390 protein-coding genes, 7 tRNA genes, 10 pseudogenes and 2 riboswitches (1 of these 409 only partly in view) are annotated in these 459,540 nt (G+C 66.3%); of the genes and pseudogenes, 168 read left to right on the top strand and 239 right to left on the bottom strand.

Annotation, left to right across the window (positions count from 1 at the left end; genetic code table 11):
* The 6 genes from acpS to MWN34_RS01990 all read right to left on the bottom strand — a co-directional run.
* A protein-coding gene (acpS, locus tag MWN34_RS02015; protein ID WP_247026041.1) for a holo-ACP synthase crosses the window boundary here: on the bottom strand, positions 1-64 show its 5' end (the start). It extends 347 nt beyond the left edge of the window; 64 of the gene's 411 nt are visible here — the first part of the coding sequence; it begins with the start codon at positions 62-64; its stop codon lies beyond the left edge, outside the window.
* 18 nt (positions 65-82) lie between these two features.
* On the bottom strand, positions 83-859 hold the full coding sequence (locus MWN34_RS02010; protein ID WP_247026153.1) for a pyridoxine 5'-phosphate synthase: 777 nt from the start codon (positions 857-859) through the stop codon (positions 83-85).
* Between the two features lie 2 nt (positions 860-861).
* Positions 862-1,455 carry an orotate phosphoribosyltransferase gene (gene pyrE, locus MWN34_RS02005; RefSeq protein ID WP_247026038.1) on the bottom strand — a complete coding sequence of 198 codons (594 nt, stop codon included), beginning with the start codon at positions 1,453-1,455 and terminating at the stop codon, positions 862-864.
* A gap of 435 nt (positions 1,456-1,890) precedes the next feature.
* The gene (locus MWN34_RS02000) at positions 1,891-2,742 is read right to left on the bottom strand and encodes a transglutaminase-like domain-containing protein (protein ID WP_247026036.1); all 852 of its coding nucleotides are present in this window, start codon (positions 2,740-2,742) and stop codon (positions 1,891-1,893) included.
* A gap of 85 nt (positions 2,743-2,827) precedes the next feature.
* On the bottom strand, positions 2,828-3,013 hold the full coding sequence (locus MWN34_RS01995; protein WP_247026034.1) for a hypothetical protein: 186 nt from the start codon (positions 3,011-3,013) through the stop codon (positions 2,828-2,830).
* Between the two features lie 109 nt (positions 3,014-3,122).
* Positions 3,123-5,333 (bottom strand): RelA/SpoT family protein, encoded by a 2,211-nt coding sequence (locus MWN34_RS01990; RefSeq protein ID WP_247026033.1) that lies wholly within the window; start codon positions 5,331-5,333, stop codon positions 3,123-3,125.
* Between the two features lie 285 nt (positions 5,334-5,618).
* Here MWN34_RS01990 and MWN34_RS01985 point away from each other — a divergent pair, with 285 nt between their 5' ends.
* Entirely contained in the window at positions 5,619-5,894 is a 276-nt protein-coding gene (locus MWN34_RS01985; protein WP_247026025.1) for a hypothetical protein, read from the top strand.
* A gap of 166 nt (positions 5,895-6,060) precedes the next feature.
* Here the strand turns inward: MWN34_RS01985 and rpoZ are convergent, their stop codons facing one another.
* The gene (rpoZ, locus tag MWN34_RS01980; RefSeq protein WP_247026023.1) at positions 6,061-6,450 is read right to left on the bottom strand and encodes a DNA-directed RNA polymerase subunit omega; all 390 of its coding nucleotides are present in this window, start codon (positions 6,448-6,450) and stop codon (positions 6,061-6,063) included.
* 235 nt (positions 6,451-6,685) lie between these two features.
* On the opposite strand from rpoZ, the gene MWN34_RS01975 reads away from it, so the two are divergent.
* Both MWN34_RS01975 and MWN34_RS01970 read left to right on the top strand, forming a co-directional pair.
* Positions 6,686-7,306 (top strand): LabA-like NYN domain-containing protein, encoded by a 621-nt coding sequence (locus MWN34_RS01975; RefSeq protein ID WP_425532039.1) that lies wholly within the window; start codon positions 6,686-6,688, stop codon positions 7,304-7,306.
* A 42-nt stretch (positions 7,307-7,348) separates the two neighbouring features.
* A complete protein-coding gene (locus tag MWN34_RS01970) occupies positions 7,349-8,050 on the top strand; it encodes a uracil-DNA glycosylase (protein WP_281502809.1) in 702 nt (233 codons plus the stop codon).
* 86 nt (positions 8,051-8,136) lie between these two features.
* Here the strand turns inward: MWN34_RS01970 and epmA are convergent, their stop codons facing one another.
* A complete protein-coding gene (gene epmA / locus MWN34_RS01965) occupies positions 8,137-9,210 on the bottom strand; it encodes an EF-P lysine aminoacylase EpmA (protein ID WP_247026020.1) in 1,074 nt (357 codons plus the stop codon).
* Positions 9,211-9,319: 109 nt separating this feature from the next.
* Here epmA and efp point away from each other — a divergent pair, with 109 nt between their 5' ends.
* Both efp and MWN34_RS01955 read left to right on the top strand, forming a co-directional pair.
* Positions 9,320-9,889, top strand: a complete 570-nt coding sequence (gene efp, locus MWN34_RS01960) for an elongation factor P (protein WP_247026018.1) — start codon at positions 9,320-9,322, stop codon at positions 9,887-9,889.
* A 33-nt stretch (positions 9,890-9,922) separates the two neighbouring features.
* On the top strand, positions 9,923-10,396 hold the full coding sequence (locus MWN34_RS01955; RefSeq protein ID WP_247026017.1) for a GNAT family N-acetyltransferase: 474 nt from the start codon (positions 9,923-9,925) through the stop codon (positions 10,394-10,396).
* 20 nt (positions 10,397-10,416) lie between these two features.
* Here MWN34_RS01955 and smpB read toward each other — a convergent pair whose 3' ends face one another.
* Positions 10,417-10,893 (bottom strand): SsrA-binding protein SmpB, encoded by a 477-nt coding sequence (smpB, locus tag MWN34_RS01950; RefSeq protein ID WP_247026015.1) that lies wholly within the window; start codon positions 10,891-10,893, stop codon positions 10,417-10,419.
* An 87-nt stretch (positions 10,894-10,980) separates the two neighbouring features.
* On the bottom strand, positions 10,981-11,871 hold the full coding sequence (dapA, locus tag MWN34_RS01945) for a 4-hydroxy-tetrahydrodipicolinate synthase (protein ID WP_247026008.1): 891 nt from the start codon (positions 11,869-11,871) through the stop codon (positions 10,981-10,983).
* Between the two features lie 437 nt (positions 11,872-12,308).
* Between dapA and MWN34_RS01940 the strand changes: the two genes are divergently transcribed.
* Entirely contained in the window at positions 12,309-14,537 is a 2,229-nt protein-coding gene (locus MWN34_RS01940) for a lytic transglycosylase domain-containing protein (RefSeq protein WP_247026006.1), read from the top strand.
* Between the two features lie 137 nt (positions 14,538-14,674).
* Here MWN34_RS01940 and MWN34_RS19550 read toward each other — a convergent pair whose 3' ends face one another.
* The 4 genes from MWN34_RS19550 to MWN34_RS01925 form a co-directional block, all read right to left on the bottom strand.
* Positions 14,675-14,803 carry a hypothetical protein gene (locus MWN34_RS19550; RefSeq protein ID WP_281502808.1) on the bottom strand — a complete coding sequence of 43 codons (129 nt, stop codon included), beginning with the start codon at positions 14,801-14,803 and terminating at the stop codon, positions 14,675-14,677.
* 4 nt (positions 14,804-14,807) lie between these two features.
* The gene (locus tag MWN34_RS01935) at positions 14,808-16,913 is read right to left on the bottom strand and encodes an OmpA family protein (RefSeq protein ID WP_247026150.1); all 2,106 of its coding nucleotides are present in this window, start codon (positions 16,911-16,913) and stop codon (positions 14,808-14,810) included.
* Between the two features lie 80 nt (positions 16,914-16,993).
* A complete protein-coding gene (locus MWN34_RS01930) occupies positions 16,994-18,253 on the bottom strand; it encodes an aminopeptidase (RefSeq protein ID WP_247026004.1) in 1,260 nt (419 codons plus the stop codon).
* Between the two features lie 208 nt (positions 18,254-18,461).
* On the bottom strand, positions 18,462-18,743 hold the full coding sequence (locus MWN34_RS01925; protein ID WP_247026002.1) for a hypothetical protein: 282 nt from the start codon (positions 18,741-18,743) through the stop codon (positions 18,462-18,464).
* 307 nt (positions 18,744-19,050) lie between these two features.
* Here MWN34_RS01925 and MWN34_RS01920 point away from each other — a divergent pair.
* From MWN34_RS01920 to MWN34_RS01900, 5 genes are all read left to right on the top strand, one after another.
* Positions 19,051-19,127 (top strand) — tRNA-Pro (locus MWN34_RS01920).
* A gap of 52 nt (positions 19,128-19,179) precedes the next feature.
* Positions 19,180-19,485 (top strand): ETC complex I subunit, encoded by a 306-nt coding sequence (locus MWN34_RS01915; protein WP_247026000.1) that lies wholly within the window; start codon positions 19,180-19,182, stop codon positions 19,483-19,485.
* Positions 19,486-19,555: 70 nt separating this feature from the next.
* Positions 19,556-19,632: transfer RNA gene (locus tag MWN34_RS01910), tRNA-Arg, on the top strand.
* Positions 19,633-20,496: 864 nt separating this feature from the next.
* On the top strand, positions 20,497-22,875 hold the full coding sequence (locus MWN34_RS01905; protein WP_247025998.1) for a putative bifunctional diguanylate cyclase/phosphodiesterase: 2,379 nt from the start codon (positions 20,497-20,499) through the stop codon (positions 22,873-22,875).
* 151 nt (positions 22,876-23,026) lie between these two features.
* Positions 23,027-23,524 (top strand): hypothetical protein, encoded by a 498-nt coding sequence (locus MWN34_RS01900; protein WP_247025996.1) that lies wholly within the window; start codon positions 23,027-23,029, stop codon positions 23,522-23,524.
* Positions 23,525-23,526: 2 nt separating this feature from the next.
* On the opposite strand, the gene lpxB is transcribed toward MWN34_RS01900, so the two are convergent.
* From lpxB to dnaE, 14 genes are all read right to left on the bottom strand, one after another.
* On the bottom strand, positions 23,527-24,702 hold the full coding sequence (gene lpxB, locus MWN34_RS01895) for a lipid-A-disaccharide synthase (RefSeq protein ID WP_247025994.1): 1,176 nt from the start codon (positions 24,700-24,702) through the stop codon (positions 23,527-23,529).
* Positions 24,702-25,625, bottom strand: a complete 924-nt coding sequence (locus MWN34_RS01890) for an LpxI family protein (protein ID WP_247025992.1) — start codon at positions 25,623-25,625, stop codon at positions 24,702-24,704. The genes lpxB and MWN34_RS01890 overlap by 1 nt, the downstream gene beginning before the upstream one ends.
* Positions 25,600-26,430, bottom strand: a complete 831-nt coding sequence (gene lpxA / locus MWN34_RS01885; RefSeq protein WP_425532038.1) for an acyl-ACP--UDP-N-acetylglucosamine O-acyltransferase — start codon at positions 26,428-26,430, stop codon at positions 25,600-25,602. Before lpxA ends, MWN34_RS01890 begins: the two co-directional genes overlap by 26 nt.
* Before the next feature lie 4 nt (positions 26,431-26,434).
* A complete protein-coding gene (gene fabZ / locus MWN34_RS01880; protein ID WP_247025990.1) occupies positions 26,435-26,917 on the bottom strand; it encodes a 3-hydroxyacyl-ACP dehydratase FabZ in 483 nt (160 codons plus the stop codon).
* Positions 26,914-27,984 carry a UDP-3-O-(3-hydroxymyristoyl)glucosamine N-acyltransferase gene (gene lpxD, locus MWN34_RS01875; protein WP_247025988.1) on the bottom strand — a complete coding sequence of 357 codons (1,071 nt, stop codon included), beginning with the start codon at positions 27,982-27,984 and terminating at the stop codon, positions 26,914-26,916. The genes fabZ and lpxD overlap by 4 nt, the downstream gene beginning before the upstream one ends.
* An 84-nt stretch (positions 27,985-28,068) precedes the next feature.
* Positions 28,069-30,495: an outer membrane protein assembly factor BamA gene (bamA, locus tag MWN34_RS01870; RefSeq protein WP_247025986.1), complete on the bottom strand. Its 2,427-nt coding sequence runs from the start codon at positions 30,493-30,495 to the stop codon at positions 28,069-28,071.
* A 187-nt stretch (positions 30,496-30,682) separates the two neighbouring features.
* A complete protein-coding gene (gene rseP / locus MWN34_RS01865; RefSeq protein WP_247025984.1) occupies positions 30,683-31,828 on the bottom strand; it encodes an RIP metalloprotease RseP in 1,146 nt (381 codons plus the stop codon).
* 107 nt (positions 31,829-31,935) lie between these two features.
* Complete coding sequence (locus MWN34_RS01860) at positions 31,936-32,796, bottom strand: phosphatidate cytidylyltransferase (RefSeq protein WP_247025963.1); 861 nt, start codon at positions 32,794-32,796, stop codon at positions 31,936-31,938.
* Positions 32,747-33,430, bottom strand: a complete 684-nt coding sequence (locus tag MWN34_RS01855; RefSeq protein WP_247026142.1) for an isoprenyl transferase — start codon at positions 33,428-33,430, stop codon at positions 32,747-32,749. The genes MWN34_RS01860 and MWN34_RS01855 overlap by 50 nt, the downstream gene beginning before the upstream one ends.
* A 141-nt stretch (positions 33,431-33,571) precedes the next feature.
* On the bottom strand, positions 33,572-34,135 hold the full coding sequence (gene frr / locus MWN34_RS01850) for a ribosome recycling factor (RefSeq protein ID WP_247025961.1): 564 nt from the start codon (positions 34,133-34,135) through the stop codon (positions 33,572-33,574).
* Between the two features lie 51 nt (positions 34,136-34,186).
* On the bottom strand, positions 34,187-34,915 hold the full coding sequence (pyrH, locus tag MWN34_RS01845) for a UMP kinase (protein WP_247025959.1): 729 nt from the start codon (positions 34,913-34,915) through the stop codon (positions 34,187-34,189).
* A gap of 124 nt (positions 34,916-35,039) precedes the next feature.
* Positions 35,040-35,963, bottom strand: coding sequence for a translation elongation factor Ts (tsf, locus tag MWN34_RS01840; protein ID WP_247025950.1), 924 nt, complete (start codon positions 35,961-35,963; stop codon positions 35,040-35,042).
* 123 nt (positions 35,964-36,086) lie between these two features.
* Positions 36,087-37,085 carry a 30S ribosomal protein S2 gene (locus tag MWN34_RS01835; protein ID WP_247025946.1) on the bottom strand — a complete coding sequence of 333 codons (999 nt, stop codon included), beginning with the start codon at positions 37,083-37,085 and terminating at the stop codon, positions 36,087-36,089.
* A gap of 220 nt (positions 37,086-37,305) precedes the next feature.
* Entirely contained in the window at positions 37,306-40,743 is a 3,438-nt protein-coding gene (dnaE, locus tag MWN34_RS01830) for a DNA polymerase III subunit alpha (RefSeq protein ID WP_247025944.1), read from the bottom strand.
* Between the two features lie 387 nt (positions 40,744-41,130).
* Here dnaE and MWN34_RS01825 point away from each other — a divergent pair, with 387 nt between their 5' ends.
* Positions 41,131-42,144: a GGDEF domain-containing protein gene (locus MWN34_RS01825; RefSeq protein ID WP_247025942.1), complete on the top strand. Its 1,014-nt coding sequence runs from the start codon at positions 41,131-41,133 to the stop codon at positions 42,142-42,144.
* A gap of 197 nt (positions 42,145-42,341) precedes the next feature.
* Here MWN34_RS01825 and MWN34_RS01820 read toward each other — a convergent pair whose 3' ends face one another.
* The 3 genes from MWN34_RS01820 to proS are packed head-to-tail and all read right to left on the bottom strand — an operon-like array spanning position 42,342 to position 45,683.
* Entirely contained in the window at positions 42,342-43,040 is a 699-nt protein-coding gene (locus tag MWN34_RS01820; RefSeq protein ID WP_247025940.1) for an ABC transporter ATP-binding protein, read from the bottom strand.
* 4 nt (positions 43,041-43,044) lie between these two features.
* Entirely contained in the window at positions 43,045-44,364 is a 1,320-nt protein-coding gene (locus MWN34_RS01815; RefSeq protein ID WP_425532037.1) for a lipoprotein-releasing ABC transporter permease subunit, read from the bottom strand.
* Positions 44,361-45,683: a proline--tRNA ligase gene (gene proS, locus MWN34_RS01810; RefSeq protein ID WP_247025938.1), complete on the bottom strand. Its 1,323-nt coding sequence runs from the start codon at positions 45,681-45,683 to the stop codon at positions 44,361-44,363. Before proS ends, MWN34_RS01815 begins: the two co-directional genes overlap by 4 nt.
* Before the next feature lie 180 nt (positions 45,684-45,863).
* Between proS and MWN34_RS01805 the strand changes: the two genes are divergently transcribed.
* Complete coding sequence (locus tag MWN34_RS01805; protein WP_247025936.1) at positions 45,864-46,187, top strand: hypothetical protein; 324 nt, start codon at positions 45,864-45,866, stop codon at positions 46,185-46,187.
* 29 nt (positions 46,188-46,216) lie between these two features.
* Here the strand turns inward: MWN34_RS01805 and MWN34_RS01800 are convergent, their stop codons facing one another.
* The 23 genes from MWN34_RS01800 to MWN34_RS01690 all read right to left on the bottom strand — a co-directional run bounded on the left by MWN34_RS01800 (position 46,217) and on the right by MWN34_RS01690 (position 67,190).
* Entirely contained in the window at positions 46,217-46,501 is a 285-nt protein-coding gene (locus MWN34_RS01800; protein ID WP_247025934.1) for a DUF1467 family protein, read from the bottom strand.
* Positions 46,502-46,516: 15 nt separating this feature from the next.
* Positions 46,517-46,921, bottom strand: coding sequence for a methylmalonyl-CoA epimerase (gene mce, locus MWN34_RS01795; protein ID WP_247025932.1), 405 nt, complete (start codon positions 46,919-46,921; stop codon positions 46,517-46,519).
* 130 nt (positions 46,922-47,051) lie between these two features.
* Positions 47,052-48,674 (bottom strand): ribonuclease J, encoded by a 1,623-nt coding sequence (locus MWN34_RS01790; RefSeq protein WP_281502807.1) that lies wholly within the window; start codon positions 48,672-48,674, stop codon positions 47,052-47,054.
* 71 nt (positions 48,675-48,745) lie between these two features.
* A complete protein-coding gene (locus tag MWN34_RS01785; RefSeq protein WP_281502806.1) occupies positions 48,746-49,510 on the bottom strand; it encodes a biotin--[acetyl-CoA-carboxylase] ligase in 765 nt (254 codons plus the stop codon).
* 2 nt (positions 49,511-49,512) lie between these two features.
* Positions 49,513-50,940, bottom strand: coding sequence for an NADH-quinone oxidoreductase subunit NuoN (gene nuoN / locus MWN34_RS01780; protein ID WP_247025927.1), 1,428 nt, complete (start codon positions 50,938-50,940; stop codon positions 49,513-49,515).
* Between the two features lie 49 nt (positions 50,941-50,989).
* The gene (locus MWN34_RS01775) at positions 50,990-52,504 is read right to left on the bottom strand and encodes an NADH-quinone oxidoreductase subunit M (RefSeq protein ID WP_247025925.1); all 1,515 of its coding nucleotides are present in this window, start codon (positions 52,502-52,504) and stop codon (positions 50,990-50,992) included.
* Positions 52,504-54,432 (bottom strand): NADH-quinone oxidoreductase subunit L, encoded by a 1,929-nt coding sequence (nuoL, locus tag MWN34_RS01770; protein ID WP_247025923.1) that lies wholly within the window; start codon positions 54,430-54,432, stop codon positions 52,504-52,506. The genes MWN34_RS01775 and nuoL overlap by 1 nt, the downstream gene beginning before the upstream one ends.
* A gap of 8 nt (positions 54,433-54,440) precedes the next feature.
* Positions 54,441-54,749, bottom strand: a complete 309-nt coding sequence (nuoK, locus tag MWN34_RS01765; RefSeq protein WP_247025922.1) for an NADH-quinone oxidoreductase subunit NuoK — start codon at positions 54,747-54,749, stop codon at positions 54,441-54,443.
* 4 nt (positions 54,750-54,753) lie between these two features.
* Positions 54,754-55,359 carry an NADH-quinone oxidoreductase subunit J gene (locus MWN34_RS01760; protein ID WP_247025921.1) on the bottom strand — a complete coding sequence of 202 codons (606 nt, stop codon included), beginning with the start codon at positions 55,357-55,359 and terminating at the stop codon, positions 54,754-54,756.
* 203 nt (positions 55,360-55,562) lie between these two features.
* The gene (gene nuoI, locus MWN34_RS01755; RefSeq protein WP_170010056.1) at positions 55,563-56,051 is read right to left on the bottom strand and encodes an NADH-quinone oxidoreductase subunit NuoI; all 489 of its coding nucleotides are present in this window, start codon (positions 56,049-56,051) and stop codon (positions 55,563-55,565) included.
* Between the two features lie 12 nt (positions 56,052-56,063).
* Positions 56,064-56,309, bottom strand: a complete 246-nt coding sequence (locus MWN34_RS01750) for a hypothetical protein (protein ID WP_247025920.1) — start codon at positions 56,307-56,309, stop codon at positions 56,064-56,066.
* A complete protein-coding gene (gene nuoH / locus MWN34_RS01745; protein WP_247025919.1) occupies positions 56,309-57,346 on the bottom strand; it encodes an NADH-quinone oxidoreductase subunit NuoH in 1,038 nt (345 codons plus the stop codon). The genes MWN34_RS01750 and nuoH overlap by 1 nt, the downstream gene beginning before the upstream one ends.
* A 13-nt stretch (positions 57,347-57,359) precedes the next feature.
* A complete protein-coding gene (nuoG, locus tag MWN34_RS01740; RefSeq protein WP_247025915.1) occupies positions 57,360-59,438 on the bottom strand; it encodes an NADH-quinone oxidoreductase subunit NuoG in 2,079 nt (692 codons plus the stop codon).
* Positions 59,439-59,444: 6 nt separating this feature from the next.
* Entirely contained in the window at positions 59,445-60,746 is a 1,302-nt protein-coding gene (gene nuoF / locus MWN34_RS01735) for an NADH-quinone oxidoreductase subunit NuoF (protein WP_247025913.1), read from the bottom strand.
* Positions 60,747-60,756: 10 nt separating this feature from the next.
* Positions 60,757-61,620: an NADH-quinone oxidoreductase subunit NuoE gene (nuoE, locus tag MWN34_RS01730; protein ID WP_247025911.1), complete on the bottom strand. Its 864-nt coding sequence runs from the start codon at positions 61,618-61,620 to the stop codon at positions 60,757-60,759.
* Positions 61,621-61,656: 36 nt separating this feature from the next.
* Positions 61,657-62,853 (bottom strand): NADH-quinone oxidoreductase subunit D, encoded by a 1,197-nt coding sequence (locus MWN34_RS01725; RefSeq protein ID WP_247025909.1) that lies wholly within the window; start codon positions 62,851-62,853, stop codon positions 61,657-61,659.
* Positions 62,854-62,862: 9 nt separating this feature from the next.
* On the bottom strand, positions 62,863-63,477 hold the full coding sequence (locus MWN34_RS01720; protein WP_247025908.1) for an NADH-quinone oxidoreductase subunit C: 615 nt from the start codon (positions 63,475-63,477) through the stop codon (positions 62,863-62,865).
* A 33-nt stretch (positions 63,478-63,510) separates the two neighbouring features.
* The gene (locus MWN34_RS01715) at positions 63,511-64,092 is read right to left on the bottom strand and encodes a NuoB/complex I 20 kDa subunit family protein (protein ID WP_247025906.1); all 582 of its coding nucleotides are present in this window, start codon (positions 64,090-64,092) and stop codon (positions 63,511-63,513) included.
* On the bottom strand, positions 64,083-64,448 hold the full coding sequence (locus MWN34_RS01710; protein ID WP_247025904.1) for an NADH-quinone oxidoreductase subunit A: 366 nt from the start codon (positions 64,446-64,448) through the stop codon (positions 64,083-64,085). The genes MWN34_RS01715 and MWN34_RS01710 overlap by 10 nt, the downstream gene beginning before the upstream one ends.
* Positions 64,449-64,727: 279 nt before the next feature.
* The gene (gene galE, locus MWN34_RS01705) at positions 64,728-65,726 is read right to left on the bottom strand and encodes a UDP-glucose 4-epimerase GalE (RefSeq protein WP_247025902.1); all 999 of its coding nucleotides are present in this window, start codon (positions 65,724-65,726) and stop codon (positions 64,728-64,730) included.
* A gap of 173 nt (positions 65,727-65,899) precedes the next feature.
* The gene (locus MWN34_RS01700; protein WP_247025900.1) at positions 65,900-66,838 is read right to left on the bottom strand and encodes a metallophosphoesterase; all 939 of its coding nucleotides are present in this window, start codon (positions 66,836-66,838) and stop codon (positions 65,900-65,902) included.
* A gap of 141 nt (positions 66,839-66,979) precedes the next feature.
* Positions 66,980-67,056, bottom strand: a tRNA-Asp gene (locus tag MWN34_RS01695).
* Between the two features lie 57 nt (positions 67,057-67,113).
* Positions 67,114-67,190: transfer RNA gene (locus tag MWN34_RS01690), tRNA-Asp, on the bottom strand.
* 595 nt (positions 67,191-67,785) lie between these two features.
* Here MWN34_RS01690 and MWN34_RS01685 point away from each other — a divergent pair.
* The 3 genes from MWN34_RS01685 (at position 67,786) to kdsA (ending at position 71,285) form a co-directional block, all read left to right on the top strand.
* The gene (locus tag MWN34_RS01685) at positions 67,786-69,210 is read left to right on the top strand and encodes a mannose-1-phosphate guanylyltransferase/mannose-6-phosphate isomerase (protein ID WP_247025898.1); all 1,425 of its coding nucleotides are present in this window, start codon (positions 67,786-67,788) and stop codon (positions 69,208-69,210) included.
* A 238-nt stretch (positions 69,211-69,448) separates the two neighbouring features.
* Positions 69,449-70,405 (top strand): KpsF/GutQ family sugar-phosphate isomerase, encoded by a 957-nt coding sequence (locus MWN34_RS01680; protein ID WP_247025896.1) that lies wholly within the window; start codon positions 69,449-69,451, stop codon positions 70,403-70,405.
* A gap of 22 nt (positions 70,406-70,427) precedes the next feature.
* Positions 70,428-71,285 carry a 3-deoxy-8-phosphooctulonate synthase gene (gene kdsA / locus MWN34_RS01675; RefSeq protein ID WP_247025894.1) on the top strand — a complete coding sequence of 286 codons (858 nt, stop codon included), beginning with the start codon at positions 70,428-70,430 and terminating at the stop codon, positions 71,283-71,285.
* Positions 71,286-71,322: 37 nt separating this feature from the next.
* On the opposite strand, the gene MWN34_RS01670 is transcribed toward kdsA, so the two are convergent.
* Positions 71,323-71,700 carry a VanZ family protein gene (locus MWN34_RS01670; protein WP_247025892.1) on the bottom strand — a complete coding sequence of 126 codons (378 nt, stop codon included), beginning with the start codon at positions 71,698-71,700 and terminating at the stop codon, positions 71,323-71,325.
* 49 nt (positions 71,701-71,749) lie between these two features.
* Positions 71,750-73,249, bottom strand: a complete 1,500-nt coding sequence (locus MWN34_RS01665) for a phosphomannomutase/phosphoglucomutase (RefSeq protein ID WP_247025890.1) — start codon at positions 73,247-73,249, stop codon at positions 71,750-71,752.
* A gap of 216 nt (positions 73,250-73,465) precedes the next feature.
* Between MWN34_RS01665 and MWN34_RS01660 the strand changes: the two genes are divergently transcribed.
* The 4 genes from MWN34_RS01660 to MWN34_RS01645 all read left to right on the top strand — a co-directional run bounded on the left by MWN34_RS01660 (position 73,466) and on the right by MWN34_RS01645 (position 80,009).
* Entirely contained in the window at positions 73,466-74,551 is a 1,086-nt protein-coding gene (locus MWN34_RS01660; RefSeq protein WP_247025886.1) for an NAD-dependent epimerase, read from the top strand.
* A gap of 83 nt (positions 74,552-74,634) precedes the next feature.
* Positions 74,635-76,002, top strand: coding sequence for a UDP-glucose dehydrogenase family protein (locus MWN34_RS01655; protein ID WP_247026133.1), 1,368 nt, complete (start codon positions 74,635-74,637; stop codon positions 76,000-76,002).
* A 198-nt stretch (positions 76,003-76,200) separates the two neighbouring features.
* Positions 76,201-78,402 carry a hypothetical protein gene (locus MWN34_RS01650; protein ID WP_247025885.1) on the top strand — a complete coding sequence of 734 codons (2,202 nt, stop codon included), beginning with the start codon at positions 76,201-76,203 and terminating at the stop codon, positions 78,400-78,402.
* Positions 78,403-78,944: 542 nt separating this feature from the next.
* Positions 78,945-80,009 (top strand): polysaccharide pyruvyl transferase family protein, encoded by a 1,065-nt coding sequence (locus tag MWN34_RS01645; RefSeq protein WP_247025884.1) that lies wholly within the window; start codon positions 78,945-78,947, stop codon positions 80,007-80,009.
* 124 nt (positions 80,010-80,133) lie between these two features.
* Here the strand turns inward: MWN34_RS01645 and MWN34_RS01640 are convergent, their stop codons facing one another.
* From MWN34_RS01640 to MWN34_RS01535, 22 genes and pseudogenes are all read right to left on the bottom strand, one after another.
* Complete coding sequence (locus MWN34_RS01640) at positions 80,134-81,087, bottom strand: beta-1,6-N-acetylglucosaminyltransferase (protein WP_247025883.1); 954 nt, start codon at positions 81,085-81,087, stop codon at positions 80,134-80,136.
* Between the two features lie 99 nt (positions 81,088-81,186).
* Entirely contained in the window at positions 81,187-82,098 is a 912-nt protein-coding gene (locus MWN34_RS01635) for a glycosyltransferase family 2 protein (RefSeq protein ID WP_247025882.1), read from the bottom strand.
* Between the two features lie 69 nt (positions 82,099-82,167).
* Positions 82,168-82,302 (bottom strand): annotated as a pseudogene (locus MWN34_RS19745) (LbetaH domain-containing protein); the annotation flags it as partial.
* A 434-nt stretch (positions 82,303-82,736) separates the two neighbouring features.
* Positions 82,737-83,822 carry an FAD-binding protein gene (locus MWN34_RS01625; RefSeq protein WP_247025880.1) on the bottom strand — a complete coding sequence of 362 codons (1,086 nt, stop codon included), beginning with the start codon at positions 83,820-83,822 and terminating at the stop codon, positions 82,737-82,739.
* Positions 83,819-85,024: a polysaccharide pyruvyl transferase family protein gene (locus tag MWN34_RS01620; protein WP_247025879.1), complete on the bottom strand. Its 1,206-nt coding sequence runs from the start codon at positions 85,022-85,024 to the stop codon at positions 83,819-83,821. Before MWN34_RS01620 ends, MWN34_RS01625 begins: the two co-directional genes overlap by 4 nt.
* The gene (locus MWN34_RS01615) at positions 85,025-86,194 is read right to left on the bottom strand and encodes a glycosyltransferase (protein ID WP_247025878.1); all 1,170 of its coding nucleotides are present in this window, start codon (positions 86,192-86,194) and stop codon (positions 85,025-85,027) included.
* 124 nt (positions 86,195-86,318) lie between these two features.
* Positions 86,319-87,683: a hypothetical protein gene (locus tag MWN34_RS01610; RefSeq protein WP_247025877.1), complete on the bottom strand. Its 1,365-nt coding sequence runs from the start codon at positions 87,681-87,683 to the stop codon at positions 86,319-86,321.
* 26 nt (positions 87,684-87,709) lie between these two features.
* Entirely contained in the window at positions 87,710-88,816 is a 1,107-nt protein-coding gene (locus MWN34_RS01605; protein ID WP_247025876.1) for a glycosyltransferase, read from the bottom strand.
* A 211-nt stretch (positions 88,817-89,027) separates the two neighbouring features.
* Positions 89,028-90,452: an oligosaccharide flippase family protein gene (locus MWN34_RS01600; RefSeq protein WP_281502826.1), complete on the bottom strand. Its 1,425-nt coding sequence runs from the start codon at positions 90,450-90,452 to the stop codon at positions 89,028-89,030.
* A gap of 136 nt (positions 90,453-90,588) precedes the next feature.
* The gene (locus MWN34_RS01595) at positions 90,589-91,869 is read right to left on the bottom strand and encodes a WcaI family glycosyltransferase (RefSeq protein ID WP_247025874.1); all 1,281 of its coding nucleotides are present in this window, start codon (positions 91,867-91,869) and stop codon (positions 90,589-90,591) included.
* Positions 91,866-92,846, bottom strand: coding sequence for a GDP-L-fucose synthase (gene fcl, locus MWN34_RS01590; protein WP_247025873.1), 981 nt, complete (start codon positions 92,844-92,846; stop codon positions 91,866-91,868). Before fcl ends, MWN34_RS01595 begins: the two co-directional genes overlap by 4 nt.
* A gap of 290 nt (positions 92,847-93,136) precedes the next feature.
* Positions 93,137-94,216, bottom strand: a complete 1,080-nt coding sequence (gene gmd, locus MWN34_RS01585) for a GDP-mannose 4,6-dehydratase (RefSeq protein ID WP_247025872.1) — start codon at positions 94,214-94,216, stop codon at positions 93,137-93,139.
* Between the two features lie 166 nt (positions 94,217-94,382).
* On the bottom strand, positions 94,383-95,855 hold the full coding sequence (locus MWN34_RS01580) for an O-antigen ligase family protein (RefSeq protein ID WP_247025871.1): 1,473 nt from the start codon (positions 95,853-95,855) through the stop codon (positions 94,383-94,385).
* A gap of 181 nt (positions 95,856-96,036) precedes the next feature.
* Complete coding sequence (locus tag MWN34_RS01575) at positions 96,037-96,465, bottom strand: hypothetical protein (protein WP_247025870.1); 429 nt, start codon at positions 96,463-96,465, stop codon at positions 96,037-96,039.
* Positions 96,466-96,746: 281 nt separating this feature from the next.
* Entirely contained in the window at positions 96,747-98,510 is a 1,764-nt protein-coding gene (locus MWN34_RS01570; RefSeq protein ID WP_247025869.1) for a tetratricopeptide repeat protein, read from the bottom strand.
* Between the two features lie 251 nt (positions 98,511-98,761).
* A complete protein-coding gene (locus MWN34_RS01565) occupies positions 98,762-101,206 on the bottom strand; it encodes a GumC family protein (RefSeq protein WP_247025868.1) in 2,445 nt (814 codons plus the stop codon).
* 40 nt (positions 101,207-101,246) lie between these two features.
* A complete protein-coding gene (locus MWN34_RS01560; protein ID WP_247025867.1) occupies positions 101,247-101,984 on the bottom strand; it encodes a polysaccharide biosynthesis/export family protein in 738 nt (245 codons plus the stop codon).
* A gap of 418 nt (positions 101,985-102,402) precedes the next feature.
* Positions 102,403-103,011, bottom strand: coding sequence for a transglutaminase-like cysteine peptidase (locus MWN34_RS01555; RefSeq protein ID WP_247025866.1), 609 nt, complete (start codon positions 103,009-103,011; stop codon positions 102,403-102,405).
* Positions 103,012-103,141: 130 nt separating this feature from the next.
* Entirely contained in the window at positions 103,142-103,918 is a 777-nt protein-coding gene (locus MWN34_RS01550; RefSeq protein WP_247025865.1) for a metallophosphoesterase family protein, read from the bottom strand.
* A 101-nt stretch (positions 103,919-104,019) separates the two neighbouring features.
* The gene (locus MWN34_RS01545; protein ID WP_343311776.1) at positions 104,020-104,817 is read right to left on the bottom strand and encodes an ATP12 family chaperone protein; all 798 of its coding nucleotides are present in this window, start codon (positions 104,815-104,817) and stop codon (positions 104,020-104,022) included.
* Positions 104,817-105,491: an HAD-IA family hydrolase gene (locus MWN34_RS01540; RefSeq protein WP_247025864.1), complete on the bottom strand. Its 675-nt coding sequence runs from the start codon at positions 105,489-105,491 to the stop codon at positions 104,817-104,819. The genes MWN34_RS01545 and MWN34_RS01540 overlap by 1 nt, the downstream gene beginning before the upstream one ends.
* Positions 105,492-105,648: 157 nt before the next feature.
* On the bottom strand, positions 105,649-106,923 hold the full coding sequence (locus MWN34_RS01535) for an NAD(P)/FAD-dependent oxidoreductase (protein WP_247025863.1): 1,275 nt from the start codon (positions 106,921-106,923) through the stop codon (positions 105,649-105,651).
* A 427-nt stretch (positions 106,924-107,350) separates the two neighbouring features.
* Between MWN34_RS01535 and MWN34_RS01530 the strand changes: the two genes are divergently transcribed.
* Positions 107,351-107,746, top strand: coding sequence for a hypothetical protein (locus tag MWN34_RS01530; RefSeq protein ID WP_247025862.1), 396 nt, complete (start codon positions 107,351-107,353; stop codon positions 107,744-107,746).
* Positions 107,747-108,985: 1,239 nt separating this feature from the next.
* On the opposite strand, the gene MWN34_RS01525 is transcribed toward MWN34_RS01530, so the two are convergent.
* The 5 genes from MWN34_RS01525 to MWN34_RS01505 form a co-directional block, all read right to left on the bottom strand.
* A tRNA-Val gene (locus MWN34_RS01525) sits at positions 108,986-109,061 on the bottom strand.
* Positions 109,062-109,338: 277 nt separating this feature from the next.
* A complete protein-coding gene (locus MWN34_RS01520) occupies positions 109,339-109,617 on the bottom strand; it encodes an HU family DNA-binding protein (protein WP_247025861.1) in 279 nt (92 codons plus the stop codon).
* A 205-nt stretch (positions 109,618-109,822) separates the two neighbouring features.
* Complete coding sequence (gene lon / locus MWN34_RS01515; protein WP_247025860.1) at positions 109,823-112,267, bottom strand: endopeptidase La; 2,445 nt, start codon at positions 112,265-112,267, stop codon at positions 109,823-109,825.
* Positions 112,268-112,759: 492 nt separating this feature from the next.
* Positions 112,760-114,028, bottom strand: coding sequence for an ATP-dependent Clp protease ATP-binding subunit ClpX (clpX, locus tag MWN34_RS01510; protein WP_247025859.1), 1,269 nt, complete (start codon positions 114,026-114,028; stop codon positions 112,760-112,762).
* 577 nt (positions 114,029-114,605) lie between these two features.
* Positions 114,606-115,241: an ATP-dependent Clp protease proteolytic subunit gene (locus tag MWN34_RS01505; RefSeq protein ID WP_247025858.1), complete on the bottom strand. Its 636-nt coding sequence runs from the start codon at positions 115,239-115,241 to the stop codon at positions 114,606-114,608.
* A 506-nt stretch (positions 115,242-115,747) separates the two neighbouring features.
* Here MWN34_RS01505 and MWN34_RS01500 point away from each other — a divergent pair.
* On the top strand, positions 115,748-117,013 hold the full coding sequence (locus MWN34_RS01500; protein ID WP_247025857.1) for a sugar phosphate nucleotidyltransferase: 1,266 nt from the start codon (positions 115,748-115,750) through the stop codon (positions 117,011-117,013).
* A 328-nt stretch (positions 117,014-117,341) separates the two neighbouring features.
* Here MWN34_RS01500 and MWN34_RS01495 read toward each other — a convergent pair whose 3' ends face one another.
* The 4 genes from MWN34_RS01495 to MWN34_RS01480 form a co-directional block, all read right to left on the bottom strand.
* Positions 117,342-117,782, bottom strand: a complete 441-nt coding sequence (locus MWN34_RS01495; protein ID WP_247025856.1) for a GNAT family acetyltransferase — start codon at positions 117,780-117,782, stop codon at positions 117,342-117,344.
* Positions 117,783-118,553: 771 nt separating this feature from the next.
* A complete protein-coding gene (gene tig / locus MWN34_RS01490) occupies positions 118,554-119,912 on the bottom strand; it encodes a trigger factor (protein WP_247025855.1) in 1,359 nt (452 codons plus the stop codon).
* A 121-nt stretch (positions 119,913-120,033) separates the two neighbouring features.
* Positions 120,034-120,118, bottom strand: a tRNA-Leu gene (locus MWN34_RS01485).
* A gap of 223 nt (positions 120,119-120,341) precedes the next feature.
* Positions 120,342-121,829 (bottom strand): NAD(P)H-hydrate dehydratase, encoded by a 1,488-nt coding sequence (locus MWN34_RS01480; protein WP_247025854.1) that lies wholly within the window; start codon positions 121,827-121,829, stop codon positions 120,342-120,344.
* A 337-nt stretch (positions 121,830-122,166) separates the two neighbouring features.
* On the opposite strand from MWN34_RS01480, the gene MWN34_RS01475 reads away from it, so the two are divergent.
* Both MWN34_RS01475 and glnA read left to right on the top strand, forming a co-directional pair.
* Positions 122,167-122,505 (top strand): P-II family nitrogen regulator, encoded by a 339-nt coding sequence (locus MWN34_RS01475; protein ID WP_213336271.1) that lies wholly within the window; start codon positions 122,167-122,169, stop codon positions 122,503-122,505.
* A gap of 81 nt (positions 122,506-122,586) precedes the next feature.
* A complete protein-coding gene (gene glnA, locus MWN34_RS01470) occupies positions 122,587-123,996 on the top strand; it encodes a type I glutamate--ammonia ligase (RefSeq protein WP_247025853.1) in 1,410 nt (469 codons plus the stop codon).
* Between the two features lie 86 nt (positions 123,997-124,082).
* On the opposite strand, the gene MWN34_RS01465 is transcribed toward glnA, so the two are convergent.
* From MWN34_RS01465 to rplM, 3 genes are all read right to left on the bottom strand, one after another.
* A complete protein-coding gene (locus tag MWN34_RS01465; protein ID WP_247025852.1) occupies positions 124,083-125,309 on the bottom strand; it encodes a GGDEF domain-containing protein in 1,227 nt (408 codons plus the stop codon).
* A 119-nt stretch (positions 125,310-125,428) separates the two neighbouring features.
* A complete protein-coding gene (rpsI, locus tag MWN34_RS01460; RefSeq protein ID WP_247025851.1) occupies positions 125,429-125,905 on the bottom strand; it encodes a 30S ribosomal protein S9 in 477 nt (158 codons plus the stop codon).
* Position 125,906: 1 nt separating this feature from the next.
* Positions 125,907-126,368, bottom strand: coding sequence for a 50S ribosomal protein L13 (gene rplM, locus MWN34_RS01455; protein ID WP_247025850.1), 462 nt, complete (start codon positions 126,366-126,368; stop codon positions 125,907-125,909).
* A 226-nt stretch (positions 126,369-126,594) separates the two neighbouring features.
* On the opposite strand from rplM, the gene MWN34_RS01450 reads away from it, so the two are divergent.
* The 4 genes from MWN34_RS01450 to MWN34_RS01435 all read left to right on the top strand — a co-directional run bounded on the left by MWN34_RS01450 (position 126,595) and on the right by MWN34_RS01435 (position 130,027).
* The gene (locus tag MWN34_RS01450; RefSeq protein ID WP_247025849.1) at positions 126,595-127,038 is read left to right on the top strand and encodes a CoA-binding protein; all 444 of its coding nucleotides are present in this window, start codon (positions 126,595-126,597) and stop codon (positions 127,036-127,038) included.
* 98 nt (positions 127,039-127,136) lie between these two features.
* Positions 127,137-128,438, top strand: a complete 1,302-nt coding sequence (locus MWN34_RS01445; RefSeq protein WP_247025848.1) for an O-acetylhomoserine aminocarboxypropyltransferase — start codon at positions 127,137-127,139, stop codon at positions 128,436-128,438.
* A gap of 387 nt (positions 128,439-128,825) precedes the next feature.
* Positions 128,826-128,987 (top strand): DUF1127 domain-containing protein, encoded by a 162-nt coding sequence (locus MWN34_RS01440; protein ID WP_247025847.1) that lies wholly within the window; start codon positions 128,826-128,828, stop codon positions 128,985-128,987.
* Between the two features lie 215 nt (positions 128,988-129,202).
* Positions 129,203-130,027: a 3-deoxy-manno-octulosonate cytidylyltransferase family protein gene (locus MWN34_RS01435; protein ID WP_247025846.1), complete on the top strand. Its 825-nt coding sequence runs from the start codon at positions 129,203-129,205 to the stop codon at positions 130,025-130,027.
* A 6-nt stretch (positions 130,028-130,033) separates the two neighbouring features.
* On the opposite strand, the gene MWN34_RS01430 is transcribed toward MWN34_RS01435, so the two are convergent.
* Positions 130,034-130,660, bottom strand: a complete 627-nt coding sequence (locus tag MWN34_RS01430) for a histidine phosphatase family protein (RefSeq protein ID WP_247025845.1) — start codon at positions 130,658-130,660, stop codon at positions 130,034-130,036.
* A 152-nt stretch (positions 130,661-130,812) separates the two neighbouring features.
* Here MWN34_RS01430 and trmFO point away from each other — a divergent pair, with 152 nt between their 5' ends.
* Entirely contained in the window at positions 130,813-132,267 is a 1,455-nt protein-coding gene (gene trmFO, locus MWN34_RS01425; protein ID WP_247025844.1) for a methylenetetrahydrofolate--tRNA-(uracil(54)-C(5))-methyltransferase (FADH(2)-oxidizing) TrmFO, read from the top strand.
* A gap of 2 nt (positions 132,268-132,269) precedes the next feature.
* A complete protein-coding gene (locus MWN34_RS01420) occupies positions 132,270-133,388 on the top strand; it encodes a serine/threonine protein kinase (protein ID WP_247025843.1) in 1,119 nt (372 codons plus the stop codon).
* A gap of 16 nt (positions 133,389-133,404) precedes the next feature.
* Here MWN34_RS01420 and MWN34_RS01415 read toward each other — a convergent pair whose 3' ends face one another.
* The 5 genes from MWN34_RS01415 to yajC form a co-directional block, all read right to left on the bottom strand.
* Positions 133,405-134,277 carry a phytoene/squalene synthase family protein gene (locus tag MWN34_RS01415; RefSeq protein WP_247025842.1) on the bottom strand — a complete coding sequence of 291 codons (873 nt, stop codon included), beginning with the start codon at positions 134,275-134,277 and terminating at the stop codon, positions 133,405-133,407.
* A 69-nt stretch (positions 134,278-134,346) separates the two neighbouring features.
* Positions 134,347-134,796, bottom strand: a complete 450-nt coding sequence (locus tag MWN34_RS01410) for an Mth938-like domain-containing protein (protein WP_247025841.1) — start codon at positions 134,794-134,796, stop codon at positions 134,347-134,349.
* A 5-nt stretch (positions 134,797-134,801) separates the two neighbouring features.
* Positions 134,802-135,773, bottom strand: a complete 972-nt coding sequence (gene secF, locus MWN34_RS01405) for a protein translocase subunit SecF (protein WP_247025840.1) — start codon at positions 135,771-135,773, stop codon at positions 134,802-134,804.
* Positions 135,774-135,787: 14 nt separating this feature from the next.
* Positions 135,788-137,386, bottom strand: a complete 1,599-nt coding sequence (secD, locus tag MWN34_RS01400) for a protein translocase subunit SecD (protein WP_247025839.1) — start codon at positions 137,384-137,386, stop codon at positions 135,788-135,790.
* Between the two features lie 61 nt (positions 137,387-137,447).
* On the bottom strand, positions 137,448-137,789 hold the full coding sequence (yajC, locus tag MWN34_RS01395; RefSeq protein WP_247025838.1) for a preprotein translocase subunit YajC: 342 nt from the start codon (positions 137,787-137,789) through the stop codon (positions 137,448-137,450).
* Between the two features lie 423 nt (positions 137,790-138,212).
* Here yajC and MWN34_RS01390 point away from each other — a divergent pair, with 423 nt between their 5' ends.
* Positions 138,213-139,109, top strand: coding sequence for an ATP-binding protein (locus MWN34_RS01390; RefSeq protein ID WP_247025837.1), 897 nt, complete (start codon positions 138,213-138,215; stop codon positions 139,107-139,109).
* A 106-nt stretch (positions 139,110-139,215) separates the two neighbouring features.
* Here MWN34_RS01390 and MWN34_RS01385 read toward each other — a convergent pair whose 3' ends face one another.
* The 5 genes from MWN34_RS01385 to MWN34_RS01365 all read right to left on the bottom strand — a co-directional run bounded on the left by MWN34_RS01385 (position 139,216) and on the right by MWN34_RS01365 (position 146,473).
* On the bottom strand, positions 139,216-140,520 hold the full coding sequence (locus MWN34_RS01385; RefSeq protein WP_247025836.1) for a M23 family metallopeptidase: 1,305 nt from the start codon (positions 140,518-140,520) through the stop codon (positions 139,216-139,218).
* Between the two features lie 108 nt (positions 140,521-140,628).
* Positions 140,629-141,285, bottom strand: coding sequence for a protein-L-isoaspartate(D-aspartate) O-methyltransferase (locus tag MWN34_RS01380; RefSeq protein ID WP_247025835.1), 657 nt, complete (start codon positions 141,283-141,285; stop codon positions 140,629-140,631).
* Positions 141,286-142,079: 794 nt separating this feature from the next.
* On the bottom strand, positions 142,080-144,737 hold the full coding sequence (gene alaS / locus MWN34_RS01375) for an alanine--tRNA ligase (RefSeq protein WP_247025834.1): 2,658 nt from the start codon (positions 144,735-144,737) through the stop codon (positions 142,080-142,082).
* A 149-nt stretch (positions 144,738-144,886) separates the two neighbouring features.
* Positions 144,887-145,963: a recombinase RecA gene (gene recA, locus MWN34_RS01370; RefSeq protein ID WP_247025833.1), complete on the bottom strand. Its 1,077-nt coding sequence runs from the start codon at positions 145,961-145,963 to the stop codon at positions 144,887-144,889.
* Positions 145,964-145,978: 15 nt separating this feature from the next.
* The gene (locus MWN34_RS01365) at positions 145,979-146,473 is read right to left on the bottom strand and encodes a transposase (RefSeq protein ID WP_247025832.1); all 495 of its coding nucleotides are present in this window, start codon (positions 146,471-146,473) and stop codon (positions 145,979-145,981) included.
* Between the two features lie 12 nt (positions 146,474-146,485).
* Here MWN34_RS01365 and MWN34_RS01360 point away from each other — a divergent pair, with 12 nt between their 5' ends.
* The 6 genes from MWN34_RS01360 (at position 146,486) to MWN34_RS01335 (ending at position 150,296) form a co-directional block, all read left to right on the top strand.
* Positions 146,486-146,722 (top strand): hypothetical protein, encoded by a 237-nt coding sequence (locus tag MWN34_RS01360; RefSeq protein WP_247025831.1) that lies wholly within the window; start codon positions 146,486-146,488, stop codon positions 146,720-146,722.
* 4 nt (positions 146,723-146,726) lie between these two features.
* Positions 146,727-146,909, top strand: a complete 183-nt coding sequence (locus tag MWN34_RS01355; RefSeq protein WP_247025830.1) for a hypothetical protein — start codon at positions 146,727-146,729, stop codon at positions 146,907-146,909.
* Positions 146,910-147,039: 130 nt separating this feature from the next.
* Complete coding sequence (locus MWN34_RS01350; RefSeq protein ID WP_247025829.1) at positions 147,040-147,258, top strand: TniB family NTP-binding protein; 219 nt, start codon at positions 147,040-147,042, stop codon at positions 147,256-147,258.
* A gap of 131 nt (positions 147,259-147,389) precedes the next feature.
* The gene (locus MWN34_RS01345) at positions 147,390-148,988 is read left to right on the top strand and encodes an FAD-dependent oxidoreductase (protein ID WP_281502805.1); all 1,599 of its coding nucleotides are present in this window, start codon (positions 147,390-147,392) and stop codon (positions 148,986-148,988) included.
* Positions 148,972-149,937 carry an aldo/keto reductase gene (locus MWN34_RS01340; protein WP_247025827.1) on the top strand — a complete coding sequence of 322 codons (966 nt, stop codon included), beginning with the start codon at positions 148,972-148,974 and terminating at the stop codon, positions 149,935-149,937. Before MWN34_RS01345 ends, MWN34_RS01340 begins: the two co-directional genes overlap by 17 nt.
* Positions 149,938-150,047: 110 nt before the next feature.
* A complete protein-coding gene (locus MWN34_RS01335) occupies positions 150,048-150,296 on the top strand; it encodes a hypothetical protein (RefSeq protein ID WP_247025826.1) in 249 nt (82 codons plus the stop codon).
* Between the two features lie 246 nt (positions 150,297-150,542).
* On the opposite strand, the gene MWN34_RS01330 is transcribed toward MWN34_RS01335, so the two are convergent.
* The 5 genes and pseudogenes from MWN34_RS01330 to MWN34_RS01310 all read right to left on the bottom strand — a co-directional run bounded on the left by MWN34_RS01330 (position 150,543) and on the right by MWN34_RS01310 (position 154,285).
* On the bottom strand, positions 150,543-151,127 hold the full coding sequence (locus tag MWN34_RS01330) for a MarR family transcriptional regulator (RefSeq protein ID WP_247025825.1): 585 nt from the start codon (positions 151,125-151,127) through the stop codon (positions 150,543-150,545).
* A gap of 304 nt (positions 151,128-151,431) precedes the next feature.
* On the bottom strand, positions 151,432-151,920 hold the full coding sequence (dps, locus tag MWN34_RS01325) for a DNA starvation/stationary phase protection protein Dps (RefSeq protein WP_247025824.1): 489 nt from the start codon (positions 151,918-151,920) through the stop codon (positions 151,432-151,434).
* Between the two features lie 177 nt (positions 151,921-152,097).
* Positions 152,098-153,348: an RNA polymerase sigma factor gene (locus tag MWN34_RS01320; protein ID WP_247025823.1), complete on the bottom strand. Its 1,251-nt coding sequence runs from the start codon at positions 153,346-153,348 to the stop codon at positions 152,098-152,100.
* Between the two features lie 98 nt (positions 153,349-153,446).
* A pseudogene (locus tag MWN34_RS01315) lies at positions 153,447-153,788 on the bottom strand (YciI family protein); the annotation flags it as partial.
* Between the two features lie 62 nt (positions 153,789-153,850).
* Positions 153,851-154,285, bottom strand: coding sequence for a VOC family protein (locus MWN34_RS01310; protein WP_247025822.1), 435 nt, complete (start codon positions 154,283-154,285; stop codon positions 153,851-153,853).
* A 159-nt stretch (positions 154,286-154,444) separates the two neighbouring features.
* Here MWN34_RS01310 and gltS point away from each other — a divergent pair, with 159 nt between their 5' ends.
* A complete protein-coding gene (gltS, locus tag MWN34_RS01305) occupies positions 154,445-155,677 on the top strand; it encodes a sodium/glutamate symporter (protein WP_247025821.1) in 1,233 nt (410 codons plus the stop codon).
* A 12-nt stretch (positions 155,678-155,689) separates the two neighbouring features.
* Here gltS and MWN34_RS01300 read toward each other — a convergent pair whose 3' ends face one another.
* Both MWN34_RS01300 and MWN34_RS01295 read right to left on the bottom strand, forming a co-directional pair.
* A complete protein-coding gene (locus tag MWN34_RS01300; protein WP_247025820.1) occupies positions 155,690-157,150 on the bottom strand; it encodes an alpha/beta hydrolase in 1,461 nt (486 codons plus the stop codon).
* An 18-nt stretch (positions 157,151-157,168) separates the two neighbouring features.
* A complete protein-coding gene (locus MWN34_RS01295; RefSeq protein WP_247025819.1) occupies positions 157,169-158,194 on the bottom strand; it encodes an AI-2E family transporter in 1,026 nt (341 codons plus the stop codon).
* 211 nt (positions 158,195-158,405) lie between these two features.
* On the opposite strand from MWN34_RS01295, the gene MWN34_RS01290 reads away from it, so the two are divergent.
* Complete coding sequence (locus MWN34_RS01290) at positions 158,406-159,551, top strand: alpha-hydroxy acid oxidase (protein WP_247025818.1); 1,146 nt, start codon at positions 158,406-158,408, stop codon at positions 159,549-159,551.
* Between the two features lie 15 nt (positions 159,552-159,566).
* On the opposite strand, the gene MWN34_RS01285 is transcribed toward MWN34_RS01290, so the two are convergent.
* The 3 genes from MWN34_RS01285 to cckA form a co-directional block, all read right to left on the bottom strand.
* A complete protein-coding gene (locus tag MWN34_RS01285) occupies positions 159,567-161,195 on the bottom strand; it encodes an alpha-D-glucose phosphate-specific phosphoglucomutase (RefSeq protein WP_247025817.1) in 1,629 nt (542 codons plus the stop codon).
* A 90-nt stretch (positions 161,196-161,285) separates the two neighbouring features.
* Positions 161,286-162,935: a glucose-6-phosphate isomerase gene (gene pgi / locus MWN34_RS01280; RefSeq protein WP_247025816.1), complete on the bottom strand. Its 1,650-nt coding sequence runs from the start codon at positions 162,933-162,935 to the stop codon at positions 161,286-161,288.
* 56 nt (positions 162,936-162,991) lie between these two features.
* Positions 162,992-165,574: a cell cycle histidine kinase CckA gene (gene cckA / locus MWN34_RS01275; protein ID WP_247025815.1), complete on the bottom strand. Its 2,583-nt coding sequence runs from the start codon at positions 165,572-165,574 to the stop codon at positions 162,992-162,994.
* Positions 165,575-165,888: 314 nt separating this feature from the next.
* Between cckA and MWN34_RS01270 the strand changes: the two genes are divergently transcribed.
* Positions 165,889-166,851 (top strand): flagellar biosynthetic protein FliO, encoded by a 963-nt coding sequence (locus MWN34_RS01270; RefSeq protein WP_247025814.1) that lies wholly within the window; start codon positions 165,889-165,891, stop codon positions 166,849-166,851.
* 50 nt (positions 166,852-166,901) lie between these two features.
* On the opposite strand, the gene hemP is transcribed toward MWN34_RS01270, so the two are convergent.
* The 21 genes from hemP to MWN34_RS01165 form a co-directional block, all read right to left on the bottom strand.
* Positions 166,902-167,108: a hemin uptake protein HemP gene (gene hemP, locus MWN34_RS01265; protein WP_247025813.1), complete on the bottom strand. Its 207-nt coding sequence runs from the start codon at positions 167,106-167,108 to the stop codon at positions 166,902-166,904.
* 167 nt (positions 167,109-167,275) lie between these two features.
* On the bottom strand, positions 167,276-167,908 hold the full coding sequence (gene ureG, locus MWN34_RS01260; protein WP_247025812.1) for an urease accessory protein UreG: 633 nt from the start codon (positions 167,906-167,908) through the stop codon (positions 167,276-167,278).
* A 13-nt stretch (positions 167,909-167,921) separates the two neighbouring features.
* Complete coding sequence (locus tag MWN34_RS01255; protein WP_247025811.1) at positions 167,922-168,635, bottom strand: urease accessory protein UreF; 714 nt, start codon at positions 168,633-168,635, stop codon at positions 167,922-167,924.
* Positions 168,628-169,437, bottom strand: a complete 810-nt coding sequence (locus MWN34_RS01250; RefSeq protein WP_247025810.1) for an urease accessory protein UreE — start codon at positions 169,435-169,437, stop codon at positions 168,628-168,630. Before MWN34_RS01250 ends, MWN34_RS01255 begins: the two co-directional genes overlap by 8 nt.
* 114 nt (positions 169,438-169,551) lie before the next feature.
* The gene (gene ureC / locus MWN34_RS01245; protein WP_247025809.1) at positions 169,552-171,264 is read right to left on the bottom strand and encodes an urease subunit alpha; all 1,713 of its coding nucleotides are present in this window, start codon (positions 171,262-171,264) and stop codon (positions 169,552-169,554) included.
* Between the two features lie 66 nt (positions 171,265-171,330).
* Complete coding sequence (locus MWN34_RS01240) at positions 171,331-171,951, bottom strand: urease subunit gamma (RefSeq protein ID WP_247025808.1); 621 nt, start codon at positions 171,949-171,951, stop codon at positions 171,331-171,333.
* Between the two features lie 98 nt (positions 171,952-172,049).
* Complete coding sequence (locus MWN34_RS01235; RefSeq protein ID WP_247025807.1) at positions 172,050-172,961, bottom strand: urease accessory protein UreD; 912 nt, start codon at positions 172,959-172,961, stop codon at positions 172,050-172,052.
* Entirely contained in the window at positions 172,936-173,631 is a 696-nt protein-coding gene (urtE, locus tag MWN34_RS01230) for an urea ABC transporter ATP-binding subunit UrtE (RefSeq protein ID WP_247025806.1), read from the bottom strand. The genes MWN34_RS01235 and urtE overlap by 26 nt, the downstream gene beginning before the upstream one ends.
* Before the next feature lie 21 nt (positions 173,632-173,652).
* A complete protein-coding gene (gene urtD, locus MWN34_RS01225) occupies positions 173,653-174,447 on the bottom strand; it encodes an urea ABC transporter ATP-binding protein UrtD (protein WP_247026130.1) in 795 nt (264 codons plus the stop codon).
* Positions 174,448-174,473: 26 nt separating this feature from the next.
* Positions 174,474-175,634, bottom strand: coding sequence for an urea ABC transporter permease subunit UrtC (gene urtC / locus MWN34_RS01220; RefSeq protein WP_247025805.1), 1,161 nt, complete (start codon positions 175,632-175,634; stop codon positions 174,474-174,476).
* Positions 175,631-177,238, bottom strand: a complete 1,608-nt coding sequence (urtB, locus tag MWN34_RS01215; RefSeq protein WP_247025804.1) for an urea ABC transporter permease subunit UrtB — start codon at positions 177,236-177,238, stop codon at positions 175,631-175,633. Before urtB ends, urtC begins: the two co-directional genes overlap by 4 nt.
* A gap of 117 nt (positions 177,239-177,355) precedes the next feature.
* Positions 177,356-178,675: an urea ABC transporter substrate-binding protein gene (gene urtA / locus MWN34_RS01210; RefSeq protein WP_247025803.1), complete on the bottom strand. Its 1,320-nt coding sequence runs from the start codon at positions 178,673-178,675 to the stop codon at positions 177,356-177,358.
* A 204-nt stretch (positions 178,676-178,879) separates the two neighbouring features.
* Positions 178,880-180,046: an aminotransferase gene (locus MWN34_RS01205; RefSeq protein WP_247025802.1), complete on the bottom strand. Its 1,167-nt coding sequence runs from the start codon at positions 180,044-180,046 to the stop codon at positions 178,880-178,882.
* Between the two features lie 81 nt (positions 180,047-180,127).
* Entirely contained in the window at positions 180,128-181,261 is a 1,134-nt protein-coding gene (locus tag MWN34_RS01200) for a DUF1513 domain-containing protein (RefSeq protein ID WP_247025801.1), read from the bottom strand.
* 73 nt (positions 181,262-181,334) lie between these two features.
* Positions 181,335-182,450: an imelysin family protein gene (locus MWN34_RS01195; protein WP_247025800.1), complete on the bottom strand. Its 1,116-nt coding sequence runs from the start codon at positions 182,448-182,450 to the stop codon at positions 181,335-181,337.
* Between the two features lie 15 nt (positions 182,451-182,465).
* On the bottom strand, positions 182,466-183,725 hold the full coding sequence (locus MWN34_RS01190; RefSeq protein ID WP_247025799.1) for a di-heme oxidoredictase family protein: 1,260 nt from the start codon (positions 183,723-183,725) through the stop codon (positions 182,466-182,468).
* Positions 183,725-185,254, bottom strand: a complete 1,530-nt coding sequence (locus tag MWN34_RS01185) for a multicopper oxidase family protein (protein ID WP_247025798.1) — start codon at positions 185,252-185,254, stop codon at positions 183,725-183,727. The genes MWN34_RS01190 and MWN34_RS01185 overlap by 1 nt, the downstream gene beginning before the upstream one ends.
* A 193-nt stretch (positions 185,255-185,447) precedes the next feature.
* Positions 185,448-186,740 carry an imelysin family protein gene (locus MWN34_RS01180; protein WP_247025797.1) on the bottom strand — a complete coding sequence of 431 codons (1,293 nt, stop codon included), beginning with the start codon at positions 186,738-186,740 and terminating at the stop codon, positions 185,448-185,450.
* A 194-nt stretch (positions 186,741-186,934) separates the two neighbouring features.
* Complete coding sequence (locus tag MWN34_RS01175; protein WP_343311775.1) at positions 186,935-187,162, bottom strand: protease-associated domain-containing protein; 228 nt, start codon at positions 187,160-187,162, stop codon at positions 186,935-186,937.
* A gap of 420 nt (positions 187,163-187,582) precedes the next feature.
* Entirely contained in the window at positions 187,583-189,394 is a 1,812-nt protein-coding gene (locus MWN34_RS01170) for a potassium/proton antiporter (RefSeq protein WP_247025795.1), read from the bottom strand.
* A 318-nt stretch (positions 189,395-189,712) separates the two neighbouring features.
* Complete coding sequence (locus MWN34_RS01165; RefSeq protein ID WP_247025794.1) at positions 189,713-190,963, bottom strand: BaiN/RdsA family NAD(P)/FAD-dependent oxidoreductase; 1,251 nt, start codon at positions 190,961-190,963, stop codon at positions 189,713-189,715.
* A gap of 369 nt (positions 190,964-191,332) precedes the next feature.
* On the opposite strand from MWN34_RS01165, the gene MWN34_RS19545 reads away from it, so the two are divergent.
* Complete coding sequence (locus MWN34_RS19545) at positions 191,333-191,464, top strand: hypothetical protein (RefSeq protein ID WP_281502804.1); 132 nt, start codon at positions 191,333-191,335, stop codon at positions 191,462-191,464.
* Between the two features lie 122 nt (positions 191,465-191,586).
* Here MWN34_RS19545 and recJ read toward each other — a convergent pair whose 3' ends face one another.
* The gene (gene recJ / locus MWN34_RS01160) at positions 191,587-193,410 is read right to left on the bottom strand and encodes a single-stranded-DNA-specific exonuclease RecJ (RefSeq protein WP_247025793.1); all 1,824 of its coding nucleotides are present in this window, start codon (positions 193,408-193,410) and stop codon (positions 191,587-191,589) included.
* 341 nt (positions 193,411-193,751) lie between these two features.
* On the opposite strand from recJ, the gene MWN34_RS01155 reads away from it, so the two are divergent.
* Complete coding sequence (locus MWN34_RS01155; protein ID WP_247025792.1) at positions 193,752-195,134, top strand: esterase-like activity of phytase family protein; 1,383 nt, start codon at positions 193,752-193,754, stop codon at positions 195,132-195,134.
* Positions 195,135-195,275: 141 nt separating this feature from the next.
* Here MWN34_RS01155 and MWN34_RS01150 read toward each other — a convergent pair whose 3' ends face one another.
* Positions 195,276-196,142, bottom strand: a complete 867-nt coding sequence (locus tag MWN34_RS01150) for a DMT family transporter (RefSeq protein WP_247025791.1) — start codon at positions 196,140-196,142, stop codon at positions 195,276-195,278.
* Positions 196,143-196,365: 223 nt separating this feature from the next.
* Here MWN34_RS01150 and MWN34_RS01145 point away from each other — a divergent pair, with 223 nt between their 5' ends.
* A complete protein-coding gene (locus MWN34_RS01145; protein ID WP_247025790.1) occupies positions 196,366-197,088 on the top strand; it encodes an alpha/beta hydrolase in 723 nt (240 codons plus the stop codon).
* A 121-nt stretch (positions 197,089-197,209) separates the two neighbouring features.
* On the opposite strand, the gene MWN34_RS01140 is transcribed toward MWN34_RS01145, so the two are convergent.
* The 4 genes from MWN34_RS01140 to MWN34_RS01125 all read right to left on the bottom strand — a co-directional run bounded on the left by MWN34_RS01140 (position 197,210) and on the right by MWN34_RS01125 (position 201,476).
* Complete coding sequence (locus tag MWN34_RS01140; RefSeq protein WP_247025789.1) at positions 197,210-197,569, bottom strand: hypothetical protein; 360 nt, start codon at positions 197,567-197,569, stop codon at positions 197,210-197,212.
* Between the two features lie 306 nt (positions 197,570-197,875).
* A complete protein-coding gene (glpX, locus tag MWN34_RS01135) occupies positions 197,876-198,871 on the bottom strand; it encodes a class II fructose-bisphosphatase (RefSeq protein ID WP_247025788.1) in 996 nt (331 codons plus the stop codon).
* A gap of 11 nt (positions 198,872-198,882) precedes the next feature.
* A complete protein-coding gene (locus MWN34_RS01130) occupies positions 198,883-200,202 on the bottom strand; it encodes a homoserine dehydrogenase (RefSeq protein WP_247025787.1) in 1,320 nt (439 codons plus the stop codon).
* Positions 200,203-200,258: 56 nt separating this feature from the next.
* The gene (locus MWN34_RS01125) at positions 200,259-201,476 is read right to left on the bottom strand and encodes an LL-diaminopimelate aminotransferase (RefSeq protein WP_247025786.1); all 1,218 of its coding nucleotides are present in this window, start codon (positions 201,474-201,476) and stop codon (positions 200,259-200,261) included.
* A 323-nt stretch (positions 201,477-201,799) separates the two neighbouring features.
* A riboswitch (Fluoride riboswitch) is annotated at positions 201,800-201,880 on the top strand.
* A 116-nt stretch (positions 201,881-201,996) separates the two neighbouring features.
* Here MWN34_RS01125 and crcB point away from each other — a divergent pair.
* The gene (crcB, locus tag MWN34_RS01120) at positions 201,997-202,428 is read left to right on the top strand and encodes a fluoride efflux transporter CrcB (RefSeq protein ID WP_247025785.1); all 432 of its coding nucleotides are present in this window, start codon (positions 201,997-201,999) and stop codon (positions 202,426-202,428) included.
* A 178-nt stretch (positions 202,429-202,606) separates the two neighbouring features.
* On the opposite strand, the gene MWN34_RS01115 is transcribed toward crcB, so the two are convergent.
* From MWN34_RS01115 to MWN34_RS01105, 3 genes are all read right to left on the bottom strand, one after another.
* Positions 202,607-202,813, bottom strand: a complete 207-nt coding sequence (locus MWN34_RS01115; protein ID WP_247025784.1) for a hypothetical protein — start codon at positions 202,811-202,813, stop codon at positions 202,607-202,609.
* Positions 202,814-202,828: 15 nt separating this feature from the next.
* Positions 202,829-203,254, bottom strand: a complete 426-nt coding sequence (locus MWN34_RS01110; protein WP_247025783.1) for a hypothetical protein — start codon at positions 203,252-203,254, stop codon at positions 202,829-202,831.
* A gap of 103 nt (positions 203,255-203,357) precedes the next feature.
* Positions 203,358-203,858 carry a hypothetical protein gene (locus tag MWN34_RS01105; protein WP_247025782.1) on the bottom strand — a complete coding sequence of 167 codons (501 nt, stop codon included), beginning with the start codon at positions 203,856-203,858 and terminating at the stop codon, positions 203,358-203,360.
* Positions 203,859-204,096: 238 nt separating this feature from the next.
* On the opposite strand from MWN34_RS01105, the gene phaC reads away from it, so the two are divergent.
* Positions 204,097-206,073, top strand: a complete 1,977-nt coding sequence (gene phaC / locus MWN34_RS01100; protein ID WP_247025781.1) for a class I poly(R)-hydroxyalkanoic acid synthase — start codon at positions 204,097-204,099, stop codon at positions 206,071-206,073.
* Positions 206,070-206,912 (top strand): lysozyme inhibitor LprI family protein, encoded by an 843-nt coding sequence (locus MWN34_RS01095; RefSeq protein ID WP_247025780.1) that lies wholly within the window; start codon positions 206,070-206,072, stop codon positions 206,910-206,912. The genes phaC and MWN34_RS01095 overlap by 4 nt, the downstream gene beginning before the upstream one ends.
* 52 nt (positions 206,913-206,964) lie before the next feature.
* Here the strand turns inward: MWN34_RS01095 and argC are convergent, their stop codons facing one another.
* The gene (gene argC, locus MWN34_RS01090) at positions 206,965-208,020 is read right to left on the bottom strand and encodes an N-acetyl-gamma-glutamyl-phosphate reductase (RefSeq protein WP_247025779.1); all 1,056 of its coding nucleotides are present in this window, start codon (positions 208,018-208,020) and stop codon (positions 206,965-206,967) included.
* Positions 208,021-208,221: 201 nt separating this feature from the next.
* Here argC and MWN34_RS01085 point away from each other — a divergent pair, with 201 nt between their 5' ends.
* Together MWN34_RS01085 and parE are read left to right on the top strand one after the other, a co-directional pair.
* A complete protein-coding gene (locus MWN34_RS01085) occupies positions 208,222-208,506 on the top strand; it encodes a hypothetical protein (protein WP_247025778.1) in 285 nt (94 codons plus the stop codon).
* Between the two features lie 89 nt (positions 208,507-208,595).
* Entirely contained in the window at positions 208,596-210,686 is a 2,091-nt protein-coding gene (gene parE / locus MWN34_RS01080) for a DNA topoisomerase IV subunit B (RefSeq protein WP_247025777.1), read from the top strand.
* Positions 210,687-210,696: 10 nt separating this feature from the next.
* Here the strand turns inward: parE and MWN34_RS01075 are convergent, their stop codons facing one another.
* Positions 210,697-211,179, bottom strand: a complete 483-nt coding sequence (locus tag MWN34_RS01075; RefSeq protein WP_247025776.1) for a GreA/GreB family elongation factor — start codon at positions 211,177-211,179, stop codon at positions 210,697-210,699.
* A 207-nt stretch (positions 211,180-211,386) separates the two neighbouring features.
* Between MWN34_RS01075 and MWN34_RS01070 the strand changes: the two genes are divergently transcribed.
* Complete coding sequence (locus MWN34_RS01070) at positions 211,387-212,883, top strand: DEAD/DEAH box helicase (RefSeq protein WP_247025775.1); 1,497 nt, start codon at positions 211,387-211,389, stop codon at positions 212,881-212,883.
* Positions 212,884-212,923: 40 nt separating this feature from the next.
* Here the strand turns inward: MWN34_RS01070 and MWN34_RS01065 are convergent, their stop codons facing one another.
* From MWN34_RS01065 to MWN34_RS01020, 10 genes are all read right to left on the bottom strand, one after another.
* On the bottom strand, positions 212,924-213,751 hold the full coding sequence (locus tag MWN34_RS01065; protein ID WP_247025774.1) for a mechanosensitive ion channel family protein: 828 nt from the start codon (positions 213,749-213,751) through the stop codon (positions 212,924-212,926).
* Between the two features lie 91 nt (positions 213,752-213,842).
* Positions 213,843-214,199: a TfoX/Sxy family protein gene (locus MWN34_RS01060; RefSeq protein ID WP_247025773.1), complete on the bottom strand. Its 357-nt coding sequence runs from the start codon at positions 214,197-214,199 to the stop codon at positions 213,843-213,845.
* Positions 214,200-214,206: 7 nt separating this feature from the next.
* Positions 214,207-214,599 carry a Fe-S cluster assembly scaffold SufA gene (gene sufA / locus MWN34_RS01055; RefSeq protein WP_247025772.1) on the bottom strand — a complete coding sequence of 131 codons (393 nt, stop codon included), beginning with the start codon at positions 214,597-214,599 and terminating at the stop codon, positions 214,207-214,209.
* A gap of 126 nt (positions 214,600-214,725) precedes the next feature.
* Positions 214,726-215,163 (bottom strand): VOC family protein, encoded by a 438-nt coding sequence (locus MWN34_RS01050; protein ID WP_247025771.1) that lies wholly within the window; start codon positions 215,161-215,163, stop codon positions 214,726-214,728.
* Positions 215,160-215,531 carry an SUF system Fe-S cluster assembly protein gene (locus tag MWN34_RS01045; protein WP_247025770.1) on the bottom strand — a complete coding sequence of 124 codons (372 nt, stop codon included), beginning with the start codon at positions 215,529-215,531 and terminating at the stop codon, positions 215,160-215,162. The genes MWN34_RS01050 and MWN34_RS01045 overlap by 4 nt, the downstream gene beginning before the upstream one ends.
* A complete protein-coding gene (locus tag MWN34_RS01040) occupies positions 215,528-216,775 on the bottom strand; it encodes a cysteine desulfurase (RefSeq protein WP_247025769.1) in 1,248 nt (415 codons plus the stop codon). Before MWN34_RS01040 ends, MWN34_RS01045 begins: the two co-directional genes overlap by 4 nt.
* Before the next feature lie 183 nt (positions 216,776-216,958).
* Positions 216,959-218,272: a Fe-S cluster assembly protein SufD gene (gene sufD / locus MWN34_RS01035; protein ID WP_247025768.1), complete on the bottom strand. Its 1,314-nt coding sequence runs from the start codon at positions 218,270-218,272 to the stop codon at positions 216,959-216,961.
* 10 nt (positions 218,273-218,282) lie between these two features.
* Complete coding sequence (sufC, locus tag MWN34_RS01030; RefSeq protein ID WP_247026124.1) at positions 218,283-219,041, bottom strand: Fe-S cluster assembly ATPase SufC; 759 nt, start codon at positions 219,039-219,041, stop codon at positions 218,283-218,285.
* 127 nt (positions 219,042-219,168) lie between these two features.
* Positions 219,169-220,647, bottom strand: a complete 1,479-nt coding sequence (sufB, locus tag MWN34_RS01025) for a Fe-S cluster assembly protein SufB (RefSeq protein ID WP_247025767.1) — start codon at positions 220,645-220,647, stop codon at positions 219,169-219,171.
* 129 nt (positions 220,648-220,776) lie between these two features.
* The gene (locus MWN34_RS01020) at positions 220,777-221,946 is read right to left on the bottom strand and encodes a cysteine desulfurase family protein (RefSeq protein WP_247025766.1); all 1,170 of its coding nucleotides are present in this window, start codon (positions 221,944-221,946) and stop codon (positions 220,777-220,779) included.
* A gap of 374 nt (positions 221,947-222,320) precedes the next feature.
* On the opposite strand from MWN34_RS01020, the gene MWN34_RS01015 reads away from it, so the two are divergent.
* Positions 222,321-222,995, top strand: coding sequence for an alpha/beta hydrolase (locus MWN34_RS01015; RefSeq protein ID WP_247025765.1), 675 nt, complete (start codon positions 222,321-222,323; stop codon positions 222,993-222,995).
* A 79-nt stretch (positions 222,996-223,074) separates the two neighbouring features.
* Here the strand turns inward: MWN34_RS01015 and MWN34_RS01010 are convergent, their stop codons facing one another.
* Complete coding sequence (locus MWN34_RS01010; protein ID WP_247025764.1) at positions 223,075-223,440, bottom strand: hypothetical protein; 366 nt, start codon at positions 223,438-223,440, stop codon at positions 223,075-223,077.
* 198 nt (positions 223,441-223,638) lie between these two features.
* Complete coding sequence (locus MWN34_RS01005) at positions 223,639-224,763, bottom strand: anhydro-N-acetylmuramic acid kinase (RefSeq protein WP_247026122.1); 1,125 nt, start codon at positions 224,761-224,763, stop codon at positions 223,639-223,641.
* Positions 224,764-224,873: 110 nt separating this feature from the next.
* Here MWN34_RS01005 and tyrS point away from each other — a divergent pair, with 110 nt between their 5' ends.
* Complete coding sequence (gene tyrS / locus MWN34_RS01000; RefSeq protein ID WP_247025763.1) at positions 224,874-226,130, top strand: tyrosine--tRNA ligase; 1,257 nt, start codon at positions 224,874-224,876, stop codon at positions 226,128-226,130.
* Positions 226,131-226,238: 108 nt separating this feature from the next.
* Here the strand turns inward: tyrS and MWN34_RS00995 are convergent, their stop codons facing one another.
* Positions 226,239-229,856 carry a DUF3971 domain-containing protein gene (locus tag MWN34_RS00995; RefSeq protein WP_247025762.1) on the bottom strand — a complete coding sequence of 1,206 codons (3,618 nt, stop codon included), beginning with the start codon at positions 229,854-229,856 and terminating at the stop codon, positions 226,239-226,241.
* A 260-nt stretch (positions 229,857-230,116) separates the two neighbouring features.
* On the opposite strand from MWN34_RS00995, the gene MWN34_RS00990 reads away from it, so the two are divergent.
* A complete protein-coding gene (locus MWN34_RS00990) occupies positions 230,117-230,581 on the top strand; it encodes a peroxiredoxin (RefSeq protein ID WP_247025761.1) in 465 nt (154 codons plus the stop codon).
* 413 nt (positions 230,582-230,994) lie between these two features.
* On the opposite strand, the gene prfB is transcribed toward MWN34_RS00990, so the two are convergent.
* Both prfB and MWN34_RS00980 read right to left on the bottom strand, forming a co-directional pair.
* The gene (gene prfB / locus MWN34_RS00985; protein WP_247026120.1) at positions 230,995-232,125 is read right to left on the bottom strand and encodes a peptide chain release factor 2; all 1,131 of its coding nucleotides are present in this window, start codon (positions 232,123-232,125) and stop codon (positions 230,995-230,997) included.
* 91 nt (positions 232,126-232,216) lie between these two features.
* Positions 232,217-232,753 carry an Lrp/AsnC family transcriptional regulator gene (locus MWN34_RS00980; RefSeq protein ID WP_247025760.1) on the bottom strand — a complete coding sequence of 179 codons (537 nt, stop codon included), beginning with the start codon at positions 232,751-232,753 and terminating at the stop codon, positions 232,217-232,219.
* Positions 232,754-232,875: 122 nt separating this feature from the next.
* On the opposite strand from MWN34_RS00980, the gene MWN34_RS00975 reads away from it, so the two are divergent.
* Entirely contained in the window at positions 232,876-233,499 is a 624-nt protein-coding gene (locus MWN34_RS00975; RefSeq protein ID WP_247025759.1) for a glutathione S-transferase family protein, read from the top strand.
* A 55-nt stretch (positions 233,500-233,554) separates the two neighbouring features.
* Here the strand turns inward: MWN34_RS00975 and MWN34_RS00970 are convergent, their stop codons facing one another.
* Positions 233,555-235,987: a penicillin-binding protein 1A gene (locus tag MWN34_RS00970; RefSeq protein ID WP_247025758.1), complete on the bottom strand. Its 2,433-nt coding sequence runs from the start codon at positions 235,985-235,987 to the stop codon at positions 233,555-233,557.
* Between the two features lie 207 nt (positions 235,988-236,194).
* Positions 236,195-237,511 (bottom strand): N-acetylmuramoyl-L-alanine amidase, encoded by a 1,317-nt coding sequence (locus MWN34_RS00965; protein ID WP_247025757.1) that lies wholly within the window; start codon positions 237,509-237,511, stop codon positions 236,195-236,197.
* A 750-nt stretch (positions 237,512-238,261) separates the two neighbouring features.
* Between MWN34_RS00965 and MWN34_RS00960 the strand changes: the two genes are divergently transcribed.
* Positions 238,262-241,108: an Rne/Rng family ribonuclease gene (locus MWN34_RS00960; protein ID WP_247025756.1), complete on the top strand. Its 2,847-nt coding sequence runs from the start codon at positions 238,262-238,264 to the stop codon at positions 241,106-241,108.
* Between the two features lie 53 nt (positions 241,109-241,161).
* Here the strand turns inward: MWN34_RS00960 and MWN34_RS00955 are convergent, their stop codons facing one another.
* Entirely contained in the window at positions 241,162-241,737 is a 576-nt protein-coding gene (locus tag MWN34_RS00955; RefSeq protein ID WP_247025755.1) for a MarR family winged helix-turn-helix transcriptional regulator, read from the bottom strand.
* 45 nt (positions 241,738-241,782) lie between these two features.
* Here MWN34_RS00955 and MWN34_RS00950 point away from each other — a divergent pair, with 45 nt between their 5' ends.
* Positions 241,783-242,736: a quinone oxidoreductase family protein gene (locus MWN34_RS00950; protein WP_247025754.1), complete on the top strand. Its 954-nt coding sequence runs from the start codon at positions 241,783-241,785 to the stop codon at positions 242,734-242,736.
* 5 nt (positions 242,737-242,741) lie between these two features.
* Here MWN34_RS00950 and MWN34_RS00945 read toward each other — a convergent pair whose 3' ends face one another.
* Positions 242,742-243,854 carry a pyridoxal phosphate-dependent aminotransferase gene (locus MWN34_RS00945; protein WP_247026118.1) on the bottom strand — a complete coding sequence of 371 codons (1,113 nt, stop codon included), beginning with the start codon at positions 243,852-243,854 and terminating at the stop codon, positions 242,742-242,744.
* A 328-nt stretch (positions 243,855-244,182) separates the two neighbouring features.
* Between MWN34_RS00945 and MWN34_RS00940 the strand changes: the two genes are divergently transcribed.
* The 6 genes from MWN34_RS00940 (at position 244,183) to aat (ending at position 249,883) form a co-directional block, all read left to right on the top strand.
* The gene (locus tag MWN34_RS00940) at positions 244,183-245,637 is read left to right on the top strand and encodes a M48 family metalloprotease (RefSeq protein ID WP_247025753.1); all 1,455 of its coding nucleotides are present in this window, start codon (positions 244,183-244,185) and stop codon (positions 245,635-245,637) included.
* 76 nt (positions 245,638-245,713) lie between these two features.
* A complete protein-coding gene (locus tag MWN34_RS00935; protein ID WP_247025752.1) occupies positions 245,714-246,484 on the top strand; it encodes a DsbA family protein in 771 nt (256 codons plus the stop codon).
* A 278-nt stretch (positions 246,485-246,762) separates the two neighbouring features.
* Positions 246,763-247,212 carry a type II 3-dehydroquinate dehydratase gene (gene aroQ, locus MWN34_RS00930; RefSeq protein WP_247025751.1) on the top strand — a complete coding sequence of 150 codons (450 nt, stop codon included), beginning with the start codon at positions 246,763-246,765 and terminating at the stop codon, positions 247,210-247,212.
* A 29-nt stretch (positions 247,213-247,241) separates the two neighbouring features.
* A complete protein-coding gene (gene accB / locus MWN34_RS00925; RefSeq protein WP_425532036.1) occupies positions 247,242-247,721 on the top strand; it encodes an acetyl-CoA carboxylase biotin carboxyl carrier protein in 480 nt (159 codons plus the stop codon).
* 10 nt (positions 247,722-247,731) lie between these two features.
* Positions 247,732-249,087, top strand: a complete 1,356-nt coding sequence (accC, locus tag MWN34_RS00920; RefSeq protein WP_247025749.1) for an acetyl-CoA carboxylase biotin carboxylase subunit — start codon at positions 247,732-247,734, stop codon at positions 249,085-249,087.
* Positions 249,088-249,205: 118 nt separating this feature from the next.
* Positions 249,206-249,883 (top strand): leucyl/phenylalanyl-tRNA--protein transferase, encoded by a 678-nt coding sequence (aat, locus tag MWN34_RS00915; protein WP_247025748.1) that lies wholly within the window; start codon positions 249,206-249,208, stop codon positions 249,881-249,883.
* Here the strand turns inward: aat and MWN34_RS19680 are convergent.
* The 3 genes from MWN34_RS19680 to MWN34_RS00900 form a co-directional block, all read right to left on the bottom strand.
* Positions 249,814-250,494, bottom strand: coding sequence for a DUF2155 domain-containing protein (locus MWN34_RS19680; protein ID WP_343311772.1), 681 nt, complete (start codon positions 250,492-250,494; stop codon positions 249,814-249,816). The two genes, aat and MWN34_RS19680, sit on opposite strands and share 70 nt — an antisense overlap.
* Positions 250,495-250,672: 178 nt before the next feature.
* On the bottom strand, positions 250,673-251,086 hold the full coding sequence (locus tag MWN34_RS00905) for an NADH:ubiquinone oxidoreductase subunit NDUFA12 (RefSeq protein WP_343311771.1): 414 nt from the start codon (positions 251,084-251,086) through the stop codon (positions 250,673-250,675).
* Positions 251,087-251,177: 91 nt separating this feature from the next.
* Complete coding sequence (locus MWN34_RS00900; protein WP_247025747.1) at positions 251,178-252,377, bottom strand: MFS transporter; 1,200 nt, start codon at positions 252,375-252,377, stop codon at positions 251,178-251,180.
* A gap of 591 nt (positions 252,378-252,968) precedes the next feature.
* Between MWN34_RS00900 and MWN34_RS00895 the strand changes: the two genes are divergently transcribed.
* The 6 genes and pseudogenes from MWN34_RS00895 (at position 252,969) to MWN34_RS00875 (ending at position 260,542) form a co-directional block, all read left to right on the top strand.
* Positions 252,969-256,715 (top strand): vitamin B12-dependent ribonucleotide reductase, encoded by a 3,747-nt coding sequence (locus MWN34_RS00895; RefSeq protein ID WP_247025746.1) that lies wholly within the window; start codon positions 252,969-252,971, stop codon positions 256,713-256,715.
* A gap of 248 nt (positions 256,716-256,963) precedes the next feature.
* Positions 256,964-258,502: an adenylate/guanylate cyclase domain-containing protein gene (locus MWN34_RS00890; protein WP_247025745.1), complete on the top strand. Its 1,539-nt coding sequence runs from the start codon at positions 256,964-256,966 to the stop codon at positions 258,500-258,502.
* Between the two features lie 80 nt (positions 258,503-258,582).
* Positions 258,583-258,810 (top strand): annotated as a pseudogene (locus MWN34_RS19740) (E2 domain-containing protein); the annotation flags it as partial.
* 31 nt (positions 258,811-258,841) lie between these two features.
* A complete protein-coding gene (locus MWN34_RS00885) occupies positions 258,842-259,354 on the top strand; it encodes a hypothetical protein (protein WP_247025744.1) in 513 nt (170 codons plus the stop codon).
* 132 nt (positions 259,355-259,486) lie between these two features.
* A complete protein-coding gene (locus tag MWN34_RS00880) occupies positions 259,487-259,762 on the top strand; it encodes a hypothetical protein (protein ID WP_247025743.1) in 276 nt (91 codons plus the stop codon).
* Positions 259,763-260,149: 387 nt separating this feature from the next.
* The gene (locus tag MWN34_RS00875) at positions 260,150-260,542 is read left to right on the top strand and encodes a GFA family protein (RefSeq protein ID WP_247025742.1); all 393 of its coding nucleotides are present in this window, start codon (positions 260,150-260,152) and stop codon (positions 260,540-260,542) included.
* A 119-nt stretch (positions 260,543-260,661) separates the two neighbouring features.
* On the opposite strand, the gene MWN34_RS00870 is transcribed toward MWN34_RS00875, so the two are convergent.
* The 4 genes from MWN34_RS00870 to MWN34_RS00855 all read right to left on the bottom strand — a co-directional run bounded on the left by MWN34_RS00870 (position 260,662) and on the right by MWN34_RS00855 (position 264,169).
* Positions 260,662-260,877 carry a cold-shock protein gene (locus tag MWN34_RS00870; RefSeq protein ID WP_029355496.1) on the bottom strand — a complete coding sequence of 72 codons (216 nt, stop codon included), beginning with the start codon at positions 260,875-260,877 and terminating at the stop codon, positions 260,662-260,664.
* A 290-nt stretch (positions 260,878-261,167) separates the two neighbouring features.
* Complete coding sequence (locus MWN34_RS00865) at positions 261,168-261,380, bottom strand: cold-shock protein (protein WP_247025741.1); 213 nt, start codon at positions 261,378-261,380, stop codon at positions 261,168-261,170.
* Between the two features lie 109 nt (positions 261,381-261,489).
* Entirely contained in the window at positions 261,490-261,831 is a 342-nt protein-coding gene (locus MWN34_RS00860) for a hypothetical protein (protein WP_247025740.1), read from the bottom strand.
* 58 nt (positions 261,832-261,889) lie between these two features.
* Positions 261,890-264,169, bottom strand: a complete 2,280-nt coding sequence (locus tag MWN34_RS00855; protein ID WP_247025739.1) for an NADP-dependent malic enzyme — start codon at positions 264,167-264,169, stop codon at positions 261,890-261,892.
* 166 nt (positions 264,170-264,335) lie between these two features.
* On the opposite strand from MWN34_RS00855, the gene MWN34_RS00850 reads away from it, so the two are divergent.
* A complete protein-coding gene (locus tag MWN34_RS00850; RefSeq protein ID WP_247025738.1) occupies positions 264,336-266,324 on the top strand; it encodes a hypothetical protein in 1,989 nt (662 codons plus the stop codon).
* Positions 266,325-266,414: 90 nt separating this feature from the next.
* Here the strand turns inward: MWN34_RS00850 and aspS are convergent, their stop codons facing one another.
* From aspS to MWN34_RS00835, 3 genes are all read right to left on the bottom strand, one after another.
* The gene (aspS, locus tag MWN34_RS00845) at positions 266,415-268,187 is read right to left on the bottom strand and encodes an aspartate--tRNA ligase (RefSeq protein ID WP_247025737.1); all 1,773 of its coding nucleotides are present in this window, start codon (positions 268,185-268,187) and stop codon (positions 266,415-266,417) included.
* 113 nt (positions 268,188-268,300) lie between these two features.
* Positions 268,301-268,996, bottom strand: coding sequence for an MgtC/SapB family protein (locus MWN34_RS00840; protein ID WP_247025736.1), 696 nt, complete (start codon positions 268,994-268,996; stop codon positions 268,301-268,303).
* Positions 268,997-269,010: 14 nt separating this feature from the next.
* Positions 269,011-269,484: a DUF992 domain-containing protein gene (locus tag MWN34_RS00835; protein WP_247025735.1), complete on the bottom strand. Its 474-nt coding sequence runs from the start codon at positions 269,482-269,484 to the stop codon at positions 269,011-269,013.
* 159 nt (positions 269,485-269,643) lie between these two features.
* On the opposite strand from MWN34_RS00835, the gene rnd reads away from it, so the two are divergent.
* Entirely contained in the window at positions 269,644-270,807 is a 1,164-nt protein-coding gene (gene rnd, locus MWN34_RS00830) for a ribonuclease D (RefSeq protein ID WP_247025734.1), read from the top strand.
* A 112-nt stretch (positions 270,808-270,919) separates the two neighbouring features.
* Here rnd and ppx read toward each other — a convergent pair whose 3' ends face one another.
* From ppx to MWN34_RS00805, 5 genes are all read right to left on the bottom strand, one after another.
* Positions 270,920-272,425 (bottom strand): exopolyphosphatase, encoded by a 1,506-nt coding sequence (gene ppx / locus MWN34_RS00825; protein WP_425532042.1) that lies wholly within the window; start codon positions 272,423-272,425, stop codon positions 270,920-270,922.
* A gap of 13 nt (positions 272,426-272,438) precedes the next feature.
* On the bottom strand, positions 272,439-274,595 hold the full coding sequence (locus MWN34_RS00820; protein WP_247026113.1) for an RNA degradosome polyphosphate kinase: 2,157 nt from the start codon (positions 274,593-274,595) through the stop codon (positions 272,439-272,441).
* Between the two features lie 158 nt (positions 274,596-274,753).
* Positions 274,754-275,464: an HdaA/DnaA family protein gene (locus tag MWN34_RS00815; protein ID WP_247026112.1), complete on the bottom strand. Its 711-nt coding sequence runs from the start codon at positions 275,462-275,464 to the stop codon at positions 274,754-274,756.
* A gap of 11 nt (positions 275,465-275,475) precedes the next feature.
* Complete coding sequence (locus tag MWN34_RS00810) at positions 275,476-276,648, bottom strand: AI-2E family transporter (RefSeq protein WP_247025732.1); 1,173 nt, start codon at positions 276,646-276,648, stop codon at positions 275,476-275,478.
* A gap of 171 nt (positions 276,649-276,819) precedes the next feature.
* Positions 276,820-277,350, bottom strand: coding sequence for a CDP-alcohol phosphatidyltransferase family protein (locus MWN34_RS00805; RefSeq protein WP_247025731.1), 531 nt, complete (start codon positions 277,348-277,350; stop codon positions 276,820-276,822).
* A gap of 179 nt (positions 277,351-277,529) precedes the next feature.
* Here MWN34_RS00805 and MWN34_RS00800 point away from each other — a divergent pair, with 179 nt between their 5' ends.
* The 3 genes from MWN34_RS00800 (at position 277,530) to purN (ending at position 280,536) form a co-directional block, all read left to right on the top strand.
* A complete protein-coding gene (locus tag MWN34_RS00800; RefSeq protein WP_281502820.1) occupies positions 277,530-278,693 on the top strand; it encodes a benzoate/H(+) symporter BenE family transporter in 1,164 nt (387 codons plus the stop codon).
* A gap of 96 nt (positions 278,694-278,789) precedes the next feature.
* The gene (gene purM / locus MWN34_RS00795; RefSeq protein WP_247025729.1) at positions 278,790-279,869 is read left to right on the top strand and encodes a phosphoribosylformylglycinamidine cyclo-ligase; all 1,080 of its coding nucleotides are present in this window, start codon (positions 278,790-278,792) and stop codon (positions 279,867-279,869) included.
* Positions 279,870-279,885: 16 nt separating this feature from the next.
* Positions 279,886-280,536, top strand: coding sequence for a phosphoribosylglycinamide formyltransferase (purN, locus tag MWN34_RS00790; protein ID WP_247025728.1), 651 nt, complete (start codon positions 279,886-279,888; stop codon positions 280,534-280,536).
* 5 nt (positions 280,537-280,541) lie between these two features.
* Here purN and MWN34_RS00785 read toward each other — a convergent pair whose 3' ends face one another.
* From MWN34_RS00785 to MWN34_RS00775, 3 genes are all read right to left on the bottom strand, one after another.
* Positions 280,542-281,369, bottom strand: a complete 828-nt coding sequence (locus MWN34_RS00785) for a transglutaminase-like domain-containing protein (RefSeq protein WP_247025727.1) — start codon at positions 281,367-281,369, stop codon at positions 280,542-280,544.
* Between the two features lie 100 nt (positions 281,370-281,469).
* The gene (locus MWN34_RS00780) at positions 281,470-283,575 is read right to left on the bottom strand and encodes a molybdopterin-containing oxidoreductase family protein (RefSeq protein ID WP_247025726.1); all 2,106 of its coding nucleotides are present in this window, start codon (positions 283,573-283,575) and stop codon (positions 281,470-281,472) included.
* Between the two features lie 466 nt (positions 283,576-284,041).
* Positions 284,042-285,916 carry an ABC-F family ATP-binding cassette domain-containing protein gene (locus MWN34_RS00775; RefSeq protein WP_247025725.1) on the bottom strand — a complete coding sequence of 625 codons (1,875 nt, stop codon included), beginning with the start codon at positions 285,914-285,916 and terminating at the stop codon, positions 284,042-284,044.
* 191 nt (positions 285,917-286,107) lie between these two features.
* On the opposite strand from MWN34_RS00775, the gene MWN34_RS00770 reads away from it, so the two are divergent.
* Positions 286,108-286,800, top strand: coding sequence for an aquaporin (locus tag MWN34_RS00770; protein ID WP_247025724.1), 693 nt, complete (start codon positions 286,108-286,110; stop codon positions 286,798-286,800).
* A gap of 132 nt (positions 286,801-286,932) precedes the next feature.
* Here the strand turns inward: MWN34_RS00770 and MWN34_RS00765 are convergent, their stop codons facing one another.
* Positions 286,933-288,396 (bottom strand): catalase, encoded by a 1,464-nt coding sequence (locus MWN34_RS00765; protein ID WP_247025723.1) that lies wholly within the window; start codon positions 288,394-288,396, stop codon positions 286,933-286,935.
* A 123-nt stretch (positions 288,397-288,519) separates the two neighbouring features.
* Between MWN34_RS00765 and MWN34_RS00760 the strand changes: the two genes are divergently transcribed.
* Positions 288,520-289,413, top strand: coding sequence for a hydrogen peroxide-inducible genes activator (locus MWN34_RS00760; RefSeq protein ID WP_247025722.1), 894 nt, complete (start codon positions 288,520-288,522; stop codon positions 289,411-289,413).
* A 296-nt stretch (positions 289,414-289,709) separates the two neighbouring features.
* Here the strand turns inward: MWN34_RS00760 and MWN34_RS00755 are convergent, their stop codons facing one another.
* A complete protein-coding gene (locus tag MWN34_RS00755) occupies positions 289,710-289,931 on the bottom strand; it encodes a hypothetical protein (protein WP_247025721.1) in 222 nt (73 codons plus the stop codon).
* 781 nt (positions 289,932-290,712) lie between these two features.
* Between MWN34_RS00755 and ndk the strand changes: the two genes are divergently transcribed.
* Together ndk and MWN34_RS00745 are read left to right on the top strand one after the other, a co-directional pair.
* Positions 290,713-291,135: a nucleoside-diphosphate kinase gene (gene ndk, locus MWN34_RS00750; RefSeq protein WP_247025720.1), complete on the top strand. Its 423-nt coding sequence runs from the start codon at positions 290,713-290,715 to the stop codon at positions 291,133-291,135.
* Positions 291,136-291,596: 461 nt separating this feature from the next.
* On the top strand, positions 291,597-292,295 hold the full coding sequence (locus tag MWN34_RS00745) for a TerC family protein (protein ID WP_247025719.1): 699 nt from the start codon (positions 291,597-291,599) through the stop codon (positions 292,293-292,295).
* 780 nt (positions 292,296-293,075) lie between these two features.
* Here the strand turns inward: MWN34_RS00745 and MWN34_RS00740 are convergent.
* From MWN34_RS00740 to MWN34_RS00730, 3 genes are all read right to left on the bottom strand, one after another.
* On the bottom strand, positions 293,076-294,281 hold the full coding sequence (locus tag MWN34_RS00740; protein WP_247025718.1) for a porin: 1,206 nt from the start codon (positions 294,279-294,281) through the stop codon (positions 293,076-293,078).
* A gap of 337 nt (positions 294,282-294,618) precedes the next feature.
* Positions 294,619-295,062, bottom strand: coding sequence for a DNA polymerase III subunit chi (locus MWN34_RS00735; protein WP_247025717.1), 444 nt, complete (start codon positions 295,060-295,062; stop codon positions 294,619-294,621).
* 138 nt (positions 295,063-295,200) lie between these two features.
* Positions 295,201-296,694 (bottom strand): leucyl aminopeptidase, encoded by a 1,494-nt coding sequence (locus tag MWN34_RS00730; RefSeq protein WP_247025716.1) that lies wholly within the window; start codon positions 296,692-296,694, stop codon positions 295,201-295,203.
* A 171-nt stretch (positions 296,695-296,865) separates the two neighbouring features.
* Here MWN34_RS00730 and lptF point away from each other — a divergent pair, with 171 nt between their 5' ends.
* From lptF to rsmA, 6 genes are all read left to right on the top strand, one after another.
* Entirely contained in the window at positions 296,866-298,020 is a 1,155-nt protein-coding gene (gene lptF, locus MWN34_RS00725; protein ID WP_247025715.1) for an LPS export ABC transporter permease LptF, read from the top strand.
* A gap of 36 nt (positions 298,021-298,056) precedes the next feature.
* Entirely contained in the window at positions 298,057-299,142 is a 1,086-nt protein-coding gene (gene lptG, locus MWN34_RS00720) for an LPS export ABC transporter permease LptG (protein WP_247025714.1), read from the top strand.
* Entirely contained in the window at positions 299,139-301,580 is a 2,442-nt protein-coding gene (locus tag MWN34_RS00715) for an LPS-assembly protein LptD (protein ID WP_247025713.1), read from the top strand. Before lptG ends, MWN34_RS00715 begins: the two co-directional genes overlap by 4 nt.
* A 187-nt stretch (positions 301,581-301,767) precedes the next feature.
* Positions 301,768-302,814, top strand: a complete 1,047-nt coding sequence (locus MWN34_RS00710) for a SurA N-terminal domain-containing protein (protein ID WP_247025712.1) — start codon at positions 301,768-301,770, stop codon at positions 302,812-302,814.
* 57 nt (positions 302,815-302,871) lie between these two features.
* Positions 302,872-303,894, top strand: coding sequence for a 4-hydroxythreonine-4-phosphate dehydrogenase PdxA (pdxA, locus tag MWN34_RS00705; RefSeq protein ID WP_425532041.1), 1,023 nt, complete (start codon positions 302,872-302,874; stop codon positions 303,892-303,894).
* Positions 303,891-304,772: a 16S rRNA (adenine(1518)-N(6)/adenine(1519)-N(6))-dimethyltransferase RsmA gene (gene rsmA, locus MWN34_RS00700; RefSeq protein ID WP_247025710.1), complete on the top strand. Its 882-nt coding sequence runs from the start codon at positions 303,891-303,893 to the stop codon at positions 304,770-304,772. Before pdxA ends, rsmA begins: the two co-directional genes overlap by 4 nt.
* On the opposite strand, the gene gmk is transcribed toward rsmA, so the two are convergent.
* The 7 genes from gmk to fabD form a co-directional block, all read right to left on the bottom strand.
* Complete coding sequence (gene gmk, locus MWN34_RS00695; RefSeq protein WP_247025709.1) at positions 304,745-305,407, bottom strand: guanylate kinase; 663 nt, start codon at positions 305,405-305,407, stop codon at positions 304,745-304,747. The two genes, rsmA and gmk, sit on opposite strands and share 28 nt — an antisense overlap.
* A 5-nt stretch (positions 305,408-305,412) precedes the next feature.
* Positions 305,413-306,300: a YicC/YloC family endoribonuclease gene (locus tag MWN34_RS00690; protein WP_247025708.1), complete on the bottom strand. Its 888-nt coding sequence runs from the start codon at positions 306,298-306,300 to the stop codon at positions 305,413-305,415.
* A gap of 100 nt (positions 306,301-306,400) precedes the next feature.
* The gene (gene mltG, locus MWN34_RS00685) at positions 306,401-307,513 is read right to left on the bottom strand and encodes an endolytic transglycosylase MltG (RefSeq protein WP_247025707.1); all 1,113 of its coding nucleotides are present in this window, start codon (positions 307,511-307,513) and stop codon (positions 306,401-306,403) included.
* A 154-nt stretch (positions 307,514-307,667) separates the two neighbouring features.
* On the bottom strand, positions 307,668-308,930 hold the full coding sequence (gene fabF / locus MWN34_RS00680) for a beta-ketoacyl-ACP synthase II (protein WP_247025706.1): 1,263 nt from the start codon (positions 308,928-308,930) through the stop codon (positions 307,668-307,670).
* Between the two features lie 86 nt (positions 308,931-309,016).
* Positions 309,017-309,253, bottom strand: coding sequence for an acyl carrier protein (locus MWN34_RS00675; RefSeq protein WP_013165911.1), 237 nt, complete (start codon positions 309,251-309,253; stop codon positions 309,017-309,019).
* A 237-nt stretch (positions 309,254-309,490) separates the two neighbouring features.
* Entirely contained in the window at positions 309,491-310,228 is a 738-nt protein-coding gene (gene fabG / locus MWN34_RS00670; protein ID WP_247025705.1) for a 3-oxoacyl-[acyl-carrier-protein] reductase, read from the bottom strand.
* Between the two features lie 15 nt (positions 310,229-310,243).
* Complete coding sequence (fabD, locus tag MWN34_RS00665) at positions 310,244-311,206, bottom strand: ACP S-malonyltransferase (protein ID WP_247025704.1); 963 nt, start codon at positions 311,204-311,206, stop codon at positions 310,244-310,246.
* Between the two features lie 340 nt (positions 311,207-311,546).
* Here fabD and rpsF point away from each other — a divergent pair, with 340 nt between their 5' ends.
* From rpsF to MWN34_RS00605, 12 genes are all read left to right on the top strand, one after another.
* Positions 311,547-312,047: a 30S ribosomal protein S6 gene (gene rpsF / locus MWN34_RS00660; RefSeq protein WP_247025703.1), complete on the top strand. Its 501-nt coding sequence runs from the start codon at positions 311,547-311,549 to the stop codon at positions 312,045-312,047.
* Complete coding sequence (gene rpsR / locus MWN34_RS00655; protein WP_247025702.1) at positions 312,047-312,301, top strand: 30S ribosomal protein S18; 255 nt, start codon at positions 312,047-312,049, stop codon at positions 312,299-312,301. Before rpsF ends, rpsR begins: the two co-directional genes overlap by 1 nt.
* 233 nt (positions 312,302-312,534) lie before the next feature.
* Positions 312,535-313,470: a DUF2232 domain-containing protein gene (locus tag MWN34_RS00650; RefSeq protein WP_247025701.1), complete on the top strand. Its 936-nt coding sequence runs from the start codon at positions 312,535-312,537 to the stop codon at positions 313,468-313,470.
* A 39-nt stretch (positions 313,471-313,509) separates the two neighbouring features.
* Positions 313,510-314,076 (top strand): 50S ribosomal protein L9, encoded by a 567-nt coding sequence (gene rplI / locus MWN34_RS00645; protein ID WP_247025700.1) that lies wholly within the window; start codon positions 313,510-313,512, stop codon positions 314,074-314,076.
* Between the two features lie 197 nt (positions 314,077-314,273).
* The gene (locus MWN34_RS00640) at positions 314,274-315,533 is read left to right on the top strand and encodes a cyclopropane fatty acid synthase (RefSeq protein ID WP_247025699.1); all 1,260 of its coding nucleotides are present in this window, start codon (positions 314,274-314,276) and stop codon (positions 315,531-315,533) included.
* Positions 315,534-315,860: 327 nt separating this feature from the next.
* Positions 315,861-317,348 (top strand): replicative DNA helicase, encoded by a 1,488-nt coding sequence (locus tag MWN34_RS00635; protein WP_247025698.1) that lies wholly within the window; start codon positions 315,861-315,863, stop codon positions 317,346-317,348.
* Between the two features lie 40 nt (positions 317,349-317,388).
* Positions 317,389-318,516: an alanine racemase gene (gene alr, locus MWN34_RS00630; RefSeq protein ID WP_247025697.1), complete on the top strand. Its 1,128-nt coding sequence runs from the start codon at positions 317,389-317,391 to the stop codon at positions 318,514-318,516.
* 72 nt (positions 318,517-318,588) lie between these two features.
* Positions 318,589-320,004, top strand: coding sequence for a DNA repair protein RadA (gene radA / locus MWN34_RS00625; protein ID WP_247025696.1), 1,416 nt, complete (start codon positions 318,589-318,591; stop codon positions 320,002-320,004).
* Positions 320,005-320,109: 105 nt separating this feature from the next.
* On the top strand, positions 320,110-320,682 hold the full coding sequence (locus MWN34_RS00620; protein WP_247025695.1) for a CvpA family protein: 573 nt from the start codon (positions 320,110-320,112) through the stop codon (positions 320,680-320,682).
* 210 nt (positions 320,683-320,892) lie between these two features.
* Positions 320,893-322,383 carry an amidophosphoribosyltransferase gene (purF, locus tag MWN34_RS00615; protein WP_247026110.1) on the top strand — a complete coding sequence of 497 codons (1,491 nt, stop codon included), beginning with the start codon at positions 320,893-320,895 and terminating at the stop codon, positions 322,381-322,383.
* Between the two features lie 25 nt (positions 322,384-322,408).
* Positions 322,409-322,825 (top strand): VOC family protein, encoded by a 417-nt coding sequence (locus MWN34_RS00610; RefSeq protein WP_247025694.1) that lies wholly within the window; start codon positions 322,409-322,411, stop codon positions 322,823-322,825.
* 31 nt (positions 322,826-322,856) lie between these two features.
* Complete coding sequence (locus MWN34_RS00605) at positions 322,857-323,636, top strand: SDR family NAD(P)-dependent oxidoreductase (protein WP_247025693.1); 780 nt, start codon at positions 322,857-322,859, stop codon at positions 323,634-323,636.
* Between the two features lie 30 nt (positions 323,637-323,666).
* On the opposite strand, the gene der is transcribed toward MWN34_RS00605, so the two are convergent.
* The 5 genes from der to MWN34_RS00580 form a co-directional block, all read right to left on the bottom strand.
* Positions 323,667-325,022 carry a ribosome biogenesis GTPase Der gene (gene der / locus MWN34_RS00600; protein WP_247025692.1) on the bottom strand — a complete coding sequence of 452 codons (1,356 nt, stop codon included), beginning with the start codon at positions 325,020-325,022 and terminating at the stop codon, positions 323,667-323,669.
* Between the two features lie 64 nt (positions 325,023-325,086).
* Positions 325,087-325,377, bottom strand: coding sequence for a hypothetical protein (locus MWN34_RS00595; protein WP_247025691.1), 291 nt, complete (start codon positions 325,375-325,377; stop codon positions 325,087-325,089).
* An 11-nt stretch (positions 325,378-325,388) separates the two neighbouring features.
* Positions 325,389-326,357, bottom strand: a complete 969-nt coding sequence (locus MWN34_RS00590; RefSeq protein ID WP_247025690.1) for a tetratricopeptide repeat protein — start codon at positions 326,355-326,357, stop codon at positions 325,389-325,391.
* Positions 326,358-326,504: 147 nt separating this feature from the next.
* A complete protein-coding gene (gene panB, locus MWN34_RS00585) occupies positions 326,505-327,329 on the bottom strand; it encodes a 3-methyl-2-oxobutanoate hydroxymethyltransferase (RefSeq protein ID WP_247025689.1) in 825 nt (274 codons plus the stop codon).
* Between the two features lie 49 nt (positions 327,330-327,378).
* Entirely contained in the window at positions 327,379-327,951 is a 573-nt protein-coding gene (locus MWN34_RS00580) for an NnrU family protein (protein WP_247025688.1), read from the bottom strand.
* A 300-nt stretch (positions 327,952-328,251) separates the two neighbouring features.
* Between MWN34_RS00580 and MWN34_RS00575 the strand changes: the two genes are divergently transcribed.
* Complete coding sequence (locus MWN34_RS00575) at positions 328,252-329,433, top strand: GGDEF domain-containing protein (protein WP_247025687.1); 1,182 nt, start codon at positions 328,252-328,254, stop codon at positions 329,431-329,433.
* Here the strand turns inward: MWN34_RS00575 and MWN34_RS00570 are convergent.
* The 3 genes from MWN34_RS00570 to MWN34_RS00560 all read right to left on the bottom strand — a co-directional run bounded on the left by MWN34_RS00570 (position 329,405) and on the right by MWN34_RS00560 (position 332,333).
* On the bottom strand, positions 329,405-331,036 hold the full coding sequence (locus MWN34_RS00570; RefSeq protein ID WP_247025686.1) for a peptide chain release factor 3: 1,632 nt from the start codon (positions 331,034-331,036) through the stop codon (positions 329,405-329,407). The two genes, MWN34_RS00575 and MWN34_RS00570, sit on opposite strands and share 29 nt — an antisense overlap.
* 119 nt (positions 331,037-331,155) lie before the next feature.
* Entirely contained in the window at positions 331,156-331,509 is a 354-nt protein-coding gene (locus tag MWN34_RS00565) for an ArsC family reductase (RefSeq protein WP_247025685.1), read from the bottom strand.
* Positions 331,506-332,333 (bottom strand): DUF72 domain-containing protein, encoded by an 828-nt coding sequence (locus tag MWN34_RS00560; RefSeq protein WP_247025684.1) that lies wholly within the window; start codon positions 332,331-332,333, stop codon positions 331,506-331,508. The genes MWN34_RS00565 and MWN34_RS00560 overlap by 4 nt, the downstream gene beginning before the upstream one ends.
* A gap of 438 nt (positions 332,334-332,771) precedes the next feature.
* Here MWN34_RS00560 and MWN34_RS00555 point away from each other — a divergent pair, with 438 nt between their 5' ends.
* Both MWN34_RS00555 and MWN34_RS00550 read left to right on the top strand, forming a co-directional pair.
* Positions 332,772-335,003 (top strand): TonB-dependent hemoglobin/transferrin/lactoferrin family receptor, encoded by a 2,232-nt coding sequence (locus MWN34_RS00555; protein ID WP_247025683.1) that lies wholly within the window; start codon positions 332,772-332,774, stop codon positions 335,001-335,003.
* Positions 335,004-335,109: 106 nt separating this feature from the next.
* Positions 335,110-335,697 (top strand): biliverdin-producing heme oxygenase, encoded by a 588-nt coding sequence (locus tag MWN34_RS00550; protein WP_247025682.1) that lies wholly within the window; start codon positions 335,110-335,112, stop codon positions 335,695-335,697.
* A 394-nt stretch (positions 335,698-336,091) separates the two neighbouring features.
* Here MWN34_RS00550 and MWN34_RS00545 read toward each other — a convergent pair whose 3' ends face one another.
* The 3 genes from MWN34_RS00545 to MWN34_RS00535 are packed head-to-tail and all read right to left on the bottom strand — an operon-like array spanning position 336,092 to position 338,997.
* Positions 336,092-336,901: a heme ABC transporter ATP-binding protein gene (locus MWN34_RS00545; protein WP_247025681.1), complete on the bottom strand. Its 810-nt coding sequence runs from the start codon at positions 336,899-336,901 to the stop codon at positions 336,092-336,094.
* Between the two features lie 6 nt (positions 336,902-336,907).
* Positions 336,908-338,011 carry a FecCD family ABC transporter permease gene (locus tag MWN34_RS00540; RefSeq protein ID WP_425532035.1) on the bottom strand — a complete coding sequence of 368 codons (1,104 nt, stop codon included), beginning with the start codon at positions 338,009-338,011 and terminating at the stop codon, positions 336,908-336,910.
* Entirely contained in the window at positions 338,008-338,997 is a 990-nt protein-coding gene (locus MWN34_RS00535; RefSeq protein ID WP_247025680.1) for a heme/hemin ABC transporter substrate-binding protein, read from the bottom strand. Before MWN34_RS00535 ends, MWN34_RS00540 begins: the two co-directional genes overlap by 4 nt.
* A gap of 258 nt (positions 338,998-339,255) precedes the next feature.
* Here MWN34_RS00535 and MWN34_RS00530 point away from each other — a divergent pair, with 258 nt between their 5' ends.
* Positions 339,256-340,347, top strand: a complete 1,092-nt coding sequence (locus MWN34_RS00530) for an aldose epimerase family protein (protein WP_247025679.1) — start codon at positions 339,256-339,258, stop codon at positions 340,345-340,347.
* Here the strand turns inward: MWN34_RS00530 and MWN34_RS00525 are convergent.
* Both MWN34_RS00525 and MWN34_RS00520 read right to left on the bottom strand, forming a co-directional pair.
* Positions 340,326-341,282, bottom strand: a complete 957-nt coding sequence (locus MWN34_RS00525; RefSeq protein WP_247025678.1) for an alpha/beta hydrolase family protein — start codon at positions 341,280-341,282, stop codon at positions 340,326-340,328. The genes MWN34_RS00530 and MWN34_RS00525 overlap by 22 nt on opposite strands.
* A gap of 35 nt (positions 341,283-341,317) precedes the next feature.
* Entirely contained in the window at positions 341,318-341,593 is a 276-nt protein-coding gene (locus MWN34_RS00520; RefSeq protein ID WP_247025677.1) for a helix-turn-helix transcriptional regulator, read from the bottom strand.
* A 118-nt stretch (positions 341,594-341,711) separates the two neighbouring features.
* Here MWN34_RS00520 and MWN34_RS00515 point away from each other — a divergent pair, with 118 nt between their 5' ends.
* The 6 genes from MWN34_RS00515 to mnhG are packed head-to-tail and all read left to right on the top strand — an operon-like array spanning position 341,712 to position 347,781.
* On the top strand, positions 341,712-344,663 hold the full coding sequence (locus MWN34_RS00515; protein ID WP_425532040.1) for a monovalent cation/H+ antiporter subunit A: 2,952 nt from the start codon (positions 341,712-341,714) through the stop codon (positions 344,661-344,663).
* Positions 344,663-345,001, top strand: coding sequence for a Na+/H+ antiporter subunit C (locus MWN34_RS00510; protein ID WP_247025675.1), 339 nt, complete (start codon positions 344,663-344,665; stop codon positions 344,999-345,001). The genes MWN34_RS00515 and MWN34_RS00510 overlap by 1 nt, the downstream gene beginning before the upstream one ends.
* 2 nt (positions 345,002-345,003) lie before the next feature.
* Positions 345,004-346,635, top strand: a complete 1,632-nt coding sequence (locus MWN34_RS00505) for a monovalent cation/H+ antiporter subunit D (protein ID WP_247025674.1) — start codon at positions 345,004-345,006, stop codon at positions 346,633-346,635.
* Positions 346,632-347,120, top strand: a complete 489-nt coding sequence (locus tag MWN34_RS00500; RefSeq protein ID WP_247025673.1) for a Na+/H+ antiporter subunit E — start codon at positions 346,632-346,634, stop codon at positions 347,118-347,120. Before MWN34_RS00505 ends, MWN34_RS00500 begins: the two co-directional genes overlap by 4 nt.
* Positions 347,117-347,401, top strand: coding sequence for a K+/H+ antiporter subunit F (locus MWN34_RS00495; RefSeq protein WP_247025672.1), 285 nt, complete (start codon positions 347,117-347,119; stop codon positions 347,399-347,401). Before MWN34_RS00500 ends, MWN34_RS00495 begins: the two co-directional genes overlap by 4 nt.
* Entirely contained in the window at positions 347,398-347,781 is a 384-nt protein-coding gene (gene mnhG / locus MWN34_RS00490; protein ID WP_247025671.1) for a monovalent cation/H(+) antiporter subunit G, read from the top strand. Before MWN34_RS00495 ends, mnhG begins: the two co-directional genes overlap by 4 nt.
* Before the next feature lie 10 nt (positions 347,782-347,791).
* Here mnhG and MWN34_RS00485 read toward each other — a convergent pair whose 3' ends face one another.
* The gene (locus tag MWN34_RS00485; protein ID WP_247025670.1) at positions 347,792-348,268 is read right to left on the bottom strand and encodes an Lrp/AsnC family transcriptional regulator; all 477 of its coding nucleotides are present in this window, start codon (positions 348,266-348,268) and stop codon (positions 347,792-347,794) included.
* Positions 348,269-348,397: 129 nt separating this feature from the next.
* On the opposite strand from MWN34_RS00485, the gene alr (MWN34_RS00480) reads away from it, so the two are divergent.
* The 3 genes from alr (MWN34_RS00480) (at position 348,398) to MWN34_RS00470 (ending at position 352,274) form a co-directional block, all read left to right on the top strand.
* Positions 348,398-349,516, top strand: coding sequence for an alanine racemase (gene alr, locus MWN34_RS00480; RefSeq protein WP_247025669.1), 1,119 nt, complete (start codon positions 348,398-348,400; stop codon positions 349,514-349,516).
* A 44-nt stretch (positions 349,517-349,560) separates the two neighbouring features.
* The gene (locus tag MWN34_RS00475) at positions 349,561-350,814 is read left to right on the top strand and encodes a D-amino acid dehydrogenase (RefSeq protein ID WP_247025668.1); all 1,254 of its coding nucleotides are present in this window, start codon (positions 349,561-349,563) and stop codon (positions 350,812-350,814) included.
* 155 nt (positions 350,815-350,969) lie between these two features.
* Positions 350,970-352,274, top strand: a complete 1,305-nt coding sequence (locus tag MWN34_RS00470; RefSeq protein WP_247025667.1) for an NCS2 family permease — start codon at positions 350,970-350,972, stop codon at positions 352,272-352,274.
* A 63-nt stretch (positions 352,275-352,337) separates the two neighbouring features.
* Here MWN34_RS00470 and MWN34_RS00465 read toward each other — a convergent pair whose 3' ends face one another.
* Positions 352,338-353,231: a LysR family transcriptional regulator gene (locus MWN34_RS00465; RefSeq protein ID WP_247025666.1), complete on the bottom strand. Its 894-nt coding sequence runs from the start codon at positions 353,229-353,231 to the stop codon at positions 352,338-352,340.
* Positions 353,232-353,336: 105 nt separating this feature from the next.
* Between MWN34_RS00465 and xdhA the strand changes: the two genes are divergently transcribed.
* Genes xdhA through guaD form a run of 4 tightly spaced genes read left to right on the top strand, consistent with a single transcriptional unit; the run spans position 353,337 to position 359,230 of the window.
* On the top strand, positions 353,337-354,788 hold the full coding sequence (xdhA, locus tag MWN34_RS00460) for a xanthine dehydrogenase small subunit (RefSeq protein WP_247025665.1): 1,452 nt from the start codon (positions 353,337-353,339) through the stop codon (positions 354,786-354,788).
* A gap of 17 nt (positions 354,789-354,805) precedes the next feature.
* A complete protein-coding gene (gene xdhB, locus MWN34_RS00455; protein WP_247025664.1) occupies positions 354,806-357,136 on the top strand; it encodes a xanthine dehydrogenase molybdopterin binding subunit in 2,331 nt (776 codons plus the stop codon).
* Positions 357,133-357,909 (top strand): xanthine dehydrogenase accessory protein XdhC, encoded by a 777-nt coding sequence (gene xdhC, locus MWN34_RS00450; protein ID WP_247025663.1) that lies wholly within the window; start codon positions 357,133-357,135, stop codon positions 357,907-357,909. The genes xdhB and xdhC overlap by 4 nt, the downstream gene beginning before the upstream one ends.
* Before the next feature lie 13 nt (positions 357,910-357,922).
* The gene (guaD, locus tag MWN34_RS00445) at positions 357,923-359,230 is read left to right on the top strand and encodes a guanine deaminase (protein WP_247025662.1); all 1,308 of its coding nucleotides are present in this window, start codon (positions 357,923-357,925) and stop codon (positions 359,228-359,230) included.
* A gap of 72 nt (positions 359,231-359,302) precedes the next feature.
* On the opposite strand, the gene puuE is transcribed toward guaD, so the two are convergent.
* Complete coding sequence (puuE, locus tag MWN34_RS00440) at positions 359,303-360,739, bottom strand: allantoinase PuuE (protein WP_247025661.1); 1,437 nt, start codon at positions 360,737-360,739, stop codon at positions 359,303-359,305.
* Positions 360,740-360,743: 4 nt separating this feature from the next.
* Positions 360,744-361,094, bottom strand: coding sequence for a hydroxyisourate hydrolase (gene uraH / locus MWN34_RS00435; RefSeq protein ID WP_247025660.1), 351 nt, complete (start codon positions 361,092-361,094; stop codon positions 360,744-360,746).
* A 281-nt stretch (positions 361,095-361,375) separates the two neighbouring features.
* On the opposite strand from uraH, the gene MWN34_RS00430 reads away from it, so the two are divergent.
* The 4 genes from MWN34_RS00430 to MWN34_RS00415 all read left to right on the top strand — a co-directional run bounded on the left by MWN34_RS00430 (position 361,376) and on the right by MWN34_RS00415 (position 365,082).
* On the top strand, positions 361,376-362,593 hold the full coding sequence (locus MWN34_RS00430) for a urate hydroxylase PuuD (RefSeq protein WP_247025659.1): 1,218 nt from the start codon (positions 361,376-361,378) through the stop codon (positions 362,591-362,593).
* The gene (locus tag MWN34_RS00425) at positions 362,590-363,837 is read left to right on the top strand and encodes an allantoate amidohydrolase (protein WP_247025658.1); all 1,248 of its coding nucleotides are present in this window, start codon (positions 362,590-362,592) and stop codon (positions 363,835-363,837) included. The genes MWN34_RS00430 and MWN34_RS00425 overlap by 4 nt, the downstream gene beginning before the upstream one ends.
* A gap of 22 nt (positions 363,838-363,859) precedes the next feature.
* Positions 363,860-364,273, top strand: coding sequence for a DUF3830 family protein (locus tag MWN34_RS00420; protein WP_247025657.1), 414 nt, complete (start codon positions 363,860-363,862; stop codon positions 364,271-364,273).
* An 86-nt stretch (positions 364,274-364,359) separates the two neighbouring features.
* Positions 364,360-365,082, top strand: a complete 723-nt coding sequence (locus tag MWN34_RS00415; protein WP_247025656.1) for a 4'-phosphopantetheinyl transferase family protein — start codon at positions 364,360-364,362, stop codon at positions 365,080-365,082.
* Between the two features lie 6 nt (positions 365,083-365,088).
* On the opposite strand, the gene MWN34_RS00410 is transcribed toward MWN34_RS00415, so the two are convergent.
* The gene (locus MWN34_RS00410) at positions 365,089-365,982 is read right to left on the bottom strand and encodes a LysR family transcriptional regulator (protein ID WP_247025655.1); all 894 of its coding nucleotides are present in this window, start codon (positions 365,980-365,982) and stop codon (positions 365,089-365,091) included.
* Between the two features lie 123 nt (positions 365,983-366,105).
* Here MWN34_RS00410 and MWN34_RS00405 point away from each other — a divergent pair, with 123 nt between their 5' ends.
* The 27 genes from MWN34_RS00405 to MWN34_RS00275 all read left to right on the top strand — a co-directional run bounded on the left by MWN34_RS00405 (position 366,106) and on the right by MWN34_RS00275 (position 399,026).
* Entirely contained in the window at positions 366,106-367,359 is a 1,254-nt protein-coding gene (locus tag MWN34_RS00405; RefSeq protein WP_247025654.1) for a flavin monoamine oxidase family protein, read from the top strand.
* A 417-nt stretch (positions 367,360-367,776) separates the two neighbouring features.
* Complete coding sequence (locus MWN34_RS00400; RefSeq protein ID WP_247025653.1) at positions 367,777-369,828, top strand: phage tail sheath family protein; 2,052 nt, start codon at positions 367,777-367,779, stop codon at positions 369,826-369,828.
* Between the two features lie 15 nt (positions 369,829-369,843).
* A complete protein-coding gene (locus MWN34_RS00395; protein WP_247025652.1) occupies positions 369,844-370,374 on the top strand; it encodes a phage tail protein in 531 nt (176 codons plus the stop codon).
* 80 nt (positions 370,375-370,454) lie between these two features.
* Positions 370,455-371,147 carry a hypothetical protein gene (locus tag MWN34_RS00390; RefSeq protein ID WP_247025651.1) on the top strand — a complete coding sequence of 231 codons (693 nt, stop codon included), beginning with the start codon at positions 370,455-370,457 and terminating at the stop codon, positions 371,145-371,147.
* Positions 371,144-371,929, top strand: coding sequence for a hypothetical protein (locus MWN34_RS00385; RefSeq protein ID WP_247025650.1), 786 nt, complete (start codon positions 371,144-371,146; stop codon positions 371,927-371,929). Before MWN34_RS00390 ends, MWN34_RS00385 begins: the two co-directional genes overlap by 4 nt.
* A complete protein-coding gene (locus MWN34_RS00380; RefSeq protein WP_247025649.1) occupies positions 371,926-373,209 on the top strand; it encodes a Pvc16 family protein in 1,284 nt (427 codons plus the stop codon). Before MWN34_RS00385 ends, MWN34_RS00380 begins: the two co-directional genes overlap by 4 nt.
* Positions 373,209-375,047 (top strand): ATP-binding protein, encoded by a 1,839-nt coding sequence (locus tag MWN34_RS00375; protein WP_247025648.1) that lies wholly within the window; start codon positions 373,209-373,211, stop codon positions 375,045-375,047. The genes MWN34_RS00380 and MWN34_RS00375 overlap by 1 nt, the downstream gene beginning before the upstream one ends.
* Positions 375,044-375,340 (top strand): hypothetical protein, encoded by a 297-nt coding sequence (locus MWN34_RS00370; RefSeq protein ID WP_247025647.1) that lies wholly within the window; start codon positions 375,044-375,046, stop codon positions 375,338-375,340. The genes MWN34_RS00375 and MWN34_RS00370 overlap by 4 nt, the downstream gene beginning before the upstream one ends.
* A complete protein-coding gene (locus MWN34_RS00365) occupies positions 375,337-378,723 on the top strand; it encodes an eCIS core domain-containing protein (protein WP_247025646.1) in 3,387 nt (1,128 codons plus the stop codon). The genes MWN34_RS00370 and MWN34_RS00365 overlap by 4 nt, the downstream gene beginning before the upstream one ends.
* The gene (locus MWN34_RS00360) at positions 378,695-379,369 is read left to right on the top strand and encodes a hypothetical protein (RefSeq protein ID WP_247025645.1); all 675 of its coding nucleotides are present in this window, start codon (positions 378,695-378,697) and stop codon (positions 379,367-379,369) included. The genes MWN34_RS00365 and MWN34_RS00360 overlap by 29 nt, the downstream gene beginning before the upstream one ends.
* On the top strand, positions 379,369-379,689 hold the full coding sequence (locus tag MWN34_RS00355) for a hypothetical protein (protein ID WP_247025644.1): 321 nt from the start codon (positions 379,369-379,371) through the stop codon (positions 379,687-379,689). Before MWN34_RS00360 ends, MWN34_RS00355 begins: the two co-directional genes overlap by 1 nt.
* Positions 379,676-380,800 (top strand): hypothetical protein, encoded by a 1,125-nt coding sequence (locus MWN34_RS00350; protein ID WP_247025643.1) that lies wholly within the window; start codon positions 379,676-379,678, stop codon positions 380,798-380,800. Before MWN34_RS00355 ends, MWN34_RS00350 begins: the two co-directional genes overlap by 14 nt.
* Positions 380,797-381,306, top strand: a complete 510-nt coding sequence (locus tag MWN34_RS00345; RefSeq protein WP_247025642.1) for a phage baseplate assembly protein V — start codon at positions 380,797-380,799, stop codon at positions 381,304-381,306. Before MWN34_RS00350 ends, MWN34_RS00345 begins: the two co-directional genes overlap by 4 nt.
* Positions 381,307-381,313: 7 nt before the next feature.
* Positions 381,314-381,649 carry a PAAR-like protein gene (locus tag MWN34_RS00340; RefSeq protein WP_247025641.1) on the top strand — a complete coding sequence of 112 codons (336 nt, stop codon included), beginning with the start codon at positions 381,314-381,316 and terminating at the stop codon, positions 381,647-381,649.
* Complete coding sequence (locus tag MWN34_RS00335; protein WP_247025640.1) at positions 381,646-382,008, top strand: GPW/gp25 family protein; 363 nt, start codon at positions 381,646-381,648, stop codon at positions 382,006-382,008. The genes MWN34_RS00340 and MWN34_RS00335 overlap by 4 nt, the downstream gene beginning before the upstream one ends.
* A 60-nt stretch (positions 382,009-382,068) precedes the next feature.
* On the top strand, positions 382,069-384,507 hold the full coding sequence (locus MWN34_RS00330; RefSeq protein WP_247025639.1) for a baseplate J/gp47 family protein: 2,439 nt from the start codon (positions 382,069-382,071) through the stop codon (positions 384,505-384,507).
* Positions 384,504-387,041, top strand: a complete 2,538-nt coding sequence (locus tag MWN34_RS00325) for a baseplate J/gp47 family protein (RefSeq protein ID WP_247025638.1) — start codon at positions 384,504-384,506, stop codon at positions 387,039-387,041. Before MWN34_RS00330 ends, MWN34_RS00325 begins: the two co-directional genes overlap by 4 nt.
* A gap of 13 nt (positions 387,042-387,054) precedes the next feature.
* Complete coding sequence (locus MWN34_RS00320) at positions 387,055-389,352, top strand: hypothetical protein (protein WP_247025637.1); 2,298 nt, start codon at positions 387,055-387,057, stop codon at positions 389,350-389,352.
* Complete coding sequence (locus MWN34_RS00315) at positions 389,349-391,799, top strand: DUF6519 domain-containing protein (protein WP_247025636.1); 2,451 nt, start codon at positions 389,349-389,351, stop codon at positions 391,797-391,799. Before MWN34_RS00320 ends, MWN34_RS00315 begins: the two co-directional genes overlap by 4 nt.
* A 472-nt stretch (positions 391,800-392,271) precedes the next feature.
* On the top strand, positions 392,272-393,174 hold the full coding sequence (locus MWN34_RS00310; RefSeq protein ID WP_247025635.1) for a 3-hydroxyacyl-CoA dehydrogenase: 903 nt from the start codon (positions 392,272-392,274) through the stop codon (positions 393,172-393,174).
* Positions 393,171-393,905: an FCD domain-containing protein gene (locus MWN34_RS00305; protein WP_247025634.1), complete on the top strand. Its 735-nt coding sequence runs from the start codon at positions 393,171-393,173 to the stop codon at positions 393,903-393,905. Before MWN34_RS00310 ends, MWN34_RS00305 begins: the two co-directional genes overlap by 4 nt.
* A gap of 45 nt (positions 393,906-393,950) precedes the next feature.
* Positions 393,951-395,222 (top strand): 3-oxo-tetronate kinase, encoded by a 1,272-nt coding sequence (otnK, locus tag MWN34_RS00300; RefSeq protein WP_247025633.1) that lies wholly within the window; start codon positions 393,951-393,953, stop codon positions 395,220-395,222.
* Between the two features lie 60 nt (positions 395,223-395,282).
* The gene (locus MWN34_RS00295) at positions 395,283-396,287 is read left to right on the top strand and encodes a TRAP transporter substrate-binding protein (RefSeq protein WP_247025632.1); all 1,005 of its coding nucleotides are present in this window, start codon (positions 395,283-395,285) and stop codon (positions 396,285-396,287) included.
* Between the two features lie 126 nt (positions 396,288-396,413).
* Complete coding sequence (locus MWN34_RS00290) at positions 396,414-396,911, top strand: TRAP transporter small permease (RefSeq protein ID WP_247025631.1); 498 nt, start codon at positions 396,414-396,416, stop codon at positions 396,909-396,911.
* The gene (locus tag MWN34_RS00285) at positions 396,908-398,176 is read left to right on the top strand and encodes a TRAP transporter large permease (RefSeq protein WP_247025630.1); all 1,269 of its coding nucleotides are present in this window, start codon (positions 396,908-396,910) and stop codon (positions 398,174-398,176) included. Before MWN34_RS00290 ends, MWN34_RS00285 begins: the two co-directional genes overlap by 4 nt.
* Before the next feature lie 109 nt (positions 398,177-398,285).
* Positions 398,286-398,927 carry a 3-oxo-tetronate 4-phosphate decarboxylase gene (otnC, locus tag MWN34_RS00280; RefSeq protein ID WP_247025629.1) on the top strand — a complete coding sequence of 214 codons (642 nt, stop codon included), beginning with the start codon at positions 398,286-398,288 and terminating at the stop codon, positions 398,925-398,927.
* Between the two features lie 3 nt (positions 398,928-398,930).
* Positions 398,931-399,026 (top strand): DUF2274 domain-containing protein, encoded by a 96-nt coding sequence (locus MWN34_RS00275; protein ID WP_247025628.1) that lies wholly within the window; start codon positions 398,931-398,933, stop codon positions 399,024-399,026.
* Between the two features lie 334 nt (positions 399,027-399,360).
* Here MWN34_RS00275 and MWN34_RS00270 read toward each other — a convergent pair.
* Positions 399,361-400,193, bottom strand: a pseudogene (locus tag MWN34_RS00270) (IS3 family transposase); the annotation flags it as partial.
* Here MWN34_RS00270 and MWN34_RS00265 point away from each other — a divergent pair.
* Both MWN34_RS00265 and MWN34_RS00260 read left to right on the top strand, forming a co-directional pair.
* Positions 400,177-400,738, top strand: a pseudogene (locus MWN34_RS00265) (methylase); the annotation flags it as partial. The pseudogenes MWN34_RS00270 and MWN34_RS00265 overlap by 17 nt on opposite strands.
* Positions 400,724-401,333, top strand: a pseudogene (locus MWN34_RS00260) (DUF7146 domain-containing protein); the annotation flags it as partial. The pseudogenes MWN34_RS00265 and MWN34_RS00260, both read left to right, overlap by 15 nt.
* Before the next feature lie 60 nt (positions 401,334-401,393).
* Here MWN34_RS00260 and MWN34_RS00255 read toward each other — a convergent pair.
* Both MWN34_RS00255 and MWN34_RS00250 read right to left on the bottom strand, forming a co-directional pair.
* Entirely contained in the window at positions 401,394-402,647 is a 1,254-nt protein-coding gene (locus MWN34_RS00255; RefSeq protein ID WP_247025627.1) for a type II toxin-antitoxin system HipA family toxin, read from the bottom strand.
* Positions 402,640-402,951, bottom strand: a complete 312-nt coding sequence (locus MWN34_RS00250) for a helix-turn-helix domain-containing protein (RefSeq protein ID WP_247025626.1) — start codon at positions 402,949-402,951, stop codon at positions 402,640-402,642. Before MWN34_RS00250 ends, MWN34_RS00255 begins: the two co-directional genes overlap by 8 nt.
* A 582-nt stretch (positions 402,952-403,533) precedes the next feature.
* Between MWN34_RS00250 and MWN34_RS00245 the strand changes: the two genes are divergently transcribed.
* The 6 genes from MWN34_RS00245 to MWN34_RS00220 all read left to right on the top strand — a co-directional run bounded on the left by MWN34_RS00245 (position 403,534) and on the right by MWN34_RS00220 (position 407,145).
* Positions 403,534-404,460: a DUF2493 domain-containing protein gene (locus MWN34_RS00245; RefSeq protein ID WP_247025625.1), complete on the top strand. Its 927-nt coding sequence runs from the start codon at positions 403,534-403,536 to the stop codon at positions 404,458-404,460.
* An 85-nt stretch (positions 404,461-404,545) separates the two neighbouring features.
* Complete coding sequence (locus tag MWN34_RS00240) at positions 404,546-404,800, top strand: FitA-like ribbon-helix-helix domain-containing protein (RefSeq protein ID WP_247025624.1); 255 nt, start codon at positions 404,546-404,548, stop codon at positions 404,798-404,800.
* Positions 404,797-405,219, top strand: coding sequence for a type II toxin-antitoxin system VapC family toxin (locus tag MWN34_RS00235; RefSeq protein ID WP_247025623.1), 423 nt, complete (start codon positions 404,797-404,799; stop codon positions 405,217-405,219). Before MWN34_RS00240 ends, MWN34_RS00235 begins: the two co-directional genes overlap by 4 nt.
* A 286-nt stretch (positions 405,220-405,505) precedes the next feature.
* Positions 405,506-405,673, top strand: a complete 168-nt coding sequence (locus MWN34_RS00230; protein ID WP_247025622.1) for a hypothetical protein — start codon at positions 405,506-405,508, stop codon at positions 405,671-405,673.
* Between the two features lie 186 nt (positions 405,674-405,859).
* The gene (locus MWN34_RS00225; RefSeq protein ID WP_247026103.1) at positions 405,860-406,246 is read left to right on the top strand and encodes a hypothetical protein; all 387 of its coding nucleotides are present in this window, start codon (positions 405,860-405,862) and stop codon (positions 406,244-406,246) included.
* Between the two features lie 572 nt (positions 406,247-406,818).
* Complete coding sequence (locus MWN34_RS00220) at positions 406,819-407,145, top strand: DUF736 domain-containing protein (protein WP_247025621.1); 327 nt, start codon at positions 406,819-406,821, stop codon at positions 407,143-407,145.
* An 83-nt stretch (positions 407,146-407,228) separates the two neighbouring features.
* On the opposite strand, the pseudogene hsdR reads toward MWN34_RS00220, so the two are convergent.
* A pseudogene (hsdR, locus tag MWN34_RS00215) lies at positions 407,229-409,589 on the bottom strand (EcoAI/FtnUII family type I restriction enzme subunit R); the annotation flags it as partial.
* A complete protein-coding gene (locus MWN34_RS00210; protein WP_108917397.1) occupies positions 409,586-409,783 on the bottom strand; it encodes a helix-turn-helix domain-containing protein in 198 nt (65 codons plus the stop codon). The gene MWN34_RS00210 and the pseudogene hsdR, both read right to left, overlap by 4 nt.
* Positions 409,784-410,074: 291 nt before the next feature.
* Between MWN34_RS00210 and MWN34_RS00205 the strand changes: the two genes are divergently transcribed.
* From MWN34_RS00205 to MWN34_RS00190, 4 genes and pseudogenes are all read left to right on the top strand, one after another.
* Positions 410,075-410,863: a type IV toxin-antitoxin system AbiEi family antitoxin gene (locus MWN34_RS00205; RefSeq protein ID WP_247026101.1), complete on the top strand. Its 789-nt coding sequence runs from the start codon at positions 410,075-410,077 to the stop codon at positions 410,861-410,863.
* 5 nt (positions 410,864-410,868) lie between these two features.
* Positions 410,869-411,366, top strand: a pseudogene (locus tag MWN34_RS00200) (nucleotidyl transferase AbiEii/AbiGii toxin family protein); the annotation flags it as partial.
* A pseudogene (locus MWN34_RS00195) lies at positions 411,356-413,437 on the top strand (Ti-type conjugative transfer relaxase TraA); the annotation flags it as partial. The pseudogenes MWN34_RS00200 and MWN34_RS00195, both read left to right, overlap by 11 nt.
* A gap of 129 nt (positions 413,438-413,566) precedes the next feature.
* On the top strand, positions 413,567-413,815 hold the full coding sequence (locus MWN34_RS00190) for a helix-turn-helix transcriptional regulator (protein WP_247025619.1): 249 nt from the start codon (positions 413,567-413,569) through the stop codon (positions 413,813-413,815).
* A 1-nt stretch (position 413,816) separates the two neighbouring features.
* Here MWN34_RS00190 and MWN34_RS00185 read toward each other — a convergent pair whose 3' ends face one another.
* The 5 genes from MWN34_RS00185 to MWN34_RS00165 all read right to left on the bottom strand — a co-directional run bounded on the left by MWN34_RS00185 (position 413,817) and on the right by MWN34_RS00165 (position 419,238).
* Positions 413,817-415,166, bottom strand: coding sequence for a tyrosine-type recombinase/integrase (locus tag MWN34_RS00185; RefSeq protein ID WP_247025618.1), 1,350 nt, complete (start codon positions 415,164-415,166; stop codon positions 413,817-413,819).
* A gap of 220 nt (positions 415,167-415,386) precedes the next feature.
* The gene (gene guaA / locus MWN34_RS00180; protein ID WP_247025617.1) at positions 415,387-416,970 is read right to left on the bottom strand and encodes a glutamine-hydrolyzing GMP synthase; all 1,584 of its coding nucleotides are present in this window, start codon (positions 416,968-416,970) and stop codon (positions 415,387-415,389) included.
* 68 nt (positions 416,971-417,038) lie between these two features.
* Positions 417,039-417,263, bottom strand: a complete 225-nt coding sequence (locus MWN34_RS00175) for a hypothetical protein (RefSeq protein WP_247025616.1) — start codon at positions 417,261-417,263, stop codon at positions 417,039-417,041.
* Positions 417,264-417,460: 197 nt separating this feature from the next.
* On the bottom strand, positions 417,461-418,759 hold the full coding sequence (locus MWN34_RS00170; protein WP_247025615.1) for an RsmB/NOP family class I SAM-dependent RNA methyltransferase: 1,299 nt from the start codon (positions 418,757-418,759) through the stop codon (positions 417,461-417,463).
* Positions 418,760-418,809: 50 nt separating this feature from the next.
* Positions 418,810-419,238, bottom strand: a complete 429-nt coding sequence (locus MWN34_RS00165) for an MAPEG family protein (protein ID WP_247025614.1) — start codon at positions 419,236-419,238, stop codon at positions 418,810-418,812.
* Between the two features lie 511 nt (positions 419,239-419,749).
* On the opposite strand from MWN34_RS00165, the gene MWN34_RS00160 reads away from it, so the two are divergent.
* Positions 419,750-420,193 carry a low affinity iron permease family protein gene (locus tag MWN34_RS00160; RefSeq protein WP_247025613.1) on the top strand — a complete coding sequence of 148 codons (444 nt, stop codon included), beginning with the start codon at positions 419,750-419,752 and terminating at the stop codon, positions 420,191-420,193.
* A 275-nt stretch (positions 420,194-420,468) separates the two neighbouring features.
* Here MWN34_RS00160 and guaB read toward each other — a convergent pair whose 3' ends face one another.
* Positions 420,469-421,959 (bottom strand): IMP dehydrogenase, encoded by a 1,491-nt coding sequence (guaB, locus tag MWN34_RS00155; RefSeq protein ID WP_247025612.1) that lies wholly within the window; start codon positions 421,957-421,959, stop codon positions 420,469-420,471.
* A 400-nt stretch (positions 421,960-422,359) separates the two neighbouring features.
* Between guaB and MWN34_RS00150 the strand changes: the two genes are divergently transcribed.
* On the top strand, positions 422,360-423,802 hold the full coding sequence (locus tag MWN34_RS00150) for an MFS transporter (RefSeq protein WP_247025611.1): 1,443 nt from the start codon (positions 422,360-422,362) through the stop codon (positions 423,800-423,802).
* Between the two features lie 133 nt (positions 423,803-423,935).
* Here the strand turns inward: MWN34_RS00150 and MWN34_RS00145 are convergent, their stop codons facing one another.
* Both MWN34_RS00145 and MWN34_RS00140 read right to left on the bottom strand, forming a co-directional pair.
* The gene (locus MWN34_RS00145; protein WP_247025610.1) at positions 423,936-424,706 is read right to left on the bottom strand and encodes an RlmE family RNA methyltransferase; all 771 of its coding nucleotides are present in this window, start codon (positions 424,704-424,706) and stop codon (positions 423,936-423,938) included.
* On the bottom strand, positions 424,703-425,854 hold the full coding sequence (locus MWN34_RS00140) for a Ppx/GppA phosphatase family protein (protein WP_247025609.1): 1,152 nt from the start codon (positions 425,852-425,854) through the stop codon (positions 424,703-424,705). The genes MWN34_RS00145 and MWN34_RS00140 overlap by 4 nt, the downstream gene beginning before the upstream one ends.
* 340 nt (positions 425,855-426,194) lie before the next feature.
* Here MWN34_RS00140 and MWN34_RS00135 point away from each other — a divergent pair, with 340 nt between their 5' ends.
* Complete coding sequence (locus MWN34_RS00135) at positions 426,195-426,680, top strand: hypothetical protein (RefSeq protein ID WP_247025608.1); 486 nt, start codon at positions 426,195-426,197, stop codon at positions 426,678-426,680.
* Here the strand turns inward: MWN34_RS00135 and MWN34_RS00130 are convergent.
* A complete protein-coding gene (locus MWN34_RS00130) occupies positions 426,658-427,392 on the bottom strand; it encodes a response regulator (RefSeq protein WP_247025607.1) in 735 nt (244 codons plus the stop codon). The two genes, MWN34_RS00135 and MWN34_RS00130, sit on opposite strands and share 23 nt — an antisense overlap.
* Before the next feature lie 140 nt (positions 427,393-427,532).
* On the opposite strand from MWN34_RS00130, the gene MWN34_RS00125 reads away from it, so the two are divergent.
* The 5 genes from MWN34_RS00125 (at position 427,533) to MWN34_RS00105 (ending at position 433,307) form a co-directional block, all read left to right on the top strand.
* Positions 427,533-428,309: a Crp/Fnr family transcriptional regulator gene (locus tag MWN34_RS00125; RefSeq protein WP_247025606.1), complete on the top strand. Its 777-nt coding sequence runs from the start codon at positions 427,533-427,535 to the stop codon at positions 428,307-428,309.
* Between the two features lie 27 nt (positions 428,310-428,336).
* Complete coding sequence (locus MWN34_RS00120) at positions 428,337-430,256, top strand: hybrid sensor histidine kinase/response regulator (RefSeq protein WP_247025605.1); 1,920 nt, start codon at positions 428,337-428,339, stop codon at positions 430,254-430,256.
* Between the two features lie 265 nt (positions 430,257-430,521).
* Complete coding sequence (gene tauA / locus MWN34_RS00115) at positions 430,522-431,526, top strand: taurine ABC transporter substrate-binding protein (RefSeq protein WP_247025604.1); 1,005 nt, start codon at positions 430,522-430,524, stop codon at positions 431,524-431,526.
* A 114-nt stretch (positions 431,527-431,640) separates the two neighbouring features.
* Positions 431,641-432,420, top strand: coding sequence for a taurine ABC transporter ATP-binding protein (locus MWN34_RS00110; RefSeq protein WP_247025603.1), 780 nt, complete (start codon positions 431,641-431,643; stop codon positions 432,418-432,420).
* Positions 432,417-433,307 (top strand): ABC transporter permease subunit, encoded by an 891-nt coding sequence (locus MWN34_RS00105; RefSeq protein ID WP_247025602.1) that lies wholly within the window; start codon positions 432,417-432,419, stop codon positions 433,305-433,307. The genes MWN34_RS00110 and MWN34_RS00105 overlap by 4 nt, the downstream gene beginning before the upstream one ends.
* A gap of 9 nt (positions 433,308-433,316) precedes the next feature.
* Here MWN34_RS00105 and MWN34_RS00100 read toward each other — a convergent pair whose 3' ends face one another.
* From MWN34_RS00100 to MWN34_RS00085, 4 genes are all read right to left on the bottom strand, one after another.
* Positions 433,317-436,499 (bottom strand): hybrid sensor histidine kinase/response regulator, encoded by a 3,183-nt coding sequence (locus tag MWN34_RS00100; RefSeq protein ID WP_247025601.1) that lies wholly within the window; start codon positions 436,497-436,499, stop codon positions 433,317-433,319.
* 354 nt (positions 436,500-436,853) lie between these two features.
* On the bottom strand, positions 436,854-437,057 hold the full coding sequence (locus MWN34_RS00095) for a hypothetical protein (protein WP_247025600.1): 204 nt from the start codon (positions 437,055-437,057) through the stop codon (positions 436,854-436,856).
* Between the two features lie 44 nt (positions 437,058-437,101).
* Positions 437,102-438,478, bottom strand: a complete 1,377-nt coding sequence (locus MWN34_RS00090; RefSeq protein ID WP_247025599.1) for a diguanylate cyclase domain-containing protein — start codon at positions 438,476-438,478, stop codon at positions 437,102-437,104.
* A gap of 102 nt (positions 438,479-438,580) precedes the next feature.
* Complete coding sequence (locus MWN34_RS00085; protein WP_247025598.1) at positions 438,581-439,813, bottom strand: amidohydrolase family protein; 1,233 nt, start codon at positions 439,811-439,813, stop codon at positions 438,581-438,583.
* A gap of 221 nt (positions 439,814-440,034) precedes the next feature.
* On the opposite strand from MWN34_RS00085, the gene MWN34_RS00080 reads away from it, so the two are divergent.
* Genes MWN34_RS00080 through MWN34_RS00070 form a run of 3 tightly spaced genes read left to right on the top strand, consistent with a single transcriptional unit; the run spans position 440,035 to position 446,469 of the window.
* Positions 440,035-441,201, top strand: a complete 1,167-nt coding sequence (locus MWN34_RS00080) for an efflux RND transporter periplasmic adaptor subunit (RefSeq protein ID WP_247025597.1) — start codon at positions 440,035-440,037, stop codon at positions 441,199-441,201.
* Positions 441,198-444,374 carry an efflux RND transporter permease subunit gene (locus MWN34_RS00075; protein ID WP_247025596.1) on the top strand — a complete coding sequence of 1,059 codons (3,177 nt, stop codon included), beginning with the start codon at positions 441,198-441,200 and terminating at the stop codon, positions 444,372-444,374. Before MWN34_RS00080 ends, MWN34_RS00075 begins: the two co-directional genes overlap by 4 nt.
* Positions 444,375-444,408: 34 nt before the next feature.
* Positions 444,409-446,469, top strand: coding sequence for a glycosyltransferase (locus tag MWN34_RS00070; RefSeq protein ID WP_247025595.1), 2,061 nt, complete (start codon positions 444,409-444,411; stop codon positions 446,467-446,469).
* Positions 446,470-446,516: 47 nt separating this feature from the next.
* On the opposite strand, the gene rnk is transcribed toward MWN34_RS00070, so the two are convergent.
* The 3 genes from rnk to metE form a co-directional block, all read right to left on the bottom strand.
* Positions 446,517-446,972: a nucleoside diphosphate kinase regulator gene (rnk, locus tag MWN34_RS00065; RefSeq protein WP_247025594.1), complete on the bottom strand. Its 456-nt coding sequence runs from the start codon at positions 446,970-446,972 to the stop codon at positions 446,517-446,519.
* Positions 446,973-447,247: 275 nt separating this feature from the next.
* Positions 447,248-447,997, bottom strand: coding sequence for an acyl-CoA thioesterase (locus MWN34_RS00060; protein WP_247025593.1), 750 nt, complete (start codon positions 447,995-447,997; stop codon positions 447,248-447,250).
* Positions 447,994-450,357: a 5-methyltetrahydropteroyltriglutamate--homocysteine S-methyltransferase gene (gene metE, locus MWN34_RS00055; protein ID WP_247025592.1), complete on the bottom strand. Its 2,364-nt coding sequence runs from the start codon at positions 450,355-450,357 to the stop codon at positions 447,994-447,996. Before metE ends, MWN34_RS00060 begins: the two co-directional genes overlap by 4 nt.
* A 110-nt stretch (positions 450,358-450,467) precedes the next feature.
* Positions 450,468-450,661, bottom strand: a riboswitch (cobalamin riboswitch).
* 195 nt (positions 450,662-450,856) lie between these two features.
* Here metE and MWN34_RS00050 point away from each other — a divergent pair.
* Positions 450,857-451,453, top strand: a complete 597-nt coding sequence (locus MWN34_RS00050; RefSeq protein WP_247025591.1) for an IMPACT family protein — start codon at positions 450,857-450,859, stop codon at positions 451,451-451,453.
* A 70-nt stretch (positions 451,454-451,523) separates the two neighbouring features.
* On the opposite strand, the gene MWN34_RS00045 is transcribed toward MWN34_RS00050, so the two are convergent.
* The 6 genes from MWN34_RS00045 to MWN34_RS00020 are packed head-to-tail and all read right to left on the bottom strand — an operon-like array spanning position 451,524 to position 456,184.
* On the bottom strand, positions 451,524-453,020 hold the full coding sequence (locus MWN34_RS00045; protein ID WP_247025590.1) for a 5-methyltetrahydropteroyltriglutamate--homocysteine methyltransferase: 1,497 nt from the start codon (positions 453,018-453,020) through the stop codon (positions 451,524-451,526).
* Entirely contained in the window at positions 453,017-453,820 is an 804-nt protein-coding gene (gene phnC / locus MWN34_RS00040; protein WP_247025589.1) for a phosphonate ABC transporter ATP-binding protein, read from the bottom strand. The genes MWN34_RS00045 and phnC overlap by 4 nt, the downstream gene beginning before the upstream one ends.
* Complete coding sequence (gene phnE, locus MWN34_RS00035) at positions 453,820-454,656, bottom strand: phosphonate ABC transporter, permease protein PhnE (protein WP_247025588.1); 837 nt, start codon at positions 454,654-454,656, stop codon at positions 453,820-453,822. Before phnE ends, phnC begins: the two co-directional genes overlap by 1 nt.
* A 7-nt stretch (positions 454,657-454,663) precedes the next feature.
* Positions 454,664-455,557 (bottom strand): phosphate/phosphite/phosphonate ABC transporter substrate-binding protein, encoded by an 894-nt coding sequence (locus MWN34_RS00030; RefSeq protein WP_247025587.1) that lies wholly within the window; start codon positions 455,555-455,557, stop codon positions 454,664-454,666.
* Between the two features lie 22 nt (positions 455,558-455,579).
* Entirely contained in the window at positions 455,580-455,942 is a 363-nt protein-coding gene (locus MWN34_RS00025; protein ID WP_247025586.1) for a DsrE family protein, read from the bottom strand.
* A 44-nt stretch (positions 455,943-455,986) separates the two neighbouring features.
* Entirely contained in the window at positions 455,987-456,184 is a 198-nt protein-coding gene (locus tag MWN34_RS00020) for a sulfurtransferase TusA family protein (RefSeq protein ID WP_343311793.1), read from the bottom strand.
* Positions 456,185-456,800: 616 nt separating this feature from the next.
* On the opposite strand from MWN34_RS00020, the gene MWN34_RS00015 reads away from it, so the two are divergent.
* Positions 456,801-457,649: a cupin-like domain-containing protein gene (locus tag MWN34_RS00015; RefSeq protein ID WP_247025584.1), complete on the top strand. Its 849-nt coding sequence runs from the start codon at positions 456,801-456,803 to the stop codon at positions 457,647-457,649.
* An 84-nt stretch (positions 457,650-457,733) separates the two neighbouring features.
* Here the strand turns inward: MWN34_RS00015 and MWN34_RS19830 are convergent.
* Positions 457,734-457,916 (bottom strand): annotated as a pseudogene (locus MWN34_RS19830) (SOS response-associated peptidase); the annotation flags it as partial.
* 415 nt (positions 457,917-458,331) lie between these two features.
* Here MWN34_RS19830 and MWN34_RS00010 point away from each other — a divergent pair.
* Positions 458,332-458,405, top strand: a tRNA-Gln gene (locus tag MWN34_RS00010).
* 274 nt (positions 458,406-458,679) lie between these two features.
* Here the strand turns inward: MWN34_RS00010 and MWN34_RS00005 are convergent.
* Complete coding sequence (locus MWN34_RS00005; RefSeq protein ID WP_247025583.1) at positions 458,680-459,294, bottom strand: hypothetical protein; 615 nt, start codon at positions 459,292-459,294, stop codon at positions 458,680-458,682.
* Between the last annotated feature and the right edge of the window lie 246 nt (positions 459,295-459,540).

Below are 459,540 nucleotides of genomic sequence, written 5' to 3'. Positions count from 1 at the left end.
GCCGCTCCAGCGTCTCGGCGATGCGCCGTGCGTCGATGATGTCCGAACCGATGCCGAGGATCATGCCGCGCCCCTCCCCGCCTCACGCCGCCATGCCGGCCCGGAGCGCCGCGCGCCCGCGCGCCATGGCCGTGCGCATCCGCCGCACGGCGGATTCCAGCCCCTCGAACAGCGCCTCGCCGACGAGGAAATGGCCAATGTTCAGCTCGCGGACCTCGCCCAGCGTCGCCATCGTCTCGGCCGTGGCGTAGTCGAGCCCGTGGCCGGCATGGACCTCGAGGCCGAGCGCATCGGCCTGCCGGGCCGCGGCCACAAGCCGGGCGAACTCGGCCGCCGCCGGTTCATGATCGCCGGCCGCGACGAGGTCGCACCAATGGCCGGTGTGCAGTTCCACCACCGCCGCACCCGTGTCGAAGGCGGCGCCGATCTGCGCCGGGTCGGGTGCCACGAAGAGGGAGACGCGGATGCCGGCCTCGCCAAGCCGGGCAATGTGCCCGCGCAAGACCGCGCCGCCGCCCACCACGTCGAGCCCGCCCTCGGTGGTGCGCTCCTCGCGCCGCTCCGGCACGAGGCAGCAGGCGTGGGGGGCGATGGCGAGGGCGATGTCCACCATCTGGTCGGTCGCCGCCATCTCGAAATTCAGCGGCACGGAGATCTCGTCCTTCAGCGCCCGCATGTCCGCGTCGCGGATGTGGCGGCGGTCCTCGCGCAGATGCGCGGTGATGCCGTCCGCTCCCGCGGCGATGGCGAGGCTCGCCGCACGCAGCGGATCGGGCAGGCGCCCGCCGCGCGCATTGCGCAGGGTGGCGACGTGATCGATGTTCACGCCGAGGCGGATCGGCTTCACGACGGGCGTCACGCTCACGGTTTCACGCCCTGAATGCCGCGACTGCCAGGCTTGATGGCGGGAATCGCGGCCAGTTCCGGCGGCAGCGCGTCGGCCGGATAGGCGGGAATGTCGAGCTGGGCGAGCGAGACCAGCTTCACCCCGAGATCGGCCTTGCCGCCGGAGCGGTCGATCAGGCAGGCGGCGCCCACGATGGTGCCGGGATATTCGGCCAGCGAGGCGAGGCATTCGCGCGAGGACAGGCCCGTGGTCACGATATCCTCGACCATCAGCACGCGCGCGCCGGCGGGAATGGCGAAGCCGCGGCGCAGCGCGAACACGCCGTTCTCGCGCTCCACGAACATCGCCTTGGCCCCGAGCTGGCGTGCCGTCTCATAGCCCGGAACGATGCCGCCGACCGCGGGCGACACCACGATGTCGATGGGCCCGAACGCCGCCGTCACCTTTTCCGCCAGCGCGCGGCACAGCTTCTCGGTGCGTGCGGGATCCTGGAAGATGAACATCTTCTGCAGGAAGACCGGGCTGCGAAGACCCGATGAGAGAATGAAGTGTCCTTCGAGGAGGGCCCCGGCGTCCCGGAACTCCTCCATGACCTCGTCCTGCGTCATGTCGCGTGCGGCCTCACTGGGTATCGGAAATCGAACCCGTGATACCCGATCGCCCGTCCCGCGTCACGAGAGGAGGCGAGGCACTCCCTTACGACGTAGGGATGCTACGTGCCGGTGCGGGCATCTCATTTCTTCCACGTGGGGTGGAAGAGAGGCACGTGCAGATAAGAGCGCGCCGGGCTCACGGAGGACGCGAATTCGCAGATTGGGACAAGGCTCCCTCTCCCCGCAGAGGAGCGTTGAGGGAAGCCGCCGCTCACCACCTCGAAACGGTCCTCACCCCTCACCCGCTCCACGCCGACCTCTCCCCGCGGGGAGAGGTGAAAGAACGCGCGATTGCCGGGGAGGAGCACTCCGGGGCGGGTACCGATCCCGCTCGGCCGCAAGCCGCCGGAGCGCCACTCCACCAGCACGCCGTTTCATCAGCCCGCCATCTCACTCCGCCGCCAGCGCGGCGGGGGCATCGCCCGCGGCGTCGTTCTCGCCCAGTTCGTCCGTCCACACCTGGAAATGGCTGAGGAAATGCGGGCCGAAGGTCGAGACGATGGCGACGTCCGCGGCGTCCCGCCCGCGGGCGATCACCACGCGGCCGATGCGCGGAATGCGGTGCCGGGCGTCGAAGCTGTACCAGCGGCCGTCGAGATAGACCTCGAACCACGCACTGAAATCCATCGGCGCGGGGTCCTTCGGCACGCCGATATCGCCGAGATAGCCCGTGCAATAGCGCGCCGGTATGTTCATGGAGCGGCACATGGCGACCGCCAGATGCGCGAAATCGCGGCACACGCCGCGTCCTTCCGACAGGCTGCGAAAGGCGGTGCGGGTATTGTCGGCGAACGGATAGCCGAAGGTTATGCGCTGGTGCACATGATCGACGATCGCCTGCACCCGCGCCCAGCCTTCCGGCAGGTGGCCGAACAGCGACCACGCCTCCGGTCCGACAAGATCGGACTCGCAATAGCGACTGGGCAGCAGGAAAGGCAGCGCGTCCGGCGGCAAATCGGCGACCGGGGTCTGGCGGGCGTCCGGCACCACCTCGTCGGGCAGGCCGCTGTCATGCACCACGCCGTCATTTTCGATGACGGTGCGACCGGCCGGCAGGAGCGCGCGGCGCACGATGTTGCCGAAACTGTCGGTGTGGCTGCGCAGACGGAGGTCGGGGCCTGCGCTGGCGCCCTCCTCCCGCTCGATATCGCGACGACGGGACGGGTGGATATCGACAAGGAACATCGCGGGGGTCGGCTGCGCACAGTCGAGCGCGAGTCTATATCCGAAGCGGATGCGCATCGGGGATCCTCGATCTTGAAGAAGGGATGGCTTGCAACCGGCCGCAACGGCGATCCGGCCTTACGCGACATCCGGCATCTGGCTGTCATGCAGGGCGGCGCATGATCGATCCCGGTACGCGATGGCGACGACACACGAATTCGGCCTGGGCGGCCAGGCGCGCAACCTTGCCCTCCGCTTCCATGGCGCCATCGCGCCAGAAGCGGCCACGCGCCTCGCGCATGCGGCCAGCAAGCATCCGGAAGAGATTCCTGGCCATATCCGCGCGCATCGTTCGTCTCCCCATCATATGACAGGCAAATGCAGGAAACGCACGGAAGTTCCACTTTCCCGGGCAGATTGCGCGGAAAGGTAGCAATACGCCGTCGGATCACGCGGGATCAGGCGTTGAGGCGCTCGACGCTGGAAATCACCGGCCGGGTCCGCAGATCGGCGAGGATGCCGTTGAGGTGGCGAAGGTCGTACACCTCGACGTCGATCACCATGCGGGTGAAGTCCGCAGAGCGCGAGGACATCTTGAGATTGGCGATGTTGCCGCCCCGTTCGCCGATCACCTGCGCGATCTGGGCAAGCGAGCCGGGCTCGTTGGTCGCCGTCACCACGATCTGCGCGGGAAAGCGCTGCGGGCTGTCCTCGTCGATGTCCCAGCGCACGTCGAGCCAGCGCTCCGGCTCTTCCTCGAAATCCTGCAGCGCCGGCGACTGGATCGGATAGACCGTGATGCCCTCGCCGGCGGTGAGGATGCCGACGATGCGGTCGCCCGGCACCGCGCCGCCATTGGGGGCGAAGCGCACCGGCAATTCGCCGTTCAGGCCGCGGATCGGGATGGAGGTGGCGGGATCCGCCTCGGCCTCGATGCCGGGAATCTTGAATTTGAGGCTCTGGTTCTGCTTCAGCTCGAACCAGCCCTCCCCGCGCGGGGCCCCGGCGCGCTCGTCGGGCCGCGCGCTCGACCATTCGGGATGCAGCGCCTTGATGACGTCCTCGGTGCGGATCTCGCCGCGCCCGACGGCGGCATAGAGTTCCTCCAGCGTGGGACGCGCCAGCCGGCCCAGCGCGGCGCCGAGCTTTTCCTCGGAGAACGCCTTGCCGGCGCGGGCGAAGGCGCGCTCGGCGATCTTGCGGCCGAGCGCGGCATATTGCGCACGCACGGCGGCACGGGTGGCGCGGCGGATGGCGGCGCGGGCCTTGCCGGTGACGACGATGCTCTCCCACGCCGCCGGCGGGGTCTGCGCCTGCGAGGTGATGATCTCGACCTCGTCGCCATTGTGCAGCTCGGAAACGAGCGGGGAAACCTTGCCGTTGATCTTGGCGCCGATCGCGGTGTCGCCGACCCCGGTGTGCACCGCATAGGCGAAGTCGATCGGCGTCGCGCGGCGCGGCAGCGCGATCAGCCGGCCCTTTGGGGTGAAGCAGAACACCTGGTCGTGGAACAGTTCGAGCTTGGTGTGCTCGAGGAACTCCTCGGGGCTGGAACCTTCCGCCAGCAGCTCGATGGTGCGGCGCAGCCAGGCATAGGCGTTGGAATCGCGGGTCAGCAGGTCGTCCGCCGGACCGCTGCCATCCTTGTAGAGCGCATGGGCGGCGATGCCGTATTCGGCGATCTCATGCATCTTGCGGCTACGGATCTGCAGCTCGACGCGCTGCCGGCCCGGCCCGACCACGGTGGTGTGGATCGAGCGATAATCGTTCTGCTTGGGCGTCGAGATGTAGTCCTTGAAGCGGCCCGGCACGACCGGCCATTTGGTGTGCACGACGCCCAGCGCGGCATAGCACTGCTCGGTGCTGTCGACGATGACGCGGAAGCCGTAGATGTCGGAAAGCTGCTCGAAGCCGACCGCCTTCTGCTCCATCTTGCGCCAGATCGAATAGGGCCGCTTCTCGCGCCCCTTCACCTGCGCGGTGACGCCCTTCTGCGACAGCGCATCGGTGAGTTCGCGCTCGATGGCGGACAGCACTGCGCCGCTGCTCTCCTTCAGCGTGTCGAGCCGCTGCAGGATGGAGTTGTAGGCCTCCGGCGAGAGCTGGCGGAAGGAGAGGTCCTCCAGCTCCTCGCGCATGTCCTGCATGCCCATGCGGCCGGCGAGCGGGGCGTAGATGTCCAGCGTCTCCTGCGCGACGCGGCTGCGCTTTTCCTCCGGCACCCATTTCAGGGTACGCATGTTGTGCAGCCGGTCGGCGAGCTTCACCAGCAGCACGCGCACATCGTCGGCGATGGCGAGCAGCAGCTTGCGCAGGTTCTCGGCCTGCTTGGCCTGGCGCGAGACGAGATCCAGCTTCTTGATCTTGGTGAGGCCCTCGACCAGCGCCGCGATCTGCTTGCCGAAGAACTTCTCGATCTCCTCGCGGGTGGCGTCGGTGTCCTCGATCGTGTCGTGCAGCAGGGCCGCGACGATGGTGGCGTCGTCCAGCTTCAGATCGGTCAGGATCGCCGCGACTTCGAGCGGGTGCGAGAAATAGGGATCGCCCGAGGCACGCACCTGCGCGCCATGCGCGCGCATGGCATAGACATAAGCCCGGTCGAGGAGCGCTTCGTCGGTGCTGGGATTATACCGGCGTACACGCTCGACGAGCTCGTACTGCCGCATCATGACAGATCAACCCGCGAAGCCCCGACTCCACAGGCGGGTCGGCTCACTCGAATATCATCATCGCGCATGCACTGCGCAAGATCGTGATTGCACTGCGCAAGATCGCGAGGCGATACGGGGCGTGCCTTGCACAGCCGCATTCCACCGCAACGAAACGACCGTTTCGCGGTATCCGGATGACGGTTGCGGAGCGGTGTGCGCGCAATTTTACAGCTTGCCATTGCTTAGAAAATCGTCACAAATTAACGAACAATTCAAACGCTCTTTGGCCATAGGGACGTACCCATGGATGCATTTTTTCCATGGCTGGGCTATCTCATCGCCTATGTGATCGGCGGCATACTCGGCCTGCTGGGCGGCATCCTGTTCTGCGGGATGGCTTCGCGACGGGATGCTATGGAACTTGTTGAGATGCGCGCCCGCGCTGCGGATCTGGAACAGTATCTCGCCGCGCTGGCGGCGGGGGACGATGCCGTGACGACGGCGCCCAGTCCGCTTCTCCGCGATGCCGCCACCCCCATCGACGAGATGCCGCGGCATGCCCCCCGTCGCGTCGCCTGAGACCGGAGGGGCGCCGGCCGATGCGCCGCGGCGTCCTCTCTCCTCCCCGGCCTTGCCCCGTAAACAGCACCGCCCGGCGCACCATCCGCGGAGCGGAGGCAGGCCGGGCGGCAATGGCACGATCCGCGGCGCCGGATGGCCGGCGCGGCGGGATATCGGGACGGCGTCAGCCCTCTTCGTCGTCGCTCGGCTCCGGCGGCACGAGGCCCTGCAGGCCGGCCAGCAGCTCTTCCTCGGTCATGCGGTCGAGCATGATGTCGGAATCGTCCGCACCGCCCTCGACGCTGGAGGCGATGAGCGGAACGGTCTCGGGCTCGGGCTCGTCCACCTCGGTGAACTTCTGCAGCGAGTGGATCAGATCTTCCTTGAGGTCTTCCGGCGAGATCGTCTCGTCGGCGATCTCGCGCAGCGCGACGACCGGATTCTTGTCGTTGTCGCGGTCGATCGTGATCGGCTGACCGGAGGAGATCTGCCGGGCGCGGTGGCCCGCGAGCAGAACGAGCTCGAAGCGGTTGTCGACCTTGTCGATGCAATCCTCGACGGTAACGCGAGCCATGCCTCGGCACTCCTGAGGTGGAATTTAGGGGGATCAACCCTCCCCTTATCGCAACAGCGCCGGAAGGGCAAGCCGGAGCCGCTTCACGCGGAAGCGACCGGACCACCCGTGGCCGGCTCACGAATTACGTACCTCCGCCCACTACGCGCCACAATGGCGGTGTGATACATTCGCCAGCGTTATCGCGCACGCGGTGCGCATCATCATTTTACCTTGCCTTCGGAAATTGCGTATCATGACGCCTGGAATGGAAAAGATTGCCCTTTTTATTGACGGTGCCAACCTATATTCGGCAACGAAATCACTTGGGTTTGATATTGATTATAAGCGGCTCCTGAAGGAATTTCAGGGGCGCGGCTATGTTTTGCGTGCATTCTACTACACGACCCTGGTCGAAGATTCGGAATACTCGTCCATCCGCCCGCTGCTCGACTGGCTGGATTACAACGGCTATTCGGTCGTTACGAAGCCGGCACGAGAATTTACCGATAGTCAGGGCCGCCGCCGGATTCGCGGCAACATGGACATCGAGCTCGCGGTCAACGCGATGGAACTGGCCGCCCATGTCGACCACATCGTGATCTTCTCCGGCGACGGCGATTTCCGCTCGCTGGTCGAGGCGGTGCAGCGCAAGGGCGTGCGGGTGAGCGTGGTGTCCACCGTCAATACCCAGCCGCCCATGATCTCCGACGAATTGCGCCGGCAGGCCGATGCCTTCATCGACCTCGTGGAACTGCAGTCCCGCATCGGCCGCGACCCCGGCGAGCGTTCGGGCCGGATGCAGGAGACGCCGCGCTTCCTTGAACGGCGCACCCCGGCCGCCACCGGAACGCCGGACGATCTGCCGGAAGGCTGAGCCGTTCCCTGCCTTACCCTGCCCGCCGAGCACCGCCCCGCCATGGTCGCCCGCCCCCGTTCCGACAGCCTGCCCGCGGCAATGCCGACCGCGTCGGAGCCCTCGCGCGATTGCCCGCTTTGCCCGCGCCTTGTCGCCTTTCGCGAGACATGGCGCGCGGCCGAGCCGGCATGGAGCAACGCGCCGGTGCCCTCCTTCGGGCCGCGCGAGGCACGCCTGCTCATTGTCGGCCTCGCGCCCGGACTGCGCGGAGCCAACCGCACCGGACGGCCCTTCACGGGGGACTATGCCGGCGAACTTCTCTATGCGACGCTGATCGAATACGGCTTCGCGATCGGCCGGTTCGAGGCGCGCCCCGACGACACGTTGCGCCTCGTCGACGCCCGCATCACCAACGCGGTGCGCTGCGTGCCGCCGGAAAACAAGCCGACCACACAGGAAATGCGTACCTGCCGCCCCTTCCTGTCCGCGACGCTGGCGGAACTGCCGGGCGTCGCCGCCATCGTCGCTCTAGGCAAGATCGCCCATGACCAGGTGCTGGCCGCCCATGGCGAACGGCTTTCGCACTTCAAATTCGTCCACGGTGCCCGCCACCGCATCGGCGGGCGGAACGAGCGCGGCGAGGTCGCGCTTTTCGACAGCTACCACTGCTCCCGCTACAACACGAACACCGGCGTGCTGACGCCGGACATGTTCCGCGCGGTGTTCGCACAGGTGCGGGGGTTTCTCGACGCAGAGGGCTGAGGCGCCCGCGCCCTCCGCCGTCATCGCGACCTCAAGGAGCGGACAGCGCGCCGCTCCCGGCGTCCCCGTCCGGCCGAACCCGCGCCCTACCCTTCAACCGGTGCCCACAGCACCTGTTCGATGCGGCTCGCCCCGCTGGCCAGCATCACCAGCCGGTCCAGCCCCAGTGCGATGCCCGAGGCTTCCGGCATCATCGCCAGCGCGGCGAGGAAATCCTCGTCGATCGGGTAGCGATCGCCATAGATGCGTTCCTTCTCGTCCATCCAGCGATTGAAGCGGGTACGCTGCTCGGCGGCATCGGTGAGCTCGCCGAAGGCGTTGGCGAGTTCCACGCCGCAGGCATAAAGCTCGAAGCGCTCCGCGACACGCGGGTCGCCCGGCTTGGGGCGAGCGAGCGCCGCTTCGGCGACGGGGTATTCGCACAGCACGGTCGGCCGCCCCATGCCGAGATGCGGCTCGACCTTCTCCACCAATATGCGGGTGAACACATCCGCCCAGATGTCATCCTCCGCAACCCGGATGCCGGCCTCCCGGGCCGCGTGCCACAGCGTGTCGCGGTCGGTCGCGCCATCCGGCGCGATGCTGACGAACAGGTCGATGCCGGCGAAGTGCCGGATCGCATCGGCCACCGTCAGCCGCTCCGGCGCGACGAAAGGATCGGCCTCCCGGCCGCGGAAGGTCAGCCGGCGCGTGCCCGCCGCATCCGCCGTCGCCGCCAGCAGGCCGGCGCAATCCTCCATCAGCACGTCATAGGCGGCCCCGGCGCGATACCATTCCAGCATGGTGAATTCGGGATGGTGAAGCGTGGTGCGCTCGCCATTGCGGAACACCCGCGCCAGAACGAACAGCCGCTCCTCCCCCGCCGCCAGCAGCTTCTTGGCGGTGAATTCCGGTGAGGTGTGCAGATAGCGCGGCGCGCGCGTACCGTCCGGGCGCACCAGTTCGGTCGCGAAGGCGGCCAGATGCGTCTCGTTGCCGGGCGAAACCTGGAGGATCGGCGTCTCCGCCTCCACGAAATCGCGCGCGGCAAAGAAGCCGCGGACGCCCGCCGTGATTCGCTGGCGCGCCATCAGGAAGGCCCGGCGGTCGGCATGGACATCGCGCGCCCACCAGGGCGAGGCGGGAGCGGGCACGGGAATGATGGGCGTCGCGGCGGACATCGCCGTCTCTCCGGGGTTGGCGGCGGGCGGGCGCGCTTGTATAGGAGGCGCCCAACGGACATCCCGGTGCGCGCATGGAGTGCGCCCACCCAACAGCCAGAGGACCGCAATGGTCAAGGTCATCGCCAGCACGCTGCGCAAGGGCAACGTGGTCGACATCGACGGCAGGCTCTACGTCGTGCTCACCGCCGAGAACATCCACCCCGGCAAGGGCACCCCGGTCACCCAGCTCGACATGCGCCGCATCTCGGACGGCACCAAGATCTCGGAGCGCTACCGCACCACCGAGCAGGTCGAGCGCGCCCATGTCGAGGACCGGCCGCACACCTTCCTCTATTCCGACGGCGAAGGGTTCCACTTCATGAACCCCGAGACCTACGACCAGATCGCCATGCAGGCCGACGACATCGGCGACCAGTCGGCCTATCTGCAGGAAGGCATGCAGGTGATGCTCTCCGTTCACGAGGGCAACGCCATCGCCATCGAACTGCCGCAGCGCGTGGTGCTCGAGGTGGTCGAGACCGAGCCGGCGATGAAGGGGCAGACCGCCTCCTCCTCCTACAAGCCGGCCGTCCTGTCGAACGGCGTTCGTTCCGCCGTCCCCCCGCACATCTCGACCGGTACCCGTATCGTGGTGATGACCGCGGACGGCTCCTATGTCGAGCGCGCCAAGGACTGATCGACGGGTGTAAGGAAAGGGAGGCCGGGCGAGATGTCCGAGACGGTCATTCGGTCTCTTCATCCAACTGACTGCACTGACTGGACTATCCTCTGGGCGGCTTATCAACGCTTCTATGAGGTCGACATCCCCGCCGCGACCAGCGCCCTCACCTGGGAGCGGCTGATGGACTCTGCCGAACCCGTCCATGGCGCGATCGCGGTGGATGCGGCAACGGGCGAAGCGTTGGGGCTGGTGCATTTCATCGAGCACCGCTCCACCTGGGTCGCCACCCGGTCCGTCTATCTGGAGGACCTGTATGTGGCGCCGGCCGCGCGCGGCCGCGGCACCGGGCGCGCGCTGATCGGCTATGTAGCTGATCAGGCACGGCAAATCGGAGCGCCGGGGATTTACTGGCTCACCCACCAGACCAACGCGACGGCGCGCACGCTCTATGACAGCGTGACCGGCGGGCCGTCCGGCTTCCTTCACTACCAGCTCAATCTCGATGTGAAGAACGACCAATAATCTTTTGTTATCGCTGAATATCAACCGCGATCGCGCATCAGCCGCTGCTTGTCGCGCGCCCAATCCTTTTCCTTCGCCGCCTCGCGCTTGTCATGCGCCTTGCGGCCACGGGCGACGGCGAGTTCGACCTTGGCACGGCCCTGCTCGTTGAAATAGATGCGCAGCGGCACCACGGTCATGCCCTCGCGCTCCACCGCCTGCCACAGCTTCGCAATTTCCCGCTTGTGCAACAACAGCTTGCGCGGACGGCGCGGCTCATGGTTGAAGCGGTTGGCCTGGAGATATTCCGGGATGAAGGCGTTGTAGAGGATCGCCTCGCCCGATTTCGCCGAGACATAGCTCTCCGCCACGGTCGCCTTGCCCCCGCGAAGGCTCTTCACCTCGGTGCCGTGAAGGGCGATACCCGCCTCGAACGTCTCGCCGAGCTCATAGTCGAAGCGCGCGCGGCGGTTGTCGGCGACGACCTTGCGCGGCAATTGTTTCTTGTTTTCGGCCATCGGCATTCATCCGGTTCGTGCGCTGCGGGCGATAACGTCCCGCAGAATCACGAGAAATAGGCGCTGACGGCGGCTTTTCCAGACCCGTCAGTTGATGAGGCCGGCATGCACCATGGCGGCACGCACGACCTCCTTGCAGGTGTCGGTGACCGGCACCATCGGCAACCGCACCTCGTCGCTCATCTTGCCGAGCACCGAGAGGGCATATTTGGTCGGCGAGGGGTTGGTCTCGAAGAACAGGGCCTGGAACAGCGGGAACAGCCGGTCCTGCAGGCTCAACGCTGCCGCGTAGTCACCGGCGAGGCAGGCGTTCTGCAGCTGCGAGCACAGCTTTGGGGCGACATTGGAGGCCACCGAGATGCAGCCATGGCCGCCATGCGCCATGAAGGCAAGCGCGGTGGCGTCCTCGCCCGAGAGCTGGTTGAAGCTCGGTCCCATCGCCTGACGCTGCTGCGAGACGCGCGCCAGATTCGCGGTCGCATCCTTTACCCCGGTGATGTTCTTGAGTTCGAAAAGCCGCGCCATGGTGTCGACCGACACATCCACCACGGAGCGGCCGGGAATGTTGTAGATGATGATCGGGATGCCGATCGCATCGTTCACGGCCTTGTAATGCTGATAGAGGCCTTCTTGGCCGGGCTTGTTGTAATAAGGCGAGACGACAAGCACCGCATCCGCTCCCGCCTTCTCGGCATGGCGGGCAAGGTCGATGGCTTCGGCGGTCGAGTTCGAACCCGCTCCGGCGATCACCGGCACACGGCCGGCCGCCTGCTCGACGCACCACTCGACGACGGCCTTGTGCTCCTCATGCGAAACGGTCGGGCTCTCGCCGGTGGTCCCGACCGGCACGAGGCCGTGGGTACCCTCCTCGATCTGCCAGTCGACCAGCCCGCGGATGGCTTTCTCATCAAGCGCCCCATCGCGAAACGGCGTGACGAGTGCCGTGTACGAGCCACGGAACGGCGGCTGGTGGGACATGGGGGGCTCCTGAGGAATTGGGCGGCGAATGAGGATCACGATGCGCTTCGCGAAGCCTCCGAACGACCGCGTTCGACCTCATCCGGTGCTTCACGTTGCAAGGGGGCATCAGATAATACGTCGACGGCCCGGGGGGAAGCGCGTTCTTGTCGCTGCCGGCCCGATCTTGCAGGCATTCGCGGGCATTGGGGTGGCGGTCGGTGCTCCGCCCTTGGCAGATCGCCCGTGATAGGTCAGGCTGCCCATGTTTCGCCGTGTCTGCATGAAAAGCAGGCTGGCAAGACGAGATGACGTGCACTTTCCCACAAACGGCGTTTTCCCGGTCGTGGTTAGCGTTTCGTCAATAAGATCGCGCGACAAATGCTGCCAGCGCTGGTGGCGGATTACGGTCCGCGCCGAAGCGACCCGGAGCCGAACGATCGAGAGGAGCCCGTAGCATGCACCAGAACCGCGTCCGTCGCCTTGGCGTCGCTGGCTCGATCGGTGCGTTGCTGCTCGCTTCCACCATGGGCCTCAGTGCCGTCCACGCCGAAACGCCCAAGGATCCCAAGCACAAGAAGCCGGCCCAAAAGACCCTCGCCGTTACCCCGCCTGCCAAGGGCAAGGGGAAGGAGGCGGCCAAGGGGACGGCGAAGACCGCGAGCAGCAAGCCGTCTGGCAAGACGGCGACCAGTGCGCCCCCGAGCAAGCCCCTGGGATTTGCGCCTGATCCGCGCCCGACCGGCTCCGTCGCCGCCCAGGCCATGCCGGCCTTCAGCGGTGCGCTCGGCAATCTGCAGCAGGCGATGGCGCTGGTCGAGAAGGGCGACGCGTCGGGCGCTCTGGACGCGGCCGACCAGCTCCGCGATCCCGGTGCGCAGGCACTCGTGCGCTGGCTGGCACTGCGCGTCACCGCTAGGGGCGTCGGCTTCGACCGCGCACAGGATATCCTGCGCACCCATCCGACATTGCCCACCCCAACCGTGCTGCGGCGCCGGCTTGAATATCTTCTCTATGCCGAAAATCGCGATCCCGGCACGATCCGCGCCTTCTTTGCCGAGCGGCCGCCGATCTCCGGCGAAGGCAAGATCGCCTTTGCCCGCGCCCTTTTCGCCACTGGAGAGAGACAGGCGGGCACAGCGTGGCTGCGCGATGCCTGGCGCGAGGATCCGCTCTCGGAGGATGTCGAATCGACCGTGATGGTCGAGTTCAGCGGCCTGCTGACCCGCGCCGACCACAAATACCGCGCCGACAAGATGCTCTATGCCGAGGATGCCGCGCGTGGGCTCAGGGCGGCGGAGCGCGCGGGATCGGACGTCATGGCGCTCGCCAAAGCCCGCGTGGCACTTTTCGCCAAGGGAGGCGATCCCGCCACGCTGCTGAACGCGGTTCCGATGTCGATGCGCTCGGACCCCGCCTATATCTACACCCGCGCCAAGATTCTGCGTCGGGCCGGCAACGATGCCGCCGCGGCGAGCGCACTCGCCAGTGCGCCTAAGGACGCGGGTGCCCTCGTCGATCCGGACGAGTGGTGGACCGAGCGACGGCTCGTTTCGCGCGAATTGCTCGATGCGGGCGACTATCGCACCGCCTATGCCGTCGTACGCGATGCCGTGCCGCCGGAGGGCGAGCACGTGCGTTCGGAAGCGTTCTTCACCGCCGGCTGGATCGCCTTGCGATTCCTCAATGATCCGCGCACGGCGCTCCAGCATTTCTCGCGCATACCGGAGGGACAGACCCATCCGGCGACCATCGCACGCGGCTTCTATTGGCAGGGCCGCGCACTGGAGGCGATGGGCAGCACAGGGCAGGCGCGCGCCCAGTATGATGTCGCGGCGGCTTATGGCACCACCTATTACGGCCAGCTCGCCCGCGCCCGCATCGGTAAGCCGCTGGTCGGCGCGCGCGCGGCCCCGGCCGCGGGACCGAGCCAGCGTGTCGCCTTCTCGCGTGACGAGGGCGTGCAGATCTTCAAGCTGCTGGAGCAGACCGGCCGTCGGGACCTCGCCATTGCACTGGCGTCCGACCTTTCCGAGCGTCTCCCTGACGAAGCGACGCTCGGCCTTCTGGGCGAGCTTGCTGGCAGCTTCCGCGACGCCCGCGCCATGGTGGTGATCGGCAAGAATGCGCTCAATCGTGGCATTCCACTTGAAGCGACGGCCTATCCGACCATCGGCATCCCGAGCTACCAGCCGATCGGGCCTGAGATCGACCGCGCGCTGATCTACGCCATTGCCCGGCAGGAAAGCATGTTCAACGCTGCGATCGTCTCGCGCGCCGGCGCGACGGGGTTGATGCAGGTGATGCCGGCGACGGGACGCACTATTGCCCGGCGCGAGGGCGTGTCCTTCGATCCCTCGAAGCTTCACACCGATCCGGCGACCAATGTGCGCTTCGGCGCCGCCGAGCTGCGCGACCTGCTGGAGGGCTATCAGGACAACTATGTCCTGACCTTCGCGGCCTATAATGCCGGCCGCGGCAATGTTTCCAAATGGATCGCGCAATATGGCGATCCGCGCGACCCGCGGGTCGATCCGATCGACTGGGTGGAGCGCATCCCCTATTCGGAGACGCGTAACTACGTGCAGCGGGTCATGGAAAATGCGCAGGTCTACAAGGCGCGTTTCGGCGGCCATTCGCAGTTGCAGATCGAAGCCGACCTGCGCGGGGCGCGGGGCGTCAACTAAGGCCTTCGGCCGCGCCGCAGAGCCCGCCCGGCATCAGACCGGGCGGCCCTTCACGGCACGCCTCAGCCAGCATCCGCCGACACAGCCGACGACATAGGCCGCAAGAAGCAGCGCGCAGGTCTCGATGGCGAACCAGATCATGACCGCTGCTCCTGCCCCATCGCCGCCTGCCGCGCAGGCGAACAGCCGCTGCGCCAACCGGTGACCAGGCCGATCGCGAGTGCGGCGAGGAGATAGGGCCAGAGTTCGTAAGCCAGAAAGAACATCGCCCTACCTCACAATGAACTGCACGCGCTCGCCGGGTGCCGCCGCATCCGCTGCGCTCCCGCCGGCAAGCAGGCGCTGGGCCGAAATGCCGGCCTGCGCGAAATAATCCGCAACGGCGCGCGCCCGGGCAGCGGACTGGGCATTGTCCGTATCCCCTCCACTCTCCTGGGCGTCGGCGTGAGCTGCGATCTCGATGGTCGCCTCAGGGCAGCCGGTCACGATGGCCGCGAGGTGATCCAGCACGCCGTGGCTGCCCGGAGCAAGCGCAGCGCTGGCCGGCGCGAACAGCGGGCCTGCCTTGGCCAGCGTATCCGCCAGCGCCTTCTGGCAGCTGCGTCCGTCCATGGGCGCCGGGGGCGGGGCGACATCGAGCGCCAGCTCGACGCTGAATCCCTTCGGCAGGTTCGCCGCCAGCACGGTGCGGATCGAATCGACCGCGGAGGGAAAGAGCGCGGTTCCGGTCATGTGCAGCTTGAGATCGTCGAAACGCACCTCGCCATTGTCCAGCCGCGCCAGTTCGCGCAGTGCGACCTCGGCGGCACGGCCGAAACCTTCCGGCGCGCCGAAAGCGATGGAGGAGACATCGTTTACGGGTGTGCCGAGGAACTGGCTACGCGCTTCCTGCAGCAGATGATCGTGGACGGCGGCGTCGGGATAGAAGCCCGACACGGTAAGCCCATCCGCATCGCGCCTGAGGCCGAACACGTAAGGTGACACCAGAGGCGGTCGCACATCGGACGACGACACCTTGAAGCCGCCCGGTATCTCGCCCTTGAGTGCGGCGCTGACGGCGCCGAAGGCGACGGAATCGAGCGCCTCGCCGGTCAGGCTGAAAGCGGTCCCGTAGCCCCTGAATTCGCCTGTCCGCAGTTTTCCGAGCTGACTGACGCCGAAAGACACCGCTGCAACGAAGGCCTCCGCCGGTGGGCCTCCTGAGGCGATGCGCATCTCGTCGGAGACGGCAGTACCGGGAAATGCGGCACGTACCGCATCCTGAAGCAGCCGCTTGGCATCCTCGGACGGCGCATAACCGACAAGGCGGATGCGGTTCATCCCCTTCAGGACACCGAAGGTAAAGGGCGCAACGGTCGGCGGTTCAACCGCGAAACGCGCCAGTGTATAACCCTCCGGCACAGCGCGACGGGCCGCGGCAAGCGCGTCATAGGCTGCGAAATCGGGTGCCCGCCCCTCGATGCTAATCGAGGTGTCCGAGAGCCCGACCTTGCCCCCCGGCAGGCGGCCAAGCTGTTGCAGCGCATAGGCCGCCGCCTTCAGCCAGCCATCGGCATTCGGCGCTCCGTCCGCAAGGCGAAGCTGATCCGAGATCGCCGCACCGGGCACCGCTCCGCGCACGGCATCGAGCAGCGCCCGCCTCGCGTCGCCGAGCGGAATGTAGCCGGCGAGCAGAACGCCGTCGTCCTCGCGCTCGGCAGACCAGATGAAAGGCGACACGGTCGGTGGCAGCACGGCGAAACGCGCAAGTTTGAAGTCGACCGGCAGGTCGGTCCGGACCGTGACCTCCAACGCGTCATAGGTGGTGAAGTCGGGGGCGCGACCTTCGATCGAGAACGAATCGTCCGAGATCGTCACCCGACCCGCCGGCATCCTGGCGAGCTGGTCGATGCCGAACGCCACCACGCCGGCGAAGTCGCCGGCCGGCACGCCGCGAGCGCGGACGAGGCCGTCATCGCCCGAAACCTTCACGTCCGGCGCCATGTTGCGGGCAGCCTCCACGATGCGGGTGCGTGCGTAGCGAGACGGCACATAGCCTTCCAGCCGCACATTCAACCCGTCGCGAATGACCGAGAAGGTAAAGGGCCGGCGCTCGGGCAGCAGCGTGGTACGATCGTCCACTATGCGCACGCCCGACATGCGGGAGAGCTCGCTGCGTACCTTTACCCGCGCTTCTTCCGACAGGGCCTCTCCGACAAGCTGCGCATCGCGGCCATCAAAGCTCGCCCGCGCCCAGGATTCCCCGATCTCGTTCAGCAGATCGTCGGCACGATCGGCCAGCGCGCCCTCCAGAGGCGCGCGGGCAAAGAACACCGCCACCAGCGCGAGCAACGCCAATGGCACCAGGCCCTTCCACCAAGCCTGCCAGCGACACATCACGTCCACTTCTCCCCTCGTCGCGGCACGGATCATCCCCGCCGGGCCGCAACGCCTCACACTCTACATGGCCGACAGCTTCAGACCCACTCGCCACCACGCATCACAGGCCGAGCCTCTCCGGCGGCGTCGAGCCCGTCTACATCGATCTCGCCCGAGCCTATCATCCAGTCGATGTGGATGAGGCTCGCATTGGCGCCGCGGGCGGCCAGCTCGTCAGCGCTCAGGCTGCCGCCGTTCACGAAGCATTTGCTGTAGGACTGGCCAAGAGCGATATGGCTCGCGGCATTTTCGTCATAGAGCGTGTTGAAGAACAGCAAGCCACTCTTGGATATCGGGGAGGAATGCGGCACGAGGGCGACCTCGCCGAGCCGGCGGGATCCCTCGTCGGTATCGAGCACCTTGCTCAGCACGTCGAGCCCGGTGCGGGCCTGCGCCTCGACGATGCGGCCAGCCTCGAAGCGCACGGCGATGTCCTGGATCAGCGTGCCCTGGTAGGAGAGCGGCTTGGTGCTGCGGACGACGCCATCCACCCGCATGCGGTGCGGCGTGGTGAACACCTCTTCCGTCGGGATGTTGGCGTTGCAGACAATGCCGTTCTTCGCGGTCGAGGCCCCGCCCGCCCATTCGTGATCATCGGCAAGCCCGATGACGAGGTCTGTACCCGGCCCGTGGAATCGCAGGGAATGGAAGCGATTCCCGTTCAGCATCCGGGTACGGCGTGACAACTCGTCATTGTGCTCGCGCCAGGCCGCGACCGGGTCGGGCGTATCCACGCGCGACGCCGCGAAGATGGCGTGCCAAAGCTTCGCCATCGCGATCTCTTCCGGATCTTCTGGGAAGACCGCCTTTGCCCAGGCCGGCGAAGCGGCGGATACGATGGTCCAGTTGATGTCGAAACCCGCGATCAGCGACAGGGCCGGCATGTAAGCCTTGGAACGGGCGCGGTTTGCACGCGAAACTTTTTCAGGATCCTCTCCGGCAAGCAAGGTCGGGTTTTCGCCGGAGATGGCGAGACGGGCCGCGCCGGACCGGAAGGCCCCCGCCATCCCCTCATAGAGCCAGCCCGCCGCGTGGTCGAAGCTGGAATCGGATCCCTCGCGAAAGCGCATCAGGCTCGCTTCCTCGTCGGTGAAGAGTGTGGTGACGAGACACGCGCCGGCGGCATAGGCGTGGCGGGTGATGCGTCGCGCCAACGGCAGTGCATCGAGCGACGCCGTCATCACCAGTTCCTGCCCTTCCGCAAGCCCAAGGCCGACATGCACGGCCACTTCGGCGAGACGGTCGAGCCGCACATCGTGGGACAGCGTGTCGACGTGAAGGCCGGAATGCGTGTTCATGGAATGCTCCAGGACCGGGGGCAGACGATCGCACCGAATGCGGAAGCGGCGATCAAGCGGCGTTGGCGTGCGCACGTCAAGTCGAGCCGCTCAGGAAGCTGCTGCAGCCGATCTTGCACCATTGGCCCAGAGACGTCGAAACCGAAAAAAGGCGGGCTTGCGCCCGCCTTTCACTCCATCGATCGTGATCGGCTCTGGATGCTTCGCGTTAGCGACGCGAACGCTCGTTGGCACGTTCCTGATTCAGGATGGCCGCATCGCCCGGCTGGGTCCACTGGGTATTGTAGGCCTGATCCCTGTTGGTGATGCCGTCATAGTAATAAGTGGGACGCTCCGGGCCGACATAGGTATTGCGACCTTCGTAGACGACGGGGCCGGACTGATAGCCATAGGGCTGGGCGGTCTCCATGTAAGTCTGTGCATTGGCGTTCACTACGCCGCCCATGGCCAGAACACCGAGGGTGGACGCAGCAAGAATGATCTTCCGCATAACAAATCTCCGTCTCGGATCAAGTTTATCTTAATGTGCAGGGATGCTTCATCATCAGCACATTCGCAGCGATAACCGTTAGCACGTCGACAGGTTCCTTCACGCCGCCGTGTATTTGCTCCGGTAATTTGGTGCCGGTCCGGCAGATCAAATGAAAAGGACTGCTGCTGGGCAGATCTGGGAGGCTTGCGGCATTGCCTGGAATACCTTGACGGTCCCCTACCCTTCGTGCGATCCGACAGTGGCATGGAAACGCTGGCGCCAGCCGGCGCGACGTGTACTGGCCCTGCCGGGCCGGCCTGCCGGACGGGGCATAGCGCAGCCCGGTAGCGCGGAAGTTTTGGGTACTTCAGGTCGCAGGTTCGAATCCTGCTGCCCCGACCAGCCGACAGGCCGCCGATCCGGCAGGACGCCGCGAAAAAGGGAGCGAGGGAAGATGGTGGCCCGCATCTACAAGCCGGCACGCAACGCGATGCAGTCCGGTACGGCGAAGACCAAGCTCTGGGTGCTTGATTACGAGCCCGAGCGCGCCCGCGAGGTCGAGCCGCTGATGGGTTACACCAGCTCCAGCGACATGAAGAGCCAGCTCCGCCTGCGCTTCGACACCAAGGAAGAAGCGATCGCCTATGCCGAGAAGCACGGCATCGCCTACCAGGTGCAGGAGCCGAAGGAGGCAACCCGCCGCCGCATCGCCTATTCGGACAATTTCAGTTTCCGTCGCGTCGGCCAGTGGACGCACTGAAACAGATGCCCTTGCACGCCGTCCCGGATGCCGCGCCCTCCCCGGGGCTCGGTTTTCCGTTTTCAGGCGAGGCCGCGTAGCTCAGCTGGATAGAGCAGCCGCCTTCTAAGCGGCAGGTCCCTGGTTCGAGCCCAGGCGCGGTCGCCATCTATGTTCTTGATTTAACACTTATTTTTCTGCTAGACGCGGCGCCGCGAGAGGTCTGGATACGGAACGAAACAGGCCCGAATAAACTGTTTCGTAACAGAAAGTCCCGACTCGCGTTTGGCATTTGTTTCTTCCCTCCCTCGCCTGGCCAGCCCCCTTGGTTTCGCGATAGCTGGCCGTGCCCTGCTGCGGCACCCATGCGGGCCTGCGGCCCATGTGCAATCTCTACAGCCACCGTTCCACTCTCGACGCAATTTGCTCCTACTGCCCGCCATCAGCGCTAAAGGGGACGTCGTCAAGCAAGGCCGACCTTGTCGGAGCTTGCGTGGCCATCCGGCCGGCAAACCTTTGCACGTGGCGACGATCTGCCGCAAAGGCAGCGTGAGCTGCTCCGAGAGACCCCGCGCCGGACGTCAATCCTTACCGAGATACCCGAAAAAAATCCTCACGGGGCATCAGTCCCTGTTTTTGCAGGCTTCGTCCCTGAGGGCAGTGTTGCCTGCCTTTCCGTTCCTGCATCTCTCATCGCCACCCTATAAAGAGGCCATTTGCCTCTCCCAATACTGCATGGTCGTGCCGATGCGCCTGCATTATGCTGGGATGACAATGTGAGGGAAGCGGGCAGGACAGCGATCAGGCTGGCGGGGCGATGTTGAGATCGGGGGTCGGCCGCGGGCACAACGCCACGGCCACGCGGAAACAGCAGGGACAAGCGTGGGACGGCGCCATTCAGCACCGTGACCTGCCTTGCTCTGCAGCGGGCCGTTTTCCGTTTCGCCGCGATTTACATGGGTTAGGCAAAGGGCGGGATGGCCGGCATCACATTTCCGCATGCCTGCATGTCGAACGGGCTGGTGCGCGAACGTGACGCTTGATCGACGCGTCCTGTTATTGATTCTTCCGGTACTTCTGGCCGGCTATGCTCTCGCGGCCAGCCTTGTGTATCTCGCTCAACGCGAAACGCTGATCCGGCTGGAGACAGCGCGCCTCGAACGCCAGATCGACGCGCTGGAAATGGCATATCGAAGCGACGAGACGGTCGCGCGCAGCGTTCTTTCGGTGCTTGATGCTGCACCCGAGCTTCCTGCTCTTCTTCGGGACCATCGGGAGAACGCGCGCATCGACGCACTCGCGAGGCGGCTGGAGGATACGGTCACTGCGCTGATGGGGGACCGCGATGCCTTCGCCTCGCTCGCGATCTTCGCGCCCAACCGGAGCATGACCTATTACCACGACAATAGCGGAGACCCGTTTGCCGGCATTTCGCAGGAGCAGGTAAACCTTGCTGGCAAACAGTGGACCGGGGAAACCTCACCCAGCCGGGATATCTACCTCACCGACGGCCACACATCTCTTTTGGTGGTTGGAAATATCGTCGAAGACGAGCCGCGGAGCGAGGCAAGCGCCCAGCCCGGCAGCAACGCGGCGCTCGTACAGGTCGCGATCCGCCCGCTGCGGCTGCTCGACATCTGGAGCAAGATCGAGGCCGCTTATCAGACCCCGATCGAGATGGGTGATCAGCCGCTGCCTGCCTTGGCCACGCTTTCGGGGGCCGGCCGGATCGGCAGCGCGACCTATGTCCGCATCACACCCCATGCCGACTACCTGCCCCGACTGCTTGCCCGACTGAAGATCTTCCTCGTCGTCGGGACGTTGGCGATCAGCCTCGTCTCTATCGGAGTATTGCTCCTCCTCATCCGCACATTCGTGACGCGCCCGATCGCTGAGCTGGATCGGCAGGCATCGGAAATCGTGGATGGCCATCGCAATGACTTCGATGCAGCGGGCCGCTCCGGCATCGAGGTCGGGCGGCTGAGAAACAACCTCAAGATATTGCAGCAAAAGACACGGGATTCTCTGGCCCGTGCCCGCGCCGCCACTTACACCGACACGCTGACCGCGATCCCCAATCGGCCGCATTTCAATATCATGGCGGAAGAAGCGCTCGCGCAAGCCCAGTTGACGGGCGCCCCGCTAACCCTGCTCTTCCTCGACATTCATCATTTCAAGCTCATCAATGACCGTTACGGCCACGCCGTCGGAGATTTGGTGTTGGCCAACGTGGCGCAATCCGTGGAACGTGTGGTGCTGCACCACGCCCATGGCGCCGCTGCAACGGTGGCGCGGCTGTCCGGTGACGAATTCGCCGTCCTCCTGTCGGTTGTCGAACGGGATGCAAGTCCGATAGCCGACGCGATTCTTGACCTGTTCAGCGATGGTTTTGCCCTCGGCCACGACTTTTATCCCGTGGGCATCAGCATCGGGATCGCCAGCTATCCCGACCACGCAAAGAGCGTGCAAGAGCTTGTCGCCAATGCCGACGCCGCGATGCAGGAGGCAAAGGCGCGCGGTCGGAATCGCGTCGTGCATTTTTCCGATGAAATCGAGACGGAACGCGGACGAGCCCGCCTGATACAGGGCGAAATGACACGCATCGTCCCTGATGCCGAATTCCATCTCGTCTATATGCCTATCAGTGACCGCGACGGCACCATCGGAGCCTGCGAGGCGCTGTTGCGTTGGACGTCGCCGATCTTCGGCCCGATTTCACCGGCCGATTTCATGCCTCTTGCCGAGCGAAACGGCATGTTTGCGGAAATTGACCGCTGGGTCGTGGATCACGCCTTGTCCGATTATGAACATCTGGCGGAAACCCTCGGAACCGATCCGTTCCTGTCGATAAATGTTTCCTCTGCCGAGCTCACCGAGACAACCCTGGTCCCGTTCCTGCGCGAACGCATCAAAGCTTATGGCGTGCCGTCGCCACGGATCGTCATCGAACTGACCGAAACCGTGCCCCTCGAGAATGAAAACGTCTTCAATTCAATCGTCGCCCTGCGCAGGGAAGGTGTCCATATTGCGATGGACGATTTCGGCGCAGGGTTCACGTCGGTTTTGAACCTTCTGCAATATGAAATCGATACGATCAAGCTTGACCGCTATTTTCTTGATCATCTCATCGAGCGGAAATCAATCGACACCTTGCAGGCCCTTATTTCACTCTGCCATGCTGAGAACATGCATGTTGTTGCGGAGGGCATCGATTCCGCCGAAAAATGGCAGACGCTGATTGCCGCCGGCTGCGATTACTTCCAAGGCTACGGTATCGGCCCGCCCATGACGATCGCGGAACTGAGAGACTGGGCTGCAGCGGGAAATGTGCATCGTCCCGAGCGGTTTGCCGCAGCGACGAATTGCGGGCGCGCTATCACGCCGCCCGGAGATTTCAGGGGGATGACCTGACAGCAATGGTGTATTCTTCACAACCTCGTGATGTCGGTCACAAATTGACCATCTAAATGAACCAGTGGATGTTTCCCGGAATTGAACCTTGCCGGTAAAAGGATTCCCATTCCACCGGTTACGTCCGCCCGATAGTCGATGAGGCGCACCAATGAACCATATGTCCCTCGCGCTGATAGCCGTGGGCTGCCTGCTTCTGGTGTTCGCTGCAGTCTGGTGGCGACGCCGCAGCAGTGAAGCTCCGGTGGTGAAAGTCGACGTACGTGGGACCGGTGTATCGGGATGGTGGACTTTGGTCGCTGATATGGATGGCAGCAGCGACAGGGGATGGGACGCGACGGAAATTCATGTGACCAAGCCGGATGAAGCCAAGATCATCGGGGTGAACGAGGCTCTTGGCACCGGCCATGGCGGCGGTACCACCGTATTCGACGAAATCGACCCGGATCGGATTTCCAATCGTTCTGCATGGTCCGTGGCAGATGACAATGCCGATATCCGTCGCCCACCGGCAAGCGCGACGTTCCTGCTTTATGCTCCGCCGTCCCGGCAATCCCGGCAACTTGTCGTAAGGGTTCATATGCGCTCGGTCGGATATGGCAACCCCCGCGCGGTTGCCGCCGGCTCTCTTCTCGCCCCCGACGCCTGACGTCAGCGAGTGCCCGTCCTTTCGGCTGCGGCAACATCGAGCACAATGCGTGCGGCCCGGCGGCTGGGCGTTTCACCTGAAAGTCCCATCACCTCCACAAGGCGCCGGAAGCCGGCAAGTTGCATATCTCGCTCAGGCCCGCCCTCCAGCAAACGCGCGAGTTGCCTGGCCATCGCCGGGGGATCGATGTGCCATTGCAGATATTCGGGCACCACATTCTCATTGAGAATGAGATTGGGCAGGATCGCCGTCGTGATCTTGAGGATGTAGGGCGCGATCCACCCTTCGATCCGCGGCACACGATAGGCGGCCACGGTTGGTACGCCCGCCAGTGCCAGCTCCAGCGTCACCGTACCGGATGCGGCGAGCGCCGCCCGTGCCACGCGGAAGGCCGCGCGCTTCTCCTTGGGATCGACCACAATCCGGGGCTTGACCGGCCAGCGTTTGGTTATCTCCTCCACCTGTGCGCGGCGGCGGGGTAAAGTGGGAACGACCAGCTCGAAAGCAGGCACATCCTGACTCAGCAGACCCAGTACCTCACCGAATGTATCGCCTAGGCGACTCAGTTCGGAGCGCCGGCTGCCCGGCAGGACCAGCAGAACAGGCGGCTGTGCCTCGCGTCGGCGGACTTCTTCAACCGCCGGGCGCAGGCTATCAAGCTCGGCGAGCAAGGGATGGCCGACATAGCTGGTTGGAGGGCCGCCCAGCCGCGCCATCACCTCCGGCTCGAATGGCAGAACGGCGAGCACATGGTCCACGTGAGGACGCATCGCCCGCGCCCTACCCTCTCGCCAGACCCAGACCGTCGGCGCGACATATTTCACGATAGGCAGATGCGGCAGGCGCCGGCGCACGCGGGCTGCGACGTGGTGGTTGAAGTCCGGCAGATCAACCAGGACCAGCACGTCGGGCGGGTCGGCGCAGATCGCCCTCACCACCTCGGCCATCCGCTTCAGGATGCGCGGCAGGCCGGCAACGACCTGGGCGAAACCCATTGCGGTCAAGTCATCCATGGGGAAGAGGCTTGCCAGCCCCTCCGCCTGCATGTGTGCCCCGCCGACACCGCGGAAAGCGATGCCGGGCTGGAGCTCAGCCAGCGCCCGCATGAGGCCGGCACCCAGCACATCGCCAGATTCCTCGCCCGCGACGAGGAATACGTCCCGCGGCGGCGACGCCATCACGCGGTCTCGTCTACGTCGGCTGGGACGCCAAGCAGGAAAATCCCGGCCTCGTCCGCCTGGCGCACAAGTTCCTCAAACTCACTGACGATCACACCGCCGGCTTCGATCGCGATGCCGGCGATGCCGGCCTTCGCAACACCCTGAACCGTCTGCGGCCCGAGGGACGGCAAGTCGAGCCGACGATCCTGTCCTTCCTTCGGCCGTTTAACAAGGACGCCACACGGATTCGGCGCCTTGATGCGGCCACGCTGGCGCAGGTCTGCACACCGCTCCAGCATCAGATCCGTGCCTTCCGCGGCTTCCACAGCCACGACGTGGCCGCTCATGACGACGAGCCCCTGCCCGATATCCAACGGCCCAAGAACGTGAAGGGCTCGCATGCCGATGCGGGCATCGTCCCGTTCCTCGTGCCGCGGCTGCACCCGGCCCAGCACGCCCTCCGGCGCCAGAATGGACGGCGCAACCTCATGGGCGCCGAGCAGACGAAAACCAGCCTCCTCGAAGAGACGCGCAACACCCGTCAGCAGATGATCATCGCCGCCCCGAAACATGCGGAGCACCCGCGGCATGCGCTTGAGCGTCGCCCAATCAAGACGGATATCGCGAATGCGCGGGCGCATGACGTTGCCGATCATGACCACCTCACGGCAGCCGTGGCGCTTCAGTTCGGCCTGAAGGAAGCCGAAACGCCCCATCGGGATCCAGACATGGGGAAAGGCCTCTACCTCTTGCCCGGCCGAACCCCTCAAGGCGAACAACACCACGGGCCGACCCGCGGCTTGCGCTGCGCGCGCTACGGCAATCGGAAAAGCCCCCCCGCCGCAAATGATGCCCAGCGGGCCGGGATTGGCGCTTTCGCCGATTGCCGGCGCAGCCTCCGACCTGCTCACGGGCTCAACCTGCGTCGGCTTCGCCGCCATTATCGACATCATGCGGCACCATGAGACGACGCTTGCCCGCGCTGCGCACGAAGTCGATGAGCCTCATGACGTGGGAGTCATCAGCAAAATCGGTGGCGACGCGTTCGGTCCGGTCGGCGAGGGTGCCCCCCCCATAGAACAGTTCGCGATAGGCAGCGCGCAGCGCATGGATCGACGGGCGCGGCACGCCGCGGCGCTTGAGGCCGATGATGTTGAGGCCGCCAATGCCGGGGCGCCCTTCCACCATCGCGCCATATGGAATGAGGTCGTGCCTCACGCCACACATGCCACCGACAATGGCCCCCTCGCCCACCCGCGCAAACTGATGCACGGCGCTCAGGCCGCCGAGGAACACATTGTCGCCGATGGCGACGTGACCAGCGAGCGTTGCATTGTTGGCGAACACCACATTGTTGCCCACCACGCAATCATGCGCGACATGGCTGGCAGCCATGAAGAAGCCGTTGTCGCCGACCCGCGTCTCCATATGTCCGCCGGCGGTGCCGATGTTCATGGTGACATGCTCGCGCACAACGCAGTTCGCACCGAGGATGAGGCGGCTCGGCTCTCCCTTGTAGTGCACGGACTGCGGCGGCATGCCGAGGACCGCGAAGGGGAACACCGCCGTGCCCGCGCCGAGGGTCGTGTGGCCCGCAACAACCACATGCGAATGCAGACGCACATCATCGCCGAGCGTGACGTCCGGGCCCACCGTGCAGAACGGGCCGATCTCTACGCCGGTTCCAAGCCGGGCGCCGGAGGCCACCTGCGCAGTGGGGTCGATGCGGCTCGCAGCCAAGCTCATTCATTCACTCCTGTGCGATCATCGCGCCGACTTCCGCCTCGGCGACGATCTGACCATCGACCTTTGCCTCCCCGCGGAACCACCACATGTTGCGGCGCTTGACCATGCGGGTCATGTGGTATTCCAGAACGTCCCCAGGAACGACAGGTCGGCGGAACTTCGCCTTGTCGATCGTCATGAAATAAACCAGCTTGGGCGGTCCGTCGTCCGGCCGCGCAAGCAGGCAGATCGTGCCCGCCGTCTGCGCCATGCCTTCGAGGATGAGGACACCGGGCATCACTGGCCGGCCCGGGAAATGCCCCTGGAAATGCGGCTCGTTCGCCGAGACGTTCTTGATGCCCACGGCGCTCACGTCACCGTCGATATCAACGATGCGGTCGACCATCAGAAATGGGTAGCGGTGCGGCAACGCCGCAAGGATCTCCTGAATGTCGACCGAGCGAAGAACCTTCTTCTCCTCGTTCACGACTTCCTCGCTACTCGTCATGACGCCCCATTCTCCGTCTTGCGCGCAATCGTTGTCTCACCACGAGCGAGGCGCTGTACCGCCATAACCTCGCGGAACCACTCCCGCATCGGCTTGGCGGGCGATCCACCCCATTGGACGCCCGGCGGCACGTCATCCTTCACATTGCTGGTAGCAGCGATCTGCGCACCATCGCCGATGTGCACATGACCGATCACCCCGACCTGGCCTCCCAGCATCACGAAATCTCCCAGCGTCGCACTGCCGGCAATACCGCTTTGCGAGACAATGATGCAGTGCCGACCAATCACCACGTTATGCGCGATCTGTACGAGATTATCGATCTTGGTGCCTTCCCCGATCACCGTGTCGCGCAAGCCGCCGCGATCAATGGCGGTGTTGGCACCGATCTCAACGTCGTCCTGAATGACTACCCGGCCGATCTGGGGAATCTTCACGTGACCGGCGCTGGCACCGACATAGCCGAAGCCATCCTGTCCGATGCGCGCGCCGGGATGGATGATGACGCGATCACCCAGCAGGGCATGCGTCAGGGTGGCGCCGATCCCGATATGGCAGTTTCGCCCGATCCGCACGCCGGGTCCGACAACCGCGTTGGCGGCAATGATGCTTCCCGCACCGACCTCTGCACCCGGCCCGACCACGGCCCCCGGATCCACCGTGACGTCCGTCTCTATGCGTGACTGCGGATGCACAAAGGCACCGGCGGCAATACCGTGATGGCCGAAGACCGGCGGTGGTCGCAGCAGATCGGCATAGATGTGACGCGCGACAGCGACAAAGGACTGGTGAGGCTTTGCGACGACAAGCGCGACGGTCTGTGGCGGAACCTGCGCCGCCAGGCGCTCTGGCACGAAGCAGGCCGTCGCCCGTGTCGCCCGCAGCTGGCCCACATAGCGCGTCGCTTCGATGAAGGATACATCGCCCGGGCCGGCATGATCCAACGGCGCAAGCGCCCGTATCATGACACCCGGATCCGGCTCGACGACGAAGCGCGCCCCGGTGAGCACCCGCACATCATCGAGGAGCAGCGGCGTTCGCGCCGTGACGAATACGGGTTCACTCATTGCTACAGCGCCGGGCATGCTCTCAAACGAACAAGCGGCCCGGAACACCCGGGCCGCCATGACCTTATACCGATTTTCGTGCGATCAGAACTTCGTGCCGCCCGAGAAGCGGAACGCCTGCTCCTCGTCGTAGCTCTCCTTCGAGAGAACCCATGCATAGTCGAAGCGCAGCGGGCCGAAGGGCGACTTCCAGATAAGACTCACACCGACCGAGGAGCGGACCGAATCGCTGTCGGCGACGCAGACATTGTTCCACCCCTTGGTGGTGGAACCCGCGATCGTGTCGCAGTTCACGAGGTGGTCCTGCCAGCCCGAGACATTCTCGAACGTTGTACTGCCCTGGTAATCCCATACCGAGCCAGCATCCGCGAAAACAGCGAACTTCAGGCCTGCATCTTTCGGCAGGAACGACAGCGGGAACTGCAGCTCCGCGGTCGTGCCCCAGTAGAGCGTACCACCAAGCGCGGTCGGATCGAGGCCATTACCGCCCGACGCCAAGTCGCGCGGACCAATACCGTTCGACGCAAAGCCGCGGACCAGATCAGGCCCCTTGAAGAAATTATCGACGATACGCAGATCCTCGCCGCCCCACGACGCAACGTTACCAGCCTGGCCGCGCAACATCAGCACGAAATCGCCGAAGAGCGGATAGTACCACCGGGCGTCGATGGTCGAGCGGATGTAGTTGACGTCACCTCCGAGGCCGGCGAAGTCCTGCTTCAACTCGACGAGATAACCCGCTGTGGGGTCGATGTTATTGTCGAGCATATTGTAGCTGAGGGTGTAGCCCAGCGCCGAGGTGATGGCCTGCTCGCCATCAATTTCCTTAATCGCCCACGACACATCGTCGTAGTACTCGTCGGAAACCCGGATCTCCTTGGTCGACAGCGTGTAGCGCAGACCGAGAGTCAGTTCGTCGGTCAGCGGCAGACCGAGGCGCAGCGTACCGCCACCTGTGGTCGACTCATAAGGGCTGTACTCGGTCGTGGACGTACTCTTGTAGAACAGGTCAAAACCGGCCGCGACACGGTAGTCGAGGAAGTAAGGTTCAGTAAAGTTGAGTTCGACGCCCTCGACATACTGGCCGATCTGGCCGCTTACACGGACAAACTGACCGCGACCGAGGAAGTTCTTCTCCGACACGGCAACTTCGCCAATGAAGCCGTCGGTCGTGGAGTAACCGCCCGAAACCGAGAATTCGCCGGTGGGCTGATCCTCGACATCCACCACGAGAATGACGCGATCCGGCGCCGAGCCGGGCTCGTTGCTGATCTTGACCGTCTTGAAGAAACCGAGATTGCGCAAGCGGCGCTCGGCACGATCCACCAGGACGCGATTATAAGCATCGCCTTCGCCGAGATCGAATTCACGACGGATGACCCAGTCGCGCGTGCGGGTATTGCCGCGCACCTCGATGCGCTCGATGTAGACCCGCGGACCTTCCTCCACGGTGAAGACCAGAGAAATGGTACGCGTTTCGAAATTCCGATCGCCGCGCGGACGCACCTGAGCGAAGGCGTAGCCGGACTTCGACACCTCAATAGTGGCGTTCTCGACTGACTTCTCAACGAGTTCGGCGTTGTAGACCTGACCCGGCTGAACCCGGAGGGCAGCCTTGATCGTGTTCACATTGACATCGCGAATGTTCGAGACGACGTCGACGCTGCCAAACTTGTACTGCTGCCCCTCATCCAGAACGTAGGTCAGGACGAACCCGCCATCCTTGCGATCCAGATCAGCCGAAACCGACACGATGCGGAAATCGGCGTAGCCGTTCTTGAGGTAGAAGCGCCGCAGCAGTTCTTGGTCGGCATTGATGCGATCGACGTCGTAGACATCGGAATTCTTCAGCCAGGAGAGCCAGTTGCTCTCCGTCGTGGTCAGCTCGTCCTTCAGCTTGTAATCCGAAAACGCCTTGTTGCCGACGAAGACGATCTTGGAAATGCCGAGCTTCTCGCCTTCCTTGATCTCGAATACGAGATCGACGCGGCCCTCGCCGCGATCGATCGTCTTCGGCTCCACACGAACGTCGTAACGGCCGGCACGACGATAAACGTCGATGATGCGTTGCGTGTCGGCCTGAACGGTCGCCTTGTTCAGCGGGCTGCGAGCTTTGGACTGCGTCTCGGCCTCGAGCTGCTCGGTCTTGATCTTCTTGTTGCCCTCGAAGGCAACGCGGTTGATCACCTCGTTCTCGGTCACGGACACGACCATGCGGCCGCCGCGATTGCTGACATGCACATCCGAGAACAGGCCGGTGGCATAAAGATTCTTCAGAGCCTCGTCGATCCGGGCGGCATCAAGCTTCTGTCCGGGAGACGTGGAGAAATACGAGCGGATCGTCTCCGCATCGACGCGCTTGTTGCCCTCGACGATGATCGAACCGGCCGTCTGGGCCAGTGCGGCGACAGGCGAAAGAACAATGGAGCCGGTGACCATTGCGGTCGTCGACAGGAGGCAGACCCCTGCAACGGACGCCATCTTACTCACAAACCGGACACGAGCAGCCATGTGGTGCGCAACCTTACCGTTGTTCTGACGCCCAGACACATTCACACGGGAACGCGAATGCACGCGGAGTCTCACCCTGCGGGGTTGTTGTACAGACTTTCGCTGCACCTGCAAACCGAGCCCGCATCCCGATTCACCCTTTTCCAAAGCGGCGTTGCCATCGCGCAACGCCTTCCGTTTTCGCCGCTCAAGACCTTGAAATATTAAGGATATCGTTGAACGTCGCAAACAGCATGAGCATCAGCACGAAAGCTAGACCGATGCGGAACCCGACCTCTTGGGCCCGCTCGCTGAGCGGACGGCCGCGCAGCGCCTCAACCGCATAGAAAACCAAGTGCCCGCCGTCGAGCAACGGTATCGGAAAGAGGTTAAGGAGTCCGATCGAGACCGACAGCACTGCGGCCAGTTGCAGCAATGCCGCGAAGCCGAACGTGGCGACCTGTCCCGAAACCTGGGCAATCCGGATCGGCCCGCCAAGCTGATCCGGCGACTCGCGCCCGCTCACCACGCCACCCAGATAGCTGAAAGTGCGGTCAATGACGAACCAGACTTCCTTCACCGCCATGCCGACCGCCTCGACCGGCCCGTAGCGACGGGTCACGACGCTTGCGGCATCGGCCGAACGGGAAATGCCGAGAACGCCGATCGCATGGGTGCTTCCGAACGTATCCTTCATCTCCCGGCGTTCCGGGACGGCATTCAGGGCGACGTCTGCATCCGCACGCCGCACGACGATGGCCAGCGACTGCCCCGCCGCCCCGCTGACGATTCGCTGCATGTCACCGAAGGATTCGATCGGCGTGCCATCGATGGAGATAATAACATCGTGGGGCTGGAAGCCGGCGCGCTCCGCGGCGCTGCCCGCCTGCACGGAATCGACCACGGGCGTCATGACCTGACGACCAACCGTCATGAAGAGCGTCGCGAAGATGACGATGGCAAGAATGAAATTGGCGATCGGCCCGGCCGCCACGATGGCAGCGCGGGCGCCGACCGACTTGTGGAAAAAGCTGCCCTCACGGTCCTCGGCGCTCATCCGCGCAATGGCCTCACGATCGGGCGCGGACGCGGCGTTCTCATCGCCGTGGAACTTCACATAGCCGCCAAGCGGAATGGCCGACAGTCGCCACCGCGTCCCATGCCGATCGTAGAATCCCGCGATCTCCGGCCCGAAGCCCAGGGAAAAGGCGACGACCCTCACGCCGGCACGCCGCGCGACCCAGAAATGGCCGAACTCGTGAAAAAACACCACGATGGTCAGGACGAACAGGAAGGGGACGACATAGCCGAGCACCCAGCGCAGGTGATCACCGGCGGAAATGAGAAGATCCATTGCGTCCTTCCTTTCACCCGAGGGTGCGCTGCGTAACGGCAGGTGGCTTAAGGCGACTTTGCGGCGAAGATGCGCTCATTTCCCCGCCTGCCTGCTTCCCATCGCCCTCAGAAACCCAGCAAACCATGGGCCACGGCTCCGGGGTCGCGCACAAGCCCGACGAGCAGCCCCACGAGCGCCGCGGCGACGAAGCCGTCGAGGCGATCCATGAGACCACCATGGCCGGGAATCAGCGCGCTCGAATCCTTGCATCCGAAACGCCGCTTCATGGCCGATTCGAACAGGTCGCCGCATTGGCTGGCAATGCTTGCCGCCAGGGTGGTAGCGCCAAGTCCGATGCCCGGCGCCCAACCCGCGGCAACAAGCGACAGCAGGCCAGCTGCCGTGCCGATCAATGCGCCGCCGATGGCGCCCGACCATGTCTTGTTTGGGCTGATCCGCGGCCAGAGCTTGGGGCCACCCATCAGGCGACCGCAGAAATAGGCTCCGATGTCGGTGCCCCAGACCAGCGCGAAGAGCCACAGCAGCGCAGCGCCGCCCCCTTCCCCCTCCCGCAGCGCTACCGCAGGCACGACTGCGGCGGCGGCGTAGATTACCCCTGCCCCGACCCAGCACCTCGGCCGGCCGAGAAGCGTGAAAAGAAGAGCGGCGGCAATCACCGGAAGCGTGCCGGGCAAGGCACCATGGTATAGCGTCAATATCGTCGCGGCGACCAGGGCGACTCCGCCGATACTGAGCAGCACGATTTTCGGCTGCGTCGATGTCATCACCGTCCATTCCCAGAGAATGAGCAGCGCCGCAAGACCGAGGAAGCATGCGAACAACCAGCCACCCAGCGAGGCCGCAAGCAGCGCAAGCGGTGCCAGCACGAGGGCGGATGCAAGCCGGGGCAGGAAGTCCTTTCCGAGGGGCAAGACTCTAGTGCCCCGGAGCAAGAAGGCCGCCGAAGCGACGTTCGCGACGACCATATTCGACCAGTGCCTGTTCAAGCCAGCCCCGGTCGAAATCCGGCCAGAGCACCGGCAGGAAGACGAGCTCTGAATAAGCCGCCTGCCACAGCAGGAAGTTCGAGAGCCGCTGCTCTCCACTGGTGCGGATGACGAGATCGAGCGGAGGCAGCCCCGCAGTATCCAGAGCTCCGCCGATCAGCTCCGGCGTGATGGCCTCTGGCGCCAGCCGGCCGTCTCTCACCTCTGCCGCAAGGCGCTGAACGGCTCGGGCAATCTCGTTCTGCGCGCCGTAATTGAACGCAACCACCAGCTTGATACCCGTATTGTTGCGGGTGAGCTGCACGGCCTCGTCCAGTAACAGCGCGATGTCAGGCACGCGCGCGGGGCGCTCGCCGATAACGCGCACCTGGACATTCTGCTTATGAAGGGTCGCAAGATCGTTGCGGATAAACCGCTTCAGCAGGCCCATGAGATCCGCGATCTCGGCCATCGGCCGCGACCAGTTCTCGCTGGAGAAGCTGTAGATGGTCAGCGCCTCGATGCCGAGCTCCTCCGCTGCACGCACGGCGCGGCGAACGGCTTCGACGCCGCGACGGTGGCCCTCGAAACGCGGCAGGCCGCGGGACTTCGCCCAACGGCCATTGCCATCCATGATGATGGCGACATGGCGGGGGCGCGGCAGTGCCACGCCCGTGGCCTCGGGCGCTGCCTCTTCCAGATGCACGCCGTGTGGCGCTTCGCCCTTCGCCATCTCGCCGGAGACCCCCGTCCCCATCCTCGTTCGATGCCCGCCTCAGACCGCCAGGATTTCCTTTTCCTTGCCGGCAAGCACCTGGTCGATTTCGCCAATCGAGGAATCCGTCGCCTTCTGCACCTGATCAGCCAGTCGGTCGAGGTCGTCCGAACTCATTTCGCCGTCTTTTTCGGCCTTCTTCAATGAATCGAGACCGTCGCGACGCACGTGGCGGACCGAGACGCGCGCGGCCTCGGCATATTTGTGGGCGACCTTGACCAGTTCCTGGCGGCGCTCCTGCGTGAGCTCGGGAATGCGGACCCGGATCACCTGACCTTCGGTCTGCGGATTGAGGCCGAGATTCGAATCGCGAATCGCCTTCTCGACGGCGCTCACCATTCCGCGGTCCCAGACCTGCACGGAAAGAAGCCGCGGCTCGGGCACGTTCACCGAGGCGACCTGATTGAGCGGCATGTGCGAGCCATAGGCATCTACCTGGATCGGCTCCAGCAGACTCGCCGAGGCGCGGCCCGTGCGCAGCCCGCCCAGTTCGTGTTTGAGCACGCCGATCGCACCCTGCATGCGGCGCTTGATATCGGCAACGTCGATCGGACCGTCGGTCATATCGCCCTCGTTCTTATCGGTTGGCCCTGTCGGAAAATCCGGTGGCGAGTCTCAAGGTGCGACAACGGTCGCCCGACCCTCGCCGCGGATGGCTGAAGCAATTGCGCCGGGCTCGCGGATCGAGAAAACGATTATCGGCAAGCGGGCCTCGCGGGCAAGCGCGAAGGCGGCCGCGTCCATAACCTTGAGGTCTTTGGCAAGAGCCTCGTCATGGGTCAGCCGATCATAGCGCTTCGCATTCGGATCCTTCTTGGGATCTGCGGTGTATACGCCGTCGACATTCGTCGCCTTCATCACCGCGTCGCAGCCGAGCTCCGCGGCGCGCAGCACGGCGCCCGTATCGGTGGTGAAATACGGATTGCCCGTGCCACCGGCGAGTACGACGATGCGCTCGCGCGACAGGTGCTTCAGCGCTGGCTGGCGAGCATAGGATTCGCAGATGGTCGGCATGGGAACGGCGCAGAGCGTGCGGGCCGGACTGCCGGCAGCTTCGATTGCCTTTTCCAAGGCCAACGCATTCATCGCAGTGGCGAGCATGCCCATATGATCGGCCGTTGCGCGATCCAGCCCGTCACCGGCCACCCGAGCGCCGCGCAGGATGTTGCCCCCTCCGACGACGACAGCAACCTGTGCACCGGTAGCGCGCGCCTCGACGAGATCTCGGGCGATGGCAGCGACGGTGGGCCAGTGCAGGCCGAAGGGCTCGTCGCCCATCAGCGCTTCGCCGGACACCTTCACCAGCACGCGCCTGTAAGCCAGATCGTCCCCGGATTGCGTCATACTGCCCCTCGTTCAGCCGACATCGCGAAAGGAGCCCGACCCGCGAGCTCCGCGCTGCACCGCAGCAGAATAGAGCACGCCGGCGACCCTCGTTGAGTCATCCGGCGCGCTTATCCACGCAATATCAATGGCCTGCCGCGGCGGCGACTTCGGCGGCGAAGTCGCTCTCCTGCTTCTCAACGCCCTCGCCGAGCGCGAAACGCACGAAACCGGCGATGCGGATGGGACCACCCACCTTGCCTTCGCTCTCCTTGACGGCCTGAGCCACCGTCTTGGAAGGCTCATGAACGAACGCCTGATCGAGCAGCGTGACTTCCTTGAAGAAGGTCTTCAGGCCGCTCTCGACAATCTTCTCGACCACGTTCGCCGGCTTGCCGGAGGCGCGGGCCTTGTCGGCCAGAACCTCGCGCTCGCGCGCGACGACGTCGGCGTCAACGCCTGCGGCGTCCAGCGCCTGCGGGTTGGCCGCAGCGATGTGCATGGCGACCTGGCGGCCGAGAGCGGCGAGTTCATCCGCATTGCCGGTCGATTCGAGCGCGACCAGCACGCCGATCTTGCCGAGGCCTTCGCCCACCGAGCTGTGGAGATAGGAACCGACGATGCCCTGCTGAACCTGCAGCAGCTTGGCGCGACGCAGGTTCATGTTCTCGCCGATGGTGGCGATGGTCGAGGAGATGGCTTCGGCAACCGTGCCGCCACCGGGGAACGCCGCGGCCTTGATGGCCTCGACATCATCGCCGGCCTCGAGCGCCACAGCGGCGATGCCGCGCACCAGGCCCTGGAACTGGTCGTTGCGGGCGACGAAGTCGGTCTCCGAATTCACCTCGACGACCACACCCTTCGTGCCGGCCGCATTGAGGCCGATCAGGCCTTCGGCGGCGACCCGGCCGGCCTTCTTGGCGGCCTTGGCAAGGCCCTTCTTGCGGAGCCAGTCGATGGCGGCCTCGATGTCGCCATCGACTTCGCCGAGCGCAGCCTTGCAGTCCATCATGCCCGCGCCGGTCTTGTCGCGGAGCTCTTTCACCATGCCCGCGGTGATGTTGGCCATGTCACGTTCCTCGCACGAATTGCATATGTCATTTGACGGCACGGCCGGCCGGAGGGTTTTCCGGGCCGGCCGTGCGTGTTCAATGTCGGCCCGTTACGGGCCGGCGGCACCGAAGTGCGGAGATCACTCGACCTCGGCGGTGAGTTCCTTCGCCTGGGCGATCCAGCCATCCACGCGACCCGGCAGGCCGACTTCCTCGCCGAGACGCTGGGCGTCCTGCGGGTCGAGGGAAGCGATCTGCGAGAAGTGGAAGATGCCGAGATCGGTCAGCTTCTTCTCGATGGCCGGGGACACGCCGGTCAGCTTCTTCAGGTCGTCGGCAATGCCGCGCGGGCCCGAGAGGGGCTCGAAGCTCTGCCACAGCGACTCGGAGGGCAGATCCTCGACCAGCGGAGCGTCCGCTTCGCCGAGATCGATGCCGAGATCGCCCTGGGCGCGGCCGATGCCGTCGATCGCGGCGCGCGCGACGAGGTCGCAATACAGGTTGATCGCACGGCCGGCGTCGTCATTGCCCGGCACCGGGAAGGCGATCCCGTCCGGATCGCAATTGGTGTCGAGAATGGCGGCGACCGGGATACCCAGGCGACGCGCCTCGGCGACCGCGAGGTCTTCCTTATTGGTGTCGATCACGAAGAGCAGGTCCGGCAGGCCGCCCATGTCGCGGATACCGCCCAGAGCGCGGTCGAGCTTCTCGCGCTCGCGCTGGAGCGTCAGGCGCTCCTTCTTGGTGTAGCCGACGCCTTCGCCGGCGCCGAGCAGCTCTTCGAGCTTCTTCAGGCGGGCGATGGAGTGGGAAATGGTCTTCCAGTTGGTCAGCATGCCGCCGAGCCAGCGGGAGTTGACGTAGTACTGGGCCGAACGCTTCGCCGCGTCCGCAACGGCATCGGCCGCCTGACGCTTGGTGCCGACGAACAGCACGCGGCCGCCACGGGCCACGGTGTCGGAGACCGCCTGGAGCGCGCGGTGCAGCGACGGCACGGTCTGGGCGAGGTCCAGGATGTGGATGTTGTTGCGAACGCCGAAGATATAGGGCGCCATCTTCGGGTTCCAGCGGTGCGACTGGTGACCGAAGTGCACGCCGGCTTCAAGAAGCTGGCGCATGGTGAAATCGGGGAGTGCCATTGTCGTGTCTCGTCCGGTTGAGCCTCCGCGGACGTGGCCGGCCGGCGGAAATGCCGGTCCGGCACCGGGTGAGCCGGCCCGCTGATCCCGGCTGGTTCAGCCATGGGAAAAGGATGCCGGCACGCGGTCCGCGTGCGGAATGGCGCGGCTTATAAGGGACATGCCCGCCCGGCGCAAGTCGAAGCCTGCCCCGCCCGAGACGGCGGACCAGCGCGCGCGCTCAGTGTGCCTCGACCTGCACCACGCCCGGCACCGCCTTCAGCGCCCCGGCGATCTGCGGAGACAGTGCAAAACGGCCCGGCAGCTTGATCTCGACCTCGGTTCCCCCCTTGTCGCCGACGAGCACGACGAAAGCCACCTCGCCGTCGCCGCGACCGCCGGCGAGCGGCGTGAGCCGGGTCGCGAGGCTCTCCAGCGGATCGGGCGAGCGCAGGAAGATGCGCAGACCCTTCTGCATCTTGGAAGCCGCCGCATCGAGCGGCTCGGCGGTCTGGATTCGCGCCCGCACATCCTCGCCCTGCAACTCGGCGGCGACGTGCAGGAGAAGAGCGGTTCCCGGCTCCAGCACCTCGCGGAAATGGGCAAGCCCTTCGGAAAAGATCACCGCCTCGAACTGCCCGGACGGATCGGAGAGGCCGACAATGCCCATCTTGTTGCCGGTCTTGGTTCGCCGCTCCTGCCGACTCACCACCGTGGCGGCGAGGCGCCCGGCCGAGGCGCCCGCCCTCACCGCACGGGTGAAGTCGCTCCAGCGCTGCACCCGAAGTCGTTCCAGCGCCTTGGCGTAGTCATCCAGCGGATGACCGGTGAGGAAAAAGCCGATCGCGTCATATTCCTTCTGCAGCCGGTCGGCCGGCAGCCAAGGCATGACATCGGGCAGCGGCAGATGGGCGGCGGCCGGGCCGCTGCCGAACATGTCGTTCTGCCCCACCGCAGCATCGGCCCCGCGCTTGGCGGCATGACCGAGAATCGAATCGATTGCGACGAAAGCACGGGCCCGGTTGGGCTCGATGCAATCCAGCGCACCGGCATTGACCAGGCTTTCCAACGTCCGCTTGTTCAGCGCCTTCGCATTGATGCGATTGGCGAAATCCGCCAGATCGCGGAACAGGCGGGAACCCCGCGCCTCGACGATGGCATCGACCGCCAGCCCGCCCACGCCCTTCACCGCCGCCAGCGCATAGAAGATGGCGCCGCCCTCCACCTGGAATTCGCGCCCGCAGCGATTAACCGAAGGCGGCACCACCTCGATGCCGAGGCGCTGGGCTTCCTGCCGGAATTCGCCGAGCTTGTCGGTGTTCGACATGTCGTAGGTCATCGACGCGGCGATGAACTCATTGGGATAGTTCGCCTTCATGTAGGCGGTCTGGTAGGCAACCAGCGCGTAGGCGGCGGCGTGGCTCTTGTTGAATCCGTAATCCGCGAACTTGGCGAGCAGGTCGAAGATCTCGGACGCCTTCGCCTGCGGCACCCCGCGTTCCACCGCGCCATCGACGAAGCGGGCGCGCTGCTTGTCCATCTCGGCACGGATCTTCTTGCCCATGGCGCGGCGCAGCAAGTCGGCCTCGCCGAGCGAATAACCCGACAGGGTCTGAGCGATCTGCATCACCTGTTCCTGGTAGATGATGACGCCGTAGGTTTCCTTCAGGCTCTCCTCAAGGGCCGGGTGAGCGTAAACGGCCTGTTCCTGCCCGTTCTTCACGGCGCAATAGACCGGGATGTTGGCCATCGGGCCCGGCCGATAGAGCGCGACCAGCGCGATGATGTCCTCCAGCCGGTCGGGTTTCATGTCGACCAGCGCACGCCGCATGCCGGCGCTTTCTACCTGGAACACGCCGACCGTCTCACCCCGGGTCAGCATGTCGTAGGTCTTCTTGTCGTCGAGCGGGATTGTGGAGAGGTTGATCTCGATTCCCCGCTGACCGACGAGCCGCACCGCGGTCTGCAAGACGGTGAGCGTCTTGAGGCCGAGGAAGTCGAACTTCACCAGACCCGCCTGCTCCACCCATTTCATGTTGTACTGGGTGACGAGCATCGGCGAGCGGGGATCGCGATAGAGCGGCACGAGCTGGTAGAGCGGGCGATCGCCGATCACGACGCCTGCTGCATGGGTTGAAGCATGCCGGTTAAGCCCTTCCAGACGCACGGCAATGTCGAACGCTCGCTTTACCACGGGCGTCGCATCGCGCTCGGCCTGAAGGCGAGGTTCGTCCTCGATCGCCTTGGCGAGCGTTACTGGATTGGCGGGGTTCTGCGGCACCAGCTTGCAGAGTTTGTCGACCTGCCCATAGGGCATTTCCAGCACGCGCCCGACATCGCGCAGCACGCCGCGGGCCTGCAGAGTGCCGAAGGTGATGATCTGCGCGACCTGATTGCTGCCATAGCGATCCTGCACGTAGCGGATCACCTCGTCGCGCCGGTCCTGGCAAAAGTCGATGTCGAAATCCGGCATCGACACGCGTTCCGGGTTCAGGAAGCGCTCGAACAGCAGGCCGAATCGCAACGGGTCGAGGTCGGTGATGGTCAGCGAGTAGGCTACCAGCGAGCCGGCGCCCGAGCCGCGGCCCGGACCGACCGGAATCCCTTGCGCCTTCGCCCATTTGATGAAGTCCGACACGATAAGGAAGTAGCCGGGGAACTTCATCCGCTCGATGATGCTGAGCTCGAAGGCCAGGCGATCCTCATAGTCCTTCGCGCTCAGGCCGGGCGCCGGACCGTGAACGGCGAGGCGGCGGGCGAGGCCCTCTTCGGCCTGGGCGCGCAACTCGTCGGCCTCGTCCCGATCCGGGGTGAAACGGGGCAGGATCGGCTTCACCGTGCGCGGTCGATAGGCACAACGGCGCGCGATTTCGACTGTATTGGCAAGGGCTTCCGGGAGGTCCGCGAAGAGAGCCGCCATCTCGGCCCGGGTGCGGAAGCGGTGTTGCGGCGTGAGCTGGCGCCGGTTCGGATCGGAAACGAGGCGTCCCTCCGCGATGGAAATGAGCGCATCGTGGGCCTCGTAATCCTCCTCGGCGGCAAAGAAGGGTTCGTTGGTGGCGACCAGTGGCAGGCTGCGGCGGTAGGCCAGCGCGATGAGGTCCTCCTCCACCGCCCGCTCCTCGGCGGCGCCGTGGCGCTGGATCTCGACATATAGGCGGCCTCCGAAGATCGCCTCCAGCGTCGCAAGACGCTCCTCCGCGACGTCGGCCGAACCCGCCGCGAGGGCGCGGTCGATCGGTCCAGTGGGACCACCAGTCAGTGCAATGAGTCCAGCCGACGCCTCCGCCAGCCACTCCGCCTTGAGGTGCGGTTCGACACCGTCCGTCGTCTCGAGATAGGATCGGGATACCAGCGCCATCAGGTTCCGCCAACCGATCTCGCTGGCGGAGAGCAACACGAATTTCGGCAGGCCGGCCAGAGCGAGAGCACGCGAGCGCTGCTGGTCGCCGAAATCGATCCCCAGCGAGCAGCCGAGGATGGGCTGGATGCCGGCCCCCGACATCTTCTCGGAAAATTCCAGCGCGCCGAACAGATTGCCGGTATCGGTGAGCGCGATGGCGGGCTGGCGGTCCTTTTCCGCCAGCTTGGCGAGCTTGGTGACGGTCAGCGCGCCTTCAAGCAGGGAATAGGAGGAATGCAGGTGCAGATGCACGAAACCGACATCGGCGACTGACATTCTGGCCTCTCCTCTCATTCCACGGCGGTGCCGCGATTCGGGAGCGCCGTCCGGCGGGCAGTGTGCGGGCGCGGGCGCCTCCCCGTCCACCCGCGGATCGGGTCGTCCCCGCTGTCCTCAGGCCGGCAACATTCAGACCCCGCTGATGATGCCGGCCCACATGCCGATCATGGCGAGGAACAGGCCGAGAGACGCGAGCGCGGCGGCTTCATGCAGCAGGATGCGGATCATGTGGACCTCCCGTGAACATGGCGAGAACATTGTTCCCCTTATGTCCGGACGTCAATCAATGTTCCGCTTCTGTTCCATGCCTCGGTTACCGAATTTCTAACGGCCATATTTTCGGGTAATCCTTTGGCGGAAAGCAGTCACCAGCGAGCCTGGAGCATGACGGAAGAATCCCTGTCGCCCCCTTTGGATGCCGTCCGCTTCCAGTTGAACGTGCTCGAGCGCGCCATGGCCATCGCGGCGATGGCCGCGGGCGCAGTGGCTGTCGGCGGCGCCCTCGTTCCGACGCCGATTCCGGTGCTGCAACTGGTCGCGAATGCCGTGTTCGCGGGGCTGAGCCTGCTCCTGCTTGCGCTGGTCAGGCGCCATCCGCAACAGAGCCGCCCGCTTGCGATGCTGTTCTTCGCGGCGGCTCTCGCCCTCGTCACCCTAGCGGCGATTCTCGTTCCGGCCGACCCTTTGCGGTTCTGCTGGTATTTTGGCGCGGTCGGTGCGGCCTTCCTCATTTTCGGTACGCGCGGGGGCGTGGTGACGACGCTTGTCGCGATGGCGGCGGCGGTGCTGGTTTTCGTCGTATTCGACGGACTCTCGGCCCTCTCGCTGGCGACGCTCCTCTGCGCTCTGGCCGCTGCAAGCCTGACCTTCGCGACCTTCTCGATGCAGGCGCACCGCTTCGTCCGGCTGGCGATGGAGGCGGCGAACCGCGATGCGCTCACCGGTCTCGCCAATCGCCGCTTCTTCGAGGCCGCGCTGTCCTCTCTCGAAGGGGCCGCCGCGCCTTTCGGGATGCTGATGATCGACATTGATCACTTCAAGACCATCAACGATGCGCTCGGCCATGATGCCGGCGACCAGGTTCTGTCGCGGATTGCCGGTCTTCTGGCCGCCGATGCGCGCCGGGGCGACGTCGTGGCCCGGGTGGGCGGAGAAGAGTTCGCCGTGCTCCTTCCCGGTGCCGACCCGCCAGCGGTGCTGGCGGTCGCAAACCGCATCCGCGAGGAGATCGCCGCCGCTGCGCTGTCCTACAATGGCACGGCGTTGAAGGTGACGGTTTCCGTCGGCGCGGCGATCGCGGCCTTCCCCGTGCGACTCGGCGTGCAGAGGCGGGCGGACGATGCGCTCTATGCAGCCAAACGGGGTGGGCGAAACCGCGTGGTCCTCGCCACGGATTGAGCATCGCCGCCGGTCCGCCGCGCCGCAATGGAAGGCGGGCTCAGGACCATGAGGTCAGCGCCGTCATCCGAACCGTCAGATGGGATGATGATCCCGACGGTGACGCGCCACGGCTTGCGCGAAACGGATGCGGCAGCCTTGTCGGCCCTCCACGGCGGTCGGGCTCTGCACGGAGATCGGGCGCTGGCGCCGTCTGCTCACGCCATCTCCACCACCTGCCCCTCGCGCAGCGTCACGCGGCGGTGCATCTGGGCGGCAAGGTCGAGATTGTGGGTGGCGATGATCGCGGCGAGGCCCGTCGCCTCCACCAGCTGCGACAGCGCGTTGAACACATGAGCCGAGGTGCGCGGGTCGAGATTGCCGGTCGGCTCGTCCGCCAGCAGCACGCGCGGCGCATTGGCGACGGCGCGTGCGATGGCGACGCGCTGCTGCTCGCCTCCAGACAGCTCGCCGGGGCGATGCTCCAGACGCTGGCCGAGGCCGAGATAGGACAGCAGTTCCTTCGCCCGCTTGGACGCCTCGCGCTTCGACAGGCCGCGGATCATCTGCGGCAGCATGACGTTCTCAAGCGCGGAGAACTCCGGCAGCAGATGGTGGAACTGGTAGACGAAGCCGACATCGAGACGGCGGATGCGGGTGCGCTCCGCATCCGAAAGTCCGGCGGTCGGCTTCTCGCCCACCAGAACCTCGCCGGCGTCCTGGTGCTCCAGCAGGCCGGCAATGTGCAGAAGGGTCGACTTGCCGGTGCCAGACGGGGCGACCAGCGCCACGGTCTGCCCCTCATAGACCGTCAGATCGGCCCCTTTCAGGATATCCAGAGTGCCGGAACCCTGCGCGTAGCGGCGCTCGACCCCCGAGAGCCGCAAGGCGGGTTGCGCGTGTTCCGAGTCGTACATCGCCTCACTCGTAACGCAGCGCTTCCACCGGATCGAGGCGCGCGGCGCGCCAGGACGGGTAGAGCGGGGCCAGGAAGGACAGAACCAGCGCCATGATGACGACGGCGCCGGTCTCGCGCGCATCCATCTCCGCCGGCAGGCGGCTGAGATAATAGAGCTCCGGCGAGAACAGCTCCGTGGCGGTGAGCCAGGAGATGAACTGGCGGATCTCCTCGATGTTGAGGCACACCACGAGGCCGAGCAGGAAGCCGGCCAGCGTGCCGAACACGCCGATGGAGGCGCCGGTGACGAGGAAGACGCGCATGATGGAGCCGCGCGTCGCGCCCATGGTGCGAAGGATGCCGATGTCGCGGCCCTTGTCCTTCACCAGCATGTTCAGGCCCGACACGATGTTGAACGCCGCCACCACCACGATGAGGGTGAGGATGAGGAACATCACGTTCCGCTCCACCTGCAGCGCGTTGAAGAAGGTAGCGTTGCGCTGGCGCCAGTCGACCGCATAGATCGGTCTCTGCGCCGCCTTGTCGATGGCGGCACGGTACTGATCCACCTTGTCGGGGTTCTGCGTGTAGACCTCGATGGCGGTGACGTCGCCATCCTTGTTGAAATAGGCCTGCGCCTCGGGCAGCGGCATGAAGACGAAGGCGCTGTCATATTCCGACATGCCGATCTCGAAGATCGCGGCGACCTTGTAGACCTTGATGCGCGGCGTCGTGCCCATCGGCGTCACGGCGCCGCGCGGCGACACCAGCGTGATGTTGTCGCCGGCGCGGATCGAGAGCTGGTCGGCGAGCCGCTTGCCGATGACGAGGCCGGAGCCGCCGTCAAAGCCTTCCAGCGTGCCCTGCTTGATGTTGGCGCTGATCGAGGGCAGCGCGCGCAGATTGGCCTCGGACATGCCGCGCACCAGCACCCCGGTCGCGCCATAGGCGGAGGATGCCAGCGCCTGCCCCTCGATCAGCGGCACGGCGATCTTGACGCCATCCACGCCGGCGATGCGCTTGGCGACAGCGTCGTAGTCGGTCAGCGGGCTGTCGATCGGCTGAATCAGCAGATGGCCATTCAGGCCGAGGATCTTCGAGAGCAGTTCGGCGCGGAAGCCGTTCATCACCGCCATGACGATGATGAGCGTGGCGACCCCGAGCATGATGCCGAGGAAGGAGAACCCGGCGATGACCGAGATGAACCCTTCCTTGCGCCGCGCCCGCAGATAGCGCAGCGACAACATCCACTCGAAGGCGCTGAAGGGGCGGGTTCCGGTCGGGCCTTCGTCGGCCCCTGCCCGCTCGTCGCTTCCGTCCTGTCGAACCGCCTGTGCGCTCATTCGAGAATCCGGTTGATCACCGCGTCGAGCGGCAGGGTTTCGCGCGAGCCGTCGGCACGGCGCTTCAGTTCCACCGTCCCGGCGGCGAGGCCCTTCGGCCCGACAATGACCTGCCAGGGCAGTCCGATGAGGTCGGCGGTGGCGAACTTCGAGCCGGGCCGCTCGTCGGTGTCGTCATAGAGCACGTCGACGCCGCGCGCGGTCAATTCGGCATAGAGCGTCTCGCACGCCGCGTCGGTCGCCGCATCGCCCGCCTTGAGGTTCAGCACGCCGACCTTGAAGGGCGCGATCGCCTCCGGCCAGATGATGCCGTTCTCGTCGTGCGAGGCCTCGATGATCGCCGCCACCAACCGCGAAGGGCCGATGCCGTAGGAGCCCATGTGCACGGGCCGCTCGACGCCGTCCGGCCCGGTGACCTTCGCGCCCATCGGCTCGGAATATTTGGTGCCGAAATAGAAGATGTGACCGACCTCGATGCCGCGCGCCGAGACGCGGCTCCCTTCGGGAATCGCGTCGAACGCGGCTTCGTCATGCTTCTCTTCCGTGGCCGCATAAAGGCTGGTCCACTGGTTCACGGTGTCCTGAAGCGCGGCGGGGTCGCGGAAGTCGATGTCGGCAGGCGGGGGCGCCATGTCGAGATAATCGGCGTGGCAGAACACCTCGCTCTCGCCGGTGGAGGCGAGGATGATGAATTCGTGGCTGTGATTGCCGCCGATGGGGCCGGTGTCCGCCACCATGGGAATCGCCTTCAGCCCGAGGCGGGCGAAGGTGCGCAGATAGGCGACGAACATGCGGTTATAGGCGATCACCGCGTTCTCGAAGTCGAGATCGACGGAATAGGCGTCCTTCATCAGGAACTCGCGCGAGCGCATGACGCCGAAGCGCGGGCGCACCTCGTCGCGGAACTTCCACTGGATATGGTAGAGGTTCAGCGGCAGGTCCTTGTAGGACTTCACATAGGCCCGCACGATCTCGGTGAGCATCTCCTCATTGGTCGGGCCGAACAGCATCTCGCGCTCGTGCCGGTCCTTGATGCGGAGCATTTCCTTGCCGTAATCGTCGTAGCGCCCGCTCTCGCGCCAGAGGTCGGCCGACTGGATGGTCGGCATCATGATCTCGATGGCGCCGGAGCGGTTCTGCTCCTCGCGGATGACGTTGCAGATCTTGTCCAGCACGCGCTTGCCGAGCGGCAACCAGGCATAGATGCCCGCCGATTCCTGGCGGATCATGCCGGCGCGCAGCATCAGGCGGTGCGAGACGATCTCCGCCTCCTTCGGGACTTCGCGCAGGATGGGCAGGAAGTAGCGGGACAGGCGCATCAGGAAAACTCGCGATTCGGCGGGCGGGATCGCCCATCAGGCTTGGTGGCGAGTGAAACCGGATCGCCCGCGAAAAGACAAGCCCTTCCACGCCGGGCCGCCGTCCGGCCGGACCTTCGGCTGCCGCCTTTCCCGAATGCAACGGCCTGCCTATTCCTGCGGCGGGCGTGCAAAACTCTGATGCAGCGCACAATCGATCTTTTGCAACGCAAGGATGACAAGGCCGTTTTCTTTGCCTATGGTCCCTGCCATCAAGAAAGGGGTCCGCCGTCGCACGATCTTGAGCGACGATCGGCCTGGGTCTCGGGAGGAATAAGTCAACAACAAAGCCCCCGGCAGATTGCCAAAGGCAGCAGAACCGGGTTGGTGGCGCGGAATAAAGAGAAGGCGAGACCTGAGGTCTCGCCTCTTTTTTTGGATTTAACGCTGGTATTACAAATACACAAAGCAAAAGAGCCGCGTTTCAACCGATTTCTTGCGTCGCCTCCCCACAAGCCGGGATGACTGGCAAGCGGACCGCGCCTCTGCCCTGCCTATTCCTTGGTATCGAACGGCATCGGGAACATGTCGAGCCGCAGCCACCCGCCCTCGATGGCATAGGCCAGCGCGCAGACGATGACCGCCGAGACGATGGTGATGGCGATCGCCTTGCGCAGCAGCATCGGGCGCACCGGGGCGCCCGGCTCGCTTCCCTCCAGCACATCGCCCTCCTCGCGCTGCGAGCGCACGCCGAAGGGCAGAACGGCGAAGATCACCGTCCACCAGATGATGAAGTAGATCGCGACATAGGTCGTCGGACTCAGCACGGTGAAGGTCATCGTCGCGCTCCTGCTTCACACCTGTTCGAGTTCGACGAGCGTGCCGAGCATGTCTTTGGGGTGCAGGAACAGCACCGGTTTGCCGTGGGCACCGGTGCGCGGCTCGCCGTCGCCCAGTACCCGCGCACCGGCCGCCCGCAGGCTGTCACGCGCGGCGATGATGTCGTCCACCTCGTAGCAGAGATGATGGATGCCGCCCTCCGGGCTGCGCTCCAGGAAGCGCGCGATAGGCGAGGCCTCGCCGAGCGGGGCCAGCAGCTCGATCTTGGTGTTGGGCAGTTCGACGAACACCGTGGTCACGCCATGCTCGGGCAGCGGCACCTCGGCCGAGACCCGCGCGCCCAGCGTATCGCGATAGAGCGCCGTCGCGGCGGCGAGGTCGCGCACCGCGAGGGCGACATGGTTCAGGCGGCCGATCATGCTCCGGCGCTCCCCTTCAGGGCTGGCGCATTTTCGAGCGAAGCATCCCGGTTCGCGTGAAGAAAATGCGGGTCGGCAGGGACCTGAAGCGTTCGCGCGACGCGGACGGGGCGCGCGCTTCAGCGCCTTCTCATACCGTAATCACCAGCACATGGCAGAGCGGCTTCTTGCCCCATACCGCATTCACCGCGCCGCGCACGGCACGCGTGAGCGATTCCGATACCGCGTCCGGATCGCGCCGGCGTGCCTTGGGCAGGGCATCGAGACAGTCCAGCACCGCCTCCTCGATCACCTCGCCGATGTCCTTGCCGCGCGCGTCATAGGCCGGCAGGCCGGACAGGTCGATCATCGGATCGCCGACGAGCTCGCCCTTGCCGCTCATCGCGACCGCCACCGACACGATGCCGGCGAAGGACAGACGCCGCCGCTCCTGGATCGCGCGGTCGGCGGAATCGACCAGCACCTGGCCATCCTTGTACAGACGGCCGACCGGCAGTTCCTCCACCACATCCGCGCCGAGCGAGGCATCCGAGCTCGCGAGGCGCACGAGGTCGCCATCGACCAGCCGCACCACCTGCTGAACCCCCATGCGCCGCGCCAGCGCTGCATGTTCCGACAGATGCAGCGGCTCGCCATGGACCGGCACCGCCACCTGCGGGCGCAGCCAGCCATACATGCGCTCCATCTCGCCGCGCCGCGGATGGCCGGAGACATGGATGAGCGCCGTGCGGTCGGTGACGACCTCGACGCCGTCCAGCACCAGTGCGTTGATGATGCGGTTCACAGCCCGCTCATTGCCGGGAATGGTGCGCGAGGAAAAGATCACCGTGTCGCCCGGCGAGAGCGCGATCTCGGGATGGTCGTCGTCGGCGATGCGGGCCATGGCGGCGCGCGGCTCGCCCTGGCTGCCGGTGAGGATCGCCACCACCTTGTCGCGCGGCAGGTAGCCATAGGCGTCCACCGGGCGGAAGGGCGGCACGCCGTTCAGCAGGCCCTGCTCGCGCGCGACCATGACCACGCGCTCCATGGCGCGGCCGACCAGCACCACCTCGCGGCCCGCGGCGTGGGCCGCCTCGGCCACCGAGCGGATGCGCGCGACATTCGAGGCGAAGGTGGTGACCGCCACGCGGTTCTTCGCGCCGGCGATGATCTTCGTCAGCTCGACGGCGACATCGGCCTCGGAGGGCGAATCCCCGTCGCGAATGGCGTTGGTGGAATCGCAGATGACCGCCCTCACCCCCTCATCGCCGAGCGCGGTGAAGCGGGCGGGATCGGTGACGTTCCCCACCACGGGGGTGGCGTCGATCTTCCAGTCGCCGGTGTGCACCACGAGGCCGAGCGACGTGCGCAGCGCCAAAGCGTGGCTGTCGGGGATCGAATGCGCCACCGGCACGAACTCGACCTCGAACGGCCCGAGCTGGATCCGCCCGCCCGAAGGCACGACATGCAGCGGGATCTTGGGCGCGCCCGGCTCGCCGAGACGGCGAGCTTCCGCCAGCGCGGCGGTGAACGGTGTCGTGTAGACCGGGCAGCCGAGCTTCGGCCAGAGATCGACCAGCGCACCCACATGGTCCTCATGGCCATGGGTGAGCACGAGGCCGACGATGCGCTCGCGTTCCTTCTCCAGGAAGCGCACATCCGGCATGATGAGGTCGATGCCCGGTATCTCCGGCCCGGCAAAGGACACGCCGAGATCCACGGCCAGCCACTGCCGCCTGTGAGACGGGCCGAACCCGTAGATTCCAAGGTTCATCCCGATCTCGCCAACCCCACCAAGGGCAGCGAAAACCAGCTCATTCGGCGGAGCGACCACGCAACAGCCTTTCAACCCACATGCGCCGACGGGAAGACGTCGCCGGCATTGATGATTTCACGCGATCCGTCGGCATGGCGCAGCACCATGGCTCCCGCCGGATCCAGCGCCTCGAAGACGCCCTCGGTTTCGCGATGGCCGAGCCGCACCGTCACCGGACGGCCCAGCCCTGTCGCCCGCCGCACCCAGTCTTCGCCGAGCGCGGCGAAACCGGCGCCGCGGCTCCACTGCGCGAGGCGGTCTAGCATGGCTGCGTCCAGTGCCGCCAGCAAGGCACGCGGCTCCGTGGGATAACCCGCCTTGAGAAGGCTCGTGGTGGGATAGGGCGTATCTGCGGGATGATGCGCGCAGTTGATGCCCATGCCGATCACCGTGACCGGGCGCCCATCCGGCAGGGTGGAGCCTTCGAGCAGGATGCCGGCCAGCTTGGCGCCGTCGATCATCACGTCATTCGGCCATTTCAGGCCGATGCGCAGAGGGTCGATTCCGGTGATGGCGCGCACCGCATCATACAGCGCGAGGCTCGCCGCGAAGCAGAGCTGCGGCAGGCGTGCCGGCAACCCGGCATCGACAAGCAGCAGGCTCGCATAGAGATTGCCCGCCGGAGACGACCAGGGGCGGCCACGCCGCCCCCTGCCTTCCGTCTGTCGATCCGCCACCACCCAGAGCGGGTGCGTGCCCCCGGCCCGCGCCATCGCCTCGGCATTTGTCGAGCCGATGGCCGGAAAGTGGAGAACCGGAGTGGGCGTTCGGGAAAACCCTGGCCTTCCTGCCATCCTCAGAAGAGCGCCCGTGCCGCCGCCCCCGCCGCATTGAGCAGCGGGGCCGGATAGAAGAACAGCAGGATGATGAAGGCGCCGGAAATGCCGAGCACGGCGCGCAGCTCGGTCGGCATCTTCTCGAAGCGGCCGGCCGGCTCGTCGAAATACATCACCTTGACGACGCGCAGATAATAGAAAGCGCCGACCACGCTCGACAGCACGCCGATGACGGCGAGCGTGTAGAGCCCCGCCTTGATGGCGGCGAGGAAGACGTAATACTTCGCCAGGAAGCCGGCGAGCGGCGGGATACCGGCGAGCGAGAACATCAGCGCCGCCAGAAGGAAGGCCATCACGGGGCTGGTGCGGGCGAGGCCGGCGAGATCGTCCGTCGTCTCGACCATGCCATCCTTGCGGCGCATGGCGAGCAGGCAGGCGAAGGTGCCGAGCGTCATGGCGAGATAGACGGTCATGTAGACCAGCACGCCGCGCACGCCTTCCTCGGTTCCGGCGGCAAGGCCGACCAGCGCATAGCCCATGTGGCCGATGGAGGAATAGGCCAGCAGTCGCTTCAGGTTCTTCTGCCCGATCGCCGCGAAGGCGCCGAGCGCCATGGAGGCGATGGCGACGAAGACGAGGATCTGCTGCCACTGCGGGGTGACGTGCGGCAGCGCCTCGATGGCCACGCGCATGAACACCGCGATCGCCGCGACCTTCGGCGCCGACGCGAAGAAGGCGGTCACCGGGGTCGGCGAGCCCTCATAGACGTCCGGCGTCCACATGTGGAACGGCACGGCCGACACCTTGAAGCACAGCCCCGCGAACAGGAACACGATGCCGAAGATCAGCCCGCGGGACGGCTCCTGTGCGGCCTTGGCGATCTCGATGAAGTTGATCGAGCCGGTGAAGCCGTAGATCAGCGAGGCGCCATAGAGCAGCATGCCGGAGGACAGCGCACCGAGGACGAAATATTTCAGGCCCGCCTCGGTGGAGCGCACCGAATCCCGGTTGTTCGCCGCCATGACGTAGAGCGCGAGGCTCATGAGCTCGAGGCCCATATAGAGCGCGAGCAGGTCGCCGGCCGAGATCATCATCATCATGCCGAGCGTGGAGAGCAGCACGAGGATGGCGTATTCGAAGCGGCTCTGCTTCTCGATTCTCAGCCAGTCCACCGACATGGCGAGCGAGGCACCGGCGCCGACCAGCGCCAGCACCTTGAGGAAGCGGGCGAAGGCGTCCACACGGAAGCTGCCGTTGAAGGTGACGGCGTCGTCCGAGCCGAGGATCACCAGCACCAGCGCCGCGAACAGCGCGGCGATGGCGAGGCCGTTGACGGTATTGACCGACTTCTCGCCGGCCAGCGCCCCGTAGAGGACGAGGCCGATGGCCGACAGCGCGAGGACGATCTCGGGCAGCGCGGGGCCGAGCGCAGGCATTGTATGGATCATCGTGCGGGCTCCGCGACGGGACGACTAATGACTTTCACGGCGACGCTCCTCACGGGATCACCAGCGACGCCGCCTTGACGACGCCGGCGGCCTGATCGGCGCGGGCGACGATGGCTTCGACGGCGACATTGCAGGCATCGAGGATCGGGCCCGGCCAGACGCCGAACAGGATGGCGAAGAACACCAGCGGCACGAGGCACGCCAATTCGCGGCCGTTCACGTCCATGATGTTCTTGAGGCTCTCCTTCTCCAGCGGGCCGAACACCACGCGGCGATAGAGCCACAGCGCATAGGCAGCCGACAGGATGACGCCGGAGGTGGCGAAGAAGGTCACCCAGTTGTTGCGGCCGAACGTGGAGATGAGGGTCAGGAACTCGCCGACGAAGCCCGAGGTGCCCGGCAGGCCGACATTGCCCATGGTGAGGATCATGAAGATCGTCGCGTAGATGGGCATGCGGTGCACGAGGCCGCCATAGGCCGCGATCTCGCGGGTGTGCATCCGGTCATAGATCACGCCGACGCACAGGAACAGCGCCGAGGCGATGAAGCCGTGGCTCACCATCTGGAACACCGCGCCCTGGATACCCGTCTGGGTCAGGGTGAAGATGCCCATGGTGACGTAGCCCATATGCGCCACCGAGGAATAGGCGATCAGCTTCTTGATGTCCTCCTGCATCATCGCCACCAGCGAGGTGTAGATGATGGCGACGATCGAGAGCGTGAACACCAGCGGGGCGAAATAGGCCGACGCCTCGGGGAACATCGGCAGGCTCATGCGCAGCATGCCGTAGCCGCCCATCTTCAGCAGGATGCCGGCCAGGATGACCGAGCCAGCCGTGGGCGCCTCGACATGGGCGTCCGGCAGCCAGGTGTGCACCGGCCACATCGGCATCTTCACCGCGAAGGAGGCGAAGAAGGCCAGCCAAAGCCAGTACTGCATCCCCAACGGGAAGCCATGCTTGAGCAGGACCGTGATGTCGGTGGTGCCGGCCTGCCAGTACATGGCCATGATGGCGAGCATCATGAGCACCGAGCCGGCCAGCGTGTAGAGGAAGAACTTGAACGTCGCGTAGATGCGCCGCTTGCCGCCCCAGATGCCGATGATGAGGAACATCGGGATCAGGCCGCCTTCGAAGAAGATGTAGAACAGCAGCAGATCCAGCGCCGAGAAGGTGCCGACCATGAAGGTCTCCAGCACCAGGAACAGGATCATGTACTCCTTCACGCGGGTCTGCACGGATTCCCAGCTCGCCAGGATGCAGATCGGCATGAGCAGCGTGGTCAGCAGCACGAAGGGCAGCGAGATGCCGTCGACGCCCATGCGGTAGCCGGCGATGTCTCCGAGCCAGGCACTGTGCTCGACGAACTGGAAGTCGGTGTTGGACGGGTCGAACCCGACCAGCAGCAGCAGCGAGATGACGAAGGTGACGAGCGTCGCCCAGAGCGCGACCCAGCGCGCATTGCGCTTGGACACCTCGTCGTCGCCCCGGATCATCAGCACGATGAGCAGGGCGCCGACCAGCGGCAGGAAGGTGACGACGCTGAGGATCGGCCAGTCGTACATCAGTGTGCGCCCCCGAACATGAACCAGGTGATCAGGGCGGCGACGCCGACCAGCATCACGAAGGCGTAGTGGTAGAGATAGCCGGTCTGCAGACGCACGACGCGGTTGGTGACGTCCAGCACGCGGGCGGAAACACCGTTCGGGCCGTAGCCGTCGATGACGCGCATGTCACCCTGCTTCCACAGGAAGGTGCCGAGCCACTTCGCCGGGCGCACGAAGAGGAAATCGTACAGCTCGTCGAAGTACCACTTGTTGAGCAGGAAGCGGTACAGCACGTCGTTGCGCCGGGCGATGGCCTTGGGCACCGCCGGATTGACCATGTACATCCAATAGGCGACCACGAAGCCCAGCACCATCATCACCGTGGGCGAATACTTGGCCCAGAGCGGGATGTGATGGATCTCCTCGAGGATCTTGTTCTCCGGGCTCATGAAGATGGCTTCCCGGAAGAAGTGCTCAACATCGTGCCCGACGAAATAGGGGTAGAGGATCGCGCCGGCGAACAGCGCGCCGAGCGACAGCACCCCGAGCGGGATCAGCATGACGAGCGGCGACTCGTGGGCGTGCTCGTAATGGTGGTGATCGTGCGGATGGCCATGGAAGGTCATGAACATCTGGCGCCACGTGTAGAACGAGGTGAGGCCCGCCGCCACGACCGTCATGACGAAGCCGTAGGTCGCGAACAGGTTCTCGCTCATGAACGCGCTCTCGATGATCGCGTCCTTGGAATAGTAACCGGCCGTGAAGGGGAAGCCCGTGAGCGCCAGACCACCGATCAGCATGGCGGCATAGGTGAACGGAATCTTCCGCCACAGCCCACCCATGTGCCGCATGTCCTGCTCATGGTGCATCGCATGGATGACCGAGCCGGCGCCAAGGAACAGCAGCGCCTTGAAGAAGCCGTGGGTCAGCAGGTGGAACACGCCGACCGAATAGGCCCCCGCACCGAGCGCGGTGAACATGTAGCCGAGCTGCGAGCAGGTGGAATAGGCGATCACGCGCTTGATGTCGTTCTGCACGCAGCCCACCGTCGCCGCGAAGAAGGCGGTGGAGGCGCCGACGAACATCACCACGTTGAGCGCGGTGTGCGACAGCTCGAACAGCGGGGACAGCCGCGCCACCATGAACACGCCGGCGGTGACCATGGTCGCGGCATGGATCAGCGCGGAAACCGGGGTCGGGCCTTCCATCGCGTCCGGCAGCCAGGTGTGCAGGCCGAGCTGCGCCGACTTGCCCATGGCGCCGATGAACAGCAGCAGGCAGATGATGGTCGGCGCGTCCCAGGTGTGACCGATGAAGTGGATGGTCTTGCCGGAGAGCGCCGGCGCGGCGGCGAAGACCTGCTCGAAGGCGACCGAGCCGGTCATGTAGAACACGGCGAAGATGCCGAGCGCGAAGCCGAAATCGCCGACGCGGTTGACGATGAAGGCCTTCATCGCCGCCGCGCAGGCCGACGGCTTGTCGTACCAGAAGCCGATCAGCAGATAGGAGGCGAGGCCCACGCCTTCCCAGCCGAAGAACATCTGCACCAGGTTGTCGGCCGTCACCAGCGTCAGCATGGCGAAGGTGAACAGCGACAGATAGGCGAAGAAGCGCGGGCGGCTCGGATCCTCGTGCATGTAGCCGATGGAGTAGAGATGCACGAGTGCCGAGACGGTGGTGACGAGGATCAGCATCACCGCGGTCAGCGTATCGACGCGCAGCGCCCATTCGACCTGGAGATTGCCGGAGCTCATCCAGGTGAAGAGGACGGTCACCCCTTCATGCCCGCCGAAGGCGGTGCGGAAGAAGGTGATCCACGAGAGCAGCGCCGCGATGAACAGCAGCGAGGTGGTGAGCAGCTCGGACGCCCGCGCCCCCATGGCGCGGCCGAACAGGCCCGCAATGAGGAAGCCGACGAGCGGCAGGAAGACGATTGCCTGAATCATGACCGTCCTCAGCCCTTCATCGCATTGATGTCTTCGACGGCGATCGACCCGCGATTGCGGTAGAATACCACCAGGATTGCGAGGCCGATGGCGGCCTCCGCGGCGGCGACCGTCAGCACGAACAGGGCGAAGATCTGACCCACGACATTGCCGAGGAACACCGAGAACGCCACCAGGTTGATGTTCACCGCGAGCAGGATCAGCTCGACCGACATCAGGATGACGATCACGCTCTTCCGGTTCAGGAAGATGCCGAGCGTGCCCAGCGTGAACAGGATGGCGGCAACGGTAAGGTAATGGGAAAGCCCGATCACCATGATGTCAGAGCCCCTTGCCCGACGGCACCTTGACGATGTCGATCGCCATCGCCTTGGTGCGCGCATTCTGTGCCGCGATGCTCTGGCGCTTGACGTTCTCCTTGTGACGAAGCGTCAGCACGATGGCGCCGATCATGGCCACCAACAGCACCAGGCCGGCAGCCTGGAAGAAATAGAGATAGTCGGTGTACAGCACCCGCCCGATCTGCACGGTGTTCGACACCGCCGGCCGCGCATTGGCGACCGCCCCCGTGACCCCCGCGCCGAAGGTCCAGCTCGAAAAGGCCAGAACCAGCTCGGCGAGGAAGATGAAGCCGACCAGCGCCCCCACCGGCAGGTACTGCAGGAAACCCTGGCGCAGCTCGACAAAGTCGACGTCGAGCATCATCACCACGAACAGGAACAGCACCGCGACCGCGCCGACATAGACGACGACCAGCAGCATCGCGATGTATTCGGCACCGATCAGGATGAAGAGCCCCGCCGCGTTGACGAAGGTCAGGATCAGGAACAGCACCGAATGCACCGGGTTGCGCGACGCGATGACCATGAAGGCCGAGGCGACCGCCACGCCGGCGAACAGATAGAAGAACAGCGCGGCCATGGTCATATCCGGCATCCCCTGTTGAGGCCCGCGACTTCCGGCCGAGTGCCGGGCGCCTTGTCGGCTTTGGTCGTCACGTCGTCATTCCTTGTTGCACGCGCCTCGCCGGAGGGCTGATCGCCCCCTGCGCCGGTGCCTTCTCCCGCGGCCGTCGCCAGCCGCCCGTCTCCCGCCTTCAAGGCCGCGGGCAGCCAGTCTCGTGCGCGCGCTCAGCGATAGGGCGCGTCCAGCGCCATGTTGCGGGCGATCTCGCGCTCCCAGCGGTCGCCATTGGCGAGCAGCTTGGCCTTGTCGTAATAAAGCTCCTCGCGCGTCTCGGTGGCGAACTCGAAGTTCGGCCCCTCGACGATGGCATCGACCGGACAGGCCTCCTGGCAGAAGCCGCAATAGATGCACTTCACCATGTCGATGTCGTAACGCGTGGTGCGGCGGGTGCCGTCATTGCGGCGCGGGCCGGCCTCGATGGTGATGGCCTGCGCCGGGCAGATGGCCTCGCACAGCTTGCAGGCGATGCAGCGCTCTTCCCCGTTCGGATAGCGGCGCAGCGCGTGCTCGCCGCGGAAGCGCGGGGAGACGGGGCCCTTCTCGAACGGGTAGTTCAGCGTCGCCTTGGGCTTGAAGAAATAGCGCATGGCGAGGAAGAACGCCGAGACGAACTCGGTGAGCAGAAGCGAACGGGCGGCTTGGTCGAGTCTCATTTTCGAACGCTCCTAGTCCGCCAGGCTTGCCAGGCCGAAGCCCACCAGCGGCATGCTCACCGCGACGACGCGGATCACGGTCTTCCACCACCGGACGATGCCGTCCAGCTGCTCGCGGGGAAGGCGGCGCCCTTCGCGCGAGCTGCGAATGGACCGCTCCATGAAGGACGGCAGCACGAACCACTCCAGCAGCCCGATGAGGGTGAAGAGAGCGGTCGCCGCCGCAAGGAAGGTAAAACCGCCGGTATCGAGCCCCATCAGCCACCTGCCCCGGGCGCCAGCCCCGTGAAATGCAGAACGGAAGCCACCAGCACCACCATCACCAGCGAGATCGGCAGGAACACCTTCCAGCCGAGGCGCATGAGCTGGTCGTAGCGGTAGCGCGGCACGATCGCCTTCGCCATCGCGAAGCCGAAGAACACCAGCAGCACCTTCAGCAGGAACCAGATGATGCCCGGCACCCAGGTGAAGGGCGCGATCGGGAACGGCGGCAGCCAGCCCCCGAGGAACAGGATGGTGGTCAGCGCGCACATGGTCATGATGGCCACGTATTCGCCGAGCATGAACATCATGTACGGGGTCGAGCCATATTCCACCATGAAGCCTGCCACGAGCTCGGATTCCGCCTCGCCGAGGTCGAAGGGCGGGCGGTTCGTCTCGGCCAGCGCCGAGATGAAGAAGATCACGAACATCGGGAACAGCGGCAGCCAGTACCAGCCGAACAGGCCGAGCGGCTTGTCCTGGGCCTCGACGATGGCCGAGAGGTTCAGCGAGCCGGCGCACATCAGCACCGTGACGATGACGAAGCCGATCGAGACCTCGTAGGACACCATCTGCGCCGCGGCGCGAAGCGCGGACAGAAAGGGGTACTTCGAGTTCGAGGCCCACCCGCCCATGATCACGCCATAGACGCTGAGCGACGAGATGGCGAAGATGAACAGCACGCCGACATTGATGTCCGCCACCACCCAGCCCGCGCTCACCGGCATCACCGCCCAGGCGGCGAGCGCCAGCAGGCAGGTGATGAAGGGCGCCAGCAGGAACAGGCCCTTGTTCGAGCCATCCGGGATTACGGGTTCCTTCAGCACGAACTTGATGAGGTCGGCGAAGGACTGGAACAGGCCGAACGGACCCACGACGTTGGGGCCGCGGCGCAGCTGCACGGCCGCCCAGATCTTGCGATCGGCGAGCAGCACATAGGCGACGATGATCAACAGCCCGACGAGCAGGCCCAGGCTCTGCGCGACGATGAGCAGAACGTGGAGGATCGTGTCGAGCGTGGAAGTCTCGGTCATTGTCCCCTCGTCCTCACTCGGCCGCAACCGCGAGGCGGCTCTTCGCCAGCGCGGCACATTCCGCCATCACCGCGGAGGCCCGGGCGATCGGGTTGGTCATGTAGAATTCGCTCACCGCGGCGCGGAACGGGGTGCGCTCCAGCGGTCCGGTGAAGCCGGCGAGGCGCGAGACCGCTGCCGCATCCGCCGGCTCGACATGGTCGATCCGGGCAAGATGGGGGTGCGCCGCATAGAGCGCCGCGCGAAGCTGGGCGAGCGAGTCATAGGGCAGGCGCTGGCCGAGCACGTCCGACAGCGCGCGCAGCACCGCCCAGTCCTCGCGCGCCTCGCCCGGCGGGAAGGCGGCACGGGCGGCGAGCTGGGCGCGACCTTCCGTGTTCACATAGGTGCCCGACTTCTCGGTATAGGCGGCGCCCGGCAGGATGACGTCGGCGCGGTGCGCGCCACGGTCGCCATGGGTGCCGAGATAGACCACGAAGGCACCGGGGGCGATGTCCACCTCGTCCGCGCCGAGCGCGAACAGCACGTCGACCCCGCCCGGCGCGGTCATGGCGCCGGTGTCGAGACCGCCCTGCCCCGGAACCGCGCCCACATCGAGCGCGCCGACGCGGGAGGCCGCCGTGTGCAGCACGGCAAAGCCGTTCCAGCCCTCCTTCACCGCGCCGACGCTCTCCGCAAGCTTTGCGGCCAGCGCCAGCACGGCGGCGCCGTCGGCCCGGGCGAGAGCGCCCTGCCCGATCAGGATCAACGGACGTTCGGCACCCTTGAGCTTCTCGGCGAAGGCACCGCCTTCCAGCAGGCTCGACAGCGTGTCGGTGCCAGCGCCCAGATAGTCATAGGTGTAGGTCAGGTCGACCGCTTCGCCGATCAGGCCGATCGGGAAGGCGCCGCGCAGCCAGCGCTTGCGGATGCGCGCATTCAGCACCGAGGCCTCGCGGCGCGGATCGGAGCCGATGATGAGCAGCGCGTCGGCATCCTCGATGCCGGCAATGGTCGGGTTGAACAGATAGGAGGCACGCCCCAGCGACGGGTCGAGCGCGACGCCGTCCTGCCGGCAGTCGATATTCGCGGAGCCAAGACGGGTGATGAGGTCCTTCGCGGCGAACGCCTCCTCCACCGACACCAGATCGCCGATCAGCGCGCCGATGCGGTTGGCCGGCGTCGCCTTCACCTTGGCGGCGATGGCGGCGAAGGCCTCCGGCCAGCTCGCCGGCCGCAGCCTGCTGCCGACGCGGATATAGGCTCGATCGAGGCGCTGGGTCTTGAGCCCGTCCCAGATGTAGCGGGTCTTGTCGGAGATCCACTCCTCGTTCACGTCCTCGTTGAGACGCGGAAGGATGCGCATCACCTCGCGACCGCGGGTGTCGACGCGGATGTTGGAACCAACGGCGTCCATCACGTCGACGGACTCGGTCTTCACCAACTCCCACGGCCGGGCGTGGTAGGCGTAGGGCCGCTGGGTCAGCGCGCCGACCGGGCACAGGTCGACCACATTGCCCTGCAGCTCGGAGGTCAGCGACGCCTCGAGATAGGTGGTGATCTCCATGTCCTCGCCGCGGCCGATGGCCCCCAACTCGGCGACGCCCGCGACCTCGGTGGTGAAGCGGACGCAGCGCGTGCACTGGATGCAGCGCGTCATCGAGGTCTTCACCAGCGGGCCGATATACTTGTCCTCGACCGCGCGCTTGTTCTCGGCATAACGCGAAGTGTCCACGCCATAGGCCATGGCCTGGTCCTGCAGGTCGCACTCGCCGCCCTGGTCGCAGATCGGGCAATCCAGGGGGTGGTTGATGAGCAGGAACTCCATCACCCCCTCGCGCGCCTTCTTCACCATGGGGCTCTTGGTGAGCACCACGGGCGGCTCGCCATTCGGGCCGGGGCGCAGGTCGCGCACGTTCATCGCGCAACTGGCGGTGGGCTTGGGCGGACCGCCCTTTACTTCCACCAGGCACATGCGGCAATTGCCGGCGATGGAGAGGCGCTCATGGAAACAGAAGCGCGGAATCTCGGCGCCCGCCGCCTCGCACGCCTGCAGCAGCGTGTACTCGGCGGGAACCTCGACCTCGATGTCGTCGACGATGATCTTGGCCATGGTCTGTTACTCCGCCGCAACCGGCACGGGATCGGAATGCGGGTTCGCCGAATACTGGTCGATGCGCTTTTCGATCTCCGGGCGGAAATGCCGGATCAGGCCCTGGATCGGCCACGCCGCCGCATCGCCGAGCGCGCAGATGGTGTGGCCCTCGACCTGGGTGGTGACCTGAAGCAGCAGGTCGATCTCGCGCTTCTGCGCCCGGCCCTGCGCCATGCGGTCCATGACGCGCCACATCCAGCCCGTGCCTTCCCGGCACGGCGTGCACTGGCCGCAGCTCTCATGCTTGAAGAAATAGGAGATGCGCGCGATCGCCCGGATGATGTCGGTGTTCTTGTCCATCACCAGCACGCCGGCCGTGCCGAGCGTGGACTTGGCGGCGCGGCAGCCGTCGAAATCCATGATCAGCTCGGCGCAGTCCTCCGCCGGGATCACCGGACAGGAGGCGCCACCGGGGATGATGGCGAGCAGGTTGTCCCAGCCGCCGCGTACCCCGCCGCCATGCTTCTCGATGAGTTCCTTGAAGGGAATGCCCATCGCCTCCTCGACCACGCAGGGCGTGTTCACATGGCCGGAGATGCCGAACAGCTTGGTGCCGACATTGTTCGGCCGGCCGATTGAGGAGAACCACGCCGGACCGCGGCGCAGGATGGTTGGGGCGACCGCGATGCTCTCGACATTGTTCACGGTCGTCGGGCAGCCATAAAGGCCGACATTGGCCGGGAAAGGCGGCTTCAGGCGCGGCTGGCCCTTCTTGCCTTCCAGGCTCTCGATCAGTGCCGTCTCTTCGCCGCAGATATAGGCGCCGGCGCCATGGTGGACGACGATGTCGAAGTCCCAACCGTGCACGTTGTCCTTGCCGATCAGCCGGGCCTCATAGGCCTGGTCGACGGCGGCCTGCAGATGCTCGCGCTCGGTGATGAACTCGCCGCGCACATAGATATAGGCGGCGTGCGCGCCCATCGCGAAGCCAGCGATGAGGCAGCCCTCGACGAGATGATGCGGGTCGTGCCGCATGATCTCGCGATCCTTGCAGGTGCCCGGCTCGGATTCGTCGGCATTGACAACGAGATAGTGCGGACGGCCATCCGACTTCTTCGGCATGAAGGACCACTTCAGCCCGGTCGGGAAGCCCGCACCGCCGCGCCCGCGCAGACCCGACGCCTTCATCTGGTCGATGATCCAGTCGCGGCCGGCTTCCAGAATGGTCTTGGTGCCGTCCCAAGAGCCGCGCTTCAGCGCGCCCTGGAGGCCCCAGTCGTGATAGCCATAGATATTGGTGAAGATGCGATCCTTGTCGGCAAGCATGGTTCGCTCCTCAGCTCGGCTTCACGCCGTTGGGCTTGTCGGCGCCGGGCTTGGCCTGCCCGGTCGCATCCGCGCTGCCCTGTGCCTTCACGGCCTCGGCCACCGGCGGCTTGGCCGGTGCGGGATCGTTCTTGGGCGGGGCCGGCGGAGCCGCAGCGGCAGCAGGTTCGGCAGCCGGTGCCTCGGCGGCCGCCTTGGCCGCCGCGATCGCCGCAAGGGCGGCGGCAAGGCCCTCGCCCTTGCCGACCATGGAGCCGTCATAGAGACTCGCCTCGGTCAGCACGCGCAGGCCGGTGACCGGCTCGGAGCTGCGGCGCCCGTTCTGCGGACCCGTCTTCGGCGTCTCGCCGCGCTCGAACGCGTCGAGGATATTCTCCAGATCCTCCGGCGTCAGATCCTCATAGACGTCCCTCCAGACCTGGATCATCGGCGCGTTCACGCAGGTGCCGGCGCATTCCACCTCTTCCCACGACAGATCGCCGGATTTCGACAGATGGAACGGCTCCTCATGAATGCGGCGCTTGCACACATTGATCAGGTCACCCGCCCCCCGCACCATGCAGGGCGTGGTGCCGCACACCTGGATGTGGGCGCGCTTGCCAACGGGGAGAAGCTGGAACTGGGTGTAGAAGGTCGCCACCTCATAGACGCGGATGGGGGCCATGCCGAGCATGTCGCCAACCAGCCGCATCGCCGGTTCGGACAGCCAGCCGCCCGCCTGCTCCTGCGCACGCATCAGCAGCGGGATGACCGCGCTGGCCTGCCGGCCGGGCGGATATTTCGCAATGGTCTTCTCAGCCCACGCCTGGTTCTCCGCCGTGAAGGCGAAGCTCTCGGGCTGAAGCTCCTGCGGCGCAAGCCTGCGGACGGACATGCCGAACCCTTCCGATCGGACCACCTGGCACGAGGCTCAGCGGTCCACTTCTCCGAACACGATGTCGAGCGATCCGAGGATCGCCGAGACGTCCGCGAGCATGTAGCCGCGGCACATGAAATCCATGGACTGCAGATGCGCGAAGCCGGGCGCGCGGATCTTGCAGCGATAGGGCTTGTTGGTGCCATCGGCGACGAGATAGACGCCGAATTCGCCCTTGGGCGCTTCGACGGCTGCATAGATCTCGCCGGCCGGCACGTGGAAGCCCTCGGTGTAGAGCTTGAAATGATGGATGAGCGCCTCCATCGAGCGCTTCATCTCGCCCCGCTTGGGCGGCACGATCTTGTTGTCCACCGCGGAAACCGGGCCCGGCTCCTTCAGCAGACGATCACAGCACTGCTTCATGATGTGCGCCGACTGGCGCATCTCTTCCATGCGGATGCAGTAGCGATCGTAATTGTCGCAGTTCTTGCCGATCGGGATCGCGAAATCGAGCTCGTCATAGCACTCATAGGGCTGCGAGCGGCGCAGGTCCCACTTCGCGCCCGAGCCGCGCACCATGACGCCCGAGAAGCCCCATGCCCACGCATCCTCCAGCGACACGATGCCGATATCGACATTGCGCTGCTTGAAGATGCGGTTGTCGGTCAACAGACCCTCGAGGTCGTCACAGACCTTCAGGAAATGCGGGAGGAAATCGCGGATATCCTCGATCAGCTTCACCGGCAGGTCCTGATGGACGCCGCCGGGCCGGAAATAGGCCGCATGCATGCGCGAACCGGAAGCGCGCTCATAGAACACCATGAGCTTCTCGCGTTCCTCGAATCCCCACAGCGGCGGGGTGAGCGCGCCGACGTCCATCGCCTGCGTGGTCACGTTGAGCATGTGGGAGAGGATGCGACCGATCTCAGAATAGAGCACGCGGATGAGCTGGCCGCGCTTCGGCACCTCGATGCCAAGCAAACGCTCCACGGCGAGGCAGAAGGCATGCTCCTGATTCATCGGCGCGACATAGTCGAGCCGGTCGAAATAGGGCACGGCCTGCAGATAGGTCTTGGTCTCGATCAGCTTCTCGGTGCCGCGATGCAGCAGGCCGATATGCGGATCGACACGCTCGACGATCTCGCCGTCGAGTTCGAGCACGAGACGCAAAACGCCATGCGCCGCAGGATGTTGCGGACCGAAGTTGATCTGGAAGTTGCGGACGTTGTCGACCGGAGCGGGGGCGTTCATCGTCTCACCTCAGCCCGCCTTCGGGGCGGTTGCCTTCTCGTCGCCCGGGAGCACGTAGTCCGGCCCCTCCCACGGCGACAGGAAGTCGAAGTTGCGGAACTCCTGGTTCAGCTTCACCGGCTCGTAAACCACGCGCTTGCGCTCGTCGTCATAGCGCACCTCGACGAAACCGGTGGTCGGGAAATCCTTGCGCAGCGGGTACCCGTCGAAGCCGTAATCGGTCAGCAGGCGGCGCAGCTCCGGGTGGCCCGAGAACAGGATGCCGTAAAGATCATAGGCCTCGCGCTCGAACCACAGCGCGCCGGCGTAGACGCCGGTTGCGGACGGAACCGGCGTCACCTCGTCCGTCTCCACCTTCACCCGGATGCGGGCGTTCAAGGTGGGCGACAGCAGGTGATAGACCACGTCGAAACGCTTCTCGCGCTTCGGCCAGTCCACGCCGCAAATGTCGATGAAGCTGACGAACCGGCAGGACGGTGCGTCGCGCAGGAAGGTCAGGACATTGACGATCCGGTCGGCCGCAGCGAGGAGCGTGAGTTCGCCATAGGCGATCTCCGTGCCCAGCACTGCGTCGGGGAGCGCGTCCGCAATGTGGGCGGCAAGCTCTTTAAGGGTCTCGTCCATCTCGCTCTCGCGCGTCGTGTTCTGCCTGGAGCCTCAGCGCTCGATCGTACCGGTGCGGCGGATCTTCTTCTGAAGAAGCAGCACACCGTAGAGCAGCGCCTCCGCCGTGGGCGGGCAGCCGGGAATATAGATGTCAACGGGCACGATCCGGTCGCACCCACGGACCACCGAGTAGGAATAGTGGTAATAGCCGCCGCCATTGGCGCAGCTGCCCATCGAGATGACGTAGCGCGGCTCCGGCATCTGGTCGTAGACCTTGCGCAGAGCGGGGGCCATCTTGTTGGTCAGCGTGCCGGCGACGATCATCACGTCGGACTGGCGCGGTGAGGCGCGCGGCGCGAAGCCGAAGCGCTCCACGTCGTAGCGCGGCATGGAGACCTGCATCATCTCGACCGCGCAGCAGGCAAGACCGAAGGTCATCCACATCAGCGAGCCGGTGCGGGCCCAGTTGATGAGGTCGTCGGTTGCGGTGACGAGGAAGCCTTTGTCGGCGAGCTCGGCATTGACCTCGACGAAGAACGGATCGGTGGCGCCGACCGGCTTGCCGGTCGAGGGGTCGATGATGCCCTTGGCCGCGGGCGCGACCAGCGGGCCGGAGGAAGCGGTCAGTCCCATTCCAGCGCTCCCTTGTTCCATTCATAGACGAAACCGACAGTGAGCACGCCGAGGAACACCATCATCGACCAGAAACCGACATTGCCCAACTCCCCGAACGTGATCGCCCAGGGGAAGAGGAAGGCGACCTCCAGATCGAAGATGATGAACAGGATCGACACCAGGTAGAACCGGACGTCGAACTTCATGCGCGCGTCGTCGAAGGCGTTGAAGCCGCACTCATAGGCCGACATCTTCTCGGGATCGGGACGACGGAAGGCGACCAGGTACGGGGAAACCAGCAGCGCGAGGCCGATGACGGCCGATACGCCAATGAATATGACCACCGGAAGGTAGTCCTGCAGCAGGCTGTTCATAGCCGGCGAATCTCCCATGAGGAGTGCGACGCTCGCCCCGATTTCCGCAGTTGCGAAAAATTCAAAGCACGGAGGCAGGCTTATCGCACCGCCACAAGTGAGGCAAGGGCATCTCACACGGATCGTCGGCGGCTGGCATACAGAATTCACGATGCTCGCCGGCGCGTGGCCAAACGGCGCGGAAACGCCGCCGGAAGCGGTCGAACCTTACAAAATCGCACGTCGAATCCCGCGCTTGTGATGCGGCGGGCGCGTGGGACCAGGACTGGGCTAATTCACTCAAAAACCATTGCGTTTTGCGAGGAACCGTTCCCACGAAAGTGCATGGCTGGTGATTAGATCGAGGTCAGCGAGCCGCGGCATCCAGCCCAGCGTCTCGCGAATCCGCTCTGCCTTGGCGACGATCCCTGCAGGATCGCCAGGCCGGCGCGGCGCAAAGCGGACGGGAAAATCGACGCCCGAAACACGCTTCACCGTGTCGATCACCTCCCGCACCGAATAGCCGCGCCCATAACCGCAATTCACCACCAAGCGCTTGCCGGTGCCTTCGGCGCTGCCAAGATACCGCAGTGCATCGAGATGCGCGGCCACGAGATCAGAGACGTGGATGTAGTCCCGGACGCAGGTTCCGTCCGGTGTTTCGTAGTCGGTGCCGTATATGTCGATGCCGTTGCGCTTGCCCGTCGCGGCTTCGGCCGCAACCTTGATAAGATGTGTCGCCTGCCTGCTGGACTGCCCTGCCCTGCCCTCCGGATCGGCGCCAGCAACATTGAAATAGCGCAGTGCGACGTAGCTGAGCGGATGGGCAACGGACGCATCGCCGAGCATCCATTCGCTCATCAGCTTGGAACGCCCATAGGGGGAGATCGGGGCGAGCGAGGCCTGCTCGGACACCGGGTCCTGCCCGACCATGCCGTAAACGGCGGCGGTGGACGAAAAGATGAATTTCTCGACGCCCGCAGCGATCACAGCCTCAAGGAGGGCGCGGGTCTTCACCGTGTTGGCGAGATAATAGCCCAACGGATCCGCGATCGATTCCGGCACGACGATGCGGGCCGCAAAATGGATCACCGCATCAATCTCATGCCGTTGGACGAGGCGACGCACCAGATTCGCATCCGCCACGTCCCCCTGCTCGAAGGTCGCGGCAGGATGAACGAGCCAGTCGAAGCCTGTTGACAGATCATCAAGAACGACCACGTCAATTCCGGCGTCAATCAATGCGAGAACCATGTGGCTGCCGATATAGCCAGCCCCGCCAGTCACAAGAACAGACACGTCATCTTCCTCGATTCGCGCTCCATCATGGAACGGGTATACGGCAGACAATTTACATGCCACCGGCCGGATCGGGATATGGATTCACCGCTGCGTCAGCGCCATCTCGCGCGACTTCGCAACGGGCCGATCTCTTTGCGGCAAGGGTGAGGCGTCGGAGCGGCGGCTGCCGCTCATCCTGGGACAGCGCCGGAAATCGCGCCCGGCGCCGCGGAATCGTGTCCGAGTTCGATCAGCACGATCTCCGGGGGCACTCCGATCCGCACCGGCAGATTCGAGCAGCCGAGCCCACCGTTCACGATCAGATGCTTTCCGTGTTCCACGATGTGCCCGTAACGATAACGGTCGCCGAAGCGGGAGGCCGAGACCGGCGACCAGCCTGCGATGCGAATCTGCCCGCCATGGGTATGCCCTGAAAGCGTGAGGGCATAGCGATTTGGCATTCGGCTGAAGATGTCCGGCTCATGCACCATCATAATCGCCGGCTCATCGCCCTCGATCCGCGCCGTGGTACCCTCAAGGTCGTGCACCCCGTCGTAAGCGCGCGTCCCAGTACCCGGCAGTGCGATCGTGTCGCCGAGGCCCGCCAGCCAGAATCTATGGCCCTTGTGGTCGAGGCGGACGACGTCGTTCTCCATCACCGGGATGCCGGCCGCCTCGAGAGCGATCCGCGCCTTGACGGGGCCTCGGCGAGTGAGCTGGGCTTCCGGATCCTGCCACCAGTCATGATTTCCGAGGATGCTCCACACTCCAAGAGGCGCCTTCAGATCGGCCAGCCGGCGCGCGAGCTCCGGCAATGGCACGAGGCGGGGAGCGAAATCGATGTTGTTCGGATAGTCGCCGAGCAGGAGCACGATGTCGGCCTGCAGCGCATTCGTCGCAGCGACGATCCGCTCCACCCGTCCAAGCCCCATCCATGGATCAGCCACATGGAAATCGGACAGAACCGCGATGCGCAGCGGGAAATCGGCAGGCCAGTTCGCCGGTGCCGGGCGATAGCGGGTCACCACCAGGCGCACCATCGGCTCGATGAAGCCGCCATAGACCACCGGCGCACCAAGCACGAATGTCGTGCCGGCGAGGAATGTCCGGCGGGTAATGAGCTGTACCATGGAAATCCGGTCGGGGGATGGAAGCGCAATGGCGAGGGCGTCGATATCGTCCGGCCACGCCTTGTGAAGCAATCCCGAAGCCAAGCAGGATAAGAGGTCGATATGGATCGAGAACGGCCGTCTCGTCGGTGATGGAAGATCTGGCGGGAGTGACGGGGCTCGAACCCGCGACCTCCGGCGTGACAGGCCGGCGCTCTAACCAACTGAGCTACACCCCCGAAGCGCGCGCATGCTTCCGGGCCTATGCCCGTCCACTGCTTCGCAATTTCGGTATATGGCGGGAGTGACGGGGCTCGAACCCGCGACCTCCGGCGTGACAGGCCGGCGCTCTAACCAACTGAGCTACACCCCCGAACGACGGACAGAGGAGGCCTCGCCGTCAGGTGAGGCGGGTCGTAAGGCACGCCCCATGGGGTGTCAAGCGCGGAAGATGACCGCCATTCAGAATTGGAATGTCATCCACAGACCGTCCTGGCCGTCCGGGGATGTCGTTTCGGCAGGAAAGCCGGCACGCCCTGAGCAGTGCACTGGCCACTCCGATCATCATGCCATGGCGTTCCGAGCTTCGATCGCCCGGAAGACCCTCGCGCGCCAAGTCCGGACCACGCACGAATCCGGAGTTTCAACGACCCTGCTTTTGATCCGGGCACGTCCTGCAAGGAAAAACAGCAGCAAACGGACGGAAAAGATGAACGCACCCCTTCCGTGTGAGAACGGATGGATCGATGTCCGCCGTCGGTTCGCGACACGATATCATTCCGTGGAGAAAAGCATGACGCATGGCGAGGTCGTACGTCTTGCGACGATCCACGGCGCAATGGAAAGGTGCAGGCCCATTCCCGATCGCCCTCGTAAGCGCTTCTTGGCGACGTCGCATAAATCCTGCATGTTGAACAAACGACCGCACGCCATGCGCATGTGTGCGACGATGTTCCCGGAGGTTAGGAATGCTGAGCCCTTCACCCATTGTGCCGGTCATTCTGGCTGGCGGTAGCGGCACGCGCCTCTGGCCGATCTCGCGGGACAGTCTTCCCAAGCAGTTCCAGTCGCTTGCCAGTGACCGTACGCTCTATCAGGAGGCGCTGGAACGGGTTGCCGATCCCACGATCTTCACCGCTCCGCTCGTGTTGACGCATGAGGATTTTCGGTTCTTCGCCCGCCGGCAGGCGAGCGACATCGGCATTGAGGCAACCGTGGCCCTTGAGCCGACGCGCCGCGATTCCGGGCCCGCGCTGATTGCAGCAGCTCTCCTCGCCCAGCGCATCGCGGGCGAGCATTGCCTGGTGATGTCGCTTGCAGCCGACCATGTGGTGGGCGACCGACCCCTGTTCCGCGACGCCGTGTTCAAGGCGGCATCCGCCGCAGCGGCCGGCAACATCGTCACCTTCGGCATCAAGCCGACCGCCCCGCGCACGTCATACGGCTATATCCGACCTGGCACTCCCCTGGAGCAGGACGGTTCCTATGCCGTCGACACCTTCGTCGAGAAGCCCAACACCGCAACGGCGGAACGTTATGTTTCGGAAGGCTATCTGTGGAATTCGGGGAACTTCATGTTCCCGGCGGCTCTGCTGATCGAGGAAGCTACACGCTTTGAACCCGAGATTGTCGAAGCCGTCCGCGCGGCCGTCGATAATGCCGCCGAGGACCTCGGTTTTCTGCGCCTCGACGTGAAAGCCTTCGGTGCGGCTCCAGCCAAGTCGATAGACTATGCCGTCATGGAGCGCACCCGTCGGGCCGCCGTGATCGAAGGGGTGTTCAGCTGGTCGGACATCGGCAGTTGGAACGCCGTCCACGAACTGGGTGAAAGCGACGTGGCCGGCAACGTCACTCGCGGCGCGGTGGCGCTGCTCGACAGCCGCAACTCCTATGTGCGCTCGGACGGCCCGCTCGTGGCGGCCGTCGGACTCGACGGCATCTCCGTTGTCGCCACCGAAGACGCGGTGCTGGTGATGCCGACCTCCCGCTCAGAGGACGTGAAACCGCTCGTCGCCAAGCTTAAGGCTGAACGCCACGTTCAGGCGAACGAACATCTGAAGGCCCACCGCCCTTGGGGCACCTACCAGACCATCTGCCGCGGCGACCGCTTCCATGTGAAGAAGATCGTCGTCGAGCCCGGCGGGCGCCTCTCGCTGCAGAAGCACTATCACCGCGCCGAGCACTGGATCGTGGTCAAGGGGACGGCCGAGGTCACGCTCGACGGCAAGGTCTTCGAAGTCCGCGAGAATGAATCGACCTATCTGCCGCTCGGCGGCGTGCACCGGCTCGCAAATCCCGGCAAGATTCCGCTTGAGCTCATCGAGGTACAGACCGGCTCCTATCTCGGCGAGGACGATATTGTTCGCATTGAGGACGTCTACAACCGGAACTGATCGGGGGCACGCCCTCAGGATCACTGCAGGCGTCGGCGCCACAAGGCACCGGCGCCTTTTTGCTGTCCGGCCATAGCCCCCAGATTTGCCTTCATCGCGGAACGATCCTATGTGACGGGACCCGATCCACCGTGCCGGCGCATGCTGCCATGCGCATCAGTGAAGGAAAGCCGCCTTGGGTGACAGTCTCCGCGACAGAACCGACGCCGCTCTTCCGGACGCCGGCAGTGAGGCTGGCATGAAGATGGGCCTGCTGCGAACCGTCGCGATCGAATCCCAGGCAATGGGTGCGCTTGCTGAAGCTTTGCGCGGACACCTCGGCGATGAAACAAGCCGGGCCGTAGCGGCGATGGAGGTCGCCCGCGGGCGTGTCATCGTCACCGGAATGGGCAAGAGCGGCCACATCGGAAGAAAGCTTGCCGCGACCTTCGCCTCGACAGGCACACCGTCGCTGTTCCTTCACGCTGCCGAGGCAAGCCACGGCGACCTTGGCATGGTCACCCCGGACGATGTGCTGTTGGCTATCTCATGGTCCGGCGAAACGGCAGAACTCAGCGACATCATCGCCTATGCCAAGCGTTTCGCCGTCCCGCTCATCGGCATGACCTGCAATGAGGCTAGCGCGCTCGGCCGTGCTGCCGACATCGTGCTTCAGCTACCGCGCGTGGAGGAAGCCTGCCCGAACAAGCTGGCACCGACGAGCTCGACCCTGGTCCAGCTCGCCCTCGGCGACGCCCTGGCGATCGCGCTGCTCGAGCGGCGCGGCTTTTCGCCTTCAGACTTCCGGATCTTCCATCCCGGCGGCAAGCTCGGCGCGCGTCTGCTCAAGGTGGCCGATCTCATGCACGTCGGCGAAACCATGCCGCTGGTTGCGCTGGGCACGCCTATGAGCGCGACCCTTATCGAGATGACCGGCAAGCGGTTCGGTTGCTGCGGCGTGGTGGACGCACAAGGCGCCCTCGTCGGCATCGTGACCGACGGAGACCTGAGACGTCGGATGGGAGGCGAGCTCCTCGACCGCCGGGTGGAGACCGTGATGACCCCGAATCCTCGCGTGGTGCGCCCGGACGAACTCGCGAGCGCCGCGCTCGGCATGATGAATCGCGGTCAGGTGACTGTCGTGTTCGTCGTGGCCGAACACGCGCCGGTCGGCATCCTTCATATCCACGACGTCCTGCGCGCCGGCGTCGCCTGACGCCCGCATCTCGGAGAGATCCATGAACACGACCGCCACCTCCGGCGCCAATGCGATTGTCAACGTCGGCTCCGTGCGGTTCGGCAACAACCTGCCGATCGCCCTGATCGCCGGGCCATGTCAGATGGAAAGTCGCGAACACGCGTTGGAATGCGCCGCCGCCATCCATGAGATAGCCGGACGCCGTGGAATCGGCATCGTGTTCAAGACATCCTTCGACAAGGCGAACCGGACCTCGATCCGCGGCGCGCGCGGCATGGGTCTGTCAGCCGCCCTGCCGGTCTTCGCCGAGATTCGCGAGCGGTTCGGCATGCCGGTGCTCACCGATGTGCATGAAGCCACCCAATGCGAGGCCGTCGCCGAGGCGGTCGATGTTCTGCAGATTCCCGCATTTCTGTGCCGGCAGACGGACCTTCTCATCGCAGCCGCCGAGACCGGGCGGACGGTGAACGTCAAGAAGGGCCAGTTCCTGGCGCCCTGGGACATGAAGAACGTCGTCGCCAAACTGACGGACAGCGGCAATCCGAACGTGCTGGTGACCGAGCGCGGCGCCTCCTTCGGCTACAACACGCTGGTCACGGACATGCGGTCCCTGCCGATCATGGCGGAGCAGACCGGCGCACCGGTGATCTTCGATGCCACCCATTCGGTCCAGCAGCCCGGCGGCCAGGGCACGTCGTCGGGCGGCGAGCGCCGCTTCGTGCCGGTGCTGGCGCGCGCGGCCGTGGCGGTAGGGGTCGCCGGCCTGTTCATCGAGACGCATCCGGATCCCGATCATGCGCCGTCGGACGGCCCCAACATGATCCCCCTCTCCCGGTTCGAGGATCTGGTCGCACAGCTTCAGGCCTTCGACCGGGTCGCGAAATCCACTCAGCTCTGAGCTTGCGCGCGTCTGAGGCGTTGCAGGCCGGGCGCGCTCAACGCAGCGCGCTCGGCAACCGACGGCCAATGACGCTCACGAGAGCCGTACCAAGCAGAGCGCCCGCACCGCTGAAGACGAAATCCAGCATCTGCGGCGTGCGTCCCGGCGAGAACGCCTGAAGACCCTCCATCGCGCCGGCGAGCGCGACGAGGAAGACCGCAGCGCGCCACATGGTCCGCGGCATACCGAAGAACGCAGCCGCCCAGAAGATCGCCGTGCCGAAATAGGCCATGAAGTGCTCCATCTGCTTGGGAGCACCCGTGCGCGCCATCTCCTGTGCCGGCAGCAGCGACAGGACGGCGATAATCACCAGACAGACAATGCCTGAAAAGAGGAAGAGCCGGCGAAATGGTAGTGTTGCGAGAAGCGACATCAACCTGTCCCATGGGGCCGCCGACAGTGCCGGCGGCCGCTGGTGAGCTTCAGATGGTCTGGTTGTAGGCGCCCACTTCGGGATGCGTGCGCAGGACGCCATCGACCGCACGGAAAATATCGTGCATCCGCTGCTCCGAAACCGGGCTCTCGACCACGACGACAAGTTCCGGCTTGTTGGAGGAAGCGCGCACCAGCCCCCAAGAGCCGTCCTCGACCGTCACGCGCACCCCGTTCACGGTAACAAGGTCGCGGATCTTCTGCCCGGCGACATCACCGCCGTCGGCCGCCACCTGCTGGAAATGCTTCACCACCTGATCGACCACGCCGTATTTGATCTCGTCCGCGCAATGCGGCGACATGGTCGGCGAGGACCAGGTCTTGGGCAGCGCATCCTTGAGCTCGGAGAGCTTCTTGCCGGGATTGCGATCCAGCATGTCGAGCACGGCGATGGCCGAAACCAGCCCATCGTCATAGCCACGGCCGACCGGCTTGTTGAAGAAGTAATGGCCGGACTTCTCGAACCCGACCAGCGCCCCGCTCTCGTTCACGCGGCGCTTCATGTAGGAATGGCCGGTCTTCCAGTAATCGGCCTTGACCCCGTTCGCCTGCAGCACCGGGTCGGTAACGAACAGGCCGGTCGACTTCACGTCCACCACGAAAGTCGCGCCGGGATGCAGCGCCGACAGGTCGCGAGCGAGCAGCACGCCGACCTTGTCCGCGAAGATCTCGTCACCCGTGTCGTCCACCACGCCGCAACGGTCGCCGTCGCCGTCAAAGCCGAGGGCGACATCGGCCTTGTGCTCGAGCACGGCGTCCCGCATCGCATGGAGCATTTCCATGTCTTCGGGATTGGGGTTGTATTTGGGGAAGGTGTGATCGAGCTCGCAGTCGAGCGGAATCACCTCGACCCCCAGCGCTTGGAGGATGGCGGGGGCAAATGCGCCGGCCGTGCCGTTGCCGCAGGCCACCACGGCCCGAATCTTGTTCCTGAGCTTCGGCCTGTCGGTGAGATCGCGCATATAACGAGCCGGGAAGTTCTCCTCGAAGACGAAGGATCCACCGTCGCGAAGCTTGAACTCCGCATTCAGCACGATGTCCTTCAACCGGCTCATCTCGTCGGGGCCGAAGGTCATCGGGCGGTTCATGCCCATCTTCACGCCGGTCCAGCCATTGTCGTTGTGTGAGGCCGTCACCATTGCGACGCACGGCACATCGAGCTCGAACTGCGCGAAATAGGCCATCGGCGACAAAGCGAGCCCGATGTCGTGTACCTTGATGCCGGCGGCCATCAGGCCGACGACCAGCGCATTCTTGATGGAAGCGGAGTAGCCGCGAAAATCGTGGCCTGTCACCAGTTCCGGCCGGACGCCGGCTTCATGGATCAGGGTGCCGAGCCCCATGCCGAGCGCCTGCACACCCATGAGGTTGATTTCGCGCTCGAACAGCCAACGGGCATCGTACTCGCGGAAACCCGTGGGCTTCACCATGGGCTCGGATTCATAGGCGGCGGTGTTCGGCACGAGACTGGGCTTGGGGCGCGGGAACATTCGACCTTCCGTGACCAATGCGATGAGGGCGGTGGCAGACCCTGCCATGCGCGAGCGCATTTTGCGAGTATTGTGCGAAGCAAAAATAAGGGCGTAAGGCAGCGCGAAGCCTTTCGCCATGTTGACTGTTGCAATGCAGCACTACCAGCCATGCCACACGATGGTTATGCTGGGATGGTGTTGCCCTTTCGGCACCCGAGAGTGAGACCGGACCGTATGCCGCACAAGGCCAGCGATAGCCAGACAACGCCTGTGCTCGTTACCGGCGCTGCGGGGTTCATCGGGTTTCACATTGCGCGACGCCTGCTCGAAACCGGAACGCCGGTGGTCGGCATCGACAATATCAACAGCTATTACGACCCTCGCCTGAAGCAGGCCCGTCTCGCGGTGCTGGAAGGGAAAGAAGGTTTCCGTTTCCAGAAGCTCGATCTCGCGGATCGCGATGCGACGGCTGAGCTGTTCGCCACTCTGCGCCCACGCCAGGTCGTGCATATGGCCGCCCAAGCTGGTGTGCGGTACTCGCTGAGCAATCCTCACGCCTATGCCGATTCCAATCTGCTCGGCTTCCTGAACGTACTGGAAGGGTGCCGCCACTGCGGAGCGGAGCATCTCCTCTATGCTTCATCCAGCTCGGTGTATGGCGCCAATGCCGCCCTGCCCTTCCGTGTCGGAGACAACGTCGACCATCCGCTCAGCCTGTATGCCGCCACGAAGAAGGCCAATGAGCTGATGGCGCACACCTATAGCCATCTCTACGGCCTACCGACCACGGGCTTGCGCTTCTTTACCGTCTATGGCCCCTGGGGCCGGCCGGACATGGCGATCTTCCTCTTCACGGACGCGATCCTGCACGGGCGTCCCATCGACGTGTTCAACAACGGCGCCATGCGGCGCGATTTCACCTATATCGACGACGTGACCGAAGCCGTTCTGCGCCTCATCGACAAGCCCGCCGCACCGAATCCCGCCTGGAATGCGGAGGCGCCGGACCCGGCAACCTCGCTTGCGCCGTACCGGATCTATAATATCGGGAACAGCGAACCGGTTGGACTTCTCGATCTCATCGATGTGGTCGAGGCCGCCTGCGGCCGGAAAGCCGTGCGCAACTTCCTGCCGATGCAGGCCGGTGACGTAAAGGCGACCTATGCGGATGTCGCGGCACTGAAGCAAGCCGTCGATTTCGCCCCACGCACACCGGTCGACGAAGGCGTCCGGCGTTTCGTCACATGGTACAGCGACATCTATCTGAGGCAGATCGCGCCTAACAATGAGATGTGTGGGGATTCTTCGCCTGCTCTTTAGACAACAAGCTTTCGTTGATCCTCCGCCGCGCTGGCGCGCCATTTGCACGGCGGAAGGCATCAGGAACGAGAAAGGACGATAACGTGCGTGTCGCGATGATCGGAACAGGCTATGTCGGCCTTGTATCAGGTGCGTGTTTCGCGGATTTCGGCCACACCGTGGTGTGCGTCGACAAGGACGAGCGCAAGATTCAGTCCCTGCGCAACAACATCATGCCGATCTATGAGCCGGGGCTGGATGATCTCGTTGCCCGTAACGTGAAGGCAAGCCGGCTCAGCTTCACCACTGATCTGACCCCGGCAGTGGCGGAGGCGGACGCCGTGTTCATCGCCGTGGGCACCCCATCGCGACGCGGCGACGGACATGCCGACCTCTCCTATGTCTTCGCCGCCGCACGAGAGATCGCGCGAGCCTCCCAGGGCTTCACGGTCGTAGTGACCAAGTCGACCGTACCGGTGGGCACTGGCGACGAGGTCGAGATCGTCATCGGCGAAGCTGCTCCCGACGCCGACATCGCGGTGGTGTCGAATCCGGAATTCCTGCGCGAAGGCGCCGCAATCGAGGACTTCAAACGTCCGGACCGGGTTGTCGTCGGCACCGACAACGATCGCGCCCGCAAGGTGATGGCAGAGCTCTATCGCCCCCTGTTTCTGAATGCCTCGCCTATTCTGTTCACGGATCGTCGCACCTCCGAATTGATCAAGTACGCGGCCAACGCCTTCCTTGCTACCAAGATCACCTTCATCAATGAACTTGCCGACCTTTGCGAGAATGTCGGGGCTAATGTGCAGGAAGTGGCCCGAGGCATTGGCCTCGACAAGCGTATCGGCGCGAAGTTCCTGCATGCCGGGCCCGGCTATGGCGGCTCGTGCTTCCCCAAGGACACACTTGCCCTTATGCGCACGGCACAGGAAGCCGGCAGCCCGCTCCGCCTCGTCGAAACCGTGGTCGGCGTGAACGATGCGCGCAAGACCGCAATGGCACGAAAGATCGCAACCAGCCTGGACGGCGACGTGCGCGGCCGCACCATCGCCCTGCTCGGCCTGACCTTCAAGCCCAACACCGACGACATGCGCGAAGCCCCCGCCATCTCGATCGTCCATGCGCTGCTCGACAAGGGTGCACGCATCCGCGCCTACGATCCCGAGGGCATGGAAGAAGCCAAGAAGTACCTTCCCGACAGCATTGTCTACACCGGCAGCCCGTATGAATGCGCCGAGGGCGCCGATGCCCTCGTGATCGTCACGGAATGGGAAGCCTTCCGGGCTCTGGATCTCGTCAGGATCAAGGAACTCTTGAACAAGCCGGTGATCGTCGACCTGCGCAACATCTACCGCCCCGCGGAAATGGCAACTCTCGGCTTCAGTTATGAGAGTGTCGGCCGTCCTTTGAAGACGGACCATGTCGTGCATGCGCTCAGCATGTATGAAGAGGCCTCGCAGGAAAGCTGATTTCTCCTGATCCTCTCATGTAGGCAAAAAGACCGCGGCCGTTTTTCGACGAGAATTCAGGCCGCGGAGTATCGTAGCAGACTTCCTACCAACCCTGTTCCTGGTATTCAAACGGATACACCGCGACCCAGACCACACATTCTGGCCATACTGTGATGGTGTCGTTGCGTTCTGTGATATGAGGAACAGGGTCGAAAAATGTCTTGGAAGCCTTCCATTAAAGCTTTTTTTGAACTGCTGATTGCTTCCACCCTTCTTCTTCCCGCTGCCGCTAACGCCAAACCGTCCATATTCTGGGCCAATGACCCGGTCGAACCTGACGATACCGTCGTCATCACCGGCTCCGGCTTCACGCCGGCGAGTTCGGTTGAGATCACACCCCTTCCCAGCACCCCGGACCGTTCTGCACCAACGACTGCAGGCCGCTCCGTTCCACTCGATGAGGTGAGCGACACTGCGATCAGCTTCGTGGTTCCCGGCGACCTGCCGAAAGGCGCCTATACCTTCACCATACGCTCGCCCGATGGCGACGCATACGGTCGGCTCAACACTCCGACCGTGTACTGGAGCCAGGCCGACCGCGGCGCCAGCGCCACACCAGGCGGCTGGATCCGGGTTCTCGGCCGAAACATCGCGCGAACCGCAGATGCGCGGCTGGAGCTCACCGACGCCGACGGACGCACGCATCTCCTGAAGCCTGCAGCCCCTGATATCTGGGATGCACGCTTCACCCTGCCCGCGGATGTAGCTGCTGGCACCTACGCGCTGCGTCTCTGGAATGGCAATGGCGATTCCAACACGTGGCAGACGCTGGGCTCGTTGCGGGTGGCCCTCCCGAACAAACCGTCTCCTGCCGTCGTGGTCGTGCCCCCACCATCGGCGCCCGCCAAGGATGCACGCGATGCAGGGCCGATCATGGACGCCCTTGCCGCAGTGGCCGCGAAAGGCGGCGGCACGGTACGCCTCTCCGCAGGCAACTACCGCCTGGCGGGAATGATCGAGATACCGGACAATGTTGCGCTGCGAGGCGCGAGTACGGATACGACCGTTCTGACCTGGACGGATGATGATAATCCGCCGGACGCCATGATCCGCGGCAAATCCGGTATCAGCCTGAGCGACCTCACCATTGTTGCCACCCGGCACAATAACATCGTTGAAGCGGGTGCCTCGCCCCCCCCAGCCGGGAACGTCGGATCTGGCGCGCAGGTGGCGCCCGATCCCGACGCCGATGCGCATGACGTCACGATCGAGCGTGTGCGGATCCGAGCTTCGGCCTTCCGCGGCCATGTCTCACCTGACGAGGTAAACGACCGCCTCAAGGCCATGCTCACCCGCCAGCGTGGCGGCGCCATCGCCGTGCTCGCGGGCGGTCGAAACCTCCGGATCGTCGATTGCGACATCATGAGTTCGATGCGCGCCCTCGTCCTGCTGCGGCCGCAGGACGCCTATATCGGCAGCAACAGATTCACGAATGGCCGCAAGGGCTGGTATTCGATCAGCAGTGGCCATCGCGTCATTTTTGAAAACAACGAAATCAATGGCGGTGATCTACAGGCTTCGGGCGGCGGCATCAATACCATGTTTACCGGCGAGCCATCATCCGAGTTTGTTCTGATGAAGAACAATACATTAAGGGATATCTACGGATGGGATCGTGAGGCCATGACCACCGACGGTCCCGGTGGATTTTACTTCGGTAAGGCCGTCGCCGGCGAGACGAACCAGCTGACATTGACGGACGATATTCCTCCAAACCAGCGCTTCACGACCTGGCGCGGATCTGCGCTTTATGTCGTCGCCGGGCGGGGAATGGGCCAATATGCCCGCGTTAAGGAGCAGCGTGGCGCGGCCGTGGACCTCGATCGCCCCCTCCCGATTGCACCGGACGGGAGCAGCATCATTTCCATCGTGCCCGCGCAGGAGCGCTACCTCATTCTCCATAACCGCTTCGTCGATGCCGGCGCGCTCCAGGTATTCGGAACATCGATGGACATCGTCATAGCCGGCAATACCTTCGTCAGAAGCGACGGCATTCGCATTCGCGGCCTGTATTACGGAATGGCGCAACCCGCCTGGTATGGCCAGATTCTGGGAAACCGGATCGAAAGCGCCAATCCGCTCGCACCGACCGTGATCGAAATAGCAGCCGGACCGAAAAAGGACAGTACGATCGCACAAACACTTACCTACGGCATGATCGTGCGGGACAATGCGCTGAGCTTCGGCACGTCGATCATACTGGCAACGCGCCCACATCTGCCGGCTTCTGCGGCGCTCCTGGCCGTGGAGCACAACGAGATGCCAGACCCGCACAGCCGAATAATGATCGAAGGACCCGTCGGCACCCCGATGGTTCGCGCCAACGTTTCACGAAAGGCTGAGCAGCCAATTCCCTGACGTTCGCGCATAGCTCTTCCAAGAGCATGTCGAACCCAGAGTGGACCGCTCCGGGTTCGACTGGTGAATTCACCGGCCATGACTTGCGAAAGCCTTGCGATTTTTGCTGCAACGCACAAAATTGAAGCTCCGCGGCGTTGACATTCGCTGTCCAAGCCGTTCCTTTAGGTAGGTAGCAGAGACACTTTCACATGGTGACACGCGCGCCGCGCAACGCCAGTCCTGTACGCGGGGCAGCCCGATGCACGCCGAGCGCAAATGCCAAAATCGACGCCCGCGGAGCCTGCGTTCCTCGCCTACCCCCGTTTCATGACGTAACGGCAGAAATGCTTTACGGATTTGGGTGAGCAGTGGGTCTTGGCAGAAAAATTCGCATGGCCGACGTGATATCGAGGTTTATCAGGTCGTGCGCAGTGTCTGACAAAGCTGACGACCGCCCCATACGGGCACCGCAAGGTCATGGGCGGCAGGCAGCAGCCCTTTGCGTCATCCAACTTACCCCATCGTACATTTCTCGACGTTCAATCAAGTGAGCCCATCGCATGACCTCCGTTGTAAAGCAGATCCTTCGCCCGAAATACGGCGAACTCGCGAGCAAACATTCCGAGTTGGCCGCTCGCCTGCCCCGCGGGGCGCGGATCGCTTATCTCGACTACCCGACCCACAACAACACCGGAGATCTGCTCATCTTCCTGGGCACGATGGAATTTTTTCGTCGCGCCGGCTGGAATGTGGTCTATTCCGCCACTCTAGACAATTTTAATATCGAACACTTAAGACGACAGCGGTTTGATGCCATAATCATGCATGGCGGAGGAAATTTTGGCGATATCTACAAGTTCCATCAGGAACTTCGTGAGATGATCGCATACGCCTTTCCCGATACGCCAATCATCATATTTCCTCAGTCCATTCATTTTACCGATGCAGAGCTCAAGACTAAATCAATGGATAGCCTCTCCGCTGCGCATGATTTGAGTCTTTATACCCGTGACACGCGCAGCTTTGCCATCGCCACCGAAACAGCCGAAATCTCATCCCATCTCGCGCCCGACATGGCCCACAATCTGTGGGAATGGTTCGCCGATCTGAGGGCCATTCCCGGAGACGGCACAACTCTCCTGCACATTCGCCGCGATGTCGAGGCAACACCCGTACCCTCGCCGCTGCTCGCGCGGAAAGCGGAATTCGTCGATTGGCCCCAGATCAACGGCTCTCGCTTGCGCATTCAGAACGGGCTATTTCGAAAAACAGAGATACTGGAACGCAAGCTCGGCATTAATCTTTCAACGACTTCCCTCTTCGAAACCTCATGCCGGAGCGTGGTCAAGTCTGTCGCTCGCCGCATGAATCGGCATGACGTGTGGATCACCTCCCGCCTCCATACGGTCATTCTCGGTTGCCTTCTCGACAAATATGTATTCTTTATAGATAATTCTTATGGAAAACTCAGCACCTACGTTTCGACCTGGGCTGAGAACTTCAATCCCATCGGCATCATCGATTCCGAAGCCTCGGCAACGGAGGCTCTCGCATTCAGTGCGAGCGTAAAGGCAAACCGCGACGGCGCGCAGGAACGCTATCGTGCGCTTGCATGCGTCCGGTGAGATTGACGCGACCGAGCAGAGGAACGCGTGCGGCCGCCCACTTTGGGGTGGTCGCCGGTATTCGCGAACGGAGGATGTAACCACGTCCGGTGACGCCGATCTCGTCCCCCCGCCACGATCTCCGTCAACCCCCGGCGGATGCGTCACCGGCTTCAGATGGATAAGTGGCGCCGGCATTCACATGCCGCGCCTGGAGCGCCCGGCACAGTTCCACGCCATCCCGCGACCGAACCTTCCGGACAAACAATTTTCCAGAAGCAAGAACATCGTTCAGGTCATTCAGCGTGCAGAATTTTGCCAAATCCTCATTGATGAAATGAAGATTTGCCTTACGAAAGGTCCCGCCCCCCTCAAAAGAACGCGATCCATATATATTTTCTGAAAAAGGCGAATTACTCACAATAGTATGTATATACATCTCATCCGGCGCCAGTGTGTATTTGAATGCACGGCGCAATTCCTTGTCGCCATCAAGAACATCGACCACGTGCTCGGCACTTTCCCGCGTCAAAGCCCACCACTGACTACCAAATGCGACATTATAGGCGATGGACGGCTTGCGCAGCGGTAGAAATATATTCGCTGCGCGCGTAGATAGGCGAGCTAGATATTTAACGCATTTATCGCCAAATAAAGGGCGCAACCACATATAAATATCGTCTGGAATCCAATATTTATTCATCTTATTCTGATATTTTACGCTTCCATCTTTTACAAAGAAATAATCAATATATTCTTTGCCCTGATTTGATTGAAAGAACATACGAATATTTTCAGGGGATTCGATTGGAAAACAGGACCCGGATAATAGAACCAGTCGCTCTATATTCGTATTCCGAAGCGCCTGCTTCATGGAACTCCGCGTCAGATCGACGAGCGAGATGCTTCCCCAGTACCCGATGCCTCGCGGCTCTACATACTCCGCATTGTACTCGGATATATCGGGAAGCGAGGCCGTGTATTTTGCATCGACATGGACGAATTTAGGGGAATGCCGATCGAGAGCCCCGAGCAACCGCTTCAGCTGCGGCATATCACCATGAGCAAGCACGATGTATCCGATATTCTCAGCGTCCATACTTCTTATCCTGGGCCTCTACATCTGAGCGGCCGCCGATCGCCCGCGTCTGCTCAGCAGGCATCATGAGATTCCGGGCCGCAGAACGGTCACCCGACATCACGTCCGCAGGTTCAATCCCGTGAGACGCTCCAGTTCTAACAGGCGCGCCGAAGCATCCGGCAAAGGCGCCATTGCTCCATCGAACTCCATCACCTTGGACCCCACCAAGAATCGATACCAGTAGCCTTGCAAAAAATGGTAGATGAGCCCTTCACGCCCATCGAGAAAACCTAACTGAAACAGATATCGGTACAGGAAATATCCCAAGCTTGCTGCTGTGAAGGGGATTTTGTTGTAAAGTTTCTCCTTGACCCATCGCTTTGCCGCAACCGAGCGCGAACTGCTGGCGGCAGACAGCTGTTCCTGACGCGCGAGAAGACCATAGCGCTGATTCAGGACCTCAACCGCTTCACGCGTTGCATATTTATTATGCTTCTCGGTGAAATAGGTAAGGTCATTAAGGTTCCAGTCTGCGAAACCGCCATCGAGAGTGATGGTGCGGCCGCCCCATACATAGATGTGCTCATCCATCCAGCGCTGCTCGACGCGCCCGAAGCCGCGGCGCCAAATCCGCAGCATGACCAGCGGGTATCGCCCGCCGTGCTTCACCCAGCGCCCCAGAAAGATATGCTTTCGCTTGAGATTGATGCCGACCACATCGGAACCCAGGCCTGGCAAGGTCGTATTTATTGCTCTAGCCAAGTCCGTCTCGATAATTTCGTCAGCATCGAGACGTAGTATCCAGTCCTCGTTCAAATCTGCATTATCAAGCGCCCACTGAAATTGCTGGGCTTGGCTTTGAAAGGTGTTCTGCAAAACCTCCGCACCATTGGCACGTGCAATTTCAACCGTACGATCCTTTGAAAAACTGTCGACCACAATAATGCGGGATGCGATCGGAAGCACGGAATGTATGGCGCGGGCAATATGCAGTTCTTCATTATAGGTGAGAATGATCACCGCAAGCATGCTATCCCCCATGGCCGGGCCCGGTGAAGCCTCACCGTGTCATTGCGCATTGTAACGCCGCTCGATAACGCGCTTCTTGATCAACCGCGCCGGGTTTCCAGCTACGATGGTCCAGGGCTCGACATTCTTCACGACAACCGCACGCGCACCGACAACGGCCCCCTCTGCGACGGTGATACCCGGACCAATAAAGGCCTCCGCGCACACCCAGGCGTGCGACGCAATGCTTATCGGCTTCGCAAAAAGCGGACGCTCAAGCAGGTAGGGATCGTGCGAGGCGCTGCAAAGGAAGCTGCGCTGGCTCACCGTCGAATAATCACCCAACGAAATCGGCGCAATGCTGTAGCAGTCGACGCCATCGGCGAGGCACGCATAATTCCCCATTGTGAGGTTCCACGGCGCCCAGACCGTGCAGGAGGGCGCGACGCGCGAGCCGTGGCCGATCTTCGCTCCGAACGCCCGGAGCAGAAATAGGCGCCATTTTTCCAGACAGAATCGCGGAGTCGGGCGAAAGAACAGGAAATAGACGCCCCCCCAGATCAACCGCTTCACTCGCAGGGAGCGCGACATCTCGTCGACATAGAGCCGCTTGCGACCGTCTATATCCGGCTGTGAACTAAGATCCATTTCGATCACTGTCAGAACGGCCGGACGATCTCGTTCTCAAGCGGGATCCGCCCATCCGAAAGCTCGCCGAGCTGCTCGATGAAGCGGACCATCTCTGCTGTACCCTGCCCACGATTGACGAGGCAGTTCAGCGTCTTGTCGGAGAATGGCTGGATGTCGTACTTGAAATCGAAGCGCTTCAGCACAAGGTCGTTCAGCCACTTCCGATTGATCGGCGCTTCGCGATGGAAGAGCTTGAACTCGTATCGAAAGAAATAATAAAGAGCGGAGAGCAGACGAAAGACTGGATCGCGGTGAGCGAGAGCACGGTAGGGTGAACCCGAATAGATGCTCCCCAGATTTGGATAGAAAAAATCCTGGTATTTATGACGCTTGGAATGATAGAGCTCCATGCGCCTGTAGATTTTTTCGGCATCGCCTTTTTCAGCGCGGAAATACGCGCGAACGACGATGCTGCCCTTGCTTTCCTTGCGCAGGATGGAGCTGCGGTGGCTGAGCTTGAACTCCGCTGCCTCGTACATGCGCATCGTACCGTCCGGGTGAACCATCTCCGCGCGCAGAAACGGATCCTTGAGCTCGAAGCCATAGGCACCGGCGTTCATGAAGATGCCGCCGCCGATCGTGCCGGGAATTCCCTCCAGCCCCTCGAATCCCGCCACCGCGTTCCAAAGCGCGACCCGTGCCAGATCGGGCATCATCGCCCCGCCGTCGGCCGCGATGACGCCGTTCGCTGCGTCATAAACGATCTTGTTCATCTTGGTGGTGCAGAGCAGCACCGAGTAGGTCTCGTCGTCGAGGAACAGCAGGTTCGAGGTGTTACCGATCACCTTGGACTGCAGGTTCGACTGGTGCAGGAAACCCTGCACGGACGCCACCTGGGCCGGGGTGTTGGGAAACACCACGACATGTGCCGTGCCACCGGCACGCAGATAGGTGAAGTCGGCCAAGTCCACGGAACGCTGCACCTCAATCCCATGCTGGATGCAGAATCGTTCCAATGCTTCGAACGCAGCCATCTGAATACCGGGCATATCGCCGGCTTCCGCTGTGTTCGCAGCGAGTGCGGTCGCCGCCGTGGCGAAGGCCTGCTTGGTCATGACATGCGAACCTTTTCGATTTCAGACGTGAGATAGGCGCGCCCCGTCTCCTTGAGACCATCGAGACGCTCCTGGACGGCATCCCAATCGATCGGTTCTGCAAGTCGCTCCGCAGCGCGGGCGAGATCGCCCGCCGCCACATGGCGATGGCTCAGACCGACACTGCCGAGCAGATTGGCGGCACGCTCATTGAGCCCGCTCCGCGCGCCCGGTAGGCCAACCACCAGAAACGGCTTGCGCAACAGAATACTGAGCGCCGTGCCGTGAAACGAATTCGTCACCACGAAGCCCGCTTTCTCGATCATTGCCACCCAACCGGCCGGAGAAGGATAAACAGTCTCGCCGATCTCCTTCCAGCGACGGTGCACATTATACGGAGAGAGGATGCGGGTCTGCGTCCGCTCGGCCACAAGGTTGGCAATCTGTCGGATTCCTTCGCCGGTGCGCAGAGCATAGCAAAAAACATGCCCTTCCGGCAGATCCTCGCTCCTTGCCCGCTCGATCAGCGACGAAAAGTCCCCAAGAAGAATAGTGGGGTCTGGAACGCAGACGGCCGGACGGCCGGTAAGGCTTTCGACGATCCCAACCCCGCTCGCCTCGCGCACCGATAAACCGTCGACATTACCGAGCAGACGGCGGGCCTCGTCCGCATAAGCGGCGTCAATGTGACCACGCCCGAAGCTCGGCGCGTAGGCAACCCGCCTAGCGTCGGATGCGCCGCCCGGAAAGCTCAGAAAATAGACCTTATCAAGCCCATATTGGGGAGACGGATTCCATATCTGGTCGCTGCCGCAGACCAGCATGTCGAACCGTCCCGCAGGGGAAGCAAGATAGCTGTCGACCGCCTCTGCCGTCTCAAGCGAAGGACCGGAAACACCCAGCATCTCGCTTCGGAATGCAGCAAACTGCTCGGCCTGAAGCTTGCTCCCGAAGAGCCGTCGCTGCAGGGCCGACAGCCGGAGATAGAGGATCTTCAGATTTGCCTTTGCCTGCGCGGGGTCAAACAGCGAGCGAAAGGCCCCGCCCTCTTCAACATAAGAGGGGTGGTAGTTGATGAATTCCGCATCCACGCCCTGATTCAGCAGCCATTGGCGCAAACCATAGGCCTGCATCAGCGCACCGAAATTGTCGCTGAAATGGTAGGTGAGGATACCAACTCTAAGCCGCGACACACTCGCCTCGCTCTGTTCCGCTGCCATCATTCAAACGCAGTGCTTGATCACGTCGATGACGCTTGCGGCTGCCGTCCTGACTTCAAAGTTTTCCAGAAAGCCCTGCCGGGCCTTGCGGCCCATCGTTTCCCGCTGCGCGGGATCCAGCGCGAGATAGCGCTGCAATAGCGAGACGGTCCCATCCAGGGTATCGCCGGCGACAAGGCCGGCACCGGCTGCCTCGACCTCCCGCCATATGTTCACCTTGTCACTGATGAGAACAGCCTTGCCGCACGCCATCGCCTCGGCGACGACCACGCCGAAATTCTCCTGGTGCGAGGGAAGGATGAAGGCCTCGCTCTCGCGGAAAGCCCCCCACTTGGCATCCCCCACCAGCATACCCGGCCAATGAATGCGACGCTCAATGCCGAGTTCCCTCGCGCGCGCGCCCAGCCGACCCTGAAGACCGCCATGATCCGGCCCCGCGATCACGAGATCCAGATGTGGGTGATCCGGGGCAATCCGGGCAAAAGCATCGACGAGCAGGTCGCACCCCTTCTTTTCGTGCAGCCGGCTGAGGAACAGCAGGAACGGCCGCTCGTCCAGCGTGGGCACCTTCATGCGAAACGCCCGAATCTGCTCGCCCGTTGCCGGTGGAGGTTCGCCAATGCCGTATCCGACGACCGCACTGCGATAGGACTGATGCCCGACAAAGGCGTTGCGCGCGAGCCGGCGCTCCTCCTCGGTGGTGAACAGCACGCAGGATGCGCCGGCCAATAGCGGTCCCTCGGCCATCGCCCAGGACAACTGCTTGGCGGCATGCTTCACCGGATAGGTTCGGCGGAACCACGGATCGAGCATTCCATGCGGGAACACGACATAAGGTATGCCCGAACCCGGCAGCACACGTGCCGCCGCGAAGATCGCATAATTCCACAGGCCCTCGACGATCACCGCGTCATAGTCCCCGACGTGGTCGCGCAGCCAGGGCACAATGCGCGTGCTCCTTCGGCGGATCGAGCGGGAAAGCAGGCCCCCTCGACGCTCCCCCAGTGCATGTACGGGAATTGGAATGCCCGCCAATTCCGGATCACCGGGCACATCCAGCGTGGCAATCTCCCGATGCACGGTACCCGCGGTCGCCGCCTGTTGCTGGAGCAACCCCTCGATCGGCCCTCCCCCGCGAAGCGACACGGACATGATGATGTGCAGTATCTTCACAAATATTTGCCCCAGCCCGAATGTCCCTACGCCACGCCCGACACTTCGCCAGCGGCGTCACACACCGCTCCTATCAACCGGCACGGCCAGGCGAACGGTACGCCTCATGAAAACCATGAACCGGTCATCGCCCCACTCCTACCCGTCTCGGGATCGTCGGCCGCGGCGCACGGTATTTCACGCAGAAGATCATCGTGAAAATGAAAAGAACTCCCAGCAACAGGAAAGGCACCGGCAAGACCGCACCAATGGGGCCACGCAAAAGAATCGGGGTTGCCGCCATCAGAACCAGATTGCGGAGCTCGAAACCGTTGATCATCACGCGCCGGCCTATCACGACACGCGCGTAGACGAAGGAAAGGATCAACCCACCGATCGCTACGCCCAACATTCCTAAATCGGCATAGAATTCTCCGCCGAAGAACAGCGACAAATTATCCGTACCCGCCCGATCAAACGCGACCAGCTCATCTCCCATGTCGAGAGCAATAAGTGTGGGCTTGCTCGTCCATATCGAACGGGGAATGAAAAACAGCAGCGCGCCAAGTGACTTAAGGCCGTAATAGTGTCCGTCTTCCTGAACGTAGCCGATGAGATAGGTCATCATATCGGACACGTCGATATACTTCAGTGAGAAGAACGCCTCGCTGACATTCACACTCTCAAACGCCTCGATAATCGATGTGCCGAACCGTGAGGTCAGGCTGAGGATCGGCATGACGACCAGCATGCCCATCAGCATCGCGACATAGAACGGCATGACCGGGACCATGCCACGCAGCATGATGAATCCGATCGGCATCCAGGTGACGATGAGGCCGAAGCGTGCCGTGTTGAACGGATTCAAGACGACCAGAAGCAAAAGAATAGACATGACCAGTGCGACGAGTCGTTGGAAGCCAAGCCTGGGGTGCGCAAATTTCGTGCGATAGAGAATACAGATAAAGAAACAGGAAATCTGTTGCATGCACTTGGCGAAGATGGCGATCGTCGACACGTCCTCGCGAACCTTTTCAGACCGCGCAGCCATAAGGTTTCCGAGCCCCCCGGAAAGAGCGACAACCGCAACGAAAGCCACCACATTGACGACAAGCAGAATGATGACCTTGTCTTCTAAAAGGAAATAGTCCTCCCTCGTCCCCGATCTGCCCTCCGCACGGAACAGGATCGAGCCAATCGTGAGCATCAGGAAAAACAACGTAGGAATCATTGTTCCCCAGAACATGTCCGATTTTGAAAATATGATGCCGGATGTTGGACCGGTAAGAGGAAGCATATTTCCATCTATTCTCTGCAACGGACCGATTACAAAGAAAATAAAAACAATAAACCACAAGATATCTTCAAAACCGATGAATTTTCCTTCAATCCGATAGAGATTAAAGCAACAGATAAGGAACATTGGAAACGTGATCAGGATAGAGAACAAATCTGCCCTGAACACGACATTGACCGCATAATAGAGAAAGACCGGAAGGATCCGCTCCATCGCGCGCTCCAATTCCTACCTGTTGCTCAATTCATCAGCGCCGAAACGGCGCCCAGAAAATTCGCGACGTCGCCACGAACCGAACGTGCTGCAGCAGCCTCGGCAAAACGGCGCCACAGCGTTTCATCTCCGTCCAGCAGCGCCATGAAGTAGGCCAATCCCTCCGGATTGTCCGGCTCGATGATGAAGCCGTTCACGCCGCCGCGGATCAACCGGTCGCGCGCACCACAATTGTCGGAGAGGATGACCGGAACGCCCATTGCCTGCGCTTCGATGACCACATTGCCGAATTGCTCCTCGATGCTCGGCAGCAGCATGGCGAGCGTATCGCCCAGCACGCTGGAGATCTCGGCCGTCTGAATGAAGCCGCGCAGGATCACCAGCTCCTGAAGGCCGAGCTCCGCTATCCGTGTCCGCAGATCCGCTTCAAGCGGTCCCGATCCGCAAATATGCAACGGCCGCGGCTGTGCGGTACGCTCGCGATAGTGCGCATAGGCATCGAGCGCCATGAAGAGATTCTTCTTCGGCACCAGCCGCGCGATGATGGTGAAATGGCGCTCCGCGAACGCCGTTCCCTCCGGTGCGACCGCCTTGCCGGACAGACGTCGGATCCGCTCGATCGAGAGCGTGTTGTATTCGGTAGCCACCATCCCCGCCGGGATACCGAGGAACCGCATATAGTCGGCCGAACGTATGCCGGAGGAGATCGCTCCGTGATAGGGAAGGAAGAACAGGCTCTTCAACGCCTCCCGCCAAGCCTTGCGGGGCTGGTCGTCGAATTTGGAGCATCCCATCGCGAAAACACGCCGCCCGAGCAGGCGCAGCAGGATGGCTGCCAGGAAAATCCCCGGCTGCTCGTAATGGCACAGAAAGACATGGCGGGCGTCGCGTGCGCGGCAGACCGAGACGATGCCTTTCGCCATGGCCCACGCGCCCGTATCCTTCCAGCCTCCGCCAGAGAACAGCGTCACCTTCTCGAAGGCCGCCCCGCTTTCCGTCTTCCAATCGTAGACGCTGCTTTTCGAGAAGAACTCGATACCGATGACGGGCTCCGCACGGCCGGAAGCGACGGCCTGGCAACGATCGACATGCATGGGGCCGTAATTATCCCAGACGAAGGCAATCGCACTCATCCCGCCCAACTCCACGAAAGCAAAACGCCCCCCTCATCTGGCCGTGCCAAACATTCCAGCCCGGCGCCGCTGGCCAATGGAAGCTCTCTGTTCATCGCCGCTTCCGCCGCGCAAACCAACCGCGTCCTGTCGGCGCCGCCCCTCGGCGCGGCTCCCGGCCCTCGCCTCCCGTGCATGGAGGTGACCCCACCACCTGTTGCGCCGAGCGGAATCATGCCCTCCGCCTCCGCAGCAGGTTCGGGAGCTCCATTACGGTCTCGCGGCTGACGACATATGTCACGGCGATGTAAAGCAGAATCGCGCCGGCCGTTTCAATCGCCGCCACGGCGGTGTCGGATATTCCGACCGGCGACGAGCCCGCCGGCTGCCCGAAGAACAGCACAGCCGCCGCCAGGGCAAAGGGCGCGACCGACTTGCCGATCATGATCATGACATCGCGCCACTTGTAGCCCAGCACCCGAGCGACCATCGGATAGGTGATCAGGCCAACGACGCCACGCTGGATGGCGACGCTGAGCGCCGCGCCGCTGAGGCCCGCCAGCCACGCTCCGACGGCCGCGAACAGAATGACCGTCGCCGCATCGAACGCCAGCAGCAGCGTGCGGCTGCGCCAGCGACCGCGACTCTCCAGTGTCACTGTTGCGATCGAGGTGAAGATGCGGATCGGGAAGGTTGCCGCTGTCACAACCGAGGTGAAGATGGCCGCGTCCCACTTGCCACCCCAGATGAAATGAACCGCCGCCGGCCCGACACCGATCAGGCCAAGGCAAAGAATGCTGCAGAGGAAATTGAGCACCCCGCTGGAGCGCAGGAACGCCAGTCGCAACCGGACCTCATCACCCTTCATCTTCGAAAAGATCGGGAGCAATGTCTGGTTGATCGCCGTAAAGACCAGAACGCTTGCATTCGCGGTCAACATGAAGCCGAAGAAGTAGTAGCCCAGCTCCTCCGATGTCAGCAGGTGCCCAAGCGCGAAGAAATTGCCGTTCTGCGACAGCCCCATGAGGAAGCTGGCAATGATGGTCCAACGAAGCGCGACGAAAATGGCGAAGAAGCGCTGCCGACTGATGCGCCAGTTGACCGGAAGCCAGCCGATATACGTACGATGATTGATATGCTGGATCACCACAGACAGCAGCGTAGCCGCGGCCACGCTGTAATACGAAGCGCCGAGATAGGCGAACAGCATCAGGAGGCTGTAATAGGCAAAGGAATAGAGGATGGTGTTCTTCGAGACCCGATCGAAGCGCAACCGGATGCCGAGGACGGCCGTGTAGATCCAGTTCAGCGACGTGATGGGTAGCGCAATGGCGCTGATCGCCACCACCGAAACGAGGTGTGGCATGTCATAGAGCCATGCCAGCACCATGCCATTGATGATCAGGAAAGCCGAGGCGACGACGCCGAGATAGAGCGAGAAGACGGTGAAGTCGCCGATCAGGCTATCATAATGCTCCTGCTGCTGGATCAGGTTCTTGTTGACGCCCGCATTCTGAAAACCGGAAACAAGCGTCAGCGCAACGGTTGCTGCTGCGAACACGGCGTAGGTTTCGACGCTTAGCAGGTGCCCGAGGACCACCTGCGCGATGAGCGACATGAACTTTCCCAAAAACGCGGCCAGGGATGCCCACGCCATACCCTTAGCTGCCAGTCGGCTGCTGAGTTTCGGTTCCGCCGTCATGCTCACACGATTAGACCTTCATTGTTGCTCGACACGCGCGGCGGCGCGGCGCTGCGTTGGCTCCGACCGGCGGGCCAAACCCGATACGCCATCACATACCCAGCAGGCGCACGAGCTCCTTCAGCGCATCCTGATTGGACAAGGTGCGGGCTAGCGCGGCGCGCAGCGACGGATCGCCCGAAAAGCCTCCGGCGCTCACACGCCTTATCTCGGCGGCCAACGCCGTCGCATCGCCGGGAGGCGTGATGACGCCGCCGCTCCCGAGGAAATCCGCCAGCTCCGTTCCAGGTTCGGCGGTGACGACGATCGGCTTGCCGCTCGCCAGCATGCCGCCCAGCTTGGACGGCAGCACGAGGTCGGCCGCGTCCTTTTCCTGCGGCAGAGCATGCAGGTCTGCGAGATTCAGGAACTCGTTGAACCGCGCATAGGGCTGGAATGGCAGGAAGCGCAGGCTGGCGAGATGGCCGTAGCGCTTCTGCAGCGCCTCCTTGGCCGGGCCCTCGCCAGCAACGATGAACTTGATCCTCGGAAGATCGGTCAGTTGCTCGGCCGCATCGAGCAGCACGTTCAACCCCTGCTTGGCACCGACATTTCCCGAATAGAGCACGATGAAATCGTCAGGCTGATAGCCGAGTTCGGTGCGATATGGCGAAGAGCCGTCCAGCGGGCGGATGTGATCGACATCGACCCAATTGCGAAGGATGCAGAGCTGCCGTTGCGCCACGCCTTTTCCGGCAAGGCGTTCCATCATTCGGTTGGAAATGGTGATCACCCGATCGAACCGATTCAGGGAAAACTTCTCAAACCCAAAACCCAATCGCTTCAGCCACGATGCATTGCCGAGATGCCCGACCGCAAAGGCGGCATCCACCTCAAGATCCTGCACGTGCAGAACCGTGCGCGCGCCCACCAGCTTTGCCGCGAGCTGGGCCACGGGAGCCGCGAACAGGGTCGGCTCGACGCAGAACACCACCTCCGGCCGCTGCCGCAGGATCTGCCAGAACACGACTGGCGCCGAGCTGGCGGCGAAGCTGAGCGGCGCGATCAGCCGCCAGATCCCGCCCATGGTCTTCTTCGGCAGAAGCAGCGGCGTCCTGATAACGCGCGCACCGTCCTGCATGGTCGCGTTGTAGGCATTGCGGTAGCCATCCTGCACCCGCCAGCCCGGATAATGGGGCGCCGCGGTCACCACCGTGACATCGCCCCCGACACTGGCGAGATATTCGCCGATCTCGCCGGTATAGCGCCCCACGCCCGCGAGTTCGGGAGCATAGTTCATGCCGTAGACGACGATGCGGCGGCCCGCCAGATCCGGCGCCGGCGAGGCCAGGGCGGTGTCTACGGCGCCAGCGGCTGCAAAACCGGCATTCATGCGGCGGCGTCCGGTCGACGCTCGGCCCAATTGCCGGCGAGAAACGCCTGATAGGCGGAGGCGATCCCCTCCTCCAGCCCGATCGACGGACTCCAGCCGAGATCACGCAGCTTGGCGGCGCTCATGAGCTTGCGCGGGGTGCCGTCGGGCTTGGACAGATCATGGGTGATGCGCCCGGTAAATCCGACGATCCGGCACACGAGTTCGGTAAGCTCGAGAATGGTGACGTCCGTGCCGCTGCCGACATTGACGTGGGAATCGTCCGAATAAACCTTCATCAGATGCACGCAGGCATCGGCACAATCGTCGACATGCAGGAATTCGCGCCGGGGCGTGCCTGTCCCCCACATGACGATCTCCGCGTCGCCCCGCAGCTTTGCGTCGTGCGCCTTGCGGATCAGCGCCGGCATCACATGGCTCGATTGCAGATCGAAATTGTCGCCCGGTCCATACAGATTGGTAGGCATGGCGGAGATGAAATCCGCCTTGTACTGCCGCCGATAGGCTTGGCACAGCTTGACGCCGGCGATCTTCGCGAGCGCATACCACTCATTGGTCGGCTCCAGCGGGCCAGTGAGCAGTGCATCCTCAGTGATCGGCTGGGGCGCGAATTTCGGATAGATGCAGGATGAGCCGAGAAACAGCAGCTTCTCGACGCCGTGCTGGCGTGCCGCCTCGATGATGTTCGCCTCGAGAGCAAGATTTTCGTAGAGGAACGTTGCCGGATACGTATCGTTGGCAAGAATACCGCCCACCTTGGCCGCTGCCACGAAGACGACATCGGGTTTGTTCGCGGCGAACCAGGCTTCGACCTGCTCCTGGCGCGTCAGGTCCACCTGGCGGCGGTCCACCGTCAGGATCTCGCAGCCCTCCCCGGCGAGACGCCGCACGATGGCGGCACCGACCATGCCCTTGTGCCCGGCAACCCACACCCGCTTGCCCGCAATTGAATAATGCTCGCTGACGACGTTCGGCATCGATCGCTCCTATCCGGAACCCCGGCCGCAGGGCCCCGACCCTCGCCGCCTATCCCAAAATTCAAAAACCCGCAGCCCATTGCACCGGCGGATTGTCCGGCAGTCCGGGCCGATGACGGGTCGGCGGCACGGCGCCGTCGACCCCAAGAGATGAACCTCATGTCTGCGGCCGCAACGGCAGGACCTCCCACCGGTCGTCCCGCACCGCCCACCACGGGCGCGCAGGTCGTTGCACGACGGGCCGCAGCCGCAGGCGGAAAGCGCGGGCCCTGGCAGCAGCGCCCGTATCTTCAGTCAAGCTTCATGGTCGGGGCGGTGGCCATGACCGTGAGATCGTCCTTAACCATCTCGCGGCAAAGCTCGCGCACCGGAATTTCAGAGCGCCAGCCGAGCTTTTCATAAGCCTTCGACGGATCGCCGATCAGCAGGTCGACTTCCGTCGGCCGGAAGTAGCGGGGATCGACCTCGACGATGCAACGACCCGTCGCCGCGTCGTAGCCCTTCTCGTCGACTCCGCTGCCGCGCCACTCGACGGTGATGCCGACATCCTCGAACGCCCAGCTCACAAACTGTCGGACCTCGGTCGTTTCGCCCGTCGCCAGCACATAGTCGTCCGGCTCGTCCTGCTGCAGCATCAGCCACATGCCGCGAACATATTCCCGAGCATGGCCCCAGTCGCGCTTGGCGTCGAGATTGCCCAGATAAAGCTTGTCCTGCCGCTCCAGTTGAATCGCCGCCGCCGCGCGCGTGATCTTGCGCGTGACGAAGGTTTCGCCGCGCAGCGGGCTCTCGTGATTGAAGAGAATACCGTTCGAGGCATGCATGCCATAGGCCTCGCGGTAATTGACCACGATCCAGTAGGCATAAAGCTTCGCCGCCGCATAAGGCGAGCGCGGATAGAACGGCGTCGTTTCCGACTGCGGAATCGCCTGAACCTTGCCGTAAAGTTCCGAAGTCGACGCCTGATAGAATCGAGTCTTTTCCGTCAGGCCCAGCAGGCGGATCGCTTCGAGCAGGCGCAGCGTGCCGATCGCATCGGCATTCGCGGTGTACTCGGCCGTTTCGAAGGAAACCTGCACATGGCTCTGCGCCGCAAGATTGTAGATCTCGTCCGGCTGCGTCTCCTGCACGATCCGGATGAGATTCGTCGAATCGGTCATATCGCCGAAATGCAGCGTGAACCGCGGATCCGAAACATGCGGGTCTTCATAGAGATGCTCAAGACGCCCGGTATTGAAGGACGATGAGCGCCGCTTGACGCCATGAACGCGATAACCCTTGCTCAAAAGAAGCTCAGCAAGGTAGGCGCCGTCCTGCCCAGTAACACCGGTGATAAGCGCGACTTTACCATTCATATAATCAGCAACCATCTATCTGGGATACGACATTTCATTGACGGACACCGAATACGCGCTGCACTAGACAATAAGCGCAAATATCGCTGCAGCGCAGCATAAGCACGCAGCTCACGATGTCCAGTATATAGTTTCGCTGGTCCACCCTCTTATGATACCGCCCAGATATGACCGGCATCACTCATTCCGCCGGAAGTGCAATTGATCCCTCCGCAGCGGCGCTCGACACGCGCCGGTGGCGGCGGCGATGCGGGCGAACCGACGCCTCAGGCTCGATTGGCACGATTGCCGCCCGCACGACCAGCGAGCACATGACAGCGAACACCACCATAAGACTCTCGATGCGCAGCGGATATTCCAAGGCGGAATGCAACAAAAGGGCCACTGCAGCCAGAAAACCGGCGGCTGCATAGGCCTTGTACTGATACCCAGAACGACGACGAAAGGCGGCCAATGTCGCCAAGGCCCCCATCGCGGCTACTGCGACGAGCAGCACCAATCCCGCGACACCGCCTTCCATTACCAGCTCCAGCCAGTCGTTGTGCGCGTGATTCACATAGGGGCGGATCAACGTCGAATTGTCCTGAAACACCGCATAGACCGGCACGAAGCTGCCCAATCCGCTACCGAAGGGGAAGTATGCCTTCAGCACCTCGAAGGTGGTCGCCGCCATCGGCCAGCGAAGATCGCTGCCGATATTGCTGTCGAGGCGGCTCGCGACACCCCCGAAGGACAAGTCGAACACCACGGTAAACACGACCAGTACCACTGTGCCGAGAGCGAGCTTGGCCCAGCGGCTCGAAGAACCTTCATGCGTTCGATAAACCGCGTTCAGCATGAAGAGAGCCGCCAGCATTCCCAGCAGGACGATCGTTCCGAGCGCGAAGCCGGCTCGGGATCGCGCCGTAAGGATGCCGAAGAACAGGATGATCGAAACCAGAGCCGCCACGGCAAAGGAAAGAAACCGCGTGTCGCTGCGGCTGCGCAGTTGGATCGCGGCCAGAACCATCGGTATCGGCAACGTCGCGTAGAAGAGCGCCGCAAGATTGTTGCGATTGGTGTACAGCCCGGTGGCGAAGCGCATGTCACCCCGACCGAACACGCGCATGAACCGCCGCCAGAACGTGATCTGGACCATGCCGATCACCACATTCGCAAGCGCGAAGCCGAGAAGCGTCAGCAGGATGACCCGCATGCGCGCCTGATCGAGCATGAGGCAGGACAGGAAGATCGTGACGGCCGGCATCAGGGAGACGAGACTGAATACCGTGCCTTCCGGATTGAGGCTAAGCGGGCGCCACGGCAGGTCGAGCCCGGCGACCTCATAACTGTGCGCCACCAGGGCGCGCCCCGGCAGGTGCGTCCAAATCCATGGCGGCAGGGGAACGAGTTGCAGGAGCGGAAGTGCCCACAACAGGCCGATGACCAGCGCGATGCGCCGCAACCAGCGCGGCTGCGGACACAGAAGCAGCGATCCCACGAGCAGAATGAAGAGCGGGAAAGAAACCAACTGCACCAGCGCATCCGGCCAGCGCCCGGCCACCTGCCCACCGCCAAAGGTAAGCGCGAACAGCAGCGTCACGACGCAGAGCGGAAAGAAGATGACGTGAACCGGCGCCAGAAAGCTCGGATATTCCGCTTCAGCCTGCACCATGCCCATCGCCCCGCCCCAGCCGCCGGTCCCGGCAGACAACCACCCTGGGGCCTCAGGAAAATCAAACAAAGAGGGCGACCCCTGCCCTGAAGCAAAGCCGCCCTCTTCACGCATCACATCAAAGACGGAACAATCCGAACCAGAGCAGGAATCCTACCGGACCACCCCTGCCCTCAATTCGTCACTGGCAGGCGCCGGTGATGCAGACGGGCCCGGTGTTGCTGCCGCTGTTGCTGAGGCCGATTACCGCACCAGCACCGCCCGCAGCGCCAAGCAGGAAGAGCGCGCCCGTCGTCTTCGAGTCGGACGTGCCCGTCTGCGCAGTGGACTGGACGCACGGCGAAGCCGAAGCGACCGAGACCGGCACGCCGACATTCAGCTTCACGCGGCAACCCGCGCCGTAATCCAGGGTGGCGACGCCGCCCGAACGCAGGAGCACGCGATCACCCGCATGCATCGCAGTAGCGGAAGAGACCGCCTGGAAGCCCTGGCCGCGATTGACCAGAACGGAGCCGCCCACATCCGTCAGCGTAACCGACTCGGCAGCCATTGCGGTGCCCATGGCACCCAGCAGGAACGCACCAACGCCGATTGCAAACTTCATCTTCATGTCATCCCCTCGCTCAACCCCCGACGTGAAACTGGGGCTACGACTTAGCCTAAATATGCTGCACTGCCGTACTAAGCACAATAAACGGCAAGATGCCTCTGCCCGCAAGCTCAAATTCCATCATGCCACCTGCAAGGCGAGCTCTCGATTGAGCTAAAGGCCCAATGTGCCATTTATGCCGCAGGGTGATCACAGAAATGCGCGGGTGCTTCTCTGCGCCACCTGTTTCCCCCCGTCTTGGCTGCGCTGCGGCAACCCGGTCCAATAGCCAACGGGAAACCTCATCCCCCCGCGGCGGGCGGCGGAGCAGGAGGGGCCACATCGCTGTGCTGGATCGCGATATTCGTAAAGCTGATAATGCCAGACACCTCTTCTTCAGCCGGCACCCGGGCGGCGAGTTCAAGCCTCAGCAGTTGCTCGGTGCACCCGTCCGGCACCGTGAATATCTGCTCGAAATGCTGCCAGCTCATCTGTCCGCGCAGGAGCGGCGTCTCAGCCACATTCTTGTTCGGCGAGCAGTAGACCCGCCACGTCATGCCGCGCAGCGTGTTCAGGCCCGGCGAATTCGCCAGACCGCTCAGGACATAATTGCCCGGCTGAAGCGCGAGCCACTGGCTGACATCGCGGAACGGCGTGCGACCCCCGAGGAACTCGATCGTCATCGCCGTGCTCTCGGGCGCATCGGGTGCACGCCCCAGCGTGATGACATAGCCGCCGCGATTCGTCGGTATCCACCAGTCGAAGGGATAGCGCGTCACCGGGTAGCGGAAGTCGCCATTGAAGACATTCGAGATCGAGTCCAGCCTGTCGTCCTGCAGTTGCGCCATGAAGGCGCTGTAGGCGTCGTGGGAGGTGCCGGCCTTGATCATCTTGAGGATGATCGGTCGCCCCTCGACGTCGCTCGGCGGGGCCCCGGCAACCTTCAGATCGGCGAAGAACTGAGGCACCGCCTTGCCAAGGTCGGGATTGGCCGAATCGAGGTTCGTGAACAGCGCCTTGCGCCAGGGCGGCATGGTTGCGAGACGCGCCACCAGCGCCGCACGGGCGTCATCGGTCCGTATCATCGCGGCCAGAACCGGCTGCAGCATGCCGATGAGATCGGGAGACACGCGCAGCGCGTTGTCCATATGCGCGATGGCGTTCGCATAGTCCTCCCGGTTCACCATGTCGAGCGCCAGCCATATTTCGGCGACGACATCCCGACGGGTGCGGTCGGCGACCGCCTGCATCAATGCGCGCGCACGATCGGTATCGCCTCTGAGGGAGGCGACCATCCCAAGAATGCGCAGTCCCCGCGTATCGAGCGGATCGATTTCCAGCAGCCGGCGCCCGATCGCCGCCACGCCGTCCAGATCGATGCTGGACAAGGTCGCCGCGGCATCGGCCGGAGGCGCGATGCCCGGAAAGACCGACATGGCTACCGTCTGCTGAAGGCTGAGGGCCGGAGCTTTGGGCTCGGCCACGGCATTGCCCGGCTGACCCGACGGCGCCGCATCTGCGGCACCGGGCGAAGGCGGCACGATGCTGGGACCGCCCTGTGCGACCTGTTCCTGCCCCGTGCCCGGCGCCTTCGGCATGGGACCGCCCGCGACCGCGACATCGGTGGGCTGAGGCGAGCCTGCGGGCGGCGGCACCACGCTGACCAGGGCATGGACGGGTGTCGCCACGCCGGCCGATACATCGGACGCCGTCGGATTGCCGAGCGGCGTCGCCGGTGGGCCTGCCGTGGCGGCGGCGGCATCGGTGGCGGCGTCGCCGGAATATCCGTCGTCGCCAGCGGGAGCGATCGGCGTGCTGCCGTCATCGGTTTCCGACGTATCGTCGCTATCGCTGTCGGTGCTGAGCGACAGCTTGGCATCGGCAAGAGCCACCAGCGCATCCGTGCTGGAGCCGTCGATCATCAATGCGAGGTCCGGTCGGAACTGGGCCAGCCGGTAGCTGATACCGTGCTGGGCGACGCGCACGCACATGAACAGGGTGCCGAGCGCGATCGCGCCGACAAGCCCGATCCGCCACCAGCTTCCGCGCGCCGGGGCGGCCACCACATTGCGTGGCGCCAGAGTGCGCAGGAAGTCGGCTAACTTCGCGAAGCTTTCGGCTCGGAGCTTCGGCAGCCGGAAATGCCCCAGGCGGCCGAGCCATGTCGGTGCGGAGGATGAGTGCGACCGGCGCGACTTGCGGTGACGCCGGGAAGCCTCGGCGGTCCGGACACTCCCCTCACCGACGTCCCCTGCCTCGCCGGCACTGGTCCCGCCGCGGCGCTGGCGCGACGGGCGGCCCCGGTGCGAAGGCGTGCTCACGCCCCACGCCCCGACCCGTCGTCGCGGCGGTCGGACCCAGCGCGGTTATCGGCAACAACGGGGGTTTCCGTGCCGGCCGGGCTGGCCGCCGTCCCATCGTCGGGGCCGTCGCCCTGCGGGTTCGTCAGGCTGCCATCCGCCGGGGTTTCGTCGCTGGTGCCGTAGTCATAGGCCCCCGAGTAATAACCCGAATAATAATAGTAGGAATCGGCCGCGCGCATGTCGAAGCGGTTGAGTACCACACCGGTGATCGTGGCGCGTGCGCGCTGCAGGCGCTTGATGCGGGTACGGACCACCGAATGGCGCACCGTGTTGGCCGAAACGACCAGCAGCGTGCCCTCCGTCATGGAAGCCAGCAGAGGCGCGTCGGCCAGTTCCAGGATGGGCGGCCCGTCGAGCAGCAGAAGGTCGAAATGCTTCGAGCTGTAGTCGATCAGCGCCTTCATCCGCGTACCGGCAAGCAGCTCGGTGGGATCGCGGGGCGGCGCGCCGCACGGGATCAAGGTGAGGTTCGGCCCGTAGGACTGGACGATGCTCGCCAGCGGCACCGCGCCGGACAGGTAGTCGACGATGCCCACTTCGTTCGGCACGTCCAGCACACGATGCAGGGACGGACGACGCAGGTCGGCGTCGATCAGCAATACGCGGTAGCCAAGCTGGGCGAAGTTCTGCGCCAGCGCCACGGCGGTCGTCGACTTGCCTTCGCCCGGCTGGCTCGATGTGATGAGCAGGCTCTTGGGAACCCCTTCCGGGGTCGAAACCTGCAGGCTCGTGCGCAGCGATCGAAAGGCCTCCGCCAAATTCGATTTCGGCGTCTCCATCTGGGTCAGCAGATCGGCATCCCCGCCCCCAAGCGGAATGACGCCGACCACCGGCACGCCGATCTTCTCTTCCGCGTGATCCGGCGACTTCAACGTGTCGTCGAGCATCTCCAGGCCGAAGGCGAGGCCGATACCCAGGATCAGCCCGACAAAACCCGCCAGGCCGAGATTGAGGATCATGTTGGGCGAATAGGGCGCGCCCGGCACCTGTGCGCGATCGACGATCGAGATGTTGCTGGCCCCGATGCCGCCGGCGATGCCGACTTCCTTGTAGCGCTGCAGCAGGCCGTCATAGAGCGACTTGTTCGACTCCACCTCGCGCTTGAGGATATTGTAGCGGATGAGGCGGTCGCGCATGCCGAGCGCATCCTGCTTCACCGCATCCAGTTGCGCCTGCAGGACCTTCTCCTGCTGGAGGGAGGCCTCGTAACGCGCCTTGATGGTTTCCTTGATCAGGTTTGACTGGGCATCGAGCTGGAACTGCAGCTCGTCCATCTTCGCCTTGAGTTCGACCATCTGCGGGAAGGCCGGCTTGAACTGACTCAGCTTCTGCTGGTATTCGGCCGACGCTGCCGCGATCTGGTCCCGCAGCGCACGCACCGACGAGTCCTGGATCACTTCGGGAATGGACAGCGGCGGGGTGTTCTCGGCAATCTTCCACATCTCCTCATCGCGAATGCGCTGGCCACGAGCCGTCCCCAGAGAGGAGTTGGCGGTCTCGAGGTCCGCGCTGAGGAGCGTGGAGTCGTTGTCCATGTTCACGATGCCCTGGCTCTGGGCATAGTTGACGAGATCCTTCTCGCTTTCCTCGACCTTCAGCTTAAGTTCGGCGAGGCGGTCCTGAAGGAAAGATCGCGCATAGGACGAGGCGTTGTAGCGCCTTTCAAGCGACTGAGCGATGTAGCTCTCCGCCAGTGCATTCGCCAGCCGGGCCGCCATCTGCGGGTCGGGGCTCGAGACGTTGACCGAGACGAGCTGGGAATTGCGCTGCGGCTGGACGTCGATCATGCCGAGGACCAGGCCGATCGCCTGGTTACGGCGCGCGGCGAGATCGGGGCCCTGCTGCGTCGGCGCGGGATCGCTCGAAAGCAGAGCCGAGACATTGCTCTTCACCCAGGAGAAGAAGCCGCCGCCGCTGTTGTTGAGCGCTGTGCTCGACGGTGAGTCGAGATTGGTTGCCTGAACGACCTTTTCCGCGAGGGCACGGCTCTTCAGCAACTGGTATTGCGTCTCGAGATACTCGCGCGAGCCGCCGCTGCCGCCGCCATCATCGTCGGGATCGACGCTTTCGACGTTCACGATCTTCGACGATTCACGCGCGATCTGGATGGTCACCGTGCCGCGGTAGACAGGCTGCATCATGAAGGTGACGAGCAAGCCGACCAGCAGGCACAGCAGCACGACGATGCCGATCTGTCGGCGCCGGCGGGACAGGATGCGCCAGACGCGGAACATGGTCTCCGCGTTCCACCATTCATGCCCCCGTCGACCTCCGCCGGAGGCGTCGTAGTGCATCGGCATGGCAAGCGGACCGTAGCCGCCTCCCGGCACCGCGGTCACGCCGACGGGCAGATGGCTATCGCCACGAACGAGTTCTCTGTTGAGATCGGGACCGTTCACTGCGTGATCACCTCTTCAGAGAAGATGGACAGCCTGAGCATCAGAAAATTGCAACGAACAGCGAGGCGATCGGCAACGCCATGAGGATGTCGCGCAGCGCGGACTTCGTCTGGGACTCCGTTATGACAACGACGTCGCCCGCCTTCATGACCGGGTCGGCGGCCTTGCCGGCACGAACCTGGTCGAGATCGAAACGCGCCACGCTCTTCTGGCCGTTGGTGGTACGGAAGACCAGGGTGTTCTGGAGCTCGGCATAGCGCGTGGTACCCTCGGCCATCGCCACAGCCTGGATGAGCGTGGTCGAGTTGTTCAGCGTGAACACGCCGGGCTTGTTCACCGCCCCTTCCACCGTGACCCGCTGGCTCCGGTATTCCTTGACCGAGACGGACACCTGCGGCGACTGGAGATATTTGCGGCCGAGCTCGGTGGCCAGCTTCACCTGCAGCTGCTGCGGGGTAAGACCGGCCACGTGCACCTGACCGAGCAGGGGCAAAGACATCGTCCCGTCGGGGCCGACCTGGAAGTCACCGGTCAGCTCCGGCACGCCGAGGACCGAGACGGTCACGAGGTCATAGCCGCCCAGGCGGTATTCGGAGAGGTTGCTATCGATGCTGGAGGTCGCCTCATTGGCGAGCGACGCCGGAATAACAGCCGGCGTCCGGGCTTCCGCATAGCTGGTGGCACGACTGCCACTCGCCTGCCCTGCCCCCGGCCCCTGCGCACCCGCGCACCCGGAGATCAGCAGCGCGATCAGCCCGAAGATGGCCAACAGCCTCATCAATATGCCCCCTAATGTATTCAACGCTGGGTCGCCCGCCAGCGAGCCCGAAGTCTACTCTATGCCACACGGCTCAGCACCAGACGAGAAGTGCCCGGCGATGCAGGACGGTTAGACCATTCATGCGGCACTGCGGCAACACCAAACCCGCATGTACGCTGCGATGCAATAACAGTGCGTTCTTTGTATGACATGCATAGCAAGTCCCAACAATCACCGAGAAATTGCAACGAAAAGTAAAGCCTCAAGCCCAGGTACGTTACGTTATTCCGGTCAATTCCCTTGAGAAAACGGTATCGAAATGCCAGAAACGGTCTTCTGGAGGCGTTGAAACCCCTCCGACAGGTACCGCCGCCTCGAGCGAATTCCCTCGGCGCGGCCGTCTGCCTGCCGCGATGCCGGCGTCGCATGCACATTGCTATTGCATCGCACCCTGCCCCTTCTGCCGATCGCGCCCCTGCAATGCCGCCCATATCTGTGGATTGGCCGCGGATTGCCGCGCGAGCAGGGTATAGGGCACGTCGGTCCATGGCTTCACGCCGATATCGTTGTTGTCGAGCACGAACTCTCCGATATCGGTCCGCACGATCAGGACGGCGTGGCCGATCCCTGCACGGGTGCGCGCGGTGGTTATGAGCAGGGCGCCGGGAGGCCAGCCCGCCGCGATGAGCCTGCGCCGTTTTTCCAGGACGTAATCCTCGCAATCGCCGGTGCCGTCTGCCGGATAGCGCCACACATCCTGCCCGGGGCGCTCCTCGACATTCCGCACGGAGCCGTTCACGGCGGCATTCACACGGAACAGTTGGTCCCACCGGCGCTGCGTGAGCGCGACCGGGGGAGACGGGCGAGGTTGGCAATCCCCGGCATTCTCGCGACAAAAGGCGACCCACCCCTGCGGCGCGGGAATGCTGCCGATCTCAACCATCTGCGGTATGTCATATTCGGGAATGGGCGCCGTCCGCGCTGCCGGCACGGTGGCAAGCGTCGTCACGACGACCATGGCGGCTCGGCGCATCATCCGGCTCATTCGCGCTCCCGGCAGACGACCGGAAACGGCCGCGGCGCCCACATGTGAAGGACTATGGCAGATTTCATGCCATGACGCAGGAGGTGCGCCGATGCCCGCCTTCTTGCGGCAAGCTGCCGGAGTTCAGTGCTCAGGGCAGCTCGGCAACCAGGCTGTAGCACTGGTCATGGTCAAGTACGGCACAGGACAGCTTGCCGCTTTGATAGGCACCCGTATCGATATTGATCCGGTTCGAGCGCACATCTATCTGCGGCACCACCGTGTGACCATGCACGACCATGGCGCCGAAATCTTCCTTCGAATCAAGAAACTCCTCGCGTATCCAGAAGAGGTCCTCCGGCGTCTGCTCATCGAGCGGCACGCCGGGCCGCACGCCCGCATGGCACAGGAAAAAGCCGGGCACGCGCACGCCCCACCGCATGGAACGCAGGAATTGCTGATGATGCGGGGGCATCACCCATTCCAGTGTCTCAGCCGCGGCCGACAACCCGCGGCCCATCATGATGCCGGCTGTCGGCACGGTATAGGAGCGCAGCGTCTCGATGCCGCCCTGCCGGCACCAGCCCATTCCCCGGCGCGGGTGCCCCATGAAGTCCAGAAACATCTGCTCATGGTTGCCGGCTATGGCGACGTAGGGGACCTTGAAGGGATTGCCGGCGAGCAATTCGATGACCTCGCGCGAATCCGGCCCGCGGTCGACGATATCCCCGAGCGTGACGACGAGCGCACCCTCCCGGCCATACTGGTCGAGATCCGCGGCAATGAGCTTGACCATGATCTTCAGCAGATCGAGGCGGCCGTGGATGTCCCCTATCGCGTAAATCTGGCGCGGAGCGGCAGAACCTTCCAGATGTAGAATCGACACAGCGACGTCCAAGTAGTGTGGAGAGTAAAAATCTGCCCTCATGCCTCTCTAGGCTTTGACCAACCGAAAGTCTACCGCGGCAACGCTGGGGAGGAATGCGAGCCCTACCATGCACCCCCTTGTGGCCATGATGCGGCCGCAGGTCACTTCAAGGTCGTGAGCAGAATCGCGGCCGCCTCGAAATCCCGCCAGCGCGTGGCCCGCCGCTGCTCGGCGAGCGCGTCGCGTCCCCAGACCTCCGCCTGCACGTCCTCGTCGAGATGGGCCCGGCGCCAGGCGTCTTCCGCTTCGAGTTCGCCATGCCAGACGGCGAGCGCGAGAAAGGCCGAGCCCGAGAGCGTGGTGAGCAGGTTCAGCGCGGCAAGCCGAAGCGGATCTGCGGGCATGGCGGATGCAATGGCCGAAAGGCTCTCCCCCGGCTGGGCGACGAACATCACGCCCTCGGCGACGTTGAAGCGGGCACCAAAGCGGGCGCGAAGCCAATCGAGGACAGGGTTCCAGAGCTCGTGCTGGAGGCTGGCCAGCCGCACGGGGGAATCGGCCCGGTAGCAGAGCAGATCGCTCCCGGCATAGCGCACGATTTCCCCGGCCGTCGCCTCCATCGCGCCAGCCACCCCGTCCAGCGCGGAGTTCACCAGGCGAACCATCGGCATGGTGCCGGGATCGATGACCTCGCCCTGCCCGCTCCATTCCTCGGCCATCCGTACGGCAAGCGGCTGCGACGGCACCTCGACGACCTGCCTGCCAGGCGTGCGGACAGGGCGTCCGTCCAGCTCGACCCTGAAGCCTCCGTCGACCGAACGCGCTTCGGCGCGGGCATAGAACCGCTTCGGCAAGGCCGGCCGATCCATCGCCGCGCGGCGGATCGCATCACCCGAAGCCGGACCGGGGCCCGACTGGTCGACGCCTTCCGGGTCGCCCCCCTTCGCTCCCTCGCCCATCAGCCCCTCCCCCACATCTCGTCCAGCAGCGGCAGCAATTCGTCCGCGGCATCGACGAGATGCTGGGCGCCGGACTGCCGAAGCAGATCGCGCGGGTGATAACCCCAGGTCACGCCGACCGCATGGGCGTCGGCACTGCGGGCCATGACCATGTCATAGCTGGTATCGCCGATGAGCACCGTGTCCTGAGGCCCGATGCCGGTCTCCTCCATCGCCTGCAGCACCATGCCGGGATGCGGCTTGGAAGGAGCGGTGTCGGCGGTCTGGATGGTGACGAAACGTCCTTCGAGACCGTGATGCGCGAGAACCGCGGCGACACCGCGTTGCGACTTGCCGGTGGCGAGGCCAAGCAGGACGTCCTCGCGACCGCACAGGATTTCGAGCATCCCGCCGATGCCGGGGAACAGCGGCTCCTCGAAGCCCGGCTCGGCACGCTGGGCATGGAACGCGACCTTGTAGTGCTCGGCCAGTTCCTCGGCCGGGTAGCCGGCGGCATCGTCGCCGAGACGATGCATCGCCTTCACCAGCGAGAGGCCGACCACGCTCAGCATCTTCTGGCGCGACGGCGGGGTCATGCCCATCGCCTCATAGGCTCGCAGCATGGCATTGACGATGACGTTCTGGCTATCGACCAGCGTACCGTCGCAATCGAACAGGATAAGTTTCACCGGCATGTCCTTGCGGCGCAAAACGCCAAACCCGGATGAACTCGCCCCATTCATCGCCCCGGTGTCAAGACAGCCGGCGGTCTCCGCCCGCGCGGCGTCGTCCTCGCGCCGTGCTTCGGCGATCTGTCATGTCCCGGCGCGAAAGGCATGGCGGCGCTTCCTTCTAGTCCTCCCGCATTGTTTCGCGCTGGGTGATCAGGCGAGCACTTTGCAGTCCGCTCAGGTAGATCCACAGCCAGCTCCACGCGACGGCGAATCGAGACCGGGTGCCGATCAGAAAATAGATGTGGGCAATGCCCCACAGCCACCAGGCCAAACTGCCCCGCAGGCGGAACTTGCCATATTCGATGATGGCAGCACGCCGACCGATGGTGGCGAGATTGCCCTGATGACGGTATTTGAATGCCGCCGGAGCCGGCTTGCCTTCCAGACGACGGCGGATGACCTTCGCGACATAGGCCCCCTGCTGCTTTGCTGCCGGCGCCAGGCCGGGGACAGCCTTGCCGTCCTGCTCGACCATCGCGGTGTCGCCAATGACGAATATGTCCTCGTCGCCCGGCACCGTCAGGTTCGGCTGCACCACGACGCGCCCCGCCCGGTCGGCCTTGGCGTCGAGCCATCTGGCCGCGGGCGAGGCCTGCACGCCTGCCGCCCAGATGATCGTACGGCTTGCGATCGTGGTGTCGCCGATTTTCAGGCCTTCCGCCCCGGTGTCGGTCACCTGGCTATTGACGAGCACCTCCACGCCGAGGTCCTGCAGCGCCTGCTTCGCATAGTCGGAAAGAGTGGGGCTGAAGGCCGGCAGGACACGCGGGCCGCCCTCGATCAGCAGGATTCGCGACTTGCGGGTATCGATTTTCCGAAACTCGCGGGGCAAGGTGTGATGTGCCAGTTCCGCGATCATGCCGGCCAGTTCGACGCCGGTGGCGCCGGCGCCGATGACGACGAATGTAAGCAGCGTCTGGCGTATCTCCGGATCGGGTTCGAGTTCGGCGCGCTCGAAAGCGATCAGGACCCGTCGCCGGATCGTCGTCGCATCCTCGAGCGTCTTGAGGCCAGGCGCGTGGGCCTCCCAGTCATCGTGACCGAAATAGGCGTGACGAGAACCCGTTGCGAGGACGAGCGTGTCATATGGCAGGCTGGCGCCGTTCTTCAGCTTTACGATCCGGGCGTGCCGGTCCACGCCCACCACTTCGGCGAGCAGCGTTTCCACCTCATCGCGATCGCGGAAGAGATGACGGATCGGCCACGCGATCTCCGACGTGGCGAGGACGGTGGTCGCCACCTGGTAGAGAAGAGGCTGGAAGAGATGATGATTGCGACGATCCACGAGCGTTATCGAGACGCCCGGATGCTTCAGATCATGAATAAGCTGCAGCCCGCCGAACCCTGCGCCGACCACCACGACCTTATGAGGCACTCGTCCTTCGTTGCTCATTCCTGGATGATCTCCAATCGGAAACACTGCACGGACTATCGCATCCCGTCCACGGGAAGGGACCCTGCTCCCTTATGACGTCTTCGGCCGTTCGGCACGCCCTTTGCTCCCCGGCACGTGCGGCACTGTCGCAGCCTTCAGCCAGATATCCATGCCTCCTTCGTTTCAAGAGACACCGTTACGGGAGGCCGAAGAGCGGATCGGCGGGAGCACGAAACCGGGCGCGACCATCCGGATGCCGCGGCTGACGAGACCGCGGCGCCGGCAACGAGGCGAGAGCAGCACACCTTCCCATGTGCTATCCCCGGCAACGTGACCTGTCGCTTCATGCTAAGGACGCGCGCCGAGCCTGTGCACAAGTTATTCAATGGAGTTACCGATGACCCGTTCGATACGACGTCCTGCCCGCATGACCCGGACGATGCTGATGAGTGCCGCGCTTGTCGTATCTGCGATGCTGACGCAGGCTGACGCACAGACCGCGGGCGACCAGCCTTCCAGCTTCGACTTCGCAGCCCCTCCGTCGACACAGGCCAACCGGCTCTATTCGGTGAATACCGCCACCGGGGAGGTTTCCGCGTGCCAGTTCGAACGTCCCGATGGCAGCCTCGTCGGTGTGACGCGCTGCTTTCCGCGGGACGCCAGCGCCGCCGCGCAAGCCAAGCTCGCCCGATTCCGCCTGGTCACGACCAACTATTCCAGCGAGACCGGCGTCTTCCGGGTCAATCAGGACACTGGCGAGATGAGCGTTTGCTATGTCCGCGAGATGCCGAAAAGCGGTGCGACCGAGGCGCAGGTCGTCTGCACGCCGGCAGTGCGATGACCGCACGGCCGCTATGAAGGTGCGCCGCCGCTACGGCGGGAGCGAGGCTCTCTCATTGGTGATCGCGTTACCGGCCGCAAAGCGCCCCGCGAAGCCGGAGATGCGCGTGACCCGCGCGCCGCCGGCAGGTTGAGCCTGCGGTGCATCGTGCATCCGGTGTTCCACCGGCCTGGGGCCGGCCATTGCAAGCGCCGATGGCGGCGCGCCGGTCTCGCATGCGCAGAAAGGGGTCACGATCGACGGAAGGTTCCCGGGGATCCCGGGCCGGACGTGGCGATGATCCCCCGCGCCTCGACACGCCAGCACGCGCCGTTCTCGGTCGTTGCGGTCGACATGGTCGGGAATGGGGAGCACGTTGTGGCCCACCGGCCATCAAGCGCGGAAAAGCTCGCGCGATGGCTTCCGGCGCGTCGGCCTCGAATTTCCGGGCCGCCCGCGCTCGACACCCTCACCCCGCCCGCGGCCGCCCACCTTTGACGGCCACCGACAGCTCCTGAGATAGGCGGACGCTCCAAGGGCGTGAGGCGGACCAGGGCTCAGCCCGTCACAAGAAGCTCATCACCGCGAAGGTAATGAGGGCCGGCAGATAGGCGGTGATCAGTCCCGCCAGGTACATTTTCATGGCGCACCCTCCCGAGGAGCGCGACGAATACGCCATCCCATCGCCGGTAATGCAACGCGTCTAACCGTAACTTTCCGCGTCCCAGCTGCCGCGTATCCCTGGCAAAAGGTAACAAGGCATGCGGCGAGGCATCCGCACCGTCTTGCAGATCGCGTTGAATCGGTGGGCGGTGACCGCCATCGCAAGCTGACCGACGTAGGGCTCCTCGACGCCATAGAGGATCGGCGCCACATAGGCAGCCCCGCGAGCGTCGTTCGAGAGATCACCCCACGCGTCATGCCCTCATGGCCTCGCTGTGGCGAGGGGCGTGATGCAGAACCGATCCGCACCAGCGCACGGCCGCGACATCGGCATCTTCCCGCCCTTCGCCGCGGACCTGTGGGGCTCGTTTCAGGGGCTGCTGTGGCGGATCAGCGAGCGCCCCGGCGACTGTCCGATGCCGATGCTCTGGCAGGTGCCTGCCGTCCGGCCCTCGATCGCGGCGATCCATCACATCGCCGCTTTTTTTTGTCGTTTTGTCGTTTCGGGGGCCGATCTAGCCTTGAGCGGCTTCTTCGGCGAGATTCGGCGAACCCCAATCGTTCACCGGCTAAATCATTGCTGCGATTTAGAAGACATGGTGGGCGGTGACGGGCTCGAACCGCCGACCCTCTCGGTGTAAACGAGATGCTCTACCAACTGAGCTAACCGCCCTTCGCATTGCGTCGCCGTAATGCTCGGACCGCCTTTAATCACCAGCGGCCTGCCAGAGCAAGGCAGAAGAACGATCTGGAAAACGGGAGCGCTCGTGGCCGGCGCCGGCGGCCGCCATGGCGAGCGACGCCCGGCGCAGATTCGGGATCGGGGGGCCATGCGCCGGCAGCCGCGGGATGTCCCGCCGTACCGAGACGCACGACGACGCCTGAACCGGAGATCCAGACGCCCGGCCGCGGACTCTGCGCGGAGCCGGGACGTCTGAGGCGTCACGGCATCAGCCGTTGACGATGTCCTTCAGGCCCTTGCCGGGCGTGAACTTCGGAGCCTTGGAGGCTTCGATCTTGACCGGGTTGCCGGTGCGCGGGTTGCGGCCCTCGCGCGCAGCGCGGGTCACGACGGAGAAGCTGCCGAAACCGATGAGCTTCACCTCTTCGCCGGCCTTGAGCGAGGCCGCGATGGCGTCGAAGGTGGCGTCGACCGCAGCCTGGGCGGCCGCCTTGGTCAGCTTCGCCTGCTCCGCGACCGTCGCGACGAGTTCGTTCTTCGTGGTCATGAGACCGGTCCTTCCTTGATTGCACAAGAATCGTCGCCGGGTTGCCCCGGTGATGGCGCGGAAGCTTCCCGCAAAATGCGGCGATTGCAAGCACAACCCTGCGAAAACCCGCGCCAATGCACGATTTCTCCCCGAATCGCACTACCAAAGCACCGCGGGCGGCCCCTTTCGGGACCGCCCGCAATTTAGGCGTTCGAATCGAAGCTCAGTGAGCCGCCACGCCGCTCGGCTCCTCGAGGCCGATCACCGCCTCCACCTCGGCCGGCTTGCCGGGCTTTTCGAGCTTCTCGTCCCACTCGATGGGCTCGGGCTGGCGGGTGAGCGCGTGCTGCAGCACCTCGTCCATGCGGGACACCGGCACGATCTCCAGCGCGTTCTTCACATTGTCCGGGATCTCGGCGAGATCCTTGGCGTTCTCCGCCGGGATCAGCACCTTCTTGATGCCGGCGCGCAGGGCTGCGAGCAGCTTCTCCTTCAGCCCGCCGATCGGCAGCACCCGGCCGCGCAGCGTGATCTCGCCGGTCATGGCGACGTCGCGGCGGATCGGGATGCCGGTCAGCACCGAGGTCAGCACGGTCGCCATGGCGGTGCCGGCGGACGGGCCGTCCTTCGGGGTCGCCCCCTCGGGAACGTGGACGTGGATGTCGCGGCGTTCGAACAGCGGCGGCTCGATGCCGAAATCCACTGCGCGGGAGCGGACATAGGACGCCGCCGCGGAAATGGATTCCTTCATCACGTCGCGCAGATTGCCGGTGACCGTCATCTTGCCCTTGCCGGGCATCATGACGCCTTCGATGGTCAGGATCTCGCCGCCCACCTCGGTCCAGGCAAGGCCGGTAACGACGCCGACCTGGTCTTCCGACTCCGCCTCGCCATAGCGGAACCGCGGCGCGCCGAGATAGTCCTCCAGCGTCTTGCCGGTGACATGCACCGCCTTCTTCTGCGAGAGCATCAGCTCCTTCACCGCCTTGCGGGCGAGATTGGAGATTTCGCGCTCCAGGTTGCGCACCCCCGCCTCGCGGGTGTAGCGGCGCACCAGGGTCAGCAGCGCCTCGTTGTCCACCGTCCACTCCTCCGGCGCGAGGCCGTGCTTGTGAACCGCGGAGGGGATGAGATGCTTGCGCGCGATCTCGACCTTCTCGTCCTCGGTGTAACCAGCGATGCGGATCACCTCCATGCGGTCCAGCAGGGCCGGCGGAATGTTGAGCGTGTTCGCCGTGGTCACGAACATCACGCTCGACAGGTCGTATTCGACCTCGAGGTAATGATCGCTGAAGGTCGAATTCTGCTCGGGATCCAGCACCTCCAGCAGGGCCGAGGACGGATCGCCGCGGAAGTCGGCGCCCATCTTGTCGATCTCGTCGAGCAGGAAGAGCGGGTTCGACTTCTTGGCCTTGCGCATCGACTGGATGACCTTGCCGGGCATCGAGCCGATATAGGTGCGCCGATGGCCGCGGATCTCGGCCTCGTCACGCACGCCGCCCAGCGCCACGCGCACATATTCGCGGCCCGTCGCCTTGGCGATGGACTTGGCGAGCGAGGTCTTGCCGACGCCGGGCGGGCCGACGAGGCAGAGGATGGGGCCGGTGAGCTTGTTCTGCCGGCTCTGCACCGCGAGATATTCGACGATGCGCTCCTTGACCTTGTCGAGGCCGAAATGGTCGGCATCGAGCACGGACTGGGCGTAGGGCAGGTCCTTCTTCACCTTGGAGCGGTTGCTCCACGGGATCGAGAGCAGCCAGTCGAGATAGTTGCGCACCACGGTGGCCTCGGCCGACATGGGCGACATCTGGCGGAGCTTCTTCAGCTCGTGCGTCGCCTTCTCGCGGGCCTCCTTGGAGAGCTTCACGGTCTTGATGCGCTCTTCCAGCTCGGCCAGCTCGTCGCGGCCGTCCTCGCCGTCGCCCAGCTCCTTCTGGATCGCCTTCATCTGCTCGTTGAGGTAGTACTCGCGCTGGGTCTTCTCCATCTGCCGCTTCACGCGGGTGCGGATGCGCTTTTCCACCTGGAGCACCGAAATCTCGGACTCCATCAGCGAGAGCACCTTCTCCAGCCGGGTCGTGACCTTCAGGATGTCCAGCACGGACTGCTTCTCGGGGATCTTCACCGCGAGATGCGAGGCGACCGTGTCGGCGAGCTTGGAATGGTCCTCGATCTGGGTGACGACGCCAACGACCTCGGGCGAGACCTTCTTGTTGAGCTTCACATAGCTCTCGAACTCGGTCACCACCGAACGCGCCAGCGCCTCGGCCTCGACCTTGGCGCCGGGGTCTTCCTCCAGTGCGGTGGCCTCGGCCTCATAGAGATCGGCGCGGTCGGTGTAGTGGTTCACCTCGGCGCGCGAAATGCCCTCGACCAGCACCTTCACGGTGCCGTCCGGCAGCTTGAGGAGCTGCAGCACGGAGGCGAGCGTGCCGATCTTGTAGATGGAATCGGTCGCCGGATCGTCGTCCGAGGCATTCTGCTGTGTGGCGAGCAGGATGAATGTGTCGTTCCGCATGACCTCCTCGAGGGCGCGGATCGACTTCTCGCGGCCCACGAACAGCGGCACGATCATGTGCGGAAAGACCACGATGTCCCGGAGCGGCAGCACGGGAAACGTCTGGGTGAGGCCGGGGGTGAGCGAGGCGCGCGGCTTCTGGCTCGTCATGGCTCTTTCCTTTCGGTTGGCGTCAGGGGGGCGGGAGCCGCGGGGCACGCGGCATCGCCCGTCCTGGCCGCATTACGGCCGGGTCGCGGAACCTGATCTGGGTGCTTGAGCGGGGGAGCCCACTTCGGGCACGTCGATACGGTCTTGGACCGGGGGTTGACGCTGAGATGGGAACCGCGTGCCAGCCCGTCAAGAGCGGGGCGGGAGGCGGCGCCGGGGGCCTGCGCAGGCGTGGCAGGGCGCGCAGGCAGGAAAAGGCTGGAAGGAAACGCGGGCGCGATCCGGGCGATGCCCCGCCCTGCGAGGGCGCTCATGCCCCCGACACGCGGAGCGCCGGGCAAAGACCGGCGATCGCCGCGCGCGGAATAGCGGGCGCTGCCGCGACGCCGGGCCATGCCGGCGGACAGGTCGCTCCGCCCCCGGCTGCCCTGCTCCCATGGGAATGAGGCGGCCGGACACGGGTGCCCGGCCGTTGGGGTGGGGTCGCCGCCCTCAGGCACTCGCGCCCGCATCGCCGGCGGCGCGATCCGCATAGATGTAGAGCGGGCGCGCATTCTGCTCGACGACCTCCTTGGAGATGACGACCTCCTCGACCCCTTCGAGGCCGGGCAGGTCGAACATCGTGTCGAGCAGGATGCCTTCCATGATCGAGCGCAGGCCGCGGGCGCCGGTCTTGCGCTCGATGGCCTTGCGGGCGATGGCGCCCAGCGCTTCCTCATGGATAGTGAGTTCGACATTCTCCATCTCGAACAGCCGCTGATACTGCTTCACCAGCGCGTTCTTGGGTTCGGCGAGAATCTTCTTCAGCGCGGCCTCGTCGAGATCCTCCAGCGTCGCGATGACGGGGAGGCGCCCGATGAATTCGGGGATGAGGCCGTATTTCAGCAGGTCCTCCGGCTCGACCTCGCGGAACACCTCGCCCGGGCGGCGGTCTTCCGGGGCGTGCACGACCGCGCCGAAGCCGATCGAGGTGCCCTTGCCGCGCGAGGAGATGATCTTGTCGAGGCCGGCGAAGGCGCCGCCGCAGATGAACAGGATGTTGGTCGTGTCCACCTGCAGGAACTCCTGCTGGGGATGCTTGCGCCCGCCCTGCGGGGGCACCGAGGCGACGGTGCCTTCCATGATCTTCAGCAGCGCCTGCTGCACGCCCTCGCCCGACACGTCGCGGGTGATGGAGGGGTTGTCCGACTTGCGGCTGATCTTGTCGATCTCGTCGATATAGACGATGCCGCGCTGGGCGCGCTCGACATTGTAGTCCGCCGACTGCAGCAGCTTGAGGATGATGTTCTCGACATCCTCGCCGACATAACCCGCCTCGGTCAGCGTGGTCGCGTCCGCCATGGTGAAGGGCACGTCGAGGATGCGGGCCAGCGTCTGCGCGAGCAGCGTCTTGCCCGAGCCCGTCGGCCCGATCAGCAGGATGTTGGACTTCGCCAGCTCGACGTCGCTGTGCTTCGTCGCGTGGTTCAGGCGCTTGTAATGATTGTGCACCGCCACCGAAAGGACGCGCTTGGCATGGAACTGGCCGATCACGTAGTCGTCCAGGACCTTGCAGATCTCCTTCGGGGTGGGAATCCCGTCACGCGACTTCACCAGCGAGGACTTGTTCTCCTCGCGGATGATATCCATGCACAGCTCGACGCATTCATCGCAGATGAACACGGTGGGTCCCGCAATCAGCTTGCGGACCTCGTGCTGGCTCTTGCCGCAGAACGAGCAGTACAGGGTGTTCTTGCTGTCGCCGCCGCCAACCTTGCTCATGCGTCTCTCCGTCCGCTCGGCGGGTCCGGATGCGCCAGCCGCATCCGTGTCCGCCTCTCCGTTCGCAGGCCGCCGCGGGGCCCCCGGAACAGGGGAGTGACGCGACAACCGGGGCTGTCAGGAGGCAGCGACCGGGGGTCGAACCGTGCCCGATCCGGCAGCCGATGCTAGCCAAGCATGGCTTCACCGGCTCGATCAAGCGGGCTGGCCTTCCCTGCACGGGTAAGAATCAGCCCTGTCAACACCCTGTCACACCTCCTGCCGAAACTTTCAGGTGGTGTCATGCAAGCGCGATACCGCGATGCACGCAAGTGCATGGCGCACATCGCGCGACCGTGACGTCGATATAGGCATGGCGCGTGGCTTTCGAAACACGCGCCGCCCGGCCTCACGTGACGATCAGCCGCTCATGGCGCGCATGGCGACGTCGCCGGCCCGGCCGCAGCGCGTCGACCGGCCTTCCGGTCCAGGCCGTCGCATCCGCCGTCCTACGCGCAGTCCCGCGCCGCCGCGGTCCGCATGTCCGGCAGAACCGCGTGCGGCGCAAGGCTTTTGGCGCGAGATTCAGGCGTCCGCCTCAGGACTTGGCCGCCGCCACGTCTTCCGGCCGCTTCTCGATCACGTTGTCGATCAGGCCGAACGCCTTGGCGGCATCCGCGGTCATGAAGTTGTCGCGCTCGAGCGCGTCTTCCACCGCCTTCAGGTCCTGGCCGGTGTGCTTCACATAGATTTCATTCAGCCGGCGCTTCAGGCTCTCGACCTCCTTGGCGTGGATCAGGATGTCGGTGACCTGGCCCTGATAGCCGCCGGACGGCTGATGCACCATGATTCGCGCGTTGGGCAGCGCGAAGCGCATGTCCTTCTCGCCCGCGGTCAGCAGCAGCGAGCCCATCGACGCCGCCTGCCCGATGCAGAGCGTGGACACCGCCGGCTTGATGAACTGCATGGTGTCGTAGATCGCGAGGCCCGACGTCACCACCCCGCCCGGGGAGTTGATGTACATCGAGATTTCCTTCTTCGGGTTCTCCGCCTCGAGAAAGAGGAGCTGCGCGACCATGAGGGTCGCCATGCCGTCCTCGACCGGCCCGGTCAGGAAGATGATGCGCTCTTTCAGAAGCCTCGAATAAATGTCGTAGGAACGTTCGCCGCGGTTGGTCTGCTCGACCACCATGGGAACGAGATAATTCATGTAGGTATCGATCGGGTCACGCATCGTCATATCCTCGGCGGGCCGGCGGAAGGGTCGCCCGCGAATCCATATCCCGTGCCCACCATAGTGGGAAAGCGTGTCCCGGCCAGCCCGAAGCTCCGCTCTCCCGCAGTCTCGCCGCATGACGGCGCGGCCTGTGGGAAAGGGCGTCCCGGGGCGGACGGGACGCGGTGTCGAACGGACGGCCCGGCGAGCCGCCCTTCCCGCACGCGGCGGCGCCGGATGAGCCGGCACCGCGCATGCCGCCACAATGTCGGCATTGCGGCGCGGTTGCGCAAGGCTCGCCGGCGACAGACGCACGGGCAACAGAGTCACGCGCAGCAATGCCGGCGCGCGGTTGAAGAAAGATGAATGCATCGCCCTTACCGAAGGGGCGTCTCCCGTTGGACACGGTGCCGCGCCTTTTTCCCGTGCGCCTTCCGCCGGCCCCATGGGCTTGCTACAGCCTCATGCTTGCCTGTCCGCCTTCCAAAGTGCCCAGCCCACCGAACCTGATGCCGGAGAGCCTGATGATCGAGCAATGCGTGATCCTGTGCGACGGCTTCGGCAGTTCCGGCGTGGCGGCGGGGAGCGCCGTGCCCGCTACGCTCACGCCTCCCACCCTGACGCCGGTCGCCGGCATCGCCTTCCTGGAGCGCGTCATCGCCGACCTCGCCCGACAGGGGGTGCGCCGGGTGTTGCTGGTCGCGGTGCCGGATCATGCGGCGCTGCGGGACTTCGCCGCACGCGAGGAGGTGTTCGCCCGGCTCGGCCTGAGCGTCTCTATCGCCGCCGCGCCGGAAGCCGCCGGCACCGGTGGAGCGCTGTGGCAGGTGCGCGAGGCGCTGGACGACAGCTTCTTCGTGCTCTCCGGCCAGAGCTGGTTCGACATTCCCCTCACCGAGCTCGCCCGCCTGCTGCGCGAGGGACCCGACCAGCTCGGCGTTCTGGCGCTTCGGCAGGTGACCGAGGAGGCCGGGCTCGCTTTCGAGGAGCTGGACCTTGATTCCCTCGACCTCGACCCCGACGAACTCGCGGCGCTCATGAGCGCGATGGAGGCGGAGGACGAGCACGAGCCCGAACAGGCCGCCTCCAAGGAGGACAATGACGAGGACGAGGACGAGGACGAGGACGACGATGCCGGCCCGGTCTTCATGCCCGCCGGCGCCGGTGCCTTCCGCCGGGCGATCGCCGCGCGGCTCACCCCGAGCAGCAGCCTGATGGAAGACGTGGTGCCCGATCTCGTCGACGAGGGCTTGATCGGCGTCGCCGATTTCGAGGCGCCCTTCATCGAGATCGCCCGCCCCGGCGCCGAGGCGGACGCCGCCCGGCTGATGGCGGAACGGCCGGCGCTTTTCCTCGCCCGCGACGCGCTGCTGGCGGGCACGGGGCCTACGCTAGAGTGGACGCCGGGCGCCCGCGAGGCGATCCGCGCCGCCAATGAGGCCGGGCATTACGTTTTCGTGCTGGCGGAAGGGCCGGCGGGGGCAGACGCCTCGGAGGATGACCATCAGGCCCTGATGGCGCGCCTTGCCGAAGACCTCGCCACGATCGGCACCCGCCTCGACGACAGCCGCTTCCTGCCCGCCCTGCGGGCCCACGACGCCGCCGCCGCCATGCTGCCGGACCTGATGCGGCACTGGCGGGTGGATGCGGCGCGCAGCGTTGCGGTGGGGCTCGCCCCCGCCGATCTCGCTGCGGCCCGGGCCGCGGGCATTGCCGACCTTCCCGCCAGCGGCGGCGATCTGCGGGCGCTGCTGGCGGGATCGAACGGCGGCACACCGCCGTCTCGGTGAGACAGGGGCCCTGCCCGCCTGCCCGCCTGCCCGCCTGCCCGCCTGCCCGCCTGCCCGCCTGCCCGCCTGCCCGCCTGCCCGCCTGCCCGCCGCGCGTCATCCCGGCCGACGCGCATCGCAAGGCCCGAATGAAGGCCCGGATCGTGCGCTTCGACAGCCCGCCTCAGTCCAGACGCCGTCTTGTCCCGCGTGCCGTGCCATTCCGCGCCGTGCATGGCCGCTCGCGTCCCTGAACCGGCGCCGAGGCAGACGCGGATGAGACAAGCCCGACGCGGATGAAAACGGCGACCTATGCTCGCTCGGCGCCGGCAGCCGGGCGGGCACCGGATCAGGGAGCCATAGCGCCAGCGGGTTCCTCCAGCCACCGGCTCATCACCACCCGCGGCGCGACCGCAAAGCCGAGCGATTCATAGAACCCGACCACGGCGGTATTGGTCTCGCGGACGAGAAGCTGCACCTTGACCACCTCGCGCGCCTTCAGCCACGCCTCGCCCGCGCGCACCATGGCGCGTCCGACACCCTGCCCGCGCGCCTCCGGCGCCGCGGCGACGTAGTAGAGCCAGCCGCGATGCCCGTCATGGCCCACCATGACGCTGCCGACGACGCGCCCCGCCGCCTCGCCCACCAGCACGTCGGAACAGGCGCCCGCGCAGGCGAAGCGGAAATCGGCCACCGGGTCGTTATAGCTCGCCACCAGCCCGCAGCCGCGCCACAGCGCGGCGACGGCAGTTTCGTCGGCGGCCGTTGCGGTTCGTATGGAAAGGGGCATCGGGGTTGCTCCGGGGCTGGACGGCGGAAGGCGCCGCTGGTGGCACGAGCGGGTGACGACCATATGACGACCATCTCGACGACCCCACTCCTCTTCACGGCCGATGGGAGACGCCGCCCGCGTGCTCGGCCGGAATCGGCGTCGGTCACGATGCACGGAACCCCGCGCCTTCACCCGATGCAGCCTTGGCCAGCGATCGCGGAACGCGGGGCGACAGGGCAACGCTCCCTCATCAAGGCCGGCACACCCGGCCAGCGCTCCTCCTGACGCCACATCCGCCGGTCACAGGCACGGTTGAACGCGGCGCTTGCGCCGGGCCGCCGGCTGAACGGCACGACGAGCCTGTTCGCGACCGGCGCGTTTATGCAAGGATCGGGAGCGTTTCGACGGCAGACGACAGTGCACCACGGTGCATCCGACCCGGGCGCGGTGCAGCCCGGAGACGGACAGTCACGGACCGGTACGATGAGGACATCCGCTCTTCCGCCAGCGACCAAAAACCGGGAAACGCGCATGGGCTTTTTGCGAAAGGACGTTCTTTTTTGCACGCCAGATCGCCAGAAACACCTGTTATCATAAGACGTTCCGGGAGAATCCAGATCAGCGATTCAGAGATCGGGGTCTAGCCGCAACATCGCACCGGCGACATCGTTCCGGGTAAAGTCGGCCCGTATCGAAGGGGCCAGTGCGATGCGGCCGAGCTCACCCCCCAAACGCAAAACGCCCCGCACGAGGCGGGGCGTTGCGTCTGTCGGAAGGGGAAGCAACAGCTCAGGCGGCGGTCTTCTCGTCCGCCTCGTCTTCCGCGTAGAGCTCTTCCTTGGAAACCGGCTTCTCGGTGACCTTGGCCTGGTCGATCAGGAAGTCCACGACCTTCTCCTCGAAGATCGGGGCGCGCAGGCTGGCGAGGGCCTGGGCGTTCTGGCGGTAATAGTCCCACACCTGCTGTTCCTGTCCGGGGAACTGGCGGGCGCGCTCCACGACGGCGCGAGTCACCTCGTCGTCGCTGACCTGGACGTTGTTCTTCTCGCCGATCTCGGCCAGCACCAGCCCGAGGCGCACGCGGCGCTCGGCGATCTTGGTGTAGTCGGCGCGGGCGGCCTCCTCGGTGGTGCCCTCATCCTCGAAGGTCTTCTTCTGGGCGTCCATCTCGGCGCGCACCGAATTCCAGATCCCGTCGAACTCCTGGGCAGCGAGGGTCGGCGGCACCTCGAACTGGTGCAGGCCGTCCAGCGCGTCGAGAAGCTGGCGCTTCACCTTGTTGCGGCTGGCACCGGCGTGTTCCTGCGCGAGGCGAGCGCGCACCTGCTCCTTGAGGCTCTCCAGGCTCTCCTGGCCGAGGCTCTTGGCGAATTCGCCGTCGATGGCCAGTTCGCCCGGCGCCTCGACCTGACCGGCGGTCACCTCGAAGGAGGCGTCCTTGCCGGCGAGGTTGGCGGCGGCGTAGTTCGGCGGGAAGGTGACGTTGACGGTGCGGGTCTCGCCCTGCTTCAGGCCGATGAGCTGCTCCTCGAAGCCGGGAATGAAGCTCCCCGAACCGACCGCGACCGGAATGTTCTCGGCCGAGCCGCCCTCGAAGACTTCGCCGTCCATGGTGCCGACGAAGGAAACGGTGACGCGGTCGCCATTCTCGACGGCGCCATCCTTCGGCGCGTAGGGGCGGTTGCCCTGGGCGATGCGCTCGATGGTCTCGTCGACCTCGGATTCGGCCACCTCAAGCACCGGCTTTTCCAGCGAGATGGACGAGAAATCGCCCAGCTCGATCGCCGGTAGAACCTCGATACCCACGGTGTAGGCGAGGTCGGCCTTGCCGTCGACGATCTCGTTCACCGCGGCTTCGTCCTGCGGCAGCTCGACCTTGGGCTGCATGGCGAGCTTGAAGCCGTTGTCCTCGACGATCTTGGAGTTGGCCTCGGTGACGGCCTGCTCGATGACCTCGGCGAGCACCGACTTGCCATAGAGGCGCTTCAGATGCGCGACCGGCACCTTGCCGGGCCGGAAGCCGTTGATGCGGACGCGGTCCTTGAGCTCGGCGAGGCGGGCATTGGCCTTGGCGTCGAGTTCGGCGGCGGGGACCACAACGCGGAATTCGCGCTTCAGCCCGTCGGCGGAAAGTTCGGTGACCTGCATCGGTGTCGGCCTTCGTCTCGTTGCCGCTCGGCGGCTTATTGATATGCGTTTGCGAGAGCGCCACGCATATGCCGCCCTCGATGGATGGTCTTGGCCTGCGGAACGGGGTCGCGGTGGCCTCTGGTGCGGGCGGAGGGGCTCGAACCCCCACGACTCTCGTCACTGGAACCTAAATCCAGCGCGTCTACCAGTTCCGCCACGCCCGCACTCGCCTCAGGCCCAGCGCCGCCCCGGTTCCGGGACAGCCGGGCCACGGACACACGAAATACGTGCCGCCGGCCGGGTGCGGGCTTATAGCACGGTGCCGACGCAGCGCCAGTCCAAAATGCACCCGGCCCTGAGGCCCCCCGGCGCGGCTGGAGCGGCCACGACGCGCATCGGAGGACGGGTTGGACTCATCGTCCACCTCACTGCACTCATCGGACCGCCTCATTCCGTCGCCCCGCGCTCCTCGTAGATGCGCCGGTAGACCGGACGCAGCGCCTCGACGAGATCGTCCGCCACCAGCCCCGGTCCCGCCTCCCGCGCCGCAGCCCCATGCAGCCAAACGGCAGCACAGGCCGCCTCAAAGGCCGGCATGGATTGGGCGAGCAGGCCGCCGCAGATGCCTGAAAGCACGTCCCCCGCCCCCGCCGTCGCCAGCCAGGGCGGCGCGTTGGCGGCAATGGCGGCGCGCCCATCCGGCGACGCTATCACGCTGTCGGCGCCCTTGAGGACGATGACGCCACCCGTCAACCGCGCCGCGGCACGGGCCCGATCGAGCTTCGACGGCGGTTGAATAACCTCCGCTTTTCCCCTGAAAAGACGAGAGAACTCGCCGTCATGAGGCGTCAAGATCGCCGCGTCGCCCAGCGCGATCAGCTGCGCCAGCGCCTCCGGTTCACCGGCATAGGAGGTGAGCGCATCGGCGTCGATGACGAGACGCCGGCCGGCGGCACATTGCAGCTTCGCCCGCGTCTCCTTCCCCACCCCGGCGCCGGGACCGATCACGAGCGCGTTGAAGCGGGAATCTTCCAGCAGGCGGGCTATCTCCCCTGCCTCGCCGCCCCGCCGCACCATGATCGCCGAGAGATTCGCCGCATGGACCGGCAGCGCATCCGGTGGGCACGCTACGGTCACAAGCCCCGCTCCCGCTCGCAGGCAGGCCCGCGCAGCAAGGCGCGCGGCGCCGCTGGTTTCAAGCCAGCCACTCACGACAAGTGCATGGCCGCGCTCATATTTATGCCCATCGATGCGCGGAATGGGGAAAGCGTCGCGCCACAATTCGGGCTCGTCCACGAAAGTGCGGGCGTCGATGTCGCCGAGCACCGCTTCGGGTATGCCGATATCCGCCACGCGCACCCGCCCGGAATGGATGCGACCCGGAAGAAGCAGATGGCCCGGCTTGCGGCGGAAGAAGGTGACGGTCTCCTCCGCTCGCACCGCCACGCCCCGCACCTGCCCGCTCGTCCCGTCGATGCCGGAGGGCAGGTCGACGGCCAGGACCGGCTTGCGGGCAGCGTTCAGCGCCGCGACCAGAGCGGCCGCTTCGCCGTCGAGATCACGCGCCAGTCCGGCACCGAACAAAGCGTCGATGACGACGTCCGCCGAGGCAAGATCGACCCGCGCCGCCGGAATCACCTCTCCGCGCCAACGTTCCGCCATTGCCGCGGCATCCCCGCGCAGCGCATCGGGCGAGCCGAGCAGGCCAAGCGCGACGCGATAACCCCGTTGCGTCAGCACGCGCGCGGCAACGAAACCGTCGCCGCCATTATTGCCCGGCCCGCACAACACGGCGATGCGCGTGGCGAGTGGGCGGCGTGCCGCGACATCCGCGACGGCGGTTCCGGCGCGCTCCATCAAGGCGAGGCCACTTGTTCCTCCTGCAATGGCGAGAGCGTCGGCACGCTGCATCTGCCGCGGCGTCAGAATGTCCATGTCCTGCCCCAACGACCGACGTCGCCGAAGGGAAACGACGCCATTTTACGCGCAGTTGCCCAATGGATTCGCAGCCGAACCGGAACCACAGGAACCGGCGGCGCCAATGCGTTAATCATACCGCCCCTTTTTTCATCGTCGCACGCAGCTGCCATGTGAAGACAGGTTCGCCCGACATGGGTAATAGTCGCAGACATCGGCCGCAAAGCACGGAGTTTCCGACAGCCGGACGTCGAACGATCGCAGGGGTCAGAATACCGAGCTTGGCACGGGTTCTGCTTTCTGATGGAACGGCTCGATCGGGCTGACGGACGTCGAGTCAGGGAGAACGGATGAAATGAAGAAGATCGAGGCCATCATCAAACCTTTCAAGCTCGACGAGGTGAAGGAAGCTCTCCAGGAAGTGGGCCTTCAGGGCATCACCGTGACCGAAGCGAAGGGCTTTGGCCGGCAGAAGGGGCACACCGAGCTCTACCGCGGCGCGGAATACGTGGTTGATTTCCTGCCGAAGGTAAAAATCGAGGTGGTCGTCGGCGACGAGATGGTGGATACCGCTATCGACGCCATCCGGCGCGCCGCCCAGACGGGCCGGATCGGCGACGGCAAGATTTTCGTTTCGAACATCGAGGAAGCGATCCGCATCCGCACCGGCGAGTCGGGGGTCGACGCCATCTAATGTCGGCCTTAGGCTCCCGGACGTCCATTGTTCGGGAACCATCCGCCCTGCTGCGGGCGGCATAAGAAAGGTACGACCCTGATGACGACGGCCAAGGACATCATCAAGCTTATCAAGGATCAGGACGTCAAATACGTCGATCTGCGATTTACCGACCCGCGCGGCAAGTGGCAGCATGTCACCTTCGACATCACGATGGTGGACGAGGACTTTTTCGCCGAGGGTCAGGCCTTCGACGGGTCCTCGATCGCCGGGTGGAAGGCGATCAACGAGTCCGACATGCACCTGCAGCCGGACCTCGACAGCGCTTGCATCGACCCGTTCTTTGCCGAGACCACGCTCTCGGTCGTCTGCGACATCCTGGAGCCGACGACCGGTGAGCCCTATAACCGCGACCCGCGCGGTATCTCCAAGAAGGCCTATGCCTATCTGAAGAGCACGGGCATCGGCGACACCGTCTATTTCGGCCCCGAGGCCGAGTTCTTCATCTTCGACGACGTCCGCTTCAAGGCCGATCCCTACAACACCGGCTTCAAGCTGGACTCGATCGAACTGCCGACCAATTTCGACACCGAATATGAAGGCGGGAACCTCGGCCACCGAGTGAAGACCAAGGGCGGCTATTTCCCCGTTCCGCCGATCGACAGCGCGCAGGACATGCGCGGCGAGATGCTCGCGGCCATGGCCCGCATGGGTGCCAAGGTCGAGAAGCACCACCACGAGGTCGCGTCCGCCCAGCACGAGCTTGGCCTGAAATTCGGCCCGCTCGTCACGATGGCCGACCACCTTCAGATCTACAAGTACTGCATCCACCAGGTCGCCAACATCTATGGCAAGACCGCCACCTTCATGCCGAAGCCGGTGTTCGGCGACAATGGCTCGGGCATGCATGTGCACCAGTCGATCTGGAAGGACGGCAAGCCGCTCTTTGCCGGCAACAAATATGCCGACCTTTCGGACTACTGCCTGTGGTACATCGGCGGCATCATCAAGCACGCCAAGGCGCTGAACGCCTTCACCAATCCGCTGACCAACTCCTACAAGCGCCTGGTCCCGGGCTATGAGGCGCCGGTGCTGCTCGCCTATTCGGCGCGCAACCGCTCGGCCTCCTGCCGCATCCCCTACACCACTTCGCCGAAGGCCAAGCGCGTCGAGGTCCGCTTCCCCGATCCGGGCGCGAACCCCTATCTCGCCTTCCCTGCGCTGCTGATGGCCGGTCTTGACGGCATCCTGAACAAGATCGATCCCGGCCCGGCGATGGACAAGGATCTGTACGACCTGCCGCCGAAGGAGTTGAAGAAGATCCCGACGGTGTGCGGTTCGCTGCGCGAAGCTCTGTCCTCGCTCGACAAGGATCGTGAGTTCCTGAAGAAGGGCGGCGTGTTCGACGACGACTTCATCAACGCCTATATCGAGCTCAAGATGACCGAGGTTGCGCGCTTCGAAATGACGCCGCACCCGGTCGAGTTCGAGATGTACTACTCCGTCTGACGCGGCGGTCCGGGCGCCGCGCGCCCGACTTCATCTCGCAGATCGAGGAAAGGGGCGTCGCCACGGCGCCCCTTTTCCATGCCGCCTCACGCGACGGAATCGGCGCGGCGAGGGTCGAACACAGCGAGTTCCACCCGGTTCCGGCCATTGTCCTTGGCGCGATAGAGTTCGCGGTCGGCTAGGGCGATCATCGCCTGCAGCAGCGGCTCAAGCGGCACGTCCGGACCGGCGGCAGGACGGTCGGTGGCCGAGACGCCGATGCTGACCGACATCGGCTGCGCGCGCCCGGCTCGCAGCAGCCCGCCGGGATCGAGCTCTGCCAGCTCCGCCTGCATGGTGTCGAGGAAGGCACGGCGCACCCGGTCCGCGGCGCGCCCGGCATCGCCGAGCCCCATGCCCGGCAGCAATGCGACGAACTCCTCGCCGCCAAGGCGCCCGGGCACGTCGAGCTGGCGTAGATTTTCCCGCAGCACACGGGCGAAAATGATAAGCACGCGATCGCCGGAGGCATGGCCCAGGCGGTCATTCACCTGCTTGAAGCCGTCAAGATCCATCATCAGCACGCCGACCGGCCCCTGCGCCGGAAAGGTGCGGACGGCCTCCTGAAGGAAACCGCGGCGGTTCAGGAGCCCAGTCAGTTCATCCAGCACGGAGGCGCTGCGAAACGCCATCTCCGCGCGCTCGCGAACCATGATGACGAGGGCGAAGGTCATCACAATCGCCACGCCGAGCGTGAACATCGGCAGCCAGCCGAATTGCGGCGCCGTGAACAGAACGATCCTGTCGCCGGAACCGACTTCGCCCGCGAGCGGCAATCGGAGAAGGGCGATCACCACCATCCCGAGTATCAGAAGCCGCACCACCTGCCGGGCGGGCAGCGCGGCTGCCGGGTTGCGCCAGAGCTGCCGAAGCGTCAGCCCCAACAGGATGACGATGAAGAAGCTGACCGCAAGATAGCGCAGCGGCACCGACTCGCTGAAGGGCGGCACCAGGCAGAAGATCGGCCAGACCAGCATCGGCAGCAGCGCCCAGCCGAGCCGCATCGGGCGCCCGTCAAACAGGCGCATACCCGACCAAAGCATTCCGTAGCCGGCAAGGAGAAGTCCATTGCCGAGAAGAATCGACACCAGTTCGGGGAGCAGCGGGCGCGCGACGACGAAGGTGAGGCCAAGCGTGATGCTGAAAACCGCCAACGTCCAGATGCCTAGCGCCGGCTCTCCCGGCGTCAGCCACCAGGCCAGAATCATGGTGGCGCCGAGCAGACACGCGATCAGCAAAACCAGCGGCCAGAGAGCGGTGGGATCAAGTATCATCGGGTGGAACCGATACGCCGCCGAGACGACGGCGCAAGACCATATCGGCAGCACCAACAAAAAAGAAGGGCGGACCCAAAAGGCCCGCCCTTTCCGAACGCAAACACGTGTGAACGCGATCAGCGCTTCGAGAACTGGAAGCTTCGGCGAGCCTTGGCCCGGCCGTACTTCTTGCGCTCGACCACGCGGCTGTCGCGGGTCAGGAAGCCGCCCTTCTTGAGCGGGCCGCGCAGCTCGGGCTCGTAATAGGTGAGCGCGCGGGAGATGCCGTGACGCAGCGCGCCGGCCTGCCCCGAGAGGCCGCCACCGGACACGGTGCAGACCACATCATACTGGCCGCTGCGGGCGGCAGCCGCGAAGGGCTGCTGGATGATCATGCGCAGCACCGGGCGAGCGAAATACACCTCGAGGGTGCGGTCGTTCACGGTGATCTTGCCGGTGCCGGGGCGAACCCACACGCGGGCGACCGCGTCCTTGCGCTTGCCGGTGGCATAGGCGCGGCCATACTTGTCCAGCTTCTGGACGGGCTTGGGCGCCTCGGCAGCCTGCGGCTTCAGGGCGTCGAGCCCTTCGAGGGACTGGAGAACCTCGGCCATGTCAGTTCCTCACATTCTTCCGGTTCAGGGCCGCCACGTCCAGCGCCTCGGGCTGCTGGGCCTCGTGGGGATGGGACGGACCCTTGTAGACGCGCAGATTGCCCATGAGCTTGCGGCCCAGCGGGCCACGGGCGAGCATGCGCTCCACGGCCTTCTCGACCACGCGCTCCGGGAAACGGCCGTCGAGGAGGAACTTCGCGGTCCGCTCCTTGATACCGCCCGGGAAACCGGTGTGGTGGTAGTAAACCTTGTCGTCCCGCTTGCGGCCGGTCAGGACGACCTTTTCCGCATTCACGACGACGACGTTGTCGCCGCAATCCACGTGCGGGGTGTAGATGGGCTTGTGCTTGCCCTTGAGGCGGGTGGCGATGATCGTCGCGAGACGGCCAACAACGAGGCCGGACGCGTCGATCACAACCCACTTCTTCTCAATGTCGGCGGGCTTGGCCGAGAAGGTCTTCATGGGGGGTGATCCGTGTACGTCTAAGAAGACGGCATCGCGGGTCGCTTGCCGTATCGTGGAGCGGCTTCTATCCGAAGGCGTTTTGCGCGTCAATCGGACTATGCCGGAAATAACCGTTACCAATCAATGAGTTGCTATTTAGGTATAAAAATACCTGCATTTTGAGCCCCGATCCGCCCCTTGCTGCGCCCCGTCCCTACCTCACCTCCAAGCGGAACTCCGCCCGATGAACCATGATCGCTATGACGACGCCACGATAAAAGACTGGCTGCAGCGGGTACGTACGATCGCGGTGGTGGGCGCCAGTCCGAATCCGTCCCGCCCGAGCCATGGCGTCGCCCGCTATCTCGCGCTGCACGGCTACCGGGTGCTGTGCGTCAATCCCGGACAGGCCGGTCGCGACATCGCCGGGCTGCCGACCTATGCGCGGCTCGCCGACATTCCCGAGCCGATCGACATGGTCGACGTGTTCCGCGCACCGGAATATCTCGGCGCCGTCGTCGAGGAGGCCCTTGCCCTGTCGCCGCGCCCGAAGCTGATCTGGGGCCAGCTCGGCGTGCGGGACGATGCCGCGGCGCGGCGGGCGGAAGCGCAGGGCGTCGCCGTCATCATGAATCGCTGCCCGGCCATCGAGATGCCGAGGCTTCAGGTCACTGGCCCGCACCCGTGAATTCACGGTTCATTTCTGATGATCTATAAAAGATACAAGTCCCTTGCGTTTTATTGGCAGGCGGCGTGACATGGCGAACCGACAGTGAGGACGCCATCATGACCGAGCCGACCGACGCCCCGGCCCATGTGCCGGGTTTCGCCACCCTTGCCATTCACGCTGGCGCGCAGCCGGACCCGACCACCAAGGCCCGGGCGACACCGATCTACCAGACCACGTCCTTCGTGTTCGATGACGTGGATCATGCCGCCTCGCTGTTCGGGCTGCAGGCCTTCGGCAATATCTATACGCGCATCGGCAACCCTACCAATGCGGTGCTCGAGGAGCGGGTGGCTGCGCTCGAAGGCGGCACTGCGGCCCTCGCCGTCGCCTCCGGCCATGCCGCTCAGCTCCTCACCTTCCAGACGCTGCTGTCGCCGGGTGACGAATTCATCGCCGCGAAGAAGCTCTATGGCGGATCGATCAACCAGTTCAATCACGCCTTCAAGAGCTTCGGTTGGAACGTGGTGTGGGCGGATTCGGACGACATCGCCTCCTTCGAGCGGGCGGTGACGCCGAAGACCAAGGCCATCTTCATCGAGTCCATCGCCAATCCGGGCGGGGTCGTCACCGACATCGCGGCGATCTCCCGCATCGCCAAGCGCGCGGGCGTACCGCTGATCGTCGACAACACGCTGGCCACTCCCTATCTGGTGCGGCCCTTCGAGCATGGCGCCGATATCGTGCTGCACTCGGCCACCAAGTTCCTCGGCGGGCACGGCAACTCCATCGGCGGCGTGCTGGTGGATGGCGGCAGCTTCAACTGGCTGCGCGAGAACCGCTACCCGATGCTCTCCAAGCCTCGGCCGGAATATCAGGGCATCGTCATCGGAGAGACCTTCGGCAATTTTGCCTTCGCCATCGCCGCCCGCGTGCTCGGCCTGCGCGATCTCGGTCCTGCGCTTTCGCCCTTCAACGCCTTCCTCATCCTCACCGGCATCGAGACGCTGCCGCTCCGCATGCAGCGCCACAGCGACAATGCGCTGAAGGTGGCGGAATTCCTCAGCGCCCATCCCAAGGTGGCGTGGGTCAGCTATCCCGGCCTGCCGGGCGATCGCTATTACAACCTCGCCCGCCAATACGCTCCGCGCGGCGCGGGTGGCGTGTTCACCTTCGGCCTCGCGGGTGGCTACGAGGCCGGAACTGGCCTCGTCTCGGGGGTGAAGCTGTTCTCGCATCTCGCCAATATCGGCGACACCCGCTCCCTCATCATCCACCCGGCCTCGACCACGCATCGCCAGCTCGCCGACGAGCAGAAGACGGCCGCCGGCGCCGGACCGGATGTGGTGCGCGTTTCGATCGGGCTTGAGGATGCCGCCGATATCATCGCCGATCTCGACCAGGCGCTCGCCGGCGTCTGAACAGCGGCGCTGCGCCCTGTCGCGCGCCTGACGCATAGCCGGGAGGTCATGTCAGGTCACGGCCCTGACGACCTCCCGGAACGTCATCTGCCTTGGATTTTCTGGATTCGCAGCACGGTGCACCACTGCCAAGCGGTGCAATTGCGCCACTTTCATGACATCCGCCGACGGCAATGGGATGCTGTTGAACGCCGGAACAACAGAGCCCGCGCGGCCACACATGGTGAACGAAATCTCACCGTCCCATGCGGCGCCTGCATTGCTGGGCTGCAGCAATCCTCCTAGCTTTCGGGCAAGGTGTCGAATACATAGGCACCAGATTGCACAACGGAAGTGCAGCCGGCATCCGGCAGCCCCGTTGCCCAAAATGATCGACAGGAGATGACCATGCTGCTCTGGGGCCTCGTTGCCAAGCAGATCCGCCGTTACCAGGCTTACCGTCGCACGATTGCCGAGCTCTCCCAGCTCGACGACCGCACGCTGGCCGATATCAACGTGTCTCGCGGCGAGATCACCCGCGTTGCCCGTCGCGCCGCCGCGATGGCCTGACGCTTTCATACGCTGTATCGACAAGGGCCCCGGAGCAGCCGCTCCGGGGCCCTTGTCGTTTTGAATGCCCAAGATGCAGGCATGCTCATATTGCAACGCAGCATTAACCATTGCATCCACGCCGATCCCGTCCCTGCGGTTCCTCTTGCCTCCATTCCGACGCCGACCTATTCGCAGCATCGGCCTGCCGGAAGTCGAAAGATGAGGATCGAGAGATGAAGTGCGTCATCGTCATTCCCGCGCGCTACCAGTCGACCCGCTTTCCGGGCAAGCCGCTGGCCCCCATCGGCGGGGTGCCGCTTCTGGAGCGCGTCATCCGCATCGCGACGGTCGCAGCACAGGCGAGCGGGGCCGATTTCGTAGTTGCGGCCGATGATGAGCGCGTGGCGGACCTCGCCCGTTCGGTCGGCGCACCCGTGGTGATGACGTCCCCTCACCTGCCCTCCGGCTCGGACCGCGCATTGGCGGCCGCCGATCTTCACGCCCCGGACGCCGATTTCATCGTTAACCTGCAGGGCGACCTGCCCTTCACGCCCCCGGCCTATCTCTCGGCACTCATCGCGGCCGCACGAACGGGCGAGGCCTCCGTCTTCACACCGGTGGTGCAGCTCGGTTGGGAGGCGCTGGACGGACTGCGCCAGCGCAAGCAGGTGACGCCCTTCAGCGGCACCACCTGCATCGTCGGGGAAGGCGGACGGGCGCACTGGTTCTCTAAGAACATCATCCCCGCCATTCGCACGGAAGCGAAGCTGCGCGCCGCCGGGCCGCTGGCACCGGTGTTCCGCCATATCGGCCTCTATGGCTATCGACGCGACGCGCTGCGCTTCTTCGTCTCTTCGCCGATCGGGCACTATGAAGAGCTGGAAGGCCTGGAGCAGTTGCGCTTCCTCGAGGCGGGCATCGCGATCCAGACCGTTACGGTCAAGGCCGCGCGCATCGCGATGTGGGGCATCGATTCGCCCGATGACGCACGCCTCGCCGAACAGCATCTGGAGCGCCTCGGCGATCCGTTGAGCGATGGAGTCTATGACGCCGCCTGAGCGGACTCAAAGATCGTCCGGCCGACGGTTCCAGAAATCGAGCCGCCAGTCATCGCCGAGCCGCGTCAACGCCGACGCGCTGCCGGTGCGCGCCCGCGTGTCGGCCCCTTCGGCATCGAAGCCGGCGGCCCGATAGAGCGAGCGGATGGTGCCGCCGCTCGTCACCAGGGCGATGCGCTCGCCTTCGCCCGCCCGTGCCGCGATGTCCGCCAGCACGCCCCGCAGCGTCGCCAGGAAATCCGCCTCGCGTGTCGCCCAGCCGGCAACCGCCGGCCAGACGCCGTCGCGGCTCCACGCCGCCAGCACCGCCTCCGGCACGAAGGACGCGATTTCGGCATTGCTGCGGTCTTCCCAGGTGCCGTAGTCGATCTCCTGCAAGCGCTCGTCGCGGAGCAGGGTGTTTGCCGGGTGGCCGAGCGCAGAGGCCAGTTCTTCGGCACTCTGGCGATGACGCAACATGGGGCCGTGAACGATCGCGCTCGGCGCGAGGCCGGCCTCCCTCAGCCGGGCACCGAGCCGCGCCGCCTGGGCCCGCCCCTCGGTCGTGAGCGGCAGGTCGGTGCGGGCGCCGACCCAGCGGCTCGTTTCACCCGGTTCGAAGGTGTTGCCGTGGCGGATCAGGAGAAGCTGCATCGTGTTGCCGTTGGTGGGCCGGGACCGCCGTGGCCTAGCTCATCCGCACGATGAAGGAAAGCGCACGACGGGGACGAGCGCCATTGTTCCTGCGCCTGCGGCAATTCCGTGCTAAGGGGGCGGCCGAAAAGAAGAGCGAGGCGAGGAGAGGCATGGCGGACGGATTGCGCCCGGTGCATGTGGTCGGTGGTGGACTGGCGGGCTCGGAGGCGGCCTGGCAGCTGGCGAAGGCCGGCGTCCCGGTGGTGCTGCACGAGATGCGCCCCCAGCGCCCCACCGATGCGCACAAGGGCGACGACCTCGCCGAGCTGGTCTGCTCCAATTCGTTCCGTTCCGACGACCACACCACCAATGCGGTCGGGGTGCTGCATGAGGAGATGCGCCGTCTCGGCTCGCTCATCATGGCCTGCGCCGATGCGCACCAGATTCCGGCAGGCGGCGCGTTGGCTGTCGATCGCGACGGATTCGCCGCCGCAGTGACCGCCGCCATCACCGCCGAGCCGCTCGTCACGCTCGCGCGCGGCGAGATCGATGCGCTGCCGCCGGAGGACTGGGACAGCGTCGTCATCGCCACCGGGCCCCTCACCTCGCCCGCGCTGGCAGAAGCGATCCGGACGCGCACCGGCGAGGATTCGCTCGCATTCTTCGACGCCATCGCGCCCATCGTCCATTTCGATTCGATCGACATGGACGTCGCCTGGTTCCAGTCGCGTTACGACAAGCCGGGACCGGGCGGCACCGGGGCGGACTATATCAACTGCCCGATGGACAAGGCGCAGTACGATGCCTTCGTCGCCGCGCTGATCGCCTCCGACACCGTGCCGTTCCGCGACTTCGAGACGAAGACGCCCTATTTCGACGGCTGCCTGCCGATCGAGGTGATGGCTGCACGGGGACCGGAGACGCTGCGCCACGGCCCGATGAAGCCGGTCGGCCTCACCAATCCGCGCAACCCGGAGGTGAAGTGCCACGCCATCGTGCAGCTTCGGCAGGACAATGCGCTGGGCACGCTGTTCAACATGGTCGGCTTCCAGACCAAGGCCCGCCATGCCGAGCAGGTGCGCATCTTCCGCATGATCCCGGGGCTGGAGAACGCCGAATTTGCCCGGCTGGGAGGCCTGCATCGCAACACCTACCTCAACTCACCGCAGCTTCTCGACGGCACGCTGTGCCTGAAGGCCGAACCGCGGCTACGGTTTGCCGGCCAAATTACCGGCTGCGAGGGCTATGTGGAAAGCGCCAGCGTCGGCCTGATGGCCGGTCGCTTTGCCGCCGCCGAACGGCATGACGTCACGCTCGCACCGCCCCCGCCGACGACCGCCCATGGCGCGTTGCTTGCCCACATCACCGGCGGTCACATCCTGGCCGACGAGGCCGACGCCGGGGATGAGGACAAGGACGCGCGGCCGCGCTCCTTCCAGCCGATGAACGTGAATTTCGGGCTGTTCCCGCCGCTGGCCGATACGCCGCTGGTCGGCGAGGACGGCAAGCGGCTGCGCGGCGCGCAGAAGGGCGTCGCCCGCAAGCAGGAAATGGCCCGCCGCGCGTTGCGCGACATCGTGGGCTGGGCCGGCGCCTATGGCCTCGCACGCAAGGCGGCGGAATGAACATGCAGAGCCCGCCGCCCACCGGGGCGCCGCTGCGCGGTACCTTCGACATCGACAGCGTGCTGAAGCGCGACATCTTCTCCACCATCGAGCGCGGCACCTGGTACGACAGGGAGGGCCGCGCCATGCCCGCGGTGAGGCGGCGCTACAGCGACGTGGCATGGTGGGTGAAGCCGCTGGCGCGGCACTTCGCAAAGCGCGAGGCGCGGGCTTTGCGTCGGGCCGAGGGGTGCGGCTACACGGTGCCGGTCTATGCGCTGGAGGAAGGCTTCCTCGTGCGCGGCTGGGCCGATGGCGTGCCGCTGCAGATCGCCCGCCCGGTCGGCGAGCGTGCCTTCTTCGCCTCCGCCCGCGCGTCGCTCACGGCGATCCATCGCCGCGGCATCGTGCACAACGACCTCGCCAAGCCGCAGAACTGGCTGCGCCGCCCGGACGGATCGGCGCTGCTGATGGATTTCCAGCTCGCGATCTGCACCAGCGCGGGCGACGAGAGCGGACGGCGCCGCCGGCGCAGCAAGTTCTTCCGCGTCGCAGCCTATGAAGACATCCGGCATTTCCTCAAGCAGAAGAGGAGCTTCTGCCCGGAGGCTCTTACCCTGAGTGAAAAGCGCATCCTCGCCCGCAAGAGCCTCGTCAACCGCATCTGGATGGCCACGGGCAAGAAGATCTATGTCTTCGTCACTCGCAAGCTGCTGAACTATCACGACACCGAAGGCCGCGGCCCACGCGCCATGGAACAGGGTCCGGCCATCGCCATCGCGCTTGCGGGCGCCCCCGGCGTGCGGGAGGCGCATATCGCGGACTTCCCGACGCCGGGTAAATCCTTCGGCCTCTATGCCTTCGTCGAGGCCGAACCCGGCGCGGTGCTCTCGGCCGACGCCCTTCGCGCGCATCTGGCGAGCGCCCTGCCCGGCCAGCTTCCGCCCGAACACATCCAGATCGTCGAGGCCTTGCCGCGCGACGCAAACGGCGTGGTGCGCGACGATCTGGTGCGGCTCGTCGCGCTGAACCAGATCGACCAGCTTGCGCAACTTCCCCAATCCGACGCCGACCGCATGGTGCTGGAACCTATCATCCGGCACCGTCTGAACCTCACCGACCGGGTCCGCCGCGGCATCTGACGCCGCGACGTGAGGATCAGGCGTCCGGCCAGCTATCGGTCGAGGCGGCACGCGACGCACGCCAGAGGCGCCACAACCGCAGCAGTGCCGGCATGGCCGGCACCTCGCGGAACGGATCGTGCGCTTGCTCCATCCGGGCAAGGTCACCCGGCACGAGGGCCAGCGGCAGGAAGGCCGCGCGGGCCTGCGGCGCCACCCCGCCCAGCGCCGCCCGCGCTTCGGCATAGTGCCGGCGGGCGATGTTGCGCAGATCCGCCAGCGCCGCGAGCAGCCCCGTCGTCGGCGTACCGGACACCGCGTCATCACGGCTCGCGCCGTGGTTCTTCAGAAGTTCAAGCGGCACATAGCACTGGCCGCGGCTGGCATGTATGGGGAAGGCGCGCAGCAACCCGGCAATGGCATAGGCGACGCCCGCATGGCCGGCCGCATCGGCCGAGGCGCGGTCCGCCGGTCCGCCAAGGATGAGACAGCCGAGCCGGATGAGGGCGGAGGATGTCTCACCCGCATAACCTTCGAGGTCGCGCACGGTCGGCATCGGGTCATCATAGAGATCGAAGATACGGGCATCGATCAGCGCGAACAGCGCCTCCCGCGGTAGCCGATAAGCCTCGACTGCGGCCAGCAACCCGGCCGCGACCGGATGAGCCATCACATCGCCCCGCGCTTCGCCGATCAACGCATCGCTCCACCATTGCAGGCGCACCTCGCCGGCCAGCGGATTGCTGATCGCCTCGCGCACCCGCGCCACCTCGGCGTTGAAGGCGTGGAGCGCGAACAGCGCATCGCGCCGCTCCGCCGGAGCGAACAGGTCGGCGACATAGCGGTCGCGGTCCAGCAATCGCACGAGGTCGCGGCAATGATCGGCGGGAGACACGGTGTCGGCGGTCATGGTTGGCAGGTGAGGCCGGAACGGGCGACCATCAAGGGGCATTGGGTTAAAGGTTCGATGGGCACGGCCTCAGGCCAGCGCGAGAAGCGCAGCACCGACAGCCCTGCCTTCGGCCAGCAGAACATTATAGGTCGCGGCGGCCGAGCGGGTCGGCATGGCATCCACCCGCACGCCGGCATCGCGAAAGCGCCAGCGCAGTGCCTCCGGGATCGGCCAGGGATCGGGCCCGGTGCCGATGAGCACGAGTTCGAGCCGCCGGGCGTCGGCGAAGACCTGCGCCAGTGCGGCTTCCGTGATGTCGACAGGCAGCCGTGCCGCCCATTCATGGATGCCGGAGGGCAAGGCAAGGATGGAACCGCTGGAGGCCATGCCGGCAAAATGGAAGAACCCGCCGCCATAGCCTTCGATCGGCACCTGCTGGGGCAGATGGCCGGGCGCGTCGGGTGCGCGAGTGTCGGGAGAGCGTGCGCCGGACGGGCCGGCGCCGGGCGGGCGAGACCTGTCCGGGAAACCCGCCATCGTCCTCAGCCCGCCGTCCGCTCCGCCGCGCCGCGCTCGGCCTTGTTCTTCTTCTCCTTCTCGGCCTTCTCTTCCGCCATGCGGGTGTTGACGCCGAGATAGATGAGCAGCGGCGAGGCGATGAAGATGGAGGTGTAGGTGCCGACCAGCACCACGCCGAACATCATCGTCACGGAGAAGGAATGGATCGCCCGGCCGCCGAACAGCACCAGCGACAGCAGCGCCAGGGTGACGGTGACGTGGGTGATGATCGAGCGCGACAGGGTCGCGTTCACCGAGTGGTTGAGCAGCTCGTCGATCGGCATCTTCTTGTAGCGCCGCAGCATTTCGCGGATGCGGTCATAGATGACGATCGTGTCGTTCAGCGAATAGCCGAGGATGGTGAGCAGCGCGGCAACGCTGGTGAGGTCGAAATCGATCTGAAAGATCGACATGAAGCCGATCGTGAGCACGATGTCGTGGAAGTTCGCGATCGAGGCGCCGAGCGCGAACTGCCACTCGAACCGGAACCACAGATAGATCAGGATCGCGATGACCGCGAGCATTAGTCCGATGATGCCGTAGCTGAGCAGCTCCTGCGAGACACGCGGGCCCACCACCTCGACCCGGCGGTATTCCACCTGATCGCCGAGCGTAGCGCGCACCCGACCGACCACGGCCTGCTGGGCCTGCTCGCCGCCCGGTTGCTGGGCGATGCGGATGAGTACCTCGCCGTCGCTGCCGATGGACTGGATCTGCACCTCGCCGAGATTGAGCTCCTCCAGCTTGCCGCGCACATCGGCCATGTTCAGCGTGCCGTTCGGATAGCGCACCTCGAGCAGCGTGCCGCCCTTGAAGTCGATGCCGAAATTCAGCCCGAACACGAGGAACGAAGCCAGCGCCACGATCGACAGGAAGGCCGAGATCGGGAAGCTGATGCGCCGGAAGCGCATGAAGTCGAAATTGGTATCGTCGGGGACGATGCGAAGAAGACGCATGGCGCTCGCCTTTCTCAGATCGGCACGTGCTGGGGACGCTTGGCGCGCACCCACATGGCGACCATGAGCCGGGTCAGGGTGAAGGCGGTGAACACCGTCGTGATGATGCCGATTCCGAAGGTGATGGCGAAGCCGCGCACCGGCCCGGAGCCGATGTAGAACAGCACCGCCGCCGCGATGAAGGTCGTGATGTTGGAATCGAGGATCGTCGCCAGCGCGCGCGAGAAGCCGGCATCGATGGCCGAGATCGCGGAACGGCCGGCACGGGCTTCCTCGCGGATGCGCTCATAGATCAGCACGTTGGAATCGACCGCGATGCCGACCGTAAGCACGATGCCCGCGATGCCCGGCAAGGTCAGCGTGGCGCCGAGCATGGCCAGCACGCCGAGGATCATGCCGACATTGACCGCGACCGCCACCACGGCGATGACGCCGAACAGCCCGTAGGTCGCGATCATGAAGGCCGCCACCAGCACGGCGCCGATCACCGACGCCAGAATGCCGGCGCGGATGGAGTCGGCGCCGAGGCCGGCGCCCACCGTGCGCTCCTCCACCACCTGCAGCGGCACCGGAAGAGCGCCGGCGCGCAGGAGAATGGCGAGATCGTTCGCCTGCTGAACGGTGAAGCTGCCGGAAATCTGGCCCGAACCGCCCATGATCGGCTCGCGGATCACGGGCGCCGAGATCACCTGATTGTCGAGCACGATGGCGAAGGGACGGCCGACATTGGCCTGCGTCGCCTCGGCGAAGCGGCGTGCGCCGGTTCCGTTGAAGCGGAACGTCACCACCGGCTCGCGGGTCTGCGGATCGAAGCTCGGCTGCGCGTCCACCAGATCCTCGCCCGCCACCAGCACCCGCTGCTCGATGAGATAAGGGTGTTTCGGCTCGCCCTGCGAATAGAGCACCTCGGTGCCAGCCGGCGGCCGCGACTGCAGCGCCTGCTCCGGGTTCATGGAGGTATCCACCAGACGGAAGGTGAGCTTCGCGGTCTGACCCAGTAGCGCCTTCAGGCGCGAGGGATCCTGCAGGCCGGGCACCTGCACCTGAATGCGATCCGCGCCCTGGCGTTGGATCGAGGGCTCGGTGGTGCCGAGCTGGTCGATACGCTTGCGGATGATCTCGATGGACTGCGAAACCGCCTGGATGGTGCGGTTCTGCACCCCCGGATCGGTCGGCGTCAGCGTGATGGTGTTGCCGTTCTGGGCGATGTCGGTGTCGGTCTGGCCGCCCTGCGCCATCACCCCGCCGACCGGCTGGGCGAGTGCGCGCAGCTTCTGGAAGGCTCCGGCGGCGTCCTGCCCGTCGCGGATGACGACCTGCACCGCATTGCCCTGTATGGCGAGCCCGCTATAGCCGATGCGGGCATCGCGCAGCGCGGTACGCGCATCGTCGCGCAACTGCTCCAGCCGATTCTTGCGGATGTCGTTCTGGTCGACCTGCAGGACGATGTAGGAACCGCCCTGAAGATCGAGGCCGAGGACGATCTTCCGCTGCAGGGCGTGCGGCAGCTTTTCGAAGGTCGCCTCGGGCAGAAGGCTCGGCACGGCCATCAGGCAGATGATCGCGCATGCTGCAACGATCGCCAGTGCCTTCCATCGCGAAAAATAAAGCATATCGATCTTTCCGGTCGCCCCCGCCGCTCGCGGGTGCGCGGTCGTCAGGCGCGTCGGAAACTCAGGAAGCGGCGTCGTCCTTGGCCGGCTCGCCCTTGGCACGCACATCGGAGATCGCCGAACGGAGCTGACGCACCTTCACGTTGTCGCCGATCTGGATCTCGAGCTCGCTGTCGTCCACCACCCGCGTGACCTTGCCGATCAGGCCGCCATTGGTGACCACCGTGTCGCCGCGGCGCACGTTCTTCACCATTTCCTGGTGCACCTTCACCTTGCGCTGCTGCGGGCGCAGGATGAGGAAATACATGATCACGAAGATCAGCACGAAGGGCAGCAGCGACATCAGCATGTCGGAGCCGCCCGGCGAACCGGCGGCCTGCGCGAAGGCGGGCGTGATGAACATAGACGTTCCTTGTCCGTCGAAATCTCAAAGAGCGCGGGCGGCGGGCGAGCCTGCCACCCGGCGCAAGCGGCGCGGACTATACTTGCGCGCCCGCCGATTGCAACGCCGTCACGGCGCCGCGCACCATCTCGTTACGGGAGGCCGCGCACAAGGCACCGGACATGACAGCGCATGCGGCCGATCGCCCTCGCGAACGAGCATGATTTTGCCCACACGGCCGCCCCGCCCGGATGCCGCCCTCGCCCCCGCACGCGCCGGCGGCGAGGGAGAATCGTGTGCACCGGGGAGCCACAGGAATTTGTGGCATCGCCCCTTTGCAAAACCGTAACGTCGGTTACTCTCTGCTCGACCGTAACGTCCGGTACTCCGCCATGCGCCCTCGCTCTTGGCAACCGGGCGATGAGGAGCGTTGAGAGAAAAGCCATGTCCGCCGCCCGCCCTGAAGACTCCGATGTCACCGCCCTGCTGGTCCGCATCGCCGATGCGCTCGACCGCCTCGCGCCGTCGCGCACACCGAAAGCCGATTTCGATGCCGCAGACGCCTTCGTCTGGAATGCCGCCGAGCGCCGGCTGGAGCCGGTGCCGAAGGTCAATCGCGTCGAGATGCGGCTGTTGCAGGGCATCGAGCGTACCCGCGACCAGTTGCTGGACAACACATCGCGCTTCGCCCGCGGCCTGCCGGCCAACAACGCCCTGCTGTGGGGAGCGCGCGGCATGGGCAAGAGCTCGCTGGTGAAGGCCTCCCATGCCACCGTCAATCACGAGATGGCGGCCGGCGGTGCCCGCCCTCTGAAGCTGGTCGAGATCCATCGCGAAGACATCGAGAGCCTGCCGCTCCTGATGAGCCTGATGCGCGCGGCGCCCTATCGCTTCATCGTGTTCTGCGACGACCTGTCCTTCGACAATGACGACACCTCCTACAAGTCGCTGAAGGCGGTGCTGGAGGGCGGCATCGAGGGCCGGCCGGAAAACGTCATCTTCTACGCCACTTCGAACCGTCGCCATCTGCTGCCGCGCGACATGATGGAGAATGAGCGCTCGACCGCCATCAATCCCGGCGAGGCAGTGGAAGAGAAGGTCTCGCTGTCGGATCGCTTCGGCCTGTGGCTCGGCTTCCACAAATGCAGCCAGGACGACTACCTCGCCATGGTGCACGGCTACGTGGCTCACTTCGCTATTCCCGCCGATGAAGAGACAATGCGCAGCGAGGCGCTGGAATGGGCCACCACGCGCGGCTCACGTTCCGGCCGCACCGCCTTCCAATATGTGCAGGACCTCGCCGGCCGGCTTGGCGTACCGCTGACGGACGGCGCGCATTAGTCTGCGCGGGCCAACAGTCTGCGCGTGCCAACGGAAACGGGAAAACGAAAACGGGCAGGCCGGCGGCCTGCCCGTTTCTCTTTGACCGTCCCTCAGGGGTTGAGGGTCACAGACCGGCAAGGTGCTGCGAAGGATCGACCGGCTGCGAACCCTTGCGGATCTCGAAATGAACCTGAGGCGTCGTCACCGAGCCGGTCTGGCCGGCCTTCGCGATGACTTGACCGCGCTTCACGGTCTGACCCTTCTTCACGTCGATTTCGCTGTTGTGGGCGTAAGCCGTGACATAGCCGTTCGCGTGCTTGATGAGCACGAGGTTGCCGTAACCCTTCAGCTCGTTGCCGGCATAGGCCACCACACCGTCCTCGGCCGCCTTGACCGAGGTGCCTTCCGGCACCGAGACGTTGATGCCCTCGTTCTGCTGACCGCCCGGCTTGGGCCCGAAGCCCGAGATCACGCGACCACGCACCGGCCAGCGGAACTGCAGGCCGTCATTGGGATCGCGCACATCGTCGACCGGAGCGGCCGGCTGCACGGCGGCGATGGTCTCGACCTTGGTAGGCTGCGCGGCGGCGACCTTCGCCGGAGCGGGCTGGGCGGCAGGCACGGGCGCCGCCGCGACGACCGGGGCCGTCTTGGCAACCGGCGCCGGCTTCATCGGGGCCGGGGCAGCGGGGGGCAGCGCGGCGAGCTGGGCGGGATGGGGCGCGGCTGCTACCGGTGTGCGCGCGGCGACATTGGCTCCGCCCGCGCCCGGGATTACGATGCGCTGGCCGATGATAAGCGAGGATTCCGGCTGCAAGCCGTTGGCCGCGGCGACCTGTGCACGCGACACGCCATACATCCGCGCTACCGAGGATAGCGTCTCGCCGGGCGCCACCGTATGGCTCGGACCGGCGGCGGAAGACACCGCCTGCCGCACGGGCGCGGGTGCCGCAGCGACGGCGGCCGGGGCGACCGCCTGCGGGCGAGCGGCAAGGCTGGGCTGCGGCGCCGGGCGCGGCTGGACGGCCGCGGGATAGGAAGCGGTTGCCGGATAGGAGGGAGCAGCGGGAGCCGGGTAGGCGCTGGCGGGTGCGTAGGGCGCGGGGGTGGGACCGAGGGAAGCGGTCTGGTAGGGCGCCGGCGCAGGGGCAGGCGCCGCCGATGTCTGGTAGCCGGACGGATAGGACGGGGCCGGATAGCCGCCCTGCGGACCTGCCAGAGGCGCGCGCTGGACAGCCGAACTCGGCGCGGCGGCTGCGACCGAGCCGGTATAGGCCGGACCGGGGCTATTGCCGGCGAAGGGATTGGTATTCGGATCCGTGAACCGGCCCGAATCCGCGCTGCATGCGGCTGCGGAACCCGCAATGAGTGCGATGACCGTCAGCCGAGAAAGATGACCCCAATCCGAGCTCTTCGAATAGCAACCCATCGCACCCACCACGCTTAAACACATGCGAATTAAGGGGCCGTATAGGTAAACGTCGGATTAAGCAGTCGGATGTGTGGATAACGTTCCGCCTTCCACGTGCTTAAAATGTCACAGCACTGTGGCGATGCCGGACAGCAGCGGAACGAAGCGGACGGGCAGCACTTCGCGCGCCTTCATCCCCTCCGGCATCCGCTCGTAGCGCATCAGCATCTGCGGGCCCTCCTGCGGGCCGACGGGCGCCACCAGCACCCCGCCGGGCAGCAATTGCTCGAACAGCGCCGGCGGCACCTCGGGCGCCGCGGCGGTGACGATGATGCGGTCGAACGGCGCACGCGGCGGATAACCGAGGCGGCCATCCGCGACCCGCACCTCGACATTTTCCAGCCCAAGTGACTTCAGCCGGTCCGCCGCCGTGCGGGCCAACGCGCGAAACCGCTCCACCGACACGACCCGGCCTGCCAGATGCCCGAGGATTGCCGCGTGATAGCCGCTGCCGGTCCCCACTTCCAGCACGCTGTGATGGGACGCCAGATCGAGCATTTGCGTCATGAGGGCGACAACCGCGGGCTGGCTGATGGTCTGCCCGCATGCAATGGGTAGGGCCTGATCCGCGAAGGCGATGTCGAGAAAGTCCTCGTCCACGAACAGGTCCCGCGGCACCTGCTCGAAGACGCGCATCAGATGCGGATCGCGGATGCCGCGACGGCGCACCGAGAGGAGCAGCGCGGCACGGCGGACATCCGCCTCTGTCTTGGAAGAAGCCACGACCGGCCATCCGTCTGTTCGAAGGAAGATGATGGAGCGGACGACGCATGATGCGCCTTGCACCACCGAGCATTAGCGCGGAACCGCGCGCAGGCCCAGCGGTGCACGACCGCTTCATGAAGGTTCATACAGAGCGCCATGGGCTCGGGAACGGGCTCGAACGGGGTTCATCCAGCACGAAACGAAATGCGGCATCCCTCGACGGCTCGCCACGGCCTGCGATGCGAACGTTTACGCCCGCCCCATCGCGCCATCGCCACGGATGGGCACCCCATCGTCGCCCTCCTGCCTGCCTATCCCTCGAATCCCCGCCCTCCCTTCCGGTCCGGGGAGCGTCGAACAGGACGGCATCGACCATCCCCGGCCGCCTCGAACCGCCTCGCCGTTTCGGGCGAAACGTCGCGCCAGGCGCGTTCGCCAGCAGGAGCACATAGGTGCCGCTGCCGGGAATGCCCCCGCGCAATGCGGATCCCACGACCACCGAACACCATGCCCCCGCACCCCTCCGGCAAGCAGCCGGCGCGCCAACTCAGGGCACCACGACGCCAAGTCAGAAAAGAACCACGCCACTTCGGGCAACGCCTCAACAGTGACCGAAGCGCGCACCTCTCTGCGCCTTCGCGTCTCCGCACCGCGAAGGCCCGGCTTCCACGATCATGCAATGTCTTCTCCGCGCCGGTCAGCCGACGTCACCCATGGCGTTCGCGCGGCCGTCCACAGACAACCGGCCCTCATCCCGGCCTGCGCCCCGCGACGCCGGCGGCGCGGCCGCCAAGCGGGGCATCCGGCATTCGTCAGCTGGCCAGCGCCTGCTGGATCGCGACAAGGGCATCCGCTGCCCGCGCTCCATCGGGACCACCAGCCTGTGCCATGTCCGGACGACCGCCGCCGCCCTTGCCACCCAGCGCTTCTGCGCCGCGCCGCACCAGCGCAACGGCGTCATAGCGCCCGGTCAGGTCTTCCGTCACGCCCACGACGATCGCGCCCTTGCCATCGGCTGCGGTATTGGCAACCGCGACCACTCCCGAACCGATGCGCTTCTTGGCCTCGTCTGCGATCGGCTTGAGGTCCTTGGCGTCGATGCCGCTGACCGCGATCGGCAGATAATTGACGTCGTTGACCACAAGGATCTCCGGGCCGGCATTGGAGCCGGCCCCGCCGCCGAGCGCGAGCTGCCGCTTCGCATCGGACAACTCCTTCTCCAGCCGGCGCCGTTCCTCGACGAGTTGCGCGACCCGCGTCTCGACCTCGCCGACCGGCACCCGCAGCGCGGCTGCCGCCGCGTCCAGCGAACGGCTGGCCGTGTTGAGATGATGGCGGGCGGCATCGCCAGTCATCGCCTCAAGGCGGCGGACACCAGCCGCCACGGCACTTTCCGCCAGCACCGTCACCAGCCCGATGTCGCCGGTGCGCGCAACATGGGTGCCGCCGCACAGCTCCACCGAATAGGGCGCCCCATTGCCGGGGTCGGTGCCCATCGACACCACCCGGACCTCATCGCCATATTTCTCGCCGAACAGCGCCCGAGCGCCGGATTCGATCGCGTCGTCGACCCCCATCAAACGGGTTTCGACCGGCTCGTTGCGCAGCACCATGCGGTTGGCGAGATCCTCGACCGCACGCAGCTCAGCATCCTCGACCGGTTTCGGATGGCTGAAATCGAAACGCAGACGATCGGGCGCGACCATCGACCCCTTCTGGGCGACATGATCGCCGAGAACCCGGCGCAGCGCCTCGTGAAGCAGATGCGTCGCCGAATGGTTCGCGCGGATCGCGCCACGGCGAGCGTGATCGACCTCCAGCACGACGGCCGTGCCGATGGCAAGCCGACCTTTTTCGACTTCGACTTCGTGCACGAAGACATCGCCGAGCTTCTTCTGCGTATCGATGACCCGGACGCTGAGCCCGTCCTCACCGCTCATTCGGCCCGTGTCGCCGAGTTGGCCGCCGGATTCCCCGTAGAAGGGCGTCTGGTTCAGCACCACAAGACCCCGGCCGCCGGGCAGAATCTCATCGACGCGGGCGCCATTCGCCACCAGCGCGGTGACCGCCCCCTCCGCGCTCTCGGTGCCATAGCCGAGGAATTCGGTAGCGCCGACATCCTCGCGCAGGCCGAACCACACCGTGTCCGTCGCCGCCTCGCCCGAACCGGCCCACGAGGCCCGGGCATCCGCGCGCTGGCGTTCCATGGCGGCGTCGAAGGCCACCCGGTCGACCTCGACGCCGCGGGCGCGCAGCGCATCCTCGGTGAGGTCGAGCGGGAAACCATAGGTATCGTAGAGTTTGAAGGCGGTGTCGCCGGAGAACTTGCTACCCGCGCCAAGCCCTTCGCTCTCGGTCTCGAGAATCGAAAGTCCGCGCTCGAGCGTCTTGCGGAACCGGGTTTCCTCCAGGCGCAGCGTCTCGGTGACGAGCGACTCGGCCCGCACGATCTCGGGATAGGCCCGGCCCATCTCGCGCACCAGCACGGGCACAAGGCGGTACATCAGCGGATCCTTGGCACCGAGGAGTTGCGCGTGGCGCATGGCGCGGCGCATGATGCGGCGCAGGACATAGCCGCGCCCCTCATTGGAGGGCAGCACACCGTCCGCGACCAGGAAGGTCGAGGCGCGCAGATGGTCGGCGATCACGCGATGGCTGGCCTTGCGAGGGCCGTCTGCATCAACATTGGTGAGGTCGGCGACCGCTCCGGTCAGTGCCCGCATCAGGTCGATGTCGTAATTGTCGTGAACGCCCTGCAGCACCGCCGAGATGCGCTCGAGCCCCATGCCGGTGTCGATCGACGGGCGCGGCAGTGCCACGCGCTCGCCGCCCGGCAGTTGCTCGAACTGCATGAAGACGAGGTTCCAGATCTCGATGAACCGGTCGCCATCGGCGTCCGGCGAGCCGGGCGGGCCGCCGGGAATGTGCGAGCCGTGGTCGTAGAAGATCTCGGAACACGGACCGCACGGCCCCGTATCGCCCATCTGCCAGAAATTGTCCGACGTCGCGATGCGGATGATCTTCTCTTCCGGCAGCCCGGCGATCTTGCGCCAGAGAGCGAAGGCCTCGTCATCCTCATGGTAGACGGTGACGCACAGTCTATCGACGGGAAGCTCGAACTCGCGGGTAATCAGGTTCCAGGCGAACGCGATCGCGTCTTCCTTGAAATAGTCGCCGAAGGAGAAGTTGCCAAGCATCTCGAAGAGGGTGTGATGCCGCGCGGTGTAGCCGACATTATCGAGATCATTGTGCTTTCCGCCGGCCCGGACGCATTTCTGCGACGTTGCTGCACGCGAATAGGGACGCTTCTCGATGCCGGTGAAGACGTTCTTGAACTGCACCATGCCGGCATTGGTGAACATCAGCGTGGGGTCGTTCCGCGGCACCAGCGGAGAAGAGTCCACGACCTGATGACCGTGCCGGGCAAAATAATCGAGGAAGGTCGATCTGATCTCGTTGACGCCGCTCATTCTCGGACCGCGATTTGACTTGGACGACCGGCACTGATGCCGTCGGCCCGCGCAGGGGCGCGGGCTCCCGGTTCTACCGAGGGGCCCCTAGCTTGTCCAGAAAGGCGCAACCGGGGGATCCGCCTCCCCGTTCGCTCCGCCCGTTCCGATCATTCGGACTCGGCCTCGCCCTCGTCCGGGGTGCCGGCGAGGATCTGCTCGGCGATGAGGCCGGCATTCTGGCGGATGGTCGCCTCGATGCGGTTGGCGACGTCCGGGTTCTGGCGCAGGAAACCCTTGGCATTCTCCCGGCCCTGACCGAGACGCTGGCTGTCATAGGAGAACCAGGCACCGGATTTATCCACCACGCCGGCCTTGATGCCGAGGTCGATGAGCTCGCCCATCTTGGAGACGCCCTCGCCATACATGATGTCGAACTCGACCTGCTTGAAAGGCGGGGCCAGCTTGTTCTTCACCACCTTCACGCGCGTCTGGTTGCCCACGACCTCGTCGCGCTCCTTGATCGCGCCGATGCGGCGGATGTCGAGGCGCACGGAGGCATAGAACTTCAGCGCGTTGCCGCCGGTGGTGGTTTCCGGGCTGCCATACATCACCCCGATCTTCATGCGGATCTGGTTGATGAAGATGACCATGGTGTTGGAGCGGTTAATCGAGGCGGTGAGCTTGCGCAGCGCCTGGCTCATCAGGCGCGCCTGCATGCCGGGCTGGTTGTCGCCCATCTCGCCGTCGAGTTCGGCCCGCGGGGTCAGCGCTGCCACCGAATCGACGACAAGCACGTCGACCGCGCCGGAGCGCACCAGCGTGTCGGCGATCTCCAGAGCCTGCTCGCCGGCATCCGGCTGCGAGATCAGGAGATTGTCGAGATCGACACCCAGCTTGCGGGCATAGATCGGGTCGAGGGCATGCTCGGCGTCGATGAAGGCGCAGATGCCGCCCTTCTTCTGCGCCTCGGCGACAGTGTGGAGCGCGAGCGTGGTCTTACCCGAGGATTCCGGCCCGAAGATCTCGACGATACGCCCGCGCGGCAGGCCGCCAATGCCAAGCGCAATGTCGAGCCCGAGCGACCCGGTGGAGACCGTCTCGATCTCCATCACCTTGTCGTTCTTGCCGAGCCGCATGATCGAGCCCTTGCCGAAATGGCGCTCGATCTGTGAAAGCGCGGCGTCCAGCGCCTTGGCCTTGTCCATGGAAGATCCTTCGACGAGTCGCAATGTCGCTTGAGTCATTGCCGGGCTCCGCAATCAGCGCAAGGGTTCGGGGGAAAACAATGGAGATTTTGTACCCTTTTCGTTCGATGTTCGCAATATGTTCTTGCACGCATCGCCCTGGGCGGTCTGGACGGATCTAACCAAGATGTAGCCGGCGGCGAGAGCGACAATAGATGCGAAGTTCCGCTTCGTCTTCTCGCAGCATGGAGCGACACGTTTGAAGCGCTTTGGCTTTCCGACGGCCTGCCCTATGTGTGCGCGGCTCTGGTAGATAGTCTCCGCGAAGAAGCCGGGCTTGCCCTTCTCGTTGGTTTTTCGGGGAATGACGGGAATGATGCCGCGTGACCGCGCCGCTTTCCAGTTGGCCCTCCCGGCATAGCCCGTGTCGGCAACGGCTGCCCTCGGATCGGCGTCTGGGCCGAGGTCGAGCAAGATGGTGAAGCGCGGTGCGTCGCCCGTCTCGCCGCCGGTGAAATCGAAAGCGATCGGATGGCCGTCGAAGTCCGCCTTCAGGTGGATCTTGGCCATGGATCAGACGAGATGCGGCCGCGGAACCCTACAAACTATGCCCGTCTCCGCAAGCTGCCGCCCCAACGCGCGGTAGCGCTGGACAGCTTGCCGGACGCCGCCTTCCGGGTGCCTCGCGCCTTCATCGAAGCGGAGAAGGTCTTCCGCAAGGTCGCCGTCTCCCGGAAGGACCGCAAGGCTCATGAGGACACCGAGCGGCCGCGCATCGCCCGCACGCTCGACGGGCTGAGCCCATGCAGATCGTGGTGAGCGCGTGCACCATATCGAAATCGTCATACGGCGTGAGGACGGCTCGGAAGCGTGGCCAAAGGCCATTGCGTGGCTCGACATGGCGACGAAGCGCATCCGCATGGACCTCGTCCTGCTCGACAACCGCAAGGGCGTGCGCAACGCCGATATGCGCAGTCGAATATGCACGCCGTCTATATCAGCCTGAAGGACGCCCAGATATCGACCTAGCGGGCCGAGATACGTACCATGTTGCATCAGCAGGATGAATATATTTTCGATTAGGAAAGAACATACGCGATCGAACGGCGGCTTTACGTTACGACTATTTTCAGAACATGCTCATCTTCGATGAGGCGCAAATACTGAAGCTGGACATTCTCCGAGTGCTTCTCAAATTGAGCGTTTTCGAACGGGGTGACGGTCAGGTCGTCTTCGTTTTCTGTGGCAACAACGAGCTGCTGAAGCCTAGACGGGTGAGCGAGGATACCTTCGCCCAGATCGACCGACGGGTGCAATTCCGCAAGGATCTCCGGCGCATCACCTATGAAGATTGAGGATGCGAGATGAACGTTTCATCAAATAAGCCACCAGGGTTCGTTGCGGGGCATGCCGATATCGCCTATCATCCGGCTCTTCATATTGAGCAAGTAGCTTCTGGCATTTTGACCATTTGAAAGGAATATATATGCTCATTGAGGCTCACGAGCTCTCGAGTTCGACTACGACACCCTTCGATGTCGTGGTCGTCGGAGCCGGCGCCGTCGGATTAACGATGGCGGTTGACCTTGCCCGGCGCGGGCGGCGTGTGGCGTTGCTTGAGGCCGGCCCTGCCAAGCCGGAGCAGAACTCACAAAAATGGTTCGAGCAGGCGACACTTTCGGGAAAGAACCTGGAAGGGCTTCACGTCGGCCGCTTCCGCTGCCTGGGGGGCACGACCAATTTTTGGGGAGGCCAACTGGTCCCCTTCGCGCCGATGGTATTCGCGCAGCGAAACTGGGTCAGCGACGCCCTCTGGCCGATCAACAGCAACGATATCGCTCCTTTCGTGGATGCCGGCTTCAACATCCTTGGCCTCGGCCATGTGATCCGCGACGACACGGAAGTGTGGAAGCGGCTCCGCCTGCAGGCGCCCCCGAAGACTGACACCATCCAGCCGATCGTGACCCGATGGGCGCCCGAGAGCAATCTCGCCATCCATTTTGCCAAGGATATCGCAGAGAATCCCAATCTCACCGTGGTGCTGAACGCGCAAGTCGGCGCGATCATTGTCGGCGACAACGGAGCGGTCGAAGGTGTGCAGATCCGCTTCACGGATTCCGCCCCGATACATGTCCGAGGCGAAAGCGTCGTACTGGCCAACGGCACGATCGAGATTTCGCGGCTGCTTCAGTTGCCCGATCACCTGGATCGACAGACGCCGTGGGCTACGAATCAGTGGCTGGGCCGCGCCTTCATGGACCATATCGACTGCTATGCTGGAGGCGTGGTGCCGATCGACAACAAACGCTTCTCCGATTTGTTCGACAATGCCTTCATCGAAGGCCTCAAATACAATCCCAAGCTTCGGCTGGCTGATGAGGTGCAGGCGCGTGAACAGTTGCTCGAAATCTCGTCTCATTTCGTCTATCGAAGTTCGATCGCCGACAACATCGCCAATCTGAAGATCCTCGTCAGGGGCCTGCTGAAGGGACGGGTCAAGCGCTCGGCTCTATCGGATCCACTTGCCATGCTCGGCACGTTGAAATTCGTCGTGCCCATGGCGATCCGCTACATCCGATACCGACGCATGATGAATCTTTCCGATGCCGGCATCCAGTTGCGGCTGACCTCGGAGCAGACGCCGGTCACCGAAAGTCGGGTCCGACTGCGCGAAGAGCGGGACCCGTTCGGCATGCCGATTGTCGATGTTGACTGGAAACTTGATCCCCGCGACTTTGAAACCATGGCCCGCTTCGCCGAGTACATCAAATACTATCTCGAGAGCCATCGCCTGGCTCGCGTCGATCTTGCGGAAGGGCTGGTCAAGCGGGATCCTGACTTCTTCGCCCAGGCTGACGACGCGAACCATCAGATGGGCGGGGCGCGCATGGCGACCTCTGCGCAGGAGGGCGTGGTTGATGCCGACTGCGCTGTATTCGGTACGCGCAATCTGTATGTCGCCGGTGCTGCAGTCTACCCCACCAGCGGCTTCGCCAATCCAACCTTCACGGCGATCGCGCTCGGGCTGCGCCTCGCGTCACATCTCATCTCGCGGAGAAAAGAGCTCTATGCCAAGGTTGCCTAACTCCGCGATCGACACCACGCCTATCGGGATCGGCTGCGCTTATTTGACGGCAGGCAGCCTCACGAAGAAGGAGCATCGTCTCATCGCCGCCGCTTATGACGCGGGAGCCAGGCATTTCGACGTGGCGCCGATGTACGGTCTGGGGACCGCCGAACGCGTATTGGGCGAAGCGCTGAAAGGCTTGTCGGGCAAGGTGACCATTGCCACCAAGGTGGGCATACGCCGCGGCAATGTGAGCCGGAGCAAGCTTTTGGCGCGCTCGCTGCTCGGACCGGTGCGCGGACTCGTTCGGCGCAAGAAGGCGGCCGCATCCCCGTCCGGCCCGAAGGGACGATCACCTGTCGATTTCTCGGTGGGCTTCGTTGCGCAGAGTCTCGAACAGAGCCTGCGCGAACTCGGGGTCGAGCGGATCGACTGTTACCTCCTGCACATGGCTCATCGAGAAGTCGTCACCGATCCGTTGGTGAAATTTCTTGTCGACGCTCGCGCTGCCGGCAAGGTGGGGGCATTAGGCTTGGCGACAGAGCGCGAGGATACGGCGCCTATTCTCGTCGACTGGCCGGGCGTGTTCGACGTGGTGCAGTATTCGTGGAGCGCTTTGGATCCCGAGCTCGTCCCGAGCGCAGCCGAACCTTTCCGCATCACCCATCGCGCCCTCATGCGGGCGCTCGATCCGATGTCATCCTGGCTCCAGGCCGATGCGACCCGGTCTGCCCGCCTTAACGCGGCCTGTGATGCCGATCTTACGGATGGCCGCGTGCTGTCCCGGGCGCTGATCGGGGCGGCTCTCGCCGAAAACAGAGGCGGCATCACCCTGGTGGCGTCCAGGTCGATCGAGCGCACCCGCAACAATATCGAGATGGCCCTTGATTCGGCTACGGTGACGCTCGGAGCCAGACTGGTGGCAGCCCTCGCCAACGAAGCGGCCTTGCCCTCCGTTAGGCTGTGATCCTGACCGGCGGGAGCGTCGCCACGCAAGGTGCGACACTCCCAGCGACCAGATGGCGGGTCGGACGGATCACCGCCGCAACGCATCGAAGATGCCACGCCAGCACAGAGATGGCGGCGGCAGTCGAGAAGGTGGAAGGCCGGCCGGGGGCCAGCCGCCGACGCAGTGGATGCGGGAGCGCCCGACGCTATGCGGTGTCGCCGCGCTCGCCGATCGAATCGGATGATGAGGTCGCTGCCTTCTTCGGCGAGCGGTTCGGCACGAAGGACATGCTGTCGGTCCTCGACGAGTGCCGCGCGCAATTCGGCGCAGCCCTGACGCCATCGCGCACCGCCGCCATGCCTATTGGCAGCGGTTGAGGCAGCGAGAAGGCGGCACCCCGATAAATGGCCCTGATCCTGTCCGGCGAAGTCCGGCAAGGACCGGTCACATCCGATTTCCGATCCCTCGAAATGTCGGTGAATGGCGCGAAATCCCCCAAAAGATCGACAGAGGGCGCCGGAGATCGGCACACAGAAAGATAACGGAACCACCCCGGCTCCCGACATGCGAACGCCGCCGGGGAGGCCGGCGGCGTCGGGTATTTCATGGAAGCGAGGCCGGCATCAGCCATCGCCGCCGTAACGCAGCGAGGAGGTCCACAGCAGTTCGAGCCGACGCAGCACGTTGTAGGCGGTGACGAGATCTCGCATCTCGCTTTCGTCCCGCATCGACTGGCGGTGGAAATTGTCATGGGAAGCGCGGATGGCTTCGCACAGATTGACCGCCTTCTCCGTCAGCCGCAGGCGCGCCGAGCGGCGGTCGCGTGGCGAGGCGGAGCGGTCCACATAGCCGCCGTCCACAAGCTGCTTGAGATTGTAGGATGCGTTCGAGCCGAGATAATGACCGCGCTCGAGCAGATCGCGCACCGAAAGCTCGTCCGAGCCTATGGTGAAGAGCAGCATCACCTGAGACGGGCTGATGTCGTCGGTACCCAGGCGGATCAGTTCCATTCGGAGAAGATCGAGAAAGCGTCGGTGCGCACGCTCGATGACACGAGCGATCTCCAGATGCGTAACGGTCTGTTCGTTGTCCACGTCGTTCACGCGACCCGGAAAAGAGGAAATCGAGGCTCGGGCACCGTCACGCTGTACGGGCGCAGCATCCTGATCCGCGAGCTTGCGAGCCATTCCTGGGTCGTCCCTTGTCATGCTTCACTCCAACCCAAATGTCTGGTCATCAAGCGAAACGCCAGAACACACGTATCGCTCTGCCTGTCTTTTTTGATTCTGCATCTGGTGGATATCGTGGCGCATCAAGCCAAGCGGCACGGAAAAAAGCAAGCCACTCCATATACTCTGCCCCATAAGGGCTCAGAAAATGTGAACGGGAATATAACAGAAACGCTTACATTGTAGACTCGAATCCACCGTATCGACGGGAATGAGAGCCTCCTTTTCCGGGCGGATGGCCGTCGCCTGTGGACGGCCATCCGGTTCACGCGCGCCGAAAGGCTTATGCAGGCTCCTGCAGATGCGCTTCGATGAACCACAGCGACTTGTCGAGCGTGCGCGAGGCTGCCGTGAAGATGTCGGCAGTATCCGGATCGCCAGCCTCATCCGCCTCGTCGATCGACGTGCGCACCTTGTTGGCCACCGCGCCATAGCGCTCCGCCAGCGCTTTGAGATGATCGGCGATCTTGTAGATGTCCGTCGGATAGGGCGCGAGCGCAGTGTCCTTCGCCACGACCTGAGTGGTCCCGAGCGCGGTTCCGCCAAGCTGCACCACGCGCTCCGCCATGGTGTCCACATGCTCATCCAGCCCGCTGCGCAGCTGGTCGAGCAGTTCATGCACGGCGATGAACTGCGGGCCCTTGATGTTCCAGTGAGCCTGCTTGGTGATGAGCGCGAGGTCGATCGTGGACGCCAGATTGGCGTTCAAAAGCTCGATCGCCACCTTCTTGGCATTGGACGGCGTGTTGTTCTCGGTCTTGTGCGTGCGCATCGAAACGTCTCCTTGCGTACCGGGCGTGCCGGGACCGTGGGGTCGCTGAGAGAATGCGCGCGCCGCCCGCGGGTTCCCAGTGCATTCTTCGCGAAATCAGGCGACTTCCGGCCCATCGTAACTGCTCAAATTCCACGGAGGGCGCGATGTCGACAAAAAACCGCTCACCCCGCCCGCTCAGGGTGCAGAACCGGCAAGATGGTCGAGATGTTCGCGGATATGAGCCGCTTCGGCGGCGCTGCGCGCAAGCGCGACGGCGCGTGTGAAGGCCTCACGGGCCTCGCTGCTGCGTTCGAGCTGCATCAGCAGATGCCCGCGCAGGCCATGGAAATGAAAATAGCCATCGAGTCGCTCCCCCAGCGGCTCGATGAGCGTCAACGCCGCATTGGGGCCGGCGGTCTTGGCAACCGCAACCGCACGGTTGAGCGTCACCACCGGCGAGGGCTCAATTCGTTCCAGCGCACCGTAAAGCGCGGCGATCTGTGCCCAGTCCGTCTCTTCCGGGCGGCCGGCGCGGGCATGCAGCGCCGCAATGGCAGCCTGCAGCTGATAGGCCCCCGGCCGGGCATGGCGCATGGCCTTGTCGAGCAAGGCCAGTCCCTCCGCAATGGCAGAGCGGTTCCAGCGCGAACGGTCCTGCGCCTCCAGGAGCACCGGACGGCCTTCGGTGTCGCTGCGGGCGGCGGCACGGGAATGCTGGAGCAGCATCAGCGCGGCGAGGCCCATGATCTCCGGCTCGGCCGGGAAGAGCCGCAGCAGCAGCCGCACCAGGCGGATCGCCTCGTCGCACAGGCCCGCACGCTCCCGCCCCGTGTCCACGGGCGCGGAATAGCCTTCATTGAAGACGAGGTAGATCATCGCCGCCACGGCCGCGAGCCTTTCCGTCCGCTCCACCGCGCCGGGCACCTCGAACGGCACGCCCGCTTTGGCGATGCGGACCTTGGCACGGGTGATGCGCTGCTCCATCGCCGCCTCGCTGACGAGGAAGGCGCGCGCGATCTGGCCGACCGAAAGCCCGGAAACAACCCGCAGCGCAATCGCAATCTGCTGCGTCGCCGGCACATCGGGGTGGCAGCACACGAAGAGCAGGCGCAGCACGTCGTCGCGATAATCCGCGCCGTCGATCCGCTCGGCGAGCTCCGCCTCGGCGTCTTCGAGATCGGAGAGCTGCTCGTCCGGGGGTAGCGGTGCCAGTCTTGCACGGCGGCGCACGCTGTCGATCGCGACATTGCGCCCGACGAAGATGAGCCACGCCGCGGGGTCGCGCGGGGGCCCCTTCTCCGGCCAGGTCTTCAAGGCCCGCAGGCAGGCCTCCTGAAAGGCCTCCTCGGCCAGATCGAGATCGCGAAAATAGCGCAGCAGCGCTGCCATCGCCTGCGGCCGGGCCGCGGCAAGGGCAACGTCGAGCCAGCGCGCATCCTCGATCATCCGGTAAAGCTCCCTTCGGAACGGCTCCCTTCGGAACGCCCGCCTTCGACTCGGCTCGCCTCATAGGCCGGCTTCGCCGCCGTCGTGTCGTAGATGAAGCCGACCGGGCGGATCTCATAGCTTCCACCCGGATTGGCAGTGCCGAGCTCGCGGGCGATGTCGAGCGCCTCGTCGAGCCCCGGCACATCGAGGATATAGAAGCCGAGAAGTTGCTCCTTGGTCTCGGCGAAGGGGCCGTCCAGGACCAGAGGCGGATCGCGGTCCTTGCGCAGCGTGGTGGCCGCCGTGGTGGGCAACAGCCGCACCGCGGACGAGAGCTTGCCCTCCCCCACGAGCCGACGCTGGATCACGTCGAGCCGCGCCATGACGGCGGCGTCCTCCTCGTGCGTCCACGAGCAGACCACATCCTCGGAGTGGTAGCAGAGCAGTGCGTAATACATCCGGTGTTCCTCCCTGTTCGGCCCGCCGGGGACCGTGTCGATGCCGATGAGCACGCCCGCCGTCACCTCCCGACCGGCGGGCACCAGATGGTCCAGGAAACGCCGAAGCGGTCACTGAGCATGGCGAAGCGTTCCGCGAAGAAGGTCTGGTGCGGCGCCAGCATGACGCGGCCGCCTTCCGCCAGCGCCGTGCAGCGCTGCTCGACCTCTGGGGCGTCGCGGGCGGTGAGCGCGAGCGCGAAGCCTTCGAAGCGGGCAGCCCCGCCGCAGAAGCCGTCCGACACCAGCAGGGTAGACGCGCCGATGCGCAGCTCGGCATGCATCACCTTGTCCGGGTCCGGCCTGGCGCCCTGCGGGGCTGGACAGCCCGCATCGCCGGAGGGCGGCGGCGCATCGCGAAACCGCATGAGCCCCTCCACCCGCGCCCCGATCGCCGCGCCGTAGAAGGCGATGGCCTCGTCGCAGCGTCCGTCGAAATAGAGATAAGGCTGGATCATTTCTGCATCCTCTTCGATCCGCCATGCGTCATCGCACAGTGCCGCACCAAGGACGCAACGGCACCTCTCCTCCCGACACCGGCGCGCGAAATTCTTCGATACGCATGCGGGCGACGGCTGTGGTAGGCACGTCGTGAAAGCCAACTCAGGGGGGACGGCGTGGGTCCAACCAGCATCGTCGAGGTCTCGGGCCTCACCACCTTCACCATCGCCATCCTGGTGTTCTTCGCCGGCGCCGGCCTGAACCAGGCCATTCCCCTGCTCCGACGCTTCAACATACCGGAGGCGGTGACGGGTGGACTCATTGCTGCTCTCACTACCCTCATCATCCACCGCTTCTGGGGTCTTTCGATCACGTTCGACCTCGATGCGCGCGACATGCTGCTGCTGTATTTCTTTACCGGCATCGGGCTGAATGCGAAGCTCTCCGATCTTATCGCCGGCGGACGCCCGCTCCTGATCCTGCTCGCCCTGGCGGTCGTCTATCTCGTCGTCCAGAATCTCGTGGCGCTGGGCGGGGTTGCGCTCCTGGGCCTACCCTCCTCGCTCGCCGTCTTCCTCGGCTCCGCCTCGCTCGTCGGCGGCCATGGAACCACCATTGCCTGGGCACCCGTGATCGCCGCGCGGACCGGCCTCATGAACGGGCTGGAAGTGGGCATTGCGACGGCGACGCTCGGCCTCGTCATGGCAAGCCTCGCCGGCGGCCCGATCGCCCGTTATCTCATTCAGCGCAACAATTTGAAGGCGGCACCCGACACGAACGAGCCGATCGTCGGCCTGCCCGATCCCTCCGCGGCCGAGGCGGCGGCAAGCGCGCCGCAGGACGACATCAGCCACGTCTCGCTGCTGCGCACCGTGCTCGTCCTGAACGCCGCGATCCTCATCGGCCTCGGTGCCGAGGGAACGGTGGAATCGCTCGGCTTCAAACTGCCGACCTTCGTGGTCTGCCTGCTGGTCGCCATCGTGCTGACCAACACCGTGCCGCGCCTGTTCCCGCGCCTGATCTGGCCCACCCGCACGCGCGCGCTGGCACTGATCTCCGATCTGTCGCTGAACGTCTTCCTCGCCATGTCGCTGATGAGCATGCAGCTCTGGGCGATCGGCGGGCTAGGACCGGCGCTGGTTCTCGTGCTGGGCGCACAGACGCTTGTGGCTGTGCTGTACATCCTGTTCGTGGTGTTCCCGGCGATGGGCCGGGATTATTTCGCGGCGGTCATCGCAGCCGGCTTCACCGGCGTAAGCCTCGGCGCAACCCCCACCGCCATCGCCAACATGACGGCCGTGACGAAGCTCCATGGCGCAGCGCCGCGCGCCTTCATCATCCTGCCGCTCGTCTCCGCGTTCTTCATCGACCTGGTCAATGCCGTCGTCATCGGCTTCATGATCCGTTGAACGCGTGCCCAATCAATGGGTTTCAGGGGTAATGCCCTGGCCGATACGCTCGATCATGTAGGGGAAGAAGGGGTTCGACGACATCCGAACCAGCGCGTCGAGGTTGACGATCAACGCGCCTCGCTCGCCACGCACCGCCATCGCGCCGAGCTGGACACCGAAATTCTCCGACGGATCAGGATCCGAGCCGTAGAGGCTGTCGGTCGGAGGGAACGGCAAAGCGACGTGCGACAGCGAGAACACGTCACGCGGATAGGAGAGCCCGGTCGGCCGCACGCTCTCCACCGTCGAGCCTGCCGGGGTCGAGCGCTCTACCACCTCGGCGCTGTTGGCGCTGGCATTGGCGAGGACCGTGGTGGTGAAATTGCGTGGCGCCGGCGGCAGCATCTGCGCAAGCGCCCCCTGCGAGGAGGCGCGCAGCAGCGGGCCCAGCTTGGTGTCGCGGTTGATGTCGAACAGCACCAGTTCGCTGCCATTGGCCGGGAGCAGGTTGTAGAACGCGGTGATGATCGCACGCGTCGAGACGGTGAAATCCATCACCGACTGGAAGGTGAGCGCGGGCGGCAATTCGCCAAGCCTGCCGGCGCGGCTTTCATCGGTGATCGACTGCTGCAGCGCGCGGGTCAGCTCATAGGACTGTCGGGCCCCGTTCACCGGAAACGAGTTGTATTTGAAGGGGTTGAATTCCGGCAGGATCGACAGCCACGCGGCCTTGGCGAAGGCCGGGAGGAAGGCCGGCAGACCCGCCAGCCCGGCGAAGCGCGCAAAGCGGGTGATACCGATCATGGGCGAGATCAGCACGAGCCGGTCGGGCTGCGTGAGCTTGGGATCGGCAAGCGCGTCGAGCGCATATTTAAGGGCCAGGGCCCCGCCATTGGAGAAGCCGACGATATGCAGCGGCTTCTGCGACCCTACGCGCTCACGCGCCTCGCGGATGGCAAGGCGGGTGGCGGCCATCCAGTCTTCCCACGTCACCTCCGTAAGGCCGGCGGGCACGGTACCGTGACCCGGGAGCCGGATCGCGACGACGACGAAGCCCGCGGCGACATAGCGATCGGCGATGTGGCGCAGGCTGTACGGGGAATCCGTCAACCCGTGCAGCATCACGACGGCGCCGACCGGCGGCCCGGCCGGCTCCAGCTCGTAGGAGTGGTTCCAGTCCCGCGTCAGGTTCGGAGGGTAGACCACGCTGCCCGAAAAATAGCGGTTTGCCGGAACCGCCTCCGTGGGGCCGGTGGATTTCTGCACCACTTCCTTCTGGACATCCGCGAAAATGTGCTGCTCGGCGGAGAGATACCCGGCCCAGTCGGTGGCATCGAGTTCCTTGATGCTCAGTTCCTGCGGCACATAGGTGTGCCAGGGCTCCAGCGGCGCCCCGCTCTGCGAGAAATAAATGCGCATGCCGACGAAGGCGACGAAAACGAGCAGCAGAAGTCCGACCAGCAGCCGGAAGGTCTTGAGGAAGGCGCGCATGTGCTTAGCACACTCCGATCATGATGGTGTCCGCGCCAAGGCTTCGTCCTTGCCCGACAAAAGCTCGGCCACCCCGCGCGTGCTCTCGCCATGCTGGCAGATCGTCAGTGCGGCCAGCGTCAGCGGCACGCCGATGAAGGCGCCGGCGACGCCCCACATGAAGGTCCATGCGAAAACCGCGAACAGCACGAGGAAGGGCGACATGGCGAGGGCGGCGCCGGCCACGCGCGGCTCGATGTAGCTGCCGGTGAAGAACTGGATGATGTTCATGCCGAGGAACACGGCGATCGCCAGTTCCCAAGAGCCGGACTGCGCCAGCGCGAAGAGTGTCGGCAGAAGGGTCGCCACCAGCGGGCCGATGAAGGGAACGTAATTCAGCGCAAAGGCGATGACGCCGAATTCCACCGCAAGATCGAGCCCGAGCAGCGCCGAAAAACCCCAGAAGCTGAGGCCGGTCACGAGGCTCATTACCGTGCGCACGCGCATATAGAGGCGAAACTTGCGGGCGATGTCGGTCCCCGTCGCCAGCATCCGCATGGCCCCCTCGCCCGGTCGGCGGGATAGCTTGCGAACGATGATGTCGGCTTCGAGCAGTCCGAGCAGCGTGAAGATGAAGGTGACGACGGCAAACCCGACCATGCCGTTCAGCCGTCCGGCGATGGTCTGCAGAAAGCGGATCAGCCAGGTGACATTGAACGTCTCGGCCAGCATGCCGGTCGTGTAGATGCCGTGCTGCTCGAGGAAGGCGGCGGTGTCGGCGTAGAGCGTCTGGAAGCGGGCGGCATTCACGATCAGCCATTGCGCGGCGTGGCTGAAGCCCCACACCACCATGTAGCCGAGCACCAGCACCACCAGCAGCGTGGAGGCGACGGTCACCAGAACGGCAACCGGCTTGGCCACCGGCCGTGGCAGCATGCGCTCGATCCGGCGTTGCAGGGGCCACACCAAAGCGATGACGAAAAGCGCGAAGGCGACCGGGGCGATGATACCGCTCGCCATGCGCAACGCCGCCGCTGCCACGACAACCGTGATGATGCCCAACATGATCCGCACGCCACGCCCACCCATGCTGCTGCACCCCGCTCGTTCTGCATGATGGCGATAGACTGTCCTACCCCGGCCGGCAAGCGGCGAAGCTCGTGGCGCTGTCGCGGCGTGACGACGCTGCCGTTGCCGGAGGTTGGTTCTCGACGAATCGCCTATCGCCGTCTTTTCCAGAGGCGGCGATCCCGCTAAGGAGCGGACGGAGGTCGCCATGCTGATCAATGTCGAGGATGCCCGCCGTGCCGCGCGCCGCCGGCTGCCGAAGATCTTCTTCGATTATATCGAGGGCGGCTCAGGCGCCGAGCGGACGCTGGCGGCGAATGAGGCGGATTTCGCTCGCTGGAACCTGCGCCAGCGCGTGCTGAATGACGTTTCGAATCGCGACCTTTCGACCAATGTGCTGGGCACGCAGCAGCCCCTGCCCTTCATGCTGGGACCGGTTGGCTTTCTCGGGCTCTACGCCGCCGATGGTGAAATCGCGGCCGCGCGCGCAGCCCATATGGAGGGCGTTCCCTTCGCCCTCTCCAGCTTCTCGATCGCCTCGATCGGCCGTCTGCGCGCGGAAACCGCCGGGCCGCTGCACTTTCAGCTCTATGTGCTGAACGACCCCACGATCCGCGACGAATTCATCGAGCAGGCGCTCGCCGCCGGCGTGACCACGCTCTTTCTCACCGTCGACGTGGCGGTTACCGGCTCGCGGGAGCGGGACATCCGCAACGGTTTCCGCGCCGTGACACGCATCACGCCGCGCCTTGCTCTGAGCATGATCCGGCGCCCGCGCTGGTGCCTCGACCTGATGCGCGGTGGCATGCCGCAATGCGGAGCTGTCGCCCACCGGCCGGAGTTCGGCCACGGTGCGCTGGCGCAGGCCGGCAATCTCGCGCGGCGGATCGAAACGCGCCTGAGCTGGGCCGACGTGGCGTGGCTGCGCAAGCGCTGGCCGCATCGACTGGTACTGAAAGGCGTGCTCTCGGTGGAGGACGCTCTCGCCGCACGCGAGGCAGGTGTCGACGCCATCGTGGTATCGAACCATGGCGGGCGTCAGCTCGACGACGCGCCCTCCACCATCGCCATGCTTCCGGAAATCGTCGAGGCGCTGGGTGGCAGCCTTGAAGTACTGGTCGATGGCGGATTCCGGCGCGGCACCGACATCGTGAAGGCGCTCGCGCTCGGCGCCTCCGGCGTGTTGCTGGGCCGGGCCTATGTCTATGGCCTCGCAGCCGATGGCGAGGACGGGGTGCGTCGCGTCATTCGCCATCTCGCCGAGGAAATCGACACCAGCCTCGCGCTGATGGGCCTGACTTCGATCGCCGAACTTCGCCGGCGGGGCCACGAGGCGCTGCGCGAGCGGACGTGACAAGCCCGCCCCGCTTCAGGTGATGACGTCCGGCTCGGTGCGGCCGGTGCGGCCGGGAATGTCCGGCAGGCTGCGCGACAGCGCGACGAGATCGGCCAGCGCCGCCTGCGTCTCCTGTGCGTGCCGGCCCGCATCCGGCTCGAACCGCTCGATATAGACGCGCAACGTCGCGCCTGCGGTGCCGGTGCCGGAAAGGCGGTAGACGATGCGCGAGCCGTCGGTGAAAAACACCCGCACGCCCTGCTTCGTCGTCACCGAGCCGTCCACCGGGTCGTGATAGGAGAAATCGTCCGCCTTCTCCACGGTGAGGCCACTGAAGACCTGCCCCGGCAGGGTCGCGAGCCTTTCGCGCAGAGCGTTCATAAGCCCGTCGGCGGCGGCGGCGTCCACCTCCTCGAAATCGTGGCGGGTGTAGTAGTTGCGGCCATAGGTGACCCAATGGCCGCGCACGATGTCGGCTACGCTCTCCCGGCGGGCGGCAAGGATGTTGAGCCACATCAGCACCGCCCAGAGGCCGTCCTTCTCGCGCACATGGTTCGAGCCGGTGCCCGCGCTCTCCTCACCGCAGATGGTGGCAAGCCCCGCGTCGAGCAGGTTGCCGAAGAACTTCCAGCCGGTCGGCGTCTCGTAGCAGGTGATGCCGAGCTTTTCCGCCACCCGGTCCGCCGCGCCGCTGGTGGGCATGGAGCGGGCGATGCCGGCAATGCCACCGCTGTAGCCGGGCGCGAGGTGGGCGTTCGCCGCGATCATGGCGAGCGAATCCGACGGCGTCACGAACTGTCCGCGGCCGATGATCAGGTTGCGGTCGCCGTCGCCATCGGACGCCGCGCCCAGATCCGGCGCCGCATCCGACATCAGCAGGTCGTAGAGATCCTTCGCGTAGACGAGGTTGGGATCGGGATGGTGGCCGGCGAAATCGGGTTCGGGCGTTCCGTTCACCACCGTGCCGGGCGCTGCGCCGAGCATGCCTTCCAGAATGGCGTGGGCATAAGGTCCGGTCACCGCATGCATCGCATCGAAGCGCATGGTGAAGCCGTTCTGGAACAGGGCGCGGATCGCGTCGAAATCCACCAGCGTCCGCATCAGCTCGGCATAGTCGGCGACGGGGTCGAACACCTCGACCACCATCTCGCCGAGCCCCACCTCGCCCAACGTGTCGATGTCGACGTCCGGCGCTTCGAGGATGCGATACTCGGAGATGGTCTTCGTGCGCGCGAAGATGGCGTCGGTGATGTGCTCGGGGGCCGGGCCGCCAGCGCCGATATTGTACTTGATGCCGAAATCGCCCTGCGGGCCGCCCGCATTGTGGCTGGCGGAAAGGATGATGCCGCCGAAGGCCTTGCGTTTGCGGATGACGCAGGAGGTCGCCGGCGTCGAGAGGATGCCTCCCTTGCCGACCGCCACCCGGCCAAAGCCGGCGGCCGCGGCCATCTTCAGAACAGTCTGGATCGCTTCGCGATTGAAATAGCGCCCGTCGCCGCCGAGCACGAGCGTCTGGCCCGCGAAGCCTTCGAGCGAGTCGAAGATCGCCTGGACGAAGTTCTCGACATAGTGCGGCTGCTGGAAGACCGGCACCTTCTTGCGCAGGCCCGACGTGCCCGGCTTCTGGCCCTCGAAGGGGGTGGTGGCGACGACGCGGATCATGGTGGCTCCAGAGATGGGCGGTGAGGCCCGGCGGCAACGATCAGGCAGGGAGGCGTTTCCGGCGGACGATGCCACGAAGCATCGCCGCCGTCAGGTGGCCGGGGCGGTGAGGTGCTTCAGCAGCCCCGCAGCGGAACCGCTGAGGGCGGCCGGCGCCTGTCCGCTCTCGACCGCCGGCAGAAGCGTGCTCGCAAGCTCCTTGCCGAGTTCGACGCCCCACTGGTCGAAGCTGTTGATGTTCCAGATGGCTCCCTCGACGAAGACGCGATGCTCGTAGAGCGCGATGAGGCGGCCAAGCGTGAAGGGGTTCAGCCGGTCATAGGCGATGGTCACGGAAGGCCGGTTGCCGGGAAAAACCCGGTGCGGCGCCAGCGCGTCGGCCTTGGCGGGATCGCGCCCCCCCATCAGGAGCTGCGCCCGCGCCTCCTCCAGGGTGCGCCCGCGCATCAGCGCCTCGGATTGCGCCAGGCAATTGGCGATCAGCATGGCGTGCTGGCGCTGCAGGCCGGGAATGCTGTCCTCCTCGTGCCCACGAGCGGCGATGAGGAACTCGACCGGGATCGGGCTCGTGCCCTGATGGATGAGCTGGAAGAAGGCGTGCTGCCCGTTGGTGCCGGGCTCGCCCCACACCACCGGCCCAGTATCGTGCGAAACCGGGGTGCCATCGCGGGTGACGCGCTTGCCGTTCGATTCCATGTCGAGCTGCTGGAGATAGGCCGGCAGCCGGGACAGGTGCTGGTCATAGGGAATGACCGCACGCGTGGCGTAGCCGCACACGTCGCGGTGCCAGATGCCGACGAGGCCGAGCAGCACCGGCAGGTTGCGCTCCAGCGGCGCAGAGCGGAAATGCACGTCCATGGCATGACCGCCGGCGAGGAATTCCTCGAACCGATCCGGCCCCACCGCGATCATCACCGGCAGGCCGATGGCCGACCATACCGAATAGCGCCCGCCGACCCAGTCCCAAAAGCCGAACACCCGATCATGAGCGATGCCGAAGGCGGCGACCTTGTCGAGCGCGGTGGAGACCGCCGCGAAATGATGGCGGACGGCATCCTCCCCAAGCGCCTCGACCAGCCAGTGCCGGGCGCTCTCGGCATTCGCCATCGTTTCCTGCGTGGTGAAGGTCTTGGAGGCGACGATGAACAGCGTGGTCGCCGGATCGAGCGGCTTCAGCGTGTCGAACAGATGCGCGCCGTCGACATTGGAGACGTAATGCGCGCGCGGGCCGTCATGGTAGGGCGCCAGCGCCAGCGTCGCCATGACCGGGCCGAGATCGGAGCCGCCGATGCCGATATTGACGACGTCGGTAATCGCCTTGCCGGTCGCGCCTTTCAATGCGCCGGAGCGGATTCCCGTCGCGAAGCGGGCCATGGCCGCGAGAACGGCATGGACCTGCGCCACCGCATCCTCGCCGTCGACATCCAGCTTCACGCCCTCGGGCGCCCGCAGCGCGATGTGCAGGACAGCGCGATCTTCGGTGAGATTGATGTGCTCGCCCGCGAACATTGCATCGCGCCTGGCCTCGACACCGGCAGCGCGGGCGAGGTTGAGCAGATGTCCCACGGTGTCGCCGGTGAGCGCACATTTCGAATAGTCGAGCAGCAGGTCGTCAAGGCGCGCGGAGAAGCCGTCGAACCGGTTCGGATCCGTGGCGAAGAGCGAAGCGATGCTCTGGCCATTGCCTGCGGCGCGGTCGGCGGCCAGGGCTTCGAATGCGTGCTCAACCTTCGTGGTCATTCCTGTCTCCAACCTCGCCAACCGCCCCGGCCCCCGATCATGAGCCGGCGACCGTCCTATTCGCCCTGTTCCAGCGCCTTCTTCACCGCCTCGATCAACTGCTTGAGGGTGAAGGGTTTCGGCAGGAAGCCGAAGGCCGCGCCTTCTGGAAGGTTCCGGGCGAACGCTTCCTCGGCATAGCCCGACATGAATATCACCTTGATGTCGGGATAGGTCGACCGCAGCGATTTCAGCAGCGTGGGGCCGTCCATCTCCGGCATCACGACATCGGACAGCACCAGATCGACCGTTCCGCCATGCTCGGCGAGCACGTCGAGCGCCTCGAGGCCGGAGGCCGCCTCCATGACATGATAGCCGCGCGACGCCAGCGCCCGCGAGGCGAAGGCGCGCACGGCGTCCTCATCCTCCACCAGCAGCAGCGTGCCGCGCCCGGTGAGATCGGTCGGCTTCGGCGCGGGCTCGGGAACGGCCTCCAGCGCCTTGTCCGCCACCTTCGCCGCCTTGGGCATGGAGCGTGGCAGGAACACCCGGAACGTGGTGCCCGAGGGACCGGGGCCGCCGGCAAGGCGGCTGTCGACCTGCAGCGTGCCGCCCGTCTGCTGCACGATGCCGTAGACGGTCGAGAGCCCGAGGCCCGTGCCCTTGCCGACCTCCTTCGTGGAGAAGAACGGCTCGAAGATCTTGTCGATGATCGCGGGCGGAATGCCGGTGCCGGTGTCGGACACCTCGACCAGCACATGGTCGGAGGCCGAAAGGTTGGCATCCGCATAGATGCCCGCCTCCGCCGCCGGGACGTTCGCGGTGCGGATCGTGAGCATGCCGCCTTCGGGCATGGCGTCGCGCGCATTCACCGCGAGATTGACGATGACCTGCTCGAACTGGCTGAGATCGGCCTCCACCGGCCAGAGGTCCCGTCCTTCCCTGACCTCCAGCTTCACCCGCTCGCCGAGCAGGCGACGCAGCAGCATGGAAAGGTCGCTCATCACCTCGCCGAGATTGAGCACCTGCGGGCGCAGGGTCTGACGGCGCGAGAAAGCCAGCAGCTGCCCCACCAGAGCCGCGGCGCGGTTGGCGTTCTGCTTGATCTGCATGATGTCGTGGAAGGACGGATCGGTCTGCCGGCCATTGGCCAGCAGCAGGTCCGAATAGCCGATGATGGCTGTCAGCACGTTGTTGAAGTCGTGCGCCACGCCGCCGGCGAGCTGGCCGATCGCCTGCATCTTCTGCGACTGCGCGAATTGTGCCTCCAGCGCGCGCTGCTCGGTGGTGTCGATGGCATAGACGATGACCGCCTCGCTGCGCGCTTCCGCGTCGCAATCCTGCGCGCCGGCCGCATACAGCCGCACGGAACGCCCGCCATCGCGCGCGCCGTCCTTGGTCACGGGGTCCTTGATGCCGGGAGGCGCCGGAAGCGCGATATCGACGGGCCCGGTCGGGGCGCGCCCTTCGAGCACCGGGCCGAGTTCCTCGCGCAGTCTCGCGCCGCCCGCCTCGCCGACCAGATCGAACAGGCTGCGTCCCTGTCCGCCTTCGACGCCGAACAGCCGCGCGAACATGGCGTTGGACTGCATCACCCGACCACGGCGGTCCAGTGTCGCGATGGCGATGGGCGAATTGTGGAAGAACCGGGCGAAGCGCACCTCGGCGGCGCGCAACGGATCGCCGGCCGAATCCTCCTCCGAGCGGTTGACGACCAGCGTGCGCGAGGGTCCCGGCACACCGTCGGCCGAAAACGCCACGCGGTGCCAGATGCGCACCGGCAGGGCCTGGCCATTCTTGCGCAGCAGGTCGAGGTCGACCCGCTCCGTGCGCGTGCCGCCCGGCACCGGTATGACCTGCGTGAGCAACGCGGCAGCCGGGCCCGGCACGATGTCGCCGAGCGACAATCCGCCAGGCCCGAACTCGGCGAGGTCATAGCCCAGCCAGTCCACAAGCGTGCCGTTGATGTAGTGGATCGCGCCCCGTGCATCGGCGGAGAAGAAGCCGGCGGGCGCGTGGTCGAGATAGTCGATGGCGTGCTGGAGTTCGAGAAAGGCCGTCTCCTGCCGTTCGCGCTCGCGCGTGAGGTCGGCGATACTCCAAACCGTCGCCCGGCCGCCCGCGACGCCGCCGCAGGGCCGTGCGCCGAGCCGGAGCCAGCGTGTCGGCTCGTCCACCGTCGCTGGCAGGCGGATCTCCTCGGTGAGGCCCTTGCCGGCACGCACCGCCTGCGCCAGCCGATAAACCGCCTCCGACGCGTCGGGATCGGTGGTGAAGAGGCGCTCGATCGGACGCACCTCGCCGTCTTCGCCGGCCGTCATCGCCTGGTAACGGGCATTGGCGTAGAGAACACGGCCGAGTGGATCGACGACCGCCAGACCTTCGCCGGCTCCCTCGATCACCTGCCGGGCCAGTTCGTTCCGTGCATCCGGCACGCCAAAATGCAGCAGGCCCGCAGCGAAGGCGAACAAGGCGAAGACGCCGGCCACCGCCATCAGGCTCAGCAGGCCGATGATCCAGGGATCGGCATTGTCGCGGCCGAGCAGGAGAAGCGACAGAACGGCCCCCACCAGCGCGAGCGCTACCACCAGCACGAGGCGGATGCTTCCCCCGCTCCCGCCTCGGTCGAGCGCCACGTTCCCCGGTTCCCGCTCCGCCATAGGCTCTTTCGAATCCCCGTTCCGCCGGAATGGCGCGGGGCGCTTGCCCGGACATTCCCTCGCGCAGGCCCTTCCCCCGAAGCAGCCGACGCAGCACCTCTCCTAGGTGCCCGACGCGTGCTTCCGGGGCAAGAGGGAAGGCATGCTGCGGCGAGATGGTGGCAAGGTTGTGCGCATAACGTCACCTTTCGCCATCATCGTGCCCTGCGAACCGTTTTCAAGCACGGGAAGGCCAGTCATTGCCGCTCGACGCTTGCCCCCGGGCGCGCGGCGCGGGAAAAGGGCCAGTGCAATACCGGCTCGTGGAGGGCGCGATGCTTCAGAATCTCATGGCGAATGTGGACATGGACCTGCTGATCCGGATCGGGATCGGGATCGTCGGCCTCATCGTCCTCATTCTCGTCTTCAACTGGGCGATGGGCTCGATCCGCCGGGCCGGCCGCCGCAAGTCCCGCGCGCGCCGCCTCTTCGTGCTCGACGAACTTATGGTGGACGACCGCCGCCGGCTGCTGCTGATCCAGCGTGACGACGTGCAGCATCTGATCCTCGTCGGCGGTCCGAACGAGCTGGTCGTGGAAACGGGAATCGACGAGCCCGCAAGCCTGCGTCCGGTGGAGCGCAACGGCTCCTCCGCCGGACGCTATCGCCCCGGCGCGGATGTGGAGCCGCTGGCGGTTTCCCGCCCGGTCGTGCCGGCCGAGCGGCCGCTCCAGCGCGTCGAGCCCGCGCCGAAGCCGGGTCTGTTCGGGCGTCTCGGCACGCGCGGCGGTACGGCTCGTAGTGCGGACAAGGAGAGCGCGGCGACGCCTGCGGAGGACGACCTACAGGCTGTAGAGCCGGCAGAAAGCGCCCCGCCTAAAGCCTCACGGCCGCCCGTTTCTCCGCGCGCACCGGATGAGCCGCTGATCGCGGTGAAGGTGGATCCGCGTTTTGCCGAAATGGCCGATCCGCTGGAAGCCTCCATGCGACGGCCGCAGCCGCGTCCGGCCCCGGCTCCGGCCTCAACCGCACCCATGGCGCCGGTCCGCCCGGCCCCTCCTTCACCGCTCGCCGCGGCGCCCGGGGTGGCCGCCGCTGAACGGCCGGCTTCTCTTCCCGCCGAGCCGGTCCGGGATGTCCTGCGTGTCGAATCCCAGGACCAGCGCAATCCCTTCGAGGGTCTGTCCAGCGCCCCGGCGGTAAGAGCCGCGCCGCCGCCGGCCGAGGATCCCTTCGCCTCGATCGACCCGGACAGCAGCGAGATTGCGAATCTGCTGAACCGGCGCCCGATCCGCTGACGGCGCGGATGGCGGAATATGCGACGCGGGCGGTCCATGGTCGCCCGTTTTCATTTGGTTAGGATGAGCTTGTTCTGCGAGGTCAGCCGCAGGCGATAGGATTCACCACGATGGGCGATGATGATTTCCTTCGTCGCAATGAAGAGCTCGCGGCTGTCGATCGTCTGGTCGACGACGGGGATGACCCGGCGCGATCCTGGAACCGTATCCGCAACGCCTCTTGATTGCTGCCCATCCGACATTTCGAAAACTTCCATCTGACTACCGCATCAAGTCTGGAAGTCTTGGCCGAAGGCCTCGTTGTAATGATTACAAATGACTTGTTTCCAGACGAATATTGATACGGATGAAGCGGGCCACTTACAAGCCCGCGTCCGTCAGCATCGCGGCTGCCTTCAATGGAACCTTTGGTCTCGGAACCATGTCAGGCCGAGACCAGCCCGCCAGCCGTCTCGATGAAGCGCGCGACCTCGGCAACGCCCTCCCCTGCCCGCACATTGGCGAAGACGAAAGGCCGGCGTCCGCGCATCCGGGCGGCATCGCGGTCCATCACTTCCAGCGAGGCGCCGACATGGGGGGCAAGGTCGATCTTGTTGATCACCAGCAGATCGGAACGGGTGATGCCGGGGCCGCCCTTGCGCGGGATCTTCTCCCCCGCCGCGACATCAATCACATAGACGGTGATGTCCGCGAGTTCCGGCGAGAAGGTCGCAGCGAGGTTGTCACCCCCCGATTCGATGAGGATCAGGTCGAGCCGGGGAAAACGCCCGCGCATCTCGGCGACGGCCGCGAGATTGGCCGAGGCGTCCTCCCGGATCGCGGTGTGCGGGCAGCCGCCGGTCTCCACGCCCATGATGCGATCGGCGGCCAGCGCGCCGGCACGGGTGAGGATCTCCGCGTCTTCCTTGGTGTAGATGTCGTTGGTGATGGCGCAGATGTCGAACCGGTCGCGGAAGGACCGGCACAGCGCCTCCATCAGCGCCGTCTTGCCCGATCCCACCGGGCCGCCGATGCCTACCCGCAACGGCCCGCCGCCGGGACTGGTGGTCGTGCTCATGCCGCTTCTCCGCTCAACTTCTGAACAGTCTCGTGTATTGGGTCTCGTGCCGCATCGCCGCGATGTCCGAACGCAGAGCCGCACCTCCCACCCTCTCGAGCGGATGGCGTATAGCCGCTGCTGCTGCTTCCCGCACGATGGGAGCAAGGGCGGCAAGCACCCTGTTGCCGTCCGTCTGGCCCAGCGGCACCAGCCGCACCGCCGCGGAGATGAGATTGGCCGCCACCGCGGTGAGGAACGCACCGAGCGCCGCCTCCAACGGCAAATCATGCGCCGCAGCCGCCGCTCCCACCGCAACCGGATAGGCGGTCCGCCCATCCCACACCTCGACCAGCCGCTCCAGCCGCTTGCTCGGCCATGCGATGCGGGTGGCGGTCATGAAGGCGTCGCCCTGATTCAGCGTCTCCATCTGCCGCTCGCGGCTCGGCGCGAAGGCGGATGCGAGTTCGGCAACTTCGCGCAGCGCCACATGATCATCCGCAATCAATGCGCGATGGGCATGGGCGAAGAAAACCGCGTCAGTGAAGGGGCCGCCATGGCGCAGCAGGTCATTCACCCAGTCGCGCAGGCTGGTCGCGTTGCGGATATCGCCGGCTTCCACCGCCCATTCGAGGCCGTGCGAATAGGCGAAGGCGCCGACCGGGTAGGCCGGCGACAACCACACGAACAGGGGAATGAGGTCAGGGATGGGCGCCCCCCAGGCCTCTGCCGGCACGGATTCAGCCATGCTTGTGGGCGTGGCCGTGATGGTGGCCATGGTCCTCATGGGCGTGCGCGTCGTGCCCGTGCCCGCCGTGATGGTGCGGCTCGTCCTTGCCGACATGGACGTGGTGGTGCTCGCCATGGGCGTGGTCATGCCCGCAGCCGCAATCCGGGCCATGCTCGTGATGCGCGTGGTCCTCGTGATCGTGGACGTGATGCGCGTGCCCGTGATGGCCATGCTCGTTGTGATCATGCCCGTGCCCGGCGTGCTCGTGTCCGGGGTGGTCGTGCCCATGCGCATGATCGTGATGGTCGTGACCGCAGCCGCAGGCTTCGCCATGCTCATGCGCGTGATGGTCGTGGCCGTGACGATGGCCGTGGCCATGGGCGTCGGCCTGCTCATAGGCCCCGCCTTCCGGCTCGAAGGCCGCCTCCACGATCGCGACCTCAGCGCTGAGTCCCCGCACCATCTCCTCCAGAACGGAATCGCGGGCGATGCGGATGCGGTCGGTGAGAAACTGTGCCGATACATGACGGTTGCCGAGATGCCAGGCCAGCCGCGCCAGATGATGCGCATCGCGCGCCACGATCTCCGCTACCGGCTCGGCGGCGGCGACCACGGCGACGATGCGCCCGTCATCGAGCTGCAGGCCGTCGCCGTCCTTCAGCCGCACCGTTTCCGGAAAATCGAGCAGGAAGGCGACGTCGCCCTCCCCGCGCATGGCGATGCGGCGGCGATGACGCCCGTCATGGGGCAGCACCACGCGATCGGCGGCGGTGGACGGATCCCAGGTGCCGGCGGGCAGCAATGTGCGGGCATGGATCATTGGAACGTCTCTCCTGCGCCGGCAGGCCACCGGCGCGCAACGAATACAGGCTTGCCCGCCATGTGGATACCGGGACGGCACGGGGCAAGGTTGAAGAACTGATCGATGCCTCGCTCAGAACAGGAAATAGCGCTGCGCCATGGGCAGCTCGGTCGCGGGCGCGCAGGTCAGCAACTCGCCGTCGGCCCGCACCTCATAGGTTTCCGGGTCGATTTCGATATTCGGCGTCGCGCCATTGTGGATCATCGAGGCCTTGCCGATGCCGCCGCGCACATTCTCAACCGCCACGAGCTGCTTCTCCAGCCCGAGCCGCGCGCCCACGCCGCGCTCGACCGCGGCATGCGAGACGAAGGTGAGCGAGGTCGCGGTGCGGGCCTTGCCGTAGGCGCCCCACATCTCGCGGTAGTGCACCGGCTGCGGGGTCGGGATCGAGGCATTGGGGTCGCCCATCTGCGCCGCGACGATGGCGCCGCCCTTGATCACCATGTCCGGCTTGGTGCCGAAGAAGGCCGGCGTCCAGATCACGAGGTCGGCCAGCTTGCCCGGCTCCACCGAGCCGATATGCCGCGAAACGCCGTGCGCGATGGCGGGGTTGATGGTGTATTTCGCGATGTAGCGCTTGGCGCGGGCATTGTCGTTGCGCGCGCTGTCACCGGCGAGCAGGCCGCGCTGCAGCTTCATCTTGTGCGCGGTCTGCCAGGTGCGGGTCACCACCTCGCCGAGCCGGCCCATGGCCTGGCTGTCCGAACTCATCATCGAGATCGCGCCGATGTCGTGGAGGATGTCCTCCGCCGCGATGGTCTCCTTGCGGATGCGGCTCTCGGCGAAGGCGAGATCCTCTGCGATGGAGGGATCGAGGTGGTGGCACACCATGAGCATGTCGAGATGCTCGTCCAGGGTGTTCACGGTGAAGGGGCGCGTCGGGTTGGTGGAAGACGGCAGCACGTTGGGCAGGCCAGCCACCTTCATGATGTCCGGCGCATGGCCGCCGCCGGCGCCCTCCGTGTGGAAGGCGTGAATGGTGCGGCCCTTGAAGGCGGCGATGGTGTCCTCGACGAAGCCAGACTCGTTCAGCGTGTCGGTGTGGATCATCACCTGCACGTCGTATTCGTCGGCGACCGACAGGCAGTTGTCGATGGCGGCCGGCGTGGTGCCCCAGTCCTCGTGCAGCTTCAGCGCGCAGGCGCCGGCCTCGATCATCTCAGCCAGTGCGCCGGGCAGCGAGGCATTGCCTTTGCCGGACAAAGCGAGATTGACCGGAAAGGCGTCGAAGGACCGTAGCATCATCTCGATATGCCAGGGGCCCGGCGTGCAGGTGGTGGCGTTGGTGCCCGCCGCAGGGCCCGTACCGCCGCCCAGCATCGTGGTTACGCCGCTCATCAGCGCGTGCTCGATCTGCTGCGGGCAGATGAAGTGGATGTGGCTGTCGAAACCGCCGGCGGTGATGATCTTGCCCTCGCCGGCAATGATCTCTGTGCCGGGTCCGATCACGATGTCGACGCCGGGCTGGATGTCCGGGTTGCCGGCCTTGCCGATGGCGTGGATGCGTCCGTCCCGCAGGCCGATATCGGCCTTCACGATCCCCCAATGGTCGAGGATCAGCGCGTTGGTGATGACCGTGTCCACCGAACCCTCGGCGCGCGTGGTCTGCGCTTGCCCCATGCCGTCGCGGATGGTCTTGCCGCCGCCGAACTTCACTTCCTCGCCATAGACGGTGAGGTCCTTCTCCACCTCGATGACGAGCGCGGTGTCGGCGAGCCGCACCCGGTCGCCCACCGTGGGGCCGAACATCTCAGAATAGGCGGCGCGGGAAATCTTGATGGCCATGGCGCAATCCGATGCGGGATCAAACAGGGCGATACAGGGCGACGGGCGGGCGGCGCGCGGGCGCGCTCACAGCCGGCCCATCACCTCCTGCCGGAAGCCGAACACTTCGCGCTTGCCGGCGAAGGGCACCAGCAGGACGGAACGGGTCTGGCCCGGCTCGAAACGCACGGCCGTCCCGGAAGGTATGGCGAGCCGCATGCCGCGCGCCGCCTCGCGGTCGAAGCGGAGGGCGGGGTTGGTTTCGTAGAAATGGTAATGGCTCCCGACCTGGATCGGCCGGTCCCCGGTATTGGCGACCTCGATCTCCGCGATCTCACGGCCGGCGAGCAGCTCGATCTCGCCATCCTCCACCAGCACCTCGCCCGGCACCACCTCCTGCCCGGCGGCGCGGATCGGTTCATGCACGGTCACCAGCTTGGTACCGTCCGGGAACGTGGCCTCCACCTGGATCTCGTGGATCATCTCGGCAACGCCGGGCATCACCTGGTCGGCCGTGAGCACCTGCGCGCCGAGGCTCATGAGGGCAGCGACCGACTGGCCGTCGCGGGCGCCTTCCACCACGACGTCCGTGATCAGAGCCACGGCTTCGGGATGGTTGAGCTTCACGCCGCGCTCGAGCCGGCGCCGCGCCACGACGGCGGCCATCGCCACCAGAAGCTTGTCCTTTTCGCGCGGGCTGAGATTCATCGAGCTCCTCCGGAAACAGGCGGAAAATGGTCGTTGGAACGAAGGTCGCGGGCTTTGCGCGGCGGTCCGGGCGGTCCGATCATCGCATATCGTTTCGTTCAGGAATGCCAGATGCGGGGCGTCTCGGCGAGCCCCAATCGGCCGATCAGCCGGCGGACCGCCGCTTCCACGGCGCCGCCGTGCCGGCCGATCAGCCGCACGCTCAACATGCCGTCCCATGCGCTGACCCCGGCTTCGAGGTCGCCGCCCGCCTCGGGCTCCGCGGCCAGGGGCGCATCGTCCTGCGCCGCGCCATCCGGCAGACCGAGCGTGATGCGGGCGGGGGCGAGCAGGTCCTCGGCTCCCGGCGCAACCAGCAGCAGCGTCGCGAAGGCCGGCCAACCGCCAGTGACCGCCGGACGCGCCAGCGTGGCGGCGGCGTCCGCGCCGAGATGAAAGCCGTCCGCATAGATGAGCCGCCCGTCCCGGCGAATCCGCCAACTGTCCGACAGGCGCCCGGTCTGGAAGCGCTCCCCGCGCGCGGTGCGGCCGAGGATCACCTGCTCGATCATCAGCAGCCGCGCATCGGCGGCGATGTCGGCCGCGATCCTGCGCTCGACGTGGGCCGCATCGAACAGGATCGTCGGCTGCGGCAGCCAGTCGAGCCGCGCGCCGGCTTCCACCCACAGCGCAACGTCGAGCGCGGAGACGGCGCCGTCCGAGCGGTAGACTTTCTCCGCCGCCTGCGAGGTCACGGTCAGTCGCGTTCCGGTGCGGGCATGGATCTCGTTCGCAATGGTATCGCCGCCGGCGATCCCACCCCCGGTGTTGAGCAACACCGCCTCCAGTGCGCCGGAACGCCGGCCGGAGAGCGGGAAGCGCACGCGGGCATGGCCGGCCTCGCTCACTTGCCCCGGCACGGTGCGTGCCCCGGCCAGACAGGCCTCGAAACGAAGCCGGCTATGGGCCCGCAGTGCCTGCGGAATGCGCGTCGGCGCGGCGTCCTCAGACGGCAATGCGGTTGCGTACATCCGGATCCTCAAGCGCCGCGCCGTCACCCGACATCACCACGGCCCCGCGCTCCATCACGATGAAGCGGTCCGCCAGTTCGCGGGCGAAGTCGAAATATTGCTCGACCAGCACGATGGCCATGTCGCCCTTGCCGCGCAAGTAGCGGATGGCGTTGCCGATATCCTTGATGATCGAGGGCTGGATGCCCTCGGTCGGCTCGTCCAGCACCAGCACCTTGGGCCGCATCACCAGGGCGCGGCCGATGGCGAGTTGCTGCTGCTGGCCGCCGGAGAGGTCGCCGCCGCGTCGCCGCATCATCGAGTCGAGCACCGGGAACAGGGAGAACACGTCGTCAGGGATCGAGCGATCGACCCGCTTCAGCGGTGCGAAGCCGGTCTCCAGATTCTCGGCCACGGTCAACAGCGGGAAGATCTCGCGGCCCTGCGGCACGAAGGCGATGCCGCGGCGCGCCCGCTCGGCCGGCGCCATGGCGGTGATGTCCTCGCCATTGAAGCGGATCGTGCCCTTCGACACCGGATGACGGCCGACGATGGCGCGCATCAGGCTGGTCTTGCCCACCCCGTTGCGCCCCAGCACGCAGGTCACCTTGCCCGGCTCGGCAAGAAGCGAGACCCCGCGCAGCGCCTGCGCAGCGCCGTAGAAGAGGTTGACGTCCTGAACTTCCAGCATGCCGCCGATCGCTTCCTAAAATCACCGCCCCAGATAGACTTCGATGACGCGCTCATTGGCACTGACCTGATCGAGCGTGCCTTCCGCCAGCACCGAGCCTTCATGCAGGCACATCACCCGCACGCCAAGGTCGCGCACGAAGGTCATATCGTGCTCCACCACCACCACCGAATGGCCGTTGGCATTGATGGCGCGCAGCAGTTCGGCGGTCTGGGCGGTTTCGGCGTCGGTCATGCCGGCGACCGGCTCGTCGACCAGGAGCAGCTTGGGATCCTGCGCCAGCAGCATGCCAATCTCCAACCACTGCTTCTGTCCATGAGAGAGCGCGCCGCCGAGGCGGTAGCGGTGGTCGGAGAGCCGGATGGTCTCGAAGATGGCGTCAATCTTGTCGCGCTCCTCGCCCGTCTCCCTGCGGAAGATGTTGGCGAGCGCGCCGCGCTGGCCCTTCAGGGCGAGACGCAGATTGTCGATCACCATGTGGCTCTCGAACACCGTCGGCTTCTGGAACTTGCGGCCGATGCCGAGCGTCGCGATTTCGGTTTCGTCCAGCTTGGTGAGATCGGTCGTGCCGCCATTGAAGAACACCTCGCCGATATCGGGCCGCGTTTTCCCGGTGATCACGTCCATCATCGTGGTCTTGCCGGCGCCGTTCGGGCCGATGATGGCGCGCATCTCGCCGGCATCCACGGTGAAAGACAGCGCGTTGAGAGCGCGAAAGCCGTCGAAGGTCACGCTCACGCCGTTGAGATACAGCAGTGCGTCGGTGAGGGTCTTTTCGGTGATCGCACGCGGCGGGTTGGCGGCCTCGGGCGCCATCAGGATGTCGCTCATCTCGGGCTCCCTCACGCCACGGGCTTCGGCGTCGCGCCCGGCACGTCGGGCTCCGCCTCGGCATGGCGGGAACGCCAGTCGAGGAAGGTGCCGACGATGCCCTTGGGCAGGAACAGCGTCACCGCCACGAACAGCCCGCCCAGCATGAACAGCCAGTAGGGCGCCAGCACGCCGGAGGTGAAGTAGGTCTTGGCGTAGTTCACCAGCACAGCGCCCAGCGCCGCCCCGGCCAGCGTGCCGCGCCCGCCGACCGCGACCCAGACGATGATCTCGATGGAGTTGGCCGGCGAGAACTCGCTCGGATTGATGATGCCAACCTGCGGCACGTAGAGTGCTCCGGCGACGCCGGCGAGGCAGGCCGAGACGACGAAGGCGACCAGTTTGTAGTTCTCCGCCCGGTAGCCGGTGAAGCGCACGCGCGCCTCGGCGTCGCGGATCGCGATGAGCACCTTGCCGAAATGCGAACGCACCAGATAGCGGCACAGCACATAGCCGAACGCCAGCGCCAGCGCGGAGAGAGCGAAAAGCACGGCGCGCGTGCCGTCCGCCTGCACGTTGAAGCCGAGGATGTCCTTGAAGTCGGTCAGGCCGTTATTGCCGCCGAAGCCCATGTCGTTGCGGAAGAAGGCCAGTAGCAGCGCAAAGGTCATCGCCTGGGTGATGATCGACAGATAGACGCCCGTCACCCGCGAACGGAAGGCGAACCAGCCGAACACCAGCGCCAGCGCGCCCGGCGCGACCAGCACCATCAGCGCCGCAAAGGGGAACCAGTCGAAGCCGTACCAGAACCAGGGAAGCTGCTTCCAGTTGAGGAACACCATGAAGTCCGGCAACACCGGGTCGCCATAGACGCCGCGGGTGCCGATCTGGCGCATCAGATACATGCCCATCGCATAGCCGCCGAGCGCGAAGAAGGCGCCCTGGCCAAGCGAGAGGATGCCAACATAGCCCCAGATGAGGTCCACCGACATGGCCAGCAGCGCGTAGCAGAGATATTTGCCGAGCAGCGAGACCAGATAGGTCGGCACATGCAGCGCCGAGCCGGCCGGCGTCAGCAGGTTGAGTGCTGGGATAAGGACGGCGGCGCCAAGCACGATGGCGAGGAAGATCGCCCCTTGCGTGCCCAGCAGGGCCGGCGGGCGGGCGCCCGGCGTGGTGTCGGGATGGCTCATGCTTCGATCGCCCTGCCCTTGAGCGCGAACAGGCCGCGCGGTCGCTTCTGGATGAAGAGGATGACGATGACGAGGAGAGCGATCTTGCCGAGCACCGCGCCGGCATAGGGCTCCAGCAGCTTGTTGGCGACGCCGAGCGACATCGCGCCCACCAGCGTACCCCACAGATTGCCGACCCCGCCGAACACCACGACGAGGAAGCTGTCGATGATGTAGCTCTGGCCGAGATTGGGCGAGACATTGTCGATCTGGCTCAGCGCCACCCCCGCCATGCCGGCGATGCCGGATCCTAGGCCGAAGGTCATCGCATCCACCCAGTTGGTGCGGATGCCCATGGAGGCTGCCATGCGCCGGTTCTGCGTCACCGCGCGCATTTCGAGGCCGATGCGGGTGAGGCGCAGCGTCCCCAGCAATGCAAGGAAAACGAGCCCGGCGAAGACGATGATCCATAACCGGCCATAGGTAATGGAGAGGTGCCCGATTTCGAAGGCGCCGGACATCCAGCTCGGCGCGCCGACCTCGCGGTTGGTGGGGCCGAAGGCGGTGCGGATCGCCTGCTGGAGGATCAGCGAGATGCCCCAGGTGGCGAGCAGGGTTTCCAGCGGCCGGCCATAGAGGAAGCGGATCACCGTGCGCTCGATGACGACGCCGATCAGCCCTGTGACGAGGAAGGCGATCGGGATGGCGATGATGAGCGAGGCGTCGAACAGGCCGGGATCGTAGGTGCGGATCGCCTCCTGCACCATGAAGGTCACATAGGCGCCGAGCATCACCATCTCGCCATGGGCCATGTTGATCACGCCCATCACGCCGAAGGTGATGGCAAGACCGATGGCGGCGAGCAGCAGCACGGAGCCGAGCGAGAGGCCGTACCAGATGTTCTGCGCCACATCCCAGATGGCGAGCGAATGCTGGATGCTGGCGACGGCGCTCGCCGCCGCGGTCTTGACACCGGCCGGCGCATCGGCCGGCACGTTCTGCAGCAAGGCGAGCGCGTCCTGGTTGCCGGCGCCGGCGATGGTGTCGACGGCGGCGATGCGGTCCGCCTCCGGAGAGGCACTGTCGTTCAGGACGATCGCGGCGCGGGCGGAGGCGAGCGCGGCCTTCACCTGCGGGTCGCTCTCCCGGGAAAGCGCGGTTTCCAGAGCCGGACGGGCTGCGGCGTCGCGCGACTTGAACACCGCCTGCGCAGCGGCAAGGCGCTTGGCCGGATCGGGATTCATCAGGGACAGCGCGCCGCTGGCTGCCTCGATGGCGCGGCGCACGCGGTTATTGGCCCGAACCGGCTTCAGCGCCGCTTCGTCGACACCCGTCGCCGGCTGGCCGGTGGCGGCGTCGATCAGGCTGCCGTCGGCCTTCTTCACATAGACCGTCTTCGCATCCGCATTGAACAGAAGCCGCCCGTCCGCGAGCGCCTCGACGATATCGACCGCGAGCGGATTGCCGCTGGTCGCCAGAAGGCCGAGGCCCTCGTCGGTATCGGCGTAGGACTCGGTGGTGAATTTCGCGAGCGCGTCCTCATAGGGCCCGGCCATGGCCGGGCGGGAGACGACGACCGTCAGCACGGCCAGCGCGAAGGCAAGGAAGGCGGCGGCGAGACGCATCGGCCGGTCTCCGGGTGCGTAAGGCTTAAAAGGCGGGCGGGGGAACGCCCCGTCCGCCATCGGGTCATCGGCGAGGCCGGCGGGGCACGCCCGCGCCGGCTCACGCCGCGCGAGGGCTCAGGCGCCGCCGCACTTCTTGGTGACCGTGTTGAAGTTGCCGCACTTCAGCTTGACCCAGTCGGCTTCGAGATCCTTGGAGCCGGGCAGGAAGTCCGACCAGGCGTCGCCGGGGACCAGGCCCTTGCTCTTCCACACCACGTCGAACTGACCGTTGTCCTCGATTTCGCCGATGAAGACGGGCTTGGTGATGTGGTGGTTCGGCAGAACCTCGGCGGTGCCGCCGGTCAGGTTCGGAACCTTGATGCCCGGCAGGGCGTCGATGACCTTGTCGGCATCGGTGCTCTTCACCTTCTCGACCGCGGCGACCCAGGCGTTGAAGCCGATATAGGTGGCTTCCATCGGGTCATTGGTCGTGCGCTTCGGGTTCTTGGTGTATTCGTGCCACTTCTCGATGAACGCCTTGTTCTCGGGCGTGTCGATCGACTGGAAGTAGTTCCAGGCGGCGAGATGGCCGACGAGGGGCTTGGTGTCGATGCCGGCGAGCTCTTCCTCACCCACCGAGAACGCCACGACCGGAATGTCGGTCGCCTTGATGCCCTGGTTGCCGAGCTCCTTGTAGAAAGGAACATTGGCGTCGCCGTTGATGGTGGAGACCACCGCGGTCTTCTTGCCGGCGGAGCCGAACTTCTTGATGTCCGCCACGATCGTCTGCCAGTCGGAATGCCCGAACGGCGTGTAGTTGATCATGATGTCCTCATCCTTGACGCCCTTCGACTTGAGATAGGCTTCAAGGATCTTGTTGGTGGTGCGCGGATAGACGTAGTCGGTGCCGGCCAGCACCCAGCGCTTCACCTCGCCGCCATCCTTCGACATCAGGTAGTCGACGGCCGGGATCGCCTGCTGGTTCGGGGCGGCGCCGGTATAGAACACGTTGCGCTCGCTCTCCTCGCCCTCGTACTGGACGGGATAGAACAGGATCGAGTTCAGCTCCTTGAACACCGGCAGCACGGACTTGCGCGACACCGAGGTCCAGCAGCCGAACACCACCGCGACCTTGTCCTTGGTAATCAGCTCACGCGCCTTTTCGGCGAAGAGCGGCCAGTTGGAAGCGGGATCCACCACCACGGCCTCGATCTTCTTGCCGAGGACGCCGCCCTTCTTGTTCTGCTCGTCCACGAGGAACAGCACGGTGTCCTTCAGCGTGGTCTCGCTGATGGCCATGGTGCCGGAGAGGGAGTGCAGAACGCCAATCTTGATCGTATCCTCGGCCTTCGCCGGGACGGCGGCGCCGATCAGCGCCAGCGCGGCGGCGCCCGCAGCCACGCGCCCGACGAGGCGACCCGCAAAGCGGCCCGGCTCGGAGAACAGTTTGAGCATATTCGTTCCCTTCTGGATTTTTGCACGCAGGACCCCCGTCCGCGCACTGAAGGGATTTTCTGCAACGCCCGTGCCAAGCCCGCGCGCCCGTATCGGCGGTATACAATCGCGACGAAAATCGAAACAAATGCATTCGCAGTCGCTAATGAAGGCATTCGCCTAAAATCTCAGCAGGAATTGTGACGGAAGAGTAACGGCACCGGGTCAAGCCGCCGGCTGCCGGTGCAGGCTGGCGGCGGCGAGCCTGCCGAGGGCCTCGTCCAGCGTCGAATCCTGCTTGGCGAAGCACAGCCGGACCACGCTGGTGACGGGACTTTCCGCATAGAAGGCCGAGACCGGAATGGTTGCGACGCCGTGCCGCTCCACCAGTTCCCGGCAGAAGGCGGCATCCCCTATGGGCGCCCCGAGAGCGGCGAGGTCCATGTTCAGGAAATAGGTGCCGGAACAGGCCAGCGTCGGCAGGCCGAGCCCCGCCAGCCCTTGCGCCAGCCGGTCGCGCGAGCGCTGCAGCCCGGCCCGCATGGCGTCGAACCAGCCGTCCTCCTTGCCCAGACCATAGGCGACCGCGCTTTGAAGCGCCGGCGGCGTGGTGAAGGTGAGGAACTGGTGGGCGCGCGACAGCGCCGCCATGATCTCCGGCGCCGCGCAGACCACGCCGACCTTCCACCCCGTCATGCCGAAGATCTTGCCCGCCGACCCGATCTTCACCGCCCGCTCGCGCATCCCCGGCAGGCTGAGCGCGCTGATGTGGCGGGCGCCGTCGAACACCACATGCTCCCACACCTCGTCGCTGACGAGGATCACGCCCGAGCGGGTGCAGAAGCGCGCCAGCAGCTCCAGCTCCTGCGCATCGAACACCCGGCCGGTCGGGTTGTGCGGGTTGTTGAACAGGACCACACGGGTGCGCGGGGAGAACGCGGCCGCCAGCGCCGCCTCGTCGAGCCGCCAATGCGGCGGGGTGAGGCTGACGAAGCGCGGCACGCCTCCGGCACGCAGCACCAGCGGCAGGTAGGCGTCGTAGAGCGGCTGGAACAGCACCACCTCTTCGCCCGGCGCGATCAGCGCCATCAGCGCACCGGCCAGTGCCTCGGTGGCGCCGGAGGTCACCATCACCTCGCGGGCCGGGTCGAGATCGAGGCCCTGCCAGTGCGCATAGTGGCGTGCCGCCGCCTCGCGCAGTTCAGGCAGGCCCATCATCGGCGGATATTGGTTCCAGCCGTTGAGCACCGCATCGGCGGCCTTTGCCCGCACGTCCTGCGGGCCGGGATCGTCCGGGAAGCCCTGGCCCAGATTCACCGCATCATGCTGGCGGGCGAGGCCGGACATGGTTTCGAAGATGGTGGTGGGCAGGGAGGCGAAGATCGGGTTCATTCACAGTCACGCAGCGGAGTTTCGGGCGTCGAACAGGGTTTCGACGTTTTATCAACCCACATGGCTGAAATGAAAAGCCTTTCAGTTCACCACCAGCGCGGCGTGATTGTCGAAGCGCGGGCCCCCGGCCTTGCGCGCCGCAACGCCGACGCTCATCCCATCGGTCGCGATCAGCACCGTCTCGCCAAGACCGGAGGTGGCGAGAAACTCGCCGGCCTTGCGGGTCGGCGCCAGCCCGCAGCCATCGACCAGCGGCACGGAGCCGAGGAAGCGTCCGTCGCGCCGCCACAACGTCACCCTGTTGCCACGCGGGCTGGCCGCGGCCACGTAGTCGCCCGACAGGTCGAAGGCGACCGAGCCGATATAGGTGCGGAAGCCCCGCCATTCGGCCTCCGGTGCATCGAACGCCGTCAGCTGACCGTCGCGCCCCACCGCATGGACCAGCGGGCGTGCCACCCCGTCGGCCAGCACATCCTGCGCCGCCACCACCAGAAGCCCGTCGGGCGCCACCGCGAGATGGCGAAGCGAGAGCGAGGCGAAGTCGGGATGGAGTTCGGCTACGGCCCGCGTTTCGCCCGTGGCGCGGTCGAGCAAAGCGACGCTCGCCCCCGCCTCCTCCGCCCCCAGCGCCTCCTCGGTGCCCGGCTCCAGCCCGCCATTGGCGACGACGAGCAGGTCGCCATCGGCCAAAAGGTCATGCGGACCGATGCCGGACGAGGCCCATTCGTCGCGTATGGCGAAACCCTCCGCCGCGTCGCGCAGCGTCACCGTGCCGACGCCCGTCACCCGGTCGATCTCCACCGCGAGGAAGCGGCGCGCATCGGCGCTGAAGCGGCCATGGCCGGAGAACACCCGCCCCTCCCCCGGCTCGAACGCCTCGACCACCGTGCCCGAGAGCCGGTCGAACATCACCGCCATGGTGCCGGGCCGCCGCGCCACCGCCACCGCATGGCGGCCGTCCGGGCTCGGTTCCACCCAGTGGAGGCGCTGGCCGGCGAGGCCGACAGGCGTCGATTGCCGCTCGGGCGACAGCACCACGGGTGCGAAACCGCCCTCCACCGCCGCACTCGCCAGCCATTGCGCATCGAGAGGCCCGGCGGGAGCGTCATCGGCGTGATCCAAGGCATGAGCAGCGCCGAACAGCACGCGCGGCGCGCGCACCAGCCCTTCCAGCCGGGAGAACAGGGACGAAGCCTTTGCGTCGAACAGACCCATCGTCACATCCTCTGTGCCAAGCGGCCGGCGATCCGGCCGGGTTAAACGTTCCGTTGCGTATGCGTCCAGAAGCTCAGTCGCCGTCCAGCGCGTTAAAGCCGAGCGGGACGCCGAGGCCGGAGGCGAGCGGTTCGGCGACAGTGGCCTGCGCCGCCTTCAGCGCGGCGATGGCGGCGGTGATCTGCTTGCGGCCCTTCGAATCCTGCGCCGCCGCGCCGATATCGTCCGGCAGATGCTGCACCGCGTCGGTGCCCGCCTTCACCGCCTTGTCGACGACGGCCTGCGACTTGGCGTCGAGCCCTGCCGCCAGCGCGGTCGCGAGCGCTTCGGCGCTGGCTGTCTCGGCGACGATGGTGGCCTTGGAGCGCCCGCTGCGGCGGCGGTCGGAAAGCAGCGGCTTCGCCTCGTCCTGGCTCTTGCCCATTACCACCAGCAGGCGCTGGTCGACGACGCGCTGATAGGCGCCGGCGAGGTCGGTCACCATCTGGCTGAGCAGCGCGTTGGGATCGGGAAAGAAAACCGCGTCCTCCTTGCCGGCCATAAGCTGGCCGAGCAGGCCGGAATTTCGGTCGCCCCAGCCGGCACGGATGCCGGCGGCGATGTCGTCGAGATTGGCGGCGATGGCGCGCCCGACGGCGCAGCGGTGCGCCGCCTCTGGTCCGGAGACGAGCGCGGCCTCCGCGGCGTCGTCATAGAGCAGCCGCTCCAGCGCCGGCAGTCCCTGCACCGCGGCGCTGAGCCGGGGGAAGCGCTCCGTCGACAGCCGGTCGTCATTGGTGTCGGCCAGCAATTCGGCGAGCGCGCGCTGCACCGCGTTGCGCCGCTCCGGGAACAGGTTGAAGCGGTCGGCCCGCAATTGCAGCACGATCTGGCCATAGCTCACGAACTCGACCGCGACCCACGCATCCGAAGCGGTGCCGAACGCCTCCCTCAGGCTGGCGACGCCTTCAGCCGAAGGCTTGGTGCAGAAAGCCTCCCACGCTTCCTTCTGCGCCCTCGCCGCTCTGGCAAGGGCGTCATAGCGCGGCAGCAGCCAGCTCTCGACCACCTCCGGCGCCTTGATCGGCGCGGCCTCGGCGCGTCCGGAGAACACCTGCGTCACGAAGGTCGCGACCACCGCCATGCCCGGCAGGCTTTGGCCGATCTGGCTCGCCATGGCGACCAGAAGCGCGATCAGAGAGCGGAACATGGCATTGATCCCCGTTCAGAGCGACGAGACATAGTTCAACAGGATATGACGGTCGGCGTCGTTCAGCGCATCGAAACGTGCGCGCGCCCCGGCCGCCTCGCCCTGGTGCCAGTGCAGCGCCTCGGCAACGCTCGACGCGCGCCCGTCATGCAGCAGCCCGGTGCCGCGCTCCAGCGCGGCAGAGAGGCCGGCGAGCGGCGCCGTGCGCCATTGCGAAGGCTCCGCTCCCGGCTGCGCGACCGGATCGGCGAGGCCGGGGCCCATGTCGTGCAGCAGCACGTCGGTGAAGAGCCGCGCCCGGCCGCCATCGGTCGTCGCAAGCTCCGGGCGGTGGCACATGGCGCAGCCGGTGGACGCGAACAGCCTCACCCCGCGGGCGGCCTCCCGGCGCCCGGCAGGCGTCACGTCGTCTTCGCGCTCCGGCGGCTTCAGGCTGTGGAGATAGACGAGGATGCCCTGCACGATGGACGGCGCGATTTCCGGCTCGCCTTCCGCGTCATTGCCCTGATAGGCGGCGCGGCAGGCGGTCTGGACCACCGTGCAGTCGCCCCAAGGCTCCAGCCTCATCGGGGTCGACAGGCCGAGATCGAGCGAGAATGCCTCCGAGGCCTGCCCCTCCAGCGTCGAATGGCTGGCCTTCCAGCCGAAGCGGCCGATGGCGGAACGCCCTTCCGGGGTTGCAAGCCGGCGTGCGCGGCCGCGCACGCCTTTGCCGTCTTTCGCCTGCTCCGCCTCGATGGCGAGGATGGTAGCGTCGCTCACCCGTTCCAGCGCCGCCCGCCCGCGCAGATCCGGCGCGGCGCGCAGCGAGATGCCGGTGGCCGGATCGAGCGCGCCATAGCCGGGCTGGGCGATGCTGGCGAGGCGCCGCCCTTCCGGCCCGGTCTCGACATGGATCACGCCCTCGGCCGGCACGCCGGGCAGCGTCATGGTCTCCATGCGATGGCCATAGACCGGATCGCCGGAACCGTCGGCGCGCAGCAGGGTGAGCACGAGGCCCAGCCCTTGCGGCGTTCCGGTCGCGTCGATCGCGGTGGCGCCCGCCCCGGCGCCGGGATGGCAGGCGGCGCAGGAGCGCGCGTCGAACAGCGGTCCCAACCCGTCATTGGCGCGGGTCGAGCTCGGCGCCGGCACCCAGGCGCGACGGAACAGCGCCTTGCCGATGGCCGCCTCCAGCCCGCCATCCTGCGCCGCGGCGACGCCGCCGGCGAGCAGCAGGCAGGCGGCGCCGGCAAGGGCGAGTCGGCGCAGCGGGGCGGTGACCGGTCTGGCCATCACGTGACCCGGAAATAGCCCATCATCCCCGCCTCCATGTGCTCCAGGATGTGGCAGTGGAACACCCAGTCGCCGGGCGCGGCGACGAAGGCGATCTCCACGATCTCGTCCGGCTGCACCAGCACCGTGTCGGCGAAATGATGTGGCAGGCGGCCGGTCGAGGAATTGATGACCTCGAACACATGGCCATGCAGGTGGACGGGGTGCGGATAGCGCGAGCCGTTGTTGATGCTGACCCGGTAGGATCGGCCGGTCGTCATCTCCGCCAGTGGCGGCGGCAGGTTTCGGCGGGTGCCGGTGGGCCAGGACTGCTGGCCGATCGCCCAGTAAGTGGTCGAGCCTACGCACAGGCTGTCGATCAGCGCCTTGGCGAGCGGATCGTCCGGCGGCAGAGCGGTTTCCTTCACCGCCGCATCCGTCGCCTGCTGGAGCAGGAAGGAGAGCCGCGTCGCCCGCTTGAGATCGGCGCGCGGCACCTGCGGGCGCGGCAGGGCGAACGGACGGAACGGGCGCGGCGCATGGGCGGCGGGCGTCGCGGCAGGTGTCGTGGCAGATGTCGCGGTGAGAGTCGCGAAGGTGTAGAGGCTGGACTGGCGATAGTCGGCAAGGCGCACCGTGCCGCCCGCGGCGGGCATGCGGATGTGCAGGTCGATGCGCTGCGCCGGCCCCATCCGCCACACCCCGTCCGGCAGGTTGTCGAGCAGGATCGGCGGCAGGGCGTGGCCGTCCACCGCGATGAGCGCGGCATCGCCATGGTCGACGCCGATATCCATCACCCGCGTCGAATCGAGATTGAGGATGCGCAGCCGCACGTCACCATGGGCCGGCGCCTCCAGCTCCACGACGGGCTGGCCGTTCACCGTGCGCGTTGCGCCATAGGTGCCCGCCTTGGAGGCGCCGGCCGGCTCCGACATGGCGAGGAAGCTGCCGTCGTCAGCCAGTCGCCAGTCCTTGAGGCACAGCACGTGCTCGGCATCGAAAGCCGGGTCGCGTTCATCCTCGACCAGCAACACGCCGGCAAGGCCCTTTCCGGTCTGGCCGGTTTCGTCGCAGTGGGGATGGAAGAAGAAGGTGCCGGGATCGTCCAGCGGCACCAGATAACGGAACGTACCGCCCGGCTGCACCAGGGGCTGGGTCAGCGTCGGAATACCGTCGAACGCGTTCTGGATGCGGATGCCGTGCCAGTGAACCGTGGTGCCTTCGTCGATCCCGTTGCGATAGGTGATGTCCAGCACCTCGCCCCGCCTGGCGCGGATCGTCTTGAAGGGGGTGCCGTCATAGACGCTGATCCGCGAAGCCGGCTTGTCGGGGCCGAGCAGGCGGAAATCCATGAAGCCCGAGGACAGGTCAAGCGCGCGGGTGGCCTTCGGCAGGGGTGTCGCCGCCGCGCTGCCCAGGCGGCCCGGCAGCAGGCCCCCGGCGAGGACGAACGCGCCCCCCGCCAGCACCGAGCGACGGCTGGGGCGGGAGGTGGTTGCCGTCGACGGGGGGATGCGCGCGGAGTTGCGATCGTCACGCGATGCGCTCATCGCGCCTCTCCTAAGAACGTCGGCACGGTCCAGCGCCATGCCGGGCCCTGTGCCGGGCGGCGGCGCGCGGTTGCCGCGCACCGCCATGTCTATAACCGCCATCCCGCCGCGAGGCCGGGCGACGGCGCGCGGTCGCCGCGCTCCGCCATGCCGAAAACCGCCGCCCCCGCCGCGAGGCCGGGGCGGCCGGCCGTCACTTCTTCACCTTGTCGGGGTGGTCAAGGCTGTCCGAACCTTCGACCTTGATCTTCAGCTTCAGCGCGCCGACGACGCCCTCGAAGCCATGCGCCTGGGCGACCAGCGCATCGACGCCGCTCTGGATGAGCTGATTGCCCTCGGTGTTGCCCTCGGAAATCATCTTGTCATAGAGCATCTTGCCGCTGTCGGCTTCGTCCTTGATCGCCTTGATCGCGGCGAGCGCGGCATCCACCTTGGCATCGGCCTCCTCGGCCTGCTTCGGCGCCAGCGCCTTGGCATAGGCGGCGATGGACGGGCCCTCGACGACGGTGCCGTCGATGCGGGTGAACTTGCCGCGATAGATCTCGCTGATGCCCAGCTCGTCATAGTAATGCGAGTTGTGGGTGTTGTCGGAGAAGCAGTCGTGCTGCTCCTCGGGGTCGTGCAGCATCAGGCCGAGCTTCATGCGCTCGCCGGCGAGCTCGCCATAAGAAAGCGAGCCGAGGCCGGTAAGGATGACCGAAAGGCCTTCCTTGTCCTTCTTCGCCAGCAGCGCCTTGCGAGCCTTGCCCTTCTCGCCCCAATAGCCGGCCATGTCCTCGAGGTCCGACACCAGCAGGTCGGTGGCGGCCTTGAGATAGGCGGCGCGGCGGTCGCAATTGGCGTTGGTGCAGTTCTTCAGGTCATAGTCGGTCACGGGGCGCGTGCCCGGTCCGGTGGCGCCGCTGCGCTGCCCCTGCCCCCAGAGCAGGAACTCGATGGCATGATAGCCGGTGGCAACGTTGGACTCGACGCCGCCGGCCTCCTGCAGGCTTTCCAGCAGCTTGGCGTCGATTTTGGTGGCGTCGATCGTTTTCTTGCCGACGCGGATCTTGGTGTTGGCGATCACATTGGCGGTGTAGAGCGGGTTCTCGTCCGAGGTCTCGCCATAGGTTGCGCGGTCGACATAGTCGATCAACCCCTCGTCGAGCGGCCAGGCGTTGACCTTGCCTTCCCACGCATCGACGATCTTGTTGCCAAAGCGGAAGCCTTCGCTCTGCTGGTAGGCCACGCGCGCCGCCTTCCAAGCAGCCTTGGCCTTTTCCATGTTCTCGGTGGTGGGATCGGCGAGGAACGCGTTCACCGCGACCTGCAGGGTCTTGGCGGTGGTGACGCTGTCCTCATACATCGCCTGGGCGATGTTGGCGTAGTTCACGAGGATGTCGCGCGGCTTGGGCGCGGTATCGGCGGCGGCGGGGCCGGCCACGACGAGGGCGCCGATGGCGCAGGCCGCCAGCAGCGGCGCCGAGAAAATGGAACGGGCTCGCATCAGGATCACCTCCCAGGGGCGCCCTCAGCGGCGCCTCGATGAAGCATGTCCTACGCCCTCGCAGATACCGCCTCAAGTACGTGGAAATAGATTGGAATTATTTCATATTCGATATTACGTACCGTCCTCAATAGGTTGGCGGCATTCATAGTCAATATTAGAGCGATTACAATATTTAATTGTTTAGAATGATTTTAGACTTTAGGGCTTTCCCCAAAGACAGACAGCGCCTCGCGCAACTCGGCGTCGGTCACGGTGGCGAGGGGCTTGAGGATCTTGGCGGCCTCGGTCCGCCGGCCGGGGCGCATGATCAGCACCACCGTTTCCGCGCCGCCGCAGGCCGGGTCGCCGCAGGCGATTTCGCTGATGGACAGCGTGGAATCCTCGCCGAGGCCGAGCAGGACGCGCGCCTTTTCGGCCATCTCGCGCGCTGTGTCGGGCGCCGCCTCGCCGCTGCGCCCCCGCCGAAAGAACAGTCGTGCCATCTGTGTCCCCGAAATACATCCTCGACCGCCCGCCGCTGCGCGCCAGCATGGCGGCGCGAAAACGGCGGCAGCGGGGCGAGCCGTCCGGAACATCGGCGCGGCGGGTTTCTTAGTATTCGTCAAATATTCCTAGATTGGAACTGTAACAATATGCGAAGATAGTTCTTGATAGACCTTCGCGTGCCACGTATTTATTTGCGCATCCGCTGAGCATCATTCCCGGCATGAACAACGGATCGTCTGCGAGGCCATCATCCCGGCAGGTCTCGTGGGCTAACGCGGGACGGCGGCACGCGCTCCCTCAGCCGTCGTCCCGCGTCACCCTCCCCGGCCTCGCCTTTTCACGATGCGCCTGCCTCAGCCGTGATGACGGCGGCGGGCCCGTTCGCGCGTCGTCCGACGCGGACCCAGCAGGCGGGCGAGCGCGGCGCCGTTCAGGATGTGGCGGTCGCGCTGGTGTTCCTCGTCATCCACCGAAAGGCCGGCCAGCGTCACCCGGTCATCCTCCACCGCCCGCACCACCAGCGTCGCCGTTCCGATATGCACCCGGTTGCCGATCATGGGGCGCTCATCGAAGCGTTCCGCGAACAGGCCGGCGATGGTGAGGTCACGCTCGTGGGGCTCCACCGGCAGGCCGTAGAGATCGGATATGGCGCCGAGCAGGATGTCGCCGCGGAACGGGAAGGCCGCCGCAAGCTCCACATCCGCCTGCCCCTCGCCCGGCACGAACAGCCGGTCCAGCCGCGCCACCCGCTCCGGCGGCGCCAGCAGATACGCATAGTCGCCATGGCGGGGCATGCCCGACTGCTCCGGGGTGAGAATGGCGCCATCGCGCACCACCAGCATCATCTGCGCCCAGTTCGGCACCGTGCCGTGGCTCAGGACCGGACTTCCGCGCACCACGTGATAAGCGACCAGCTCGTAGTCGAGCTGGCCGGGCAGGTCGATCTCGAAGCGCCGTGCCTCTTTGAGCGGCTCGGGCAAAGCGACATGGAACAACCGCGCCGCATAGGTCAGGGTCCAGCCCTGCAGCAGCAGCGAGACCAGCACCACGGTAAAGGCGACGTTGAAATACACCTCCGCGCTCGGCACCCCGGCCAGCGTCGGGATCGTGGCGAGGAAGATCGACACGGCCCCGCGCAGTCCCACCCAGGAGATATAGGCCTTCTCCTCCCGCTTGAAGCCGAACGGCGTGAGGCAGAGCCACACCGCCACCGGCCGCCCCACGGCGATCAGCACGGCCGCGAGCCCGATCGCCGGCAGCGCATAGGCCAGCACCTTGTCGGGCGAAACCAGCAGGCCGAGCATGACGAACATCACGAGCTGCGCCAGCCATGTCGCGGCGTCGTGGAAGCTGACGATGGAGGCGATGGCCCGCACCGGCCGGTTGCCGAGCACCAGCCCCGCCAGATACACCGCCAGGAAGCCGGAGCCCTCCGCCACTGCCGCCAGCCCGAAGATGAACAGCGCCGCGCCCACGGCGAGCAGCGGATGCAGGCCGCTCGGCAGATCGAACCGGTTCAGCAGCGCGGCGAGCCCCAGCCCGCCGGCGACGCCGATCGCCGCGCCCAGCACCGCCTGTTGCGCCAGCAGCAGCAACAGGTCCCAGCCCGGCACATGCTCACCGGCGGCTATGAGCTGCACCAGTACGATGGACAGGAAGATCGCGACCGGATCATTGGTCGCCGATTCGATCTCCAGCGTGGTGCCGACCCGCTTCCTCAGCTGCAGGCCGCCGGACTTGAGCAGGAAGAACACCGCCGCCGCATCGGTGGAGGCCACCACCGAGCCGACCAGCAGCCCCTGCAGCGGCGGCAGACGCAGCAGCAGGCAGGCCGCCAGCCCGACGATGGCCGCCGTTATCACCACCCCCGCCGTGGACAGCACCAGCGCCGGCGCCAGCGTGCCACGGAACGAGGCCATGCGGGTACGCAACCCGCCATCGAACAGGATGATCGCCAGCGCCGCCGAGCCGACCAGATAGGTGGCGCGGTAGTCGCTGAAATGGATCTGCCCCGGCCCGTCCTCCCCGGCCAGGATGCCGATGACGAGGAACACCAGCAGCAGCGGAGCGCCGAAGCGCGAGGCGACGAGGCTGGAGAAGATGCCGACCACCATGAGCGCCGCCGCGGCCAGCAGCAGCACATTGGTCAGCGTGATCGTCTCCATGGCGCGCACCCTCCTCGCCTTCCGGCCGCGCCGGGGCGACATTCAACCATTCATGAACGGCGGAGGGGAGTGGAAAAGAGCCGCTCGGGAACGATGCGGCGATGGGCAGCGCATCGCGGCTTTCGCAGGAGGTGCGGTGCGTAGGACGCCCCCGGAGGTCGCGGACGATCCCGGCTTGCGGTCCGACGGGATGACGACAGGAGGTGGAACGGCAACGTGTGACGGCAAGGGTTCCGCTGCCATCCCCATCCGTCATCGCGAATGGGCCATCGGTGCGATCCGGGAGCGCGCTCTACCGGGGGAACCCAGGAGCGCGGCCTACCAGCCGCCTTCCCAGCGCGCCGGCTCCTTCAGCCCCAGCCGCCGCAGCATGCCGCAGGCGGCGTGGTAGCCGGTGGCGAAGCTGGCCTGCAGCAGATAGCCGCCCGTGGGAGCCTCCCAGTCCAGCATCTCGCCGGCCGCGAACACGCCCGGCAGCGCGCGCAGCATCGACCCGTCGTCGAGTGCCCCGCGGGCGATGCCGCCGGCGGAGGAGATCGCGCGCTCCAGTCCGCTGATGCCCTCGACCTTGACCTTGACCCGCTTCACCGAGGCTGCGAGATCCCACGCATAGGGCGTCGGCGGGCCGGCTTCGCGCAGCAGCCCGATCGCCGCCGGCTCCAGCCCGGCCGCCTTGCGCAGCCGGTTGGTCTGGTTCTCGCCCTTGCGCGCCTCGGCGAGCCGGTCGGACAGGGCCTCGATGGCCATGTCCGGGCGCAGGTCGATGGTCAGCGTGGCATCCTCGCCCGCCGCGAGAGCGGCGCGCAGGGCGGCGGTCAGCGCATAGATCGGCCCGCCTTCCAGGCCGGTCGCCGTGATCATCGCCTCGCCGCGCACTGTCACGCCGCCGAGGCACACCGCGATGCGCTTCAGGGGGTGCCCGGCAAAGCGCTCGCGCAGGATGTCGCTCCACGCCACCCGCACACCGGCATTGGCGGAGACGAGCGGGGCGATCTCGACGCCGCGCCCGGCCAGCAGCGACACCCAGCCGCCGTCGCTGCCGAGCCGCGGCCAGCTCGCCCCGCCCAGCGCCAGCAGGCTGGCCTGCGCGGGCACGCTCTCCGCATCGGCGAAGGTGAGCGCGCCATCGGCGTCCCAGCCGGTCCACAGGCGCCGCGTCTCCAGCGTGACGCCGAGCCCGTCGAGGCGGCGCAGCCAGGCGCGCAGAAGCGGCGAGGCCTTGAAGCTCTTCGGGAACACCCGGCCCGAACTGCCGATGAAGGTCTCCTCGCCGAGCCCTTCGGCGAAACGCCGCAGACGGCTCGGGGGAAAGGCGTCGAGCAGGGGCGCCAGCCATTCCTCAGCCGCGCCGTAACGGGCGAGGAAGGTCTCGCGCGGCTCGGAATGGGTGAGGTTCAGCCCGCCGCGCCCCGCAAGCAGGAACTTGCGCGCCGGCGAGACCATGCGCTCGAAGATCCGCACCCGGCAGCCGGCCTCGGCCAGCGTCTCCGCCGCGATCAGCCCCGCCGGTCCGGCACCGACGACAGCGACGAGGGGGCGGACGGGATCGAAGGCAACGGGATCGGCCACGGGCATGCCTTGGGTCTGAGAGGTCGCGGAGCGTAGGCTGCGGGGATAGCGGGTCGGCGCGGGTCCGGCAACCGGATTGGCTGCGGGAGGGCCGCGGGCTCCGCGCCGCTGATGCCTCGGCCGCCACCTCGTCCGGCCGTCAGAACAGATCACGCATGATGACGTCGGCAAGGGACGTATTCCGTGCAGAGCGGACGCTGCCGGATGCGCCCGCTGTTTGATCTCGTCCATCGGCGGGGGGACTGACCAGCCGGCCCGGAAATAACGCCTCGTTGGCTTGGACAGAATGTCAAGCTGTCGAGATGGCCTGCGTGAGGTAGAAGCCCTCGCGACAGATCGCGTCAGGCAATAGGATGGAAGATATTCGAAATGGTCGACTGGTTTCCTTGGATCTTCCTTCCGTTCAAGATCATCGTTTTAGGCATCGGTATGTTCTTCGCCATCAAGTGGCATTACGATGAAGGAAAAAGAAGGAAGAACGGCAAGACAGGCGGCCGATAGGCGCCCGTCGACCATGCGCTCGGTGCCTCTCCGTCCAGCGCCCGTCGGCGATGAGCCGTCACGCCGGGCCGCGAGCGTCCGGAAGCGCCTGCGCCATGAAGCGCATGGCATGGCCGACCGCCTCAGGGCCGGTCCACCACCGCCGCGTCGCTCACCCGCAGGCTCACCTGCGAGCGGCCCTGCCAGCTGTCGATGTCCAGCGTGCCGGCGACGTGCATGAGCTGGCCGCGATTGGCCAGCAGGGCCTCGCCGAGCGGGGCGGTCGCCGCGCGGAAGGCGACGCCGGAGAGCATGGAGCCGTCCGGCGCCTTCAGCCGCACCCGCACATGGCCGGCGCTGAAGCTCTCCACATGCACCAGACGATGCGCGGGAAAGGCGAAGACCGGCTGCGGGTTGCCGGCGCCATAGGGCCCGGCACGCTCGATCAGTTCCACCAACTCGGGCGTCGCCGCGCCCGCCGAGAGGCCGCCGTCGATCGCCAGCTCATCCACCGCGCGGGCGTCCTCCACGGTCTCGGCCAGCGCCTCTTCCAGATAGGCCCTGAATGCGCCGAGCTTGTCGCGCGCCACGGTGAGGCCCGCCGCCATGGCATGGCCGCCGCCCTTCACCAGAAGCCCCGCCTCGACCGCACCGCGCACCGCCCGGCCGACATCGACGCCCGGAATGGAACGCGCCGAGCCGGCGCCGAGATCGCCGTTGAAGGCCACCGCAAAGGCCGGCCGGCTGAACCGCTCCTTTAGCCGCGCCGCCACCAGCCCGACCACGCCAGGATGCCAGCCCTGCCCGCTGGCGAGGATGACCGAGGCGCCCTCCCCGTCGATGCCGAGCGCGGCCTCCGCCTCGGCCTCGGCTTCCGCGAGGATCTGCTTTTCCACGACCTGCCGCTCGGTGTTCAGCCGGTCCAGCTCGGCGGCGATGGCGCCGGCCTCGATGGGATCCTGCGTCAGCAGCAGCCTGGTGCCGAGGGTCGCGTCGCCGATGCGCCCGCCCGCATTGATGCGCGGACCGAGCAGGAAGCCGAGATGCCAGCATTTCGGCGGCCCGGAGAGCCGCGCCACATCCATCAGCGCCGTGAGGCCCGGCCGCTCGCGCCGGCGCAGCATGGCGAGGCCGCGGGTGACGAAGGCGCGGTTGAGCCCGATGAGCGGCACCACGTCGGCGACCGTGCCCAGCGCCACGAGGTCGAGATACCGGCCAAGGTTCGGTTCCGGCCGCGCGTCGTTCCACCAGCCGCGCCGGCGCAGTTCGCGGCGCAGCCCCACCAACACCATCAGGACGAGGCCGGCGGCGCACAGGTGGCCGAGGCCGGACACGTCGTCCGCCCGGTTGGGATTGACGAGCGCGGCGACCTCGGGAAGCGTCTCGGCGGCCTGGTGATGATCGACGACCACCACCTCCATGCCGAGCGCACGGGTATGGGCGAAGGGCTCGAAGCTCAGCGTGCCGCAATCCACCGTCACCAGCAGGCGCACCCCGCGCTGCGCCAACGCCTCGATGGCCGGAATGTTGGGGCCGTAGCCCTCGAAGATGCGGTCCGGGATGTGGAACAGCGGATCGAGCCCAGCGGCGCGCAGCATCTCCACCATCAGCGCGGTGGAGGTCGCGCCATCGACGTCGTAATCGCCGAACACCGCGACCTGCTCGCCCCGTTCGGCAGCATCGGCGAGGCGCGCCACGGCGGCCGCCATGCCGGTGAGCGTGTCGGGGTCCGGCATCAGCCCTTCCCAGCGCGGATCGAGATAGCCGGGCACATCCTTGATGGCGACCCCGCGCCCGGCCAGCACGCGGGCGAGGATTTCCGGCACCCCGTGGCGCTGCACGATGGCGAGGCTGGCCTGTGCGGCGCGGACATCCAGCCGCTCGCGCCACAGTCGGCCGGCGGCGGAGCGTTCGATTCCAAGAAAGGGCCGCTGCGGCGGCAGGGCAGTGGGAAGCGCGAGACTCATGTGCCGCATAGAGCCAAAAGCTTGTGGCCGCGTCGAGGCCCCGTGACGCAAGCGGGCCTGCTCCTCTCGCATCATTTGCTGCGTCGCTGCAACCGGCTGTCGCCATGCTCGGCTGCGCGGCGCCGATCTGCGCCACGCCCGCGCGGTGCCGGACGCGGTGCCGCCGGCACAGGGCGGCACCCCGCGGCTCCGACGACATGGCTTCCGCTGACACGCGACCCCGACCGCACGGGACCCGACGACCCCGTGCATTGTCATCCCGCCGTCATCGCGGCGTTGCGCCAGCGACATGGCGCGGCGGCACAGGACAGGCCGTACCCCTCCCCCAAGGAGAACCGGCCATGATCCGTCTTCCGTCCCGCTCCCTGCGCGCGCTGCTCGGCAGTGTCGCACTTTCGGCGCTCGCCCTTGCCGCCGCTCCCGTCCGCGCCGACGATGCCGCCTTTCCGGCTACGCTCGCCGGCCATGCCGTGATGCCGGCCGAAAGCTTCATCGACATGCCCGCCGATGCGCCCGAGGATCTGAAGACCTCCGGCAAATACACCACCGGTGTGCGGGTGGATAAGATCGGCAGCGTCGAGGGCACCTCGGCCGGGCGGCCGACCGGCGTGTTCCTGCCCTTCAAGGGCCAGCCGCTGCAGGGCGATTCCGGCATCAAGAAAATGCCTGACGGCAGCTTTCTGATCCTCACCGACAACGGCATGGGCGCGAAGGCGAACAGCCCGGATTCCGCCCTGTATCTCAACCGCTACACTATCGACTGGAAGGCCGGCACCTTCGAGCGGCTGGAGACGATCTTCCTGCGCGACCCAGACCACAAGGTGCCGTTCCGCATCGTCCATGAGGACACCGGCCCGCGCTATCTCACCGGCGCCGACTTCGACCCCGAGAGCTTCCAGCCGATCGGCGAGCACATCTATATCGGCGAGGAGTTCGGTCCCTATCTCATCAAGGCCGACCGCAGCGGCACGGTGGTGCAGGTGTTCGAAAGCCGGCTCGGCGACACCAAGCTGCGCTCACCCGACCATTACGCCGTGACCTCCGCCGGCACGCCGGACGCGCCGCCCGCCGCCTTCAACATCCGCCGCTCCAAGGGCTTCGAGGGCATGGCGGCCTCGCCGGACGGACGCTTCCTCTATCCCCTTCTTGAAGGCCCGGTCTGGAATCCGCAGACAACGAGCTACGAAAAGGATGAGGACGGCCGCGACGTGCTGCAGATCCTTGAATTCGACACGACGAAAGACGCGTGGACCGGCCGCCACTGGCTCTATCCGCTCGGCCAGAACGGCAACGCCATCGGCGACTTCAACATGATCGACGCCTCGACCGGCCTCATCATCGAGCGCGACAATGGCGAGGGCACGTCCGACAAGGTCTGCGCCGAGGGCAAGAAGGCGGCCGACTGCTTCCACGACCTCGCGAAATACAAGCGCATCGTGAAGATCGAGATGACCGACGCCAATCAGGGCGGTGCGGTCCGCAAGATCGGCCATATCGACCTGATGGCGATCGAGGACCCGAACCACCTCTCCCGCAAGCCGCTGACCAACGGCAAGCTCGCCTTCCCGTTCTTCACCATCGAGGATGTGGACGTGGTCGACGCCACCCACATCGTGGTCGGCAACGACAACAACCTGCCCTTTTCCTCCAGCCGCGACCCGAAGAAGGCGGACGACAACGAGCTGATCCTGCTCGAGGTCGGGGATTTCCTGAAGGCGAAATAAAGCCGGCAAAGATTCGTCGCGGTTCCCTCACCCGTCATCCCGGATCGACCCGCGATCGTCCGGGATGACGGCAAGGGAAAAGGAGGCGAGGAAAATGGCGGGAGCGGCGGGAGCGCGGCGCGACGGCGCCTGCTCCTTCTCTCAAGCCCGCTCGGGCACCGCCGCCGCACGCTCGGGACGCAGGATGAGGGCGACGCCAGCCATCATCACGACCGAGCCCACCAGCTTCACCGGTGCCGGCAGCTCGCCGAGCATCAGGATGCCGAACAACACGCTGAGCAGCGGGTTCAGCATGGAATAGGGCACCACCGTATTGATCGGATGGCGTTGCAGCAGCCAGTACCAGATGCCATAGGCGATGATGGACGACATGATCGCGCTGTAGACGATGCACAGCCAGCCGTGCCAGCTCGCGGTGTGCAGCGAGGCGAGCTGATCGTGCTCCAGAAAGAACGAGGCGAGCATCAGCTGCGGCGCGGCGAACAGCGAGGACCAGCCCATCATGGTGAGAGGCTGGATCTTCGGCATGCTCTTGATGATGAGGTTGGTCACAGCCCAGCCGGTCGCGCTCAGCAGCAGCAGGGCCAGCGGCAGCGGCGCGGGCAGGGTCGGCCCGGCGGCGAGCACCACGATGCCCACCACCGACAGCGCGAGCCCGATCATGCGCAGCGGGCCGAAGCGTTCCTTGAACACGATGCAGGCCAGCACGGTGGCGATCGGGGCGCCGAGCTGGACCAGGATCGAGGAGGTGCCGGCCTCGGCCATCGACAACGCGATGAACAGCAGGCCGAAATGCATGATGCCGAAGGTGACCGACACCACCAGCACCCACGGCAATTGCTGCCGGGTGAGCCGGGTGAAGGGTGCCACCAGCGCCGCCACGAGCATGAAGCGCAGCGCGCTGATGAAGATGGGCGGGATCTCCGCCGTGCCCAGCTTGACGATGATGATGTTAAGCGCCCACGCGCAGACGACGGCGATGGCGAGCAGCTTGTCTCTGAAGGGCATGGGGCAACCGCACGGCCGCGCGGTCCGAAGGGATCGCGGGAGGCATCCGACGTAACCCGCCCGACGCCGGAAGTAAAAGCCGGAGTGGTGATACCAGCCCTGCGTCCTGCACATAAGCTGCTCATGATCACGCCGCAATCATCGGAAAAGCTGATCGTTACTCCGGTGCCGTCCTTTCGCTGTCGAGCTTGCTCCCGGCGCCCGCGCGGTTAATGTGCCGGCCATGCTCGACCTTTCGCTTGCCGGACGGCTCACCTTCACCCACCGCACCCCCACTTTGCCCGCGCTGGCGCCGGGCGGGCACGATCTCGGCCTCTTCGCCGAGCGCGACGCCGTGCTGATCGTGCCGGAGGGCGTCGATCCGCGCGCGCCGACGCCGCTGGTCACGCTGTTCCACGGCGGCGGCGGCAGCGCGGAAAAGATCATGCCGATCCTGCGCACGCACGCCGAGGAACGCGGCTTCCTGCTGCTGGTGCCGCAATCGCTGTTTCCGACATGGGACATCGTGATCGCCGGCAACGGGCCGGACCGCGAGCGGCTCGACACCGCGCTCGCCTTCGTGGCCGACCGATTCGCGCTCGACCCGACGCATTTCGCCTTTTCCGGCCATTCGGACGGCGGCAGCTACGCGCTCTCCACGGGCCTGTCGAACGGTCGGCTCGTCAGCCACATCATGGCGTTCTCGGCCGGCTTCATGACCGTGCTGGCGCAGGAGGGCGAGCCGAAGGTGTTCATCGCGCACGGCCGGCAGGACACCCAGACGCCCATCGACACCGCCGGCCGCTCCCACGCCGCCAAGCTGCGCGCGGCAGGCTACGATCTGCTCTATCTGGAATATGACGGCCCCCACGCCTCCCAGCCGCCAATGGTGCGGATCGGCGTGGACTTCTTCATGGGCGGCAAGGGGCGAACGGTGGCGGAGCTGCGGGCGGGCGCAGCGTCGTAGCGATACGCGCTTCGCCCGCCGTCATCCCGGCCGCAGGCGCAGCCGGCGGCGAGCGATCCCGGAGCGGCCTGGGCCGTCCGGGATGCGGGCAATAAAGCCGCGCGCCTTTGCCCGGAAGACGTCAGCTCGGCTTCTTCGCCGCCTTGGTCAGCTCGACGACCTGGCCCTCGATCTCGTCGATCAGCTTCACGAAGGCTTCGGGGCCGGAGGACAGGGCGTTCTGCACCTCGGTCGCCCAGGTCGAGCGGCGCAGGGTGAAGGTCGTCACGGCCGAGGAAGAGCCGAACTTCGTGGTAAGGTGGTCGGCGATCTTGAAGGGCACGGCTTCCAGCGCGAGATAGCGCGAGGTCTCGTTGTCCTTCACGAAGGCGGCGAAGGCGGCGGCGAAACCCTTGTAGTCGTCGGCCGCGAGCTTTGCGTCGAAATCGGCGAAGAGCGGCACCAGCGGCGAATGATGGCCCTGGGTCTGAGATGCGGGCATGGGTCGTTCCCTTTTCTACCTGTCGTCGGCACCCGGTCGAGGGCACCGGCAGCGCCTTCTGGTATACAGAACACAGGTCATAGGACCAAGAGCCCACATGGTCGAAACGCCGCAGGTCACGTCACAGCGGCGGCAGTTGCCAGCCGTCATGGACAGCCGCGGGCAGCGGCGCGCTGCAACCTCGCCACGCGGACGCCGGCTTGACCGCGCCGCGCCAACGGCGCCGGGCGCCTAAACGAACCCGGCGTGGAAAAGGGCGCCGAAGCGCCCTTCCCTCTCCGTGTCATACGGCAGGCCGACCCCGGCTCAACCGAGCTGGAACTTCGAGAAGTCCCGGTGCTCGGCCTCGATCCAGCGCACGGTGCCGGAGGCGGAGCGCATCACGACCGTGTGGGTCTTGATGACGTCCTTGCCGTATTTCACGCCCTTCAGCAGGTTGCCGGTGGTCACGCCGGTCGCCGCGAACAGGCAGTCGCCGCGCACCATGTCGGTGACCTCGTAGATCTTCTTGCCGTCGGCGACGCCCATCTTGCGGGCGCGCTCGCGCTTCTCCTCGCTGTCGAGGATGAGGCGGGTGTACATCTCGCCGCCGATGCAGCGCAGCGCCGCGGCCGCAAGCACACCTTCCGGAGCGCCGCCGGTGCCCATATAGATGTCGACGCCGGTCTCCTCCGGGTCGGAGGTATGGATCACGCCGGCCACGTCGCCGTCGGTGATGAGCTGCACCGAGGCGCCTGTCGCGCGCACCGCTTCGATGATCGCGGCATGGCGCGGGCGGTCGAGGATCAGGGCGTTGATCTCGGACGGCTTCACGCCCTTGGCGCGGGCCAGCGAGTGGATGTTCTCGGCCGGGCTGGCGTCGAGGCTGATCGTGCCCTTCGGGTAACCGGGGCCGATCGCGATCTTTTCCATGTAGACGTCGGGGGCGTAGAGCAGCGTGCCGCCCTCGGCCATCGCCATCACCGCGATGGAGCCGGGCATGTTCTTGGCGCAGAGGGTGGTGCCCTCCAGCGGGTCGACCGCGATGTCCACCGGCGGGCCCTGCCGGGTGCCGACCTCCTCGCCGATATAGAGCATCGGCGCCTCGTCGCGCTCACCCTCGCCGATGACGATGCGCCCGGTGATCGGCAGGCGGTTCAGCTCGCGGCGCATGGCGTCCACCGCGGCCTTGTCCGCCGCCTTCTCGTCGCCGCGCCCGCGCAGATGTGCCGAGCACACAGCCGCGCGCTCGGTGACGCGGACCAGTTCGAGCGTCAGGATGCGCTCGAGCGCCTGGCTCGCCTTGACCGTGATTTCCGCCATCGTGAAGCCCCTCAATCCTTCTCTATTCGAATCATCTGCGGCGGCGCCGTGATGACGCCGTCCGCCTCGATGGCGGCGATCGCCCGGCGCACCGCCTCTTCCGTCGTGGCATAGGTGATCAGCACCACCGGCGCCGGATCCGCCGCCGCATCGGCGCGCTCCCCGCCATGGGGGCGGCCGCGACGGTGCTGCATGATGGATTCGAGCGAGATGTTCTGCTCGGCCATGTGGCGGGCGATGGTCGCCGCGCTGCCCGGCCGGTCCACCACGGCGAGACGGATGTAGTAGCCGCCCTCATGGCCCTGGATCGCCACCAGCTCGGCGGGACGCAGCGCCGACGCCGCGATGCCGAAGGGCTTCGCGCCGCGCCCGGCCGCGATGTCGGCGAGATCCGCGACCACCGCCGAGGCCGTGGCATCGCCGCCCGCGCCGGGGCCGACGAGGGTGAGCGCCACCGCGTCGCCGTCCACCGCCACCGCATTGGTGACGCCGGACACCTGCGCGATGGGCCAGTGCTTCGGCACCATGGTCGGGTGCACGCGCTGCTCGACGCCGGTCGCGGTGCGCAGGGCGACGCCCAGCAGTTTCACCCGGTAGCCGAGTTCTTCCGCCGCGTTGAGATCGGCCAGCGTGATCGAGCGGATGCCCTCGATGTGGATCGCCTCCGGGTCCGGGGCGAGCCCGAAGGCGAGGCTGGCGAGGATGGCGAGCTTGTGGGCGGTGTCGAAGCCGTCGACATCGAAGGTCGGGTCGGCCTCGGCATAGCCCAGCGCCTGCGCCTCGGCGAGCGCGGCCTCGAAGGAGACGCCCTCGTCCTGCATCTTGGTGAGGATGAAGTTGCAGGTGCCGTTGAGGATGCCGGAGACGCGCTCGATCTCGTTGCCGATCAGCGCCTCGCGCAGCGTTTTGACCACGGGTATTCCCCCGGCCACCGCCGCCTCGAAATAGAGCCCGGCGCCGGACGCTTCCGCGGCCGCGGCAAGCGCGATTCCGTGATGGGCGAGCAGCGCCTTGTTGGCGGTCACCACCGGCGTGCCGGCCCCGAGCGCGGCTTCCACCGCGGCGCGAGCCGGGCCGTCATGGCCGCCGATCAGTTCGACGAACACGTCGATGTCGGGATCTTTCGCCAGCGCGACCGGATCGTCGAACCAGCGGACGGAGGAGAGATCGCAGTCGCGGGGACGGTTGCGGTCGCGCGCACTCACCGCCACCACCTCGACGGCACGGCCGGTCGCGGCCGCTAATCCGTCGCGGCGGCGGGCAAGCATGCGAACGACCCCGCTCCCGACCGTGCCGAGGCCGGCCAAGCCAATCCTGAGGGGCGACGCCATATGAACTTCCGGACGCAACAGCTTGAAGGAGCGGCGCTGTCCGGAAGGTCCGAACGTCAGCGCGCCGCGGCGAGGGGAACCACGTTGTGCAACGTTTCCGCCCCCGTTTCAAGGAACCGGCGGATGTTGCGCGCAGCCTGTCGAATACGCTGCTCGTTCTCCACCATGGCGATGCGCACATAGCCGTCGCCATGCTCGCCGAAGCCGACGCCGGGGGCCACCGCCACCTCCGCCTTCTCGATCAGCAGCTTGGCGAATTCGACGCTGCCGAGATCGCGGAACTTCTCGGGGATCGGCGCCCAGGCGAACATCGAGGCGTTCGGCACCGGTATGTCGAAGCCGGCCTTGCCGAAGCTGTCCACCAGCACGTCGCGGCGCTTCTTGTACACAGCCCGCATCTCGGCGATGCAGTCCTGCGGGCCGTTGAGAGCGGCGGTGGCGGCGACCTGGATCGGGGTGTACGCGCCGTAGTCGAGATAGGACTTCACCCGGCCCAGCGCGGCGATCAGGCGCTCATTGCCGACCGCGAAGCCCATGCGCCAGCCGGCCATGGAGAAGGTCTTGGACATGGAGGTGAACTCCACCGTCACGTCCATCGCGCCCGGCACCTGCAGCACCGAGGGGGGCGGGTTGTCGTCGAAATAGACCTCGGAATAAGCGAGGTCGGAGAGCACGATCAGGTCGTGCTTCTTCGCGAAGGCGACCACGTCGCGGTAGAAATCGAGATCGGCCACCTGCGCCGTCGGATTGGACGGGTAGCAGAGCACGAGGGCGAGCGGCGAGGGAATCGAATGGGCGACCGCGCGCTCAAGCGCGTGGAAGAACTCCGGCCCCGGCTCGCAGGGCACCGAGCGGATCGCCGCGCCCGCCATCAGGAAGCCGAAGGCGTGGATCGGGTAGGACGGGTTCGGCACCAGGATCACGTCGCCCGGCGCGGTGATGGCCTGCGCCATGTTGGCGAAGCCTTCCTTCGAGCCCAGCGTCGCGACGACATGCTTGTCTGGGTCGAGCTTCACGCCGAAGCGGCGCTCGTAATAGGCGGCCTGCGCGCGGCGCAGGCCGGGAATGCCCTTGGAGGCGGAGTAGCGGTCGGTGCGCGGCTTGCCGATCGTCTCCTTCAGCTTCTCCGCCACATGGGCCGGGGCGTCGAGGTCGGGATTGCCCATGCCGAGGTCCACGATGTCGGCGCCGGCGTTGCGAGCGGCGGCCTTCACGCGGTTGACCTGCTCGAAGACGTAGGGCGGCAGCCGGCGGATACGGTGGAAGTCGGTCATGGTCTTTGACTCGAGCGCAGGGACGAGATCGGGGATGATGGCGAAAGGGTTCCTCGCTGCCGTCCTTCTGGCGAGGACGTGCAGGAACGGAGCGTCATAGCAAAATATCGGCGCACGTCACGCAGCAATGCCGCTTCATGTTGGCGGAACTAGGGTGAACGGAGCGTTACCCCGCGCGACAACACCGCGCAGGCGGGCCACGCACGCGGCGTCGGGCGGCTTCATGCCGGCGCGCTGGCGCGCGTTTCCTTCCATTTCGGCCGGGATGGCACCTCGCTTTCGCCGCCGGGCATTGCGGCCAAACCGCCCTCTCGCCTATGCTGCTCCACGATGGGGATGGGGTCCCCCCGAAACCGCCCACGGGTCCCGCAGGGACGCGAAGGGCTGATGACTCCTGCCAGCAACGGGCCTTCCCGGCCCGGCCGGCGGGAGCGTGCCCTCACCTCCCCTCGTGCCGGCGGGCAGCGTCCGCCACCCGCGACCCGACCTTTCGGGCTGTCCGCAAGCATGAGGAGCGTTCATGTCGTTTACCACCTGCCTTCTGGTCATGCTCGGAGGGGCTCTCGGCACGCTGGGGCGCTACACCGTTTCGGTGCTCGCAGCGCCCATCAGCCGCGACCTGCCGTGGGGCACGATCCTCATCAACGTCACCGGCTCCTTCATCATCGGCCTGTTCGGCACGCTGACCCTCGCCTCCGGGCGCTTTCCGGTGTCGGAGAATCTGCGCCTGTTCGTGATGATCGGGCTGTGCGGAGGCTACACCACCTTCTCCTCCTTCAGCCTTCAGACGTTGGACCTGATGCGGAACGGCGCGATGCTGCGGGCGCTGGTGAATATCGGCGGCTCGGTGGCGCTGTGCATCGCGGCTGTGGCGCTCGGCCACGCGATCGCTTCGCATCTCAATGGCGGCGCCGCGCAGATCGCCCAGATCGCGATCGAGGAAGAGGCGTAGCCCGCCGGCTGCCCTCATGCCTCCATCAGGAGCCCGGCGCGCGGCACCGGGTGAAGGCGAGGGCGAGGGCGGGTGCGCGGTTGCCTGGAGGCGGGTCCTCACGCCCTGCGGCGTAGGCGGGGCGCCCCGGTTCGGGAGGACGCAACCGTCGCTCGGCCCGCTGCGCAGATGCTCTGGCCTATCCCTCGTCGCTCCAGATCGCCTCAAGGCGTCCGCCGTTCCGCCGGATCGCGGCTTCCCCCTGTTCGAGGCCCTGGATCACCTCACGCAACGCCTCCGTGCTGCAGTGCGCGAAAAGGCTTCGCATGTCTTCGTCGCCGCAACTCAAGGCCACGATGCGATCGAACAGAACGCGGCGCGCGCCACTGTCCTCGGCGCGTTCCACGATGGTCCCGCCCTCTCACTGTCCCGTTTTGCTGCCCTCGTCGTCGCTGCCGCCTTCGTCGCTTCCGCTGTCGTTCTGCTGCTGGCGGGCGGATTCCTGCTCGATGCGCCTCTGCACGGCGGCAACCTGCCCCCTGCCCTGCGATTCGAGGCTCGACTGCATCGCCGCCTGCCCCTTGGCGTCCAGCACAGGGCGAGCCTTGGGGTCGCGCGGCGGGGCGCCGAAGGTGGGAAAGGGGGCGTCGGTGTTCGGCGGCGGCGGGCGCAGCCAGGCGGCGAGGGGCGAGGTGCCCGGAGGCGTGCCGGGCGGCGTCGAGCAACCGGCGAGCAAAGCGCCGAAGCCGAGCGCCGCCAGCGCGAGGGCCGGTGAAAGGCGGCTGCGGGGCGTGCCGTCGGAGTGAGGACCCGCCCCGGCTCCGCCGCGCCGGGCGCGTGATGCCACGCCGGACCTCGCCATCCGAATCCCGGCGATCCGAAGCTCTCCGTTGCCCAGCTCCGCGATCCGAAGCCCTGCCATGCGAACCCTCCCCGTGTCGGCGCACCCTTTATGGCGCACCGCTCTCGCTACTGCCATATCGCGCCGCTATGATGCGGTCCATCGCGACGGCCTTTTCATGGCCGCATCGCCAGCAGCGGCGAGCGCGCGATAAGCCCGCGGTGAGTAACAGGAACGCGCCCGTGTCGCCTGCCCCCAGCCATTCGACAAACCCTGAGAACGCGGCCGAGACCGACATCAAGGCCGACGACGCCCTGCCGCTGGCCGCTGCACCGGCCGAACGGACCGATTCGCCCGCCGCCGCGCCGGCACGCAAGGCCACGAAGCCGCGAGCCTCAAGCGCGCAGCGCAAGACGGAAGGCGTGCATGCCCCCGCCGCGACAGCGCCGGCACAGGCCGGCCGTGCCGCGACGAAAACGCGGCCGACATCCACAGCCGCGAAGCCGGCCGGCAGGGCCGCGGCCGCGGTGAGCGCTCCGGCGCCGAAGGCAGGCGCGGCGCGCTCCACCCGCGCACCGGCGTCCATGAACGCGGGCGAAGGCACGGCCACGCAGATTTCGGACGCTCAGAAGGCCACGGGCGCCGCCGCCGGTCCGGGCGGGCGCAAGGGTGCACGCGAGCCCAACGGGCCACACGAGCGCAATCCGGGCGCAGCCGGAGCCCGGCCCACCCCCAGGACGGTCCCGAAACCCGCGCCCGCTCCAAGGCCCTCGCCCGCCACGAAACGCGCTTCAGGTGCTGTGCGCGGCGGCGCGTCCGCCAGCCTCGCGGCCCAGGTGGCGGCCGAAGTGTCGGCGCAGATGAAGGTGCAGATCGCCACCGCCGTCGCCGATGCCCTCTCCGCAGCCGCAGCCCCGAAGACCGCGGCCGAGCCGGCCAATCCCGCGACACACGCAAAATCTTCACCCCCGCCACCCGGCGCACAGCCCGCGGCGCGCCAGCCGACCGGCCCGGCAACGGCCCGGCCGGCCCCCGAGGCCGCGCAGTCTTCCGCCGGCGGCATCGACCTCGAAGCCTTCGCCGGCAATCTCGCCCGGCTGGTGGAGGAAGGCGGCAAGGCGATGGCCGCCTATCTGCGCCCCCGCGAGGACGGCACGGTGAAGGACGACATCGCCGAGGACATCGCCGATGTGATGAAGACGCTCGGCCATGTCGCCGAATACTGGCTGCTCGATCCCCAGCGCGCGGTCGATGCGCAGTCGCGGCTGATCGGCGGCTATCTCTCCCTGTGGTCCTCGACGCTGAAGCGGCTCGGCGGCGCCGACGAGCCGCCGGTCGCCACGCCCTCCCCGCGCGACAGCCGGTTCCAGGACCCGGAATGGTCCGCCAATCCCTTCTTCGACGCGCTGAAGCAGACCTACCTCCTCACCGCCAACTGGGCGGAAGGGCTGGTGAAGGAGGCGGAGGTCGACCCCCACACCAAGCAGAAGGCGGATTTCTACGTCCGCCAGATCGCCGGTGCGGTCTCGCCCTCCAATTTCGTGCTCACCAACCCGGAACTGCTGCGCACGACGCTGCAATCGAACGGCGAGAACCTTGTGCGCGGCATGAAGATGCTGGCCGAGGACATCGAGGCCGGCGGCGGCGAGCTGAAGATCCGCCAGACCGACAGCTCGAAGTTCAAGGTCGGGGGCAATCTCGCTTTGACGCCGGGCAAGGTGATCTTCCAGAACGAGCTGATGCAGCTCATCCAGTACAGCCCGGCCACCGAGACGGTGCTGCGGGTGCCGCTCGTCATCGTGCCGCCCTGGATCAACAAGTTCTACATCCTCGACCTGAACCCGGAGAAATCCTTCATCCGCTGGGCCGTCGAGCAGGGATTGACGGTGTTCGTCGTATCCTGGGTGAACCCGGACCCCTCGCTGCGCGACAAGGGGTTCGAGGACTACATGAAGGACGGCGTGCTGACCGCGATCGACATCGCGAAGAGCGCGGCGGGAACGGAAGACGTGAACGCGGTCGGCTATTGCGTCGGCGGCACCATGCTCGCCATCACGCTGGCCTGGCTGGCGGCGGCGAAAAAGGATGTCGGCATACGCTCGGCGACGTTCCTCACCACGCAGGTCGATTTCACCCAGGCCGGCGAGCTGAAGGTGTTCATCGACGAGGACCAGATCCAGAATCTCGAGCGCAAGATGCTGGAGAGCGGAGTCATGGAAGGCCGCACCATGGCGAACGCCTTCAACATGCTGCGCGCCAACGACCTGATCTGGCCCTATGTGGTGAACAACTACCTCAAGGGACAGGCGCCTTTCCCGTTCGACATGCTGTACTGGAATTCGGATTCCACCCGTCTGCCGGCGGCGAACCATTCCTTCTATTTGCGCAACTGCTATCTCGACAACCGGCTGGCCAAGGGCGAGCTGGAGCTGGCGGGGTACAGGCTCGACCTCTCGAAGATCAACCTGCCCACTTATTCGCTGGCGACGCGGGAAGACCACATCGCCCCCGCAGCCTCCGTCTATCTGGGCATGCAGCTTTTCGGCACGGCGGCGCGCTTCGTGCTGGCAGGGTCGGGACACATCGCCGGCGTGGTGAACCCGCCGTCGCGGGCGAAGTACCAGTACTGGACCGGCAAGGCCCCAGCCGGAAAGATCGAGGACTGGATCGCCGGCGCCGAGCAGCATCCCGGCTCCTGGTGGCCGGACTGGTTCGCCTGGCTGGAGGCGCAGGACGGCACCCGGGTCGCCGCGCGCATCCCGGGCGAAGGTCGCTATCCCCCGATCGAGGACGCGCCGGGCAGCTATGTGCGGGTGACGGCATGAACCGACCAAGGGTCCGGCGTGTGCGGCGGGAGGCTGGACTCATCGTCCTCCTCACTGCACTCATCGGCCTCGCCATTCTGCACGGTCCCGAGGCCCGCGCCGCGAGCTTCGATTGCACGAAAGCGAAGACGCCGGAGGAGCGCGCGATCTGCGCCGATCCGAAGCTGTCGGACCTCGATTCCCAGATGGGAGCGCTGTGGCAGCTCTACAGCCAGGTGCCGATGCTGATGGGCGGCACCGCCGAGCGCCGCGACGGCGCCCGCGCCTTCCTCGCCGCCCGCGCCAGATGCGGCAGCGACACGGCTTGCCTCAACGCACTCTACGTCGCGCGGATCGGAGCCTTGCGGGACGCGCTCAAGCCATTGCCATCAAACGAGAAATCAACACCTCCGGGAGCCACCGCCATCGCGACCCCCGCGCCGGCGCCGGGACCGGTGATGGAGCTCGTCGGGCGCTATTACGAGGCCTGCAACCGGCTCGGCGGCCGCCCGTCCGACAATTCCTTGCCGGACATGATGACCGCTGATCTCGACCATGACGGCCTGCCGGACTACGTGCTGAACCCGCAAAACCTGCACTGTATCGGCGCCTCGCCGGCCTTCTGCGCCAATGACGGCTGCGCCATCGACATCGCCCTGTCGAGCAAGGGCTACCAGCAGCCCGTCGAAGCGCGGGGCAGCATCCCCGTGCTTGTGCAAGGCACTGAAACGACGCGACTTTTCCTGAAGGTCAGCCGCTTCCAGTGCAATGCGGCGCCGGGCGCGGCGTGCTGGGCCGACTATCTCTGGGCCAATGGCGCGCTGACGCCCGCCTTCTCCACCAACCCGCCAGCGCCGTGAACGCAAAGGATCAGAAAACCTGCGTATCCATCTGATACGCAGGTTTTATTTTTCAGGGGAACAGCGCAATCTGCTCCAGCCCGAGCGTCTCGGGATAGCTGAGCATGACATTCATGTTCTGCACCGCCTGCCCCGACGCGCCCTTCACCAGATTATCGGTGGTCGAGATGACGATGACCCGCCCCGGCACGCGATCCTTGGCGACCCCGATGAAGCACATGTTCGAGCCCTTCACGAAGCGCGACTGCGGCACCTGCCCGAGCGGCAGAACATGCACAAAGGCTTCGGACGCATAGAAATCCGCCAGCACGCGATGAACGCCGGCCGCATCGACGCCGGGTGCGGTGTTCACATAGATCGTCGCATAGATGCCACGCGACATCGGGATAAGGTGCGGCGTGAAGCTCGGCACCACGCTGCGGCCGGCGGCCTTGGAATATTCCTGGTCGAGTTCCGCCGTATGCCGGTGCGAGCCGACGCCATAGGCATGCATGCCGTCCGTCACCTCGGTGTAGAGCAGCGACTCCTTCGCCGAACGCCCCGCCCCGGTGACCCCGCTCTTGGCGTCGACCACGATCACCGACGGATCGATCGCCCCCGCCTCGATCAACGGAACGACCGGCAGGATCGCGGTGGTGGTGTAGCAGCCCGGATTGGCGACCAGCCGCGCCTTGCGCACATCCTCGCGATACAGTTCGACGATGCCGTAGACGGCCTCCTGCTGCAGTTCCAGCGCCTGATGGGCGTGGCCGTACCACTCCTCATAGGCACCCGGATCGCGCAGACGGAAATCGGCTGAAAGATCAACGATCTTGAGCTGCGGATTGGCATCGAGCGTGCGCTTGATGACCTGCTGGGTGGTGCCGTGGGGCAACGCGCAGAAGGCGAGATCGACGCCCGTCCAGTCCACCTCGTCGATGGTCACCAGCGGCGGCAGGGTCAGCGGAGCGAATTGCGGGAACACCTCCGCCATGCTCTGACCCGCCTTGCGGTCGGCCGTGAGGGCGACGATGGACACGCGCGGATGGCGGGCCAGAAGGCGCACCAGCTCGGCGCCGGTATAGCCCGAGGCTCCCAGGATCGCGATGCGCGCTTTCGTCTCCGTCATGGCTCTTATCCCTGATCTGGCGGCACTGCAGGCGGACATTCCGCGTCGAGCACCGGGTTCGGCCACTTACACCCGTTGCATGTCCAACGGAAGACGACGGCCCGGCGGGAACCGCAAGGGTGGGGCGCGGTTCTTGCAGGTGGTGCCCGACCGGGACCGACACCTTTCGAAACGCGTATCCCCGCGACACAGGACCCCGCCATGATGAATCCCGCACGCTGGATGAGCCTTGGTTTTGCGATGGCACGCCTCACCGCCGAGGCGAACATGGTGATCGCGCTGCGAATGGCTCGCTTCGCCAGCGGGCATCCGGACAGCGGCATCGAGGCCACCCGCATGGTGAGCGAGAAGATGCGCGCGCTCGGCTCGGCTCAGGCCGAGCTCGCCAAGGCGGCCGCCACGGGACGGCTCGACCGCGCGGCACCTAAGGTGGTAGCGATGTATCGCCGGAAGGTCCGGGCCAACCGGAAGCGCCTTACGCGCTGATCCGTTCACGGCCTGTTCCGGTCGCGGACCATTGCTGGCATAGTGGCCCCGCTTCCCGAATCACGCCTCACGACGGACCTACCGCATTCATGTCGACCACCGACGACGATCTTTTCGGCGCCCTCCCCGAACCGAAGCCACCGGCACGGCCCGAGAGTACGCGAAAGACCGGCAAGACGGCTGCGACCGCAACGGCTGGCACCGCGCCCGGGGCGGTGTCCGCGGAGGCCGCCTATACCGCAGCCCATATCGAGGTGCTGGAAGGGCTCGAGCCGGTTCGCCGCCGCCCCGGCATGTATATCGGCGGCACGGACGAGAAGGCTCTCCACCACCTCTTCGCCGAAGTCATCGACAATGCGATGGATGAAGCCGTTGCCGGCCACGCCTCCTTCATCGATGTCGAGCTGGGCGTCGACGGCTTCATCACCGTGACCGATAACGGACGCGGCATCCCGATCGAGGAACACCCGAAATATCCCGGAAAATCGGCGCTGGAGGTCATCCTCACCACGCTTCATGCCGGAGGCAAGTTCGACAGCAAGGTCTATGAAACCTCCGGTGGCCTCCATGGCGTCGGTGCCTCGGTGGTGAACGCGCTTTCCGATCTTCTGGAAGTCGAGGTCGCCCGCGGCCAAGTGCTCTACCGCCAGACCTATGTGCGCGGCCTTCCTCGAGGACCCCTCAAGGAAGTGGGTCGCGTGCAGAACCGTCGCGGCACACGGATGCGCTTCCATCCCGACCCGCTGATCTTCGGGGAGGGCGCAGCCTTCAAGCCGGCACGGATTTTCCGCATGTCGCGCTCGAAGGCCTATCTTTTCGGCGGGGTCGAAGTGCGCTGGAGCTGCGCGCCGGCGCTGGTCGCTGGCTCGGACATCCCCGACACCGCGGTGTTCCGCTTCCCCGGCGGGCTGAAGGATTATCTCGCCGCCGACATCGAAGGGCACACGCTCGTTCACCCCGAGATCTTCGCCGGCAGGACCGCGCGAAATGGCGGGCAGAGCGTCGGCGGCCACGGCTCGGTGGAATGGGCGATCGCCTGGTTGGGCGATGCCGATGGCGGCGTCTCCTCCTATTGCAACACCATCCCGACCGCCGAGGGCGGCACCCATGAGGCCGGCTTCCGCGCCGCGCTGCTGCGCGGGTTGCGCGACCATGCCGAGCGCACCGGCAGCGCCAAGCGGGCAAGTTCCATCACCGGCGACGACATCATGGCGGGTTGCGCGGCGATGCTTTCCGTCTTCGTGCGCGAGCCGGAGTTCCAGGGCCAGACCAAGGAAAAGCTCGCGACCGCCGAGGCTTCGCGCATCGTGGAAAGCGCGATCCGCGACCCGTTCGACCATTGGCTCGGCGGCAATCCGGTGCAGGCGAACCGGCTGCTCGACTGGGTGATCGAACGTGCCGAGGAGCGGCTGCGGCGCCGGCAGGAGAAGGAGGTCTCCCGCAAAACGGCGGTGCGCAAGTTGCGCCTGCCGGGTAAGCTGGCGGACTGCTCGAACAATTCCGCGGCGGGCTCCGAACTGTTCCTCGTCGAGGGCGACTCGGCCGGTGGCTCGGCGAAGCAGGCCCGCGAACGACAGACGCAGGCCGTGCTGCCGCTGCGCGGCAAGATCCTCAACGTCGCCAATGCCGGGCGCGACAAGCTCGCCCAGAACCAGCAGCTCGCCGACCTGATGCAGGCGCTCGGCTGCGGCAGCGCCACGCACTACCGCGAGGAAGACCTGCGCTATGAGCGCGTTATCATCATGACCGACGCGGATGTGGACGGCGCCCACATTGCCTCGCTGCTGGTCACGTTCTTCTTTCGCCAGACCCCGAAACTGATCGAGAACGGCCACCTGTTCCTCGCCGTGCCGCCGCTTTATCGCATCACCCAGGGCACCAGGACGCTCTATGCACGCGACGAGGCGCATCGCGACCAGCTACTCGAAGCCGAGTTCAAAGGGCGTGGCAAGATCGAGATCGGGCGGTTCAAGGGCCTTGGCGAGATGATGCCGGCGCAGCTCAAGGAAACCACGATGAGCCCGCGCACCCGCACGCTGCTGCGCGTCACCATCGCGGAGGCCGAGCGCGCCGCCATCGCCGACACCGTGGAGCGGCTGATGGGCAACAAGCCGGAGAGCCGCTTCGCCTTCATTTCCGAGCGCGCAGCCTTCGCCGGCGAGGACATGCTTGATATCTGAAGATGTTGCGTCAGGCCGGAAGCGGTTCGGGGCGGGCGTCGATCTCCACGATCTCGGCGGTTCCGAAGGGCATGTCCACCTCGTCGCCGAGTTCCCGCCCCAGCAGCGCACGCGCCACCGGCGCGCTCCAGGCGATACGGCCGACCTTCGGATCGGCTTCGTCCTCGCCCACGATGCGGTAGGACCGCCGGCGCCCCTGCCCGTCCTCGATCGTCACAGCCATGCCGATGGTGATCTTCGCACCCTCTGCCGAGGGATCGACCGGCTCGGCACTGGCACGGCGGCTCGTCCAGTAGCGCAGATCGCGGGACACCCGGGCAATAGCGTCGCGGTCGCCGGCCCCGGTGGCCGCCGCCAGCGCCGCGCGCAGCGCTTCGATCTCGCGGTCGATCAGGGCCAGTCCGCGCCGCGTGACGAGGTTGCGCAGGGGGCTCACGGGCCGCTCGGGCAACGTCTCGGCCCCGGCATCTTCCTTCACAAAGGCACGGCTCATGTTGACGGCTCCGCTTCGCCACCGCTCGCGGAGGCGCTAAAGGCTTGACAGATGTTAAATTCGTTGACTCTGTGAGGTTTCTGCATATGTTGCGTTGCGTCGTCCGGCTGTTCCGATAGATGCGCTCCGCGCGAAGACGATGCAACCCGCCCCCGATTACGGCTCGGGGATTCGGTGAGCGGTGCGCTGCCGCAGAATTGACCTTCAATGCCCTTCAATGAACTTGGCCTGAGCGAAAAGGTCCTCTCGGCCGTTGCCGATGCGGGATACACGGAACCGACGCCGATTCAGGCCCAGGCCATTCCCCATGTGCTGACGCGCCGTGACGTTCTTGGCCTCGCACAGACTGGTACCGGAAAGACCGCCGCCTTTACCCTGCCGATGCTTACACTGCTCGAGCAGGGTCGCGCCCGCGCCCGGATGCCGCGCACCCTCATCCTTGAACCTACCCGCGAGCTCGCGGCGCAGGTCGAGGAGAACTTCGTCAAATACGGCAAGAATCACAAGTTGAACGTCGCTCTGCTGATCGGCGGCGTCTCCTTCGGCGACCAGGATTCGAAGCTGCTGCGCGGCGTGGATGTGCTGATCGCGACGCCGGGTCGCCTGCTCGACCATGTCGAGCGCGGCCGCCTGCTGTTGTCCGGCATCGAGATCCTCGTGATCGACGAAGCCGACCGCATGCTCGACATGGGCTTCATCCCGGACATCGAGCGCATCTGCAAGCTGGTGCCCTTTACCCGGCAGACACTGTTCTTCTCCGCGACCATGCCGCCGGAAATTCAGCGCCTCGTGTCGCAGTTCCTCTCCAATCCGGTGCAGGTCGAAGCCTCGCGCCCTTCCTCGACCGCCTCCACCATCACCCAGCAATTGGTGGCGAGCGGCAAGGAGGATTACGAGAAGCGTGAGACGCTGCGCGAACTGATCCGCAGCGCGGAAAATCTGCAGAACGGCATCATCTTCTGCAATCGCAAACGCGACATTGCCGTGGTGCACAAGTCGCTGCAGAAGCACGGCTTCAAGGTCGTCGCGCTGCATGGCGACATGGACCAGCGTTCGCGCATGCAGGCGCTCGATCAGTTCCGCACGGGCGAGGTCCCCCTGCTCATCGCCTCGGATGTCGCTGCCCGAGGCCTCGACATTCCCGCCGTCAGCCACGTCTTCAACTACGATACGCCGCACCACGCCGAAGACTATGTGCACCGCATCGGCCGCACCGGCCGTGCCGGTCGTGCCGGAGCGGCACTGACCATCGTGACTCCCTCAGATGTGAAGTCGCTGGCCGCCATCGAGAAACTGATCGGCAGGCCGATCGAGTGGAAGGGGCCCTCTCTCGGCGAGCTTCCTCCCCGCGAGCGGGAGGAGCGACCGGCGAGCAGCGAACGTCGCGGGGCACGCCCTGCCCGCCGCCGTGGTGGCGAGCGCGCGCCGGTCGATTCGGAAACAGAGGCTCCGGCGGCTCCCGAAGAAGCCGCTCCGGCGACCAGCCGTCGCAAGAGCGCGTCCGGCACGCGCGGCAACGCTGCTCCCAAACCCGCCAAGCCGCAGCGTCCCGACGCTGAAACGGCACCTCGTCCGGCTCATGCGCCCGTCACGCCGACCAGCGGGCGGCGTCCGGCCCCCGAGCGTCCGCGCAATGACGAGCCGGCCGATACCTCGCACCTGCCGGCCTTCCTGCTGCGCCCGGTAAAATTCAAGACCGGCTGAGGACGAGGCAGGCGCGGGAACGGATCCCGCGCCTTCGCCATCAGGCCGTGACGGACTTCTTGCGCGCAACGTCGATGATCGCCGGCTGATCCGGGTCTGCGATCGTCACGAGCCGGCTGCGCAGATAGGTGGTCAGCCTCGCCTTCACATCACCGCCATCTTCCGAGCGCGTCCAGGCCGAGACATTGATCTCGACCCGGTCGAGCAGCATCTTCGTCACCACCCCCGCCGGTGCGGGATCGGCCAATACGCGCTGGTCGGCCTTCAGGAAGGCCACCGCTTCCGCTATCAACGCCTCGCACTTGCTGTCCGCCGGTGCCTCCACCGTGAGATCGAAACGGCGCAGCGGATAGGCCGAGTTGTTGACGATGTTGGAGCCCCACACCTTGGCGTTGGGGATCAGCACCTGGACATTGGCGCCCGAGGCCATTTCGGTGGTGAACAGGGAAAGGCCCTTCACGGTGCCGGAAACACCCGCCACCTCCACGCTGTCGCCTAGCTTGAACGGACGGAACAGCAGCAGCATGACGCCTGCGGCGAGGTTCGCCAAAGTGCCCTGAAGGGCGAGGCCGATGGCCAGGGATGTCGCGCCCAGAACGGCGATGATGCTGGTTGTCTGGATGCCGAAACGCTGCAGAACCGCCACGCCCACAAACACCAGGACGGCGTAGCGTGCGATGCTGGCGAGGAAACCGGCCACCGTCGCATCCATGCGGTGCGTCACGCCGAAGGCGCGTAGCAGCCCCCGCTCCACAAGCCCCGCCAGCCACCAGCCGACGACGATCAGGCCCAGCGCATAAAGCACGTTGAGGCCGTAAAGGATGAAGAAGCTTCCCAGCCGCTCAAGTTCGAACTGATTGATATCCATTCCGTACTCCCTGCGGATGATCCGCTGGGAAGGAATAAGGGGCGCCGTGCGTGGAGGACAAGGAAGCACGGCCAAGAAAACCGGCGTGAAGCTACCGCACCCGTTCGCTGCGCCGCCGCCCATGCGCTGATGAAGCACGCGCCGCCTGCGCCACCGCGAGCGCTGCGCGGGCGAGACCCGCGACCTCCTCCGGCTCGTCCAGCGCATCCGCCGGCACCGACCAATAGCCCAGCGCGACGATGCTGCGCTTACCCTCATACGTGAAGGGCTTCGAGCCGCGCGCCTCCAGTTGGCACACCAGTTCGGCATCTGCCTTCAGGTAGAGTTCGCCACTATGGCCGAGCGCGAACATGACCCCGCCGGCATAGACGCCCACCCCGCCGAACAGGCGGCGGACCGAAACCGGACCGAAGGCGGCGAAGATGTCCTCGATCGCCTCTCGCTCCATCTTGTCCTCAGGCGCCTGCGCCGCCGTCGAGCACCTCGCACGTGGCAGGCGTGATGGCGACGGATTCGCCGCAGCCGCAGGCCGACGTCTGGTTCGGGTTGTTGAACACGAACTGGGCCGACATCTTGTCGGTCTTGAAGTCCATTTCGGTGCCGAGGAGATAGAGGATCGCCTTGGGGTCGATCAGAACCTTCACACCCTTGTCCTCGAGGATCTCGTCGAAACGCCCCGGCTCTTCGGCGAATTCCATCGTGTATTCCATGCCGGCACAGCCACCGTTCTTCACCCCGACCCGCAGGCCGAAAACAGGCGTCTCCGAGCGCTCGATGATGGAGCGCACGCGGGCGGCCGCGGCATCGGTCAGGCTCATCACGGGCGGGCGGGAACGCTGGACGGTCATCTGTTCTCTCCAATCGGCGCCGGTTCAAGGCCAGCGGATCAGGCTGAAAGGTGAAAATGGGCGAGGCGACGCGCTTCGGCAAGAGGCTTCACCGGATGCCAGACCTGCACACCGGGATGATCCGGCTTAGGAATTGGCCCAGAGTCCCGGCGTCGCGAGTTCGACGAGGTGGCCGTCAGGGTCGCGAAAATAGAGGCTCACGGCACCGCCCTTCCACGTCACCCGGCTCTCGATCGCGACCTCATGGGAGGCAAGATGCGCGATCCATGGTTCCACCATGTCTGCCGGAATGCCGAGAGCGTAATGCAGAGGGCCCTGGCCGTCATGGGGCGGGATGGTTCCACCCGGCAGCACGACCCGCTCCAACGTCGCACCGCGCAGGAACAGCAGCAGCACACTGGAAGGACCCGCGTCATAGGCGCAGAAGCGCCCGTCCGCCACCATTGGCCTCAGGCCCAGCACGTTCTCGTAGAAAATACGGGCACGCGGCAGATCCTCGACATAAAGGCCGGTCTCCAGAACTCCGGAGAGCGGCGGAAACACGCCCTCCACCACGTCGCTCACCACAGATTGAGGGTGAGACGCGCTTCCTCCGACATCCGACCCTGATCCCATGGCGGGTCGAAGGTGAGATTGACGGCGACACCGGAGACCCCGCCGACGCTGGCGACAGCGCCCTCCACCATGCCGGGAAGCTCCGCGGCCGAGGGGCAGTTCGGCGTGGTCAGCGTCATTTCGACGGCCACCTGCCGGTCGTCGGCAATGTCGACCTTGTAGATGAGGCCGAGCTCATAGATGTCGACCGGGATTTCCGGGTCGTAGACGGTCTTTAGCGCCGCCACGATGTCGTCCGTCAGCCGCTCGAGTTCCTCCGCCGGAATCGAGGATTCGATCGCGGGCGCGTTCGGGGAATCAGTGTCGATCTCGCTCATGCGAACAGATCCTGAGCTTTCACGAGGGCATCGGCCAGCCGGTCGACTTCCTCATGCGTGTTGTAAAGGGCGAACGACGCCCGGCACGTCGCTGTAACCCCATATCGCCCGAGAAGCGGCATCGCGCAATGGGTGCCGGCGCGAACGGCAATTCCGGCGCGGTCTATCACCGTCGCGATGTCGTGGGGATGCGCGTCCTTCATGTCGAAGGCGATGATCGCACCCTTACCCGGCGCATCGCCATAGATGCGCAGCGAATTGATGCGGGAGAGCCGCTCCTTTGCATAGGCACCCAGCGAGGCCTCATGAGCGGAAATGCGCTCGCGACCGATGCTCTCGATATAGGCAAGCGCCTCCCCAAGGCCGATTGCCTGCACGATCGGCGGAGTGCCGGCTTCAAAGCGATGCGGGGGCTCGCCATAGGTGACGCCGTCCTCGGTGACGGTGCGGATCATCTCGCCGCCGCCTTCATAAGGTGGCATGGCCCGCAGCAGGTCCAGCTTGCCGTAGAGCAGGCCGATGCCGGTCGGCCCGTAGAGCTTGTGGCCGGTGATGCCGTAGAAATCCACATCGAGATCGCGCACGTCGACCGGCATGTGCACCGCCGCCTGCGCGCCATCGGCCACCACCAGCGCACCCGCCTCATGGGCGAGGCGGGCGATCTCCTTGAGCGGAGTCACGGTGCCGAGCACGTTCGACATGTGGGTGACTGCGACGATACGTGTGCGCTCGGACAGCAGGCCGCGATAGGCCTCCATGTCGAACGCGCCGTCCTCGGTCACCGGCACCCAGCGGATCACCGCACCCTTGCGCTCGCGCAGGTAGTTCCAGGGCACGATGTTGGAGTGGTGCTCCATGATCGAAAGGATGATCTCGTCACCCTCGCGGATCGACTGGCCGAGCGAGGACGCCACGAGATTGAGCGCGCCGGTCACGGAGCGGGTGAAGATCACCTCGTCGAGGCTCGCCGCATTGAGGAAAGCGCGGCAACGCTCCCGGGCCTCCTCATAGGCTTCGGTCATCGCATTGGCGAGGAAGTGCAGGCCACGATGAACATTGGAATATTCGTTCTCGTAGGCGTAGCGCATCCGGTCCAGCACCTGTACCGGCTTCTGTGCCGAGGCGCCATTGTCGAGATAGACCAACGGCTTGCCGTAGACCTGCTTGGCGAGGATGGGGAAATCCTCGCGCACGCGGGCGACGTCGTAAGAACCGTCAGAAACGGCAGGATGAAGCTTGACCATGTCTCGCCCCTCCAGAGGGCGCATCCCGGGACCGGATGCATGGCCGCGCCGGGATCGTGCGGGGCTTCGGCTTCCCTTGCGGGTGGCTGGCCCTCATCGGCGAACGATCCCGGATCGCGACGATGCCGCGTCCGGGATAACGATCTTGAAGGCGGCGGGACAGCCGCCTTCGGCAGCCCTGGATCAGGCCCGGGCCTTCAGCCAGGCTTCCGCCTGCTCGATGAGCGCATCGCGCACGCCGTCATGCTCGACGGTCTCGATGGCTTCACCGACGAAGGCCTGCACCAGCAGGCTCTGCGCTTCTTTCAGCGGAATGCCGCGAGCCTGCAGATAGAACAACAGATCCTCATCGATTGCGCCGCAGGTGGCGCCATGGCCGCACTGCACGTCGTCGGCGAAGATCTCGAGCTCGGGCTTGTTGTCCATCTCGGCATTGTCGCCAAGGACGAGGGCGCGGCTCATCATCCGGCCATCGGTCTTCTGCGCCGCCTGCCGGACCACGATCTTGCCCTGGAACACGCCCCGGCTGGAATCGTCCAGAACGTGCTTGAACAGTTCACGGCTCTCGCAGCCGGGCACCTGATGATCGACGAAGAGCGTCGTGTCGTTGTGCTGGCGACCCTTGAGCAGCACCGCGCCGTTGAAGGCGACATGGCTGTCGTCGCCGATGAGGTTGCCATAGAGCGAGGTCCGAGCCACGGCAGCACCGCTGGTGAAGACGAAGTCATGAACCTGAGCCTCGCGGCCGACCTCGAACAGCACGGTCGACAGGTTCACTGCCGCATCGCCCTGAACCTGTATGCGGACCACGTCGAGATGAGCGCGATCACCGACATAGTGCTCAGTCGCGGCATTGGCCTGATAGGCGATGCCGGCCGGCCCCTCGAACGTCTCCACCACCGTGGCATGGGCCTCGTCGCCCACCACCACCAGCGAGCGCGCATAGCTCGCTGCCGGGGCATCGCCCACGAAGACATGGGCGATATGGATCGGGCGCTCGATCTGAGCGCCTGCCGCCACCTCGATCACCACACCGTCTCCCGCCAGTGCGGTGTTCAGCGCCAGCGCCGCGTCGTAGCGGCTGGGGGAGAGACCGGCCAGGCGGCTCAGGACGTCGCGGCCCTTCGCGATCGCATCCGCGAGGGTTACGACGCTCAACCCCTCTTCCAACCCATCGAGATCGGAGAGCTCGCGTACCACCGCGCCATTGGCGACGACGATCCGGCGCACGGCCGCGCCGGCCAGCAGCTTTGCCGCAGCATCGGCCTGGGCGACGCCGGCAGGCCCCGCGACCGGCACCGCCTCGCGCAGGATGGTGCGCAGATCGGTGTATTTCCACTCCTCGATCCGGCGATGCGGCAGGCCATGCTCGTTGAAGCTGCGGGCCGCCGAACGGCGCAGGTCGGAAAGGCGGCCGGAACCGGCCGGAATCTGCTCGAGCGCGGCGCTCAGCGCCTGCTCGGCCGGCGTCCGCATGGGACGGATATCAGCGCTCATCGACCGATCCTCACGCCGCGTCCTGCTGGTACTCGGCATAGCCGTTCGCTTCCAGCTCCAGCGCCAACTCCTTGCCGCCGGACCGTACGATGCGGCCCTTGTTCATCACATGCACGAAGTCCGGCACGATGTGGTTCAGCAGGCGCTGGTAGTGGGTGATGACGATCATGCCGCGATCCGGCGAGCGCAGGGCGTTGACGCCCTCGGACACCACCTTGAGCGCGTCGATGTCGAGGCCGGAATCGGTCTCGTCGAGGATGCAGAGCTTCGGCTCCAGAATGGCCATCTGGAGGATTTCCATCCGCTTCTTCTCACCGCCCGAGAAGCCGACATTGACGCCACGCCTCAGCATGTCCTGCGAGATGCCGAGCGCGCCGGCCTTGTCCTTCACCAGGCGAAGGAAGTCCGGCGTGGAGATTTCTTCCTCGCCGCGGGTGCGGCGCTGCGCGTTGAGCGCGGCGCGCAGGAAGGTCATGGTGGCGACGCCAGGGACCTCGATCGGGTACTGGAAGGCGAGGAACACACCCTTCGCGGCGCGCTCGTCGATCTCCATTTCCAGCAGGTCTTCACCGTCGAGCGTCACGGAACCGTCGGTGACCTCGTAATCCTCCTTGCCGGCAAGAATATAGGACAGCGTCGACTTGCCCGAGCCGTTCGGTCCCATGATGGCGTGAACCTCGCCGGGGTTCACAGTGAGGGAGAGCCCCTTGAGGATCTCGCGCCCCTCGTCGCCTTCGATCTTGGCGTGAAGATTGTCGATTTCGAGCATGGCCATGGTCATCTGGTCCGTTCTGGAGCGCGGCGTTCCGGCATTCAAGGGAACAGGCGGCGCGCTGGAATGCGAAGGAAACGACCCGGAGCGGTCGGAGCCGTCCGGGATGAGACTGGAAGGAGCGTCAGCCCACCGAGCCTTCGAGGCTCACCGAGATGAGCTTCTGCGCCTCGACGGCGAATTCCATCGGAAGCTGCTGGAGCACGTCCTTAACGAATCCGTTGACGATCAGAGCGGTGGCTTCCTCGTCGGAAAGACCGCGCTGCCGGCAATAGAACATCTGGTCCTCGGAAATCTTCGAGGTCGTGGCTTCATGCTCGAACTGGGCGCTCGAATTCTTGCTCTCGATATAGGGTACGGTGTGCGCCCCGCACTTGTCGCCGATGAGAAGACTGTCGCAATTGGTGAAATTGCGCGCGCCGGTCGCCTTGCGGTGCGCCGATACAAGGCCGCGATAGGTATTGTCGGAATGACCCGCCGCGATGCCCTTCGCGATGATCCGGCTGGTCGTGTTCCTGCCGAGGTGGATCATCTTGGTGCCGCTGTCGACCTGCTGGTAGCCGTTCGAAATCGCGATCGAGTAGAACTCGCCGCGGCTTTCGTCGCCACGCAGGATGCAGCTCGGATATTTCCAGGTGATCGCGGAGCCGGTCTCGACCTGCGTCCAGGAAATCTTGGAACGGTCGCCACGGCAATCGCCACGCTTGGTGACGAAATTGAAGATGCCGCCCTTGCCGTCCTTGTCGCCCGGATACCAGTTCTGGACAGTGGAGTACTTGATCTCGGCATCGGCCAGCGCGACCAGTTCCACCACCGCGGCGTGGAGTTGGTTCTCGTCGCGCATCGGCGCGGTGCAGCCTTCGAGATAGCTCACATAAGCCCCCTCGTCGGCGATGATGAGGGTACGCTCGAACTGCCCGGTGTTCCGCTCATTGATACGGAAATAGGTCGACAGCTCCATCGGGCAGCGCACGCCCTTCGGCACATAGACGAAGGAACCGTCGGAGAACACGGCCGAATTGAGCGTGGCGAAGAAATTGTCGGTCACCGGGACGACGGAGCCCAGATATTTCTTTACGAGTTCGGGATATTCCCGCACCGCTTCCGAGATCGGCATGAAGATGACGCCGGCCTTGGCGAGCTCTTCCTTGAAGGTGGTCGCCACCGAAACGGAATCGAACACCGCATCCACAGCGACCTTGGAGCCGCCGGTCGATTCAATGCCAAGCAGCGCATCGCGCTCACGCAGCGGGATGCCGAGCTTCTCATAGGTGGCGAGGATTTCCGGGTCGATGTCGTCGATCGACTTCGGCCCCTCCTTCGCCTTCGGCGCGGCGTAGTAATAGAGGTCCTGATAGTCGATGCGCGGATAGCTCACACGCGCCCACTCCGGCTCCTGCATGGTCTGCCACCGGCGGAAGGCGTCAAGGCGCCACTCCAGCAGCCATTCCGGCTCGCCCTTCTTTGCCGAGATGAAGCGGACGGTCTCCTCGGTGAGACCCTTTGCGGCTTTCTCCGATTCGATATCGGTGAAGAACCCGTACTTGTACTGATCGACGTCGATGGAGCGGACCTGCTCCACTGTCTCCTGTACGGCCGGCATCGTCATTCTCCTTTCCCGCACGGGGTCAAGGCCCGCGGGTCAAGTCCAATCAAAAGGCACGTCCCAAAACGGCACGTCGTCCAAAGGCAGTCTTCCAAGGCACGTCAGCCGCCGGAGCGGCACAGTCCATCAGGCCGCACGGGCGCGGCGCATGAGACCCGGCAACACCCGGCGAAAAGCGCCGAGGGCCCGGTCCACATCCTCTTCCCCGCTCGACCAGCCGAAGGACAACCTTATGGCAGAGCGGGCGATCCGCTCCGGCACCCCCATGGCCGCCAGAACATGCGAAGGCCCGACCTTGCCCGACGAGCAGGCCGCCCCCGCACTTACCGCGACACCGGCGAGATCGAGCGCGATCACGAAGGTTTCCGCCGTCACGCCCGGAAGCGCGAGGCACGAGGTGTTCGGCAGCCGGTCGACATCGCCAACCAGCAGCACGAGTTCAGGAAACTCGCACCTTAGAGCCGTTTCGAGTCGATCGCGCAAGACCGCGATGCGCTCGACGTCCACGGCAAGATCGCGCCGGGCGGCCGCGGCTGCGGCACCGAAGGCGACGATGGCCGGCACGTTTTCACTCCCGGCCCGCCGTCCACGCTCCTGCGCGCCGCCCGCGAAGATCGGGGCGGGACGAAGATCGGGTTCGACCGCCACCAGCGCACCGGCACCCGGAGCCCCGCCGATCTTGTGGGCGGACATGGACAGAAGATCCACGCCCAGCGCCTTCGCATCGATGGCGATTCGGCCGGCGGCCTGCACGGCATCGGTGTGCACCATCGCTCCGTGAAGATGGGCACGGCGGGCGACGTCGGCAACCGGCTGGATGACGCCCGTCTCATTATTGGCCAGCATGAGTGACACCAACGCGCGACGGCCCTCCCCCGCATGACGCGCCAGCGCCTCGTGGAGCGCATCCACGTCCAGTCGCCCACGCGGATCGACGGGCAGAATCTCGACCCGGTCCGCCGGAAAACGATGACCGCGCAGCACACCGGCATGCTCGACCGCGCTGGTCAGCAGCACGTCGCAGCGGATCTGCTCGCTGCCGCGCTGATAGTCCGGCGTCAGGGCCAGTGCATCGGCCTCCGTCCCGCAGGAGGTGAAGATCACGCCCCGCGGGTCGACTCCCACCAGTGCCCCGACCTCGGTCCGTGCAGCCTCGATGCGGGCCCGCGCCGAGCGCCCTTCGCCATGAATGGACGAGCCGTTGCCGGCGGCGCCCAGTGCCTCCAGCAACGCATGTGACGCTTCGGGACGCACCGGTGCAGTGGCGTTGTGGTCGAGATAGGTTCGTTCGCTCATGGGTTCGAGGTTGGCTCGTCGTTTAAGGGCGGATCGGCTGGCCTTGCGGAAGGCGAATACCTATATAGGCATTCGCTTGCGAGCTTTCCTGCACAAGCATCTTGCATGCTTGCCAAAACAGCCCATCTCCTGCATAGGTTGGCTTCCGCCATCTCCGTCTGCCGTTGCAAAAATGACTTCCTGCAACCTGACGTAGAAAATTAGAATTATTCTAAATAATTTAGTGGCAAGACCTTCTGCCGTCAAGGCAATGTGCAGACTGGCGAAACTGTCCCGCAGGCGCCTGTCCGCGTCATGGCTCCGGCCAGAGGCCGCCACCATCGAGGCCTGCGAAGGTCATCACAGAAGGCCATCGAGCCCCAAGGTCCGACTCCATGCCTGAGGTCATCTTTACCGGTGAGAAGGGGCGGCTTGAAGGCCGTTACCAGCCCGCCAAGACGCGCAACGCACCCATCGCGATCATCCTGCATCCGCATCCGCAATTCGGCGGCACGATGAACAATCCGGTAGTGTACAATCTGTACTACCAGTTCGTGAACCGCGGCTTCTCCACTCTGCGTTTCAATTTTCGCGGCGTCGGCCGCAGCCAAGGCTCGTTCGACCATGGCCAGGGCGAACTTGCCGACGCAGCCGCGGCGCTGGACTGGGCGCAGTCGATCAATCCGGATGCGCGGGCCTGCTGGATCGCCGGCTTTTCGTTTGGCGCGTGGATCGGCATGCAGTTGCTGATGCGCCGGCCCGAGGTGGAGGGCTTCATCTCCATCGCCGCGCCAGCCAACCTTTATGACTTCTCATTCCTCGCCCCCTGCCCCTCTTCCGGCCTTTTCGTGCATGGCGACAAGGATGCGGTCGTGCCTTTCTCGGCCGTCACCGGGCTGGTGGAAAAACTGAAGACCCAGAAGGGCATCATCATCGAGCAGCAGACGGTGCCGGGCGCGAACCACTTCTTCGACGGCAGGACCGACGAGCTGATGGAAGTCGTCGGCACCTATCTCGACAAGCGCCTGCCGGGCACGCGCAAGAAGGACAGCAAGGAAAGCGCGGCCTGAAGGGTCGCTTTCCTGAAGAAAAAGCCCGGCACGAGGCCCTCGTGCCGGGCTTTTCATTTGGCAGGAGCGCGATCGCGGATCAGTTGAACGCAACGCGCTCCGGATTGTCGATCGACAGGCTCTCGCCATGGCGGCTGAACTGAATGACACTGGCCTGCGTGCCGTCCGCGCCGGGAACGGAGAAGCTTACCGCCTGCTCCGGCTGCAGCGTGGCCAGAACGCGAACGGGCGCGCCCCCGCCGACGCTGAGCGTGGCGACGACGTGGAAGCCGTCGGGCTCCTGGGTGTAATAGGCGACGCCGTTGACATAGCCCATATTGATGATGTGGGCCGTCGCGGGACGCAGCGGCATATCCTTTTCACGGGCACTGACGGGCGCAATGGCGGCTGCGCCGATAAGGCCGACGACGACGGCAGGGACGATTACGCCAAAAAGACTGCGCATCTGAGTTTGCTCCTAGTCGGTTCTGTCCAGACCTATTGATTGATCGGCGTGGCCTGGCGAGCCGGGGATCCGGGAGCCCTTTTTATACGCCATCCATTGTGCGCTGCATCATACAATTTTGCATTGCATCAATGCACTTCAGGAATGCTTCGGACATTAATCTTTTGTATTCAGTATCTCTGAATTAACCCTTCAGCATTACGGCAACGATCCGATCAGTATGCCGCCGGTGAGCGGCTTGGGCGCACCCGTCGTGCCCGGAAAGCTGATCGGCAATCCCCGGGCCCGCCTCAACGCGAGGAAGGCGAAGGCCTGTGCCTCCAATGCGTCGCCATCCCAGCCCAGGGCGTCGGCACGCTCGACCGCAAGCCCGGTCCGCTCGCCGATCATGCGCAGCAAGGTCGCATTGTGAGCGCCGCCGCCTGCGACGATGAGGCCTTGCGGATGGCGCGGGAGAAGCGGCAGAACCGCCGCGACGCAGGCCGCCGTGAGCGCCGTCAGCGTCGCGGCGCCGTCCTCTGTGGTCATCGCGTCGAGCCCGCCCCGCTGGGTGACCCAATCGCGAAAATCGTTCCGGTCCAGCGACTTCGGCAGTGGAAGCCGGAAGAAAGGGTGCGCCATCAGCAGCGCGAGGACGACCTCATCCACCCGCCCGGCGGCGGCCATACGGCCGCCGGCGTCATAGGCTGCGCCGGTACGCGACATCACGAAATCGTCGATCAGGGCATTGGCGGGACCAGTGTCGCAGGCCGCCGGTTCGCCCGCACCGTCGATGAAAGTGATGTTCGCCACCCCGCCGAGATTGAGCACGAGCACCGGTTGGGGCCGGGCGACGCCTGCCAGCAGCGCACGATGATAGACTGGGACGAGGGGTGCACCCTGCCCGCCCGCCGCGACATCGGCGGCGCGAAGGTCATAAACCAGAGCCCGGGGTGCGAAGGGACTGCGCTGCATCGCAGCAAAGAGTCCCGCCCCGTCGCCGATCTGCACGGTTAGGTGCTGTTCCGGGCGATGCAGCACCGTCTGGCCGTGGAAGCCGACCATATCGACGGGCCGCTGGACCATGCCGAGAAAGTCTAGCAGCGCGTCGGCATGGCGGCCGGTGATCCGAGCTTCCGCCTCGCCGAGACAGCCCGGCCTCTCTTTCCGCCTCTGCACCGTCCTGGCATCCTTGAGGGCCCGAAAGAAAAGCGCACGATCTGCGTCCGAATAGGGATAGGAACGGGACGGGCCGAACGCCGCGACGCGCTCGCCATCCGTCTCGATCAGCGCGACGTCGATACCGTCCAGCGATGTGCCGCTCATCAGTCCCACAGCGGTCATCATCGGCCATGCATCCGCCATCGACATGCCATCCCCCGGGTGCGTTCGTGCCGTGAAGCTGTTACTAGACCCGCCGGCATCACCATTGCGTTTATGTCCGCAGGCTTCACATGACCACATACCGCTCCGATTTCCTCCACACGCTCCATGAGCGCGGCTACATCCACCAGGTTTCCGACGAGGCGGGCCTCGACGACCTGTTCGCCAGGGAAACGGTGACGGCCTATATCGGCTTCGACCCTACCGCTCCCTCGCTCCATGCCGGCGGCCTCATCCAGATCATGCTGCTGCACTGGCTGCAGAAGACCGGGCATCGCCCGATCTCGCTCATGGGAGGCGGCACTGGCATGGTGGGCGATCCGTCCTTCAAGGACGAGGCCCGGCAGCTCATGACCGTCGACACGATCGAGGCCAATATTTCCTCGATCAAGCGCGTCTTTGCCAACTATCTCGCCTATGGCGAGGGCAAGAGCGATGCCCTCATGATCAACAATGCCAAGTGGTTGCGAGAGCTCAACTATCTGGAATTCCTGCGCGATGTCGGCCGGCACTTCTCGGTCAACCGCATGCTGTCCTTCGACAGCGTGAAGACGCGGTTGGATCGCGAGCAGTCGCTGTCCTTCCTCGAATTCAACTACATGATCCTGCAGGCCTACGACTTCGTCGAGCTGAACAAGCGGTACGATGTGCGGTTGCAGATGGGCGGTTCCGACCAGTGGGGCAACATCATCAACGGCATCGACCTCGGCCATCGCATGGGCACGCCGCAGCTCTATGCCCTAACCTCGCCGCTGCTCACCACGGCGTCGGGCGCCAAGATGGGCAAGTCGGTGAACGGGGCGGTGTGGCTGAACCCGGATATGCTGGGCCCTTACGAATTCTGGCAGTACTGGCGCAACGTCGAGGATGCCGACGTCGGCCGATTCCTCAAGCTTTACACGACCTTGCCGATGGACGAGATCGCCCGGCTGTCGGCTGTCGGCGGCTCGGAGATCAACGACGTCAAGAAGATCTTCGCCACCGAGGTGACCGCCATGCTGCACGGTCGCGCAGCGGCGGAGGCGGCGGCCGAGGCGGCGCGGCGGACCTTCGAGGAAGGCGGCATCTCCGCCGATCTGCCGACCGTCGAGGTGCCGGCGGCCGAGCTGGAAGCCGGAATCGGCGTGCTTGCGGCCTTTGCCGAGAAGGCGGGTCTCGTCGCCTCCAATGGCGAAGCGCGGCGGCAGGTGAAGGGCGGCGGGCTCAAGGTCAACGACGCGACCGTGACCGATGAGAAGGCCGTCATCACCGGCCGCGACCTCAGTGCCGAAGGCGTCGTGAAGCTCTCGCTCGGCAAGAAGAAGCATGTGCTGCTGAAGGCGGTCTGATCAGTGCAGTCAGGTGGACGATGAGTCCAGTGAGACGCGCGAAGGCCCCCGCCGCGCGTCTCACCCCTGACACGGGTATCCATCACGAAAATCGATCGGTCGCCGCCCCTATCGTCCGCCCGGAACGAGGGCCGGCGGACGCGGATCGGGGGCTTGGCGGAACTCGAAGATCTTCCGCAGGAAGCCCGGCGCCACCGCCGAGATGGGATTGATGCGCAGTGTCGGTCCCGACATCGGCCCGATGATCTCGTAGGTCACGCCCACCAACCCCTCATTCGGGCCGCCGCCGAGGAAGAAGCCGAGCACCGGCAGCCGGCTGAACAGATTGTTCAACCCATAGGCCGGCACGAAGGTGCCGCGCACCGAGATCCGGTCACCGGCGAAGTCGAGCAAACCGTCGAAGGTCGATCCGATCGACGGGCCCCACACCGCGCCGTCCTTGATCTGCAGCTTGCCGGCGGACCGTTGGAAGGCGATCTGCAGCTTCTGGAAGGTCATGGTGCCGCCGGCCTGGGCGCGGCCGTCCTTCGAGCGGTCGGGCGCGGCGGCCATCATGCGGTCGATGCCGGCTTCGCCGCGTATGGCGAAGTCGCGCATCGTGACGGTGCCGTCCTGCGGCGTGTTGCGCCCGGTCGGCGGGTCGACGCTGACCCACAGGTCGCCGCCATAGATCCGCGAATAGAAGTCGACGAATCGCAGCAGCGCGCCCGCATCGGTGGTGCCGATCTGCAGCATCGGCCGGCCGGTGGGGTCGGTGACGATATCGCCCTTCACACCGCCATTTCGGCCGACCAGTGCAGCGAGCATCAGCTTGCGCAGCGCACCGTCGCGCCGCGAAAGCTGGAGCACGGCCTGCCGCAGCACCTCGCCATTATTGCCCTTCACGACGCCGAGATTGACGTCGAGATCAATGTCCGCCGGCTTCTTCTGCGCGCTGGTGCTGGCGATTGGCGTGTCGAGCAGGCTCTTGAGGAAGGCCCTCGCCTCGATCACCTCGCCGCGCACCGTAATCTTCGAGACGTCGTCCTTCTGCTCCAGCTTCACGCTGGCCTTGTCGCCGTCGGAGAGCTGGAAGGTCGGCAGATTGGCGGAGACGAGCTGCGCCTTGGCGTCGAGCTTCACCGAACCGCGGATGTTCACGCCCGGGCCCGTCACCACGAGGTCGTCGATGTTGGTGCCATCGGCGCGTATGAGCGCGTCGGCCGTGAGCTTGGCCGGCTTGCCGGCGGGCTTCGACCAGCCGGGCACCAGTTCGGCGAGGCGGGCATTGGTGAGATCCAGCTCGATCTGCGCGGTCTTATCCTTGGCATTCATAGTGCCGTCGAGCTTCACCCCGACCGTACCGCCGAGGCCCGGCATGTCGATGTCGAGCCGGTCGCGGGCGCCATCGTCGAGATTGGCGGCGAAGCGGAAGGTCATGTCGCCGCGGTCGCGCGGGCGGTTGATCTCGAAGCTGGCGGGCGCGCCGGCGAACTTTCCTTCGCCGCGCAGCAAGGTGGCACTCGGGGTCGCGAACAGTTTCACCGTGGCATCGTCGAGCTTCTGGCCCTGGAAGATCTTGTCGACCGCGAAATCGGACAGATCGGCCTCGAAGGCGTAGTCGACATCGGCCGCCGTCATCGGTTGGCGCAAAGTGAGGTCGATCTGCGCCGTGCCGCTGATATTGCCGCGAATGCCGGCGGGGTCGAACTGCTCGTTGCCGGGACTCTTGAGCGCAGGAGTGGACAGCATGTCGGCGGCGGCGGCGGCGGGACCCTCCACCTGCACGCTGAGCTTGGCCTTGGGGTTCGGCATCACCGTGTCGGGCACGTCGAGCACGCCCTGCGTGAGGGTGAGCCGCCGGCCGCCGGGCGTGTCCACCACGGAATTCGTGGCGACCGCATGGGCGGACGTGCCGGTGGCCTGAACGGCGATCTCGGCATTGCGCAGCGGCGGAAGGCCGGGCGCCGGCTTCAGCACGCCGTTCTTGCCGGCGATGTCGATGGAGGCGCCCTCGGTGGGCAGCGGCTTGTCCTTGTTGCCGATGGAGGAAAGCGGCGCGGCGAAGCGGATGACGGCGCGGGTGATGTCACCGGCCGCCACATGCTCGTAAATCCAGCGCCGCACATCCGGCGCGGCGATGATCGGCCAGAGCCGCTTGAGCGACGTCGCCGACATCGGGGTACCGACGACATTGAGGGTCAGCACCGGATCGGGAATGCCGGCGTCGAACATGCCGTCCAGCGTTACCCCGCCCTTGGCGCCGGAAAAGGTGCTGCTGCCAATGACAAGGCGGCGCGTCGCCGGCTCGTAGGTGAGCCGGCCCGACACCTTGTCGAGCACAAGCGGCGCTTCCTTCTCCGCATCCGGGCCACCGCCGCCGAAGGACGCATGCAGCGTCGTGGGGGTCAGCACCCAAGGCTCACCCATCGTCGCCGGGACGGCGATGTCGGCGCCGAGCGCCAGATCCATCGGTTTCGCCTTGATCGTGAGCGGCTGCAGCGAGAGCACCCGCGAGCTGCGGTCGAAGCGCAGGGCGAGCGAGATAGCGTCCAGCAGCATCATGCCGGCGGCGTCCGAGCCGAGCTGGAGCTTGCCCGCGCCGATCATGGCCTTGCCGTCCGCGACGAGAATGCGGCCCTCGTCGTCGATGCGGCCCGAAACATCGAGGCCCAGCGGCGAGGTCGCGATCATCCCGTCGTCGCTCTTGCCGGCCGCGATCATCAGGTCGTGGGGCGACAGGTTCGCGACGTTCAGCTCGATCGTGCGGTTGCCGCCGAGGTCCGGCCCCATCGCCGCCCGCGCCGTCCACGGGCCATTGGCGCCACTGGACGAGAAATCCAGCCTTACGCCGCCATCCAGCGGCCGGCTCACATCGAGATTGATGTGGTCGAACACCCATTGCCGTCCGCTGGCCTCGCTCTCCACCCGCAGCGTGCCGTTGCGCAAGCCGATATCTGTCAACGCCGAGCCGCCGAAGCCGCCCTCGTCGATGAGGTTCGCCAGCGCGGCGAGCGCGGGGATGCGGGCCGGATCGACGGCGGCGGGAGCCGCCGGCGCCTGGGAGGGAGCCGCCGGCGCCTCGGGAGCGGCACCCGCCGGGGGCGTCGCGTCGGCAGCGCTCGTCGCAGCGGGCGGGATGGCGGCAGGCGCAGCCGCATCCATGTCGGGCGGTCGGGCTTCGCCATGGCCGTGGGGCGCGCGCAGCGGCTTGGCGCCGCGCCCGGTCGCGATGGTGAGGTCGCCATTGGCGGTGAGATGGACGGTGAGCTCAGCGCCGACAAGCGCAATGCGCTGCGGCGCCGAGCGCCAGGGCAGCAGCGAGGTCTGGATGCCGATCTCGGCCTGCGGCGCGCTGGCGATGACCTCCGCCCTCTGGTTGCGCACCACGATGTCGTTGACGCGGACCAGGAAATCGCCCGCCTCGCTGCGCGCCGAGGTGATGGAGCCGATCTCCACCGTCTCGCCGCCGCCGAGGCGCTTTTCCAGTTCGCGGACCACGAAGGGCCGGATCATGTCGATGCCGACGAAGCCGGACACGACCAGCGCATAGACCGCGACGCACAGCGCCACCACGAGCCCGCACAGGCCGAGCGCGGAGACGCCGCACAGACGCGCCACCCGCCAGGCCCGCAGGCGCGGACGAGAGCCGGGGATGCCGCCGGCCGGAGCGACGACGCGCGCCCTCCGGCGCAGGCGCAGCCTGCCGCGCACCGTCCCGCCTTTTCGCCTGACCTCGTCCGTCATTGCGTGTGCCGTTCTCCGCCCGCACGCCTGAAGCACATTCCGCGGAAGCCCGAGGCCCCTCGATCAGAGCATGCTGCAGCCTATTGAATAAGAAGCTCTTTCCCCATCGGTCAGCCATACTGCCCGACGGGAGGTGCTTCCCCTGCCGAAACCCCGCGCCGCAGCGACGATTCGCCGATCCGGCGAGGATGGCATCGCGCAGCATCCGCCCGTAATCCCCCCATGCGGATTCCCCGACAAAACCGACGAAAGGAAGGCAGATGACCCTGGAGCCCGGCTGCCCCGCCCCCGCATTCGCGCTGATCGACGACCGGGGCATGCCGCTCACCCTGGCGGATTTTCGCGGACGCAAGCTCGTGCTCTATTTCTTCCCCAAGGCGGGAACACCCGGATGTACCAACGAAACCAACGATTTCAATGCGCTGGCGGCCGATTTTGAGAAGACGGATACGGCGCTCCTCGGCATCTCGGCCGACAGCGCGAAGAAGCTGGCCAATTTCCGCACAAAGCACGCGATTTCTTTCCCGCTGGCGGGCGATGAAGCGCACGCGCTGCTGGAGGCCTATGGGGTGTGGAAGGAAAAAAGCATGTATGGCCGCGCCTTCATGGGCATTGAGCGCACCACGGTGCTGATCGACGCCGCCGGCCGCATCGCGCGGGTGTGGCACAGGGTGAAGGTTCCCGGCCATGCCGCCGAGGTGCTGGAGGCGGCGCGGGGGTTGTGAGAGGGCGCGGGACAGGCGTAGGAACGGGCGGACGACCGCTCCTTACCCTCGCCCTCCGGCCACGGCCTTCGAACGCCGCTCCGGCCGCCCGCTCCTCGTCGTCACGGACCGCCCCTCGTCATCCCGGCCTCAGCAGAGCGCGGAGCCGGGATCGCAGGCGACCGGGTCCATCCTCTTGCCGACGCCACGTCCGGTCCTCCTCCGCGCCTGGGGGCCGGAAAGATCCCGGATCGGCCTGCCGGCCGTCCGGCATGACGGGTTCGCGGAGATGAGGTGCTCCACCACGGGCTCCATCGCGACGCCTCCGCTGCGAGCAGGATCACGGGGCCGACGACGGCGACAGTGAAGAAAGGCGGGGGGAACGGACGGGCCGCGGGGCACGGCCCCGCGCGCGCTCCCTCACGCCCGGCCGTTCAGTCCACGTCCTCGACGCTCGCCGGGCCGCCGCCATAGGCGCGCTGCGCCAGCGCCGCCTCCATGAAGGGGTCCAGGTCGCCGTCCAGCACCTCCTGCGGGGTGCCGGAGGTGACGCCGGTGCGCAGGTCCTTCACGAGCTGGTAGGGCTGCAGAACGTAGGAGCGGATCTGGTGGCCCCAGCCGATGTCGGTCTTGGCGGCCTGGTCGGCGGCGGCTTGCGCCTCGCGCTTCTTCAGTTCGAGCTCGTAGAGCTTGGCGCGCAGCATCTCCCACGCCGTGGCGCGGTTCTTGTGCTGCGAGCGGTCGCCCTGCGCCACCACCGCAATGCCGGTGGGAATGTGGGTGAAGCGCACCGCCGATTCGGTCTTGTTGACGTGCTGGCCGCCGGCGCCGCCCGAGCGCATCGTGTCGATGCGCAGGTCGCTTTCCTTGATGTCGACGACGATTCGGTCGTCGATCACCGGATAGACATCCACCGAGGAGAACGAGGTCTGGCGGCGGGCATTCGAATCGAAGGGCGAGATGCGCACCAGCCGATGCACGCCGCCCTCGGTCTTCAGCCAGCCATAGGCGTTGTGGCCCTTCACCAGGATGGTGGCGGACTTGATGCCGGCGGTCTCCCCGCCGGTCTCGTCCACCAGTTCCACCTTGAAGCCGCGCCGCTCCGCCCAACGGGTGTACATGCGCAGCAGCATCAGGGCCCAGTCCTGGCTGTCGGTGCCGCCGGCCCCGGCATGGACCTCGAGATAGCTGTCATTGGCGTCGGCCTCGCCCGAGAGCAGGGCCTCGAGCTGCCGGCGCGCCACCTCGGCCTTGAGCCGGCCAAGCGCGGCGGCGGCCTCGTCGACGATGGAGGCGTCGCCCTCGGCCTCGCCCATCTCGATCAGCTCGACATTGTCGGCGAGGTCGCGCTCGATGCGCTCCAGCGCGCCGAGGCCGTCTTCCAGCGTGCCGCGCTCCTGCATCAGCTTCTGGGCACGCTCGGGGTCGTTCCACAGATTCGGATCCTCGGCGAGCGCGTTCAGCTCGGCAAGACGGGCCTTGGAACGGTCGAAGTCGATGTGCTGCCGCAGCAGCCCGGCGGCTTCCTTGATCTCGTCGACGCTCGCGGCGAGGTCGGCGCGCATGGCGGTCACTCTCGGGTTCAGTCGGAAAGGCGCGGAAAATAGAGGCGAAGGGCGGTGCTGTAAACGCCCCGCGATGCGTTCGGTCGGCGCTTCACACCGGCCTGCGCCGCGCCGCCTCCATCAGCGCGCGCGAAATCGGGCGAACGGGCTCCGAGCGCAGCACCACCGAGGTCGTCACCTCGCCGAAGCGGCCGATGGAATCGACGATCACCGCCAGATGTTCCGGCGCCGGGACGATGGCCTTCAGCACGAAGCAGTCGGCCCCGGTCACACGGTGCACCTCGACGATGGCGGGCAGGGCGGCGAAGGCGTCGAGGCAGGCACGGATGTGCGCGTGCGCGGTGCGCAGGCGGATGATGGCGGTCATGCGCAGGCCGATTGCGGCGAGGTCGATGCGCGCGCCGTAGCCGGTGATGACGCCGCGCTCCTCCAGTCGCTTCACCCGCTCCGAGGTCGCCGGCTGCGACAGCCCGATGCGCCGGCCGAGCTCGGAGATCGGCAGACGGCCATCCTCCTGCAGCGCCTCGAGGATGGCGAGGTCGCGCTCATCGAGCGGGGGCGCCTCGCGCTCCGGGCGCGGCAGCGCGACGGTAGGGATGACGGGTCGCCGGTCCGGCCTTGAATCCATCGGTCGTTTCCTCTTCCGGCCGATGGTTCGCCATGTGCCGGCCCGGCGAACTCTGCCATGCTCGACGCCGCTTCGATATCCCCGACCCTTCGACACCCCTGCCCCAACCCACGGACCTTCCCATGCGCCTCATCGGCATGCTCGATTCGCCCTATGTCCGGCGCGTCGCGATCTCGCTCGACCGGCTCGGCCTGCCGTTCGAGCATGAATCCCTTTCCGTGTTCCGCCATTTCGAAGCCTTCGCCGCCATCAACCCGGTGGTGAAGGCGCCGAGCCTCGTGACCGACGAGGGCGTGGTGCTGATGGATTCGACCCTCATCCTCGAACATGCCGAGCGGCTGGCCGGGCCAGATGCCAGCCTCGCCCCGGCGTCGCTCACCGATCACGCCCGCGCCCAGCGCATCCTCGGGCTTGCGCTGGTCGCCTGCGAGAAAACGGTGCAGCTCGTCTATGAACACCAGCTTCGTCCCGAGGAGCGGCGGCACCTGCCCTGGGTCGAACGGGTGAGCGGCCAGCTCCACGCCGCCTATGCCGCTCTGGAGGCCGAGGTCGCGGCGCATGCCGGCGGCGAAGGCTGGCTGTTCGGCGCCCGGCCCCTGCAGGCCGACATCACCGCGGCGGTGACGCTGAGCTTCACCCGCCATATGCGGCCCGACGCGCTCGCCGGCACCCCCCTGCCCGCCCTTGCGGCACTGACGGAGCAGGCCGAGGCACTGGACGCCTTCCGGCGCTGGCCGATCGGATAGAAAAAGGGCCGGTCGCAGCGCGCCGGCCCCTCATCGCCTCATCCGAAACGCAGCCTCAATAGAGCCCGCCGGTGCCGTCGGCGCCCACCGCGCGGTCGGCATCGGGCGTCACCACGCCCGAGCTGCCGCCACCGCCGCCGCCGGCGACATAATAGCTGTCCGGCGGCGCGGTGCCCGGCTTGAAGCCTTCGAGGATCGACGCCTCGCCCGGGCCGGCGCGCATGCCGGTCTTGGGATTGACGCGGATCAGCTTGATGCCCGGCGGCACGCGGAACGGCACGGCCGGACGATCCGCCAACGCGACCTTCATGAAGTCGCGCACCACCGGGGCGGCGATCAGGCCGCCGGTCGAGCCCTTGCCCATCGGCTTCGGGGTATCGAAGCCGAGATAGACGCCGACCACCATGTCCGGCGTGAAGCCGACGAACCAGGCGTCCTTCTCGTCATTGGTGGTGCCGGTCTTGCCCGCCACCGGCTTGCCCAGTTCCTTCAGAGCCACGCCGGTGCCGCGCTGGACCACGCCTTCCATCATCGACGTGATCTGGTAGGCAGTCATCGGGTCGATCACCTGCTCGCGGTGATCCACCAGCGTCGGCTCGGGCTGGTTCTGCCAGTTGTCGGAATCGCAGCCCTGGCAGACGCGCTCGTCGTGGCGGTAGATGGTCTTGCCGTAGCGGTCCTGGATGCGGTCGATCAGGGTCGGCTTGATCTTCACGCCGCCATTGGCGAGCTCGGAATAGGCCGAAACCATGCGCATCACCGTGGTCTCGCCGGCGCCGAGCGCCATGGAGAGCACCGGCATCAGATTGTCATACACTCCGAAGCGCTTGGCATATTCCACGATGGTCGGCATGCCGATGTCGTTGGCGAGCCGCACCGTCATCACGTTGCGCGACTGTTCGAGGCCGAAGCGCAGCGTCTGCGGGCCGTAGAACTTGCCGGAATAGTTCTCCGGCCGCCACGTGGCCTGCCCGGCCTGATTCAGCTCGAACGGCGCGTCCAGCACGATGGAGGACGGCGTGTAGCCATTGTCCAGCGCGGAGGAATAGACGATCGGCTTGAAGGAGGAGCCCGGCTGGCGATAGGCCTGCGTGGCGCGGTTGAACTGGCTCTCCTCGAAGGAGAATCCGCCTACCATGGCGAGCACGCGGCCGGTCCACTGGTCCATGGCGACGAGCGCGCCCTCGACCTTGGGCTGCTGGCGCAGGCGCCACTGCCCGTCCTTGCCGTCGATCGGCTCGACATAGATGACGTCCCCGGCCTTGAGGACGGAGGAAACGCCCTTCTTGCCGCGCAGCGCCCATTTCACGCCTTCTGCGGTGACGACGCCGACCTGGCGCTGGGTTTCGAACTGGCCGGACTTGTCGCGCAGCGGCTGCAGGCCGATCTTCGCGGTGTCGCCGCCCGCCTCCAGCACCACGGCGAGGCGCCAGGGAATGTCGCCGAAGGAGCGCACCTGCGAAAGCCGCCCGCCCCAGTCGCCGCTCGGCTCGATCACCGTGATCGCGCCGCGATAGCCGCGCTGCTCGTCGAAGCGGGTGAGCCCGTCCAGCAGCGCCTTCTTGGCGATGACCTGCAGCTTGGGATTGAGCGTGGTGCGCACCGAGAGGCCGCCGCCATAGAGCTTGTCCTCGCCGTAGCGGGAGGCGATCTCGCGGCGCACGTCCTCGGCAAAATATTCGGCGGAGAAGATGTGGGCGCCGGTCGGCCGCGAGGTCACGTCGAGCGGCTCGGCCTTGGCCTTCTCGGCCTGCTCGGCGGTGATGTAGCCGTTCTCGGCCATGCGGTCGATCACCCAGTTGCGGCGGGCGACGGCGGCGTCGTGCTCGCGGATGGGGTGATAATTGTTCGGGCCCTTCGGCAATGCGGCAAGATAGGCGACCTGCGCGATGTCGAGTTCGTTCACCGACTTGTCGAAATAGAGCAGCGAGGCCGCGGCCACGCCATAGGCGCCGATGCCGAGATAGATCTCGTTGAGATAGAGCTCGAGGATCTTGTCCTTGGAATAGGTGCGCTCGATGCGCAGCGCTAGCAGCGCTTCCTTGATCTTGCGATCGATCGACAGCTCGTTGGTGAGCAGGAAGTTCTTGGCGACCTGCTGGGTTATGGTCGAGGCACCCTGCGGGCGGCGGCCGGAGCCGTAGTTCTGGATGTAGGACACCGCGGCGCGGCCGATGCCGGTGATGTCGACACCGCTGTGGGAATAGAAGTTCTTATCCTCGGCCGAGATGAAGGCCTCGATCAGCAGCTTGGGAATGTTCTGGATCGGCAGATAGAGCCGGCGCTCCTTGGCGTATTCCGCCAGCAGCGAGCCGTCCGCGGCATGGACGCGGGTCATCACCGGCGGCTCGTAGTTCTGGAGCTGCGTATAGTCCGGCAGGTCCTGCGAGAACTTCCAGACGAAATAGGCCGCGCCCGCCCCGGCGATGACGAACACGATCGTGCCGAGGGCGAAACAGAATCCAAGAAAACGCAGAAGCAGCCGCATGCCGCCCCGACCCCATGTCTGCCCGTCCGACCAGCTTCGTCACCATCCCCGGATGACGCAGCGTCGGCGCGGATGAATCCGATCGCCCTGCCGCGACGTGTGGGGGCGAACTATGGCCGTATCGCGACCGGCCGGCCGGTAAAGATGCCGCCGCGCCCCGCCGCCACCGGGGCTACATGGCCCATTGCGGACCGAAGGGCAATGCCGTCAAGGCATCGCCACGGGGGCGGAACTGCCGCCTTGCGAGGCGAAATAGGCGTTGATGGCGGTGACCATGGCGTCCGTCACCTTCTCCTTCCACGCATCGGAGGTCATCAGCTCGACATCCTTCTCGCTCGACAGATAGCCGAGCTCGAACAGCACGGACGGCACGTCCGGCGCCTTCAACACCTTGAAACCGGCCGATTTCAGCGGCGATTTGTGCATGCGCGCCACGTCGTCGATCTTGCCGACCAGGGTGCGGGCGAAGAGGGCCGAGAAGTTCTTCGTCTCGCGCTGGGCGAGGTCGAGCAGGATGCCGGCGACGTCGGTCGGCTCGTCGGAGAGATCGAGGCCGGCGATCATGTCGGCGCGGTTTTCGGCATCGGCGAGGCGCTGGGCCTCGGCGTCGGAGGCGCGGTCGGAGAGGGTGTAGACCGTCGCACCGCGCACCTGCCCCGAGCGCGCGGCGAGCGAATCAGCGTGCAGCGATATGAAGAGCCGGGCCTGCTGGTCGCGCGCGACCTTCACCCGGTCGCCGAGCGGCACGAAGGTGTCGCCGTCGCGGGTCATCACCACGCGGTAGCGGCCGGTGGCGTCCAGCTTCTTGCGCAGCAGCGTGGCGATGGAGAGCACCACGTCCTTCTCATAGATGCCGGCGCTCGCATTCACCGCGCCGGCGTCGATGCCGCCATGGCCGGGGTCGAGCACGATGACCGGGCGCCCGTCATTGTTGGTGACCGGCGGAGCCGGCAGAACGGGCGCGGCCTGCGCGCGCTGCACCGGAGCGGCGACCGACTTCATGAAGCTGACCCGGTCGGTCTTCACGAGATCGACCACGAGACGCGCCGGCTGGCCGTCGATGGGGTCGATGACGAAGACCTTGTCGATCTTCACCGGGTCGGTGACGTCGATCACGAGCCGCGCCTTGCCCGGCGCGAACAGGCCGAAGCGGAAGGCGGAGACGAGTCCCCTGCCCTGCTGGCCCGCGCTCGGCGGCACGGTGAAGACCACATCGGGAATGTCCACGACCACGCGATAGGGATCGGCGAGGGCGAAGGCGCCGAACGGCACCGGGCGCGACAGGTCCATGACGAGGCGCGTGCGCTCCTCGTCGCCGGCCAGCCGGGCATCCGTGGCGATCGCAGGGCCGACCGCGGCAGGAACGGCGGCGGCGGGAACGGCGGGCGAGGAATCGGCACCGGGCACGCCGGCGGCGGCCGCGGGCGTCGCGGCGGCGACGGTCGCGACATCGCCCGCCCTGGCTGGCAAGAGCGTTGCCGGCCAGATGAGCGCGAGGGCGAGCAATGGGGCGCGCCAGTTCATTGGGTCTCCCGCAGTCCGTTTTCCTGAAGCCGCCGCAGCCGGAAAAGCCCCGCGGTCCCGGGGCACTCGCATTTTACCGGAATAGGCGGCGTCGGTTAATCAAGTCTTGACGGCAGAATCATGTTGGCGCGCGCACGCTTTCTTGCGTGGATGCGCGGGCGGTCGGGCGGCGATTGCGTCCTTGCCAAAACGACACGCATGCCGCTATTAAGGGCAAGCAAATGGTTCGCATTTCGGATTGCCTGCGCGGTGTCCGGCATTCGCGGCCCGGCGGCGCGGACCACCAGGAATGGCGTCCGCTCATCCGTCGCGCTGGTCCCGTAAGGGAGCGCGACGGCCAGCAGCGTGGCGGATCGCCGCGCGGCTCATGCCCCGGACCGCACCGCCGTCATCCCCTTCATGGCCGTCCAGCGCTGCAGACGTCGCCGGGGCGGTTTCGCCATCCGGCGGCCGCGCGAGATGCCGCCAGGCGCCGCAGGCCGGATCGCACAAGGATCGCGGCCTCCATGTTCGGTCGAGGGATAGACGGCAGCAAGTGATGATGCGTCCGCCGGCAAGTGCAGATCGGGAACCGAGCGGGCTGACCCGCCGGGCTCGTTTCTGCGGCACGGCCACGGCGCGCATCGGCTTCGGCCCGGTTCGGACATCCCTCGCCTTCTCCTGTTCGTTTCCGATCACCGCTTATGGACATCGCCCCAGCGGCCCGGCGCCGAGCGCGCCCGCGCGGCCTTGTCCGCATATGAGAGTTCCATGGCCAACAAGATGCTTATCGACGCCACCCATCCGGAGGAGACCCGGGTTGTGGTGGTGCGCGGCAGCCGGGTCGAAGAGTTCGACTTCGAGGCTGCAAGCCGCAAGCCGCTGCGCGGCAACATCTATCTCGCGAAGGTAACGCGGGTCGAGCCGTCGCTGCAGGCCGCCTTCGTGGAATATGGCGGCAACCGCCACGGCTTCCTCGCCTTCAGCGAAATCCACCCCGATTATTACCAGATCCCGGTCGCCGACCGGCAGGCCCTGCTGGCCGAGGAAGAGCGCCAGCAGAAGCGCGATGCCGAGGCGGAGGACGAGGACAAGCCGAAGGGCCGTGCCCGCCGTCCGCGCGGCGGCGCGAAGAACGTCGCGGCCGATGCGGCCGGCGACGAGACCGTTTCCGAGGCGCCCGTCGATGCGGCTTCCGAGGCCGCTTCCGAGGATGAGAGCGGTCCCGCCCGCCGCACCCGCAAGCCCTCCGCCGATGACGAAGGCGGCGGCGTCGAGGAGGTGCATGCCGAGGACGAGGTCGTCGAGCAGGTCGGCTCCGACGACGCGCTGGAGGAGGTGCCCGAGCGCGCCGCCCCGCGCCGCGCCCGCACCTACAAGATCCAGGAAGTGATCAAGCGCCGGCAGATCATGCTGGTTCAGGTCGTGAAGGAGGAGCGCGGCAACAAGGGCGCCGCGCTGACCACCTATCTCTCGCTCGCCGGCCGCTATTCCGTGCTGATGCCGAACACCGCCCGCGGCGGCGGCATCTCCCGCAAGATCACCTCGGCCGAGGACCGCAAGCGGCTGAAGGAGGTCGCCTCCGACCTCGACGTGCCGGAGGGGATGGGCGTCATCCTGCGCACCGCCGGTGCCAATCGCACCAAGGCGGAGATCAAGCGCGACTTCGAATATCTGCTGCGGCTGTGGGAGAATGTGCGCGAGCTGACGCTGGCCTCCTCCGCGCCTTCGCTGGTCTATGAGGAAGGCTCGCTGATCAAGCGCTCGATCCGCGACCTCTACAACAAGGACATCGACGAGGTTCTGGTCGCCGGCGACGACGGCTACCGCGAGGCCAAGGACTTCATGCGCATGCTCATGCCGAGCCATGCGAAGAACGTGAAGCCCTATCGCGACCAGCAGCCGGTCTTCGCCCGCTTCGGGGTGGAAAGCCAGCTCGACGCGATGTTCTCGCCCGTCGTGCAGCTGCGCTCCGGCGGCTACATCGTCATCAACCCGACCGAGGCGCTGGTCTCCATCGACGTGAACTCCGGGCGCTCGACCCGCGAGCACAATATCGAGGACACCGCGCTGAAGACCAATCTGGAGGCCGCCGAGGAGGTGGCCCGCCAGCTGCGCCTGCGCGACCTCGCCGGGCTGATCGTCATCGATTTCATCGACATGGACGAAAAGCGCAACAACCGGGCGGTCGAGCGCAAGCTGAAGGATTGCCTGAAGAACGACCGCGCGCGCATCCAGCTCGGCCGCATCTCGCATTTCGGCCTGATGGAGATGAGCCGCCAGCGCATTCGCACCGGCGTGCTGGAAAGCTCCACCGAGGTGTGTCCGCACTGCGGCGGCACCGGCCATGTGCGCTCGTCCTCGTCCGTCGCGCTGCAGCTGCTGCGCGCGGTGGAGGACATGCTGCTCAAGTCCAACACCCACAATCTGGTGGTGCGCACCCGCGCCGAGAACGCGCTTTATGTGCTGAACCACAAGCGCGCCCACCTGCATGAGCTTGAAGAGCGGTTCGGCGTCATCGTCACGGTATCGGCCGACCAGAGCCTCACCGGGCTGATTCCCTTCGCCATCGACAAGGGCGACCTCGTTCCCAACCCGATCCCGCTGCCCCGCTCCCCAGAGCCGGTGCATGAGATCGCCGACGAGGTTCTGCCGGAGGACGCCGAGGACGAGGCCGCAGAGGCCGAGGAAGAGACCGAGACCGCCGAGCCGCCGCGCGAGGCCCGCGAACCGCGTGAAGAAGGTCGCGGCGAGGGCGAGGGTGGCCGAGGCGAGGGCGAAGGTGGCGGCCGTCGTCGCCGTCGCCGCCGTCGCCGCCGGCGCAACGGCAATGGTGAGGGCGGTCCCAACGGGCAGGCCTACGCTGAATCGGCCGAGGGTTCCGACGAGGACGGCGAGGACGAGGAGAGCGCGGGCGACGCTTCCGCTGACGCCGGCGCGCCGATCGCGGCCGAGGTTGGGGTTGAGACCGTGGCCGAGGCCGCCCAGGAACGGGCCCCCGAGGAGGCCGGCAGCGCGATCGCGGTGGAGATCACCGAGTCGGGCGTGACGGAGGGGGCCGCCGAAGCGGCCGAGCCGGCTGGTGAGCCGGAAGCTGCGGCCGAGGCGAAGCCCAAGCGGCGGGCGCGTGGCGGTCGTCGTGGCCGTCGCGGCGAGGCCGATGCGACCTCCGATTCCAACGAGGCGCCGGCTGCCGACGCGCCGGCTGCCGAGGGTGCTGCTGAAGCCCCCGCCGCGGAAGCGGTGGAAACGGTGAAGGAAGCGCCCAAGCCGCGCCGTCGCCGCTCCACCGTCCGCGAGCCCGCTCCCGTTGCGGCGAGCGAGACCGGCGCATCCGCCGCGCCCGAGCCGGCTGCTGTCCAGCCCGCGCCGGAAGCGGCGACCGGAGAGGCCGCTTCCGAGGCACCCGCGCCTGAGGCCCCGGACGCCGGGACACCTGCGGACAACGCCGGGACACCTGCGGACGCTGCGTCGACCGAGGTGACACCGGCCCCGGAAGCCGCCGCGCCGGACGCGACGGAAGCTCCATCGGCCGCCACGGATGTCTCCGCGCCGGTTCCCGAGGACGAACGCCCCCGCCGCACCGGCTGGTGGAGCCGCAAGCTGCTCGGCAACTGATCCGACCCGTCCGGGTGGCGGCGCGCCGCCACCCGGACCTTCTTCCGCGCCGTTCAGGCCCCGCCATCCCCTCGCCCGTTTTTACCGGCTGTGGGAAGCCCCGCATCCCCCAGCCTTCCGGTCGGTGCATCGAGGCTTCCGGCCCGATCCTGCGGAAGGGCGGCGCCGAACGCGGCGGCAAAGCGCCCCATGAGCCGCACCAGGGCGTCCAGCTCCTTTCCATCCCAGTCCGCCAGCGCGCCGCGCATCAATCGCTCGCGGGCGACGTCGATTCGCCGGCAGGTCGCCCGCCCCTCCTGCGTCGCCACCGCGTCGCGCACCCGCCGGTCCGTGACGCCCGGCCGCCGCGCGATCAAGCCGCTCTCCTCCAGCCGTGCCACCTGCCGGCTGACCGTGCTGTGGTCGCGGCCGACACGGTCGGCCAGATCGACCACGCCGATCGGCCCGAAACGCTCGATCAGCACCAGCAGCGGAAACAGCGCGCCGTCGAGAGGAATGCCGGCCGCGGCGATCAGGTCCTCGTCGCGCCGGGGCCGGTTCATGGCCGCCACAATGTCCAGAAGAGCGCCGTGGAGGCGCCTTAGCTGATCACTGATATGTGTATCCTGCACATTTTTGCTCGACGTCATCCGCACCTCCATATATGTGCATTATACACACATATGGAGATCGAGATGAAAGCTGCCGTCGTCCGCGAGGCCGGACATTCACCGATCCTTGCCGATTTCGCCGAGCCCGCCGCCGAGCCGGGCGAGGTGATCGTGGAGGTCGCCGCCGCGGCGGTCAGCCCGCTGGCTCGGGGGCGGGCGCGCGGAAGCCATTACAGCGTCGCGGGCGGCTTTCCGTTCGTCGCCGGCGTGGACGGCGTGGGGCACCTCGCCGATGGACGCCGGGTCTATTTCGCCCTTCCTCGCGCGCCCTTCGGCGCCATCGCCGAGCGCGTTCCCGTCCCTGCGGCGCAGTGCGTCGAGGTGCCGGACGGGCTTGACGACGTTGCCGCCGCCGCGCTGGCGAATCCGGCGATGTCGTCCTTTGCCGCGCTCACCGAGCGGGCCGTGCTGAGGCCGGGAGAGACCGTACTGGTCAATGGCGCCACCGGCACCGCCGGCCGGCTCGCCATCGGTATTGCCCGCCATCTCGGCGCCGGCCGGGTGATCGCCACGGGCCGCAATGCCGTCGCCCTCGCCACTCTTGGCGCCGACGAGACGCTCGCGATCCCCGCCGATGACGGCGCTCTGGACGCGCGGCTGCGGGAGATTTTCGCCGGCGGAGTCGATGTGGTGCTGGACTATCTGTGGGGGCGCACCGCCGAACGCCTGCTGGTCGCGGCGGCGCGGGCGAAACGGGAAGATCGGCCGGTGCGCTTCGTCCAGATCGGCGCAGCGAGCGGTGGCGAGATCACCCTTCCCGGCGCGGCGCTGCGGGCGGCGCCGATCGCGCTCATGGGCAGCGGCATCGGCAGCGTGCCGGCCCCTCGTCTGCTCGCCAGCGTGGCAGCCGCCTTCGCCGCGGCAGGTCCCGCGGGCCTTGCTGTCGAGACGGTGACCGCGCCCTTCGCGGATGTGGAGCGCGCCTGGAACGCGGAGACCGGAAGCGCCCGCCTCGTGCTGTTGGGCGATCGGGCCTGACGGGCTCAGCCGCGGCGCAGGAAGCCGCCGATACGTTCCACCGCCTCGTGCATGTCGGCCTGCGATCCGCAATAGGACAGGCGCAGGAAATTGTGGCCGCGCACGGGGTCGAAATCGACGCCCGGCGTCGCGGCGACCCCGGCCTCGTCCAGCAGGCGGCGGGCGAAGGCGGCGGAATCATCACTGAAACGGGACACGTCGGCATAGAGATAGAACGCGCCGTCCACCGGCAGGAATTCCGGCAGCCCGGCTTTGGGCAGGCCCTCGCCGAGGATGAGGCGGTTGGCTTCATAGCCGTGCTTCACCGCCTCCATCTCGCCGGCCCCGTCAAAGGCGGCCTCGGCGGCGATCTGCGAGAGCGTCGGCACCGAGATCGACAGGTTCTGCTGCAGCCGCTCCGCCGCACGCACCAGCGCCGGGGGCAGCACCATCCAGCCGACCCGCCAGCCGGTCATGCAGAAATATTTCGAGAAGGAATGGATCACGGTCACGTCCGGCGACAGGCACGCCGCCGTCACCGCCGGGAAGGCGTAGTCGAGGCCGTGATAGATCTCGTCCGAGATGAAGCGGATGCCGAGCCCGTGCGCCGCCTCAACCAGCGCAGCCAGCGCCTCGGGCGTCATCATGGTGCCGGTGGGATTGGCCGGGCTTGCCACCAGCACGCCCTTGAGCGGCGCGGCGGCATGGGCCTCGGCAAGCTGCTCGGGCGTGATCGCCCAGCGCGAGGCGGCATGGGTCTCGATCAGCACCGGCTCGCAGCCGAGCGCCTTCAGGATGTGGCGGTAGGGCGGATAGCCGGGGCTGGCGATCGCCACCCGGTCGCCGGGTTCGAACAGCGCGAGAAAGGCGAGGATGAAGCCGCCCGAGGAACCGGTCGTCACCACGATGCGCGAGGGATCGACCTCCACATTGTAGCGCTCGACATAGTGCCGAGCGATGCGGGCGCGCAGCGAGGGGATGCCGAGCGCGGCGGTGTAGCCGACGGTGCCCTCCATCGCGGCGCGGGCGGCGGCCTCGCGCGCGGTGAGCGGCGCCTTGGCCGCCGGCTGGCCGACCTCCATGTGAACCACGCGCCCGTCCAACGCCTCGATCTCGGCGGCGCGGGCCATCACGTCCATCACAATGAAGGGAGGAACCTCGCTGCGGGCGGATGGCGCGAGCCCCTCGCGGCGGCTTGCCTGGTCCGCATGGACGCGGGCGAGAGCGGCGACATGGGCGAGCGTATAGGACATTGGGTTCCATCCTTGCCGGGCGGAGCGGCGGCCGACGATGTCGCAGCCGCCCGCGCCGCCGCCGTGATGCCGCATTCTGCGGCTGGTGTTGAGACAGGCGGACAGCGCGCATCGGGGCCCGGCGCGCCCGCCGCAGGATGGCTGAAGCGCGCTTGACCCGGCGTGCCCGCTGCCATCAGTCTCGCAGGCGGTCCGAATGCGAAGACGATGGATGATGGCTCTGCCTGTTGACAAGCCCCCTGCTCCCCGCCGGAGCCTGTTCCCGCGCGCCACTGCCCTTGTCGCCGCCGTGGCGTTGGGCCTGGAGACGCTGCTCGCCCCTTTCACCGGGCCCGCGCTGGCACAGGAATCGACGCCCGGCTCGCGTCCCTCCATCGTGCGCGACGCCGAGATCGAGACCTTGCTGCGCGACTATATGCGCCCGATCTGGAAGGCCGCCGGCCTCACCCAGCAGAATCTGCAGGTCGTTCTGGTGAACGACCGCTCCTTCAACGCCTTTGTCGCGGACGGACGGCGCATCTTCGTCAATACCGGCGCGCTGGTGCAGTCGCAGACGCCCAACGAGATCATCGGCGTGCTGGCCCACGAAACCGGGCACATCGCCGGCGGCCATCTGGCGCGGATGCGCGAGCAGTTGCAGAACGCCCAGACCATGGCGATCGTCGGCATGCTGCTGGCGGGCGCGGGCATGGCGGCGGCGGGCGCCGCGGGCGGCAATATGGGCAATCTCGGTGGCGCCGCGGCCGCCGGCATGGCGGCTGGGCCGGACATGGCGCGGCGCTCGCTGCTGGCCTATCAGCGCAGCGAGGAGCAGTCCGCCGACCGCGCCGCGGTCACCTATCTCAACGCCACCGGCCAGTCGCCGGTGGGCATGATGAAGACCTTCGAGCGCTTCGCCAACGACCAGATCTTCCTCAGCCAACGGGTCGACCCTTACGCCTTCAGCCACCCCATGGCGCGCGAGCGCGTCGCGGCGCTGGAGGACCTCGTCGCCAAGAGCCCCTACAAGGATCGCAAGGACCCGCCCGCCCTCCAGGCCCGCCACGACATGATGCGCGCCAAGCTGGTCGGCTTCACCGAAGGGCCGGACGGGGTGGGGCGGCGCTACCCGCTTTCCGACAACTCCATGCCCGCGCGCTATGCCCGCGCCATTTCGGCCTATCGCTATGGCAACATCAACGACGCCGTCCGCCAGATCGACGCCCTGATCGCCACCAACCCCTCGAATCCCTATTTCTACGAGCTGAAGGGGCAGGCTCTGCTCGAATCGGGCCGCGCGCGCGAGGCTGTTCCCCCGCTGCGCAAGGCGGCGGAGATGTCCAGCAATGCGCTGATCCGCACCATGTTCGGCCAGGCGCTGGTGGCGAGCGGCGACAAATCCGCCAGCGAAGAGGCGATCCGGGTGCTGAGCGTCAGCCTTCAGCAGGATGACGGCACCGCCGCCGGCTGGCGCTACCTCGCCATGGCCTATGGCCAGAAGGGCGATCTCGCCAATGCCGACCTCGCCTCCGCCCAGTCCGCCGCAGCCGAGGGCGACGTGCGTCTCGCCCGCGAGCTGGCCGCCCGCGCCAAGCAGAAATTTCCGCTGGGTTCACCCGGCTGGCTGAAAGCTGACGACATCGTCAATTTGAAGCCGCCGCCACAAGCGATAAGAAAGCGTCCATCCTGAGCGACGGCGTGCCGGCACGACCGCGCCCAATCGCCGCCGCCGAGGTGGCAACCTTATGTTCGACCCGGAGACTTCGATGCCGTTTACCCTTCCCCGCGCCCTTTCCGCCGGTCTTCTCTCGGCGAGCCTTCTCCTTGCCGCGGGCGGCGCGCCGGCCTCCGCGCTCGACGATACCCAGCGCAGCGAATTCGAGACGCTGATCCACGATTATCTCGTGAAGAATCCCGAGGTGATCCAGGAGGCGATCGGCGAGCTGCAGAAGCGGCAGGAAGCGGCCGAGGCGACCCGGCGCAAGAGCCAGATCGCGGCGATGAAGGACGACATCTACACCTCGCCGCATGCCGTCGTGGTCGGCAACCCGAAGGGCGACGTCACGCTGGTCGAGTTCTTCGATTACAATTGCGGCTACTGCAAGCGCTCGCTCGGCGACCTCGTGGATCTTATCAAGAACGACCCGAAACTGCGTGTCGTGCTTAAGGAATTCCCGGTCCTCGGCCCGGGCTCCGTCGAGGCTGCGCAGGTTGCAGTGGGCGTGCGCATGGTGGCGCCCGACAAATATTTCGCGTTCCACCAGAAGCTGCTCGGCGACCGCGGGCAGGCCAACAAGGCCAAGGCGCTGGCCGCCGCTAAGGATGTCGGCGTCGACAGCGACAAGCTGGAAGCCGCGATCGCCGACCCTGAGGTGCGCGTCACGCTCGAGCAGAGCATGAAGATCGCCGATTCGCTCGGCATCAACGGCACGCCCAGCTACGTGCTCGGTGACGAGCTGATCGTCGGCGCGGTCGGGCACGACCAGCTCAAGGGCGCCATCCAGGCGGTGCGGAACTGCGGCAAGACCCAGTGCTGAACACCCTGCGACACCTGTAGCGTCGTAGTGCCGGGCCGGTCGCAGAGCGGCCGGCCTTTCCTTCGTTGTTAGCAAAACCACGCCCTGCCGGCACTTTGCCGCAAGAGCGCTTGAACAGGGCTTGGCGAGGCGGTCACCTTTGCCTATAAACCGCGCGGCTGCGTGGCGTGAGCTGCGTGGAACGCGACGCCATGGCGGCTGCGATGCCGCGACGACGCCGCAGCGGGGGCTGGGAAAACGCACGGGCCAGAATCGTGCAGGGACCGACTTGAGGCGCGATGCCGGATCACTCGTCCACCACCATTCACGTCCTCAACGGGCCCAATCTCAACCTGCTCGGCACGCGCGAGCCCGAGGTTTATGGCCGCTCCACGCTCGCCGATGTCGAGACCGCATGCCAAGTGGCCTGCCAACGCCACGGCCTGTCGCTGGTCTTCGGCCAGACCAACCATGAGGGCGAGCTGGTCACGCTTCTGCAGCAGGCGCGCGGAAGCCTCGGCGTGGTGCTGAACGCGGCCGCCTATACCCATACTTCGATCGCCATCGCCGATGCCATCAAGGCAGCCGGCCTCAATGTCGTCGAAGTGCACCTGTCCAACGTCTTCGCGCGCGAGGCCTTCCGTCACCACTCCTTCATCTCGCCGGTCGCCCACGGGGTGATCTGCGGGCTTGGGATCGAAGGCTATCGCCTCGCCATCGACGCACTCGCCTCCAGTCGCGCCAATTGAGGGAGACGGGCGACCGTCACGGGATCATGATGAAAACCAACAAACCCGCCATCGACCCCGCGCTGGTGCGCGAGATCGCCAATCTGCTCTCAGAGAGCGACCTGACCGAGATCGAGGTGCAGCACGAGGATCTGCGCATCCGCGTCGTGCGCCAGCCGCCGACCGTGGTTGCCGCCGCACCCGTCGCGGTCGCGGCGCCCGCGGCAGTCGCCGCCGCCCCTGCCGTGCCCGCCCCGCTGGCGCCAGAGGTCGGCAAGCTCGATCCCGCCAAGCATCCCGGCGTCGTCGCCTCCCCGATGGTCGGCACCGCGTATCTCGGCCCGGAGCCGGGCGCCCGCTTCTTCATCGAGGTCGGCACGGTGGTCAAGGAAGGCCAGACGCTGCTCATCGTCGAGGCCATGAAGACGATGAACGCCATTCCCGCTCCGCGGGCCGGCACGGTCACGCGGATCCTCGTCGAGAACGCCCAGCCGGTCGAATATGGCGAACCCCTCGTGATCATCGAGTGAGGGCGCGCCCATGTTCGGCAAGATCCTGATCGCCAATCGCGGCGAGATCGCCCTGCGCATCCTGCGCGCCTGCAAGGAGCTCGGCATCGCCACGGTCGCGGTGCACTCCACCGCGGACGCCGACGCGATGCATGTGAAGCTCGCCGACGAGAGCGTGTGCATCGGGCCGCCGGCCGCCAAGGACAGCTATCTCAACATCCCGAACCTCCTCGCCGCCTGCGAGATCACGGGGGCGGATGCGGTGCATCCCGGCTACGGCTTCCTGGCCGAGAATGCGCGCTTCGCCGAGATCCTCATCGACCATGGCGTGCAGTTCATCGGGCCCAAGCCCGAGCACATCCGCATCATGGGCGACAAGATCGAAGCCAAGAAGACCGCGAGGCGCCTCGGCATTCCCTGCGTTCCCGGCTCGGATGGCGGCATTTCCTCCGATGACGAGGCCATGCGGGTGGCGAGCGACATCGGCTTCCCGGTTCTGGTGAAGGCGGCCGCCGGCGGCGGCGGACGCGGCATGAAGGTCGCCCGCTCGGCCGACGAGCTCTCCGCGGCGCTCTCCACCGCCCGCGCCGAGGCGCGCGCCGCTTTCGGCGACGATGCGGTCTATCTCGAGAAATATCTCGGCACGCCGCGCCATATCGAGATCCAGGTGCTTGGCGACGGCCAGGGCAACGCGATCCATCTGGGCGAGCGCGACTGCTCGCTCCAGCGTAGGCACCAGAAGGTTTGGGAGGAAGCCCCCTCGCCCATCATCACGCCGGAGCAGCGCGCCGGCATCGGCGAGACGGTGGCGCAGGCCATGCGCGACCTGAAATATCTCGGCGCCGGCACGGTCGAGTTCCTGTACGAGAACGGCGAGTTCTACTTCATCGAGATGAACACCCGCATTCAGGTGGAGCATCCGGTGACGGAGGCGATCACCGGAATCGACCTCATCAACGAGCAGATCCGCGTCGCCGCGGGCGAGGCGCTCGGCATCCGGCAGGAAGACGTCGTGCTGGAAGGCCACGCCATCGAGTGCCGCGTGAATGCGGAAAACCCGCGCACCTTCCGCCCCTCGCCGGGCAAGATCGGCTACTGGCACGTGCCGGGCGGGCTCGGCGTGCGCGTCGATTCGGCGGTGTATCAGGGCTATACGATCCCGCCCTATTACGACAGCCTCGTCGGCAAGCTTATCGTGCACGGCAAGACCCGCGCCGAATGCCTGATGCGGCTGCGCCGCGCGCTGGACGAGTTCGTGGTCGAGGGCATCGAAACCACGCTGCCGCTGTTCCGCGAGCTTGCCGTGAATGACGAGATCGTGCGCGGCGCCTACGACATCCACTGGCTGGAGCATTTCCTGGCCGAAGGCGAGCCGGGCGGCCACTGAGCCGGCACCGCTTCTCGTTCCGCTATCCCAATGCCCGGCCTTGCGCCGGGCATTTTCGTCGAGGCACCCGGCACCTACCGCGCTTTCCAAGGGCGGGCATCTGCGGCATGCTCAGCCCATGTCCCACCCGCGCGACCACCAGCCCGAGATCACGCCCGAGGTGCTGCTGAAGGCCTATGCCTGCGGCATCTTCCCCATGGCCGAGAGCGCCGACGATCCGGGGCTCTACTGGATCGAGCCGGAGCGGCGCGGCATCCTTCCGCTGGACGAGTTCGCCATCAGCCGCCGCCTCGCCCGCACCGTGCGCTCCGACCGCTTCACCATACGCGTGGACACCGCCTTCGAGGCGGTGATGGATGGCTGCGCCACCCCGGCGGAGGGGCGCACGACCACCTGGATCAACCCGCGCATCCGCAAGCTCTATGGGGACCTGCACGCCAAAGGCTTCTGCCATTCGGTGGAGACGTGGGAGGATGGCGAGCTGGTCGGCGGGCTCTACGGCGTCCGGCTGGGACGCGCCTTCTTCGGCGAGAGCATGTTTCACCGCGCGCGCGACGCTTCGAAGGTCGCCCTGGTGCATCTGGTCGCCCGGCTGAAGCGGGGTGGCTTCACCCTGCTCGACACCCAGTTCGTGACCGAGCACCTGCGCAGCTTCGGCGCAGTGGAGGTGTCGCGCCGTTCCTATCACCACCTGCTGGCGCGTGCGCTGGAAGGGGACGGCGATTTCTACTGCTGGGGGCCGGGCGAGGCGATTACCGGCGCGGTCTGCTTGCAGTCCGTCAGCCAGACGTCATAGATCGGGTGCTCGACGCCGTGCAGGCCGGGACTGGCTGCGAACATCCAGCCGGAGAAGATCTTCTTCACCTCGCCGTCGAGCTCCTGCTCCTGCACCTCGACGAAACCCGTGGTGTTCTGGGTCTCCGTGGCCGGGCGGGTGTAGCAGACGCGCGGGGTGATGCGCAGCGCGCCGAACTGGACGGTCTCGTTCACCGCCACGTCGAAGGTGATGATCCGGCCGGTGATCTTGTCGAGCCCGGAGAACACCGCGGTCTTGTTCGCGATCTTCTGCGAAGGCGGCTGCACCAACTCGACATCGCTGTCCGGGGTACCGGGCGCCGGGGCCGGCGTGGTGCCGGGCACCGGCTGCTGCTGCGCGGGCACGCGCTGCTGTGCGGCAGGCTGGCGATTGGTGCGGGTGCCGGGAGCCGGCGCGGCGGGCGTCTCGATGATCGGCGGCACGCCGGGGGGAAGCGGCGCGGTGTCGGGGTCCTGAACCGGGCCGTCCGGGATGTTGGCCGGCGGCAGCGGCGAACTGTCGACCCCGCCCTGCCAACCCTGCTGGGCATATGCGCCCCCGGCGAAGAGGACGAGCAGAAGGGCAAGCGGCAGGGGGGAAAGACGGGGCATCACGGACAGTCGTTGAGAGCGGATCGTGCGTTGTGAGCAGATCCTGCGTCGAGAGCAGATCGGGATGCCGACGTCACCACGGCAATGCGGCAGCGGAAGGGCGCGAAACCCGCACCGGCGTGCCTTCCGCGCGCCACGGAGGATGACGGAACCCGGCGTGCCGGGCTGCCGCCATCGCTCATTCCGGCTGCCAGGCCTGATAGTCGCCGGTCACTTCCGGGCGGTGATTGAGGCCGAGCGTGGAGCCCGGCGGATGATAGGCGGCCACCGTGCCGGTCGGGTTCGGCCGGTGCGGCTTCTCCCACTCGCGTGGCGTGTAGGTTTCCTGGCTCGGCGGGATGTCGGAGCGCTGGTGCATCCAGGCGTGCCAGCCGGGGGGAATCGCGGTCGCCTCGGCGGGACCGTTGAAGATCACCCAACGCCGCTCGAAGCCGAGCGAGGGATCCACCTTGCCGCCTCTGGTGCGGTAATAGGTATTGCCGAGCTCGTCCGTGCCCACGCGCTCGCCATGGCGCCAGGTGTGGAACCGGGTCCCCATGGTCTGGCCGTTCCACCAGGTGAAGGTCTCGGTGAGCAGGTCGGAAAGCTTCACGGCAATGATCCCTGTGCGGGCTGCAATTCAGGCCGGAACATGCCATCGGCACCGCCCCCTGTCCAGCCGCGCCGGGGGCGGTGTCGCGAGCTTATAGGCCGCGCCGTTCTGTGAGGAAATAGAGGAAGGCGGCGATCAGCATGACGAGGGCCGCCGCGGTCACCGCGGGCCAGCCATGGCTCTCGAAAAGCGGGCTGGCGATGGCCGATCCGAAGGCCCCCCCGAAGAAGAAGACGGCGATATAGAGCCCGTTCAGCCGCGCCCGCAGCTCCGGCGCCAGCATGAAGAGGGCTCGCTGGCCGAGCACCAGATTCGCGGTCACCGCCAGATCGAGCACCACCGCCCCGGCGACGAGGATGCCGAGCGATTCCACCTGCGCGCCCCAGAGGGTCGCGAGGAAGCCGCCGATGGCGAGGACGAACGCACCCACCGTGCCGGCCCGCGACCACCCGCGATCGGCGATGCGCCCGGCGACCGGCGAGATGACTACGCTCGCCGCTCCGGCCAGAGCGAACAAGGCCAGCCCCTGCTGGTCGAGACGGAAGGGCGCGCCGGTCAACAGCAGCGGCACGGCCGTCCAGAACAGGATGAAGGTCGCGAACATCGCCGCCTGATAGGCCGCCCGCCGGCGCAGAACCGGCGTCGCCCGCCACAGCCCCGGCAGCGAGCCGACCAGGGCGAAATAGCCGGTTCGGGTGTGGGGGTGGCGTTCCGGCAGTGTGAGCCGCAGCCCCACCGCCAGCACCAGCATCACCGCGGCCGCGAGGCCGAACACCGCGTGCCAGCCGAACCAGTGCGCAATCATGCTCGCCACCGGGCGGGCCAGCAGGATGCCGGTCATCAGCCCGCTCACCACGCTGCCGACGCGCCGGCCCCGCTCCTCGGGCGCGGCGAGATGGGCGGCGAAGGGCACCGCGACCTGCGCCACCACCGAACCGACGCCGAACATCAGCGCCGCGGCGAGGAAGAGCGGCGCGGTCGGAGCGAAGAAAGCGAGGAGCAACCCCGCCGCCGCAAGGATTAGGATGGAGGCGATCAGCCTGCGGTTCTCGACGATGTCGCCGAGCGGCACCACCAGCAGCAGGCCCAAGATGTAGCCGATCTGGCCGAGCGTCACCACGAGGCTGCCGATCGATTCGTCGAGCCCGATATCGGGCGCGATCAAGGGCAGCAGCGGCTGGGTGTAATAGAGATTGCCCGCCCCTGCCCCCGCAGCCAGCGCCAGCAGGAAGAAGGTGACGGGCGAGGTCGGACGGTGAGGCCGGTCGGCGGTCTCGGCGGGCGCGGTCATCAGGAGAGCCTTTTCGGGAGCCGGACGGCGGAACGCGGGAGTGGATCCTGATACGGCGTCGGCGGCGGATAGGAGCCGCCGCGCCCGGTTTTGTCCAGCCGCCCCGCCGCATGGCTGGGTTACCGGCGCGTGACCGGGATGTGGCGGCGGGACGGCCATCCTCGTTGTCCCCGCTGTCAACATGGCGGGAAAATGGCGGACGCGCTGGACTCGCAGGCCGAATCCGCGCTCGATAGCCCCAACAAGACTGGACGTTACGACCTCGCGTCACCATCTAGATTTAGGCTTCGTTCACGCCTTCCACACTAGAGTTTGTGACGAGCGATTGACGAGGCCGGGAGAGTCGTCCAGTTTGAGGGCCGTCGGGGCGCAGCGTTTTGGTCGTGCCCGGCCTTCCTTGCACGGACGCATCTGGATCGACGGTGGCAACACCGGCGATCGGCGTTGCGCGCGGATGTTAAAGCTCAAGGCGGAACGGCGGGGCACCGCCCACACCGCCGAAGTGACAGGGTGCGCGGGCAGAGCCCGGGCCAGATTTTAGAGCGGGCGGCCCTTGCAGGAGGGTCCTCGCACGGATGTGGGGATCCAGACATGCGCATCGAGCGTCGCTACACCAAGGCCGGACGTTCTCCCTATGCGGACATCGCCTTCCGCACCGTGACGAGTGAGATCCGCAATCCGGACGGCTCCATCGTCTTCCGGCTGGAAGGGATCGAGGTGCCCGAGCACTTTTCCCAGGTGGCGAGCGACATCCTCGCGCAGAAATATTTCCGCAAGGCCGGCGTGCCCGCTCGGCTGAAGAAAGTCGAGGAAGAGAGCGTTCCCTCCTTCCTGTGGCGCGGCGCGGCCGACGAGAAGGCCCTCGCCAAGCTGCCGGAGAAGGAGCGCTACATCGGCGAGACCGATGCCCGGCAGGTGTTCGACCGCCTCGCCGGCACCTGGACCTATTGGGGCTGGAAGGGCGGCTATTTCGACGGCGAGGAGAACGCGCAGGCCTTCTTCGACGAGCACCGCTACATGCTCGCCATGCAGATGGCCGCGCCGAACTCTCCGCAGTGGTTCAACACCGGCCTGCACTGGGCCTATGGCATCGACGGACCGAGCCAGGGCCATTTCTATGTCGACTACCGCACCGGCGAGCTGACCCGCTCGGCGAGCTCCTATGAGCACCCCCAGCCCCATGCCTGCTTCATCCAGTCGGTCGGCGACGACCTGGTGAATGAGGGCGGCATCATGGACCTGTGGGTCCGCGAGGCGCGGCTGTTCAAATATGGCTCGGGCACCGGCTCGAACTTCTCGGCGCTGCGCGGCGAGGGCGAGAAGCTCTCCGGCGGCGGGCGTTCCTCCGGCCTGATGAGCTTCCTCAAGATCGGCGATCGCGCCGCCGGCGCCATCAAGTCGGGCGGCACCACCCGCCGCGCGGCGAAGATGGTGGTGGTCGATGCCGACCATCCCGACATCGAGACCTATGTGGACTGGAAGGTGAAGGAGGAGCAGAAGGTCGCCGCCCTCGTCACCGGCTCCAAGACCGTCGCGAAACACATGAAGGCCGTGATGAAGGCCTGCGTGAACTGCGAAGGTGAAGGCGACGACTGCTTCGAGCCCGAGAAGAACCCGGCGCTGAAGCGCGAGATCCGCGCCGCCAAGAAGGCGCAGGTGCCGGAGAACTACATCCGCCGCGTCGTCCAGTTCGCGAAGCAGGGCTACACCGACATCGACTTCCCGATCTACGACACCGATTGGGATTCAGAGGCGTATCTGACCGTCTCGGGCCAGAACTCCAACAACTCGGTGCGCGTCGACGACGCCTTCCTGAATGCGGTCCAGGCCGACGCCGACTGGAACCTCGTCGGCCGCACGACCGGCAAGGTGACGAAGACGCTGAAGGCCGCCGAGCTGTGGGAGAAGATCGGCCATGCCGCATGGGCCTGCGCCGACCCCGGCATCCAGTTCCACACCACCATCAATGACTGGCACACCTGCCCGGCCACGGGGCCGATCCGCGCGTCCAATCCGTGCTCGGAATACATGTTCCTCGACGACACGGCGTGCAATCTCGCCTCGCTGAACCTGCTGCAGTTCCGCAAGGCCGACGGCTCGTTCGACGTGGCGAGCTATGAGCATGCCTGCCGGCTGTGGACCGTGGTGCTCGAGATCTCGATCCTGATGGCGCAGTTCCCCTCGCGGGAGATCGCCCAGCTCTCCTACGAGTACCGCACGCTCGGCCTCGGCTACGCCAATATCGGCGGCCTGCTGATGACCTCCGGCATCCCCTACGATTCGCCGGAAGGCCGCGCCTATTGCGGCGCGCTGACCGCGATCATGACCGGCGTGTCCTATGCCACCTCGGCCGAGATGGCCCGCGAGCTCGGCCCCTTCCCGGGCTACGAGGCCAATGGCGCCCACATGCTGCGGGTGATGCGCAACCACCGCCGCGCCGCCTATGGCGAAGCGGTCGGCTATGAGGCGCTCAACACCAATCCGGTGCCGCTCGACCACGCGGCCTGCCCGTACCCGATCCTCATCGAGCGGGCCCACGCGACCTGGGACGAGGCCATCCGGCTCGGCGAGGCCCATGGCTATCGCAACGCCCAGACGACGCTGCTCGCGCCCACCGGCACGATCGGCCTCGTCATGGATTGCGACACCACCGGCATCGAGCCCGATTTCGCGCTGGTGAAGTTCAAGAAGCTGGCCGGCGGCGGCTATTTCAAGATCATCAACCGCGCCGTGCCGGAGGCGCTGCGGACCCTCGGCTACACCGAGAGCCAGATCGCCGAGATCGAGGCCTATGCGGTCGGCCATGGCTCGATCGCGCAGGCTCCGGCGATCAATCACTCGACCCTGCGGACGAAGGGCTTCACCGACGCCGCGCTGGCCAAGATCGATGCCGGCGTGAAGTCGGCCTTCGACATCAAGTTCGTGTTCAACCGCTGGACGCTGGGCGACGACACGCTGGCGGCGCTCGGCGTGCCGGCCGACAAGCTGACCGACCCGGCGTTCGACCTGCTCGCCTTCCTCGGCTTCTCGAAGAAGGACGTGGAGGCCGCGAACATTCATGTCTGCGGTGCCATGACGCTGGAAGGCGCCCCCTTCCTGAAAGTCGACCACTATCCGGTGTTCGACTGCGCCAATCCGTGCGGGCGCATCGGCAAGCGGTATCTCTCGGTCGAGAGCCATATCCGCATGATGGCGGCGGCGCAGCCCTTCCTCTCGGGCGCGATCTCCAAGACCATCAACATGCCGAACGAGGCGACGGTCGAGGATTGCAAGGAGGCCTATCTTCTCTCCTGGCGCCTGGCGCTGAAGGCCAATGCGCTCTATCGCGACGGCTCGAAGCTCTCCCAGCCGCTGAACGCACAGCTCATCGCCGACGAGGACGACGAGGAAGATGCTCTCGAGGCTCTGATCGAAAAGCCCACCGCCGCGCGGGCCGCACAGATCACCGAGAAGATCGTCGAGAAGGTCATCGAGCGCGTGGTCGCCATCCGCGACCGCGAGAAGATGCCGGACCGCCGCAAGGGCTACACCCAGAAGGCGGTCGTCGGCGGGCACAAGGTCTATCTGCGCACCGGCGAATATGACGACGGCCGGCTCGGCGAGATCTTCATCGACATGCACAAGGAAGGCGCGGCGCTGCGCTCCTTCATCAACAACTTCGCCATCTCGGTGTCGCTCGGCCTGCAATATGGCGTGCCGCTGGAAGAGTATGTCGACGCCTTCACCTTCACCCGCTTCGAGCCCGCGGGCCCGGTGCAGGGCAACGACACCATCAAATACGCGACCTCGATCCTCGACTACATCTTCCGCGAGCTCGCCGTGTCCTATCTCGGGCGCAACGATCTCGGCCATGTCGAGCCGGCGGAATCCGGGTTCGACGCGCTCGGCAAGGGCGTCGACGAGGGCAAGTCCGACGGCAAGGGCGAACCGCGCTCCCCGGCCGCGGTGGCGGCGACCCGGATGGTCTCCAAGGGACTGATGCGCGGGCGCAATGTCGGCCTGATGGTGGTGCCGGCCGGCACGACCACCGCCGGTGTCGCCGGCGGCTCCAATGTCACCAGCCTGCGCGGCGGCCTCACCCAGGGCGCCACGGCGCTGAAGGCCGAGCCGGAAGAGGACAGCGAGTCCGCGCACGAGACGCAGGCCCTCCCTTGGGCCGCCCCCACCCCGGTCGCCCAGGCATCGGCTGCTCCCGCCAGCAAGGCTGAAGCGCGCGCCATCGCCCGCGCCAAGGGCTATGAGGGCGAGGCCTGCCCGGAGTGCCAGAACTTCACCATGGTGCGCAACGGCACCTGCCTGAAGTGCGAGACCTGCGGCTCTACCACCGGCTGCAGCTAGAGGAGCTTGCCGGATCTTCTATAGGCGCTCGCAAAGAATGGTCATTTCTTCGCATAAAGCGCACTCGATGCTCGCATTAAAGCGCCTCACTTCTTAGAGGCGACTTGAATGGCTTGAAAAATGAACGTTCCGGGCAGCTTCACGGCTGCCCGGAAATGGCTGGGGGAACAGACCAGAAACGTCGCTTGGGGAAGCGGCTTCGACAGGAACTGGCTGCCGCGGTCGGCCGCCGAAAGATGGAGACTGGCGTGGCGCATACCTGGAAGCACGATCGGGCCAAGTCCTCGATCGACAAGCGTATCGAGGACGTGCGGACCGTGTCCGTCGTGGACTGGACGCGCGACAAGTCCCTCGAGGACATCCCCACCAACAAGGCGTACCGGATGGACGCCGTGCACCTCTATGTCGACATCCCCAACCTGCGGGAACTCCTCGACAGCACCGCTGTCGAAGGACCGACCTGCCACAAGCGGACGCTCCGCTTCCTCAACCTCCACTACCGGGCTGTCGAGCGCATCCTGTCGGGCGCCGAGGCCCGCCGCGTGGACTTCCACAACCAACGCCTCCACGCGGTGGTGTCGAAGCCCTACGGCTCGGACTCCGAGGCCGACCGCGTCCGCAAGGCCGTGGCCGTCGCCCAGCTCATCAGCGACGTGCTTGCGGAGACGGGCGACGACGACGAGCAGATCCCGAACGCGGACGTGCGCATCGGGATCGACACGGGGCTGGCCTTGGCCGTCAACAACGGTCGCAACGGGTACCGAGAGCCGCTCTTCCTCGGCAGCCCGGCGAACAAGGCGGCCAAGCTCGCCTCGAACGGCACGACCCTCGGTATCTTCTTGAGCAACAGCGCTCGTCGCGCGATCGGCCTCGAGGAGCTCGACGAAGACGACGTGCCCAAGACCCCTTTGACCGAGGAGGAGATCTCGGCGTGCCAGGAAGCCGCGGACCTCGACGTCGACAAGGACTCGATCGTCGACGCGTGGCGCAAGGACAACGAGAAGAGCCCCATCGGTACCTTCGAGTTCTCCCGGTCGACCCCGCCGCTGCGGGATCTCGAGATCACCTCGCTGTCGCCGGCGAACTCGCGGCGCATGGACACCGTCTCGGTCTACGCCGACGTGGACAACTTCACGGCTTACGTCGACGCACACATCGAGGACGACGAGCAAGCCAAGGACGTCGTGAGGTGCCTCCATGTCATCCGCGCGGAACTGGATCGGGTGCTGACCGCAGACTTCGGCGGCAGGCGCATCCGCTTCATCGGCGACTGCATCCACGGCCACATCCTCGAGGGCACCGCGCACCAGACGTACGACGAGGAGACGGTCTCGACCGCGACGCTGTGCGCCGGCGCCCTGCGGAGCAGCTTCGATCTTGCGCTCGAGCGCCTGCAGGCCAACGGCATCGACACCGACGACCTTGGCCTCGCGATCGGCTTCGAGTTCGGGCCGACAGCGATCACGCGGCTGGGCATGCGCGGAGACAAGGTGCGCTGCTCGGTCGGACGCGCGGTCCTCGGTTCCGAGGACGAACAGAGGCGGTGCACGGGCAGCCAGACGGCCATCGGCGATGCCGCCTACGGGGTCGCGTCCGACGCCGTGCGCGAGCTGTTCGGGAAGGCCAAGATCGTCCCAGACTTGACCTACGACACCGCCGTCTCGGCTCTCTCCGAAGACGGAGACAAGGTGGCGAAGGCCGCAGTGGCTGAGGCGTACGCTCTTTCAAGCCCGGCGCTGGCCCGGGCAGCGGAAGAACCCTTCCGGCCGCACTGCACGAAGGACTGATCTGGTTGTCGGCCCTCGCCTGCATCAAGCGGACGGCGTCCCAACACCACGCCGCGCTCGCCTCCGAGAGCGGCGGCTCTGTGACGTTCGAGGTGTGCCCGCCACTGCCGTCGGGCGCTCCGGGTCCAAGCTACACCGTCGCGATCTCCGCGGCGGGCCCAATCATCACCGCACGCGAGACCAAGCCCGGCCGGCTGCCCAATTTCTGTCCGGAGCGACACATCAACTTCGGGGGATCGTTCTGCCTGAACTGGAAGGCCGGCGACCCGCTGCAGGTCGTCGACGATGCCTCTGCGTCGCTCTGGTGGCGGAAGCTCCTGAGATACCTGCGCGCGCAGGATGTCGCCGCAGCCCTGCGTCGCTGGCCAGGCAAGCCGGAAGGTCGGGCTCACGGCTCGGCGGCCGTCTTCCAGGCCCGCGCGGAGGCGGCCGCCGATCGCCTCGGGCCACGTCCCCGACTTCCTGGTCGAACGCAGCGGCGTCGCGACATTGCTCGACGCCGTCGGCGAGGGGGCCGAGCCCCCTCCCCCATGGGTCGCCGCGGCTGCCGTTGAAGCCGGGTTCCGGCACCAGATCCTCGCCGCGGCCGACAAGCCCGCCGTCCGCCTCGAGAACGCGATCGACCTCCTCCGCTACGCCCGCTGGCGCGCGCCGCTCGGCGAGCGCGTCAGGCTGCTGGTGCTGCTCGAGGACGGCCCGCTCCCGCTCGGCGCCTGCCTCGCCGCGATGCGCTCTCCCGACCCGATGGGCGTGGTGGCCGCCCTTGCGCTGCGCCGCTTCGTCGAGCTCGACCTCGATGACGCACCGATCGGTCCCGACACTCGCGTCCGGGCGATAGCCGCGGCCCGCTGAATCCTTCGACCGCATCCTTCCACGCCACCGGCCCGCCCAGCGCGCCGGAACGACGGAGCACGCCCGTGCCGTTGATCAACCGGGGCCCCGGCCCTTTCCCCCATCTTGCCGCGAAGGCCTTCCACCGCGGTCGTGAACGCCCTGATCGAGACAGGGGCCCTGCCCTCGAGCGTGCGTCTCAATCCGGTAAATCGTTGCCCTCAACGAGTGGTGCTGGAAGCCGACCTCGACACGTTCATGCGGAGGTTCGTCTCGCTCACCGGTCTTTCGAGAGAGACCGGGATCCACTTCAGGCGCCTAGCCGCAGACCTCGGTCGTTCCGGGATCACGCCTGCCTTCGATCCCGGACAGGTGAAGGCCACGTTCTACGAGCGCGCCGCGCTTCGCGGCCACGCACCCGCGACCTGACCAAGCTACTCTCACTGATCGCTTTGGAGGCCTCGGCATAGCCGGGGCCTTTTCTTTGCGCTCGCATCAAACCGCCTCTCAAAGAGGCTGCAGAGTGAGGCAAGTTGATGCGAGGACGTCTGCGGCGTCGAGGCAAAGCGAGAAATAAATATCAGCAAAAACAGTTACTTACAGGATTTCTGAGGCAATTTATGGCTGGTCTTACACTTCCCCGCCCGGTGCCGAGCGTTGATCGCGCGCTATGCCGACCGCGCAGGGCCGTAGCCTTTCTGATGACGGCCGGGATCTTCCCGGCCGTATCCTTTTGGCCTTCGTGCCCTGGCGTCATCTCGACATCGCCTGCGCGATCCCTCACCCTCTCCCCCGCATCAGAGGAGGGGAAGAAGCATGAGCGAAACGGGGAATGATCCGGCGAGCGATAAAAAGGCCCCTGCCCTGCACGGTGGCGGATGCCATTGCGGGGCCGTGCGCTTCGAAGTCGAGACCGACCTCGGCCAGATCCTTGCGTGCAATTGCTCGATCTGCTCGAAGAAAGGTCTATTGTTGACCTTCGTGCCGGATGCCGCGTTCCGGCTCGGCTCGGGCGCGCAGGCGCTGCGCGAATACCGGTTCAACAAGCATGTCATCGGGCACATGTTCTGCTCGGATTGCGGGGTCGAACCCTTTGCGCGCGGCGCGATGCCGGACGGCACGGCGATGGTCGCCGTCAATGTGCGGTGCCTCGACGGGATCGATCTCGGCACACTCTCGCCCACGCCCTATGATGGCCGCAACGCCTGACCAAGGCACCCGTCAGAGAGCCTGTAACATGCGAAAAAGCCGCCGTTCCCCCGGGAAACGGCGGCTTTCTCAATGGCAGGACACGGGAGAGGCCGAAGCCGTCCGCGTCGGGAAAGGCATCACGCCGTGCGCAGGTTGACCGCGGAGGTCTTGCCGGAGCGCTGATCGGTCTGCAGCTCGAAGGAGATCTTCTCGCCGTCACGCAGACCCTGGAGACCGGAACGCTGCACCGCACTGATGTGCACGAACACGTCCTTGCCGCCGGAGTCAGGCTGAATGAAGCCGTAGCCCTTCTGGTCGTTGAACCACTTCACGGTGCCGGTAAGGGTAGACATAGTCTCAAGTCTCTCAGATCTAGGTTGCACATCCAGCCGGGACGCGATGTTCCCGACTTAGGTCGAAATTGGAAGAAAAGCTGAACGTGCGCCCGGCGGATGCAAGGCGAAACGACCCAGTCGTCCGGCCAAATTCTGCGGAGAGACTAGACGGAATGTCGTGGGATGCAAGCCCGTCGATCATCATTCCCGTCACATCGGAAAAATGACAAAACCACCTTGCGCTGCAGCAGATCGGCCGTGTCATTTGCCATCCTTCCGCAGTCACCCGCCGGCTCCGTGCGACCGGCTCAGACCGGGCGCAGATTGACGGCGGACTGCCGGCCCGAACGCTGGTCGGTCTGCAGTTCGAAGGCGATTTTCTCGCCGTCGCGCAGCCCGCGAAACCCCGCACGCTCGACGGCGCTGATATGGACGAACACGTCCTTGCCGCCGGCGTCGGGCTGGATGAAGCCGTAGCCCTTCTGCTCGTTGAACCACTTCACGGTGCCGGTATCTGCCATTGAAGGAAAACCTTGGACGGTGGATTTCAGGACACCCCGCAGAACGCCATTCGGAAGCCCCGGTTCCGCTCTGTCCGGATTTTTACCGGCAGGCCTCAGTGCCGAGGCCTCAGCGCCGCCGGTTGCACCGGTTGTTGGAGACGCGACTCATCCGGCCGCGATTATCGCGGTAGTAGCAGCGGCCATTGCGCCAGACATAGCCGCGATTGTAACGGCGGTTGCGATCGCGCGAGGCGCCGACGGCGGCGCCCGTCGCACCGCCGACCACGGCGCCGGTTACCGCCCCGCCTGCGGTTCCCGACACCGCCCCGCCGACCGCCGCACCTGCGGCGCCGCCGATGATGGCCCCACGCGCGGTGCTGTTCTGGGCGTTCGCGCCCGCTCCGGCGAAGCCGAGCGCCGCAAGCGCCAGCACCGCGACAACGGCCGCCTTCACAATCCGAATCGTCATGATCTTCCTCTCTCTGCGTCGGGGAGGCGGCCGCCACGCAGCCGCCTCATGCGGTGCCTCAGATGTTCTGCGCCTCGACAACCGCGATGGCGGTCATGTTCACCACGCCGCGCGCGGTGACCGAGGGGGTGAGGATGTGCGCCGGTCGCCCCGAACCCAGAAGGATCGGGCCGACGGGCAGCGAATCGCCGAACACCTTCACCATCTGGTAGGCGATATTGGCCGCCTCCAGGTTCGGCATGACGAGGATGTTCGCCACGCCCTGCAGCCGCGAACCCGGCAGCACGCGCTCGCGCATCTCCGGCACCAGTGCGCTGTCGCCTTCCATCTCGCCATCGACCATGAGGTTGGGGTCGCGGTCGGCGAGGATCTGCGCCGCGCGGCGCATCTTGCGGGCCCGCTCGTCATCACGGGCGCCGAAGTCGGAATGCGAGAGCATCGCCACGCGCGGCTCGATGCCGAAGCGGCGGACATGGGCGGCCGCCAGCGTCGCGATCTCGGCGAGATCCTCCGCGCTCGGATCCATCGTCACCTGCGTATCGCAGAGGAAGAAGGCGCCCTTCGGCGTCAGCAGCATCGAGAGCGCCGCGACATCCTGCACGCCCGGCGCCTTGCCGATGATGGTGCGGATGTGCCGGAGATGGCGGATGAACCGCCCTTCCACGCCGCAGAGCATCACATCCGCATCGCCGCGGATGACGGCGAGCGCGGCGATCACGGTCGGCGTGGTGCGCACCAGCGTGCGCGCGATCTCGGGCGTCACGCCCTGCCGGCCGGCGACGTCGACATAGGTCTGCACATAGTCGCGATAGCGCGGGTCGTCGTCGGGATTGATGAGGTCGAAGTCGCGATTGGGCCGGATCGAGAGGCCGAAACGCTCCAGCCTCGTATCGACCACCGCCGGGCGGCCGATCAGGATCGGGCGGGCGATGCCCTCCTCCACCACGACCTGCGCGGCGCGCAGAATGCGCTCGTCCTCGCCCTCGGCATAGATGACGCGCTTCGGCGCCTGCCGGGCCGAGGTGAAGATCGGCTTCATCACCAGGCCGGAGCGGAAGACGAACCGGTCGAGGCTTTCGAGATAGGCGTCGAAATCCGCGATCGGGCGCTGCGACACGCCGCTCTCCATCGCCGCCCGGGCCACCGCGGGGGCCACGCGCTGGATCAGGCGCGGATCGAAGGGCGAGGGAATGAGCGAGTTCGGCCCGAACACCGGGGTGTCGCCGCCATAGGCACGGGCCACCACGTCGGAGGGCGTCTCTCGGGCGAGTTCGGCGATGGCGTTGACCGCCGCGATCTTCATCTCCTCATTGATCTGGGTGGCGCCGGCATCCAGCGCGCCGCGGAAGATGAAGGGGAAGCAGAGCACGTTGTTGACCTGGTTCGGGAAGTCCGAACGGCCGGTGCAGATCATGGCGTCCGGGCGCGCCTCGCGGGCGATGTCCGGCATGATCTCGGGGGTGGGGTTGGCCAGCGCCATGATGAGCGGACGCTCGCCCATGGCCTTCAGCATCTCCGGCTTCAGCACTCCGCCGGCGGACAGGCCGATGAAGATGTCCGCCCCGACGATCGCCTCGGCCAGGGTGCGGGCCTCGGTCTTCTGGGCGAAGGCCCCCTTATAGGGGTCCATCAGCTTCTCGCGGCCTTCATAGACCACGCCCTCGATGTCCGTGACCCAGATGTTCTCGCGCTTCGCGCCCATCGAGACGAGCAGGTTCAGCGTCGCGATGGCCGCAGCGCCGGCGCCGGAGGTGACGATCTTCACCTCGTCGATCTTCTTGCTGCCGAGGAACAGCGCATTCACGATGGCCGCGGCGACGATGATCGCGGTGCCGTGCTGGTCGTCGTGGAAGACGGGAATGCCCATCTTCTCGCGCAGACGGGTCTCGATCTCGAAGCACTCGGGCGCCTTGATGTCCTCCAGATTGATGCCGCCGAAGGTGGGCTCCAGCGCCGCGACCACGGTCACGACATGGTCCACCTCATTCGCGTCGATCTCGATATCGAATACGTCGATGCCGGCGAATTTCTTGAACAGGACGGCCTTGCCTTCCATCACCGGCTTCGACGCCAGCGGGCCGATATTGCCGAGGCCGAGCACCGCCGTACCGTTCGACACCACCGCAACGAGGTTCTGCTTGCAGGTGAGTTCGGCGGCCAGCGCCGGATCGGCCGCAATCGCCTCGCACACCGCGGCGACGCCGGGCGTATAGGCGAGCGCGAGGTCGCGCTGGTTGGCAAGTGGCTTGGTTGCCTGGATCTCCAGCTTCCCGGGGCGCGGCAGGCGATGATAGACCAGCGCTCCAGACCGCAGGTCGTCCGAGATATAAGATGCCATCTCACCCTTCCTTGGCGTTATCATCTTGGTTGGGAACATGCGTCCCGCCCCATGGCTACACCGTCTTTAGCGGTGTGTAATGCCCGTCTTTTGACGGTTGGTGTAGCCTGTGCACCCGTCGCGCTGATTCACAGCCTGGCGCGGCGCTCATCAGGTCCGGATTCGCATGCGAAAGCTCGCCATTGTCCTTCTCGTCCTCCCGGTGCTCGCTTTCGGCGGCTATTTCGCGGCGACGACCTATGCGAATCGAGAGGCAGGGCGACAGATCGACGCCGTATTCCAGAATCTCGGCGAAGGCGGGGTCGAGGCCCGCCACGGCGCGGTGAGTTTCGATCTGCTCGCCCGGCAGCTGGATGTCGCCGACATCGTGCTCACCTACCCGCAGGGGCGCGGCAGCACGACCATCGCCCATCTCAGCGCCGCCGGTCTCGGACAGGTCGAGGGCGGTCGGGTGAAAGTGGACCGTCTGGAGCTGAAGGACCTCGCCTTCGAAGGCCGCATCGGCGACACCCCGGCCACCCACGCGAGCTGGACGGCGCCTTCGCTGGTCGTCGAGCATTATGAGGGGCCGGCCGAGGTTTCCGCTCCGGCAGGCCGACCGTGGCAGATCGCGCTCGCGGTGCTGCGGACGGCGAAGATCGGGCGCATCACGGTGCCGGTGTCCACGCTCTCCACCAGCAGGGGCACGGGCGATGCCGCGATCAGCGGCGAGCTGGCCTATGGCGGCACGACGCTGGATGACATTGCCGGCGGCATCATCGCCCGGCTCGCCGTCACCCCGTCGAAGATCGCTACCACGAGCAAGGACGGCAGCGGAGCCGGCACCATCGGGGCCGTGACCGGCGAGGGCATCGATGTCGGGGCGTGGATCAACGCCGTCACCGGCGAACCGGTCGCGACCGACCAGACCGGCACCTTGGTGAAGAGCTACCGGGTCGACGGCTATGACTACGCGATGGGCGACAAGGTGAAGGTGAAGGGCGGGCCCCTCACTCTCACCGACCTGTCGGTAAAGGCGCCGGGCCTGCCAACCGCGGAACTCATGGAAGTCGAGGCCGCTCTCCGGGCGAAGGAGGCGGCCGGCGAGCCGATCGAACGGGAAGACATCGCGCCCCTGATGGATGTGCTGGCGCGTGCGGCAGCCGTCACCCATCTCGGCAGCTTCGATGCGGGTGAACTCGATCTCGCCTCGCCGGACGGCGCCAAGGCCCGTCTGACGACGATCCATGTCGGCGCCCTGAGCGACGGGGTACTCAGCGAAGCAAAGATCGAGGATTTCGCCGGCACCGATCATGTCGGTAGGCCGGCGAAGATCGCGCGCATCGCGCTCGCCGGCGCACGGGTTGCCGACATCCTGCAGCAGAGCGCCGCCCGCATGGCGGAGGACGATCATGCAGGGGTCGCGCCTGCGCCTCAGCGCATCGATCTGGTGCAGCGCTTCGAGATCACCGGCTTCGAGGTGCCCTCCGAGATCGGCGACGGGCCGGTCAGCATCGAGAAGATGCTCCTCGCCATGGACGGCATCGTGGACGGCGTACCCGCCAAGGTAACGGGCACGCTGCGCATGGCGCTGCCGACGGCGGTGCTGGCGGATCAGCAGATCTTCGCCCTGCTCGCGGCCAACAACGTACCCCGCATCACCATTGCCGGCGACATCGCCTCGAACTGGGATCCGGCAACCGGCACCGCCGTCATCGCGCCGATCTCGCTCGACATCAGCCATGTGGGGGCGATCGCCGGCCAGTTGCGCATCGGCAATGTCACGCCCGCCGCCTTCTCCGCGGATGATGCGGCGGCGCTGGCGGCGAGCCGGCGCGAGACGCTGGAACAGGCGGCCTTCACGCTGAAGGACAACGGGTTGTTCGCGATGAAGATGCGCGAGCTCGCCCAGCAGCAGGGCGTGAAGGAAGACGCGGTGCGCCAGCTCGTGACCGGGGTGGCGGCGTTCATCGTCAACCAGTTCGCCAATGACCGGCCGCAATTGGAGCCGGCCGGGCAGGCGCTCATCACCTTCCTTCAGGCGCCGGGCGGCGCGCTGACCGTCAAGGTGACGCCGCGCTCCACGCTGACCTTTGGCGACATCATGGACAGCGTGGAGAACGACCCGCTGACCCTGACCGACAAGGTGAACATCGAAGCCAGCGCGTCGAAATAGGCTACCACCTACGAGGCGTAGATACAAAAAAGCCGCGGCGACCATGAGGTTGCCGCGGCTTTTTGCATTTTTACGGAAGCGGAGCCTCGCTCACTTCTCCGGCAGATTGGTGCGGATGTGCAGCTCGCGGAGCTGCTTCGGGCTCGCCTCGTTGGGCGCGCCCATCAGGATATCCTGCGCCTGCTGGTTCATCGGGAAAATCGAAATCTCGCGCAGATTGGTGGTGCCGCAGAGCAGCATCACGATGCGGTCGACGCCCGCCGCCATGCCGCCATGGGGCGGCGCGCCATACTGGAAGGCGCGGTACATGCCGCCGAAACGCTCCACCACCGTCGCCTCGTCATAGCCGGCCAGCTCGAACGCCTTCACCATCGCCTCGGGGCGGTGGTTGCGGATGCCGCCGGAGGCGATCTCGTAGCCGTTGCAGGCGATGTCGTACTGGAACGCCTTGATGGTGAGCGGGTCCTGCGTCTTCAGCGCCTCGATCCCGCCCTGCGGCATGGAGAAGGGGTTGTGCGAGAAATCAACCTTCTTCTCGTCCTCGTTCCACTCATAGAACGGGAAATCGACGATCCAGGCCAGCTCGAACCGGTCATGATCGACGAGGTTCAGCTCCTCGCCCACTTTGGTGCGGGCGGAACCGGCGAACTTCACGAACTTCTCGGGGTCGCCCGCCACGAAGAAGGCAGCGTCGCCGGCAGCGAGACCGAGCTGAGCACGGATGGCTTCCGTGCGTTCCGGGCCGATATTGTTGGCGAGCGGGCCGGCGCCTTCGCCACCCTCGCGCCACATGATGTAGCCGAGCCCCGGCTGGCCCTCGCCCTGCGCCCACGAATTCATGCGGTCGCAGAAAGCGCGCGAGCCGCCCTTAGGGCCGGGAATCGCCCAGACCCGGTTCTTCGGGTCTTCCAGCATGCGGGCGAAGACCTTGAAGCCCGAGCCGCGGAAGTGCTCGGACACGTCCTGCATTTCCAGCGGGTTGCGCAGGTCCGGTTTGTCGGTGCCGTATTTCTGCATCGACACCGCATAGGGAATGCGCGGCCAGTTCTTCGTCACTGGCTTGCCGTCGGCGAACGCTTCGAACACGCCGGTGATCACCGGCTCCACGGCGGCGAACACGTCCTCCTGCTCGACGAAGCTCATCTCCAGGTCGAGCTGGTAGAACTCGCCCGGCAGGCGGTCGGCGCGCGGGTCCTCGTCGCGGAAGCAGGGCGCGATCTGGAAATAGCGGTCGAAGCCGCTCATCATGATGAGCTGCTTGTACTGCTGCGGGGCCTGCGGCAGCGCGTAGAACTTGCCGGGATGCAGCCGCGAGGGCACCAGGAAGTCGCGCGCGCCCTCCGGCGAGGAGGCGGTGAGGATCGGGGTTTGGAACTCGAAGAACCCCTGCCCCTTCATCTTCGCCCGCATGGCGTCGATGATGGCGCCGCGGGTCATGATGTTCTTGTGCAGCTTCTCGCGGCGCAGGTCGAGGAAGCGGTAGCGCAGCCGGGTCTCTTCCGGATACTCGACGTCGCCGAACACCGGCATCGGCAGCTCGGCGGCGGGCCCCAGCACCTCGATGTCGCGGGCATAGAGCTCGACCTCGCCGGTCGGCAGGTCCGGGTTCTCGGTGCCGGCGGGGCGGTTGCGGACATTGCCGTCCACCCGGATCACCCATTCCGAGCGCACCGTCTCGGCGAGCTTGAAGGCCGGGCTGTCCGGGTCGACCACGACCTGGGTCAGGCCGTAATGGTCGCGCAGATCGATGAACAGCACGCCGCCATGGTCGCGGATGCGGTGGCACCAGCCCGAGAGGCGGACGGTCTGCCCGACATCCGAGCTGCGAAGCGCGCCGCAGGTGTGCGTGCGATAGCGATGCATGAACAGGTCCCCGACACTGCGATAGGAAAACGGGCCCCTCGCGGGGCGGCCGGAGGGGTGCATGGGCGGGCTGGTTTGTCAATCGCCAAAGGCCCGAACGCCCCGCGCATCCCCTATTCGGGCGGCGAGGTCGAGGTCCAGCGCGCGAGGAAGGTGAGCGGCGAGGCGCTCATCTCGCCCACCAGCCGCTCCACCCGCTCATCGTCCTCACGGGCGGAATAGACCAGCGCCTCCACCTCGACGACGTCGGAACTCTCGATCACATGGCTCTCCATCGCCCGGAGCCGCAGGCCCTCCACCTTGATCGCCTGAAGCAGCATCGTTCGCACGGCGGCCTCGTCGGACGATGCGCATTTCAGGTCGATCACATAGAAGCGCGACACCGCCTTCTCATCCGGCACGAAGCTGTCGAGCAGGGTGCTGAGCCGCGGCAGGCCGATATTGATAGCCAGCAGCAGCGCCGCCGTCTCAATGGCTTCCACCGGCTGTCCATAGCCGGACAGCGTGCCGACCGCCGCCGTCGCCCAGACGGTGGCCGCACTGGGAAGGCCGCGCACGCTCAGGCCGTCGCGCATGATGAGGCCGGCGCCGAGAAAGCCGATGCCCGTCACCACCTGCCCGCCAATGCGCACATCCGCCGTTTCCGTGGTGAGCAGCGCCAGCGAACTGAACGCCGCCGCGCCGAGCGAGACCAGCGCGTGGGTCGTCAGCCCTGTCGTGGGTTGGCGCAAATGGCGTTCTGCGCCGATCGCCATGCCGAGCAGGGTCGCCAGCAGCAGGTTCGGCGCGACGGAGTAAAGACCGATCATCACAGGACCATTGCTCAAGGAGCCGGCGTGAGCGTCAGCCGGGCGACACCGAGGGCCAGCGAGGCGCCGATGGTGCCCTCCACCGAGAGCGGGTTGAGCGCGAAGGAGCGGTTGGTGCCGACAAGTGCATTGGCCCCCACCCCGATGCCGAGCGCGATATCGCCGGAAACCCCCTCATAGCTGCCGGCGAGGGCGCCCGGCGCAATGTCGCGCGTCAGCGCCGCAACGCCCCAGCTCATCATTCCGGCGCCGGTCACGCCGAGATCCAGCCCGATCCGCTCGATGACGCCGGTGTAGCGGGTCGACGGCCCGGACACCGGATCGAAGGTGCAGTTCAGCGGCTGGCGCGACTGCACCAGCATGGAGATGCTGGCCCCGACCTGGCAGACCAGCACGCCCGCATCCACCCTGTCTGCGGCGGCGGCGGGCGGGGTGAGGATGGGAAGGCATGCCAGGGCGAGGAGAGCGAGAGGACGGCGGATGGCCATGTGGACCCCCATGCGTGACCGGCGGGACGACGAAGGCGGGACGACGAGAAGGACGGCGCCGGAACGAATCGGCATATGTATAGAATGCAGGGCGCAACGGCAGCCGTCTTGCGTCTTTGCATTCGTCTGCGCCGCCCAATTCCTATATCAAGCCTGCTCATGGACATGATCACGACAACCGACGCCCTCTCCGCCGCCTGCGAGCGGATGGCGCGGCATTCCTTCGTTACCGTCGACACCGAATTCCTCCGCGAGACGACCTTCTGGCCGAAGCTGTGCGTCGTTCAGCTCGCGAGCCCGGACGAGGCGATCGTGATCGACGCGCTCGCCGAAGGGATCGACCTCAAGCCCTTCTTCGACCTCATGGTCGACGAGAAGGTGCTGAAGGTCTTCCATGCCGGGCGGCAGGACATCGAAATCGTGTGGCACCTGGCCGGCGTCATTCCCCATCCGGTGTTCGACACCCAGGTCGCGGCGATGGTGCTCGGCCATGGCGATTCCATTTCCTATGACCAGCTCGTGCAGCGCCTCACCGGCCATGTGCTCGACAAGTCGCTTCGCTTCACCGACTGGTCGCGCCGGCCGCTTTCGGTGGCGCAGATCACCTATGCCGAGGCCGACGTCACTCATCTGCGCGACGTCTATCTCAAGCTCGACGCCGACCTCACCCGCCGCAACCGGCATGACTGGGTGAGCGAGGAGATGGCGGTGCTCACCTCCCCCGACACCTACCGGCAGGAGCCGGAGACGGCATGGGAGCGGCTGCGTTCCCGCGTGCGCAAGCCGCGCGAGCTCGGCGTGCTGATGGAGGTCGCCGCCTGGCGCGAGCGCGAGGCGCAGGGCCGCGACATGCCGCGCTCGCGCATCCTGAAGGACGACGCGATCGGCGAAATCGCCTCCCAGCAGCCGACCACCCCCGAGAAGCTGGCGCAGCTACGCACCATTCCCAAGGGCTTCGAACGCTCCCGCGCCGGCGAGCAGATCATCGAGGCCGTGAACGCGGGGCTTGCCCGCGACCCGAAGAGCCTGCCCCGCTTCGAGCGTGACAAGCCGCTCTCGAACGGCGCCTCGGCGACCGTGGAGCTCCTGAAGGTACTGCTGCGCATGACCTCCGAGCAGCACGGCGTCGCCGCCAAGATCCTCGCGACCGTCGACGATCTGGAGAGGATCGCCAGCGACGATGAGGCAGACGTGCCGGCGATGAAGGGCTGGCGGCGCGATCTGTTCGGCGAGCGTGCGGTAGCACTGAAGGCGGGCCGGCTGGCGCTCGCCATGCAGAAGGGCCGCGTCATCGCGGTTCCGCGCGAGACGCCGGCAGCCTAGTCGCAGCCTGACGGAATCAAAACCAGAAGGGCCGGCGCCCGGCGCCGGCCCTTCTGGTTCCATATCACGGCGTGTTTTCCGATCGCGTGATTCCAGCCGATCGGAAAACGCTCTACACGACCACGACCACCGCCTCGCGCCCGATCAGGCGACCCAACGTCTTCAGGCGGGAGAGGATGCGGTCGCCGCCCAGCGCGGTGAGGTCCTGCGGCAGTTGCAGCACCAGCCTGCCGCGCTCCACCGTCATGGGCACCCTCGGCAGGGTGTCCGGCATCGCCGCGGAGATGAGATAGGCGACCCGGAGCGCCGCTCCCAGCACGCGGGCATGGTCGAGCAGGCGGGTCGAGACCAGTTCGCGAATGCGCGGCGACAATTCATCGTCCACCAGGCCGACGTGGCGGTAGAAGATCGACAGCGCGAGAAAGGCGCGGCCGGGATGGTCCACCCCGATGAAAGCGGCGTGGGCGATGATGTTGAGGCTCTGCTCGCCGCGATAATCGGGATGCGCGCGCCAACCATTGTCCGACAGCAGGCAGGCGGCGTGGCGCAGGCGCTGCTCCTCCTCCACCTCCTCGATCCCGCTGGAGGCCATGAAGGCATCGGTCCAGTTGATGAGCTCGACGCCGTGGCGCGGCGAGCGCGAGCGCAGCCAGTTCAACTCGGCCGCAGCGACGATCAGCGGGTCGTCGAGCCGCTCCTTCTCCGGCAGCAGCTCGTAGAGCAGCCCCTCGCGCACGCCCTGGGCGGAGATGAAGATGTTGGCCGGCTTGCCGATGCGGATGATGTGCTCCAGCACCAGCGCGCCGTAGGGCAGCAGCGGACGGCGCACCTCGGCGACCGTCTCGATCCGCGAGAGCGTATCCACCGGCACGCGGCGGATCACCCGGCAGAACTCCAGCGCCTCGCGGGCGGGCAGGAGATAACCGTGCATCACATGCAGCGGATAGCCGCGCTGGAACATGTGGAGCCGTGCCAGCGCCCGCCAGGTGCCGCCCACCGCATAGAAGGTGCGCCCCTTCAGGTGCTCCAGATGCCGGTCCTTGGCGAGCGCATCCTTGACGATCTTGTCCGCCTTCTTGAGCGAACGCGCCGATGCGTCCTGCAGGGCGAGGCCGCCGAGCGGGAAGGTCACGCCCGGGCCGATCTTCTGCCCGTGCAGATCCGCCAGCTCCAGCGAGCCGCCGCCGAGGTCGCCCACCACCCCATTGGCCTTGTGCACGCCGGAGAGGATGCCGAGCGCGGAGAGCTGCGCCTCGCGCTTGCCGGAAAGCAGCTGCACCTCGGTGCGGCAGATGGCGGCGCATTCGGCGACGAAGGCTTCGCCGTTCTCCGCATCGCGCGCCGCGGCGGTGGCGAGCACATAGAGCTTGCCCACGCCCATCTGGTCGCACAGCGCACGGAAGCGGCGCAGGGCGACGAGCGCCTTTTGCACCGCATCTGCGTTGAGCCGGCCGGTCGTGGCCACGTCCCGCCCCAGCCCGCAGGACGCCTTCTCGTTGAAGATCGGCGTCGGACTGCGGGAGAGCTTCTCATAGACCACGAGGCGAACCGAGTTCGACCCGATGTCGATGACCGCGATCGGCGCACCCGCGACCAGTCGGCCCGGTGCGTCCTGCATGACCTCCATGGTCTCAGCCGCGAGCGCGGCGACGGGTGAGACTGCGGGGAGACGATTCTTTGAGCGACTTGCCACGTCCGGACAGACTCGGATTGGTCATGAAATACTGGTGGGCGTTGAACGGCTCTTCGCCCGGCCCGGGCACTATGCGTTCTGACGTACCGTCGGGCAACAGCCGCCAGCTCTGCTGGTTGTCCTCCAGATTCGCAACCATGATCTGGTCGAGAATCTGCATGTGGACGGTGGCGTTGGTGATCGGACACAGGGCCTCGACCCGGCGGTCGAGATTGCGCGGCATCAGGTCGGCCGAGGAGATGTAGACCGCCGCCTTCGGGTGCGGCAATCCGTGGCCGTTGCCGAAGCAATAGACCCGGCCATGCTCAAGAAAGCGGCCGACGATCGATTTCGCCCGGATGTTTTCGGAGAGCCCGGGCACACCGGGACGCAGGCAGCAGATACCGCGCACCACGAGGTCCGTCGGCACGCCGGCGGCGCTGGCGCGGTACAGCGCGTCGATGATCATGGGATCGACCAGCGAGTTCATCTTCAGCCAGATCGCGGCCGGTCGCCCGGCCTTGGCGAAGGCGATCTCGGCGTCGATATGGTCGAGGATGCGCTGCTTGAGGGTGAGCGGGGAGACGGACATCGCCTCCAGCTCCTGCGGCTCGGCATAGCCGGTGATGTAGTTGAAGAGGCGGGCCACGTCGCGGCCGATCACCGGATCCGCCGTGAAGAAGGACAGGTCGGTGTAGATGCGCGCGGTGATGGGGTGGTAGTTGCCGGTGCCGACATGACAATAGCTGGCCAGCGTGCCGCCTTCCCGGCGCACCACCAGCGACAGCTTGGCGTGGGTCTTCAGCTCCAGGAAGCCGAACACCACCTGCACGCCCGCGCGCTCGAGATCGCGCGCCCAGCGGATATTGGCCTCCTCGTCGAAGCGGGCCTTCAGCTCCACCAGCGCGGTCACCGACTTGCCGGCATCGGCGGCCTCGGCCAGCGCCCGCACGATGGGGCTGTCGGAGGAGGTGCGGTACAGCGTCTGCTTGATGGCGACCACGTTGGGGTCGCGCGCCGCCTGCCGCAGGAACTGCACCACCGCGTCGAAGGACTCATAGGGGTGGTGCACCACGAGGTCCTTCTCGCGGATGGCGGCGAAACAGTCGCCGGCATGGTCGCGGATGCGCTCGGGGAAGCGGGCATTGTACGGCTTGAACTTGAGGTCCGGCCGGTCGAGCGAGACGAGCTGGCTGAACTCGTTCAGCGCCAGCACGCCGTGGACCAGGAAGATCTCGTCATCCGCCACGCCGAACTCGCGGGCGACGAAGGTGCGCAGTTCCTCCGGCATGGCGGCATCGACCTCCATGCGGATCACCGAGCCGCGGCGCCGGCGCTTCAGCGCGCTTTCGAACTGGCGGACGAGGTCTTCCGCCTCCTCCTCGACTTCCAGGTCGCTGTCGCGCACCACGCGGAAGGCGCCGAGGCCCTTCACCTGATAGCCGGGGAACAGGCGGCCGATGAACAGGCCGATCATCTGCTCCAGCGTGATGAAGCGCGCGGCGCCCGAGGCATCGTCCGGCAGGCGGATGAAGCGCTCGATCTTGGCCGGCACGCGGATCAGCGCGTTCATGGCGCGGGCATCGGAGATGCGCGAGAGCTGCAGCGCCAGCGAGAAGCCGAGATTCGGAATGAAGGGGAAGGGATGCGCCGGGTCGATGGCGAGCGGCGTCAGCACCGGGAAGACGTGGTTCAGGAAATAATCGTCCAGCGCGTGCCGGTCCGCGGCCTTCACGTCGCTGCCATCCACCAGCACGATACCGTTTTCCGCCAGAAGCACGCGCAGTTCGCGCCAGCGCGCCTGCTGGTCGGAGGCCAGCGCCGCGACCTCGGAGGCGATGAGCGGAAGCTGTTCGGCCGGGGTCAGCCCGTCCGGGCTCTTCACCACGAAGCCTTCGCGCACCTGCTCCTTGAGGCCGGCGACGCGGACCATGAAGAATTCGTCGAGATTGTTCGCGGAGATGGACAGGAACCGCAGCCGTTCCAGCAGCGGGTGCCCGGTATTGGAGGCCTCCTCCAGCACGCGGCGATTGAACTGCAGCCACGACAATTCGCGATTGATGAACCGGCCGGGCGAATCGAACAGCGCCTGCGCCGAGGCCTTCGCGTCCGATATCGCCGGTCCGCGGCTGGCGGGCTCTGCGGCGACGTGCTGTTCCGTCTGGCTCACCGTCTCGTCTCCCTGAAAATCGGTCCGCTGGTTTGCGCGGAAATTGGCCGTCCGTCATGACAGCTCTATGACAGCGAGATGTCGCACGGATTAAGGGCTTCCGGCTAGAAGGCGCCCTCCTCGTCATTCACGCCCGGACTTTGTCGAAGTTTCAGGATCTGCGCCGCCAGCGCCCGGGTCAACGGCCGCTTGCGGGCCAGCGCCTCGCGATCGAGTTCGGCGACGATATCCCTCAGCGCGTGAACGGAACGCTCCACCCGTGCCAGCAGGAAGGAGAGGAGCGCCTCGTCCGGGGCGATCTGCCGGTCGGCGAACAGCTTCAGCGCGACAGCCGCGAGCAGCGCGTCGTCGGGCGCCTCCACCGGCACCACCGGCACGGCGCGCAAGCGCGAGGCGAGGTCGCGCGTGGACAGCCGTGCCGCCAGCGCGGCGAGCGGCTCGCGGGCGGTGAGCAGCAGCCGGGCGTCCTTCTCGGCGACGAGGTTCAGGAGGTGGAACAGTGCCGCCTCGTCGATGCCGGGGGCGTCGATGTCCTCCAGCACGAGAAGGTCGCCGGCCAGCGCCTCGGGCACGCCCTCGGGGGTGAGAGCCGCCGCCTCGATGCGCCGGGCGCCAGTCTCCTCGGCGAGGATGGCGGCGAGGTGGCTCTTGCCGGACCCCGGTGGCCCCACGAGCGCCACGACGCGGGCGGGCCAGTGCGGATAGCGCTCGATCAGGGCGAGCGCCCGCTCGGTACCGGGCCCCGGCAGGAAATCCGCCCGCGCCCGGCTCTCGCGGTGCGGCAGATCGAGGGGAAGCTGGCGCGGTTCGATCATCGCCACCCCGCTCACGGACGTCCGTTCCCGGGCTCGCGCGGGCGCTCGATCACCTCGACGGTGCGCACCTGTGCCGCGCCGCCTCCCGGGGGCTCGATGACTTCCACCGCATAAGCCTCGATGGCTTCACCCGTATAGAGCGAACTGTGCAGATACTGGTCGAGCGCGAAGCGCACCAGCACGCCCATCGCCGCCGCCAGAGGCACCGCCAGAAGCAGGCCGAGGAAGCCGAGCAGATAGCCGAAGGCCAGCAGCGCGAACATCAGCCACACCGGATGCAGGCCGACGCTGTCGCCCACCAGCTTGGGCGACAGGATGTTGCCCTCGACGAACTGTCCGAGCAGGAAGATGGCGACGATGACGCCGATCATCGTCCAGTCCGGGAAGAACTGCACCAGCGCGATGCCGACCGCCAGCACGAAACCGGTGAGCGAACCGACATAGGGGATGAAGGTGATCAGCCCCGAGACGATGCCGATGACCAGCCCGAAATTGAGCCCGGCGATGGTGAGCGCGATGGCGTAATAGGTGCCGAGAATGATGCACACCAGCGCCTGCCCACGCAGGAAGCCGGCAATGGCCCGGTCCATCTGGCGGGCAATATCGCGGATGGTCTCGCGATTATGCACCGGCAGCCAGGAATCGACCTTGGCCACCATGCGGTTCCAGTCGTTGAGAATGTAGAAGGCCACGACGGGGGTGATGACCACGAGCGAAAACAGCGAGATCAGCGCCTGCCCCCCGGTCCAGATCGACTGGACGAAGGAGAGCAGATAGCTCGCGCCCTGCGAGACGAGCTGGGAGAGCCCCTCATTGATGTTGGGCACATTGTTGCCGAACACCCGGCGCAGCCATTGTGCGCCCTCCCCCGTCATCAGCTTCTGCAGCTTGGAGATGGTCTGCGGCAGGCCCTGCAGGAAGGCCGAGAGCTGGCTGCCGAACAGCGGGATGACGAGCAGCAGCAGCAGGATGATGACCAGCAGCGAGACGGCGATCACCGTCAGGCTCGCCACCATGCGGCTGGCGCCCCAATGCTCCAGCCGGGTCGTGACGGGGTTCAGGAAATAGGCAAGCGCCAGGCCGGCGACGAAGGGCAGCATGACGCTGCTGAGCAGCCAGCACACCAGCACCACGAAGGCCAGCGCCGCCAGCCAGAAACGCACCTGGGGATGCAGGATCGTCATGCGTTCCGGTTCTCCGCCGCCTCACCAACACGAGGGCGTGCCCCCGGCCTGCACATTCCATACAGCACAACGCGCAGGGCGGCGATGGTGCTGCAATGTTCCGGCGTTTCTGCCCGTTTTCCCCGCAACGCGCGCCGGCAGGCTGGGGATCGCGCCGATCGAGGCCCCTCCTCACTCGGCGACGTGGCGCGCCCACTCGCACAGATAGGCCAGCGCCGAGCAGGCGGTGAGCGAGCCCACCAGCACCATGCCGACCTCCAGCGCTCGGCCGGGATCGAGCCCGAAGCCGAGCGTCGCCAGGATCAGCGCGGCAAAGCCGATCTGCGCGGTGGTGTTGAGCTTGGAAATGACGAGCGGGCGGATCGCCACCGGCTTGTCGAGCCCCCAGGAGAGGATGACCGCGCCCACGATCATGATGTCGCGCGACACCACGGCGATGGCGAGCCACACCGGGAGCACGCCGGCGAGCGCGAGCGTGACATAGATCGAGACCAGCAGGGCCTTGTCCGCCAGCGGGTCGAGATAGGCACCAAGCTCGCTGGCGAGGTCGAAGCGCTTGGCGATGAAGCCGTCTATGCCGTCGGAGATGCCGGCGGCGAGGAACAGCCAGAAGGCCAGCGCATATTGGTGCGCCCCGATCGCCCAGACGACCACCGGCACAAGGAAGATGCGGCCGATGGTGATGATGTTCGGCACGTTCACGACGCGGCGCCCCCCGGAGGAGGCCGCCCACGCCCCCTTCTTTCAAAGGCGAGATAGGCAGGCACCCCCGCCTTGCCAAGCCCAACCCTGCCGGCCCCGCCTCCCGCTGAGGAAGCGCCTTCGCCCGCGTGACGGCGCCGGCTCCGCATGGCACAAGGCGCTGTCCTGTCCTCGCGAGTCTGAAAACCGCCCGCATGCGCCCCTCCATCGTCATCTCCGCTGTGGTCGCCGCCCTGGTCGGGTTCGGCGGCACGCTGGCCCTCATCGTCTCGGCGGCCCAGGCGGCGGGGGCGAGCCCGGCGGAGATTTCCTCCGGCGTGCTGGGCATCTGCCTCGCGGTCGCGGCGACGACGGCGGTGCTGAGCGTGCGCTACCGGCTGCCGATCATCACCGCATGGACCACGCCGGGTGCCGCGCTGATCGGCGCCTCGCATGGGCTCACGCCGGGCACGCTGGTGGGCGCCCTGCTGCTCGCGGGCGTGCTCATCCTCATCACCGCGACCGTGCGTCCGCTCGGTGCGCTGGTGCAGCGCCTGCCGGTGCCGATCGCGGCGGCCATGCTGGCGGGCGTGCTGTTCCGATTCGTCACCTCGGTCTTCACCGCAGCCGGCGCGAAGCCGCTGCTGGTGCTGCCGCTCATCGCGCTTTTCCTGGTGGCGCGGCGGCTGAGCGCGTTCGGCGCGGTGCTCATCGTGCTCGCTGCCGGCGTGGCCTACGCCTTCCTGCTGGGCGAGGTGAAGCCCCTGCCCGACAGCCTGCCGTTGCCCCAGATCGTCGTGATCTGGCCGGTGTTCGAGCTGCAGGCACTGATCGGCGTCGGCGTGCCGCTCTATCTCGTCACCATGGCCTCGCAGAACCTGCCCGGCTTCGCGGTGCTGCGCGTCTCGAACTACGAGCCCCCGACCGCCGCGATCCTCGCCGTTACCGGCTTTGCTTCCGTCATCACCGCTCCGCTCGGGGCGCTGACCAGCAACCTCGCCGCCATCACCGCCTCGATCTGCACCGGGCCGGACACCCATCCGGACCCCTCGAAGCGCTGGCTGGCGGGACCGTTCTATGCGCTGTCCTACATCCTGCTGGCGATCGGCGGCGCCTCCATGGTCGCGCTCATCGCCGCGATGCCGGCCGAGCTGATCGCGACCGTTGCGGGACTCGCGCTCATCGGCTCGCTGGTCAATGCCTTCGGGGCGATGGGGGATGCGGCGCTGCGCTTTCCCGCAGTCATCACCCTCACCGTGACCGCCTCCGGCATGTCGCTTCTCGGCATCGGCTCCGCCTTCTGGGGGCTGGTCGCCGGCATCGTGGCGCTGGGGGCCGAACACATCCGCCGGCCGGCAGCTTGAGAAGTGCGGAATCCGCAACGTGCGTGTTGCCTCGCCCCTCTTTAGCGGCTAATCGGCGCGGCAGCACCGACGACGGGGCGGACGACGGGGATTGACATGTCCGAGGACAAGAAGGGACTGAGCTATCGCGATGCGGGGGTCGACATCGACGCCGGCAACCGGCTCGTCGACCTCATCAAGCCGCTCGTGAAGGCCACCCGCCGGCCGGGCGCGGATGCCGATATCGGCGGCTTCGGCGGCGTGTTCGACCCCAAGGCCGCGGGCTTCAAGGACCCGCTCATCGTCGCCACCACGGACGGCGTAGGCACCAAGCTGAAGATCGCCATCGACACCGGCAACCACGACACCATCGGCATCGACCTCGTGGCGATGTGCGTCAACGACCTCGTGGTACAGGGCGCCGAGCCGCTGTTCTTCCTCGATTATTTCGCCACCGGCAAACTGGCGCCCGAGGTCGGGGCGCAGATCGTCTCCGGCATCGCCGCGGGCTGCAAGGAATCCGGCTGCGCGCTGATCGGCGGCGAGACCGCCGAGATGCCGGGCATGTATGCCGATGGCGATTACGACCTCGCCGGCTTCTCGGTCGGCGCGGTGGAGCGCGGCGAATTGCTGCCGCGCCCGGACATCGCGGCGGGCGACGTGCTGATCGGGCTCTCCTCGTCGGGCGTTCATTCCAACGGCTATTCGCTGGTGCGCCGCATCGTCGAGCGTTCCGGCCTGCGCTGGAAAGACCCTGCCCCCTTCGCCGACCACAGGAGCGTCGGCGAGGCGCTGCTCACCCCGACCCGGCTCTATGTGAAGTCTGTGCTCTCGGTCATCCGCTCCACCGGCAAGGTGAAGGCGCTCGCCCATATCACAGGCGGCGGCCTTACGGAAAACCTGCCTCGCGTGCTGCCCAAGGGCACCGTGGCACGCATTGACCTCGACGGGCTGCATGTGCCGCGCGTGTTCCGCTGGCTGGCACAGGTCGGGCAGGTCGAGCCGGAGGAGATGCTGCGCGCCTTCAATTGCGGCATCGGCATGGTGGTGGTGGCGGATGCCGCCGACGCCGAGGAGGTGATGGAAGCCTTCGCCGAGACCGGCGAGAAGGTGGTTCATCTCGGCGTGATCGAGCCCGGCGAAGGCACCGCCCATGTCGTCTATGACGGCAACCTCAACATCGACATGCCGCTGTGAGCCGGGACGTCCTGCCGTGAGCAAGACCCGCGTCGCCATCCTCATCTCCGGGCGCGGCTCCAACATGATGTCGCTGATCGAGGCGGCCGCCGCTCCCGACTTTCCCGCCGAGATCGTCACCGTGATCTCGAACCGGCCGGAGGCACATGGCCTTGCCCGCGCGGCGAGCGCCGGCATAGCGACGCTGGCGGTCGACCACAAGGCCTATGCCGACCGCCCCGCCTTCGATGCCGCGCTCGATGCCGCCCTGCGGGCTTGCGAGGCGCAGATCGTCTGCCTCGCCGGCTTCATGCGGCTACTGACCCCCGCCTTCACGCAAGGGTGGCACGGCCGGATGCTCAACATCCATCCCGCTTTGCTGCCCAGCTTCAAGGGCCTGCACACCCATGAGCGGGCGCTTGCCGAAGGGGTGAAGCTGCATGGCTGCACCACCCATTTCGTCACCGCGGAAATGGATGTCGGCCCCATCATCATGCAGGCCGCCGTGCCGGTGCTGGACGCCGACACGCCGGACACGCTCGGCGCGCGGGTGCTGGCGCAGGAGCATGTGATCTACCCGGCCTCGCTGCGCCTCGTCTGCGAGGGCCGTGCCCGGATCGAGGGCACGCGCGTCGTGATCGACGAGTTCGCACTGGGCGATCGCGCCCTCGTTTCACCCTCGGCCTGACGGCCTTACGCGATGCCGACCGCGCGCACGGTCGGCTCGCCTTCGCCGACCTCTTCCGCCGCGCTGATGGCCACTTCCATGCCGGTCATCTGTGCGCCGCCATGGATGGTGCAGAAGGCTGCATCCGCCGCATCGCGCCCGACCCCGATGCGCACCAGCCCCTGAAGCGCGGCTTTGCGTGTGGGATCAAACAGATACCACGATCCGTCAAGGTAACACTCGAAGACGGCGTGGAAGTCCGGCGGATCGAGCTGCCACGCATAGCAGCTCGCGAAGCGCGCCGGGATCGCCAGAGCGCGGCAGAAAGAGATGCCGAGATGGGCGAAGTCGCGGCACACGCCCGCGCGCTGCACCATGGTGTCGGAGGCCGAGGTCTCGGCGTCCGACGAGCCGCTCAGATAATCGACATGCTCGTAGATCCAGTTGCAGATCGCCGTCACCCGCTGGTGGCCGGGCGCGAGTTCGCCGAATTCGCGATGGGCGAAACGCGCCAGCTTGTCGGACTGGCAGTAGCGGCTGGGATTGAGGAAGGGCACCACCTCCAGCGGCAGCTCCGCCACCGGGGTTTCGCGCACGCTGGCCGGGTCGGCGTCATGCATTTCGAGCGCCACGGTGGCGCCGTAGGCGACCGTGAAGGTGCCCGGCTCGACAACCGCGCGCACGAGGCGCGTGCCGCCGTCGAGCACATGCCGGTCCAGCGCGACGGGCGGGGAGAGTTCGAGATTCTCGGAGAGGATCTTCTGGTTGCGCAAAGCCGCCGCCTCGACATTGAGGATGAAGACGGCCGGCTCGCTGACCTCATAGGAAAGCGTCGAAGCGACATTGAATTTCATGGGCGTGATCCGTTTGGGCGCGGCTGGCCGGCAGCCGCCAATGGTGCCCGGATGACGCAGCGGCGGCCGGATGGTTCCCGGCCCGCCGCTCTTTTCCGATTCAGGCGACCGCAGCCTCGTCGAGCCGGCGGATCCGCACGTGGTTGTCGTGCAGCGCCGCGCCGCCCACGGGAGCGACCGGATCGGCGCCTGTCAGCGTATTGATGCCACGCCCGCCCTCATGCGCGCCGTTCGGCCAGATCGATTCCGCCACCACCACGCCGCGTCGCACGCCCTCGAAGATCCGGGCATGCAGGATCACCGCGCCGCGCGGGCTCTCCACCTCCACCCGGTCGCCACACGCTATGCCCAGCGGCGCGGCGTCTTCGGGGTGCAGCATCAGCTCGGGACGCTTCTCGCGGTTGAGCGAACTCGGCGTCTCGGTGAAGCTGGAATTGAGGAAGGAGCGCGCCGGCGAGGTCACCAGCCGGAAGGGGAAGGCCGCCGTCGCCTCCTCGATCACCGCCCAATGGTCCGGGAAGGCCGGCATGTCCGCGACCGGTCCCATCTTGGACGGAGCGGCATAGGGCACCTTCGGCCAGTTCGGCTTCAGGCGGAATTTGCCGTCGGGCCAGTTGAAGCCCTTCACATAATGCGCGGTGTCGAAATCCGGCTGCACGTCGATGAACTTCGCCTGCTCCAGCTCCGCCAGCGTGCCGCGTCCGCTCGCCTGCAGCAGCCAGTCGATATGCGCGCGCGGGCTCATCGCGAAGCCGGGATGTTCGGCGCCGAGACGCTGCGCCAGCGCCGTCACCACATCGTGGTTGGAGCGGCATTCGCCCGGCGGCTCGACCAGCTTGGGGCCGAGGATGACGTATTGGTTGCCGCCGGCCTGATAGATGTCGTCATGCTCGACGAACATGGTGGCCGGCAGAACGAGGTCCGCCATCTTCGCGGTCTCGGTCATGAACTGCTCATGCACCGCGACGAACAGGTCCTCACGCGCGAAGCCGCGGCGCACGCGGGTCTGGTCGGGCGCGATGGTGACCGGGTTGGTGTTCTGGATCAGCATGGCGGTGACCGGCGGCCCGCCCGCCAGCGCCTCGCGCTCGCCGTCGAGGATGGCGCCGATGCGGGACTGGTCGAGCTGGCGCACGCTGGTGTCCAGCACGTCGCTGCCGTCGATCATGGTCTTGCGCCAGCCGAAGATGGCGCCGTTGGTGTGGAAGGCGCCCCCGCCTTCATATTGCCAGGCGCCGGTCACGGTGGGGATGCAGGTCACCGCATGCATGTTCACCGCGCCGTTGCGCGAGCGGGTGAAGCCGTAGCCGGCGCGCACGAAGGTGCGCTTGGTCCGCCCGATCGCATGGGCGAAGGCGACGATCTCCTCTGCCGGCATCCCGGTGATCGTCGCCGCCCAATCCGGCGTGCGGGTGGAGAGGTGCGCCTCCAGCCCTTCGGCATCGTCGGCATGGCTGGCGAGATAGGCGCGGTCCGCCATCCCGTCGCGGAACAGCACATGCATGATCGCCGCCGCAAGCGCGCCATCGGTGCCCGGGCGGATCAGGATTGGCATGTCCGCCTGCTCCATCGAGGGCGAGCGATAGACATCCACCACCGCGATCTTCGCACCCCGCTCCTTGCGGGCGCGGATGGCGTGGGTCATCACATTGACCTGCGTGGCGACCGGGTTGGTGCCCCAGATCACCACGAGGTCGGCCTTGGCCATCTCGCGCGGGTCCGGCCCGGCAAGGCGCCCGGTGCCGGCGAGGAAGCCGGACCAGGCCGGATTCACGCAGATCGAGGAGAAGAAGCGCGAATATTTCTTGGCGTGGGTCAGCCGGTTGAGCCCGTCGCGCATCACGAGGCCCATGGTGCCGGCATAGTAATAGGGCCAGATCGCCTCCGCGCCGTGGCCCTGCTCGTCGGTCACGAACCGTTCGGCGATGAGATCGAGGGCGTCGTCCCACGCGATGGGGGCGAAGTCGCCGGAGCCCTTCCCGCCCACCCGGCGCATCGGCTGCGTCAGCCGACCGGGATGGTTCACCCGCTCGGCATAGCGCGCGACCTTGGCGCACACCACGCCGGCGGTGAAGGTGTTGGCGCTCGACCCGCGCACCCGCCCGATGCGTCCGCCGGAGATGTCGATCTCCAGCGCGCAGGTGGACGGGCAATCATGCGGACAGGCGGAATGGCCGGTGCGGGCCGGCGCGACGTGCTGGTTCATTCAGATGCGCTCCTGCCGCGCAGTGTAGTGATGTTTGTGCAGAAGCGAAGGGGGTGCAGTGCAGGATGCGCCCGCGCACGCTGCGCGCGGTTTGTGCCGGCAGAGACATTGCGGAACGGGTGGATGGGAACGAGCCGCCGCCTGTCGCCGCGCGCCGTTCTTACCCTCTCCCCATTGGGGAGAGGTGGCCCGCGCAGCGGGTCGGTGAGGGGGCGGACGCTGGGAGGAAAGGGATCGCGGCGGCCGCCAAGGAAGCCCGGCCCGGGAGCCCGGCCGCAGCCTCCCCTCACCCTACCCCTCTCCCCCACGGGGAGAGGGGATCGCGTTGCTCACGCGGGGAGGGTCTTGCTCACGCAGGGAGGGTCTTGCTCACGCGGCGGGGGGTCTTGCTCGCTCCCGCGGGCATGCCCTCGCCGCCTAACGCGCCTTTCCTGCCCTCGCTACACGGAGAGAGGGAGCGAGCCCCTCACCGCGCCTGCGCGTCCTCCAGCTCGGCGGAAAGCTCCAGCCATGTCTCCTCCAGCCGGCCGAGCTTTTCGACCAGCTCGGCACGCTGCGTGGCGAGGCGGGTCGCCTTGGCAGGGTCCTTCACATAAAGCTCCGACGCCGCCAGCTCGGCGTCGAGCGCGGCGATCTCCTTCTCCGTCTTCGCCACCGCAGTCTCGGTGTCCTTCAGCTTCTTGCGCAGCGGCGCGGTTTCGGCGCGGCGCTCGGCATTGGCCTGCCGCTCGGCCTTGCGCTCGGAGACCTGCGCGAGCTTGGTGCCGCCGGTGCCGGGACCGGAGAGCACCTCGCGGCGATAATCGTCCATGTCGCCGTCATAGGGCGCCACCGTACCGCCGCCGACCCTCCACAGCCGCTCGGCGCAGGCGTCGAGCAGCGAGCGGTCGTGGCTCACCAGAATGACCGCGCCGGGAAAATCGTTGATCGCCTCCACCAGCGCCTGCCGGGCGGCGATGTCGAGATGGTTGGTCGGCTCGTCGAGGATGAGCAGATGCGGTCCGTGGAACGCGGCGAGCCCCAGCAGCAGCCGCGCCTTTTCGCCGCCGGACAGCGCCGCGATCTTCGTGTCCGCCGCCGCGCCGGAAAAGCCCATCTCGGCGACACGCGCACGGACTTTCGCCTCGGGCGCGTCCGGCATCAGGGTGCGGACGTGATCATAGGGGGTCTGTTCCGCGATCAGTTCGTCGAGCTGGTGCTGGGCGAGATAGGCGACCTTCAGCCCGCTCGCCCGCACCATGCGGCCGCGCTGCGGGTCCAGCCGCTCGGCCAGCAGCTTGGCGAAGGTGGACTTGCCATTGCCGTTCGGTCCCAGCAGCGCGATGCGGTCGTCATGGTCGATTCGCAGATTGAGGTTGCGCAGGATCGGCTTTTCCGCCTCATAGCCGGTTGCCACCCCCTCCAGAGCGATGATCGGCGGGGACGGGATCCGCTCCGGGTGGCGGATCGAGATGGAGGCCGGCTCCTCGCCGGGAATATCCTCCAGCGGCGCCATGCGGGCCAGCGCCTTGAGGCGGGACTGCGCCTGCCGGGCCTTGGTGGCCTTGGCGCGGAACCGCTCGACGAAGCTCTCCATGTGCTTGCGCTTTGCGTCCTGCTTGGCGCGCTGCTTCTGGTCCAGCACCAGCTTCTCGCGGCGCTGGCGCTCGAAGGAATCATAGCCGCCGCGCCACAGCGTGAGCTTCAGCCGGTCAAGATGCAGGATGTAGTCGACCGAATGGTTCAGCAGGTCGCGGTCATGGCTCACCATCAGCACGGTGTGCGGATAATGGGCGAGGTAGTCCTCGAGCCAGAGCGTGCCCTCGAGGTCGAGATAATTGGTCGGCTCGTCGAGCAGCAGGAGGTCCGGCTCGGCGAACAGGATGGCGGCCAGCGCGACGCGCATGCGCCAGCCGCCGGAGAACTCGGAGGACGGGCGGGCCTGCGCCGCCTCGTCGAAGCCGAGGCCGGCGAGAATGCGCGCCGCCCGCGCCGGGGCGGAATGGGCGCCGATATCGGTGAGGCGCATCTCGATCTCGGCGATGCGCACCGGATCGGACGCGCTCTCGCGCTCGGCCATCAGCCGCGCCCGCTCCGTGTCGGCGGCCAGCACGATGTCGATCAGCCGTTCCGGCCCCGCCGGTGCCTCCTGCGCGACCTGCCCGATGCGCGCCCGCGCCGGCAGGCGGATCGCACCGCTCTCCAGCGGCAATTCGCCGGTGATGGCGCGGAACAGCGTGGTCTTGCCGGCACCGTTGCGCCCGACGAGGCCGACGCGCGCGCCGGTGGGCAGGGCGGCGGAAGCGTGGTCGATCAGGAGCCGGCCGGCAAGGCGCAGCGAGATGTCGTCGAAGATGATCATGTCCGGTCTTGTGCCGCGCGGCCTGCAGGCTGGCAAGGCCTCGCCGGGGGACGACTCGCTGCGAGAAGCTTCCCCCAACGGTGCCGAACCTCCACTACCGGATATGTAGGAGCACCGGCGGTACGGACCTACGCTGCTCCACGCCCCGGCCCCGGCGGCCGTCACATGGGGCAACTGGAGTGAGGAAGGTCATGAAGATTTTCATTGCGGAGTTCATCGGCACCGCCGTGCTGGTTCTCATCGGCTGCGGCTCGGTGGTCATCACCGGCTTTGCGGGGGCGTCTCCGGTCTGGTTCCTTGCGGTCGCGCTGGCGTTCGGCCTGTCGGTCACGGCGATGGCCTATGGCATCGGCCATGTGTCGGGCTGCCACATCAATCCCGCCGTCACCATCGGCGCATGGGTCGCGGGGCGGCTGCCGGGGGCTCTGGTGCCGGGTTATATCGTGGCGCAGTTCCTGGGCGGGCTGGCCGGAGCGCTCATTCTTTCCGCCATTCTCGGCGGCAAGATCGGCGGCTTCGACGTCGCGACCGCGGGCCTCGGCCAGAATGGCTGGGGACAGGGTTATGGCGGCGGCTTCGGACTCGGCGCGGCGGTGCTGACCGAGCTGGTCGGCACCTTCATCTTCCTTGTCGTGATCCTTGGCTCCACCAGCAAGGCCGGCATCACCCCGGTGGCGGGCGTCGCCATCGGCCTGACGCTGGCGATCATCCACATCACCTTCATCCCGGTCACCGGCGTCTCGGTGAACCCGGCGCGCAGCTTCGGGCCGGCGGTGCTGGTCGGCGGACAGGCGTTGTCGCAGCTCTGGATGTTCATCATCGTGCCGCCGATCGGCGCGGCACTGGCCGGGCTGCTGTTCCGCACCGGCGTACTGGAGGGCTGAGTGCCCCTGAAAATGGAACGGGCGGCGGAAAAATCCGCCGCCCGCCCGCGCGGTTCCGGTGGAGGGAGGGCTGATTGCCGGGACCACACCTCGTGGACGCGGCCCGTGCGGGCCGCGTCTGTTCTCAAACCATCACTCGGCCGCCTGGGCCTCGACCGAGAGGCCGAGGCGGCGGGCGACGCCTTCGCCGTAGCGCGGATCGGCCTTGCTGAAATGGGCGATCTGCCGCTTGAGGATGAACTCCGGCACGCCGCCCATGGAGGCGACGAGGTTGTCCATCAGCCGCTCGCGCTGCTCGTCGTTCATCAGCCGGAACAGGTTGCCCGGCTGGGTGTAGTCGTCATTGCCGATGCGGTGGTCGTAGCGCGCCGCATCGCCCGAGATCTTCAGCGGCGGCTCGGCGACCGCCGGATTCTCAGCCGCGCCGTCGAACGAGTTGGGCTCGTAATAGGCGTCGACATTGCCGGTCTTCGGCTCGAAGAACCGCATGGCGCCGTCCTTGTGGTAGTGATGGACCGGGCATTTCGGGGCGTTGACCGGCAGCGCCTCGTAATGCGTGCCGAGGCGATAGCGGTGGGCGTCGGCATAGGAGAAGATGCGCGCCTGCAGCATCTTGTCCGGCGAGAAGCCGATGCCGGGAACGATGTTGGAAGGCGAGAACGCCGCCTGCTCGACCTCGGCGAAATAGTTCTCGGGGTTGCGGTTCAGCTCCATCACGCCGACCTCGATCAGCGGATATTCGCCATGCGGCCACACCTTGGTGAGGTCGAACGGGTTGTAGGAGGTCTTGTCCGCATCCGTCTCCGGCATGACCTGCACATAGACGGTCCATTTCGGGAAATCGCCGCTCTCGATGGAGGAGAACAGGTCTTCCTGCGTGGATTCGCGGCTGCGGCCGACGACCTCGGCGGCTTCCGCATTGGTCCAGTGCCGGTGGCCCTGCTGGGTCTTGAAGTGGAACTTCACCCAGAACCGTTCATTGGCGGCGTTCAGGAACGAATAGGTGTGCGAGCCGTAGCCGTTCATGTGACGGATATCGGTCGGAATGCCGCGATCCGAGAACAGGATGGTGACCTGGTGCAGGCTCTCCGGGGAGAGCGACCAGAAATCCCACATCGCGGTCGGCGAGCGCAGGTTGCTCTTGGGATGGCGCTTCTGGGTGTGGATGAAGTCGGGGAACTTCAGCGGGTCGCGCACGAAGAAGACCGGCGTGTTGTTGCCGACGAGGTCCCAGTTGCCCTCCTCGGTGTAGAACTTCAGCGCGAAGCCGCGCACGTCACGCTCGGCATCCGCCGCGCCGAGCTCGCCGGCGACGGTGGAACAGCGCAGCAGCAGTTCGGTCTTCTTCCCGATCTCGCCGAAGACCTTCGCCTTGGTGAAGCGGCTGATGTCCTGGGTCACGGTAAGGGTGCCGAAGGCGCCCCAGCCCTTGGCGTGGACCACGCGCTCGGGGATACGCTCGCGGTTCTGGTGCGCCAGCTTCTCGACGAGCTGGTAATCCTGGATCAGGACGGGGCCGCGCGGACCTGCGGTAACGGAATTCTGGTTGTCGGCGATCGGTGCGCCGGCTGTGGTCGTCAGCGTCGGACGGGTCATAGCGGAGTCTCCCTCATGCGCCTGCCGCTTTCCCGGAGCGACAGGGCGGGGCGGAGTGTGGAGTGCAATTTTGATAAGATCAAATCAGATTGCCTCTCATCCACGATAAGTTAAACTTATCTCATGCTCACCCTTCGCCAACTCCGCTATCTCGACGCCCTCGCGCGTACCCGGCATTTCGGCCGCGCCGCGGAAGCCTGCGCCGTGACGCAACCGGCGCTTTCCATGCAGCTGCGCGAGCTTGAGGCTGATCTCGGCGTGCCGCTGATTGAACGCGGGCGCGACGGCGTGCGGCTGACGACGGCCGGACGCGATGTCGTGGAGCGCGGCCGCGCCATCCTGCTGGCGGTGGCGGACCTGCACTCGTCGGCGGCAGCGCATGGGCGAGTCCTCGACGGGCGGTTCCGGCTCGGCATCATCCCGTCCATAGCCCCCTTCCTGCTGCCGCGCCTGCTGCCCCTCGCCCGCAGGCGCTACGGCGCGCTGGAGCTGGTGCTGCGCGAAAGCCAGACCGACGTGCTGATGAATGAGCTGACCGATGGCGAGCTCGACGCCGTCATCATGAGCCTGCCGGCCGACCATGCCGATTGCGCCAGCGTGCGGCTGTTCTCCGATGCCTTCCTGCTCGCCGTGCCGGCCGATGCGCCGTTGGCGGATGGTCCGGCCCGGCCGGAGCAGCTCGAGCGCGACGATCTGCTGCTGCTGGAAGATGGCCATTGCCTTCGCGACCAGGCGCTGAAGGTGTGCGCTCATCTCGATCCGCGGCAGCTGCGCTCCTATGGCGCCACCAGCCTCACCACCATCGTGCAGCTCGTCGCCAACGGACAAGGCGTCACCCTGCTGCCGGAGCTGTTTCTCGACGCGGAAGGCGCGGTCGATCCGCGGGTGCGCGTGCTGCGCTTTGCCGAGCCGGAGCCGCGGCGCGAGGTGGGCCTCGTCTGGCGCCGGGCTGCCCCGCGCAGCGCCGACATCGCGGCGCTGGCCGATCTGGTTCGGGACTGCCGGTCGGAAGCCTGATTGTCGGAACCTGATTCGCCGACCTGGAACGCAGAAGGCCCCGACCGGACTTGACCGATCGGGGCCGACGCCGCGCCGGGGGTCGGCGAACCGACAGGGCGTCTTGCGTCGCCCTTTTCGCATCGGCGGTTCGAACGCGGCATGAACGGCCTGTTGGCCGACATTCATGATTAGGACGGCCCGTGAAAAGAAATGCCCCGGCTCCTTGGGGGGAGGAGCCGGGGCTTAAAAGGCTCGCGTGGGGCTTGGGGGAGTGGGGATGCCGCGAGCCTATTCCTGAAACTATGTAAAGCGGGTCAGTAGCAGACGGGACGTTCCACCTGGATCATCTTGCCGCCGCTCTGAACCCACCGGGTCTGCACCACGCAGTCGCCGGCGATGTCCTGCGCCAAAGGCGCTGCAACATCGACGACCTCGGTGCCGCGGTTGAGATAGCCCGTGGCGGATGCCGCCCCGGCGAAAAGCGCGAACGCGCAGGCGATGGAGGCAATGGCGCTGATGAAAACCGTCTTCAACATGGCTGTTCCCCTTCAGGCAATCTCCCGACGGGCTGCCGCCGGTTTTCAGTTCGTCATGACCAAACTCAACTCTGCACGCGGGATCCGGGCTGAACCCGGCGCTCTTTGCGGGTTCCGCTGATGGAATGTTCGAGAACGAGTGCGTTCACCGAATTTTCACCCTGTCCGTTTCCGCCCCGTTAACGTGTGGTGTCGCGGAAAGGTTCCAAGAGGTCTTCAGCTTTTTGTGATCGGTTGCGCTTGACTGTGCTCTCGATGCATCAGTCGGCAAGGATACACACCCGACGGGGAACCCGTCGCGGGGGGACGGACGCGAAGTCCATCTCCTGCTGCACGAAGCAATTTCGATAGCCTCCGGCGGCGGACTGCGCCGCCTGTGCCACCGCGGCACGGGCAATGCCGGCGCCGGAAGACGCCGCGGCGCCAAGACCCGCCAGCAGAAGAAGGGCTGCACACGCCAGAGCGGCACACCGTATGAAGCCAAGCCGACTGGACATGATCCATGCACGCACAGGCGCGGCTCCCGTTGAAGGCCCGCACGGGAACGCAACCGCCCTCCCCGCACCCGGCAGGCGCCTCTGGAAGGCGGCGCACCCGCGTTCCTCCGCAAGCCCTGCCCTGGATATGGGGCGCGAGATGTCGGCGGGCAGTGACCCGGGCACGGGGTCCGAGGCCCGCAGCACATCATCTTGTCGTGACCTTGCCGTGAACCGGGCCGCTCGCTATAAGCCGCCGCGACACCGTTCACCCATCCATCCCCGTCGTATCAAGGACGAACGTCATGGCGCTCGAGCGCACCTTTTCGATCCTCAAGCCGGACGCCACCAAGCGTAACCTGACCGGCGCCGTCAACGCCCTCATCGAGAAGGCGGGTCTGCGCATCGTCGCGCAGAAGCGCATGCTCCTCACCCGCGGGCAGGCCGAGACCTTCTATGCGGTGCACAAGGAGCGCCCCTTCTTCGGCGAGCTCGTGGACTTCATGATCTCCGGCCCGATCGTGGTGCAGGTCCTCGAAGGCGAGAACGCCGTCGCGAAGTATCGTGAAGTGATGGGCGCCACCAACCCGGCCAATGCCGATGCCGGCACCATCCGCAAGGAGTTCGCTCTTTCGGTCGGCGAGAATTCCGCGCATGGCTCGGACAGCCTCGACAACGCCGCGATCGAGATCGCCCAGTTCTTCGCGGGCAACGAGATCGTCGGCTGAGCTGCTGGCTGTTTCGCCGGCACTGACCTACCGTTCGCGCCTCGCTCCCATATGGGAGCGAGGCGTTTTTTGTGTACCGGCTATCCAGTGTCGCCAATGCCGGTTGCGATATCTCGCCATGTGCTTGGCAACGCAGTGCGCTCACTTGGATCAGCGGCCCGTTACGCCGCAATGCGGCAACGACATGCTGCGGGGCACAGCATGTCGCAGCGGAAATACTGCCGTAAAGGCATGGCCACCGCATGGATTATTATGTATGTTCCCGCTCATGGGCGCTGCGGGGGTCCGGCCACGGAGAAGTGGCCCGCAGCGGGGATGCCGTCATGGCGCGCCAAGGAGCGCCCGGGAGTGGGCCCGCCGGAGCCACCTCCTCTTGCCTCACCTGTTAAAGGCGCGCCATCGCCGCATGATGCGCAACTTGCCTCGTCCCGCGCGGGACGGGCGGTGAGGGAATTTACGACATGGATGCCACGCAGCCCCTGTTCTGGCTCGCTCTTCTCAAGATCATCTGGATCAACGTCCTGCTTTCCGGCGACAACGCCGTCGTCATCGCCATGGCCTGCCGGTCGCTGCCGGACAATGTGCGCCGCTGGGGCATGATCCTCGGCGCCGGCGTGGCGGTCGGCATGCGCGTGGTGTTCACCGCGGTGGTCGCCACCCTGCTCGGGCTGCCCTGGCTCAAGATCGTCGGCGCGGTGGCGCTGCTCTACATCGCTGTCGACCTCGTGCTGCCGGAGGCCGAGGACGGCGAAGGCGGCGTGAAGGCGCATGACAGCCTGTGGCGCGCCGTCGGCACCATCGCCATCGCCGATCTGGTGATGAGCCTCGACAATGTGGTCGCCATCGCCGCGGTGGCGGAGGGGAACTGGACACTCATCATCATCGGTCTCGTCATCTCGATCCCGATGATCGTCGCCGGCGCGGCGCTCATCATGTCGCTGCTCTCGCGTTTCCCCTTCCTGGTGTGGGCCGGCGCAGCGCTGCTCGGCTGGGTGGCCGGCGAGATGTTCATTTCGGACGTGAAGATCCACGAATGGTTCGGCGAGGAACTGAGCCACCGTCTCGAATATCCGCTCGCCGCGGCCGGCGCGCTCCTTGTCGTGCTGATCGGCTGGACCATCACCCGCATGCGCCGCACCGCGCACGAAGCCACCCGCTAAGCTTCTGCCGTCCCGGCCACGCCGGACAGCGCCCGCGACCCTCCGGTTGCGGGCGCTTTTTCATGCCCAGCACGCCCACGCCGCGGTCGATCGGGCGGTAAGGACGGGTGCGAGACGAGGCGAAGATGCCGCGGCGTCGACCTGTCCGGGCACCTCCGGTGGCCGGAAACGGCGACCGCATCCTCCCCTCTTTGCAATATATTCCAATGCCTTGCCGCGGGCTGCTGCTATCGTCCTGTAGCACCGCACACGGTTTCGGCGACCCGACGCCGGAGGGCGCCGGCCTCCGATCTCCTCCTGCCGCCTGATCCGCCCGAGCGAAACGCATCCAGGGCGGTCGGGTCCGCTGACAGCACGGATGTCGGGATGCCGGCATGGCCCCATCCGACGGCATCAGCCATTCGCGATCCCGAGCATCGCTCCCGCTTCCGAAGCGATCCGGCGCGGCGGAAGCCTTTTCGGACGATGCGTGACGGCGGGCGCCTGTGCGCAGAACGCCCCGACGAAGTCCCGGCATGCGAGGCCCCGGCACGAGCGACGTTCCTGCGCAACCGATAGGCGAAGCCGGCACGGCACAACGGCATCGGCCACGGATCGGCAACGGCGGTGGAGGCCGAACAGGCGCGGACGGACCAAGCTGCCGCCCCCTCCGCCTCATCGGCGCGGATCACCTGGCACCGGCGGGAAACGGGAAGCGGAACGCGACGTCACACTACACGCACAAAAGAAAAGCCCCGGCGCAAGGCCGGGGCTTCCCTTAGACAACGATCCGAGGATCGATCAGAAAGCGCGCTTCGCCGAGAAGGTGAAGCGGTCCTGGTCGGACTCGATCTTGGTGATCGGGCTCTCGGTGTACTTGTAGGTCGCGTTCAGGTGGTCGTACTGGGCCACGAGGGTGAGACCCTTAACCGGCTGCCAGCCGATGTTCGCGCCGACATTGTAGCCGGAGAACTTCACGGTCTCGGCATCCACGCCAGCGTAACGATCGGTCTCGGTGTAGCTGCCGACGATGCTGGTGAAGACGGTCGGGGTCCAGTAGTGCTGGAGAGCACCACCGGCGTACCAGCCGGAAACGGTGTTGCCGTTGGCATCAACGTCCGGGATGTAGTCGACGAGGCCGAGGTAGCCCGAAGCACCGTCGGCATAAGCGCCTTCGATGTACAGGGTGGTGGTCTCAGCGAAGTCGAAGCGAACGCCGGCCAGAGCCGCCCAGCCGCTCGAGTCGGTCGAAACCGGGTACGAGTCATAGTCCGGGATGCTGTGATAGGCGCCGGACACCTTGAACGCGCCCCAGGTGCCTTCATAGGCGAGGTTCGCGACGATATCCGGAACGGTCTGGCTCTCGGTGGGCTCACCGAAGGCGGTTTCAGCGGTCGAACGCGAGTAGCTGTCTTCGAGCGACACGGTCGCCGAGAAGCCGTTGCCGAAGTCAGCCGTGTAGGAGATCAGGTTCGGGGTCGTATCCGAGTAGTAGTTGCCCGGATCGATGCCGTACCAGAAGTCGCCGGCCCAGAAGTCGAAGGCCGAGGTGGCCTTACCGAAGGTGAAGCCCGCGAACTGGATGTAGGCGTACTTCAGGTCGAGCTTGCTGGCGCCGCCTTCATAGTCGTTGGCGCGGTAGTTGAAGCGCGCCTCGATGTACGAACGCAGGGTGCCGTACTCGGTCTGGGTGCGGGCATCCAGCTGAACCGCGGCGCGGGTCGCGAAGTAGGAGTTCGCATCGGTCTTGTCGGTGAACGAGCCGAAGCCGTCCGTGCGGTACTTCGTCTTGCCGCCGGAGATATAGGTATCGGCGACGATGTAGCCACCGACCTTCAGGCAGGTGTCAGTGCCGGGGATGTAGTAGAAGCCCGCGCCATAGGTCGAGCAGATCTTCACATACTCAGCGGCCTTCGCCTTCACAGGCAGATCGGCCGCCGCGGCAGTCCCGACCATCGCAAGCCCGGCAACCGAGCCGAGCAGCACATTCTTAATGACCGTCTTCACTTCATTCTCCCCCAAATTGGACCAATGTTGGGTTTTCAGTTGTCAGGACCCACCGCATGACGACCGCGGCATCCGAGGAGGATATTGTTTGAATCGATCCGGCGGCGCAAAGCCAAAGTGCCGGGGAAGCAGGCTCTGGAACCATTCGGCTACCGGGTGTTGCCCGTCGGTCACAATTTCGGGACCCGCCCTTCAGAGACTCCGGCGCCGCCCCGCCGACGCCGCGTCCATGTGTGAACAAAGGCTTAAAAGAGATGGGAAAAAGGCAGCCGGACCAAGGCTCCGCAAGGCTTTGACGGCGGCCTGTGGCGCGCGCGCCATCCCGACTCCGGAACGTTTATCTGCGCCCCCAGCGTCCGTCTTCGCCCTGCTGCCAGTAGGAAACGGCGTGCCCGGCGCGCTGGGCCGCCCGCCAGTTCTCCCGGGCCTTGTCCACATGGTCCGGGTCGGCGCCGTCGAAGATGAGCACGACCCGCTCATAGTCCCCGGCACCTTCCAGGGGGGAATCGTCCAGCAGGAATCGCACCTGGGCGCCGTTGGGATTCGCCGCTCCGTCGGTCAGCAGAATCGGCTGGGCGGCCGGATCGGGGTCGCGCGCGGTGCCGTGGGGCAGGAAGGACGCGTCGTCATAGGTCCAGAGAAGCTGGTCCAGCGCATCGATCCGCTCCGGCGCCGCCTGCACCACGCAGCGCCATCCGCGCTCCAGTGCCTTCTCCAGAAGCTGGGGCAGCACCTTCTCCAGCGGCTGGCGCTGCAGATGGTAGAAATAGACCTCGGCCATGCGTAATCCCTCGCCCCGCGCCTTCACCTTTATAGAGGGACATCGGCACGGGCAGAAAAAAGGGCTGCCCGCCGGCCGGGGGCAGCCCTCTCATAAAGAAGAGACGCCCGCTGCCGCGCGGGGCCCCGACCGCGTGCCTCAGGGCTCGTAATGCTCGGCGACGAGGTGGTCGAGCAGCCGCACCCCCCAGCCCGAGGCCCAGCTCCGGTTGAAGTCGGTCGCGGGCGAGGAGATCGCGGTGCCGGCGATGTCGAGATGCACCCACGGCACGTCGCCGACGAAGCGCTTCAGGAACTGCGCGGCGGTGATGGAGCCGCCGAAGCGCCCGCCGGTGTTCTTCATGTCGGCGAAGCGCGAATCGACCAGCTTGTCGTATTCGGGCCCGAGCGGCATGCGCCACACCTTCTCGCCGGTGGCGAGGCCGGCATCCGCCAGCCGGTGGGCCAGCGTGTCGTCATTGGAGAACAGGCCCGCATGCTCCTGGCCGAGCGCCACCATGATCGCGCCGGTGAGGGTGGCGAGGTCGATCATGAAATGCGGCTTGAAGCGCTCCTTGACGTACCAGAGCACGTCGCCGAGCACGAGCCGGCCCTCGGCATCGGTGTTGATGATCTCGATGGTCTGGCCCGACATCGAGGTCACGATGTCGCCCGGACGCTGGGCGTTGCCGTCGGGCATGTTCTCGACGAGGCCGATCACGCCGACCGCGTTCACCTTCGCCTTGCGGCTGGCGAGCGCGTGCATGAGGCCGACCACGCAGGCCGCTCCCCCCATGTCGCCCTTCATGTCCTCCATGCCGCCGGCCTGCTTGATGGAGATGCCGCCGGTGTCGAACACCACGCCCTTGCCGATGAAGGCGACCGGGGCCGCGCTCTCCTCCGCGCCGTCCCAGCGCATCACCACTACGCGGCTTTCCTGCTCGGAGCCCTGGCCGACGCCGAGCAGGGCGCGCATGCCGAGCTTCTTCAGCTCCTTCTCGCCCAGCACCTCGACCGCGACGCCCACCTTGCTCAGTTCGCCCGCGCGCTTGGCGAATTCGGTGGGCGTGAGCACGTTGGCCGGCTCGTTCACCAGGTCGCGCGCCATCACCACGCCCTCGGCGAGGCCCTCGCGCTTCTTCCACGCGCGCTTGGCGGCGGCTTCGTCGGCGACATGGAGCGTGATCTTCGCGCGCGAGGCCTGATCGTCCGGCTTCTGCCGGGTCTTGTAGCGGTTGAAGGCATAGGCCCGCAGGCGCAGGCCGAGCGCGAATTCGGCAGCGGCGGCCGGGGTCACCTCGACGCCCGGCAGGTCGAGCACCACGTTCGCTTCCTTGCTCGCCGCGGGGATGCGGCCCATCACCGCGCCGCCGAGCTTCAGCCAGTCCAGCGCGGAGAGCGCCGCCTCCTTGCCGACGCCGACCACGAGCACGCGTTCGGCCTCCAGCCCCGCCGGCGCCACCAGATCGAGCATGGTGCCGGCCTTGCCTTCGAAACGCTCGCTCGCTGCGGCACGAGCGACCAGATTGCCGGCCGGCGCCAGCAGGGACTGGGTGGCCGCGCCCATCGCGACGTCGTCCGCCGCCAGCACGATGGTGAACCCGGCCGGCTGGGCCGGCATCCGGGCGAAGCTGATCTTTACATGGTCGGACATGAGGCACGCATCCTGTTTGGCCGTCGGCTTGATTTGGGCATGTTTAGCCGAATGATGGCCCACGGGCGAGAGAGGGCGCACGAGGCGCGATTGCACATTGGAAAGCTTCCGCCTATCGAAGCGGTGGGGATGGTGCGCCGCACAGCACGGAAGGCAGCGACGGAAAGCCATATGATCACGCGCCTCGACCGCTACGTCTTCCGCTCCGCAGGCATCGCCTTCGCCGGCACCCTGATCGTGCTCACCGCGATGATCTGGATCACCCAGGCCCTGCGCCAGCTCGACATCATGACCTCGCAGGGCCAGACGATCATCGCCTTCGTCTACATCACGAGCCTCGCGATGCCGGCGCTCATCCTCGCGCTGGCGCCCGCCGCGCTGTTCATGGCGGTGGCGCACACGCTGTTCCGCATGAACGGCGATTCGGAAATCGTGGTCGCCAGCGCCTCGGGCATCTCGACCTGGCGCTTCCTGCGCCCGCTCATCGTGCTGTGCCTCCTCGTGGCGGCGGCGACCGCGGCGCTCTCGCTGGAGCTGGTGCCGGCGTCGATGCGGCAGTTCCGCTACGAGATCGCCCGGGTGCGCGGCGACCTCGTCGCCTTCATCGCCCAGCCGGGGCGCTTCACCACCATCGCGGACGGCATGGTGTTCAATGTCCGCGAGCGCAACGCCAGCGGCGTGCTGGGCGGCATCTTCATCAACGACGCGCGCAACCCGAACGAGGTCTCGACCTATCTCGCGGACCGCGGGCAGATCGTCGACACCAAGGAAGGCACCTTCCTCATCCTGGAGGACGGCCAGATCCATCGCCGCACGCCGGGCAAGGACGACACCAACGTCGTCGAGTTCCAGCGCTACGCCTTCGACCTCTCGCCCTTCACGCTGAACCAGGACCCCAATCTGCGCGCGCCCGAGCGCAGCTTCGCCGAGCTGCTCCACCCGGATCCGAACGATCCCGGCTACCAGAAGGATCCCGGCCGCTTCACCGAGGAGATCCACCGCCGCCTGTCGCTGCCGCTCTATGTGCTGGCGTTCTTCTCCATCGCGGTGGCGGCGCTGGCCGAGCCGCGGACCACGCGCGAGAGCCGCGGCCTCGCGCTCGCGGCGACGCTGCCCTATGTCGTCGTGCTGCAGGTCACCAGCTTCGGCCTCATCAACCAGGTGCGCCACAGCCCGGAGCTGATTCCGCTGGTCTATGCGATTCCGGCGGTGGTGGTGCTCGGCAGCATCGCCATTCTGGCCGGCTACAAGATAAAGATGCCTGCAGCGATGAGCCGGTTCTTCGACCGGCTGGCCCAGCGTGTCGTGCGCGAGACGGTGAACTGATCCGATGGAAGGCTTCGTGGCATCTGGAGACCGGCCGTGATCGGGCGCACCCTCGGACTTTATTTCGGCCGGCTGTTCCTCAATTCGGTCGTCGGAATCTATGTCGGCTGCGCCTTCCTCATCATGCTCGTGGATTTTCTCGAGCTGAGCCGGCGCGTCGGGGACCGCGACGTGGACACCTCGACCCTATTCACGCTGGTGCTCTACCACATCCCCTTCTACACGGAGCAGTTGCTGCCCTTCGCGGTGCTGTTCGCGGGAATCGGCACCTTCCTCACCCTTTCGCGGCGACTCGAACTGGTGGTGGCGCGCGCCTCCGGCATCTCGGCATGGCAGTTCATTGCCCCGGCCTGCCTGATCGCGCTGGTGCTCGGGGTGTTGTCCACAACGATCTACAATCCGATCTCCGCCGAATTCCGGGAGCGCTCCAGCGCGATCGAGGCAGAGATTTTTAACCGCGACACCGGCATGTTCGCCACGTCGAGCGCCGGGTTCTGGATCCGCCAGCAAAGCGCCGACGGGCAGTCGATCATACAGGCGGCCGCCAAGCAGGATGGCGGGCGGCAGCTCTCGGGAGTCACGGTCTTCGTGTTCGGCAAGAACGGAAAGCTCACGGAACGCGCCGAGGCGCGCACGGCCCAGTTGGTGGCCGGCGCGTGGGAGCTGCGCGATGTCCGCGTGCTGACCATCGGTGTCGGCATGGGCCATTACGACACCTATCTGGTCGCCACGAATCTTACGCCCGAGCAGGTCCAGGAAACGCTGCAGAGCGACACCGTCTCCTTCTGGGATCTGCCCGCGGCGATCGAGACGGCCGAGCGCGTCGGCTTCGGTGCCGAGCGATATCGCCTGCAATATCAAAGCCTTCTCGCCCGCCCTCTCCTCCTTCTCGCCATGGTTCTGATCGCCGCGTCGGTCAGTCTTCGGGTGTTCCGCTTCGGCGGCATCGGCGAGGCGATTCTCGGTGGCGTGGCCGCCGGCTTTCTGCTTTATGTATCGACCAAGCTTGCCGAGGATCTCGGCGAGGCCGGGGTCGTTCACCCCGTGGTTGCAGCGTGGTTTCCAGCAGTCGTTGGGGCATTGATGGGCATTCTCATTTTGCTCCACCGGGAGGACGGATGAAGGTCGGCAGCGTCTCGGCCGGCCAACCAAGGCACCTCTCCCGGCAGCGTATCGCCGGGCGCGCCAGCCTTGTCTGTTGGCTGTTCTCGATCGTCGGACTGGCGACGCTGGGTGCTGTGCTCCCGGCCGTGCCGGCCCTTGCCCAGAAGGGCAGCGGTGCCACAACCGAATTGCTGCAAAAGCGGCAGGTCGATCCCAATGCGAAGATGATGCTGTCGGCGGACCAGCTCGTCTACGACTACCGCAACGACCAGGTGCAGGCCCTCGGCAACGTCCAGATCTATTATGACGGCGCCGTCGTGGAGGCGAAGAAGATCGTCTATGAGCGCGGCACCAAGCGGCTGCGCGCGGAAGGCGATGTCCGCCTCACCGACAAGGACGGCAAGGTCATCACCGCCGACAATCTGGATCTGAGCCAGGATTTCGCCGACGGCTTCGTGAACTCGCTGCGGGTCGACACGCCCGACAACATGCATTTCGTGGCGACCCAGGCCCAGCGCTCGGGCGGCGACACCACCAGCTTCACGCAGGGCTCCTACACGCCCTGCACGCCCTGCAAGACCGACGTCACCAAGCCGCCGCTGTGGCAGATCAAGGCCGCCCGGATCATCCACAAGGAGAAGGAGCAGACGATCTATTTCGAGAATGCCAGCTTCGAATTCCTCGGCATTCCGATCGCCTGGTTCCCCTATTTCGAGGCGCCCGATCCGTCGGTCAAGCGCAAGTCCGGCTTCCTGATCCCGAAGTTCCTGAGCTCCAGCAAGCTCGGCGTCGGGATGACCGTGCCCTATTTCTGGAACATCGCGCCCAATATGGACGTGACGTTCTCGCCCCTGCTCACCTCGAAGCAGGGTGTGCTGATGGACGCCGAATTCCGCCACCGGCTGGAAACCGGCACCTATTCGATCCGCGCTGCCGGCATCGACCAGCTCGATCCGAGCGCCTTCGGCTCCGATCCCGGCAATCGAGACACCCGCGGACTGGTGGAAACCCACGGCAAGTTCAACCTGAACGAGCAGTGGTACTGGGGCTGGGACGGCTACCTCCTGTCGGACCGGACGTTCCTCAGCGATTATTCGCTGGAGAATGTCGGTTCGCGCGTCGCCACCTCCCAGATCTTCCTGGTCGGCCAGGGCGACCGCTCCTATTTCGACGCCCGCGTCCAGCAGTTCTACGGCCTCACCGTCTATGACGTGCAGGACCAGCAGGCGATCGCCGCCCCGGTCATCGACTACAGCAAGGTGCTGTCGCAGTCGGTGTTCGGCGGGCAGTTCAGCTATAATTTCAATTTCACCAATATCAGCCGGTCCGACATCGACGCCCGCGCGACTTCCGCGGCCTACGAGATCGTCGACAACAGCCGCGGCGCCTCGAACGAGTGCAATCTGACGCTGGCGACCACGCCCTCGGCGGACTGCCTGCTGCGTGGCATGGCCGGCACCTATAGCCGCCTGTCCGGCCAGGCCGACTGGCGCCGCACCATGACCGATCCACTCGGCCAGATGTGGACCCCCTTCGCCAATGTGCGGGTCGACGTCGCCTCCATCGATTCGGATGCCGACAACGCCCCCTGGCTCGCCGCCGGTGACAGCGACCTGATCCGCGCCATGCCGGCGGTCGGCCTCGAATACCGTTATCCCTTCATCTCGGTGGAGAGCTGGGGCACCCAGACCATCCAGCCGATCGCGCAGGTGGTGGTGCGGCCGGACGAGACCGAGATCGGCCGCTTCCCGAACGAGGACGCCCAGAGCCTCGTCTTCGACGACACCAACCTGTTCTCGCTCAGCAAATATTCCGGCTATGACCGGGTCGAGGGCGGCACCCGCGCCAATGTCGGCGTTCAGTACACCGCCAACATGAACAGCGGCGGACGTGTCGATGCGCTGTTCGGCCAGTCCTACCAGCTCGCCGGCAAGAACTCCTACGCCTATTACGACATGGCCAATACCGGCGCCGATTCGGGGCTGCAGGACGACGTGTCCGACTATGTGGCGCGCCTCGTGGTGGCCCCGGTCAGTAACTTCTCCTTCACCACGCGCTACCGCTTCGACCATGACACGATGGATCTGAAGCGCTTCGAGGTGCAGGGCGACACCACCATCGACAAGCTCCATCTGAGCGCGCTCTACGGCCAGTACGATCCCCAGCCGCTGCTCGGCTACTACCAGCTGCGCGAAGGCGTGGTCGGCGCCGCGGACTACAAGATCAACGACCGGTGGAGCCTCTCGACCAGCCTGCGCTACGATCTGGCGCTCGATCAGGTCGATGCCGCGACGCTCGGGGTGAAATATATGAACGACTGTATCGGCGTGGCCCTGACCTACATTTCCAGCTACACCGAGGGCACCAATCGCGAGCGCGACAACAAGGTGCTGATGACCATCACCCTGCGCACCCTCGGCGAAGCCGGCTTCTCCACCGGGCTCGGCTCGAACTGAGGCCATGAATCGAGGGCGCACAACGCCTCGCGTCGCATTGACGCCACAAGCGTTGCACAGAAGACAGGGCCCGGGAATGTCCGGGCCGCGAACGGCCACCGGGTGAGACAACCGAGCCACGGCAGGTTCGCGAACGGATCGCAGGGCGGATACGGCTCCCCCGCGCCAGATCGAGGTGGATGGGATCATGATGGGTACAGGCAATCGGGGCGTCGCCCGTGAACCGGCATCGAGCGGTATCGGTGCGGTCGGCGGTGCCGGGCGCGGTCGCCGGTCCCTCTTCGCCGCCGCTGGCCGCCTGCTGCGCGCAACGCCCCTCGCCCTCGCCCTCGGCACCGCCGCAACCAGCGCTGGTCTGCTGGTCGGCCCTCTCGCCGGCCCCGTCGCGGCCCAGCAGATCCTCGTCATGGTGCAGGGCCAGCCCATCACCAGCTTCGATGTCGCCCAGCGCATTCGCATCGCCCAGCTCACCGAGCGCAAGTCGCTCGGTCAGAAGCAGGCGCTGGAGGACCTGATCAACGACCGGCTGAAGGTCTTCACCGCCAACCGTTTCGGCATCACCGCCGACGATGCCGAGGTCAACAAGATGTTTGCCAACATGGCGAACCGCTCCGGCCGCACCCCGGACGAGCTGACCAAGGCACTTGCGGGCTCCGGCATCGACGCGCGCATCCTCAAGGACCAGATGCGGGCCGACTTCGTCTGGAACTCCTATGTCCGCGGCCGCTTCTCCTCCGTCGCCACGGTGCGTGACGCCGATGTGTTCGCCGCCATGAAGGACACCGACCGCAGCCAGGCCCAGCGCACGACGGAGTTCACGCTGCGGCAGATCGTGCTGGTGGTTCCGCGCGCTGCCCCCCCTGCCGCCCGCGCCCAGCGCCTCGCGGAAGCCAATGCGCTGCGTCAGCGCTTCAGCAATTGCGACGCGGGCATCGCCGCCGCGCAGGCGATGCGCGAGGTCGTTGTCCGCGATCCGGTGGTGCGCACCAGCGGCGACGTCTCCGCTCCGCTGCGCAAGGTATTGGCCGACACGCCCGTCGGCGGCACCACCCAGCCGGAGGTTTCGCAGGCCGGCATCGAGTTCGTCGCCGTCTGCGGCAAGCGCGAGGTGATCGGCGACAGCGTGCAGAAGAAGGAGGTGCAGCAGGACCTCCAGAGCAAGCAGTTCGACGCGCTCTCCGACCGGCTCATGAAGGACGCCCGCAAGGCCGCGCTGATCGAGTACAAGCGCTGACCGGCCTGCCGCGGCGTTTCGGCCTCATCATCCACCTCACTGCACTGACTGCACGGTCTGACAGCCTCCATGCCGGCCCTCGCTCTCACCCTCGGCGACCCCGCCGGCATCGGCCCCGACATCACCCTCGCCGCCTGGCAGCGCCGCGAGGCGGACTGTCTGCCGGCCTTCTTCGTGAGCGGCGATGCCGGAACGCTGAGCCGCCGCGCCGCAAGGCTTGGCCTCGACATCCCGGTCCGCATCTGCGCGCCCGAAGAGGCGGCGGGCCTCTTCCCCAAGGCCCTGCCCGTGGTCGCGACCGGCATCGAGGCGACGGCCGGCCCCGGACGCCCCGACGCCAGCAGCGGGCCTGCGGCGCGGGTCGCGATCGAGCATGCGGTCAGCCTCGTCCAGGCGGGCCGGGCGAGTGCGGTCGTTACGAATCCGATCGCAAAATCAGTCATGTACGAGGCGGGCTTCAGCTTTCCCGGCCACACCGAATACCTCGCCCATCTCTGCGGCGAGCCGGCGCCGATGCCGGTGATGATGTTGTGGTCGCCGCTGCTGGCGGTGGTGCCTGCCACCATCCATATACCGCTCGCCGAAGTGCCGCGACGCCTGACGTCGGAGCTTCTCGTGGCGACAACCCGCATCACCGCCCGTGACCTGAAAGAGCGCTTCGGCATCCCCGCGCCGCGCATCGTGCTGTGCGGCGTCAATCCTCATGCGGGAGAGAACGGCACCATCGGCCGGGAGGACGAGGAGATCGTCCGCCCTGCCGTCGCCATGCTGCGGGCCGAAGGCATCGACGCACGCGGGCCGGCGCCGGCCGACACGCTGTTCCATCCCGCCGCGCGACAGGGCTATGATGTTGTGATCGGCGCCTATCACGATCAGGTGCTGGCTCCCATCAAGGCACTCGCCTTCGACAGCGCCGTCAACGTGACATTGGGATTGCCCTTCGTGCGCACTTCGCCGGACCATGGAACTGCGTTCGATCTCGCCGGCACCGGCCGTGCCAGCCCGTCCAGCCTCATCGAAGCGCTGCGCCTCGCCCGCCGGCTTGCCGTGACCGATGCTGCGCGGAGGAACGCCGCGTGAGCGCCATCGACGACCTGCCGCCACTCCGCGATGTCATTCGCGAACATGGGCTCTCTGCGCTGAAGTCGCTCGGCCAGAACTTCCTGCTCGACCTCAACCTCACCTCTCGCGTCGCCCGCAGCGCGGGCGATCTCGGCGGCGTCACGGTGATCGAGGTCGGTCCGGGACCCGGCGGATTGACGCGGGCGATTCTGGCTCTGGGCGCCCGCAAGGTCATTGCGATCGAACGCGATTCGCGCTGCATCGCCGCGCTCGACGACATTGCCGCGCATTATCCCGGCCGGCTCGACATCGTCGAAGCCGATGCGCTGCAGGTGGACATGGCGGCGCTTGCCGAGGGGCCGACCCGCATCATCGCGAACCTGCCCTACAATATCGGCACCCAGCTTCTCATCGGCTGGCTCTCGGCCGAGCCATGGCCGCCCTTCTATGAGAGCCTGACGCTGATGTTCCAGCGCGAGGTGGCCGAGCGTATCGTCGCCGATCCCTCCTCGGATCATTACGGCCGGCTCGGCGTGCTCACGGGCTGGAGGGCCCGCGCGCGCATCGCCTTCGATGTGGCGCCGTCCGCCTTCGTGCCGCCGCCGAAAGTCACCTCGTCGGTGGTTCACATCGTGCCGCGGCCCGATCCCCTGCCCTGCGCCCGGCGCGTGCTGGAGCGCGTCACCGAAGCCGCCTTCGGACAGCGCCGCAAGATGCTGCGCCAGGGCCTGAAGAGCCTCGGCGTCGATGCGGGAGTGCTGCTGGAGGCCGCCGGCATCGTGCCGACGGCGCGGGCGGAGGAAATTCCGGTCGAGGGATTCGTGAACCTCGCCAACACCTTGTCGGCGATGGAAGCGGCACGCCGGACTCAGGCCGTCAGCGTTTCCAGTTCCTGATCCAGCCGCTCGATGATCGGTGTCAGGCCGATCATGCGTTCGCGGCGCAACCGCTCCGCCAGCAGCACCGCCTCCAGGCTTCGGAAGGTCGTGTCGAGGTCCTGATTGACCAGCACATAGTCATAGTGCTGCCAGTGCGCGATTTCCGTGCGGGCGTTTTTCAGCCGCTTCTCGATGACACCCGACGCATCCTCGGCACGCCGTTCCAGCCGGGTTTTCAGCTCGGTCGCAGACGGCGGAAGGATGAAGACGCCGACGATGTCGGTGCGCATCTTTTCATAGAGCTGCAGCGTGCCCTGATAATCGATGTCGAACAGCACATCCTTGCCGTCCGACAATGCCGCCTCCACCGGCTCGCGCGGCGTTCCGTAGAAATTGCCGTGGACCTCGGCCGATTCGAGCAGGTCGCCGGTCTCGCGCAGCCGGTCGAAGCGCTCGCGCTTGATGAAATGATAGTGGATGCCCTCCACCTCGCTGGGGCGCCGCTCGCGGGTGGTGACGGAGACCGAAAGATGAATCTCGGGATGCTTGTCGAGGAGCAGACGCGCCAGCGTCGACTTGCCCGCGCCCGATGGCGAGGACAGCACCAGCATCAGGCCGCGGCGTGCGATCGGAAAAGAGGTGGCGACGGTCATGGGCCTCACTCGATATTCTGAACCTGCTCGCGAAACTGCTCCACCACGCTTTTCAGCTCCAGCCCGATCGCGGTCAGCGACACGTCATTGGCCTTCGAGCACAAGGTGTTGGTTTCGCGGTTGAATTCCTGGGCGAGAAAATCGAGCCGACGCCCGACCGCACCACCCTCCACGATCATGGCGCGGGCGGCGGCGACGTGGGTCACCAGCCGGTCAAGCTCCTCGCGGATGTCGACCCTGCTTGCGATCAGCAGCGCCTCCTGGTGCAACCGGTCGGAATCGAAGGAGGCGCCCACATCCATCAGGGTGCGGATCTGTTCGGCAAGCCTGGCGCGGATCGCTTCGGGCTGGCGCACCGGCGAGGCCTCGGCAGCAGCGGTGAGACGGGCGATGCCGTCCAGCCGCTCGGCCAGCACCAAGGCCAGCGCCGCCCCCTCCTGCCTTCGCATGGCGGCGAGATCGGCGACCGCCTGATCGAAGCCGGCGAGCACGGCCTGCTCCAGCCGGCGGCGATCCTCTTCGGTGTCCTCGGCCTCGGTGATGTCAATGACGCCCTTCATGGCGAGCAGCGAATCCATCGAGGCGGGCTCGATGTCGAGGTCGACGGAAACCCGGCTGACCGTTTCCACCAACGCCCGCAGCAGCGCCTCGTTCACTCGCACCTGCACGGAGGCGCCGGCGCGGCTGAGGGTGAGATTCGCGCTGACATTGCCACGGGAGAGCTGGCGGGCAGCCGATTGCCGCACCGCAGGCTCTATGGCGTCCCAGCCGACCGGGGTGCGCAACCGCAGGTCCAGCGACTTGCCATTGACCGATTTCAGCTCCCACGCCCAGCCCCAAGCGCCGGACGTGCCGTGCGTCCGGGCGAAGCCGGTCATGCTGGTCAAGGCCATCGCAGATCCCCCAAAGCTGTTCAGCACATGCCGTTCAGCGGCGGCGGACCATAGCGGCGCAGGCGGCGCGCCTCAAGCAGGCCGATACCGGCAGGCCCCGTCACTGGCTGGGCGAGACCGTGGAAGGGGTAGCTCCGGTGGTGCCCGCGGCACCGGCGGGCGTCGTGGCGGAATCTTGTTTCTGCTTCTGCTCGAGCTGTCGCCATTTCGCGACGTTCTTGTTGTGCTCATTCAACGATTCGGCAAAGACGTGGCCGCCGCTGCCATCGGCGACGAAATAAACCGCCTTGATCGGCGCCGGATTGGCGACCGCCTCAAGCGAGGCCTTGCCGGGATTGCCGATCGGACCGGGCGGCAATCCGTCGATCGCATAAGTGTTGAAGGGCGTCGGCGCCAGGATGTCGGCCTTGGTGATGGGCCGGTCGAGCTTACCCTTGCCTCGCACGATGCCGTAGATGATCGTCGGATCGGATTGCAGCCGCATCTTCTTGGTGAGCCGGTTCACGAAAACTGCCGCGACCTGCGGGCGCTCGGAAGCGATGCCGGTTTCCTTCTCGACGATGGAGGCGAGGACGACGAGTTCGTCCGGGCTCTTCAGCGGCAGATTGGGCGAGCGGGCATCCCAGATTTCCTTGAGCGCGCGCTGCTGCTCGCGCGCCATGCGCTTGAGCAATTCCTCACGGGTGGTGCCACGGGTGACCTTGTAGGTCTCCGGCAGAAGCGAACCCTCGCGCGGCGGCTGGCGCACCGTGCCGGTGAGCACGGGCGATTCGTTCAGTCGCTCGACGATCTGGTCGGAGGTCAGGCCCTCGGGAATAGTGACATCATATTCCACCACCTTCCCCGACACGATGGTGTCCAGCACCTGCTGCGGCGTCGCGGCCTTGGCGAAGGCATATTCGCCAGCCTTGAGCTTGCCGGTCGCCCGCTCACCGAAGGCGCCCGCGACGAAGATGTAGCGGTCAGAGATGACGCCCTTCTGCTCAAGCAGCTCGGCGATATCCATGACGCCGCTCTGGTTCGGAATGACGACGTTGGTGTCGGCCGGAAGCGGGCCCGGCGAATCGAAGCTGGATTTCACCACCCAGAACGCACCGCCTCCCACCACGATCGCCACCAGCAGCAGCGTGAAGATCGCGTTGCCGACGATGATCAGCGGATGGTGCGCCCGGCGGGACGGGCGGGTCTGCTTGGTCGCGACATCGTCTTCCATACGGCCCTCGCGGTGCGGGTGCCGGCAAGGCGGCAGCAGCAGACTAACCCGGCGCGATGCTAACCGGGAATATGGCGAAAGCGGGAAAGCTCCCCTACCGGCATTCGGCAGCGGCAGCCCTCCCCGCCGGGGCGGCCCGAAGATACCGGCGAGGTCAGTTCGTGTAGCGGCGGAAGACCAGCGAGGCGTTGGTGCCGCCGAAGCCGAAGGAGTTCGACAGCGCCACGTCGATCTTGCGCTCGCGCGGCGTGTGCGGCACCAGGTCGATCGGCGTTTCCATCGCCGGATTGTCGAGATTGATGGTCGCCGGCGCGATCTGGTCGCGAATCGCGAGCAGCGAGAAGATCGCCTCGACCGCGCCGGCCGCACCGAGCAGATGGCCGATGGACGACTTGGTCGAGGACATCGACACCGTCGCCGCCGCATTGCCGACCAGCCGCTGCACCGCGCCGAGCTCGATCTCGTCGGCCATGGTCGAAGTGCCATGGGCGTTGATGTAGTCGATATCCGCCGGGGTCAGGCCGGCGCGCTTCAGCGCCGCGCTCATGCAGCGGAACGCGCCGTCGCCATCCTCCGAAGGAGCGGTGATGTGATAGGCATCGCCCGACATGCCGTAGCCGATGATCTCACCATAGATCTTTGCGCCGCGCGCCAATGCGTGCTCCAGTTCCTCGACCACCACCACGCCGGCACCCTCGCCCATGACGAAGCCGTCACGGTCCTTGTCATAAGGGCGCGAGGCCTTCTCGGGCGTGTCGTTGTAGCTCGTGGAGAGCGCGCGGCAGGCGGCGAAACCGGCAATGGCGAGCCGGTTGATCGGCGATTCGGCGCCGCCGGCGACCATCACGTCCGCATCGCCGAAAGCGACCAGGCGCGCCGCGTCGCCGATGGCATGGGCGCCGGTGGAACAGGCCGTCACCACCGCATGGTTCGGCCCCTTGAGGCCGTGGGCGATGGAGACGTAACCGCCCGCCAGATTGATCAGGCGGCCGGGAATGAAGAAGGGCGAGATGCGGCGGGGACCGCGCTCCTGCAGCAGCAGGGTCGCCTCGGAAATGCCGGTGAGGCCGCCGATGCCGGAGCCGATCAGCACGCCGGAGGCGATCTGGTCCTCATAGGTCGAGGGGTGCCAGTCCGCATCGTCGAGCGCCTGCTGGGCAGCGGCCATGGAATAGACGATGAACTCGTCGACCTTGCGCTGCTCCTTGGGCTCCATCCATTGGTCGGGATTATAGGTCCCGTCCGAACCGTCACCGCGCGGAATCATGCAGGCGATCTTGGCCGCGAGGTCGGAGACCTCGAAATGCTCGATGCGGCGCGCGCCGCTCTGGCCCGCAAGGAGCCGCTGCCAGGTCATTTCGACGCCGCAAGCAAGCGGCGACACCATGCCGAGGCCGGTGACGACGACGCGCCTCATCCGCACTCTCCGGATTTCACTTCAGCAGGAACGGCCGCGACCACGCATGGGATTGCCCACAGCCGGCCGCGGCGCGATCAGGCGGCTCAGGCCGCGTTCTTCTCAAGGAACTTGATGGCGTCGCCGACCGTCAGGATGGTCTCGGCGGCGTCGTCGGGGATCTCGCAGTTGAAGGCTTCCTCGAAAGCCATGACCAGCTCGACGGTGTCGAGGCTGTCCGCGCCGAGATCGTCGATGAAGCTGGCATTCTCGGTGACCTTCTCGGGCTCGACGCCCAGGTGCTCGGCCACAATCTTCTTCACGCGCTCGGCAATGTCGCTCATCGGTCCACCCTCGTCCGTATCCGGAGGTTTGCTTCAGTTGATTTCTAAGAATGCCACACCGTTCCGAACGGTTCGGTGGGCGGCCCGTTTCCTGCCCCGATTACAGGATTTTTCGGTCGTGCGGAACACCCGTCAAGGTGCCCCTCCCGTCAGCCGAGGCGGTCGTTAGCACACTTCATCCAGCAAGGCCAGCACTCCCGGAAAACGCTCGAAAGCGCCGGAAATGCTGGACTTTGCTCAGATCATCGCCATCCCGCCATTCACGTGCAGCGTCTGGCCCGTGACATAGGCGGCCTCGTTCGAGGCGAGATAGACGGCAGCGGCCGCAATATCCTCCGGCGTGCCGAGCCGATTGGCGGGCACGGCGCCGAGGATGGCGTCCTTCTGCTTGTCGTTCAGCACGTCGGTCATCGGGGTCGCGATGAAACCGGGCGCGATGCAGTTCACGGTCACGCCGCGGGCAGCGACCTCCTTCGCCAGCGACTTGGACATGCCGATCATGCCGGCCTTGGCGGCGGCATAGTTGCCCTGCCCGGCATTGCCGGTGACGCCCACCACGGAGGTGATGCCGATGATACGCCCGGTGCGGCGGCGCATCATGGACTTGGCGGCGGCGCGGCTCAGCCGGAAGGCCGAGGTCAGGTTCACCGCGATCACCGTGTCCCAGTCCTCGTCGCGCAGGCGGATGAACAGGTTGTCGCGGGTGATGCCGGCATTGTTCACGAGGATGTCGAGGGCGCCGAACGCCTCCTCGGCCTGCGGAACGAGCTGCTCCACCTCTTCCGCCGAAGCGAGGTTGGCGGGTAGCACATGGACGCGCTCTCCGAGTTCGCCGGCCAGCGTCTCGAGCACCTCGCGACGGGTGCCCGACAGGGCGACAGTCGCGCCCTGCGCATGCAGCGCACGGGCGATGGCGCCGCCGAGGCCGCCCGTGGCGCCGGTGACGAGCGCGGTCTTGCCGCTCAGGTCGAACATGGGTGTTTCCTTTTCTCAGCTCGATGCGCGCGCGGCGGAGGTGGAGGCGGCGTAGGCCGCGACGTCTTCCGGCGACGAAACGTTGGAGGCGGCGACCTCGCGCGCGATGCGCTTGACGAGCCCGGCGAGCACCTTGCCGCTGCCGACCTCGACGAGCCGGGTCACGCCCGCACCCGCCATGAAGGCGACCGATTCCCGCCAGCGCACGGTACCGGTCACCTGCTTCACCAGCAGCGCGCGAATCGCGTCGGGATCGCTGACCGGCGCCGCCGTGACATTGGCGACGACCGGCACCACCGGAGCAGAGACGGTGACCGCGGCCAGCGCCTCCTGCATCGCATCCGCCGCGGAGGCGATCATGCGGCAATGGAAGGGCGCGGAGACCGGCAGCAGGATCGCGCGTGAGGCCCCTTCGCGCTTGGCGATTTCGACGGCGCGGGCGATCGCCTGCGTGCCGCCGGACACCACGACCTGGCCGGGCGCGTTGTCATTGGCGATGTCGCAGACCTCGTCGCCGGCCGCTTCCTGCGCCACGTCGACCACCTTGTCGTAGTCGAGGCCGAGAATCGCCGCCATCGCACCGGCGCCGACCGGCACCGCGCTCTGCATCGCCTCGCCGCGCAGGCGCAGCAGGCCGGCGGCGTCGGAGATGGCGAAGCTGCGCGCGGCGGCAAGTGCGGAATATTCCCCGAGCGAATGGCCCGCCACGAAGGCCGCGTCGCGGGACAGATCAAGCCCGGCCTCAGCCTCCAGCACGCGGATCGCCGCAAGCGAGGTTGCCATCAGCGCAGGCTGGGCGTTGGCGGTGAGGGTCAGGGCCTCGATCGGCCCGTCCCACATGATGTCGGAGAGCTTCTCGCCGAGCGCGGCGTCCACCTCGTCGAACACCGAACGCGCGGCGGGAAAGGCTTCGGCGAGGGCCTTGCCCATGCCGACGGCCTGGCTACCCTGCCCGGGAAATACAAAGGCGGTGCTCATGAGCGGCGGCCCCCAGCGACGTTAAAACGGTGCGGGGAGGAACACGCCCCGGCCCGCCCTGTCAAGCGCCGGCAGCCGGATGAGCCGCGCCGCGCCTTGCATTTGCCGGTCTTTCCAGTATAAGCCCGCGCATCGTTGGTCCCGGCCGGGGGCTGAACGGACGGTCGTGCGCGCCCTTTCACCAGGACGTCCGCGCGGCAGGCACATCCCGCAGGATGACGCCGCTGTCCCGTGTTCCCGCCTTCGAGACTGTTTTTCGAGCCTTTCCGCAAGGCTCGAAGGGCTCGCCGCCGGGAGAACGATCCGCAATGGTGCGGTTCAACAGGAAAGGCACGAAGACATGGCTCTCTACGAGCACGTGTTCCTCGCGCGCCAGGACGTAACGGCGCAGCAGGTCGAGGACATGACCGCCCGCTTCAAGGGCGTGATCGAGGCGAATGGTGGCACGGTTGGCAAGACCGAGTACTGGGGCGTGAAGACCCTCACCTATCGCATCCGCAAGAATCGCAAGGCGCACTTTTCGCTGCTCAACATCGACGCCCCGGCCGCTGCCGTCGCCGAGATGGAGCGCCAGATGCGCATCGACGAAGACGTCCTGCGCTTCATGACCATCCGGGTCGAGGCGCTGGAAGAAGGCCAGTCGGTGATGCTGCAGAAGCGCGACCGCGATGACCGCGGCGATCGCGGCTTCGGCGATCGTGGTTTCGGCGGTGACCGCGGCTTCGGCGGCGGTCGTGGCGGCTTCGGCGGGGATCGTGGCGACCGCGGCGGCGACCGTGGCGATCGCGGCCCGCGTCGTGACCGCGAAGAAACCACCAGCTCCAACGTGGAGGCCGAGTGATGGCTCTGGGTACCAGCTCCTCCGGCGGCGCCCGCCGTCCGTTCTTCCGTCGTCGCAAGACCTGCCCGTTCTCCGGCGCCAACGCCCCGAAGATCGACTACAAGGACGTGCGGCTGCTGCAGCGCTACATTTCCGAGCGCGGCAAGATCGTTCCTTCGCGCATCACCGCCGTCTCGGCGAAGAAGCAGCGTGAGCTCGCCCAGGCGATCAAGCGCGCCCGCTTCCTCGGCCTGCTGCCCTTCGTGATCCGCTGAGTCCTGCGGTGCATGGCATTCGGCAACGCGTCCGACAGGACTCCCGCCGGGCCCTGCCCTGCTGAACTTTCGCCCATCCCCGCTTCGCCGGGGATGGGGCCTCGCCCCGGGCTCCGGCCCGGCGGCTGACGTTTACGACCGGCCTCGCGGGATGGTCCCCGGGGTCTTTGTTGGGGCGGCGGTCCATAGGACCTGACCGGCCTCTAACCGCTCGGATGCGGGACAGCTCGTCGATGGGACCCTTTCTGATCGCGCTTTGCGCCGGTGCGGCGTCCGCACTGCTCGTGGCAAGCACCGCCACCGGCAGCGCGCTGGCCGTTCCGCTGTTCTATCTGGCGCCCCTTCCCATCCTCATCGCCGGCATCGGCTGGTCGCAGCTTGCCGCCCTTGTCGCGGCGGGCTTTGCGGCGCTTGCTGCCGGCCTGCTGTTCGGCACCGAGCTGCTCGTCGCCTATGTGGCGGGCGTCGGCCTGCCGGCCTATGTTCTCGCCTATCTCACGCTGATGGCCCGCGGCAACGAGCGCGGCGAGCTTGAGTGGTTTCCGACCGGCCGGCTCGTGCTGGCGGCGGCTCTGCTCGGCACGCTGGCGGTGGCCGCCCTCATCCCTCTGGTGGCCGGCGACATCGCCTCCTATCGCGCGGCGTTGCGCGAGCTGTTCGAGGCCATGCTTCAGGATCGCGCCGGCGAGGTGCCGCAGGATGCGGGCCGCTTCGCCGATCTGATGGTGGTCATCATGCCGCCGGCCGCGGCGATGCTCACCATGCTGACGCAGCTCGGCAATCTCTGGCTCGCCGGCCGCATCGCCAAGGCGTCGGACCGGCTGGTGCGGCCGTGGCCGGATCTTTCCGCGATGCGCCTGCCGCGCGGCACCGCGGTCCTGCTGCTCGTCGCCTTCGCGCTCTCGCTGCTGCTGGACGGCTTCCTCGGTCTCATCGGCACGCTGTTGAGCGCGACGCTGGTGATTGCGCTGGGGCTGCTGGGCTTCTCCGTGCTGCACGGGCTGACCCGCGATGCGGGCGGGCGCCGGCTGATCCTCGGCACGCTGTGGATCTCCACTTTCGTGCTGGGCTGGCCCTTCCTGCTGCTGGCGGGGCTGGGGCTGGCCGATCTCTTTTTCGACTTCAGGAGCCGCAAGGGCACGAATCCCTCCGCGGCCAATGACGACTGAACCTCATTCCATTCGAACGACAGACCAGGAGATACGAACATGGAAGTCATTCTGCTTGAACGGGTCGCCAAGCTCGGCCAGATGGGCGAAGTGGTGCGCGTGAAGGACGGCTTTGCCCGCAACTTCCTGCTGCCCGCCGGCAAGGCGCTGCGCGCGACCAAGGAAAACAAGGGGCGCTTCGAGGGCATGAAGGCCCAGCTCGAAGCCCGCAACCTCGAGCTCAAGAACGAGGCGGCGAAGGTCGGCGAGAGCCTGAACGGCACCGAGGTCGTGCTCGTCCGCCAGGCCGGCGAGACCGGCATCCTCTATGGTTCGGTGTCGACCCGTGACCTCGCCGAGGCGCTGACCGCCGCCGGCTTCACCGTCGCCCGCCAGCAGATCGTCCTCAACCACCCGATCAAGACGATCGGCGTGCACGAGGTGCCGGTTTCCCTGCACCCGGAAGTCGAAGTGACCGTGAAGGCGAACGTCGCCCGCAGCGCCGAGGAAGCCTCCCGCCAGTCCCGCGGCGAGGATCTCTCCATGATCCGCGACGACGAGGACGAGGACGAGACCAACGAGGAAGCGGCCGAGGAGGCCGAGGTCGAGGCCGACGAGCAGGCCTGATCGCCTTTACTTTAGGTTATTCGACAAAATGCGAAGCCCGGCCGGTCCTCGGCCGGGCTTTTTCGCGTTTTCCGGGTCTTCCCGTCCGTTGCGGTAAGCATCATATTATGATGCAATCGCTTTAAGCAGTGATCCCTTTGCCATTACTTTGAGCAGGTGCCTGGCCTCGTTTGAGACCAAGAAGGTGGAGGCGGCCGATGGAACGGTTGCTTGCGGCAGTGCTGAACCGGGTTGTCCGGACCGGCAATCTGACGGTGACGCTGGCATCAGGCCAGCAGTGTTCCTTCGGGGACGGCTCGGGGCCCCCGATCGCCATCCGCTTTGTCTGTCCGAAATGGCAACGCGCCGTTGCCCTCGACCCAGAACTCAAGCTCGGCGAGGCCTATACCGATGGTGGCGTCGTCGTTGAGCAGGGTTCTATCGCCGATCTTCTGGCGGTGCTGATGGCGCAGGTCGGCCTCAAGCCGCCAGGCGTCAGCGCCAAGGGCCTGTCCTGGCTGCGCTTCATGGCGCGCCGGCTCGCCCAGTTCAATCCGCCCCGCCGCTCCCGCCGGAACGTTGCGCATCACTATGATCTGGACGCTCGGCTCTACGCGCTCTTCCTGGATGCCGACAAGCAGTATTCCTGCGCCTATTTCGAGCATCCCGGCCAGTCGCTGGACGATGCCCAGCTCGCCAAGCGCCGGCATATTGCCGCCAAGCTGCTGCTGGATCGCCCGGAGCTTCGGGTGCTCGACATCGGCTGCGGCTGGGGCGGGCTCGGGCTGTATCTGGCACAGAACGCCGGTGCAAACGTCACCGGGGTGACGCTGTCCGAGGAACAGCTCGCCGTCGCCAAGGGACGCGCGGAAGAGGCCGGATTGACCGGGAACGCCGAATTCCGGCTGCAGGACTACCGCGCAACGCCGGGCCCCTTTGATCGCATCGTCTCGGTGGGCATGTTCGAGCATGTCGGCATCGGTCATTTCGATACCTATTTCCAGCGCATCGCCGAATTGCTGACCGATGACGGCGTCGCCCTCGTCCACGCCATAGGGCGCTCGGAAGGGCCGGGCATCACCAATCCCTGGATCGCCCGCTACATCTTCCCCGGCGGCTACATCCCCGCACTGTCCGAGGTACTGCCCGCCATCGAGAAGGCGGGCCTTTATGTCACCGACATCGAGATCCTGCGCCTGCATTATGCCGAAACGCTGAAATGCTGGCGCGAGCGGTTCATGGCCCATGCCGAGGAGGCGGAGCGGCTCTATGACGAGCGCTTCGTCCGGCTGTGGGAATTCTATCTCGCCGCCTCGGAGATGGCATTCCGCCACCAGGGCATGATGGTGTTTCAGGTGCAACTCGCCCGGAAGGAAGGCGTGGTGCCAATGACGCGCAGCTATATCGCGGAGGCCGAGACGAAGCTGAAGCGGACAGAGATGCGCAACCGGCCCGGTCTGCGCCTCGCGGGAGAATAGCCGCCGATCCGAATCGCAAAGCCTGGGCTCGCCGTTGCGGCCCTCGGTTTTTTTGCTTGCGTTCTTCATTTGTTCTGACATTGAATAGGCGCAACCTATCCGGAACCCCGCGGACACACAGTAGCGACAGGACCCGGCGGACCGCTTCATGAGCCAGCGCCCTTGCGGCGAAACGGCTTTCCCTGAGTCAAGCGATGCCTGCCCTTTTGCACGCCTTCCACATGCAAGACTTCTCTGCCGCCTGTCCGGGCGATTGGGCGGCTTTCGGATTCGACTCTGCCGTCGCGACGGCCTTACCTGTGGGCCTGACACCCGGAGCCGTGGACGATGCTCGACAAGCCTGCCACCCAGCCGGCCGAAACTGGCGCGGCCTATCGCACCGCCCCGCACAATGTCGAGGCGGAGCAGGCGCTGCTGGGCGCCATTCTCGTGAACAACGAGGCGTTCTATCGCGTCTCCGACTTCCTTGAGCCGCGCCACTTCTTCGAGCCGATCCACGCCAAGATCTACGAGACCGCGGGCACGCTGGTCCGCGCCGGCAAGGTGGCGACTCCGGTCACGCTGAAAACCTTCCTGCCCGCCGATTTCGACCTCGCCGGCCTCACCGCGCCGCAATATCTGGCCCGGCTTGCCGCCGAGGCGACCACCATCATCAATGCCGAGGATTACGGCCGCACGATCTACGATCTCTCGGTGCGTCGCGACCTGATCCAGATCGGCGAGGAGATCGTGAACGAGGCCTTCGAGGCCCCGATCGATTCCACCCCGCAGGAGCAGATCGAGGAAGCCGAGAAGCGGCTCTATTCGCTCGCCGAGACCGGCCGCTACGATGGCGGCTTCGTGCGCTTCAACGATGCGCTGGTCGAGGCCGTGGACATGGCGAGCCGGGCGTTCCAGCGCGCCGGCCACCTTTCGGGCATCGCCACCGGAATGGACCGCCTCGACGAGAAGATGGGCGGGCTCCAGCCATCCGACCTCATCGTGCTGGCCGGCCGCCCCGGCATGGGCAAGACCGCGCTCGCCACCAACATCGCCTACAACATCGCCGCCGCCTATCGCGGCGAGGTGCAGCCGGACGGCTCCACCAAGACAGCGGATGGCGGCATCGTCGGCTTCTTCTCGCTGGAAATGTCGGCCGAGCAGCTCGCCACCCGTATTCTCGCCGAGCAGACCGAGATCCCGTCCTACAAGATCCGCCGGGGCGACATCTCAGAGAGCGAGTTCAACAAGCTCGCCGCCGGCGCGCAGATGATGCAGGTGACGCCACTCTATATCGACGATACCGGCGGCATCTCCATCGCCCAGCTGCGCGCCCGCGCCCGCCGGCTGAAGCGCCAGCGCGGCCTCGACTTCATGGTGGTGGACTATCTTCAGCTGCTCTCCGGCTCGTCGAAGCGCGCTTCGGAAGGCCGCGTGCAGGAAATCACCGAGATCACCACCGGCCTGAAGGCGCTGGCCAAGGAACTTGCCGTGCCGATCATGGCGCTGTCGCAGCTGTCCCGACAGGTGGAATCGCGTGACGACAAGCGCCCGCAGCTCTCGGACCTGCGCGAATCCGGCTCCATCGAGCAGGATGCCGACGTGGTGCTCTTCGTGTTCCGCGAGGAATATTACCTGAAGGGCAAGGAGCCCAAGGAAGGCACGGAAGAGTGGTTCAAGTGGGAAACCGACCTCAAATCGGTGCAGGGCACGGCCGAGGTCATCATCGGCAAGCAGCGCCACGGCCCCACCGGCACCGTGAAGCTGGCCTTCGAGGCGCAGTACACCCGCTTCTCCTCGCTGGCGAACGAGGACTTCCTGCCGCCGCAGGAGTGACGGCAGGAGTGACGGCAGGAACGACGCCAAGAGTGACAGCATGAGCGAGCGAATCCCGACCATCCCGATCGAAGAGACCGGCGGCCGGCTGACCGTCGACGGCACGGCCCTCGCTGAAAACTATCGCGAGATCGCCGCCCGCGTGGCGCCGGCCCAGTGCGCCGCAGTGCTGAAGGCCGATGCCTATGGCGTCGGACTGGAGCCGGCCGCCGCCACCTTCTGGCGTGCCGGGGCGCGCGTGTTCTTCGTTGCCCTGCCCATCGAAGGGCGGCGCCTTCGCACGGCACTGCCGGATGCGACCATCTATGTGCTGAACGGCCTGTTCGAAGGCTCCGAACCGGTGTTCGGGACCCATGATCTTCGTCCGGTTCTCGGCAGCGTCGAGGAGATTGCGCGCTGGGAAGCGTTCTGCGCCGCACAGGGCGAAGCGCTGCCGGCGGCGGTCCATGTCGATACCGGCATGAACCGGCTGGGCCTCGCGCCGGCCGAGGCGATTGGCCTTGCCGACCGGCGGAACGAAGTCGGCTTCACGCTGGCTTTGCTGCTCAGCCACCTCGCCTGCGCCGACGAGCCGCTGCATCCTTTGACCGCTCGTCAGCTCGAGGATTTCCAGGCCATTGCCGCGCTGTTCCCCGGCGTGCCGGCTTCGCTCGCCAATTCCGCCGGCGCGCTCGGCGACCGCGCGCTGCATTTCGATCTCGTTCGTCCCGGCATCGCGCTCTATGGCGGGCGGGCCCGCGCCGACCAGCTTCCGCTGCGCCCGGTGGTCACGCTGGAATTGAGGATCGCGCAGATCCGCACCGTGCATGAGGGAGAAGCGGTGGGCTATGGCGCGGCCGAAAGGGTGCGTCGCCTCAGCCGGGTCGCCGTTCTGTCCGCCGGCTATGCCGACGGCCTGCCGCGTTTTGCCGGCGGCAGCGATCTCAAGCGCGGCGCCTGCGTCCTCGTCGCCGGCCGGCGCTGCCCGCTGGTCGGCCGCATCTCGATGGACCTGCTCGCCGTCGACATCACCGATGTGCCGGAAGACGATGTTCACGCAGGCGATTTCGTCACTGCGCTCGGCGGCGGCATTGGAGTGGACGACTGGGCGGTGCATGGCGGCACGATCGGATATGAAGTGCTGACCTCGCTTGGCCGGCGCTATCACCGGGTCTGGCGCGAGGACTGATCCCTCGGGCGGCGTCGCGGGCGCCCTGCTCCGTCCTCCCGCCGTTCATTCCTTCTTCATTCGAGACACGCCTTGGCCAAACGTCCCAACGCCTTCATCTGCCAGATCTGCGGCGCCGCCTATCCACGCTGGCAAGGCAAATGCGATGCCTGCGGCGCCTGGAACAGCATCGCCGAGGAGCAGAACGCCCAGGCCGCTCTCCCCGCCGCCCAGCGCACCGACCGCAAGGGCAGGGTCTTTCCGCTGGAAGGCCTCTCCGGCGCCAGCGAGGACGCCCCGCGCACGGTCGCCGGCATCGCCGAGTTCGACCGGGTGACCGGCGGCGGGCTGGTGCCGGGTTCGGTGCTGCTCATCGGCGGCGATCCGGGCATCGGCAAGTCCACCCTGCTCATCCAGGCCTCGGCGGCGCTGGCGGCGCGCGGCCACCGGGTCATTTATGTCTCGGGCGAGGAGGCGGTCGCACAAGTCCGGCTGCGCGCCGGCCGGCTCGGCCTGTCCGATGCGGCGGTGGAGCTTGCATCGGAAACCAATGTCGAGGACATCGTCGCCACCCTCTCCGCCGGCCGCAGCCCGGCACTGGTTGTGGTCGATTCGATCCAGACCATGTGGACGGAGAGCGTCGAATCCGCGCCCGGCACCGTCACCCAGGTGCGCACCTCGGCACAGATCCTGATCCGCTATGCCAAGAAGGCCGGCGCTGCGGTGATCCTGGTTGGCCATGTCACCAAGGACGGCCAGATCGCCGGCCCGCGTGTGGTCGAGCACATGGTGGACGCGGTGCTCTCCTTCGAGGGCGACGGCGCGCACCGCTTCCGCATCCTGCGCGCACAGAAGAACCGCTTCGGCCCGACCGACGAGATCGGCGTGTTCGAGATGACCGGGCTCGGCCTGCGCGAAGTCGCCAACCCCTCCGAACTCTTTCTTGCCAATCGCGACCGCTCGGCACCGGGCACCTCGGTCTATGCCGGCATGGAGGGCACGCGCCCGGTGCTGGTGGAAATTCAGGCGCTCGTGGTGCCCACCAGCCTCGGCACGCCGCGCCGCGCCGTTGTGGGGTGGGATCCCAGCCGCCTCTCCATGGTGCTCGCGGTGCTGGAAGCACGTTGCGGCGTGAAGCTCGGCGGCCATGACGTGCATCTCAATGTCGCCGGCGGCTTCCGCATCTCCGAGCCGGCGGCCGATCTTGCGGTGGCAGCGGCCCTGGTGTCCTCGCTCACCGGCGCCGTGCTGCCCGCGGAAAGCGTCTATTTCGGCGAGCTCAGCCTTACCGGCGCGATCCGGCCGGTCGCCCACACGGTGGCGCGGCTGAAGGAGGCGGCCAAGCTCGGCTTCAAGGGCGCCGTGGTGCCGCCGCTGCTCGCCAGCGATCCCCCGCCCGGCGAGGCCAGCCTCGCGATCCGCCCGGCGGCGACGCTGGCCGATCTCGTCGCCGGCATCGCGGCGCGCGCCCCGCGCCGCGCTCCACAGAAGGCGGCAGAAGAGGCGTGACGGGTGCGGTGGGGCACGCTATACCTCGCCCGCCCTCGCCTCCGGCGCCGTTGAGGATTCGCCTCGATCCCCCCGGCCCGTCCCGCCCTGCTTCACACCAGGTGGATGTCCTTGACGCTGCTCGATATCATCCTTCTCGCCGTCATGCTGATCTCCGGCCTTCTGGCGATGGTGCGAGGCTTCGTGCGCGAGGTGTTCGCGATCGCGTCGTGGCTGATCGCGGCGGTGGTGACGCTGTACGCCTATCCCCACGTCCTGCCCTTCGCAAAGCAGCATATCAGCCAAGACACGGTTGCAATGATCGCAGCCGCCGGCGGCGTCTTCGTGGTGACCCTCATCATCGTGTCCATCATCACCGTGCGCATCTCGGATGCGGTGCTGGACAGCCGGATCGGGGCGCTGGACCGCACGCTGGGCTTCATTTTCGGCCTGGCGCGCGGCTTTCTCATCATGGTTGTGGCGTTCCTGTTCTTCAACTGGTTGTCCCAGAACGAGCAGGGCCAGCCCTCCTGGATTCGCGATGCCCGCTCGCGGGTGGTCTTGCAAAGCGGGGGCAACTGGCTCATCTCCATCCTGCCGGATGATCCCGAGGGCCTGATCCGCGAATTCAAGGGCTCCAAGGATACCGACGCCGAGCCGCCGCCGGAGCCGACCGCTCCCACGCAGCCCGCGCAATGATGTGAGCCGCCGCAACGTCATCGTTTCGGCGGTTTCTGTCTTTACGACCCGCTGGAGCGCTTTCCGTGAACGTTGTATGACGTTTGCGTTGCGGAAACGCTCCGGTTACCTGGAGCGCGAGCCTTTTTCGTCCGCAGGATCGGGAGGGGCTCAAGGGAGCACGCGCAGCCGCCGGACTGCGCACGGACCGGAGGTCCCATGACGTACGCGATGGTTGATGACGCTCAGGTGAAAGCGGCCTGCGGCGATGCTGCGACGTTCGATCCTTATGGCGACACGCTGCGCGAGGAATGCGGCGTGTTCGGCGTCTATGGCCACCCGGACGCCGCGGCGATCACCGCGCTCGGCCTCCACGCCCTGCAGCATCGCGGCCAGGAAGCCACCGGGATCACCACCTTCGACGGCCAGCGCTTCCACTCCGAGCGTCGCCTCGGCCTCGTCGGCGACGCCTTCTCCGACGCCGAGGTCATCAAGCGCCTGCCGGGGCAGATCGCCATCGGCCATGTGCGCTATTCCACGACCGGCGCCACCATCCTGCGCAATGTCCAGCCGCTCTTCGCGGAGCTCGACGGCGGCGGCTTCGCCATCGCCCATAACGGCAACCTCACCAACGGCCTGACGCTGCGCCGCCAGCTGATCCGCGACGGTGCCATCTGCCAGTCGACTTCCGACACCGAGGTGATGCTCCACCTCGTCGCCCGCTCCAAGAAGCCGCGCTTCACCGAGCGCTTCATCGAGGCGCTGCGGCATCTCGAAGGCGCCTATGCCTTTGTCGGCCTCACCAACAAGAAGCTGGTGGGCGCGCGCGATCCGCTCGGCATCCGCCCGCTGGTGCTCGGCGAGCTGGACGGGCACCCGATCCTCACCTCCGAGACCTGCGCGCTCGACATCATCGGCGCCCGCTATGTGCGCGACGTCGAGCCGGGCGAGGTGATCGTCTTCTCCTCCGACAAGGTCGAGACTCTGCGCCCCTTCCCGCAGGTGGCCCCGCGCCCCTGCATCTTCGAGTACATCTATTTCGCCCGGCCGGATTCGATCGTCGGCGGCCGTTCGGTCTACCAGGTCCGCAAGACCATGGGCATGCAGCTCGCCTCCGAGTCGCCGGCCGATGCCGACGTGGTGGTGCCGGTTCCGGATTCCGGCGTGCCGGCGGCCATCGGCTATGCGCAGGCCTCCGGCATTCCCTACGAACTCGGCATCATCCGCAACCACTATGTGGGCCGCACCTTCATCCAGCCGACCCAGTCGATCCGCGACCAGGGCGTGCGCATGAAGCACTCGGCCAACCGCGCGGTGGTCGAGGGCAAGCGCATCGTGCTGATCGACGACAGCCTGGTTCGTGGGACGACGTCAGTGAAAATCGTGCGCATGATGCGCGAGGCCGGCGCCCGCGAGGTTCATTTCCGCATCTCGTCGCCGCCGATCACCCACCCGGACTATTACGGCATCGACACCCCGGACCGCGACAAGTTGCTCGCCGCCACCCACGATCTGGAAGGCATGCGCCGCTACATCGGCGCCGACAGCCTCGCCTTCCTCTCGGTGGACGGCATCTATCGCGCCATGGGCTTCGAGGGTCGCGACCCGGTGCGCCCGCAATTCACCGATCACTGCTTCACCGGCGAATACCCGACCCCGCTCACCGACCGTGACGGCGAGGTGCCGGTGCGCCAGCTCTCGCTGCTGGCGGAGGCGAGCTGAACGCGGCGCCACGCAGGAGGCGGGCATGGTCGAACAGCGTGAATGGCATCGCGGCCGGCTGATCGACCATATCCAGCTCGTGGTAAGCGACCTGCCGGCGTGCCGGCTATTCTACGGCGCCATCTTCAAGGCCCTCGGCGTCCCGGTGAGCGACGGCGAGGGCGCTTTCTTTTGCGACGAGCTCTTCGTCAGCGCCGGCACGCCGACCACCGGCCGGACCCACCTCGCCTTCCAGGCGGCGAACGAGGCCACCGTGCGCCGCTTCTACGCGGCGGCGCTTGCGGCCGGCGGACGCGACAATGACGAACCGGGGCTGCGCGACCATCATCCCGGCTATTACGCCGCCTTCGTGCTCGACCCCGAAGGCAACAATATCGAGGCCGTCTATCATGGCCCGCACCGACGCTCCGCGCCGTCGGTCGTGATGTCGGCTTCCAACTGATCTTCCAGACGCCCCCAAGAGAGGACGCCGCATGAACGACGCCCCCACCCCTGACGCCAACCAAACCTTGCTCCATCCCCTCACCGGCCGCTACGCGCTGGTCACCGGCGCCACCCGCGGCATCGGGCAGGCGACCGCCGTGGCGCTGGCGAAGGCCGGTGCGCATGTCATCGCCATCGGGCGCACCTCCGGCGCGCTGGAGGAACTGGACGACGCGATCACCGAGGCCGGTTCCTCCGCCACGCTGGTGCCGATGGACGTGAAGGATTTCGAGGCGATCGACCGGCTGGGCGGCGCGCTCTATGAGCGGTTCGGCCGGCTGGACGTGTTCATCGGCAATGCCGGCATCCTGGGGCCGATGACGCCGCTGGCGCAGGTCGAGCCGAAGGAATGGGACGACATCGTCGCCATCAACCTCACCGCCAACTACCGGCTGGTGCGCTCGCTGGACCCCTTGCTGCGGCTCTCGACGGCCGGGCGCGCGGTCCTCGTCTCATCCGGCGCGGCGCACAAGGCGCGGGCCTATTGGGGGCCCTATGCGGTCACCAAGGCGGCGGTGGAGGTTCTGGCGCGTACCTGGGCGGCGGAAACGGCCAATCTCTCGAACCTGCGCGTCAACCTGCTCAATCCCGGCCCGGTGCGCACCCGGATGCGGGCCAAGGCGTTCCCCAGCGAGGATCCGGAAACCCTGCCGACGCCGGACGAGGTAGCGGAGGCGATCCTCGCGCTGTGCCTGCCCTCCTTCGAGGAGACGGGCCGGCTTTACGACTTCCCAACGCGGCGGCTGGTGGATTTCCACCTGCCGGGCTGAACAGGGGAACGGAGGAGGGCGCGCCTGCCCTCACTCCTTCTCGGCGTAGGGGTTGTCCTTTTCGCGCAGCGTGATGCGGATCGGCACGCCGGGCAGGTCGAAGGTGGTGCGCAGGCCGTTGGTGAGGTAGCGCAGATAGCTCTCCGGTAGCGCATCGGCGCGCGAGCAGAACAGCACGAAGCTCGGCGGCCGGCTCTTGGGCTGGGTGATGTAGCGCAGCTTGATGCGGCGGCCGGACACCGCCGGTGGCGGATGCTCGCCGGTGGTCTCGGTCAGCCAGCGGTTGAGCGGGTTGGTGGCGATGCGCCGGTTCCAGACCTCATGCGCCTTCGCCACCGCCTGCACGAGGTGATCGAGCCCGTGCCCGGTGAGGCCGGAGACCAGCACCACCGGCATGCCCCTGGCCTGCGGCAGCCAGTGGTCGGCCTCCTCGCGCATGCGGGAGAGGAAGCCGCCCTCCCCGCGCACAAGGTCGGATTTCGAGATCGCCAGCACCAGCGCCCGGCCCTCGCGCAGCACGAGGTCGGCGATGCGCAGATCCTGCTCCTCGAAGGGGTGGGTGGCGTCCATCATCACCACCACCACCTCGGCAAAGCGGGCGGCGCGGATGCCGTCGGCGACGGAGAGCTTCTCCAGCTTGTCGTCGACGCGGGCGCGCTTGCGCATGCCGGCCGTGTCGAACACCTTCAGCGGAATGCCCGCGCGCTCCACTTCGACCGCGATGGAGTCGCGGGTGATGCCGGCCTCCGGGCCGGTGAGCAGCCGGTCTTCGCCGAGCAGGGCGTTGATGAGGGTGGACTTGCCGGCATTGGGCCGCCCAAGCACCGCGACGCGGATGCGCCGCTGGCCGCCCTCTTCCGGCTCCTCGCTTTCCTCGTCCGCCTCATCGTCGTCTGGAAACACCTCGCGCAGCGCGCGGAATAGATCGGCCATGCCCTCGCCATGCTCGGCCGAGATCGGCACCGGCTCGCCGAGGCCGAGGCCGAACGCCTCCATGAAGCCGGCCTCGCCCTGCCGGCCCTCGCTCTTGTTGGCGACGAGGATGGTGTGCTTGCCGGCGCGGCGCACCAGATCGGCAAAGACGCGGTCGGTCGGCGTCAGGCCGGAGCGGGCGTCGACCATGAACAGCAGCACGTCGGCATCGGCGATGGCGGCCTCGGTCTGGGCGCGCATCCGCGCCTCCAGGCTGTCGGCCTTGGCCTCCTCGAGACCGGCGGTGTCGATGATGCTGAACTGCAGGTGGCCAAGCTGCGCGTCGCCCTCGCGGCGGTCGCGGGTCACGCCGGGGCGGTCGTCGACGAGGGCGAGACGCTTGCCCACCAGCCGGTTGAACAGCGTCGACTTGCCGACATTGGGCCGGCCGACAATGGCAACGGTGAGGGACATGAGGAGAGCGCCTCCGCGCCCGTTCTGCCGCGCAAGAGGCGCGTGCTGGGTTGGGTGGGCCGTCTTACTGCGTCGTCACCGCGCCGCGCGGCGCGGCGCCACCGGCGGACGTATCCGGCGCGGGCGACATGGCCGGGTCGGGAATGGCGGAATTGGCCGGCTGCGGCGGCGGCGCGTTGTAGTCGACGCCGGGCACCCCCTCCGGGAAGACCGGCACGCGGGTGCCGGGCAGCTTCTTCTGCTTCGTGGCGAAGGGATTCAGTGCGTCCATCGATTCGCAGCCGGCGAGCGCGCCGGACAGGCTGATAAGCACACAGGCCAGGGCGAGACGACGCACCACGTGACGATTCGGCATGAGGTGTTGTCCTATTGCGGGGCGGCGGGCTGCGCGGCGGGCGAGCCCGGCGCAGGCGTGGCGGAAGGCGCTTCGGGCGCAGCTTCGGGCGCGGCCGAAGCCGGCTCGGCCGGCGATGGCAACGCGGGGACCGGCGGAGCGGCGGCCGGAGCGGCAGCGGCCGGATCATCCGGCATCGGAACGCCCGGCGCGGCATCGGACGCGGCACCATCAGCCGGCGGAGCCGGCTCCTCGCCGGGCATCGGCTGCGGCACGGGGAGCTGCAGCGACGGCTGCTCGGGCATCGGGACGGAAGGCGCCGGAGCGATGGTCGCGCTCGGCGGTGCATCCACCGCCGGACCGCCGGTGGCGAGCGAGCGCATCAGCTCCGCGCGCTGGCGTACCCCGGGAGGTGCCTCGGGATCGGCCAGGATGGATTCGAAGGTCTTGGCGGCCGCCGCCATGTCGCCCGCCCTGTACTGGGCGAGGCCGATGACTTCGCGGGCGGAGTCGCGCAGCGCGCCGGTATCGGTGCTGAGCGGGGCCATGCGCTGCTCGATCTCGGCGCGCGTGGCGGTGTCCACCAGCAGATAGCCCGCGCGGAGCTGCGCCACGTCGCGGGCCATCGCACTGAGCGAGGTGTCGGTGGCCAGCGCGTCATAGGCCGCGACGGCCTTGGCCTTGTCGGTGGTGGCGAGTTCGGCGGCGGCGCGGAAGCGGGCCAGCTCCCGGTAGCCGACGGTGCCGTCCTTCGCCAGCGCCTCGAAGGCCTCCGCCGCCTCGGCGTGCTTTCCGTCGGTGCTCAGCTTCAGCGCGGCGGCGAAGCGCGCGCCGGAGGCCTGCTCCTGCTTGAGCGTCCACCACTGGTAGCCGCTCCAGCCGGCCACCGCGAGCACGACGATCACGAAAAAGGCGACGATATAGGCACCGTAGCGGTTCCAGATCTTGCCCAGCCGCTCGCGCCGGAGATCCTCGTCGATCTCGTTGAAGATGTCTGCCATCGGTGGTCCGTACGCGCAAAGGAAAGGTTACGACCGTCCGTCCTCACGCTGCGCCAGCGTGGAAACGCGGTCCGTCAAGGGCGGGTAAATCATCGGTGCGGCCCGATCAAGGCAAATGTCCGCTCACCGGCCGCACCGGGCCGGGTCTCAGCTCGCCTTCTTGGTGGCGTAGACGTGTTCCGGGCCGGGGAAAGAGCGTGCGCGCACTTCGCTCGCGTAGCTTTCCACCGCCGCTCCGATGGCCGGGCCGATATCGGCGAACTTCTTGACGAAGCGGGGCACCCGGTCGGAAAGGCCGAGCATGTCCTCGAGCACCAGGATCTGCCCGTCGCAGGCGGACGAGCCGCCGATGCCGATGGTCGGGCAGGCCACCTCCTGCGTGATGGCCCGGGCCAGCGGTTCGGCCATCGCTTCCAGCACGATGGAGAAGGCACCCGCCTCGGCGATGGCGCGGGCGTCGTCGCGGATGATCTCCGCACCCGCCTCGTCACGCCCCAGCGCCTTGAAGGAGCCGAGGGTGTTGATGGCTTGCGGGGTGAGGCCGACATGGCCCATCACCGGCACGCCGCGATCGGCGAGGAAGCGCACGGTCTCCGCCATGCGGCGCCCGCCTTCCAGCTTCACCGCGCCGGCGCCGGTTTCCTTCAGCACCCGGGCCGCCGTCGCAAAGGCCTGCTGCGGCGAGCCCTCATAGGAGCCGAAGGGCAGGTCCACCACGACGAGCGCATGGGCCGATCCGCGCATCACGGCCTGTCCCTGCAGGATCATCATCTCCACCGTGACCGGCACCGTGGTCTCGAGCCCGTGCATCACCATGCCGAGCGAGTCGCCCACCAGGATGAAGTCGACATGGGGGTCGACCAGCCGGGCAGTGTGGGCATGGTAGGAGGTGAGCGAGACAATGGGCTCGCCGCCCTTGCGGGCGCGGATATCCGGCGCGGTAAGCCGGCGCACGGCAGACTGGATCGACATGGGGTCTCCTCGGGGCTTTGCCCTGCCGTCTTCTTGATTGAACGCCTGTTCAGACCGGAATCAGCGGCACCCGTACGACATAGGGGTGGAACAGGAAGACGAGCGCCGCATAAAGCACGAGACCGCCGAGAACCGCAACGACATCCCCGCCCCAGCCCTTCGGCGCGACCGGCAGCGGATCGCCCCGCCGCTTCACCGCGATGCGGTCATAGACGGCCCAGGCGAGGATGATGAGGAACAGGGTGAGCGAGGCCGCGTCGCCATTCACGAGGATATGAGCCAGCGCCCAGATCTTCACGGCCACCAGCAGCGGCTGCTTGAGCCATGCCCTGATGTGGCTCGGAACATAGGCCGACACCGCGGCGATGGAAGCAATCAGCATCAGCAGGAAGTTGACGTGCCGCATCGCCACCAGCGGATGATAGAGCTGGCGCGGCCCTTCCGAGCGCCATTCGCCGAAGCCGTAAGCCGTGATGAGCACGCCGAGCGTCGAGACGACGGCGTAGAGCAGCTTGTAGGGGCCCTCCCCGATCCGTGCGATCACCGCCGCCCGCGCCGCGCGGTTGGTGGTGAAGATGTGAGGGCCGAGGAAGAGCAGAAGGCCCACAAACATCATGATCATGGCGACACAGGCTCCAAGCATGGAAATGGCGCGCAGAAGCTAGAGAGATTCCAGCATGAATGCCACGGTGGCCGATGGAAAAGCCCGTGGCCCGGAGCAAAAAACCCTGCAGATTCCGTCGTTGCCGGGAGCGATACGGGTTTGGACGCCGAGCCAGTGGCCCTCGCGTCGAGAGCAGACTAGAATGGCCGCGCGTCCTCGCCCCGGGTCCGATGCTGCCGCGTCAAAGCGCACGCTCCCCATCCCGAACGATCGCCGCGATGGGCCATGCCGGCCTGCCCTCCGCCGCGGAACTGTCGAATGTTGCTCGACTACCCGTCATTGCTGGTTGCGATCGGCTTCTCCGCCGTGTGCCTGGTGGGAATCCTTCTCGCCTCGTGGATCGCCGCCCGCAGCGACGGTTTCCTGCTGACCTCGGCGGTTGGCATCGCCTTCGTGGTGCTCCATGTCCTGAGCTACCGTTATTATGTCGCGGACCCCGACCCATGGGTCGGTGTGCTGGCGATCGCGCTGCTGCTGAGCGCATTTTCGGTCCTGATGGCGACCGGACGGCAATTCCGCCTCGGCATCCCGCCCTGGCCGTCCGCCAGCCTCGCGGCGGGCCTCGGCATCCTCGTCACCGTGCCGCCCTTCTTCTTCGGCTATGACGGCCTGAGCTTCATGCTCTTCAATCTGGTTGCCGGCATCCTGCTGCTGCTCACGGCATGGGAATACTGGCAGGGCCGCGGGGAAGCTCCCCTGGCGGTGCTCACCATGTGCGGGCTCTATGCGGCCACCGCCTTCAGCTTCCTGCTGTGCGCGCTCGCACTGGGGCTGTCCGGCCGGTTCGCGCTCGGGGAAGCGCCCAACGGCATCGCCGAGATCATCAACGTCATCGTCAGCATCATCGGGGTGGCCGGCATCGGGGCGCTGACGCTGGCCCTCAACCAGTCCCGCCTCGCCCGCGCCCACCGGCAGGAGGCGATGACGGACCTGTTGACCGGCCTCGTGAACCGGCGCGCGCTGTTCGACCATGTACGCGACCATCCCCTGCATGGAGACGCCGCGATCGTGCTGTTCGACGTGGACCGCTTCAAGTCGATCAACGACCAGCACGGCCACGCGACCGGCGATCACGTGCTGGTCGCGTTCGGCGCGGCGTTGCAGGCAAACCTCGCCTTCGGGCAGATCGCCGCGCGCTATGGCGGGGAGGAGTTCGCGCTCATCCTGCGCGACATCGGCGTGGACACCGCGCTGCGCCAGGCAGAAGCCGTGCGCGCGGACTTCGCCGCCCGCGTCCGCGACGGGCTCGGGCTTACCTGCTCCGCCAGTGCCGGCATCGCCTTCGCCCAACCCAACGGCTATGATTTCGAAGCGACGCTGAACGCCGCCGACCAGATGCTCTACCAGGCCAAGCGCACCGGCCGCGACCGGGTGGCGGTCGCCAGCGCCCGGCTGGTGACCGTGGTGCCCTTTACGCCGCTGCCTTCTTCACGTCCTTGATGTCGGTGAAGACGATTCCCGGCCAGCGATCGCCCGTGTAGCCGATCATGAAGGCCGAGGAGGCAAGGAAGACCGGGTCGCCGTCGAGGTCTTCCGCCATGCCGGACCGATTGGCGGTGGCGAACTCGTCGAGCCGCTTCGGATCCTCGCAGGTCACCCAGCGGGCGAGCTGGAACTCGGAGCTGTCGAAGCCGATGTCGAGGCTGTATTCCGCCGAGAGCCGGTTCTTCAGCACGTCGAGCTGCAGCGGACCGACCACGCCCACCATCGCCGGCGAGCCGTCCGCCGGGCGGAACACCTGCACGACGCCTTCTTCGGCCATTTCCTGAAGCGCCTGCTTCAGCTTCTTGGCCTTCATCGCGTCGGCCAGCTTCACGCGGCGCAGGATTTCGGGGGCGAAGCTCGGCACGCCGACGAAGCTCAGTTCCTCGCCCTCGGTGAGCGTGTCACCGATGCGCAGCGAGCCGTGGTTCGGTATGCCCACCACGTCGCCGGCATAGGCTTCCTCCGCCAGCGCGCGGTCCTGCGCGAAGAAGAACTGGGGCGTCGCCAGGCTCATCTGCTTTCCGGTGCGCACCAGCTTCGCCTTCATGCCCCGCGTGAGCTTTCCCGAACAAAGCCTTGCGAAAGCGATACGATCACGATGGTTCGGATCCATGTTCGCCTGGATCTTGAACACGAAGGCGGACATGCGCGGCTCCGACGCCTCGACGGTGCGCCCCGCCGCCTGCTGAGCGCGCGGGCTAGGTGCGTTCGCGCCGAGGCCGTCCAGCAGGTCGCCGACGCCGAAATTGCGCAGCGCCGAGCCGAAGAAGACCGGCGTGAGGTGCCCCTCGCGGAAGGCGGCGAGATCGAAGGGGTTGCACGCATCCCTGACCAGCGCCAGTTCCTCGGCGGTCGCGGCGGCATCGACGCCGGGCGCGAGCTTCGCGATGGCGGCGGTGTCGGAGGGGTCGATCGGTTCGGAGAGCGGCGAGTGCCGGCCATCCGGGTCGATCAGGCGAACGCGCTGCCGGGTGAGGTCGAAGGTGCCGGCGAAGTCGCGGCCCCGCCCGATCGGCCAGGTGACCGGCGCGGTGTCGAGCGCAAGCGTCTTCTCGATCTCGTCCAGCAGGTCGAACGGATCGCGGGTTTCGCGGTCCATCTTGTTGATGAAGGTCAGGATCGGGATGTCGCGCAGCCGGCACACCTCGAACAGCTTGCGGGTGCGCGCCTCGATGCCCTTCGCCGCGTCGATCACCATGACCGCGGAATCCACCGCGGTGAGCGTGCGATAGGTGTCCTCCGAGAAGTCCTCGTGGCCCGGCGTGTCGAGCAGGTTGTAGACGAGGCCCTCATATTCGAAGGTCATCACCGAGGTGACGACCGAGATGCCACGCTCGCGCTCGATCGCCATCCAGTCGGAGCGGGTGTTGCGCCGCTCGGCCTTGGCCTTCACCTGCCCGGCGAGCTGGATCGCGCCGCCGAACAGCAGCAGCTTTTCGGTCAGCGTGGTCTTGCCCGCGTCCGGGTGCGAGATGATGGCAAAGGTGCGCCGCCGCGCGACCTCGCGTTCAAGCGGGGATGCGGCGTCGGTGGCAGGCGGTGTGGCAAGGGCGTCCATGGTCGCCGATGTGGCAGGGAAGCGCGGCAAGATCAAGGGCGCGACGTGCGGGCGGGCACGAAACGACGCGGGGCCGGCGCGGGCGGGCGGAGGGCGGCCCGAACGATGTCCGGCGCCCCTCAGCTCCCCGGAAACAGCGCCTCATATTGCCCCGGCTTGAAGCCGACGCTCACCGCCGCGCCGTTCTCCAGCACCGGACGCTTGATGACGGTAGGCTCGCGCAGCATCAGGGCCATGGCCTTCGGCTCGTCGATGTCCTGCCGGTCCGCCTCCGGCAGCTTGCGGAAGGTCGTGCCGGCCTTGTTGAGCAGCACCTCCCAACCGACCGCCTTCACCCAGCCGGCCAGCCGGTCGCGCTCCAGTCCCTCGGCACGGAAATCGTGGAAGCGGTAGGCGACGCCGTGCCCGTCCAGCCAGGCGCGGGCTTTCCGCACTGTGTCGCAGGTCTTGATGCCGTAGATCGTCACACTCATCGCGCCGTGTCCTCTGTCCCCGCCCGCTCGATCAGAGCCATGGCGGCCGCCGGGTTGCGGGCCTTGAACCCGGAGATGACATAGAGGAACACGTCGGGATGGGCAGCGACCTTGTGTGCCTCGTCCACCACGTTGAGCCCCTCCGGCCGCCGGCCGCCCGCCCACGCCTTCGCCCGCGCCGCCCAGGCGTCGAGCGCCGCCCCGGAATAGCCGGCCGCCTCGCCTTCCTGCGTGCCCATGATGCGCGCATAGACGAAGGGTGCCGTCACATCCGCGATCTGCGGGTGTTCGCTGTCGCCCGCCGTGATGATCGCCACGCCATGCGCGCGGGCCATGGCGACGAAGTCCGGCACCGCGAAGCTCGGATGGCGAACCTCGACGGCGTGGCGCAGCGCGCGGCCTTCATGGCTCTTCGGCAGCAGCTTGAGAAAGGCCTCGAAATCCGACGGGTCGAACGGCTTTGTCGGCATGAACTGCCAGTTGATCGGCCCGAGCTTCTCCTTCAGCTCCACGATGCCGCTGCCGATGAACTTCTCGATGGACGGCCCCGCCTCCGCCAGCACGCGGCGATTGGTGGCGAAGCGCGGGCCCTTCAGCGCGAAGACGAAGCCGTCCGGCGTCTCGGCGTGCCACCTGGCGAAGCTCTCCGGCTTCTGCGAACCGTAATAGGTGCCGTTGACCTCGATGGAGGTGAGATGCTGCGCGGCATATTCCAGCTCGCGCTTCTGCGGCAGCTTGTCGGGATAGAAGCTCCCGCGCCACGGCTCGAACACCCAGCCGCCTATGCCGATGCGGATGGTTCCGTCCGCGGTCTTCGTGCGCATGGCCGCCTGCTCCCTTTCTGAAGAGGCCGCTCCCCGGCCGGGCGGCGACTGTGCCGCTCCCGGCGGCAAGCGGCAAGCGGCGTTACGGCGAATCACGTAGGTCCACCGATGGCGGCCATGCGCCGGCCGCCGGCAAAATCCGTAACGAGCACGCGCTCTTCTTTATAATCGCTATGAACAGTTATTGACCTTGTTTTTGGAATAAATTTAATAATTCAATTCATGCCACAATTGCAAATGAGCAACACATGCCTTAGAGGAAAAATCGTTGATTTTGCTGGATTCTTTTGTTTTTAACTCTTACAAATCCAGTAATCGCTCATTTGACGTAAGGTTTTGACTTCCCTTAATCCTTCAGGAGGTAGCGGGCGGGGCGGTTCGCTGCGATGAAACGGACAGCTTGCCGCTGTCCGCTGAACGATCTGGGGATCCCGACCGATGAACGAGACCGTCCGCCGCGCGCCGGCGATGCCTTTCCGGATGAACGCCCGCAGCGCAGCCGCCCTCGGCGTGTCGCTCGCGGCGCTGGCGGTGGCCACGCCGGCCCTGGCGCAGCAGGCGACGACCGCCGCGCCCGCGGGCACCGCCGCCGCGGTTGTGGCCACCGACCAGTATATCGAGCTGGATCCCATCACGGTCATCGCGACCCGCATCCAGCAGACCTGGATCGACACCCTCGCGGCGGTCAGCGTGCGTCGTCCGGACGACATCCAGCAGCTCATGCCGACCACCACCGCCGACCTCTTCCGCGGCATGCCCGGCGTCACAGCCATCGAGAATCCCAATTCGACGCAGACCGCGATCAACATCCGCGGCCTGCAGGATTTCGGCCGCGTCGCGGTCATCGTCGACGGCGCCCGCCAGAACTTCACCCAGCTCGGGCACGGCAATGGCGCGGGCACCTTCTTCGTCGAGCCCGGCCTCATCTCCACGGTCGACGTGGTGCGCGGCCCGGTGTCGAACATCTATGGCTCGGGCGCCATCGGCGGCGTCGTGATGCTGCAGACCAAGGACGCCAACGACATCATCGCACCGGGCAAGACCTGGGGCATCGAGGCCAATGCCGAGGGTGGCAGCAACGGCCCGATGGGCTTCGGCTCGCTGTTCGGCGCCACCCGCATCGGCCAGAATGTCGACCTGTTCGTCGGCGGCACCTATCGAAGCCAGGACGACTTCAAGGACGGCAATGGCGACACCGTCCCCAATTCCGCCCATGACGACTGGACCGGAATCGCCAAGGTGACCGTGCGCCCGGCGGACTTCCACGAAGTGAAGCTGTCGTTCATGAACTATGACAGCAGCTACACCACGGCGAGCGAGGCGACCGCCACCTCGACGCAATATTCGACCGATGTGCAGAACACGACCGCCAGCGTGGCGTGGAACTATTCGAACCCCGACGACAACCTGTTCGACTGGCGCTCCAGCGTCTACTGGAACCGGGTCGACCAGGATCAGGTGAAGACCTTCGGCAGCTCGAATGCCATCACCGGCAAGGTCGGCGATCCGCGCAACTTCCAGATCGACACCGTCGGCTTCGACGCCAACAACACCTCGCGCTTCACCACCGGCTCGTGGGCACACGCCGTGACCTATGGCGGCGACTACTTCCACGACGACGTCGACAACACCGACAATTACGGCTTCGGCGCGGGCTACAACCCCTCGGGCGAGCGCGGCGTCGGTGGCGCCTTCGTGCAGCTCAAGTCGAACTACTCGACCTGGCTGGAGACCATCGCCGCCCTGCGCTACGACGCCTATTCCTTGAGCTCCGACAACAGCTCCGGCACCTCGGGCGACCGCTTCTCGCCCAAGTTCACGGTCGGCGTCACCCCGTGGGACTGGCTGACGGTCTATGCCACCTATGCGGAAGGCTATCGCGCCCCGTCGGTCACCGAGGCGCTCGTCTCCGGCGCGCATCCCGCCTTCTTCACCGGCGGCCTCACGCCGTTCTCCTTCGTGCCGAACCCGAACCTCAAGCCGGAAGTCGGCAAGAACAAGGAAATCGGCGTCAACATCAAGAAGGACGGCCTGTTCGTTGCCGGCGACAAGCTGCGCATCAAGGCGAACTACTATCAGAACGATGTCGACGACTATATCGAGCTGATGACCTTCGGCGATCCGGCCTGCATCTACTCGATGCGCGGCCGCTGCTACGCCTATAACAGCTATTCGCTGGCGCAGTACCAGAACGTCGACGAAGCCCGCCTGCGCGGTTTCGAGTTCGAGGGCAGCTACGACGCCCGCACCTGGTTCCTCGGCCTCGCCGGCCAGACCACCGACGGCAAGGTGACCGCGGGCGAGAATGTCGGCCAGCCGCTCTCCACCATTCCGCCGGACCAGATCTCGACCACCCTCGGCTTCCGCTTCCTCGACGAGAAGCTGACCATCGCCGCGCGCTGGACCGCGGTCGCCGCGATGAAGGCCTCCGACCTGCCGGACAGCTCGGTCTACGACCCGACCCCAAGCTTCAACATCGTCAGCCTCTATGCCGGCTACCAGTTCAACGAGAGCACGCTGCTCCGCTTCTCGGTGGAGAACCTTCTGGACGAGCAGTACACCCAGTACCAGAACTTCCTGCCGAGCGCGGGCCTGACCGTGAAGGCCGGCCTCACCGTGCGCTTCGGCGGCGGCGAGGTGGCCAGCGCCGCCCCGCTCATCACCAAGTGATAGCGCTGCAACCGCGGCGATGAAGTGACAGAGCGCCGGCGGCCGGGTATTCCTCTGCGGAATCCCGTCCGGCGGTGCGACGCCGATCCGATCCGAGAGACCGACCATGACCGTTGCCGCCGACACTCTCGCGCCGAGCCGCGCCAAGCGCTTCCGTGCCGCCACCCATGCGGCCCATGAACGCGTCGACAGCGCCGTGATGGCCGCACAACCCTTCGCGGCGCGCGAGAATTACGCCCGGTTCCTCCGCTTCCAGTACCGTCTGCACCGCCATGTCGAGGCGCTTTATGCCGATCCGGCCCTGCAGCCCTTCCTGCCGACGCTCGCCGAGCGCTCCCGCCTAGAGGCGCTGACGCGGGACTTCGCCGATCTGGGTCTGACGCTGCCGGAAGCGACCGACGGCCCTGCCCTGCCGCTGCCCGAAGCACTGGGCTGGCTCTATGTGGTGGAGGGCTCCAACATGGGCGCCGCCTTCCTCGCCAAGGAGGCCGCGAAGATCGGCCTTTCCGACGATTTCGGCGCCCGCCACCTCGCCGGTCACGCCGAAGGCCGCGGCCTGCACTGGCGCCGTTTCGTCGCCGGGCTCGACTCCGTGGACCTGTCGCCGGACGAGGACACCCGCGCCGAAGCCGCCGCCACCACCGCCTTCGACCATGTGCTGAAGCTGGTCAACGAGGAATGCGCCGCGCGCTGAGCCGACATTCGTCGACGCCGACCGATCCCGCCCGGCTCTGCGCCGGGCGTTTTCATTCCCCGGGCGCCGCTCCGGTTCTGGCATCGGCCGCGCCTCCACGCCCCGGCTGTCCTCCCGGAATGCACACCCCACCCGCCATCGCGGCCGGAGCGCGGCGCAGAGCCGGGATCGGCCGGCTTCCGCTTGCGATGACGATATGAGGGCTGCGAGGACGCTCTCCCATCCTCGTTCCACCCTCTCATCCCACGCCGGCACGGGGATGACTCCCCACGTCAAAGAGGCGGAGGGCCTGGCGGACATGACGGCGCGGAATGAGAACGACGATGCGGACCCGTCATGCGCGTGCGACCGGCATGTCGACGCAGGAACTCCCAAGCGCCGCGCACTGCCCTCATCATCGCTTCGCGCCGTCCCCCACAAGCCCGTGCGGCAGCAGGAAGGGCAGCGCTTCGGGGGCCCAGCCGATGCGGGCGGGCACCTTGTAGAGCGCGCCGATGCGGGCATCGGTCATCACCTCGTGCGGGGTGCCCCGCGCCACCACGCGCCCCGCCTCCAGCGCGACGATCTCGTCCGCCGCGAGCACCGCGAGGTTGAGGTCGTGCAGCACCGCCAGCACGCCGACGCCCTCCGCGGCGAGGGTGCGCATCAGCCGCAGCACCAGCATCTGCTGGGCGAGGTCGAGGCTCGCAGTCGGCTCGTCGAGCAGGAGATAGCCCGGTCCGCCGCCCCGCTCCGCCCCCGCTTCCAGTTGCACGAGTGTGCGGGCGAGCTGGACGCGCTGCTTCTCGCCGCCCGAAAGCCGCTGATAGGCCTCGCCGGCGCGCTCCGCCATCTCGACCCGGCCGAGCGCGCGCGACACCGCCTCATGACCGCCGCGCCCCGCCGGACGACCGATCGCCACCACCTCGGCAACGGTGAAGGGAAACGCCACCTCCACGCTTTGCGGCAGCACCGCGCGCCGGCGCGCCAGCAGCGCCGGCCCGAGCCGGGAGACGGCCTCCTCGCCCAGCCGCACCTGCCCGCCCGAGGGCCGCAGTTCGCCGGACAGAACCTTGAGCAAAGTCGACTTGCCCGCGCCGTTCGGCCCGATCAGCACGCTCACCCGGCCCGGAGCGACGGTGACGCCTGCGCCGTCCAGCAGAAGCCGGCCGCCGGCCCGCAGCGTGATGTTCTCGGCACGATAGCTGTTCAGGAGGTGGGGCATGGGCGCCTACCCGCCCAACGCCGCGCGGCGGCGCAGCAGCAGGCCGAGGAAGAAGGGCGCGCCCATCATCGCCGTCACCACGCCGAGCGGCAGTTCCGCCGGGCTCACCAGCGTGCGCGCCACCACATCGGCGCCCAGCAGCAGCGCCCCGCCGAGCAGCGCGCTGGCCGGCAGCAGCACCCGATGGCCCGGCCCGAGCGCGAGCCGCACCAGATGGGGCACCACCAGCCCGATGAAGCCGATGACGCCCGCCATCGCCACCGCCGCACCCACCGCCGCCGCCACCGCGGCGATGGCGATGCGCTTGGTGCGCTGCACGTTCACGCCCACGTGGAAGGCCTCCGCCTCGCCCAGCGCGATCGCGTCCAGCGCGCGGGCGAGCGGCAGGGCAGCCAGCAGCAGCAGGACGACGAAGGGCGCCGCCGCCCACACCTTGGCGAAGGTCGAGCCGCCGAGGCTGCCGAAGGACCAGAAGGTGAAGTCGCGCAATTGCTGGTCCGAGGCGAGGAACACCATCACCCCCGTCCCCGCCCCCGACAGCGCGCCGATGGCGATGCCGGCGAACAGCATGGTGGCGACCGAGGTGCGCCCGTCGCGCGTCGCGATCAGATAGAGCGCCACGGTCGCCAGCAGCGCGCCGATGAAGGCCGCGAACGGCAGTCCGGCGGTGCCGGCCAGCGCGGCGAGCCCGGCCGGCAGCGCATCCACCGCATGGTGGCCGAGCACGATCCAGCCGACGGCGGCGAAGGCGGCGCCGTTCGACACGCCGATGAGGCCGGGATCGGCCAGCGGATTGCGGAAGATGCCCTGCATGAGCGCCCCGCCCAGCGCCAGCGCCATGCCCACCAGCAAGCCGAGCAGCGTGCGCGGCAGGCGGATGTCCAGCACCACGATCGCCTCGCGCACGCCCGCGGCGCGTTCGCCCTGAAGCGCGGCCAGCAGCACCTCCATCACCCGTGCGGGCGCGATGGTGACCGGGCCGATGGCGAGCGAGGCCAGCATGGCGAGGACGAGCAGGACGGCGCAGACGGCAAGCCCGAGCGCGCCGCGCCGGACGCCGCGCGCCTGAACCTCTTTCACGCCGGCGGGCTGCATCAGCGCCAGGCTCATCCCGGTTGGCCGCTGCCGGCCGGCGCGGCGGCGGGCGCTGCGGGGGGCTCGGAATCCGGCTCGGCACGGCTGCCCGCAGTCCAGGCATGCGCCGGCAGCGCCGGCAGGTTCAGCTCGGGATAGACCATCGCCATCAGATCGCGCGCCGCCTGCGGGGTGCGCGGGCCGAAGCCGAGCATATAGGCGCCGTCCACCCGGTGGATGCGCCCCGCCTTGGCAGCCGTGGTTCCGGCAAAGGCGGGCATGGCGGCAAGCGCCTCGTTCGTCAGGCCGTGATTGCGGTTGTCCATCACGATCAGCGCATAAGGCTCCGCCGCCATCAGCGCCTCGTCCACCGCCGGCTTGTAGCCGCTCATCGTGGAAAGCGCGTTGGTGACGCCGGCCAGCGCGAACAGCGCGTCGGCGCTGGTGTTGCGTCCGCCCGCCACCGGGGCGGCACCGCTGGCGGAGAGGATGAAGGCCGCGCTGCGCGGGCTCGCGATCCGCGCGCGGAACGCGGCCAGCGTCGCGAAATCGCGTTCCACCGCCTGCGCCAGCTCCTCGCCGCGCGCCTTCACCCCGGCAAGGGCGGCGAGATGGCGGATATTGGCGACCACCTGCTCGGGCGTGCGCGCATCCGGCACGGTCTCGAAGGGAACCGAGGCGCTCTTCAGCACGGTGACGGCGTCGGGCGGCCCGGAGCCCTCCTGCGCGAGGATGATGCTGGGGCCGACGGCGAGCACGCCTTCCGGGGAGAGAGCCCGCATATAGCCGACATTCGGCTTGGTGCCGAGCGCCTGCGGGGGATAGGTGCTGGAGGTATCGACCGCCACGATGCGCTCGCCAAGGCCGAGGGCGTAGAGAATCTCCGTCACCGCGCCGCCGATCGCCACGATGTGCGCGGTCTCCGCCGCCGGCAGGACCTCGCTTTGCGCCAGGGCCGGCTTCGGCTCTTCGGCACGAAGCGAAAAGGATGCATCGGTGAGAAGGAGAACAAGAGAGGCCACAAGAAAGGCTCTGCCGGATCGCATCGTCTTTTCCTTGCCCGTCAACGCTCGCCCCGCATTCTGCTGAACCCTCCGGCCGGAAAGGTCAAGCAGTTCGGCCCGCCGTCGCGGTCTTGTGCGGGGATTACTGCGCGGCAAGGAAATTGGATTTTAATTATTCCAGATATTACCCTTGGACAGGCACTCATGACCCGCCGCGCTCTGGCGCGAGCCGCTTTGCCCGGCTATGCCGGAGGGGCTTTTCGCCGGAGGCCTTCCATGACGCTGCCGCCCGCCGTGCTGCTCGCCGCTGCCGCACCCGCCTCGCGCGAGGTGTTCGGCCACCTGCCCGACGGCACGGAGGTGGAGCGCATCCGCCTCGCCGGCGCCAACGGCTTCGAGGTCGCGATCCTCACCTATGGGGCGACGATACAGGCGCTGCATGTGCCGGACCGCAACGGACGCACCGCTGACATCGTGCTGGGACACGACACGCTGGCGCCCTATCTCGCCACGCGCAGCTTCTTCGGTGCCACCATCGGGCGCTACGCCAACCGCATCGCCGGCGGCGCCTTCACGCTGGACGGCGCCACCTACCCGCTCGCCTGCAATGACGGCGCGAACACGCTGCATGGCGGCGTGCAGGGCTTCGACCGGCGCAACTGGCGCGTCGTCGCGGCCGACGCCGCCTCGGTGACGCTGGCGCTCACCAGCCCGGACGGCGACGAAGGCTTCCCCGGCACGCTGGAGGTCGCCCTCACCTACCGGCTCACCGGCCCGCAGGAACTGACGCTGACCTTCGAGGCGGTCACCGACGCGCCGACGCTGGTGAACCTGACGCATCACGGCTTCTTCAACCTCGCCGGCGTGGAGACGGGCGGCACCGTGCTCGACCACGTGCTGACCATCCCGGCCGAGAGCTACCTGCCGGTCGATGCCGGCGCCATCCCGCTCGACGGCCCGGCCCCGGTCGCCGGCACGCCCTTCGATTTCCGCAGCCCCCACCCGATCGGGGAACGGATCCACGAGGCGGACGAGCAGATCCGGCTGGGGCGCGGCTATGATCACAATTATTGCCTCGCCGATGCCCCCGTCCCGACTCCCCGGCTCGCGGCCCGGGTCGAGCACCCGGGGTCGGGGCGGGTGATGGAGATATTGACCGACCAGCCGGGGGTGCAATTCTACTCCGGCAACTTTCTCGACGAAACCGTCGCCGGCAAGTTCGGCCGGCTTTACCGGCAGTCGGCCGCGTTCTGCCTCGAACCGCAGTTCTGGCCGGACTCACCGCACCGACCGTCCTTCCCATCGGCCCGACTGGACACCGGAAGACGGTACAGTCACACGTCCGTCTATCGCTTCTCGGCCACCTGATCCGGCAGGGGGAGGATCCGGCCCGGATGAGCGCCGGCCAGCGTGCCCGCAAGCAGCCAATCGCGCATCAGCGGCCAGAGCGAGGAACGGAAACGGTCGTGGAAGGCAGCGAAATGGCCGATCTCTTCCACGCCGAGATCGCCCGGGGCGAGTCGCAGATGGGTCCGGGCGCCGGCCGGGAAATAGGCGAGCAGGCGCTCGATGGCCGGCACCGTACCGAAGGGATCATCGTCGAGCCCGATTGCCAGGATCGGCGCATGAATGGCTGCAAAGCGTTGCAGGATATCGATTTTTCCAAGCGGGCCGGGCGAGACGGATTCCTCGAAGCAGGGTCCCATGCAGCTCCAGTCGCGCGCCACGCCGGCCGGCGTATCCTCCATCCAGCCAAGCCGTCTGGCGGGGACATAGCCGCAGAGCCGCGCCAGAAGCGGCATCAGCACATGCCAGCGCAGCACCATGGCGCGCCGTTGCGCCGGCGCATAATCGCGCCAATGGGCGAATTGCGAGCCGACGGTGAGAATCCGGCGCGCCCTGGCGGCGGACGGCGCCAGACCCAGGGCCACCCCGCCGATGGAATGGGCGACGATATCAAGCGGGGCGCCCGGCGAAAGCCGCATCGCGAAATCCAGCGCGGCCTCGACGTCATGCGCTCCCCAATCGACCCAACCCGCTTTGAATCCACGCAAATTGATCGGCCGCGACTCGCCGATGCCGCGATAATCGAAGGTCAGCACATCGAAACCGGCCTCGGACAGGAAGCTCGCGAAACGCGCGTAATAGCGGCATCTCACCGAGGTCGCCGGCGCGATGACCGCGATCGGGCACACGCGATCCGCCGCCGCATGCCGCCAGAGAAAGCCTCCCAACGGTGTCCCGTCGCCCGCCGCGAAGCGCACCGGCGTGCCCGAACACGGCTCCCGCCCCACGGAATCCACCCGGACTTCTCCTGACAAGACAATGCTCTAAGCTATCATTTGGCGTCCGGCGAACCCGCGTCGTCGACCGGCCGCAGCCGCACCCCGCAGCCCGCACCGTCATCGGGCAGGAGGCAGATGCCGGCGCCTTCGAAGGTGCGCACCAGAACGGCTTCGGTGGCCCGATGCAGGGCATGGCGCCCGACCTCGAAATCGCGGATGGTGCTGCGGGAAACGCCCGCCGCCGCGGCCAGCTCGTCCTGCGTCCAGTCCAGGAAGCCACGGGCAGCGCGGCATTGGGCCGGTGAAAGGCACGGGGATGACCGCTCCATTGAAAAAACCATGGCGATTTGGCCTTGCTCCTTTGGCCACAAGTCAACCATAATGGGTGACTTCAATCAATCCGGACGTTGAATCGGCCGATTCCAAGGGAGCGCTCAGCCCAACATGCTGACCAGCATGCATCTTTTGCTGCTCGTCCTCGTCCTCCCCTTCGGCGGAAGCCTCGTCGCGGCTTTCCTTCCCACCCATGCGCGCAATGCGGCCGCCCTGCTGGCGGGTCTCGTCGGCTTTCTCGGCACGCTCATCGTCGCGCTGCTCTACAGCAAGGCCTCGGTCGGCGCGGTGACGCTCCACGTGCCGTGGCTGCCAAGCCTCGGGCTGGAATTCTCGTTACGGCTCGACGGGTTGAGCTGGCTTTTTGCGGTGATGGTTTACGGCATCGGCATGCTGGTGGCGCTCTATGCGCGCTACTACATGGCCGAGGAAGACCCGGTGCCGCGCTTCTTCTCCTTCCTGCTGGCCTTCATGGGCGCGATGGCGGGCGTGGTGCTGTCGGGCAACCTCATCCAGATCGTGTTCTTCTGGGAGCTGACGAGCCTCTTCTCCTTCCTGCTGATCGGCTACTGGCACCAGAACGCCGCCGCCCGCGATGGCGCGCGCATGGCCCTCACCGTCACGGCCACCGGCGGGCTATGCCTGTTCGTGGGGGTGATGCTGCTCGGCCATATCGTCGGCAGCTACGACCTCGACGTCGTGCTGGCCTCCGGCAAGATGATCGCGGAGGACCCGCTCTATGTGCCGGCGCTGATCCTCATCCTGATCGGCGCCTTCACCAAGAGCGCGCAGTTTCCGTTCCATTTCTGGCTGCCGCACGCCATGGCCGCGCCGACGCCGGTGTCGGCCTATCTGCATTCCGCCACCATGGTGAAGGCCGGCGTCTTCCTGCTGACCCGGCTCTGGCCGGCACTGGCGGGCACGGATGTGTGGTTCTACATCGTGGTGCCGGTCGGCCTCGCCACGCTGGTGATCGGGGCTTTCGCGGCGATCTTCCAGCAGGATCTGAAGGGGCTGCTGGCCTATTCCACCATCAGCCATCTCGGCCTCATCACCCTGCTGCTGGGGCTGGGCAGCCCGCTGGCGGCGGTGGCGGCGATCTTCCACACCATCAACCACGCCACCTTCAAGGCCTCGCTGTTCATGGCGGCGGGCATCATCGACCACGAGACCGGCACGCGCGATCTGCGCAAGCTGAGCGGGCTCTACCCCTTCATGCCGGTGACCGCCCGGCTTGCCATGGTGGCCGCCGCCGCCATGGCGGGCGTGCCACTGCTCAACGGCTTCCTGTCCAAGGAAATGTTCTTCGCCGAAGCCGCGGCGGACCATACGGGCTCGCTGCTGGACGACTCCCTGCCCTATTTCGCGACGCTGGCCGGCATTTTCTCCGTCGCCTATTCGCTGCGCTTCATCCTTGGTGCCTTTTTCGGTCCGCCGCCGACCGACCTCCCGCACACGCCACACGAGCCCCCGCACTGGATGCGCTTTCCCATCGAGGTGCTGGTCCTGATCTGCATCGTCGTCGGGGTGGCGCCCAGCTTCACCATCGGGCCGATGCTCGCGAGCGCGGCGAGGGCGGCGATCGACACCGACCTGCCCGCCTACAGCCTCTCCCTGTGGCACGGCTTCAACCTCGCCCTGGCCATGAGCGTCGTCGCCATCATCGGCGGCGTGCTGCTCTACGCGCGGTTGCGCAACTATCTCGACAGCGGAATCGAGGGCCCGCCGCTGATGCGCCGGCTGAAAGGCCAGCGCATCTTCGAGAATGTGCTGGTGACCGTGTCCTGGCGCTGGGCGCGGGCGCTTGAGCGCTGGTTCGGCACACGGCGCCTGCAGCCGCAATTGCGCAGCATGATCGCGCTGACGCTGCTCGGCGGCTTCCTCCCCTTCGCGCTTCATGGCTGGGTGCCGGCCGGTCCCATGCCGCTGACGCCCATCGACCCCGCCTTCGCGCTGGTATGGGCAGTGGGTGCCACCTGTTCGCTGGCGGCCGCCTACAAGGCGAAATACCACCGCTTCGCGGCGCTGGTTCTCGTCGGTGCCGTCGGGCTCATCACCTGCATCACCTTCGTGTGGATGTCCGCACCCGACCTCGCCGTCACGCAGTTGCTCGTCGAGGTGGTGACGACCGTGCTGCTGCTGCTCGGCCTGCGCTGGCTGCCCAAGCGGATGGAGCCGCAGGAAGGCGAGCACACCCCGCTCAACGTCGCGGTGCGGCGCCGGCTGGACCTCGCCCTTGCCGTGCTGGTGGGCGTGGGGCTGTCCACCCTGTCCTATCTCGTCATGACGCGCCCCCTGCCGGAAAGCGTGTCGCGCTTCTTCGTCGAGCGCGCCTACACGGAAGGCGGCGGCACCAACATCGTCAACGTCATCCTCGTGGATTTCCGCGGCTTCGACACGCAGGGCGAGATCGCGGTGCTGTGCATCGTCGCGCTCACCGTGTTCGCCCTGCTGCGTCGTTTCCGCCCGGCGCAGGAGACGATCGACACCCCCGAACAGCAGCGGCTGCAGAACGCCTATGACGAGGCCGAACCGGAGCGGAAGGTCGGCGACACGCTGTCGGACTATCTGTTCGTGCCGCGCATCATCATGCACTGGATGTTCCCGGTGGTATGCGTGCTGGCGGTCTATCTCTTCATGCGCGGGCACGACCTGCCGGGCGGCGGCTTCGCAGCCGGCGTGACGCTCTCCATCGCCTTCGTGATGCAGTACATCGCCAGCGGCACCCGCTGGGTGGAGGATCATCTGCGCGTGCTGCCGCTGCGCTGGATGGGCGTCGGCCTGCTGCTGTCGGTCGGCACCGGCATCGGCGCCTGGGCCTTCGGCTTCCCCTTCCTCACCTCCCATCACCAATATCTGGCGCTGCCGGTGATCGGGAAGATTCCGCTCGCGACGGCCTTGCTGTTCGATCTCGGCGTCTTCGCCCTCGTGGTCGGGGCGACGGTGCTGATCCTCATCGCGCTGGCGCACCAGTCGCTGCGCAGCCGGCGCGAGGAAGCCCCCCGCGAAGCCTCTCCCATGGTCGAGACGCGGCGCGAGTCGCGCACCACGGCGGGGGGTCTGTAATGGAACTGATCCTCGCCATCGGCATCGGCATTCTGGCGGGCTCCGGCGTCTGGCTGGTGCTGCGGCCGCGCACCTATCAGGTCATCATCGGGCTTTCGCTGATCTCATACGGCGTGAACCTGTTCATCTTCGTGATGGGCCGCGTGCGCATCGGCATGCCGCCGATCCTGAAGCCCGGCACGGTGGGCGACCCCGCCGGCTTCGCCGACCCCATGCCGCAGGCACTGGTGCTCACCGCCATCGTCATCGGCTTCGCCATGACGGCGCTCTATCTCGTGGTGCTGCTTGCCGCGCGCGGCCTCACCGGCACCGACCATGTCGACGGGCGGGAGGAGTGAGCATGAGCCCGCTCGCCCATCTCGCCGCCATTCCCGTCCTGCTGCCGCTGGCGGTGGGTGCCTTTCTGCTGCTGTTCAGCGAAAAACGCCGCGGCGCCAAGGCGGCGCTGAGTGTCACCACGCTGACGATCCTTCTCGGGGTCGCCATCGCGCTGGTCGCCATGACGCTGGTGCCGACCGCGGAAGGCGACCCGCCGGTGATCGTCTACCCGCTCGGCAACTGGCCGGCGCCCTTCGGCATCGTGCTGGTGGTCGACCGTCTCTCGGCGCTGATGCTGCTGCTCAATGCGGTGCTGGGCTTCGGCTGCCTCATCTTCGCGCTGGCGCGCTGGCACAAGATGGGCCCTCGCTTCCACACGCTCTATCTCATGCAGGTGGCAGGCCTCAACGGCGCCTTCCTGACCGGCGACCTGTTCAACCTGTTTGTGTTCTTCGAGGTTCTGCTGGCCGCCTCCTATGCGCTCCTGCTGCACGGCTCGGGCACGGTGCGCGTCCGCGCCAGCCTGCACTACATCCCGATCAACCTCGTCGCCTCCTCGCTCTTCCTTGTCGGCGTGGCGCTGATCTACGGCGTCAGCGGCACGCTCAACATGGCGGACCTTGCGCGCGTGATCCCGACGCTGGAACCCCATGACCGCATGCTGCTGGAAGGCGGGGCGGCGGTGCTGGGGCTCGCCTTCCTCGTGAAGGCCGGCATGTGGCCGCTGGGCTTCTGGCTGCCGACCACCTATTCCGCCGCCTGCGCGCCGGTCGCGGCGCTGTTCGCGATCATGAGCAAGCTCGGCATCTATACCGTGCTCCGGCTGTCGCTGCTCTTCTTCGGCGAGGAGTCGGGCGCCTCCGCGGGCTTCGGGGCTGAATGGCTGCTCTATGGTGGGCTCGCCACCATCGCTTTCGGCGGCATCGGGGCGTTGGCCTCGCAGTCCATGCCGAGGCTCGCCGGCTATTGCGTGATCATTTCTTCGGGCACCCTTCTGGCCGCGATCGGCACCGGCAACAGCGCGGTGATTTCCGGGGCGCTGTTCTACCTCGTCAGCTCCACGCTGGCGGCTGCCGCCTTCTTCCTGCTGATCGAACTGATCGAGCGCGGCCGCGACGCGGGCGCCGACGTGCTCGCGGTGACGATGGAGGTTTTCGGCGACCCTGAAGAAGATATCGAGGACGAGGATGCCGAGGTCGGCATCGCTATTCCGGGCACCATCGCCGTTCTGGGCGGCGCCTTCCTCGCCTGCACGGTGCTGTTCGCCGGGCTGCCGCCGTTGTCCGGCTTCATCGCGAAATTCGCGATCCTCTCGGCCGTGATCAACGAGGCGGGCGGCGTCTCGGCGGTTCACTGGCTCTATGTCTTCCTGCTGATGCTGTCGGGCCTCGCCGTGCTCGTCGCCATGACCCGCACCGGCATCCGGGCGCTCTGGGCGCCGCAGGAGAGCGAGATCCCGCCGGTGCGGGCCGCCGAACTCGCACCCGTGCTGCTGTTCCTCTTCCTGTGCGCCGGGCTCACCGTGTTCGGCGGGCCGGTCATGGAATACATGGATGTGACGGCACAGGTGCTCTACTGGCCGCAGGAATATGCGCGCGACGTGCTCGGCGGCCAGCCGGCGCCCGCGACCCTGCCGGGGGGCACCGAACCATGAGGCGCGTGCTCCCCTTCCCCCGCATGTTCCTCGCCCTGTGGGTGATGTGGCTGCTGCTGAACCAGAGCCTTTCGCCCGGCCAGATCGTGCTCGGCGCCATCGTTGCGTGGGGAGCGTGCTGGGCGATGGCGCGGCTCGATCCTCCCCCCGCGCATATCCGGGCCGGGCGGGCGATGCTGCTGCTGGCCTTCCGGGTGGCGATCGACGTGATCCGCTCGAACATCGCGGTCGGCAAGATCATCCTCGGCTTCGGCCGCAAGGACCGGTCCTCCGGCCTGATGACGGTTCCGCTCGACCTGAGGGACCAGTATGGTCTCGCCGTGCTCGCCATCATCCTCACCGCAACGCCCGGCACGCTCTGGCTGAACCACGATCCGGCACGCAGCGAATTGCTCATCCACGTGCTGGACCTCGTGGAGGAGGAGGAGTGGCGCGACCTCATCAAGAACCGCTATGAGCGGCTGCTGATGGAGATCTTCCAATGAGCGCGATGGATTTTCTCCGCCTGTGCCTCATCGGCTCGCAGATCGTGCTGGCGCTGGCGATGGCCTTTGCCATGTACCGCCTCATCCGCGGCCCGCGGGCGCAGGACCGCATTCTCGGGCTCGACACCTTCTATGTGAACGCCATGCTGCTGCTGGTGGTGTTCGGCATTCGCCGCGCCTCGACGCTCTATTTCGAGGCGGCCCTCATCGTCGGCATGCTCGGCTTCGTCAGCACCGTGGCGCTCGCCAAGTTCCTCATGCGCGGCGAGGTGATCGAATGAGCCCGCTGCTGTTCGGCCTTCCGGGCTGGGTTGCCGTTCTGGTCGGCGTGCTGGTGGTGGCCGGCGCGCTCATCACCCTGGTGGGCTCGTTCGGTCTCATCCGCCTGCCGGACTTCTATTCGCGCGGCCACGCGCCTTCGCTGGGCGCCACGGTGGGCGGGGGCACCATCCTCGTCGCCTCGGTCGTCGCGTTCACCGCGCTACGCGGCCGGCTTTCGGTGCATGAGATCCTGATCGCCGTCTTCCTCACCATCACCACGCCGGTGACGCTGATGATGCTGGGCCGCGCCTCGCTCTATCGCGACCGGATCGAGGGCCGCCCCGGCGCGAGCGGCAAGCCGGACCCCGAGCCCGATCCCGACGCGGACGAACAGGGCTGACCCGCCCCGCTCACAGTCCGGCCGCCGCCATGGCCCGCCGCCGGCGCCCGAGCACGTTGCGGATCGAGAAGCTGGAATGGATGCGCAGCACGCCGGGCAGGGTCGACAGGATCTCGGTGTGGATGCGCTCGAAATCGGCGGCATTCTCGGCCTCGACCCGCAGCAGGTAATCCGACCCGCCGGTCATGAGATAACACTCCTGGATTTCCGGGTGCCGCCGCACTGCCGCTTCGAAGCGGCTGAGATAGTCCTCGGTCTGCCGTTCCAGCGTGATGTTGACGATCACCGCCATGCCGGCGTCGCGCGCGCTGTGATCCAGCAGTGCCGTGTAGCCGAGGATCACGCCGCTGTGCTCCAGCAGCCGGATACGGCGCAGGCAGGCCGACGGTGACAGGCCGACCTCCTCCGCCAGCCGCGCATTGCTGATCCGCGCATTGATGCGCAGCAGGCGCAGGATGTTGCGGTCGATCGCGTCGAGGGCGCTCATGGCAGGATCATTCGTTTTCTCGCTGATTCTTTCATTCTAGCGGCAACAATAGAATTTTCGAGCGAAGATCGACCGGCTCTTGCGCAGACCCTGCGGTACAGTGGTGCCTGTCACGCATGGAGCGCGCGCATGTTTGGTGATCCTTCCGACCGGCCCGTCGTCGACGCTGCGTCCGGTGTCCTGACCATCGACCTTGGTGCCATCGCCGCGAATTACCGCGCGCTTCAGCAACGGCTTGCCCCCGCGCGCGCCGCCGCCGTGGTGAAGGCGGATGCCTACAGCCTCGGCGCGGCCCGCGTCGCGCCCGCGCTCTATCGGGCGGGATGCCGCGATTTCTTCGTCGCCCATCTGCGGGAAGCGCTGGAGCTGCGCCCTCTCCTCGCCGAGGACGCCCGCCTTTATGTGCTGAACGGGCTCCAGCCGGGCGCCGAGGAGCGTTGCGCGGACGCCGGCATCGTGCCGGTGCTCAATTCGCTGGAGCAGGTCGCCAACTGGTCGGCGCTCGCGACCGCGCGCGGCACGCAGCTTCCGGCCCTGCTGCAGTTCGACACCGGCATGTCCCGTCTCGGCCTCGCGCCCGTCGATGCCGACGCGCTGGCCGCCGAGCCGGAGCGTCTTGCCGGACTGAACATCCTCTATGTGATGAGCCACCTCGCCAGCGCGGACGAGCCCGACAATGCGCAGAACGCCGAGCAGCTCGACGCGATGGCCCGCGCCGCCGCGGCGTTTCCGGGCATCGATCTGTGCTTCGCCAATTCCGGCGGGGTGTTTCTCGGCGAAGCGTTCCGAGGCACCCTCGCCCGCCCCGGCGTCGCGCTCTATGGCGGTGCGCCGACCGCTGGCGTGCCGAACCCGATGGCACCCGCGGTCCGCCTCGACGTGCCGGTGGTGCAGACCCGCACGGTCCCGGCCGGCGCGAAGGTCGGCTATGGCGGCGCCCATGTCACCACGAGCGAACGCCGGCTCGCCACCCTCGCCGCCGGCTATGCCGACGGGCTACCGCGCCACCTCGGCGATCGCGGCGCGGCGTTTTACGCCGGCATGAGGCTTCCCATCGTCGGCCGGGTGTCGATGGACAGCATCACCATCGACATCACCGATCTGCCGGACGGCACGCTGAAGCTCGGCAGCCTCGTCGAGATCATCGGGCCGAACCAGACGCTTGAGGATGTCGCGGCGGCGGCCGGCACGATTTCCTATGAAATCCTGACCCGCCTCGGGCGGCGCTACCACCGCGACTACCGCTGAGTCTTTTTCGAACAACCAGAAACCGGAACTTCCAGAGGACCATTATGAGGATCGTCGTTCTCGGTGCCGGCGTCATCGGTGTGACGTCGGCCTATTATCTGGCGAAGGCGGGACACGAGGTCACCGTGCTGGATCGCCAGCCGGGACCGGCGCTGGAAACCAGCTTCGCCAATGCCGGCGAAATCTCGCCCGGCTATGCCTCGCCCTGGGCGGCGCCGGGCATTCCGCAGAAGGCGGTGAAGTGGCTCTTCATGAAGCACGCTCCCCTCATCGTCCGGCCCACGGCGCATGCCGCCACCTGGAAATGGATGATGGCGATGCTCGCCAACTGCACCAGCGCCCGCTACGCGGTGAACAAGGGCCGCATGGTGCGCCTCGCCGAATACAGCCGCGACTGCCTCATCGCGCTGCGCCAGCGCACCAACATCGCCTATGACCAGCGCGCCCAGGGCACCCTTCAGGTGTTCCGCACCCAGAAGCAGCTCGACGGCATCGGCAAGGATGTCGAGGTGCTGAAGAAGGACGGCGTGCCCTATGAGGTCCTGGACCGCGCCGGCTGCGTCGCCGCCGAGCCCGGCCTCGCGCCGAACGCCGGAAAGATCATCGGCGGCCTGCGGCTGCCGCATGACGAGACCGGCGACTGCTTCATGTTCACCAATGCGCTGGCGACGCTCTGCGCGGAGATGGGCGTTACCTTCCGCTATGGCGTCGAGATCCGCCGCCTGCAGATGGAAGCCGGGAAGGTCACGGCAGTCGAGACCGCGACCGGTCCGGTGACGGCCGAGGCCTTCGTCGTGGCGATGGGCAGCTTCACCCCCGCAATGCTCGCGCCGCTAGGGCTCGACGTGCCGGTCTATCCGGTGAAGGGTTATTCGATCACGGTGCCGATCGTGGACGAGGCCCGCGCGCCGGTTTCCACGATCATGGACGAGACCTACAAGGTCGCCATCACCCGGCTCGGCAGCCGCATCCGCGTCGGCGGCATGGCGGAGATCGCCGGCTTCAACACCGACCTGCCACCCGCCCGCCGGGGAACGCTGGAACATTCGGTGGAAGACCTGTTCGGCGGCGCCGGCGACCAGAGCCGCGCCACCTTCTGGACCGGCATGCGCCCGATGACGCCGGACGGCACGCCGGTGATCGGTCCGACCCGCTACGCCAATCTCTGGCTGAATGCCGGCCACGGCACGCTGGGCTGGACGATGTCCTGCGGCTCCAGCCAGCTTCTGGCCGACCTGATGAGCGGGCGCAAACCCGAGATCGAGTCCGGCGACCTCGCGCTGTCGCGCTATCATTGAGAATGGACCGGGGCCGCATCTCCGCCCCGGTTCGATTGTTCCGAAACTCTGGAAACTGTCTCAGGAAGTCGCGAAGGTACCGCCCCGCCTCCCGTGTCTATCATCAAGCACCAGGCAAAAGCCGGATGCAATAAGAAGACCTACGGGAGGATACCATGCTCGAGCGCCTGTTCAGGCTGGGCGAACTGAAATCGAATGTTCGGACGGAGGTCATCGCCGGATGCACCACCTTCCTGACGATGGCCTACATCATCTTCGTCAATCCGAACATCCTGTCGACGACCGGCATGGACGCCAATGCCGTGTTCGTGGCGACCTGCCTTGCCGCCGCCATCGGCTCGGCGACCATGGCCCTGTGGGCCAACTGGCCCATCGCCATGGCGCCTGGCATGGGGCTGAACGCTTTCTTCGCCTTCACCGTGGTCGCCAAGCTCGGCTATACGTGGCAGCAGGCGCTCGGCGCGGTGCTGATCTCGGGCCTCATCTTCCTGGTGCTGTCGCTGACCGGCATCCGCCGCTGGCTCATCGACGGCATCCCCTCCTCGATGCGCAGCGCCATCGCCGCCGGTATCGGCCTGTTCCTTGCCATCATCGCGATGAAGGGCGCCGGACTCGTCGTGGCGAGCCCCGCGACCTTCGTGACGCTGGGCGATCTCACCTCGACGGGCGCGCTGCTCAGCATCGGCGGGTTCTTCGTCATCGCCGCGCTCGACGTGCTGAAGGTGCCGGGCGCCATCCTCATCGGCATCCTCGTCACCACGGTGGCGGCGATCCTCACCGGCGTCAGCCATTTCGGCGGCATCGCCTCCATGCCGCCCTCCATCGCCCCGACCTTCCTGCAGCTCGACCTGCTCGGCGCCCTGAAGGGCGGGTTGCTCCATGTGGTGCTGGTCATGGTGCTGGTCGAGGTGTTCGACGCCACGGGCACACTGATCGGCGTCGCCAAGCGCGCCGGCCTGCTGGTGAAGGGGCCCACCCACACCAATCCCGGCCTCAGCCGCGCCCTGATGGCGGACTCGACCGCCATCGTCGCCGGCTCGCTGCTCGGCACCTCCTCCACCACCGCCTATATCGAAAGCGCGTCCGGCGTGCAGGCGGGCGGGCGCACCGGCCTCACCGCCCTCACCGTCGCGGTGCTGTTCCTGCTCGCCACCTTCCTCGCCCCGCTGGCCGGCTCGGTTCCGGTGCAGGCGACCGCCCCGGCGCTGCTCTATGTCGCCGCGCTGATGCTGCGGGAGTTGGCCGAGGTGCATTGGGACGACCCGACGGAGACCGTGCCGGCGGTGCTGACGGCGATCACCATGCCGTTCACCTACTCCATCGCCAACGGCCTCGCCTTCGGCTTCGTGAGCTACGCCGTGCTCAAGCTGCTCACCGGCCGCGCCCGCGAGGTGCATGCGGCGACCTGGCTGGTGGCCGCCCTCTTCATCGCGCGCTTCGTGCTCTACCCCGAAGGGTGAGCGCCTGCCGCTTCGCGCCCGGAAAGCCCGGTCCCCGCGACCGGGCTTTTGCGTTCCTCTACCTCAGAAGACGCCCTTCAGCGATTTCACCGCAAAGTCGATGAACAGCCGCACCTTGGGGTCCTGAAACTCGCGGTGCGGCGTGAGGCACCCGAACTGCGCGCCGATCGGCGCATTCTCGGGCAGAACCTCGACCAGCCGCCCGGCTTCCAGATGCTCGCGCACTTCATAGCGCGGCCGATTGGCGATGCCGGCGCCGTCGAGCGCCCAGCGGGTCAGCACGTCGCCATCGTCGACATCGAAGCGGCCCGACACGGTCATCTTGCGCGGACCGTCCGGCGTCTGCAGCATCCAGAAATATTCGGGCGAGCGGGGAAAGCGGAGCAGCAGGCAGTTGTGGTCCGCCAGATCGTCCGGCGAGGCCGGCGTGCCGTGCTGCGCGATATAGGCCGGGGACGCGACCAGCACGCGCCCGCAATCGGCGATCTTGCGCCAGCTCAGCGCCGAATCCTCCAGCTGCCCGAGGAAGAAGGCGACATCGACGCCCTCCTCCACGATGTTCACCACCCGGTCGGAAAGCCGCAGCCGGATCTGGATTTCCGGGTGCTCGTCACAAAATCGCAGCACCAGCGGCGCGATCAGCCGCCGTCCGAGCCCGAGCGGAGCAACAACCCGCAGCACGCCCTGAGGCGTTCCGGCATAGGAGGCGATGGTGGCCTCGGTCTCGTCCAGCGCGGCGATCACCTTGCGCGCATTTTCATAAAGCACGGCACCGATCTCGGTCGGGGCCAGCTTGCGGGTGGTGCGGTTGAGCAGCCGCACCCCGTAGCGGGCTTCCAGATCCTTGATTCGGTTGGATGCCGCCGCCGGCGTGAGGCGCAGGTCGCGGCCGCCGGCCGAGATGGACCCACGCGCCACGACGCGGACAAACACACGCAGACTTTCCAGATAGGACACGGCCGCCTCGATTTTCAACGAAACCGTTGAAACTGTTCCCTCTCCGAAGCGGGTTACACCGCCCCGTTTTTTGGCATTCTAATCCGGATGAACGGGAGAGACGCAATGGCCGGGGATATCCGCTTCCTGCTGAACGGTGACGAGATCCGCCTCGCCTGCGCCGGACCGGGCGATACGCTGCTCGATTTCCTGCGGCTGGAGCGCCGGCTGCGCGGCACCAAGGAAGGCTGCGCGGAAGGCGATTGCGGAGCCTGCACCGTCCTCGTCGGCCGGCTGCTGAACGGCACGCTGATCTATGAGCCGATCAATGCCTGCATCCGCCTCATCGCCTCCTGCCATGGCTGCCACGTCGTCACGGTGGAGCATCTCGCCGGGCGGAACGGCCGGCTTCACCCCGTTCAGCAGGCGATGGTCGAGCAGCACGGCAGCCAGTGCGGTTTCTGCACGCCGGGTTTCGTCATGGCGCTTTACGGGCTGTGGATGGGCAATCCCGATCCGAGCGTTCTCGACATCGAGACCGCGCTCCAGGGGAACCTCTGCCGCTGCACCGGCTATGAGCCGATCGTGCAGGCGGCGCTCGCCGCGGCGCGGGCCGGCGGGCAGGCGCAGGACTGGCTGAATGTCGAGCGCTCTACCGTCACTACCCACCTCACTGCACTGATCGGCCACGGCGCCGATGTGAGCCGCGGCACCGAGCGCGCCATCGTGCCGGCGGATGTCGACGCCCTCGCCGAGGCGCTGCTCGCCCATCCGAAGGCGGTCATCGTGGCGGGCGCGACCGATGTCGGGCTCTGGATCACCAAGCACCTGCGCGACATCAGCCCCGGCATCTTCATCGGCCACCTGATGAAGGACATAGCGGTGGATGCCGAAGGCATCCGCATAGGAGCCGGCGTCACCTATTCCGAGTTCATCCCCGTGGCGCGCCGGCATCTGCCGGAAGCCGAACCCTATCTGCTGCGGATCGGCGGCTGGCAGGTGCGCAACGCCGGGACCATCGGCGGCAACATCGCCAATGGCTCGCCCATCGGCGAAATGCCGCCCTTCCTCATCGCGCTCGGCGCCCGCATCGTGCTGCGCAAGGGAGCCGACCGGCGTATCATTCCGCTCGAGGATTTCTTCATCGCCTACGGCAAGCAGGACCGCCAGCCCGGCGAATTCGTCGAGACGATCCTGATCCCGCACCATGAAGGCGTGCGGGTCGCGGCCTACAAGGTGTCCAAGCGCGCTCATGCCGACATCTCGGCTGTCTCCGCCGGCTTTGCGGTGCGCGAGCGGGATAGCCATATCGAGGAGGCCCGCATCGCCTTCGGCGGCATGGCGGGCACCCCGCATCGCGCGAGCGCGGCGGAGGCTGCGCTGGTTGGCCAGCCATTTGCGAGAGAGAGCTTCGAAGCCGCCGCACAAGCCGTGCAGGACGACTTCGCCCCGCTGAGCGACTGGCGCGGCAGTTCGGATTACCGCCGCGTGGTCGCGGCGAACCTCTTCCGCCGGTTCTGGCTCGAACAGTCCGGCACGACCGAGCCGGTACGCATCGCCCGCGCCGTGGGCGCGTGAAGACAGGGAGCCCTGAGATGAAGCACGACGCCATCATCCCCGAAACGGCCCTCGGCAGCGCCCACCAGAGCATCGCCCATGATTCCGCGATCAAGCATGTGAGCGGGCGGGCGAATTATACCGATGACATCACCGAGCCGACCGGCACGCTGCACGCCGCGCTCGGCCTGTCGAAGGTCGCCCATGGCCGTATTCGGTCGATGAACCTCGGTAAGGTGCGCGCCGCGCCAGGGGTCGTGGCGGTGCTGACAAGCGCGGACGTGCCCGGCCACAATGATGTCAGCCCCACCGGCAAGCATGACGACCCGATCTTCGTGGAAGAGCAGGTCCTGTTCCACGGCCAGCCATTGTTCGCCGTGATCGCCGAAACCCGCCTTCAGGCCCGCAAGGCGGCGACGCTGGCCGAAGTGGAATATGAGGCGCTCCCCCATCATCTCGACCCGCTCGCTGCGCGCGATGCCGGCATGGACTATGTGACCGAACCGCTCAAGCTGCGCCGCGGCACGCCCGAGACAGCGATGGACGCCGCTCCGCACCGTATCGCCGGGCGCTTCTCCATCGGCGGGCAAGACCATTTCTACCTCGAAGGCCAGATCGCCCTCGCCATTCCCGGTGAGGATGACGAGATGACGCTTTTCGTTTCGACCCAGCACCCCAGCGAGGTCCAGCACATGGTCGCCCATGCGCTCGGCACACGTTCCAATGCTGTGGTGGTGAATGTGCGCCGCATGGGCGGCGGTTTTGGCGGTAAAGAGACCCAGATGAATCTCTTCGCCTGCGTCGCCGCGATCGCGGCGCGCAAGCTGGGGCGCGCGGTGAAGCTGCGCCCCGACCGCGACGAGGACATGATCGCCACCGGCAAGCGGCACGATTTCGTCGTCGATTACGAGGTCGGCTTCGACGAAGCAGGACATATCTGCGCCGTGACCGGCGACTGGCATGCCCGCTGCGGCTTCTCCGCCGACCTCTCCGGCCCGGTCACCGACCGCGCGCTGTTTCACGCCGACAACGCCTATTTCTACCCGCATGTCGAGCTGCGCTCGCATCCCTGGCGCACCCATACGGTGAGCAACACCGCCTTCCGCGGCTTCGGCGGTCCGCAGGGCGTGATCGTCGCGGAGCGCATCATCGAGGAGATCGCATACGCGACCGGCCAGGACACGCTCGCCGTGCGCAAGGCGAACCTCTACCGCAACGGCCAGCTCACGCCCTATCACCAGCCCGTCGAAGACCAGATCCTGCCGCGCATCTTCGAGGAACTGGAGGCGAGCGCCGACTATGCCCGCCGCCGGCAGGCCGTGCTCGACTTCAATGCAAAGGGCGGCATCGTCCGGCGCGGCATCGCCCTCACGCCGGTGAAGTTCGGCATCAGCTTCACCGCGACCCACTACAACCAGGCCGGCGCGCTGGTGCATGTCTATTCGGACGGCTCGATCCATCTCAATCACGGCGGCTGCGAGATGGGACAGGGGCTGCACACCAAGGTCGCGCAGGTGGTGGCCGAAGCGTTTCAGGTCGATCTCGACCGGATCAAGATCACCAAGACCACGACCGAGAAGGTGCCCAACACCTCCGCCACCGCCGCGTCCTCCGGCACCGACCTAAACGGCATGGCGGCGCTGGACGCCTGCAACCAGATCAAGGCGCGGCTCGTTCGCTTCCTCTGTGAAAGCCGGGATGCAACGGCGGATGAAATCACCTTTGCCCGCAACCGGGTGATGGTTCGCGGCGAAGCCATTCCCTTCGAGCAGGTGATCCGCGAGGCCTATTTCGCCCGCGTGCAGCTCTCGGCCGCCGGCTTCTATGCCACGCCGAAGATCCACTGGAACCGGGCGGAAGGACGCGGCCGGCCGTTCTACTACTTCGCCTACGGCGCGGCCTGTGCCGAGGTGTCGGTCGATACCCTCACCGGCGAGTACACGGTGGAGCGGGTCGACGCGCTGCACGATGTCGGGCGCTCGCTGAACCCGGCCATCGACAAGGGCCAGGTCGAGGGCGCCTTCATCCAAGGTATGGGCTGGCTGACCAGCGAGGAATTGTGGTGGGACGACAAGGGACGGCTGCGCACCCATGCCCCCTCCACCTACAAGATCCCGCTGGCCTCCGACCGGCCGAAGGTCTTCAACGTCAACCTCGCCGAATGGTCGGTGAACCGCGAGCGCACCATCAAGCGGTCGAAGGCGGTCGGCGAACCGCCCTTCATGCTGGGCATCGCGGTGTTCGAGGCGCTCGGCATGGCGGTTGCCTCGGTCGCGAACTACCGGCAGGCCCCGCTGCTCGATGCCCCGGCGACGCCCGAGCGTGTGCTGATGGCGGTCGAGCGGCTGAAGCGGGAGAGCGCGGCATGATCCGGGTGCGCATCACGCGGGCGCGCGGCTCGACCCCGCGCGAAGAAGGCGCCGAAATGTTCGTCGGCCGCGACAGCGTGAGCGGTACCATCGGCGGCGGCCATCTCGAATATATGGCGATCGACCGCGCCCGGCAGATGCTCGCGCGTGGCGAGGCCACCGCGCGGATGGACATTCCGCTGGGCCCGGAGATCGGCCAGTGCTGCGGCGGACGGGTCGAGCTCGGCCTCGACCGGGCGCCGCCCACCCCACCCGAGCCCGGCCCGCCGGTGCTGATCTTCGGTGCCGGGCATGTCGGCCGCGCCCTCGCCACCGCGCTGCGCCCGCTGCCGCTCTCACCGCGCCTCATTGACCAGCGCGCCGCCGAGCTGGCGCTTGCCGCGCCCGATATTGCAACGACACTCGCCGTGCTGCCGGAATCGGAGGTGCGCAGCGCACCGCCCGGCGCCGCCTATGTCATCCTGACCCACGATCACGCGCTAGACTTCCTGCTGGCGGTCGAGGTGCTGCGGCGCGGCGATGCGGCCTATGTCGGAATGATCGGCAGCCGCACCAAGCGCGCGACCTTCCTGCGCTATGCCGCACTGGAGGGCGTCGACACGAAGCCGCTTGTCTGCCCGGTCGGTGCCGGTTGTCCCCGCGACAAGCGGCCGGAGGTGATCGCCGCCTTCGCCTGCGCCGAGATCCTGTCGGCGCTGCTGACCAGAAGCCCAGCACAGCCGTCAGCCGCCGTGGAGGCCGGGACGGCCGCCACCATCTGCCTTGCCGATTGAGCCTCAGAGCGACATGACCCGAACCCTTTTGCGCGGCCGCATCCTCACCTTCCACGCCGATCCGGCTGAGACCGAGGACAACCACCGCTATATCGAGGACGGCGCGATCCTCGTCGCCGACGGCATCATTGAGGCCGTCGGCAGCCATGATGAGCTGCGCCGGCAGGACATCATCAAAGGCGCGATCGAGATCGACCACCGCCCGCACCTCATCGTGCCGGGCTTCATCGACCCGCACATCCACTTTCCGCAGGTCCAGGTGATCGCAAGCTGGGGTACCCAGTTGCTGGACTGGCTGAACCGCTACACTTTCCCCGAAGAAGCGCGCTATGCCGACATCGACCATGCCACCCGCATGGCCGGCGCCTTTCTGGACCAACTCGTCGCGCACGGCACGACCACGGCCTGCGCCTTCTCGTCGTCTCATCGCGGCAGCACCCAGGCGCTTTTCGAGGCGGCGGATGTACGCGGCATGTCGCTGATCGCCGGCAAGGTGATGATGGACCGCAACGCGCCGGAAGGCGTGCTGGACACCGCGCAATCCGGCTATGACGATTCAAAGGCGCTCATCTCCCGCTGGCATGGCAATGGCCGACTGCGCTTCGCCATCACCCCGCGCTTTGCCATCACTTCCACGCCCGAGCAGATGGAAGCCGCCGGCGCGCTCGCCAGCGAATATCCCTCGATGCACGTGCAGAGCCACCTCAGCGAGAACCTCGCCGAGATCGATTACACGCTCCAACTCTATCCGAAGGCGCGTGATTATCTCGATGTCTATGAGCATTACGGCCTGCTCGGGCAACATACCCTCATGGGGCACTGCATCCATCTGCGCGAGCGTGAGATCGCGCGCATGGCCGAGACCGGGACACGGGCGATCTTCTGCCCGACCTCCAACCTGTTCCTCGGCTCCGGCCTGTTCGACGCCGACGGGCTGCGTGCGGCGGGGATCGTTTCGGGCATCGCGACCGATGTCGGCGGGGGCACCAGCTATTCGCAGCTTCAGACCTTGAACGAAGGCTACAAGGTCCTCCAGCTTCGCGGCCAGCAGCTCACGCCGCTCGCCGCCCTCCACTGGGCGACCCGCGGCAATGCCGTGGCGCTCAGCATGGAGGACCGGATCGGCTCGATCCGTCCCGGCTGCGATGCCGACCTCGTGGTGCTCGATTCCAGCGCCACGCCGGACATGGCGCTGCGTGCCGAGCGCCTCGAGACGCTGTCGGAGGAACTGTTCCTGTTGCAGATCCTCGGCGACGACCGCTCCATCGCCCAGACCTATGTCGCCGGCCGCCCGATGAAGCCGGCCCGCCCTCTCAACTGAGCCTGCCGCCTCCTGAACGAAAAAGCCGCCATCCGGCCGGATGGCGGCTTTTCTGTTTCCGGTGCCGGCCGTTCAGGCGAGGATGTCGCGTAGCCGCAGCAGGACGATGCGGTCGATCTCGGCCAGCGCCGTCGCTTCCTCGGTGATCGCGTCGTTCTCCAGCCGACGCTCGAAGGCGGCGAGGATGTCGGCTTTGGTCTTGCCTTTCACCGCCATGATGAAGGGGAATCCGAACCGGTTCCGATAGGCATGGTTCAGTGTGGTGAAGCGGGAAAGCTCATCCGGGGAGAGCCGGTCGAGTCCGGCGCCAGCCTGCTCGCCGGTCGATTCCGCGGTCAGCTCGCCCGCCAGCGCCAGGCGGCCAGCGAGATCGGGGTGGGCGAGGATCAGCGCGCGCTTCTGCTGGGCGGCGCCCCGCGCAACCGCGGCCGCCATCGCGCTGGCGAGACCTTCGGCGCTGTCGGCACTTGCCGTGAGGCCGGCATCAAAAGCCGCCTCGGCGATCCAGGACGAATGCTCATAAACGCCGCCGAAGCGCTCAACGAATAACGTCCGGGTAAGGGCATTCGGCTTCCATCCGCTCGCCGGGGGGTGTCGGCGGATCCAGTGGCGCGCGATATCGAGGCGGGTCGGGACCCACACCTTGTCGTGCGAGCGGACATAATCAAGAAACCGGGCCAGCGCCGCCGCCCGCCCCGGCCGGCCGACAAGCCGGCAATGCAGTCCGACGGAGAGCATCTTCGGAGCGACGCCGCCCTCGGCATACAGCGTGTCGAAGCTGTCCTTCAGATAGGCGAAGAACTGGTCGCCGGAATTGAAGCCCTGCGGGGTCGCAAAACGCATGTCGTTGGCGTCGAGCGTATAGGGAACGACGAGCTGCGGCCCGCGCGGGCCCTCCAGCCAATAGGGCAGGTCGTCGGCATAGGCGTCGGCGAGATAGAGGAAGCCGCCCTCCTCCATGCCGAGACGGAGCGTGTTGATCGAGGAGCGGCCCTGATAGAGCCCGAGCGGACGTTCCCCGGCGACCTCGGCATGGATCCGCACCGCCTCCGCGATGTGGGCGGCCTCGGTCTCGGCAGGAATCGAGCGGTAGTCGATCCACTTCAGCCCGTGGGTGGCGATCTCCCACCCCGCCTCCTTCATCGCCGCCACGGCTTCCGGATTGCGCAGCATGGCGGTGGCGACGCCATAGACGGTGACCGGCATGTCGCGTTCGGTGAACATGCGATGCAGCCGCCAGAAGCCGGCGCGGGAACCGTATTCGTAGATCGACTCCATGTTCATGTGACGCTCGCCCGGCCAGGGCGCGGCGCCCACGATCTCGGAGAGGAAGGCCTCGGAGGCGGCATCACCGTGCAGGATATTGTTCTCGCCGCCCTCCTCGTAATTGATCACGAACTGTACCGCGACGCGGGCGCCGCCCGGCCAATCGGCAAAGGGCGGGGTACGGCCATAGCCGAGCATGTCGCGCGGATAGGCGGAACCGTGCGGATAAGCGTCATTGGTCATCGGTTCAGCTCCCGCGATAGGTCGAATAGCTCCAGGGCGTCACCACGAGGGGGACGTGATAGTGGCCGCCCGCATCGGAAATAGCGAAGCGGATCGGCACGATGTCGAGGAAGGGCGAGGCGCCCTCCCCCTGCCCTGCCCGGAAATAGGCACCGACGTGGAACAGCAACTGATAGGAACCCGGCTGCATGTCGTCGCCCGCCAGCAGCGGTGCGTCGCAGCGCCCGTCGGCATTGGTGCATGCCTCGACGAGGGTCGAGAAGCCGTCACCGGCTGCGCGCTGGAGCTCGATCCTCACCCCGGCGGCAGGCGTGCCGCGCGTGGTGTCGAGAACATGTGTCGTAAGTCGTCCCATGGGGCGGAATCCACTTCGCATTGTACCGTCCGGGATCATAGCGCCTGAGCCGCGCGGCGTTTTCAACCGATCGCGGAAAGTCTTTCTCATCGCGCGCGGCCCTCGCCTTGCTTGTCTGTCGTCCGGCAGAGCCGGGGCGCGAACGAAAACGGGCCTGCGCCCTATTCAAGGGAGCGGAGCCGATTTTCTGAAATTGCTTGAAAGTGCTCATCGCTTTCCGGCGCTATCGGGAAGCCGGCATTGGGCTATTCCTGCCATGAACGATCGAGGGAGGTTCGGCCATGGAAAGCGTCGTCATCGAATGGGTGTCCCTGATCACGCGCTGGACGCACATCACGGCCGGCATCGCGTGGATCGGCTCGTCCTTCTATTTCATGCATCTGGATGCCGCGCTGCGCAGCATACCGGAGATCCCCGCCGGCAAGGGCGGCGAGGCCTGGGAGGTGCATGGCGGCGGCTTCTATCAGGTGCGCAAATATCTGGTTGCGCCGGCGCAGATGCCGGATCACCTGATCTGGCACAAATGGCAGGCCTACAGCACGTGGCTGTCCGGCATCTTCCTGCTGGGCTGGATCTATTATCTCGGTGCCGACCTCTATCTGGTCGACCCCGCGGTACGCGCGCTCACCCCCCTGCAGGCGACCGGCATCGGCATCGGCTCGCTGATCGTCGGCTGGCTGGTCTATGACGGGCTGGTGCGCTCGCCTCTGGCGAAACACGAAATGGCCCTCGCCGCCGTGGGCTTCGCCTTCGTCGTCTTCATGGCCTGGTTCTACCAGCAGGTGTTTTCCGGCCGCGGCGCGATGATTCACACCGGCGCGCTTATGGGCACGATGATGGTGGGCAACGTCTTTCTCAACATCATCCCCAATCAGCGCAAGGTGGTGGCGGAGCTGATCGCCGGGCGGGTGCCCAACCCGGCCTATGGCAAGCAGGCCAAGACCCGTTCGACCCACAACAACTACCTGACCTTGCCCGTCCTGTTCCTGATGCTGTCCAACCACTTCGCGCTGGTCTACACCTCGCCCTACGCCTTCGTGATCGTCGGACTGGTGTTGGTCGCCGGCGCTCTGGTGCGGGTGTTCTACAATGTCCGGCACGCCGGCAAGGGCGATCCGTGGTGGACATGGGGCGTTGCCGCCGTGTGCGTCGCCGCCGCCATCGTCATCTCCGCACTCACCGCCCCGGCGGCCCGCGAGCAGCTTGGCCTCGATACCCTGCCCGAGAGCGCGGCCCTCGAAGGCGCCCCGCAGGCGCCGGAGGATGTCGTCGCCATCGTGCAGGGCCGCTGCGCCATGTGCCACGCGGAAACACCGGCCTGGCCGGGGATAAACGTCGCGCCGAAGGGCGTGCTGCTGGACACGCCGGAGCATATCGCGCTCTGGAAGCCGCGCATCGTGCTCTATGCGGGAGAGACCAACGCCATGCCGCCGAACAATATCTCGGAGATCACCCCCGAGGAGCGTCATGCACTGGTGCAGTGGGCCTCGGCGAAATGACGACGCGCGCCGATAGCCATATCAACGGCGACGGGCTGACCGTCGACCAGCGACTCGATGCCCTCGCCGCCATCAGCGACACGCCCGTCGGATTGACCCGGCTCTATCTCGGTCCGGCCCATCGTCGTGCCACAACCTGCGTCGCTGACTGGATGCAGCATGCGGGCATGGATGTCCGGCTCGATTCCACTGGCAATGTCGTGGGCCGCTACGCGGGAACCATGCCGGAGGCGAGGACGCTCATCCTCGCCTCGCATATCGACACGGTGGCCAATGCCGGACGGTTCGACGGCAATCTCGGCGTCGTCGCTGCGATCGAAGTGGTGCGCCGCCTCCATGACGCCGGGCGCCACCTGCCTTTCGCCATCGAGGTGGTGGCGTTCGGCGACGAGGAAGGCGTGCGCTTTGCCAGCGCACTGGGCGGCTCGCGGGCTCTGGCCGGGCGGTTCGATCCGGCCATTCTGGAGGAGCGCGATGGCGAAGGCATTTCCCGCCGCGAGGCGTTGATCGCCTTCGGTTGCGACCCGACCGCCATCGCATCCGAGGCGCGCGATCCGGCAACAACGCTCGGCTATGTAGAGCTGCACATCGAGCAGGGGCCGGTCCTCGAACGGGAAGACCTGCCCCTCGCCGTGGTCACCGCCATCAACGGCGCCAATCGCGGCCGCGTCACCGTCACCGGCGAGAGCGGCCATGCGGGAACCGTGCCCATGCCCATCCGCCGCGACGCTCTCGCCGCCAGTGCCGAGATGATGCTGGCCGTGGAGCGGCTCGGCCGCTCGGCGCCCGACCTCGTCGCGACGGTCGGCCGGCTGGACATCAACCACGCCGCGCCGAACACCGTTCCCGGCCGGGTGTCGTTCACGCTGGACGTGAGGGCGCCGGACGATGCCGTACGCGCCGAGGCCGTTGCGGCCATTGGTCGGGAGATCCTGGTGATCGCCGCCGCACGCGGCGTCTCCGCCAGCGTCGAGATCGGCTATGAAGCACCGGCGGCGCAGTGCGACGACGGGTTGCAGCAGCGGCTTGCCGCTTCCATGGCCCGCCTGGGCCTGCCGGAGCGACGCATGCCGAGTGGCGCCGGGCACGACGCCATGGCTTTCGCAGGACGCATTCCCTTCGCCATGCTGTTCGTGCGTTGCCGCGGCGGCATCAGCCACAACCCGGCCGAATATGCCGCGCCGGATGACATCGAGGCCGGCGTGCGCGTGCTCGCCGACTTCATCGACCATTTCGCCATCTGACCCTCTGATCGGAGACTGCACAATGACCCGCGTGAAAGTGACGGCCGGCCCCTATACCTTCTTCGGCCATTTCGAGGAGAAGGCCGCGCCGAAGACCGTCGCCGCCTTCCGCGCGCGCATGCCGTTCGTGAGCAAGATCATCCACGTGCGCTGGAGCGGCGAAGGCGTGTGGGTGCCTCTCGGCGACCTCGATTTCGGGGTCAGTTTCGAGAACAACACCTGCTACCCCTCGCCGGGGCAGGTCGTGCTCTATCCGGGCGGCGTATCCGAGACGGAGCTGCTCCTCGCCTATGGCAATGTCGCCTTCGCCTCGAAGGCCGGCGCGCTTTCGGGCAACCATTTCCTGACCCTCACCGAGGGGCTGGAGAACATCTACGCGCTCGGCCGCAAGACCCTGCTCGAAGGCCAGCAGGACATCACGTTCGAGCTCGCCTGACAGCGAGGAAGCGGGACCGGCCCCTGCCGGTCCCCCATTCCCGCGACGGCCTTAACGCCGGATGGGCGGCGCGCTATCGTTCCGGCATGACGTTTCCCTGCGCCACCCGCTCCACGCCCGCAGACCTGACGAGCGACGAGGTCCATGTCTGGACCCTGGGCCTCGACGACCTGTCGCCGCCCGACGATGCGACGCTTGATGCGACGGAGCGCACCCGGGCCGGCCGCTTCCATTTCGAAAAGGATCGCCGCCGCTTCATCCATTGCCGCAGCTTCATGCGGCGCGTGCTGGCCGGCTATCTCGATCGGGCCCCATCCGCGGTCCCGCTGGTGGTTGGCGACCATGGCAAGCCGGGTCTTGCTACGAACATTCCTCTCGCCTTCAACCTCACCCATTGCACCTCCGCCGCACTGCTTGCGGTGACGAGGAGGAACCGCATCGGCATCGACGCCGAGGGCCGCGCAACGCTTGACGACCTGCTCGGCATGATCGGGTTGATCTTCACGGCCGAAGAGGCGGCTTGGGTCCTCACCCTGCCGGAGGATGAACGGCAAATCCTCTTCCTGCGCGGCTGGACCCGCAAGGAAGCCGTGCTCAAGCTTTCCGGCGAAGGCCTGACCATCCCGCCCGACCGGATCATCGTGCCGTTCGAACAGGATGGGCCTTGGCGAGGCTCCATTCCGAGCGGGCTGGCATGGGGCGGCACCGCGTTCGATCTCATCGACATCAGCACCGGTCCCCTCATCGCGGCGCTGGCGGTGGCAGCGACGGAAACGCCCCCCGTCATTCGGCATTTCAGAGCGGACTGAGGCTCGTCAGCCGCGAAAGCGCAACGCCTCGACCAGCACTGTAAAGGCCGCCGAAGGCTGGCGGCGGCTTGGATAATAGAGATGGTAGCCAGCGAAAGACGGACACCAGTCGTCCAGCACGCGGACAAGACGCCCGTCCGCCAGATGCTCCGTAACCATGTTCTCCATGACGAAGCCGAGTCCGGCACCGGACAACGCGGCCGTCACGATCATCTCGACGCTGTTGAACGCTACCTGCCCCTCGACGCGGACCCGCAGCGCGTGGCCATCCTTCTCCAGCTCCCACGCATAGAAGCCGCCCGAACTACGCAGGCGCATATTGATGCAGCGATGCTGAGAAAGGTCGTGCGGGGTGAGCGGGTGTGCGCGATCGGCGAAATAAGCCGGCGCGCCGACCACCGCCATGCGCAGCTCCGGCCCGATGCGCACCGCGATCATGTCCTTCGCCAACGCCTCCCCGAGCCGTACTCCGGCATCGAAACGCTCTGCCACGATATCGGTGAAGCCGGAATTGAGGTCCAGCTCGACATGAATGTCCGGGTAGTTGGGCAGTATCCGTTCCAGCGCCGGCCAGAGCACCGAGCAGGCGGCATGCTCCGACGCCGTGATGCGGATGACGCCCGCCGGTTTCTCGCGCAGCTCGCCCAGCGAGGCGAGTTCGTCGCCGATGCTTTCCAGCGCCGGACGAAGCGTGGCCAGCAAGCGCTCGCCCGCCTGCGTCGGCGCGACGCTGCGCGTGGTGCGCGTGAGCAGCCTCACCCCCAGCCGCGTTTCGAGGCGGCGGATCGTGTGGCTCAGCGCCGATTGCGAGGTGCCGAGCTTCGCCGCCGCGCGGGTGAAGCTCGCTTCCTCGGCGACGGTCAGGAAGGCATTGAGGTCGACGAGGTCTTCGCGTTGCATTCATGAAGCATGAGCATCATTGCATGCCATCGACAACAACCAATTCACCCATTCTCCCGCATTATGCTGGCGCCCTGCCCGCGCCTGGCGACGAGGAGCAGACGGCAGCATGGGTGATGCAGCATGAGTGACGTATTCGACATCGTCATCATCGGAGCCGGGGCGGCAGGCATCGGCGCCGCCATGCGCCTGGTCCGCGAGGGGTTCACGCCGCTGATGATCGAGGCCTTGCCCCGTATCGGCGGCCGAGCCTGGACCTCTGAAGCGGCTGGGCAGCCGCTCGATCTCGGCTGCGGCTGGCTGCATTCCGGCGACCGCAATCCGTGGACACGGATCGCCGAGGCCCGCGGCTTCACGGTCGACCGGCGGCCGACGGCGTGGGACCGGCAATATCGCGATCTCGGCTTCTCCGCCGCGGAGCAGGAGGAGGCGCATGCCGCCTTCGACGCGTGGAGCGAGCAGATCGCGACCCAACCCCCGGCGAGCGACTGCGCGTCCGACCTGCTGCCGCCTTCGGGCCCCTGGAATGCCTATCTGCAGGCGCTGAGCGGCTATATCAGCGGGGATGAGCTGGAGCGGATTTCCGCCCGCGATTACGCTGCGTATGATACTGCCTCGACCTACATGAATTGGCGCCTTCCCGCCGGCTATGGAACGCTGGTTGCGGATTGCCTGCCGCGGGAAACGAATCTGCGACCCGGCATCACGGTCGAGGCCATCGGCCTCCACGGACCCGGGGTCACGCTGGAAACCACCGCCGGTACCTTGCGCACCCGCCAGGCGATCCTCACGGTTTCGACCCATGTGCTGGCCGGAAGCGGCCTACGCCTGCCGCCGGCGCTCGACCCCTGGCGGGACGCCGCCGGCCGGCTGCCGCTCGGCACGAATGAGAAGCTGTTCTTCCACATCACCGAAGACGGCGCGTTCGCCCCGGAAAGCCACGTACTGGGCAATCCGCGCGACCCGGCGACGGGCGCCTATTACATTCGTCCGCTGGGCCGCCCGGTGATCGAGTGCTTTCTCGGCGGTGCCGGCGCGCGCGCGGTGCAGGAGCGCGGCCGCGACGCGGCTATCGCCCATGCGGTCGACGAACTCGCCGCTCTGTTCGGAGAAGATATCCGCCGCCAGTTGCGCCCTCTGATCGCTTCCGACTGGGCAGGGACGGCGAGTATTGGCGGCGGTTACAGCCACGCCTTGCCCGGCCATGCCGCCGCCCGCCTCGCTCTGGCTCGCCCGTTCGAAGACCGCCTGTTCTTCGCTGGCGAAGCGACACACCCGACCGACTTCTCGACCGCTCACGGCGCCTATGAGAGCGGCGTGCGCACCGCGGAAGAAGTGATCGCCAGCGGAACGCGCGCCATGCCTCGCCCGACCTGACAAGCGCGTCACAAGGAGGCCTTTAGCGCTGTCGAGCCCCGGCAGGCGGGCCATAGCAATCGGCTGGAATATGGTCCACACGACGGGATTCCAACCTTGCGCAGCAAGTTCAATCAGGATTTGAGGGTTTACAGCCCGTTAATTTTATGCTCACATCTGAACGTTCACTGTGTGGGCAGTTGAACATAAGTAATTTTCCTGGCAGCAAGCCTTTTTTCAGGCTTTCTGAAGTAGACAGTTTGCGGAAGAACTTTCCCGTCATGCTGTCATTGTGCGTATCTCGATTTTCGAGCCTATCGCCAGACAATCGATCTCCGTCTCGCCCGACGTCGTGCTCCGGCTGAAACCGGAGGCAGCTGCGCCATGTCGGCGTGACCTCGTCACCGCGCAGATGGAGCCGTGTGAGAGGGGGACGGCATGCTCCGCGGAACCTATCCGGGCGTATATACGCGCGAGATTTCAAGCGGCGTCAGATCCATCGCCGGCGTGCCGACCGCGGTCACCGCCTTTGTCGGCCCGACCCGCAACGGCATCGATGACCGGCCGATCCGCATCTTCAGTTTCCCCGACTTCGAACGCAGCCATGGCGGCCTCGCCTCCGACAGCGAACTGTCCTACGGCGTGCTGCACTTCTTCCAGAACGGCGGCGGCGAGGCGGTGATCGTGCGGGTGCCGCGCGAGGGGGCCGCCTTTTCCAAGACCAGCGCGAAGAACAGTACCGCCGCCGCGCTCGCCGTCACTGCGCTGAGTTCCGGCGTCTCGGGCAACGACATCTTCCTCGACATCGAGGCGCCGCCCTCCACCACCGGTGCGGATGCCGTCACCGCGAAGACCTTCACGCTCACCGCCACCCATGGTGCAACCGGAGTTCGCGAGAGCTTCTCGGACCTTTCGACCGACGCTTCAAGCCTGCGCTACGGCAAGGCGATCGTGAACGATCCCGATCTCGGCTCGAACCTCGTCTCCGTCGATTTCGCCGCAAATGTCGAGGCGCCGCTCACCACCGGCACGGTACTGAAGATCAAGCAGGCGCCGGACTTCTTCGCCTCCACCAGCAAGAAAGCGGCCGAGGACTATTCGATCAAGGTCCAATTGCAGAAGATACTGCCCGACGGCTCGTCCGTGGACCTGCTCGGCGAAACCGAACTCGACCTGTTCAAGCAGAACGACGAAATCCCCCGTACCCATCTCGGCCTCGGCAAGGCGATCGAGCAGGTGGTGAACCAGAAGCTGTCTCAGCTCAACACCGGCGTCGCCATCGAGGCGCAGGTTCTGGATTTCGGCGCCCCGTTCGGACAGGTGCTCCGGCTGCGCACCAAGGTGCTCACCTTCCAGACCACCGCCGCCAATGGCCGCATCGTCGAACATCCGGCACCCGACGGCATCATCTCGCTGAGCGAGGGCAGCAAACCGGCCGCCGGCGACAAGCTGCTGACGCTCTATCAGCTCGACACGCCGGCCCGGAATGTCTCGCGCTACCGGCTCGGACGGAAATATCAGGCAGGCCTTTCCCAGACCGACGACGCAGGCATCGCACCCGGCACCGATGGCAGCGGGCCGCCGACACAGGCCTCCATGCTCGCCGGCATCGAAGAGTTGCGGAAGGTCGACATCTTCAACCTCGTCTGCATCCCGGATGCCGTGCGCGCGAAGGCTTCCAGCCCGGACGAGGCGTTCTATTCCGACTACGCCTCGATCTATGACGCCGCGCGCGCGGTGTGCGAAGACAGGCGCGCCTTCCTGCTGATCGACACGCCGCCCAATGTGAAGGACGTGTTCCAGGCTCAGGCATGGAAGACCACCGGCTTCAGCGTACGCACCACGCATGCTGCGGCCTATTTCCCACGGCTGAAGCTGGCCGATCCGCTCAATCCGGGCATGCTTCGCGCCTTTCCTCCCTCAGGCGCCATGGCCGGCGTCATCGCCCGCACGGATGCCAATCGCGGGGTGTGGAAGGCGCCTGCCGGGATCGACACCGCCATTTCGGGCGTCTACGCGCCAGCGGTGATCATGAACGACGACGAGCACGGCCTGCTCAATCCGGCGGGGGTGAACTGCTTCCGCAAGTTCCCGGTCTATGGCTCGGTCGCCTTCGGCGCGCGCACGCTCGCCGGTTCGGACGACGAGGCGAGCGAGTGGAAATACATCCCCGTGCGCCGCACCGCGCTCTACATCCTGGAGAGTCTGCGCCGTGGGCTCACCTGGGTAACCTTCGAGCCGAATGACGAGCCGCTCTGGGGCCAGATCCGCATGAATGTCGGCGCTTTCATGCAGGGCATGTTCCGGCAGAACGCGTTCCAGGGCCGCTCTGCACGCGACGCCTATCTGGTGAAGTGCGATGCCGAGACCACGACGCAGGCCGACATCAATCTCGGCACGGTAAATGTCGTCATCGGCTTCGCCCCACTCAAGCCGACCGAGTTCGTCTTCGTCACGCTGCAACAGCTCGCCGGTCAGGCGCAGCGCTAGAAGGGGGCCGGACCGATGGCGCTGTTCAAGAACAATCCGCACCGTTTCGACCCTTACAAGAACTTCAAGTTCGTCGTCCGGTGGGACAATAAGGTGGTCGCCGCGGTTTCCAAGGTTTCCACGCTCAAGCGTACCACCGAAGTGGTGAAGCACCGCGAAGGCGGCGATTCCAACAGCAGCCGCAAGACGCCGGGACGCACCGAATACGATGCGATCACGTTGGAACGCGGGCTTTCCACGGACGAGGAATTCGAGCGCTGGGCCAACAAGGTCTGGAACCTCAATGCCGGCCTCGGGGCGGAGTCCTCGCTCGCGGATTTCCGCAAGAACATCCAGCTCGACTTGCTGAACGAAGCCGGGCAGCCGGTGATCCGTTACAATATCTATCGCTGCTGGGTCAGCGAATATCAGCCCATGCCCGATCTCGACGCGAATGCGAACGCCATCGCGATCGCCAAGATGAAGCTCGAGAACGAAGGCTGGGAACGTGACTACGACCTGCAGGTCGAAGCAGAGCCGACCTTCGACGAACCGCCCAAGAGCTGAAGGCGCCCCCATTCACGCCTGACAGCCGAAAGCCTGCGCCGGCTCCGGCTCGCGCGAGGCAAGCCGCGGAGACCCGAGGAATGCCCCGCTTCGAACCCAAGCAGCTGGTCGATCTGTTCGACGCCGCGGCGACGGCCCGCCCGGTCGCACGCACCCATGCCCTGCTCACCTTCGACAGTCCTGACGCAAGCGTGACGGACGAGACGCCCGGTACGCGTACCCGACGCCTGCTCGCTCTGCGCCGGCGCCTGTTCGGCACTCAGATGCCCTGCGTCGCCGATTGCCCCGGCTGCGGCGAATGCGCGGAATTCGAGCTCGACAGCCGCGCTTTCGAAGCCGCGCTCTCGCCGGATCGGGTGGAGATCGAGCATGAGGGCGTCCTGCTGGCGTTTCGTCTGCCGACCATGGGGGAGATCGAGGCCGCCGCCCGGCGCCGCGACCCGCTGCCGGCGCTGATCGAGGCCTGCCTCATCGAGCCGCGCGGCCGCGCGCGCGGCGACGATCCCGCGCTACAGGCCCTCGTTTCCGCGGCCTTCGAGGAGGCCGACCCGCTGGGCTCCATCGTGCTGGATGCCGCTTGCCCGACCTGCGGTACGGCCATGACGCCGGCTCTCGATCTCGCCGGTCTGCTCTGGCGCGAGATCGCGACGGCCGTGGCGCGACTGGAGGAGGACGTCCATCACCTGGCCCGCGCCTATGGATGGCGCGAACAGGACGTGCTCGCCATGCCGGAATCCCGACGCCGGCGCTATGTGGAGCGGGCAAGGGCATGAGCGGCTATCTGGAGCGGCTGGTGGCGCAGGCGCGGGGCGCGACACCGGAACTGCGCCCGCGCCCACGCTTCCGTTTCGAGGCCGAAGATCGCGGCGAAGGCGGGTTCGGCGAGATCGAGGCGGAGAACGAGGTTTCGCCGTCTCCACCCTCCCCCGCCATGCAGCCGATGGCCCGTTCGTCCGCGTCGCTCCCGATGGAGAACGCCACGGAGCCTGCGCCGCAGCGCGCCCCGCAGCCGACGCCGGTGACACCGCCCGCGCCGGATCTGGAGCACCCGGTCGAGCGCATCGTGCAGGTGGAGCGCCGCGAGACGACCACCGAGCATGTGGTGGAACGCCATCTGCACCGGATCGAGCGGATGGAGGTGCCGACCGTCCGGGAGCGCCCGGCACGGGCGGAAGCGCAGCCGGATGCACCGCCCTCCCCGCCGCCGCCCCGGCAGACCGGAAAGCCGCGTCCTGACGACCACACCTTCGACGCGCTGGAGACAGCCCCGCAGCCATCTCCGCCGGCGGGCCGGGAAACGCCGCATGAGGATGCGCCGTGGCCGCCCCGTTTCGTTGTCGAACCCCGCCGTGCCAGTGCTCCGACAGAACAGTACACCATCTCCACTCCGGCGGAGGCCGCGCCCGAGATCACCATCTCAATCGGCGTGCTCGACATCCGCCTGACCCGACCCGAGCCCGTCGCCCCTATCCGTCCGGCACTGGAGCAGCGGCGCGAGCATGCAGCGCCGCCATTGGCGGATTATCTGGCCCGGCGCTCCGGAGGCGGCTCATGACCGCCGCGCTCGCGATCGCCGCGACCAGCGAGATCCTGCGCTTCATCATCGAAGATGCGGTGGTGCGGGCAGCACAGGCGTTGAGCTTCCCGTCCTTCGGTGCCACGCTCGGCCCACCACCGCGCCCGGCCCCGCCACCAGCCGCGGGCGGCACCGTGGTCGAGCCGACCGGCGTCAACCTGTTCCTCCACCACGTTACCCCCAATCCGGCCTGGCGCAATGCGTGCGAGCCGGTGCGCGATTCCCGCGGCCGGCGCCGCAACAGCAATCCGCTGGTGCTCGATCTGCATTATCTGCTCAGCGCCCACGGCACCGACATCGATCGCGAATTCGGCCTCGGCGTAGCGATGCACGCGCTGCATCAGGCCGCCATCGTGCCCCGCCCGCTCATCCGCTTCGCGCTCGGCAAGCTGGCAAGCGACGCCAACCCCAAACGCAAGATTCTTGCCGGCGAAGCGCTGGCCGATCAGGTCGAGCAGGTCACCGTCACCCAGCAATCGCTGGACATCGACGCCATGACCAAGATCTGGACGGCGACGCAGGCACCTTACCGGCCCTCGGCCGGTTATCTGGTCACCACCGTCTTCCTGGAGGACGAGCGCGCAAGCCTGGAAGCGCCGCCGGTGAGTGACGCAGGCCTCTCCCTCGTCCCGCTTTCGCGTCTGTCCATCGAGCGCATCACAGCGGTCGCGAATGGCAGGCGTGTCTCCATCGTGCCCGGTGCGAGCCTGCTGGTCGAAGGCGTCGGCCTGTTCGGCGACGGTCTGGCGGCGCGCCTCGACGGCACGCCGCTCACCTTCGACGCCGCGGCGAGCCGTCCCGGCGAACCCGTGCTGCGCCTGCCGGACACGACTACGACCGGCCCGCATCTCATCGAGATCTCGCGCAGTGCGAGCGTCAATGGCCGGGTCATCAAGATCGGCGCCAGCAGCGTGTCGGTCCTAGTGCGGCCGCAGGCCTCCGCGCCGCTGGTCGACGTCGTGCCCCTGCCGGCGGATCCGACACGCGTCTCCGGCACGGTGGGCGTCACGCTGTCGCCCGCGGCAGAACGCGGCCAGCAGGTCGTGCTGCACCTCACCCACGCTACCAGCGGGGACGAAATAACCAGCCTGTTCGTGCCGCCCGCAGCCGGAGCGGGAGTGCCGGACAGCTTCGCAACTCCGGCCTTCACCGTCGAGCAGGTACCGCGCGGCAGCTATCTGCTGCGCGTCTCGATCGACGGCGTCATCAGCGAGCCTTCGCCGGGGGCGCAGGGCCTCCAACCGCAGGTGGTGCTCTGATGGACCCCCTCCTCCTCGCCGCACTGCGAGAACGCGCCGGCGCCGAGCCTCCTGCCGCCCTTATCCGGCTGGCGGACGCTTTCGGACTGACACCGTTCGAAACCGGCGTGATCCGTCTTGCCTTCGCGGTCGAGCATGAGATCGACCTAACCCGCTTGACTGCGGCGGTGACGCCCGAGGATGCCGCGCCGGGCATTCCGGTCTGGCTGTTCGAGGCCGCGCTCGGCGCAGCCGAGGCCGGTGCCTTCTCCCATGCAGGCAGCCTGCGGCGCTGGCGCATCCTGCGCGCCGAGAACCGGGCGACGCTCGCGGCCACGCGCTTTCGTCTCACTGAGCCGGTGACCGATGCCATGGCGGGACTGGTCGTGCTCGACGAGGTGCTGGAGCCGGTTCTGCTTCCGGTTCCGACACCGGAGGCACCGGAAGCCGCCGAGCTCGAAGGGATGGCCGATGGACTCGGCATAATGAATCTCGCTGCAGATCCGCCCGTTCTAGTTGCACCCTGGCGGCTCGGCCTGCCGCGCATCGCCACGGCGCTCGCCGCACTCGGCCTGCGCCCGTTCCGCATCGAGCCCGCGCGCCTCGCGGCGCGCTCGGAAGCCATTCTCGACCTGCAGCGCCTCGTCACCCGGGACTGCGCCCTGCACCCGCTCGCGCTGATCGCGGAGACGCCGGCCGACTTTCATCAGCAGGAAACCCTCGCCGCCTTTCTCGACGGCCTGCCGGTGCCGGCGGTCCTTGCCGGGGATCGCGCGCCGTCCGGCCTGCGCCGCCCGACCCACCGCCTCGCGACGCGCGGCTTTCCACGACAGGAGGCGGTGGCGCGGTGGAAGGAGGCGCTGGGTCCCGGCGCGGCAACGAAGCTCAACGGCTCCGTCGAGCGTGCCGCCGCGCAGTTCGACCTTGATGCCCCCGCCATTGCGCGCGCCGCCATTTCGGTGCGCGAGGCAGTGGAGCGCGCGTCGAGCACGGCGGAAGCGGGTCGGCTGTTCTGGTCCGCTGCGGCAAGGGCCGCCTGGCCCGAGCCCGGCGCGCTCGCCCGCATCGTCGAACCACGCGCCTCCTTCGCGGACCTCGTGGTGCCGGAACCCCTGCGCGAAGACCTGATGTCGCTGGTGCGGCAGGTGCGGCACGCGGCAACGGTATTCGGCGACTGGGGTTTCGACCGGCTCGGCGGCACCCGCGGGCATGGCATGATCGCGCTGTTCGCCGGCCCGAGCGGAACCGGCAAGACGCTCGCCGCAGAGGTCGTCGCCGAAGCACTCGCGCTACCTATGGTGGTAGCCGATTTCAGCCAGCTCCAGTCGAAATGGGTGGGCGAGACGCCCAAGCAGGTCGGCCGGCTGTTCGACGAGCTGGAACGCGGCGGTGCCATGCTGGTGGTGAACGAGGTCGATGGACTGCTCGGCCGCCGCAGTCCCGGCGCCGAAGCCAATGATCGCTACGCCAACGCCGAAACCGGCTATCTGCTGCAGCGGCTGGAGGCGTTTCGCGGTGTCGCCATCCTCACCACCAACCTCAAATCCGCGATCGACGAAGCGTTTCTGCGCCGGTTCCGCTTCGTGCTTGATTTCCCCCCGCCGGACCACGCCGAGCGTGTCGAATTGTGGCGCCGCGCCTTTCCCGCCGCCGCGCCGATGGACGGGTTGGCCGTGGAGGATATGGCGCGCTTTGCGCTCACCGGCGGGGCAATACGCAATGTCGCGCTGAACGCCGCCTTCCTGGCCGCGGAGGACGGCGAGGTGATCGGGCGGCGGCATGTGGCGGCCGCTCTGCGGAGCGAGTTCCGCAAACTGGAGCGCCCGGTCGCGGAACTGGAAATCGGGGGCTTTGCATGAGCGCGCCGCCCCGCATCCACCTCGTCATCGACAAGGTCGCGGTCACCGGCCTCGGCAGCCGCGATGCGCGCCGGCTGGTGGACGCGATGGAGCGGGAGATCGCCCGCCTTGCGCCGGAGATCGCAACCGCGGCACGCGACAGTGGCAACCTTGCCCGCATGCGCCGCGATGGCGGCGCATTGCCCGCTCCGGCGCGGATCGAACAGGCGGGCGCTGCGCTGGCTCGTGCCATCGTCGACCAGATCGGCAAGGCCGGCGAGATCGGCACTCCGGAAAAGGGAGGATCGCGATGAGCGCGCGCCATGCCGTCGCCGGTCACGCCGTAGCCGAGCGCGCCCGCAGCGACGGGCTTCGTGTCAGCCCGCGCGGCGAGGGTCACGTGCCCTTCCTCCAGCGCAGCGCCACCGGCACTTTGGGCCCGCTCGACCACGTGCAGCCGACACTGGCGAGCGGAGGCAACGCGCTGGCGCCGGACGTGCGCTCGGACATGGAGAACCGCTTCGGGCGCGACTTTTCCACCGTGCGGATCCATGACGACGCTCGCGCCCACGATTCCGCCCGCAGCGTCCATGCCGCCGCCTATGCGGTGGGCGATCACATCGTGTTCGGCACCGGCCGCTACCAGCCGGAGACGCCAGCCGGCCGGCATCTGCTGGCGCATGAGCTGGCCCACACCGTGCAGCAGGCCGGCCTGCAGCGCCGGGCGCTGGACGGCTTCGAAAGCGGAGATCGTCCGACGCTGGAGCACGAAGCCAACCGCGCAGCGGATGCGGTGACCACCGGGCGCTCCCTTCCCGCCCTCACCCAATTGTCCGTGCCGCACCTCTCCCGCATCGAGGAAGGCGGCGCAGGCCCCACAGATCCCGGCCCGGTGGTGAACAGCCCGGAACTGCTCGCAAAACTCGCGGCCATCCCCAACGTCACCTCCGCGGCGCTGGGTCAGTCCAGCGAGAAGGACCGCCAGCTCGCCGTCGAGATCGCGACCTTCGCCTCGGACAATCCTAAGGGGCCGGCGGACAGCATCAACGCGCTGACAAAGAAGCGCGGACAGGAGAAGAGCCTCGTCTACGTCGCACCCGCCACGGCCAGCAAGGTGGGCAAGCTGGTCAAGGAAACGGGTTTCGATACCGGCTTCTATACGGGCGCATGGCTCTCCAGATACGGCTATGCCGACCTGAGGAGCCTTGGCAAGAAGCTGCAGCAGTGGCGCCTTACCGATGCCGGCAAGGCGGAGGCGACCTATGGCGCCCATATCGACAAGGTCGCGGCCCGCTTTGCACTCGGCTATCTGACGGGCACCGGCAGTTCGGCGACCGACGCCAATGTCGACCACATGGTCGAGAAACAGGTGCAGGGCCAGTCGATCGCCGAGAACATGCAGCTTCTCAATGCCGCGGAGAACCAGAAGGCGGGTTCCGCGCTCAACACCAAGATCGTGGAAACGGCGAATGCGGTGCTCGCTGCGGTGGCCGATCCCAGCATCAAGACCATCCGCATCAGCTTCGGCGAAATCGTCTATCCCGACACGGGCGCCAAGGACGGGCTGCGCCGTATCGAGGAACTGCTGAAGGGCGGCAGCCTGAAAGGATCACCCACCACGAAGATGGAGGGGGTGGAGACCGATCTGCAGGCGGGTGGCTCCGCGGCGACCATCCATATCGGCAAGGGCAAGACCGAGATTGCCAATAATGGCTCCAACGACCTTGCCCGCGCGCTGATCCCCACCCTCAACCTACTCACCTACAACCGCACCTCGGCTGCGGGCGCGAAGACAGAGACCATTTCCGCCGCGATCAATCCCGCCCGGCTCTCCGCCGTGGTGCCGAAGACGGGCGAGATGCTCACCATCAATGCGGTGGAATCGAGCGGCGCTCCTGCACCGGCCGGGACACTCCCCCCGCCGGACGACCCCGCGGCGGCGCCGGCAACCGCGGCCACCACCCGGGCGGCGCGCAAGCTCAGCTTCCCGGACAAATCGGACTACAATTTCGTCTTCCCCTATCTCAGCCCCGGCAAATTCACGAAATTCGGCATCGGCGAGAAGAACCAGCTGGTGGCGGAAGGCACCATCACGCCCTCGCTGCGTTTCCTGAAGACGCTTTCGGTCAAGCTCGACGGCGACAGTTTCGGCCTCGTCGGCAATCTCGGTCCGGAAAATTTCCAGCCGCCCTTCAACGGGCTGCGCGTCACGCGCGCCGATCTCAGCATCGCCCTTGCACCGATCTTCAAGCCGGCCGGCAATTTCGGCTTCGAGATCGGGCCGGCCGGCAAGCCCTATCTGCTTGGCGAGGCCGAAGCCGGACTGGAAGGCACGAATTTCGTCGCCACCGGCACGCTCAAAGGCCAGAACATTCCCGGCATCGACAACGCCTCGGGCAAGGTGCGCTACAGCCTGTCGGAAGGCTGGCGCGGCGAAGTCACCGCCAGCACTTCGCGCATTCCGCGCACCAAGCAGGCGCAGGTCACGCTCGGCTTCACCTCGAATGCGCAGGCGACGCGCTTCTATGCCGGCGGCGGCATCACCTTCGATGTCGGCTCCGGCAAGGACCTCTCGATCCGCGCCAATTATGTGGGCGGCCGCATGGTCTATAGCGGCACTCTGGACTGGGAGAAGCCGATCAAGCTGGTCGACCGGGTGTCGATCGACGTGACGTATGACGGCGAGACGTTGACCGGCAGCACCAAGGTGCCGGTGAAATATGTCCGCGCCGGCACGACCTTCTCCGGCGATCTCGACGTAACCTACACCCGCAAGGGCGAAGGCGAGGGCAAGTTCTCCGGCACCGGCAAGCTGGGGGTAAAGACCTCGAAATTCGAAGGCTACCTGATCCTCAACGTCAGCCCGGAGAATGTGATCTCGGGCGAGGGACAGATCGCGTTCAGCTTCAACGAATCCATCCGCCCGACCATCGGCGTCAAGCTCGCGCCGGACGGCAAGATCACCGTGCTCGGCAAGATCGAGCTGACGCGCCCGGTGGTTCTGTTTCCGGGAAAGGGTGCCGAGCGCGATCTCATCAAGCTCAATTTCGATTTCATCATTCCCGGACCGTTCCCCGGCCTCGCCGATCCGATGGTCCATCTCGGGGCAGGCGTGAAGTTCACCTACGGCATCGGCCCGGGCCAGATCGTCAATACGGTGATCGAAGGCTCGTTCGACCCCTTCGAGGAGGACAAGAACGCCCGCCTCAAATTCACCAGCACCTTCGAGGTGCCCGGCCATATCGGCCTTGCCGGCATCCTCGAGGCTGGGCTTGGCATCGCGGTGCTTGGCGGCATCGGGGCCAAGGTGCATGGCGGCATCCGCATCGAGCCCGGTTTCCTGGTGAAGCTCACCACCGCGGTTCCGATCGTGGCTGAATATGCCAACGGCAATTTCTCGTTCGAGGGCCGGGTGGAGCTTCACGGCGGGCTGACCCTCGAAATGGATGTGAAGCTCTACGCCCATATCGAGGCGCTCGGCGGGGCAGCGGAGAAAAACTTCGACTATTCAGTGAAGAAATACAGCTACGATGCTGCCCAACAAATGAAACTCACCCTCGCCAAGCTCGGCTATTCCACCGAGACGGGGGTAAAGTGGCCCTCCTTCGACGACATCTCCATCGAGCCGAAAAACCTCGACCCGGTGCCCATGATCAAGCGCGTCGCCAATGACGCCAAACGCGCGCTGGGGGCTTGAGGCGATGGCGGTTCAGGTGCTGCGCGCCGGTCTCATTTTGCTGGATGCGGCGGGCACCGCGGTCCAGCGCGTGATTAGCCTGCAATACAATCCCGACACCCTGTCGCGCACCCTCACCCCACGCGGCACCACGACCGATAGCGGCGACCGGCTGGAGGCCACCCGCCTCAAGGGTCCGCCGGTGGAGACCATCAAGCTCGACGCCGAGATCGACGCGGCCGACCAGCTCGAACATCCGCGCAACAATCCCGACACGGTGGCGAACGGCATACAGCCTGAACTTGCGGCCATCGAGACGATCATCGTCCCGCGCTCGGCCGACATCCAGGCAGCGGAGCGGCTGGCGGCGAGCGGGACCATAGAGATCCTTCCGCTGCCCTCTTCGCTCGTGCTGTTCGTGTTCGGCCCGCGCCGGGTGCTGCCGGTCCGGGTGCAGGACATGAGCGTGCTGGAGGAAGCTTTCGACGCCAATCTCAGTCCGATCCGCGCAAAGATCGGCCTTACCCTGCGTGTGCTCTCGGTCGACGACCTGGCCCCCGGAACGCGGGGTGCCGGCCTGGCCATGGCTGCGCTCTCCACCCGCGAACAGATCGCCAAACGCCAGCCCGCGACGCTGTCGGCCTTCGGTTTGAGAGGACTCCCCTGATGGCGCTCGTCTACAGCCCCAACAGCCGCTATTTCGGCATCGCCACCCTCACCTACCGCACGCCGGACGGGCGCGAGATCGCCTACAGCGCACGCCGCCTGCTGCCGCGCCCGGAAAATCTCGCCGTGCTCGCGATCCACGCCAATGATCGCGAACGACGCATCGACGAGATCGGCGACCAGTATTACGGCGATCCGGAGCAGTACTGGCGCATCTGCGACGCCAACCTCGTTTTCTGGCCACCCGACGCCACGCAGGAGAGCCGCACGCGGCTCATGGTGCCATTGCCTCAGGAGGTGAGCGGCGATGGCGACGCTTAAGGGGGTCACGCTCACCCTGAAGATCGGCCCCGGCGTGCCCGCGCCGGCCCGGCGCAGCGTCATAGAGGCACTGGAAAGCGCGCAAACCACCTGCGCGATCGGCGCCAAGTCCGGTTTCCAGCTTACTTTCGTCTTTTCGAAGACCTCCGAGATCGCGACCGACCTGCTGCCCGGCGGCTATTTCGACCCATTGACCCGGGTCATCCTCGTCGCCACGGTCAACGGCCTGCCACAGGTGCTGGCGGACGGACCGATCATGCGGCAGGACCTCGTTGCCGCCGCCGAGCCAGGCACGGCCAAGCTCACCGTCACCGGAGAAGATCTGTCGGCGTATATGGACCTCATCGAGCTGACAGGCATTCCCTACCCCGCCATGCCCGTGGTGGCGCAGATTGCACTCATCCTCGCCAAATATGCGGTGTTCGGCGTGGTGCCGCTGGTGATTCCGCCGATCTCCTCCGACCTCAAGATTCCGACCTCCGGCTGGGACACCCATCAGGGCACCGACCTCGCCTATGTCGAGCAGCAGGCGAAGAGCGCGGGCTATGTATTCTCGGTGCGGCCGGGTCCGTCTCCGGGGGCGAGCCTTGCCTATTTCGGCCCGCCGATCCGGGTCGGCGCGCCACAGCCCGCGCTCGCGGTCGATTTCGACCGCGCAAGCAATGTCGACGGGTTGACGCTGTCCTTCGACGCCAACAACGCCATCATGCCCTACACCTTCTTGCGCATTCCGGTGGTGGGCACGGAAATCCCCGTGCCGGTTCCAGACATCGGAATCCTGAAGCCGCCGCTCGCCGCCCGCCCCTTCGTGCCGGCCAAGATAAGGCAGATCCCCAATGGCCGCTTCGGGCTCGGCGACGTGCTCAAGCATGTCATCGCCGGGCGGGGCGGCACCGATCCCGTCAACGGTTCCGGCTCGATCAACGTCGCCGCCTATGGCCGCGCGCTGGAGGCCGGAGGGCTGGTCGGCGTGCGCGGCGCAGGACGGGCCTATGACGGCATGTGGTTCGTGAAGAGCGTCTCCAACACCCTGTCGCGCGGCAACTGGAAACAGTCCTTCCAGATCTCGCGCGACGGCCTCGTCTCTCAAACCTCGACGGTGCCGACATGAAGGCTGGACCGCAATATTTCGGCAAGTACCGCGCCACGGTGCTCAATAATGTGGACCTGGAATCGCGCGGGCGGATCCAGGTCCAGCTTGCCGACCGCTTCGGCCCCTTCCCCTCGACCTGGGCGCTGCCGGCCTTCCAGATGGCGGCGCTGCAGAGCGGGCTCGTCACCATCCCGCCGATCCGCGCCAGCGTGTGGATCGAGTTCGAGGCCGGCGACCCCGATTACCCTATCTGGTCCGGCGGCTTCTACGAGGCGCCGGGACAGATGCCGCCGCTCGCCATGGCCGGCACGCCCGCAACCCCCAACATCGTGATGCAGACGGTCGGGCAGGTCACGCTGATGCTCTCCGACAATCCGGCCGCCAACGTGCTCATCAAGACCCTGACGGGCGCGATGATCACGATCGGGGAAGCCGGCATCATCATCAGCAACGGCAAGGGTGCCTCCATCTCGATGGTCGGTCCGTCCGTCATCGTGAATGGCGGCGCGCTGACCGTCACGTGAGGCCGCCATGCCGGGTCCGCTGCTCCATGTCGGCGCCGTCGCCACCTGCTCCCACGCCATGGGGCAGATGATGATCATCAGCTCCAATGCCCGCGTGCTGGTGTCGGGCATGCCCGTCGCCACGGTGGCGGATCAGGGCATGTTCGCCGGCTGCGCCTTCGCCCCCGGCGGCAAGCCGCAACCCTGCGTGCGCACGCAATGGATGGCAAGCGCTGCTCGCGTGCTCATAAACGGGATGCCGGCCCTCACCGCACCGGGCCCTCATCTGTGCCTCTCGGCGGACCAGATCCCGGCCGGACCGCCGGTCATCGCCTCCTGCCAGACGAGGGTCATCGGCCAATGACCACGCTCGGCTTTCCCTTCAACCCCGCTCCCACCGGCCGCAGTGCCGTGCCCACTGTCGAACGGCGCGTCACCGAACTGATCGAGATGCTGCTCTTCACCATCCCCGGCGAGCGGGTGATGCGCCCCGACCTCGGCACTCCGATCACCGAGCTGCTGTTCGAGGGCCTGAACGAAACCCTTGCCGCCGCCTTGCAGGTTGCCGTTCACGGCGCGCTGACCCAGCACCTCGCTGGCATCGTCGATGTGCGCGAAGTGGAGGTGGAAGCCGCCGACACGACGCTCGAGGTGACCATCGCCTATGCCCCGTTCGGCGAAAGCGAGACGCAGCGCATCCAGTTTCGGCGGGACCGGCCGTGAGCGGAGATGGCGGCATGGGCGGAGGCGGGGAACGACCATGAGCGCGCACGGGGGACGGCGATGAGCGAGCACTACCAGTGTCTCACCGGCCGGCGCCGGGAAAAGCTCATGCCGCTGCCGCTCAACGGCATCGACTATCTGGAAGTGGTCAATGGCGGCGTCTCGCTGCGGCTGGTCTTCGTCAAGCCCGACGGGCTCGCCACGCTCGACGGCACGAACATCGCGATAACCGGAGGCGTGCGCTATCCCCCTCCGGACGTCATCGGCGCGGGCGTCTCGGCCACTGATCCGAGCGTTCTCGAGATTACGCTCCAGCCCGGCCAGCCGACCGACTTCTCGACCTACCACCTTAGCCTCGTCGCGCCGGGCGGTGGGACGCCTGCGGGCTTCGACCCGGAGAGCGCGCATGTCGCGTTCAGCTTCAAGGTCGACTGCCCTTCCCCCTTCGACTGCCAGGAGGTGCGCGCCGAGCCGGTAGATCCGGCCGTTCCGGCGCCGGACCTCGACTATGGCAGCCGCGACTGGCAGGGCTTCCGCCGGCTGATGCTCGACCGCATCGCAGCACTGGTACCCGGATTTGCCGACGACACCCCGGTCGATCACCTCGTCGCACTGGTCGAGCCGCTGGCCTATGTCGCCGACCATTTCAGCTACCGGCTGGACGCGCTCGCCAACGAGACCGACCTGTTCCGGGCGCGCAGCCGCATCTCGGTCGCTCGCCACGCCCGCCTGCTCGATTACGAGGTGCATGAAGGCGCCAATGCCCGCACCTTCATCGAGATCGACTATGCCGGCCCGGACGGCGCCATTCTTCCTGCCGGCACGCCGGTGACCGTACGCGGCGATGATCGCGGCCCGACCATCGATCCGGACGCCTTCGCCGAACGGGCACCGTTCGCGCCGATCACCTTCGAGACGATGCAGGCCCTGACGCTCTACGCGGGGAACTCTCGGCTCGCCTTCCACACATGGTCCGACGAGCGCTGCCTGCTGCCCCACGGCGCCACCGCGGCGAGCCTGCGCCGCGTGTTCACGGCCGGCGCATCTGCGGCGGAACTGGCGGCCGGCGATTTTCTGGTGCTCCGCGAGATCGCCAGCCCGACCACCGGCCTGCCGGCGGATGCGAGCCGCCTGCGCCGGCACGCCGTACGCCTTACCATGGTGAAGCTTCGCAACGATCCCGTGGAAGGGGTCGATGTCTACGATGTGGAGTGGGGAGCGAGCGATGCGCTGCCCTTCGACCTCATCCTGTCGGCGGATGCGGCGGCGGACGATGCGGCGGCGGCGCCCTTCATCTGCGCCGAGGCACGCGGCAATGTCGTGCTGGCCGATCACGGTCTCACGCTTCCGGTGCGCGACCTTGCCAGCCCCGCCGCGACGCGCGCCCTTACCCCCCAGCTCGACCCACCGGAAGCGCCGGAAAGCGGGGCGTGGAATCCTCTTCTGCTGGTGGGCCCGGTAAGTCGCGCCTCCCCGCTCGACCTCTCCGCTGCGACTGCCCTTCCGGTGAGTGCCGTGCTCGCCAATGACCCGGCCGCCGCCCTGCCCGCGATCACCCTCTCCGATGGCTTCAAGCCCTGGGTTTCGCGGCGCGATCTGTTCTCCAGCGAGCGCTTCGACCGGCATTTCGTCGCCGAGACCGAGAATGACGGCTCGTTGCGCCTGCGTTTCGGCGACGACATCATGGGCCAGTCCGCGGAGCCCGGCCTGTCGATGAAGGTCACCGCCCGCATCGGCGCTCCGCTCGACGGCAATGTCGGCGCCGACGTGCTGGCGCAGATGGTGACGCGGGTGCCGGGCATTCGCGCCGTGACCAACCCGCTGACCGCCGCCGGCGGGGTCGCGCCGCTTGATCTCAAGCGCGCGCGCATCGAAGCGCCGCGCGCTTTCATGGTCCAGGAACGCGCCGTCACCGAGCTCGACTATGTCGAGGTCGCCGAGCGCCATCCCGAAGTCGCTTCCGCCCGCGCGCAGATCCGTTGGACCGGCTCATGGCGCACCGCCTTCATCTATCTGGATCGTGTGGGCGGCGGTTCGATTGAGACGGCACCGGGGCTCCGGGCCCGAATCCTCGCTTATCTGGACCGTTTCCGGCTGTGCGGCGTCGACCTGTTCCTGCGCGATGCGATCCCCGTGCCGCTGGAGGTGAAGCTCGCGGTCTGCGTTGCGCCGGGCGCGCTGCGGGCCACGGTACGCCAGCGGCTGGAACAGCGGCTCGGCTCCGGCGTGCTGACGGACGGCACGCTCGCCTTCTTCCACCCGGACAATTTCACGTTCGGCTCGCCTCTGCACCTCTCCCGTCTGATCGCGGCGGCGATGGCCGTGCCAGGCGTCGCCTCGGTCACGGCCGAAACCTTCCGCCGACGTGGGCGGGCCGATCAGGGTGAACTGGCGCGCGGCGTCATCGTGCCGGCCGACTTCGAGATCCTCCGGCTCGATAGCGATCCCAACGTCCCGGAGAACGGGATAATGGACCTCGAACTGAGGGGCGGAGCATGAGCGGCGCGACGTGCGAGTGCGGCTGCGGGGGCACCTGCGCGGCGGGTCAGGGAACGCCCGGCCGCCGCGGCATGGTGGCGCCCTCGCGTACCCACCAGGCGCTCAAGCGGCGCATGCTGGATGCCATCGCCACGCGCCCGGAACTCGTCTCCTTCACAACCCGCGCGGATGACGACCCGGCGATTGCGCTGATCGACGCCTGGGCGGCGAGCCTGCATGTGCTGAGCTTCTACCGCGAGCGCTTCCAGACGGAGGCCTATATCGGCATCGCCACCGATGTCGGGTCCGTGCGCGGGCTCGCGGCGCAGGTCGGGTATGCTGCCCGTCCCGCCATTTCCGCCTCGACCACCCTCACCTTCACGCTCAGCGACTTTCCCGATGCGCCGCAGAAGGTGCCGATCCATGCCGGTTCCAAGGTGCAGACCGTGCCGGGGCCGGACGAGGCGCCGGTGCTGTTCGAAACGTCCGACGAATTGGAAGCGCGTCCGTCATGGAACGCGGTCCCGGCGAAGCGCTGGCATCTGCTGGCTCCGGCTGCCGGCACCGGCTCGATCCGGGTAAGCGAAACCCTCATCGCCGGCCGGATCGGCGATGTCATCGGCTTCATCCATACCATCGGCGACGCGCCGGGTGCCGCCACCTTCGAGCTTGCGCGCATCGCGGCGATGACCACGCAGCCGCTGCCGCCGCAGGCCCACATCACTGTCGACCTCGACGCTCCGCTCGATGTGCTGGGCGCGGCCGCCGATACCCGCATCGCGATCTTCTCCCGCCGCGGCTCTCTGTTCGGCTACAACGCCTCGCCATTCGTGATGCTGGACCGGCTGGTGCGCCAGCGTGTGCTGCGGACGCCGATCCTGGAGAGCGACGACGTCGCGCCCACCCGCAAGGAATGGCCGGCTCTGAAGGCGAGCCTGCGCAGCTTCAAGATCGAGCTGCCCGAGCCGGAAATTCCAGGCGCGCATGACGATTCCATCATCGACCTGGACGCCGTCTATCCCGAGGCGATGGTCGGCCGTCACGTGGTGCTCAAGTCGCCTGCCGCCGAGGCGCTGTTCCGCATCATCGCCGTCGCGGAGGTCTCGCGTTCGGCTTTCGGGGTCAGCGCCAAGGTCTCGCGCCTCACCCTCGACCGGCCGGTGGGTGCTTTCGACAATGCGGTGCGCTCCACCGCGGTCTTCATCGAGACCGAGGCCCTGCATCTCGCCCCGGTGCCCTATGAGACACAGCAGCCGGTGGCAAACGGCTTTTCCATCGAGCTCGCCGCCGCCACCGATCTGCCGCCCGGGCGGCTGGTGGTGGTGCAGGGCGTCTCCGACGGCATGGTGACGGCGGAGGCCGCCATCGTCGAAAGCACTGGCGAGCTGGGCGGCACGCCGGTCGTCACCTTCACCCGGGCACTCGCCCGTCACTATGCGCCCGGCGACCTCGTGGTGCTGGGCAATGCGGTTGCCGCCACCCATGGCGAAACGCGCACGCCCACCGCGGCGATGCGCCCGGCCGGCTCCGGCCTGCCGATCGGCGAGATTCTCGGTTCCGGCGACGCGCGCAAGCGCAACCAGGGTTTCGCGCTCCGGCAGACCGGGCTGACCTTCGTGCAGGCGCCGAATGTGGCGGGGTATGCGCCGGCGCTCGACGTGCGGGTGGATGACGCTCTGCGCCCGCGCGAACCCATGCTTTACGATCTTCCCGACACCAGCCCCGCCTATGCGCTGGAAACCACGCCGGACGGACGCAGCGTGGTACGCTTCGCCGGCCGGCTGCGCACCGCAGACAACAATGTCTCCGCGGTCTATCGGGTCGGCGGGGGAGCGGCGGGCAACCTCGCGCCTGGCCGGCTGACCTTGCCGATGACCATGGTGCTCGGCTTCTCCGGAGTCACCAATCCGCTGCCGGCCGAGGGCGGGGTCGACCCGGAACCGATCGAGGAGGCCCGCCTCAACGCGCCGGTGCGCATCGTTTCGCTCGGCCGCATCGTCTCGCTGGCCGACTATGCCGCCTTCGCCCGCGCCTATGGCGGGGTGGCGAAGGCGCTGGCGAGTCCGCTCTGGGTCGGCCAGCGCGAGGTGGTGCACGTCACCGTCGCGGGACCTAAGGGAGCCGCCATCGCGCCCGGCTCGACGCTCTACGCCAATCTCGCCTCTGCCATGGCGGCGGCCTCCCCGCCCGGTCGCCCGTTCCGCCTGCTCGCGGCGCAGCAGGTCCATGCGCGGGCGACGCTGGCGCTCGAGAGCGGCCCCGCCTTTCCGCGCGCGGATGTCGAGGCCGCGGTGAAGGCCGCGCTCGCCGAGGCCTGCGCACCCGACCGCCGCAGCTTCGCACATCCGCTGGCGAAGAGCACACTGCTGGCCGTGGTGCAGGCCGTGCCGGGCGTCGTCGCGGCGCGGGTGGATCATCTCTCGTCCGATACCGAGCCCGCCGACACGGAGATTCTCGGTGCGCGTGGGGCACGCATCGTGGGGACTGCGGCAGCGGGTGCGGAATATCTCACCCTAGCCGCCGCCGACGTGACGGTCACGGGATTTGCACCATGACGGGATGCCGGCCATGACCCCCTCGCGCACGCTCTACGCCCTGCTGCCGGCCTATTTCCGGCGCCGCGATGCCGAGCTCGGCTATCCCTGCCGTGCCCTGTTCGACGTGCTGGAGGAAGACGGCGCCGACCTCATCGCCGCCGATCTCGACGCGTTCGCCGCCGGCCTGTTCGTCGAAACCGCACCGGAGGAACTGCTGGCCGAGATCGGCGCGCTGATCGGAGCTCCTACCCTGCGACCGGTGCCGATGGGATCGGGCACCAGCCTGCGGGCCTTTCTCGGCAACCTGCTGCGCTATCGCCGCGCCAAGGGCACACCGGCGGCGCTCGAAATGCTCGCCCGCGACGTCACTCTCTATTCGGCAAAGGCGGTGGAATATTACGCCCGCCTCGCCGCTACGCCCACCATGCGCGCGCCCAGGCTTGACCGGCCCGCCACGGCCCGCATGAACGATGTCGACGGGCTCGCCCGCCACGGCACGCCCTTCGACCGCAACCCGCGCACGCCCGACATGCGCTCCATCGCCCGCGCCGGCGGGCGTTACAACATCCCCAATGTCGGCGTTCATCTGTGGCGGCTGGAGGCCGTGCCTTTCGAGGCACCCGATGCCGATGCGGCAGACCCCGGCGATCTCGCCACGACCCTGCCCTTTCTGCCCTGGGCCCCGCATCCCGGACATTTCGCCCTGCTGCCTGGCGGACAGGCGTCGCCGCTCTTCATGCCACAGCAGAACGCCGAGGAAGGCGCGCCTCAGGCCCATCAGGTGCCTGAACGCCTGCGCCGCCTGCCGTTGAAGCGCGATCTCGACGCGATTGCAGAGGGACGGCTGGAGCCGTCCGGCTCGGTCTGGTTCGGCGGGGAATACGCAGCCTTCACCCTTTTCCTGCAATATGACGGCGAGGCCAATTATCGCCGCATCCCGCCCGGCCAGGTGCGCATCGGTGCGCTCACCAACCCGCCCTACACCCAGCCGGCGCCGGTTTCCGGCGGCCTGCCGAGCGGGATCGAGGCCTGCCTCGACCCGGCGACCGGACGGCTGGTGGTGCGCGACACCGATGTCGCGAACGGTTTTCCCGCCATCACCGGCGCCCGTCTCGCCGCAGCCTACGGCCAGCCCGGCGCGCTGGGCGGCGGAGCCTATGACCGCAATGTGCGCGGCGACACGCAGGTGCCGTTTCGCGTGCCGAAGGAGAACGGCCCGCGCATTCTCGTGGTGGAGCCCGGGGCGCCCGACGCCGGCGACCGCTACTCATCCCTCGCCAATGCGCTGGCGGCGTGGAAGGACCCGGCGAATGCCCAGCGCCGGGGCATCATCGTCATTACCGCGAACATGGCGGACCAGGGCATCGGCAATCTCACGATCGAATTGGCCGCCGGTTGCGATCTCACCATCGTGGCCGCCGAATGGCGCCTGCCCGACGACCCGACCGATCCCGAAGCGCCGCAGGGTTTCATCGTCCGGAAGATGCGCCGTATGCTGCTGGATCGCCGCGTGCGGGTGAAGACCGTCGCGGTGCCCGACACCCCGCCTGGAGCCCTGCATCTCGACGGCCTGCTGCTGCTGCGCGGCATGGAGGTGGAGGACGGCGCGGCACGCAGCATCACCGCCCGTCACTGCACGCTTCTCGACGGCGTGACGGTGCCGGCACTACGCCTGCCGGGCACCACCGGGCAAGTCTCGCTCGGCCTCGATCGCTGCATCTTCGGGACCATCGAGGCCGGCAGCGCACTCACCGTCATCGCCGCGCGCGAGAGCATCCTCGCCCCTGGCGCCGGCATCGCCGCTCCGCAGGCCGATCTCGACCTTTTCCGCCTCACCGCCTTCGCCCCGATCGCAGCCAAGTCGGCCACCGCCTCGGACTGCATGTTCAGCGCGAATGTGACGCTCGCGCGCACCCAGTCGGGCTGCGTGCGCTATTCCTATCTCGGCGGCGCCGACAACCGGCTGCCGCGCCGCTTCCGCTGCCAGCCGGACCTCGCCTGGGACGCGGCGAAGGACGCTTATGCCGCCAGCACGCCGGCCGAGCGCAGTGCCGCGCTCGAACGGATGCGGCTTGCCCTGCGCCCCTCCTTTCTCGACCCCGACCCCACCGGTCCCGGCTTCGCATTGCTGACCATCGACTCGCCGACGGAGATCCGCTTCGGCGGCGAGAACGAAGCCGAGATGGGTGCCTACGGCTTCCTCGGCGGCTCCACCCGCATCGCCAATCTCACCGACCTGTTCGCCGATTTCGTGCCGTTCGGCATGGAAGCCGGCGCGCGCTCCGCTGATCGCTCAAGCACCGAGGCTGCAAGGAGAAACCTGCCATGAAGGGTGATTTTTCGCGCGTCAGCTTCGACGCGGTCCGCTCCGTCCGGCAGGTCACCATCCAGCAGGGACGGGTCCTGTCCGACGCCGATCTCGGCGAGGCCAGCGACGCGATGCTGCGGAGGATCGAGACCGAGACGATCGACACGCTCGGCGCCGAGGCCGCCCCGAGCATCGGCGGCGGCTTCGGCCTGCTGCCGCCCGCGGCGCCCGGCGGCCCCATCCGCCTGAGCGCGGGCCGCCTCTATGTGGACGGCCTTCAGGTCGAGAACCACAGCGAGACGGTGCTGCCGAATGTGAGCGGAACCGGGCGCCGACTGGTCTATCTGAAGGCGACCGTCGACCACATCACCGGTGTCGACGAGCCGAAGCTGCGCGATCCGGCGCTGGGCGATGCCGATACCGCCGGCCGCACCATCATCCGTGCCGAGATCGGTATTCTCGACGCCGGGGCTGGCGACACCTGCTCCGCGCCGAACGCCGCTTTCGAGGCCATGGCGGCGCCGAGCGGCGGCACGCTGACGGTGACGCAATCCACCGCACCGGTCTCCAGCGACCCCTGCAAGCTGACGGAAAAGGCCGGCTACTCCCGGCTCGAGAACCTGCTCTATCGCTGCGAGGTGCATGGCGGCACCGCGCTGACACCCGGCCGTTTCGCGCTTGATGGACTGCAGGTGAAGGTCTCACGCAACAACGCCTGCGAACTCGCCCGCATCAGCGCCGTGAGCGGCAACCGGGTGACGCTGGACGCCGCCTCGCGCGACGGCATGCCGGTCTTCGCCAAGGGCAGCTATGCCGAGCTGCTGCCCGACGGCGCGCCCTATGACGCCGCCGCCTTCGGCCCGCTGACGCGCATCGACGATGTGGAAGGCGACGTGCTGGTGCTCGCCAGCGCCGCCGGAGCCGGCGCCAATGGCCGGGTGCGGCTGTGGAGCCAGGATCTGGTGACGCTGGCCGCGCCTTATGAAATTGCGCTGGACGGCCTCGTCTTCACCCTCGGCGGTACCGATTTCCGCCGCGGCGACTACTGGATCGCCCCGGCTCGCTATGTGCTGGCCGATCTCGATCCCACCGTGCCGACCGGCGTGCCTCTGCCGCCCGCCGGTCCGCTGGTCGTCTATTCCCGGCTCGGCATGCTCACCGTCGCCGATGGCGTGGTCGACGCGACCTCACTGCTCGACTGCCGCCACCTGTTCGCGCCGCTCGCCTCGGCGCGCGAGCTGGACTTTGCTGGCGGCGACGGCCAGAGCATCCGTCCGCCGACCGGGCCGGGCGCCGCCACCCTCACCGACGCGCTGCCGGCGTCGCTGCGCGCCATCATACGGATCGGCCTGCTTCCGGTCGCGGGTGCCCGCGTGCGCTTCGCGCTGGAGGGCGCGACCGGCGAACTCTCCGGCACCGGCGCCGGGGGCGCTGTGAGCGGGACCAGCATTGAGGTGTTGTCGGATGCCGACGGCATCGCCAGCGCGAACTGGAAGCTCGCCGCCGATCCCGCCCAGCCGACCCAGAACGTCACGGCGACGCTGCTGGCCGGTGCTCCGGGCGAGACCGACACGCCGACGCTGCGCTACAGCGCGCAGCTCGCCCTTGCCTCCGGCATCGGCTATCAGCCCGGTGCCTGCAGCGGCCTCGCCGACCAGACCGATGTGCAGGCCGCGCTCGACAAGCTCTGCCAGGAAATCGCCAACCTCACCGCCTCCGACATCAGCTACCAGGACGGCGCCTGCGACGGCTTGTCCGGGGTCAAGACCGTGCAGGAGGCGCTCGACACGCTGTGCGCGGCGCTGCTCAAGCAGCAGGCTACCGATTTCATCGTGCCGTTACGCGTGGTCGCGCTGGCTTCAGGCCGCGCGCTCGACAACAACGACACCGTGAAGCCGGAGGAGCTCATGCGCGGCTATTCGGTCGAGTTCAACGAGGATATCGCCACCGCCGTGCGCGGTTATGAGCCGATCGCCCGGCTGTCGGTCGAGATGCCCTATCCGCCCGGTTACCACGCGCAAGCCGAATGGAGCACCCGCACCAACGTCCTACGGCCGCCCGCAATCGCCTTCGGCACCAGCCTCGTCCATCTCTCCGGCACCGTCAGGATCGACAGCCGGTCGCTGACCTGGACACCCTCGAAGCTGGTGCGTCGCTTCCTCGAAACCGCCGCCACGCACCAGTTCGGCCGCGCACCCATCGAGGGGGAGTTCGGCTTCGACGAAGGCTCCACGCGCGGCTTCATCACCGTGCGCGGCGACTGCATCTGGAACAAGGAGGACAATCTCCGGCGACGACGCTATCTCAATGGCGAATTGCTGCGTTTCCAGACCCCGAACAACCTGTTCTCGATCTTCCCCGAAGGCGACCCGACCCTGAAGAAGACGATCGCCACGCTGAAATCGCTCACCGACCCCCAGCGCGCCGCGGACCTCAACCTGTGGTTCTATTTCTTCGAGCCGGGCTGATATCCGGCCGGAGATCGTCACGGCGCAGAAGACGCGCGAGGGAATAGTCCGTCCTTGGCCGCCTTTTTCGCGTTCGACTCGACGAGAGCGACCAGCAGATCGTCTGCGAAGCCTCGTTGCCCAACGGGATCGCTGGAGCGCGATGACTCCCGCCAGACGTCCCCTGCGCGCCGGTGATCAGACGACGCGACGCGGGATTCGAGGCGCGACCATCATTCAGCGGCGTCTGAATGCATCAAAGAAAATGCGCCCGAACCCTTCGAACCAGTACCCGCACAGCATGCGGCAGCCCCGCCCCCGTCCCGGCGATGGCGGCGTGCGCGGCGCTTGACATCCAGGTTGACGATCACACTATCAACCTGTCATACCATAATCACTGACCCTACGGCAGAAAGGTTGCTCGGTCCCGGCCAACGAAGGCGGCCGGATGCACTCCTCCTGCCCTTACGAAGCATTAGAGAGCTGTAAGAACATGAAGATTGCGATCGTCGGTTGCGGCGTGGTGGGCTCGTCCTGGTCTCTCGTCTTCGCCCGCGCGGGGCATGATGTCGCCATTTACGACCGCACCCTGCCGGCGGCCGAGGCGGCGCTCGCCTTCGTGAGCCAGGCCGACCCCGCCTTCGCTGCCCGCTGCCGCCTCGCAACCGACCTGGCCGACGTGCTCAACGGCGCCGAATATGTGCAGGAGAGCGCCCCGGAGCGTCTGCCGATCAAGCAGGCGCTCTATCGGGAGATGGACGCACTTCTGTCGCCGACCACCATCGTCGCCAGCTCGACCTCGGGCTTCCCGGCCTCGCAATTCACCGAGGGCCTGAAGAACGCAGCCCGCTGCCTGGTGGCCCACCCCATCAACCCGCCGCACCTGATCCCGCTGGTCGAGCTGATCCCGGCGCCCTGGACCGCTCCCGAGACGGTGAACGTCACCCGCGAGCTGATGCGCACGCTCGGCCAGAGCCCGATCACCCTCACCCGCGAGATCAATGGCTTCGTCGTCAACCGCCTGCAGAGTGCCTTGCTCGGCGAGGCGTTCCGTCTCGTCGAGGACGGCATCTGCACCCCGGCCGAAGTCGACGCCGCCGTGGCTGACGGTTTGGGCCTGCGCTGGTGCTTCATGGGGCCCTTTGCCACTATCGACCTGAATGCGGCCAATGGTGTCGGCGAGTACTGTGCCAATCTCGGCCCGATGTATTACGGCCTCGCCAAGGAACAGGCAGACCCGCGTGAGTGGAGCCCCAATCTGGTCTCCTCCATCGAGTCCAAGATGCGCGCGGCGGTTCCCCCGGCCGACCTGCCCACCCGCCGCAAATGGCGCGACGCGTTCCTCGCCGCCATCGTCGCCGCCAAGCGCGACATCACCGGAAAGCTCGGCGCATGAGCGGCTTCGGGACGCCCAGTCATCTTCGCCGCGACCGCTTGTCTGACAAGATTGCGAAGGACATCGAGGATCGGGTGCTGTCGGGCAAATTGACCGTCGGCGACCGCCTTCCTTCCGAACGCGATCTGATGGCGCATTATGGCGTGGGGCGTCCCGCCGTGCGCGAAGCCCTGCTTTGGCTGAGCAAAACCGGAATCCTCTCCGTGTCGAACGGCGACCGGACGCGCGTGACCGAGCCTGATCCGCGCGAAATGCTGCAGCTCCTCTCGGGCGCCGCACGCATGCTGGTCGCCCGCCCGGAAGGTATCCGCCAGTTCCAGAAGACCCGCATCTTCGTCGAGGTTGCCCTCGCCCGCGAAGCAGCGCGGCTGGCGACGGACGAGGACGTCGCGGAACTGGAAGCGCTGCTGCTGGCAAATGAGGGCTGTGCCGAAGATATCCCGGCGTTCTCTGCCTCTGACGACGCGTTCCATCAGCGTATCGGCCTGATCGCGCAGGATCCGCTGCTCGACGCGCTCTACCACGTCGTTCTGGAACTGCTGGAAGAGCAGCGCCGCATGTCGCTGAGCCATCCCGACGCGCTCGGCAAAGCGGTTGCAGCGCACCGCGCAATCTTCGAGGCGATCCGCGACCGCGACGCCGACCGGGCTGAGGCGGCGATGCGGGAGCACCTGGAAACGGTGGTCCAGACGTACTGGGCGATCAGCGAACGGCCTTCGGACGCTCCCTGATCGGGGCTTCCCATCCGGACCGAACCTTCTGCAAAGGCACTGAACATGCTTCTCGGCTGCATTGGCGACGATTTTACCGGCTCCAGCGACCTGGCCAACACCCTGCGCAAGCAGGGCATGCGCGTCACCCAGTTCTCCGGCGTGCCCACCGTGGCGGCCGATCCGTCGGTCGAGGCCGGCGTCGTGGCGCTCAAGTCGCGCAGCATTCCCGCGAAGGAAGCCATAGCCCAGTCGCTGCAGGCGCTGGAATGGCTGAAGGCGCAGGGCTGCACCCAGTTCCTGTTCAAGTATTGCTCCACCTTCGACAGCACGCCGGAAGGCAATATCGGACCGGTGGCGGCGGCTCTCGCCGAAGCGCTCGACGCGCGCAAGGTCGTGGTTTGTCCGGCTTTTCCGGGCGCCGGCCGTACCATCTATCAGGGCCACCTCTTCGTCCATGACCGGCTGCTGAACGAGAGTGGCATGGAGCATCATCCGCTCAACCCCATGACGGATGCCGATATCCGCCGCTGGCTGGCGCTGCAGACCGACATGAAGGTCGGCCATGTCGGCTTCGGCGCGGTGAGCAACGGCGCCGACGCCATCAAGGCGGCGCTCGACCGCGCCGACAGGGAAGGCGCGCGGCTGATCGTGGTGGATGCACTCTCCGACACGGACCTGATGGAGATCGGCGCAGCGCTGAACGGCGCACCGCTCCTCACCGGCGGCTCCGGCATAGCCATGGGCTTGCCCGAGAATTTCCGCCGGCAGGGTCTGCTCTCGGGCAAGGGCAGCACCTGGCAGGGCGTCGAGGGCGCGTGCGTCGTACTCTCTGGTTCCTGCTCGACCGCCACCCGCGGCCAGGTCGCGCGTCATCGCGCCGACGAACTGCCGATGTTCGAAATCACGGCGGACGCTGCCGTCGCCGGCAAGCTCGATCCCCAGCAGATCGCCGACTGGGCCATGGCGCAAGCCGAGCGCCCGCTGGTGTTCTCCTCGGCCGACCCCGCCAAGGTACGAGCGGCGCAGGAAACCTATGGCCGCGAGCCGGTCGCGACAGCCATCGAACAGCTCTTCGCCGCCATCGCCCGCGCGCTGGTCGCGGCTGGCGTGGGACGCCTCGTCGTCGCCGGCGGCGAGACCTCGGGCGCGGTGGTGGAAGGCCTCAACCTGACGTCGCTGGAGATCGGACCGGAAATCGCGCCGGGCGCTCCCGCCCTGCGTGCACGTCCTAGCGGACGCCCGGTGGCGCTGGCGCTCAAATCCGGAAATTTCGGCGGCGAGAACTTCTTCGCCGAGGCCGACGCCGTCCTGCGCGGCGACGCCCCCACAGCCTGAAGCTGCCGCCCACCCCCGGCGCAGGGCGGCAAAATCATAAGATCAATAGGAGGATAAGACGTGTTCGATACTACCGTGAAGATGCTGAAGCTGGCAGCGTTCTCTGCCGTTTCGGCGTTTCTCGTCGCGACTTCGCCGGCGCCGGCCCTTGCTCAGGATGTGCTTAATCTCAAGCTTGGCCACATCCAGTCCGAACAGGATCTGTGGCACTTCGGCGCCCAGAAGTTCAAGGAAGAGCTCGAAAAGCGCTCGGACGGCAAGATCACCCTGACCATCTACCCGAACTCAACGCTCGGCGGTGACCGCGACCTCGTCGAAGGCATGCAGATGGGCACGGTGGACTTCGGCCTGATCGCCGGCGTGCTGGGCAACTTCGCTCCCTCGATCCAATTGCTCGAACTGCCTTACCTGTTCAAGTCGCAGGACGAGTTCAACAAGATCGTGCAGGGTCCGATCGGCGAGGAAATCGCCGCCAACGTCCAGCAGAACGCCAATGTCCGCATCCTGAACTGGTGGGAGCGCGGCTCGCGTCAGGTCACCGCGAACAAGCCGATCACGGGTATCGAAGATCTCAAGGGCCTGAAGATCCGCGTGCCGGAAATCCCCGCCATGGTCACCACCTGGCGTGCCATCGGTGCGAACCCGACCCCGATGGCCTGGAGCGAGGTCTATACCGGCCTCGAGCAGCACGTCATCGAGGCGCAGGAAAACCCGATCCCGTTCATCTATGGCGGCCGCATCAACGAAGTGCAGAAATTCCTGTCGTTCACGAACCACAAATACGAGTACGTGACGCTGACCATGAGCGATCTGCGCTGGAACCAGCTCACGCCCGAGCAGCAGACGATCATCGTCGAGGCCGGGGCTGCCGCCACCCAGGCCGAGAACGAGGCTGTGCGCACACAGACCGGCGAGATGCTGAAGAAGATGCAGGACGCCGGCCTTCAGGTCAGCCATCCCGACACGGCGCCGATCGCCGCCGCTGCCATCAGCGCTCACGAGGCCTTCGCGGCCAAGGTGAACCCCGATCTCTACAACCGCATCATCAAGACGCTGGGACGGTAACAAACAACGGCCTGTCCGGCATTGACTGCTGCAGTGCCCGGGGCGGCGGAGGTTCAAGCTCTGCCGTCCCGGGCCGCAAGCCACCGGCGAAACCGGTCGCAGCGTGCCGCCCAAGGAGGAACCAGCTTGGAAAATCTTGATCGCCTGCTACACGTTACTCTTCTCTGGATCATTGGCGCGCTGATCTTCGCCATGATGTTGGTCACCTTCGGTCAGGTGATCGCCCGCTATGCGTTGGCGAACTCGCTGAGTTGGTCGGAAGAGCTGGGACGCTACATCTTCGTCTGGATCACCTTCCTCGGCATGGCCGCCGCCTTCCAGTCGCGGGCGCACGTCGCGCTCGATTTCCTGATGTCGCTTCTGCCGGTAAAGCCGTCGCATGCACTGGCGGTGTTCAACACCTTGCTGGTGGCGATCGTCGGCGTCACGCTGCTCGTCGGCGGCATCTCGCTGATGAGGTTCGGCCTCAACCAGCGCAGCGCCGCACTCGGTATCCCGATGTATTACGTTTACGTGGTGATCCCCTTCAGCGGAGCCATGCTGGCTTACTTCGCGCTGCGCGCGACGTGGAAACAGGCCGTCTCCGGCAAGCAGGTCACCTTCGACGAAAAGGGCGCGCTATGATCGCACTTCTTCTCATCGGCGGTTTCGCGTTCTTTCTCATCCTGGGCGTTCCGGTCGCTTTCGGCATCGCCCTGGCGTCGCTGGGCGCCATCCTCTATCAGGGCTATCCGATGGCCCTGTTCGGCCAGCGGCTGTTCACCTCGGTGGACTCCTTCCCGCTGATGGCCATCCCGCTCTTCATGCTGGCAGGCTCGCTCATGGGTCATGGCGGCATTACCCGGCGCATCATCAATCTGGCGCTGGCGCTGGTCGGCAACATCCGCGGCAGCCTCGCCCATGTGGTTTCGGCCAGCGGCGTGATCATGGGCGGCATCTCCGGCTCGGGCGTAGCGGACGTTGCGGCGCTCGGCTCGGTGATGATCCCCGAGATGAAGAAGCGCAACTACGACGCCGGCTTCTCCGCGGCTCTGGTCGCGTCGTCCGGCAGCCTCGCGCTGATCATCCCGCCCAGCATCGCCATCATCATTTATGGCGTGTCCAACCAGGCGTCGATCGGCGATCTGTTTCTGGCTGCGATCGCTCCCGGCGTCCTGATCGGCCTCAGCTTCGCGGTCTATTCCTATTTCTACGCCGTCAAGCACGGCTATCCGACCGAAGGCCGGGTGAGCGGCGCCGAGAAGTGGCAGCGCTTCAAGGATGCGAGCTGGGCGCTGCTGATGCCGGTCATCATCATCGGCGGCATCCGGACGGGGATATTCACGCCCACCGAGGGCGGTGCCGTCGTCGCGGTCTATGCCTTCATCGTCGGCATGTTCGTCTACAAGGAGATCGACATTGCCAGCATCCCGAAGATCTGCATGGAGGCCGCCATCGCCACGGCCGTCATTGCGGCCATCATCGCGGCGACATCGCTGTTCGGCTGGCTGCTGACGAATGCCCGGCTGCCGCAAACCATCGCGGCCGCCATTCTCAGCCTGACCGAGAACAAGATCCTCCTGCTGCTGCTCATCAACCTCATGCTGCTCGTGGTCGGCATGTTCCTCGACAGCGGCCCGGCGATCCTGCTGATGACTCCGATCCTCGCCCCGGTGGCCGCGCATCTCGGCGTTCACCCCGTGCAGTTCGGCCTGATCATGGTGATCAACCTCACCATCGGCCTGCTGACGCCCCCGGTCGGAACGGCGCTCTATCTCGCCAGCAGTATCTCGGGCGTGCCTATCATGAGGCTTACCGGGAAAATGCTGCCCTTCATCGGCATCATGCTGGCCGTGCTGGCCCTGGTCACCTACGTGCCTGGGTTCACAAGCTGGGCGATGTCAAAGTAACCGAAGAACCGGGCGCCTTGCCTGCCGGCGCCCGGCTTTTCACGCCGCCGAAACGCGCACCCGGGCTTCTTTCCGGGGCCGAGCCTCCATCCAGCGTCGAGGGAAAACGATGAACCGGAACTCCAAGGCCGAATTGCTGTGCAAGCTCTGCCACAGCCTGTTCGATCGCGGCTATTCGGTGGGCGGTGCCGGCAACGTCTCGGTCCGGCTCGAGGGCGGGGGCTTTCTCGTAACCCCGACCGGCGGCAGCCTCGGCCGCATCACCCCGGCCGATCTCGCCGAGATCGATGCGAAGGGAACGCCCGTTCCTGGGTCGAAACCGTCGAAGGAATTCGCCTTTCATCTGGCGCTTTTCGAGAGCCGGCCCGAAGTCGGCGCCATCGTGCACCTGCATTCGACCTATCTCACCGCGCTCTCCTGCCTCGAGGATTTGCCGGCTGACAATGCCCTGCGCCCCTTCACACCCTATTATGTGATGCGGGTCGGCTACATGCCGGTCATTCCCTATTACCGGCCAGGCGCCCCGGAGATCGGGCGCGACCTGGCGATTGCCGCCAAGGCACATCCCGTCAACGCCTTCCTGCTCGCCTCGCACGGCGTGGTGGTGCTCGGAAAGGATCTGGAAGACGCGGTCAACAATGCCGAGGAACTGGAGGAGACCGCCCGGCTCGCCTTCATCCTGCGCGGTGAAAAGATCCGCTACCTGACCGCCCCCGAGATCGCCGAGTTGCGTGCGATGGCCCCGCGCTGAAGGATGACGGGCAAGCCCGCCAAGCTGATCGTGCCGATGCTCGAACCCCTCATCGCCACCGATCACGGCTTCGCCAAAGCCCCGCGCAGGACGGGCTGATCTTTCCCGGCGGGGGACGCAACGGCAATGCCGTTATGCTCCCTCCGCGCCCGATTCCACTCTCACCACGTCCGCCCGGACGTCAGCTCCCGGTTTCCGCGTCACCGGGAGCGACCGCAAGCGAATAGCTCGTGCTGCGCCCGCCTCCCTGATCTTTCGCCAGGATGCCGCGCGGAACCAGGTCGTTGATGTCGCGCAACGCCGTGTCGGACGACGCCTTCGTGATCGTTGCCCATTTGGCGTTGGTCAGCTTGGACGGGACTGGTCACTTCACTGGACCCGCGCAGCCAAGCGCGACGGGAAGTGGGCTGCTGCCGGTTCTGTGGACACGAGGTTAAGCTAATTTAGCTCGTTCCTCGAACTCGATCGGGTTCAGATAGCCCCGCGTCGAGTGCCGGCGTCGGCGATTGTGGAAGCGCTCGATGTCGTCGAACACATCCGCTCTCGCGTCATCCCTCGTCCTGTAGACCTTGCGGGCTGTGCGCTCGGTTTTCAGCGACGAGAAGAAGCTCTCCATCGCAGCATTGTCCCAGACGTTGCCCGACCGGCTCATCGAACAGGTGATGCCGTGGTCAGCCATCAGGCGCTGGAACGGCTCGCTGGTATATTGGCTGCCCTGGTCGCTGTGATGCAGCAGGCTATCCGGCTTGCCGCGGCGCCAGATCGCCATGATGAGAGCATCGGTGACGAGTTGCGCTGTCATCTCCGCCTTTATTGCCCAGCCGACGACACGTCGTGAGAACAGGTCGACGTCGGCGGCAACGTAGAGCCAGCCCGCCGCAGTCCAGATGTAGGTGAAGTCCGCCACCCATTTCTGGTTGGAGCTGAGGCCTCGAAGGCGCGGTCGAGCAGTTTGTCCGACGCGGCAGCCCGCACGCCGACATTCTTCGGCATACGACGGCGCGGCCGAGCCTGCAATCCATGCTCCCGCATGATCCGTTCAACCCGATGCAGGCCGCAGGAGAGCCCTTCCGCCAGCATATCGTGCCAGACGCGTCGTGCACCATAGATTCGATCGCTGCTCTTGAAGCTGCGGTCGATCACCGTCGCGAGCATGCCATCGTGCCGGGCATGCGCACTCGGGCTGCGGTTGAGCCAGGCATGAAAGCCTGATCGGGAGACATCCAAAGCGTTGCATAGCCAAGCCGCCGGCCAGATGCTCCGGTGCGTCCGGCTGATCCGGCCGATGGAACAGCATCATGCGACCATCGTCATGATGGCGGACAGCCATTGGCAGGAGACCGAGCGCGACACCTTCGCCGCCGTCTGGCAACGCGAGGTCGACGAGGTGCCCGCCTTCACCGACGGGACGATCCACATGGTCAGCGGCTTGCTCCTGCCCGTGTGGAAGCGCCTGCCGAACGAGTCGACGCGCGTCTATCGGCTTCAGACCGATGATGGCGAACGCATCATCGGACGGCGGGTGTCGCTCGCCTGGGCCACCAACGCCGCCTCGACCGGAACTGCCAATCTCAGCAGCGACGACGCCTATGCCGCACTGGTGGACGGCCGCACCATCCTCGACCTAGCTGACGGGCTCCAGCTTAGCCGCGCGCGTCATGGGCACGAACCGCATCGAGCTGAGCGACACAATGCGGGATCGCCTGCGCGCCTACGGTCTCTTCAGCGAGATCATTTCGTGGAAGCTGCGCTTCTTCGTGCCGGTCGGCGCCTCCGGTCCCGCCGTCCTCGGCAAGCTGCTCGACACCTATCTGCGCCGACGCGGCATTACGCTTCTGCACGGAACCGGCAGCCTGCGTTTCCACCCGCGCTGCTATTACAAACCCGACGATGGCCCGACCGAGACCTGGCCCGCCATGATCGCCGCCGTGACCGACCTCGATGGCAAGATCACCGGCGCACACCGCACCTGGCTCGCGCCCGACGGCTCGGACAAGGCCCCGATCGACACTCCGCGCAAGGCAATGGGCGATCTGCTGGGGCTGCCGTCCGCATCGGTGTACCCGGCAGCGTGATGGCGGCAGGCGAAGGTATCGAGACCATGCTGTCGCTCCCGCAGGTCTTGCCCGAGATGGCGATGGCTCCGGCGCTCTCGGCGGCGCATCTGGCCGCCATCCTGTTGCCATCGACTCTGCGGCGGCTCTATATCGTCCGAGATGACGACCCGGCGGGTGACGGCGCGCGCGACATAATGATCGAACGGGCCAACGCCGAGGGAATCGAGGCCATTCCATCGTCGCCGACGCTCGGGACTTCAACGAAGATCTCCAGCGCCTCGGCCTTGATGCGCTACGCGCTGGCATCCGGGTGCAACTCGCACCGGAGGACGTTGCCCGCTTCCTTTGATACCACGAGACAGTTGGCGGAAATCCCGGCAAGCGCTGAATCCACTCAGCGCCTGCGCGTCTATTCGGCGCAGCTCTTCAGGATCGGCATCATCGCACGCACATGCGCATCGATCCGTTCGAGGACGGGCTCGGGTACGGCATCGCGTTCGGGAAGTGTCCACCAGCAGGCATCGACGCGGCCGATCGTCTCCACCACCGCCTTCATGACCGCGGGCTCGGGCAATCTGGCGCGATTGGCGAAAGCCTTCCATCGCGGCGCCGACAACGCCTTGAACGATCGCTCTCCGCCCAGCGACAGCGCCAGATTGTCGGCGGGCATATAGGGAACGGTCGACAGCAGATCATAAGCCGGCGCGAACGCGGGCGTGCTCCCGTCGCCTGGATAGATCAGCGACCAGTTTTTCAGGTGCATGTCGCCATTGCCCGTCACGACCGCCAGCGCCAGACGGCGAACGAACTCCAGCGCGGCGGCGGGCGAAATCGCGGCGGTCAATGCCGCGGCAATGTCGTGATAGGCCGCGCCTTCATATTTACGGGCGGGGTAGACGCCGAAGACCTGGGCGAAATCCTCGATATGAATGCGTGTCCCGTCGGCGCCGCGGTCGAAGCGCCTAATGAGGAGCACCCGGCCTTCGGCCAGCGTGTCGAACTCTTGCGGTATTCCCTCGAAATCCGATTTGGCAACGAGCTCGCGCTCCGGGACATCCATGCCGATCGCCGCCGCAAGTGCGAGCGCGGCGAATTCGTTTTCCGATACTCCGGGAAACGCCGTCGAGGGGAACTTGGCGATATACTGCCCATCGCCGTCGTCGAGCGGAAGCGTCAGCCCGCCGCCCTTGCCGGTGTTCTTCATCACCGACAGCTTCATCTGCACGCCGGCAAGAGAAAAGCGCGCTTTGGGCTTTTCATGTGCTGCGGTTAGCGGAGCCTCATTCATGCCATCACCGGGCACGACCCGCACCGCGCCCGGCAGATCCGCGCCGAGCGCCGCGAGCAGGTCGAAATCATTGCCCGGACGAACATCGCCGGCATGGTGCTTTTCCATGGCCTCGCGCAGCTTGTCTTCCGGCAGCAGGTTCGCGAAGAACGCCGGAAGCGCGCCGGCCAGAGGCTTGGGATCTTTGCGCAAACCGCCGGTCGCTGCCCGGAACGAAAGGCTTAAAGTCGGCGAACCGCCCCCCGCGCGATACGCCTCATCGAAACTAAACGCATTGAAATCACCCGGCGTCCTGACGATCGTGCCGACCTTCAGCGCGTTCAGAAACACGTCGAGCGACTGGACCGCCCTGCGTGCAAATGGCTTGTCAGCCATGGTCATCTCCCTCGTCCGACTGCACGGCGAAGGCGGGGCGGTCATCGTCGTCGTGTGGATGCATCAGCGCGTCGATGGCTGGAACCATGGTTTGCGGCACCAGCATCATCTCCAGCCCGAGCGCGCGCGCGATGTTCATGAGCGTCGTCGCGCGGGCAGCAGCCGTCCCCTTCTCGATATCGCGGTAGCGCGGCCGGGATATGCCAGCCAGTTCGGCAACCTGCTCCTGCGTCAGCCCGGCAGCCGTCCGGGCCTGCCCGAGGAGCCTGCCAATCTCATGCAGGGTTTCCGATTCAGGTCGCATGGAGATCCCTTAACATATCTTCACAGCCAAACATGACGCGAAAACATATCATTTTCCTCGGCGATATCAAGCTTGATGATCTCTTTCCGTATCAAGCCATGCATGAATGATCCGTATTCGCATCCTGCATTCTTCATCCAACCCCGCGCGAGCCCCCGGCAGACCCATCCCGCGCGAGGTCGTCCGCCACCTTCTGTAGGTCCTCACTGAGACATGCGCTCCCGAGTCTCCGCTGAAAGACGCCGGCCGCGTCCTGAGCCTGACGGCATCGCCGGAAAGGGCTGGAGGGCGGCGCACAACCGCCATGCCCACAAGGATGCGCCCACCATCGGAAGGGGACCGCGCCTCGGCCTTCGAGAGAGCGATCGGCCGTCAGCCGGGCCGGATCGGCAATGGCTCCTGCCGACGATTTTCCGGCGACCCTTCGGGTCTTTCCATCGCGAAACAAAATTGCCGGCCTTCGCCATCCTCCGCTGACGCTTCGGCCCTTCGGCTCACGCTCCGGGTGCAGGTCCGTCCCGCCCGACAGCTTCGTCGCCATGAAGGCCGCGACGGTCGCGGTCCAATCCGACGGAGCATCCCATGAGCGAGCACGACGACTACGAACCGCACCACGAGTCATCCCCGACCGACCAGCTGATCCAGGACTTGCAACTCCACGGCTATCGCCCTTCCGAAGACGAACTCGACCAGCGCCCGCCGCCGGAAGACCGCATCATCGCAGGCGCCGTCGCCGACATCTTCGACGCCCTCGTCGCCACGATCACCGACACGAGCCTCGATTTCGATCTCCCCGATCTGCTCTGGTCGACCGTCAACATCTTCCACCGCGCGGTGGACCGGATCGAACAGAAGCTCGACGACAACGAGCAAGTCCAAAAGCAGCTTCAGCGCGAACAAGACGGCTCCGAGGTGAAATCCCTCCAGCTCGAGCGCCTCATCGACATCGGCATGAACCTGATCGACCGCCGCGACGACATGGAAAGCTTCCGCGAGGCTGCCGCCGAGCGCTATCGCATCGCCACCGGCTCACCCTGGTCGCAACGCACCGGATCGCGGGTCAACCATCGTCACCTCACCGCGTCGCTGATCGACAGCCGCGACTTCCTCGCCGCCAGGAGGCGCGCGGATAGCGAGGTGCTCGTGCCAGCCGGACCGAAGATCGCCTTCTCGGGTGGCGACACCGCCGACCACAAGCATATCTGGGCCAAGCTCGATCAGATCCACGCCAAGCACCCCGATATGGTGCTGCTGCACGACGGCTCGCCGAAGGGCGCCGAAAAGATCGCTTCCCGCTGGGCCGACAGCCGCAAGGTGCCGCAGGTCGGCTTCAAGCCCGACTGGACCAAGCACGCCAAGGCGGCGCCCTTCAAACGCAACGATCAGATGCTCAGCGTCGTGCCAATCGGGGTCGTGATCTTCCCTGGCACGGGCATTCAGGACAATCTCGCCGACAAGGCCCGCAAGATGGGCATCCCGGTCTATCGGTTCGGCTCGGGCGGCGCATGAGCGCCGCCTTCAGCCCCATCTTGAAAAATGATGGTACTTTCTCTACTTTGCTATCATAGATATCAACTTTGCAGGAGGCGCTATCATGCCAGCCGTCACGATCCGGAACCTGTCCGACGCGACGCACCGCGCGCTCAAGGTGCGCGCCGCCCAGCACGGCCGCAGTACCGAGGCTGAGATGCGCGATATCCTCGAAGCGGCTGTTCGTCCCGACACGCGCCTTCGGCTTGGCACGGCGCTCGCGGAATGCAGCCGCCGCCTCGGCCTCACCAATGAGGACGTCGACGCCCTCGACCAGGCGCGCGACAAGACGCTCGCCAAGCCGATGAGCTTCGAATGATCCTCCTCGACACCAATGTCGTATCGGAGGCCATGAAACCCGCGCCCGACGAAGCCATGCGGGCCTGGCTCGACGAGCAGGCGGCGGAAACGCTCTTTCTCTCCAGCATCACCATCGCCGAACTGATGTTCGGTATCGGCGCGCTCCCCGACGGCAAGCGCAAGGACAGGCTCACCGATGCTATCGAGGGGGTGATGGAGTTGTTCACCGATCGCATCCTGCCGTTCGACATAGATGCCGCGCGACATTACGCGAATCTCGCCGTCAAAGCCCGAACGGCCGGGAAAGGCTTCCCGACCCCCGACGGTTACATCGCCGCGATCGCGGCCGCCAAGGGCTTCGTCGTCGCCACACGCGACACCAGCGCGTTCGACGCCGCCAATGTCGAGGTCATCGACCCTTGGAAAACCGGGCGCTGACGACCTGCCACCAGCATTCGGAGTGGACCGGGCAAACCGCCAGAAACGGCCCTTGCGGCAAGCAGACACGCATCATGGTCTCCTGATCGGACGACCACCCCCGCTTCAAGACGCTGATCCTTTGGTTCCGCCGATGGCCTGACGCCATCAACCCGTAAAGGGTCGGACTACGCATGTGCGTGCCGCCGCTCCGGCTGCGCCTTGCGCGGTGATTGCGGCCAACGGCCGAACTCTCCGGGCGCCTGTCAGCGGGGGATCGACCTCCGCTCAAGCAGGAGCCAGGTCGATGTCCTTTCAAACCGCTCACGCCTTCGCCTTCAGCCTCGCCACCACCCTGATGGCCGCCATCGTCATCTACCGCGCCGGCGACGGCACGCTCTCCGTCACCCCGGCGGCAGAATATGACGGCGACGACGAAGCCATCATCGGTGAAATCGACCCCTTCGCCTCATGAGGCAAACAGGGTCGCACGAACGGCGGACGCGGCGCGCTTGCGCTCCCCCGGCGACAGAATTTCTGCTAATCTCGCTGTCGCGTCATGGTGGTTGTGGAGGCGCATCCGTCTGACATTTGCGGAGTCACCACCATGATCTTCATCGGCATTCTTCTCAGCATCGCCGCCATCGGCTTCCTCTGCTAGCTGCTGTTCACGCTTGCGGTATTCGCACTTCCGTTCTTCGCGGCCGTGACCGCAGGCACATGGGCCTATGGCACTGGCGCCGGATGGCTCGGCGCGATCCTTGTCGGTTTTGTCGCCGCAGGTCTTACCTTCGGCCTCGGCCAATTGCTGCTCGCGACCGTCCGTCCAACCTGGGCGCGGCTGCTCATCGCCGCGGCCTTTGTCGCCCCGGCCGTGGTCGCCGGTTTCCATGCCACTCATGGTATCGTGAAACACACTATGCCGTCCGAGGCATGGCAGACCGCATTCTCGATCATCGGAGCCATCGCGGTCGGCATCGTCGCGTTCGCCTGTATCACCGGAATGGCTGCGTCCAGCCCTGTGGCGGGGCATGTGTCCGACACCTAACCCCGACATTCATTCGGAGCGGGACCAGACGGCGTATGGCCTTCTCGCGCACGCCATCAGGTTGGCCCGACAGGAAGCGGAATTGCGGGCCGAGGCTGGGCCTGCCTGTTGCGGAACGGTGGAGCGCGCCGGAAGCGGCAGCGACGTCGTGGCCGGAGGAACCTCAGTGTCGAAGCGTTCCGTCAGGGCTGATGGAATGGTGAAATGCGCAGCGCAGGCCTGTTCAAGGGATGTTTCCGCCAGTGATCACGGACCGGGTCTCTGGGACCAATGCGAGGGCCTCCACCGTCTCCGCCAACGATCCGTCCAGCACCCGCTCCAAAACGGCCTCTTCAATGGCCTGATCTGGCCGAAGGACGGCTTCGCCTCGAGCGCCTGAGCCACAACGGCTGGTCCCGACTTTCTTCCCCTGCCGGCTGCGCCGTCATTCCTCGCGAAACAACCAAGTCGCGTCTGCGCCATCCTCCGCTCTCGCTGCGGTCGCAAGCGATGTGTCGGCGCTCGCCTCCGGCCGGTCGATCGCCATCGAGACCGCAATGGTGCGGGCTCGAAACGGAAAACGGAGACTTACAATGGCGACCATCGGCTCCTTCAAGAAGACCGGCTCGAACGAATTCACCGGCGAAATCGTCACCCTCAGCGTCCAGGCCAAGGGCGTACGCATCGTTCCCGACCTGCGCGCCAGCGGCGAGAACGCCCCCAGCCACCGGGTCTTGGTCGGCCGCGCCGAGATCGGCGCCGCCTGGTCCAAGCGCTCCAACGAGGGCCGCGACTATCTGGGCCTCAAGCTCGACGATCCGAGCTTCAACGCTCCGATCTACGCCAACCTCTTCGACGACGAGGACGGCGAAGACTTCTCCCTCATCTGGTCCCGCCCCAACGGTCGCCGCAGCGACTGAGGCGGACACGACAAGGCTCCGGCCGCAAGGCCGGGGCCGCCTTCCGGTTCAAAGCGGATCGGCTGCCCTGGAGCGATCCGCGGATAGAGCAGTCCTTGCAGGTCGGTTACGGCCCGGCGAAGCTCGTCGGGGCCACCGAACAGCTTGATGATTTCGGCGGGCTGGCCGTGGGTTGAGATGGGCGGAACCTTGAGCACGTCCGGCAGGACAAACTGCGCGTCGCCGTGTTCCGCGTATTTTTCCAGAAGCTCGTCGAGCACCTGACGCGCCTCGGGCGAGAATTTCTCGAAATAGTCCTTGCGCTCGGATTTGAGGCGCTGCGCCCGCTCGCGCCGGGTACGAAGCGGCGCGTTGAAGGCCAGATGGCAAAGCAGGTCGAAGGGGTCGGCCTCGGTCTGGCCCGTCTGTTCGGCCAGCACGTCGAAGTCGATGCCACGCTCGGCCAGGGCGGCAATAATCTCGCTGCGCTGGTCGGCATCGGCCCAACGCCTGCGAAGCTCGGCGGAGGTTGGCGCGAGCGACCGGACGCTTTCAGCGGCGTAGTCAGTGTATTTGACGACGCGAAGCTGCTTGCCGTTCGGATCAAGCTCGTGGACCAGATGCGCCACGACTTCGACCTGGCCGCCATCGAAATAGAATTTGCGCGGCTCGCCGGTCGGCGGTTCGATCACGCCAGGTTCGCCGTCCTCCGGTGGCACGGGCTCCGGCTCCTGCCCTTCGGGGACGATTTCCGTCGTCGCCGTGGTCTCGCCGGCGTCGTTGACTTCTTCTTCCGTGATCCGGGCCGGATCGCCGTCGAAATCCGGGTCGGCGAACATGCGGGTGGCCGAGCCGGTGTAGTCGAGGATGTTGAACCACAGCTTGCCGTAGTCATCGCGTAGGCGCGTGCCGCGCCCGATGATCTGCTTGAACTCGCTCATGGACCCGACAACGCGCGCCAGCACGACATTCTTGCAGGTCGGTGCATCGACGCCGGTCGTCAGCAGTTGCGACGATGTGAGGATCACCGGCGTTTTGGTTTCGAGGTCTTGGAACTTCGACAGGTGGCCGCGCCCGATGGCGCCCTCGTCGGCGGTGACGCGCGCCACATAGTCGGGATACTGCGCCACAAGATCGGCATTGAGGTTGACCAGCGCCTGCCGCATGTCCGAGGCGTGTTCCTGATCGACGCAGAACACGATGGTCTTGGCGAAGCGGTCGGTCTTTTTGAGGAAGTCGGTCAGGTGGCGGGCGATAGCCTCCGTGCGGGCGCGCAAGGCGATAGATCGCTCGAAATCCTTGGTCTGGTATTCATCGTCGGGGATCGCGCGGCCGAAGCGGTCAACCTCGTCCTTGCTCGGCCGCCAGCCTGCCGCGTCCCATTGGGTGACGACGCGATGCACGCGGTAGGGCGCGAGGAAACCGTCGTCGATGCCCTGGCGCAGGCTGTATTCGTAGATCGGGTTTCCGAAATAGAGGTAGGTGTCGCGGTTGTCCTCGCGTAGCGGCGTGGCCGTCATGCCGAGCTGGTAGGCGGGCTTGAAGTGCTCAAGGATGACTCGCCATGAGCTATCGTCCCGCGCGCTTCCCCGGTGACATTCATCGACGATGATGAGGTCGAAGAAGTCCGGCGGATAATCGCGGAAAAGCCCCGCGCGGCGCTCGTCCTCTGCAAGCGCCTGGTAGATGGCGAAATACATCTCCCGGCTTTTGACGATCTCGCCGGATTCGATCTTGTGGCGCGCGTCCCCGAAGGGCGTGAAGGTCTTGTCCTTCGGGTCGTCGATGAGGATGTTGCGGTCGGCGAGGAACAGGATGCGCGGCTTGCGATGTTCCCCGGTCGTGTTCCAGCGGCTCGACCAGAGCTTCCAACAAATCTGGAAGGCCACGATGGTCTTGCCGGTGCCCGTCGCCATCGTGAGAAGCAGGCGCTTCTTTCCGGCAAGAATGGCTTCGACCGTGCGGTTGATGGCGATCTGTTGATAGTAGCGGGGCGGCTTGCCGCCGACCGTATTGTAGGGGGCGATCAGGTGCTCCACCCGCTCGGGCGTGTCGATTCCGCTGCCAGCCTGATAGCGCCGCCAAAGGTCATCCGGTGCGGGGAAGTCGGCGATGCGCGTTTCCGTCCCTTTGAAATAGTCGATCTCGATGATTTCGGCGCCGTTGGTGGCGTAGGCGTATTTGAGGCCGAGGATTTCCGCGTAGTCGCGGGCCTGCTGCACGGCATCGGTCGCGGATTTGTAGCTGGCCTTCGCCTCGACCACGGCGAGCGGAAAACCCCGCGTGTAGCGCAGCAGGTAATCCACCCGCTTGGGCGGCTTGCGGACAAAGCCCTTGCCTACGGGAATGACGCGGCCATCCGTGATGGTGCGCTGCTCGGCGATGGAATGGGGTTCGCTGTCCCAACCGGCGGATTGCAGCTTGGGCACGACGAATTTTCGGCAGGTGTCGGCTTCGTTCGTCATGCGCCCCCGCTGCCCCCCTGCTGTTCCTCAACCTTACGCTTTATCCAGTTTGCGATTTCCTGCCGCTGGAATCGCCACGATCCGCCGACCTTGAAGCCAGGAATCTTGCCTGCCGAGGCGAGCTTATAGGCGGTCTTTTCATTGATCTTGAGAAGTTCCGCCACCTCCCGGATCGTCAGGATTTCGTCGGCCATGCGCCCGCCGTGACTCGTGGTTTGAGAAGTGTATAGAAGATCGGAGAAAATTAGGGAAGATAGCGGTAGCGCCCCATCCTGAGGCGAGCAGTGGCGGTTGGGCCGGGCTGCCGCAGCATCATATTGAAAATTCCGCTCTGGAAGCGGATTTTCCAGGACGATCCGGTGTGGTCGAGCTTCTCATTGATCTTGAAGGCGGTTTATAAATTTCATGAAACACTAAGCATAACTTAGCGAATCTCAAGAAGTATGAACTCGACATCGGTTTGGAAATCCGCCAAAATGCTAAGCATGGATATGCGTTCTGGCAGCAAGCTAAACCGGCTCCAGCAGGAACTCCCCGAGGGACTCCTGGCCGATGCCGCCTGGATGGAGGCCCACGGCTACTCGTCGGCGCTGCGCAGCCAGTATGTTCGCGCGGGCTGGCTCTATAGCCCGGCCCGGCGCGTCTATCGCCGCTCGCGCACGCCGCTCACCTGGCAGCAGGTGGTCGTCTCGCTCCAGACGGTGCTGGACCTTCCGCTCGCCGTTGGCGGGCGCACCGCGCTCGAACAGCAGGGTTACGTCCATTACCTTTCGACAGCCATGCGCGAGGTTCATCTTTACGGGCCGAAGCGCCCGCCGACTTGGCTGGCGAGCCTGCCGCTCGATGTGACCTTTCGCTGGCACAACAGCCTGCGGCTGTTTCCCGGCGATGCCGACGCACCGCCCGAGCCAAGCCCCGTCATGGTCAGCGCCGGCGGCCTGACCTTGCCCATCCGCTATTCCAGCAAGGAGCGCGCCGTTCTCGAATTGCTCGACGAACTGCCCGAGCATGAGAGCTTCCATCAGGCCGATGCCTTGATGGCGGGGATGAGCGATCTGAGCCCGCGCCGTTTGCAAGCCCTATTGGAGGCTTGCGCCAGCGTGAAGGTCAAGCGGCTCTTTCTCTACTTCGCCGACCGCCACCGCCATGCGTGGCGATCCCGGCTCGATGTATCCCGCGTCGACCTGGGTTCGGGCAAGCGCGTCCTCGCCAAAGGCGGCAGACTCGATCCGCGCTACAACATCACCGTGCCGTCCGATCTTGAAGGTCCGTGAAGTTCATGGCCTTCCTGGACACATATCGACAGCAGGTCGCCCTTCTCATTCGCGTCCTTCCTTTCGTCGCGGAGGAGCGGGTTTTCGCGCTCAAAGGGGGCACCGCGATCAACCTGTTCGTGCGCGACATGCCGCGCCTCTCCGTGGACATCGACCTGACCTATCTGCCGGTCGAAGATCGAGCCACATCGCTCGCGTCAATCAACGCCGCCATGCTGCGGATCAAGGAACGAATCAAGCGGGGCATCCCCGCCGCGAGAGTCAATGCTTCACGTTCCGCCGACGAGAATATCGTCACCAAGCTGATCGTTCGGGCGAGCGGCGTGCAGATCAAGATCGAGGTGACGCCAGTGCTTCGCGGCGCGGTCTATGATCCTGTCGTGATGAGCGTGGTTCCCGCTGTCGAAGACGCCTTCGGCTTCGCCGAAATGCAGGTCGTGTCCTTCGCCGACCTCTATGCGGGCAAGATCGTGGCGGCCTTCGACCGCCAGCATGGGCGCAATACGGAGCGCGCCCGACCTGGTCGAACTCGGCGCGGACGGACGCGGCGAGGACCGCTTCACCACCCGCGAGATGATCGAGACTGAACAGCGCCTGCACCGCGCCGCCGAACTCATGGTCGAGAAGGAGCGCCATGAGGTCGGCGACAGAGATCGCGAAACGGCGCTGGCGCGTGCGGAAGCGCGCGGCCTTGTGCTTTCAGGAGAGCAGGCCAAGGCGCTGGCGCATGTCACGGACGGGCGTGATCTGGGCGTCGTGGTCGGTTACGCCGGGACGGGAAAAAGCGCAATGCTGGGCGTGGCGCGCGAAGCCTGGGAAGCGGCGGGCTATGAGGTCCGGGGCGTCGCGCTGTCCGGCATCGCCGCCGAGAATCTGGAAAGCGGATCGGGCATCGCGTCGCGCACCATCGCCAGCATGGAACATGGTTGGGGACAGGGCCGCGACGCACTCACGTCGCGCGATGTACTTGTCATCGACGAGGCCGGCATGGTCGGCACGCGCCAGTTGGAGCGCGTGCTGTCCCATGCCGCCGACGCGGGCGCCAAGGTGGTCTTGGTCGGCGATCCGCAACAGTTGCAATCCATCGAGGCGGGCGCGGCGTTCCGCTCCATTCACGAACGCCACGGCGGCGCGGAGATCGGCGAGGTGCGCCGCCAACGGGAGGATTGGCAGCGCGACGCCACGCGCGATCTGGCGACCGGCCGGACGGGCGACGCGATCCATGCCTATGACGGTCACGGCATGGTCCATGCCGCGCCGACGCGGGAACAGGCGCGCGACGATCTGATCGACCGCTGGGACCGCGACCGACAGGCATCGCCCGACCAGAGCCGCATCATCCTCACCCACACCAACGACGAGGTGCGCGCGCTCAACGAGGCCGCGCGCGAACGGATGCGGGAAGCCGGCGATTTGGGCGATGACGTCCGCCTAACGGTCGAACGCGGCGCGCGCAGCTTCGCCGGCGGGGATCGCGTCATGTTCCTACAAAACGAGCGCGGCCTTGGCGTGAAGAACGGCACGCTCGGGACCGTCGAGCAGGTCAGCGAACGATCTATGTCCGTGCGCACCGACGACGGGCGCAATGTCTCATTCGACTTCAAAGATTACGACCGGATCGACCACGGCTATGCGGCGACCATCCATAAGGCGCAGGGCATGACGGTGGACCGCACCCATGTTCTGGCGACGCCTGGCCTGGACGCCCACGGCAGCTATGTCGCCCTGTCGCGGCACCGCGACGGGATGGACCTGCATTACGGCCGCGAAGACTTCGCCGACCAGGACCGGCTCATCCGCACCCTGTCGCGCGACCGGGCCAAGGATATGGCGTCGGATTACGAGCGCGCCGATCCGGCGCAGGACTATGCCGAGCGGCGCGGGATCGCCTTCCGCGAGCGCCTAGCCGAAATCGTGCGCAAGGTCGTGCCGGAAAAGGTGCGCGGCATGTTCGACGGGATGCACCTGCCCACCGAGAGCGAGCAAGGGTCGGAAAGGAAGGTGGAGGAAGACCCGGAGGAGGCCCTGCGCAAGGTCCGCACCAAGGCGCTCGTGCGTCATGCCCGCGCCGTGGATGCGATCTTCGAGATGCAGGAGCAAGGCGGCAGGGCCAGCCCGGAGCAGGTGGAGGAATTGCAGGAAGCCCGCAAGGTCTTCGAGGAGGTGCGGCCCTACGGTCCGCACGACGCCGAAGCCGCCTACAAGAAGAACCCGGAGCTTGCCTCGGAAGCGGCCACGGGCCAGGTCAATCGCACTGTGCGCGCCCTTCAACTCGAAACCGAGTTGCGCACTGATCCGCAGATTCGTGCGGATCGCTTCGTGGAGAGTTGGCAGAGGCTGGACCGCGCCAGCCAGCGCCAATACCAAGCGGGCGACATGTCCGGTTATAAGTCCACGCGGTCGGCGATGGGCGACATGGCGAAGAGCCTTGAACGCGATCCGCAGCTTGAATCCATCCTCGAAGGCCGCAAGCGAGACCTCGGTATCGGGATCGACTCGGGCCGCAGCCTCGGTCGGGAACTCGCGTTCAGCCACGGCATCGATCTCGGCAGAGGCCGGAGTATCGGACTGTAGAACTATCCTATTTTCCGCCGCCTCCACGCCACGCTACTACGACCACTAAATATCTATTGCACAACAACAAATCATCGCTCTGTCTGGTCTCTGCAATGTCAGAAGCACCCAGCAGGAGGCAGCGCAACCATGCTCGTAGCAGACCGTATCGTCCGCATGAAAACTGTTCTCGCCCGCACCGGCCTGTCCCGGTCCACCATCTACCGCAAGATCGCCGAGGGCACGTTCCCCACTCAGATGAGGATCAGCGTCAATGGTGCGGGCTGGCACGAATCCGACATCGACCGCTGGATCGCCGATCCCGCCGGCTGGCGGCCACCAACGACAACAACTCAGGGCCGGGAGCGGGACAACAGAATGGACGCGAGCCGCACGTAGTTCAGAGATCGTCATCCAATTCGTCGTCGTGGACCTCGGCGGCACGTCGCTTCGCGTCGGCGATCAGGTCTTTCGCGGATTCGCCCTTCGCCCAGGCGTCGAGCATATCGGCCCAGCACTGAAGCATGATCTTCCGCTCGGCGAGGTAGCGGTTCACGTTGTAGACGGCCGCGATCCGGTTCCGGGGCGCGTGGGCCAAGCTCATCTCAATCCAGCGATCATCGAACTTGGCGCGGTTCAGGCCGGTGGAGAACGTGCGACGCAGGTCGTGAACGCCGAAGCTCTGAAAGTCAGGATCAGTCTCCCGGATACGCTCTACCACCGTGTCAATCACGCGGTTGAGGGTGGCGTTACTGATCGGCGTGTCGCTGTCGTATCGGCCGGGGTGCAGGTATCGGCTGGCGCCGAACATGGTGCGAAACACGGTCAGAATGTCGAGCGCCTGATCGCTCAGTGGGACGACATGCGCCTTGCCGGCCTTCATGCGCTCGGCCGGGATCGTCCAGCGCGCAGCGGCGAAGTCGATTTCCTTCCAAGTGGCGTCGATGAACTCCGACTTGCGGACGCCGCTCAGCAGGACAAACTTCACCGCCAAGCGCAGCGTGGGCGCAGCCGACACATGATCCAAGGCCGCCAGGACGGCGCGGACCTCGGATGGCGACAAGGCGCGCTCGCGCGGCTCGAAGTTGGCGATGGCGCTGGTGCGGATCGACTCGGCCGGGTTGCTCACGTCCAGCCCACTTCCCTGGGCATGGCGGAACACCAGCAACACGACCTCGCGGACATGCACGGCGACGGCTGGCCCGCGCTTCTCCTTAACCTCGTCGCACAGATGTTTGAGGCGTTGCGGCGTCACCTCCCCCAGCTTGAGCTTCGACAACTCCCCCGCGATGGCGCGGTCATAGACAGACCGGCGCATCGCCAGGGTGCTGTCGGCCAGTCTCTCGGCCCCCGACTTGGGATCGGCTTTGTGCTTGAAGTAGGCTTCCGCCCACCCGCCGAACGTCAACGCCTCGGCTGACGCGGTGCGCTTCTCCACCTTGGCTTTCGACGGCGACTCTCCCCGCTCGACCTGACGCCGGGCACGCGCGAGCAGCGACCTCGCCTCCGCAAGCGACACCTCCATGCCGTATTCCAGCACGTCGGGCGCCCGTGTCAGCTTGCGCGCCGCCTCGGCGCTATATCGGCCGATGGTTAAGACCTCCTGCCGCCCGTTCACCCGGTACTGATACCGGAACGAGACGACCCCGGTCGGGGTGACGGCCGCGTACATCCCGTCGCGGTCCGTCACCTTGTAGAGCTTGGCCCTCGGCTTCAGATTTTTCAGTTCTTTATCAGTGAGTTCGCTCATAAATCCGCATCCGGTCGGGGGCGAACGGATACCATCAAGAGGCCCTGTTGGTATCGGAAGCCCGTTTTTCGACCATCCTGCGCCATACCAACATCGGTACCAACAAAGTGGCTCGGCTGGGGTGACACGCAGCGATACGGGGTGGGAAAAATAATCCTTGTCAGTCAAAGAGTTCGTGCGATTTCTGGCACGGAGCGGGATGGTCTGAAACCACCCTAATTCACTCCCACTCAATAGTCCCCGGCGGCTTTGAGGTCACGTCGTAGACCACACGGTTGACGCCCTTAACCTCATTGACGATACGGGTGGCGGTGCGGGCCAGGAAGGTCATGTCGAAGGGGTAGAAATCCGCCGTCATGCCGTCCACCGAGGTCACCGCGCGCAGCGCGACCACGTAGTCATAGGTCCGGTAGTCGCCCATCACACCCACCGTCTTCACTGGCAGGATCACGGCGAAGGCCTGCCAGATCACGTCGTAGAGGCCGTTGCGGCGGATCTCCTCCAGGTAGATCTCGTCGGCGAGGCGCAGGATGTCGAGCTTCTCGCGGGTGATCTCGCCGGGGCAGCGGATCGCGAGGCCGGGGCCGGGGAACGGGTGGCGGCCGACGAAGGCCTCCGGCAGGCCGAGCTCGCGGCCGAGCACGCGAACCTCGTCCTTGAACAGCTCGCGCAGCGGCTCCACCAGCTTCATGTTCATGCGCTCGGGCAGGCCGCCGACATTGTGGTGGCTCTTGATCGTCACCGAGGGTCCGCCCGAGAAACTCACGCTCTCGATCACGTCCGGGTAGAGCGTGCCCTGGGCGAGGAAGCGGGCGCCGCCGATCTTCTTCGCTTCGGCCTCGAACACGTCGATGAACAGCTTGCCGATGGTCTTTCGCTTCACCTCGGGGTCGCTCACGCCCTCCAGCGCCTTCAGGAACATCTCCTCCGCGTCCACATGGACGAGCGGGATGTTGTAGCTGTCGCGGAACAGGGTGACGACCTTCTCCGCCTCGCCGAGGCGCAGCAGGCCGTGGTCGACGAAGACGCAGGTGAGCTGGTCGCCGATCGCCTCGTGGATCAGCACCGCCGCCACCGCGGAATCGACGCCGCCCGACAGGCCGCAGATCACCTTCTCGGTGCCGACCTGCGCGCGGATGCGGCGGATCTCCTCCTCGCGGAAGGCGGCCATGGTCCAGTCGGCCTTCAGTCCGACGATGTTGTGCACGAAATTCGCCAGCAGCCGGCCGCCATCCACCGTGTGCACCACCTCGGGGTGGAACATGGTGGTGTAGTAGCCCCGCGCCTCATCCGCCGCGATGGCGAAGGGCGCGTTCTCGGAGGTCGCCAGAACCGCGAAGCCCTCGGGCAGCTTCGTCACGCGGTCGCCATGGCTCATCCACACCGGATAGCGCCCGCCGATCTCCCAGACGCCTTCGAAGAGCGGGCTGGCGGCCTTCACCTCGATATCGGCGCGGCCGAATTCCGCGGCGTGGCCGCCTTCCACAAGGCCGCCGAGCTGGGTCGCCAGCGTCTGCTGCCCGTAGCAGATGCCGAGGATCGGCACGCCGCTCTCGAACACCGCCTCGGGCGCCCGCGGGCTGCCCTCGCGCGTCACCGAATCCGGGCCGCCGGAAAAGATGACGCCCTTCGGCTTCAGCCGCTCGAAAGCGGCCGCCGCGTTCTGGAAGGGGTGGATCTCGCAATAGACACCCGTCTCGCGCACCCGGCGGGCGATGAGCTGCGTCACCTGCGAGCCGAAGTCGATGATGAGGATGGTGTCGTGCGTCGGGGCGGAAGCGGTGATGTGTGCAGCGTGTGTCATGGCGGGCTTTTAGTGAGGCGCAGGGCAGGCGTCCAGCGCCAGATGCGCAGCGGGGGAATGCGGCGGGCTCACAGCTCGACCCGCCACAGATGTTCGCAGCCGGCGGGCTCCTGCACCGCGTCGGGATGGCGCCGCAACAGGGTGCGGCAGCTCAGGTCGCGCAGGGTGCGGGGCATGTGCTCGTTGATGGCGACGCCGATGGGGTCGTAGAGGTCGGCGGCGGCGAAGACGTAATAGAGCCAATAGCCGAGCACGACGACGAAGAGCACCAGCAGCAGGCGGATCAGGAACATGCACGGGCCTCCGGTGGCGCTGGAATGAGCCAGCATAGACCGGGAGCGGCGCGATTCGAAGACAGTGGCCCGGGCCCGCCGAAGCCTGTCGTCAAACCTACCCAACCCGTCCGTCACGCCTTCCGCCCGTTGCTCCCCTTCCCGTTCCCGCAGGTCGGGAGCGGTGACCATCGGCCCATCGCGAAGCCGCCGGCGCCTCACGCCCGGCGCAGCACGCTGATGAAGAAGCCATCCGTCCCGGTGCGGCGCGGGGTCAGCATCGCGCCTTCCGGCCGCACCAACGCGGCGCCGCGCAGCGCGAGGCCGGCGAGGCCGAGGGCGGGCAGCGTCTCGGCGGGCGGGATCACCTCGAAGCCATGATGCCGGTCGAGAAAAGCCCGGATCTGCGCGCCGTTCTCCGCATCCAGCAGCGAGCAGGTGATGTAGGCGAGCCGGCCGCCCGGCTTCAAGAAGCCGGCCGCGCGGTCGAGGATCGTGGCCTGCTCCTTCACCCGTTCGTCGAGTGCGCCGGGCCGGATGCGCCATTTCGCGTCCGGGTTGCGGCGCCAGGTGCCGGTGCCGGTACAGGGTGCGTCGACCAGCACGAGGTCCATGCGGCCGGCAAGATCGGCCAGCACGTCCGCCGCCCCCTTCGGCGAGCGCACCTGCACGTTACGCACCCCGGCGCGGGCGAGCCGTTCATGGATCGGCGCGAGGCGGCGCAGGTCGGAATCATGAGCGTAGATCTGGCCGGAATTGTCCATCAGCGCGGCGCATTCCAGCGTCTTGCCGCCACCGCCGGCGCACAGGTCCAGCACCTGCCCGCCCGGCGGCGGGGCGGCGAGGATGGCGGCGATCTGCGAGCCCTCGTCCTGGATCTCGACCTCGCCCTTGATGAAGGCCGGCTCGGCGGTCACCGGAGGGGCCTTGCCGTCCGGCTCCAGCGCAATGCGCAGCGCAAGGGGCGACCAGCGGCCGGGCGTGGGGTCGAGATGGGCCAGCGCCTCGGCGGCCTTCGCCGGCGTCGCCTTCAGCGTGTTGACGCGCAGGTCGAGCGGTGCGCGCTCGGCCAAAGCCGCACCCTCCGCCGCGCGCTCCTCGCCGAACAGCACGGCGAGCGGGGCGTCCAGCCATTCGGGATAATCACCGGCGACATGAGCGGGAGCATCGTCGAGGCTGCCGGTTTCAAGGCGAGTGCGCTCGGCTTCGGAGAGCGCGGCCGGAGCGAAGCGGGAACCGTCGCACAGCGCGGCGATGGCCTCGACATCGAGCCCGCGCCCGAGCCTCAGCATGCCGAGCAGCACAGCGCGGCCGCTCTCCTCGCCCATCAGGAAGGCGCTGGAAGCCCGGCGGCGCAGGCCGTCATAGACCAGCGAGCCGATCGCCGAACGGTCCCCCGAGCCGGCGAAGCGGTGGCTGCGGCCCCAGTCCTTCAGCACGTCGGCGACGGGCCGGCGGCTGCTGGCGACGGTCTCGACGATCTCGATGGCGGCGGCGAGCCGGGCGGCAGGTGTCATAAGACACTCCAGATGCAGTCCGAACCCGGCCGGCGGCGCGGCCGCTGGCATCAGGGAAGGACGGGGGCGAACAGGATCGAGAGCGCAAATAGCACCCACATCACGAGAAGAACAACCACGCCGACGAGAAACAGCGGAAAGCGCAGGCGGATGTCGTTCGAGGTGAGGTGGACGAACGCATGGCCGATGCGGCTCAGCACGAACACCCAGGCCAGCACGACGAAGATGAGGTCCGCCTTGTGCGCGATCATGGCGAAGGCCGTGAGCGCGTAGAACAGCACCGGAATCTCGAACTGGTTGCGGAAGGAATTGGAGGCCTGCCGGACGCTGGCGGGCCAGGCGCCGTCGTCCAGAAGCGGATCGCCCTTCACGTCCCCGGCCTTGAGCGCCCGGCCCCGGCGCGGGCCGAGCAGGAACAGGATGGCGAAGGTCAGCGCCACCTGGATGAAGACGGGCAGCATGATGGCGGGCACGGTCATGAGGGGCGGCTCCGGGGCTCAGCGGGATCGCGGGTGGAGACAAGATAGGGCGCTCCGGCCGGCCTGGGGAGACGCGCCGCGGATGGTCGGCGCGCGTCGGTCTCTGCCGGCACGGGTGGGACCTGTCGGGACGGGAGAGATCTGCCGGCACGGGAGGAACGGTCCGCGAACACAAGTCCGGCGCTGTGGGCGGCCCGGCGGATGGGCGCCGGGGTGGTGAGGCGGGGGTAGCCTTAGGCCGCCAAGGGACAGGGCCCTCGCCCATCTCACGACACGAAGGCCGGGTTGAGCCGGGAACGGACAACCCGCGGCCGGCCAGCCCCTCACCGCAACCCTCTCCTCCCGAGGGCGAGGGTGCCGCACCTGCGGCAGGAGCGGCCCATAAACTGTCGGCCAGCGCGGCGCCGTGCATTCCCCAAGGTTAGCCTAAAAACCCCGCTCCGCCAGTTGCTTATAAGGAACCCGCCGCCGGGTGGCGCGGTTGTCAGGCACCCTTTCGGGAGCAGGACCCATGGCTGACACGCTTTCGACCGCCGATGCCTCCTCCGGTACATCCCCGGAACCCGGACAACAGTGCAGCAACAAGCCGAAGCGTTCGCTGTTCACCCGCTTCTCGCAGGCGGTGGCGGCCTATGCCGGCAAGCCGGTAACCTTCGTGATTGCGGTCGGGCTGATCGTGGTGTGGGGCCTCAGCGGCCCGATCTTCGGCTTCAACGACACCTGGCAGCTCGTCATCAACACCTCGACCACCATCATCACCTTCCTGATGGTGTTCGTGATCCAGAACAGCCAGAACCGCGACACCGCCGCGCTGCAGATCAAGCTCGACGAGCTCATCTCAAAGCTGGACGGCCCCCGCGAGGTGCTGCTGGATCTCGAGGAGCTGGACGAGAAGGATCTGGAGAAGATCCGCGCCGAGTTCGAGGAACTGGCGGAGAAGGCCCGGAAGGCCTGAACGAGACCCCCTTCCGGCGCCCGGACGATGCCAGCACGAGCTTCGCACCCGCGGCGACGGCGGGAATGGGGGCGCCGTCATCCCGCCGCCGTGATGGCCCCCGCCATGCGCGCACCGGCATATCGGTGCAGGCATAGCCGGATTCCTTGCCGCTTCCGGTAGCGATTTCCACCTGCCGTGCCGGAGACGCGCCCGGCAGGTCGCCGGCTTTCCGCTTCGTGCCAGCCGGACATGCGCAGCTCGAAAGACGAAGCCGGGCGTGCCCGGCCCTCCCCTCAGCTCCGGCCCGGATAGTTCGGGCTCTCGCGGGTGATGGTCACGTCGTGGACATGGCTCTCGCGCAGCGAGGCGCCGGAGATACGGACGAACTGCGCCTTCTCGCGGAAGTCCGGCAGGGTGGCGCCGCCGACATAGCCCATCGCCGCGCGCAGGCCGCCCGCGAGCTGGTGCAGCACGCCCGCAACGGGCCCCTTGTAGGGCACCTGACCTTCGATGCCTTCCGGCACCAGCTTCAGCGTGTCCTTCACCTCGGCCTGGAAATAGCGGTCGGCCGAGCCGCGCGCCATGGCGCCCACCGAGCCCATGCCGCGATACGACTTGTAGGAGCGGCCCTGGTAGAGATAGACCTCGCCCGGGCTCTCGTCGGTGCCGGCCAGCAGCGAGCCGACCATGGCGCAGTCGGCGCCCGCCGCCAGCGCCTTGGCGAGGTCGCCGGAGAACTTGATGCCGCCATCGGCGATCACCGGCGTGTCGCTCTTCTGCGCCGCCTCCACCGCGTCGAGGATGGCGGTGAGCTGGGGAACGCCGACACCGGCGACGATCCGGGTGGTGCAGATCGAGCCCGGCCCGATGCCGACCTTCACCGCATCCGCGCCCGAGTCGATGAGGGCGCGCGTGCCCTCCCCGGTCGCGACGTTACCGGCGAGGATCTGCACCTTGTTGGAGAGCTGCTTGATGCGGCTCACCTGGTCCAGCACCTTGCGCGAATGGCCGTGGGCGGTGTCCACCACCACAAGATCGACGCCGGCATCGACCAGCAGCTCGGCGCGGTGGAAGCCGTCCTCGCCCACCGTGGTGGCGGCGGCGACGCGCAGGCGGCCCTGCTCGTCCTTCGCCGCATTCGGATTGGCGACCGCCTTCTCGATGTCCTTCACGGTGATGAGGCCGACGCAGCGATAGTGCTCGTCCACCACCAGCAGCTTCTCGATGCGGTACTGGTGCAGCAGCTTCTTGGCCTCGGCCTGCTCGACGCCTTCCTGCACGGTGACGAGGCGTTCCTTCGTCATCAGCTCGGCGACCGGCTGGTCGGGATGGGTGGCGAAGCGCACGTCGCGGTTGGTGACGATGCCCACCAGCTTGCCGCCGCGCCCGTTCGGCCCGCGCTCCACCACCGGGATGCCGGAGATGGAATGCGCCTTCATCAGCGCCAGCGCGTCGGCCAGCGTCTGGTCGGGGTGGATGGTGACGGGGTTCACCACCATGCCGCTCTCGAACTTCTTCACCTGCCGCACATGCTCGGCCTGCACCTCGGGCTCGAGGTTGCGGTGAATGACACCCATGCCGCCGGCCTGCGCCATGGCGATGGCGAGCCGCGATTCGGTGACGGTGTCCATCGCCGAGGAGATGATCGGCAGGTTGAGCAGGATGGAGCGGGTGACGCGCGAGCGGATGTCCACCTGGCCCGGCATGACATCGGACAGGCCCGGCTTCAGAAGCACGTCGTCGAAGGTAAGCGCCTCACGCGCGAGACTGTCGTAGACCGACATCGCCAACTCCCTGAAGGGGGCCCGCAGGAGGCCCCGAAGGAGCCCGCGGCCCGATGGATGGATGAGCGAAGCGCGGATCCGGCGGCAGAGGCCGTCTCTATCGCCGTCTCGCTTCGAGTTGGCGAGGGCTCATAACACGGCCTCCGCCGGTTTCCTAGGCTTCTCGCCCGCCGCCGGGCTCTTGCCGACGCATGGCCGCACTGCGCCGGACGAGGGACCGGAACGGTTACAGGACACCGCGCGACAAGCCTGTGACGATGCAGATGACGAATATGTGCGGACAAACGGGTTCGCACCCCGGCAGGACGGCGCTATCTAGCGGCACGCTCTCGCCGTTTCACCCCGCGCCGTTTTCATCGTATGGCCGGCCCGAAGGCCAGCCGCTGCGGAAGCCAGCCCCGTGCGTACCGAACGCCTCGTCCCTCTGATCGTCGCCTGCGCGCTCTTCATGGAGCAGCTCGATTCGACGGTGCTCTCCACCTCGCTGCCGGCGATCGCGATCGACCTTCATGAGGACCCGATCGCACTCAAGCTGGCGCTGACCTCCTATCTGCTCAGCCTCGCCGTCTTCATCCCTGCCAGCGGGTGGATGGCGGACCGGTTCGGCGCGCGGACAGTGTTCCGCAGCGCCATCGTCGTGTTCACCCTCGGCTCGCTGCTGTGCGGGCTCGCCCATTCGCTGCCGGAATTCGTCGCCTTCCGCATCCTTCAGGGCATGGGCGGGGCGATGATGGTGCCGGTGGGGCGGCTGGTCATCCTGCGCACGGTACCGAAGAACGATCTCGTCAACGCGCTGGCCTGGCTCACCGTGCCGGCGCTGCTGGGGCCGGTGCTGGGGCCGCCGCTGGGCGGCTTCATCACCACCTATTTCGACTGGCGCTTCATCTTCTTCATCAACATTCCCATCGGCGTCCTCGGCGTGCTGCTCGCCACCCGCTTCATCGCCGACATCCGCGAGGAGGACGTGCCGCCGCTCGACCTGTCGGGCATGCTGCTGTCGGGCGTCGGGCTGGCCGGCCTCGTCTTCGGCGCCGCGCTGCTGGGACAGGAAGCGGTCAGCCCGAAGATCGCCATCGGCGTGTTCGCGCTCGGCGCGGTGACGATGGTCTTCTATGTGCGGCACGCCCGTGGGATCGACCGGCCGATCCTCGATCTCAAGCTGCTGCGCATCCCCACCTTCCGCGCCGGGGTGATCGGGGCCTCATTCTTCCGCATCGGCATCGGCGCGGTGCCGTTCCTGCTGCCGCTGATGCTGCAGCTCTCCTTCGGCCTCACACCCTTTGCCTCCGGCCTCGTGACCTTCGCCTCCGCCGCCGGTGCGATGACCATGAAGATGACCGCCGGGCCGATCATCCGCCTGTTCGGCTTCCGCCGGGTGCTGGTGGTGAACGCCTTCATCAGCTGCGTCTTCATCGCCGCCTCGGCGCTGTTCGCGCCGGGCATGTCGCCGGTGGTGATGATGGTCTGCCTGCTGGCCGGCGGCTTCTTCCGCTCGCTGCAATTCACCAGCACCAACGCGCTCTCCTATGCCGATGTCGAGCCGGACGCCATGAGCCGCGCCACCAGCTTCGCCAGCGTCGCCCAGCAGGTGTCGATCTCGATGGGCGTCGCGGTGGCGGCGATGGTGCTGGAAGCGATGCGCGCCACGCGCGGCGACACGCAGATCCTGCTCGGCGATTTCCACGTCGCTTTCTGCGTGGTGGCGCTGATCGGCATCGTCTCGGTGTTCTTCTACATCCGCCTGCCCGCCGACGCCGGCGCCGAACTCTCCGGCCGCGCCCCCGCGCGCGCAAAGGCCGCCGCCGCGCCCGCAGCCGAGGGCGAGGTCGGCACGACGGCGTGAAGCGCGTGAAGGCGGGGCGTGAAGGCGGGGCTTGCCCATACTCGCCATTGCGCTTCTACCCGTAGCGGGCGCGCGAGACATGCTTCGGCCGGCCTTGCCCGTCCGGATGTAGCGACCCGTGCCCGGACGGCGTTCAGGCCTCGTCGGCCTCGTCCGAATCCTTCGCCGCGCTCAAATCCTGCGCCTGCCGCCCCCGGAACCCGGTCGCCACCACATAAAGCTCGGCCGAATCCTGCCGGCTGGCCTGCGGCTTGATGTGCTTCACCACCGCGAAGTCGCGCTTCAGCTCGGTGAGCAGCGTGCCTTCGGTGCCGCCCTGAAACACCTTGGCGAGAAAGGAGCCGCCGGGCGCCAGGACCTGCCGGGCGAAGTCGATGGCGAGTTCGACGAGGCCGACGATGCGCAGATGGTCCGTCGCCCGGTGGCCGGTGGTGTTGGCCGCCATGTCGGAGAGCACCACGTCGGCGGGGCCGCCGAGCATCGCCTTCAGCCGCTCGGGCGCATCGGCTTCGAGGAAGTCCATCTGGGCGAAGTCGACGCCGGCCACGGGGTCGATCTCCAGCAGGTCGATGGCGACCACCTTGCCGCGCCCTTCCTCCGCCTTCACCCGCTGCGCCGCGACCTGACTCCAGCCGCCGGGGGCGGCGCCGAGATCCACCACCCGCAGGCCGGGCTTCAGCATCTTCAGCCGGTCGTCGATCTCGATCAGCTTGAAGGCGGCACGCGAGCGCCAGCCTTCGCGCTTGGCGCGCGCGACATAGGGGTCGTTGAGCTGGCGCTGCAGCCATTTCTGCGACGAGGAGGTCAGCGAGCGGGCCTTCTTCAGCCGCACCTTCAGCGGACGGCTCTCGGGACGGCCCTCCCCGGTGGGAGCGCGGCCCGGCGTCTTCGAGCGATCGTTCACGGATGGTCCTCGACGGAACGGTTCCAGACCCCGTCGGCGCGCATCAGCTCGACGAGAATGCCTTCGCGCAGGCCGCGATCGGCCACGCGCAGCCGGTCACACGGGAAGCAGCGGCGCACGGCTTCGAGAATGGCGCAGCCCGCCAGCACGAGATCGGCGCGCTCGGCCCCGATACAGGGATTGGCGACGCGCTCGGCGAACGGCATGGCGAGCAGCCGATCCACCACCGCAGCAACCTGCCCGGCGCCGAGCCAGGTGCCGTCGACCTGCGACCGGTCGTAGCGCGGCAGGTCGAGATGCACGCCGGCGATGGTCGTCACCGTCCCGGAGGTGCCGAGCAGATGCAGGCGCCCGCAATCATGCGCACCGACGGCAGCGACGAACCCTCCCAGATGCGGACGGAATTCGTTGACCATGGCCTCGAAATTCTCGTGCGTCACCTGCACGCCGCCATGGCGCTCGGCCATGGAGACGACGCCGAGCGGCACCGACACCCAGGCACGGATCACCGCGGCGGGCGGGCCGTCGTCATTTGTGTCGACCCGGTCGAGCCACACCACTTCGGTCGAACCGCCGCCGATGTCGAACAGCACCGCCCCATCCGAACGTGGATCCACCAGCGGCGTGCAACCGACCGCGGCAAGCCGGGCCTCGGTCTCGCGATCGACGATCTCCAGCTTCAGGCCGGTCTCGCGTTCGACGCGGGAAATGAAATGATCGCCATTCGCCGCCGCGCGGCAGGCCTCGGTCGCGATGAGACGGGCATGAGCGATGCGACGCCCGCCGATCTTGCCGGCGCACACGCCGAGCGCGTCGATCGCCCGGCCCATGGCGGCATCGCCGAGCCGACCGGAACCGATCAGCCCCTCGCCGAGCCGGACGATGCGGGAAAAGGCGTCGACCACGCGGAAGCCGGAGCCGGTCGGCTTGGCGATCAGCAGGCGGCAATTATTGGTGCCGAGATCGAGCGCGGCATAACACGGCTCGGGCCGCTCGCCCGGCGCCCCGGGCCGCCCGCCCCGATGCCGCCGGCCATGGTGCCACGGAGCCGCGGAAGGAGCAGGCGCGCGGGCGGAATCCGCCCCTCGCTCCTCCCGGCCGAACCGGTCGACCGGAGGAGACGCCTGGGTTTGCAGATCGTCAGCCATGGCACACCACCCGGCACACAGATTCGGCAGCGGGGCGCCTTGGCGAAAGCGGGGCGAGATGAGCTCGGCACATGTTACGGAAAAGTGTAAGCACCGCGGGCCTCCTGCGCAATGGCAAGGCCGCAGGAAGGAGCGCCATTCGTGCCGTTCGGCCGAGGGGCAATCCCTTTCCGGGCGCGCGCCAAACGTCGCCGGGTTCCGCTTGACGCACGTCAACGCGTCCGCGCGCGCACCATGGAACCAATGAGCCTCCGCACAGGCAGAACCCGACCGCGCTGCCCGCCACCGCTATCGCGCGGGGGCGTCCGATGGCGGCCGGCCATTCCTCAAGAGGCGCGCCATGCCCGGCACCTATCGGATCGAGCCGCTCCATCCCGCCCGGGTGGACCAAGCCTACACGCTGATGCGTCTCATCGCCCCCGGCCTCGATTTGTCGGACTGGCGGGATTTCTGCCGGACGTTGAGCGCGCCCTGCCGCGCGCGGTCGTGCAGCGCCGTGGTGGTCTGCAATCCGCGCGCCTATGTCCAGGGGCTGTGCATGGCGCAGGCGCGGCAGATTCCCGGAGGCGGCCCGGTGATCGAGGTGCCGGTCCTCCTCGCCGCGAGTGCGGCCGACCCGGAAGGGGTCGAGGCTGCACTCACTACCCACCTCACTGGACTCACCGGCCAGCATGGCGGATGCCCGCTGCGCATCTGGAAGCATCACCCCACCGCCTGGCGCCGCCTCGGCACGGAGAGCGCTTTTTCCGACGAGGAGTACGTCGCGTGCGACGCAGGGCTCCGGCTGCCGGGGGAAAGCCTCCTCAGCCCACCGCCCGTCCGGTGAACACATAGCCAACCCCGCGCACCGACTTGATCAGCGTCGGGTTGCGCAGGTCCGGCTCGATCTTGCGGCGCAGCCGGGCGATCTGCGAATCGATGGTCCGGTCATAGGCGTCCCAGTTTCGGGCGCGGGTCAGATCCATCAGCATCTCGCGGGTGAACACCCGACCCGGCTGGCGCGCCAGCACCAGCAGCATGTCGAATTCCCCTGTCGTCAGAGGCACTTCGGCACCGGACCCATCGAGCAGCTGACGCCGCCCGGGATCCAGCGACCAACCCTCGAAACGCAGCACCCCGTTTCCGGGAGCTGGCGCGGCAACGGGTACCGGAGGCCGGCGGCGGCGCAGCACGGTCTTCAACCGCGCCAGAACCTCCCGCAGATGGAAGGGCTTGGCGATGTAGTCATCCGCCCCGACCTCCAGCCCGACGATCTTGTCGACCACGTCGTCGCGCCCGGTCAGCATGATGATGGGAATGTCGGAGGTGAGACGGATCTCCCGCGCCAGCGAGAGCCCGTCCTCCCCGCCCGGCAGCATGAGATCGAGCAGGATGATGTCGAACACCGCCGACTGAAGGCTGCGGCGCAAGCCCCCGCCATCGGGAACGGCGGTAATGGAATAGCCCTCATCCTCGAAATAGCGGGTCAGCATCTGGCGAATACGGGGATCGTCGTCCACCACCAGGATGCGACCGCTGCCCGCGCTAGCGTCCGTCATTCCGTTTCGTGCGTTTCTGCCTGGGAAGGTCGCGGTTACAATCTGCTACAAAACTTCGCCAACGGTAACACGGGCGGCGATCCCCCGTCACGCGGCGCAGGTGAACTCGTGGACATACGCAAGCGGTCCGGGAGCCAGCCATGTATATCGAAAGCGCCCTTTCCAACCACGAACCGGCCCTGCGCCGCGAGACGCCGGAAAGCCTTGCCGCGGAAGGAGCGCCGAGCCTTTCGTCGCTGTTCGCCCGGCAGCCGGTGGAACGTTTCGAGGCCGGGGCGGCGGTTTTCTGGGAGGGCGACACGGCGGCGCATGTGTTCGAGGTCGTGGACGGCGTGTTGCGCGTGTTCCGCATGATGAATGACGGGCGGCGCGTCATCACCGGCTTCCTCTATCCCGGCGATCTCGTCGGGGTGTCGCTTGAGCGGCACTATCTCTATACCGCCGAGGCTGTGACTCCCGTGAAGCTGCGGCGCTTCGCCCGCAACCGGTTCCAGAGCGAGATCCACAGCTCGCCGGAGCTGCGCCCCCAGCTCTTCGCCCAGCTCTGCGACGAGATGGCCGCTGCGCAGGACCAGATGGTGCTGCTCGCCCGCAAGACCGCCGAGGAACGGGTCGCCAGCTTCCTGCTGGTGAGCGCGCGTCGGCTCAAGAGCGTTGCGGGCGCGCCGCTGGTCGAGATCCCGATGACGCGGCTCGACATGGCGGACTATCTCGGCCTCACCATCGAAACGGTCTCCCGCACCATGACCCGCCTCACCCAGCGTGGCGTGATCGAGCCGAACGGGCGCCACACGATCCTCGTCCGCAAGCTGCGCACCCTTGCCGTGCTGGCCGGCGAATGCGACGAAGACGACAGCAGCGGCGAGACCGGCGTGCCGGAAGCCGGCGCGGTGCGGCGGGCGGTGTGGCCGCATTGACACGGCAGACGAAGGACGACCCTCACCATGCATCCCACGGTGACGAGCGGGCGAAGCCTCGACGAGATCGTGCGCGTGCTCGACGGCGCCAACATCATCGTGCATGGCTTCGACGGCATCATCACGGGCTGGAGCACCGGGTGCGAGGAGCTTTACGGCTGGTTGCGCGAGGAGGCCCTTGGCGCTGTCGCCCATGAGCTGCTGTGCACCGTTTTTCCCCAGCCGCTCGAGGTAATCCGAGACCATCTGCTCCGGCACGAGACGTGGAAGGGCCAGCTCGAACAGCGCGACAGATTCGGCAACCGCCTGTACGTCGCCAGTCGCTGGACGGCGCTGCATTCGGAGGACGAAGCAGGCACCGAGGCGAAACGCGCGATCGTCGAAACCAATATCGACGTCAGCGACCTGCGCAATGCGCAGGCCGACCTGCTCGCCCGCGAGGCGCATCTGCGCTCGATCCTCGACACCGTGCCCGAGGCGGTGGTGGTGATCGACGAGGCAGGCATCATCACCTCCTTCAGCACCGCGGCCGAGCAGCTCTTCGGCTATACCGCCGCGGAGGCCTGCGGGCAGAACGTCTCGCTGCTGATGCCGCAGCCCGATAAGGGAGCGCACGACAGCTACATCCACCGTTATCTGAACACCGGCGAGCGCCGCATCATCGGTTATGGCCGCGTGGTCACCGGCATGCGCAAGGATGGCGAGAGCTTTCCCATGGAGCTCGCCATCGGCGAGGCCATCGCCAACGGCACGCGCATCTTCACCGGCTTCATCCGAGACCTCACCAGCCGGCAGCGGATGGAGGAGGAACTCCGGCAGGCTCAGAAGATGGAAGCGGTCGGCCAGCTCACCGGCGGCTTGGCGCATGACTTCAACAATCTGCTGACCGTCATCAGCGGCAATCTCGAAATGCTGGAAGCCCGGCTCACCGACGAGCGCCAACGGGTGCTGCTGCGCGAGGCGCAGGACGCGGCGGGCGACGGCGCCAAGCTGACCGGACAACTGCTCGCCTTCGGCCGCCGACAGCCGCTTAATGCCCAGCTCAACGATGTCGGGCAACTCCTGTCGAACTTCAGCGGCCTGTTGCGCCGCACGCTGGGCGAAACGGTGCAGCTTCGCACCACCATCACCGGCGCCTCGAATCTGGCGTTGGTCGATTCGAGCCAGCTCCAGAACGCGCTGCTGAATCTCGCGCTGAACGCCCGCGATGCCATGCAGCGCGGGGGACTGCTGTCGATCGAGGTGTCGCGCACCCGCATCGATGTCGACTACGCCCGCATGTATCCGGAAGTGCGGACCGGGGACTACGTGGTGATTTCGGTGTCCGACACCGGCACCGGCATGACGGCGGACGTGAAGCAGCGCGCCTTCGAGCCCTTCTTCACAACCAAGGCCGTCGGCTCCGGCACCGGGTTGGGGCTGTCCATGGTCTATGGTTTCGTCAAGCAGTCGGGCGGCCACGTCCAGCTCTACAGCGAAATGGACAGGGGCACCTGCGTGCGCCTGTTCCTACCGGCCGGCGCCGCCAGGGAGGATGCCGACGCAAAGGCCGGCCCGGCGGGTGCGGATCTGCCGGGCGGGCATGAAACGATCCTAGTGGTGGAGGATGATGCCCGCGTGCGCCGGGTTGCGGTAGCGAGGCTGGAAGATGCCGGCTACACCGTCATCCCGGCGCAGAACGCGCAGGAAGCGCTCGCCTTGCTTGAGAAGCATCCCGAAATCCGGCTCCTCTTCACCGACATCGTGATGCCCGGCGGCATGACCGGTGACGAACTGGCGCGCGAGGTGCGCCACCATCGGCCGGACATGAAGATCCTCTTCACCTCGGGGTATTCCGAACCCAGCGTGGCCGGGCGCGAGCTGGCCGCCGATGGCGCATGGCTGAGAAAGCCCTACACCGCGCGCGAGCTGACGTTGCGGCTGCGGCAGCTCCTCGACAGCGAGTGAGCGCGCGTCGCGGCGCCCTAGAGAAATCTACTTATCGTATAGATTTCTATTGACCGACATCGCCCGACCTGTTGAGATCATGCTCATCGACGCCGCCGCTGCGCATCCTGCGAGCCTGCCGGCGTCCGTCCCGCAAAGGACGCCAAGGGGGCGCAAATGACCTGGACCTGTCGACGCCGCGGCTGACGACGCTAAGATTTCACCATTTGTTTCAATGCCCTGCGAGGCGCATCTGCGCACTCGACGGCCCATCTTTGGATTCACCATGTCCATCCTGTCCCGCCGCGGCCTTCTCGCCGCCACGGCCGCGCTCGGCCTTTTCGCGGCTTTTCCCGCCTACGCCGCCGATCTCGTGATCGGCTACCAGACCGGCGCTGATCCGGCGAAGGTGGCCCAAGCCGACGGCGCCTATGAAAAGGCGACCCGCTCCAGCATCGACTGGCGGAAATTCGATTCCGGTGCCGATGTCATCGCCGCCATCGCCTCCGGGGCCATCCAGATCGGCTATGTGGGCTCCAGCCCGCTGGCGGCGGCGGCGAGCCGCGAGGTTCCGATCGAGACGATCTACGTCGCCGCCCTGCTCGGCAATGCCGAAGCGTTGGTGGTGCGCAACGGCTCGGGCATCGAGAAGCCGGCCGACTTCAAGGGCAAGAAGATCGCCGTGCCCTTCGTCTCCACCGGCCATTACTCGCTGCTGGCGGCGCTGAAGCATTGGGGCGTCGATCCCAAGAGTGTCGAGATCCTCAATCTGCGCCCGCCCGAGATCGCCGCCGCCTTTGCCCGCGGCGACATCGACGCGGCCTATGTCTGGGATCCGGCACTCGGCAAGATCAAGGAGACGGGCAAGGTCCTCACCTCTTCCGCCGAGGTCGCGACATGGGGCGCGCCGACCTTCGACGCCTGGATCGTGCGCAAGGATTACGCCGAGAAACACCCGGAGATCGTCGCCGAATTCGTCCGCGTCACCGCCTCGTCCTACGCCGATTACGCAAAGAGCGGCGCCGCATGGACGACCGGATCCCCGGAGGTCGCGGCCATCGCCCGGCTGACCGGCGCCAAGGCGGAGGAGATTCCGGAACTTCTCAAGGGCAACGCCTACCCGCTTCTGGATGAACAGCTTTCCGACAAGCTGCTGGGCGGCGGCACGGCGAGGGCGCTGGTTGCAACGGCGGGCTTTCTCAAGGAGCAGGGTCGCATCGACGCGGTGCTGAACGACTACAGCGCCTATGTCAGCCGCGTGCCCGCCGAGCAGGCCGCCAAACTCGACTGACCGAACACGATCCACCCGTTCCCGAGCACTGCGACCCTGGCAGGACCCCGCGGTGTCCCTTGGCCCGGCGTTCCAAGGAACGCCGGGCATTTTCCCCGTTCGAGGAACAGTGCCATGAAGCTGAACGTGTTTCGGCTCGCCATAGGCTTTGCGCAGCCGCGCGGCGGCGAGACGGCGGTGCTTGAGGACATCAACCTGCGCATTCCCGCGGGCGAATTCGTGGTGATCCTCGGTGCGTCGGGATGTGGGAAGTCCACCCTTCTCAATGTGATAGCCGGATTTCTGAAACCCTCTTCCGGGGAAGTATGGGTCGATGATCGGCCGGTGAGCGGTCCCGGTCCCGATCGCGGCGTCGTCCTGCAGACCGATGCGCTCTATCCTTGGCTCGATGCCCGTGAAAATGTCGGCTTCGGCCTGAAACTGCGCGGCATCTCCCGGCAGGAGCGGCGCGAACGTGCCGATGAGGCGCTTCGGCTGGTCGGGTTGGAGGATAAGGGCGACCACGCCATCTGGCAGTTGTCCGGTGGCCAGCGCCAGCGGGTGAGCCTTGCCCGCGCGCTCATCGCCGACCCGGACATCCTGCTGATGGACGAACCACTCGGCGCCCTCGACGCGCTGACTCGCGAGCAGATGCAGGATCTGGTGCTCGAGGTGTGGGCACGTACCGGAAAGACCGTCCTTTTCGTGACGCACGGGCTGGATGAAGCGCTCTATCTCGGTTCGCGTCTGATCGTTCTCGGCGGCCAGCCCGGGCGCGTGCTGCTCGACAAGCCGCTTTCCTTCGGTCGCCGCGCGGTCGAGGAGCGGATCGGCGGTCGCATCAAATCCACCCCAGCCTTCGCCGCAGCCCGCGAGGAGTTGCACGACCTCTTCTTTGCCGGAGCCGAACGATGACCGTGGCCGTACCCGTTCCCGACGCCGCCCTACCCTTCATCGTGCCGGCCGAGGGCATTCCCGCCGGTGTGGACGATGCTCGCCCGCACAGGACGGAGGCAGCCGCAATCACCGGCGCCGGACCCTCCGCGCAGCTCTGGATCTCATTGGCCACCATCGCGGGCTTTCTCGTCCTGTGGTGGGCGGTAACCGCAAGCGGTGCCGTCGCTCCACTCTTCCTTCCCTCACCGGAGATCGTGGTTGCGCGGCTCGGCAGGCTTGCCACCGAAGGCTTTGTCGACGGCACCCTCGCCCAGCACCTCGGAGCAAGCCTGCTGCGGGTCTTTGCGGCCCTTGGCGCGGCGCTGGTTCTGGGGATACCGGCCGGCTTCGCGATCGGGAGCAGCCCCATCGGACGCGGCGTCCTCGATCCTGTCATCGAGTTCCTGCGGCCGATCCCGCCCCTTGCCTATCTCCCGCTGATCATCATCTGGGCCGGCATCGGGGAGGCGGCCAAGGTGCTGGTCATCGCCCTCGCCATGCTGCCGCCCATCGTGATCGCGACCGCGGCGGGCATGGAAGGCGTGGACCGCAACCGGCTCAATATCGCTCGCGCACTGGGCGCAAGCCGGGTGCAGCTGTTCCGGCATGTGGTCTTTCCATCCACCCTGCCCTCCATCCTCACCGGCACGCGCATCGCGCTTGGCGCCGGATGGTCGACCCTCGTCGCTTCCGAACTGGTGGCGGCCACGCGCGGCGTGGGCTTCATGATCCAGTCGGCGGCGAACTTCCTTGCAACCGACGTGGTGATCGCCGGCATTCTGGTGATCGCGGCCGTCGCCTTCGCCTTCGAATGCGGCGTGCGCGTGATCGAGCGCCTCTTCGTCGGATGGAGTCGGCGAGGGTGAACGGAGGCTCTAGCCGTTGGACAGACGCCCGATCGCGGCGGCAAGTTCCCCAGTGCCGAATGGCTTTGTCAGGATCACCGTCTCTCCGTCCTCGGATGTACCCTCGACCTCCATCTGCCCGGTGGCAAACATGACCGGCAGGTGCGGATGGAGCTCTCGCGCGCGTCGGACGAGTTCGATGCCGCTCATATCCGGCAGTCCGAGATCGGTCATCAACACATCAACCTTGCGCTCGACGAGAAAGCCTAGCGCGGTGTGGGCATCGCCAGCCTCGACCCCGACATGACCGAGTTCCTCCAGCATGTCGAGAATGGCAAAACGGATGAGCATGTCGTCCTCGCAGATAAGGACGGTCAGGTTGCCTTTCGGCAGCGCAAGGGACTCGGCGACGGAGGGCGTGGGAGCGGTCTGCGCCAGGGATGCGGACCTGTTGCCGAGAAGCTGGCGCAGCTTTCCGGCCAGCGCCTCGCGCGTATAGGGCTTGCCGATCAGTTCCACGCCGTCGTCGAGCCGCCCGGCATGGACGATGGCGTTCTCCGTATAGCCGGAGGTGAACAGCACCTTGACGCCGGGCAGGCGCGCCACGGCGGCGCGGGCGAGTTCCGTCGCCTTGATCGGTCCGGGCATGACGACGTCGGTAAAGACGAGGTCGAGAGCAACCCCGCTCTCGACGATGACCAGCGCCGCCGCCGGATCGGGGGCCTGAAGCACCCGATAACCGAGACCACGCAGCGTCTCGACCACCGTTTCGCGAACCCCGCGATCATCCTCGACGACGAGAATGGTCTCGCTGCCGCCCTTCACCGGCCCTTCATCACTCAGCACACGCTCATCCTCGGTGCGCGTGGAGCGGGGAAGGTAGATCTTCACGGTCGTGCCTTCGCCGGGCTCGCTGTAGATCGCGACATGGCCGCCCGACTGCTTCACGAAGCCGTAGACCATGGAAAGCCCGAGGCCCGTACCCTTGCCCTCCGGCTTGGTGGTGAAGAAGGGATCGAACACCTTCGCCATGATCTCCGGCGGCATGCCCGCACCGGTGTCGGTCACCGCCAGCAGCACATATTGACCGGGCACCACATCGACGTGGCTGCGGCTGTAGAGCTCGTCGAGATACGCATTGCCGGTCTCGATGGTCAGCTTGCCCTGCCCGTCCATCGCATCGCGGGCGTTGATGGCGAGGTTCAGAAGCGCATTTTCGACATTGCCGGGATCGACAAAGGTGTTCCACAGGCCACCATTGATGATGGTCTCCACCTCGATTGCCTCGCCAAGGGCGCGGCGCAGGATCTCGTCCATCCCTCGCACCAGCCGCGCGAGATTGACGACCTTCGGCGCCAGAGGCTGGCGGCGGCTGAAGGCGAGAAGCTGGGACGCCAGCCTGGCACCACGATGGACGCCCTCCATGGCATTGCGCGCCCGCTGCTCGGCACGGGTATTCCCTTCGATGTCGCCGGCGAGCAGCTGGAGATTTCCGCTGACGACCTGCAGAAGATTGTTGAAGTCATGGGCGATTCCGCCCGTGAGCTGGCCGATGGCTTCCATCTTCTGCGACTGAAGAAGAGCCGCCTCGCTCTTCGCCAGTGCTGCGGCAGCCTCCGTCTCGGCCGTGATGTCGCGGCCGAAGGCATAGACCACGCCGTTTTCCGAAACCGAGGTCCAGGCAACTCGCCGAACAGTGCCGCCCTTCGCAAGGAGGACACTTTCCGACTGCGTCATCACGTCGGACCTTCGCAGCTCGTCCAGCCGTGCATTCGCCGCGTCCCGACTTTCCGCCGCAACGAAATCGAGCACGTTGCGGCCGACGGTCTCCTCCTCCGTCCAGCCAAGCGCCCGCGTCCAGGCCGGATTGACGGCAGTGACCTGTCCCGTGCCCGATGCCACCACCTTCAGCACCGGAGACAGGTTCCAGATGCGGTCCCGGTCGCGCAGGCTTTCGGCCTCGATCAGCTTCTGCTCGTGGATATCGGTGTTGGTTCCGATCCAGCGTGTGACGGAACCCTCCGCAATACGCACCGGCAGGGCCCGCACCAGATGCCAGCGATACGCGCCGTCCGCTCGACGGATGCGGAACTCGGTCTCGTAGGATTCGCCGCCTTCCAGCGCCGCCTGCCATTCCGCCTGCGCGCGATCGCGATCCTCAGGATGGATGATCGTCAGCCAGCCTTTGCCGCGAAGATCCTCGACCTTGCGTCCGCTATAGGCGCTGACGCGCTCGTTGAACCAGTCGAGCAGGCCATCGGCTGACGCCGCCCACGCCTGATTCGGCAGGACTTGGGCAAAGGTCCGGAACTGAGCCTCGCTCGCGCGCAGGGCCTCCTGTACGGCCACGCCGTCGGTAACGTCGATGCCATTGACGAAGATGCTGGTGACGTGCCCGCCGAGATCGACGATCGGCTGATAGATGAAGTCCACATAGCGCCGCTGGGTACCGATACCCGCAACATCGAGATCGAAGGCGGATTGATAGGAGCGATAAGGTCGACCGCCGCGGAACACCTCATCAAGAATGTCGACATAACCCTGCGCGACGGCCTCCGGCAGCGCGTCGGCGACGGTCTGGCCGACGACGTCGCGGCCGCCGATCAATTCGCGGTAAGCAGGATTTACCAGCTTGAAGCGGTGCGCCGGCCCCTCGAGCAATGCCATGAAGGAAGCCGACTGCTGGTACATCTGCTCCAGCCGCTGCCGCTCCTCTTCGAACTGGCGATTGGCGAACACCTTTTCGGTGGTCTCCACCACAATGGCGATAACCCCGAGCGGGTGCCCCTCCTCGTCGACGACAGGCGAATAATCGAGATTGAGCCAGACCGGCTCGGGGCCACGACCGCGGTCGAGATAAAGCTGCTGGTTCTCGTAGGACAGCGTTTCCCCACGGCCGAAAACAGTACGCACGACATTGTCGTTGAAGTCCGCAACCTCGGGCCAGCCCTCACGCACCCGGGAGCCGAGCAGACGCGGATGCCTTTCGCCGGCGAAGACGGAATAGGCATCATTATAGATCATGACGCCGTCCTCGCCCCATAGGGTAACGATAGGCAACGGCGAGAGCAGCATCATCGCGACGACGGAACGAACGGCCGCAGGCCACTGCGCGATGGGTCCGAGGCTGGTCTCGTCCCAGCGAAAATCCCGCACGCGACCGGCAAGTTCGCTCGATCCCGGAAACACCCTGGCCGGGTCTGCCGCACGCATGTTCAAGCTCACTTTCACGGGCTTCCGTCCACGGGAGCCATGCCCTGATTAACATGTTTACGGCGATGTTTAAGACACTTGGACGGCTTTTTGCCGCCCGTGATCCCGATACGCCCTCTCCTGCGGATAAGTGGGCGGTAATATTGCAAGGCAAGACCTGAGATTGATAGAATTATTCGATCAACCTTGCTCCGCCACGAAAAAGGATCGCGCTTTCGTCGAAACGACGCAGGTGCATGGCGTAGTCCACCACTTCCCTGAACCGCCGAGCGCCAGCCCCCTGGCTCCTGTCACGATCAGCGCGTCGCCGAGGTCTATGCCGGGCGCTGAGCGGCGGTTAATCTCGGCTCCCTCTCACAGGCGACCCGACGCCCCTCCAGCGTGGAGAAATCCATGAAAGGAAAGCTCACCGCGCCTGACCTTGTAAACGTCGGCTCCGGCCAAGAAGACGGCAGCGCCGTGCGTATCAATCCGCACGACATCGACGCCGCCATGGGTTTTCGGATCGGCCAGGAAGGCAAAGACCTGCAACTGATCCTCGGCCACATGCGAAGCCATGCTGGGCTCCTTCATTCGGCAGGAACACCCAGGCGTCGTTCGGCCTAGTTGCGGGCACCGCTCTGCGCGCCGGAGATGAACTGCACCGTGCCCTTGCTGTTGCGCTTGGCACGGTACAGCGCGGCATCGGCAGCCTTGACCAACTCCAGAGTGCTCGTGGCATCAAAGGGATAGAGCGCGACGCCGATGGTGATGCCGACCCGCAACGCCGCCCCTCCCGCGACGATCGGATCGTTCACCGCGTCGATGATCCGCTCGGTGATCTGCCGGAGCACGGCGAAGTCGGTGAGATCGGGGAAGATCACGGCGAATTCGTCGCCGCCGAGCCGGGCGAGCAGATCCTCGTCGCGAATGGCCGCGGCGATACGTCGGGTCGACTGCTTCAGAACCTCGTCGCCCATGTCATGACCGAACTCGTCATTGACCTGCTTGAACCCGTCGAGATCGAGATAGGCAAGGGCGAATCCGGCTTTCGACGACCCGGCCATCAGCTCCTCGGCGCGGGCGTGAAGCATCACGCGGTTGGGAAGCCCGGTGAGTGGATCACGCAGCGCCCGCTCCTCGCTCTCCCGTAGCCGGACGGCGGCATCCCGCCCCTGCCGCAACACATAGACGGTCAATGCGCCGAAGGTGATGAGCAGCAGCAGCAGAATGGGCAGGAGGCTGTGCAACATCTCGCCGCCCGGGTCAGCCGCGCGCCAGGCGAGGAGGACAGGCTTGCCGCCGTCGACCGTATCCAGCTTCAGCGACGTATCCGCAGAGGCCTGTGCCGCGACGTGGAGGTCGGGTAGCAGATAGGCGCGCGAAATCGCGGCAAGCTGGGGCGGGTTCAGCGCATCGACGAAGACGAGAAAACGCTGCCGGACGGCATCATCCGCGGCAGGCTTGGATTCGAATGGACGAATCCGGGAAACCGCGGCCAGGGCCGGATCGGCACCAAGCATCAGCACGCCGGACGTCGTGACCTTGCCCGTAGCCGGTGCGAGTTGGGTGAGGAGTTGCTCGAAGCCGCCTGTCAGCACCTGCCCCATAGGGCCGTTGAATCTCGTGTCGTCGCGGGCACCGAACGTGGCGCGGCCCTTTTCATCGACGACCGCGATCAGCCGGAAGCCATATTTCTGGGCTACGGGTTTCGCGACATTGGCGTCGACCCATTCGCTGTCGTCGCGTCCGGCATGCTCGTAGGAATCGTCCCAGAACGCGTAGTCGTCAGCGGTCTTTTCCAACAGGGACAACCGCTCCGCGATCGCACTGGCCGCCAGTGCCTGTTCGCGCGCCTGAACATCGGCGGTCTGCCAGTGCGCAATCCAGATGACCGTCCCGATGACCGCAAGGATCATCAGTCCCACAAGCAGGGTGACAGGCAGCATGACCTCACGCTGGAAGGTCTTCCCGATCTGCCTGCGATCCTCCAGCACCATTCCCGTCGCTCGCCAAGCGCCCTGAACAAGAAGATCGTAACAGAAGATGCCGTGACATCTTCCATATTTTATACGACGCCAAGGCAGCTATCTGTCGTCGTTCTACCTCCGAAACCGCATGGCGTGCTGCCGCCCGCAGTCCCGGCAGATGGTCGCCTCCACGGAACTCATTGCGACGACGCGTCCCCTCTTCAACACCCAGGAGCGGGCCGGCAGGTCGAGCAAGGCATCGGCTACGCTGTAGGTGTCGAGGATGACGATATCCGCCCACCTGCCGACCTCCAGCCCGTAGTCCTCTGCGACGCCCACCACCCGCGCGGCGTTGTGCGTGCCCATTCTGATGATCGCGGCCTGATGCTCCGGCGTGCCGAATTGGACGAGATGGGCCAGAAGGTTCCCGATCTGCAACGGGTCGGCCTTGCCGAATGGCGTGAAGGCGTTGCGGATATTGTTCGACGAATAGGCGACATTGACGCCCGCTTCATAGAGTGAGCGCACCGGCGCAAGGCCGCGGCGCGGATTGGATGTATCGCCGCGTCCGCCAAGATACACGTCGGTTGCCGGCAGCGTCACGATATGGATGTCGGCACGCTGAAGAAGATCGATGATCGGCGCGAGTTGGTCCGGCTCGAGGGCACCGAGACTGGTGACATGCCCAAGCGCCACCCTGCCCTGGTAACCGGTCGCGATGGTCTTCTCCGCGATGTAGCGAACGGCCGCGTAGCGAGGATCGCTCACGTCATCGGCGAAATCGGCATGCATGTCGATCGGCAGGTCGCGCTGCCCGGCGAGAGCGAAGACCCTGTCGATATGGCTTCGCGTGTCCTCGGGGGTAGCCTCGTTGTAGGGGCAGCCACCCACAACGTCGGCCCCCATGTCGAGCCCTTCCGCCATAAGGGCCTCCACGCCTTCCGCCTTCAGAATGCCCTCCTGGGGAAAGGCAACGATCTGGATGTCTATGAGATCGCGATACTCATCGCGGAGCGCGAGCGCGGTCTCGACGCCAATCAGCCCCTGGATCGGATCGACATCGGGATGCGCACGGATGAAGGTCGTTCCGTTCAGAACGGCCATATCCAGCACGCGACGGGAACGCTCCAGAACGTCGTCGCGTGTCTGCCGTGCCTTCAGCGCACCGGTGACGCGGATCGCCTCTTCTAGCGTTCCCGACCGCGACGGCAGGCGCCGATGCAGGAACGCCTTCTCGAGATGCATGTGCGGCTCGACGAAGCTCGGCAACGCGGCACGGCCGCCGGCATCGATCTCTTCCTCGGCCTGCTTATCGATGGTTCCGGCAATCTCGACGATGCGCCCGTGCGCGATCCCGATATCCATGAGAGGCTTCTCGTCATCAAGACGGATGCGACGCAAGACGAGATCCATGACAGTTCCTTCAGATACCCATGTCGGGCACGGCTTGATGGGACGAACCGCGACGCCTGCCAACCCATCGCAAGGCGACCGCGCCGGGAGAGAGAATAGAGGATGATTATCCTCGTACTCCCTCCGGGCATGATATGGTCGGGCTGTGCCGCGTGGTCGATGCAGGAGTCGTCATGAATTGCATCGCCTTGCGTATGCTGATCGCAGCCACATTTCTCCTGGCTCCGCCCGCTCTGGTCGCCGCACCAGCCGCGCAGGCGGACGCACCGCAGTTAGGCGTAAGCCGGGTGAAGATGCGGGATGTCGCGCCTGAGACCGATTTCGTGGGGCGGGTCGAAGCCATCAACGCGGTGGACATCCTCTCGCGCGTCGAAGGCGTGCTGCAGACCCGCCACTTCCGGGAAGGCGATATCGTCTCGAAGAGGCAGGAACTCTTCACGATCGAGAAGGACGCTTACGAGATCGCACTGACCGAGGCCCAGGCCTCCCTGTTGAGCGCCCAGGCGGCTCGGCTCGATGCCGAGCGTCAATTGCAGCGTAACCAGTCCCTCGTCGGGCGTCAGACCATCTCCACGGCGGCACTCGAACAGAGCGAAACCGCGCTCGACGGAGCCCGGGCGAACGTAAAATCGGCAGAAGCGCGCGTACGGCAAGCCGAGCTCAATCTCAGCTACACGACGATCAGCTCTCCGCTCGACGGCCGCATCGGGATGAGCGCCTTCTCCGAAGGGAGCCTCGTTACCCCGTCCTCCGGCACGTTGGCGCGGGTGGTGCAGACCGACCCGATCCGCGTCGTCTTCTCGGTGAGCGACCGCACCATACTCGACCTGCAGGTGAAGGCCGGCGGGCTCAGCAGGGAGGAGCTTGCCCAACGCTTCACCACCTCGCTGCGCCTGTCGAACGGCCAGATCTACCAACAGCGCGGGACGATTGAATTCTTCAACAACGAGATAGACCCGCAGACCGGTACGCTCGCCATCCGCGTCCTCATCGCCAATCCCCGCTCGCTCCTCGTGCCGGGCCAGTTCGTGACCGTAGTGGTGCGGGAGGAAAAGCCCAAGCTTCGCGCGCTGGTGCCCTTCGGGGCGGTGCAGCAAGACCGGGAGGGCAAGTTCGTTTTCGTGGTGGACGACAGTGACATGGTCGCCATGCGGCGCATCCGCGTCTCCGGCCAGCGCGACGGGCACTGGATCGTCGAGGAAGGCCTCAACGAGGGTGAGAGGCTCATCGTCGAAGGGCTGCAGAATGCCGAGCCCGGCGCAGCCGTGAGCGCGACGGAAGCGGCGGATCCCCTCGCCGCCGACATGGATGCTCCGGCCTCGTCCGGAGCCGCACAATGAACCTGTCGGCCATCTTCGTCGACCGTCCGCGTTTCGCGATCGTCATCGCACTCGTGATGACGATTGCCGGCACGCTGGCGCTGCTCAACATTCCCGTGGCCCAGTTTCCCCAGATCACACCGCCCGAGGTGCAGGTTAGTGCCACCTACCCGGGCGCCAGTGCCGGCGTTCTGACTGATAGCGTCGCCGCACCGATCGAGGACCAGGTGAACGGGGTGGAGGACATGCTCTACATGTCCTCATCGAGCACGGATACCGGCTCCTACTCCCTGACGGTTACCTTCGCCGTGGGAACGGACCCGGCGATGGCACAGGTCAATGTGCAGAACCGCGTGACCATGGCCATGCCCCGCCTGCCGGCGGCGGTGACACAGACCGGCGTGTCCGTGCGCAGTCGTTCGTCCAGCCGGCTCATGGGCATCGCCCTCTATTCGCCGAAAGGAACGCGGGACAACCTCTTTCTCAGCAATTATGCCACGATCAATGTCCGCGATGCGCTTGCGCGGATCCCAGGCGTCGGTGACGCCAGCGTGTTCGGGCCGGTCTACAGCATGCGGATCTGGATGAACCCGGATCGAATGCAGGCGCTCGGCGTCACGGCAGCCGACCTCACGGCCGCCATACAGTCGCAGAATGCCCAGGCTTCTGCCGGTCTGATCGGTTCGCAGCCTGCGGTGGACGGGCAACAGCTTCAGCTGACGGTAACAGCGCAGGGCCGGCTGGCGAGCGCCGCCGAGTTCGGCAGCATCGTCATCCGGACCAACAAGGACGGTGCGATCGTACGCCTGCGTGATGTGGCACGGGTGGAGATCGGTGCGCAATCCTACGATACCCGTTCGACCCTCAATGGCCAGCCGAGCGCGACGGTGATGATCCACCAGTCATCGGACGCAAATGCGCTCGCCGTTGCGAGGGCGGTGCGCGCGGAGCTTGAGGTGCTCGCCGCCCGCTTTCCCGACGACGTGTCCTACCGGATCGTGTTCGACACCACGACCTTCCTCACCGAGACGATCCGCGAAATCCTGGTGACGCTGGCGATAACCTTCGTGCTGGTGGTGGCGGTCACGTACCTGTTCCTCCAGAACTGGCGCGCCACCCTCATCCCGACGCTGACGATTCCGGTTTCGTTGATCGGCGGGTTCGCGGTCCTTTATCTGCTCGGCTACTCCGCCAACACGATCACCCTGTTCGCCATGGTGCTGGCGATCAGCCTTGTCGTGGACGACGCCATCGTCGTGCTGGAGAACGTCCAGCGCCTGATGAGCGAGGAAGGTCTCGACGTGCGCACGGCGACGCTGCGCACGATGGGACAGGTCACGAGCCCGATCATCGCGACGACACTCGTGCTCGGCGCGCTGTTCGTTCCGGTCATCTTCCTTCCGGGCATCACGGGGCGGCTCTACCAGCAGTTCGCGACCGCCATCCTCGTTACCATCTGCTTCTCGACCATCAACGCCCTGACGCTCAGCCCCGCGCTCTGTGTCGCCCTGCTGGGCGGGGCCAAGCCGGCAGCCCGCGGCGGGCTCCTGGGGCGCTTCAATGCCGGGCTCGACTGCTCGCGCAACCTCTATCTCCGCATGGTCTCGTCGTTCGGTCGGAAGTTCGTGCTGGTGACGGGCGTGTTGCTCCTTCTGTGCACCGGCCTCTACGGTTTGTACCGGCTGCTGCCCACAGGCTTCGTTCCGCCGGAAGACCAGGGCTCCTTTTTCGTCAATGTACAGCTCCCCAATGCGGCATCGCTGGACCGCACGAGCCAGACCATGGCGCAGATCGCGACCGTGCTTCGTCAGACGCCGGGCGTCGCCGATGCGATCGGCATATCGGGCAGCAGCATCGTAGGCGGCAGTGGCTCGAATACCGGCATGGTCATCGCCTCGCTGAAACCCTGGAACGAGCGCGGTGCGAATGAGGGGATCGACGCGATCCTGGCTCGCCTGCGCGCCGCCTTTGCGCGAATCTCTATGGCTTCCATCGCGGCTTTCAACCCGCCAGCCATTCCCGGTCTCGGCACCACGGGCGGCTTCGATCTGCGCCTTCAGGCGCGTGAGGGACAGAGTCAGGAGGAACTCGCCGAAGCCATGCGAGCCCTGATCTTCACGGCGAACCGCACCCCGGGCCTGTCCGGCGTGTTCAGCACCTTCTCAGCCGACGTCCCTCGCCTTTTCCTGGACATCGACCGGGGCCGCTCAGAACTTCTGGGCGTGTCGACCGCGACGATCTTCAGCGCCCTGCAGACCCATCTGGGCTCGTCCTATGTCGACGATTTCAACATCTTTTCCCGCGTTTATCAGGTACGCCTCCAGGACGAGCCGCAATTTCGCAGCCGCATCGCTGACATCCAGCGTCTGCATGTGCGGAGCCAGAGCGGGGCGATGATCCCTTTGCAGGGACTGCTGTCGATCTCTACCGTCTACGGACCGAGCGCGGTAAACCGTTATAATCTCTTCCCATCGGCGGCGATCAACGGGCAGGCCGCAGCCGGCACCAGCAGCGGGCAGGCGATCGAACGGATGGAGGCATTGGCGGCAGACGTTCTGCCGGCCGGCTTCGGCTTCGAGTGGACCGGCCTCGCTCTGCAGGAGAAACAGGCCGGCAGCCAGACCGCGCTGGTCATCGTGATGGGCCTCGTCTTCACCTATCTCTTCCTGGTTGCGCAATATGAAAGCTGGACGGTGCCGGTCGCGGTGATGCTTTCGGTGTCCGTTGCCGCGGTAGGCGCGCTTGGGGCGCTGCTGGCGTGGGGCATCGACCTGAATATCTATGCCCAGATAGGCCTGCTGCTCCTGATCGGCCTCGCCGCCAAGAACGCCATCCTCATCGTCGAATTCGCCAAGGATCGCCGTGAGCGGCATCGGATATCGGCAATAGAGGCCGCGCTGGCCGGCACGGCCGAACGCTTCCGTCCCGTTCTGATGACCGCGGCCTCCTCGATCCTCGGTGTGGTGCCGCTCATTCTGGCAACCGGCGCCGGCTCGGCGAGCCGCCGTTCCATCGGCGTTACGGTGTTCGGCGGACTGGTGCTCGGCACAATCGCCGGATTGCTGCTCATCCCCGCGCTGTACGTGCTCGTCGAAACCATCCGCGAAACCGTCCAGCATCGCCTTGGGCGACGGGAGGCGCCGGTCGCACAGTCGACGGAAAGCGCCGGATCCGAGCCCGGCACCGGAGCGTGACCAACGTTACGATGTACGCCTCGGACGTGCGGACATGCCCGGTCACATTCCCGTCCTGCGTCGTCTCGGCGGCTGCACGGAACGATTGGCCGGGCTATATGGAACGGTGTGGGACGCCGTCCTACGGCCCTGTCGTGATGAGTGCCGCCGTACCATGCCCAGCCCAACGCCGGTCGTTGCCGCGCCTTCCGCGCCCGGCAATCTACCGATCGAGACGAAGCCGGAGGTCTCCATCCTCCTCGTCAGCCGGAATGATGCACCGAACACGCTCCTCTGCATCGAGCACATTGAAGCGAACGACGCTGGCCCGCCTTCCGAGATTCTGATCGCCGACAATGGCAGCGCCCCGGACGACCTCGCTCTGCTGAATGAAGGTCGCGGCAGAGCGCGGATCCTTCCGCTCGGCGTCGACCGCTATCGCGGCGAGGCAAGGAACATCCTCGCTGAACAGGCACAGGGCCGGTTCGTCTGCTTTCTGGACACGGACGTTCTGCTTTCACCTCGCTGTCTCGAAGGGCTGATGGCCGAGCTCGACGCTCATCCGGAGGCAGCGGCGGCCGGGCCTATCCTCCTCGCCGCCGACGGAACGATCGAGCAGGCCGGAGCGATGCTGGATGGTACGGGAGAGCCGTCCCGTCATCTGGCCGGGCCATGGGCTCCGCCCCTCGCTCTGCTGCCGTCGCGCTCCCTGGACTACGTCTCCGCTTCCTGTCTGCTGGTCCGCCGAGAGGACTTCGCCGCCGTTCATGGCTTCGACCTCGCCTTTGAACCTGAAGGCTGCGAGGACATCGATCTCTGCCTCAAACTCGCTGCGCTTGGAAAATCGGTGCGGCTGCTCCCGGCAATGACTGCCATCCGCTCGGGGGAGCGCACGCCTCCTGACGACATGGCGAACGCCCTTAATCGCGCCAAGCTTCGCGCCCGATGGGGTGCCTATCTCCGGCATCGCTCCAGCGACGAGCAACAGACGATCCGTGCTGCGGTCATCGGCGATCCCTCCGTGCGTCGACTGCCGTCTGATACGTCGCGCGCGCTGGTCTATACGCCCTATGCCCTCACGCCGGGCGGCGGCGAGCGTTATCTCTGCACCACGGCCGCGGTGCTTTCCGAACGCTGGCAGGTCATCCTGGCCACGCCTCATCCCTATAGTCGGATGCGCCTGCGACAGATCGGGCGGCTGTTCGATATCGATCTGGATGCCTGTCAAACCGTCACGCTCGATCGGATCGACGATCTCGGGCCTTTCGAAGTCATGCTGACGATGGGCAACCACCTTCACCCGCCAACATCGGCGCGTGCGGCGCGCAACCTGTTCCACTGCCAGTTCCCCTTCCCGTATCCGGGGCCAGGGCTGGCGGAACTCGATGGATATGAGCGTTTCATCGTCAATTCGGGCTTCACGGCCCAGGCGGTCGAACAGGCGCTACAAGCGTCCGGGAGCCGACCTTATCCCATCCACGTCATCGCACCGCCCGTGCCACAGTTCGGGGGCGACGCGCGAACGAAGAAGCCCATGATCCTCTCCGTCGGCCGCTTCTTCGTCGGGGGGCACTCAAAACAGCAGGACCTGCTCATAGAGGCGTTCCGCGCTCTGATCGCAGACGGCACGATTGGGGGGGAGCTGCACCTTGCCGGCTCCTCCACGCCCGGTATCGAGCACATGGACTATCTGCGCCGCCTCGAAGAAAGCGCGGAAGGCCTGCCCATCGTCTTCCACGTCAACTGCTCGGCCGACGAACTGGCACACCTGTATCGCGATGCCGCCATCTACTGGCATGGCACCGGCCTTGGCGTCGATCTCACCGCGTCCCCCGAGAAAGCGGAGCATTTCGGCATCGCCATCGTCGAGGCCATGGCCGCCGGATCCGCGACATTCGCATTCAGGGCCGGCGGCGCGCGCGAAATTATCGAGGATGGCGTCAACGGCCTTCTCTATGAGAGCCTGCCTGACCTCGTTGAACGCACGCGCGCCCTGCTGATACCCGACGGCGAAGAGCGGCGCATCGCCATCGGGCGCGCCGGAAGCGAACGGGCGGCCGCCTACGCGCCGGATCGTTTCGCGCAGCACATGCGCGACCTGTTCTTTCGCCACTGAAACCATTCACACTTCCTGTTCAAAGGGAGAACGGAAGCCGGGCGAGCTCAGCTCTGCGATGCCTGCTGTTCGCCGGTAACCGCCATCGGTCGCGCAGCAGGCTCCACCACTACATCGGGGGCTTCCACGCTGACGACGGTCAGCTTGTGACGCCGTCCATCGCGCGCGGTCCAGTCCATCGACTGCCCCGCCGACAGGCCGATCAGCGCAATGCCGATGGGTGTCATGACCGACACTTTGCCGGCGGAAATATCCGCCTCGCCCGGCAAAACCAGCTTCACGACACGGTCCTCCCCGGCATCGGAGGTGAAACGTAACGCCGAGCCGATGCGAACGACGTTGCGGGCCGACCCGTCGCCCACGATCCGGGCCCGGTCAAGCTCGGTATAGAGTTCGTCAGCCAGCTCGGCATCACGAGCGGCGTAGGAATCGGCAAGCCGTGACAGCATCTCGTGATCGTGACGGGTTATGGCGATGGCAGGCTTGCGCCGGGCAAGGGCCATGATGACCTCCTGAGGCAAGAGAGCGGCGACGCGAGACGCGTGCCGGAGTGCAGTGGGGAATGTGTGTGCTGTCGCGGATCGCGGCACGATCTGCCGGGTTAGACAGAGGCCGCCTCAGGAGCCCCTCAGCCGGGGCGACGCGACCGGGCGGGGGCTCAGCGTCCCGCGATGGGACACGCCTGTGCAAAACGAAACATGAGCGGTTCGGTCATCATGTGCCAAGAACTGATCATTCCGTATTGGAAAGTCAAGCAAGGCTCCTGTGGACATGCGGCTTATCTCCACCTCACCGGCCGGTGCTCCGCATCGACGGCGACGTTGACGAACGCACCCGTTCCACACAGACGACGTTCACCGGTCGCCAGCAGCTCCGACCACAGCCGCGTCTCCACCGTCATGGAGCTGCACCCCTCGCGCAAAAGGGACGCCTCGATCTCGACCACCTGGCCGGGGCGGATTTCATGCAGGAAATCGACCCGTCCGGACGACGCCAGGACGACCGCCTGCCGACTGCACCGCGTGGCGACCACGAAGGCAGCCTTGGCCATCAGCGCGAGGGCGCTGCCGCCATAGAGGCTGCCATAGTGGCTGGTCTGCTCCGGCATGACGAGATCGACCATGCTTAGGCTGTCCGGACTTGCTCGCTCGGTCTCAGGCACCGGAGGCATGGTGACGGATGTTACCGCCGCCACCATGTTGAACACGCCGCTGGTGCAGCGCCGCCGCTCACCGGTCAGCGGCGCCTCCGCCACGAGTTCCACTGCCACGCCGAGCGAGCGGCGCCCGGCGCGTATCACCCGCGCGGTCGTTTCGACGATATCGCCGAGCCGCGCGGGAGCAATGAAGTCAATGCGTTCGCAGGACGCAGTGACGAAATCGACACGGCCATGCCGGGCCGCCGCGATGAAGGCTGCCCGATCCATGAGAGCAAGCGCCGCGCCACCGAACAGCGTGCCGTGATGGTTGGTGGCGCCGGGGAAGACGATGTCGATCACGCACGCCCCGGCACTGTGCTCCCCGCTCATTCCGCGGCTTTCGCGAGACGACGGCGGAGGCCTGTCGCCGCAGCCACCATGTTTACGAGCGCCGGGCGCACTTCCTCCCAGCGCCGCGTCTTCAGCCCGCAATCGGGATTGACCCAGAGCTGTTCCGGCGCAATCCGGTCCAGTGCCCGCTCCAGTAGTTCCGTCATCTCCTCCACCGATGGCACGCGGGGAGAATGGATGTCATAGACACCCGGTCCGATTTCGTTCGGGTAGTGATCCTCGACGAAGGCGCCGAGCAGCTCCATCTTCGAACGCGAGGTCTCGATGGAGATGACATCGGCATCCATTGCGGCGATGGAAACGATGATGTCGTTGAACTCCGAGTAGCACATGTGGGTGTGGATCTGGGTCTCGTCCTTGACCCCGGAGGCGCAGAGCCGGAAGCTCTCCACCGCCCAGTCGAGATAGGCCTGCCATTCCGCCGGGCGCAGCGGCAGCCCCTCGCGGATCGCCGCCTCGTCGATCTGGATCATCGCGGCGCCCGCCGCTTGGAGATCCTGCACCTCGTCGCGGATGGCGAGTGCAATCTGGCGGCTGACAGTGCTGCGCGCCACGTCGTCCCGCACGAACGACCAGTTGAGGATGGTGACAGGCCCGGTCAGCATGCCTTTCATCGGCTTGTCTGTGAGGCTTCGGGCATAGCGCCACCACGCCACCGTCATCGGCCGCGGACGGGCGACGTCGCCGAACAGGATCGGCGGGCGCACATAGCGCGAGCCATAGCTCTGCACCCAGCCATGCTTCGTGAAGGCGAAGCCATCGAGTTGCTCGGCAAAATACTGCACCATGTCGTTGCGCTCGAACTCCCCATGCACCAGCACGTCGAGCCCGATCTCGTCCTGCCAGCGCACGGTGCGTGCGGTCTCCTCCTTCACGAAGGCCTCATAGGCGGCAGAGTCGAGCGCGCCTTTGCCATAGGCGGCGCGGGCCTTGCGCACCTCGCCGGTCTGCGGGAAGGAGCCGATGGTTGTGGTCGGCAGCAAAGGCAACGACAGACGACGCCCCTGCGCCAACCGCCGCTCCGCGAAGGGGCTGGCACGTCGGGTCATCTCCGGTGTGACGCCGGCGAGCCGTGCCGTGACCGCGGCATTGTGAACCTTTGCGGACGCCTTGCGCGCAGCAACGACAGCATCCGATGCGGCGAGGCGCTCCTCGACCGCGGCGCGGCCATATGACAGGGCGGTTGCGAGGGTCGTGAGCTCCCCTATCTTCTGCACCGCAAAGGCGAGCCAGTTTTTTACCTCGGGATCGAGGTCCGCTTCTTGTTCGACGTCGATCGGCACATGCAGCAGCGAGCAGGAGGGAGCAATCTCGACATGGTCGGTGCCACGCCGGCGTAGCACCGGCTCCAGGCGATCGAGCAGGCGAGAGAGATCGGCGCGCCAGATATTGCGCCCGTCGATGACGCCGAGCGACAACACCAGGCCCGGCCGGGCTTGTGCGACGACGTCGTCGAGCTGGTCCTGCGCGCGGATCAGATCGAGGTGCAGCCCCGCCACTGGCAAAGACAGCGCAAGGTCTCGATTGCCGCCGAGCCCGCCGAAATAGCTGGTGAGCATGATTTGAATCTGCGGCAGGGCATGGGCGAAGAAGCCATAGGCCTCGCGCAGCGCCGCTTGCGTGACGGCATTCAGGTCGAGTGCAAGGCAGGGCTCGTCCATCTGCACCCAGGTCGCGCCGCTCGCCGCGAGCCGGCGCAAGACCTCGCCATAGATCGGCAGCAGGTCTCCGATGAGGCTCACCGGATCGAAGCCGGGATCCCGCGATTTGGCGAGGGTGAGGAAGGTCACTGGTCCCAGCAGCACCGGCCGGGTCCGATAGCCGAGTGCGGCGGCCTCCCGATATTCATCCACCGGCTTGCTGGAAGCAAGACGGAACCGCTGGCCGCGCTCAAGCTCCGGCACCATGAAGTGATAATTCGTGTCGAACCACTTGGTCATCTCGAGCGCAGGCACGCCCGCGCCATTGTCATGGGCATGCCCGTGGGCGCAGGTGGCCACATCGCCCGTGCTGCCGCGCGCCATGGCGAAGTACGTATCAAGCCCGACCGACCCTTCATTTGCGCCGTAGACGGAGGGAACGGCGCCGACCATCACTGCCGTGTCGAGCACATGGTCGTAGAGCGAGAAGTCGTTGGAGGGGATATTGGCGATGCCCAGCGAAGCCTGTCGCGCCCAGTTGGCGGCGCGCAGCCGGGCGCAGGTGTCGAGCAGCGCCGCGGCATCGCTCCGGCCGGACCAGTAGGATTCAAGAGCGGCCTTCAGCTCGCGCCGCGGTCCGATACGCGGCGTGCCGAGGGTCGAGACCGGCACGGTGCCGGCGATGATCGGAGAAGTCATTCGGCTAACCCCAATGATATGGGGGCAAAGGCCGAGCGGACGCATAAGCCCGTCCACCGGACGCAAAGCCGGTGGACGCGCGAACGCACCACCGGGACACCCCGCCCAGGGACGATTATGTTGTCGCGGCAGGTCTCCTGGCTTGCGGGTCGTTGCTTCGGTCCGGCCTTCCCGGAGCTATCGCCCCAGTGACGCGAAATGGACCTATGCTCACCGCTGACAGTTGCGGGGGCAGCTCCGGCTTCACACCGGATTCCCTCTTAGCTCCGGCGCGAGGCCGGAGACCGTGACACGCGCAGGATGCAGCGATACGGGCCGCGCGTCAATATAATATAAGGACATCTTTATATCGGAATGTCTCGATCAACCCGACTTCGAAACGAAGGATGCCCCTATCACGCGCCGGGGCAAGTCCCCGCTCACCTGCTTTCGGGCCTCCACGCCTGGCAACGCCCATTGCCGGGGGAGATTCCACGCCGATCGCATGATAGACGGGGACATGGTCCTACGCCTTACCCTCGTCGCACGCGCAACATGCCAGCAAGAGATCAAGAAGAGCCGCTTCATTGCGGTCGCTGGTCCTGTCGCGGACGAGGCAGCGGCCAAAGACTTCATCGCAGCACAGTCGGATCCGTCAGCCAATCACAATTGCTGGGCATGGCGGCTGGGACAGAACTACCGCTTCAACGATGACGGAGAACCCGGCGGAACCGCCGGCAAGCCGATCCTTGCCGCGATCGACGGGCAAAGCCTCGATCACGTTGCTGTCGTCGTGACCCGCTGGTTCGGTGGCATCCTTCTCGGCAGCGGCGGTCTGATCCGTGCCTATGGCGGGACGGCGGCCCTGTGCTTGCGCAAAGCTGCGAAAGTGGAACTCATCGACACCGTATCCGGGACGTTTGCATGTGCGTTCAGTGATCTGGCACTGGTGCAGTCCAGATTGGCCGCGCTCTCGGGCGTGCAGGTGGCGGTTCAGACGTTCATGGACGACGGCGCAGCCCTGTCGGTGAGTGCACCGAAATCGGAGGCGCCAGACGTGGAACGGATGCTGACGGATCTGACCCGCGGACGTTCGATGATCCGGTGGACCGAATAGGCACGGCATCACGCCCGCCCCGCCTGCGCGCACTTCCGGATACACGTTGCCAGAAGATGCTCGCACCCAGCTATCCGAACGTCTGCACGGCCTTCGCAATGGCAGCCAGCTTGTCCTGGGCCGAACCCGTGCAACAGATCGGGTTGTCGGCAAACGTCGCGAAACCGCAGTCGGGATGCAGCAGGACGCGCTCGCGGCCGAACAGGTCGATCGCATGTCGGATGCGCCCGGCCACCTGATCGATACCTTCAACATGCGCATCCTTCTGGTTCACCACACCCACCCCGATGCGGGCGTCGTGCGGCAATGCGGTGAGGATGTCCACCTCGCCAGCGCGCGGCGTGCACATCTCCAGGAGATACGCGCCGACCTTGACCTGCGCCAGCATCCCGACCAGTGGTCCATAGCTGCCGGCCAGCGCGACGCTTTCGTCCGGCGTCCAGTTGCCGCGACACACATGCAGCGCCGTGCGCCGGCGCGGCACGCCGTCCAGCACCGCATTCAGCAGATCACGGGCAAAGGCGAGTTCGTGCGCCGGGCCGAGCGATTCGGACAGCGCCCCGCACATGAAGGAACGCTTGTTCTTGGCGCCGGCGAACACGACCTCGGAAAGCACCGGTTCATCGAATTGGACCAGCGCAGCACCGGCATCCATCAGTTCGGCAAGTTCCTCGCGCAGTACGCGCACGATATCGGCCGCGAGTTCTTCCCGGCTCGCATAGGCGCGGTCCGAGATGCACTCCATCCACATCGTGCGTGTCAGGAGGTAGGGGCCCGGCAGCGCGACCTTCACCGGACGATCGGTCACGCTGCGTGCGAAATCGACCTCGTGGGCGACCAGGGGGCGCGAGCGGGAGAGCTTGCCGAACACGGCAGGATGGCGCACCTCGCCGGCGGGAATGTCGAGCGCACGGAGTTCCGCCTCGAATTCCGCCGGGTCGTCCACGAGAGGCAACAGGTCGATGAGCGGGATGAGCTGGCAATTGTCGAGCCGGCTGGCAACAAAGCTCGCATAGGAGTCACGCCGCTGTTCGCCATCGGTCACCACATCGACGCCGGCCTTTTCCTGCGCAGCGATGGCAAGGCGCACGGCATCGTCGGCGGTTTCCTGAAACGCCTTCTCCGAAAGCCGCCCTTCCACATAGGCGTGCATGGCCTCGATCATCCAGCGCGGGCGCGGCCATGAGCCGATTCCCATCACTGCGAGTTCGGGGATGGGAGGAGGCTCGATAGGGATGCGCGGGCGCGGGACCGATGAAGGCGTCTCCTTCGCGACGACGACGGCGGCGGGCGTCGCGGCCCGTTCGGCCAGCATCCCCTTGCAGACCAGGAAGGACCGCTGCTTCTTGACCTTGGTCCAGGAGACGAATTCGTTGCCCGTCAGCCGACACCAGGCTGGCAGATCCTCGTCGACGGAAATCTCGGTGGAGCGGATCTCCAGCAGACCGCCGCGCGGCAGCGGGTCGATGTGCTTGCGGATGAGGAGAAGCAGCCCGTTGCCGCAGTCGAGATCCCCGCCGTCGAAAGATATGTCCGGCACGAGCGTGTGGGCGTCGACGGGATTCATGATGCTGTCTCCGTGTGCGGATCCGTCCCCTCGGCCGTGCCGAAAAGCTGCCTGTGAATGTGCTCGTCGAAACGATGCGCCGGCACGTCCACGACAAGTCTTCCATCCACCAGCCCGACGACGCGATCGGCAAAGCGCCGGGCGAGCGTCACCTGATGCAGGCTGCAGACGACGCTGACGCGCTCTGACCGGGCGATATGCCGCAACAGCTCCAGCACCCCGGCGCTGGTCTGGGGATCGAGGCTGGCTACCGGCTCGTCCGCGATGATGATGCTCGGCTTCTGCGCCAGAGCCCGGGCGATGGCAACGCGCTGCTGCTGTCCGCCCGACAGGGAATCCGCCCGCTGGGTGGCTTTCTCCAGCAGGCCAACCTGATCGAGGCAATCGAGCGCCAGCAGGCGGTCGCTGCGCTCGAAGCAGCGCGCCCAGGCCCGCCACGCCGGCATGTGGCCGAGCCGCCCGGCGAGGACGTTGTCGAGCGCGGTCAGCCGGTCGACCAGATTGAACTGCTGAAACACCACCGCAACCCGTCGCCGGGCTCGCCCGGCGACGCCGTGGACCTCCTCGCCATCCACGCGCACCGTGCCGCTGTCAGGTCCTAGAAGGCCGGTCATGCAGCGAAAGAGCGTGGTCTTGCCAGCGCCGCTCGGCCCCAGCACGGCGAGGAACTCGCCCGGTGCGACCCGGAAGCTGATATCCTCCACCGCCACATGCCCGCGGAAGCTTTTCGTCACGCCATCGATCTCGAGATGCGTCGGCGACGAGGCCGGAGACGAGACGATCTGCGCCCGCTCGTTCATCAGGCGAGCCTCCGGCGTAGCCAGCCGGAGAGTTGGTCCAGCACGGTGACCACGACCAGAATGAGTGCGATGATGGTGAAGAGACGAGGGAAATCCAGCAGGTCCATGCTGTTCTTCAACTCCTGCCCGATGCCCCCTGCACCCACCACGCCAAGCACGGTAGATGCGCGCACATTGAACTCCCACCAGAACAGTGCCGTCGACAGCAGAACCGGCGCGACATCGGGGACCACCGCATAGAGAATGGCAGTGAAGTGCCCTGCTCCCGTGGTGCGCACCGCTTCGAACGGACCCATCTCTGCATTCTCGATGTGATCGGCAAACTGCTTGGCGGCACTGCCCCATGTGTGCAGCGCAATGCCGAGCACGCCAGCGAACGGGCCAAGGCCGACCGCTGCCACGAACAGAAGCGCGAACACGAAAGAATCGATGCCGCGCAACGCGTTAAGGAACCAGCGCGCCGGATAATACAGCGTCGGCCAAGGCGTGACGTTACGGCTGGCCAGCACCGCCATCGGAATGGCAAGCAGCGTCGCCAGCGTGGTTCCGATCGCCGCCATCGCCACCGTCTCCGCGGTCCGCAGGGCAAAAAGCGGAAGTTCGGACGTATCCGGAGGCCAGGCGCTGGCCAGCCAGCGGCCTAGCTTCGGCAGGCCACTGGCGAGCTTTTGGAGATCGATGCCCGCCAGATTCCAGGAGACGACATAGAAGGCGAGGATCGCGCCACAGGTCAGCCAGAGTCGGATACGGCGCGCGGAGAAGCCACGTCGTTCGGCCTCGATGCGCGCGAGCGCACGCTCGGCTGCGGTCGATGGCGCCTCGGATGTTCGCGCCAACGCCGCCTCAGCTCTTCGGCTTGATCTTGCCAACGGCGATTCCGGCCCTTTCGATCATCGCATAGGAGGCATGGTTCGCCGCCACGAAGCCGGTGTAGCGGCTGGGCAGCAGTTCCTTTGCTTGTTCCGGCGTGATGGCGGTGAGGATCTTCTGCACCTGCTCCGCCCGTTCCGGCGGGGCATCGGGCGGCAATGCGATGGCGTCGTTGGGCAGCGGATCCGAGGTCCAGATGATCCTGTTGGCATCCTCCTTCACGCGCCCGCTGGCGATCATCGCGTTTCGATTGCGATCGAAATCGGTCGCCATGTCGACCTGGCCGGCACTGACCGACATCTCGTTCGCCGCATGGGTCGCGCCCTCCGTGTAGTTCCAGAAGGTCCTGGGATCTATCTTCCAGACCTCCTTCGCGTAGTAGGTCGGAATCAGCCAGCCGGAGGTCGACCCGACATCGGCGAAAGACATCGACTTGCCCTTCGTGTCATCCGGGAATGTCGAGACGGCGAGATCCGGCCGAGCAATGATGATCGCGCGATAGGTGGGCTTGTCGTCATATTTCACCGTCGCGACGGCCTGACACCCGGTGGAATTGTTCGCGATGATGTAGCCCCACGGCCCCATCCAGGCGACATCAAGCTGGCCTGATCCCATAGCCACGGCCATGCCGGCCCAATCCGTGGTCGCGACCAGATCGAAATCGGCGCCGAGTTCCCTCGCGAGATGCGCGAAAAGCGGCGTATAGGCTTTCCGCGTGTCTTCTGCCGATGGCAGCAGCGGTCCGACGCCGAAGCGCAGCTTCTTGCGATCCTGCGCGCGAGCCGGGGCGATCAGGGACGTCGCCGCGAGGCCCGCACCGGCAGCGAGGAGTGTCCGGCGACTGAACCGGCGATGATCGTAGCTCATGGTGTGCTCCCACCGCGCCGGATCAATAACTGATCGAGGGGATACCCTCGCCCAGGAACTCGACGAGCTTCGCGCCGCCGACGATCTTCGCTCCCGCCACCAGATTCTCTTCGTCGAGGCCGCGTTTCTTGAAACAGGGGGAGCACACATAGATCGTGCCCCCGGCTGCGGCGAAATTCGCCATCAGCTCCGCAAGGGGTGCGAAGCCCTGCTCGTGGATATCGTCGGCATAGCCCTGCTGGGAAAGTCGAGTGCCCTCGATCGACAGGAAAACCACCGTCTCCTTGTCCGAGGCAACGGCGGCATTGGCGATGACGAAGCCGACCGTGGCCTTGTCGGTGTCGTTCTTGGCGCAACTGATGGAGACGACGAACTTACCGGGCATTGCGAGGCTCCTCGATTACTTTCGGGATGTCGTGTCAGGCAAAATCAGCTCCAGTCGATCCGCGAACGGATCCAGAAGCTGTGGGAATCGGGATCGTGGCGGATGAGTTCGTTTCGGGTCATGCGGCACCAGGCCGGCAGATCCTCGGGCGCCCCCGCGTCGAGCGCGACGACGCGCATCAACTGCCCGGGCATGGTCTTCAGTTTCATGCGAAGAACCATCACGAGCTCGCCACAGCCCATATGGCCGGCATCGAAGATGACCATCCCTGCCAACTCGTCAGACGCGCAATCGCTCATGTCCGCGACCTGATGTCCGATCGCGACGGCCTGAGGCGCGCGCGGGCGGGCATATCCCGATTGTGAGAAGATAAGCGGCCTGCGTCCGGATACGCCCTGCGGATTTCACGGCAGAGAGCCAGCCCTCACGGGGCATGACGTTCGGTACGGCACCACTCGAACAGAGCCTAGCAAGCCGTGTCGAAGCGTCAAGCAGCGTTCCGGCCGAATGTTCCGGATGACCGACTGCATTCCGCACCGGCATCTTTGCGCGGCCGTGAGCGTGAAATGCGACCTGTCTGCGAACATGACACCTGAAGAGCAAGATCCACATCTCCTGGCGTCAGACCGTCATGTCAGGCGCCCCGCCTTGATGCCCTCCGGCTCCGCTATCGGCCAATACCGCCCCCCGAAAGGATTAGGACGTATCCGAAAGCATGGGCGCCAGATGCCTTCGTGGCGAAGAAACAGACTCGTCCTGACTTACGCTGGATCTTAGCGTTTCAGACGGATTTCAACCGGAGGGTTGGCAATGCTCACGAAGACTCCGCTCAATCTTGTCGGCCCGCACTGGAGCACGGTGGATCCGATCGAGGAGTGCCGACGGCACCTGCATCGCAGCCCCTTCGAGGCCAAACACTCGCTCGCCAATCACCCTCTCTTCTCGATCGATGCCCTCGCCGCCGTGGCCGAGGAGGCCATGAAGCGCAAGGACGACGTCTATGTCGACGTGGGCGACTTGTCGCTCACCGACAAATGGGGCACCACGCCCAAGCCCGACATGACGATCCACGAGATCATCGACCGGATCGAAACCGCCGGTGCGTGGCTCGTGATGAAGCATGTCGAGAAGAATCCCGCTTATCGTGAAGTGCTCGACGAATTCGAAACCTTCGTCCGCGACATTGCAGGACCCGAAGGCTCCAAGCTGCTCAGCAACGCCGAGATGCTGATCTTCATCACGTCGCCGCGCCGCAAGACGCCCTATCATTTCGATGCGGAGCCAAACTTCCTCGTCCAGATCCACGGAGCGAAGGATCTGTGGGTGTGCGATCCCAACGATCGCACCATCACGACTGAGGAGGAGATCGAACAATATTACAGCGTCAGCATCACCGCCGGCACCTACAAACCTCATGCGGAGAAGGCTGCGCACAAGTTCACGCTGGAGCCCGGCGATGCTGTCCATATCCCGACGCACGGGGCGCATTGGGTTCAGAATCACGACGACGTCTCGGTTTCACTGAGCCTCAACATGGAATTTCCCAACTGGCTGCATGCGAACGTCTACCGCGCGAACCACATGATGCGCCGCTTCGGCATGTCGCCGCGTCCACCCGGACAATCGGTGCTGGCAGACCGCTCCAAATCGGCAATGATAAGCAGCCTGCGCATGGCCAAGCGCCTGGCCAAGCGGGGAGCTGCCTGACCGGCCCTCCTTCAGCTTCCAGACGCTGCTCCATGTCGTCCGGATGCCAGTGAAGAACGCCAGTGGTTCGTCGGGCGCAAGCGCGAACCAGGACCACGTCTCTGGCCCGCGGGCGCCGGCCGGTGACTCGATGAAACTCGTTAACGGGACAAGGCACCGCTTCTCCGGCACGAACCGGCGGCGCCAATGCGGGCCGGACGTGTTGCGGATGTTGGTGACGCCCCTGTCGGTCCGCTTGCCTTGAAGGGCGAAGGCCGGCGACGGCATTCCCCACCGGGCCATCACCAGCTCGCGCGCGTCATCACCCGGAACGAACGATCGGCGTGGAATAATCGGGATAGATCCCCGTCTGGGGCGCCAGGTTACCGGCGCCATTTCGCAGCGAGCCGACGAGGTCGGTGATCGCGTCAAGGTTTGAGCGGTGGTTGTAGACGGTGCACGTGGGCGAGTAGGGTAACTCGCGTGAGTATGATGGCCAAAAACCGGGGAGCGACGATGCCCGCGATGGGCGAGTATCGCGAGGTGGGGCCGGGCTCGTCGGGCGCTTTTGCGGGAGACGCCTCGCCTTTCCACAGATAGGGGTTGATCTACACCAACAGGCGAGCTAGAGAACGGCCCAGCAACACCGTTTGGACAACGACGGCGCGATATGCAAAACGCAGCGCTAAGTCATTGATCCCGTTGGGGGATAGTTTAACGGTAGAACTGCGGACTCTGACTCCGTTAGTCCAGGTTCGAATCCTGGTCCCCCAGCCAACCATTCTTCATTCGCTGAGATTTTGGCCGTCCCTGAAATTCCTGCGGCCGTGTCGTAAGTTAGCGTGGGCGTCGTCCACGCGGAGACCTGCATCTTCCTCATGGCGCGGTGCCGCGGCCGGTTTCCTGTCCCCAGTCTGCGGTAGCGTGATTCCCGATTCCGGATGCATCGCCGTATCGCGATGAGAGACAGGTTTAAGCCCGATAAAGACCGTTCGCTCATGCGGACGAAAAACGCCCCGCATTGAGATCTGATTGAGTTCTGGCAGAACGCTCAGGCCGTGAGAAAGCGCTGTTCCTGGGCCGCCCAGTCGTGAGGGAGCGCGGCGGTCAAGCTGCTGATGGTTAGGTCGGCTGGCGCTGTGCCATCGACGATGGCTCGGACGAGAGCGGGCGAGAGGCAGGCCAAGGGCAGTAACTTGCGGACGTTGCGCTCGCCCATCCCTTCGCGAATGGCGATGTCGTTTGGAGAGGCGACAATGCCTTCGATCAATTCCGCCATCCAGCGCCGTGCCCGACTAATGGCGATAAGTATGCTCTTGGCGATGCTGGGGGCCAACTGAACTTTCTTCGATGCGGGCTCGTGGACAATGCCCTTGCGGCGCCCCTGAGGCTGCCACGCGAAAGGGATCGCAATCGGCTTGGAGGGAGGCTCGTCTTGCTCGCCCTTCATATGAACGATCAGACGATCGCGATGCAGGGTGATGCGCGCGATGCGCTCACTCAGCTCTGACCTATCCAATGGCAAAAATCCGAGTATCGCAGCCTCGACATCTGGGGCGGACACACGCGCGATACTGCCGGCTTCATTCTTGCGGTGCTGAAGCAGCGCTTGTGAGACGTAGTAGCGATAGCGAACTCCCGCCTTGTTGGCGTGGCTGGGACTCATGCGATACCCGGCGAGAATGCACTCTTGGAATCGTAGGGTCTTCCTGACTGAAGGTCGAAGGCATAAACGTTGATCGAGGCGCCATGGGAACTGCCGCCATCTTGGATCTCATCACGATGGTCGGGTGGCTGTTATGTATCGACATTGAAGAGCGCCCAACTCGATGTTTAGAGCTGGCTCGGTTGATCTGAACAGTTTTGGCGTTGTCGCTAAGTGGGTTTCGGCCTCGGTTATGCCGCCGCCGGG

It is taken from the genome of Ancylobacter crimeensis (assembly GCF_023016805.1).
In the GTDB taxonomy this organism is placed as follows: domain Bacteria; phylum Pseudomonadota; class Alphaproteobacteria; order Rhizobiales; family Xanthobacteraceae; genus Ancylobacter; species Ancylobacter crimeensis.
Note: the sequence above shows the minus strand (reverse complement) of the source record. Positions and strands in the feature narration are given on the sequence as shown.

What these genes read in the sequence shown, in the direction of transcription:
- MWN34_RS00780 (WP_247025726.1), bottom strand. Translation starts at nt 283,575, where the DNA reads ATGAACCAGCACGTCGCGCCGGCCCGCACCGGCCATTCCGCCTGTCCG.
- MWN34_RS01385 (WP_247025836.1), bottom strand. Translation starts at nt 140,520, where the DNA reads ATGGGTTGCTATTCGAAGAGCTCGGATTGGGGTCATCTTTCTCGGCTG.
- MWN34_RS00510 (WP_247025675.1), top strand. Translation starts at nt 344,663, where the DNA reads ATGGAACTGATCCTCGCCATCGGCATCGGCATTCTGGCGGGCTCCGGC.
- MWN34_RS01430 (WP_247025845.1), bottom strand. Translation starts at nt 130,660, where the DNA reads ATGCAGCTTCTCCTGATCCGCCACGGCAACACCTTCGAACCGGGTGAA.
- MWN34_RS00410 (WP_247025655.1), bottom strand. Translation starts at nt 365,982, where the DNA reads ATGCAACGCGAAGACCTCGTCGACCTCAATGCCTTCCTGACCGTCGCC.
- MWN34_RS00835 (WP_247025735.1), bottom strand. Translation starts at nt 269,484, where the DNA reads ATGGCCATCCGCCGTCCTCTCGCTCTCCTCGCCCTGGCATGCCTTCCC.
- MWN34_RS00520 (WP_247025677.1), bottom strand. Translation starts at nt 341,593, where the DNA reads ATGGAGCGGTCATCCCCGTGCCTTTCACCGGCCCAATGCCGCGCTGCC.
- aat (WP_247025748.1), top strand. Translation starts at nt 249,206, where the DNA reads ATGTCCCACCCGCGCGACCACCAGCCCGAGATCACGCCCGAGGTGCTG.
- MWN34_RS00555 (WP_247025683.1), top strand. Translation starts at nt 332,772, where the DNA reads ATGAACGAGACCGTCCGCCGCGCGCCGGCGATGCCTTTCCGGATGAAC.
- MWN34_RS00375 (WP_247025648.1), top strand. Translation starts at nt 373,209, where the DNA reads ATGGACCCCCTCCTCCTCGCCGCACTGCGAGAACGCGCCGGCGCCGAG.
- clpX (WP_247025859.1), bottom strand. Translation starts at nt 114,028, where the DNA reads ATGAGCAAGGTTGGCGGCGGCGACAGCAAGAACACCCTGTACTGCTCG.
- MWN34_RS00310 (WP_247025635.1), top strand. Translation starts at nt 392,272, where the DNA reads ATGAAGATTGCGATCGTCGGTTGCGGCGTGGTGGGCTCGTCCTGGTCT.
- MWN34_RS01155 (WP_247025792.1), top strand. Translation starts at nt 193,752, where the DNA reads ATGATCCGTCTTCCGTCCCGCTCCCTGCGCGCGCTGCTCGGCAGTGTC.
- MWN34_RS00885 (WP_247025744.1), top strand. Translation starts at nt 258,842, where the DNA reads ATGTCGCCGCAGCCCTGCGTCGCTGGCCAGGCAAGCCGGAAGGTCGGG.
- MWN34_RS00860 (WP_247025740.1), bottom strand. Translation starts at nt 261,831, where the DNA reads ATGACGATTCGGATTGTGAAGGCGGCCGTTGTCGCGGTGCTGGCGCTT.
- MWN34_RS00395 (WP_247025652.1), top strand. Translation starts at nt 369,844, where the DNA reads ATGGCGCTGTTCAAGAACAATCCGCACCGTTTCGACCCTTACAAGAAC.
- MWN34_RS00935 (WP_247025752.1), top strand. Translation starts at nt 245,714, where the DNA reads ATGCCGTTTACCCTTCCCCGCGCCCTTTCCGCCGGTCTTCTCTCGGCG.
- MWN34_RS00330 (WP_247025639.1), top strand. Translation starts at nt 382,069, where the DNA reads ATGAGCGAGCACTACCAGTGTCTCACCGGCCGGCGCCGGGAAAAGCTC.
- MWN34_RS00545 (WP_247025681.1), bottom strand. Translation starts at nt 336,901, where the DNA reads ATGCCCCACCTCCTGAACAGCTATCGTGCCGAGAACATCACGCTGCGG.
- MWN34_RS00815 (WP_247026112.1), bottom strand. Translation starts at nt 275,464, where the DNA reads ATGATCGAACCGCGCCAGCTTCCCCTCGATCTGCCGCACCGCGAGAGC.
- recJ (WP_247025793.1), bottom strand. Translation starts at nt 193,410, where the DNA reads ATGAGTCTCGCGCTTCCCACTGCCCTGCCGCCGCAGCGGCCCTTTCTT.
- MWN34_RS01540 (WP_247025864.1), bottom strand. Translation starts at nt 105,491, where the DNA reads ATGCCGGTGAAACTTATCCTGTTCGATTGCGACGGTACGCTGGTCGAT.
- MWN34_RS01360 (WP_247025831.1), top strand. Translation starts at nt 146,486, where the DNA reads ATGCGGCCGCGGAACCCTACAAACTATGCCCGTCTCCGCAAGCTGCCG.
- MWN34_RS00980 (WP_247025760.1), bottom strand. Translation starts at nt 232,753, where the DNA reads ATGGATTCAAGGCCGGACCGGCGACCCGTCATCCCTACCGTCGCGCTG.
- MWN34_RS00240 (WP_247025624.1), top strand. Translation starts at nt 404,546, where the DNA reads ATGCCAGCCGTCACGATCCGGAACCTGTCCGACGCGACGCACCGCGCG.
- MWN34_RS00995 (WP_247025762.1), bottom strand. Translation starts at nt 229,856, where the DNA reads ATGACGGACGAGGTCAGGCGAAAAGGCGGGACGGTGCGCGGCAGGCTG.
- dps (WP_247025824.1), bottom strand. Translation starts at nt 151,920, where the DNA reads ATGCGCACGCACAAGACCGAGAACAACACGCCGTCCAATGCCAAGAAG.
- MWN34_RS00345 (WP_247025642.1), top strand. Translation starts at nt 380,797, where the DNA reads ATGAAGGCTGGACCGCAATATTTCGGCAAGTACCGCGCCACGGTGCTC.
- MWN34_RS00190 (WP_247025619.1), top strand. Translation starts at nt 413,567, where the DNA reads ATGCTCGTAGCAGACCGTATCGTCCGCATGAAAACTGTTCTCGCCCGC.
- MWN34_RS00085 (WP_247025598.1), bottom strand. Translation starts at nt 439,813, where the DNA reads ATGGATATCGGGATCGCGCACGGGCGCATCGTCGAGATTGCCGGAACC.
- MWN34_RS00690 (WP_247025708.1), bottom strand. Translation starts at nt 306,300, where the DNA reads ATGGCCTTGACCAGCATGACCGGCTTCGCCCGGACGCACGGCACGTCC.
- MWN34_RS01985 (WP_247026025.1), top strand. Translation starts at nt 5,619, where the DNA reads ATGGATGCATTTTTTCCATGGCTGGGCTATCTCATCGCCTATGTGATC.
- MWN34_RS01390 (WP_247025837.1), top strand. Translation starts at nt 138,213, where the DNA reads ATGTCCGCCGCCCGCCCTGAAGACTCCGATGTCACCGCCCTGCTGGTC.
- MWN34_RS00850 (WP_247025738.1), top strand. Translation starts at nt 264,336, where the DNA reads ATGCGAAAGCTCGCCATTGTCCTTCTCGTCCTCCCGGTGCTCGCTTTC.
- MWN34_RS01075 (WP_247025776.1), bottom strand. Translation starts at nt 211,179, where the DNA reads ATGAGCCGTGCCTTTGTGAAGGAAGATGCCGGGGCCGAGACGTTGCCC.
- MWN34_RS01970 (WP_281502809.1), top strand. Translation starts at nt 7,349, where the DNA reads ATGGTCGCCCGCCCCCGTTCCGACAGCCTGCCCGCGGCAATGCCGACC.
- MWN34_RS00610 (WP_247025694.1), top strand. Translation starts at nt 322,409, where the DNA reads ATGGTCGAACAGCGTGAATGGCATCGCGGCCGGCTGATCGACCATATC.
- MWN34_RS00360 (WP_247025645.1), top strand. Translation starts at nt 378,695, where the DNA reads ATGACGCCAAACGCGCGCTGGGGGCTTGAGGCGATGGCGGTTCAGGTG.
- pyrH (WP_247025959.1), bottom strand. Translation starts at nt 34,915, where the DNA reads ATGACGCAATCCGGGGACGATCTGGCTTACAGGCGCGTGCTGGTGAAG.
- MWN34_RS01125 (WP_247025786.1), bottom strand. Translation starts at nt 201,476, where the DNA reads ATGACCGACTTCCACCGTATCCGCCGGCTGCCGCCCTACGTCTTCGAG.
- MWN34_RS01310 (WP_247025822.1), bottom strand. Translation starts at nt 154,285, where the DNA reads ATGATCCAGCCTTATCTCTATTTCGACGGACGCTGCGACGAGGCCATC.
- MWN34_RS01940 (WP_247026006.1), top strand. Translation starts at nt 12,309, where the DNA reads ATGCACCAGAACCGCGTCCGTCGCCTTGGCGTCGCTGGCTCGATCGGT.
- MWN34_RS00320 (WP_247025637.1), top strand. Translation starts at nt 387,055, where the DNA reads ATGACCCCCTCGCGCACGCTCTACGCCCTGCTGCCGGCCTATTTCCGG.
- MWN34_RS00100 (WP_247025601.1), bottom strand. Translation starts at nt 436,499, where the DNA reads ATGCGTGCGGCAGACCCGGCCAGGGTGTTTCCGGGATCGAGCGAACTT.
- MWN34_RS00070 (WP_247025595.1), top strand. Translation starts at nt 444,409, where the DNA reads ATGCCCGGTCACATTCCCGTCCTGCGTCGTCTCGGCGGCTGCACGGAA.
- MWN34_RS00175 (WP_247025616.1), bottom strand. Translation starts at nt 417,263, where the DNA reads ATGTTCCTGATCCGCCTGCTGCTGGTGCTCTTCGTCGTCGTGCTCGGC.
- MWN34_RS00565 (WP_247025685.1), bottom strand. Translation starts at nt 331,509, where the DNA reads ATGAGTGTGACGATCTACGGCATCAAGACCTGCGACACAGTGCGGAAA.
- MWN34_RS00165 (WP_247025614.1), bottom strand. Translation starts at nt 419,238, where the DNA reads ATGACCGTGCCCGCCATCATGCTGCCCGTCTTCATCCAGGTGGCGCTG.
- lpxB (WP_247025994.1), bottom strand. Translation starts at nt 24,702, where the DNA reads ATGGCGTCGCCGCCGCGGGACGTATTCCTCGTCGCGGGCGAGGAATCT.
- mnhG (WP_247025671.1), top strand. Translation starts at nt 347,398, where the DNA reads ATGAGCCCGCTGCTGTTCGGCCTTCCGGGCTGGGTTGCCGTTCTGGTC.
- nuoF (WP_247025913.1), bottom strand. Translation starts at nt 60,746, where the DNA reads ATGCTTGCCGACAAGGATCGCATCTTCACCAATATCTATGGCTATCAC.
- MWN34_RS00530 (WP_247025679.1), top strand. Translation starts at nt 339,256, where the DNA reads ATGACGCTGCCGCCCGCCGTGCTGCTCGCCGCTGCCGCACCCGCCTCG.
- MWN34_RS00760 (WP_247025722.1), top strand. Translation starts at nt 288,520, where the DNA reads ATGCTCACCCTTCGCCAACTCCGCTATCTCGACGCCCTCGCGCGTACC.
- MWN34_RS00605 (WP_247025693.1), top strand. Translation starts at nt 322,857, where the DNA reads ATGAACGACGCCCCCACCCCTGACGCCAACCAAACCTTGCTCCATCCC.
- rnd (WP_247025734.1), top strand. Translation starts at nt 269,644, where the DNA reads ATGGACATGATCACGACAACCGACGCCCTCTCCGCCGCCTGCGAGCGG.
- MWN34_RS01450 (WP_247025849.1), top strand. Translation starts at nt 126,595, where the DNA reads ATGAACCATGATCGCTATGACGACGCCACGATAAAAGACTGGCTGCAG.
- pyrE (WP_247026038.1), bottom strand. Translation starts at nt 1,455, where the DNA reads ATGACGCAGGACGAGGTCATGGAGGAGTTCCGGGACGCCGGGGCCCTC.
- MWN34_RS01815 (WP_425532037.1), bottom strand. Translation starts at nt 44,364, where the DNA reads ATGAGCGCACAGGCGGTTCGACAGGACGGAAGCGACGAGCGGGCAGGG.
- mltG (WP_247025707.1), bottom strand. Translation starts at nt 307,513, where the DNA reads ATGGAAGACGATGTCGCGACCAAGCAGACCCGCCCGTCCCGCCGGGCG.
- MWN34_RS01175 (WP_343311775.1), bottom strand. Translation starts at nt 187,162, where the DNA reads ATGGCCGAAAAGGCGCGCGTCCTGCTCGGCCTCGGCGAGGATTCCACG.
- MWN34_RS00105 (WP_247025602.1), top strand. Translation starts at nt 432,417, where the DNA reads ATGACCGTGGCCGTACCCGTTCCCGACGCCGCCCTACCCTTCATCGTG.
- MWN34_RS00470 (WP_247025667.1), top strand. Translation starts at nt 350,970, where the DNA reads ATGCTCGAGCGCCTGTTCAGGCTGGGCGAACTGAAATCGAATGTTCGG.
- proS (WP_247025938.1), bottom strand. Translation starts at nt 45,683, where the DNA reads ATGCGCCTGTCCCGCTACTTCCTGCCCATCCTGCGCGAAGTCCCGAAG.
- tauA (WP_247025604.1), top strand. Translation starts at nt 430,522, where the DNA reads ATGTCCATCCTGTCCCGCCGCGGCCTTCTCGCCGCCACGGCCGCGCTC.
- MWN34_RS00235 (WP_247025623.1), top strand. Translation starts at nt 404,797, where the DNA reads ATGATCCTCCTCGACACCAATGTCGTATCGGAGGCCATGAAACCCGCG.
- MWN34_RS01140 (WP_247025789.1), bottom strand. Translation starts at nt 197,569, where the DNA reads ATGCCCGCATCTCAGACCCAGGGCCATCATTCGCCGCTGGTGCCGCTC.
- MWN34_RS00045 (WP_247025590.1), bottom strand. Translation starts at nt 453,020, where the DNA reads ATGAATCCCGTCGACGCCCACACGCTCGTGCCGGACATATCTTTCGAC.
- MWN34_RS01195 (WP_247025800.1), bottom strand. Translation starts at nt 182,450, where the DNA reads ATGTTCCGCTCTCTGATCGCGCTTCTGGTCGCCATGGCGAGCCAGATC.
- MWN34_RS01295 (WP_247025819.1), bottom strand. Translation starts at nt 158,194, where the DNA reads ATGTTGGGCATCATCACGGTTGTCGTGGCAGCGGCGGCGTTGCGCATG.
- MWN34_RS01205 (WP_247025802.1), bottom strand. Translation starts at nt 180,046, where the DNA reads ATGAACCCGATCTTCGCCTCCCTGCCCACCACCATCTTCGAAACCATG.
- MWN34_RS01290 (WP_247025818.1), top strand. Translation starts at nt 158,406, where the DNA reads ATGCTGATCAATGTCGAGGATGCCCGCCGTGCCGCGCGCCGCCGGCTG.
- MWN34_RS19680 (WP_343311772.1), bottom strand. Translation starts at nt 250,494, where the DNA reads ATGCCCCGTCTTTCCCCCCTGCCGCTTGCCCTTCTGCTCGTCCTCTTC.
- recA (WP_247025833.1), bottom strand. Translation starts at nt 145,963, where the DNA reads ATGACTCAAGCGACATTGCGACTCGTCGAAGGATCTTCCATGGACAAG.
- MWN34_RS00255 (WP_247025627.1), bottom strand. Translation starts at nt 402,647, where the DNA reads ATGGCTGACAAGCCATTTGCACGCAGGGCGGTCCAGTCGCTCGACGTG.
- MWN34_RS01445 (WP_247025848.1), top strand. Translation starts at nt 127,137, where the DNA reads ATGACCGAGCCGACCGACGCCCCGGCCCATGTGCCGGGTTTCGCCACC.
- MWN34_RS01660 (WP_247025886.1), top strand. Translation starts at nt 73,466, where the DNA reads ATGCCGCACAAGGCCAGCGATAGCCAGACAACGCCTGTGCTCGTTACC.
- crcB (WP_247025785.1), top strand. Translation starts at nt 201,997, where the DNA reads ATGTCGTTTACCACCTGCCTTCTGGTCATGCTCGGAGGGGCTCTCGGC.
- frr (WP_247025961.1), bottom strand. Translation starts at nt 34,135, where the DNA reads ATGACCGACGGTCCGATCGACGTTGCCGATATCAAGCGCCGCATGCAG.
- fabD (WP_247025704.1), bottom strand. Translation starts at nt 311,206, where the DNA reads ATGAGCACCGCCTTTGTATTTCCCGGGCAGGGTAGCCAGGCCGTCGGC.
- MWN34_RS00580 (WP_247025688.1), bottom strand. Translation starts at nt 327,951, where the DNA reads ATGATCATGATGTTTGTGGGCCTTCTGCTCTTCCTCGGCCCTCACATC.
- secF (WP_247025840.1), bottom strand. Translation starts at nt 135,773, where the DNA reads ATGCGTCTTCTTCGCATCGTCCCCGACGATACCAATTTCGACTTCATG.
- MWN34_RS00710 (WP_247025712.1), top strand. Translation starts at nt 301,768, where the DNA reads ATGATGGGTACAGGCAATCGGGGCGTCGCCCGTGAACCGGCATCGAGC.
- accC (WP_247025749.1), top strand. Translation starts at nt 247,732, where the DNA reads ATGTTCGGCAAGATCCTGATCGCCAATCGCGGCGAGATCGCCCTGCGC.
- MWN34_RS01415 (WP_247025842.1), bottom strand. Translation starts at nt 134,277, where the DNA reads ATGACCGCCGACACCGTGTCTCCCGCCGATCATTGCCGCGACCTCGTG.
- alaS (WP_247025834.1), bottom strand. Translation starts at nt 144,737, where the DNA reads ATGAGCGGCGTCAACGAGATCAGATCGACCTTCCTCGATTATTTTGCC.
- metE (WP_247025592.1), bottom strand. Translation starts at nt 450,357, where the DNA reads ATGACTTCTCCGATCATCGCCGGCACCGTGCCGGTCTCGACCCTCGGC.
- MWN34_RS00940 (WP_247025753.1), top strand. Translation starts at nt 244,183, where the DNA reads ATGGCTCTGCCTGTTGACAAGCCCCCTGCTCCCCGCCGGAGCCTGTTC.
- argC (WP_247025779.1), bottom strand. Translation starts at nt 208,020, where the DNA reads ATGACGGAGACGAAAGCGCGCATCGCGATCCTGGGAGCCTCGGGCTAT.
- phnC (WP_247025589.1), bottom strand. Translation starts at nt 453,820, where the DNA reads ATGAACGAGCGGGCGCAGATCGTCTCGTCTCCGGCCTCGTCGCCGACG.
- sufA (WP_247025772.1), bottom strand. Translation starts at nt 214,599, where the DNA reads ATGACCGTCCAGCGTTCCCGCCCGCCCGTGATGAGCCTGACCGATGCC.
- MWN34_RS01605 (WP_247025876.1), bottom strand. Translation starts at nt 88,816, where the DNA reads ATGAGTGCGATTGCCTTCGTCTGGGATAATTACGGCCCCATGCATGTC.
- MWN34_RS00955 (WP_247025755.1), bottom strand. Translation starts at nt 241,737, where the DNA reads ATGACGTCGAGCAAAAATGTGCAGGATACACATATCAGTGATCAGCTA.
- MWN34_RS00900 (WP_247025747.1), bottom strand. Translation starts at nt 252,377, where the DNA reads ATGACCGCGCCCGCCGAGACCGCCGACCGGCCTCACCGTCCGACCTCG.
- MWN34_RS01890 (WP_247025992.1), bottom strand. Translation starts at nt 25,625, where the DNA reads ATGGCGGCGAAGCCGACGCAGGTTGAGCCCGTGAGCAGGTCGGAGGCT.
- MWN34_RS01665 (WP_247025890.1), bottom strand. Translation starts at nt 73,249, where the DNA reads ATGTTCCCGCGCCCCAAGCCCAGTCTCGTGCCGAACACCGCCGCCTAT.
- MWN34_RS01720 (WP_247025908.1), bottom strand. Translation starts at nt 63,477, where the DNA reads ATGGACGAGACCCTTAAAGAGCTTGCCGCCCACATTGCGGACGCGCTC.
- MWN34_RS01685 (WP_247025898.1), top strand. Translation starts at nt 67,786, where the DNA reads ATGCTGAGCCCTTCACCCATTGTGCCGGTCATTCTGGCTGGCGGTAGC.
- MWN34_RS00970 (WP_247025758.1), bottom strand. Translation starts at nt 235,987, where the DNA reads ATGCGGCTGCTTCTGCGTTTTCTTGGATTCTGTTTCGCCCTCGGCACG.
- urtA (WP_247025803.1), bottom strand. Translation starts at nt 178,675, where the DNA reads ATGCTCAAACTGTTCTCCGAGCCGGGCCGCTTTGCGGGTCGCCTCGTC.
- MWN34_RS01860 (WP_247025963.1), bottom strand. Translation starts at nt 32,796, where the DNA reads ATGGTCGTCGCGAACGTCGCTTCGGCGGCCTTCTTGCTCCGGGGCACT.
- rpoZ (WP_247026023.1), bottom strand. Translation starts at nt 6,450, where the DNA reads ATGGCTCGCGTTACCGTCGAGGATTGCATCGACAAGGTCGACAACCGC.
- MWN34_RS01145 (WP_247025790.1), top strand. Translation starts at nt 196,366, where the DNA reads ATGCTCGACCTTTCGCTTGCCGGACGGCTCACCTTCACCCACCGCACC.
- purM (WP_247025729.1), top strand. Translation starts at nt 278,790, where the DNA reads ATGTCCGAGGACAAGAAGGGACTGAGCTATCGCGATGCGGGGGTCGAC.
- guaB (WP_247025612.1), bottom strand. Translation starts at nt 421,959, where the DNA reads ATGTCGGTCTACGACAGTCTCGCGCGTGAGGCGCTTACCTTCGACGAC.
- lon (WP_247025860.1), bottom strand. Translation starts at nt 112,267, where the DNA reads ATGACGAGCCAGAAGCCGCGCGCCTCGCTCACCCCCGGCCTCACCCAG.
- MWN34_RS00730 (WP_247025716.1), bottom strand. Translation starts at nt 296,694, where the DNA reads ATGTCCGACCATGTAAAGATCAGCTTCGCCCGGATGCCGGCCCAGCCG.
- MWN34_RS01480 (WP_247025854.1), bottom strand. Translation starts at nt 121,829, where the DNA reads ATGGACATTCTGACGCCGCGGCAGATGCAGCGTGCCGACGCTCTCGCC.
- ureG (WP_247025812.1), bottom strand. Translation starts at nt 167,908, where the DNA reads ATGAGCACGACCACCAGTCCCGGCGGCGGGCCGTTGCGGGTAGGCATC.
- MWN34_RS01715 (WP_247025906.1), bottom strand. Translation starts at nt 64,092, where the DNA reads ATGGGACTGACCGCTTCCTCCGGCCCGCTGGTCGCGCCCGCGGCCAAG.
- MWN34_RS00110 (WP_247025603.1), top strand. Translation starts at nt 431,641, where the DNA reads ATGAAGCTGAACGTGTTTCGGCTCGCCATAGGCTTTGCGCAGCCGCGC.
- MWN34_RS01600 (WP_281502826.1), bottom strand. Translation starts at nt 90,452, where the DNA reads ATGGCGTGGGCATCCCTGGCCGCGTTTTTGGGAAAGTTCATGTCGCTC.
- MWN34_RS01410 (WP_247025841.1), bottom strand. Translation starts at nt 134,796, where the DNA reads ATGGCGGGTTTCCCGGACAGGTCTCGCCCGCCCGGCGCCGGCCCGTCC.
- nuoI (WP_170010056.1), bottom strand. Translation starts at nt 56,051, where the DNA reads ATGAGACTCGACCAAGCCGCCCGTTCGCTTCTGCTCACCGAGTTCGTC.
- MWN34_RS01645 (WP_247025884.1), top strand. Translation starts at nt 78,945, where the DNA reads ATGACCTCCGTTGTAAAGCAGATCCTTCGCCCGAAATACGGCGAACTC.
- MWN34_RS01975 (WP_425532039.1), top strand. Translation starts at nt 6,686, where the DNA reads ATGACGCCTGGAATGGAAAAGATTGCCCTTTTTATTGACGGTGCCAAC.
- MWN34_RS01255 (WP_247025811.1), bottom strand. Translation starts at nt 168,635, where the DNA reads ATGGCTGAATCCGTGCCGGCAGAGGCCTGGGGGGCGCCCATCCCTGAC.
- MWN34_RS00595 (WP_247025691.1), bottom strand. Translation starts at nt 325,377, where the DNA reads ATGCCGAATCGTCACGTGGTGCGTCGTCTCGCCCTGGCCTGTGTGCTT.
- MWN34_RS01045 (WP_247025770.1), bottom strand. Translation starts at nt 215,531, where the DNA reads ATGAGCGAGATCGACACTGATTCCCCGAACGCGCCCGCGATCGAATCC.
- trmFO (WP_247025844.1), top strand. Translation starts at nt 130,813, where the DNA reads ATGGCGGACGGATTGCGCCCGGTGCATGTGGTCGGTGGTGGACTGGCG.
- lptF (WP_247025715.1), top strand. Translation starts at nt 296,866, where the DNA reads ATGATCACGCGCCTCGACCGCTACGTCTTCCGCTCCGCAGGCATCGCC.
- dnaE (WP_247025944.1), bottom strand. Translation starts at nt 40,743, where the DNA reads ATGTCAGTCGCCGATGTCGGTTTCGTGCATCTGCACCTGCATTCCTCC.
- MWN34_RS01560 (WP_247025867.1), bottom strand. Translation starts at nt 101,984, where the DNA reads ATGAGGCTGTTGGCCATCTTCGGGCTGATCGCGCTGCTGATCTCCGGG.
- lpxA (WP_425532038.1), bottom strand. Translation starts at nt 26,430, where the DNA reads ATGAGCTTGGCTGCGAGCCGCATCGACCCCACTGCGCAGGTGGCCTCC.
- MWN34_RS00185 (WP_247025618.1), bottom strand. Translation starts at nt 415,166, where the DNA reads ATGAGCGAACTCACTGATAAAGAACTGAAAAATCTGAAGCCGAGGGCC.
- MWN34_RS00505 (WP_247025674.1), top strand. Translation starts at nt 345,004, where the DNA reads ATGAGCCCGCTCGCCCATCTCGCCGCCATTCCCGTCCTGCTGCCGCTG.
- alr (WP_247025669.1), top strand. Translation starts at nt 348,398, where the DNA reads ATGTTTGGTGATCCTTCCGACCGGCCCGTCGTCGACGCTGCGTCCGGT.
- MWN34_RS01785 (WP_281502806.1), bottom strand. Translation starts at nt 49,510, where the DNA reads ATGGCAGGAAGGCCAGGGTTTTCCCGAACGCCCACTCCGGTTCTCCAC.
- MWN34_RS00650 (WP_247025701.1), top strand. Translation starts at nt 312,535, where the DNA reads ATGGGACCCTTTCTGATCGCGCTTTGCGCCGGTGCGGCGTCCGCACTG.
- glnA (WP_247025853.1), top strand. Translation starts at nt 122,587, where the DNA reads ATGACGACGGCCAAGGACATCATCAAGCTTATCAAGGATCAGGACGTC.
- MWN34_RS00635 (WP_247025698.1), top strand. Translation starts at nt 315,861, where the DNA reads ATGCTCGACAAGCCTGCCACCCAGCCGGCCGAAACTGGCGCGGCCTAT.
- MWN34_RS01805 (WP_247025936.1), top strand. Translation starts at nt 45,864, where the DNA reads ATGCAGCGCACAATCGATCTTTTGCAACGCAAGGATGACAAGGCCGTT.
- MWN34_RS01020 (WP_247025766.1), bottom strand. Translation starts at nt 221,946, where the DNA reads ATGAGCGAACGAACCTATCTCGACCACAACGCCACTGCACCGGTGCGT.
- hemP (WP_247025813.1), bottom strand. Translation starts at nt 167,108, where the DNA reads ATGGAAGTTTTCGAAATGTCGGATGGGCAGCAATCAAGAGGCGTTGCG.
- MWN34_RS00540 (WP_425532035.1), bottom strand. Translation starts at nt 338,011, where the DNA reads ATGAGCCTGGCGCTGATGCAGCCCGCCGGCGTGAAAGAGGTTCAGGCG.
- MWN34_RS01085 (WP_247025778.1), top strand. Translation starts at nt 208,222, where the DNA reads ATGATGAATCCCGCACGCTGGATGAGCCTTGGTTTTGCGATGGCACGC.
- gmk (WP_247025709.1), bottom strand. Translation starts at nt 305,407, where the DNA reads ATGACCGTCGCCACCTCTTTTCCGATCGCACGCCGCGGCCTGATGCTG.
- MWN34_RS01285 (WP_247025817.1), bottom strand. Translation starts at nt 161,195, where the DNA reads ATGATCCGCGTCGTCGCCACCACCCCCTTCGAGGGCCAGAAGCCGGGC.
- efp (WP_247026018.1), top strand. Translation starts at nt 9,320, where the DNA reads ATGGTCAAGGTCATCGCCAGCACGCTGCGCAAGGGCAACGTGGTCGAC.
- panB (WP_247025689.1), bottom strand. Translation starts at nt 327,329, where the DNA reads ATGTCGATCCAGTCTGCCGTGCGCCGGCTTACCGCGCCGGATATCCGC.
- MWN34_RS01760 (WP_247025921.1), bottom strand. Translation starts at nt 55,359, where the DNA reads ATGACCATGGCCGCGCTGTTCTTCTATCTGTTCGCCGGCGTGGCGGTC.
- MWN34_RS00160 (WP_247025613.1), top strand. Translation starts at nt 419,750, where the DNA reads ATGGCTGACACGCTTTCGACCGCCGATGCCTCCTCCGGTACATCCCCG.
- nuoH (WP_247025919.1), bottom strand. Translation starts at nt 57,346, where the DNA reads ATGACCGAGACTTCCACGCTCGACACGATCCTCCACGTTCTGCTCATC.
- uraH (WP_247025660.1), bottom strand. Translation starts at nt 361,094, where the DNA reads ATGGGACGACTTACGACACATGTTCTCGACACCACGCGCGGCACGCCT.
- epmA (WP_247026020.1), bottom strand. Translation starts at nt 9,210, where the DNA reads ATGTCCGCCGCGACGCCCATCATTCCCGTGCCCGCTCCCGCCTCGCCC.
- rpsI (WP_247025851.1), bottom strand. Translation starts at nt 125,905, where the DNA reads ATGGCCGAGGTTCTCCAGTCCCTCGAAGGGCTCGACGCCCTGAAGCCG.
- MWN34_RS01240 (WP_247025808.1), bottom strand. Translation starts at nt 171,951, where the DNA reads ATGAATCTCAGCCCGCGCGAAAAGGACAAGCTTCTGGTGGCGATGGCC.
- MWN34_RS00365 (WP_247025646.1), top strand. Translation starts at nt 375,337, where the DNA reads ATGAGCGCGCGCCATGCCGTCGCCGGTCACGCCGTAGCCGAGCGCGCC.
- aspS (WP_247025737.1), bottom strand. Translation starts at nt 268,187, where the DNA reads ATGCATCGCTATCGCACGCACACCTGCGGCGCGCTTCGCAGCTCGGAT.
- MWN34_RS00315 (WP_247025636.1), top strand. Translation starts at nt 389,349, where the DNA reads ATGAAGGGTGATTTTTCGCGCGTCAGCTTCGACGCGGTCCGCTCCGTC.
- MWN34_RS01555 (WP_247025866.1), bottom strand. Translation starts at nt 103,011, where the DNA reads ATGAGCCGGATGATGCGCCGAGCCGCCATGGTCGTCGTGACGACGCTT.
- nuoL (WP_247025923.1), bottom strand. Translation starts at nt 54,432, where the DNA reads ATGATTCAGGCAATCGTCTTCCTGCCGCTCGTCGGCTTCCTCATTGCG.
- xdhB (WP_247025664.1), top strand. Translation starts at nt 354,806, where the DNA reads ATGAAGCACGACGCCATCATCCCCGAAACGGCCCTCGGCAGCGCCCAC.
- rpsR (WP_247025702.1), top strand. Translation starts at nt 312,047, where the DNA reads ATGGCTCTGGGTACCAGCTCCTCCGGCGGCGCCCGCCGTCCGTTCTTC.
- alr (WP_247025697.1), top strand. Translation starts at nt 317,389, where the DNA reads ATGAGCGAGCGAATCCCGACCATCCCGATCGAAGAGACCGGCGGCCGG.
- MWN34_RS01505 (WP_247025858.1), bottom strand. Translation starts at nt 115,241, where the DNA reads ATGCGTGACCCGATCGATACCTACATGAATTATCTCGTTCCCATGGTG.
- MWN34_RS01930 (WP_247026004.1), bottom strand. Translation starts at nt 18,253, where the DNA reads ATGAACACGCATTCCGGCCTTCACGTCGACACGCTGTCCCACGATGTG.
- MWN34_RS00030 (WP_247025587.1), bottom strand. Translation starts at nt 455,557, where the DNA reads ATGAGCTACGATCATCGCCGGTTCAGTCGCCGGACACTCCTCGCTGCC.
- sufB (WP_247025767.1), bottom strand. Translation starts at nt 220,647, where the DNA reads ATGCCGGCCGTACAGGAGACAGTGGAGCAGGTCCGCTCCATCGACGTC.
- rplM (WP_247025850.1), bottom strand. Translation starts at nt 126,368, where the DNA reads ATGAAGACCTTCTCGGCCAAGCCCGCCGACATTGAGAAGAAGTGGGTT.
- MWN34_RS00120 (WP_247025605.1), top strand. Translation starts at nt 428,337, where the DNA reads ATGCATCCCACGGTGACGAGCGGGCGAAGCCTCGACGAGATCGTGCGC.
- aroQ (WP_247025751.1), top strand. Translation starts at nt 246,763, where the DNA reads ATGCCGGATCACTCGTCCACCACCATTCACGTCCTCAACGGGCCCAAT.
- MWN34_RS00640 (WP_247025699.1), top strand. Translation starts at nt 314,274, where the DNA reads ATGGAACGGTTGCTTGCGGCAGTGCTGAACCGGGTTGTCCGGACCGGC.
- MWN34_RS00020 (WP_343311793.1), bottom strand. Translation starts at nt 456,184, where the DNA reads ATGGGCTGTGGCGAGCTCGTGATGGTTCTTCGCATGAAACTGAAGACC.
- MWN34_RS01015 (WP_247025765.1), top strand. Translation starts at nt 222,321, where the DNA reads ATGCCTGAGGTCATCTTTACCGGTGAGAAGGGGCGGCTTGAAGGCCGT.
- MWN34_RS01625 (WP_247025880.1), bottom strand. Translation starts at nt 83,822, where the DNA reads ATGACCAAGCAGGCCTTCGCCACGGCGGCGACCGCACTCGCTGCGAAC.
- MWN34_RS00865 (WP_247025741.1), bottom strand. Translation starts at nt 261,380, where the DNA reads ATGGCAGATACCGGCACCGTGAAGTGGTTCAACGAGCAGAAGGGCTAC.
- MWN34_RS00340 (WP_247025641.1), top strand. Translation starts at nt 381,314, where the DNA reads ATGCCGGGTCCGCTGCTCCATGTCGGCGCCGTCGCCACCTGCTCCCAC.
- fabF (WP_247025706.1), bottom strand. Translation starts at nt 308,930, where the DNA reads ATGAGGCGCGTCGTCGTCACCGGCCTCGGCATGGTGTCGCCGCTTGCT.
- MWN34_RS01060 (WP_247025773.1), bottom strand. Translation starts at nt 214,199, where the DNA reads ATGGAGCGAGAGGCGATCGAGGACATCTTCGCCGCCTTCGGTCCGGTT.
- MWN34_RS00275 (WP_247025628.1), top strand. Translation starts at nt 398,931, where the DNA reads ATGACGGGCAAGCCCGCCAAGCTGATCGTGCCGATGCTCGAACCCCTC.
- MWN34_RS00405 (WP_247025654.1), top strand. Translation starts at nt 366,106, where the DNA reads ATGAGTGACGTATTCGACATCGTCATCATCGGAGCCGGGGCGGCAGGC.
- MWN34_RS01350 (WP_247025829.1), top strand. Translation starts at nt 147,040, where the DNA reads ATGCTCATCTTCGATGAGGCGCAAATACTGAAGCTGGACATTCTCCGA.
- MWN34_RS01825 (WP_247025942.1), top strand. Translation starts at nt 41,131, where the DNA reads ATGACGGAAGAATCCCTGTCGCCCCCTTTGGATGCCGTCCGCTTCCAG.
- MWN34_RS00425 (WP_247025658.1), top strand. Translation starts at nt 362,590, where the DNA reads ATGACGACGCGCGCCGATAGCCATATCAACGGCGACGGGCTGACCGTC.
- MWN34_RS00840 (WP_247025736.1), bottom strand. Translation starts at nt 268,996, where the DNA reads ATGATCGGTCTTTACTCCGTCGCGCCGAACCTGCTGCTGGCGACCCTG.
- MWN34_RS00855 (WP_247025739.1), bottom strand. Translation starts at nt 264,169, where the DNA reads ATGGCATCTTATATCTCGGACGACCTGCGGTCTGGAGCGCTGGTCTAT.
- otnC (WP_247025629.1), top strand. Translation starts at nt 398,286, where the DNA reads ATGAACCGGAACTCCAAGGCCGAATTGCTGTGCAAGCTCTGCCACAGC.
- MWN34_RS01790 (WP_281502807.1), bottom strand. Translation starts at nt 48,674, where the DNA reads ATGAACCTTGGAATCTACGGGTTCGGCCCGTCTCACAGGCGGCAGTGG.
- MWN34_RS01710 (WP_247025904.1), bottom strand. Translation starts at nt 64,448, where the DNA reads ATGAACAGCCTGCTGCAGGACTACCTTCCGGTGGTCATATTCATTGGC.
- MWN34_RS00060 (WP_247025593.1), bottom strand. Translation starts at nt 447,997, where the DNA reads ATGAGCGGGGAGCACAGTGCCGGGGCGTGCGTGATCGACATCGTCTTC.
- tyrS (WP_247025763.1), top strand. Translation starts at nt 224,874, where the DNA reads ATGACCACATACCGCTCCGATTTCCTCCACACGCTCCATGAGCGCGGC.
- MWN34_RS01640 (WP_247025883.1), bottom strand. Translation starts at nt 81,087, where the DNA reads ATGGACGCTGAGAATATCGGATACATCGTGCTTGCTCATGGTGATATG.
- MWN34_RS00140 (WP_247025609.1), bottom strand. Translation starts at nt 425,854, where the DNA reads ATGGCTGACGATCTGCAAACCCAGGCGTCTCCTCCGGTCGACCGGTTC.
- MWN34_RS00430 (WP_247025659.1), top strand. Translation starts at nt 361,376, where the DNA reads ATGGAAAGCGTCGTCATCGAATGGGTGTCCCTGATCACGCGCTGGACG.
- MWN34_RS00135 (WP_247025608.1), top strand. Translation starts at nt 426,195, where the DNA reads ATGCCCGGCACCTATCGGATCGAGCCGCTCCATCCCGCCCGGGTGGAC.
- MWN34_RS00620 (WP_247025695.1), top strand. Translation starts at nt 320,110, where the DNA reads ATGTCCTTGACGCTGCTCGATATCATCCTTCTCGCCGTCATGCTGATC.
- rseP (WP_247025984.1), bottom strand. Translation starts at nt 31,828, where the DNA reads ATGGATCTTCTCATTTCCGCCGGTGATCACCTGCGCTGGGTGCTCGGC.
- urtC (WP_247025805.1), bottom strand. Translation starts at nt 175,634, where the DNA reads ATGAGCCATCCCGACACCACGCCGGGCGCCCGCCCGCCGGCCCTGCTG.
- MWN34_RS00025 (WP_247025586.1), bottom strand. Translation starts at nt 455,942, where the DNA reads ATGCCCGGTAAGTTCGTCGTCTCCATCAGTTGCGCCAAGAACGACACC.
- MWN34_RS01040 (WP_247025769.1), bottom strand. Translation starts at nt 216,775, where the DNA reads ATGGTCAAGCTTCATCCTGCCGTTTCTGACGGTTCTTACGACGTCGCC.
- MWN34_RS01010 (WP_247025764.1), bottom strand. Translation starts at nt 223,440, where the DNA reads ATGCGCAGTCTTTTTGGCGTAATCGTCCCTGCCGTCGTCGTCGGCCTT.
- MWN34_RS00950 (WP_247025754.1), top strand. Translation starts at nt 241,783, where the DNA reads ATGAAAGCTGCCGTCGTCCGCGAGGCCGGACATTCACCGATCCTTGCC.
- MWN34_RS01545 (WP_343311776.1), bottom strand. Translation starts at nt 104,817, where the DNA reads ATGGGCGAGGGAGCGAAGGGGGGCGACCCGGAAGGCGTCGACCAGTCG.
- MWN34_RS01270 (WP_247025814.1), top strand. Translation starts at nt 165,889, where the DNA reads ATGCTTCAGAATCTCATGGCGAATGTGGACATGGACCTGCTGATCCGG.
- MWN34_RS01610 (WP_247025877.1), bottom strand. Translation starts at nt 87,683, where the DNA reads ATGGAGCGGATCCTTCCGGTCTTTCTCTATTATGCGGTCAATGTCGTG.
- der (WP_247025692.1), bottom strand. Translation starts at nt 325,022, where the DNA reads ATGTCCCTCACCGTTGCCATTGTCGGCCGGCCCAATGTCGGCAAGTCG.
- MWN34_RS01235 (WP_247025807.1), bottom strand. Translation starts at nt 172,961, where the DNA reads ATGTACGCAACCGCATTGCCGTCTGAGGACGCCGCGCCGACGCGCATT.
- MWN34_RS01495 (WP_247025856.1), bottom strand. Translation starts at nt 117,782, where the DNA reads ATGCCCCTTTCCATACGAACCGCAACGGCCGCCGACGAAACTGCCGTC.
- MWN34_RS01185 (WP_247025798.1), bottom strand. Translation starts at nt 185,254, where the DNA reads ATGAGCGCATCGCGTGACGATCGCAACTCCGCGCGCATCCCCCCGTCG.
- MWN34_RS02000 (WP_247026036.1), bottom strand. Translation starts at nt 2,742, where the DNA reads ATGCGCATCCGCTTCGGATATAGACTCGCGCTCGACTGTGCGCAGCCG.
- MWN34_RS00775 (WP_247025725.1), bottom strand. Translation starts at nt 285,916, where the DNA reads ATGATCATCTTCGACGACATCTCGCTGCGCCTTGCCGGCCGGCTCCTG.
- MWN34_RS00075 (WP_247025596.1), top strand. Translation starts at nt 441,198, where the DNA reads ATGAACCTGTCGGCCATCTTCGTCGACCGTCCGCGTTTCGCGATCGTC.
- smpB (WP_247026015.1), bottom strand. Translation starts at nt 10,893, where the DNA reads ATGGCCGAAAACAAGAAACAATTGCCGCGCAAGGTCGTCGCCGACAAC.
- prfB (WP_247026120.1), bottom strand. Translation starts at nt 232,125, where the DNA reads ATGCGCGCCGACCTCGCCGCGAGCGTCGACGAGATCAAGGAAGCCGCC.
- guaD (WP_247025662.1), top strand. Translation starts at nt 357,923, where the DNA reads ATGACCCGAACCCTTTTGCGCGGCCGCATCCTCACCTTCCACGCCGAT.
- MWN34_RS00990 (WP_247025761.1), top strand. Translation starts at nt 230,117, where the DNA reads ATGACCCTGGAGCCCGGCTGCCCCGCCCCCGCATTCGCGCTGATCGAC.
- MWN34_RS00875 (WP_247025742.1), top strand. Translation starts at nt 260,150, where the DNA reads ATGAGCGAAACGGGGAATGATCCGGCGAGCGATAAAAAGGCCCCTGCC.
- MWN34_RS01925 (WP_247026002.1), bottom strand. Translation starts at nt 18,743, where the DNA reads ATGCGGAAGATCATTCTTGCTGCGTCCACCCTCGGTGTTCTGGCCATG.
- MWN34_RS01635 (WP_247025882.1), bottom strand. Translation starts at nt 82,098, where the DNA reads ATGCTTGCGGTGATCATTCTCACCTATAATGAAGAACTGCATATTGCC.
- MWN34_RS01575 (WP_247025870.1), bottom strand. Translation starts at nt 96,465, where the DNA reads ATGAAGATGAAGTTTGCAATCGGCGTTGGTGCGTTCCTGCTGGGTGCC.
- MWN34_RS00170 (WP_247025615.1), bottom strand. Translation starts at nt 418,759, where the DNA reads ATGACACCTGCCGCCCGGCTCGCCGCCGCCATCGAGATCGTCGAGACC.
- MWN34_RS00385 (WP_247025650.1), top strand. Translation starts at nt 371,144, where the DNA reads ATGAGCGGCTATCTGGAGCGGCTGGTGGCGCAGGCGCGGGGCGCGACA.
- MWN34_RS01340 (WP_247025827.1), top strand. Translation starts at nt 148,972, where the DNA reads ATGCCAAGGTTGCCTAACTCCGCGATCGACACCACGCCTATCGGGATC.
- MWN34_RS19550 (WP_281502808.1), bottom strand. Translation starts at nt 14,803, where the DNA reads ATGTTCTTTCTGGCTTACGAACTCTGGCCCTATCTCCTCGCCGCACTC.
- MWN34_RS00390 (WP_247025651.1), top strand. Translation starts at nt 370,455, where the DNA reads ATGCCCCGCTTCGAACCCAAGCAGCTGGTCGATCTGTTCGACGCCGCG.
- gmd (WP_247025872.1), bottom strand. Translation starts at nt 94,216, where the DNA reads ATGGTTGCTGATTATATGAATGGTAAAGTCGCGCTTATCACCGGTGTT.
- MWN34_RS01095 (WP_247025780.1), top strand. Translation starts at nt 206,070, where the DNA reads ATGAACCGACCAAGGGTCCGGCGTGTGCGGCGGGAGGCTGGACTCATC.
- MWN34_RS01475 (WP_213336271.1), top strand. Translation starts at nt 122,167, where the DNA reads ATGAAGAAGATCGAGGCCATCATCAAACCTTTCAAGCTCGACGAGGTG.
- rnk (WP_247025594.1), bottom strand. Translation starts at nt 446,972, where the DNA reads ATGGCCCTTGCCCGGCGCAAGCCTGCCATCGCCATAACCCGTCACGAT.
- MWN34_RS00355 (WP_247025644.1), top strand. Translation starts at nt 379,369, where the DNA reads ATGGCGCTCGTCTACAGCCCCAACAGCCGCTATTTCGGCATCGCCACC.
- MWN34_RS01180 (WP_247025797.1), bottom strand. Translation starts at nt 186,740, where the DNA reads ATGCGAGCCCGTTCCATTTTCTCGGCGCCGCTGCTGGCGGCCTGCGCC.
- MWN34_RS01535 (WP_247025863.1), bottom strand. Translation starts at nt 106,923, where the DNA reads ATGAGCAACGAAGGACGAGTGCCTCATAAGGTCGTGGTGGTCGGCGCA.
- MWN34_RS00475 (WP_247025668.1), top strand. Translation starts at nt 349,561, where the DNA reads ATGAGGATCGTCGTTCTCGGTGCCGGCGTCATCGGTGTGACGTCGGCC.
- MWN34_RS01250 (WP_247025810.1), bottom strand. Translation starts at nt 169,437, where the DNA reads ATGATCCATGCCCGCACATTGCTGCCCGCCGGCACCTGGGATCCGTCC.
- MWN34_RS01440 (WP_247025847.1), top strand. Translation starts at nt 128,826, where the DNA reads ATGCTGCTCTGGGGCCTCGTTGCCAAGCAGATCCGCCGTTACCAGGCT.
- MWN34_RS01550 (WP_247025865.1), bottom strand. Translation starts at nt 103,918, where the DNA reads ATGAGGGCAGATTTTTACTCTCCACACTACTTGGACGTCGCTGTGTCG.
- nuoK (WP_247025922.1), bottom strand. Translation starts at nt 54,749, where the DNA reads ATGGTGATCGGGCTTTCCCATTACCTTACCGTTGCCGCCATCCTGTTC.
- MWN34_RS01935 (WP_247026150.1), bottom strand. Translation starts at nt 16,913, where the DNA reads ATGTGTCGCTGGCAGGCTTGGTGGAAGGGCCTGGTGCCATTGGCGTTG.
- MWN34_RS01835 (WP_247025946.1), bottom strand. Translation starts at nt 37,085, where the DNA reads ATGGCACTCCCCGATTTCACCATGCGCCAGCTTCTTGAAGCCGGCGTG.
- mce (WP_247025932.1), bottom strand. Translation starts at nt 46,921, where the DNA reads ATGATCGGCCGCCTGAACCATGTCGCCCTCGCGGTGCGCGACCTCGCC.
- MWN34_RS00095 (WP_247025600.1), bottom strand. Translation starts at nt 437,057, where the DNA reads ATGGCTTCGCATGTGGCCGAGGATCAGTTGCAGGTCTTTGCCTTCCTG.
- MWN34_RS01775 (WP_247025925.1), bottom strand. Translation starts at nt 52,504, where the DNA reads ATGTACGACTGGCCGATCCTCAGCGTCGTCACCTTCCTGCCGCTGGTC.
- accB (WP_425532036.1), top strand. Translation starts at nt 247,242, where the DNA reads ATGAAAACCAACAAACCCGCCATCGACCCCGCGCTGGTGCGCGAGATC.
- urtB (WP_247025804.1), bottom strand. Translation starts at nt 177,238, where the DNA reads ATGCGTCTCGCCGCCGCCTTCCTTGCCTTCGCGCTGGCCGTGCTGACG.
- guaA (WP_247025617.1), bottom strand. Translation starts at nt 416,970, where the DNA reads ATGACACACGCTGCACACATCACCGCTTCCGCCCCGACGCACGACACC.
- MWN34_RS00870 (WP_029355496.1), bottom strand. Translation starts at nt 260,877, where the DNA reads ATGTCTACCCTTACCGGCACCGTGAAGTGGTTCAACGACCAGAAGGGC.
- MWN34_RS00250 (WP_247025626.1), bottom strand. Translation starts at nt 402,951, where the DNA reads ATGCGACCTGAATCGGAAACCCTGCATGAGATTGGCAGGCTCCTCGGG.
- MWN34_RS00715 (WP_247025713.1), top strand. Translation starts at nt 299,139, where the DNA reads ATGAAGGTCGGCAGCGTCTCGGCCGGCCAACCAAGGCACCTCTCCCGG.
- MWN34_RS00755 (WP_247025721.1), bottom strand. Translation starts at nt 289,931, where the DNA reads ATGTTGAAGACGGTTTTCATCAGCGCCATTGCCTCCATCGCCTGCGCG.
- MWN34_RS01915 (WP_247026000.1), top strand. Translation starts at nt 19,180, where the DNA reads ATGGTGGCCCGCATCTACAAGCCGGCACGCAACGCGATGCAGTCCGGT.
- MWN34_RS01170 (WP_247025795.1), bottom strand. Translation starts at nt 189,394, where the DNA reads ATGGAGACGATCACGCTGACCAATGTGCTGCTGCTGGCCGCGGCGGCG.
- MWN34_RS00415 (WP_247025656.1), top strand. Translation starts at nt 364,360, where the DNA reads ATGACGTTTCCCTGCGCCACCCGCTCCACGCCCGCAGACCTGACGAGC.
- MWN34_RS00590 (WP_247025690.1), bottom strand. Translation starts at nt 326,357, where the DNA reads ATGGCAGACATCTTCAACGAGATCGACGAGGATCTCCGGCGCGAGCGG.
- MWN34_RS01530 (WP_247025862.1), top strand. Translation starts at nt 107,351, where the DNA reads ATGAGTGCCGCGCTTGTCGTATCTGCGATGCTGACGCAGGCTGACGCA.
- MWN34_RS01670 (WP_247025892.1), bottom strand. Translation starts at nt 71,700, where the DNA reads ATGTCGCTTCTCGCAACACTACCATTTCGCCGGCTCTTCCTCTTTTCA.
- MWN34_RS01070 (WP_247025775.1), top strand. Translation starts at nt 211,387, where the DNA reads ATGCCCTTCAATGAACTTGGCCTGAGCGAAAAGGTCCTCTCGGCCGTT.
- MWN34_RS00380 (WP_247025649.1), top strand. Translation starts at nt 371,926, where the DNA reads ATGACCGCCGCGCTCGCGATCGCCGCGACCAGCGAGATCCTGCGCTTC.
- MWN34_RS00675 (WP_013165911.1), bottom strand. Translation starts at nt 309,253, where the DNA reads ATGAGCGACATTGCCGAGCGCGTGAAGAAGATTGTGGCCGAGCACCTG.
- MWN34_RS01700 (WP_247025900.1), bottom strand. Translation starts at nt 66,838, where the DNA reads ATGGTACAGCTCATTACCCGCCGGACATTCCTCGCCGGCACGACATTC.
- MWN34_RS00785 (WP_247025727.1), bottom strand. Translation starts at nt 281,369, where the DNA reads ATGAAATTCAATGTCGCTTCGACGCTTTCCTATGAGGTCAGCGAGCCG.
- MWN34_RS01620 (WP_247025879.1), bottom strand. Translation starts at nt 85,024, where the DNA reads ATGATGGCAGCGGAACAGAGCGAGGCGAGTGTGTCGCGGCTTAGAGTT.
- MWN34_RS01955 (WP_247026017.1), top strand. Translation starts at nt 9,923, where the DNA reads ATGTCCGAGACGGTCATTCGGTCTCTTCATCCAACTGACTGCACTGAC.
- MWN34_RS01995 (WP_247026034.1), bottom strand. Translation starts at nt 3,013, where the DNA reads ATGCGCGCGGATATGGCCAGGAATCTCTTCCGGATGCTTGCTGGCCGC.
- urtE (WP_247025806.1), bottom strand. Translation starts at nt 173,631, where the DNA reads ATGCTGGAAGTTCAGGACGTCAACCTCTTCTACGGCGCTGCGCAGGCG.
- glpX (WP_247025788.1), bottom strand. Translation starts at nt 198,871, where the DNA reads ATGGCGGAAATCACGGTCAAGGCGAGCCAGGCGCTCGAGCGCATCCTG.
- MWN34_RS01005 (WP_247026122.1), bottom strand. Translation starts at nt 224,763, where the DNA reads ATGACCGCTGTGGGACTGATGAGCGGCACATCGCTGGACGGTATCGAC.
- MWN34_RS00400 (WP_247025653.1), top strand. Translation starts at nt 367,777, where the DNA reads ATGCTCCGCGGAACCTATCCGGGCGTATATACGCGCGAGATTTCAAGC.
- urtD (WP_247026130.1), bottom strand. Translation starts at nt 174,447, where the DNA reads ATGGCGCCCGAGGCCGCCAACCCGCCGCGTGCGATCACCGAAAAGACC.
- MWN34_RS01150 (WP_247025791.1), bottom strand. Translation starts at nt 196,142, where the DNA reads ATGCCCTTCAGAGACAAGCTGCTCGCCATCGCCGTCGTCTGCGCGTGG.
- MWN34_RS00745 (WP_247025719.1), top strand. Translation starts at nt 291,597, where the DNA reads ATGGATGCCACGCAGCCCCTGTTCTGGCTCGCTCTTCTCAAGATCATC.
- MWN34_RS00080 (WP_247025597.1), top strand. Translation starts at nt 440,035, where the DNA reads ATGAATTGCATCGCCTTGCGTATGCTGATCGCAGCCACATTTCTCCTG.
- MWN34_RS00500 (WP_247025673.1), top strand. Translation starts at nt 346,632, where the DNA reads ATGAGGCGCGTGCTCCCCTTCCCCCGCATGTTCCTCGCCCTGTGGGTG.
- MWN34_RS01820 (WP_247025940.1), bottom strand. Translation starts at nt 43,040, where the DNA reads ATGTACGACTCGGAACACGCGCAACCCGCCTTGCGGCTCTCGGGGGTC.
- MWN34_RS01330 (WP_247025825.1), bottom strand. Translation starts at nt 151,127, where the DNA reads ATGACAAGGGACGACCCAGGAATGGCTCGCAAGCTCGCGGATCAGGAT.
- MWN34_RS01065 (WP_247025774.1), bottom strand. Translation starts at nt 213,751, where the DNA reads ATGGATATCAATCAGTTCGAACTTGAGCGGCTGGGAAGCTTCTTCATC.
- MWN34_RS01800 (WP_247025934.1), bottom strand. Translation starts at nt 46,501, where the DNA reads ATGACCTTCACCGTGCTGAGTCCGACGACCTATGTCGCGATCTACTTC.
- MWN34_RS00285 (WP_247025630.1), top strand. Translation starts at nt 396,908, where the DNA reads ATGATCGCACTTCTTCTCATCGGCGGTTTCGCGTTCTTTCTCATCCTG.
- tsf (WP_247025950.1), bottom strand. Translation starts at nt 35,963, where the DNA reads ATGGCCAACATCACCGCGGGCATGGTGAAAGAGCTCCGCGACAAGACC.
- MWN34_RS00325 (WP_247025638.1), top strand. Translation starts at nt 384,504, where the DNA reads ATGAGCGGCGCGACGTGCGAGTGCGGCTGCGGGGGCACCTGCGCGGCG.
- MWN34_RS00335 (WP_247025640.1), top strand. Translation starts at nt 381,646, where the DNA reads ATGACCACGCTCGGCTTTCCCTTCAACCCCGCTCCCACCGGCCGCAGT.
- nuoE (WP_247025911.1), bottom strand. Translation starts at nt 61,620, where the DNA reads ATGTCCGTCCGCAGGCTTGCGCCGCAGGAGCTTCAGCCCGAGAGCTTC.
- MWN34_RS00945 (WP_247026118.1), bottom strand. Translation starts at nt 243,854, where the DNA reads ATGGACGTGATGGCCCGCGCCGCCGAGATCGAGGCGTTGGACGGGCGC.
- MWN34_RS00495 (WP_247025672.1), top strand. Translation starts at nt 347,117, where the DNA reads ATGAGCGCGATGGATTTTCTCCGCCTGTGCCTCATCGGCTCGCAGATC.
- kdsA (WP_247025894.1), top strand. Translation starts at nt 70,428, where the DNA reads ATGAACACGACCGCCACCTCCGGCGCCAATGCGATTGTCAACGTCGGC.
- MWN34_RS00130 (WP_247025607.1), bottom strand. Translation starts at nt 427,392, where the DNA reads ATGACGGACGCTAGCGCGGGCAGCGGTCGCATCCTGGTGGTGGACGAC.
- MWN34_RS01130 (WP_247025787.1), bottom strand. Translation starts at nt 200,202, where the DNA reads ATGGCGTCGCCCCTCAGGATTGGCTTGGCCGGCCTCGGCACGGTCGGG.
- MWN34_RS00420 (WP_247025657.1), top strand. Translation starts at nt 363,860, where the DNA reads ATGACCCGCGTGAAAGTGACGGCCGGCCCCTATACCTTCTTCGGCCAT.
- MWN34_RS00205 (WP_247026101.1), top strand. Translation starts at nt 410,075, where the DNA reads ATGGATATGCGTTCTGGCAGCAAGCTAAACCGGCTCCAGCAGGAACTC.
- bamA (WP_247025986.1), bottom strand. Translation starts at nt 30,495, where the DNA reads ATGGCTGCTCGTGTCCGGTTTGTGAGTAAGATGGCGTCCGTTGCAGGG.
- MWN34_RS00575 (WP_247025687.1), top strand. Translation starts at nt 328,252, where the DNA reads ATGTTGCTCGACTACCCGTCATTGCTGGTTGCGATCGGCTTCTCCGCC.
- dapA (WP_247026008.1), bottom strand. Translation starts at nt 11,871, where the DNA reads ATGTCCCACCAGCCGCCGTTCCGTGGCTCGTACACGGCACTCGTCACG.
- MWN34_RS00305 (WP_247025634.1), top strand. Translation starts at nt 393,171, where the DNA reads ATGAGCGGCTTCGGGACGCCCAGTCATCTTCGCCGCGACCGCTTGTCT.
- MWN34_RS00570 (WP_247025686.1), bottom strand. Translation starts at nt 331,036, where the DNA reads ATGGACGCCCTTGCCACACCGCCTGCCACCGACGCCGCATCCCCGCTT.
- MWN34_RS01580 (WP_247025871.1), bottom strand. Translation starts at nt 95,855, where the DNA reads ATGGTGCAGGCTGAAGCGGAATATCCGAGCTTTCTGGCGCCGGTTCAC.
- xdhA (WP_247025665.1), top strand. Translation starts at nt 353,337, where the DNA reads ATGGCCGGGGATATCCGCTTCCTGCTGAACGGTGACGAGATCCGCCTC.
- MWN34_RS01200 (WP_247025801.1), bottom strand. Translation starts at nt 181,261, where the DNA reads ATGGGTCTGTTCGACGCAAAGGCTTCGTCCCTGTTCTCCCGGCTGGAA.
- MWN34_RS00560 (WP_247025684.1), bottom strand. Translation starts at nt 332,333, where the DNA reads ATGCGCACGAAGACCGCGGACGGAACCATCCGCATCGGCATAGGCGGC.
- MWN34_RS01725 (WP_247025909.1), bottom strand. Translation starts at nt 62,853, where the DNA reads ATGAACGCCCCCGCTCCGGTCGACAACGTCCGCAACTTCCAGATCAAC.
- rpsF (WP_247025703.1), top strand. Translation starts at nt 311,547, where the DNA reads ATGGCTCTCTACGAGCACGTGTTCCTCGCGCGCCAGGACGTAACGGCG.
- MWN34_RS00765 (WP_247025723.1), bottom strand. Translation starts at nt 288,396, where the DNA reads ATGACCCGTCCGACGCTGACGACCACAGCCGGCGCACCGATCGCCGAC.
- cckA (WP_247025815.1), bottom strand. Translation starts at nt 165,574, where the DNA reads ATGGCGGAGCGGGAACCGGGGAACGTGGCGCTCGACCGAGGCGGGAGC.
- MWN34_RS00895 (WP_247025746.1), top strand. Translation starts at nt 252,969, where the DNA reads ATGCGCATCGAGCGTCGCTACACCAAGGCCGGACGTTCTCCCTATGCG.
- MWN34_RS01465 (WP_247025852.1), bottom strand. Translation starts at nt 125,309, where the DNA reads ATGATACTTGATCCCACCGCTCTCTGGCCGCTGGTTTTGCTGATCGCG.
- MWN34_RS01320 (WP_247025823.1), bottom strand. Translation starts at nt 153,348, where the DNA reads ATGATCGAGGATGCGCGCTGGCTCGACGTTGCCCTTGCCGCGGCCCGG.
- MWN34_RS00125 (WP_247025606.1), top strand. Translation starts at nt 427,533, where the DNA reads ATGTATATCGAAAGCGCCCTTTCCAACCACGAACCGGCCCTGCGCCGC.
- parE (WP_247025777.1), top strand. Translation starts at nt 208,596, where the DNA reads ATGTCGACCACCGACGACGATCTTTTCGGCGCCCTCCCCGAACCGAAG.
- puuE (WP_247025661.1), bottom strand. Translation starts at nt 360,739, where the DNA reads ATGACCAATGACGCTTATCCGCACGGTTCCGCCTATCCGCGCGACATG.
- MWN34_RS00965 (WP_247025757.1), bottom strand. Translation starts at nt 237,511, where the DNA reads ATGAACTGGCGCGCCCCATTGCTCGCCCTCGCGCTCATCTGGCCGGCA.
- MWN34_RS01520 (WP_247025861.1), bottom strand. Translation starts at nt 109,617, where the DNA reads ATGACCACGAAGAACGAACTCGTCGCGACGGTCGCGGAGCAGGCGAAG.
- rplI (WP_247025700.1), top strand. Translation starts at nt 313,510, where the DNA reads ATGGAAGTCATTCTGCTTGAACGGGTCGCCAAGCTCGGCCAGATGGGC.
- MWN34_RS00770 (WP_247025724.1), top strand. Translation starts at nt 286,108, where the DNA reads ATGAAGATTTTCATTGCGGAGTTCATCGGCACCGCCGTGCTGGTTCTC.
- MWN34_RS00960 (WP_247025756.1), top strand. Translation starts at nt 238,262, where the DNA reads ATGGCCAACAAGATGCTTATCGACGCCACCCATCCGGAGGAGACCCGG.
- secD (WP_247025839.1), bottom strand. Translation starts at nt 137,386, where the DNA reads ATGCTTTATTTTTCGCGATGGAAGGCACTGGCGATCGTTGCAGCATGC.
- sufD (WP_247025768.1), bottom strand. Translation starts at nt 218,272, where the DNA reads ATGAGCGCTGATATCCGTCCCATGCGGACGCCGGCCGAGCAGGCGCTG.
- MWN34_RS00975 (WP_247025759.1), top strand. Translation starts at nt 232,876, where the DNA reads ATGCGCCTCATCGGCATGCTCGATTCGCCCTATGTCCGGCGCGTCGCG.
- xdhC (WP_247025663.1), top strand. Translation starts at nt 357,133, where the DNA reads ATGATCCGGGTGCGCATCACGCGGGCGCGCGGCTCGACCCCGCGCGAA.
- MWN34_RS00350 (WP_247025643.1), top strand. Translation starts at nt 379,676, where the DNA reads ATGGCGACGCTTAAGGGGGTCACGCTCACCCTGAAGATCGGCCCCGGC.
- ureC (WP_247025809.1), bottom strand. Translation starts at nt 171,264, where the DNA reads ATGGCCATCAAGATTTCCCGCGCCGCCTATTCTGAGATGTTCGGCCCC.
- MWN34_RS00810 (WP_247025732.1), bottom strand. Translation starts at nt 276,648, where the DNA reads ATGACGATCCTGCATCCCCAGGTGCGTTTCTGGCTGGCGGCGCTGGCC.
- MWN34_RS01900 (WP_247025996.1), top strand. Translation starts at nt 23,027, where the DNA reads ATGAACCATATGTCCCTCGCGCTGATAGCCGTGGGCTGCCTGCTTCTG.
- nuoN (WP_247025927.1), bottom strand. Translation starts at nt 50,940, where the DNA reads ATGATCCATACAATGCCTGCGCTCGGCCCCGCGCTGCCCGAGATCGTC.
- MWN34_RS00005 (WP_247025583.1), bottom strand. Translation starts at nt 459,294, where the DNA reads ATGAGTCCCAGCCACGCCAACAAGGCGGGAGTTCGCTATCGCTACTAC.
- ndk (WP_247025720.1), top strand. Translation starts at nt 290,713, where the DNA reads ATGGCGCTCGAGCGCACCTTTTCGATCCTCAAGCCGGACGCCACCAAG.
- MWN34_RS01855 (WP_247026142.1), bottom strand. Translation starts at nt 33,430, where the DNA reads ATGGATGGCAATGGCCGTTGGGCGAAGTCCCGCGGCCTGCCGCGTTTC.
- MWN34_RS00220 (WP_247025621.1), top strand. Translation starts at nt 406,819, where the DNA reads ATGGCGACCATCGGCTCCTTCAAGAAGACCGGCTCGAACGAATTCACC.
- MWN34_RS00050 (WP_247025591.1), top strand. Translation starts at nt 450,857, where the DNA reads ATGGTCCTACGCCTTACCCTCGTCGCACGCGCAACATGCCAGCAAGAG.
- yajC (WP_247025838.1), bottom strand. Translation starts at nt 137,789, where the DNA reads ATGTTCATCACGCCCGCCTTCGCGCAGGCCGCCGGTTCGCCGGGCGGC.
- MWN34_RS01420 (WP_247025843.1), top strand. Translation starts at nt 132,270, where the DNA reads ATGCAGAGCCCGCCGCCCACCGGGGCGCCGCTGCGCGGTACCTTCGAC.
- MWN34_RS01650 (WP_247025885.1), top strand. Translation starts at nt 76,201, where the DNA reads ATGTCTTGGAAGCCTTCCATTAAAGCTTTTTTTGAACTGCTGATTGCT.
- MWN34_RS00370 (WP_247025647.1), top strand. Translation starts at nt 375,044, where the DNA reads ATGAGCGCGCCGCCCCGCATCCACCTCGTCATCGACAAGGTCGCGGTC.
- MWN34_RS01750 (WP_247025920.1), bottom strand. Translation starts at nt 56,309, where the DNA reads ATGGGGCTCGATACCGGCGGTTTTACCTTCCTTGCGGCGGCGACCGCT.
- tig (WP_247025855.1), bottom strand. Translation starts at nt 119,912, where the DNA reads ATGCAGGTCACCGAACTTTCCGCCGACGGGCTGAAGCGCGAATTCCGC.
- MWN34_RS00735 (WP_247025717.1), bottom strand. Translation starts at nt 295,062, where the DNA reads ATGGCCGAGGTCTATTTCTACCATCTGCAGCGCCAGCCGCTGGAGAAG.
- MWN34_RS00230 (WP_247025622.1), top strand. Translation starts at nt 405,506, where the DNA reads ATGTCCTTTCAAACCGCTCACGCCTTCGCCTTCAGCCTCGCCACCACC.
- MWN34_RS01300 (WP_247025820.1), bottom strand. Translation starts at nt 157,150, where the DNA reads ATGCGCGCCTTCCTCAAGACCTTCCGGCTGCTGGTCGGACTTCTGCTG.
- fabZ (WP_247025990.1), bottom strand. Translation starts at nt 26,917, where the DNA reads ATGACGAGTAGCGAGGAAGTCGTGAACGAGGAGAAGAAGGTTCTTCGC.
- MWN34_RS01335 (WP_247025826.1), top strand. Translation starts at nt 150,048, where the DNA reads ATGGCGGCGGCAGTCGAGAAGGTGGAAGGCCGGCCGGGGGCCAGCCGC.
- MWN34_RS00550 (WP_247025682.1), top strand. Translation starts at nt 335,110, where the DNA reads ATGACCGTTGCCGCCGACACTCTCGCGCCGAGCCGCGCCAAGCGCTTC.
- MWN34_RS00245 (WP_247025625.1), top strand. Translation starts at nt 403,534, where the DNA reads ATGAGCGAGCACGACGACTACGAACCGCACCACGAGTCATCCCCGACC.
- nuoG (WP_247025915.1), bottom strand. Translation starts at nt 59,438, where the DNA reads ATGGCCAAGATCATCGTCGACGACATCGAGGTCGAGGTTCCCGCCGAG.
- MWN34_RS01990 (WP_247026033.1), bottom strand. Translation starts at nt 5,333, where the DNA reads ATGATGCGGCAGTACGAGCTCGTCGAGCGTGTACGCCGGTATAATCCC.
- lpxD (WP_247025988.1), bottom strand. Translation starts at nt 27,984, where the DNA reads ATGAGTGAACCCGTATTCGTCACGGCGCGAACGCCGCTGCTCCTCGAT.
- sufC (WP_247026124.1), bottom strand. Translation starts at nt 219,041, where the DNA reads ATGCTCGAAATCGACAATCTTCACGCCAAGATCGAAGGCGACGAGGGG.
- fabG (WP_247025705.1), bottom strand. Translation starts at nt 310,228, where the DNA reads ATGTTCGACCTGAGCGGCAAGACCGCGCTCGTCACCGGCGCCACGGGC.
- MWN34_RS00210 (WP_108917397.1), bottom strand. Translation starts at nt 409,783, where the DNA reads ATGGCCGACGAAATCCTGACGATCCGGGAGGTGGCGGAACTTCTCAAG.
- MWN34_RS01595 (WP_247025874.1), bottom strand. Translation starts at nt 91,869, where the DNA reads ATGAATGCCGGTTTTGCAGCCGCTGGCGCCGTAGACACCGCCCTGGCC.
- MWN34_RS01365 (WP_247025832.1), bottom strand. Translation starts at nt 146,473, where the DNA reads ATGGCCAAGATCCACCTGAAGGCGGACTTCGACGGCCATCCGATCGCT.
- pgi (WP_247025816.1), bottom strand. Translation starts at nt 162,935, where the DNA reads ATGACCACGAAGGTTGAGCACGCATTCGAAGCCCTGGCCGCCGACCGC.
- MWN34_RS01680 (WP_247025896.1), top strand. Translation starts at nt 69,449, where the DNA reads ATGAAGATGGGCCTGCTGCGAACCGTCGCGATCGAATCCCAGGCAATG.
- MWN34_RS01500 (WP_247025857.1), top strand. Translation starts at nt 115,748, where the DNA reads ATGATCGAGCAATGCGTGATCCTGTGCGACGGCTTCGGCAGTTCCGGC.
- ppx (WP_425532042.1), bottom strand. Translation starts at nt 272,425, where the DNA reads ATGCAGGACGCACCGGGCCGACTGGTCGCGGGTGCGCCGATCGCGGTC.
- MWN34_RS00090 (WP_247025599.1), bottom strand. Translation starts at nt 438,478, where the DNA reads ATGGTGCTGGAGGATCGCAGGCAGATCGGGAAGACCTTCCAGCGTGAG.
- MWN34_RS19545 (WP_281502804.1), top strand. Translation starts at nt 191,333, where the DNA reads ATGGTCGACTGGTTTCCTTGGATCTTCCTTCCGTTCAAGATCATCGTT.
- MWN34_RS01190 (WP_247025799.1), bottom strand. Translation starts at nt 183,725, where the DNA reads ATGGCCAGACCGGTCACCGCCCCGCTGCGCCGACTCGCCCTTGCCGGC.
- MWN34_RS01345 (WP_281502805.1), top strand. Translation starts at nt 147,390, where the DNA reads ATGCTCATTGAGGCTCACGAGCTCTCGAGTTCGACTACGACACCCTTC.
- otnK (WP_247025633.1), top strand. Translation starts at nt 393,951, where the DNA reads ATGCTTCTCGGCTGCATTGGCGACGATTTTACCGGCTCCAGCGACCTG.
- MWN34_RS00485 (WP_247025670.1), bottom strand. Translation starts at nt 348,268, where the DNA reads ATGAGCGCCCTCGACGCGATCGACCGCAACATCCTGCGCCTGCTGCGC.
- fcl (WP_247025873.1), bottom strand. Translation starts at nt 92,846, where the DNA reads ATGCCGAACGTCGTCAGCGAGCATTATTCAATTGCGGGCAAGCGGGTG.
- purF (WP_247026110.1), top strand. Translation starts at nt 320,893, where the DNA reads ATGGTTGATGACGCTCAGGTGAAAGCGGCCTGCGGCGATGCTGCGACG.
- MWN34_RS01435 (WP_247025846.1), top strand. Translation starts at nt 129,203, where the DNA reads ATGAAGTGCGTCATCGTCATTCCCGCGCGCTACCAGTCGACCCGCTTT.